The sequence below is a fragment of the Acinetobacter sp. D009 genome (assembly GCF_038562025.1).
Classification (GTDB): domain Bacteria; phylum Pseudomonadota; class Gammaproteobacteria; order Pseudomonadales; family Moraxellaceae; genus Acinetobacter; species Acinetobacter pittii.
Genome location: NZ_CP151886.1, coordinates 3,168,146 through 3,629,518, shown reverse-complemented (window position 1 = coordinate 3,629,518; position 461,373 = coordinate 3,168,146). Strand labels below are relative to the sequence as shown.

At 39.9% G+C, this 461,373-nt stretch carries 424 protein-coding genes, 10 tRNA genes, 2 rRNA genes, 2 pseudogenes and 2 riboswitches (1 of these 440 running past the window's edge); of the genes and pseudogenes, 257 read left to right on the top strand and 181 right to left on the bottom strand.

Annotated elements, in window-relative coordinates; genetic code table 11:
* Nucleotides 1-6 precede the first annotated feature (6 nt).
* The 4 genes from AAC388_RS17310 (at nucleotide 7) to cysK (ending at nucleotide 4,982) form a co-directional block, all read left to right on the top strand.
* A 23S ribosomal RNA gene (locus tag AAC388_RS17310) occupies nucleotides 7-2,898 on the top strand.
* A gap of 186 nt (nucleotides 2,899-3,084) precedes the next feature.
* A 5S ribosomal RNA gene (gene rrf / locus AAC388_RS17305) occupies nucleotides 3,085-3,199 on the top strand.
* Between the two features lie 183 nt (nucleotides 3,200-3,382).
* Nucleotides 3,383-3,826, top strand: coding sequence for a nuclear transport factor 2 family protein (locus tag AAC388_RS17300; protein ID WP_342370983.1), 444 nt, complete (start codon nucleotides 3,383-3,385; stop codon nucleotides 3,824-3,826).
* Nucleotides 3,827-3,983: 157 nt separating this feature from the next.
* Nucleotides 3,984-4,982: a cysteine synthase A gene (gene cysK / locus AAC388_RS17295; protein ID WP_342370982.1), complete on the top strand. Its 999-nt coding sequence runs from the start codon at nucleotides 3,984-3,986 to the stop codon at nucleotides 4,980-4,982.
* Nucleotides 4,983-5,037: 55 nt separating this feature from the next.
* On the opposite strand, the gene AAC388_RS17290 is transcribed toward cysK, so the two are convergent.
* The 4 genes from AAC388_RS17290 to AAC388_RS17275 all read right to left on the bottom strand — a co-directional run bounded on the left by AAC388_RS17290 (nucleotide 5,038) and on the right by AAC388_RS17275 (nucleotide 7,235).
* The gene (locus AAC388_RS17290) at nucleotides 5,038-5,646 is read right to left on the bottom strand and encodes a transglycosylase SLT domain-containing protein (RefSeq protein ID WP_014208138.1); all 609 of its coding nucleotides are present in this window, start codon (nucleotides 5,644-5,646) and stop codon (nucleotides 5,038-5,040) included.
* 280 nt (nucleotides 5,647-5,926) lie between these two features.
* Complete coding sequence (locus AAC388_RS17285) at nucleotides 5,927-6,160, bottom strand: DUF2798 domain-containing protein (protein ID WP_005065652.1); 234 nt, start codon at nucleotides 6,158-6,160, stop codon at nucleotides 5,927-5,929.
* 4 nt (nucleotides 6,161-6,164) lie between these two features.
* The gene (locus AAC388_RS17280; protein WP_199114195.1) at nucleotides 6,165-6,731 is read right to left on the bottom strand and encodes a flavodoxin family protein; all 567 of its coding nucleotides are present in this window, start codon (nucleotides 6,729-6,731) and stop codon (nucleotides 6,165-6,167) included.
* Between the two features lie 18 nt (nucleotides 6,732-6,749).
* Nucleotides 6,750-7,235 (bottom strand): DUF2938 domain-containing protein, encoded by a 486-nt coding sequence (locus AAC388_RS17275; protein WP_342370981.1) that lies wholly within the window; start codon nucleotides 7,233-7,235, stop codon nucleotides 6,750-6,752.
* Nucleotides 7,236-7,316: 81 nt separating this feature from the next.
* Between AAC388_RS17275 and AAC388_RS17270 the strand changes: the two genes are divergently transcribed.
* The 4 genes from AAC388_RS17270 (at nucleotide 7,317) to AAC388_RS17255 (ending at nucleotide 12,534) form a co-directional block, all read left to right on the top strand.
* Nucleotides 7,317-7,721 carry a helix-turn-helix domain-containing protein gene (locus tag AAC388_RS17270; protein WP_342370980.1) on the top strand — a complete coding sequence of 135 codons (405 nt, stop codon included), beginning with the start codon at nucleotides 7,317-7,319 and terminating at the stop codon, nucleotides 7,719-7,721.
* Nucleotides 7,722-7,868: 147 nt separating this feature from the next.
* Complete coding sequence (locus AAC388_RS17265) at nucleotides 7,869-9,128, top strand: esterase-like activity of phytase family protein (RefSeq protein WP_342370979.1); 1,260 nt, start codon at nucleotides 7,869-7,871, stop codon at nucleotides 9,126-9,128.
* A gap of 212 nt (nucleotides 9,129-9,340) precedes the next feature.
* On the top strand, nucleotides 9,341-11,719 hold the full coding sequence (locus AAC388_RS17260; RefSeq protein WP_033851277.1) for a YgiQ family radical SAM protein: 2,379 nt from the start codon (nucleotides 9,341-9,343) through the stop codon (nucleotides 11,717-11,719).
* A 314-nt stretch (nucleotides 11,720-12,033) separates the two neighbouring features.
* Nucleotides 12,034-12,534 (top strand): DUF2726 domain-containing protein, encoded by a 501-nt coding sequence (locus tag AAC388_RS17255; RefSeq protein WP_017385843.1) that lies wholly within the window; start codon nucleotides 12,034-12,036, stop codon nucleotides 12,532-12,534.
* A 147-nt stretch (nucleotides 12,535-12,681) separates the two neighbouring features.
* Here AAC388_RS17255 and AAC388_RS17250 read toward each other — a convergent pair whose 3' ends face one another.
* From AAC388_RS17250 to creB, 5 genes are all read right to left on the bottom strand, one after another.
* A complete protein-coding gene (locus tag AAC388_RS17250) occupies nucleotides 12,682-13,035 on the bottom strand; it encodes a RidA family protein (RefSeq protein ID WP_342370978.1) in 354 nt (117 codons plus the stop codon).
* A gap of 75 nt (nucleotides 13,036-13,110) precedes the next feature.
* Complete coding sequence (locus AAC388_RS17245; RefSeq protein ID WP_342370977.1) at nucleotides 13,111-13,314, bottom strand: hypothetical protein; 204 nt, start codon at nucleotides 13,312-13,314, stop codon at nucleotides 13,111-13,113.
* Nucleotides 13,315-13,370: 56 nt separating this feature from the next.
* Nucleotides 13,371-14,765, bottom strand: a complete 1,395-nt coding sequence (creD, locus tag AAC388_RS17240; protein ID WP_342370976.1) for a cell envelope integrity protein CreD — start codon at nucleotides 14,763-14,765, stop codon at nucleotides 13,371-13,373.
* A gap of 75 nt (nucleotides 14,766-14,840) precedes the next feature.
* Complete coding sequence (creC, locus tag AAC388_RS17235) at nucleotides 14,841-16,307, bottom strand: two-component system sensor histidine kinase CreC (RefSeq protein ID WP_342370975.1); 1,467 nt, start codon at nucleotides 16,305-16,307, stop codon at nucleotides 14,841-14,843.
* A gap of 3 nt (nucleotides 16,308-16,310) precedes the next feature.
* On the bottom strand, nucleotides 16,311-17,033 hold the full coding sequence (gene creB / locus AAC388_RS17230; protein WP_206243354.1) for a two-component system response regulator CreB: 723 nt from the start codon (nucleotides 17,031-17,033) through the stop codon (nucleotides 16,311-16,313).
* A 177-nt stretch (nucleotides 17,034-17,210) separates the two neighbouring features.
* Here creB and AAC388_RS17225 point away from each other — a divergent pair, with 177 nt between their 5' ends.
* Nucleotides 17,211-17,327 carry a hypothetical protein gene (locus AAC388_RS17225; RefSeq protein ID WP_080759734.1) on the top strand — a complete coding sequence of 39 codons (117 nt, stop codon included), beginning with the start codon at nucleotides 17,211-17,213 and terminating at the stop codon, nucleotides 17,325-17,327.
* A gap of 4 nt (nucleotides 17,328-17,331) precedes the next feature.
* Here AAC388_RS17225 and dinB read toward each other — a convergent pair whose 3' ends face one another.
* The 4 genes from dinB to AAC388_RS17205 form a co-directional block, all read right to left on the bottom strand.
* Nucleotides 17,332-18,387 (bottom strand): DNA polymerase IV, encoded by a 1,056-nt coding sequence (gene dinB, locus AAC388_RS17220; protein WP_002121640.1) that lies wholly within the window; start codon nucleotides 18,385-18,387, stop codon nucleotides 17,332-17,334.
* 1 nt (nucleotide 18,388) lies between these two features.
* Nucleotides 18,389-19,147 (bottom strand): GH25 family lysozyme, encoded by a 759-nt coding sequence (locus tag AAC388_RS17215; RefSeq protein ID WP_342370974.1) that lies wholly within the window; start codon nucleotides 19,145-19,147, stop codon nucleotides 18,389-18,391.
* A 76-nt stretch (nucleotides 19,148-19,223) separates the two neighbouring features.
* Nucleotides 19,224-20,615: a multidrug transporter subunit MdtD gene (mdtD, locus tag AAC388_RS17210; RefSeq protein WP_320124817.1), complete on the bottom strand. Its 1,392-nt coding sequence runs from the start codon at nucleotides 20,613-20,615 to the stop codon at nucleotides 19,224-19,226.
* Between the two features lie 172 nt (nucleotides 20,616-20,787).
* Nucleotides 20,788-21,411: a TIGR00730 family Rossman fold protein gene (locus AAC388_RS17205; protein ID WP_032012517.1), complete on the bottom strand. Its 624-nt coding sequence runs from the start codon at nucleotides 21,409-21,411 to the stop codon at nucleotides 20,788-20,790.
* A 326-nt stretch (nucleotides 21,412-21,737) separates the two neighbouring features.
* Here AAC388_RS17205 and AAC388_RS17200 point away from each other — a divergent pair, with 326 nt between their 5' ends.
* The 6 genes from AAC388_RS17200 (at nucleotide 21,738) to AAC388_RS17175 (ending at nucleotide 30,309) form a co-directional block, all read left to right on the top strand.
* A complete protein-coding gene (locus AAC388_RS17200; RefSeq protein ID WP_342370973.1) occupies nucleotides 21,738-23,327 on the top strand; it encodes a TerC family protein in 1,590 nt (529 codons plus the stop codon).
* A gap of 73 nt (nucleotides 23,328-23,400) precedes the next feature.
* A complete protein-coding gene (locus AAC388_RS17195) occupies nucleotides 23,401-23,868 on the top strand; it encodes a YchJ family protein (protein WP_017400146.1) in 468 nt (155 codons plus the stop codon).
* A gap of 45 nt (nucleotides 23,869-23,913) precedes the next feature.
* Entirely contained in the window at nucleotides 23,914-24,558 is a 645-nt protein-coding gene (locus tag AAC388_RS17190; protein WP_002121256.1) for a trimeric intracellular cation channel family protein, read from the top strand.
* Nucleotides 24,559-24,640: 82 nt separating this feature from the next.
* Nucleotides 24,641-25,960, top strand: a complete 1,320-nt coding sequence (locus tag AAC388_RS17185) for an MFS transporter (protein WP_032037750.1) — start codon at nucleotides 24,641-24,643, stop codon at nucleotides 25,958-25,960.
* A gap of 152 nt (nucleotides 25,961-26,112) precedes the next feature.
* Nucleotides 26,113-28,332 carry a DNA topoisomerase IV subunit A gene (gene parC / locus AAC388_RS17180; RefSeq protein WP_032037746.1) on the top strand — a complete coding sequence of 740 codons (2,220 nt, stop codon included), beginning with the start codon at nucleotides 26,113-26,115 and terminating at the stop codon, nucleotides 28,330-28,332.
* A gap of 297 nt (nucleotides 28,333-28,629) precedes the next feature.
* Entirely contained in the window at nucleotides 28,630-30,309 is a 1,680-nt protein-coding gene (locus AAC388_RS17175; RefSeq protein WP_320561882.1) for a long-chain-fatty-acid--CoA ligase, read from the top strand.
* Nucleotides 30,310-30,349: 40 nt separating this feature from the next.
* On the opposite strand, the gene AAC388_RS17170 is transcribed toward AAC388_RS17175, so the two are convergent.
* On the bottom strand, nucleotides 30,350-30,742 hold the full coding sequence (locus AAC388_RS17170; RefSeq protein ID WP_014208156.1) for a hypothetical protein: 393 nt from the start codon (nucleotides 30,740-30,742) through the stop codon (nucleotides 30,350-30,352).
* Between the two features lie 106 nt (nucleotides 30,743-30,848).
* On the opposite strand from AAC388_RS17170, the gene AAC388_RS17165 reads away from it, so the two are divergent.
* Nucleotides 30,849-31,247 (top strand): MAPEG family protein, encoded by a 399-nt coding sequence (locus tag AAC388_RS17165; RefSeq protein ID WP_002121258.1) that lies wholly within the window; start codon nucleotides 30,849-30,851, stop codon nucleotides 31,245-31,247.
* A gap of 127 nt (nucleotides 31,248-31,374) precedes the next feature.
* A complete protein-coding gene (gene ppa / locus AAC388_RS17160; protein WP_002121243.1) occupies nucleotides 31,375-31,899 on the top strand; it encodes an inorganic diphosphatase in 525 nt (174 codons plus the stop codon).
* Between the two features lie 106 nt (nucleotides 31,900-32,005).
* Here ppa and AAC388_RS17155 read toward each other — a convergent pair whose 3' ends face one another.
* The gene (locus AAC388_RS17155) at nucleotides 32,006-33,286 is read right to left on the bottom strand and encodes an OprD family outer membrane porin (RefSeq protein WP_206224520.1); all 1,281 of its coding nucleotides are present in this window, start codon (nucleotides 33,284-33,286) and stop codon (nucleotides 32,006-32,008) included.
* Between the two features lie 736 nt (nucleotides 33,287-34,022).
* Here AAC388_RS17155 and AAC388_RS17150 point away from each other — a divergent pair.
* Entirely contained in the window at nucleotides 34,023-34,211 is a 189-nt protein-coding gene (locus AAC388_RS17150; RefSeq protein WP_238517351.1) for a hypothetical protein, read from the top strand.
* Nucleotides 34,212-34,249: 38 nt separating this feature from the next.
* Nucleotides 34,250-35,062: a TorF family putative porin gene (locus AAC388_RS17145; RefSeq protein WP_017385855.1), complete on the top strand. Its 813-nt coding sequence runs from the start codon at nucleotides 34,250-34,252 to the stop codon at nucleotides 35,060-35,062.
* Nucleotides 35,063-35,103: 41 nt separating this feature from the next.
* On the opposite strand, the gene AAC388_RS17140 is transcribed toward AAC388_RS17145, so the two are convergent.
* Together AAC388_RS17140 and AAC388_RS17135 are read right to left on the bottom strand one after the other, a co-directional pair.
* On the bottom strand, nucleotides 35,104-35,982 hold the full coding sequence (locus tag AAC388_RS17140) for a dihydrodipicolinate synthase family protein (RefSeq protein ID WP_342370972.1): 879 nt from the start codon (nucleotides 35,980-35,982) through the stop codon (nucleotides 35,104-35,106).
* 15 nt (nucleotides 35,983-35,997) lie between these two features.
* Nucleotides 35,998-36,774: an aldolase gene (locus tag AAC388_RS17135; RefSeq protein WP_342370971.1), complete on the bottom strand. Its 777-nt coding sequence runs from the start codon at nucleotides 36,772-36,774 to the stop codon at nucleotides 35,998-36,000.
* Between the two features lie 111 nt (nucleotides 36,775-36,885).
* Here AAC388_RS17135 and AAC388_RS17130 point away from each other — a divergent pair, with 111 nt between their 5' ends.
* Complete coding sequence (locus AAC388_RS17130) at nucleotides 36,886-38,319, top strand: PLP-dependent aminotransferase family protein (RefSeq protein WP_342370970.1); 1,434 nt, start codon at nucleotides 36,886-36,888, stop codon at nucleotides 38,317-38,319.
* 24 nt (nucleotides 38,320-38,343) lie between these two features.
* Here the strand turns inward: AAC388_RS17130 and AAC388_RS17125 are convergent, their stop codons facing one another.
* From AAC388_RS17125 to AAC388_RS17115, 3 genes are all read right to left on the bottom strand, one after another.
* Entirely contained in the window at nucleotides 38,344-38,889 is a 546-nt protein-coding gene (locus tag AAC388_RS17125) for an NADPH-dependent FMN reductase (protein ID WP_141316626.1), read from the bottom strand.
* Nucleotides 38,890-38,992: 103 nt separating this feature from the next.
* Nucleotides 38,993-40,480 carry a YifB family Mg chelatase-like AAA ATPase gene (locus AAC388_RS17120; protein ID WP_069030899.1) on the bottom strand — a complete coding sequence of 496 codons (1,488 nt, stop codon included), beginning with the start codon at nucleotides 40,478-40,480 and terminating at the stop codon, nucleotides 38,993-38,995.
* Nucleotides 40,481-40,545: 65 nt separating this feature from the next.
* Nucleotides 40,546-40,773 (bottom strand): accessory factor UbiK family protein, encoded by a 228-nt coding sequence (locus AAC388_RS17115; RefSeq protein WP_002121136.1) that lies wholly within the window; start codon nucleotides 40,771-40,773, stop codon nucleotides 40,546-40,548.
* Nucleotides 40,774-41,051: 278 nt separating this feature from the next.
* Between AAC388_RS17115 and glnK the strand changes: the two genes are divergently transcribed.
* The 6 genes from glnK (at nucleotide 41,052) to AAC388_RS17085 (ending at nucleotide 46,516) form a co-directional block, all read left to right on the top strand.
* Nucleotides 41,052-41,390, top strand: a complete 339-nt coding sequence (gene glnK / locus AAC388_RS17110; RefSeq protein WP_000780326.1) for a P-II family nitrogen regulator — start codon at nucleotides 41,052-41,054, stop codon at nucleotides 41,388-41,390.
* 57 nt (nucleotides 41,391-41,447) lie between these two features.
* On the top strand, nucleotides 41,448-42,842 hold the full coding sequence (locus AAC388_RS17105; protein WP_032063101.1) for an ammonium transporter: 1,395 nt from the start codon (nucleotides 41,448-41,450) through the stop codon (nucleotides 42,840-42,842).
* 123 nt (nucleotides 42,843-42,965) lie between these two features.
* Entirely contained in the window at nucleotides 42,966-43,424 is a 459-nt protein-coding gene (gene nrdR / locus AAC388_RS17100; protein WP_000543541.1) for a transcriptional regulator NrdR, read from the top strand.
* Nucleotides 43,425-43,439: 15 nt separating this feature from the next.
* Entirely contained in the window at nucleotides 43,440-44,525 is a 1,086-nt protein-coding gene (gene ribD, locus AAC388_RS17095) for a bifunctional diaminohydroxyphosphoribosylaminopyrimidine deaminase/5-amino-6-(5-phosphoribosylamino)uracil reductase RibD (protein WP_342370969.1), read from the top strand.
* Nucleotides 44,522-45,814, top strand: coding sequence for a DNA adenine methylase (locus tag AAC388_RS17090; RefSeq protein WP_002121221.1), 1,293 nt, complete (start codon nucleotides 44,522-44,524; stop codon nucleotides 45,812-45,814). Before ribD ends, AAC388_RS17090 begins: the two co-directional genes overlap by 4 nt.
* A gap of 42 nt (nucleotides 45,815-45,856) precedes the next feature.
* Nucleotides 45,857-46,516 (top strand): riboflavin synthase, encoded by a 660-nt coding sequence (locus AAC388_RS17085; RefSeq protein ID WP_002121149.1) that lies wholly within the window; start codon nucleotides 45,857-45,859, stop codon nucleotides 46,514-46,516.
* A gap of 60 nt (nucleotides 46,517-46,576) precedes the next feature.
* On the opposite strand, the gene AAC388_RS17080 is transcribed toward AAC388_RS17085, so the two are convergent.
* The 4 genes from AAC388_RS17080 to AAC388_RS17065 form a co-directional block, all read right to left on the bottom strand.
* A complete protein-coding gene (locus AAC388_RS17080; RefSeq protein ID WP_002121224.1) occupies nucleotides 46,577-46,795 on the bottom strand; it encodes a hypothetical protein in 219 nt (72 codons plus the stop codon).
* 131 nt (nucleotides 46,796-46,926) lie between these two features.
* Nucleotides 46,927-47,565, bottom strand: coding sequence for a hypothetical protein (locus AAC388_RS17075; RefSeq protein WP_002121184.1), 639 nt, complete (start codon nucleotides 47,563-47,565; stop codon nucleotides 46,927-46,929).
* Between the two features lie 38 nt (nucleotides 47,566-47,603).
* Nucleotides 47,604-48,011: a DNA polymerase III subunit chi gene (locus tag AAC388_RS17070; protein ID WP_002121193.1), complete on the bottom strand. Its 408-nt coding sequence runs from the start codon at nucleotides 48,009-48,011 to the stop codon at nucleotides 47,604-47,606.
* Nucleotides 48,004-49,452, bottom strand: coding sequence for a leucyl aminopeptidase (locus AAC388_RS17065; protein WP_327742535.1), 1,449 nt, complete (start codon nucleotides 49,450-49,452; stop codon nucleotides 48,004-48,006). Before AAC388_RS17065 ends, AAC388_RS17070 begins: the two co-directional genes overlap by 8 nt.
* Before the next feature lie 143 nt (nucleotides 49,453-49,595).
* Here AAC388_RS17065 and lptF point away from each other — a divergent pair, with 143 nt between their 5' ends.
* From lptF to AAC388_RS17045, 4 genes are all read left to right on the top strand, one after another.
* Nucleotides 49,596-50,696 (top strand): LPS export ABC transporter permease LptF, encoded by a 1,101-nt coding sequence (lptF, locus tag AAC388_RS17060; RefSeq protein WP_002121169.1) that lies wholly within the window; start codon nucleotides 49,596-49,598, stop codon nucleotides 50,694-50,696.
* Nucleotides 50,696-51,766, top strand: a complete 1,071-nt coding sequence (gene lptG, locus AAC388_RS17055; protein WP_342370968.1) for an LPS export ABC transporter permease LptG — start codon at nucleotides 50,696-50,698, stop codon at nucleotides 51,764-51,766. The genes lptF and lptG overlap by 1 nt, the downstream gene beginning before the upstream one ends.
* A 126-nt stretch (nucleotides 51,767-51,892) precedes the next feature.
* Complete coding sequence (gene gpmI / locus AAC388_RS17050) at nucleotides 51,893-53,440, top strand: 2,3-bisphosphoglycerate-independent phosphoglycerate mutase (RefSeq protein ID WP_005065710.1); 1,548 nt, start codon at nucleotides 51,893-51,895, stop codon at nucleotides 53,438-53,440.
* A 15-nt stretch (nucleotides 53,441-53,455) separates the two neighbouring features.
* The gene (locus tag AAC388_RS17045; protein ID WP_101664215.1) at nucleotides 53,456-54,640 is read left to right on the top strand and encodes a S41 family peptidase; all 1,185 of its coding nucleotides are present in this window, start codon (nucleotides 53,456-53,458) and stop codon (nucleotides 54,638-54,640) included.
* A 3-nt stretch (nucleotides 54,641-54,643) separates the two neighbouring features.
* On the opposite strand, the gene AAC388_RS17040 is transcribed toward AAC388_RS17045, so the two are convergent.
* Genes AAC388_RS17040 through AAC388_RS17030 form a run of 3 tightly spaced genes read right to left on the bottom strand, consistent with a single transcriptional unit; the run spans nucleotide 54,644 to nucleotide 58,294 of the window.
* On the bottom strand, nucleotides 54,644-56,056 hold the full coding sequence (locus AAC388_RS17040) for a sigma-54 dependent transcriptional regulator (protein WP_078224279.1): 1,413 nt from the start codon (nucleotides 56,054-56,056) through the stop codon (nucleotides 54,644-54,646).
* Between the two features lie 23 nt (nucleotides 56,057-56,079).
* Nucleotides 56,080-57,648: a PAS domain-containing sensor histidine kinase gene (locus AAC388_RS17035; RefSeq protein ID WP_017400164.1), complete on the bottom strand. Its 1,569-nt coding sequence runs from the start codon at nucleotides 57,646-57,648 to the stop codon at nucleotides 56,080-56,082.
* Between the two features lie 10 nt (nucleotides 57,649-57,658).
* Nucleotides 57,659-58,294 (bottom strand): response regulator, encoded by a 636-nt coding sequence (locus tag AAC388_RS17030; protein WP_002121174.1) that lies wholly within the window; start codon nucleotides 58,292-58,294, stop codon nucleotides 57,659-57,661.
* A gap of 212 nt (nucleotides 58,295-58,506) precedes the next feature.
* Between AAC388_RS17030 and pbpG the strand changes: the two genes are divergently transcribed.
* Nucleotides 58,507-59,553 (top strand): D-alanyl-D-alanine endopeptidase PBP7/8, encoded by a 1,047-nt coding sequence (gene pbpG / locus AAC388_RS17025; protein WP_342370967.1) that lies wholly within the window; start codon nucleotides 58,507-58,509, stop codon nucleotides 59,551-59,553.
* Between the two features lie 105 nt (nucleotides 59,554-59,658).
* Here the strand turns inward: pbpG and thrC are convergent, their stop codons facing one another.
* The 4 genes from thrC to xerD all read right to left on the bottom strand — a co-directional run bounded on the left by thrC (nucleotide 59,659) and on the right by xerD (nucleotide 64,278).
* A complete protein-coding gene (gene thrC / locus AAC388_RS17020) occupies nucleotides 59,659-60,798 on the bottom strand; it encodes a threonine synthase (protein WP_304595539.1) in 1,140 nt (379 codons plus the stop codon).
* Nucleotides 60,799-60,852: 54 nt separating this feature from the next.
* Nucleotides 60,853-62,154, bottom strand: coding sequence for a homoserine dehydrogenase (locus AAC388_RS17015; RefSeq protein ID WP_002121263.1), 1,302 nt, complete (start codon nucleotides 62,152-62,154; stop codon nucleotides 60,853-60,855).
* Nucleotides 62,155-62,398: 244 nt separating this feature from the next.
* A complete protein-coding gene (locus AAC388_RS17010; RefSeq protein ID WP_342370966.1) occupies nucleotides 62,399-63,211 on the bottom strand; it encodes a DsbC family protein in 813 nt (270 codons plus the stop codon).
* Between the two features lie 146 nt (nucleotides 63,212-63,357).
* Nucleotides 63,358-64,278, bottom strand: coding sequence for a site-specific tyrosine recombinase XerD (gene xerD / locus AAC388_RS17005; RefSeq protein ID WP_101664213.1), 921 nt, complete (start codon nucleotides 64,276-64,278; stop codon nucleotides 63,358-63,360).
* 143 nt (nucleotides 64,279-64,421) lie between these two features.
* Between xerD and AAC388_RS17000 the strand changes: the two genes are divergently transcribed.
* The 5 genes from AAC388_RS17000 (at nucleotide 64,422) to ftsW (ending at nucleotide 69,535) form a co-directional block, all read left to right on the top strand.
* Entirely contained in the window at nucleotides 64,422-64,685 is a 264-nt protein-coding gene (locus tag AAC388_RS17000; protein WP_002121198.1) for a FeoA family protein, read from the top strand.
* Nucleotides 64,682-66,535 (top strand): ferrous iron transporter B, encoded by a 1,854-nt coding sequence (locus tag AAC388_RS16995; RefSeq protein WP_014208177.1) that lies wholly within the window; start codon nucleotides 64,682-64,684, stop codon nucleotides 66,533-66,535. Before AAC388_RS17000 ends, AAC388_RS16995 begins: the two co-directional genes overlap by 4 nt.
* A 20-nt stretch (nucleotides 66,536-66,555) precedes the next feature.
* Nucleotides 66,556-66,807: a DUF6587 family protein gene (locus AAC388_RS16990; RefSeq protein WP_342370965.1), complete on the top strand. Its 252-nt coding sequence runs from the start codon at nucleotides 66,556-66,558 to the stop codon at nucleotides 66,805-66,807.
* Nucleotides 66,808-66,967: 160 nt separating this feature from the next.
* Nucleotides 66,968-68,314 carry a UDP-N-acetylmuramoyl-L-alanine--D-glutamate ligase gene (murD, locus tag AAC388_RS16985; RefSeq protein ID WP_014208179.1) on the top strand — a complete coding sequence of 449 codons (1,347 nt, stop codon included), beginning with the start codon at nucleotides 66,968-66,970 and terminating at the stop codon, nucleotides 68,312-68,314.
* Nucleotides 68,315-68,338: 24 nt separating this feature from the next.
* A complete protein-coding gene (gene ftsW, locus AAC388_RS16980) occupies nucleotides 68,339-69,535 on the top strand; it encodes a putative lipid II flippase FtsW (protein ID WP_005079447.1) in 1,197 nt (398 codons plus the stop codon).
* A 53-nt stretch (nucleotides 69,536-69,588) separates the two neighbouring features.
* Here the strand turns inward: ftsW and gluQRS are convergent, their stop codons facing one another.
* The 6 genes from gluQRS to AAC388_RS16950 form a co-directional block, all read right to left on the bottom strand.
* A complete protein-coding gene (gene gluQRS, locus AAC388_RS16975) occupies nucleotides 69,589-70,572 on the bottom strand; it encodes a tRNA glutamyl-Q(34) synthetase GluQRS (RefSeq protein WP_342370964.1) in 984 nt (327 codons plus the stop codon).
* Between the two features lie 2 nt (nucleotides 70,573-70,574).
* A complete protein-coding gene (gene dksA / locus AAC388_RS16970; RefSeq protein WP_002121205.1) occupies nucleotides 70,575-71,111 on the bottom strand; it encodes an RNA polymerase-binding protein DksA in 537 nt (178 codons plus the stop codon).
* A 211-nt stretch (nucleotides 71,112-71,322) separates the two neighbouring features.
* Nucleotides 71,323-72,135, bottom strand: coding sequence for a 3',5'-cyclic-AMP phosphodiesterase (cpdA, locus tag AAC388_RS16965; RefSeq protein ID WP_005079443.1), 813 nt, complete (start codon nucleotides 72,133-72,135; stop codon nucleotides 71,323-71,325).
* A gap of 4 nt (nucleotides 72,136-72,139) precedes the next feature.
* Nucleotides 72,140-72,766 carry an NUDIX domain-containing protein gene (locus tag AAC388_RS16960; RefSeq protein WP_032037697.1) on the bottom strand — a complete coding sequence of 209 codons (627 nt, stop codon included), beginning with the start codon at nucleotides 72,764-72,766 and terminating at the stop codon, nucleotides 72,140-72,142.
* A 75-nt stretch (nucleotides 72,767-72,841) separates the two neighbouring features.
* Nucleotides 72,842-74,719, bottom strand: a complete 1,878-nt coding sequence (gene thiC / locus AAC388_RS16955) for a phosphomethylpyrimidine synthase ThiC (RefSeq protein ID WP_002121180.1) — start codon at nucleotides 74,717-74,719, stop codon at nucleotides 72,842-72,844.
* Between the two features lie 89 nt (nucleotides 74,720-74,808).
* Nucleotides 74,809-74,943, bottom strand: a riboswitch (TPP riboswitch).
* A 34-nt stretch (nucleotides 74,944-74,977) separates the two neighbouring features.
* The gene (locus tag AAC388_RS16950) at nucleotides 74,978-76,060 is read right to left on the bottom strand and encodes a hypothetical protein (RefSeq protein WP_213074305.1); all 1,083 of its coding nucleotides are present in this window, start codon (nucleotides 76,058-76,060) and stop codon (nucleotides 74,978-74,980) included.
* A gap of 107 nt (nucleotides 76,061-76,167) precedes the next feature.
* Between AAC388_RS16950 and AAC388_RS16945 the strand changes: the two genes are divergently transcribed.
* The 4 genes from AAC388_RS16945 to phoU all read left to right on the top strand — a co-directional run bounded on the left by AAC388_RS16945 (nucleotide 76,168) and on the right by phoU (nucleotide 79,902).
* Nucleotides 76,168-76,749 (top strand): TetR/AcrR family transcriptional regulator, encoded by a 582-nt coding sequence (locus tag AAC388_RS16945; protein WP_078220047.1) that lies wholly within the window; start codon nucleotides 76,168-76,170, stop codon nucleotides 76,747-76,749.
* Complete coding sequence (locus tag AAC388_RS16940; protein ID WP_130625930.1) at nucleotides 76,742-77,647, top strand: EamA family transporter; 906 nt, start codon at nucleotides 76,742-76,744, stop codon at nucleotides 77,645-77,647. Before AAC388_RS16945 ends, AAC388_RS16940 begins: the two co-directional genes overlap by 8 nt.
* A gap of 95 nt (nucleotides 77,648-77,742) precedes the next feature.
* A complete protein-coding gene (locus AAC388_RS16935; RefSeq protein WP_130625931.1) occupies nucleotides 77,743-79,074 on the top strand; it encodes a TolC family outer membrane protein in 1,332 nt (443 codons plus the stop codon).
* Between the two features lie 105 nt (nucleotides 79,075-79,179).
* Complete coding sequence (gene phoU, locus AAC388_RS16930) at nucleotides 79,180-79,902, top strand: phosphate signaling complex protein PhoU (RefSeq protein ID WP_000075183.1); 723 nt, start codon at nucleotides 79,180-79,182, stop codon at nucleotides 79,900-79,902.
* Between the two features lie 304 nt (nucleotides 79,903-80,206).
* Here the strand turns inward: phoU and AAC388_RS16925 are convergent, their stop codons facing one another.
* Both AAC388_RS16925 and argH read right to left on the bottom strand, forming a co-directional pair.
* On the bottom strand, nucleotides 80,207-80,476 hold the full coding sequence (locus tag AAC388_RS16925; RefSeq protein ID WP_000089995.1) for an oxidative damage protection protein: 270 nt from the start codon (nucleotides 80,474-80,476) through the stop codon (nucleotides 80,207-80,209).
* 9 nt (nucleotides 80,477-80,485) lie between these two features.
* Nucleotides 80,486-81,919, bottom strand: coding sequence for an argininosuccinate lyase (gene argH / locus AAC388_RS16920; RefSeq protein WP_002121138.1), 1,434 nt, complete (start codon nucleotides 81,917-81,919; stop codon nucleotides 80,486-80,488).
* On the opposite strand from argH, the gene AAC388_RS16915 reads away from it, so the two are divergent.
* The 30 genes from AAC388_RS16915 (at nucleotide 81,910) to AAC388_RS16770 (ending at nucleotide 111,186) form a co-directional block, all read left to right on the top strand.
* The gene (locus AAC388_RS16915; RefSeq protein ID WP_002121140.1) at nucleotides 81,910-83,049 is read left to right on the top strand and encodes a histidine kinase; all 1,140 of its coding nucleotides are present in this window, start codon (nucleotides 81,910-81,912) and stop codon (nucleotides 83,047-83,049) included. The genes argH and AAC388_RS16915 overlap by 10 nt on opposite strands.
* 60 nt (nucleotides 83,050-83,109) lie before the next feature.
* Nucleotides 83,110-83,850, top strand: coding sequence for a LytTR family DNA-binding domain-containing protein (locus tag AAC388_RS16910; RefSeq protein WP_032070634.1), 741 nt, complete (start codon nucleotides 83,110-83,112; stop codon nucleotides 83,848-83,850).
* Between the two features lie 100 nt (nucleotides 83,851-83,950).
* A complete protein-coding gene (gene hemC, locus AAC388_RS16905) occupies nucleotides 83,951-84,868 on the top strand; it encodes a hydroxymethylbilane synthase (RefSeq protein ID WP_206236877.1) in 918 nt (305 codons plus the stop codon).
* Between the two features lie 3 nt (nucleotides 84,869-84,871).
* On the top strand, nucleotides 84,872-85,639 hold the full coding sequence (locus AAC388_RS16900; RefSeq protein ID WP_057076928.1) for a uroporphyrinogen-III synthase: 768 nt from the start codon (nucleotides 84,872-84,874) through the stop codon (nucleotides 85,637-85,639).
* An 8-nt stretch (nucleotides 85,640-85,647) separates the two neighbouring features.
* Nucleotides 85,648-86,490, top strand: coding sequence for a hypothetical protein (locus AAC388_RS16895; protein ID WP_002121187.1), 843 nt, complete (start codon nucleotides 85,648-85,650; stop codon nucleotides 86,488-86,490).
* A gap of 9 nt (nucleotides 86,491-86,499) precedes the next feature.
* Nucleotides 86,500-87,693 carry a membrane protein gene (locus AAC388_RS16890; RefSeq protein WP_017385883.1) on the top strand — a complete coding sequence of 398 codons (1,194 nt, stop codon included), beginning with the start codon at nucleotides 86,500-86,502 and terminating at the stop codon, nucleotides 87,691-87,693.
* Between the two features lie 7 nt (nucleotides 87,694-87,700).
* The gene (locus tag AAC388_RS16885) at nucleotides 87,701-88,141 is read left to right on the top strand and encodes a thioesterase family protein (protein ID WP_342370963.1); all 441 of its coding nucleotides are present in this window, start codon (nucleotides 87,701-87,703) and stop codon (nucleotides 88,139-88,141) included.
* A gap of 194 nt (nucleotides 88,142-88,335) precedes the next feature.
* Complete coding sequence (locus AAC388_RS16880; protein ID WP_000801427.1) at nucleotides 88,336-88,662, top strand: H-NS histone family protein; 327 nt, start codon at nucleotides 88,336-88,338, stop codon at nucleotides 88,660-88,662.
* Between the two features lie 334 nt (nucleotides 88,663-88,996).
* A complete protein-coding gene (gene gspN, locus AAC388_RS16875; protein WP_002121195.1) occupies nucleotides 88,997-89,740 on the top strand; it encodes a type II secretion system protein N in 744 nt (247 codons plus the stop codon).
* Nucleotides 89,740-90,576, top strand: coding sequence for a type II secretion system protein N (locus AAC388_RS16870; protein WP_005079413.1), 837 nt, complete (start codon nucleotides 89,740-89,742; stop codon nucleotides 90,574-90,576). The genes gspN and AAC388_RS16870 overlap by 1 nt, the downstream gene beginning before the upstream one ends.
* A gap of 41 nt (nucleotides 90,577-90,617) precedes the next feature.
* On the top strand, nucleotides 90,618-92,888 hold the full coding sequence (gspD, locus tag AAC388_RS16865) for a type II secretion system secretin GspD (protein WP_057077393.1): 2,271 nt from the start codon (nucleotides 90,618-90,620) through the stop codon (nucleotides 92,886-92,888).
* 40 nt (nucleotides 92,889-92,928) lie between these two features.
* Nucleotides 92,929-93,555, top strand: a complete 627-nt coding sequence (locus AAC388_RS16860; protein ID WP_017400183.1) for an FHA domain-containing protein — start codon at nucleotides 92,929-92,931, stop codon at nucleotides 93,553-93,555.
* 66 nt (nucleotides 93,556-93,621) lie between these two features.
* Nucleotides 93,622-94,290, top strand: coding sequence for a phosphoglycolate phosphatase (locus AAC388_RS16855; protein WP_005079407.1), 669 nt, complete (start codon nucleotides 93,622-93,624; stop codon nucleotides 94,288-94,290).
* A gap of 108 nt (nucleotides 94,291-94,398) precedes the next feature.
* Nucleotides 94,399-95,892 (top strand): anthranilate synthase component I, encoded by a 1,494-nt coding sequence (gene trpE, locus AAC388_RS16850; RefSeq protein WP_342370962.1) that lies wholly within the window; start codon nucleotides 94,399-94,401, stop codon nucleotides 95,890-95,892.
* 98 nt (nucleotides 95,893-95,990) lie between these two features.
* A tRNA-Thr gene (locus tag AAC388_RS16845) sits at nucleotides 95,991-96,066 on the top strand.
* A 54-nt stretch (nucleotides 96,067-96,120) separates the two neighbouring features.
* Nucleotides 96,121-96,204 (top strand) — tRNA-Tyr (locus AAC388_RS16840).
* A 37-nt stretch (nucleotides 96,205-96,241) separates the two neighbouring features.
* Nucleotides 96,242-96,317: transfer RNA gene (locus AAC388_RS16835), tRNA-Gly, on the top strand.
* A 13-nt stretch (nucleotides 96,318-96,330) separates the two neighbouring features.
* A tRNA-Thr gene (locus AAC388_RS16830) sits at nucleotides 96,331-96,405 on the top strand.
* 147 nt (nucleotides 96,406-96,552) lie between these two features.
* Nucleotides 96,553-97,743 (top strand): elongation factor Tu, encoded by a 1,191-nt coding sequence (gene tuf, locus AAC388_RS16825; RefSeq protein WP_005065785.1) that lies wholly within the window; start codon nucleotides 96,553-96,555, stop codon nucleotides 97,741-97,743.
* Nucleotides 97,744-97,803: 60 nt separating this feature from the next.
* Nucleotides 97,804-97,879, top strand: a tRNA-Trp gene (locus tag AAC388_RS16820).
* Nucleotides 97,880-97,954: 75 nt separating this feature from the next.
* Nucleotides 97,955-98,395, top strand: a complete 441-nt coding sequence (secE, locus tag AAC388_RS16815) for a preprotein translocase subunit SecE (protein ID WP_002114837.1) — start codon at nucleotides 97,955-97,957, stop codon at nucleotides 98,393-98,395.
* Nucleotides 98,396-98,402: 7 nt separating this feature from the next.
* Nucleotides 98,403-98,936 carry a transcription termination/antitermination protein NusG gene (gene nusG / locus AAC388_RS16810; RefSeq protein WP_002115092.1) on the top strand — a complete coding sequence of 178 codons (534 nt, stop codon included), beginning with the start codon at nucleotides 98,403-98,405 and terminating at the stop codon, nucleotides 98,934-98,936.
* A 109-nt stretch (nucleotides 98,937-99,045) separates the two neighbouring features.
* Nucleotides 99,046-99,474, top strand: a complete 429-nt coding sequence (rplK, locus tag AAC388_RS16805) for a 50S ribosomal protein L11 (protein WP_001074682.1) — start codon at nucleotides 99,046-99,048, stop codon at nucleotides 99,472-99,474.
* A gap of 3 nt (nucleotides 99,475-99,477) precedes the next feature.
* On the top strand, nucleotides 99,478-100,173 hold the full coding sequence (gene rplA, locus AAC388_RS16800) for a 50S ribosomal protein L1 (protein WP_005065788.1): 696 nt from the start codon (nucleotides 99,478-99,480) through the stop codon (nucleotides 100,171-100,173).
* A gap of 310 nt (nucleotides 100,174-100,483) precedes the next feature.
* A complete protein-coding gene (gene rplJ, locus AAC388_RS16795; RefSeq protein ID WP_002115099.1) occupies nucleotides 100,484-100,990 on the top strand; it encodes a 50S ribosomal protein L10 in 507 nt (168 codons plus the stop codon).
* A 42-nt stretch (nucleotides 100,991-101,032) separates the two neighbouring features.
* Nucleotides 101,033-101,404, top strand: a complete 372-nt coding sequence (gene rplL / locus AAC388_RS16790) for a 50S ribosomal protein L7/L12 (protein WP_001229360.1) — start codon at nucleotides 101,033-101,035, stop codon at nucleotides 101,402-101,404.
* A gap of 304 nt (nucleotides 101,405-101,708) precedes the next feature.
* Nucleotides 101,709-105,797: a DNA-directed RNA polymerase subunit beta gene (gene rpoB, locus AAC388_RS16785; RefSeq protein WP_002114857.1), complete on the top strand. Its 4,089-nt coding sequence runs from the start codon at nucleotides 101,709-101,711 to the stop codon at nucleotides 105,795-105,797.
* Nucleotides 105,798-105,883: 86 nt separating this feature from the next.
* Nucleotides 105,884-110,077: a DNA-directed RNA polymerase subunit beta' gene (gene rpoC / locus AAC388_RS16780; RefSeq protein WP_002114988.1), complete on the top strand. Its 4,194-nt coding sequence runs from the start codon at nucleotides 105,884-105,886 to the stop codon at nucleotides 110,075-110,077.
* Nucleotides 110,078-110,257: 180 nt separating this feature from the next.
* Nucleotides 110,258-110,623, top strand: coding sequence for a hypothetical protein (locus tag AAC388_RS16775; protein WP_005065793.1), 366 nt, complete (start codon nucleotides 110,258-110,260; stop codon nucleotides 110,621-110,623).
* A gap of 206 nt (nucleotides 110,624-110,829) precedes the next feature.
* Nucleotides 110,830-111,186 carry a hypothetical protein gene (locus tag AAC388_RS16770; RefSeq protein WP_002115127.1) on the top strand — a complete coding sequence of 119 codons (357 nt, stop codon included), beginning with the start codon at nucleotides 110,830-110,832 and terminating at the stop codon, nucleotides 111,184-111,186.
* Nucleotides 111,187-111,227: 41 nt separating this feature from the next.
* Here the strand turns inward: AAC388_RS16770 and AAC388_RS16765 are convergent, their stop codons facing one another.
* Nucleotides 111,228-111,713, bottom strand: a complete 486-nt coding sequence (locus tag AAC388_RS16765; RefSeq protein ID WP_005079397.1) for a DUF4442 domain-containing protein — start codon at nucleotides 111,711-111,713, stop codon at nucleotides 111,228-111,230.
* Nucleotides 111,714-111,830: 117 nt separating this feature from the next.
* On the opposite strand from AAC388_RS16765, the gene AAC388_RS16760 reads away from it, so the two are divergent.
* The 5 genes from AAC388_RS16760 to htpG all read left to right on the top strand — a co-directional run bounded on the left by AAC388_RS16760 (nucleotide 111,831) and on the right by htpG (nucleotide 117,713).
* Nucleotides 111,831-112,709 carry an alpha/beta fold hydrolase gene (locus AAC388_RS16760; protein WP_080591616.1) on the top strand — a complete coding sequence of 293 codons (879 nt, stop codon included), beginning with the start codon at nucleotides 111,831-111,833 and terminating at the stop codon, nucleotides 112,707-112,709.
* A 101-nt stretch (nucleotides 112,710-112,810) separates the two neighbouring features.
* The gene (locus AAC388_RS16755) at nucleotides 112,811-114,235 is read left to right on the top strand and encodes a Na+/H+ antiporter NhaC family protein (protein ID WP_002114813.1); all 1,425 of its coding nucleotides are present in this window, start codon (nucleotides 112,811-112,813) and stop codon (nucleotides 114,233-114,235) included.
* A gap of 329 nt (nucleotides 114,236-114,564) precedes the next feature.
* Entirely contained in the window at nucleotides 114,565-115,155 is a 591-nt protein-coding gene (locus tag AAC388_RS16750) for an OmpW family outer membrane protein (RefSeq protein WP_005065804.1), read from the top strand.
* 186 nt (nucleotides 115,156-115,341) lie between these two features.
* Nucleotides 115,342-115,695 (top strand): lysozyme inhibitor LprI family protein, encoded by a 354-nt coding sequence (locus tag AAC388_RS16745; RefSeq protein WP_001060531.1) that lies wholly within the window; start codon nucleotides 115,342-115,344, stop codon nucleotides 115,693-115,695.
* Between the two features lie 101 nt (nucleotides 115,696-115,796).
* Nucleotides 115,797-117,713, top strand: a complete 1,917-nt coding sequence (gene htpG / locus AAC388_RS16740; RefSeq protein WP_342370961.1) for a molecular chaperone HtpG — start codon at nucleotides 115,797-115,799, stop codon at nucleotides 117,711-117,713.
* A gap of 86 nt (nucleotides 117,714-117,799) precedes the next feature.
* Here htpG and AAC388_RS16735 read toward each other — a convergent pair whose 3' ends face one another.
* The 3 genes from AAC388_RS16735 to AAC388_RS16725 form a co-directional block, all read right to left on the bottom strand.
* Nucleotides 117,800-118,693, bottom strand: a complete 894-nt coding sequence (locus AAC388_RS16735) for a selenocysteine synthase (RefSeq protein ID WP_342370960.1) — start codon at nucleotides 118,691-118,693, stop codon at nucleotides 117,800-117,802.
* A gap of 124 nt (nucleotides 118,694-118,817) precedes the next feature.
* A complete protein-coding gene (locus tag AAC388_RS16730) occupies nucleotides 118,818-119,960 on the bottom strand; it encodes a hypothetical protein (RefSeq protein ID WP_068612661.1) in 1,143 nt (380 codons plus the stop codon).
* Nucleotides 119,961-120,319: 359 nt separating this feature from the next.
* Complete coding sequence (locus AAC388_RS16725; RefSeq protein ID WP_342370959.1) at nucleotides 120,320-121,021, bottom strand: DsbA family oxidoreductase; 702 nt, start codon at nucleotides 121,019-121,021, stop codon at nucleotides 120,320-120,322.
* Nucleotides 121,022-121,198: 177 nt separating this feature from the next.
* Here AAC388_RS16725 and AAC388_RS16720 point away from each other — a divergent pair, with 177 nt between their 5' ends.
* The gene (locus AAC388_RS16720) at nucleotides 121,199-121,957 is read left to right on the top strand and encodes a hypothetical protein (RefSeq protein ID WP_342370958.1); all 759 of its coding nucleotides are present in this window, start codon (nucleotides 121,199-121,201) and stop codon (nucleotides 121,955-121,957) included.
* A gap of 21 nt (nucleotides 121,958-121,978) precedes the next feature.
* Here the strand turns inward: AAC388_RS16720 and AAC388_RS16715 are convergent, their stop codons facing one another.
* Nucleotides 121,979-122,344 carry a MerR family transcriptional regulator gene (locus AAC388_RS16715; RefSeq protein WP_002114700.1) on the bottom strand — a complete coding sequence of 122 codons (366 nt, stop codon included), beginning with the start codon at nucleotides 122,342-122,344 and terminating at the stop codon, nucleotides 121,979-121,981.
* A gap of 71 nt (nucleotides 122,345-122,415) precedes the next feature.
* On the opposite strand from AAC388_RS16715, the gene AAC388_RS16710 reads away from it, so the two are divergent.
* Nucleotides 122,416-123,060 (top strand): alpha/beta hydrolase, encoded by a 645-nt coding sequence (locus tag AAC388_RS16710; RefSeq protein WP_270906800.1) that lies wholly within the window; start codon nucleotides 122,416-122,418, stop codon nucleotides 123,058-123,060.
* Nucleotides 123,061-123,129: 69 nt separating this feature from the next.
* On the opposite strand, the gene AAC388_RS16705 is transcribed toward AAC388_RS16710, so the two are convergent.
* Nucleotides 123,130-123,846: a hypothetical protein gene (locus AAC388_RS16705; RefSeq protein WP_161282772.1), complete on the bottom strand. Its 717-nt coding sequence runs from the start codon at nucleotides 123,844-123,846 to the stop codon at nucleotides 123,130-123,132.
* 278 nt (nucleotides 123,847-124,124) lie between these two features.
* On the opposite strand from AAC388_RS16705, the gene AAC388_RS16700 reads away from it, so the two are divergent.
* Nucleotides 124,125-124,616: a hypothetical protein gene (locus tag AAC388_RS16700; RefSeq protein ID WP_342370957.1), complete on the top strand. Its 492-nt coding sequence runs from the start codon at nucleotides 124,125-124,127 to the stop codon at nucleotides 124,614-124,616.
* Between the two features lie 47 nt (nucleotides 124,617-124,663).
* Here AAC388_RS16700 and fadA read toward each other — a convergent pair whose 3' ends face one another.
* Nucleotides 124,664-125,836 (bottom strand): acetyl-CoA C-acyltransferase FadA, encoded by a 1,173-nt coding sequence (fadA, locus tag AAC388_RS16695; RefSeq protein WP_005065826.1) that lies wholly within the window; start codon nucleotides 125,834-125,836, stop codon nucleotides 124,664-124,666.
* Nucleotides 125,837-125,848: 12 nt separating this feature from the next.
* On the bottom strand, nucleotides 125,849-128,002 hold the full coding sequence (gene fadB / locus AAC388_RS16690) for a fatty acid oxidation complex subunit alpha FadB (protein ID WP_342370956.1): 2,154 nt from the start codon (nucleotides 128,000-128,002) through the stop codon (nucleotides 125,849-125,851).
* Nucleotides 128,003-128,391: 389 nt separating this feature from the next.
* On the opposite strand from fadB, the gene AAC388_RS16685 reads away from it, so the two are divergent.
* Nucleotides 128,392-129,399 carry a hypothetical protein gene (locus tag AAC388_RS16685; RefSeq protein ID WP_171071985.1) on the top strand — a complete coding sequence of 336 codons (1,008 nt, stop codon included), beginning with the start codon at nucleotides 128,392-128,394 and terminating at the stop codon, nucleotides 129,397-129,399.
* Nucleotides 129,400-129,573: 174 nt separating this feature from the next.
* The gene (gene lpxO, locus AAC388_RS16680; RefSeq protein ID WP_000598899.1) at nucleotides 129,574-130,488 is read left to right on the top strand and encodes a lipid A hydroxylase LpxO; all 915 of its coding nucleotides are present in this window, start codon (nucleotides 129,574-129,576) and stop codon (nucleotides 130,486-130,488) included.
* Nucleotides 130,489-130,533: 45 nt separating this feature from the next.
* Here lpxO and AAC388_RS16675 read toward each other — a convergent pair whose 3' ends face one another.
* Nucleotides 130,534-130,794, bottom strand: coding sequence for a hypothetical protein (locus tag AAC388_RS16675; RefSeq protein ID WP_049081964.1), 261 nt, complete (start codon nucleotides 130,792-130,794; stop codon nucleotides 130,534-130,536).
* Nucleotides 130,795-131,145: 351 nt separating this feature from the next.
* Here AAC388_RS16675 and AAC388_RS16670 point away from each other — a divergent pair, with 351 nt between their 5' ends.
* The 7 genes from AAC388_RS16670 (at nucleotide 131,146) to AAC388_RS16640 (ending at nucleotide 137,860) form a co-directional block, all read left to right on the top strand.
* The gene (locus AAC388_RS16670; RefSeq protein WP_342370955.1) at nucleotides 131,146-131,973 is read left to right on the top strand and encodes a hypothetical protein; all 828 of its coding nucleotides are present in this window, start codon (nucleotides 131,146-131,148) and stop codon (nucleotides 131,971-131,973) included.
* Between the two features lie 212 nt (nucleotides 131,974-132,185).
* Nucleotides 132,186-132,716 (top strand): peptidoglycan hydrolase, encoded by a 531-nt coding sequence (locus AAC388_RS16665; RefSeq protein ID WP_069036519.1) that lies wholly within the window; start codon nucleotides 132,186-132,188, stop codon nucleotides 132,714-132,716.
* Between the two features lie 133 nt (nucleotides 132,717-132,849).
* Nucleotides 132,850-134,649 (top strand): excinuclease ABC subunit UvrC, encoded by a 1,800-nt coding sequence (uvrC, locus tag AAC388_RS16660; RefSeq protein ID WP_130119374.1) that lies wholly within the window; start codon nucleotides 132,850-132,852, stop codon nucleotides 134,647-134,649.
* Nucleotides 134,650-134,770: 121 nt separating this feature from the next.
* Nucleotides 134,771-135,565, top strand: a complete 795-nt coding sequence (locus AAC388_RS16655) for a thioesterase family protein (RefSeq protein WP_086260960.1) — start codon at nucleotides 134,771-134,773, stop codon at nucleotides 135,563-135,565.
* 118 nt (nucleotides 135,566-135,683) lie between these two features.
* The gene (gene pgsA / locus AAC388_RS16650) at nucleotides 135,684-136,271 is read left to right on the top strand and encodes a CDP-diacylglycerol--glycerol-3-phosphate 3-phosphatidyltransferase (RefSeq protein ID WP_002114808.1); all 588 of its coding nucleotides are present in this window, start codon (nucleotides 135,684-135,686) and stop codon (nucleotides 136,269-136,271) included.
* 126 nt (nucleotides 136,272-136,397) lie between these two features.
* On the top strand, nucleotides 136,398-137,252 hold the full coding sequence (locus AAC388_RS16645) for a methylated-DNA--[protein]-cysteine S-methyltransferase (RefSeq protein ID WP_342370954.1): 855 nt from the start codon (nucleotides 136,398-136,400) through the stop codon (nucleotides 137,250-137,252).
* Nucleotides 137,249-137,860 carry an alpha-ketoglutarate-dependent dioxygenase AlkB gene (locus tag AAC388_RS16640; RefSeq protein ID WP_017402599.1) on the top strand — a complete coding sequence of 204 codons (612 nt, stop codon included), beginning with the start codon at nucleotides 137,249-137,251 and terminating at the stop codon, nucleotides 137,858-137,860. Before AAC388_RS16645 ends, AAC388_RS16640 begins: the two co-directional genes overlap by 4 nt.
* Before the next feature lie 194 nt (nucleotides 137,861-138,054).
* On the opposite strand, the gene AAC388_RS16635 is transcribed toward AAC388_RS16640, so the two are convergent.
* The gene (locus AAC388_RS16635) at nucleotides 138,055-138,828 is read right to left on the bottom strand and encodes an IclR family transcriptional regulator (protein ID WP_002114686.1); all 774 of its coding nucleotides are present in this window, start codon (nucleotides 138,826-138,828) and stop codon (nucleotides 138,055-138,057) included.
* A 367-nt stretch (nucleotides 138,829-139,195) separates the two neighbouring features.
* Between AAC388_RS16635 and AAC388_RS16630 the strand changes: the two genes are divergently transcribed.
* Genes AAC388_RS16630 through AAC388_RS16615 form a run of 4 tightly spaced genes read left to right on the top strand, consistent with a single transcriptional unit; the run spans nucleotide 139,196 to nucleotide 142,657 of the window.
* Nucleotides 139,196-139,327: a hypothetical protein gene (locus AAC388_RS16630; RefSeq protein ID WP_002115031.1), complete on the top strand. Its 132-nt coding sequence runs from the start codon at nucleotides 139,196-139,198 to the stop codon at nucleotides 139,325-139,327.
* A complete protein-coding gene (locus AAC388_RS16625) occupies nucleotides 139,318-141,417 on the top strand; it encodes an FUSC family protein (RefSeq protein WP_342370953.1) in 2,100 nt (699 codons plus the stop codon). Before AAC388_RS16630 ends, AAC388_RS16625 begins: the two co-directional genes overlap by 10 nt.
* Nucleotides 141,410-141,616: a DUF1656 domain-containing protein gene (locus AAC388_RS16620; protein WP_002115096.1), complete on the top strand. Its 207-nt coding sequence runs from the start codon at nucleotides 141,410-141,412 to the stop codon at nucleotides 141,614-141,616. The genes AAC388_RS16625 and AAC388_RS16620 overlap by 8 nt, the downstream gene beginning before the upstream one ends.
* 39 nt (nucleotides 141,617-141,655) lie before the next feature.
* The gene (locus AAC388_RS16615) at nucleotides 141,656-142,657 is read left to right on the top strand and encodes an HlyD family secretion protein (RefSeq protein ID WP_206261284.1); all 1,002 of its coding nucleotides are present in this window, start codon (nucleotides 141,656-141,658) and stop codon (nucleotides 142,655-142,657) included.
* Between the two features lie 45 nt (nucleotides 142,658-142,702).
* Here the strand turns inward: AAC388_RS16615 and ruvX are convergent, their stop codons facing one another.
* The 3 genes from ruvX to recN all read right to left on the bottom strand — a co-directional run bounded on the left by ruvX (nucleotide 142,703) and on the right by recN (nucleotide 145,490).
* Entirely contained in the window at nucleotides 142,703-143,143 is a 441-nt protein-coding gene (gene ruvX / locus AAC388_RS16610; RefSeq protein WP_002115066.1) for a Holliday junction resolvase RuvX, read from the bottom strand.
* Nucleotides 143,143-143,697: a YqgE/AlgH family protein gene (locus AAC388_RS16605; RefSeq protein WP_002114753.1), complete on the bottom strand. Its 555-nt coding sequence runs from the start codon at nucleotides 143,695-143,697 to the stop codon at nucleotides 143,143-143,145. The genes ruvX and AAC388_RS16605 overlap by 1 nt, the downstream gene beginning before the upstream one ends.
* A gap of 125 nt (nucleotides 143,698-143,822) precedes the next feature.
* Nucleotides 143,823-145,490, bottom strand: coding sequence for a DNA repair protein RecN (recN, locus tag AAC388_RS16600; RefSeq protein ID WP_016142382.1), 1,668 nt, complete (start codon nucleotides 145,488-145,490; stop codon nucleotides 143,823-143,825).
* 114 nt (nucleotides 145,491-145,604) lie between these two features.
* Between recN and AAC388_RS16595 the strand changes: the two genes are divergently transcribed.
* The 4 genes from AAC388_RS16595 to AAC388_RS16580 all read left to right on the top strand — a co-directional run bounded on the left by AAC388_RS16595 (nucleotide 145,605) and on the right by AAC388_RS16580 (nucleotide 149,120).
* On the top strand, nucleotides 145,605-146,915 hold the full coding sequence (locus AAC388_RS16595) for a tetratricopeptide repeat protein (RefSeq protein ID WP_069030534.1): 1,311 nt from the start codon (nucleotides 145,605-145,607) through the stop codon (nucleotides 146,913-146,915).
* A 76-nt stretch (nucleotides 146,916-146,991) separates the two neighbouring features.
* Nucleotides 146,992-147,318 (top strand): pyrimidine/purine nucleoside phosphorylase, encoded by a 327-nt coding sequence (locus AAC388_RS16590; protein ID WP_002115102.1) that lies wholly within the window; start codon nucleotides 146,992-146,994, stop codon nucleotides 147,316-147,318.
* A gap of 102 nt (nucleotides 147,319-147,420) precedes the next feature.
* Entirely contained in the window at nucleotides 147,421-148,170 is a 750-nt protein-coding gene (gene rlmB, locus AAC388_RS16585) for a 23S rRNA (guanosine(2251)-2'-O)-methyltransferase RlmB (protein ID WP_005079348.1), read from the top strand.
* A 35-nt stretch (nucleotides 148,171-148,205) separates the two neighbouring features.
* Entirely contained in the window at nucleotides 148,206-149,120 is a 915-nt protein-coding gene (locus AAC388_RS16580; protein WP_342370952.1) for a DMT family transporter, read from the top strand.
* On the opposite strand, the gene coaE is transcribed toward AAC388_RS16580, so the two are convergent.
* The 4 genes from coaE to pilB are packed head-to-tail and all read right to left on the bottom strand — an operon-like array spanning nucleotide 149,117 to nucleotide 153,540.
* Nucleotides 149,117-149,713, bottom strand: coding sequence for a dephospho-CoA kinase (gene coaE, locus AAC388_RS16575; RefSeq protein WP_032012473.1), 597 nt, complete (start codon nucleotides 149,711-149,713; stop codon nucleotides 149,117-149,119). The genes AAC388_RS16580 and coaE overlap by 4 nt on opposite strands.
* Nucleotide 149,714: 1 nt before the next feature.
* Nucleotides 149,715-150,575, bottom strand: coding sequence for an A24 family peptidase (locus AAC388_RS16570; protein WP_342370951.1), 861 nt, complete (start codon nucleotides 150,573-150,575; stop codon nucleotides 149,715-149,717).
* On the bottom strand, nucleotides 150,575-151,801 hold the full coding sequence (locus AAC388_RS16565) for a type II secretion system F family protein (RefSeq protein ID WP_342370950.1): 1,227 nt from the start codon (nucleotides 151,799-151,801) through the stop codon (nucleotides 150,575-150,577). The genes AAC388_RS16570 and AAC388_RS16565 overlap by 1 nt, the downstream gene beginning before the upstream one ends.
* 26 nt (nucleotides 151,802-151,827) lie before the next feature.
* Nucleotides 151,828-153,540 (bottom strand): type IV-A pilus assembly ATPase PilB, encoded by a 1,713-nt coding sequence (gene pilB / locus AAC388_RS16560; protein WP_342370949.1) that lies wholly within the window; start codon nucleotides 153,538-153,540, stop codon nucleotides 151,828-151,830.
* Nucleotides 153,541-153,831: 291 nt separating this feature from the next.
* On the opposite strand from pilB, the gene tpiA reads away from it, so the two are divergent.
* From tpiA to AAC388_RS16515, 9 genes are all read left to right on the top strand, one after another.
* Nucleotides 153,832-154,626: a triose-phosphate isomerase gene (tpiA, locus tag AAC388_RS16555; RefSeq protein ID WP_342370948.1), complete on the top strand. Its 795-nt coding sequence runs from the start codon at nucleotides 153,832-153,834 to the stop codon at nucleotides 154,624-154,626.
* A gap of 12 nt (nucleotides 154,627-154,638) precedes the next feature.
* Nucleotides 154,639-154,968: a preprotein translocase subunit SecG gene (secG, locus tag AAC388_RS16550; protein WP_017398731.1), complete on the top strand. Its 330-nt coding sequence runs from the start codon at nucleotides 154,639-154,641 to the stop codon at nucleotides 154,966-154,968.
* Nucleotides 154,969-155,024: 56 nt separating this feature from the next.
* Nucleotides 155,025-155,109: transfer RNA gene (locus AAC388_RS16545), tRNA-Leu, on the top strand.
* Nucleotides 155,110-155,147: 38 nt separating this feature from the next.
* Nucleotides 155,148-155,224: transfer RNA gene (locus tag AAC388_RS16540), tRNA-Met, on the top strand.
* 89 nt (nucleotides 155,225-155,313) lie between these two features.
* Nucleotides 155,314-155,390 (top strand) — tRNA-Met (locus tag AAC388_RS16535).
* A 215-nt stretch (nucleotides 155,391-155,605) separates the two neighbouring features.
* Nucleotides 155,606-156,130, top strand: a complete 525-nt coding sequence (gene rimP / locus AAC388_RS16530; protein WP_002114922.1) for a ribosome maturation factor RimP — start codon at nucleotides 155,606-155,608, stop codon at nucleotides 156,128-156,130.
* A gap of 37 nt (nucleotides 156,131-156,167) precedes the next feature.
* On the top strand, nucleotides 156,168-157,652 hold the full coding sequence (gene nusA, locus AAC388_RS16525; RefSeq protein ID WP_002115134.1) for a transcription termination factor NusA: 1,485 nt from the start codon (nucleotides 156,168-156,170) through the stop codon (nucleotides 157,650-157,652).
* 10 nt (nucleotides 157,653-157,662) lie between these two features.
* Nucleotides 157,663-160,362, top strand: coding sequence for a translation initiation factor IF-2 (gene infB, locus AAC388_RS16520; protein ID WP_002114697.1), 2,700 nt, complete (start codon nucleotides 157,663-157,665; stop codon nucleotides 160,360-160,362).
* Nucleotides 160,362-160,763, top strand: a complete 402-nt coding sequence (locus AAC388_RS16515; RefSeq protein ID WP_002114836.1) for a ribosome-binding factor A — start codon at nucleotides 160,362-160,364, stop codon at nucleotides 160,761-160,763. The genes infB and AAC388_RS16515 overlap by 1 nt, the downstream gene beginning before the upstream one ends.
* Before the next feature lie 57 nt (nucleotides 160,764-160,820).
* Here the strand turns inward: AAC388_RS16515 and AAC388_RS16510 are convergent, their stop codons facing one another.
* The 15 genes from AAC388_RS16510 to AAC388_RS16440 all read right to left on the bottom strand — a co-directional run bounded on the left by AAC388_RS16510 (nucleotide 160,821) and on the right by AAC388_RS16440 (nucleotide 177,194).
* Nucleotides 160,821-161,225 carry a Na+/H+ antiporter subunit G gene (locus tag AAC388_RS16510; RefSeq protein WP_005065884.1) on the bottom strand — a complete coding sequence of 135 codons (405 nt, stop codon included), beginning with the start codon at nucleotides 161,223-161,225 and terminating at the stop codon, nucleotides 160,821-160,823.
* Nucleotides 161,226-161,236: 11 nt separating this feature from the next.
* A complete protein-coding gene (locus tag AAC388_RS16505; RefSeq protein ID WP_005065886.1) occupies nucleotides 161,237-161,512 on the bottom strand; it encodes a monovalent cation/H+ antiporter subunit F in 276 nt (91 codons plus the stop codon).
* Nucleotides 161,509-162,036 (bottom strand): Na+/H+ antiporter subunit E, encoded by a 528-nt coding sequence (locus AAC388_RS16500; protein WP_342370947.1) that lies wholly within the window; start codon nucleotides 162,034-162,036, stop codon nucleotides 161,509-161,511. The genes AAC388_RS16505 and AAC388_RS16500 overlap by 4 nt, the downstream gene beginning before the upstream one ends.
* 2 nt (nucleotides 162,037-162,038) lie before the next feature.
* The gene (locus AAC388_RS16495) at nucleotides 162,039-163,850 is read right to left on the bottom strand and encodes a monovalent cation/H+ antiporter subunit D (protein ID WP_320139807.1); all 1,812 of its coding nucleotides are present in this window, start codon (nucleotides 163,848-163,850) and stop codon (nucleotides 162,039-162,041) included.
* Nucleotides 163,850-164,218: a Na+/H+ antiporter subunit C gene (locus tag AAC388_RS16490; protein ID WP_002115033.1), complete on the bottom strand. Its 369-nt coding sequence runs from the start codon at nucleotides 164,216-164,218 to the stop codon at nucleotides 163,850-163,852. Before AAC388_RS16490 ends, AAC388_RS16495 begins: the two co-directional genes overlap by 1 nt.
* Nucleotides 164,215-167,064 carry a monovalent cation/H+ antiporter subunit A gene (locus AAC388_RS16485; protein WP_342370946.1) on the bottom strand — a complete coding sequence of 950 codons (2,850 nt, stop codon included), beginning with the start codon at nucleotides 167,062-167,064 and terminating at the stop codon, nucleotides 164,215-164,217. The genes AAC388_RS16490 and AAC388_RS16485 overlap by 4 nt, the downstream gene beginning before the upstream one ends.
* A 295-nt stretch (nucleotides 167,065-167,359) precedes the next feature.
* A complete protein-coding gene (locus AAC388_RS16480; RefSeq protein WP_342370945.1) occupies nucleotides 167,360-168,745 on the bottom strand; it encodes an AAA family ATPase in 1,386 nt (461 codons plus the stop codon).
* Between the two features lie 23 nt (nucleotides 168,746-168,768).
* Nucleotides 168,769-170,271: a UvrD-helicase domain-containing protein gene (locus tag AAC388_RS16475; protein ID WP_337080993.1), complete on the bottom strand. Its 1,503-nt coding sequence runs from the start codon at nucleotides 170,269-170,271 to the stop codon at nucleotides 168,769-168,771.
* A 9-nt stretch (nucleotides 170,272-170,280) separates the two neighbouring features.
* Entirely contained in the window at nucleotides 170,281-171,054 is a 774-nt protein-coding gene (gene hisIE, locus AAC388_RS16470; protein ID WP_014208235.1) for a bifunctional phosphoribosyl-AMP cyclohydrolase/phosphoribosyl-ATP diphosphatase HisIE, read from the bottom strand.
* Between the two features lie 174 nt (nucleotides 171,055-171,228).
* Nucleotides 171,229-171,615, bottom strand: coding sequence for a VOC family protein (locus tag AAC388_RS16465; protein ID WP_044101780.1), 387 nt, complete (start codon nucleotides 171,613-171,615; stop codon nucleotides 171,229-171,231).
* A gap of 26 nt (nucleotides 171,616-171,641) precedes the next feature.
* Nucleotides 171,642-172,955 carry an NAD(P)/FAD-dependent oxidoreductase gene (locus AAC388_RS16460; RefSeq protein ID WP_342370944.1) on the bottom strand — a complete coding sequence of 438 codons (1,314 nt, stop codon included), beginning with the start codon at nucleotides 172,953-172,955 and terminating at the stop codon, nucleotides 171,642-171,644.
* A 124-nt stretch (nucleotides 172,956-173,079) separates the two neighbouring features.
* Nucleotides 173,080-174,699 (bottom strand): AarF/UbiB family protein, encoded by a 1,620-nt coding sequence (locus AAC388_RS16455; protein ID WP_005079317.1) that lies wholly within the window; start codon nucleotides 174,697-174,699, stop codon nucleotides 173,080-173,082.
* Nucleotides 174,700-174,711: 12 nt separating this feature from the next.
* Nucleotides 174,712-175,380, bottom strand: a complete 669-nt coding sequence (locus AAC388_RS16450) for a hypothetical protein (RefSeq protein ID WP_017481961.1) — start codon at nucleotides 175,378-175,380, stop codon at nucleotides 174,712-174,714.
* Nucleotides 175,381-175,391: 11 nt separating this feature from the next.
* Nucleotides 175,392-176,339 carry a bifunctional demethylmenaquinone methyltransferase/2-methoxy-6-polyprenyl-1,4-benzoquinol methylase UbiE gene (gene ubiE / locus AAC388_RS16445; RefSeq protein ID WP_002114829.1) on the bottom strand — a complete coding sequence of 316 codons (948 nt, stop codon included), beginning with the start codon at nucleotides 176,337-176,339 and terminating at the stop codon, nucleotides 175,392-175,394.
* 147 nt (nucleotides 176,340-176,486) lie between these two features.
* Entirely contained in the window at nucleotides 176,487-177,194 is a 708-nt protein-coding gene (locus AAC388_RS16440) for a hypothetical protein (RefSeq protein WP_005079311.1), read from the bottom strand.
* Between the two features lie 209 nt (nucleotides 177,195-177,403).
* Between AAC388_RS16440 and AAC388_RS16435 the strand changes: the two genes are divergently transcribed.
* Nucleotides 177,404-178,822: a hypothetical protein gene (locus AAC388_RS16435; RefSeq protein WP_005079309.1), complete on the top strand. Its 1,419-nt coding sequence runs from the start codon at nucleotides 177,404-177,406 to the stop codon at nucleotides 178,820-178,822.
* 22 nt (nucleotides 178,823-178,844) lie between these two features.
* Here AAC388_RS16435 and AAC388_RS16430 read toward each other — a convergent pair whose 3' ends face one another.
* Nucleotides 178,845-179,351, bottom strand: coding sequence for a hypothetical protein (locus AAC388_RS16430; RefSeq protein ID WP_005079307.1), 507 nt, complete (start codon nucleotides 179,349-179,351; stop codon nucleotides 178,845-178,847).
* A 169-nt stretch (nucleotides 179,352-179,520) separates the two neighbouring features.
* Here AAC388_RS16430 and AAC388_RS16425 point away from each other — a divergent pair, with 169 nt between their 5' ends.
* The 3 genes from AAC388_RS16425 to recD all read left to right on the top strand — a co-directional run bounded on the left by AAC388_RS16425 (nucleotide 179,521) and on the right by recD (nucleotide 188,718).
* Nucleotides 179,521-183,156: an exodeoxyribonuclease V subunit gamma gene (locus tag AAC388_RS16425; protein WP_342370943.1), complete on the top strand. Its 3,636-nt coding sequence runs from the start codon at nucleotides 179,521-179,523 to the stop codon at nucleotides 183,154-183,156.
* Between the two features lie 3 nt (nucleotides 183,157-183,159).
* Entirely contained in the window at nucleotides 183,160-186,858 is a 3,699-nt protein-coding gene (locus AAC388_RS16420; protein ID WP_206221813.1) for a UvrD-helicase domain-containing protein, read from the top strand.
* A 108-nt stretch (nucleotides 186,859-186,966) separates the two neighbouring features.
* Complete coding sequence (gene recD / locus AAC388_RS16415) at nucleotides 186,967-188,718, top strand: exodeoxyribonuclease V subunit alpha (protein ID WP_342370942.1); 1,752 nt, start codon at nucleotides 186,967-186,969, stop codon at nucleotides 188,716-188,718.
* Between the two features lie 701 nt (nucleotides 188,719-189,419).
* On the opposite strand, the gene AAC388_RS16410 is transcribed toward recD, so the two are convergent.
* Complete coding sequence (locus AAC388_RS16410; protein ID WP_045126415.1) at nucleotides 189,420-190,718, bottom strand: EstA family serine hydrolase; 1,299 nt, start codon at nucleotides 190,716-190,718, stop codon at nucleotides 189,420-189,422.
* 210 nt (nucleotides 190,719-190,928) lie between these two features.
* Between AAC388_RS16410 and rpsO the strand changes: the two genes are divergently transcribed.
* The 3 genes from rpsO to AAC388_RS16395 all read left to right on the top strand — a co-directional run bounded on the left by rpsO (nucleotide 190,929) and on the right by AAC388_RS16395 (nucleotide 194,840).
* Nucleotides 190,929-191,198, top strand: coding sequence for a 30S ribosomal protein S15 (rpsO, locus tag AAC388_RS16405; RefSeq protein ID WP_002114951.1), 270 nt, complete (start codon nucleotides 190,929-190,931; stop codon nucleotides 191,196-191,198).
* Nucleotides 191,199-191,455: 257 nt separating this feature from the next.
* On the top strand, nucleotides 191,456-193,543 hold the full coding sequence (pnp, locus tag AAC388_RS16400) for a polyribonucleotide nucleotidyltransferase (RefSeq protein WP_170814194.1): 2,088 nt from the start codon (nucleotides 191,456-191,458) through the stop codon (nucleotides 193,541-193,543).
* An 85-nt stretch (nucleotides 193,544-193,628) separates the two neighbouring features.
* Nucleotides 193,629-194,840, top strand: coding sequence for a magnesium transporter CorA family protein (locus AAC388_RS16395; protein ID WP_342370941.1), 1,212 nt, complete (start codon nucleotides 193,629-193,631; stop codon nucleotides 194,838-194,840).
* 228 nt (nucleotides 194,841-195,068) lie between these two features.
* On the opposite strand, the gene AAC388_RS16390 is transcribed toward AAC388_RS16395, so the two are convergent.
* The 6 genes from AAC388_RS16390 to AAC388_RS16365 form a co-directional block, all read right to left on the bottom strand.
* Nucleotides 195,069-195,398, bottom strand: coding sequence for a chaperone modulator CbpM (locus AAC388_RS16390; protein ID WP_002114963.1), 330 nt, complete (start codon nucleotides 195,396-195,398; stop codon nucleotides 195,069-195,071).
* Nucleotides 195,399-195,409: 11 nt separating this feature from the next.
* Complete coding sequence (locus AAC388_RS16385) at nucleotides 195,410-196,366, bottom strand: DnaJ C-terminal domain-containing protein (RefSeq protein WP_342370940.1); 957 nt, start codon at nucleotides 196,364-196,366, stop codon at nucleotides 195,410-195,412.
* 146 nt (nucleotides 196,367-196,512) lie between these two features.
* A complete protein-coding gene (locus tag AAC388_RS16380; RefSeq protein ID WP_060465203.1) occupies nucleotides 196,513-197,124 on the bottom strand; it encodes a LysE family translocator in 612 nt (203 codons plus the stop codon).
* A gap of 137 nt (nucleotides 197,125-197,261) precedes the next feature.
* Nucleotides 197,262-198,137 (bottom strand): Hsp33 family molecular chaperone HslO, encoded by an 876-nt coding sequence (locus AAC388_RS16375; RefSeq protein WP_309166006.1) that lies wholly within the window; start codon nucleotides 198,135-198,137, stop codon nucleotides 197,262-197,264.
* A gap of 163 nt (nucleotides 198,138-198,300) precedes the next feature.
* A complete protein-coding gene (locus AAC388_RS16370; RefSeq protein WP_068612584.1) occupies nucleotides 198,301-200,145 on the bottom strand; it encodes a monovalent cation:proton antiporter-2 (CPA2) family protein in 1,845 nt (614 codons plus the stop codon).
* A gap of 76 nt (nucleotides 200,146-200,221) precedes the next feature.
* Nucleotides 200,222-202,450 (bottom strand): primosomal protein N', encoded by a 2,229-nt coding sequence (locus tag AAC388_RS16365; protein WP_342370939.1) that lies wholly within the window; start codon nucleotides 202,448-202,450, stop codon nucleotides 200,222-200,224.
* A 148-nt stretch (nucleotides 202,451-202,598) separates the two neighbouring features.
* Between AAC388_RS16365 and gspF the strand changes: the two genes are divergently transcribed.
* The 4 genes from gspF (at nucleotide 202,599) to AAC388_RS16345 (ending at nucleotide 205,439) form a co-directional block, all read left to right on the top strand.
* A complete protein-coding gene (gene gspF / locus AAC388_RS16360) occupies nucleotides 202,599-203,804 on the top strand; it encodes a type II secretion system inner membrane protein GspF (protein ID WP_005065941.1) in 1,206 nt (401 codons plus the stop codon).
* A 23-nt stretch (nucleotides 203,805-203,827) separates the two neighbouring features.
* Nucleotides 203,828-204,343, top strand: a complete 516-nt coding sequence (gene gspG / locus AAC388_RS16355; RefSeq protein ID WP_342371591.1) for a type II secretion system major pseudopilin GspG — start codon at nucleotides 203,828-203,830, stop codon at nucleotides 204,341-204,343.
* A gap of 267 nt (nucleotides 204,344-204,610) precedes the next feature.
* Entirely contained in the window at nucleotides 204,611-204,955 is a 345-nt protein-coding gene (locus AAC388_RS16350; protein ID WP_005804170.1) for a hypothetical protein, read from the top strand.
* A 145-nt stretch (nucleotides 204,956-205,100) separates the two neighbouring features.
* On the top strand, nucleotides 205,101-205,439 hold the full coding sequence (locus AAC388_RS16345; protein WP_069122133.1) for a tRNA-binding protein: 339 nt from the start codon (nucleotides 205,101-205,103) through the stop codon (nucleotides 205,437-205,439).
* A 1-nt stretch (nucleotide 205,440) separates the two neighbouring features.
* Here AAC388_RS16345 and lnt read toward each other — a convergent pair whose 3' ends face one another.
* Complete coding sequence (gene lnt, locus AAC388_RS16340) at nucleotides 205,441-207,000, bottom strand: apolipoprotein N-acyltransferase (protein ID WP_342370938.1); 1,560 nt, start codon at nucleotides 206,998-207,000, stop codon at nucleotides 205,441-205,443.
* Complete coding sequence (locus AAC388_RS16335; protein ID WP_002114976.1) at nucleotides 206,997-207,836, bottom strand: CBS domain-containing protein; 840 nt, start codon at nucleotides 207,834-207,836, stop codon at nucleotides 206,997-206,999. The genes lnt and AAC388_RS16335 overlap by 4 nt, the downstream gene beginning before the upstream one ends.
* A 184-nt stretch (nucleotides 207,837-208,020) precedes the next feature.
* Here AAC388_RS16335 and tusA point away from each other — a divergent pair, with 184 nt between their 5' ends.
* Together tusA and AAC388_RS16325 are read left to right on the top strand one after the other, a co-directional pair.
* Entirely contained in the window at nucleotides 208,021-208,278 is a 258-nt protein-coding gene (tusA, locus tag AAC388_RS16330) for a sulfurtransferase TusA (RefSeq protein ID WP_002053527.1), read from the top strand.
* Between the two features lie 133 nt (nucleotides 208,279-208,411).
* Nucleotides 208,412-208,792, top strand: coding sequence for a hypothetical protein (locus AAC388_RS16325; RefSeq protein ID WP_005065951.1), 381 nt, complete (start codon nucleotides 208,412-208,414; stop codon nucleotides 208,790-208,792).
* Between the two features lie 86 nt (nucleotides 208,793-208,878).
* Here AAC388_RS16325 and AAC388_RS16320 read toward each other — a convergent pair whose 3' ends face one another.
* Entirely contained in the window at nucleotides 208,879-210,591 is a 1,713-nt protein-coding gene (locus AAC388_RS16320; RefSeq protein WP_005804177.1) for an electron transfer flavoprotein-ubiquinone oxidoreductase, read from the bottom strand.
* A 187-nt stretch (nucleotides 210,592-210,778) separates the two neighbouring features.
* On the opposite strand from AAC388_RS16320, the gene AAC388_RS16315 reads away from it, so the two are divergent.
* The 5 genes from AAC388_RS16315 (at nucleotide 210,779) to AAC388_RS16295 (ending at nucleotide 215,182) form a co-directional block, all read left to right on the top strand.
* A complete protein-coding gene (locus AAC388_RS16315; protein WP_014208256.1) occupies nucleotides 210,779-211,390 on the top strand; it encodes a DUF1285 domain-containing protein in 612 nt (203 codons plus the stop codon).
* Nucleotides 211,391-211,436: 46 nt separating this feature from the next.
* Nucleotides 211,437-212,303 (top strand): glutamate racemase, encoded by an 867-nt coding sequence (murI, locus tag AAC388_RS16310; RefSeq protein WP_005804179.1) that lies wholly within the window; start codon nucleotides 211,437-211,439, stop codon nucleotides 212,301-212,303.
* A gap of 116 nt (nucleotides 212,304-212,419) precedes the next feature.
* Complete coding sequence (locus tag AAC388_RS16305; protein WP_342371590.1) at nucleotides 212,420-213,424, top strand: DUF4062 domain-containing protein; 1,005 nt, start codon at nucleotides 212,420-212,422, stop codon at nucleotides 213,422-213,424.
* 73 nt (nucleotides 213,425-213,497) lie between these two features.
* Nucleotides 213,498-214,514: a ferrochelatase gene (gene hemH / locus AAC388_RS16300; protein ID WP_005065964.1), complete on the top strand. Its 1,017-nt coding sequence runs from the start codon at nucleotides 213,498-213,500 to the stop codon at nucleotides 214,512-214,514.
* Nucleotides 214,515-214,537: 23 nt separating this feature from the next.
* The gene (locus tag AAC388_RS16295; RefSeq protein ID WP_320124087.1) at nucleotides 214,538-215,182 is read left to right on the top strand and encodes an MBL fold metallo-hydrolase; all 645 of its coding nucleotides are present in this window, start codon (nucleotides 214,538-214,540) and stop codon (nucleotides 215,180-215,182) included.
* Here AAC388_RS16295 and AAC388_RS16290 read toward each other — a convergent pair.
* Nucleotides 215,179-215,373 (bottom strand): DNA gyrase inhibitor YacG, encoded by a 195-nt coding sequence (locus tag AAC388_RS16290; protein ID WP_016144208.1) that lies wholly within the window; start codon nucleotides 215,371-215,373, stop codon nucleotides 215,179-215,181. The two genes, AAC388_RS16295 and AAC388_RS16290, sit on opposite strands and share 4 nt — an antisense overlap.
* An 87-nt stretch (nucleotides 215,374-215,460) precedes the next feature.
* Here AAC388_RS16290 and AAC388_RS16285 point away from each other — a divergent pair, with 87 nt between their 5' ends.
* From AAC388_RS16285 to crcB, 4 genes are all read left to right on the top strand, one after another.
* Nucleotides 215,461-216,099: an SAM-dependent methyltransferase gene (locus tag AAC388_RS16285; protein ID WP_080749938.1), complete on the top strand. Its 639-nt coding sequence runs from the start codon at nucleotides 215,461-215,463 to the stop codon at nucleotides 216,097-216,099.
* Nucleotides 216,089-217,294, top strand: coding sequence for a TIGR03862 family flavoprotein (locus tag AAC388_RS16280; protein ID WP_342370937.1), 1,206 nt, complete (start codon nucleotides 216,089-216,091; stop codon nucleotides 217,292-217,294). Before AAC388_RS16285 ends, AAC388_RS16280 begins: the two co-directional genes overlap by 11 nt.
* A 78-nt stretch (nucleotides 217,295-217,372) precedes the next feature.
* Entirely contained in the window at nucleotides 217,373-217,783 is a 411-nt protein-coding gene (locus tag AAC388_RS16275; RefSeq protein ID WP_032056271.1) for a GFA family protein, read from the top strand.
* 45 nt (nucleotides 217,784-217,828) lie between these two features.
* Nucleotides 217,829-217,895: riboswitch (Fluoride riboswitch) on the top strand.
* Between the two features lie 124 nt (nucleotides 217,896-218,019).
* Nucleotides 218,020-218,400 (top strand): fluoride efflux transporter CrcB, encoded by a 381-nt coding sequence (gene crcB / locus AAC388_RS16270; protein WP_342370936.1) that lies wholly within the window; start codon nucleotides 218,020-218,022, stop codon nucleotides 218,398-218,400.
* Nucleotides 218,401-218,903: 503 nt separating this feature from the next.
* Here the strand turns inward: crcB and AAC388_RS16265 are convergent.
* From AAC388_RS16265 to AAC388_RS16255, 3 genes are all read right to left on the bottom strand, one after another.
* Nucleotides 218,904-219,236: a HopJ type III effector protein gene (locus AAC388_RS16265; protein WP_068612542.1), complete on the bottom strand. Its 333-nt coding sequence runs from the start codon at nucleotides 219,234-219,236 to the stop codon at nucleotides 218,904-218,906.
* A gap of 250 nt (nucleotides 219,237-219,486) precedes the next feature.
* A complete protein-coding gene (locus AAC388_RS16260) occupies nucleotides 219,487-219,741 on the bottom strand; it encodes a type B 50S ribosomal protein L31 (protein WP_002114896.1) in 255 nt (84 codons plus the stop codon).
* A 101-nt stretch (nucleotides 219,742-219,842) separates the two neighbouring features.
* Nucleotides 219,843-221,141, bottom strand: coding sequence for an AarF/ABC1/UbiB kinase family protein (locus AAC388_RS16255; RefSeq protein WP_262728631.1), 1,299 nt, complete (start codon nucleotides 221,139-221,141; stop codon nucleotides 219,843-219,845).
* A gap of 256 nt (nucleotides 221,142-221,397) precedes the next feature.
* Between AAC388_RS16255 and AAC388_RS16250 the strand changes: the two genes are divergently transcribed.
* Both AAC388_RS16250 and AAC388_RS16245 read left to right on the top strand, forming a co-directional pair.
* Nucleotides 221,398-222,645, top strand: a complete 1,248-nt coding sequence (locus AAC388_RS16250; RefSeq protein ID WP_342370935.1) for an SfnB family sulfur acquisition oxidoreductase — start codon at nucleotides 221,398-221,400, stop codon at nucleotides 222,643-222,645.
* Between the two features lie 32 nt (nucleotides 222,646-222,677).
* The gene (locus AAC388_RS16245; RefSeq protein ID WP_005301987.1) at nucleotides 222,678-223,928 is read left to right on the top strand and encodes an acyl-CoA dehydrogenase family protein; all 1,251 of its coding nucleotides are present in this window, start codon (nucleotides 222,678-222,680) and stop codon (nucleotides 223,926-223,928) included.
* A gap of 35 nt (nucleotides 223,929-223,963) precedes the next feature.
* On the opposite strand, the gene abeM is transcribed toward AAC388_RS16245, so the two are convergent.
* Together abeM and AAC388_RS16235 are read right to left on the bottom strand one after the other, a co-directional pair.
* Entirely contained in the window at nucleotides 223,964-225,310 is a 1,347-nt protein-coding gene (abeM, locus tag AAC388_RS16240; RefSeq protein WP_017385674.1) for a multidrug efflux MATE transporter AbeM, read from the bottom strand.
* A gap of 32 nt (nucleotides 225,311-225,342) precedes the next feature.
* Complete coding sequence (locus AAC388_RS16235; RefSeq protein WP_032005126.1) at nucleotides 225,343-225,804, bottom strand: DMT family transporter; 462 nt, start codon at nucleotides 225,802-225,804, stop codon at nucleotides 225,343-225,345.
* Nucleotides 225,805-225,920: 116 nt separating this feature from the next.
* Between AAC388_RS16235 and hemW the strand changes: the two genes are divergently transcribed.
* The gene (gene hemW, locus AAC388_RS16230) at nucleotides 225,921-227,075 is read left to right on the top strand and encodes a radical SAM family heme chaperone HemW (RefSeq protein ID WP_342370934.1); all 1,155 of its coding nucleotides are present in this window, start codon (nucleotides 225,921-225,923) and stop codon (nucleotides 227,073-227,075) included.
* A gap of 45 nt (nucleotides 227,076-227,120) precedes the next feature.
* On the opposite strand, the gene AAC388_RS16225 is transcribed toward hemW, so the two are convergent.
* Nucleotides 227,121-227,876, bottom strand: a complete 756-nt coding sequence (locus AAC388_RS16225; protein ID WP_342370933.1) for an SDR family oxidoreductase — start codon at nucleotides 227,874-227,876, stop codon at nucleotides 227,121-227,123.
* A gap of 112 nt (nucleotides 227,877-227,988) precedes the next feature.
* On the opposite strand from AAC388_RS16225, the gene AAC388_RS16220 reads away from it, so the two are divergent.
* A complete protein-coding gene (locus tag AAC388_RS16220) occupies nucleotides 227,989-228,885 on the top strand; it encodes a LysR family transcriptional regulator (RefSeq protein ID WP_342370932.1) in 897 nt (298 codons plus the stop codon).
* Between the two features lie 63 nt (nucleotides 228,886-228,948).
* Here AAC388_RS16220 and AAC388_RS16215 read toward each other — a convergent pair.
* The 4 genes from AAC388_RS16215 to AAC388_RS16200 all read right to left on the bottom strand — a co-directional run bounded on the left by AAC388_RS16215 (nucleotide 228,949) and on the right by AAC388_RS16200 (nucleotide 234,660).
* Nucleotides 228,949-229,024: transfer RNA gene (locus tag AAC388_RS16215), tRNA-Lys, on the bottom strand.
* A gap of 22 nt (nucleotides 229,025-229,046) precedes the next feature.
* Nucleotides 229,047-229,122: transfer RNA gene (locus tag AAC388_RS16210), tRNA-Lys, on the bottom strand.
* Between the two features lie 184 nt (nucleotides 229,123-229,306).
* Nucleotides 229,307-231,148 carry a long-chain-acyl-CoA synthetase gene (locus AAC388_RS16205; protein ID WP_342370931.1) on the bottom strand — a complete coding sequence of 614 codons (1,842 nt, stop codon included), beginning with the start codon at nucleotides 231,146-231,148 and terminating at the stop codon, nucleotides 229,307-229,309.
* 191 nt (nucleotides 231,149-231,339) lie between these two features.
* Complete coding sequence (locus AAC388_RS16200; RefSeq protein ID WP_342370930.1) at nucleotides 231,340-234,660, bottom strand: Rne/Rng family ribonuclease; 3,321 nt, start codon at nucleotides 234,658-234,660, stop codon at nucleotides 231,340-231,342.
* A gap of 721 nt (nucleotides 234,661-235,381) precedes the next feature.
* Between AAC388_RS16200 and AAC388_RS16195 the strand changes: the two genes are divergently transcribed.
* The 4 genes from AAC388_RS16195 (at nucleotide 235,382) to AAC388_RS16180 (ending at nucleotide 238,410) form a co-directional block, all read left to right on the top strand.
* Entirely contained in the window at nucleotides 235,382-236,314 is a 933-nt protein-coding gene (locus AAC388_RS16195; protein WP_005066005.1) for an RluA family pseudouridine synthase, read from the top strand.
* Entirely contained in the window at nucleotides 236,311-236,985 is a 675-nt protein-coding gene (locus AAC388_RS16190) for an HAD-IA family hydrolase (protein ID WP_069141725.1), read from the top strand. Before AAC388_RS16195 ends, AAC388_RS16190 begins: the two co-directional genes overlap by 4 nt.
* 74 nt (nucleotides 236,986-237,059) lie before the next feature.
* Entirely contained in the window at nucleotides 237,060-237,755 is a 696-nt protein-coding gene (locus AAC388_RS16185; RefSeq protein WP_002114898.1) for a YafY family protein, read from the top strand.
* A 49-nt stretch (nucleotides 237,756-237,804) separates the two neighbouring features.
* Complete coding sequence (locus AAC388_RS16180) at nucleotides 237,805-238,410, top strand: glutathione S-transferase family protein (protein WP_005079230.1); 606 nt, start codon at nucleotides 237,805-237,807, stop codon at nucleotides 238,408-238,410.
* A 56-nt stretch (nucleotides 238,411-238,466) separates the two neighbouring features.
* On the opposite strand, the gene AAC388_RS16175 is transcribed toward AAC388_RS16180, so the two are convergent.
* Nucleotides 238,467-239,144, bottom strand: a complete 678-nt coding sequence (locus AAC388_RS16175) for a DUF1345 domain-containing protein (protein WP_342370929.1) — start codon at nucleotides 239,142-239,144, stop codon at nucleotides 238,467-238,469.
* Nucleotides 239,145-239,410: 266 nt separating this feature from the next.
* Entirely contained in the window at nucleotides 239,411-240,316 is a 906-nt protein-coding gene (hcaR, locus tag AAC388_RS16170) for a DNA-binding transcriptional regulator HcaR (RefSeq protein WP_002115024.1), read from the bottom strand.
* A gap of 653 nt (nucleotides 240,317-240,969) precedes the next feature.
* Between hcaR and AAC388_RS16165 the strand changes: the two genes are divergently transcribed.
* Nucleotides 240,970-242,022, top strand: a complete 1,053-nt coding sequence (locus AAC388_RS16165; RefSeq protein ID WP_014208279.1) for an MBL fold metallo-hydrolase — start codon at nucleotides 240,970-240,972, stop codon at nucleotides 242,020-242,022.
* Between the two features lie 66 nt (nucleotides 242,023-242,088).
* On the opposite strand, the gene katG is transcribed toward AAC388_RS16165, so the two are convergent.
* The 3 genes from katG to AAC388_RS16150 form a co-directional block, all read right to left on the bottom strand.
* Nucleotides 242,089-244,245 (bottom strand): catalase/peroxidase HPI, encoded by a 2,157-nt coding sequence (gene katG, locus AAC388_RS16160; RefSeq protein ID WP_342370928.1) that lies wholly within the window; start codon nucleotides 244,243-244,245, stop codon nucleotides 242,089-242,091.
* 525 nt (nucleotides 244,246-244,770) lie between these two features.
* Entirely contained in the window at nucleotides 244,771-247,065 is a 2,295-nt protein-coding gene (ptsP, locus tag AAC388_RS16155) for a phosphoenolpyruvate--protein phosphotransferase (RefSeq protein ID WP_005066019.1), read from the bottom strand.
* An 85-nt stretch (nucleotides 247,066-247,150) separates the two neighbouring features.
* Complete coding sequence (locus tag AAC388_RS16150; protein ID WP_000567255.1) at nucleotides 247,151-247,636, bottom strand: RNA pyrophosphohydrolase; 486 nt, start codon at nucleotides 247,634-247,636, stop codon at nucleotides 247,151-247,153.
* A 182-nt stretch (nucleotides 247,637-247,818) separates the two neighbouring features.
* Between AAC388_RS16150 and AAC388_RS16145 the strand changes: the two genes are divergently transcribed.
* From AAC388_RS16145 to AAC388_RS16135, 3 genes are all read left to right on the top strand, one after another.
* Nucleotides 247,819-248,469, top strand: a complete 651-nt coding sequence (locus AAC388_RS16145) for an HAD family hydrolase (RefSeq protein WP_342370927.1) — start codon at nucleotides 247,819-247,821, stop codon at nucleotides 248,467-248,469.
* A 189-nt stretch (nucleotides 248,470-248,658) separates the two neighbouring features.
* The gene (locus AAC388_RS16140; protein WP_342370926.1) at nucleotides 248,659-250,098 is read left to right on the top strand and encodes a DUF2252 domain-containing protein; all 1,440 of its coding nucleotides are present in this window, start codon (nucleotides 248,659-248,661) and stop codon (nucleotides 250,096-250,098) included.
* 54 nt (nucleotides 250,099-250,152) lie between these two features.
* Entirely contained in the window at nucleotides 250,153-250,899 is a 747-nt protein-coding gene (locus AAC388_RS16135; protein WP_002115100.1) for a sporulation protein, read from the top strand.
* Nucleotides 250,900-250,928: 29 nt separating this feature from the next.
* Here AAC388_RS16135 and AAC388_RS16130 read toward each other — a convergent pair whose 3' ends face one another.
* On the bottom strand, nucleotides 250,929-251,792 hold the full coding sequence (locus AAC388_RS16130; protein ID WP_005066023.1) for a LysR family transcriptional regulator: 864 nt from the start codon (nucleotides 251,790-251,792) through the stop codon (nucleotides 250,929-250,931).
* A gap of 115 nt (nucleotides 251,793-251,907) precedes the next feature.
* Entirely contained in the window at nucleotides 251,908-252,162 is a 255-nt protein-coding gene (locus tag AAC388_RS16125) for a DUF2061 domain-containing protein (protein WP_342370925.1), read from the bottom strand.
* 237 nt (nucleotides 252,163-252,399) lie between these two features.
* On the opposite strand from AAC388_RS16125, the gene leuC reads away from it, so the two are divergent.
* The 4 genes from leuC to leuB all read left to right on the top strand — a co-directional run bounded on the left by leuC (nucleotide 252,400) and on the right by leuB (nucleotide 256,299).
* On the top strand, nucleotides 252,400-253,818 hold the full coding sequence (leuC, locus tag AAC388_RS16120) for a 3-isopropylmalate dehydratase large subunit (protein WP_068530555.1): 1,419 nt from the start codon (nucleotides 252,400-252,402) through the stop codon (nucleotides 253,816-253,818).
* 18 nt (nucleotides 253,819-253,836) lie between these two features.
* On the top strand, nucleotides 253,837-254,484 hold the full coding sequence (gene leuD / locus AAC388_RS16115; protein WP_342370924.1) for a 3-isopropylmalate dehydratase small subunit: 648 nt from the start codon (nucleotides 253,837-253,839) through the stop codon (nucleotides 254,482-254,484).
* A 112-nt stretch (nucleotides 254,485-254,596) separates the two neighbouring features.
* A complete protein-coding gene (locus AAC388_RS16110) occupies nucleotides 254,597-255,181 on the top strand; it encodes a hypothetical protein (protein ID WP_005066026.1) in 585 nt (194 codons plus the stop codon).
* A 38-nt stretch (nucleotides 255,182-255,219) separates the two neighbouring features.
* On the top strand, nucleotides 255,220-256,299 hold the full coding sequence (leuB, locus tag AAC388_RS16105; RefSeq protein ID WP_002114882.1) for a 3-isopropylmalate dehydrogenase: 1,080 nt from the start codon (nucleotides 255,220-255,222) through the stop codon (nucleotides 256,297-256,299).
* A gap of 53 nt (nucleotides 256,300-256,352) precedes the next feature.
* Here leuB and AAC388_RS16100 read toward each other — a convergent pair whose 3' ends face one another.
* The gene (locus AAC388_RS16100; protein WP_342370923.1) at nucleotides 256,353-256,760 is read right to left on the bottom strand and encodes a hypothetical protein; all 408 of its coding nucleotides are present in this window, start codon (nucleotides 256,758-256,760) and stop codon (nucleotides 256,353-256,355) included.
* Nucleotides 256,761-256,935: 175 nt separating this feature from the next.
* Here AAC388_RS16100 and AAC388_RS16095 point away from each other — a divergent pair, with 175 nt between their 5' ends.
* A complete protein-coding gene (locus AAC388_RS16095; protein ID WP_005079207.1) occupies nucleotides 256,936-257,307 on the top strand; it encodes a lysozyme inhibitor LprI family protein in 372 nt (123 codons plus the stop codon).
* A gap of 51 nt (nucleotides 257,308-257,358) precedes the next feature.
* Here the strand turns inward: AAC388_RS16095 and infA are convergent, their stop codons facing one another.
* A complete protein-coding gene (gene infA, locus AAC388_RS16090) occupies nucleotides 257,359-257,580 on the bottom strand; it encodes a translation initiation factor IF-1 (RefSeq protein WP_001284370.1) in 222 nt (73 codons plus the stop codon).
* 263 nt (nucleotides 257,581-257,843) lie between these two features.
* On the opposite strand from infA, the gene AAC388_RS16085 reads away from it, so the two are divergent.
* Nucleotides 257,844-258,854, top strand: a complete 1,011-nt coding sequence (locus tag AAC388_RS16085) for an AraC family transcriptional regulator (protein ID WP_005066032.1) — start codon at nucleotides 257,844-257,846, stop codon at nucleotides 258,852-258,854.
* A gap of 26 nt (nucleotides 258,855-258,880) precedes the next feature.
* On the opposite strand, the gene truA is transcribed toward AAC388_RS16085, so the two are convergent.
* From truA to asd, 5 genes are all read right to left on the bottom strand, one after another.
* Nucleotides 258,881-259,678, bottom strand: a complete 798-nt coding sequence (truA, locus tag AAC388_RS16080; protein WP_005079200.1) for a tRNA pseudouridine(38-40) synthase TruA — start codon at nucleotides 259,676-259,678, stop codon at nucleotides 258,881-258,883.
* A gap of 14 nt (nucleotides 259,679-259,692) precedes the next feature.
* Complete coding sequence (locus tag AAC388_RS16075; protein ID WP_342370922.1) at nucleotides 259,693-260,664, bottom strand: asparaginase; 972 nt, start codon at nucleotides 260,662-260,664, stop codon at nucleotides 259,693-259,695.
* Nucleotides 260,665-260,722: 58 nt separating this feature from the next.
* Complete coding sequence (locus AAC388_RS16070) at nucleotides 260,723-261,985, bottom strand: hypothetical protein (RefSeq protein ID WP_342370921.1); 1,263 nt, start codon at nucleotides 261,983-261,985, stop codon at nucleotides 260,723-260,725.
* Between the two features lie 59 nt (nucleotides 261,986-262,044).
* A complete protein-coding gene (locus AAC388_RS16065) occupies nucleotides 262,045-263,406 on the bottom strand; it encodes a hypothetical protein (RefSeq protein ID WP_342370920.1) in 1,362 nt (453 codons plus the stop codon).
* Nucleotides 263,407-263,554: 148 nt separating this feature from the next.
* Nucleotides 263,555-264,673 carry an aspartate-semialdehyde dehydrogenase gene (gene asd, locus AAC388_RS16060; RefSeq protein WP_016142294.1) on the bottom strand — a complete coding sequence of 373 codons (1,119 nt, stop codon included), beginning with the start codon at nucleotides 264,671-264,673 and terminating at the stop codon, nucleotides 263,555-263,557.
* A gap of 187 nt (nucleotides 264,674-264,860) precedes the next feature.
* On the opposite strand from asd, the gene AAC388_RS16055 reads away from it, so the two are divergent.
* The gene (locus AAC388_RS16055) at nucleotides 264,861-265,970 is read left to right on the top strand and encodes an endonuclease/exonuclease/phosphatase family protein (protein WP_342370919.1); all 1,110 of its coding nucleotides are present in this window, start codon (nucleotides 264,861-264,863) and stop codon (nucleotides 265,968-265,970) included.
* 698 nt (nucleotides 265,971-266,668) lie between these two features.
* Nucleotides 266,669-267,955, top strand: a complete 1,287-nt coding sequence (gene gltP / locus AAC388_RS16050) for a glutamate/aspartate:proton symporter GltP (RefSeq protein ID WP_075383364.1) — start codon at nucleotides 266,669-266,671, stop codon at nucleotides 267,953-267,955.
* Nucleotides 267,956-268,010: 55 nt separating this feature from the next.
* Here gltP and AAC388_RS16045 read toward each other — a convergent pair whose 3' ends face one another.
* From AAC388_RS16045 to AAC388_RS16030, 4 genes are all read right to left on the bottom strand, one after another.
* A complete protein-coding gene (locus AAC388_RS16045) occupies nucleotides 268,011-269,111 on the bottom strand; it encodes a glycosyltransferase family 4 protein (protein ID WP_075383363.1) in 1,101 nt (366 codons plus the stop codon).
* A 265-nt stretch (nucleotides 269,112-269,376) separates the two neighbouring features.
* Entirely contained in the window at nucleotides 269,377-270,312 is a 936-nt protein-coding gene (lpxL, locus tag AAC388_RS16040; protein WP_342370918.1) for an LpxL/LpxP family Kdo(2)-lipid IV(A) lauroyl/palmitoleoyl acyltransferase, read from the bottom strand.
* Between the two features lie 110 nt (nucleotides 270,313-270,422).
* Entirely contained in the window at nucleotides 270,423-271,055 is a 633-nt protein-coding gene (locus AAC388_RS16035) for a LysE family translocator (RefSeq protein WP_342370917.1), read from the bottom strand.
* Between the two features lie 225 nt (nucleotides 271,056-271,280).
* Nucleotides 271,281-273,191, bottom strand: a complete 1,911-nt coding sequence (locus AAC388_RS16030) for an ATP-binding cassette domain-containing protein (RefSeq protein WP_002114959.1) — start codon at nucleotides 273,189-273,191, stop codon at nucleotides 271,281-271,283.
* A 32-nt stretch (nucleotides 273,192-273,223) separates the two neighbouring features.
* Between AAC388_RS16030 and AAC388_RS16025 the strand changes: the two genes are divergently transcribed.
* A complete protein-coding gene (locus AAC388_RS16025; RefSeq protein WP_002115104.1) occupies nucleotides 273,224-273,469 on the top strand; it encodes a SlyX family protein in 246 nt (81 codons plus the stop codon).
* A gap of 55 nt (nucleotides 273,470-273,524) precedes the next feature.
* On the opposite strand, the gene AAC388_RS16020 is transcribed toward AAC388_RS16025, so the two are convergent.
* Nucleotides 273,525-274,535, bottom strand: coding sequence for a zinc-binding alcohol dehydrogenase family protein (locus AAC388_RS16020; protein ID WP_342370916.1), 1,011 nt, complete (start codon nucleotides 274,533-274,535; stop codon nucleotides 273,525-273,527).
* A 99-nt stretch (nucleotides 274,536-274,634) separates the two neighbouring features.
* On the opposite strand from AAC388_RS16020, the gene AAC388_RS16015 reads away from it, so the two are divergent.
* The 10 genes from AAC388_RS16015 to AAC388_RS15970 all read left to right on the top strand — a co-directional run bounded on the left by AAC388_RS16015 (nucleotide 274,635) and on the right by AAC388_RS15970 (nucleotide 283,591).
* Complete coding sequence (locus AAC388_RS16015) at nucleotides 274,635-275,012, top strand: helix-turn-helix domain-containing protein (protein WP_130173226.1); 378 nt, start codon at nucleotides 274,635-274,637, stop codon at nucleotides 275,010-275,012.
* Nucleotides 275,013-275,160: 148 nt separating this feature from the next.
* On the top strand, nucleotides 275,161-275,610 hold the full coding sequence (locus AAC388_RS16010) for a hypothetical protein (protein WP_002114763.1): 450 nt from the start codon (nucleotides 275,161-275,163) through the stop codon (nucleotides 275,608-275,610).
* Between the two features lie 35 nt (nucleotides 275,611-275,645).
* Nucleotides 275,646-278,282, top strand: a complete 2,637-nt coding sequence (topA, locus tag AAC388_RS16005; protein ID WP_002115027.1) for a type I DNA topoisomerase — start codon at nucleotides 275,646-275,648, stop codon at nucleotides 278,280-278,282.
* 88 nt (nucleotides 278,283-278,370) lie between these two features.
* On the top strand, nucleotides 278,371-279,129 hold the full coding sequence (locus AAC388_RS16000) for a hypothetical protein (RefSeq protein WP_284091216.1): 759 nt from the start codon (nucleotides 278,371-278,373) through the stop codon (nucleotides 279,127-279,129).
* 135 nt (nucleotides 279,130-279,264) lie between these two features.
* Nucleotides 279,265-279,837, top strand: coding sequence for an HdeD family acid-resistance protein (locus AAC388_RS15995; protein ID WP_016805985.1), 573 nt, complete (start codon nucleotides 279,265-279,267; stop codon nucleotides 279,835-279,837).
* Between the two features lie 114 nt (nucleotides 279,838-279,951).
* A complete protein-coding gene (locus AAC388_RS15990) occupies nucleotides 279,952-281,931 on the top strand; it encodes an ATP-dependent helicase (protein ID WP_342371589.1) in 1,980 nt (659 codons plus the stop codon).
* A 73-nt stretch (nucleotides 281,932-282,004) separates the two neighbouring features.
* Complete coding sequence (locus tag AAC388_RS15985) at nucleotides 282,005-282,244, top strand: RNA-binding protein (protein WP_002115113.1); 240 nt, start codon at nucleotides 282,005-282,007, stop codon at nucleotides 282,242-282,244.
* A 9-nt stretch (nucleotides 282,245-282,253) separates the two neighbouring features.
* The gene (locus AAC388_RS15980; RefSeq protein WP_086265053.1) at nucleotides 282,254-282,616 is read left to right on the top strand and encodes an ASCH domain-containing protein; all 363 of its coding nucleotides are present in this window, start codon (nucleotides 282,254-282,256) and stop codon (nucleotides 282,614-282,616) included.
* An 80-nt stretch (nucleotides 282,617-282,696) separates the two neighbouring features.
* The gene (locus AAC388_RS15975; protein ID WP_005066079.1) at nucleotides 282,697-283,200 is read left to right on the top strand and encodes a DUF6586 family protein; all 504 of its coding nucleotides are present in this window, start codon (nucleotides 282,697-282,699) and stop codon (nucleotides 283,198-283,200) included.
* 112 nt (nucleotides 283,201-283,312) lie between these two features.
* On the top strand, nucleotides 283,313-283,591 hold the full coding sequence (locus tag AAC388_RS15970) for a hypothetical protein (protein WP_002114792.1): 279 nt from the start codon (nucleotides 283,313-283,315) through the stop codon (nucleotides 283,589-283,591).
* 35 nt (nucleotides 283,592-283,626) lie between these two features.
* Here AAC388_RS15970 and AAC388_RS15965 read toward each other — a convergent pair whose 3' ends face one another.
* From AAC388_RS15965 to AAC388_RS15950, 4 genes are all read right to left on the bottom strand, one after another.
* Nucleotides 283,627-285,336 (bottom strand): cation:proton antiporter, encoded by a 1,710-nt coding sequence (locus tag AAC388_RS15965; RefSeq protein ID WP_032005156.1) that lies wholly within the window; start codon nucleotides 285,334-285,336, stop codon nucleotides 283,627-283,629.
* A 149-nt stretch (nucleotides 285,337-285,485) separates the two neighbouring features.
* Nucleotides 285,486-285,641: a 50S ribosomal protein L33 gene (gene rpmG, locus AAC388_RS15960; protein WP_001205031.1), complete on the bottom strand. Its 156-nt coding sequence runs from the start codon at nucleotides 285,639-285,641 to the stop codon at nucleotides 285,486-285,488.
* A gap of 12 nt (nucleotides 285,642-285,653) precedes the next feature.
* Nucleotides 285,654-285,890: a 50S ribosomal protein L28 gene (rpmB, locus tag AAC388_RS15955; RefSeq protein ID WP_000048256.1), complete on the bottom strand. Its 237-nt coding sequence runs from the start codon at nucleotides 285,888-285,890 to the stop codon at nucleotides 285,654-285,656.
* Between the two features lie 167 nt (nucleotides 285,891-286,057).
* A complete protein-coding gene (locus tag AAC388_RS15950) occupies nucleotides 286,058-287,506 on the bottom strand; it encodes a coniferyl aldehyde dehydrogenase (RefSeq protein ID WP_342370915.1) in 1,449 nt (482 codons plus the stop codon).
* Between the two features lie 112 nt (nucleotides 287,507-287,618).
* Between AAC388_RS15950 and AAC388_RS15945 the strand changes: the two genes are divergently transcribed.
* The 5 genes from AAC388_RS15945 (at nucleotide 287,619) to AAC388_RS15925 (ending at nucleotide 291,452) form a co-directional block, all read left to right on the top strand.
* A complete protein-coding gene (locus tag AAC388_RS15945) occupies nucleotides 287,619-288,311 on the top strand; it encodes a TetR/AcrR family transcriptional regulator (protein ID WP_002114968.1) in 693 nt (230 codons plus the stop codon).
* 74 nt (nucleotides 288,312-288,385) lie between these two features.
* Nucleotides 288,386-289,249 carry a formyltetrahydrofolate deformylase gene (gene purU / locus AAC388_RS15940; RefSeq protein ID WP_005066088.1) on the top strand — a complete coding sequence of 288 codons (864 nt, stop codon included), beginning with the start codon at nucleotides 288,386-288,388 and terminating at the stop codon, nucleotides 289,247-289,249.
* Nucleotides 289,250-289,629: 380 nt separating this feature from the next.
* Entirely contained in the window at nucleotides 289,630-290,385 is a 756-nt protein-coding gene (locus AAC388_RS15935; RefSeq protein WP_069141747.1) for an energy transducer TonB, read from the top strand.
* 42 nt (nucleotides 290,386-290,427) lie between these two features.
* Nucleotides 290,428-291,048, top strand: coding sequence for a MotA/TolQ/ExbB proton channel family protein (locus tag AAC388_RS15930; RefSeq protein WP_004641039.1), 621 nt, complete (start codon nucleotides 290,428-290,430; stop codon nucleotides 291,046-291,048).
* On the top strand, nucleotides 291,048-291,452 hold the full coding sequence (locus AAC388_RS15925) for a biopolymer transporter ExbD (RefSeq protein ID WP_003654800.1): 405 nt from the start codon (nucleotides 291,048-291,050) through the stop codon (nucleotides 291,450-291,452). Before AAC388_RS15930 ends, AAC388_RS15925 begins: the two co-directional genes overlap by 1 nt.
* 57 nt (nucleotides 291,453-291,509) lie before the next feature.
* On the opposite strand, the gene msrA is transcribed toward AAC388_RS15925, so the two are convergent.
* The 7 genes and pseudogenes from msrA to lgt form a co-directional block, all read right to left on the bottom strand.
* Nucleotides 291,510-292,034, bottom strand: coding sequence for a peptide-methionine (S)-S-oxide reductase MsrA (msrA, locus tag AAC388_RS15920; protein ID WP_004794799.1), 525 nt, complete (start codon nucleotides 292,032-292,034; stop codon nucleotides 291,510-291,512).
* 100 nt (nucleotides 292,035-292,134) lie between these two features.
* Nucleotides 292,135-293,190 (bottom strand): DUF4105 domain-containing protein, encoded by a 1,056-nt coding sequence (locus AAC388_RS15915; RefSeq protein ID WP_342370914.1) that lies wholly within the window; start codon nucleotides 293,188-293,190, stop codon nucleotides 292,135-292,137.
* Between the two features lie 14 nt (nucleotides 293,191-293,204).
* Complete coding sequence (locus tag AAC388_RS15910) at nucleotides 293,205-293,714, bottom strand: dihydrofolate reductase (RefSeq protein ID WP_003654807.1); 510 nt, start codon at nucleotides 293,712-293,714, stop codon at nucleotides 293,205-293,207.
* Nucleotides 293,715-293,758: 44 nt separating this feature from the next.
* Nucleotides 293,759-294,601, bottom strand: a complete 843-nt coding sequence (thyA, locus tag AAC388_RS15905) for a thymidylate synthase (protein WP_032005162.1) — start codon at nucleotides 294,599-294,601, stop codon at nucleotides 293,759-293,761.
* Nucleotides 294,602-294,619: 18 nt separating this feature from the next.
* Nucleotides 294,620-295,085 (bottom strand): annotated as a pseudogene (locus AAC388_RS15900) (hypothetical protein).
* Between the two features lie 9 nt (nucleotides 295,086-295,094).
* Nucleotides 295,095-295,454 carry a hypothetical protein gene (locus AAC388_RS15895; protein ID WP_005079162.1) on the bottom strand — a complete coding sequence of 120 codons (360 nt, stop codon included), beginning with the start codon at nucleotides 295,452-295,454 and terminating at the stop codon, nucleotides 295,095-295,097.
* Nucleotides 295,455-295,534: 80 nt separating this feature from the next.
* A complete protein-coding gene (gene lgt / locus AAC388_RS15890) occupies nucleotides 295,535-296,353 on the bottom strand; it encodes a prolipoprotein diacylglyceryl transferase (RefSeq protein ID WP_005066098.1) in 819 nt (272 codons plus the stop codon).
* 93 nt (nucleotides 296,354-296,446) lie between these two features.
* On the opposite strand from lgt, the gene AAC388_RS15885 reads away from it, so the two are divergent.
* The gene (locus AAC388_RS15885) at nucleotides 296,447-297,226 is read left to right on the top strand and encodes an NRDE family protein (RefSeq protein ID WP_199984169.1); all 780 of its coding nucleotides are present in this window, start codon (nucleotides 296,447-296,449) and stop codon (nucleotides 297,224-297,226) included.
* Nucleotides 297,227-297,273: 47 nt separating this feature from the next.
* Here the strand turns inward: AAC388_RS15885 and AAC388_RS15880 are convergent, their stop codons facing one another.
* The 5 genes from AAC388_RS15880 to AAC388_RS15860 form a co-directional block, all read right to left on the bottom strand.
* Entirely contained in the window at nucleotides 297,274-299,466 is a 2,193-nt protein-coding gene (locus tag AAC388_RS15880; protein ID WP_342370913.1) for a PhoX family phosphatase, read from the bottom strand.
* 205 nt (nucleotides 299,467-299,671) lie between these two features.
* A complete protein-coding gene (locus tag AAC388_RS15875; protein ID WP_017398797.1) occupies nucleotides 299,672-301,624 on the bottom strand; it encodes an alkaline phosphatase PhoX in 1,953 nt (650 codons plus the stop codon).
* 175 nt (nucleotides 301,625-301,799) lie between these two features.
* Nucleotides 301,800-302,570, bottom strand: coding sequence for a twin-arginine translocase subunit TatC (gene tatC, locus AAC388_RS15870; protein WP_044101265.1), 771 nt, complete (start codon nucleotides 302,568-302,570; stop codon nucleotides 301,800-301,802).
* Nucleotides 302,567-303,004: a Sec-independent protein translocase protein TatB gene (gene tatB / locus AAC388_RS15865; protein ID WP_002114889.1), complete on the bottom strand. Its 438-nt coding sequence runs from the start codon at nucleotides 303,002-303,004 to the stop codon at nucleotides 302,567-302,569. Before tatB ends, tatC begins: the two co-directional genes overlap by 4 nt.
* 12 nt (nucleotides 303,005-303,016) lie before the next feature.
* Nucleotides 303,017-303,235, bottom strand: a complete 219-nt coding sequence (locus AAC388_RS15860) for a Sec-independent protein translocase subunit TatA (RefSeq protein ID WP_002114991.1) — start codon at nucleotides 303,233-303,235, stop codon at nucleotides 303,017-303,019.
* A gap of 252 nt (nucleotides 303,236-303,487) precedes the next feature.
* Here AAC388_RS15860 and AAC388_RS15855 point away from each other — a divergent pair, with 252 nt between their 5' ends.
* Entirely contained in the window at nucleotides 303,488-304,363 is an 876-nt protein-coding gene (locus AAC388_RS15855; RefSeq protein WP_342370912.1) for a permease, read from the top strand.
* 194 nt (nucleotides 304,364-304,557) lie between these two features.
* On the opposite strand, the gene rdgB is transcribed toward AAC388_RS15855, so the two are convergent.
* The 7 genes from rdgB to AAC388_RS15820 all read right to left on the bottom strand — a co-directional run bounded on the left by rdgB (nucleotide 304,558) and on the right by AAC388_RS15820 (nucleotide 313,018).
* On the bottom strand, nucleotides 304,558-305,184 hold the full coding sequence (gene rdgB, locus AAC388_RS15850; RefSeq protein ID WP_342370911.1) for an RdgB/HAM1 family non-canonical purine NTP pyrophosphatase: 627 nt from the start codon (nucleotides 305,182-305,184) through the stop codon (nucleotides 304,558-304,560).
* Nucleotides 305,185-305,359: 175 nt separating this feature from the next.
* A complete protein-coding gene (locus AAC388_RS15845) occupies nucleotides 305,360-305,947 on the bottom strand; it encodes a tetratricopeptide repeat protein (RefSeq protein WP_017385717.1) in 588 nt (195 codons plus the stop codon).
* Nucleotides 305,944-306,537 (bottom strand): methionine biosynthesis protein MetW, encoded by a 594-nt coding sequence (metW, locus tag AAC388_RS15840; protein WP_001217230.1) that lies wholly within the window; start codon nucleotides 306,535-306,537, stop codon nucleotides 305,944-305,946. The genes AAC388_RS15845 and metW overlap by 4 nt, the downstream gene beginning before the upstream one ends.
* The gene (locus AAC388_RS15835; RefSeq protein ID WP_002114709.1) at nucleotides 306,537-307,697 is read right to left on the bottom strand and encodes a homoserine O-acetyltransferase; all 1,161 of its coding nucleotides are present in this window, start codon (nucleotides 307,695-307,697) and stop codon (nucleotides 306,537-306,539) included. Before AAC388_RS15835 ends, metW begins: the two co-directional genes overlap by 1 nt.
* Nucleotides 307,698-307,780: 83 nt before the next feature.
* The gene (gene leuA, locus AAC388_RS15830) at nucleotides 307,781-309,478 is read right to left on the bottom strand and encodes a 2-isopropylmalate synthase (RefSeq protein WP_005066113.1); all 1,698 of its coding nucleotides are present in this window, start codon (nucleotides 309,476-309,478) and stop codon (nucleotides 307,781-307,783) included.
* 461 nt (nucleotides 309,479-309,939) lie between these two features.
* On the bottom strand, nucleotides 309,940-310,623 hold the full coding sequence (locus AAC388_RS15825) for a Fe2+-dependent dioxygenase (protein WP_202724490.1): 684 nt from the start codon (nucleotides 310,621-310,623) through the stop codon (nucleotides 309,940-309,942).
* 106 nt (nucleotides 310,624-310,729) lie between these two features.
* Nucleotides 310,730-313,018 carry a TonB-dependent siderophore receptor gene (locus AAC388_RS15820; protein WP_342370910.1) on the bottom strand — a complete coding sequence of 763 codons (2,289 nt, stop codon included), beginning with the start codon at nucleotides 313,016-313,018 and terminating at the stop codon, nucleotides 310,730-310,732.
* Between the two features lie 414 nt (nucleotides 313,019-313,432).
* Between AAC388_RS15820 and tig the strand changes: the two genes are divergently transcribed.
* From tig to AAC388_RS15800, 4 genes are all read left to right on the top strand, one after another.
* Nucleotides 313,433-314,767, top strand: coding sequence for a trigger factor (gene tig, locus AAC388_RS15815; RefSeq protein ID WP_002114878.1), 1,335 nt, complete (start codon nucleotides 313,433-313,435; stop codon nucleotides 314,765-314,767).
* Nucleotides 314,768-314,960: 193 nt separating this feature from the next.
* Entirely contained in the window at nucleotides 314,961-315,566 is a 606-nt protein-coding gene (gene clpP / locus AAC388_RS15810; RefSeq protein ID WP_002114870.1) for an ATP-dependent Clp endopeptidase proteolytic subunit ClpP, read from the top strand.
* A gap of 105 nt (nucleotides 315,567-315,671) precedes the next feature.
* A complete protein-coding gene (clpX, locus tag AAC388_RS15805; RefSeq protein ID WP_002114726.1) occupies nucleotides 315,672-316,985 on the top strand; it encodes an ATP-dependent Clp protease ATP-binding subunit ClpX in 1,314 nt (437 codons plus the stop codon).
* Between the two features lie 152 nt (nucleotides 316,986-317,137).
* On the top strand, nucleotides 317,138-317,854 hold the full coding sequence (locus AAC388_RS15800; protein ID WP_064785531.1) for a DUF2846 domain-containing protein: 717 nt from the start codon (nucleotides 317,138-317,140) through the stop codon (nucleotides 317,852-317,854).
* A 24-nt stretch (nucleotides 317,855-317,878) separates the two neighbouring features.
* Here the strand turns inward: AAC388_RS15800 and AAC388_RS15795 are convergent, their stop codons facing one another.
* The 5 genes from AAC388_RS15795 to AAC388_RS15775 all read right to left on the bottom strand — a co-directional run bounded on the left by AAC388_RS15795 (nucleotide 317,879) and on the right by AAC388_RS15775 (nucleotide 323,826).
* Nucleotides 317,879-318,433: a DUF2059 domain-containing protein gene (locus AAC388_RS15795; protein ID WP_002114716.1), complete on the bottom strand. Its 555-nt coding sequence runs from the start codon at nucleotides 318,431-318,433 to the stop codon at nucleotides 317,879-317,881.
* Nucleotides 318,434-318,576: 143 nt separating this feature from the next.
* Entirely contained in the window at nucleotides 318,577-320,103 is a 1,527-nt protein-coding gene (locus tag AAC388_RS15790; RefSeq protein WP_342370909.1) for a fumarate hydratase, read from the bottom strand.
* Nucleotides 320,104-320,332: 229 nt separating this feature from the next.
* Complete coding sequence (gene pta, locus AAC388_RS15785; RefSeq protein ID WP_342370908.1) at nucleotides 320,333-322,477, bottom strand: phosphate acetyltransferase; 2,145 nt, start codon at nucleotides 322,475-322,477, stop codon at nucleotides 320,333-320,335.
* A 45-nt stretch (nucleotides 322,478-322,522) separates the two neighbouring features.
* Nucleotides 322,523-323,725 carry an acetate kinase gene (locus tag AAC388_RS15780; protein WP_068976573.1) on the bottom strand — a complete coding sequence of 401 codons (1,203 nt, stop codon included), beginning with the start codon at nucleotides 323,723-323,725 and terminating at the stop codon, nucleotides 322,523-322,525.
* Entirely contained in the window at nucleotides 323,707-323,826 is a 120-nt protein-coding gene (locus tag AAC388_RS15775) for a hypothetical protein (RefSeq protein WP_014208326.1), read from the bottom strand. The genes AAC388_RS15780 and AAC388_RS15775 overlap by 19 nt, the downstream gene beginning before the upstream one ends.
* A gap of 658 nt (nucleotides 323,827-324,484) precedes the next feature.
* Between AAC388_RS15775 and edd the strand changes: the two genes are divergently transcribed.
* From edd to AAC388_RS15750, 5 genes are all read left to right on the top strand, one after another.
* Nucleotides 324,485-326,338: a phosphogluconate dehydratase gene (gene edd / locus AAC388_RS15770; RefSeq protein WP_069031393.1), complete on the top strand. Its 1,854-nt coding sequence runs from the start codon at nucleotides 324,485-324,487 to the stop codon at nucleotides 326,336-326,338.
* A gap of 20 nt (nucleotides 326,339-326,358) precedes the next feature.
* Nucleotides 326,359-326,988 carry a bifunctional 4-hydroxy-2-oxoglutarate aldolase/2-dehydro-3-deoxy-phosphogluconate aldolase gene (gene eda / locus AAC388_RS15765; protein ID WP_081175317.1) on the top strand — a complete coding sequence of 210 codons (630 nt, stop codon included), beginning with the start codon at nucleotides 326,359-326,361 and terminating at the stop codon, nucleotides 326,986-326,988.
* A 185-nt stretch (nucleotides 326,989-327,173) separates the two neighbouring features.
* On the top strand, nucleotides 327,174-328,532 hold the full coding sequence (locus AAC388_RS15760; RefSeq protein ID WP_002115035.1) for a gluconate:H+ symporter: 1,359 nt from the start codon (nucleotides 327,174-327,176) through the stop codon (nucleotides 328,530-328,532).
* 17 nt (nucleotides 328,533-328,549) lie between these two features.
* Nucleotides 328,550-329,062, top strand: coding sequence for a gluconokinase (locus AAC388_RS15755; RefSeq protein ID WP_342370907.1), 513 nt, complete (start codon nucleotides 328,550-328,552; stop codon nucleotides 329,060-329,062).
* Between the two features lie 167 nt (nucleotides 329,063-329,229).
* On the top strand, nucleotides 329,230-330,858 hold the full coding sequence (locus AAC388_RS15750) for an NADP-dependent glyceraldehyde-3-phosphate dehydrogenase (protein ID WP_238517105.1): 1,629 nt from the start codon (nucleotides 329,230-329,232) through the stop codon (nucleotides 330,856-330,858).
* A gap of 117 nt (nucleotides 330,859-330,975) precedes the next feature.
* Here the strand turns inward: AAC388_RS15750 and AAC388_RS15745 are convergent, their stop codons facing one another.
* Complete coding sequence (locus AAC388_RS15745) at nucleotides 330,976-332,241, bottom strand: glutamate-5-semialdehyde dehydrogenase (protein WP_044101247.1); 1,266 nt, start codon at nucleotides 332,239-332,241, stop codon at nucleotides 330,976-330,978.
* 299 nt (nucleotides 332,242-332,540) lie between these two features.
* Between AAC388_RS15745 and AAC388_RS15740 the strand changes: the two genes are divergently transcribed.
* Nucleotides 332,541-333,854, top strand: a complete 1,314-nt coding sequence (locus AAC388_RS15740; protein ID WP_342370906.1) for an alpha/beta hydrolase — start codon at nucleotides 332,541-332,543, stop codon at nucleotides 333,852-333,854.
* Between the two features lie 55 nt (nucleotides 333,855-333,909).
* Here the strand turns inward: AAC388_RS15740 and AAC388_RS15735 are convergent, their stop codons facing one another.
* Nucleotides 333,910-334,752, bottom strand: a complete 843-nt coding sequence (locus tag AAC388_RS15735; RefSeq protein WP_031947321.1) for a class I SAM-dependent methyltransferase — start codon at nucleotides 334,750-334,752, stop codon at nucleotides 333,910-333,912.
* Between the two features lie 80 nt (nucleotides 334,753-334,832).
* Nucleotides 334,833-335,852 carry a beta-N-acetylhexosaminidase gene (nagZ, locus tag AAC388_RS15730; protein ID WP_342370905.1) on the bottom strand — a complete coding sequence of 340 codons (1,020 nt, stop codon included), beginning with the start codon at nucleotides 335,850-335,852 and terminating at the stop codon, nucleotides 334,833-334,835.
* A gap of 192 nt (nucleotides 335,853-336,044) precedes the next feature.
* On the opposite strand from nagZ, the gene AAC388_RS15725 reads away from it, so the two are divergent.
* From AAC388_RS15725 to AAC388_RS15565, 33 genes are all read left to right on the top strand, one after another.
* Nucleotides 336,045-338,228, top strand: coding sequence for a carboxy terminal-processing peptidase (locus AAC388_RS15725; protein WP_342370904.1), 2,184 nt, complete (start codon nucleotides 336,045-336,047; stop codon nucleotides 338,226-338,228).
* A gap of 138 nt (nucleotides 338,229-338,366) precedes the next feature.
* Nucleotides 338,367-339,656 (top strand): glycosyltransferase family 1 protein, encoded by a 1,290-nt coding sequence (locus tag AAC388_RS15720; protein WP_342371588.1) that lies wholly within the window; start codon nucleotides 338,367-338,369, stop codon nucleotides 339,654-339,656.
* Nucleotides 339,657-339,680: 24 nt separating this feature from the next.
* The gene (locus AAC388_RS15715) at nucleotides 339,681-340,232 is read left to right on the top strand and encodes a phosphatase PAP2 family protein (protein ID WP_017482038.1); all 552 of its coding nucleotides are present in this window, start codon (nucleotides 339,681-339,683) and stop codon (nucleotides 340,230-340,232) included.
* A gap of 99 nt (nucleotides 340,233-340,331) precedes the next feature.
* A complete protein-coding gene (gene iscX, locus AAC388_RS15710; protein WP_342370903.1) occupies nucleotides 340,332-340,532 on the top strand; it encodes a Fe-S cluster assembly protein IscX in 201 nt (66 codons plus the stop codon).
* 113 nt (nucleotides 340,533-340,645) lie between these two features.
* The gene (ndk, locus tag AAC388_RS15705; RefSeq protein WP_000963851.1) at nucleotides 340,646-341,077 is read left to right on the top strand and encodes a nucleoside-diphosphate kinase; all 432 of its coding nucleotides are present in this window, start codon (nucleotides 340,646-340,648) and stop codon (nucleotides 341,075-341,077) included.
* Between the two features lie 122 nt (nucleotides 341,078-341,199).
* Nucleotides 341,200-342,435: a 23S rRNA (adenine(2503)-C(2))-methyltransferase RlmN gene (gene rlmN / locus AAC388_RS15700; protein ID WP_342370902.1), complete on the top strand. Its 1,236-nt coding sequence runs from the start codon at nucleotides 341,200-341,202 to the stop codon at nucleotides 342,433-342,435.
* A gap of 14 nt (nucleotides 342,436-342,449) precedes the next feature.
* Nucleotides 342,450-343,250 (top strand): type IV pilus biogenesis/stability protein PilW, encoded by an 801-nt coding sequence (gene pilW, locus AAC388_RS15695; RefSeq protein WP_213030436.1) that lies wholly within the window; start codon nucleotides 342,450-342,452, stop codon nucleotides 343,248-343,250.
* Nucleotides 343,241-344,032 carry a RodZ domain-containing protein gene (locus AAC388_RS15690; protein WP_033849429.1) on the top strand — a complete coding sequence of 264 codons (792 nt, stop codon included), beginning with the start codon at nucleotides 343,241-343,243 and terminating at the stop codon, nucleotides 344,030-344,032. Before pilW ends, AAC388_RS15690 begins: the two co-directional genes overlap by 10 nt.
* 21 nt (nucleotides 344,033-344,053) lie before the next feature.
* Nucleotides 344,054-345,169 (top strand): flavodoxin-dependent (E)-4-hydroxy-3-methylbut-2-enyl-diphosphate synthase, encoded by a 1,116-nt coding sequence (gene ispG / locus AAC388_RS15685; protein ID WP_068930368.1) that lies wholly within the window; start codon nucleotides 344,054-344,056, stop codon nucleotides 345,167-345,169.
* Nucleotides 345,166-346,458 (top strand): histidine--tRNA ligase, encoded by a 1,293-nt coding sequence (hisS, locus tag AAC388_RS15680; protein ID WP_039764397.1) that lies wholly within the window; start codon nucleotides 345,166-345,168, stop codon nucleotides 346,456-346,458. The genes ispG and hisS overlap by 4 nt, the downstream gene beginning before the upstream one ends.
* A gap of 28 nt (nucleotides 346,459-346,486) precedes the next feature.
* Nucleotides 346,487-347,185 (top strand): tetratricopeptide repeat protein, encoded by a 699-nt coding sequence (locus AAC388_RS15675; protein WP_017398816.1) that lies wholly within the window; start codon nucleotides 346,487-346,489, stop codon nucleotides 347,183-347,185.
* Nucleotides 347,185-348,330 carry an outer membrane protein assembly factor BamB gene (bamB, locus tag AAC388_RS15670; RefSeq protein WP_101664121.1) on the top strand — a complete coding sequence of 382 codons (1,146 nt, stop codon included), beginning with the start codon at nucleotides 347,185-347,187 and terminating at the stop codon, nucleotides 348,328-348,330. The genes AAC388_RS15675 and bamB overlap by 1 nt, the downstream gene beginning before the upstream one ends.
* Nucleotides 348,331-348,518: 188 nt before the next feature.
* Nucleotides 348,519-349,928 carry a ribosome biogenesis GTPase Der gene (der, locus tag AAC388_RS15665; protein WP_005066184.1) on the top strand — a complete coding sequence of 470 codons (1,410 nt, stop codon included), beginning with the start codon at nucleotides 348,519-348,521 and terminating at the stop codon, nucleotides 349,926-349,928.
* A 196-nt stretch (nucleotides 349,929-350,124) separates the two neighbouring features.
* Nucleotides 350,125-350,739 carry a beta-ketoacyl synthase chain length factor gene (locus AAC388_RS15660; protein ID WP_150378208.1) on the top strand — a complete coding sequence of 205 codons (615 nt, stop codon included), beginning with the start codon at nucleotides 350,125-350,127 and terminating at the stop codon, nucleotides 350,737-350,739.
* On the top strand, nucleotides 350,724-351,527 hold the full coding sequence (locus AAC388_RS15655; RefSeq protein WP_150378207.1) for a lysophospholipid acyltransferase family protein: 804 nt from the start codon (nucleotides 350,724-350,726) through the stop codon (nucleotides 351,525-351,527). Before AAC388_RS15660 ends, AAC388_RS15655 begins: the two co-directional genes overlap by 16 nt.
* Nucleotide 351,528: 1 nt before the next feature.
* The gene (locus AAC388_RS15650; RefSeq protein ID WP_000067033.1) at nucleotides 351,529-351,789 is read left to right on the top strand and encodes a phosphopantetheine-binding protein; all 261 of its coding nucleotides are present in this window, start codon (nucleotides 351,529-351,531) and stop codon (nucleotides 351,787-351,789) included.
* Between the two features lie 5 nt (nucleotides 351,790-351,794).
* Nucleotides 351,795-352,049, top strand: a complete 255-nt coding sequence (locus AAC388_RS15645) for an acyl carrier protein (protein ID WP_001987856.1) — start codon at nucleotides 351,795-351,797, stop codon at nucleotides 352,047-352,049.
* Complete coding sequence (locus AAC388_RS15640; RefSeq protein ID WP_000668778.1) at nucleotides 352,046-352,600, top strand: septation protein IspZ; 555 nt, start codon at nucleotides 352,046-352,048, stop codon at nucleotides 352,598-352,600. The genes AAC388_RS15645 and AAC388_RS15640 overlap by 4 nt, the downstream gene beginning before the upstream one ends.
* A 9-nt stretch (nucleotides 352,601-352,609) precedes the next feature.
* Nucleotides 352,610-354,268 (top strand): AMP-binding protein, encoded by a 1,659-nt coding sequence (locus tag AAC388_RS15635; RefSeq protein ID WP_342370901.1) that lies wholly within the window; start codon nucleotides 352,610-352,612, stop codon nucleotides 354,266-354,268.
* A 2-nt stretch (nucleotides 354,269-354,270) separates the two neighbouring features.
* Nucleotides 354,271-355,011, top strand: a complete 741-nt coding sequence (locus AAC388_RS15630; RefSeq protein WP_150378205.1) for a glycosyltransferase family 2 protein — start codon at nucleotides 354,271-354,273, stop codon at nucleotides 355,009-355,011.
* A 2-nt stretch (nucleotides 355,012-355,013) separates the two neighbouring features.
* The gene (locus AAC388_RS15625; RefSeq protein WP_150378204.1) at nucleotides 355,014-355,940 is read left to right on the top strand and encodes an acyltransferase; all 927 of its coding nucleotides are present in this window, start codon (nucleotides 355,014-355,016) and stop codon (nucleotides 355,938-355,940) included.
* Between the two features lies 1 nt (nucleotide 355,941).
* Nucleotides 355,942-357,477 carry an aromatic amino acid ammonia-lyase gene (locus AAC388_RS15620; protein ID WP_342370900.1) on the top strand — a complete coding sequence of 512 codons (1,536 nt, stop codon included), beginning with the start codon at nucleotides 355,942-355,944 and terminating at the stop codon, nucleotides 357,475-357,477.
* A gap of 9 nt (nucleotides 357,478-357,486) precedes the next feature.
* Nucleotides 357,487-357,915 (top strand): acyl-CoA thioesterase, encoded by a 429-nt coding sequence (locus AAC388_RS15615; RefSeq protein ID WP_000542808.1) that lies wholly within the window; start codon nucleotides 357,487-357,489, stop codon nucleotides 357,913-357,915.
* Nucleotides 357,915-358,544: an outer membrane lipoprotein carrier protein LolA gene (locus tag AAC388_RS15610; RefSeq protein WP_322977167.1), complete on the top strand. Its 630-nt coding sequence runs from the start codon at nucleotides 357,915-357,917 to the stop codon at nucleotides 358,542-358,544. The genes AAC388_RS15615 and AAC388_RS15610 overlap by 1 nt, the downstream gene beginning before the upstream one ends.
* Nucleotides 358,519-360,834 carry a hypothetical protein gene (locus tag AAC388_RS15605; RefSeq protein ID WP_322977168.1) on the top strand — a complete coding sequence of 772 codons (2,316 nt, stop codon included), beginning with the start codon at nucleotides 358,519-358,521 and terminating at the stop codon, nucleotides 360,832-360,834. Before AAC388_RS15610 ends, AAC388_RS15605 begins: the two co-directional genes overlap by 26 nt.
* Nucleotides 360,835-360,863: 29 nt before the next feature.
* A complete protein-coding gene (locus tag AAC388_RS15600) occupies nucleotides 360,864-362,159 on the top strand; it encodes an NAD(P)/FAD-dependent oxidoreductase (RefSeq protein WP_322977169.1) in 1,296 nt (431 codons plus the stop codon).
* Between the two features lie 2 nt (nucleotides 362,160-362,161).
* Nucleotides 362,162-362,707, top strand: a complete 546-nt coding sequence (locus AAC388_RS15595) for a DUF3261 domain-containing protein (protein ID WP_342370899.1) — start codon at nucleotides 362,162-362,164, stop codon at nucleotides 362,705-362,707.
* Nucleotides 362,704-363,906, top strand: a complete 1,203-nt coding sequence (locus tag AAC388_RS15590) for a beta-ketoacyl-[acyl-carrier-protein] synthase family protein (protein ID WP_342370898.1) — start codon at nucleotides 362,704-362,706, stop codon at nucleotides 363,904-363,906. The genes AAC388_RS15595 and AAC388_RS15590 overlap by 4 nt, the downstream gene beginning before the upstream one ends.
* Nucleotides 363,906-364,331 carry a 3-hydroxylacyl-ACP dehydratase gene (locus tag AAC388_RS15585; RefSeq protein ID WP_104074992.1) on the top strand — a complete coding sequence of 142 codons (426 nt, stop codon included), beginning with the start codon at nucleotides 363,906-363,908 and terminating at the stop codon, nucleotides 364,329-364,331. Before AAC388_RS15590 ends, AAC388_RS15585 begins: the two co-directional genes overlap by 1 nt.
* A 23-nt stretch (nucleotides 364,332-364,354) precedes the next feature.
* The gene (locus tag AAC388_RS15580) at nucleotides 364,355-365,080 is read left to right on the top strand and encodes a 3-ketoacyl-ACP reductase FabG2 (RefSeq protein WP_262729423.1); all 726 of its coding nucleotides are present in this window, start codon (nucleotides 364,355-364,357) and stop codon (nucleotides 365,078-365,080) included.
* Nucleotides 365,080-366,306 carry a beta-ketoacyl-ACP synthase gene (locus AAC388_RS15575; protein ID WP_342370897.1) on the top strand — a complete coding sequence of 409 codons (1,227 nt, stop codon included), beginning with the start codon at nucleotides 365,080-365,082 and terminating at the stop codon, nucleotides 366,304-366,306. The genes AAC388_RS15580 and AAC388_RS15575 overlap by 1 nt, the downstream gene beginning before the upstream one ends.
* 11 nt (nucleotides 366,307-366,317) lie before the next feature.
* Nucleotides 366,318-366,752, top strand: coding sequence for a hypothetical protein (locus tag AAC388_RS15570; RefSeq protein WP_016144319.1), 435 nt, complete (start codon nucleotides 366,318-366,320; stop codon nucleotides 366,750-366,752).
* Nucleotides 366,753-366,775: 23 nt separating this feature from the next.
* Nucleotides 366,776-367,432 carry a 4'-phosphopantetheinyl transferase superfamily protein gene (locus AAC388_RS15565; RefSeq protein WP_342370896.1) on the top strand — a complete coding sequence of 219 codons (657 nt, stop codon included), beginning with the start codon at nucleotides 366,776-366,778 and terminating at the stop codon, nucleotides 367,430-367,432.
* A gap of 70 nt (nucleotides 367,433-367,502) precedes the next feature.
* On the opposite strand, the gene secB is transcribed toward AAC388_RS15565, so the two are convergent.
* From secB to rsgA, 4 genes are all read right to left on the bottom strand, one after another.
* Nucleotides 367,503-367,961: a protein-export chaperone SecB gene (secB, locus tag AAC388_RS15560; RefSeq protein ID WP_002115005.1), complete on the bottom strand. Its 459-nt coding sequence runs from the start codon at nucleotides 367,959-367,961 to the stop codon at nucleotides 367,503-367,505.
* A gap of 27 nt (nucleotides 367,962-367,988) precedes the next feature.
* A complete protein-coding gene (gene grxC / locus AAC388_RS15555; protein ID WP_002114715.1) occupies nucleotides 367,989-368,246 on the bottom strand; it encodes a glutaredoxin 3 in 258 nt (85 codons plus the stop codon).
* A gap of 11 nt (nucleotides 368,247-368,257) precedes the next feature.
* Nucleotides 368,258-368,674, bottom strand: coding sequence for a rhodanese-like domain-containing protein (locus AAC388_RS15550; RefSeq protein ID WP_000443006.1), 417 nt, complete (start codon nucleotides 368,672-368,674; stop codon nucleotides 368,258-368,260).
* A 98-nt stretch (nucleotides 368,675-368,772) separates the two neighbouring features.
* Nucleotides 368,773-369,834: a ribosome small subunit-dependent GTPase A gene (gene rsgA, locus AAC388_RS15545; protein ID WP_039764330.1), complete on the bottom strand. Its 1,062-nt coding sequence runs from the start codon at nucleotides 369,832-369,834 to the stop codon at nucleotides 368,773-368,775.
* A gap of 125 nt (nucleotides 369,835-369,959) precedes the next feature.
* Between rsgA and orn the strand changes: the two genes are divergently transcribed.
* From orn to AAC388_RS15530, 3 genes are all read left to right on the top strand, one after another.
* On the top strand, nucleotides 369,960-370,526 hold the full coding sequence (orn, locus tag AAC388_RS15540; protein ID WP_000099436.1) for an oligoribonuclease: 567 nt from the start codon (nucleotides 369,960-369,962) through the stop codon (nucleotides 370,524-370,526).
* Nucleotides 370,527-370,678: 152 nt separating this feature from the next.
* The gene (locus AAC388_RS15535) at nucleotides 370,679-371,410 is read left to right on the top strand and encodes a Bax inhibitor-1/YccA family protein (RefSeq protein WP_086400269.1); all 732 of its coding nucleotides are present in this window, start codon (nucleotides 370,679-370,681) and stop codon (nucleotides 371,408-371,410) included.
* Nucleotides 371,411-371,547: 137 nt separating this feature from the next.
* Entirely contained in the window at nucleotides 371,548-372,351 is an 804-nt protein-coding gene (locus AAC388_RS15530; RefSeq protein WP_031944198.1) for an enoyl-ACP reductase, read from the top strand.
* Nucleotides 372,352-372,419: 68 nt separating this feature from the next.
* Here the strand turns inward: AAC388_RS15530 and AAC388_RS15525 are convergent, their stop codons facing one another.
* The 6 genes from AAC388_RS15525 to leuS form a co-directional block, all read right to left on the bottom strand.
* On the bottom strand, nucleotides 372,420-373,814 hold the full coding sequence (locus AAC388_RS15525; RefSeq protein WP_342371587.1) for an efflux transporter outer membrane subunit: 1,395 nt from the start codon (nucleotides 373,812-373,814) through the stop codon (nucleotides 372,420-372,422).
* Nucleotides 373,815-373,836: 22 nt separating this feature from the next.
* Nucleotides 373,837-375,831 carry a MacB family efflux pump subunit gene (locus AAC388_RS15520; protein ID WP_075383332.1) on the bottom strand — a complete coding sequence of 665 codons (1,995 nt, stop codon included), beginning with the start codon at nucleotides 375,829-375,831 and terminating at the stop codon, nucleotides 373,837-373,839.
* Nucleotides 375,832-375,833: 2 nt separating this feature from the next.
* Nucleotides 375,834-377,174, bottom strand: a complete 1,341-nt coding sequence (locus AAC388_RS15515; RefSeq protein ID WP_262440113.1) for a MacA family efflux pump subunit — start codon at nucleotides 377,172-377,174, stop codon at nucleotides 375,834-375,836.
* A gap of 107 nt (nucleotides 377,175-377,281) precedes the next feature.
* A complete protein-coding gene (gene holA, locus AAC388_RS15510) occupies nucleotides 377,282-378,271 on the bottom strand; it encodes a DNA polymerase III subunit delta (protein WP_342370895.1) in 990 nt (329 codons plus the stop codon).
* 18 nt (nucleotides 378,272-378,289) lie between these two features.
* Entirely contained in the window at nucleotides 378,290-378,799 is a 510-nt protein-coding gene (gene lptE, locus AAC388_RS15505) for an LPS assembly lipoprotein LptE (RefSeq protein ID WP_002115142.1), read from the bottom strand.
* Nucleotides 378,800-378,826: 27 nt separating this feature from the next.
* Nucleotides 378,827-381,451: a leucine--tRNA ligase gene (gene leuS, locus AAC388_RS15500; protein WP_342370894.1), complete on the bottom strand. Its 2,625-nt coding sequence runs from the start codon at nucleotides 381,449-381,451 to the stop codon at nucleotides 378,827-378,829.
* Nucleotides 381,452-381,985: 534 nt separating this feature from the next.
* Here leuS and AAC388_RS15495 point away from each other — a divergent pair.
* The 4 genes from AAC388_RS15495 (at nucleotide 381,986) to AAC388_RS15480 (ending at nucleotide 387,631) form a co-directional block, all read left to right on the top strand.
* A complete protein-coding gene (locus AAC388_RS15495; RefSeq protein ID WP_002115026.1) occupies nucleotides 381,986-383,710 on the top strand; it encodes an acetolactate synthase 3 large subunit in 1,725 nt (574 codons plus the stop codon).
* The gene (gene ilvN, locus AAC388_RS15490; protein WP_002114824.1) at nucleotides 383,710-384,201 is read left to right on the top strand and encodes an acetolactate synthase small subunit; all 492 of its coding nucleotides are present in this window, start codon (nucleotides 383,710-383,712) and stop codon (nucleotides 384,199-384,201) included. Before AAC388_RS15495 ends, ilvN begins: the two co-directional genes overlap by 1 nt.
* Before the next feature lie 32 nt (nucleotides 384,202-384,233).
* Complete coding sequence (gene ilvC / locus AAC388_RS15485) at nucleotides 384,234-385,250, top strand: ketol-acid reductoisomerase (RefSeq protein WP_002115094.1); 1,017 nt, start codon at nucleotides 384,234-384,236, stop codon at nucleotides 385,248-385,250.
* Between the two features lie 326 nt (nucleotides 385,251-385,576).
* A complete protein-coding gene (locus AAC388_RS15480; protein WP_068930352.1) occupies nucleotides 385,577-387,631 on the top strand; it encodes an EAL domain-containing protein in 2,055 nt (684 codons plus the stop codon).
* Nucleotides 387,632-388,046: 415 nt separating this feature from the next.
* On the opposite strand, the gene AAC388_RS15475 is transcribed toward AAC388_RS15480, so the two are convergent.
* Nucleotides 388,047-388,619, bottom strand: coding sequence for a TetR/AcrR family transcriptional regulator (locus AAC388_RS15475; RefSeq protein ID WP_068929605.1), 573 nt, complete (start codon nucleotides 388,617-388,619; stop codon nucleotides 388,047-388,049).
* A 326-nt stretch (nucleotides 388,620-388,945) separates the two neighbouring features.
* Here AAC388_RS15475 and AAC388_RS15470 point away from each other — a divergent pair, with 326 nt between their 5' ends.
* From AAC388_RS15470 to AAC388_RS15440, 7 genes are all read left to right on the top strand, one after another.
* Nucleotides 388,946-389,809 (top strand): hypothetical protein, encoded by an 864-nt coding sequence (locus AAC388_RS15470; protein WP_342370893.1) that lies wholly within the window; start codon nucleotides 388,946-388,948, stop codon nucleotides 389,807-389,809.
* 230 nt (nucleotides 389,810-390,039) lie between these two features.
* Nucleotides 390,040-391,632 (top strand): peptide chain release factor 3, encoded by a 1,593-nt coding sequence (locus tag AAC388_RS15465; RefSeq protein ID WP_005066204.1) that lies wholly within the window; start codon nucleotides 390,040-390,042, stop codon nucleotides 391,630-391,632.
* A gap of 69 nt (nucleotides 391,633-391,701) precedes the next feature.
* The gene (locus tag AAC388_RS15460) at nucleotides 391,702-392,544 is read left to right on the top strand and encodes a hypothetical protein (RefSeq protein ID WP_342370892.1); all 843 of its coding nucleotides are present in this window, start codon (nucleotides 391,702-391,704) and stop codon (nucleotides 392,542-392,544) included.
* A gap of 90 nt (nucleotides 392,545-392,634) precedes the next feature.
* The gene (locus tag AAC388_RS15455; protein ID WP_199977527.1) at nucleotides 392,635-393,576 is read left to right on the top strand and encodes an RsiV family protein; all 942 of its coding nucleotides are present in this window, start codon (nucleotides 392,635-392,637) and stop codon (nucleotides 393,574-393,576) included.
* On the top strand, nucleotides 393,576-394,388 hold the full coding sequence (locus tag AAC388_RS15450) for a TatD family hydrolase (RefSeq protein WP_342370891.1): 813 nt from the start codon (nucleotides 393,576-393,578) through the stop codon (nucleotides 394,386-394,388). Before AAC388_RS15455 ends, AAC388_RS15450 begins: the two co-directional genes overlap by 1 nt.
* A gap of 124 nt (nucleotides 394,389-394,512) precedes the next feature.
* Nucleotides 394,513-397,269: an aconitate hydratase AcnA gene (acnA, locus tag AAC388_RS15445; RefSeq protein ID WP_342370890.1), complete on the top strand. Its 2,757-nt coding sequence runs from the start codon at nucleotides 394,513-394,515 to the stop codon at nucleotides 397,267-397,269.
* A gap of 334 nt (nucleotides 397,270-397,603) precedes the next feature.
* The gene (locus AAC388_RS15440; RefSeq protein ID WP_032005232.1) at nucleotides 397,604-398,365 is read left to right on the top strand and encodes a tRNA threonylcarbamoyladenosine dehydratase; all 762 of its coding nucleotides are present in this window, start codon (nucleotides 397,604-397,606) and stop codon (nucleotides 398,363-398,365) included.
* 64 nt (nucleotides 398,366-398,429) lie between these two features.
* Here AAC388_RS15440 and AAC388_RS15435 read toward each other — a convergent pair whose 3' ends face one another.
* On the bottom strand, nucleotides 398,430-398,552 hold the full coding sequence (locus AAC388_RS15435; protein ID WP_130119434.1) for a hypothetical protein: 123 nt from the start codon (nucleotides 398,550-398,552) through the stop codon (nucleotides 398,430-398,432).
* A gap of 96 nt (nucleotides 398,553-398,648) precedes the next feature.
* Between AAC388_RS15435 and AAC388_RS15430 the strand changes: the two genes are divergently transcribed.
* Nucleotides 398,649-399,548, top strand: a complete 900-nt coding sequence (locus tag AAC388_RS15430) for a LysR family transcriptional regulator (protein ID WP_081313452.1) — start codon at nucleotides 398,649-398,651, stop codon at nucleotides 399,546-399,548.
* An 8-nt stretch (nucleotides 399,549-399,556) separates the two neighbouring features.
* Here AAC388_RS15430 and AAC388_RS15425 read toward each other — a convergent pair whose 3' ends face one another.
* The 5 genes from AAC388_RS15425 to AAC388_RS15405 all read right to left on the bottom strand — a co-directional run bounded on the left by AAC388_RS15425 (nucleotide 399,557) and on the right by AAC388_RS15405 (nucleotide 404,163).
* The gene (locus tag AAC388_RS15425) at nucleotides 399,557-400,069 is read right to left on the bottom strand and encodes a hypothetical protein (protein ID WP_304398127.1); all 513 of its coding nucleotides are present in this window, start codon (nucleotides 400,067-400,069) and stop codon (nucleotides 399,557-399,559) included.
* Between the two features lie 335 nt (nucleotides 400,070-400,404).
* Nucleotides 400,405-401,409 carry a tRNA dihydrouridine(20/20a) synthase DusA gene (dusA, locus tag AAC388_RS15420; protein ID WP_204085847.1) on the bottom strand — a complete coding sequence of 335 codons (1,005 nt, stop codon included), beginning with the start codon at nucleotides 401,407-401,409 and terminating at the stop codon, nucleotides 400,405-400,407.
* A 142-nt stretch (nucleotides 401,410-401,551) separates the two neighbouring features.
* Complete coding sequence (locus AAC388_RS15415; RefSeq protein WP_342370889.1) at nucleotides 401,552-402,742, bottom strand: MFS transporter; 1,191 nt, start codon at nucleotides 402,740-402,742, stop codon at nucleotides 401,552-401,554.
* 15 nt (nucleotides 402,743-402,757) lie between these two features.
* Nucleotides 402,758-403,168, bottom strand: coding sequence for a RidA family protein (locus AAC388_RS15410; RefSeq protein ID WP_032007078.1), 411 nt, complete (start codon nucleotides 403,166-403,168; stop codon nucleotides 402,758-402,760).
* Between the two features lie 68 nt (nucleotides 403,169-403,236).
* A complete protein-coding gene (locus tag AAC388_RS15405) occupies nucleotides 403,237-404,163 on the bottom strand; it encodes a DMT family transporter (RefSeq protein WP_206259011.1) in 927 nt (308 codons plus the stop codon).
* A gap of 238 nt (nucleotides 404,164-404,401) precedes the next feature.
* On the opposite strand from AAC388_RS15405, the gene AAC388_RS15400 reads away from it, so the two are divergent.
* Genes AAC388_RS15400 through AAC388_RS15390 form a run of 3 tightly spaced genes read left to right on the top strand, consistent with a single transcriptional unit; the run spans nucleotide 404,402 to nucleotide 407,322 of the window.
* Complete coding sequence (locus tag AAC388_RS15400; RefSeq protein WP_342370888.1) at nucleotides 404,402-405,529, top strand: Re/Si-specific NAD(P)(+) transhydrogenase subunit alpha; 1,128 nt, start codon at nucleotides 404,402-404,404, stop codon at nucleotides 405,527-405,529.
* A gap of 11 nt (nucleotides 405,530-405,540) precedes the next feature.
* Nucleotides 405,541-405,855, top strand: coding sequence for a proton-translocating transhydrogenase family protein (locus AAC388_RS15395; protein ID WP_000230434.1), 315 nt, complete (start codon nucleotides 405,541-405,543; stop codon nucleotides 405,853-405,855).
* Nucleotides 405,856-405,867: 12 nt separating this feature from the next.
* Entirely contained in the window at nucleotides 405,868-407,322 is a 1,455-nt protein-coding gene (locus tag AAC388_RS15390) for an NAD(P)(+) transhydrogenase (Re/Si-specific) subunit beta (RefSeq protein WP_005079030.1), read from the top strand.
* Nucleotides 407,323-407,377: 55 nt separating this feature from the next.
* Here AAC388_RS15390 and AAC388_RS15385 read toward each other — a convergent pair whose 3' ends face one another.
* Entirely contained in the window at nucleotides 407,378-408,199 is an 822-nt protein-coding gene (locus AAC388_RS15385; RefSeq protein ID WP_284091163.1) for an SDR family NAD(P)-dependent oxidoreductase, read from the bottom strand.
* A 261-nt stretch (nucleotides 408,200-408,460) separates the two neighbouring features.
* Here AAC388_RS15385 and AAC388_RS15380 point away from each other — a divergent pair, with 261 nt between their 5' ends.
* Entirely contained in the window at nucleotides 408,461-409,708 is a 1,248-nt protein-coding gene (locus AAC388_RS15380) for a hypothetical protein (protein ID WP_342370887.1), read from the top strand.
* Nucleotides 409,709-409,755: 47 nt separating this feature from the next.
* Here the strand turns inward: AAC388_RS15380 and rsfS are convergent, their stop codons facing one another.
* The 5 genes from rsfS to AAC388_RS15355 form a co-directional block, all read right to left on the bottom strand.
* The gene (gene rsfS / locus AAC388_RS15375) at nucleotides 409,756-410,157 is read right to left on the bottom strand and encodes a ribosome silencing factor (RefSeq protein ID WP_001047580.1); all 402 of its coding nucleotides are present in this window, start codon (nucleotides 410,155-410,157) and stop codon (nucleotides 409,756-409,758) included.
* Nucleotides 410,158-410,238: 81 nt separating this feature from the next.
* A complete protein-coding gene (locus AAC388_RS15370) occupies nucleotides 410,239-411,033 on the bottom strand; it encodes a TIM barrel protein (protein WP_002117284.1) in 795 nt (264 codons plus the stop codon).
* Between the two features lie 13 nt (nucleotides 411,034-411,046).
* A complete protein-coding gene (locus tag AAC388_RS15365) occupies nucleotides 411,047-411,916 on the bottom strand; it encodes an NAD(P)-dependent oxidoreductase (protein WP_342370886.1) in 870 nt (289 codons plus the stop codon).
* A 12-nt stretch (nucleotides 411,917-411,928) separates the two neighbouring features.
* Complete coding sequence (locus AAC388_RS15360; protein ID WP_032005285.1) at nucleotides 411,929-412,717, bottom strand: crotonase/enoyl-CoA hydratase family protein; 789 nt, start codon at nucleotides 412,715-412,717, stop codon at nucleotides 411,929-411,931.
* A gap of 93 nt (nucleotides 412,718-412,810) precedes the next feature.
* Nucleotides 412,811-415,618, bottom strand: a complete 2,808-nt coding sequence (locus AAC388_RS15355) for an ATP-binding protein (protein ID WP_342370885.1) — start codon at nucleotides 415,616-415,618, stop codon at nucleotides 412,811-412,813.
* A gap of 172 nt (nucleotides 415,619-415,790) precedes the next feature.
* On the opposite strand from AAC388_RS15355, the gene cysM reads away from it, so the two are divergent.
* From cysM to AAC388_RS15335, 4 genes are read left to right on the top strand one after another with little or no spacing between them, the layout of a single operon-like run.
* The gene (gene cysM, locus AAC388_RS15350; RefSeq protein WP_002117176.1) at nucleotides 415,791-416,723 is read left to right on the top strand and encodes a cysteine synthase CysM; all 933 of its coding nucleotides are present in this window, start codon (nucleotides 415,791-415,793) and stop codon (nucleotides 416,721-416,723) included.
* Between the two features lie 12 nt (nucleotides 416,724-416,735).
* Nucleotides 416,736-417,554: a 3'-5' exonuclease gene (locus tag AAC388_RS15345; protein WP_005066255.1), complete on the top strand. Its 819-nt coding sequence runs from the start codon at nucleotides 416,736-416,738 to the stop codon at nucleotides 417,552-417,554.
* 9 nt (nucleotides 417,555-417,563) lie between these two features.
* Nucleotides 417,564-418,955, top strand: a complete 1,392-nt coding sequence (gene rlmD / locus AAC388_RS15340; protein WP_199997440.1) for a 23S rRNA (uracil(1939)-C(5))-methyltransferase RlmD — start codon at nucleotides 417,564-417,566, stop codon at nucleotides 418,953-418,955.
* Between the two features lie 30 nt (nucleotides 418,956-418,985).
* Complete coding sequence (locus tag AAC388_RS15335; protein ID WP_002117181.1) at nucleotides 418,986-421,292, top strand: bifunctional (p)ppGpp synthetase/guanosine-3',5'-bis(diphosphate) 3'-pyrophosphohydrolase; 2,307 nt, start codon at nucleotides 418,986-418,988, stop codon at nucleotides 421,290-421,292.
* 46 nt (nucleotides 421,293-421,338) lie between these two features.
* Here the strand turns inward: AAC388_RS15335 and AAC388_RS15330 are convergent, their stop codons facing one another.
* On the bottom strand, nucleotides 421,339-422,112 hold the full coding sequence (locus AAC388_RS15330) for an SDR family oxidoreductase (RefSeq protein WP_342370884.1): 774 nt from the start codon (nucleotides 422,110-422,112) through the stop codon (nucleotides 421,339-421,341).
* Between the two features lie 112 nt (nucleotides 422,113-422,224).
* Here AAC388_RS15330 and mazG point away from each other — a divergent pair, with 112 nt between their 5' ends.
* The 9 genes from mazG (at nucleotide 422,225) to yjgA (ending at nucleotide 428,859) form a co-directional block, all read left to right on the top strand.
* Nucleotides 422,225-423,031, top strand: coding sequence for a nucleoside triphosphate pyrophosphohydrolase (gene mazG, locus AAC388_RS15325; RefSeq protein ID WP_342370883.1), 807 nt, complete (start codon nucleotides 422,225-422,227; stop codon nucleotides 423,029-423,031).
* Nucleotides 423,000-423,404, top strand: a complete 405-nt coding sequence (locus tag AAC388_RS15320; protein ID WP_342370882.1) for a ComEA family DNA-binding protein — start codon at nucleotides 423,000-423,002, stop codon at nucleotides 423,402-423,404. The genes mazG and AAC388_RS15320 overlap by 32 nt, the downstream gene beginning before the upstream one ends.
* A 125-nt stretch (nucleotides 423,405-423,529) precedes the next feature.
* The gene (pcnB, locus tag AAC388_RS15315) at nucleotides 423,530-424,993 is read left to right on the top strand and encodes a polynucleotide adenylyltransferase PcnB (protein ID WP_002117192.1); all 1,464 of its coding nucleotides are present in this window, start codon (nucleotides 423,530-423,532) and stop codon (nucleotides 424,991-424,993) included.
* Nucleotides 424,990-425,472: a 2-amino-4-hydroxy-6-hydroxymethyldihydropteridine diphosphokinase gene (folK, locus tag AAC388_RS15310; protein ID WP_014208398.1), complete on the top strand. Its 483-nt coding sequence runs from the start codon at nucleotides 424,990-424,992 to the stop codon at nucleotides 425,470-425,472. The genes pcnB and folK overlap by 4 nt, the downstream gene beginning before the upstream one ends.
* A gap of 45 nt (nucleotides 425,473-425,517) precedes the next feature.
* Nucleotides 425,518-426,327 (top strand): 3-methyl-2-oxobutanoate hydroxymethyltransferase, encoded by an 810-nt coding sequence (panB, locus tag AAC388_RS15305; protein ID WP_002117298.1) that lies wholly within the window; start codon nucleotides 425,518-425,520, stop codon nucleotides 426,325-426,327.
* A 3-nt stretch (nucleotides 426,328-426,330) separates the two neighbouring features.
* Nucleotides 426,331-427,179 (top strand): pantoate--beta-alanine ligase, encoded by an 849-nt coding sequence (gene panC, locus AAC388_RS15300; RefSeq protein ID WP_342370881.1) that lies wholly within the window; start codon nucleotides 426,331-426,333, stop codon nucleotides 427,177-427,179.
* 23 nt (nucleotides 427,180-427,202) lie between these two features.
* Nucleotides 427,203-428,054: an RNase adapter RapZ gene (gene rapZ / locus AAC388_RS15295; protein ID WP_002117179.1), complete on the top strand. Its 852-nt coding sequence runs from the start codon at nucleotides 427,203-427,205 to the stop codon at nucleotides 428,052-428,054.
* On the top strand, nucleotides 428,051-428,320 hold the full coding sequence (locus AAC388_RS15290; protein ID WP_000567533.1) for an HPr family phosphocarrier protein: 270 nt from the start codon (nucleotides 428,051-428,053) through the stop codon (nucleotides 428,318-428,320). Before rapZ ends, AAC388_RS15290 begins: the two co-directional genes overlap by 4 nt.
* A 2-nt stretch (nucleotides 428,321-428,322) precedes the next feature.
* Entirely contained in the window at nucleotides 428,323-428,859 is a 537-nt protein-coding gene (gene yjgA, locus AAC388_RS15285) for a ribosome biogenesis factor YjgA (RefSeq protein ID WP_014208401.1), read from the top strand.
* Nucleotides 428,860-428,907: 48 nt separating this feature from the next.
* Here yjgA and AAC388_RS15280 read toward each other — a convergent pair whose 3' ends face one another.
* The gene (locus AAC388_RS15280; protein WP_069030166.1) at nucleotides 428,908-430,545 is read right to left on the bottom strand and encodes an acyl-CoA synthetase; all 1,638 of its coding nucleotides are present in this window, start codon (nucleotides 430,543-430,545) and stop codon (nucleotides 428,908-428,910) included.
* A 393-nt stretch (nucleotides 430,546-430,938) separates the two neighbouring features.
* Here AAC388_RS15280 and thrS point away from each other — a divergent pair, with 393 nt between their 5' ends.
* The 4 genes from thrS (at nucleotide 430,939) to AAC388_RS15260 (ending at nucleotide 434,750) form a co-directional block, all read left to right on the top strand.
* On the top strand, nucleotides 430,939-432,861 hold the full coding sequence (gene thrS, locus AAC388_RS15275) for a threonine--tRNA ligase (protein ID WP_002117224.1): 1,923 nt from the start codon (nucleotides 430,939-430,941) through the stop codon (nucleotides 432,859-432,861).
* 5 nt (nucleotides 432,862-432,866) lie between these two features.
* Nucleotides 432,867-433,418, top strand: coding sequence for a translation initiation factor IF-3 (gene infC / locus AAC388_RS15270; RefSeq protein ID WP_075383312.1), 552 nt, complete (start codon nucleotides 432,867-432,869; stop codon nucleotides 433,416-433,418).
* 229 nt (nucleotides 433,419-433,647) lie between these two features.
* Nucleotides 433,648-434,268: a glutathione S-transferase N-terminal domain-containing protein gene (locus tag AAC388_RS15265; protein ID WP_002117212.1), complete on the top strand. Its 621-nt coding sequence runs from the start codon at nucleotides 433,648-433,650 to the stop codon at nucleotides 434,266-434,268.
* A gap of 53 nt (nucleotides 434,269-434,321) precedes the next feature.
* The gene (locus AAC388_RS15260; protein WP_199113614.1) at nucleotides 434,322-434,750 is read left to right on the top strand and encodes a YqaA family protein; all 429 of its coding nucleotides are present in this window, start codon (nucleotides 434,322-434,324) and stop codon (nucleotides 434,748-434,750) included.
* Nucleotides 434,751-434,790: 40 nt separating this feature from the next.
* Here AAC388_RS15260 and nreB read toward each other — a convergent pair whose 3' ends face one another.
* Nucleotides 434,791-436,041 (bottom strand): nickel resistance MFS transporter NreB, encoded by a 1,251-nt coding sequence (gene nreB, locus AAC388_RS15255; RefSeq protein WP_078220182.1) that lies wholly within the window; start codon nucleotides 436,039-436,041, stop codon nucleotides 434,791-434,793.
* A 38-nt stretch (nucleotides 436,042-436,079) separates the two neighbouring features.
* Here nreB and AAC388_RS15250 point away from each other — a divergent pair.
* The 3 genes and pseudogenes from AAC388_RS15250 to rplT all read left to right on the top strand — a co-directional run bounded on the left by AAC388_RS15250 (nucleotide 436,080) and on the right by rplT (nucleotide 436,846).
* A pseudogene (locus AAC388_RS15250) lies at nucleotides 436,080-436,269 on the top strand (hypothetical protein).
* An 11-nt stretch (nucleotides 436,270-436,280) separates the two neighbouring features.
* A complete protein-coding gene (gene rpmI / locus AAC388_RS15245; protein ID WP_002054552.1) occupies nucleotides 436,281-436,475 on the top strand; it encodes a 50S ribosomal protein L35 in 195 nt (64 codons plus the stop codon).
* Between the two features lie 11 nt (nucleotides 436,476-436,486).
* On the top strand, nucleotides 436,487-436,846 hold the full coding sequence (gene rplT / locus AAC388_RS15240; RefSeq protein ID WP_000124858.1) for a 50S ribosomal protein L20: 360 nt from the start codon (nucleotides 436,487-436,489) through the stop codon (nucleotides 436,844-436,846).
* Nucleotides 436,847-436,898: 52 nt separating this feature from the next.
* On the opposite strand, the gene AAC388_RS15235 is transcribed toward rplT, so the two are convergent.
* Nucleotides 436,899-437,891 carry a hypothetical protein gene (locus AAC388_RS15235; RefSeq protein ID WP_199113797.1) on the bottom strand — a complete coding sequence of 331 codons (993 nt, stop codon included), beginning with the start codon at nucleotides 437,889-437,891 and terminating at the stop codon, nucleotides 436,899-436,901.
* Nucleotides 437,892-438,049: 158 nt separating this feature from the next.
* On the opposite strand from AAC388_RS15235, the gene pheS reads away from it, so the two are divergent.
* Genes pheS through AAC388_RS15220 form a run of 3 tightly spaced genes read left to right on the top strand, consistent with a single transcriptional unit; the run spans nucleotide 438,050 to nucleotide 441,737 of the window.
* Complete coding sequence (gene pheS / locus AAC388_RS15230; RefSeq protein WP_005066295.1) at nucleotides 438,050-439,030, top strand: phenylalanine--tRNA ligase subunit alpha; 981 nt, start codon at nucleotides 438,050-438,052, stop codon at nucleotides 439,028-439,030.
* A gap of 32 nt (nucleotides 439,031-439,062) precedes the next feature.
* On the top strand, nucleotides 439,063-441,444 hold the full coding sequence (pheT, locus tag AAC388_RS15225) for a phenylalanine--tRNA ligase subunit beta (protein ID WP_199113612.1): 2,382 nt from the start codon (nucleotides 439,063-439,065) through the stop codon (nucleotides 441,442-441,444).
* Nucleotides 441,441-441,737 carry an integration host factor subunit alpha gene (locus tag AAC388_RS15220; RefSeq protein ID WP_000126166.1) on the top strand — a complete coding sequence of 99 codons (297 nt, stop codon included), beginning with the start codon at nucleotides 441,441-441,443 and terminating at the stop codon, nucleotides 441,735-441,737. The genes pheT and AAC388_RS15220 overlap by 4 nt, the downstream gene beginning before the upstream one ends.
* 147 nt (nucleotides 441,738-441,884) lie before the next feature.
* Here AAC388_RS15220 and AAC388_RS15215 read toward each other — a convergent pair whose 3' ends face one another.
* Entirely contained in the window at nucleotides 441,885-442,133 is a 249-nt protein-coding gene (locus tag AAC388_RS15215; protein WP_068565051.1) for a hypothetical protein, read from the bottom strand.
* A 94-nt stretch (nucleotides 442,134-442,227) separates the two neighbouring features.
* Here AAC388_RS15215 and AAC388_RS15210 point away from each other — a divergent pair, with 94 nt between their 5' ends.
* Nucleotides 442,228-442,353, top strand: coding sequence for a hypothetical protein (locus AAC388_RS15210; RefSeq protein WP_002117184.1), 126 nt, complete (start codon nucleotides 442,228-442,230; stop codon nucleotides 442,351-442,353).
* Nucleotides 442,354-442,543: 190 nt separating this feature from the next.
* On the opposite strand, the gene rho is transcribed toward AAC388_RS15210, so the two are convergent.
* Together rho and trxA are read right to left on the bottom strand one after the other, a co-directional pair.
* Nucleotides 442,544-443,812, bottom strand: coding sequence for a transcription termination factor Rho (rho, locus tag AAC388_RS15205; protein ID WP_002117304.1), 1,269 nt, complete (start codon nucleotides 443,810-443,812; stop codon nucleotides 442,544-442,546).
* 322 nt (nucleotides 443,813-444,134) lie between these two features.
* On the bottom strand, nucleotides 444,135-444,461 hold the full coding sequence (gene trxA, locus AAC388_RS15200) for a thioredoxin (protein WP_002054512.1): 327 nt from the start codon (nucleotides 444,459-444,461) through the stop codon (nucleotides 444,135-444,137).
* A gap of 275 nt (nucleotides 444,462-444,736) precedes the next feature.
* On the opposite strand from trxA, the gene ppx reads away from it, so the two are divergent.
* Genes ppx through AAC388_RS15175 form a run of 5 tightly spaced genes read left to right on the top strand, consistent with a single transcriptional unit; the run spans nucleotide 444,737 to nucleotide 449,836 of the window.
* Nucleotides 444,737-446,257 carry an exopolyphosphatase gene (ppx, locus tag AAC388_RS15195; RefSeq protein ID WP_019767962.1) on the top strand — a complete coding sequence of 507 codons (1,521 nt, stop codon included), beginning with the start codon at nucleotides 444,737-444,739 and terminating at the stop codon, nucleotides 446,255-446,257.
* An 18-nt stretch (nucleotides 446,258-446,275) separates the two neighbouring features.
* Nucleotides 446,276-447,097 carry an acetyl-CoA carboxylase carboxyltransferase subunit alpha gene (locus AAC388_RS15190; RefSeq protein WP_005066304.1) on the top strand — a complete coding sequence of 274 codons (822 nt, stop codon included), beginning with the start codon at nucleotides 446,276-446,278 and terminating at the stop codon, nucleotides 447,095-447,097.
* A complete protein-coding gene (gene tilS / locus AAC388_RS15185; RefSeq protein ID WP_342370880.1) occupies nucleotides 447,034-448,434 on the top strand; it encodes a tRNA lysidine(34) synthetase TilS in 1,401 nt (466 codons plus the stop codon). Before AAC388_RS15190 ends, tilS begins: the two co-directional genes overlap by 64 nt.
* Nucleotides 448,409-449,245 (top strand): pyrroline-5-carboxylate reductase, encoded by an 837-nt coding sequence (gene proC, locus AAC388_RS15180; RefSeq protein WP_005804294.1) that lies wholly within the window; start codon nucleotides 448,409-448,411, stop codon nucleotides 449,243-449,245. The genes tilS and proC overlap by 26 nt, the downstream gene beginning before the upstream one ends.
* 21 nt (nucleotides 449,246-449,266) lie before the next feature.
* Nucleotides 449,267-449,836: a YggT family protein gene (locus tag AAC388_RS15175; RefSeq protein WP_000501183.1), complete on the top strand. Its 570-nt coding sequence runs from the start codon at nucleotides 449,267-449,269 to the stop codon at nucleotides 449,834-449,836.
* 52 nt (nucleotides 449,837-449,888) lie between these two features.
* Here the strand turns inward: AAC388_RS15175 and polA are convergent, their stop codons facing one another.
* Nucleotides 449,889-452,660, bottom strand: coding sequence for a DNA polymerase I (polA, locus tag AAC388_RS15170; protein WP_342370879.1), 2,772 nt, complete (start codon nucleotides 452,658-452,660; stop codon nucleotides 449,889-449,891).
* A gap of 154 nt (nucleotides 452,661-452,814) precedes the next feature.
* Here polA and AAC388_RS15165 point away from each other — a divergent pair, with 154 nt between their 5' ends.
* Nucleotides 452,815-455,619 (top strand): DUF2339 domain-containing protein, encoded by a 2,805-nt coding sequence (locus tag AAC388_RS15165; RefSeq protein WP_342370878.1) that lies wholly within the window; start codon nucleotides 452,815-452,817, stop codon nucleotides 455,617-455,619.
* On the opposite strand, the gene AAC388_RS15160 is transcribed toward AAC388_RS15165, so the two are convergent.
* Nucleotides 455,609-456,526 (bottom strand): mechanosensitive ion channel family protein, encoded by a 918-nt coding sequence (locus tag AAC388_RS15160; protein WP_005066312.1) that lies wholly within the window; start codon nucleotides 456,524-456,526, stop codon nucleotides 455,609-455,611. The genes AAC388_RS15165 and AAC388_RS15160 overlap by 11 nt on opposite strands.
* Before the next feature lie 9 nt (nucleotides 456,527-456,535).
* The gene (locus AAC388_RS15155) at nucleotides 456,536-457,357 is read right to left on the bottom strand and encodes a hypothetical protein (RefSeq protein WP_005804297.1); all 822 of its coding nucleotides are present in this window, start codon (nucleotides 457,355-457,357) and stop codon (nucleotides 456,536-456,538) included.
* A 96-nt stretch (nucleotides 457,358-457,453) separates the two neighbouring features.
* Between AAC388_RS15155 and gspE the strand changes: the two genes are divergently transcribed.
* Nucleotides 457,454-458,944 (top strand): type II secretion system ATPase GspE, encoded by a 1,491-nt coding sequence (gene gspE / locus AAC388_RS15150; protein ID WP_005066314.1) that lies wholly within the window; start codon nucleotides 457,454-457,456, stop codon nucleotides 458,942-458,944.
* A 55-nt stretch (nucleotides 458,945-458,999) separates the two neighbouring features.
* Here gspE and AAC388_RS15145 read toward each other — a convergent pair whose 3' ends face one another.
* The 5 genes from AAC388_RS15145 to gigB all read right to left on the bottom strand — a co-directional run.
* Nucleotides 459,000-459,431: an organic hydroperoxide resistance protein gene (locus AAC388_RS15145; protein ID WP_005066315.1), complete on the bottom strand. Its 432-nt coding sequence runs from the start codon at nucleotides 459,429-459,431 to the stop codon at nucleotides 459,000-459,002.
* Between the two features lie 87 nt (nucleotides 459,432-459,518).
* Complete coding sequence (locus tag AAC388_RS15140; protein WP_068527453.1) at nucleotides 459,519-459,956, bottom strand: MarR family transcriptional regulator; 438 nt, start codon at nucleotides 459,954-459,956, stop codon at nucleotides 459,519-459,521.
* Between the two features lie 167 nt (nucleotides 459,957-460,123).
* The gene (locus tag AAC388_RS15135; RefSeq protein ID WP_005804300.1) at nucleotides 460,124-460,498 is read right to left on the bottom strand and encodes a DUF4951 domain-containing protein; all 375 of its coding nucleotides are present in this window, start codon (nucleotides 460,496-460,498) and stop codon (nucleotides 460,124-460,126) included.
* Nucleotides 460,499-460,512: 14 nt separating this feature from the next.
* A complete protein-coding gene (locus AAC388_RS15130; protein WP_032005320.1) occupies nucleotides 460,513-461,337 on the bottom strand; it encodes a carbon-nitrogen hydrolase family protein in 825 nt (274 codons plus the stop codon).
* A gap of 25 nt (nucleotides 461,338-461,362) precedes the next feature.
* Nucleotides 461,363-461,373, bottom strand: partial view of an anti-anti-sigma factor GigB gene (gene gigB, locus AAC388_RS15125; protein ID WP_002117273.1) — the 3' end only. 511 nt of this gene lie beyond the right edge of the window; the window shows 11 of its 522 coding nt (coding positions 512-522); its start codon lies beyond the right edge, outside the window; its stop codon occupies nucleotides 461,363-461,365.

The window sequence follows — 461,373 nt, the reverse complement described above, 5'->3', positions numbered from 1 at the left end:
TTGTATAGTCAAGTAATTAAGTGCATGTGGTGGATGCCTTGGCAGTCAGAGGCGATGAAAGACGTGATAGCCTGCGAAAAGCTCCGGGGAGGCGGCAAATATCCTTTGATCCGGAGATTTCTGAATGGGGGAACCCACCTACTTTAAGGTAGGTATTGCAACATGAATACATAGTGTTGCAAGGCGAACGAGGGGAAGTGAAACATCTCAGTACCCTTAGGAAAAGAAATCAATTGAGATTCCCTCAGTAGCGGCGAGCGAACGGGGATCAGCCCATTAAGTTATGTGTGTTTTAGTGGAACGCTCTGGGAAGTGCGAACGTAGAGGGTGATATTCCCGTACACGAAAGGGCACACATAATGATGACGAGTAGGGCGAGGCACGTGAAACCTTGTCTGAATATGGGGGGACCATCCTCCAAGGCTAAATACTCCTGACTGACCGATAGTGAACCAGTACCGTGAGGGAAAGGCGAAAAGAACCCCTGTGAGGGGAGTGAAATAGATCCTGAAACCGCATGCATACAAGCAGTGGGAGCACCTTCGTGGTGTGACTGCGTACCTTTTGTATAATGGGTCAGCGACTTATATTCAGTAGCGAGGTTAACCGTATAGGGGAGCCGTAGAGAAATCGAGTCTTAATAGGGCGTTTAGTTCCGGGTATAGACCCGAAACCAGGCGATCTATCCATGAGCAGGTTGAAGGTTGGGTAACACTAACTGGAGGACCGAACCCACTGTCGTTGAAAAGCCAGGGGATGACTTGTGGATAGGGGTGAAAGGCTAATCAAGCCTGGTGATAGTCTGGTTCTCCCCGAAAGCTATTTAGGTAGCGCCTCGGACGAATACCATAGGGGGTAGAGCACTGTTTCGGCTAGGGGGTCATCCCGACTTACCAAACCGATGCAAACTCCGAATACCTATGAGTACTATCCGGGAGACAGACTGCGGGTGCTAACGTCCGTAGTCAAGAGGAAAACAATCCAGACCGCCGCCTAAGGCCCCAAAATCATAGTTAAGTGGGAAACGATGTGGGAAGGCATAGACAGCTAGGAGGTTGGCTTAGAAGCAGCCACCCTTTAAAGAAAGCGTAATAGCTCACTAGTCGAGTCGGCCTGCGCGGAAGATGTAACGGGGCTAAAACTATGTGCCGAAGCTGCGGATTTGACATTAGTCAAGTGGTAGGGGAGCGTTCTGTAAGCCGATGAAGGTGTATTGAGAAGTATCTTTGGAGGTATCAGAAGTGCGAATGCTGACGTGAGTAACGACAAAACGGGTGAAAAACCCGTTCGCCGAAAGACCAAGGGTTCCAGTCCAACGTTAATCGGGGTCGGGTGAGTCGACCCCTAAGGCGAGGCCGAAAGGCGTAGTCGATGGGAAATTGGTTAATATTCCAATACTTCTGTGTAATGCGATGAGAGGACGGAGAAGGTTAAGTCAGCCTGGCGTTGGTTGTCCAGGTGGAAGGATGTAGGTATGTATCTTAGGCAAATCCGGGGTACTCTATACTGAGATCCGATAGCAAGCTGTACTTGTACAGTGAAGTGGCTGATACCATGCTTCCAGGAAAAGTCTCTAAGCTTCAGTTACACAGGAATCGTACCCGAAACCGACACAGGTGGTCAGGTCGAGTAGACCAAGGCGCTTGAGAGAACTCTGCTGAAGGAACTAGGCAAAATGGTACCGTAACTTCGGGAGAAGGTACGCTGTTGTTGGTGATGGAACTTGCTTCCTGAGCTGACGACAGCCGCAGAAACCAGGCCGCTGCAACTGTTTATTAAAAACATAGCACTCTGCAAACACGAAAGTGGACGTATAGGGTGTGATGCCTGCCCGGTCTTTGGAAGGTTAATTGATGGGGTTAGCGTAAGCGAAGCTCTTGATCGAAGCCCCAGTAAACGGCGGCCGTAACTATAACGGTCCTAAGGTAGCGAAATTCCTTGTCGGGTAAGTTCCGACCTGCACGAATGGCATAATGATGGCGGCGCTGTCTCCAAGAGAGGCTCAGTGAAATCGAAATCGCTGTGAAGATGCAGTGTACCCGCGGCTAGACGGAAAGACCCCGTGAACCTTTACTGCAGCTTGACACTGAACTTTGACCTTACTTGTGTAGGATAGGTGGGAGGCTTTGAAGTTGGAACGCTAGTTCCAATGGAGCCGTCCTTGAAATACCACCCTGGTAATGTTGAGGTTCTAACTCTGTCCCGTTATCCGGGACGAGGACCGTGTCTGGTGGGTAGTTTGACTGGGGCGGTCTCCTCCTAAAGAGTAACGGAGGAGTACGAAGGTGCGCTCAGCGTGGTCGGAAATCACGCGTAGAGTATAAAGGCAAAAGCGCGCTTAACTGCGAGACCCACAAGTCGAGCAGGTACGAAAGTAGGTCTTAGTGATCCGGTGGTTCTGTATGGAAGGGCCATCGCTCAACGGATAAAAGGTACTCTGGGGATAACAGGCTGATACCGCCCAAGAGTTCATATCGACGGCGGTGTTTGGCACCTCGATGTCGGCTCATCTCATCCTGGGGCTGAAGCAGGTCCCAAGGGTATGGCTGTTCGCCATTTAAAGAGGTACGCGCGGGTTTTGTTTAGAACGTCGTGAGACAGTTCGGTCCCTATCTACCGTGGGCGGAAATTTGAGAGGATCTGCTCCTAGTACGAGAGGACCAGAGTGGACGAACCTCTGGTGTACCGGTTGTGACGCCAGTCGCATCGCCGGGTAGCTATGTTCGGAAGGGATAACCGCTGAAAGCATCTAAGCGGGAAGCCTACCTCAAGATAAGATTTCCCTAGGAATTTATTCCTCTAAAGAGCCGTTCGAGACTAGGACGTTGATAGGTTGGATGTGGAAGCATAGTGATATGTGAAGCTGACCAATACTAATTGCTCGTGAGGCTTGACTATACAACACCCAAGCAGTTGTATATGAAGCATCAATCGATTCATAAACATGCAAAGCAACTTGATTTAGTTAAACACTTAGCTAAAATGAACAACGAAAAATCAGACCAATCAGCCCATCTGTAAAGATTTGGAAAACGCAACGTATCACACAGTGAATAAAACGAAGCAAGTATCCATACCAGTTGTGCTGGCGACCATAGCAAGAGTGAACCACCTGATCCCTTCCCGAACTCAGAAGTGAAACCTCTTAGCGCTGATGGTAGTGTGGGGTTACCCATGTGAGAGTAAGTCATCGCCAGCTCATTATTCTAAACACCCCCATTCTAATGAATGGGGGTGTTTTTTTATTAGGGGAAAAATAAATTAAAAATCTAAATAAGCATGCTGATCCTATATAGTATTTTAATCTAAAAGATGAAAAAATAAGCAAAATATGAAGAAATAATATCTTAATTTCTTTTTGTAATTTGAATTTAGGTATTTTATGAGAATAATAGCCTTTTTATTTGCTTGTTTAGCTTTGAATAGTTATCCAGCTGAATATATCGATGAACAATTGGTTTTAAATCTTTTAGAAAAAGAAAAACAGTCAGTTCAAAACAAGGAAATAATGAATTTTATGGAGTTGTTGTCAGAAGATTTTTCGGGTGCAAAGAAGGATGGTACTTCTCTTACTAAGGAGGGTTATAAAGAGGGAGTAATTATAACTTTTATGAATGCTTCCAAAATTCTCCATAATGCTAAGATCAAGTCTCTTTATATATCTGAAAATAAGCAGTCAGCAGAAGTAGTGTTAGAAAGTGAAACTAAGTTTTTGTTAGAAAGAGGAAATTATAAAGAAGTAGTTACAAGTAATAGCGTAACGAAATCTACATTAATATTGGAAAATGGTACATTAAAATATAAAAATTCTAGTTATATCAAATAATTAATTACAGATACTTTTATGTAGATAAAAAATAATTATTTATACTTAATTAACTTAATAAGTATAAATTTTTCTATACTTTATGTTTACTACTTTTCTGTTTATTTGACAGGTCTATAATGATGCAGAAGCATTCCAAATTTAATAAGGATATAACATGTCTAGCGATCAACAATTCCCAACAACCAATAATTTAGGTATCGCAGTTTATTCAAATAATGCAGAAGCTATTGGTAATACTCCTTTAGTTCGTATCAACCGTTTAATTAAAACTGGTGCAACTGTATTAGCGAAAGTAGAAAGTCGTAATCCTGCCTTTTCTGTGAAATGCCGTATTGGGGCTGCACTTATTGCAGATGCAGAAAAAAGAGGTGTGTTGAAAGAAGGTATGCATATTGTTGAACCAACTAGTGGTAATACAGGGATTGCATTGGCTTTTGTTGCGGCAGCGAAGGGTTATGCAATTACTTTGACTATGCCAGCCAGCATGAGTCTTGAACGTAGAAAAGTATTAAAAGCTTTAGGTGCTAATTTAGTTCTAACCGAACCGGCGAAAGGGATGAAAGGTGCGGTTGATGAAGCGGTACGATTAGCAACTGAGCATCCAGATGTTTATTTTTTACCTCAACAATTCGAAAACCCAGCCAATCCACAAATTCATGTGGACACAACTGGCCCAGAAATTTGGCAAGCAACAGGTGGTCAGGTTGATATTTTAGTTGCTGGCGTAGGTACTGGAGGTACGATAACGGGTATTTCTCGTTATTTTGAACAGGTTCAAAATAAGCCATTGTACTCAGTAGCAGTTGAACCTGCTGAGTCTCCAATTATTACTCAAACTAAAAATGGTGAAAGTATTACGCCTGCACCTCATAAAATTCAGGGGATTGGTGCAAACTTTATTCCAAAAAATCTTGATTTAGATTTGGTTGATGAAGTCTTACCAGTGAGTAGTGAAGAAGCAATTCAATGGGCGAGAAACTGTGCAACTCAAGAAGGTATTTTGGTAGGTATCTCAAGTGGAGCTGCCTTGGCTGCTGCAGCTAAAATTGCAGAACGTCGTGAAAATGCTGGTAAAACAATAGTTGTTATTCTTCCTGATAGCGGAGAACGTTATTTATCTTCTGTTTTATTTGAAGGTTTATTTGACGAATAAAATTAACTATGTAAAAAAGCCCATTAATAGATGGGCTTTTTTATTTGATCTGAATTTATAATGCACTTTTTAAAGTTTTCTGATGACGTTTCACAGATCGAGCATATTTTTTTGCTTTGTGTCGTGTCCAGAAGCTTCGCTCATATCCAGTCGGTCCCACATTATAATAAGCTGTTGCTTTGAACCAACTATCAGCTGACTGATAATAGTGATTTAAGATATAAGCCCCACATTGGATATTAGTAGTTTCATCATACAAATTCCCAGCACAAGTTTGTTGCCAATAACTCGGAATAATTTGAGTTAAACCGACAGCACCAGTAGGAGAGCGAGCATTACTATTGTAACTAGACTCTTGCCTGATGACTGCTGCGAGTAAAAGAGGGGGGACATTATATTGGTCAGCACTTTGAATAATCATTGGAGATAGCCGATTGGCTGTACTCGCTGGAACAGAATAAGCTTTTTGTAAGCCAGACGAGAGTTTATTGGAGCGCCAAGAAAATGAGCCACTGTTAGGTCCTAAGCTTGTACACCCTGTCATTATTGTCATCAATGCAATAATAAAAAATTTGAGGCTAAGGCGGTGTAATTCTGATGGTTCAAAATGATCTTGAGCTAAAGATGAGGTAAGCAAAATACAAAACCAATAATCAAATTTCAAATGAAATGATGGTATTCAGCCGTACTTATCGGATCAATATAAGTTCTGTTGCTCAGCACATCTATAAAGTAAGAATTTTGTATAATTGAAATGAAAAAACCCCGACATCCTGTCGAGGTTTCTTCGTATTCAGCTTTATGTAGCTAACTCCTGTCAACTACCGCTTCCTGCGTTCTTATTCTTCTTCAATGAGACATCCTGTCTCTCTATGGTTTATATACTATGAAAAAATACTAAAGCTGAATATCCGCAAATCACCGCAAGTTCTGTACGTTTTAACTTACAGTCGTTTTTTTTCAACTTTCTTAGATATGATGTCGACTAATTTCTGGGCTATAGGAGCACAAATCAATACACTTGGGAAAGCTAATATCCATGCAATGATCCAAGCCGATAACCATAATGAAACGAAGTGATGATTTAGCCCTACAGCCTTGAAAGTTGAAATACCTGAAACTATAAAAGACATCATTCCTGATAAAATTAAGAGGAATAAAAGTTTCTGTGCTTTCATGGTCTTATATTCCTTGATAAGCACTTAAGGTTAATGCAAAATTTTCTCCAAATTGTTGAGCAGTTTTAATATCTCCTTCCTCAAACCCATCGGCATTACTGCCATGTTCAGCCTGAGCCATTAAACCTGACCATGAGCCGAGTCGGTTAGCTGCTTGTGTATAGGCAACACCTTGATGTTGTTCTGGTAGAATTGGGTTACCTACCCATAACATGCCATGTTGCATACAAAAGGTAAAAATTGAAATTAGTGTGGATTGTTTATCACCAGCAGGTAGAGATGAAACGGTAAATCCAGCCGCTAATTTTCCTTTAAAACTTTGTTTTTTCCATAATGGACCAGTTGCATCCATGAGTTGTTTTAACTTGGAAGATACACCACCTAAATAAGTGGGGGAGCCCCAAATTAAGCCGTCATATTGGATGAGAATTTCTGGGCTGTTGATAATATCTTCAGTATTGAGTAAATCTGCTTTCATATTTTTATGGCTCAAAATACCAGTTTGAATTTGCTGAGCAATAAATTGCGTATGACCTTGGCGGCTATGGTAAATGATGGCAACAGTCTTCATGAGCAGTCTCCTTTTTATTTAAATTTGAAATAGTTTTGCAGTGAGATATAAGCCACAACCAAAAACACTATGGTTCATTAAACTTTTTAGACAGTTCAAAAAAGGATGGGGTGTTTTTGATGAAGCAAAGCCACTACCCATCGCAGGTTGCATAATAAAAAATGGAATGAGGACGGTGACTACACCAAACATTAGTGCTGAATAAAAATGAGGTTGGCTAAGCCAAGTTGAACCAATAATGAAAAGAAAACTCAATGCAAAGATAATCCCAACACTATAGTGAGCAATCCAACCCAATAAATATTCACCCTTAATTTGTGGGCTTTTTGCAATAGATTGATGGATGAGTTTCCCTTGAAATATCCAACCAACCCAGCGGCCGAGGAAGGCAAAATTTAAGGTCGGAATTTTGAACATCTTTAATATTAATAGCCATATATCCATAACGACGGTTGCACCAATACCAAGACATAAAGCTTGAAAGAACAACGTAGAGGTATTCATTTTTACACCTTGCTTTTATACGTATGAAACGTGATAAATTTATTGTGCAAGTTCAAGTTCACTTGAAGTCAAGAGGCTATTATGGATATCGGTGAAGTTGCTAAAAAGGCAAAAGTCACAACTGCAACGCTACGCTTTTATGAAGAGAAGGGGCTAATTAAGTCGATTGGGCGGCAAGGCTTACGTCGACAATATGGCAAGCAGGTCATTGATCAATTGGCATTAATCTCTTTAGGTCGTGCTGCGGGTTTTTCTTTAAATGAGATTGCTGCAATGTTTGGACAAGATGGTAAGCCTGAACTTGATCGGCAAAAATTAAAAGATAAAGCTGAACAGTTGGAGCAAATGGCAAAACAATTGCATTTTATCAGCCAAGGATTAGAACATGCTGCTGTATGTCCTGCCGAAAATCATATGGAATGTCCAACTTTCCAAAAATTTTTAAAAGCAGCAATTGCTGGAGAATATCAGCCAACGAAACTTTAATTCGTTTTGATGAAGTTATTTAGTTTGTGTTTGTATTGCACAGTTGGGTTTGTCATATTTTCGCCATAAAGATTTCATCTTTTTGAAGTAAAAACTTCATATAAGCTTGATTAAATTTGCTTAATTTTTTACCAACTGTATAAAACCATGAGCAAAAAAACATTAGCGGCATTATTATGCTGTGCCAGTTTAGGATTGGCGGCATGTAATGATGATAACGACCAAGAACAAACTTCACCTACTGAAAATGTTACCGAACCAACCTTAATTTCTTTTGCTAAGTTACCTGTAGAAACTTATGCTGCTGGTCCAGACTCTGGCGCATATGTGAAAGGTGCAAATGGAATTTATCCTCCATTTAAAGGTCAACCTGTACAAGGCTTTTCTGCTGCATTAAAAAATGAAGATGGCAGTTATATGGCAATGGCCGATAACGGTTTTGGCACTCAAGATAATTCATCAGACTTTTTACTTCGTATTTATAAAATAAAGCCTGATTTCAAAACTAAAACTAAAGGCACCGGTCAAGTTACTGTACAAAGTTTTATCCAATTGCGTGATCCGAATAAATTAATTCCATTTAATATCATCAATGGTAATACACATGAGCGTTTATTAACGGGCGCTGATTTTGATCCAGAGTCAATGCAACGCACTAGTGATGGGACTTACTGGATTGGAGATGAATTTGGTCCATATTTACTCCATTTCTCAGCAGATGGTGTACTTTTAGACGCTCCTATTCCTTTACCAAATCCATTAAATCCAACTCAAGAATTACGTTCACCACAAAATCAATTTAATAAAGCACAAATTAATTTTGTGGAACCTCTTGTTCAACAAAGTGGCGGTTTTGAAGGAATGGCGATTTCGCCAGATGGGCAGTATCTTTACCCTCTTATAGAAAAGCCAATTAAATCAATTCGGGAAACAGAAAGACAGTTGCTGATTTCCCAATTCGATATTAAGAAAAAAGCGTATACAGGAAAATATTATTGGTTCCAGTTAGACAGTAAAGCTACCAATATTGGTGATTTCCAACTCTTTAATAATAATGAGGGTATTATTATTGAACGTGATGCCACGCAGAATAATTTAGGTGGTTATAAAAAATTAATTCGTATTAAATTAAATGAGTCAGGCCAGCTAGTCGGCCGTGAAGATTTGATTGATTTAATTAAAATTGCTAACCCGAATATGTTGTATGGCATAGCTAGAGAGGGTGATATTGGTACGGGACAGGTTTTTGCTTTCCCATTTGAAACCATTGAAGATGTAATTATTGAAAACGGTACAACGTTGACGGTTTTCAATGATAATAACTTCCCTGGTTCGACAGGACGTAACGCAAAACTGGCTGACGATAACGAGATTATTCAAATTCGTTTGCCAAAAGCTTTGTTCTAAGCTTTATAAATAAAAATTAAAACTGCGGCGGATTTTGGTCCGCCGTATTTATTACAAGAATAAAATATTGAATAAACTTTAATCAAATTAATTTCTATATTGTTGTTTTCGCATGTTTTATAAACAGGGAAAATGAATGAAATTCATGTTAAAATGATCGGCTTTCATCTTTAGATGTCTCTCCTTCATCTGCTAGCCGAGATTCGCAAGCCATGTCTACTGCCTACACCATGCAAACTGCGCCCAAAGCGCTGTTTGATTACGACAAATATTGGGCGTCGTGTTTTGAACCCGCACCATTTTTGCCGATGTCACGAGAAGAAATGGATCAACTCGGCTGGGATGCGTGTGACTTTATTTTAGTCTGTGGTGATGCTTATATTGACCATCCATCATTTGTATCAGGTGTGATTGGACGTGTGCTTGAGGCACAAGGTTTCCGTGTCGGAATTATTGCGCAGCCAGACTGGACCAATGTTGAAAGCTTCCGAGTTTTAGGTAAGCCAACAATTGCTTGGGGTGTAACCGCAGGTAATATGGATTCGATGATTAACCGTTATACGGCAGATCGTAAAATCCGTTCGGATGATGCATATTCTCCAAATAATGAACCAAATAAACGTCCAGACCGCGCAGCAACAGTTTATTGCCAACGTTGTCGAGAAGCATTCCCTGATGTACCTGTGTTATTAGGTGGTATTGAAGGCAGTTTACGCCGTATCGCACACTACGATTATTGGTCAGATAAAGTCCGTCGTTCGATTTTGATGGACTCAAAAGCTGATTTGCTGATGTATGGTAATGGTGAGCGTGCCATTATTGATGTAATGCATCGTTTGGCTAAAGGTGAGAAAATCCACGAGATTACAGATGTTCGTGGTACGGCATTTATTATTAATAAACATAACAAAGCATCAAAAGCAAAGTTTGTTGAAGTTGCGAGTAATGATGTAGATACGGTTGGGCGTGTTGATCCAATTATTAACCCATATGTCATGACAGAAGATATTGATGGCTGTGAGGTTGAAAAAGAAAAGGGTAACTCTTTAGCTCAGTATCAAAATTTCCAAAAAGAGATTGTTGCAAATCCGATTGTGCGTGAAGGCGACAAACTCGATGATGACACTCAAATCGTTCAATTAAAGCCGGCACCGTCAAAAGCAATTAAACATAAATTACCACCACGAGAGTTGGCGGTTATTCGTTTGCCTTCTTTTGAAGAAGTGGCAAATGATCAAGTGCTTTATGCGCATGCAAACCGTATTTTGCACCTTGAAACCAACCCCGGTAATGCTCGTGCACTCGTTCAACGCCATGGTGAACGAGATGTGTGGATTAATCCACCTCCAATTCCTCTAACTACAGAAGAAATGGACTATGTGTTTGATCTTCCATATGCACGTTTGCCACATCCTACTTATGGTGATGCGCGTTTCCCTGCATTTGATATGATCAAATTCTCGGTCAACATTATGCGTGGCTGTTTTGGTGGTTGTACATTCTGTTCAATTACAGAACATGAAGGGCGTATTATTCAAAACCGTTCGGAAGATTCGATCTTACGTGAGATTGAAAAAATTCGTGATACGGCACCAAACTTCACTGGTATTATTTCAGACTTAGGTGGTCCAACGGCAAACATGTACCGTTTGCACTGTAAAGACCCAGAAATTGAAAAGAACTGTCGTAAACCTTCTTGTGTATATCCAGGTGTTTGTCAAAACTTACATACCGATCACGCGCCATTAGTGCAGCTTTATCGTAAAGCCCGCGCTATTAAAGGTGTGAAGAAGATTCTGATTGGGTCAGGTCTGCGCTATGACCTTGCTGTACTCAACCCTGAATATGTCAAAGAGCTGGTACAGCACCATGTTGGCGGTTATTTAAAAATTGCACCAGAGCATACTGAACAAGGCCCGTTATCTAAAATGATGAAACCGGGTATTGGTACGTATGATCGTTTCAAACAAATGTTTGACCGTTTCAGTAAAGAAGCAGGAAAAGAGCAATATTTAATTCCTTACTTTATTGCTGCGCATCCGGGTACTTCAGATTATGACATGATGCACCTTGCAATTTGGTTGAAAAAGAATGGTTTCCGTGCCGATCAGGTACAGACTTTCTATCCATCGCCAATGGCAACTGCAACAACCATGTATTATTCAGGGAAAAACCCACTTGCTAAAGTAGCTCGCTATACTGAAAAGGTTGATATTGTAAAAGGTGAAAAACGCCGTCGTCTGCATAAAGCATTCTTGCGTTATCATGATCCAAACAACTGGCCATTACTTCGTGAAGCCTTAAAAGAGATGGGTCGCGCAGATTTAATTGGTAATTCGAAGCAGCATTTAATTCCGACTTATCAGCCAAAAGGCACAGAAGGGGAATATAAGTCTGCTCGTAAGAAAAATTCGTCTACAGCAGGTGATTCGGTTAAACGAAATAATCAGCAAACGAATAATCATTCGAATCAGAAGCGTCCACAAAAAGGACAGGTTCTAACGCAACATAATGGTTTGCCTCCTCGTGAAACTGGAGAAAAAAGACCGTTTGATGGGAAAAGCAAACCTAAATCTAAAGTTCGTGGATAATGATAAAACAGGCTCTTAAATAGAGCCTGTTTTGTTTTTTATGGCTCTATTTAAATCGTATAATGAGATTTTTGAGGATTTAAAGTACAAAAAACGTAACGAATAATGATAAATAGCCAAAATCTGACGAGCTGCACTTGATTGTTATTGATTCTATGATTATAAATAATGTGAGGGTGGCTAAATTTAAGCCAAGCTTGATAACTACAAGTGAAATTACTAAGTGAACCTTTTAAAAAACGGCTGTGTCGTTATCAATTAAAACAAAGTGTGATCTAGCAAAATCATTATAAAAAACTTAAAGGATTAGGCCCATGTATTATTTAATCACGATCTTATTATTATTTCTGGTTGTTGTTATGGCAGTGAAAAGTCTGTCACGAAGGCATCAACATGATAGTGCTTTAAAGCGCCGTGCAGTGTTAACTAGCCATGAGCAAATGACCTTAACCAGACTACAAACTGTTTTGCCCAAATTTACAGTATTAGCGCATGTATCTTTTGATGCACTTTTAACTACAAAATACGCGCATACACGTCGTAAATATCAAAATATGTCAGCTGATTTTGTTGTGCTTGATCAAAATTATCAGGTAGTTGTAGTTGTTGTTCTAGGGGAAAACGGGTTGCGCCGAGCTCATCAACAATATGAACGTCGTCTATTACAATTGGCTGGCTATCGTGTGCTTCATTATAGCAGTGTGCCTGATTATCATGACCTAAGAAGAGATTTATTGAGTCCTGAATCAGAGTTAGCAACTTTGCATGCGACACCCCAGCTAGAAAGAATGTCAAATGCTTTTGTTAAGCCTTAAAAATTCGACATTAGCGCAACTAATCTGAGAGCTCATTTAAGAATATCTTAATAAAATGCTGAAATTCAAAATTTTAAAATTACTAAAAAATTGAGCAATATCACCCAAAATATTGCTCAATTTTACATGGATTTATAATTATAAAAATTATGGAAGTACCGCAACAACCGTCATTTCTACAAGTACATCTGGTGCATAGAGTTTTGATTCTACACATGTACGTGCTGGTGGGTTCCCTTCGCTAATCCATGCATCCCAAACCGCATTCATTGCTGCATAATCTTTTTCAATATCTTTTAAAAAAATCATGACAGAAAGGATATGGGTTTTATCTGTTCCAGCTTCTGCCAATAGACGGTCAATATTAGCTAAAGTTTGTTGAGTCTGCCCTGTGACATCTGTGCTTGTATCATCTGCGAGTTGCCCAGCTAGGTGTACCAAATTACCTGAAATCGCAACTTCGCAGTAGCGTGAAGTAACGTGTAAACGCTGCACAGACATAAGTTTTACCTGATATAAAAACGATAGAAAAGATTGTACTTGATACAATTCTAATGCAGTGTAAATTTCTTTAAATTAGGCTGAAAAAGTTTCTATTTCCATTAATTTACGCTGTTTGAAAATAAGAATAGAGCGGTATTGTGGGCAAACAATAATATTACCTAAATTTAAAAATTGGATTTTGGCGCGCCGAAGCTGATTCAAGCAAGCTGCAATGGAGCTTTGATTTGGACACAATTGTTTGAGTTGACTTAAAGCTGATTTGGTCGTTTGATACATGGTAAGATCCTAATTTAAATATAAAAATTTAACTTCGTCTGATAGATTTAGATGCGCTATTGTTCGGACTGATACCAATTAACATGGCGTGTGATGTACATGACACATGCAATTAGTATGAACGAAAGAATAGAGCCAAAAAGGAAGGTCTTGCCGCTGGATTGTAGTAATAGATACATCATGCCGTATAACGCACTGAGCAAAACACCGAAGAGTATAGCGGCTTTAAAACCTTGAACGACGAAGTATAAATACCAAGTAATCAAGCCAATACATGCAACTGCCGCAACGAGGTAGGCTAGGCCAAAAGCATAATATTCACTTATAGATAGAAGCAAAACAAAGAATACACCTTGTGCCATAGCCACCAGAGCGTACTGAACAGGATGAATTTTAAGACTTTTCAAAACTTCAAATAAGAAGAAGCAACCAAAGGTAATGATAATTACCATAATGCCATATTTGATGGCACGATCAGTTTGAGTATAAATATTAACGGGTTCTAAAAACTGCGTTGAAATACCAGAAATGTTATTTGAAGATGTATTTGAAGCAGTATAAGCAGCATCAACATCACTGATCAGATTGCTTTGAGTATTTACAGCTTGGTAAAAACACTGACTATTTGCACAGGTTGAGAGACGATCTAAATTACGTTTACCTAAAGCCATATTTTTCCAGTCAGCTTCAAAGAATTGTTTTTTGCTCAGTTTCTTAAAAGGCAAACTTTGTCCATCGTATTTGACATCTCCCCAATTGCCTTTAGCTTGATAGGTCATCTCGTAACTGGTTGGAATAAAGGCAAATTCGCTTAAACCTTCTAAATCAAATTGCAGACTAAAGCTAAAACCTTTTTGCAATTTTGGAATCAGTTCAGGATATTGTTTGCTGGTAATATGAAGAAGATCAAAGCCATGTTGACCTTGGCTTTGTGCAGAAAAGTCAAATTTATAATTTTTTCCATCAATATTAAATATTGGTTTGGTATTTAGACCGCGAGCATCTTGGATAGGAAAAATGATTTCAGCTTGATCCCAAAGATAGTTGCGTTGTGATTCAAACATTGTGCCTTTAAATACACCTTTACCTAACATGTGATTTTGATAGCTAATTGCTTTATACATATTGCGTTTGTAAGTGTTATCAGAAACTTTAAACTGAGCTTTCCAGTCCGTTGATTCTGCCCCTAGGGTGACAAATAATGTTTGGATACAAGCGTAAGTTTTCTTTTGCTCATCGGTACATATGGTTTGAACTTGATAAGGGATTTTTAAATATGGTGCGATCACTTGTTGTGGGCGAATTTGTTCTTTTGCAATGTCTTGAATTACTTGTTGTTGATAGCTTTGGCGTTCATCTACCAAGCTTGAAATAAAAAAGAGACCAATATAAAAAATCAAAATTAGGAATAAAACCGCTCCTATTTTAAGATTAATAGAGTTTCTACGCATGGTGGATTCCATTGTCATTCTGATATGACCAGTGTCTCGAATTGATATGCGTTTTAAATGAGTTGCAGTTGAAGCTTATGTGAAGTTTTGATGAAGTAAAATTTTTACCAATACTCCCGATTTGTGTTGCTTTAAAAAATCCAAATAATTTTCAGGGATATTTTGAATAGTGATATGACCTTGATGCTGTTGGATAATCTGCTGCACGATACTTAGTCCGATACCTGTACTTCTTTGCTGGTTATGCGGACGTGGTAATGAAAAATAGGTTTCAAAGACACGATTTAAGGCATATTCAGGAATGGCTTCACCTTCATTGAATAACAGAATTTCAATGCCATCAGTGACAGTATTTTTCCTGAGTTGAATGGCGATAAGGCCATACTCAGAACAAAAGTCTCTTGCATTATCTACTAGATTATTGATGGCTTGTTTAAGCCAAAATGTATCAGCGTAGATTATGTAATGCTCAGGAAGATTCAGCTCTAATTGGAGATGTTTAATTTGGAGAGCACTGTGTTGTTGTATCAAACAATCTCGAATCACTTTTGATAAGTCAATATTTTGAAACTCTAAAACATGCTGATTCTTCTCTAAACGTGTGAGCAATAGCATACGTTCAATTAAAGATTGTAAGCGATGACTTTGCTCAACAATATGTGCAGCAAATTGTTGTTGATCTTCTAAGGGCAGATCATCTTGTAATAGTTCTGCGCTGGCTTGAATCGCCGTGAGTGGACTTTTCAATTCATGAGTTAGAGTATTTACATAATTTTCGACATAAGCACGATCTTCGAGTTTCTCTCGCATTTCACTGAGCGCTTGAGTGACTTGGTTCAGCTCTTTTGCAGAATAAAAAAATGGAGCTTGATTGACAGGTGCTAGTGCTTGAGCATAACGACGTACTTTATCAATACTGTGTCTTAACCAATATGCCACCATGCTTGCAAGTAATAAGCTGAGTGCAGCGATCCAGAGCGCTTGATAAATCAGTTGACGTTCGGCACGTGCGATATACGGTTGCACGGATAGATTTGGTTTACCAATACTGACTACACCTATTAATTGGTGTTTGTAGATAATCGGCGCAGCGATATACATTACACTGCTGTTTCGATCATAAGGTGTGGTTGCAGTAGAACGTGCACCGTACTTACCTTGTAGGGTTAAATAAACATCATTCCATTTTGAATAATCTTGCCCAATGGCTTGATCTTCTGAGTCGTAGATTACTATGCCGTGCTGATCTGTTATATAAAGTTGTTGATTAATTTCATCTTTTTTATGCTGCCAAATTGTAGCATTCAGTTGGCGAGATAATGCTGCTTGAATTTTTTGATCAAATTCGGGCGTACTAACTTGTTTTTGTGCTACATCTTCTGCAATCAGTTGGGCAATAATATTGGCATTTTCAGCAAGTGTGTCTTCGACCACTTGGCGGACATTTGGTTTGACCTGTTGGTTTAATGTATAAGCAATAAAGCTTAGGCTCAGTACCACCACTAAGCTAAAGAAAAACCAAATGCGGATAAAGATGGACATTGATTAACCGAACTTCACTAGACTGTATCCGAACCCTCGATGCGTCCGAATAGGGTCATTATCAGGGGTAATTTGTTTTAGTTTTTGCCTTAAACTTTTGATATGCGTATCGACTGTGCGCTCTAAGCTATGCTCAGGATGTTCCCAAATATGATCCATTAATTGCTGACGGCTAAAGACTTGTTCAGGATGTTGAATCAACAAAAATAATAATCGATATTCATAACGTGTCAGTTGTAATGATTTTCCATAATATTGAATTTGCAAAGATTGTGGTTTGCATGACCATATCGAGCATGGAGCAATTATTGCAGCCTGAGAGATTGGATTTTGACTTGAATTACTTTGTATTTGTACTTCCATTCTACGCCAAATGGCTTTAATTCTAGCCACAATTTCCCTTGCACTAAAAGGCTTTGTACAATAATCATCTGCGCCAATTTCCAAACCGACAACTCTATCAATTTCATCATCTCGTGCCGTAAGAAATAATAAAGGTGTTTGAGATTTTTGGCGTAGTTGTTTGCAGACTTCAAAGCCGTTAAGATCAGGTAAACCGATATCTAAAATAATAAAATCAAAAGCTTGTTCTGAAAGATATTGTAATGCTTGAGTCCCCGTATTTGCCCAACTGACATTCCAGCCTTCACGTTCAAGCGCATAACGTAGAGGAAGAATAATCGCAGCTTCATCTTCAATACATAAAATTTGTTTAGGACTCATCATGGTTAACTAATTAATATGTTGTAATTTTATTGAGTTAGTTTAACGGAAGATACGGTAGAGAAATGCTGTAATATTAATTTTTTATAATTCTTTATAAGATAAAGGGCACATTTGTGCCCTGCAATATTCGGATTTGGTCGTCACGCCAATCACAGGACGATATGCCGAAAGTAAAGGTTGCTTTGGCATGTTGCAAATACATGGGTAATGAATATGCGTGGATTAGGTTACTCTAAAGTTTTAGTAAAAGGGAGTCTATTTTGTTTAAAAGTTGCTCTTTTGAGTGAAAAGTAGTCAATTACCAGAGGTTAAGCTGGAAGTCATCAGCTTGGGTCTGTAATTGATAAACGCCTATACCAATCAGGCGAAACTGGAAATGTTCGGGTATCTGCATTTCATTTAACAATAAAAATAAAACTTGGATTAGGTCCTGTAGCGACTGGATCGGTCTTTTAAAGCTTTTACTATGTTGTAGAGTCTGAAAATTCTTGAGTTTAAGTTTGATATTCACACCACGTGCATTGAGCTGTTTTTTCTCTAATGTTTGCCAGACTTTTTCAGCTAATCCCTGCCAATAGGGCTGACATTGAGCCAAAGTAAAATCACTGTCAAAAGTGGTCTCTTTCGAAATTTGTTGGCGAGCTCTTTCAGCTTGAACAGGTCTATGGTCAATCCCCTGAGCATATAGATAGAGTTGTTGTCCATATTTACCGAAGTGGTGAACCAAAACAGCTTCTTCAATTTTCTGTAAATCACCTAACGTATGTAGCTGAAGCTGTTGTAATTTTTCCTGAGTGACTTTACCCACGCCTGGAATCTTTTTAAGCGGAAGGTCTTGAATAAAAGTAGCAACTTGCGAAGGTTTGATTACACATAAGCCATTAGGTTTGTTCCAATCCGAAGCAATTTTTGCCAAAAACTTATTTGGTGCCACACCAGCTGATGCGGTCAATCCGGTTAATCTAAAAATATCTTCCCGAATATGCATGGCAACTTCAGTTGCACTCGCAATCTGTTTTAGGTTTTCAGTGACATCTAAATAAGCTTCATCTAAAGATAAAGGTTCAATAAGTAGCGTATATTGCTGAAAGATTGAGTGAATTTGAGCAGAAACCGTACGGTATTTTTCAAAATTTGGTTCAATAATGACAACTTGAGGACATAGTTTTCTTGCCTGACTCATCGACATGGCAGAACGCAAACCAAATTCACGGGCAGGGTAGGAGGCAGCAGCAATCACAGCTCGCGGATGATGCGAAGAAATAACGACGGGAAGATGCTTTAGATCAGGACGCTCTCGCAATTCGACCGATGCATAGAAGGCATCCATATCGATATGAATGATTTTGCGCATATTATTGTGCTTTCACGATGCCTTGCTGCTGTAAAAAATGATGCCATTCTTTGACTGAACCCTCATAAACATTTAGGTCTACTGGTTTTGTCATGCCTTCAATTTTACCTTGATTACTATGTTGCCAAAAGAGCCATTTTCTTTTGTCTTTCAGCTCAGGTTTTCCTTCGTAATCTCTAACCCAAAGCGGTGTATTAGGAAAACTTCCTATTAATACAATGTGGTAAAAAGTTTTGGAAATATAAAAGATGGGCTGTTTGCCATAGTGCTGTTTTAAGCGGTCATGCATGATGCCTATTTCTTTAAGTAATTGTTCTTTGGTGTGTGCATTAATACAGTTACCGTCATATTCTAGATCGATAACAGGAGGAAGGGCATCGGCTTTGTTGGGTACAGTCGCAATAAAGTTATCCGCTTGCGTTTTACCATCACGGCATAGACGATAAAAGTGATAAGCGCCCACATTAAACCCATGTTCACGTGCCTTGAGCCAGTTTTCCTGAAATTTTGAATCTTTGTAATCGCCGCCTTCAGTCGCTTTTAAATAGACGAATTGAAATTTTTCCGGTGATATTTTTTTCCAGTTAATATCTCCTTGATGATGAGAAACATCGAACCCTTGCACCGGATAATCCTGCGCAACAGCTTTTTGTTGATAGAACAGACCAAAATAAGCTAAGACTCCCATAACACAAGCTAAGCCAATTCCGATTAGGGTATTGTGCCGTGATGTGAAAAAAGTTTTAGCCAGTTTGCTCATTCAAAACTCGTTAAAATTTGAAGTCGACATCATAGCGTGATTCGCGAGCGAGAAACCATGCTAAAAATGCAACTGCTTATACAGGCGTATCCTTTGGAATTTGCCAGAAAATAAAAGCAGTAATGACATTGATACAACCGAGACAAATGAGAGTGACATGAAACGCTGTTGTCACGTGGTCTGAACCATAATAATTAGTAAAAATATTAATGAGGGTACCTGCCAGTGCAACACCAATACTCATTGATAGCATCATGATCATCGACAAGAAACTATTACCGCTACTCGCATCTTGTTGAGGCAAGTCTTTCAAGGTTAATGTATTCATGCCAACAAATTGCAGTGAATTTAATGTTCCAAACAAGAAAAAGTGCAAGGCTCTAAACCAAGTTGGAGTATCGACGGTCATGATTGCAAAAGAGGCAATACATAGCCCAACTAATGTTGTGTTAATGAGTAAAAAACGTCGGTAGCCAATTTTTTGAATAATAGGCCTGACAATTGGCTTTGAAAATAATGAGCCCAAGACCAAGGGAATCATCATTAAACCTGCAATAAAGGGTTCAAAACCAAAAGCAACTTGTAGCATGAGTGGTAAAACAAAAGGCAAAGCATTACCACCAAAGCGAGCAAAGAAATTACCTAAAATACCAATCGCATAAATTTTGTTTCTAAAGAGTCGGCTGCGGAATAATGCATTTTGATGAGTATGTGAATGGTAGGCATACCATAGTGTTGCGATTATTCCGACGACTAATAATGAAATGCTAAACCATTTTGAATATTCAGGTGAGGCTAGGTGTTCGATCCCTAAAGACCATCCAATCATGGCCACGACTAATAAGATGAAGCCACCCAAATCGAATGTTTTGACTGAAGGTTCTTTTACATTTGGCATGACTTTTAGTGTCATTAATATGCCAAGTATACCCATAGGAATATTGATGAGAAAAATCCAATGCCAAGTTGCAACTTCAACCAACCATCCGCCCAAAGTTGGACCAGCCAAAGGCCCGAGTAAACCTGCAAGGCTCATTAAGCTCATCGCAGCTAAGAACTGAGTTCGAGGAATAATTTTTAAAAGTGATAATCGGCCAACAGGAAGTAGTAAGGCTCCGCCTACGCCTTGGATGACTCGGAAAAATAACAGCTGATTGAGACTCTGAGAAAGACCACAACCTAAAGAAGCCAGAGTAAAAATTACGATTGCCGACAAGAAAATATTTCTAACACCAAAGCGGTCTGCTAACCATCCACTTAGAGGAATACAGGCAGCAACCGATAATACATAGGCCACCACTACACTGTGCATGCGTAAAGGGTCTTCATTTAGATGATGAGCCATTGCAGGAATAGCAGTATTTACAATGGTTGTGTCCAAGGCCTGCATAAAAAAGCCAATAGAAACCAAAAGAACGAGTAAGCGATATTCGGGTTGCAAGGCTTGGTGAGTCGGCGTGGCATTCATAACATTTGAAAATTAACGTTTTGGTCTAGTGTAAAACAAATTGAATTTAAAAGAAGTAAGCCAATGTTGAATACCCCTTTACTAAATCTAAGTTCTTTTGAAGGTAGAGATGAAAATAGTTAAAACAAAAAAAAGCGGCAGAACCGCTTTTTTAAATAGAGTAGGTGGATAACTAGACAACAAATCTTTTTGGCATTTTTAAGTTTTTAATGACGTTATAAATTTGATCAACATCATCACATACAATTAATTTAGCTCGGTGCTGAAGGGGAAGGAAACCTTCTTGAACTGCATGGTCTAATTGGGCAATAAGTGCGTTATAAAAGCCATTTACGTTATATAAAATCATGGGCTTTTGGTGTTGGTTGAGTTGGCCCCAAGTAGCAATTTCCAATATTTCTTCAAATGTCCCTAAACCACCTGGTAATGCAATGAATGCACTCGCGCGTTCTGCCATCATGGCTTTACGTTCGTGCATAGTTTCGACCACATGTAATTCAGTTAGACCTGCATGTGCGACTTCATAATCAAGCATAAATTCAGGGATTACACCGACAGCCTCTCCGCCGTTTGCGAGAACGCTATCTGCGACTTGTCCCATTAAGCCGATACTGGCACCGCCGTAGACTAAACCAAAACCTTGGTCAGCAATTCCATGAGCAAGTTCAATTGCTTTTTCTCGGTAAATTGGATTATTTCCTGCACGTGAACCACAATATAATGCAATAAGAGGTTGTTTTGTTTTTACAGCTGTTATTGGTGAATCATTTACTGCCATTGTTAATACGCTATTCATTGCTTTATTTTCACCTTATCACGTTCATATTTCTTGTCTACACTAAGCAAAAGATATGACAACTTTATAAGCAGATTTATAAGAAAGAGTCATGTTTTGTATGGGTTTGGTGAATGCTAATCATGAACAAATAAAAATGATGAATTTATGTTAAATCTTGCCTATACTAAAAATTCGTTTAACAACATATGAACAAATATGGGTAGTGGTTGTAGTCGCTCCGTTTTAATTTCTTGTCTTAAAAAAACATTTTCCTCACTTTGTGAAGGCGCGCCTGTTGTGTTGCCAAATAAAGATAAAATTCAAACAACACAGGAGCAGGATCGATGATCTTTGAATGGATGTCTGATCCCTCTGCGTGGGTGGGTTTAGCAACTTTAATCGTTCTTGAAATTGTATTGGGGATCGATAACCTCGTTTTTATTGCGATTTTGGCTGAGAAATTACCGCCAGAGCAACGAGCTAAAGCCCGTATAATCGGTTTGGTGCTCGCGTTAGGAATGCGTCTTGTACTCTTAGCCTCAATTGCTTGGGTCGTGACACTGACTGAGCCACTCTTCCATATTTTTGATCATCCTTTTTCTGGTCGTGATTTGATCTTGTTGTTCGGTGGTGTGTTCTTATTATTTAAAGGCACCATGGAATTGCATGAACGAATGGAAGGAAAACAACTCCATAAAGAAGATAATCCTGTTCATGCAGCGTTCTGGATGGTTATTGTCCAGATTGTTGTACTGGATGCCGTATTCTCATTAGACAGTGTGATTACAGCTGTTGGTATGGTGAAAGAGCTGTCAGTGATGATGGTTGCGGTTGTTATTGCGGTCGGTATCATGTTGTGGGCATCCAAACCCCTCATGGACTTTGTCAATAAACATCCAACAGTTGTCATTCTATGTCTTGGCTTTTTAATGATGATCGGTTTCTCTTTGGTGGTGGAAGGCTTTGGTTTCCATATTCCGAAGGGTTACTTATATGCTGCAATTGGCTTCTCAGTTTTAGTGGAAGTTATCAATCAGAGCATGCGCCGCAATCAGGAAAAGCTAGTTACAACCACAGACTTGCGTTATCGCACTGCCTCTGCGGTTTTACGTATGTTAGGCAGCAAAAATAGTGGTTCTCCAGATACTCAATCTTCTGATAAAGAAGATGTATTGGCGACACAAGCTTTTGCAGATGAGGTTTTTGACGAAGAAAATGGCGCTTATCACAGTGTGCTTGTACAAGGTGTGCTTGGTTTATCAGAGCGCCCTGTAAAGTCTGTTATGACTCCACGCCCTGAACTTGAGTGGATTGACTTAGACGATGAACCTGAAGTTTTAAAAGAACGTTTAATGTCAATGACACATTCTCGTTTGATCGTTGCACGTGGTGAGCTTGATAATATTGAAGGTATCGCGCTTACGCATAAAGTTTTAAATAACTTTATTGAGACAGGTGTAATTGATTTCCAAAAGCATCTACGTGAACCTGTGATTGTGCATGAAAATGCTCAAGTGCTTATGGTGATGGAGCAATTGCGTCAAGCACCTTTACAAATGGCTATCGTATTAAATGAATATGGTTCCATCGAAGGTATCGCAACACCAATTGATATTTTAGAAGCGATTGCTGGTGAATTCCCAGATGAAGATGAGTTAGACGCTGCTGCTGAAAGCTTGGCAGATGGTTCATTAATGCTTGAAGGCTCAACTGATATTCGCCATGTATCACTTTTATTAGGTCGTGATCTCGTTGACGAAAGTGAACAGTATTCAACTTTATCGGGCTACTTGTTATTCCATTTAGGCCGTTTACCGGAAAATGGTGAAGCTGTTGAGGCAGACGGTTATCGCTTTGAAGTGATTACGATGGAAGGTCATAAAATTGAGAAAGTTCATATTGTTTCTATCGAGCAAGATGAATCAAAAGATTAAATGACGTTTTAAGTCTAGAAACATCATAAAATAGCTCAACTCTGAGCTATTTTTTTTATTTGAGAAGCACTAAATGACCCAACAAACTTGTCCATGTGGAAAAGGCAGCTATACCCAATGTTGTGAGCCTTTACATTTAGGCACAGCCAAAGCACTAACGGCAGAGCAGCTTATGCGTTCACGTTATAGCGCTTTTGCATTACAGCAAATTGATTATATTGTGCAAACGACTGCTTTAGGTCAGCAAACAGCACTTCATAAAGATAGCATTGCAGAGTGGAGCAAACAAAATCAATGGTTGGGTTTAGAGGTGGTTAATGCCAACGAAAAATTAGATAAAACTCATGCACAGGTTGAGTTCAAGGCTCATTATCATGATGGGCAAAAAGCCCAAATTCACCACGAGGTTTCACATTTTGTTTATCACCAGCAAAAATGGTTTTTCCTCGACCCAACGGTCGATATGCAGGTCACCATGAAACAACCTTGTATATGTGGTTCAGGAAAAAAATTTAAGCAATGCTGTGCACAATTTCTGTAAGTTTATCTTAAAATACGCTCACTGTTTGGCCTGAGGGAAAGGGCGATGTTACTCACCGTTATTTATATTATTGCGATTACTGCAGAAGCTATGACAGGCGCATTGTCTGCTGGTCGACGGAGTATGGACTGGTTCGGTGTCGTACTGATTGCCTGTGTAACTGCTTTAGGTGGTGGTTCGGTGCGAGATGTATTGCTTGGTCACTATCCTTTAACTTGGGTAAAACATCCTGAGTACTTGGTTCTGACATGCTGTGCTGCATTTGTCACGATTATTATTGCCAAATGGATGCGTCATTTACATAACATCTTTTTGGTGCTCGATGCTTTAGGCTTGATTGGTTTTACGATCATTGGTTGCCAGATTGCCTTACAAATGGGACATGGTTTTGTCGTCTCGGCAGTAGCTGGAGTGTTGACTGGAGTATCTGGTGGTATTTTACGTGATATTTTATGTAACGATGTCCCGTTCGTTTTCCGCCGTGAACTCTATGCGAGTATCTCTTTTGTAGCAGTCATCTGTTACTGGGTTTGTCAGGATTTAGGATTAAGCCTAGAGTTAACCGTTATTTCAACTTTAATTTTTGGCTTTACCTTACGTCTGATTGCGATCTATTTTGGCTTAGAAATGCCTAAATTTATTTATAAAGATGATGATGCAGAATCGGCTTCTTCAACTGACGAACATTAATCATGCAGAATTCGATGTGAGCATGATATAACAATTAAATATATTGTCTTGCTCACTTATTTTTTCCAGTAGAGTTTTTCCTATGGATCTGGTTTCACGTATACAAAATCTTCCAATTGGCAAATTTCACTACACATTACTGTGGGTGGTTGGTTTAGGTTGGATGTTTGATGCGATGGACACAGGGATCATTGCTTTTATTATGACAACGCTTGTTAAAGACTGGGCATTAACACCAGCCGAAAGCGGTTGGATTGTGAGTATCGGTTTTGTAGGAATGGCTATTGGAGCTGTTTGTTCGGGAGCTTTAGCAGACCGCTTTGGCCGAAAGACAATATTTGCAGTGACCATGGCGATCTATAGCATTGCCACTGCCTTATGTGCTTTTGCTCCAGACTTAAAGTGGTTATTAATTTTCCGTTTTATTGTTGGTCTTGGGCTTGGTGGACAGTTACCCGTTGCAGTGACATTGGTGAGCGAATACATACCTGCGCATGTACGTGGTCGTTTTATCGTTCTACTCGAAAGTTTTTGGGGTTTGGGCTGGTTAGTTGCTGCACTCATTTCTTATTTTATTATTCCTAAATTTGGTTGGCACATTGCATTCCTTATGGGTGGCCTCCCACTGATTTATATTTTAGTCATTTGGAAAAAACTCCCTGAATCTATACCTTACCTGATTAACCGTGGACGTGTTGAAGAAGCACATGCATTGGTTCAAAAATTAGAAGCTCAAGCAGGCGTTCAAATTGTTCACCACATTGAAGTCGTGCCTGTAGCCATGCGACAAAAAGTCTCTTTTAAACAACTTTGGAGTGGTCAATTTGCTCGCAGAAGCTTAATGCTTTGGCTCATCTGGTTTGGAATTGTATATTCCTACTACGGTATCTTTACGTGGCTGCCAAGTTTATTAGTGAAACAGGGCTATGACATCGTTAAATCTTTTGAATATGTTTTGCTTATGATTTTGGCGCAGCTACCAGGCTACTTGGCAGCGGCATGGTTTGTAGAGCGATTGGGTAGAAAAATTACACTCGCTGCATTTATCGGTTTTTGTGCCTTGTCTGCATATTTCTTTGGACAAGCCGATAGTGTAAATAGCATTATGTTTTGGGGTTGTCTCATGTCCTTCTTTAATTTGGGTGCATGGGGAGTGTTATATACCTATACACCAGAGCAATATCCAGCCAACATTCGGGCTTTTGGTTCGGGCTGGGCATCGGCAATGGGCCGTTTAGGTGGAATTTTGGCGCCGATAGTCGTCACTCATATGATGGTTTCCAAAAATGGGTTTAGCCATGTTTTTATAATGTTTACTATTGTTTTACTTTTGGTTGCAGCTGTAATTTTAATATTAGGTGAAGAAACACAAGGTAAAAGACTAGAGTCGATAGGCCTCTAGTTTTGCCTAACTTTATAGCAAGTAACTAAAAATATAGAGAGATGAGACATAATTTGACGCTCAGGTGACAGAGTCCCTCTTGTGTCTGTAACATAGCCCACTTAGCATAAGACTCATTTAAAATAACGACTGATTTGGAAGATAAGCTGACTATGACCAGCCTTGCGCATCAAGCGACAGAAAACCGCTCTGTAGCCGAATTTACTGAACAGGCTTACCTGAATTATGCCATGTACGTCATCATGGACCGTGCATTGCCACATATCAGTGATGGCTTAAAACCTGTACAGCGCCGTATTGTCTACGCCATGAGCGAGTTGGGCTTAAAAAGCAGTGGTAAGCCAAAAAAATCGGCCCGTACTGTAGGTGACGTACTAGGTAAATATCATCCGCATGGTGATTCAGCATGTTATGAAGCCATGGTGTTGATGGCTCAGCCATTTAGTTATCGTTATCCTTTAATTGAAGGTCAAGGGAACTGGGGTTCACCAGATGACCCTAAATCCTTTGCTGCGATGCGTTATACCGAGGCAAAACTTTCTGCCTACAGTGAGTTATTACTAAGTGAGTTAGGACAAGGCACGAGTGAATGGCAAGATAACTTTGATGGTTCATTAAAAGAACCGATTACTTTGCCAGCACGAGTTCCTAATATTCTGCTGAATGGTACAACCGGTATTGCCGTTGGTATGGCGACTGATATTCCACCACATAATTTGCGTGAAGTGATTAAAGGAACAATTGCCTTAATTCGTAATCCGCAAACATCAGACGAGAAATTGGCTGAATATATTCCAGCGCCAGATTTACCAACCAAAGCTGAAATTATTACTCCGCCAGAAGAATTACTCAAAATCCAGACGACTGGACGTGGTAGTTACCGCATGCGAGCGGTTTATACCATCGAAAAAAATGAAATCGTGATTACCGAATTGCCGTATCAAGTATCGGGTTCTAAGGTGATCACTCAAATTGCCGACCAAATGCAGGCCAAAAAGCTACCATTAGTGGTGGATGTGCGTGACGAGTCGGATCATGAAAACCCAACACGACTCGTGATTGTACTTCGTTCTAACCGTATTGATGCTGAAGCGGTGATGAGCCACTTATTTGCGACTACCGATTTAGAATCAAGCTACCGTGTTAATTTAAACATGATTGGTGAGGACGGTCGTCCTCAGGTTAAGTCGATTCGACGTATCTTGCTTGAGTGGATTGAGATCCGTAAAAAAACGGTTACTCGCCGTTTGGAATATCATTTAAACCGAATTGAAAAACGCCTACATATTTTGGCAGGCCTTTTAATTGCTTATCTCGATATTGATACAGTTATTCGTATTATTCGTGAAGAAGATCAGCCTAAACCTGTATTGATGGATCATTTCAAAATTGATGAGATACAAGCAGAAGCAATTTTAGAACTCAAGTTACGCCATTTAGCAAAACTTGAAGAGATGGAAATCCGTCAAGAACAGGATGAGCTCTCAGCAAAAGCAGCGATTATTCGTGAACAATTAGAAAACCCAGAATCTTTAAAAAACCTGATTATTGGCGAATTAAAAGAAGACGCGAAAAAGTTTGGTGACGAACGCCGTTCTCCAATTGTTGCACGTGCTGAAGCTGTTCAAATTAGAGAACAAGATTTAATGCCGGCTGAAGCAGTAACGGTGGTTTTATCTGAAGCGGGATGGATTCGTGCTGCAAAAGGTGCGGATGTTGATGCAGAGAATTTAAACTATCGTGCTGGTGACCAATATTTAAGTCATGCGGTGGGCAAAACCAATCAACGAATTTATTTCCTTGATGAGACAGGGCGTAGTTATGCCTTGCCTATTAGCAGTTTGCCATCAGCAAGAGGTTTAGGCGAGCCATTAAGTTCAAAACTTGCTCCTGCAAGTGGAGTTGCGTTTATTCAGGTCTATTTAGATGATGAAGAGTCAGAACTTATTGCTGCTAGCTCATCAGGTTATGGTTTTAAAACTCAAGTCAAACAGTTAGATACCAATGCTAAGGCAGGGAAAAGCTTCTTGTCGGTACCTGAAAAGTCAAAAGCACTACCGTTAATATCTGCCCAAAACATGACACATTTGGCTGTACTCAGCTCAGCAGGTCGACTCCTGATTATTGATTTATTAGAACTGCCAAATTTAAATAAGGGTAAAGGTAATAAGTTGATACAACTTGAAGCGAAAGAGCAGATTTTATCCATGACAACCCTGAACTTAGATGAAATAATTCAGGTGGTTGCAGGTCAACAACATCTAAAATTAAAAGGTGATGATCTACAGAAATACATGGGTAAACGAGCTTCAAAAGGTCACCTCTTACCACGTGGATATCAAAAAGCAAATAAACTGTTGATTCAGAGATAAAGCTAGCGTCGGGCAACATAAATACGCTATATATGGCAATAAGTTCAAGCAATGAACTGAACTTATTGGTATTGGATAACGATTAAAAGGACAGCAATTTGGAGTACGCAATTTGTACTCCATGCAAAAAATTTGACAGGGTCAAATTGTCAAAACTTCTGTCTCATAATCTTGTTCGAAAGTGTCATGAATGTGCCAATAAGTTTTAAATATGTTCTGGCACCAAGAAGCTAAAGAATAGCTGGGGCATTGAATAACAGTTATTACTAAGGATTACGAATCGGAGATAATGGCATTATGGAAAAGATTTGGTTTGCAGAATACCAAAAAACAGGGATTCCAGAAACAGTAGCATTGCCTGCGGAAAATACCTCTCTTGTTGATATTTTTGAGAGTAATTTCCAAAAATTTGGTTCTCGTGATGCCTTTATCTTTATGGATAAAGCGATGTCATTTAACGAGTTGGAACTTGCAAGCCGTAAGTTCGCGACCTATTTGCAAAATTTGGGGTTAGCAAAGGGAACTCGTGTGGCAGTGATGATGCCAAACGTATTGCAATATCCTGTAGTTGCATTAGCTGTGTTACGTGCAGGTTTAGTATTAGTGAATGTAAACCCACTTTATACTGCGCGTGAGCTTGAGCATCAATTAAATGACTCGGGTTCAGAAGTACTCGTGATTATCGAAAACTTTGCCAGTGTTTACCAAAGCATTTTAGGTAAAACTCCTGTGAAGCATGTTGTGGTTGCGACAGTAGGAGATATGCTTGGTACGCTTAAAGGTACATTAGTAAATTTCGTATTACGTAAAGTACGTAAGCAAATTCCTGCTTGGAATATTCCAGGGTACGTTAAATTTAATACAGCATTAAATAAAGTAAGTCCGAGTAATTATAAGCGTCCAAATTTAACTTTAAGTGATACTGCCGTGCTTCAATATACGGGTGGTACTACAGGTGTTTCAAAAGGTGCGGAATTAACACATCTTAATTTGGTTGCCAACCTTTTACAGTGTGATGGTATCTTCCAAAGTAAATTTGGTGCAAATGATGGTGCTAAAGGCGACCGTATTGTTTGCGCACTACCGCTTTATCATATTTTTGCGTTCATGGTTTGCGCGATGTACGGTATGTATAAAGGTCAGGCAAATATCTTGATTCCGAACCCACGTGATTTACCAGCGGTAATTAATGAATTACGTAAATATCAGCCATCATTCTTCCCAGCAGTAAATACATTATTTAATGCTTTAGTAAACAATGAAGAATTTAAACAACTTGACCATAGCAATTTAAAAATGGCGATGGGCGGTGGTATGGCAGTTCTACCTTCTACAGCAGAAGCGTGGAAGAAGATTACTGGTACAACCATTATTGAAGGTTATGGTTTGTCTGAGACTTCTCCGGTAGCGACTGCAAACCCTCCTGCATCTACTGAATTTAGCGGCACAATTGGTATTCCATTACCTTTAACAGAAGTTGCTATTTTAGATGATGACGGTAAAGAAGTTGCTTTAGGTGAGCAAGGCGAAATCTCGATTCGCGGTCCTCAAGTCATGAAAGGCTATTGGAACCGTCCTGATGAGACTGCGAAAGTCATGACTGCAGACGGTTTCTTCCGTACGGGTGATATCGGTGTTATGGATAGCCGTGGATATACTAAAATTGTAGACCGTAAAAAAGATATGATTTTGGTTTCTGGCTTTAACGTTTATCCAAGCGAAATCGAAGAAGTTATTGCTAAACATCCAAAAGTATTGGAAGTTGCAGCAATTGGTGTTCCTGATGAAAAATCAGGTGAAGTGCCAAAACTCTTTATCGTGAAAAAAGACCAAAGCTTAACGACCGAAGAAATTTTGAACTTTGCTAAAGAAAACTTAACAGGTTATAAACGCCCTCGTTATGTTGAGTTTATGGATGAATTACCTAAATCAAACGTAGGCAAAATCTTACGTAAAGACTTACGTAAGCCAGCCTAAAAAGTTAATAAAAAAGCGCCTTAGGGCGCTTTTTTTGTTTTTACATTTTGTTGTGGCTCTTCATAAACCAGCGGTCTATGTAAGGACGACCAATTCCCACCATCCCAACAAAAACTAGCATTGTGCCCAATTGTAAACGCAGATGAGTTAAATCGAGCTGACCATAACTTAAATAATTATCTGCTAGGCAATATAGGGTAATCACAATTAACCAATGCCATAAAGGAAGTCGTTTAATACCGACTGCAATAAAAGTAATTGTTAAAATAACAAAGGTGCCCAGTGTCGATTGCCAATTTAGATTTGCACAAATCACACTCAATAAAAAAGCCACAATAGGAAGTACGATTTTTAATATACGGTCTACCTGAAGTTGATTTTGTTTTTGCTTCTCTAAGACTTCAAACAATTCTTTTTGATCAGGTTGTTGCATACATGGCCCTATTAATCAGTGATGACAAGTGATTGCATAAAATTTCAGGTAAAAACGCAATGTTATGATAGCATGATCAACAGTATTTTCAGTGATGGATGGCACTATGCAGGGCATCAGCGGCATTATCTATATTATTTTAGTGGCATGTTTGCTGCCATACGCATTTACCGTAATTGCAAAATTTACAGGTGGTTTCCAGCCCGTCGATAATCAAAATCCGAGAGCTTTTTTGGCTAAAACAACAGGGCTTGCTGCTCGCGCTAATGCTGTACAACAAAATAGCTTTGAAAGCCTACCTTTATTCTTAACTGCTATTTTAATGGCTGAATATATGGTTGTTCCAGAATATTTTATTCTGAGATTAGGTTGGGCATATATTATTTTAAGAGTTATTTATGGCATCTGCTATTTAAGTAACTGGGCAACTTTACGCTCGATTGTTTGGTTCTTATCGATATTGTGTCCAATCTTTCTGTTAGTGGTCACGATAAAACTGACTTGAGTGTCATTCTGTCATCATTCATATCAACTTTCGCGTGTGCCCATTGTATAATCGGCATCATTTTGATGATATCCACGCTATAATCGAGTGGATTTTACATCTGACTTCATAACGAAAGAGTATTGATATGAGTTACAGCAATATCCCAGCAGGTAAAGATGCGCCAAATGACATCTATGTCATCATTGAAATTCCTGCAAATGCAGCACCAATTAAATATGAAATCGATAAAGATTCTGATGCATTGTTTGTAGACCGTTTCATGGGTACAGCAATGTTCTATCCAGCGAACTATGGCTATGTTCCAAATACTTTGTCTGAAGATGGCGATCCACTAGACGTACTTGTTGTAACTCCACATCCTGTTGCTGCTGGTTCTGTAATTCGTTGCCGTCCAGTGGGCAAATTAAACATGGAAGATGACGGTGGTATTGATGCGAAATTAATCGCTGTTCCACACGAAAAATTATCTCCACTTTACAAAGACGTGAAGGAATATACAGATCTTCCTCCGTTATTGATTAGCCAAGTTGAGCATTTCTTCAGTCACTATAAAGATTTGGAACCAGGTAAGTGGGTAAAAATCAGTGGTTGGGAAGGTGCTGATGTTGCTAAAGCAGAAGTATTAAAAGCAATTGAAGCTGCTAAATAAGCTTTAATTGATAAGCTTAGAATGTCTGAATTGATATTTTGAGCTTAATAAAAAACCTACATCTGTTGCCAGACGTAGGTTTTTTTATACTTGATAGATTTGTGAATTAGAATAATTTCACAGGAATATCAAGGAAGATACGCCATTCATTAGTGTCAGGCATATAGTCTGCAGTATAGGCATCGTCAGCACGGTAGATTGAATTACGTAAGCGTAAGCTTGAACCTTTGGCAAAACCACTTTGAACTGTGTATTTTACTTGGTTGAAGAATTCGCTTTCACTTGAGTCATCTGCACCGTTAGACGTTTTGATATCCCAACCATACACATAAGCAGTAGTCCAGTTTAGACCTGGTAATACACCTAACTTACCAAAGTCGAGGTTATATTGGATTTGTGCAGATTTTTCATCATTACCAATGAAGTCAGACAAATAAGAGTTTGGCAAATAAACACTTTGACCGCCGTCTTGGTTTGAACCATAGTTATAACCAATATTACCGCTGTTTTGTTGGTACGCTAACATCACACTATGTGGACCAGTCGCATAAGTTCCTGAAACTGCCCAAATATTATTGGTTTTGTCTTCACCAGCTGGGCCAGTTGCGTATGACAATGATGCATTTTTATCAAATTTAGTGTGATAACCACTGAAGTCATAAGTAAGTGAGCTGTCATTAGCAAGGGGTTGCTTGTAGTTCACATTGACATAATGACGATCAAGTTTGTCTTTTACATCAACGCCATAGTAAGAACCATTAAGTTGATCATCAAACTTATATTTTGCACCCCAAACCACGGCACGATCTAAACCATTTTGGTCAGTCGCAATTTGGTCAGAATATTGGTTTTTAGTGAATTTACCAGCAATTACTTCTAAATCTTTAATTTCATGGCTGGTTAACAATGTACCTGTGAAATATTCCGGAACCATACGAGCAGTGTTACTTGCAAGAACAGGTAAATCAAGTACTTGAGTACCATAACGTACAGTAGTATTTGAGAAACGAGCCTTTACGCTACCGCCACCACGTGTCCATTGATCATACGGATTTTCACGTACGCCATTGTAACGAGGAATCATTTGGTTGCCGTTATTGTTATTTGCACCAATTTTGAATGAAAAATCACCCACAGCGCCAACACCGAAACCAACAATACCTTTGGTAAAGCCAGAATCTAGTGTAACGATTGCTGATTGAACAAATGAACTGTCATCTTCAACGTTATTTTTCTTGTCACGTTGAATATAACCTGTACGGAAGAGAATAGAACCGTTCGCATCTTCAACAAATCCTTTTGCCTCACTTTGCTCGCTTGCCTGAGCTGAGGAAATTATTGCCGCAGAAATGAGAACTGCTAATGTAAGTTTTTGTGCTTTTAGCATATTTAAAGAACCTCATAAAAACGATAAATCCTGTGCCTTGTTATAGTTCAAAGCCTAGGATTTCCATCAATTGTATAAGTAATCTATAAAAAAGATATATTTTTGTTCATTTTATTTTATATATGCTATGCAGGATTTGATTAATGTGGTAGGGGTTGTTTAATAAATTTATAATTAGTCTTTTATACTTAATCTATTGTTTAAAATAAAAAAAGTAATTTAATTTTTAGTGGATTTTTACCATTTATTTTGTATTTAAAGTTCAAAAAATAGTTGATTCTTGTGTTCATTTTTTACTCTTTTTTGTTGGATATGTTCACTTTTTAATCTTATTTTAAGTTTCTTTTTTCATCACTTTTATTTTTATATCCTTTAAATTGTTACTATATAACGTTATTTTAAAAATGGAATGTACAAAAATAGATCACTATAGGCGGTCAACAAAATATGTTTAGGTTGATCAAATTTAGTGCAATACATTGCTTATATTTTGTGCATTACTCTTTTTATCCATATTATTGCTTAAAAAAGACCCAAAATAGTACATCTACTTTAAACAAGTAATAAATAAACAAATCTAATGAGTAGAAATGCGCAATCACAGATCATTACAAGCATTGTCCTCTAGAAATTTACATACTTTTTATATCTCGCCTCTAAGATTAAATAGAAAATTTATGTGCAACAAATGAATACTTCACGCCTCGCTCATTAATTTCCGATAAGGGGTTTTCGTATGTTTAGTATTTTTTCTTGTATAAGAATTTTATTTTATCGCTATGTTTTTTATGGATATATTTTTATAAAAATTACCCAGAAATTTTATAATAAAGTGAGTTTGATCTCAAAATTAATGAAGAGCACTGAGAGCAAATTCGTACTTGGCACAGCAATTGCTAAAGCTCAAGTAACACAATTTGTTTAATTCCTATAAATCGTGCGTTCATTGTGGGGGAGATCAAAATGATGAAATTTGCACTTAAGGCAGTAACTCTTGGTATCTTTGCAGCAGGGTCAACTATGGCTATGGCTGAAGATGCTCCATCTTTTTATGGAATCACGGCAACAGGTAGTGTGGCAGCGACCACAGACTACCGTTTCCGTGGTGTTACCCAATCGTCAAATAACCCAGCTATTCAAGGTGGATTCACTTTTTCTCATAAGTCAGGTGCTTATGTTGCGCTTTGGGGGTCAAGCGTAGACTTTAATACACCTGGCGTTTCAACTGAAACCGATATCTCTTTAGGTTATACAAATACATTAAAATTGTCTGATACGCTTGCACCAACTTATGATGTGGGTGTAATTCATTATGGATACATTGGTTCTGACTCAAAATTTACTAACCCATACAATGGTGATACTGGCTTCGACTTCACCGAATTTTACGGAAAATTAACGTTTGCAGACTCTTTGTTTAAAGGTGATGCACTTAGTGTGGGCGTAAGCTATTCAGATGATTACTGGGGCCACTCTGATGAGTTCTGGTATTTCAACGTCGGTTATTCAGCACCAATTGCAGACACAGGATTTACTGGACTTGCTTCAGTTGGTTATAACAAGCTTAAAAACAAAGACTCTTTACTTGTAGTTGCAGGTGGACCAGGTGAAGACGATAGCTATATCGATTATAAAGTCGGCGTAAACTATAACATTTTAGGTATTGTTGCTGAGCTAGATGTTGTTGGTACAGACATTAGTACTTCTGGTATGACTGATGCTGGTAAGAAACCTTATGACACGGGCTTGGTGTTTAGTTTAACTAAAACATTCTAAGTTTGAGTTTTAAAAAAGCGGGTGAGTAACCCGCTTTTTTATTAATTTTCTATTTCAGAAAGTAGCTGTTTTAACTGGTTAAGCTCAATATCCGTAGCTTTAGATAATGGCTTGCGTGGTAAACCCGCAGAGACACCTTTTAGTTGTAAACCAGCTTTAATTGTTTTAGGTAAACCACCATTTACAATAAAGCGTAGTAAAGGAAGTTGCTGATAAAATGAATTTTGGGCTTGTTCTAACTCACCATTTTTTACATGTTCAATAAGCTGTTGAGGTCGTTGACCTAATAGGTTTGGTGCTGCTGTACACCAGCCGCTTGCTCCAGCACATAAAGCTTCTAAAGCTAGAGGGTTACAACCGTTATAAAATGGGAGTTCTCCTTTTGATAGCTCATAAATCTTATGCATGCGCTGAATATCACCGCTACTTTCTTTCACCATCGTAATATTTGCAATGCTATTAAACATATGCACGATTAATTCTGGAGACATATCAACACCGCTAGTCGCAGGGTTGTTATAAATCATAATTGGTAGTGTGGTCTCTTGGGCAATTGCGTGATAATATTCAAAAATCTCTTGGTCTGTTAGCTTCCAATAAGATATAGGAATCACCATGAGTGCATCTGCACCGTAGCTTTGCGCGATTTGGGCTTTTTTAATGGCTTGATCAGTCGTGAGTTCTGAAATTCCAATAATGACAGGCATGCGTTTATTAATACTTTCAATTGAAGTTTTTGCGACTAAGCACCATTCATCCCATTCAAGATAAGCGCTTTCGCCTGTACTGCCTAAAGGCGCAATCGCGTCGCAACCGTTTTCAATAAGCAAATCCAGCATCTGTTTTAAAACAGGAAGATTAATGGTGTTGTCATCAGAAAATGGGGTAACAGGGTAGCCAATAATGCCGTTTATTTTCATGGTGGAAATCTCTTTTTAAATACAGTCAGAATGTTTTTTCAAAGCTTTACGTGCGTAGTAGGCAAAGTTCACTTTGTTGCGTTTATCGGTAGAAACCCAGTCATGAGCTTCTTTTGCTAAAGCATGGGGGATGGGCTGGATTTGTCCGGCAGACATGGCTAGCAGTTGCAGTTGAGCTGCTCGTTCAATTAAAAGAGCCAAGTTGCAGGCTTCTTCAATGGTTTTTCCTGTAACCAGTTGGCCATGATGAGACAACAAAACAGCACGGTTTTTACCAAGCGCAGAAGAAATCAAAATACCTTCTTCATTACCTACAGGGACACCTGGCCAATGACCTACAAATGAGCAGTCTTCGTAAAGTGCGCAAACGTCCATTTGGGAAACCATAAGTGGAACCTGTAGCATCGATAGAGCCGCTACATGAGTCGGATGCGTATGGATAATGCAATTCACCTCTGGGTGTTCTCTATAAATCCATGTGTGAAAACGATTGGCTGGGTTTGCCATTCCTTCTTGATTGATGGGTTCTAAATCTTGATTCACCTCAAGTAAATTTGAGGCAGTAATTTCATCAAAACCTAAACCGAAACGTTGGGTAATAAAGGATTCTTTATTTTCACTACGGCAGGTAATTTGGCCTGCTAAACCAGCATCATGGCCATGGTCAAATAAAATACGACAAGTGAGTGCAAGCTTTTGACGATCAGTTAAATCTGAGTCGCTAATCCACTTTTGCATGTCTTGCTGTGCGTGTTGCATCAGGTCTTGTTTGTTTACAGCAGCAGTCTTCATCTCTTCTCCAGTCCAGTTGACCAAATTAAGTAGGTGAAGGCAGAATAGAAAATATCTGGATGAATCAATACATCCAGTTTTTATAAGTTGTATGGTCCAGATGGGGCGAATATGCTAAGACCTTGGCAAGTAAATTTTCGTATCGATGAAAGAGAAGAAAAAACGGTTTTTCTAAAACTGACTAACTTGATTAGTCAGGAAATTTTATGTGGCCGTTTAGTGCAGGGGACGATGCTGCCGGGGTCTCGTAGCTTGTCAAAAGAACTAGGAATTAATCGAAAAACTGTACAAGCAGTATATGAAGAGTTAGAGGCACAAGGATGGCTTGTGACCCGTCCCCGAAAAGGTACATTTGTGGCGGATGTTTTGCCGGAAAAACAGCTTCAAATAGAGCCAGTATCTGAGCGAACAGTTATTGATAAACCAATCACTCAAGAAGTGATTCAACGCCCACATAACGATGGTGTGCCAGATCCGAGGCTTATTCCCTACGAACTATTTTCGCGGGCATACCGGCATGCACTGATTAAAATTACGCAAAACCAGTACATGGGATATGGTGACCCACGAGGGATGGTTGAGCTAAGACAGGCTTTACAACAAATGCTATCGATGGAACGTTTTATGAATGTTGCCGAAGATGAGATTTGTATTGTACGTGGTAGCCAGATGGGAATTTTTCTTGCCTCTCGAGCATTACCTAATCGGCAGGGCGTTATCGTTATTGAGGAATTGTATTATCCATCTGCTTTTAAAGCATTTCAGTCAAATGGCTTTCAAGTGGTTTCTGTTAAATTAGATGAACAAGGTATTGTCATTGAAGATTTAGAACGGATTTTACAAGAGCATTCTGTAGCCGCCATTTATACAACTCCGCATCATCAATATCCTACAACTGTCACCATGACCATGTCTCGCCGTCTTCAACTCTTAGAGCTTTCAAAAAAATGGGGCTTTTATATTATTGAAGATGATTATGACCACGAATTCCATTATGACAGCCGGCCTATGCCACCCTTAGCAAGTTTGCCTCATTCTGAGTTAGTCATTCATGTGGGTTCATTATCAAAGGTCTTTGCACCCGGTGTCCGATTGGGATATATGGTAGCGTCCCCAACAATCATTCAATCCATTACTGAAGATATTTTATTGATTGATCGGCAAGGCAATAACATTACGGAACTTGCTTTAGCAGATTTAATGCAGCGAGGGGAAATCAAGCGGCATATCCGTAAAATGAAAAAAATATATCAACTACGCCGTGACCATGCCTTAGTTGAGTTCAATCGAATTTTTGCAGAGAGTGTTCAGATACAGCCACCCGCAGGTGGAATGGCTTTGTGGGTGAAATTCCAGAAACCATTTACTCAAGATCAGCTTATAAAATTAAAAGAACTTAACATTGATACAGAGCATAAGTTTAAACAGGGGGAGCCTTCTAACCATTGTGTTCGTTTTGGCTTTGCTGCTTTATCAGAGAAGGAAATCACTGCTTTAATCGAGAAGCTAAATGAGATTCCTAATAAAAGAACAGTGAACTCATAATCCGCTGTTTTATTTTAAGAAAGTTCACTCTAATTCATTTCTACATTTTTGAATCTCTGAGACAAATTTAAGCAGAAAGGGGGTAATTTGTGACTTATATTTTTCGGTTTGTAGCATCTCGCTAATTTTTTCAGGAGATTTGCCGATGAGAGAAATCCTTAAAAATAAATCTTCAAAGAAATTGCTACTAACAGTCGACAATACTCTTCTTAAAGAAACTAGCATGTCGTCGCCGCGGCTAGATGCATGAACCAGGACAATAGGTATATCTATAATTTCGGTACGGGAAACCATCCAATCAATTGCATTCTTGAGACCACCTGGAATACAACGGATATATTCTGGACTTGAGATGATAATGCCATCTGCATCAGAAACAGATTTGATGAAATCTTCCACTACAGTAGGCGTTTTTTCTCCTTCATTATCTGGAGAAAAGACAGGCAGATTATTAATATGATCAAAAACTGTCAATTCAATGTCGGACGGTGCTATATCCTTCATTGCTCTTAATAGAGCAGTATTTGTAGATTCTTTTCTTGCACTACCTGAGATAGCCAAAATTTTCATAGCATCCTCTTTACTTCTATTAATACATAGGGAGTAATAAATTCTCTTATTAATAACTTCTATAAATATTAAAAAAGCGGACTCATAATCCGCTGTTTTTATTTTAAGAATGATTGCCTCGATAAGAGAGCGCTTCTGTAAGATGAGGACTTTGGATCATCTCACTTTGCGCCAAATCGGCAATGGTACGAGCAACCCGTAAAACACGATGATAAGCACGAGCCGACAGATTCAAACGTTGTTGAGCCATTTCAATCATTCGTTGAGAAGTACTATCAAGTACAGCATATTGCTCAAGTTGTTTCGGTGAAAGTGCTTGATTTAAACAATCTTGTCTTTGCATTTGTTGTTTATAAGCATAAATCACACGCTGTCTTACAGCCGTAGAGTCTTCAGCAGGCGTTGGATCTTGCAGTTCTTGAGCTTTTAAAGGCGGTACATCAATATGTAAATCGATACGGTCAAGTAATGGTCCCGATATACGGTTTTGATAGCGCTTGATACTCTCTGGCGAACATTGGCAACGGCTGTCTTGATTAAACGCATAACCACATGGACAAGGGTTCATTGCTGCAATGAGTTGAAAGTTTGCAGGATAAGTAATTTGCCGAGCTGCACGTGAAATAATGATTTCTTTTGACTCAAGCGGCTGACGTAAGACCTCTAGAACTTTTCTGTCAAACTCGGGGAGTTCATCTAAAAACAAAACCCCTAAATGAGATAAGGTAATTTCACCCGGTTTAGGATGTGAACCGCCCCCAACTAGTGCAATCGCTGATGCTGTATGGTGGGGCGCGCGAAATGGACGCTGACCAAAGGTATGCGGTGTATTTGAAATAGAATAAATACTCGCGACTTCAAGCGTTTCCTGATTAGAAAGCGGTGGCAAAATTGAAGGAAGACGTGAAGCGAGTAAAGTCTTACCTGTACCTGGTGGTCCTTTAAAGAGCAGCGAGTGCCCGCCTGCGGCGGCAATTTCTAGTGCGCGACGTGGACGTAGCTGACCTTTTACATCTGCCAGATCAAATTTATAAGGCATTTGGTTTGAGGTCGTTGCAGGTTCAATCGAAGATAGTGATTTTATGCCCAAGAAATGATCACAAACTTCTTTTAAATGGCTCACTGGATAACATTTAAGATTCGGTAAATGGCTAATATCCTGACTGTTATCGAGAGGTAAAAGCATTTTATGCTTGGCCTGTTGACACGCCATTGCCAAAGTTAAAGTGCCTGACACTGGCCTTACATGGCCATCTAAAGCTAATTCACCAATTAATTCAAAATCTTCGGCACAGTTTTCTGGGAGCTGGCCAGATGCAATTAAAATACCTATAGCAATAGGTAAATCTAGACGTGATCCATCTTTGGGCAAATCTGCTGGTGCAAGATTAATGGTCAGCCGTTTTGTTGGAAATTGAAATCCACTATTAATAATGGCTGAGCGAACGCGGTCTTTACTTTCTCTTACCGCCGCCTCTGCTAGGCCGACAATAGTAAGAGAAGGTAAGCCTTGACTCACATGTACCTCAACTTCAATCAGAGGTGCATGTAAACCTAAAAGTCCCCGTGTATAAATTTTAGAAAAAGACATCTTATTGTTCCATTATGGTGCTTCATTTTTAATCGTTGTAAAGTATAAATGCGCTACGTTGGTGCTTATTTTTTATTCTTTAAAGTTTCTTCTAACAAACTTACTTGTTTTTGTAGCTCTTCTAAACGTTGATTGGCTGATTGAAGTGCAGTCTTTTGACGGTCGATCTCTTGTTTGGAAACAAGATCCAACTTTTCGACCGCTTCATTTAATAATGCACGTAAATTTTTTTCCAAATCTTTTTTAGGCTCATCAATTTGTTCCAGAATGGCCTGTAGCAAAGTTTCTAGCATGAAATATCCAAAGTGTTGTATTACCTTATGCTTTACAGTTTAACACTGCTTAAGCGCTGGATATAGGTTTCAATTTTTTTAGTGCAAATAGATCATTAAATCAGCATATAACACTACTGAAAATTCATTTTATTTTTGATAGCTCATCTACATCTTGCTCACTAAATAGGTTATAAAGAAAGTTCATGCAAAAGATTCATTTCCCTCAACCTTTGAAATATTGGCATGAAAATTGAACATAAAACCTTACTGGTGAAAAGAAGCCGAAGGAAACAAACATGAAGCTTGTAACTGCAATTGTAAAACCGTTTAAATTGGATGACGTGCGTGAAGCACTCTCTGACATTGGTGTACAAGGGATTACCGTAACTGAAGTTAAAGGTTTTGGTCGTCAAAAAGGGCATACTGAACTCTACCGTGGCGCGGAGTATGTGGTTGATTTCTTACCTAAAGTAAAAATCGAGATTGCGATTAGTGATGAAATGGTCGACGCAGTAATTGAATCAATTACACGTGTAGCAAGCACTGGAAAAATCGGCGATGGTAAGATTTTTGTGACTAACCTGGAACAAGTAATCCGTATTCGTACGGGTGAAACTGGACCGGATGCTGTCTAAATTGGCACAAAGCTTGCTGAGTAGAAAATAACTCGCAAATGAGGTTGGGGGACACGAATGAAAAAAATGCTTATGGCGCTCAGTCTATCAGGCGCTCTTTTGGGTGGTACTGCCGTTTGGGCAGAAGAAGCTGTAACAACGCCAACATCGGAAGTTGCGGCTGCATCAACATCTCCAGCTACTGCAACTACTGCAGAAGCACCAGTTGCTGAAACTCCAGCAGCTCCAGCACCGACACCTACGCTTGATACGGGTGATACCTCTTGGATTTTAGTTTCAACCGCATTGGTTCTATTAATGACCATTCCGGGGTTGGCATTATTCTACGGCGGTATGGTACGTAAAAAAAATGTACTCAGTACGATGATGTTCAGCCTTTCAGCTGCAATCTTGGTAAGTTTGCTGTGGGTGATTGCTGGTTACTCAATCGCGTTCTCTGGCACAGGTGCATTTTTTGGTGATTTGTCTAAAGCAATGCTAAACGGGGTAGCGTTTGATGCATTAAGTGGGACAATTCCTGAAAGTCTCTTTGTTATTTTCCAAATGACTTTTGCCATTATTACAGTGGCGATCCTTAGCGGTTCTATTGCAGACCGTATGAAATATTCAGCTTTCATGGTGTTTATTGCAGTTTGGGTGCTCGTTGTTTACGCACCAATTACCCACTGGGTATGGGCTGCAGATGGCTGGTTATTTAAAGCAGGCGCATTAGATTTTGCTGGTGGTACAGTTGTACATATCAACTCAGGTGTTGCAGGTCTAGTTGCTGCTTACATGCTTGGAAAACGTATTGGCCTTGGCCGCGAATCTATGGCTCCGCATAACCTGACTTTAACTGTAGTGGGCGCAAGCTTACTTTGGGTGGGTTGGTTCGGCTTTAACGGTGGTAGTGCTCTAGGCGCTGGTGCTCGTGCAAGTATGGCAATTTTAGTGACTCAAGTTGCCGCTGCCGCTGCTGCATTCTCTTGGTTAGTTGTTGAACGTATGATCCGTGGTAAAGCATCTGTATTAGGCGGTGCTTCTGGTGCGGTAGCTGGCTTAGTTGTGATTACACCAGCAGCAGGTTTTGTTGGGGTAGGCGGTGCTTTAGTGATGGGCCTTATTGGTGGCGTAGTGTGCTTCTGGGGTATTACAGCACTTAAACGCTTACTTAAAGCCGATGATGCTTTGGATGCGTTTGGTTTGCATGCGGTAGGCGGTATTGTCGGTGCGATTTTAACTGGCGTATTCTACAGTGACGAAATTATTAAAGCAGCGAACGTTGCATTAGCTCCAACATTCGCTGGCCAATTATGGGTACAAGTTGAAGGCGTATTGGCAACCATGGTTTACAGTGGTATCGCGACTTTCATTATTCTTAAAGTGATTGATCTTGTGATTGGTATTCGTGTTAATGCTGATGATGAACGTATGGGGCTGGATTTAAGCCAACATGGCGAACGTATCGAATAATTCGTAATATATTCCAATCAAAAAACAGTCTTCGGACTGTTTTTTTGTCTTATAGAATGCTGGTTCTGTAAGTGTAGAAATTTTGCTACACTAGGTCAAAGTAATCGACCCTATAAATCCGCTATGCATTGTCCATTTTGCAACGCCGCAGATAGTAAAGTCATCGATTCACGTTTAGCCGCCGAAGGCTGTCAGATTCGTCGACGTCGTGAGTGTGTAAGTTGCGGTGAACGTTTTACCACTTTTGAAAGCTATGAAGTGGTAATGCCCCGTGTGATCAAATCGAATGGAAAAAATGAACCTTTCGATGAGGCCAAATTACGCCGTTCGTTAATGCATGCTTTGCAAAAACGTCCGGTCACACAAGAGCAGATCGAAACAGTTTTAAGTGATATTCAGTTGCAGATTCGCCGTTTAGGTGAGCGTGATGTGAAATCTAGAACAATTGGCGAAATCGTCATGCAATCTTTATTTGCCCTTGACCATGTTGCTTACGTCCGATTTGCTTCTGTCTATCAAGATTTTCAGGATGTTGAAGCGTTTCGCCGTCAAATAGAGCAAATGCAGCAACGTGAACACTAATCATTTGAGATTTTTATGTCTGAGTTGAAACAAGATCAGTATTGGATGCAGCAAGCCATTGAACTTGCCAAACGAGGACTATATTCGACCAAGCCTAATCCAAATGTTGGTTGTGTGATTGTCAAAGATGATCAGTTAATTGGCCAAGGTTTTCATCCTAAAGCGGGTCAGCCACACGCAGAGGTTTTTGCCTTACGCGAAGCGGGTGAACATGCACAAGGTGCAACGGCTTATGTCACGCTTGAACCATGTGCGCATTATGGCAGAACCCCTCCTTGTGCCGAAGCATTGGTGAAAGCTCAAGTTAAAAAAGTAGTGGTTGCTTGTCCTGATCCAAATCCATTGGTTGCGGGTAAGGGTGTTCAGATTTTAGAAAATGCCGGAATTGAAGTAGAAGTTGGCATTTGCGAAGATTTAGCATCAAAACTTAATCAAGGTTTTTTAAAGACAATGTCTACAGGCATGCCTTATGTACGTTTAAAGGTAGCCTCAAGTTTAGATGGGCGTACTGCAATGGCATCAGGTGAGTCGAAGTGGATTACCGGTTCGGCTGCGCGCCAAGATGTACAACATTGGCGTGCCATTTCTGGAGCAGTGATTACAGGTATTGAAACTGTGATTGCAGATGATTGTCAGCTTAATGTGCGTTCACTCAATAATTTTGATATCGAGATGATTGCTCAGCCAAAACGGGTTGTTTTAGACCGCCAAGGACGTTTGCCACTTAACGCTAAGATCTTAGCGAATCCTGAAACTGTGATGGTGATGGGGCCGTATCGTCGAGAACTTGCTGATTTAGGCGTGATACAATTAGAAATTAAGCCTTTAAAAATGCTGTTACAGACCCTATCTAAGCAACATCAAATTTATGATGTGTTGGTTGAAGCTGGCGCAACATTGTCTACTGCCTTTTTGCAAGAAGGTTTGGTGGATGAATTAATCAGCTATATTGCCCCGACCTTATTGGGGAAAAGTGCAAGGGCCATGTTCAATGCAGAGTTTGAATATATGGCAGAGCAACTTCGTTTTACACTTCTTGATGTGACACAAATTGATCAAGATATACGCTTAAGGTTAATCCCTACGCAAGAGAAAGTATGAATTCAGAGCCTTCGGTTTATCACAAACGTCGTCATGCAGCCCGTACGACAGACGAATATCTTTTCCATCAGCTTGTGCCGTACTTGGGTAATAAGCGCCGATTGCTCCATCTAATTTTAGAAGCCCTTGAAATTACAGGGACACTGAATAGCAAGAAAAAGAATCCACCGATTTTTGCCGATTTCTTTGCCGGCAGTGGCGTTGTATCTCGTTTAGCACGTCAAAATGGTTACCGTGTGATTGCGAATGACTGGGAACCTTATAGTCATGCTTTAAATCATGCGATTTTAGCCTGTGTAGATGCACCTGCTTTTAAAGAACTGGGGGGCTATCAAAAGGCAATCGATTATTTAAATCGCTTACCTGAAGTTAAAGGTTGGGTAACGCATAACCTTTGCCCACGTAACGATGATGTATACGATCCAACTCGTGACCGTTTATTCTTTAAACGTCGTAACGGTATGCGTATCGATGCAATTCGTCAGCAGATTGCAACATGGCAGGCACAAGGTGCAATTAATGATGTAGAGATGAGTGCTTTACTTGCGCCATTGCTCTATTCAGCTAGTTTTGTCAGTAACACGAGTGGCGTATTTAAAAGCTTTCACCAAGGGTGGGGCGGACGTACTCAAACTGCGCTAGAACGAATTGAGTCATTACTTTGGTTAACACCGAGCCGTTTTTGTGAGATTGGTGATCGCAAACGTCCGGCTGCTGAAATGTGGTGTGTAGATTCACAACATCTAGCAAATCAAATGAGTGGTTTTGAGGTTGATGTTGCCTATCTCGATCCACCATATAACCAGCACGCATATAGTAGTAATTACCACGTTTTAAATGCATTAACTTTATGGGATCAGGTGGATTTACCTTCACCGGATACCAAAGGTTATAAGAGTGGTATTGATAGAGCATGGCGTAAAGAACGCCCAAGTCCATATAACTCTTCTAAACATGCAAAAGATGCGTATGAGAAATTACTTTCAACGATCAATGCACGCTATATTCTGACCAGCTATTCAACTGATGGTAATATCGAGCCGAAAGATTTACTTATGGCCAATCTGGAACGAGGCAAAGTGACCTTGTTAACACAAGATGTTCCGCGTTATCGAGTGAGTAAACAACGACAGTCTGAACGTGCACGCGTGCTTGAGTTTATTGTGATTACTGATACTCATGCTAAGTCAGGACCACCATTACGTCAGTTATTAGGCCAGCTTTACCACTTCGCCGAGCTAGGTGGTGTAGATACCTCAGGCAATAGTACACAGCTCGCACTTTGGTAAGCGCTGCAATTTAAGCAGTGTAAAAGATTTGGAGATTGAGCCATGTTTACAGGCATTATTGAAAGTTTAGGTAAAGTTGAAAGCCTGCAAAGTGTAGGTGGTGATGTACGTCTACGTATTCAGACTGATCTGGATATGTCTGATGTACATTTGGGTGATTCGATTGCAACCAATGGTATTTGTCTTACAGTGATTGAATGGGGCGATAACTGGTACGCAGCAGATGTTTCCCGTGAAAGTTTAAATCGAACGACTTTAGGTAACTGGAAAGTTGGGCAACGTGTCAATGTTGAAAAGGCAATGTTACCGACAACGCGCTTTGGTGGGCACATTGTAAGTGGTCATGTTGATGGCGTAGGTGAAATTACCGTAGTGCGTGAAGATGCTCGATCAATCTATTATGAAGTTACAGCACCGACAGAACTTGCTAAATATTTGGCGGAAAAAGGCTCTGTAACCGTTGACGGAATTAGCTTAACGATTAACCACTTGCGTGGAAATATTTTAAGCTTGAATTTGATTCCGCATACCGCAGAACGTACCAATATTGGAACATGGCAAGTAGGCAGTAAGGTCAACCTTGAAGTCGACGTGTTGGCGCGTTATATCGAACGTTTATTGCTAGGTGATAAAGCAGCTGAACAAAAAACTGAGTCAAATATTAGTATGGCTTTTTTAGCTGAAAATGGTTTTTTAAAATAAAAGCCAGATCATCAAAATAAAAAAACCGGACATATGTTCCGGTTTTTTTATTTTTAAAAATTAATGCTTGGTGAGTGTAACCGAATGTGTGCCAACCCATGGTTTAGTATGCTGAGTGCGTGTAATTGAAAACTCACCTTTTTCCGACGCTCGTGTCAGCAAGATTGAAAGCGAATTAAAGTCGTTATGACTCATATAAAGTTCTTGTGCTGAAAATGTCCATTGCTCACCCTGATTAAGCTGCTCAAGTTGCTTTGAAATCTGATGCGGAATGTCCATTTCTTACCCTCATTAATTATCTTAAAATCACTACTTTCTATTCTCATAATCAATTGATCTACAAGAATAATATTTATGTCTATTTTGTGACACATAGGTGTCAGTTTTATGACAGAAGAAGTTTTAAAACTTTACTTCTCTATTTTTTCATCAGAAAACTTAGAGTTCTTTAAAATATATTCAATTTCTTCTTGAGCTGCCGAATGTAGTTTAGCTCGGAAAGCCGTTACGGACTCTTCAATTAAGTTTTCAGCTTCAAGTTCTAAACGAATGCGTAAACTTTCAAGCTCAGATAAGATTTGATCATCGGTGATACTAAGTTTTACGCCAGCAGAGTAATTGACGGCTGGGGTTTCAGGGTTTTTCTGATAACGTGCAGTTTGTTCTGCAACTTCTTGTTCTAAATGACTACGTAATGTCTGTAATGTTTCAGTCTGTTCATTAAACTTGCGAATTTCGTCTGCTTGCAACTCCGCAGCATAAGCAGCTTCTGATGCACGTTTGTCAGCAAGCGCTTTTTCTAAAGCGAGCTGACGACGGATACGTGCTTGCTCAATAAGCTCTGCCTTAAGGTCCGCGTAAGCTTGTTCAATTTTTTGCTGTGATTCTAACTGCGCTTTTTCATCATTTAAAACCCAAAGCTGAATAGGGGTTTGTGGTTCTAATAGGTCGCAAATACGTGCCAGATCTTGTTGATAGGCATGACGGACAGCTTCAGGCGCATTTAACCATCTTTTTTTAAAATCTTGCCCGACATTTAATGCCACCATGCTTCTCCTTTGTTCAACAGTATTTACATTTTAGCGCGTTATAATTTAAAGGTCCGCGGTTCTATACCCAAACGGCGATACATTTTAAATTTTTCTCGGCCAATTTGCTTGGCTGTTTCATTATTTTCAACAATTTCTATAATGTGGCTAAAATGATCAACTTGTTCAAGTGCATGATTGTTAAAATTAAATACTAACAAGCCTTGTTCAAGCGGTTGTTTAGCCGAAATACATACAGCAGCTTCAGCTTGGTCAATGCCATGCGCAATGAAACTTGCAGGGTCGAAATCCCATAATCTTTCATCAAGAGTTTGTTGTAGCTGCACATCTGGGCAATACCACCAGATTTTAGGATGCTTCTGTAAAATCTTTCGGCATAAACGGCAAGCACTATCGACTTGCCGTTCTTCACTGGTTTCAAACAGATAAAAACTAACTTTAGCCATTCGTATTTACACGATTCGCTAAAAATTGCATGAGTAATGGTACTGGGCGACCTGTTGCACCTTTAGCTGGACCAGATAACCATGCTGTTCCTGCTACATCTAAATGAGCCCAACGGTACTCACGTGTAAAGCGTTCAAGGAAACATGCTGCCGTAATCGCACCGCCGTATGGACCGCCGATGTTTGCAATATCAGCAAATGGTGAATCAAGTAATTCTTGATAATCCTCAATCACTGGCATACGCCATACACGGTCATATGATTGTTCACCCGCTTGTTGAAGTTCAGCTGCTAAAGCATCATCTGGTGAGAACAAACCACTCAGTACTTTACCTAAAGCGACTACACATGCACCAGTTAATGTTGCGATATCAACCACAACTGCTGGGTTGAAGCGTTTGATATAGGTTAATGTGTCGCACAGTACCAAACGACCTTCCGCATCGGTATTTAAAATTTCAACTGTTTGTCCGCTCATGGTTGTCACAATATCGCCCGGACGAGTTGCTTTACCTGAAGGCATGTTTTCTGCGGCTGCAATTGCTCCAACGACATGAATTGGAAGTTTTGCTTCGCATAGCGCACGAATAGTACCTAGTACAGAGGCGGCACCGCACATATCGAACTTCATTTCATCCATGCCTAGGCCTGGTTTTAAAGAAATACCGCCTGTATCAAAAGTAACGCCTTTACCAACAAGCACAACAGGCGCTTGATCGATTCCAGCTTGGTATTCGAGTGTTACGATACGACCCGGACGTTCAGATCCTTTGCTGACTGCAAGAAAAGCATACATACCTAAATCAGCCATTTGCTGTTCATTTAAGACAGTTACTTTGAGTAAGTCAGGGAATTCTGCAGCTAAAGCTAATGCTTGTTCTGCCAAATATTCAGGGAAGCAAATGTTACCTGGACGGTTTCCAAGGTCACGTGCATACGACTGACCAGACTGTACGGCATGCACTAAAGCCAGTTGTTTTTCATCGAGGCTCGTTGTTGAACTAATTAAATCAACCTGTTGTAACACAAATTCATTTTTTTTCGATTTAAACTCATCATAACCATAAGCTGCTTGAGTTAAGCTTAAAGCGAATAAATAATGGTATTCGACAGGTAACGCAGCAATATCAATTGCGATATGCTTAAATTTATTTTGTGTCGATTTGATAATGGTTTGGGCAAGTTTAGCGAGCTTAACCGCCTGAAGTTCGGCTGTTTTTCCTAAGCCAAGTAATTGGCTATGAGGTTGATTTGAAACCTGACCGAATAAAGGCAGAGTTTCATTGAAGTTGCCTTTGAATTGGGTGGCAGTAAGAACGCTTTCTAGGTTATTGATTTGATATGTGTTGATGTTGCTTTGTAGCTGTTCTGAATCAACTAAAACCCACAAAGATTCATTAGATGTCTGTTCGGGAAAAGTTGTATAAGTTGTAAATTTCATGGCTGCCGTGATTGCCTATAGAAAGTTATGTTGGATTAAAACATTGAAACACTTTCAAGCATAGCGTTGCAATGTGCGGTTTTATATTTTTAACATTCGGGTAAACTAGCACACGTCCCGATTAGCCTTTTGGAAGTATTACTTTGATTATTCGGCGTTATCTCGTCAAGCAAGTTGTCTCTACCTCATTGGTGGTCATTTCTTTACTGACCTTAATCATGATGGGTGGTCGTCTGATCAAATACTTTGGTGTGGCGGCGCAGGGGCGTTTAGATGCCAGTATCTTGTTTAGCATCATTGGATATCGTTTACCTGAATTTCTAACACTCATTTTACCATTGGGTTTTTTCATTGGTTTAATGTTGGTGTTTGGTCGTTTATATGTTGACCATGAAATGGCTGTATTAAATGGTAGTGGTGTAAGCCGTCATCAATTAGCACGATTACTCATTCCAATGACGCTGGTTTATATGGTATTTCAGTCTGTGCTTATGCTCTGGATGACGCCGTGGGGACTACGCGAGTTTGAAAAACTGACAACTACACAAGCTGTTCGGACAGGTTTCGATTTGGTTCGACCAAGAGAGTTTATTTCTTCTGGGCCATATACGATCTATGCAGGTTCATTGTCAGAAGACCGAAAGAATTTGAAGGATATTTTCTTTTATCAACGCGCTGCTAAAGAAGATAAGCCAGATGTTATGATTTTGGCAAAGGAAGCGACTCGTGTAGAAGTTGCAAATGACACCGCCAATGTCGTTGATCTGGTACAAGGTCGTCGCTATGAAATATTCCCGGGACAACCAAAATATACACAAGCAGAGTTTCAGTCTTATCGTCTACGTTTAGAAAATGACAAAGATGTTAAGTTTGAGAGTGGCGATGTAGAAGCACTATCAACAACAAAACTCTTTTCAAAAACGAATGATCCAGTCATCAGAAGTGAGTTGGGATGGCGTTTATTTGGGCCATTCACGATTGTTATTGCGTTAATGCTATCAGTGGCATTGTCTGAGGTGAGCCCACGACAAGGCCGTTATTACCGTCTTATTCCGGCGATTTTTATTTTTTCCAGTCTGATCGTATTAATGATTGCAATCAAGACTCGTATTAGTAAAGAAGAACTCGATATTTGGGCTTATCCTGCCGTGTTAGTTGTGTATGGCGTTGCTGCCGCCTTATTCTCACGTAAGCAGAAGTTAGGACCAAAAATCAAGAAACAGATCAAGCGAGTGAAATTATAATGTTAGCACGTCGAATAGTCGCCAAATATGTGACGAAAACCACTGCGCTTGCGATGTTTGGCACCACAGTTGTTTTGTCCATTCTTCAGGTCTTATTTACATATCTTGGCGAGTTGGGTGAGCTCAAACCAGACTATAACGCATGGCAAGCTCTCGTCTATGTCTTGTGGGGAGCTCCTCGCTATCTCTATGAAATTTTACCTATCTCTGTCTTGATTGGTGCCGTGATTGGACTGGGCTCATTGGCAACGAGTAGTGAGCTCATTGTTATGCGTTCAGTCGGTGTTAGCTTATGGCGTATTGTTGGTTGGGTTATGCGCTCAGCTTTACTGCTTATTATTTTGTCATTTGCTTTAAGTGAATGGGTTATTCCTTATACCAATGAAAAAGCACAAAGTGTTAAAAGCCATCGTTCTGTAGCTGCTTTAGGTGAAGTTAAAGGCTATTGGTCACGTGAAGGGCAGCGATTTATCTATATCGACTATGCTAACTCTCAGGGCAATTTAAGAGACATTCAAGTGGTCGACTTTGACCAGAACTATTACTTGCAATCATTAATTAATGCTCAGCAAGGACAGTTTATTAAAAATGGTCAATGGGCGTTGAAAAAAGCTGAACAAATGGACATTTTGGCGGCAGGCAATGCCATCAAAACTGATCATGAAGAGCAATCGCTTGCTTTAGCATTGCAGCCGAAATATGTGCACATGGTGACTTTAGATCCTGAAGATTTATCACCAAGCCAACTGATTAGCTTTATGCGTTATATGGATGAATATAGCCAGGTACCAAAAACGTATCAATTGGCTTTCTGGCAAAAAGTTGCTTCGCCATTTTCACTCATCGCATTAGTTCTCGTGGCGTGTTCTTTTATTTTTGGACCATTACGTCAACAATCGATGGGTTTCCGTTTGGTGATCGCATTGTTTATTGGTTTGAGTTTCTATTATTTGCAGGATTTCTTGGGCTATGCGAGCTTGGTTTATTCTCCATCTCCAGCATGGTTTGTGCTCGTGCCTATCTTGTTAATGTTTGGTGCCGGAAGTTATTTGCTTTACCGCGCTCGCTAGTAATAAGTGATATTTATGGTTTTCATCAATCGCGGATATTGGTGAAAGCCATAGGAATAAATAGAGTCTTGACCGAAAATTCGGTAAGATATTGTGACGAAATTGTAGACAAAAGAGAAATTGATTATGACGGATGCAACTGCTGGCAAGATCCCTCACGTTCTGGTCATTATGGATGGTGTTGGACACCGTGAAGCGATTGAAGATAATGCTTTTCTTGCAGCAAAAACACCAAATTTGGCGGCAATGAAAGCTAAGCATCCGAATAGTCTAATTTCTGGTTCAGGTGAAGATGTTGGATTGCCTGATGGACAAATGGGTAACTCTGAAGTCGGCCATATGAATCTTGGCGCTGGCCGTGTGTTATATCAAGACTTTACCCGTATTACTAAAGATATCCGTACTGGTGACTTTTTCAAACATGAAGTGTTGATCGACGCTGTTGAAAAAGCCAAAGCTGCTGGCGGTGCTGTCCATATCATGGGGCTACTTTCAGAAGGTGGCGTCCATTCACATGAAGATCATATTGTGGCGATGTGTGAACTTGCATTAAAACGCGGTGCAAAAGTTTATTTGCACGCTTTCCTTGATGGTCGTGATACACCTCCACGTAGTGCTCAGCCGTCTTTAGAAAAATTAGATGCATTATTTGCTCAATATCCGGGCCAAGGCCGTATCGCAACCATGATTGGTCGCTACTTTGCAATGGACCGTGACAACCGTTGGGATCGCGTTGAGCAAGCTTATCGCTTGTTGACCGAAGGTGAAGCGCTTCGTACTGCGCAAACAGCGGTTGAAGGGTTGGAATTAGCTTATGCAGCCAATGAAAATGATGAGTTTGTAAAAGCGACTCGTATTGGTGATATTGCTAAAGTTCAAGATGGTGATAGCGTTGTATTTATGAATTTCCGTGCTGACCGAGCTCGTGAAATTACTCGCGCATTTGTAGAGAAAGACTTTGCTGGTTTTGAACGCAAAGTTGTACCAAATCTTTCTAAATTTGTGATGTTAACGCGTTATCAGGCAAGCATTGATGCACCAGTTGCATATATGCCAGAAGCCCTTAAAAATTCATTGGGTGAGTATTTATCTTCTTTAGGTAAAACCCAGTTACGTATTGCTGAAACTGAAAAGTATGCACATGTAACATTCTTCTTTAGTGGTGGTCGTGAAGATGAATATCCAGGTGAAAAACGTATTCTAATTCCATCTCCAAACGTTGCGACATATGACCTTAAGCCAGAAATGAGTGCTTATGAAGTCACTGATGAGTTGGTTAAAGCGATTAATTCGGGTGAGTACGACTTATTAGTTGTGAACTACGCAAATGGTGATATGGTCGGTCATACGGGTGTATTTGATGCTGCGGTTAAAGCAGTTGAAGCGGTTGATACTTGTTTAGGTCGTGTCTATGAGGCAGTTATGGCGAAAAAAGGCCATATGCTCATTACTGCTGACCATGGTAACGTTGAACAAATGCAAGACTACGAAAGTGGGCAAGTGCATACTCAACATACAACCGAGCTTGTGCCGTTTATCTATGTTGGTCCAACACAAGCAACAATTGCAGAAGGTGGTGTGCTTGCAGACGTAGCACCGACAATTCTCAATTTAATGAAGATTCCTGTTCCTGCCGAAATGCAAGGACGTAATCTGATTACACTATCTGCATAAGTTAAAGGTGATTGGATGCTGCAACACATTAAATATAAAAAACTTATTGTAAGTATGTTGCTGTGTTGCAGCCAATTTACCTTTGCAGCGCCAGTTGTAAAAGAAAAAATGTCACCTTTGCATTCGGATTCGGAAGAACCGGAACATAGCTATGCAGAGGTGCCGATCGAGTCGATTCAACAGTTTGTGCAAATCTATGGAATTGTTCGAGATAACTACGTTGATGTGAAATCCGACGATGCCTTATTTCAACAAGCCATAAAAGGGTTAGTGAGTGGGTTAGATCGTTATTCGCGTTATTTATCGGCAGAAGAATATCGCCAACTGATTCAATACACAGAGGGTGATCTTGCATCAGTTGATTTTGCATTAAGCCCTGAATCACATGCTCATAAATGGATGATTCGTGATCTTAAAACCGGTTCTGATTCCTATAAATTAGGTTTGAGAAATGGTCAGACGATTCTCAAAATTGATAACCAAGATTTAAAAAATTTAAACCAAGATCAGGTGCTTGGACTACTTTACGGTTCTATAGGAAGTACACTTCAAGTACAAGCAGAAGAGCTAAACGGAAACATTAACTTAGTCCGTAATAAAAAAATAGAAACCGATATAGAACCTGTAATGTTACATAATCAGGTGCTCGTACTCAAAATTAGAGTATTCCAACAAGACACTGCTAATGAAATTAAAAGATTAATTGAAGAAAACAGTTCTCCACGTTTAAAGGCTGTTTTAATCGATTTGCGAAACAATCCGGGTGGGTTGTTATCGGCAGCAGTTGAATCAGCAGATTTATTTTTAAATAACGGAATTATTGTTTCAACCAAAAGCCGTTCGGAAGGTAACCAGCAGTTTCAGGCTTTGCCCGGTAATGAATTTCAGAATATAAAACTGGGTATATTAATTAATCACCGCTCTGCATCGGCAGCAGAAGTTTTTACTGCGGCCATGAAAGAACACCAGCGTGCTTGGGTGATGGGTGAAAAAAGTTATGGAAAAGGTGTAGTGCAAAAGCTATTTCCTTTGCCAAGTGGGGCGGCTCTACAGATGACAGTCTCTCACTACTACACACCCAATGGCAATATGATTGAAGGACAGGGTATTCAGCCTAACCAGACCTATCCATTACCTGCAGAAATGAAAGAAGACGTATATTTAGAGCGCGTTGCAGATTTATTGCTAAAGAGGAAGTAATTTTTATACTTCCTCTCCCATTTCAGTATCTAAGCCAAACTTTTTGAGTCGATAGCGCAAAGAACGAAATGTCATTCCTAGCTTTTTAGCTGCCAAAGTTCGATTCCAATGCGTCATGTTCAGAGCATTCAGTAAAATATCTTTTTCGATATTTTCTAAGTAGCGTTCTAAACCTTCCATTGGAAATTTTGGGTGAGTCTGAACAGCCGGTGTTTGATTTAGTTGTTTCGTTACGATTTGCGGGCTCACGCTACTGCCTCTAAGAGGAGGCGCTAAGTGTGTTAAATCAATGGACTCATCATCACTTAAAGTAATGGCTCGTTCAATCATATTTCTTAATTCACGAACATTACCCAGAAAGTCTTGCTGCAATAAGTAAGTTTCAGCGCTCGCCGTTAATTGCTTGCTTGAAATTCCCCATTCCGTACAAACCTTTTGAATAAAATGATTGGCCAATAGCAAAATATCTCCACCACGGTCACGTAGTGGCGGCAACATAATATCCATAACATGAATACGGAAAAATAAGTCCTGACGGAATTTACCTTGTTGAACTAATAAATCTAAGTCTTGGTGGCTCGCACTGATTACTCGAAAATCAACATCAATTTCCTGATCTGAACCTACAGGGCGAATCTTTTTCTCTTGTACTGCCCGAAGCAATTTAACTTGCATACTTAAAGGCAATTCGGCAATTTCATCTAAAAATAAACTGCCGCCGTGTGCCGATAAAATCAGACCTTGTTTGTCTTGGGTTGCTCCAGTAAAACTGCCTTTTTTATGCCCGAAAAGTTCACTTTCCATGAGCTCAGTTGGGATTGCTCCACAGTTAATTGCAATAAATGGTCCTTCACTGCGGTTGCTTAAGCGGTGAATTAGATTAGCAACAACTTCTTTACCCGTACCAGATTCGCCTGTAACAAATACAGGAGCTTGGGAGCGGGCTATTTTTTTAATAGCTGTCCGTAAGTTTTGTATAGGTGGTGAACGCCCAATTAATAAGTCATTTTCTAATGTTGTTTCACCGAACTCATGCTCTGGTTTTGGCTGGTTGAGCGCCTTTTTTAACAATTGATCTAAGTGAATTTGGTTAATAGGTTTGCTGACAAAATCAAAAGCTCCAGCTTTTAATGCTGCAATTGCAATATCCATATTGCCGTATGCAGTTAAGACTGCAATGGGAGTGTGTGGGTAAGTTTGAGAAACATGTTGGACCAATTCTAAGCCACTACCGTCAGGTAGATTTAAATCGGTCAAGCATGCATCGTAATGAAACTGAGTAAAGAGCTGTTTGGCCTGTTCAACCCGATAAGCAAGATGTGTCTTAATCCCCATTCGTGCAAGAGTCATTTGCATTAACAGGCACAAATCTTCTTCATCGTCTACAAGCAAAACGAGTGGTTGCTGTTCTGCCATTTCCCCAAAAACCTAATAAAAAATCAATATATTATTGGGCATTCTATTCTGAAGCATGCCCCTTGTTTTTGCTCTACATAAGTGAGCTTTGCATGGTTTGCCTCACAAAAACTATGAGACAAATATAATCCTAAACCAGTTCCATTAATTTCGGTACTAAAAAATGGTTTAAATAATTGAGATATATCACGTTTTGAAACACCTTCACCGTAATCGATCACATCAATATAAATTTTATTTGTTTGTGAATGGATATTGATCAGAACATAGGGAGAGTCGGGTGCATTGTGGCGTAGAGCATTCCTAACAAGGTTAATGAGCACTTGTCTGAGTTGCTTTTCATCAAACAATAGCTTTAAGGATAAATCAGAACTTTTAAGCTGGATCGCATGTTTAACATCAGATAAATCTTCATCTAATAACGTTTTTATGAAGTCGTTTAGTTCAATCTGGATGGGATACGTTCTTTCACTGCGGGCAAGTCCTAAGGTGTCTTGAACAATACTATCAATGCGTTTCGTTTGCTTGCCAATCATATTGCGTAAAGTATTTTGCTGTTCCGCGTCACTATCTTTGAGTAATTCATTTGCTTGAACAATGGCTGCAAGAGGATTACGGATCTCATGTGCAATACTTGCTGAGAGTTGTCCCAAAGCGGCAAGTTTGAGTTGTTGAGCTTGCTGATTAATCTGCTGCGCATCTTGTAAGATGAGTAGTGTTAATGCTTGTTGCGGCACCAAAAGATGTTGCACTTTAATATTAATAGAATAAGCCGACAGTCGAGACTCAAAAATAAATCGATCGCCTTCTTTTAAATTATCAAACTTTAATATTTCAAATAAGTCAGCATGCCATTTTGCTAAGGGATATTTTTCACTGGCAAATTGAGGTGGAATTCCTAAAAGAGAGCAGGCGGCTGGGTTACTTAAAACAATGTCGTAGTTTTCATCTAGAACTAAATAGCCTTCTTCAATTTGTTCCAAGATATAGCGGTTAATATTTTGTAGTTGATAGAGTTCTATTGATTGATGGAAAGTTAGTGCTTCAAGTAATTTAAAGCGCTGGACCGCAATTTGTCCGATTCCGTGTACTACAAAAAACAAGAAGGCCAATAAAGCGCTATTACCAATCGTATTTAAATTATTGTAGTCAAATAAACTGCCAACGAAGCGTTGGTAAATAACCGCAATGACTGCAAGTAATGTAATGAGCAACGACATTCTTGCGCTAAGTAAAATAGCCGAAGTAAATATGGCAATCACATAGAGCAAGCTGAGTTGAAGATTGGGTTCGCCTACTGAAAATGTAAGTAAACTCAGACAGATAATATCAACTACAAAAAATAAAATGAGCTGCCTTGTTGCCTGAGTGGCAATAAACTTAAAACATAAAAGTTGAAGAAGGCTTAAGAGCGAATAGCCGAGTAGTGTGTAAGAATATAAAGTGGGTTGTTGTAGACTATTGTCGATTTGAGCATCGGTTAAAACCAAAATAATATTCAGGCTAACCGCAATAATAAGGCGATATAAACCATACCACGTGCCCAAACGAAATATCGTATGGGACAAGGATGAGTTTACGGGAAATTGCATGTAAGTCTGATTAAGGCTTGATCAGACCGTAACGAATCGCGAGATGAGTTAGTTTAACATCACTATCAATGGCTAGCTTTTCAAAAATACGGTAGCGGTAAGTATTCACTGTTTTAACACTTACAAAAAGTTTGTCTGCAATTTCTTGAGCGCTAATACAATTTACAACCATCATTGCAACTTGCATTTCTCGTTCAGAGAGAGAATCAAAAGGTGATTGCTGTGTGTCGGATAGATAAGAACTTGCTAGTTGCTCCGCAATATCGGCACTAAAGTATTTGCCGCCTTGCATCACTTTATTAATAGCCCGAACCATTTCTGTAATTGGAGCACCTTTGGTAATGTAGCCTTTAGCTCCTGCTTTAAGCAAAAGAGAAGGGTAAGGTTCTTCTGCTAAGCCACTGACTGCAATCACTTTTGTATCTGGTGCTGTTTGCAGTAAACGGCGGGTTGTTTCTACGCCACCGATGCCAGGCATATTGACATCAAGTAGCACAACTTGAGGATGTTTCTGACGAACAATAGCAATTGCTTCTTCACCCGATTCGGCTTGTCCAATGACCTCTACATCGGCATGATCTTCTAACATACGGCAGATACCTGTACGTACAAGTTCATGGTCATCCACAACTAAAACTGTAATCAAGAAGACCTCCTTTCTTTCAAAAAACAAGTTTTTTGTTACATAAAGCAAAATTAGCTTGCAATGGAATGACAAAATTAGCAATCCTATTCTTATATAGTGAGCGAATAGTTGTGCACAATTGTGTCGGTAAAAGCGTTATACCTTATACCTCAAATGTAAGGCATAATTATAGTAAGCGCAAATGTGTATCACCCTGAGTCGAGTATTGTGCCGTGAAAAATTCTAAAAAGTCTTTAATGCATGTGCTAAGCATGTCTATTTTGCTTAGTTTGAGTTCAACAAGCTTTGCAGAACTCGTCAATAACCCGTCCTCAGGGAATAGTGGTACTGCAAGCTTAAATTGGTCTTCAGCTGATGCTAGCCAATTTTTAAATGATGAAGATGATGAACCTACTCCACAAGGTTCAACATCGGTAACCACAACATTGCGTGGTGGTAGTGCACCGAAAATTGTAGCATCTACACCGAAAATTGCTCCAATCCGTGATACGACTGGTTACAATGCCCAGCCAAGTGTAAGCGCTCGAGCTGCACTTGTGATGGATGCGCAAACTGGTGAAGTGCTCTACAGTAAAAATACCAACGCTTCTGTGCCAATTGCCTCTATTACTAAATTGATGACAGCAGTTGTAACGGCAGATGCCCGTTTAAACATGTCAGAAGAAATTACACTTGAGCAAATCGATTTTGCTGGTGCAAATGGTAAAAACTCAAGTTCAACCTTACGTGTTGGCGACAAGATGAACCGTGCAGAAGTTCTTCTATTTGCTCTAATGAAATCTGAAAACCCAGCAGCGGCAGCTTTAGCACGTACTTATCCGGGTGGTCGTCCAGCATTCGTAGCTGCAATGAACGCTAAAGCACGTGCTTTAGGCATGAACGCAACTCACTATTACGAGTCAACAGGTTTAGATCCGCGTAATGTATCTTCTGCGCGTGACTTAGGGATTTTGGCAAGTACAGCTTCTCAATATGGTTTGATCCGTCAATTCTCAACTACACCGACCTATGACTTTAACTTGGGTTATCGCGTGTTGAAATCTAATAATACTAATGCGCTAGTGCGTAATGGTGGTTGGAATATTAACTTGTCTAAAACTGGTTATATTAATGAAGCAGGTCGCTGTGTTGTGATGCACACAACTGTAAACTCACGTCCGGCAGTGATTGTATTACTGGGTGAGCCAAGTACACAGGCACGTAATAATGATGCAACTAACTTGCTTGGTTGGTTGAGCAATTTGCCAAAACGTATTTAATTTAAATATTCAAAAAACGCTTCTATTAAGAAGCGTTTTTTTATGCCTATAAAAAAGACATAAAAAAACGGCTGTTTAAAACAGCCGTTTTTGAAAAATCAGATCTTACATATTAGATAAAATCGAATCTTTTACTTGGTCCATTGTTGCATCAATTGACAACATCACTGCATCAGCACATTGTTTGATTGCAGTATCAGGGTCTTTCAAGCCATTACCCGTTACTGTACATACAATGACAGAACCTTCAGCAATTTTACCCGCTTTAATATCACGGATCGCACCGCCGATAGACGCAGCAGATGCAGGCTCAACAAATACGCCTTCATACATAGAAAGTAAGCGTTGAGCTTCTAAAATTTCGCTGTCTTGAAGTTCATCAAACCAACCTTTAGAGTCACGTACTACAGCTTTTGCATGGTTCCAGCTTTGTGGGTTACCAATACGGATTGCAGTTGCAATAGTTTCAGGGCTTTCAACTGGAGCACCACGTAAAAATGGAGCTGCACCAGAAGCTTGGTAACCCACCATTGTTGGTAAACCTTCAGGTTTTGGACCAGTGAATTGATCAGTAGCAGCATCATAAATCACTTGTTCAAACTGATCAGCAGGCTGGTTTGCTACAGCTTCGGTATAACCCATCCAGTGAGCGGTGATATTACCTGCGTTACCTACAGGTAAGCAGTGGTAATCAGGTGCACGGCCTAAAGCTTCAACGATTTCATAAGCAATCGTCTTTTGACCTTGCAAACGGTAAGGGTTGATTGAGTTTACAATCGTTACAGGCGCTTGATCAGCAACTTCTTTTACAAGACGCATACCATCATCGAAGTTACCACGAATTTGCATAGTGATCGCACCATACATCATCGCTTGTGCCATTTTACCCATCGCAATTTTGCCTTCTGGAATCAAAACAAATGCTTTGATACCTGCGCGTGCAGCATAGGCAGCAGCAGCAGCAGAAGTGTTACCAGTAGATGCACAGATAATCGCTTTAGAGCCTTCTTCAACCGCTTTGGTTACAGCCATGGTCATACCACGGTCTTTAAATGAACCAGTTGGGTTTAAACCCTCATATTTCACATAAATTTCAACATCTTTGCCAATAATACGTGGAATATTCTCAAGTTTAATGAGTGGGGTGTTGCCTTCACCCAAAGAGATAGCACGAGTAGTTGCCGAAACTGGCAAACGGTCACGATAACGATCTACAAGACCAGTATAACGATTGGCATTAGACATGATGGTGTTCCAATTAGAGGTGAAGCGGGAGAGGGAATCTTTCCCTCAACCTGATTAACTATCGAGCGATTCTAAACGAATTCTTACGATTTCGCCACGAATTGCAGGTAATGCTTGGATTTGTGCAAGAGCATCATCCATTTTTGATTCAACGATTGGATCGGTCAGAATCACGATTGGAATAAGGTCTTTTAAACGAGATTGTTGCATGATCGCATCAATACTAATTCCAGCGCGACTTAAGATGGTAGTAACATCTGCAAGTACGCCAGTTTGGTCTTCTGCATTTAAGCGGATGTAATAACCTGTGGTCATTTCTTCACGGCTTAAAATTGGCACATTGGTTAATGCTTCAAAAGCCAACTGAGGAATTGTTCCTGCGCCGTCTTCGGTATAAGAGATGTCACGAACAATATCAATAACGTCGGCAACAACTGCAGAAGCTGTAGGACCTGCGCCTGCACCCGCGCCGTAATAGAGTGTTGGACCTACGGCATTAGCTTGAACTAAAACAGCATTTTTAACGCCGTTTACATTCGCAATAAGTTGTTCATCTGGAATAAGTGTTGGGTGAACACGTAACTCAATACCTTTTTCAGCACGACGTGCAATACCAAGATGTTTAATGCGGAAACCAAGATCTTCGGCATATTTCACATCTTGCGCAGTGATTTTGCTGATACCTTCGGTATAAACCTTATCAAACTGAAGAGGAATACCAAACGCACAAGACGCTAAAATGGTAAGTTTATGCGCAGCATCAATACCTTCAACGTCAAAAGTTGGGTCTGCTTCTGCATAACCGAGTTCTTGAGCTTCTTTTAATACATCATCAAATGCACGACCTTTCTCACGCATTTCAGTCAGAATAAAGTTACCTGTACCATTAATAATGCCAGCCAACCATTCGATATGGTTTGCAGCAAGACCTTCACGGATCACTTTAATAATTGGAATACCGCCAGCAACTGCTGCTTCATAAGCAATTTGCACAGCATTGTCTTCTGCTGCTTTAAATAATTCATTGCCATGTTCAGCGAGTAACGCTTTGTTTGCAGTCACGACTTGTTTGCCGTGTTTGATTGCTTCCATGATAACTTCGTAAGCAGGGTGGATCCCACCCATAACTTCTACAACTACATCAACGTCTGGTTGACGAACGATGTCAAGTAAATCGGCGCTTTGTTTAATCCCTTCCAATTCAAGATCTGGACGAGGGCGGCGTGTTCCAACGTGGGTAATTTGAATTTCTCGACCGGTGCGACGTTTAATTTCAGCGGCATTTTCTTGTAGTAGTTTAAGGGCTCCTCCACCTACGGTTCCTAAACCGAGTATTGCCAGGCGAACTGGTTTCACGTCACACTCCATATCATCATTTAATCATTTAGTTGAAGCTAGATCATAGCTAAAAAAAACGCCAGACTCTAGCGCTTTTAGTGCTTGTTCAATGAATTAGAGTGCGATGTTTGGAAAAGAAGAGTAGATCAGTCTTTAAACAGAGTTTGATTAAACATTAATTATTTAAAAAACAAAGCGCTGCAATCAGAGCAGCGCTTTTTAAAAGAGAAAGATGATTAATCGTTCATCAACTTAAAGGATGTTATTTATCCAGACGTTTAATTAATTCATCCGGTGTTAGGTATCCACCTAAGTACTCCCCATCAACATTGTAAATAGCTGGTGTTCCATTTACACCCATGTTTAAGCCAAGTTGATATTGTTCACGAACAGGGTTTTTACATTGAGCAGGTGGAATATTGATACCTTGTACTGCTTGGTTAAAGGCAGCTTTACGGTCTGCGCTACACCATACAGCTTCCATGGTCGGCATAAATTGTTCACCGCGTGGCCAAGCGATATAGCGTACCTCAATACCTTTTTCATTAATTTCAGGTAAATGCTCATGTAATTTATGGCAATAAGGACAGCTTGCATCGGTAAACACATAAATCACATGTTTCGCCTTACCTTTTGCAGGGTAGACAATCAAATCTTCATTTTTTAAAGCCGCTAGGTGCTTTTTATTTTCCGATGCTTGGAGGCTATCGCCAATATTATGAAGTTCTTTATCACCTAAACGGATGACATCACCTTGAATAAGGTATTTACCGTCGTTGGTTGTATAAATTGACGTCATTCCTTCGAGGTTTACCCAATATAAGTTAGGAACTTCAGTAGGCTTGATATCTAAAATTTTGGCGTTGATGTTTGCATTCTTAAATTGTTTTTGCAAAGTTTCAATTAAACGCTGTTTAGCATTGCGTTCAATGATGGTTGAAGCTTCCCCAGTAGCAGGTGCGGTCGCAGTGAGCGCATCTTCTTTTTGTGGTTTGTTTTCTTTAGAACAAGCACTGAATAACAGGCTAGAAGCCAAAGCACAGGCAAGAAAAAGTTGAGATCGGGTAAAAGACATAGATAACCCTTATTTCATCAGTATTTATAGTCAGAAGCTGCTAAGCATAACAAAAAATCTAGCGTGTATTGTTAAAACTTTCTTAACCTTTGTGAACGAAATCAAGTGATTGTTAGGCGTATTTCAAATAATAAGTTTTAAATTTTTTAACCTCTAGGATGATGTTTTTCATGCAATTGTTGCATTCTTACTTGTGCTACATGTGTATAAATTTGAGTAGTTGATAGGTCACTATGGCCCAGTAACATTTGTACTACGCGTAAATCGGCACCGTGATTGAGCAGGTGTGTTGCAAAGGCGTGACGTAAGGTGTGAGGTGAGAGTTCAGCTTGAATATTGGCTTGAAGCGCGTAACGTTTAATGGCATACCAGAAGTTCTGACGGCTCATAATTCCGCCGTGTTGAGTTAAAAAGAGATAGTCAGTAGAGCTTTTATAGAGTTGAGGCCGAGCATCCTGCAAGTAGCGTTCTACCCATTCACAAGCAAATTGCCCTAGCGGGACCAAGCGCTCTTTATTACCTTTACCAGTAATTCTTAAATAGCCTTGTTTTAAGTTAATAAGTTCTAGGCGCAAGTTCAGCAGTTCTGAAACACGTAAACCGCATGCGTAAAGAACTTCAAACATTGCCCGATCACGTAAACCAAGTGCTGTATTAATGTCTGGAGCCTGAATCAGTGCTTCGACATCTTCTTCTGATAGATCTTTGGGTAAGGCTCTGCCAATTTTTGGAGAATGATGGGTTGCTACAGGATTATCGCTTCGTAATTTTTGTTCACGTAAAAATTTGTAAAACTGGCGTAGGGCAGATAAGCAGCGGGCAATCGAGCGTGGGCTTTTTCCCGCTTTAGTTAACTCAATCAAAACATCAGCGATATCATCACTTGTCCACTCTGGAAGAGCTAAATTTTTATGAAGTTCACTGCATTGAATAAGGTCGGATAAATAAGCATTACGTGTATGTGGACTTACCGTCTGAGCAACGAGATAGTCACGAAAACCTTGTAAAAAGCTTAAATGTTCAGGAATTTGAACAGGGCTTGGAATACGCGGTTTTTTATTCAACATACACTAGATCCTCTAAACCTCTGTACTGTAAAAGAAACTTTAAGGTTTGTCGATTAAACTAGATAAGAAGTGAAATTTAACCTTATTTGGTAATTATTCTCATTTATATGTATACTATTAAAAAAGGTTTAGGATCGGATGCGGTGCGTTTATCAGCTTTAAAAGTGAAGCAAGCGGCGACCATCACCAAAGTGAATCGGATAGAACTAGAGTCCGAGCAGCAAGATTTGGTCGCAATTCGTTTGGAAAGTCTGGGCTTTGTACCGGGCACACGAGTGGAAGTGATTACCAAAGGTATTTTTGGTGGTGATCCGATCTTAATCCAAATCGGCTTTACTCGTTTCGCTTTACGTAAAGCAGAAGCGGAAAAAATTGAAATTCAAGTAGAAGAAGGAGTACCCGCATGAGTGATGCGTTACGTATTGCCCTTGTGGGAAACCCTAACTGTGGTAAAACCTCTCTTTTTAACCATTTAACGGGAACTCGACAAAAAGTTGCAAACTATGCTGGTGTAACGGTCGAGCGTAAGGTTGGTCATTTTCAGTTGCCTTCAGGCCGAGCAGTGCGCGTACTTGATTTGCCGGGTACATATAGCCTTAATGCCACCAGTCCTGATGAAGTAATTACCCGTGACGTATGTTTGGGTAAGATTGCAGAAGAAGGGCAGCAAGATGCCTTTTTATGTGTGGTTGATGCCACTAACTTAAAATTGCATTTAGGGCTAGTGCTCGAAATGATCGAGTTAGGTCGTCCGATTTTACTTGTACTGAATATGATGGATGAAGCGCGTCGTCGTGGCATCCAAATTAATACTCAAAAGTTGTCTCAACGTTTGGGTGTACCAGTTGTTGAAACAGTTGCTGTCCGTAATGCGGGTATTGAAAATCTATTACATGCCCTTGATCAAGAAAAATACAGTGTGCCACAAACCGAATTGAGTGGTTTAACTGGAACTCATCATCAAAAAATCGATATGATTTTTAAAGATGTTGTTCATTATGTTGAGCAGGGCGATAAGCGTACTGATTTTCTAGATCGAATTTTCTTGCATCCGGTTTTGGGCCTACTTAGCCTTGCGCTCATGATGTTTATTGTGTTCCAAGCAGTTTTTGCATGGGCAGCACCATTCATGGATGGCATTGAAGGCTTCTTCGGGTGGTTGGGTGAAGTAATAGGAAGTGTGATTACCCAACCACTACTGCATAGTTTGGTTGTTGACGGAATTATTGCAGGTGCGGGTGGCGTAGTTGTGTTCTTGCCACAAATTTTGATCTTGTTCTTCTTTATTTTAGTACTCGAAGAATCAGGCTATTTACCGCGTGCAGCATTCTTACTTGATAAATTAATGTTCCAAGCGGGCTTAAGTGGTCGAGCTTTCATTCCTTTACTTTCAAGCTTTGCTTGTGCAGTACCGGGAATTATGGCAACGCGTAGTATTAGTGACCCTCGTGATCGTTTTACGACGATTATGGTTGCGCCTTTAATGACTTGTTCGGCACGTTTACCCGTCTATGCCTTGCTGATTGCTGCCTTCATTCCAGAGAAAATGGTCTGGGGTATTTTTAACCTGCAAGGTTTAGTGCTTTTTGGTCTGTATATGGCTGGTATTGTGAGTGCGCTTTGCGTTTCATTTTTAATGAAGTTTTTGCAAAAAGATAAATCGCAACATGCGTTACTGCTAGAGCTACCAAGTTATCGTTTTCCTGATTTAAAAAGTGTGGGAATCGGTTTATTGGATCGTGCAAAGATCTTCTTGAAACGCGTCGGTGGAATCATTTTTGCGCTCTCTATTTTGCTCTGGTTCTTGTGTACTTTCCCGCAGCCACCAGAAGGGGCGACATTACCTGCCATAGATTATAGTTTTGCAGGTATGCTCGGACATCTTATCCAACCTTTATTTGCTCCAGTTGGTTTTAATTGGCAAATCTGTATCGCTTTAATTCCAGCTATGGCTGCTCGTGAAGTGGTTGTCGCGGCATTAGGTACAGTTTATGCCTTGTCTGCAACAGATGATGATGCTGTGGCACAAGGTTTGTCACATCTGATTAGTGCAGATGGAACGGGGTGGTCTTTGGCAACAGGTTTATCACTTTTAGTGTGGTTCATTTATGCTCCACATTGTTTGGCAACACTGGCAACGGTACGTCGCGAAACAGGTTCATGGAAACATGTTGCAGCTATGACTGCATATCTGTTTGGTTTAGCTTATTTTGCATCGTTTGTTACCTATCAAATTGCTTCCCACTACTGGGGCTAAAGCAATAAAGGAGGTTGTATATGGTTCAATATCTGATTATTGCGGTTTTAGTGATTTGGAGTGCTGTCGTTGTTTTTAAGAAAGTATTTCCAAAAACATCAAATTCAGTCTTTTCTTCACTCTCTGCATTTTGCGAAAAGCAAGGTTGGGTAACCTTGGCAAAATGGCTTAAACCAAAAATGGCCTTTGGTTGTGCTGGCGGTTGTGGTTGTTCAAGCGAAGATAAACCTACCAATACAGTTCAAGAAATTAAGCCGATTAAATGGCAATAAATTTAGTATTTCTTGTTTCGTTTAAAAAGCCATCACATTGATGGCTTTTTTACGCACTGACACAAAAAAAGATGAATAAAGTTCAAACTGAAAAAGCATTCAAAACAGCAAAGTGCTAACATTTTTGCCATTCTGTCGATTGATAAATTGTGGGGCAAAAATGTTAATACAACGTGGTGGGTTAAAAGTTGTAGCAGGCTTGGGAATATCAGGCGTTTCTGCTGTAAATTTCCTGCATGAACAAGGCTACCAAGTTGCAGTAACAGATTCTCGTCCCACGCCACCAGGGCATGATCAGATCCCAGCTGGCGTTAAAACCAGTTTCGGTCAACTTGATCAAGAATTATTATTACAAGCAGAAGAAATTATTTTAAGCCCAGGCCTTGCACCGCAATTACCGGAAATTCAGGCAGCTATTGCTAAAGGTATTTCTGTGGTAGGTGATATTCAATTATTACGCCGTGCAACCGATGTGCCTATTGTGGCGATCACTGGTTCTAATGCTAAAAGTACAGTAACGACTTTAATTGGCTTAATGGCTAAAGATGCGGGTAAGAAAGTTGCTGTGGGTGGCAATCTTGGACGCCCAGCTCTAGATTTATTAAAAGATCAACCTGAATTAATTGTACTTGAGCTATCAAGTTTTCAGCTAGAAACCACGTCTCACTTAAATGCTGAAGTTGCTGTGGTTCTCAATATGAGTGAAGACCACTTAGATCGTCACGGCAATATGTTGGGTTACCATCAAGCAAAACACCGTATTTTCCAAGGCGTTAAAAAAGTAGTATTTAACCGTGATGATGCTTTAAGTCGTCCTCTTGTTCCAGATACCACACCAATGCAAAGCTTTGGTTTAAATGCACCAGATTTAAATCAATATGGTGTTTTAAGAGATGGTGATGGCACGCTTTGGCTTGCGCGTGGTTTACAGCGTTTAATTAAAAGCTCAGATTTATATATTCAAGGCATGCATAACGTAGCAAATGCTTTAGCTTGTCTCGCATTAGGAGAGGCAATAGGCCTGCCTATGGAATCTATGCTTGAAACCTTAAAACAATTTAAAGGGTTAGAGCATCGCTGTGAATATGTAAAGACTGTGCATGATGTACGTTATTACAATGATTCTAAAGGCACTAACGTTGGTGCTACGCTTGCAGCAATTGATGGTTTAGGCGCTGCCATTGAAGTGAAAAAAGGAAAGGTTGCCTTGATTTTAGGTGGGCAAGGTAAAGGTCAGGATTTTGGTCCATTACGTTCTTCTATCGAAAAATATGCCAAAGTTGTGGTATTGATTGGTGAGGATGCTCCGGTGATTGAACAAGCCATTCAAGGTGCAACCAAAATTTTACATGCAGCAACGCTTAAAGAAGCTGTAGAGCTGTCTCAACGTGAAACACAGGCCGAAGATGTGGTGTTGTTATCACCAGCATGTGCAAGTTTTGATATGTTTAAAAGTTATAATGACCGTGGTCAGCAGTTTGTTGCCTGCGTCAATTCGTTGGTTTAAAGAAAACATGATTAGGAATGTAGTATGGCAGGCTTAGCTCAGACCACAATCCAGAAAATCAATCATTGGTATGAACGGATATTGCCTAAATGGCCAGCGGAAGTGACGCCACGTAATGTCCTGATTTTCTGTGTCGTTGCATTATTATGTATCGGTTCAGTGATGGTTGCATCTGCTTCGATGCCCTATGCTGAATATATGCATGAAAACCCGTTTCACTATGTGATTCGTCATGGTATTTCGATTGTCGCTGCGGGTGTAGTGGCTTATTTGACCTATCGAATATCACTTAATACGTGGTTTAAAAATACCTTCCCGCTGTGGTTATTAACCATGGTTCTGTTGCTTGCTGCTTTGGTGGTGGGTTCGGAAGTCAACGGTTCTACACGTTGGATTAAGATTGGTGGCTTTACCTTGCAGCCAACCGAGGTTGCCAAAGTCATGATGGCAATCTTTACCGCAGACTACGTTGTGCGCCGTGCCAAAGAGGTTCGTACTCATTGGAAAGGCTTATTGCGTTTAAGTGGGGTTATGGCAATCACGGTCGGTTTAATTATTGCTGAGCCTGACTTGGGGGCAACCGTCGTTATTGTCATGATGATGGTTGGTGTGTTCTTTTTAGCGGGCGCGCCGCCAACTCAGTTCTTAATCATGCTTGGTGCGATTGTCACAGGTATTGTGTTTTTGATCTTATTTGAACCATACCGTTTCCAGCGTTTGATTTCGTTTACTGACCCATGGGCAGATCCATTAGGGGTAGGTTATCAGTTATCAAATGCATTAATGGCTTTTGGCCGTGGTGAATGGTTTGGTACAGGCTTAGGGCATAGTGTACAAAAACTATCTTATTTACCTGAAGCGCATACTGACTTTATGTTGGCAGTGCTAGGTGAAGAGTTTGGCTTTGTGGGTATTTCTATTGTTATTGGCTTGTCTTTCTTGATGCTGGCATGTTGTATCAAAATTGGTCACCGTGCCTTGAAACATCATTACCTTCGCGCAGGCTATTTAGCTTACGGCATTAGTATTATTTTCTTGCTCCAGATTTTAGTAAATGCGGGCATGAATATGGGTTTAATGCCGACGAAAGGTTTGACTTTGCCATTCATTAGTTATGGTGGTACGTCTTTAATGATGTGTGCTGCGATGATTAGCTTAATCTTAAAGATTGATGCATCAACACAAGAAGTCAACCCAGAACGAGAAGAATCGAACTTCTAATTGAGTATTTAGAAGTTTAAAAAGTCCGATTTGATATCGGGCTTTTTTATTATTTATAGATATGTTCCGCTGAGTTCTTGCACATGGGGAATCAAATCAACATTCCACTGTGCTACAGCCTGTTTGAGCATCAGTCTAGGTTGATCTAAATCAACGTTGGGTTGTCCCAAGGCTAGTATCGCTTTTTGAAGTAATTCAGGTGCTTTTGATAAATCGAGTGCTTGAGCTAGATTTTGTTTAGAGAGCTTTTGCCCTTGGTCATTCATTGCAAGGGGTAGGTGCATATAGCTTAGTTGAGGATAACCTAGAAGCTGACCTAGCCAAATCTGACGTTCGGTGTTATCTAATAAGTCTGCGCCTCGAACGACATGGGTAATGCCTTGTAGATAATCATCCACAACGACTGCAAGTTGATAGTTAATAATCCCATCACGGCGCTTAAGAACAAAATCTCCAAGATCGTGTTGTAGATTGGAGCAATGATGTCCTTGTAATCGGTCATCAAAACAGATCTGCTGATCTTGAACTTTTACCCGAATCGCTTGACCTTGAAAATCAAGATTGAGATCGCGGCAAGTACCTGCATAGATTGCATTTGAACCAAGCATTTTGCGGGTACATTGACATGCATAGATAAGACCTTCTTTTTTGAGCTGGTCTAATACGCTTTCATAAATGTCTAAACGATTTTTTTGAAAGATGATCTCTGCATCGGATTCGAACTGGAAGGCTTCAAGTGATGTGAGAATATGCTCTTCACTGCCGGGATAAATACGAGGGATATCTGTATCTTCGACACGAACGAGCCATTTGCCTTGATGGGCTTTTGCATCGCAATAGCTAGCAACAGCAGTAATGAGTGATCCAAAATGCAAAGGGCCGGTTGGCGATGGCGCAAACCGACCTGAGTATGAGCAGCGATTAAGCGGAACATTGTTCCGCCGCTGCGCAAGAGAAAAGCTATGCTTTTCTGGCAGGCGATTTAACTGCTGCACAACAGCCGAGTTGTGCTCGGCTGGAGAATTATCAACAGTCACAATTAACCGTTATTTTGCTTCTCTTTGATTTCTGCCAAAGTTTTGCAATCAATACATAAAGTTGCAGTTGGACGTGCTTCTAAACGACGTAAGCCGATTTCAATACCACAAGTTTCACAGAAACCGTAGTCTTCATTCTTAATGGCTTCCATAGATTGTTCGATTTTACGAATTAACTTACGTTCACGGTCACGTGTACGTAATTCAATTGCAAATTCTTCTTCTTGGGTAGCACGGTCGTTTACATCTGGCAGTGCAGTTGATTCGTCTTGCATCGTATTTAAAGTACGATCAACTTCAGACATTAATTCAGCTTTCCATGCTTGCAGAATTTGTCGGAAATGCTCGAGCTGTCCTTCAGACATGTACTCTTCATTTTTCTTAGGTTGATAAGGTGCAATACCAAATAAACTTGCAGTTGTGCCTATGTCAGAAGTTTTAGGTTTCACTTTACGTGCACGTTTTGCAGAAGCTTTGTCACCTTCCACTACAACTTCTGTATGTTCATCCAAAACTTGGTTGTGGTTGTCATTCGCCATAATAGGGCATTCCTCATCATACACGTATTATCTATACGCAAAAAATATGGTGATATGCAAGTGTTTTTATAGAAAACCATCGATGGGATTTTCCCATCGGGTCGTCATCATATAGATTTTTCCTGCAAGATGATAGTCATTCCGACCCGTAAATATTTTCAAAACGTGTTTACCCCAGTCATAATTATATATAAGCATATAAGAAATAGGGCTAATAGCCTGAAATATCAGTGTTTATATGGCCTTGAAAATTTTCAAGACGGAAGACTTCGGTTTCAAAACTACCATCGTTTTTTAGACGAATGTAACGATAGCCGGGAGCATTTTGATCTAAAGCAAAATCATTGCTAAAGGGTTTAAACTGCACACTTGTTGAGGGTGTAGAGAAAAATTCGATCCCTTGCCAAGTGTTTATTGAGTCCTGATGAACATGCCCGCAGACTAAAGCTTTTACATTTTTAAATGGAGCCAAGGTAGTAAGCAAAGCATTAGAATTTTGTAACTTGTGATGATCAATCCATTTTGACTTCATGGCAAAAGGATGGTGATGACAAGCCAGCAAAATCGGGTTATCTGCATACTCTTCAAGTAAATTCGTTAAGCTGTCTAGCTGTTCTGCTGATAGATGCCCATCAATATGACCTTTAACCGCACTATTTAATAAAATAACCCGCCAGTTTCCTAAGCAAATAACTACAGGTTCCTGATGATTCTCTTTATGCAATGGGAAATGGTCAACATTGTCATGATTACCTAAGGTCTGAAAAAAGGGCAGACCAAGCGTTTGCATATATTGAATATAACGTTTGTAGGTAATAGGCGTTGGTGCCTGAGCTAGGTCCCCAGTATGGATAATTGCATCAGTTTCAGGATGTTTATTAAGTATCTGTTGAATAATCGCATGAAAGCTTTCTTCAGGATTTATACCCACAAATTCTAAGTGCGGATACTCCAATAGGTGGGTATCGGTAATTTGTATAATGACATGGTCTTTTTGTGAAAGTGTTGAGACTTGAAAAGTCACCGTCCTACCTCTTCGGGTTTATTATCGTTTTGCTGTGTTGGGCCAGCCATTGTAATGCCATAATGACAGGAGCATTTCTTAAACGTCCGCTGTCGAGTAGAGTCTGGATTTCACTATAATTAAATAAGTGTAGTTGAATATTTTCACCCTCATCATCTACGCCAAAAACACCCCCTTCAGCGGGTAAATTGGTTTGGGCAACATAGAGATGAAATAACTCTGAGCAAGCACCAGCTGACGGGTAAAAGCTAAATAGATGCTCTAAATTTTGAACTTCGCAACCTGATTCTTCAAGGCTCTCTCGTCGAATACAACTTTCTGGTGATTCATCACCATCTAACACACCTGCAATTATTTCTAGCTGCCATGGGGAGTGAGAGTCATCTAAAGCCCCAACACGGAACTGTTCAATCAGAGCAAACTGTTGTTTTTGATCGTTGTAGAGTAATACACCAGCTGCTTCAGGCCGATGAACGAGTTCACGCTGCAATACATGAGTATATTCAGATTGATTAAATAGACGATGTCGAAGGCTGACTTTTTCAACTTGAATAAAACCACGGAATAGAGATTCACGTGATGTTACTTCGACATCTTTAGATGTATAACTTGGACGTTCAACAATACTCATGATTCGATCAGGACGAAATCTATTTATTTCATCCTAACCGAGAATCAGGGCTAGGCAAGTGTTTTTTTTGAATATTTACACTTTATGATACAGTTTTTGACCTTGTTCCTGATAAACCTCTTTCATCGCTTTGAGGCCTTCTTCAACCTCTGAATCGTTATTGGTGAGGTTGTTGGCATAGTCACGTACATTCTGAGTGATTTTCATTGAACAGAATTTTGGACCACACATTGAGCAAAAGTGAGCAGATTTATGTGCTTCTTTTGGTAAGGTTTCATCGTGCATACTACGCGCTGTGTCAGGGTCCAGACTTAGGTTGAACTGATCATCCCAACGGAATTCAAAACGAGCTTTTGATAAGGCATTATCACGTACCTGTGCACCTGGATGTCCTTTCGCAAGATCGGCAGCATGTGCTGCAAGCTTGTAGGTAATAATTCCGTCTTTAACATCTTTTTTGTTTGGTAGACCCAAATGCTCTTTCGGTGTGACATAACAAAGCATTGCTGTGCCATACCAGCCAATCATGGCTGCACCAATTGCAGAAGTAATGTGGTCATACCCCGGAGCGATATCTGTTGTTAATGGCCCAAGTGTATAGAATGGCGCTTCTTTACACACTTCTAGCTGAAGGTCCATGTTTTCTTTAATCATGTGCATTGGTACGTGACCAGGGCCTTCAATCATGACTTGAACATCATGTTCCCATGCACGGTGAGTCAGTTCACCTAAGGTTTTAAGTTCGCTGAACTGTGCTTCGTCATTTGCATCTTGAATACAGCCCGGACGTAAGCCATCACCTAAGCTAAATGAAACGTCATAAGCTTTCATGATTTCACAGATTTCATCGAAATGAGTGTATAAGAAATTTTCTTCATGATGCGCTAGACACCACTGCGCCATGATCGAACCACCACGAGATACAATACCTGTTAAACGGTTTGCTGTAAGTGGTACATAGCGAAGTAATACACCTGCGTGAATGGTGAAGTAGTCAACACCTTGTTCGGCTTGTTCAATTAGTGTGTCTTTGAAGATTTCCCAAGTTAGGTCCTCTGCAACGCCATCAACTTTTTCAAGTGCTTGATAAATCGGTACGGTGCCGATTGGAACAGGTGAGTTACGAATAATCCATTCACGTGTTTCATGAATGTTTTTACCTGTCGACAAGTCCATAATGGTGTCGGCACCCCAACGGGTTGCCCAAGTCATTTTCGCAACTTCTTCGTCAATTGAAGAGCCAAGCGCTGAGTTACCAATATTGGCATTAATTTTCACCAAGAAATTACGACCAATAATCATTGGCTCAAGTTCTGGGTGGTTAATGTTTGCAGGAATGATCGCACGACCTTCAGCAACTTCTTGGCGAACAAATTCAGGTGTAATTTCTTTTAAGTTTTTTGCACCAAAATTCTGACCAGCATGTTGACGCATATCAACACCTTCACGCTGGCGTTGATTTTCACGAATTGCAATATATTCCATTTCAGGTGTGATAATACCTTGCTTGGCATAGTGCATTTGAGTGACATTTTTGCCTGCTTTAGCACGGCGCGGATTTTGAATATGGGCAAAACGAATGTCAGCGGTGCGAATGTCTTTTAAACGTTCTTGCCCAAATTTTGAAGTCAAGCCAGAAAGTACGTCAGTATCGTTACGTTCTTCAATCCAGTTTTGGCGAACTGAAGGTAAACCTTTGTCTAAATCAATTTGAACATTTGGGTCGGTATAAACACCTGAAGTGTCATATACCATAACAGGAGGGTTATGTTCACCGCCAAGACCGGTAGGGGTGTCGGTTAAAGAAATTTCCCGCATTGGAACCTGAATGTCAGGGCGAGAGCCTTCAATATAAACTTTTTTAGAAGCGGGTAAGATGCGAGTTAAATCTTTTGCATCTTGTTCATGTTGTGCTGAAATTTCAGCAGAAGAAAGATTCGTTAACTGGTTCATCACATGATCCTTATGAATAACATCAACGAATCAAGCACGACCAAAAACGATGGCGGATTTATCTTTATGAGATAAATTTAAGGCTGTAAGTTTTCAGATGGCTTGATTCCTACGCAGGTCTTAACCTGATCAGGTTCAACGGTACTTGTGATCAAACTTGTGTTGCGATAACACGGAATTTACACAATCTCAGCGAGCTATTACTCGCGCTCCGTCAAGCGATTTAAAGACTAACATGTTTTAGGTTGGCTGGCATTGTCAATTTGTATCTATACAAACCGCATCCATATGGCAGTCACGATAGACTTCCGTGTTCCATGGAGAATCAAATTTTAAGAGCTGCTCAAGCTGTTCATGAGTCATCTGATAATTTGATTTTTTATCACCATTTTTATCAGTTAAATCTATTTTAAATTGCTTATTGCGCTCTTCTACAGGCGTAGCAATAAACTTAAGAAACAGTTGAGCAGGTTTGGCTAAACTCGACTCATTTTGTGTAGAGAGAAACCGAATTTGCTGAAGCGCATCTTTATCAAACCATGTGTTCGGTGCATATTCATCTGACACAGGCGTATTATCGAGACCAAAGAAAATAAAATAACGATATTCATTAAATAGTAGTTTTGCATCATCAATAAAGTGGCTCTTTGGATATTTTTGAATAAATTTTTCCCAAAATAATGCGCGTTCAGTGAGCTCTTTCCATGAAATAGCCAACGCACCATCATTATAGAAAATATTTTGATTGTCTTTCGCCATACGAGTTAAAAACTCTTTTTGGTCCGCGGGTAAGGACTTAGAAAAAACGTCAACTAAATAGCTTGGCTGGCGTCGATAGGTAAACATGCCTTCACCTTGATAGAGAAGTTCAATATAGGCTTGCCCTTCATGTTGAAGTAAATATTGATCACGCGGGCTAAGTTGGTCAAAGAGTTTTTTCTGAGTTTGGATGACCTTTTTAAGGTCTTGTTTCTGTTCTAAAACGGCATAGCCAAATGCTTCAAAAGCTCTACCTGTTTTTTCAGTGTAGTCTTGTTTTAGAAAACGTTGATACATGGCAGTTGATGCATCAATCTGCTTAAGCTGCTCATGATTTTTTAAAGAGGGAACACAGATTTTAAGCTTTTCATTAATTTGATTTAAGTCTTCTATTTTGCTGTTTTGATTAATCGTGTGCATAGCTACCATAATTTGTAAGCAGCTACTGTCTTGTTTTTGAGTGGCCTTTTGCTCAGTTGGTTTTTGCTCTTTAGATACAGCCTGATCTTGCTCTGATGTTTTATTACATCCAGCTAAAAGTAGTGCACCGCACATACTCATTATTAGAACTTTTTTCATCATTGTACTTTTATAGAAATTAATATTGCTCAAATTATAACGCTTAAAAAGATTGCATCATTGTTAGAAATCTTTATTATTAGGTAGGTCGGTCTACTTAAGTAAAAGCTATGAATGATAAAACAGCAAGACAGAAAATTCTCGATGCAGCGGCAACCTTGTTTTATAACGATGGCATTACTGCAACAGGAATCAACTCAGTTACGGCTAAAGCAGATGTCGCGAAGATGTCGCTTTATAATAATTTTTCTTCAAAAGGAGATCTTGTTGATGCCTATATTGCTGCACGCCATCAAGAGTGGCTCGACCTCTATCAAAAGCGTTTAGAAAAAACAAAAACAGCTAAAGAAGCCATTTTGGCCGTGTTTGATGCCTATCAAGACCATGCAGAATTTGCCTACGAAAAAGGCTTTCGAGGTTGTGGGTTATTGAATGCTGCGGCAGAGTTCCCTGCAAATAGTGCAGGGCGAAGTTCGGTAAGACAGCATAAAGAAGAAGTTGAGGCTATTGTTGCTGAACATTTAAAAAAATTAATACCACGCTCACAGCGCGTTAACTATGTGGCTACGCAGCTTTCTTTTCTTTTAGAGGGCTCTATGGCACGAGCAGGCTTAGAAGGAAACAGTCGTCAACTTCAATTAGCGAGACAAATGGCAGAAGATATTTTAGATCGAGAATGCCAACATGATTAGCCTTATTAAAAATAGTAGCTATGGTGGCACAATTGCAATTTTAGTTGCTTCTGTTTTGTGGGGAACAACAGGTACGGCGGCAGCATTTGCACCGACTCTTGGCCCACTTGCTATTGGCGCTGTAGCGATGGGCGGTGGAGGACTTTTACAAGCTTTGGTTGCATCACGAGCAATACGCGAAAACCGTCAGTTTATAAGGGAAAATCTTTCAATACTGCTTTTAGGGGTAGCGGCGGTTGGTATTTATCCTTTGGCTTTTTATTCCTCAATGCATTATGCGGGCATTACGATTGGCACCGTTGTTTCAATTGGTACCGCTCCATTAATAGCAGCAATTTTAGAGCGATTTTTTGACCGCAAAGCTTTATCGGCTATTTGGTTTCTAAGTTTTGTGTGCGGTGTGCTTGGTGTAAGTATGTTATCGATGGGGGAAAGTCATGCGATCCAAGAGAGTACAAATCAATGGAGTAAATTCTTCGGTATTTTTCTTGGGCTGGTCGCTGCTACAACTTATTCACTTTATTCATGGGCTGCAAAAAGATTAATAGATCGGGGTGTTGCCTCTAAAGCTGCAATGGGCATGATTATGGGAGGCGGGGCAGTTATTTTGCTTCCTACTTTATTGGTTACAGGTGGAGGGTTATTGCATAGCTCAGCCAATCTACTTGTGGCTGGTTATATGATGCTGATTCCTATGTTTTTGGGTTATTTACTTTTCGGTTTTGGATTAAAAACAGTAAATGCCAGCAAAGCGACCACCCTAACTTTATTCGAACCCTTAGTCGCTGCGATTTTTGCGATTGTTTTGGTTGGCGAGCATGTTTCATGGGTAGGTTGGATAGGCATGTTTTTGATTTTTATTTGTATTTTAATTTTGTCAAAAACTAAGAACGCTTAAAAAACTAAAACTTTTAATGGCTTGAGTTTGATTTGAATTTTTCTTAGTCTTAAGGACAAGTTTTATCGTTGATTTAAACAATGAAAATAAAATTAATGGTCGCTGTTGGCCTTTGGAGTTTTGCATCTTCGAGTTTTGCTTTAGATTTAGTTGAAGCTTATGAGCGCGCAAAACAAAATGACCCGACGTGGCAAGCCAATCAACAACAATATGAAGCAGATCAACTGAACTTAGGCTTAGCAACGGGGGCATTATTACCTACTGTCACATTGTCTGGAAACATTACCCGTAATCGACAAACTGTAAAACGTTCAAACTTTCCAGGCGTTGATCAAGAAGGCCTGTCAGATGCTTTGGTAAGTAGTACGTCAACGACTCGACAAGCGACTCTCACTGCACGTCAGCCATTATTTCGAATGGATGCTTGGGAAGGTTATAAGCAAGTTAAAACTTCGGTTGCCTTAAGTGAAATCACTTTAAGACTACAAAAACAAGATCATGTTTTAAATGTGGCAGAAGCCTATTTTAATGTGTTGCGTCAGCAGGCACTTAGTGTTGCATACTTACAAGAAGAAAAGGCTTTGCTTGAGCAGCTTAATATGATGAATGCCAAACTCAAAGAAGGGTTGGTGGCACGTAGTGATGTAAGTGAAGCAAATGCTCAATATCAAAATGCCAGAGCCAATCGTATTTCAACCAATGTTCAATTACTTTTAGCCCAAGAGCAGCTTTCTGAATATATTGGTTCTTATCAAGATAAACTTGCTGTACTGCGCAGTGATTTTAGTTTTCAAAAGCCTTATCCAGCAGAGCTTAATGACTGGCTTTCTTTGGCGCAGCAAAAAAACTTAAAAATTCAGCAAGCCCGCTTACAGCAAAAATATAGTGAGGACCAGCGCCGTGTCGAAAAGGCAGCGCTTTATCCTCAAATAGATGCTGTAGCAAGCTATGGCTATACTAAACAAACACCAGAGACACTCATTTCTACTGACGGGAAATTTGATCAGGTGGGGGTAGAAATGAACTGGAATCTATTTAATGGTGGACGGACCCGAACATCAATTAAAAAAGCCACTATTGAAGCCAGTAAAGCGCAGGCACAACTTGATGCAGCGATTCGCCGTGCCAATGTCGATGTGAAAAGTGCCTTTATGCAGGTCGATACAGATCAAGCCAAACTTGAAGCAAGAAAGGCCGCAATGGATTCATCTTCTTTGGTTTCTCAAGCTTCGAAAGCAAGTTATAACGAAGGCTTAAAAAGTATGGTTGATGTTTTATTGGCCCAGCGTAATGCTTTTTCTGCAAAACAGGATTATCTTAATGCTCAGTATGACTATTTATTGAATGTGCTTCGTTTAAAAGCTGCGGTAGGCCAGTTAGGTGAAAAAGATCTGGTTGAGCTTAATAGCTGGTTAACGTATCAGTAATAAAATGCTTCTATCTGAAATTTAATTTTGTCATAAAAACTTAATGATTGCTGTGTTTTAATGCTCAATCATTTTATTCCCGTGCCATCATGTTGGAGGCTTCCCTTGAGTCCGAGTAATCCGGTGTTAAGCCATCATATTTCTTCTCAATTTAATGAAGATTTGCAAGATGTAAACACAAAGTTTATGACCATGGGTGGCTTGGTCGAACAGCAGGTTGCAAATGCAATTCATTCTTTACTTGATACCGACGCAAATTTAGCGATTGATGTTCAATTTAAAGATAATGCAGTCAATCAATATGAACGTGATATTGATGAAGGCTTGACGCTAATTTTGGCGCGTCGTCATCCAGCAGCGATTGACTTGCGTATGGTTATTGCCATGAGTAAAGCCAATACTGACCTTGAGCGTATTGGTGACGAAGCTGCAAAAATTGCCCGTATTGCACAGAACCTTTGTGAAGAGGGTGGTTCACCACGTGGCTACATGGAAACACGTCATATTGGTAACCAAGTTCGTGTCATGATTCATGATGCTCTTGATGCTTTTGCGCGTTTAGATGCAGATCAAGCTTTACGTGTACTTTTAGCGGATGCTGACATTGACCGTGAATATCAATCAGCAACACGTACATTAATGACTTATATGATTGAAGACCCGCGTCATATTGCTCGTGTAATTAATGTCATGTGGGTCTTACGTTCATTAGAGCGTATTGGCGATCATGCTCGTAACATTGCTGAGCAAGTGATTTATATGGCCAAAGGCTTTGATGCTCGTCATACCAAAATTGAAGAAATTGAAGCTAAAGTCCACGAAAAGTAATTTTGAGCTGAAATAGTTAAAGGCCTTGTTTCAAACAAGGCTTTCTTATTTTTAAAATAATAGATAAAAAAATGTCCCGAACTTTGGGGGGGAGTTCAGGACAGAAAATCAAGTGCATAAACACGACAGGGATCGTGTTCTTCTTGCTATAGAGTGATATTAAGTTCTTCGCTTTTTGATGTCATGTAGAGTCCTGTGCGCTCTATGTAAGGCTTTTTATGTTTGTGTAAGTTTCACGTAAAAAAAGGCGGATCTATGTATATAGACCCGCCTTTTTAATGATGAGTAAGCTAAAACAAACCGATTATTCTGGTTTCCAGCCTTCAGCTTTTTCTACACTTTCATCATTATTGAAGAATTTCTCACGTTGTTCTTCCAGAAACTTTTTAGCTTCTGGTTCAAACACGTTTAAGCGCTTTTCATTAATTAGCGTAGTTTGATGCTGTAACCATTCTTGCCATGCTTGTTTAGAAACATTTTCAAAAAAATCTTGGCCTTTAGCACCAGGGAAAGGAGCGAAGTCTAAACCTTCCATTTCCTTTTGATATTTACGGCAAAATACTTGGCGACTCATGTTTTATCCTTAAGCGTATAACTGTTCTAAACGTGTATGGGCGCGCGCAATTGCAGCTTCAACCTGTTTTGGAGAAGTTCCACCAATATGATCACGAGCATTTACAGAAGCTTCTAGAGTTAAGGCTTTGTCAAACACATCTGCTGTAATTAAGTCAGAGAATTGCTGTAATTGCTCAAGTGTGAGTTCAGATAAGTCTTTTTCTTCCGCAACACCTAATGCAACAGCTTTACCTACAATTTCATGCGCATCACGGAACGCAACGCCTTTTTTCACTAAGTAGTCAGCAAGGTCAGTTGCAGTTGAGAATCCACGAAGAGCAGCTTCACGCATGATTTCAATATTTGGAACCAATGCAGGAATCATGTCTGCAAATGCCATGAGTGAACCACGAACCGTATCGATTGCATCAAATAAAGGTTCTTTGTCTTCTTGGTTATCTTTGTTGTATGCCAATGGTTGACCTTTCATGAGCGTAAGTAAGCTAATTAAGTCACCAAATACACGGCCAGATTTACCACGAATAAGTTCTGGAACATCCGGATTCTTCTTCTGTGGCATGATTGAAGAACCAGTACAGAAGCGGTCAGGAATATTCACAAATTTGAACTGTGCAGAAGTCCAAAGAATGAGCTCTTCTGACATACGTGATAAATGCATCATGATAAGCGCAGCAGCAGCATTAAATTCGATGGCAAAGTCACGGTCAGATACAGCATCAAGCGAGTTTTCAGATACAGCTTCAAACCCTAAAAGTTCTGCTGTATAAGCACGGTCAATCGGATAAGTTGTACCAGCAAGAGCAGCTGAACCAAGTGGCATGCGGTTAACGCGTTTACGGCAGTCTTGAAGACGTTCAGTGTCACGTACTAACATTTCAAACCATGCTAACAAGTGATGACCAAAAGTCACAGGCTGAGCAGTTTGTAGGTGTGTAAAGCCTGGCATAATTGTATTTACATTTTTGGCAGCCAAGCCTAACAAGCCTTTTTGTAAACGTTCTAATAATTTTAAAATATCATCAATTTCGTCGCGCAGGTAAAGACGAATATCAGTTGCAACCTGATCGTTACGGCTACGGCCTGTGTGTAATTTTTTACCTGTAATGCCAATACGTTGAGTCAAACGTGATTCAATGTTCATGTGAACATCTTCAAGATCGATGCGCCACTCAAAGTTTCCAGCCTCAATTTCTGAGCGAATGGTGCTTAAACCTTCAATAATGTCATCGCGTTCTGCTTCCGTGAGTACGCCAACTTTCGCAAGCATGGTAGCATGCGCAATCGAACCAGCGATGTCTTGTTTATAAAAACGTTGGTCAAACTGAACAGAGGCGGTAAATTCGGCTACAAAAGCGTCTGTCGCCTCAGAAAAACGACCACCCCACATACCTGAGGTTTGGTCTGGGGTTACTGAATTAGGGGGATTTGAAGATGTGGTCATGGTGGCTCAGTAAAATAAAAAAGAGTATATCACTTGCCGAAGCTCAACAAACAAAGTTGTTTCCTACAGCATACCGAAATCAAAATTCCTCCTATTTTTTTACGAAAAGCGGGCGTTGGCAACACTTATTCGAATTAATTATCGCAAGTAATGTTTTGGCACTGGTTTTGGCATTGGCTGAAGCACAGTCTTGGCAAGCCTTAAGCGGAGGAAGGCTTTTTCAATACATCGTTTTTATTAACTGGGTAATATTGTCCTTTTTTGCATTGGTTGAACGCTTTCAAGGTTTTTTTAGCAGCTTGCGTCAAGAATTTGCTTTGGCTATTGGTTTTGTCATGCTGCAAAGTATTGTTGTTTTGACCACTTTAATTAGTAATTTTTTTCAGTTTGGTCTTTTAAATAAACATGCTTCTTTAACGCAGGGCTGGAGTGTTTATTTTACCAATGTACCTTTATATCTAAGCTATGGAATATTACTCGGGGCTTTTTGCTTACGTTATTTATATGTCAGGGAACAATGGTTGCATCAGCAATATGCCGAATTAAATGCCCGTATTCAGGCCATGCAAGCACGAATTCACCCTCACTTCTTATTTAATAGTTTAAATAATGTGGTGAGTTTAATTGCGATAGATCCAGATAAAGCAGAAAGCATGCTCATCAGTTTGTCGCGGTTATTTCGCGCGAGTTTCCAAGAATTAAAATTGGTGAGTCTGCATGAAGAAATCGAGCTGAGTAAACAATATTTAATGATTGAGCAGGTGCGTTTGGGGGAGCGTTTAAAAGTGGATTGGAAGATCGAGCTTTCATCTGTGCAATTAAAACAGATCACTATTCCTTTATTGACATTACAACCCTTGTTAGAGAATAGTATTTTTCATGGGGTAGAACCAATGATGGGTAAAGCAACCATAGGGGTATTGGTTGAAATATTGCAAAATCAGGTCAGTATAGTCATTACCAACCCATATACAGACGATACAATAAATTCACGGAAAGGGCATGGAATCGCTCTTGAAAATGTTAAGCAGCGCCTGAAAGCGTATTATGGGAACACCGTTAGATTTCAGGTTTATAAAGGTGAAGCTTTATATACCACTATTATGAGCTATCAATATCAAACAAAATAATAAGTCAGTCAGAGTTAACCATAAAAAAATGGACCAAGTTAACGGTGACAAGGAGGATGAATGAAGGTGCTAATTTGTGATGATGAACCACTTGCAGTGGAGCGTTTATCACGTTTAGTTTCAAAGATGGGACATGAGGTTGTATCAACGGCTCATCATGGACAAGAGGCCTTGGAACAGGCACGGCTTCATCAACCGGATGTAATCTTACTTGATATTCAAATGCCAGGTATGAATGGGCTTGTCTGTGCAGAACAGTTAAGTCAGCTCAATCCTCGACCTGCGATTGTATTTTGTACCGCCTACGATCAGCATGCATTAGAAGCTTTTAAAGCTCAGGCTCAAGCTTATCTTCTTAAACCGATTGATCCGGTTGAACTTGAGCAAGCTTTAAGTCAGCTAACTCAACTTACTCAAGCGCAGCTCAATGCATTACCGAATTCTGAACTTTTACAAGATTTAAAAACACAGCGTCATCAAATTGCCGCAAAAACCTATCGTGGTGTTGAGCTGATTCCTGTTGAAAATATCTATTACTTTTTAGCAGATCAGAAATATGTCACTGTGAGACATAAAAATGGCAGTGTATTAATAGATGAAACATTAAAAGAGCTTGAAACCGAATTCGCAGATCAGTTCATTCGTATTCATCGAAATGCGTTGGTTGCAGTCGCATATTTAGATGGGTTGGAGCTGATCAGTTCAGGGCAATATCAGGTTAGATTACGCGGTCTTGATGAAAGACTTTCAGTGAGCCGTCGACATTTGTCTACGCTTAGAGAGCGAATTCATCAGCTCTAAATTTAAAAGAGTTATCTTGGACTTGCGAGATTTTACTTGCAATTTTAAGGGATCAAGTTAAGTTTAGGGTGTATTGTTTGACCAGCCCATGCTTGAATTTATGAAAACCTTGAAAATTGCTACACGACAAAGCCCACTTGCTCTTTGGCAGGCAGAACATATTCGTGCCCGTTTACAGGAGCTTCACCCTGATTTAACGGTGGAATTGGTTAAGTTTGTCACGCAGGGCGATAAAATTTTAGATACGCCTTTAGCAAAAATTGGGGGTAAAGGGCTGTTCGTTAAAGAGTTGGAAGCAGCACTTTTAGATGGGCGTGCGGACTTAGCTGTACATTCAATGAAAGATGTCCCAATGGCTTTGCCTGAAGGTTTAACTTTAGCAGTAATTTGTGAGCGTGAAGATCCGTTAGATGCTTTTGTTTCAAATCGTTTTGAAACATTCGCTGATTTACCACAAGGTGCAAAAGTTGGTACATCAAGCTTACGTCGAAAATCTCAAATATTAAAACAACGTCCTGATTTACAAATTATTGACTTGCGTGGAAATGTTGGTACACGGTTAGCGAAGCTAGATGAAGGTCAATACGATGCAATTATTCTAGCCAGTGCTGGTTTGAAGCGTTTAGGTTTGTCAGAACGTATCCGTCATTGTTTAACACCAGATGTTAGTTTGCCTGCTGTGGGACAAGGTGCATTGGGTTTAGAGTGTCGTACAGCTGACCAAGATGTATTGGCTTTAATTCAACCTTTATTACACGAAGAAACAGATGTTTGTGTACGTGCTGAACGTGCATTTAATGCCTATCTTGAAGGCGGTTGTCAGGTCCCAATTGCAGGTTATGCCACACTGCAAAATGGTCAAATCCATATCGAAGGTCGTGTTGGAAGCCCTGATGGCCAAACATTATTACGTGCTGAACTAACAGATGAAGCCAATAATGCTCAGCAATTGGGGGAAAACCTTGCTCGAAACTTACTTGATCAAGGTGCTGGCGAGCTATTAAAGGCCCTCTACTAAACCATGCTGTTTATTAATACTCGACCTGATTCGCGTGCAGCTGAATTAACAGAAGCTTTGCAAAATGAAGGTTATCAGGTTGAGTCTTTACCCCTTTTAGAGCTCGTTGCAAAACCCTTTTCTGAACACTTACTTCAGCTTTACCAACAATTAATCAAGGCGCAAGCTATTGTTGTCGTCAGCCCAACCGCTGTTGAATTGGGTATGGAGTATTTAGTAAAAAGCGGTTTAAAAATTAGCGACTTAAAACATATTCAGTGGATTGCGGTAGGGCAAGCAACAGCCAATTGTCTAAACGAATATGGAATAGAAGCACATATCCCAGATGTTGAAACTTCTGAAGGAATGTTGAACCTGCCTATTCTGCACAATATGCAACAGACGGGTAGTGTGGCTTTTTGGCGGGGAGAAGGTGGACGCCAATTTATGATGGAGACCTTGCAACAACAAGGAATTCAGATTTTAAATTTTGTTCTATATCATCGGCAATGCCCAGAAACTTCATATTCTACATTCAAACATCTGACACAGAATTCAAATTATAATTTAAATAAATGGCTCGTCTTAATTACCAGTGAAGCGAGCTGGAAATATTGGTTAGAGCTTTGTTCAAAAAATAATGTACAACCTGATGGTGTATATCTGGTTTTAGGACCTCGTCTTTTTCAAATTGTTAAAGAGTATCGCGATCAGCAACAGGCTCATTTTCACATTATTCAACTTGAAAATTTATCGCCTTCGGGGATGATTCATCACATTCAGGCATTATAAGGATTCGTATGAGAAAACTTGTTTCTATCATCATTTTACTGGGCGTAGCTTGGTTGGCTAAGCTCAGTTACGATATGTGGCAAATTTCTCGTACTGTTCCCGAGCTTAAACAAAGTCTGTTGCAATCAGAACAGCACTATGCCAATTTAAATGATCAATTGGTTGCTTTACAGCGACAGTTGCAGAATCAACCCGTAAGTACAGGGAATAAAACCAGTTCAGTAGTTCAACCGGATGCTCCACCGACAGGTATTGCACCTACAGTTTTAATTAAACAAAAATTAGATTTAATTCAATTTGCGATTGATCAGCAGCAGTTGATTTATGCAGTTGATCAATTAAATCAGTTACAGCAATCGCTTGTACACTATGAAATTGCTCCTGCATTGCAGCATAGCTTGAATCAATCGCTCGAGCAGGATAAACAGGCAGTTCAACAGTTCACTTTGGCTCAAAATCAACGTCATCAATTAATCGATGATTTATTACAGAACATTGATAAGAATATTCAACAAGCCTTAGCCCAGCCTAAACTTGAAATGGATCAATCCGAGACTGTGTCTTGGTGGAAAAAGTGGTTCCGTATAGAAAAAGTAGAAACGCCGTCTATTAATTTAATGAGTCGAAGCGTTGTGCTTAAAGAAGTGCAATTAAGATTGTTGATTGCCGAACAGGCACTCAATCAAGGAAAAATGACTGAGTATCAAAATGAGTTGCAATCTGTGATGCAAAAGTTAGATGAAATGCCTGATGCAACCAGTCAGCAGTTAAAAAAACGTATTGCTAAAGTGGCACATTTATCTATCGTGCCTGTTCCTAAACTCTCTACACTTGGGCTAATCGGCTCATAAGGAGGATATATGAAACACCTCCTGTGGGTTTATTTCGTAATCAGCTTAATACTCTTTGCAGCCCTAGCTTTATTTAGTTATGGCTATGGAATGGGGTATGTCTATATTTACTGGCGACAATTGCAGCTGCAAACAAATGTCTGGGGATTAACTCTTACTTTTGTAGTGATGAGTTTTATTGCTCAACTCTTGTGGCTGTGGATTAAACGTTATTCATCTCGTGAACAAAGAAAAAGTGAAAACATCTTCCAGTTTAAAAACCTTCATCCCTATGAACAATTAGGTATTGTTTGGTTATTAGAAGCGGCCGAAGATCAACGTGTATTTATTGAACGTGTTTTTACTCAATCAGGGCTTTTAAAAAATATTATCGATGCCAAGTTTCTGGTTTTAAGTGGGGACTATCCAAAAGCATTGGCTGCTCTCGATCAATCACCACCGATGGCATTTGAATTGGCAGAGTTACAGCGAATTGAAATCTTTTTAGCCGAAAATGAAGCCGATCGTGCATTAACTCATCTCGAATTTTTATATCAACACCAGTTATCACCGTGGTTACAAGAAATAGAAACTGCTTACCAGCAAAGATTAACGGCTTTATGGGGGCAATTAGCGCTGCAACATCCATGGGTATATTTACGTTCTATGAAATACGGTTTGCTAGATGCAGAACACCGTGATTTATGGTTACAGCAGCTTCTTCAGCAATTTGACCAAGCGTCTATCGATGACTTACATGCCTTACAGCAACGTTATTTGGATTTAGAGTCTGAAATTCAAACTCGACCTTATAGCAGTAAGTTGTTATGGCTAAAACTATTAGCACGTATGCCAGATATGAGCATGCAGCATGCGGCCTTAACGCTACATTTGTTAAAAGAGCAGTTTGACCCAGAAGTGTTTTATCTATGGTTTCAGCAGCAGTTGCTTAAACAAGTTCCAGACTATGCTGATGTTGAAGAAAAAATTATTCAATTTGAAAATCAATATATGAATTTGCCAGTTTTAACCTTTGCAAAATGGCATGTCTATATGGCAACTGGACGTCAAACAGAAGCTGAAACATTATTATCATTATATCCAGATAATATTTTAATGAGCTATTTACGTATTAAGTCTACGCTTAAAGAAGATGACGTGTTAATCAAACAGTTAAATCTAATCTTTGAAAATGATGCAAATTTTTTAAAGTTTAAAATATGAGGTAAAAATGAAAGAACTGTCTGTCTACCCAGTAATATATGAACAGAAAGTAGCGTGGGGAGATATGGACGCTTTCGGTCATGTCAATAATGTACAATATTATCGATATATTGAAAACTCACGTATTTTATATATGGAAGTAATCAATATATTAACCCCACATTTATATACCGTTGTTGCTTCAAGTCAGTGTAAATATTTAAAGCCTGTTTTTTATCCTGACGTATTGAAAGTTGGTGTTCGCGTGGAAGAGCTCCGTAATAGCGCATTCCGTATGGCTTATATATTGTGGAGTGAAACCCAACAACAAATAGTCGCTACTGGTGAAGCTGTTATGGTATGCGTAGATAAATTAACAGAACGAAAATGTGAAATACCACAGGAAATAAAACAAAAAATTATTGAGCTAGAAAAATCAGTTGGGCATGACTTAATACATTTATCTTAAATAAATATTAATAAAATATATTTCATTTATAATTGGTAATGTAATTAAAAGGTAATTTTTTTGGTTATTCTGATGAACACGGCTTTCAAACTATTGCTTATTGAATAGATTATAAATAATATTGGTCTTGATTTTATGTTTTTAAATTTTGTCTGTATTATTTTGAATTGTCTGTAAGACTGGAGTATTTATTAATGAAGCCGGATATCAGTGAATTATCTGTTGAAGAGTTAAAACGCTTACAAGAAGAAGCAGAAGCTTTAATTGCAAGTAAAAAAGATCAAGCAATCGAAGATGCTTATAATCAAATTATCGAGATTGCTGAAAATGTAGGTTTCAGTGTTGAACAACTTCTTGAGTTTGGTGCTCAAAAACGTAAGAAAACAACTCGTAAATCTGTTGAGCCTCGTTACCGCAACAAAAACAATGCTGAAGAGACTTGGACTGGTCGCGGTAAACAACCACGCTGGTTAGTTGCTGAAATTGAAAAAGGCGCAAAACTTGAAGATTTCTTAATCTAATCAAATTGCCATTTTTAAAAGCCAAGCAAATTTGCTTGGCTTTTTTATTGATAAAAATATCTCAAAATTTTGCTATAAATATTATTTAAAAAATTGAGTGTTTAAATTGCTCTTTAAATGAATTGTTGAGATCAAATGTGCATTTAGTTCATTGAGCGTCAAGTTTTCATGATTTTGTCATACGTTCAACTTATAGTCTTAATATCGAAGCCAAGCCTGATTGCTTGGTTTTTTTATATGAAGTGAATTGGCGATGTTGAAAAAGTATGCATAATGTCAGACTAGGGAGCTACTCTCAAAATAAGGACGATAATTTGCATGTTGGTAAGGCTGAATGAAGAAAAAGTCTAAGCAATGGAAGTGGTGGTTTTTTGCCCTCATTGCATTTTTAATTTTTATTATTTTACAGATCCCGGCGACGTGGCTTATTTCTAAATTTTCAAAGAATAATCAAACTCTACACAATGTAAGTGGAAATATCTGGCAAGGCCAAGCAGATTGGCGGCGTGGTACTTTGAGAGGCTCGATTCATTGGAAAACTAGACCTCTAGACCTGTTTTTATTAAGGTTCGCTGCTGATGTAGATATCCATAGTGGAAATACCCAATTAGCTGGGGTAATGGGCTATGGTGTGGGGAAAAAAGTAATTGTAAAGGCTATGAATGGTCAGGTTGCACCTGAAACATTAAAACAAATTGTGAATTGGCAATGGCCTGCGAACAGCATCCAGCTGAAAGATATTGAGTTTAATTATAAGAAAGAGCAGGGGTTCGCAGCAGTTGATGGTCAATTACATTGGGGTGGTGGTGCTTTAATTTATAATATTGGTGATCGTCAAGACCGTATGAATATGCCTTCTTTAAATGGGCAATTAACGGATCAAAATGGACAATTACAAGTTGATATACGTGATCAACGCAGTCAAAAAATGGCGAATCTTTTATTAGATGCCAACATGATGCTTGATGTACAGCTTACCCAAAGGTTATTACTTAATATCCCATCTTATGATGGAAAAGCTGGTTTAGATACGTTTGTCATTAGTTCTCGTCAACCCTTAATACAAGGGGGTAACTAATGAAAGTATGGATTGAAAAATTACAGCAATTACAGTGGCAAAAATTAGATCGGTTAAGTGTAGTTGTATTTGCCTTTTTGGTTTTATGGTTGTGTTGGAAATTAGCTTCATTATTTTGGTGGGTAATTGCCCCTCCTCAAATGATGCAGTTTGATCGAGTCGAGTTAGGATCACAGCAGCCGCAAATTCCTAACATTAGTACTTTTTCGCTTTTTAATGAACCTTCAGCCAATGCAGCTCAGGAAAATGTCAACCTAGAATTACAAGGCGTAATGCTGGGTTATCCGAACCGTTTTTCTTCGGCTGTTATTAAGCTAGATAATATTGCTGACCGATATCGGGTAGGAGAAACAATAGGTTCTACATCTTATCAGTTAGCAGAAGTTTATTGGGATCACGTGATATTGCGTCAAGGTAATGGAAGTACTCGTGAACTTCAGTTTAAAGGTTTGCCAAACGGTTTATATCAACCTATGACGCCAGATGCTTCACAGCCAACTGCTACTGCGCCTCAGTCATCGGCACCTGTTAATACGACTCAAGAGGCGTTAGGGCAGGCTATTCAGCAAATGCAAGGCAACCGTGAACAATATCTGCGTGACATGGGTGTTAGTGGGAACTCTGGTGAGGGTTTTGAAGTTACAGAACGTACACCCACTGCGCTTCGAAATAAGTTAGGTTTAAGGCCGGGTGATCGGATTGTTTCTTTAAACGGTCAAACGGTTGGGCAGGGACAAACGGATGTGCAGTTACTTGAACAGGCTCGCCGAGCTGGGCAAGTGAAAATAGAAATAAAACGTGGTGATCAAGTGATGACCATACAACAAAATTTTTAGTGATAACACGTCACCATAAGAGTTAGGAATTATCGCAAGTTATGGCTTTATTGAATCATCAACGTCCACTTTGGGCATTACTTGCAGCAGCCCCATTGATTGCGACAGTGAGCAGCAGCGTCTATGCCCAAACATGGAAGATCAATTTACGTGATGCTGACTTAACTGCTTTTATTAATGAAGTGGCAGACATTACGGGTAAAAACTTTGCAGTAGATCCACGAGTGCGTGGTAACGTCACAGTAATATCGAATAAACCCCTCAATAAAAATGAAGTTTACGACCTATTCCTTGGGGTCTTAAATGTGAATGGGGTGGTGGCAATTCCTTCGGGTAACACCATTAAGCTAGTTCCAGATAGCAATGTTAAAAATTCGGGAATTCCTTACGACTCGCGAAATAAATTGCGTGGTGATCAGATTGTTACCCGAGTCATTTGGCTTGAAAATACCAATCCTAATGATTTAATTCCAGCACTTCGTCCATTAATGCCGCAATTTGCACATATGGCCGCAATTGCAGGGACTAATGCACTGATTGTTTCGGACCGTGCGGCAAATATTTATCAACTTGAAAATATTATTCGTAATCTAGATGGTACTGGCCAGAATGATATTGAGGCAATAGGCCTCCAATCGAGCCAAGCGGAAGAAATCATTACTCAACTTGAGGCGATGAGTGCTACGGGAGCATCTAAAGATTTTAATGGTGCACGGATCCGTATTATTGCAGACAATCGAACCAATCGTATTTTAGTTAAGGGTGATCCTGAAACGCGTAAGCGTATTCGCCACATGATTGAAATGCTAGATGTGCCTTCGGCCGACCGTTTAGGTGGTTTAAAAGTTTTTCGATTGAAATATGCAAGTGCAAAAAATTTATCTGAGATTTTGCAAGGCCTCGTAACAGGACAAGCTGTTTCTTCGTCAAATAGTAATAACAGTTCTTCTAATTCATCGAATCCGATCAATAATTTGATGGGTAATAACCAGAATTCCAATTCAAATACCTCTGGTTCAAATGGTAGTTCAATTTCTACGCCATCTATTAATTTAAATGGTAATTCGAACAATAATAATCAGAACAATATCTCTAGCTTTAGCCAAAATGGGGTAAGCATTATTGCGGATAATGCTCAAAACTCGTTAGTGGTTAAGGCAGATCCTCAATTAATGCGCGAAATTGAATCTGCTATTCAGCAGCTTGATGTTCGTCGTCAGCAAGTTCTGATTGAAGCTGCGATTATTGAGGTTTCAGGTAAAGATGCCGATCAATTAGGGGTGCAATGGGCACTTGGTGACATTAATAGTGGTATTGGTCTAATTAACTTTACCAATGCAGGTTCAAGTCTGGCTTCATTGGCAGCAGGTTACTTAACTGGCGGTGCTTCTGGTTTGGGAAGTGCAATTGGAGCCGGTAGTTCAATTGCATTAGGGAAGTATAAAGAGGGTGCGGATGGTTCTCGCCAGCTTTATGGAGCTTTAATTCAAGCTTTAAAAGAGAATACAGCTTCTAATTTATTGTCTACCCCCTCTATTGTAACGATGGACAATGAAGAAGCTTATATTGTTGTCGGTCAAAACGTTCCATTTGTAACAGGATCGGTCACTACAAACAGTACGGGGATCAACCCATACACCACGGTTGAGCGTAAAGATGTGGGGGTGACATTAAAAGTTATACCTCACATAGGTGAAAATGGCACAGTTCGACTTGAAATTGAACAAGAAGTTTCAAATGTTCAGGCGAGTAAGGGGCAGGCTGCCGATTTGATTACAAACAAACGTGCTATAAAAACAGCTGTATTGGCTGAGCATGGACAGACAGTAGTCTTGGGTGGCTTAGTATCTGATGATGTTGAATTTAATCGTCAAGGTATTCCTGGGTTAAGCAGTATTCCATACTTAGGTAGATTATTCCGCTCGGATACTCGAAGTAATGTGAAGCGTAACCTTCTTGTTTTTATCCACCCAACAATTGTGGGTGATGCAAATGATGTGCGCCGTTTGTCTCAGCAGCGCTATAGCCAGCTTTATAGCTTGCAATTGGCTATGGATAAAAACGGCAATTTTGCAAAACTGCCTGAGCAGGTTGATGATGTCTACAATCAAAAGATGACACCACCTAGTATTGCCTCTCAGCCGAAAAACTATCAACAGGTTCCTTCAGGTGGAAAAACCTCGACGGTAACTACACCTGTAGCCGTAGAGCCAGCAGTGCAAAAGCAAACTTTACAGTTACCTGATCCTGAAGTTAATCGTACTAAAAATACAGTAACAACAACGACACTGCGCCCAAGCACAGCACAGTAGTAGCATGTTATGATTGATAAAAAATGAATAGGACATACGCATGACTTGGAAACTACAAGCAATTACTGGTGAAATTACTGGCCAAGAAATTAATGTTGATCGTGATATGTTGGTAGGGCGTCATCAAGATGCTGATGTTTTGTTACAAGCTGCTGAAATTTCACGTCGCCATGCTGCATTGCTTCTAAAAGATCAAGCGCTATGGGTGCAAGACCTTAATTCATCCAATGGCACATTTGTGAACGATATTCGTATTGAGCAAGAAAAGCAGCTACATGATGGTGATATTGTTCAGTTTGCTAGTTTTAAATTTTCTGTATTGGCTCCTGCACAGAAAATCACGGAATTACCTGAAATTGAAGCCGAACCTGTAAATACGACATCCTCTCCAGATTTAAGCGATCAAGGAATGCCGACCCTTGCAGAGCGTGCCGCAGAAGTAGAAGTTCGTCGCGATGGTATGCCGCAGAATATTTCTATTCCAAAGCCTGCACCTATTCCAGAGGGTGTAGATATTAATGCACAACAGCAAACACCTATCGCTTTTGATGAACCGGTTTCTCGTGTTGCTGAAGAAAAAGAGCAACAAAAGAATGCCTCAGTTGGTTTAATCACTATCATTATTTTAGTAATTTTAGCTGTATTGGCGTGGTTATTCTTTAAATAATCCGTTGCTGCTTTTACAATCAAGGCATGCTAAACGCATGCCTTTTTAATTTTGAGTAGAAAAAAGATGTCTGTTGCACAACTAAGTAAGCGCGATTTAATTTTATTTGATCTAGATGGGACGTTGGTTGATTCTGCTGCTGATTTGTATCGGTCTATGAATTTAAGTTTAGAGGCGCTAAGTTGGCCATTGGTAACAGAAGTTCAAATACGAGAATGGGTGGGTAAAGGAGCTTCAAAACTCTGTGAAAGTGTTCTGCTTCATATTTTTGGAAAATTAGATCCTGAACAGCACAAAGTCTTATTACAAAAATTTATTGATATATATAGTGTAGAACTCTGTGTAAATACTCAAATTTATCCTGGTGTAACCGAGTTTTTAAAACATTGTAAAACTTTGAATATACAAATGGCATGCGTTACCAATAAGCCTGTACAACTTGCCCAAGGTTTACTTGATGCTTTACAGCTCTCTCCATATTTTCAAGTCGTACTTGGTGGGGATAGCTTACCAGAGAGAAAGCCTCATCCATTGCCATTATTGCATTGCATGCAAAGCCTAAAAATATCTGCTTCACAATCATTAATGATTGGCGATTCAAGTAATGATATTGAGGCTGCGCGTCGTGCTGGAATTGATTGTATTGTGGTTAGCTATGGCTATAATCATGGAGAAAATATCTATGATTGCCAACCTCAGCAAGTTGTTGATAGTCTTGCTGAGTTAATTATCTAATGAATGAAATGGAGATCAGAATGAATAAGCGTATGGTTTTTCGATGGCGTGTCTAAACCGAATCTAGAAAAACACACTTTTAAATCGAAACCATATTAGAGAAAATTCATGACAACATTAGCGCAATTTGAGCAACTCAAGGCTGCTGGTTACAACACGATTCCAGTTTATCGCCAACGCTTAGCAGATACAGAAACTCCTTTATCAGTTTTCGCTCGTTTTAAAGACCACACGCAAGCTTATTTATTTGAGTCAGTCGAAGGTGGCGAAAATTGGGCGCGCTATTCTATGATTGGTTTGGGTGAGTCGACGGTTTTCTCATGTAATGCAGGTGTTCTGTCTATACAACATGCTGATGGCTCAATTACACAACAAGATTGCCAAGACCCATTTCAGTATATTCGTGAATTTCAGAAGCAATTTAAAGTGCCATCTGCTGAGCTCTTGCCAAACTTACCGAGTTTTACGGGCGGACTAGTAGGTTATTTAGGCTATGATGCAGTCCGTTATATCGAGCCACGTTTAAAGAATGTTCCTACAGCTGACCCAATTACATTGCCAGATTTATGGTTAATGCTATCAAAGACAGTCATAGTCTTTGATAACCTTAAAGACACTTTATTTTTAATTGTTCATGCGGATACAGAGCAGAGCAATGCTTATGAAGACGCTCAGCAAAAATTAGATCAATTAGAACAGTTGTTAGCTACTCCAGTTAGTTTGCAAGCTAAGCCGCATACACCTCCACATTTTGAATCAATTACTGGTAAAGCGAAATTCTTGGAGACAGTTGAAAAAGTTAAAGAATATATACGTGCTGGTGATGTGATGCAGGTTGTTCCAGGGCAGCGTATGGTTTCTGATTTCGATGGGGAGGCTTTACAGGTTTATCGTGCTTTACGTCATTTGAACCCATCGCCTTATTTATTCTTGGTACAAGGGCAAACGATTACTGATAAAAAGCCATTCCATATTGTAGGGTCGTCGCCAGAAATTCTTTCTCGTTTGGAAAATGGCATTGCGACAGTGCGTCCTCTTGCAGGTACCAGACCGCGTGGTAAAACTAAAGAAGAAGATATTGCGCTAGAAAAAGATTTGCTTTCTGACGAAAAAGAAATCGCTGAGCATTTAATGTTGATTGACCTTGGTCGAAATGATGTGGGACGCATATCAAAAATAGGTAAGGTCCAAGTAACGGATCAAATGGTGATTGAACGCTATTCACATGTCATGCACATTGTCTCAAATGTGCAAGGCGAAGTTCGTGACGATATCGATGCACTAGATGTATTCAAAGCAACTTTCCCCGCAGGTACTTTATCGGGTGCACCAAAAATTCGTGCAATGGAAATTATTGATGAAGTTGAGCCTGTAAAAAGAGGTGTCTTTGGTGGGGCAGTAGGATATTTAGGGTGGCACGGTGAAATGGATATGTCGATTGCAATCCGTACTTGTGTTATTCGAGATAAAAAGGTCTATGTACAGGCTGGAGCAGGTCTGGTAGCGGACTCAAATCCTGAATCTGAATGGAATGAAACGCAAATAAAAGCTCGCGCAGTGATCAAAGCGGTTGAATTATCATCAAACGGATTGATTTTATGAGTTTTTAGCGGTTTTTTTAAAAAAACCGCTTGCATCGTTTGGAAGTTTTGCTAAACTGCACACCGTTCCGATACGAAACGTACGAAACACTAAGAAGAGCCGGCATAGCTCAGTTGGTAGAGCAACTGACTTGTAATCAGTAGGTCCACAGTTCGAATCCGTGTGCCGGCACCATCTTAAAGGTGTGTAGTTGTGAAGTAAAGAACAACACTGAAATAAGTGTGATATGGTGAGATTCCCGAGCGGTCAAAGGGGGCGGACTGTAACTCCGCTACGAAAGTTTCGAAGGTTCGAATCCTTCTCTCACCACCATTAACTTCGATTGAAGTGGTATATATACCAACACAGTGCGGGAGTAGCTCAGTTGGTAGAGCGGCAGCCTTCCAAGCTGCATGTCGCGAGTTCGATCCTCGTCTCCCGCTCCATCGAAGGATAATCGCTCTTATAGCTCAGTGGTAGAGCACTCCCTTGGTAAGGGAGAGGTCTCGAGTTCAAATCTCGATAAGAGCTCCAGATACAGTTTAGTAGATTTTCTACAAAGATTTAAAAAGCAGGCTTATTAGTCTGCTTTTCAAGTATTGGGTGTTTGATTTTTTAGGCGATATGTCGATGCTGAGTTTTTGCTCAGAATTGTGTTCGACGTAAACGAGGACTATAAACATGGCTAAGGCTAAGTTTGAACGTAATAAGCCACACGTAAACGTGGGCACAATCGGTCACGTTGACCATGGTAAAACAACTTTAACTGCTGCGATTGCAACAATTTGTGCAAAAACTTACGGCGGTGAAGCGAAAGATTACTCACAAATCGACTCAGCACCTGAAGAAAAAGCACGTGGTATTACAATTAATACTTCACACGTAGAATACGATTCTCCAATTCGTCACTACGCGCATGTTGACTGCCCGGGCCACGCCGATTACGTTAAAAACATGATTACTGGTGCTGCTCAGATGGACGGCGCGATCCTTGTGTGTGCTGCGACTGACGGTCCAATGCCACAAACTCGTGAACACATCCTTCTTTCTCGTCAGGTTGGTGTACCTTACATCATCGTATTCTTAAACAAGTGTGACCTTGTTGATGATGAAGAATTACTTGAATTAGTAGAAATGGAAGTTCGTGAACTTCTTTCTACTTATGACTTCCCAGGTGATGACACTCCAGTTATCCGTGGTTCTGCGCTTAAAGCGTTGGAAGGCGATGCTGGTCAATATGGTGAGTCTTCAGTTCTTGCTCTTGTTGAAGCGCTTGACTCTTACATCCCAGAACCAGAACGTGCTATCGACAAAGCATTCTTAATGCCAATCGAAGACGTATTCTCAATTTCTGGTCGTGGTACTGTAGTAACAGGCCGTGTAGAAGCTGGTATCGTTAAAGTTGGTGAAGAAGTAGAGATCGTTGGTATTAAAGATACAGTTAAAACAACTGTAACTGGCGTAGAAATGTTCCGTAAACTTCTTGACGAAGGCCGTGCAGGTGAGAACTGTGGTATCTTACTTCGTGGTACTAAGCGTGAAGACGTGCAACGTGGTCAAGTACTTGCTAAACCAGGTACAATCAAGCCGCACACTAAATTCGACGCAGAAGTATACGTACTTTCTAAAGAAGAAGGTGGTCGTCACACTCCATTCTTAAATGGTTACCGTCCACAGTTCTACTTCCGTACAACTGACGTAACTGGTGCAATCCAATTACAAGACGGCGTTGAAATGGTTATGCCAGGCGACAACGTTGAAATGTCAGTAGAATTAATCCACCCAATCGCAATGGACCCAGGTCTACGTTTTGCGATCCGTGAAGGTGGTCGTACTGTAGGTGCAGGTGTTGTTGCGAAAGTAACTGCATAAGCATATTATAGTGACGGATTACGTCTCAGGTTGAGGGCTTTGGCTCTCAACTTGCATTATAGGTCAGTAGTTCAATTGGTAGAGCGTCGGTCTCCAAAACCGAATGTTGGGGGTTCGAGTCCCTCCTGACCTGCCATATTTTGAAATAAAAAGCTTGATGCTGGCTTAGTTGTTCATATAATAAGTCGCGAGTTCTACGACGAGTACAAAAATGTCGAATGATAAATCGCGTGACGCATTGAGCGACGCGCCAATTCCTCAAAGAAATAATTCTGCTGAAGTTGTTCGTTCTGGTTCGCCTTTAGATATTGTTCTATGGGTGATAGCAATAGCATTGTTGCTTTTAGCTACCATGGTGAATCAGCATTTGCCAGCGTATTGGGCACCTGCAAATAATGTTTGGGTGCGCGTTGGGGCAATTTTTGCTTGTATCGTTGTGGCTTTAGGTTTATTATACGCCACCCATCAAGGTAAAGGCTTCGTTCGCTTGCTAAAAGATGCACGAGTCGAATTGCGTCGAGTAACTTGGCCAACAAAACAAGAAACAGTCACTACATCGTGGCAGGTTCTATTGGTTGTAGTTGTTGCATCATTGGTTTTATGGTGCTTTGACTATGGTTTGGGTTGGTTAATTAAGTTGATTATCGGGTAAAAGAGCTATGAAACGTTGGTACATTATTCATGCCTACTCTGGCTATGAAAAACAAGTGATGCGTTCACTTACAGAACGAATCCAGCGTAGCGCTGTTGCCGATAGCTTTGGTGATGTCCTTGTTCCTACCGAAGAAGTGGTAGAAATGAAGGATGGTAAGAAACGTAAATCTGAGCGTAAATTCTTTCCTGGCTATGTGTTAGTCGAAATGGAAATGAATGATGATACTTGGCATATCGTTAAAGAATGTCCAAAGGTTCTAGGTTTTATCGGTGGTACACCTGAAAAACCAGCACCAATCACTCAACGTGAAGCAGATGCGATTCTTGCGCGTGTACGTAATACTGGTGAAGCGCCACGTCCTAAAACGATGTTTGAGCCAGGTGAAGAATTACTTGTTATTGACGGTCCATTCACAGACTTTAAAGGTGTGGTGGAAGAAGTTCAATACGATAAGTCACGTTTAACGTTGACGATTAATGTATTTAATCGACCAACTCAGGTTGAACTCGAGTTTCGCCAAGTCGAAAAAACGATTTAATCTCAATTGGTTGAAAAGCGCCCGATTTTATCGGGCATTGTTGTTGTAACAGTAGTGTTGCGTAAAGATTGGGGAGCCTAGCGGCGTTTGTACCCAGAGGTATTTTAAAATGGCTAAGAAGATTGACGGCTATATCAAGCTGCAAGTTCCAGCTGGTAAAGCAAATCCATCTCCACCAATTGGTCCTGCATTAGGTCAACGTGGTGTAAACATCATGGCATTCTGTAAAGAATTCAATGCTGCTACACAAAAAGTTGAACCAGGTCTTCCAATTCCTGTAGTGATTACTGTGTACAACGACAAGTCGTTCACATTCATCATGAAAACTCCTCCAGCTTCTATTCTTCTTAAGAAAGCTGCTGGTATTCAAAAGGGTTCATCTGTACCAAACAAAACTAAAGTTGGTAAGTTGACTCGTGCTCAGTTAGAAGAAATTGCGACTACTAAAGAACCGGATTTAACTGGTGCTGATTTAGACGCACGTGTTCGTACCATCGCTGGTTCTGCACGTTCTATGGGCTTGGAAGTGGAGCTATAAGATATGGCAAAGTTAACTAAACGTCAAAAAGCCATTGCTGCTGCTGTTGAAGCAAACAAAGTTTACACTTTGGAAGAAGCAGTACAAGTTCTTAACAGCCTACCTGCTGCAAAGTTCAAAGAATCTTTGGATGTAGCTGTAAATCTTGGTGTAGACCCACGTAAATCTGACCAGGTTGTTCGTGGCGCAACTACATTACCTGCAGGTACTGGTAAAACTGTACGTGTAGCTGTATTTGCTCAAGGCGCGCAAGCAGAAGCTGCTAAAGAAGCTGGTGCTGATGTTGTAGGTTTTGATGACCTTGCTGAAAGCATCCAAGGTGGAAACCTTGACTTTGATGTTGTAATCGCTGCTCCTGACGCTATGCGTGTTGTTGGTAAGCTCGGTACAATTCTTGGTCCACGTGGTTTAATGCCAAACCCTAAAGTTGGTACTGTAACTCCTGACGTAGCGAATGCTGTTAAAAACGCTAAATCTGGTCAGGCTCGTTACCGTGTAGACAAAGCGGGTATTATCCATGCTGCGATCGGTCAATTAGGCTTTGATGCTGCTGCTATCCGTCAAAACGTTGAAACCTTAGTTGCTGACTTGAAAAAGTTAAAACCTGCAACTTCTAAAGGTGTATACATCAAAAAGATCACTTTGAGCTCAACTATGGGTCCTGGTCTTACAGTTGATGTAAACAACGTTTCTAACTAAGTTTAGACTTAGTAAAGAATTTTAAAGTCCTGATTGGGGACAGAACTTAAATAGAAATGTTTTCTATTTGGTTGGGTGGAGCAAAGCTTTATCCCTTACCCGTCAGGCGGACTTTGAATTGATAAATGAGAATTTATCAGCGTCAAAGACCTCAGGCGAAAAGATGCCGTTTTCGAATAGCACTTTTCTTAATAAACCAGCCTGCGTAGACGCGGTGGTGTGATTTGTTCCTCCTCCGCGTGTAAGTCGAAAGGCTTACGAATTGGGAGTGTGCCCATTGGGTACATAAATCACCTTAGGAGGTTTTACAATGGCTCTTCTTATTGAAGACAAAAAACAGATCGTTGCGGAAGTAAGTGAAGTTGCTTCTAAGGCGTTTGCAGCCGTTGTTGCTGACTACCAAGGCTTAAGCGTAGAGCAATTAACAACACTTCGTGTTGAAGCTCGTAAGTTAGGTGTTTCTACACGTATTGTACGTAACACTTTGGCTAAACGCGCACTTCAAGATACTCAATTCAATATCTTGAACGACAACCTTGTTGGTCCAACAATTCTAGGTTTTTCAACTTCTGAAGATGACATGGGTGCAGCTGCACGTTTGTTCGAAGATTTTGCTAAAACTAACAAAGCATTTGAGTTAAAAGCTGCTGCATTTGACGGCAAAGTTTATCAAGGTGCTGACGTTAGCGTAATTGCAAACCTTCCGAACCAAGAGAAAGCTCTTACTATGCTTGCCTCTGTCCTTCAAGCTCCTATTTCGAAATTGGGTCGCCTTATTACAGCGCTCAAAGAGAAAAACGAGTCAGAAGCTGCTTAATCAATTTTACACACCATTCAATATCCATTTGGAGTTATTCTCATGGCTTTAACTAACGAAGAAATCTTAAACGCAGTTGCTGAAAAAACTGTTCTTGAACTTGTTGAATTAATTTCTGCTTTCGAAGAGAAATTCAACGTTTCAGCTGCAGCTGTTGCTGTTGCTGCTCCAGCTGGTGGCGCTGCTGCTGCTGCTGAAGAACAATCTGAATTCAACGTTGAGTTGACTTCTTTCGGTGCTAACAAAGTAGCTGTAATTAAAGCAGTTCGTGAAGCAACTGGCCTTGGTCTTAAAGAAGCTAAAGACCTAGTTGAAGGTGCTCCTCAAGTTCTTAAAGAAGGCGTTTCTAAAGAAGAAGGCGAAGAACTTAAGAAGAAACTTGAAGAAGCTGGTGCTACAGTTACACTTAAGTAATTGTAAAAGGAGTCGGTTTTTAAATCGGCTCCATAAAATGGCTGATGGCTCTTGGGTCATCAGCCTTTTTGCGTTACAATAATCGGCTCGATTTTTGTTAGTTTTGTTTGTTTTTTAGAAAAATTCAAATAAAACAAGTAATTTCAAATGTTTACCAATATTTTTCTTTTTTAAAAATATTGTTAAGCGTTTTTATACCACTAAAAATTGCAGCATTTGTAAACAGTGGTGGCCATATCGGCCTGCGTAATTCCTTCTGAGCCCGTTCTGCAGGCGGGCTTGGTTTACTTTCCGAGGACTCCAGATGGCATACTCATATACCGAAAAGAAACGGATCCGTAAGAATTTTGGTAAATTGCCCCAAGTAATGGATGCACCGTACTTACTTTCGATTCAGGTCGATTCGTACAGAACATTCTTGCAAGATGGCAAAACTCCAAAAAACCGCGAAGATATCGGTCTCCAAGCCGCATTTCGTTCAGTTTTTCCTATCGAAAGTTATTCTGGCAATGCTGCTTTAGAATTTGTTGAGTATAGCCTTGGTAAACCTGAGTTCGATGTACGCGAATGTATTCTTCGTGGTTCGACTTATGCGGCACCAATGCGCGTTAAAATTCGTTTGATTATTAAAGATCGCGAAACTAAATCAATTAAAGACGTACGAGAACAAGAAGTCTATATGGGTGAAATTCCACTCATGACTGAAAATGGTACATTCGTCATTAATGGTACTGAGCGTGTAATCGTATCTCAATTACATCGTTCACCAGGCGTTTTCTTTGATCACGATAAAGGTAAAACCCACTCAAGTGGTAAAGTGTTGTATTCAGCACGTATCATTCCTTACCGTGGTTCATGGTTAGACTTCGAATTTGATGCGAAAGACTTAGTTTACGTACGTATTGACCGTCGTCGTAAATTACTTGCTACTGTTGTGTTACGTGCACTAGGTTATAACAACGAACAAATCTTGAATTTGTTCTATGAAAAAGTACCTGTGTATCTTGATATGGGTAGCTATCAGATTGATCTAGTACCTGAACGTTTACGTGGGGAAATGGCTCAATTTGATATTGCTGATAATGACGGTAAAGTTATTGTTGAGCAAGGTAAGCGTATTAATGCTCGTCACGTACGTCAAATGGAAGCTGCTGGTTTAACAAAACTTTCAGTTCCTGATGAATACTTATATGAGCGTATCACTGCTGAAAATATTACTTTGCGTGATGGTGAAGTAATTGCTGCGAATACTTTGTTAAGCCATGAAGTTATGGTGAAGTTGGCAGAAGGTGGTGTTAAACAGTTCAATATCTTGTTTACGAACGATATTGACCGTGGTTCGTTTGTTGCTGACACTTTACGTGCAGATACAACGGCTGGTCGTGAAGAAGCATTAGTTGAAATTTATAAAGTAATGCGTCCAGGCGAGCCGCCAACAAAAGAAGCTGCTGAAAACTTATTCAATAACTTATTCTTCTCTTCTGAGCGTTATGACTTATCTCCAGTAGGTCGTATGAAGTTCAACCGTCGTTTGGGTCGTCCATACGAAGTTGGTACTGACCAGAAGTCACGTGAAGTAGAAGGTATTTTATCGCACGAAGATATCATTGATGTATTACGTACATTAGTTGAAATCCGTAACGGTAAAGGTGAAGTCGACGATATCGATCACTTGGGTAACCGTCGTGTACGTTCTGTTGGTGAAATGACTGAAAACCAATTCCGTGTTGGTTTGGTACGTGTTGAACGTGCTGTTAAAGAACGTTTAAGCCAAGCAGAAACAGATAACTTGTCTCCACAAGATCTAATTAACGCTAAACCAGTTGCAGCTGCAATCAAAGAATTCTTTGGTTCAAGCCAATTATCTCAGTTCATGGACCAAAACAACCCATTATCTGAGATTACGCATAAGCGTCGTGTATCAGCGCTTGGGCCTGGTGGTTTAACACGTGAACGTGCGGGCTTTGAAGTACGTGACGTACATCAAACTCACTATGGTCGTGTATGTCCAATTGAAACGCCGGAAGGTCCAAACATTGGTTTGATCAACTCGCTTTCTGTATATGCAAAAGCAAATGACTTCGGTTTCTTGGAAACACCTTACCGTAAAGTAGTAGATGGTCGAGTAACTGATGCAGTTGAATACCTTTCTGCGATTGAAGAAGTAGGTACTGTTATTGCACAGGCCGATTCTGCAGTAGATAAAGATGGCAACCTAACAGAAGAGTTTGTTTCTGTTCGTCATCAAGGTGAATTCGTACGTATGCCACCTGAAAAAGTGACGCATATGGACGTTTCTGCTCAGCAAGTTGTATCTGTTGCTGCATCACTTATTCCATTCCTTGAACACGATGACGCGAACCGTGCGCTTATGGGTTCAAACATGCAACGTCAGGCAGTTCCTACTCTACGTGCGGATAAACCGCTTGTAGGTACAGGTATGGAAGCGAACGTTGCACGTGACTCAGGTGTGTGTGTGATCGCAAACCGTGGTGGTGCAATTGAATACGTAGATGCTTCTCGTATCGTTATTCGTGTAAACGAAGATGAAATGATTGCTGGTGAGGCGGGTGTAGATATCTACAACCTCATTAAATATACGCGTTCTAACCAAAACACTTGTATCAACCAAAATATTATCGTGAATTTGGGCGACAAAGTTGCTCGCGGTGATATCTTGGCAGACGGTCCGTCTACAGATATGGGTGAGCTTGCGCTTGGTCAAAACATGCGCGTTGCGTTCATGACTTGGAATGGTTACAACTATGAAGACTCGATCTTATTATCTGAGCGCGTACTTCAAGAAGACCGTTTAACTTCTATTCATATTCAAGAATTATCTTGTGTAGCGCGTGATACTAAGTTAGGTGCAGAAGAAATTACTGCCGATATTCCTAACGTTGGTGAAGCTGCACTTTCTAAACTTGATGAATCAGGTATCGTTTATATCGGTGCTGAAGTTACAGCAGGTGACATTCTTGTTGGTAAAGTAACGCCTAAAGGTGAAACTCAGTTAACTCCTGAAGAAAAATTGCTTCGTGCAATCTTTGGTGAGAAAGCAGCTGACGTTAAAGATTCATCTTTACGTGTTCCATCTGGTACAAAAGGTACAGTTATCGATGTTCAAGTCTTCACTCGTGATGGCTTAGAGAAAGATGACCGTGCATTGGCGATCGAAAAAGCACAACTTGATGCTTACCGTAAAGACTTGAAAGAAGAATACAAGATCTTTGAAGAAGCAGCTCGTGAGCGTGTAATTCGTTTGCTTAAAGGCCAAGAGTCTAATGGCGGTGGTTCAACTAAACGTGGTGACAAACTCGTTGAAGAAGTGTTATCTGGTTTAGAGCTTGTTGATTTACTTGAAATTCAACCGGCAGATGAAGCAATCGCTGAGCGTTTAACTCAAATTCAAGTGTTCTTAAAAGAAAAGAGCGCAGAAATTGACGAGAAATTCGCTGAGAAGAAACGTAAGCTTGCAACAGGTGATGAATTAACAACTGGCGTATTGAAAGTTGTTAAAGTTTACTTAGCTGTTAAACGTCGTATTCAGCCTGGTGATAAGATGGCTGGTCGTCACGGTAACAAGGGTGTTGTATCTAACATCTTACCTGTTGAAGACATGCCACACGATGCTAACGGTGTACCAGTAGATATCGTATTGAACCCGTTGGGCGTACCATCTCGTATGAACGTGGGTCAGATTCTTGAGACTCACTTAGGTATGGCGGCTAAAGGGCTTGGTGATAAAATCGAGAAAATGTTGAAAGAACAGCGTACAGTTTTAGAACTGCGTGAATTCTTAGACAAGATTTATAACAAAGTCGGTGGTGAGCAAGAAGATCTTGATAGCTTAACTGATGCTGAAGTCTTGGCACTTTCAGGCAACTTACGTGCAGGTGTACCTTTAGCTACTCCTGTATTCGATGGTGCTGAAGAAAGCCAAATTAAAGACTTGCTTGAGTTAGCTGGTATCTCTCGTACAGGTCAAACAGTATTGTTTGATGGCCGTACTGGTGAACAGTTTGATCGTCCTGTAACTGTAGGTTACATGTACATGCTCAAATTGAACCACTTGGTTGATGACAAGATGCATGCGCGTTCAACTGGTTCTTACTCTCTTGTTACACAGCAACCGCTTGGTGGTAAAGCACAATTCGGTGGTCAGCGTTTCGGTGAGATGGAGGTCTGGGCACTCGAAGCTTACGGCGCAGCATATACTCTCCAAGAGATGTTAACTGTTAAGTCGGATGACGTTGAAGGTCGTACACGCATCTATAAGAATATTGTAGATGGTAACCATTATATGGATCCGGGTATGCCTGAATCGTTCAACGTATTGACCAAAGAGATCCGTTCTTTAGGTATCAACATTGAACTGAAAAATGGTGATTAAGTCGTAAGACTCACGATTTTTTAGGTAAAAACAATATTTGTGACCCAGTCGGGTAAGCGTTGCTTCCCGACACACGGAGAAAAAAATTGAAAGACTTGCTCGATATCATGCGTAAGAAAACGGACTCAGATGGTCATGCACCAATTGAGTTTGACCGTATCCGTATTGGTCTTGCGTCACCAGAAATGATTAAGTCATGGTCTCATGGTGAAGTTAAAAAACCTGAGACAATTAACTACCGTACTTTTAAACCTGAACGTGACGGTTTGTTCTGTGCCAAAATTTTTGGTCCAGTAAAAGATTACGAATGCTTGTGTGGTAAATACAAGCGTATGAAATACAAAGGCGTCATTTGTGAAAAATGTGGCGTTGAAGTAACTACAGCGAAAGTTCGTCGTGAACGTATGGGTCACATTGAACTTGCTTCTCCAGTTGCACATATCTGGTTCTTAAAATCGTTACCGAGCCGTATCGGTTTATTATTAGATATGACACTTCGTGATATCGAACGTGTATTGTATTTCGAATCATACGTTGTAACTGACCCAGGTATGACTCCGTTTGAAAAGTATCAACTTTTAACAGACGAAGAATACTTCAATGCACTTGAAGAACACGGTGATGAATTCACTGCGAAAATGGGTGCAGAAGCGGTTCAGGACTTGTTGAAAGATATCGATCTTGAAGCTGAAATCGCACGTTTACGTGAAGAAATTCCTCAAACAACTTCTGAAACGAAGTTGAAAAAAGCGTCTAAACGCTTGAAATTGATGGAAGCATTCAAAGATTCAAACAACAAGCCAGAATGGATGGTGATGAATGTACTTCCGGTACTTCCACCTGATTTACGTCCATTAGTTCCACTTGAAGGTGGTCGTTTCGCGACTTCTGACTTGAACGATTTATACCGTCGTGTCATTAACCGTAACAACCGTTTGAAGCGTCTTCTTGACCTTGCTGCTCCAGATATCATCGTACGTAACGAAAAACGTATGTTACAAGAGTCTGTAGATGCATTGCTTGATAACGGTCGTCGTGGTCGTGCAATTACTGGTTCTAACAAGCGTCCATTAAAATCTTTGGCAGATATGATCAAAGGTAAACAAGGTCGTTTCCGTCAGAACTTATTAGGTAAGCGTGTTGACTATTCTGGTCGTTCGGTAATTACTGTAGGTCCTACTTTACGTCTTCACCAATGTGGTCTTCCGAAGAAAATGGCACTTGAATTATTCAAGCCATTCATTTTCGCGAAACTACAAGCTTCAGGTCAGGCGACTACCATTAAAGCTGCGAAGAAAATGGTTGAGCGTGAGACTCCGGAAGTTTGGGACGTTCTTGCTTCTGTAATTCGTCAACACCCAGTAATGTTGAACCGTGCGCCAACACTTCACCGTTTAGGTCTTCAAGCATTTGAACCTATTCTTATTGAAGGTAAGGCAATCCGTCTTCACCCACTCGTTTGTGCTGCGTTTAACGCCGACTTCGATGGTGACCAAATGGCGGTACACGTTCCATTGACACTTGAAGCACAGTTAGAAGCTCGTGCATTGATGATGTCAACAAACAACATCTTGTCACCAGCAAACGGTGAGCCAATCATCGTTCCTTCTCAGGACGTTGTCTTGGGTCTTTACTACATCACACGTGATGCTGTAAATGCCAAAGGTGAAGGCATGGTGTTCGCGGATACTCATGAAGTAAACCGTGCACTTGCTACTGGTCAGGTTGCGATCCATGCGCGTGTTAAAGTACGTGTACACCAAACTGTTATCAATGAAAATGGTGAACGTGAACACCAAACTATTATTGTTGATACAACACCTGGTCGTTGTTTGCTTTGGGAAATTGTTCCACAAGGCTTAAGCTTTGACATGATCAACCTTGAGATGACTAAAAAGAACATCTCTAAATTGATCAACTCTTGCTACCGTAAACTTGGTTTGAAAGATACAGTTATCTTTGCTGACCAATTAATGTACTTGGGCTTCCGTCAAGCGACTCGTTCAGGTGTATCTGTAGGTATGGAAGACATGCTCATTCCACCTACTAAGCACACAATTATTGATAAAGCAGAAACAGAAGTTCGTGAAATCGAACAACAGTTCGAACAAGGTTTCGTAACTGCTGGTGAGCGTTATAACAAAGTTGTCGATATCTGGGCGCGTACAAACGACCAAGTTGCTAAAGCAATGATGGATAACTTGTCTTATACACTTGTTAAAAACAAACAAGGTGAAGACGAGAAACAAAAATCATTCAACAGCATCTATATGATGTCTGACTCGGGTGCCCGTGGTAGTGCGGCGCAGATTCGTCAGCTTGCTGGTATGCGTGGTTTGATGGCAAAACCGGATGGCTCGATTATTGAGACTCCGATTAAAGCGAACTTCCGTGAAGGTTTAACAGTACTTCAGTACTTTATTTCAACACACGGTGCGCGTAAAGGTTTGGCCGATACAGCATTGAAAACTGCGAACTCTGGTTACTTGACTCGTCGTCTTGTAGACGTAGCGCAAGACTTGGTAATTACTGAACCTGATTGTGGTACAGCGGGTGGTTTAGTAATGACTCCATTCATTCAGGGTGGTGATGTCATCGAGCCATTACGTGACCGCGTATTAGGTCGTGTAACTGCTGAAGATGTACGTCGTGCATCTGATGATGAAGTTGTATTACCTCGCGGTACGTTAATTGACGAGAAAATCGCAGCTCAGCTTGAAGAAGCTGGTGTCGATGAAGTTAAAGTACGTTCTGTAATCGCATGTGAATCAACATTCGGTGTATGTGCTCGTTGTTATGGTCGTGACCTTGCACGTGGTCACTTGGTGAACCCAGGTGAATCAGTCGGTGTAATGGCTGCACAGTCAATCGGTGAGCCAGGTACACAGTTAACGATGCGTACGTTCCACGTTGGTGGTGCTGCGAGCCGAACTTCTGCTGCGAACAGTGTTCAAGTACGTAATAAAGGTACTGTACGTTTCCATAACGTGAAAACTGTACAACATGCAAAAGGCCACTTAGTTTCAGTTTCACGTTCAGGTGAAATTGGTATTGCCGATGATTTAGGTCGTGAGCGCGAGCGTTATAAACTTCCTTACGGTGCAAGCATCTTGTTGAAAGATGGTGAAGCTGTAGAAGCTGGCGGTATCGTAGCGACTTGGGATCCGCATACCCATCCATTGGTAACAGAAGTTGCTGGTAAAGCGCGCTTCAGCCAAATCGCTGATGGCGTAACTGCAACATCGAAAACTGATGATGCAACTGGTATGACTACTGTTGAAATCTTGCCTGTAACAGCTCGTCCTGCTTCTGGTAAAGATTTACGTCCTGCAATCGTGTTGGATACAACAGATGGCGGCGAACAGTTCTACTTCTTGCCACAAAATACAATCGTAACTGTCCGTGATGGCGAAACGATTGGTGTGGGTGACGTTATTGGTCGTGTACCACAAGAAACATCACGTACTCGTGATATTACCGGTGGTCTTCCGCGTGTAGCTGACTTGTTCGAAGCGCGTAAGCCAAAAGAGCATGCAATTCTTGCTGAAGTATCAGGTGTTGTAAGCTTCGGTAAAGAGACTAAAGGTAAAAACCGTTTGGTAATTACTCCTGATGATGGTTCTGAGATTTACGAAGAATTGATTCCAAAATGGCGTCAAATCAACGTATTCGAAGGCGAGCATGTGAACCGTGGTGAGACTATTTCTGATGGTCCACAAAACCCACATGACATCTTGCGTTTGAAAGGTGAAGTTGCATTAACTAACTACATCGTGAACGAAGTTCAAGACGTTTACCGTCTCCAAGGTGTAAAAATCAACGATAAGCACATTGAAGTTATCGTGCGTCAAATGTTGCGTAAAGTTGATATCACTGATGGCGGTGATACAAGCTTCATTAAAGGCGAGCAAGTGGATTACATCCGCGTTGTTCAAGAGAACCAAGCTGTCTTGGCTCAGAACAAGTTCCCTGCGAAGTTTGAACGTCAATTGATGGGTATTACGAAAGCATCGCTTTCTACTGACTCGTTCATCTCTGCTGCATCGTTCCAGGAAACAACTCGTGTGTTAACTGAAGCGGCTGTAACAGGTAAAGAAGATGATTTACGTGGCTTGAAAGAAAACGTTGTAGTAGGTCGTTTGATTCCAGCAGGTACTGGTCTTGCGTACCACTTAGAGCGTCGTCGTCAAGAAGCAGAAGCTGCAGAGCATGAACTTCATAATGACTTCAGCGAAGTAGACCAAGCATTTAGCCAAGCATTAAACTCTGAACAATTCTAAGTTTAGACTGGCACTAAAAAAGGCACCTTAGGGTGCCTTTTTTATTTATATTTATTTATAACAATTTTCAATTGTAATTACATAAACATATTAAAGAGCCATTATTTTATTACTTAAGCGGGATAAATACTCCACAAAAACACACTAGGCTACCTGCTTATGAAGACTGGAGTAAATCTAATGAAAAAAATGATGATGATTGTTAGTGTTGGCCTGATGTCTACAACTTTGTTTGTTGGTTGTCAGAATGCAAGCCCAGAAAGTCAACGTATTGGTTCAGCTGCTATTGGTGGTGGCGCAGGTGGTGCGGTAGGAAAACACGTGGGCGGTAATATAGGTGCAGGTCTAGGAGCGGCACTGGGTGCAGGTGTTGCGGCTAATGCAAAAGGGTCTAGCAGTAAAACCGTACGTAATAGTGCAATTGGTGCTGGTGTCGGCGCTGTATTAGGTGGAGCAATTATTGGTGGTGACGCTGGTGCTGCTACAGGTGGAGCATTGGGTGGTAGTGCTGGTGCAGCCTATGAAGAGAAGAAAGGGAAGTACTAAAAGTATCCTTAATAATTGTTAAACTATAGAAGTCTTTATGTGATTAAAGACTTCTTTTTTATAATTAAAATTTTGCTTAATAAATATAAAAGGCAGAGCTTTACAAAATATCAATCGATTAGGACAGACGGATAACACAATCTGATCAAATTCCTCATAAAAGGGGATTATTCTTTTCTCTAGAACAGATCATTGTGAGAACGGTCATGAAAAAAACAATTGGATTAGTTTCTGCTTTAATGTTGTCTACACTTATGTTCACAGGCTGCCAAAATATGAGCCCATCTGACCAACGTATTGGTGCAGCAGCAGCAGGTGGAGCACTTGGTGGTGGTTTAGGTAACCATGTAGGTGGAGGTATTGGTGCAGGCTTAGGCGCAGCGGTAGGTGCAGGCGTAGGTTCTAATACCCAAGGCGGCAGTAAACAGACAACGACTAAGAGTGCGATTGGTGCTGGTATCGGTTCAGTCGTAGGTAAAGCACTGATTGGTGGTGACTCTGGTGCTGCAATTGGTGGTGCGATCGGTGGTGGTGCTGGCGCTGCGATTGAAGAGAAAAGATAAAAATTAACAAATAAAAAATAAGCGCTTTCAGCGCTTATTTTTTATTGAGGGAAAGGTTTCGCCTTTTTACGTCTGATATAAAGCGTTTTCTGAACCTCTGCAATTCTTACTCCAGATTCATCAAAAATGTTTAGATGATAAGTTCTTAAAACAGGTTCATAGTTCTCGGCAAGTTCACGAATTTGTTCTATTTCAGCTAAATCAACTCGAATATCTGCATGTACAGTACTGCGTCCTGGAGAAAGAAAATTGATTTCGGCAGCTTTGTCCCAAACAATATATTTTGATCCGAGATGATGCATAAGAATCATCATATAAAATGGGTCAACCATTGAATAAAGGCTTCCACCAAAATGTGTACCGACTAAATTTTGGTTTTTCCAAGTCAGCGGCATTTTTACACGCACATGGCAAAGTTCTAAATTCATGATTTCAATATAAATCCCTGCGCCACGATAAGGGGGATAGTGATTAAATAGAAATTTTGAAATCGTAGGATTGTTCTGAAGTCTTCTTAAAATAGCCATAATAGTCAATTTTTTTTATTGCAACAGTATTCATACTAGATAAGTATCATCTTTTTTATATTGATGGCAATGCTCTATCCGACTAACGACATGATCGATTGAAAAACAAGATAGGAAATGATTATGCAGCCAAAAGTTCATACAGTAACAACAAGTGATCAACAAACGCTTTGTGCTAAAACATGGGGTGACGAAAAAAATACTCCCTTAGTTTTAGTACATGGCTATCCAGACAATCAAGAAGTATGGGAATCAATCATTGAGCATTTGATCAATGACTTCTATATTGTTACTTACGATGTGCGTGGAGCTGGTTTGTCATCTATACCAAAACGTATACGTGATTATCGTTTAGAGCGTTTATCTCTAGATCTCCAAGAAGTTGTTGATGAGTTATTACCAAATCGTCAATTCCATATGGCTGCACATGATTGGGGTTCGATTCAGTCTTGGGAGTCTGTCACCGAGCCTAAGTTCAAAGGTCGTTTATTATCATATACCACCATTTCTGGACCATGTCTTGATCATGCTGCTTTATTTTTACGTGATAAATTTAAATCTTCACCAGCTCAAATCTTAAAAATTTTAACCAAATCTTGGTATATCGGGGCATTCCATCTTCCGTTATTAGCACCAACTGTATGGTCTCTTTTTAGTCCAGAAAAATGGGGTAAAGTTCTTACTCAGCTGGAAAGAAAAAGTAATTTACCTTTAAATAATAATATTAATGCTGATGGTAAATATGGCATTAATTTATATCGTGCCAATTTTATTCCTCGCTTAACTGGTCCACGTCAACGTTATGCACAGTGCCCAGTTAAGGCTGTTATTTTAAAATACGATACGTTTGTAAGCCCAGAATACATCACTGAGGCTATGCCAAAGTGGGTTGAAAAATTTGAATATGTAGAGCTTAACGCAAATCACTGGGCAATTCTGAGTGAGCCTGAGAAAATAGCAACTCATATTCGTGAGTTTATTAAAGCTCAAGCTTAAGAATAGAATGACTGCATAAAACTGTTAATTCGGCGATATTTTCGGCTTCATAGATATGAATCTGCTAGAATATCGCCTTTTGTTTTGCTCTGAACTTATTCATGAATGCTGTCGTTATTGCGATTGCAGTGATGTTCTTATTATCACTGGCGCGCGTTTCTGTCGTACTGACTTTAGTGGTTTCTGCCATTGTGGGCGGCCTCGTAGCAGGTTTAAGCCTTTCCCAAACCGTTGAAGCTTTTAACGCTGGCCTTGGCGATGGTGCTGAAGTTGCACTTGCCTATGCAGTGTTAGGGGCATTTGCTCTGGCTCTATCAAAATCTGGTTTACCTGATTTACTTGCTCATAAGCTGATTGGTCTATTGGGAATGGAAGCTGGGAAAAGCCGTCAGACTAAAGTGAAGTATCTCCTCTTAGGTATTTTATTAATTTCTGCTATTTTCTCTCAAAACCTTATTCCAGTTCATATTGCCTTTATTCCTGTACTGGTTCCGCCACTACTACGGGTAATGAACCATTTAAAATTAGACCGCCGCGCCGCAGCCTGTGTACTTACGCTAGGTTTGGTTGGTACTTATATTTTTCTTCCGGTTGGATTTGGTGCAATTTTCCTTGAACAGATTCTGATGGGAAATATCAACAAAATTGGGGCAGCGTATGGCTTGCATGTTGATCGGGCAATGATGCCAATTGGCATGGCCATTCCTGTTTTAGGTATGGTGTTAGGCACCTTGGTTGCTGTATTTATTAGCTACCGTAAACCAAGAATTTATGCTGATCGTGCGATTACACCTGTGACCACGATTGATTTAGATAAACCTATTCGTGCAACTACTCAAGTTGAAACAGCCGACTTAAAAGCAGATGCTGAAGAGTTAAAGCATGAAGCAGAGCAAGCACCAGTTATTGCAAAGAAAACGATCTTGATGGCACTGCTCGCAATTGGCTTGACACTTGCTGCACAGCTGTATTCAGGTTCGATGATTTTGGGTGGTTTAGTCGGTTTTGCTGTTCTATCTACTGCCGGAATTTTTAAATGGCAAGATGCAGATGATGTCTTTGTACAAGGCATGCGAATGATGGCTTTAGTAGGCTTCATCATGATTTCTGCTGCCGGTTTCGCCTCAGTAATGACTCATACTGGTGATATTAATCAGCTAGTAAATGGTGTAGTCGAGATTATTGGAGATAACCGCGCGCTTGCTGCTTTCCTAATGCTTTGTATTGGCTTATTTGTGACAATTGGTATTGGTTCATCTTTCTCAAGTGTTCCTGTATTAGCTGTTATTTATGTGCCTTTATGTGTGCAGTTTGGTTTCTCACCATTAGCAACGATTGCACTTATTGGTACAGCAGCAGCATTAGGTGATGCTGGATCGCCAGCCTCTGATTCAACCTTAGGGCCAACAGCTGGTTTAGGAGTAGATGGGCAACACGATCATATTTGGGATACAGTCGTACCTACCTTTATTCACTTTAATATTCCGCTATTAATTTTTGGCTGGATCGCTGCAATGGTTTTATAAAGTTTTTATAAAATATTAAAGTGTAAACCTTCTTAATAACGATCTTTAGATTTAAATTAAGAAGGTTTTTTATTGTTTAAATAAAACATGTATTTAAAATAAATTATATTAAAACACTCGGAATTTGAAAGTATATTAAAATAGTTGGTAATATAAAATAATCTTGATTAATGAGGTTGGGATAAAAACCTATTAAAATAGTTGGATAATATATAATTTTATTTAAAACAGTAGTTTAAAAATAAACTATAAAATAATTTTATAATGAGTATTGCATGGTTTTAAAATAAATGTTTATTATAAATATAAATAAGGTTGGAGATATTAAAGTGTTCAAAAAAGCTTTGGTTATTGCATTAATGGGGATGTCTTCTTTTACTTTTGCTGGTAACTGGCAAGTGAAATTTGGTGGTAGTGTTATTGCTCCATCTGAAGATACAACAACACCTTTAGGCGTGGTAAAAGCAGATCATGAATATGCATTTACACCATCGGTAGAATACTTTTTTGGTCAGTCTCCATTTTCGGCAGAATTATTATTAGCAACACCTATTAATCATGATGTATTGCTAGATGGTAAAAATGCAGCACGTATAAAACAATTACCACCAACAATTACTGCAAAATATCATTTTAAAAACTCTACACGTTTCACACCGTATATTGGTATTGGTGCTACAGCATTTATTCCTTGGGATGAAGAAGGTGCAGCGGTAAAGGTTAAAGAAGATTTTGGTTTGGCAGGTCAAGTTGGTTTTAATTTCCAACCTGCTGATGCTAAAAACTGGGGTGTATTTGTAGATGTACGTTATGCTGATATTAGTCCGGAAGTAACAATTGATCCATCAATTGCTAACTACAAGTTTGATCTAGATATTAATCCTTTTGTTTATACTTTGGGTTATAGCTATAAATTTTAAGCATAATAATAAATAGAAAAATATAATAATAAACCTAGACTCAGGCACCTCACATATATTTTATGTGAGGTTTTTTTATGGATTTTATTTGCACTAAAAAAAGCATAAAACAGACAGTTTTACACATATTTTCTGCAAGTTTTTTCTAAACTAATTTCTATTCATTACAAGCATGGGAATAAAAACATGAATAACAAATTAGCGATTTGTTTAGCACTTTTGAGCGGTATTGCTTTTACTCAAAATTTACAAGCTGCAAGTTTTTCTTGCGATGCTGCAAAAACGAAAACGGAAAAAAGTATTTGTAAGAACCGTTCTTTAAATGATGCAGATGTAAAAATGGCAACGACATATCAAATCGTTCTGCATGCTTTACCTATGGGTGGGCGAGATAACCAGAAAGATACCCAGCAGCAATGGCTGAAAAAAAGAAATGCTTGTGCTGCCAATGTCAGTTGTATTAGCAAAGCTTACCAACAACGTCAAAAGCAGTTAGATACGATATTGCAAGATAGGGTGTTAAGCCACGGCCCATTTTAATTAGAGTAAAAATTTTTAATATTCAGGATTGAAAAATTCTAGAAGTACTCCATTCATAAAGCATTCGAGAACAAACAGCTTCAAAATTTAAGGAGTGATTTATGAGTGAACAAGCATCACAAAATTATAGTTTCCAAGCAGAAGTTGCCCAGCTTTTACATTTAGTGACGCATTCTCTCTATTCTAACCCTGAGATTTTCTTACGTGAGCTTATCTCTAATGCATCAGATGCATGTGATAAGTTACGTTTTGAAGGAATTAATCATCCTGAATATTATGAAAATGATCCAGACTTACATGTACGAATCAGCTTAAATAAAGAAGATAAAACCTTAAAGATTTCTGATAACGGTATTGGTTTAAGCCAACAAGAAGCAATTGATAACTTAGGTACAATTGCTAAGTCAGGCACTAAAGATTTCATGTCAAAATTGACTGGTGATCAAAAAGCCGATGCTCAATTGATTGGTCAGTTTGGTGTGGGTTTTTACTCAGGTTTTATTGTTGCAGACAAGATTACGGTTGAATCACGCCGTGCAGGTCTAGAGGCATCTGAAGGGGTGCGCTGGATTAGTGGTGGTACAGGCGAGTTTGAAGTTCAGCAAATTGATAAGGCGTCACGTGGTACTGACATTATTCTTCACTTACGTGATGATGCGCTTGATTATTTAGAATCTTATAAAGTTAAGCAGATTGTTAATAAATACTCTGACCACATTAGCTTGCCAATTGAAATGCAAAAAGAAGTTTGGCAAGAAGAAGTTGCTGAAGGTGAAGAGCCTAAAGGCGGCCAAATGGTCAAAACTGACGAGTGGGAAGCGATTAACTCGGCAAGTGCTTTATGGACACGTAATAAAAGTGAAGTGACTGAAGAGCAATATATTGAGTTCTATAAAAACTTAACTCATGACTTTGAAGCGCCGCTCGCATGGGCACATAACCGTGTTGAAGGTAGTACGGAATATACCCAATTACTTTATATTCCAAGTAAAGCACCACATGACATTTTTACACGTGAAGCAAAAGCGGGAATTAAGCTATATGTAAAACGTGTGTTCATCATGGATGATGCGGATAATTTAATTCCAAACTATTTACGTTTTGTTCAAGGTGTCGTGGACAGTGCGGATTTACCACTTAATGTTAGCCGTGAGTTGTTGCAAGAAAGCCGTGACGTCAAAACGATTCGTGAAGGTAATGCACGCCGTGTATTAACTGTACTTGATGGTTTGGCTAAATCGGAAGATGAAAAAGACCAAGAAAAATTCAAAACCTTCTACAGTGAATTTGGCTCAGTACTTAAAGAAGGCTTGGGCGAAGACTTTGGTAACCGTGAACGTATTTTAAAATTATTACGTTATGCGACTTCAACAAATGATGAAGTAACGACTTCTTTTGCTGACTATAAGGCACGTATGAAAGAGGGGCAAAAAGCCATCTATTATGTGACTGCTGACAGTCTAGCAGCAGCGAAAAACTCGCCGCAGCTTGAGTTGTTTAAGAAAAAAGGTATTGAAGTGTTATTAATGGCAGAGCGTGTTGACGAATGGGCAATGAATTTTGTTCAAGAGTTTGACGGTACGCCATTAAAGAATGTGTCGAAAGGGGCTGTTGATTTAGGCGATTTGCAAGATGCTGAAGAGAAGAAAGCACTTGAGCAAGCAGCTGAACAGTTTAAGCCTGTTGTTGAGAAACTAAGTGACTCATTAAAGGCTAAAACTAAAGAAGTACGTGTAACTACACGTCTAGTTGATTCTCCAGCATGTTTAGTGACAAGTGAAGGTGAATTGTCTCCTCAACTTATTCGCATGCTAAAACAAGCTGGACAAGCAGTGCCAGAAATCAAACCTATTTTAGAAATTAACCCTGAGCATCCTTTGGTGAAAAAACTTGAAGGTTCAGAGCAGTTTGATGATTTGGCAAACGTGATTTTTGATCAGGCTGTGATTGCAGAAGGTGGTTTACCAGAAGACCCAGCAGCTTACGTGAAACGCATTAATAGCTTATTGTTGAAATAATTTTTTGATATAAAAAAGCCTCTGAACTGTCAGGGGCTTTTTTTTGTGGATAAAGAAAGAGTTATCCACAATTTGGGAATTTATGATTAAAAATTAGCTTCTAGATTTATTTGAACGCTGAGTTGGTGTTTCGGATCATCATCAATATGGTTAAAAAAATTAAGATCATTTTGCATAAAAATCCAATCTCTCCATATCGGTTGGCGCCATGAAATATAAGGACCCCAGCTATTTAGTCGAATATCATTTTTGGTATATACGCCACCGCTATAAATACCGTAAGTTAGACTATTGTCTTTTACAAACTCAAATTGTTGAAAAGTCCAATTGCCCCAGTTGTAATCTTCATTTTCGCTTTTGTTCACATTAAATTTATTAGAAAATAATGTGTTATCTTGCATTTTTTGCGTTAGGTTTAGCGTGGTTTCAGTGTAATTTCGGCTAGTAGATCCGTAGCGAAATATCTGCTCTGTATCAAAGCTAATGTTATGTCTCAAATTCCATTTCTTTTTAGCCAGAAACTGGACATACACATCACTCTCAGAGTTAGAGCCTAAATCAAGGTCATTTTCAAAAGGCATCCAAGTTGAAATGGTGGCCCAGCTTGCACTCAGTGGATTAGTAGCCGAAATCTGTGCCGATGAGGTCTTCTTCTTTTTCTTACCAAAGGCTTTATAAGTTTGTTCAGGCTGAGTCGCACGTTTCCATAACGTATCATTTCCAAATACAGCCATAAGCTCTTGAATTAAACCAGCATCAGATAAAGTATTGTTTGCTTCCACTTCACAAGGTGAGCGTGAAAGTGATTGTCTTTTTACTTTAGCGAAACTCGTAGAAGAATAGGGATAACGCCGTGACCTTTTATATTTTAGAGAGTGATAAAAAAAATGAGTATGTGGAAGTAAAGCTAATAGACCTAAACTATAAATACAAATGAAGACTGTCGATTTATTTTGAAATGGAGAAGAAAATTGATTCATTTTAAAAGATAAGGAATCAAAAATAAAATTAGAACAATACTTTAAAAGGCTAATCTTAAAATTTTATTTAAAAGTATTTTGTTATTCATCACCTTGGATGAGGTCCAAGGTGATGTTTGCTAGTTTAGAAAAGTGCTTCTAAACGCAAGAAGGTGCTGACAAAATGATTACGGTCTTCGCGGTGGTCATTAAAGTAATTTACATCGCCTTGTACAAAGAACCATTCACGTAAAACGGGTTGGCGCCATGAAACAAACGGTCCCCAACTGTTTAAACGTAAGTCATTGTCGTTGTAATAACCGCTAGTATAAATACCATAGTTAAAACGGTTGTTTGCAAAGAAACTGTGTTCGCGGAATGTTCGGTTTTCCCAAGCTAAATCATCGTCTTGATCATCTGCATAGGTCAGGCTGAACTGATTGGATAAAATCGGTTGATTTGGTCTAGCATGTGTAAGCTCAAGATTAGTACGTAAGTAGTTTTCGCTGTCTATGCCGTAACGATAAATTTGTTCAGCATAAAACTTAAAATCATTACGAAGTTGCCAATCTCTCGATGCTTTTAAACGAACATAAATATCGTCTCCAGAACGAATACCTAAGTCTGCATCGGTTTCAAAAGGCAATTTTTTCGAGAAATTTGACCAACGTAAAGCAATTGAGCTGTTGTCATCTCGAGTTTGCTTACCATCTAACTTCTTATTAGAGTCTTGATTTGGGTTTTGGTTAATATTAGCTGGGCTGTTATTAAATTCATTATCTAAAGAGTCATCACCAAATACCACGCTTAAACGTTTTTCTAGCGTAGGGAGCTTAATCTTACCGCGAATTCTGGGCTTAATTTCAAAGTTGTCGTATTCATTCCAATAGTTATCCACCATGACGCGAATGGTTGCTGTTGCAGGTTTTTGTGGATCAACTTCACCAAACCAATTATCAATTTTTTCAGAAGTACGATCGGCCCAATTACGAATTTTCTTTTGCTTACGATCAACCCAGGTTTGATCTTCGGTTTGTTCGGTAGGCGGAACAATAGGCTCACTAGACTGCTCTGGAAAAATGGTTGGGGTTGCATCTACCCAACGCGGAATTTGATCTAAGAGATTTTCGTCTGTGGTGACTTCAGTTTGTACTCCAGATGATGTACTTCCTACTTGTTGGTTTGCCGAAGAAGAGGCGGTCTCTGCATGAGCGATGCATACTGAACCAAATCCAATCGTTAAAAGTGCAAAAAGCTGCCTGTACGGCATTACATGAAATGTTTTCATATCTATCTTTATGTTTTGTTGTTGTTTCCACTTTTGTTGATTTTTCTAATAAAATCAAGAGGGAGACACAAAAGTTAAGTAAATTTAACTTTTTTTACATATTTGAAATAAATGAAAAAGTTTAAGCTATTAGCGATTATTTTTAGCCAAAAAAAATCCCCCAGTGAAGGGGGATGATAGATCAAGGAAACTTCAAATTCCGATCATTAAACACATAAAAAACAGAACATTACAGCGCGAATATTCTAAGCGGCAATAATAAACTGATTTTTAGCAATTAGATAGTTCTTTTTTTAGAACGCTCTATTGCTAAAATGATGATAAAACATACGATTTGATCACATTTTAATTGTGTTCATTTATTTCTTTGGAATATCACAAGTTTCATCGGTACAAACAGCCGCATTATCTTGCTCGACTTCTTCAGTATTTGCTTTGATTTGAGCTTTTTCCAAAACTTGTAAAAAGACTTCACGAGGTTGAGCACCAGCAAGCGCAATTCTTTGATCAAATACAAAAAATGGCACACCAGTTACATTAAGCTGCTCACGTGCAATTTTTTCATCATGGCGGACAAAGTCAGATAATTCGTTGGTATCTAATACATACTCAACTTCAGCATTGTCTAAACCAATACGAGATGCAATTTCTTCTACAACTTCACGTTCACCAATTGCGAGACCTTCGGTCATATAAGCATGGAAAAAAGCTTCTTTAGCTTCATTACCTAAACCTTTGCTTTGCGCAAGGTGAATAATACGGTGTGCATTGAAACTATTGCCTGAGTTGGCCTTTTGCCATTGGAAATCAATACCTTCAGAAGCAGCCATGGCCGCAATATTGCGCTCCATTTCTTCCATCTCTTCATAGGTACGGCCATATTTTTTAGCTAGACGTTCAGTATTTGAAGTGTCATGTTTAGCTGGCGCATCAGGATCTAATTCAAAACTATGCCAGTGAATTTCAAGATCAATACCTGCTTCAGCAGCTACATGCTCAAGGCGTTTTTTGCCGATATAACAAAAAGGGCAAACTACATCAGACCAGACATCTACACGCATGGGAGAATCTCATAAATTTTAATTACCCATCATAATAGGGATGATGGATAAGGATTTAAAGCTTTGAGTAGCGAATACAGTGTTGCGTATTGTGAAATAAATGGCATATAAAGAAGAATAAGCTCTATTTTATAACTATAAAGAGCAAAACTATAAGAAGGGAAATAGGAGGTGTGTATGCGCCGAGTTTTGATTGCGATTGCAAGTTTGATTGTTATCACAAGCATTATTTTTTTCACCTATCAGCATATCAAACAGCAGCAAGCCAAAGACAGTAGTCAAATGTTTGATGTCGTCATGACTGAAAAAATGAATCAGCTTTATGACCAAGCACAAGACTGGTCTAAACCCGTCCAGCTCGATATTCACGATAAGCGTTTGGCAGGACACTATAAGCAAATTTCAGAATTTCTTTTAAGTTATTGGATTCAAAATATTAATGCACGCAATGCATACTTAAGAGAACTTAAAGCAGCCAAATGGGATACTTTTTTAAATGTGGACCGTTTAGATCTTGATAAAAAACAAAAATTTTCAGAAACCGAAAAGATGCTAGCCGATGTCCGTAAAGCGTCAGATCAGTATCAGACTGAATATGAAAAGATTCATAAAACTTTCTTAGCAAAGGTTCAAGAGTTATCTGTTGATGCAGAGATGAGGCAACTTCTTGAAATGAAATTGGGAACTCAGCAAAAAACAGATCAAGATCATGCAATTTTTATGATTGAGCTACAAATTTTAGATAAAGCAGAAGAAATGTTTAAGCTTCTAAAAAATTATGAATGGCAAAAGAAAGATCAGATGATTCTTTTTCATGAAAATGCTCAGGTCAAAAAGTTTAATGGGCTTTATCAAGATGTTCTAAAGCTAAATGCAAAAATTGAAAAAATTAAGAAAAAGAATGTGGCTGCGCTCGAAGGAGATTTAAAAGAATAAGCAAAGTATGAGCATCAAATATTATGATTTGGTGCTCTCGACTTTCCCTTTGGTTAAAAAAGATTGTAATAAACTTTGAGAAGTTTGCAGTTTGTTTAACTGCTCAGACACATGCATGAGTTCAGTTTGCAGTTTTTCTTGAACCACTGAGCATAGTGTAAATACTCGTTCATCTAAATCAAAACAAGGCAGCAAAACCTGAATATCTTTTAGGTGCATGCCTGCATCATTTAATATTTTAATTTTCTTAATATTTTCAATATCTTTTTGCGTATAACTTCGATAGTTATTACTCGCTCGAAGAGGCTGTATAAGCCCTAAGCTCTCGTAATAACGCAGCATACGAGGACTTACTTTTGTAAGCTCGGCAACTTTAGCTAAGTTCATAAAATGGGGTTGACCTTAACAGTGGTGTCATAGTTTAGCATGTTTTTATCTTTCAAAATGGTACTTGTTCAATGATCAGAAAACTCATTTTATTGGTGTTATTCGGATTAATGTCATTTGTTGCAAATGCCAAAACACTTGAACTTCAGGAGAAGAACATGCGTCAAATATTTGTGCTCCATGGTTACTCTGCTTCTATAGATGATCATTGGTTTTTAGATTTAAAACATCAAATAGAAGATGAACATACAACTGTTACCTTAATTCCATTTCCAGATTCTGAGAATCCGGACGTAGATGCATGGCAAAAGGTTTTAGATCAACAGATCCCTAAGGTGGATGAGAATACCTATTTTGTTGCGCACAGTTTAGGAGTGATTACGTTACTGCACTTTTTACAAAGACATGACTATCAAAATATTGGAGGAATGATTTTAGTATCTGGATTCTCTGGTCTCATTTCAGATTCTTCTGTTCTTAATAGTTATATAACGAAGAGTAAAGTCGATACGGATTACTTTAAGGACACAAAGAAAAAGCTGGTGTATTTATCGGATAATGATGATTTGGTTCCGCCCAAACTGACTATTGAATTGGCGAAAGAAATTGATGCGCCGTACATTACTGTTCCTAATGGTGGGCATTTTTTAGGTAGAGAAGGTTATACGAAATTTCCGCAATTAGTTGATTCTTTAAAACAGATGTTAAATGATTAATAAAAATCCCCGTAGTAAGCGGGGATTTTTTATCTTTACTGAAAGTTTGTAATTTTTATTCGTAGTCTATTAGGGCTGGTAAATGATACCCATGACTTTCGCAGGTAAAGCGATAATATCGAAAGTTAAGGTAAACGGAAGCAGTGGTAAACTTGCTAGCTTCTCTTTAGTTGATAGGGGCACTTTTCCACTTTTATCGTGAAGATATTGGATTTTAACGTGATATGGCTTAGATAAAGGGGTTATAGTTTTAAGATTGTTTACAGGAGGATAAACAGTTCCTTTAATATTTAAATCAAATTTATGTGGTTCTGATGTCTTTGCACAGCCACATGGAACTACACCATATTGTTTAAATAAAGCTGATTCTTTCTCGTTCAATTTCCCATTAGGTGGGGTGTAAGAAAATCTAATATGTCCGTAAAAATGATTACTATCCGGAGCTGGAGCATTAAAATCTAGCTCATTACTTATTTGAATATATTGTGGATTTAATTGATTAATTAATTGAATGAAATCGTTACCGCCTTTACTAATGACATAACTATATTTTTTCCCGGCGATGACAACACTGTCCTCTGATTCATTAGGGAGAGATACTGATGGTTTACCAAATGCAATTACATCATCTTCAATTAAAGTGATCCATTCATGGCCTGAGTCATATTTTGTAAATAGCTCTCGCGTGTTCTCACCAATAATTCGGTTACTCGCACAACCAGTGAGAAAGAAAATGACGAGTAGGCAGCTCATAAGAATATTCTGATTTAATACTTTAAAGTTCATTATTTCTGTTGAATTCAATGGATTTATAAAAGTTTGACTATAAACAAAAGATCTTAATATTTAAATCTAGTAGTATGATCTGACTTAGTTATACTCAGACTAATTTCTAAAATATTTTAGAAAGTCCCTTACTATTACATTAAAAATTTTAATTATATTTACCGTTTATCTGAGCCTTACTGAATCAAATTCGACTTTGTTGTAGCCTATTTATAGATACTTTTAATTTAATCATCATCTTTTAATTGAAATAGGGTGACTGATTTTTGGAGCAAGTTATGAACTTTCTAAAACAATCAGCCTTCATTGCTGCATTTGCTTTTATGGGTTTACCGACTGTTCAAGCAGAAGAAGTGGCTACTTTACCAACAATTCGCGTTATGGCTGAATCTGAGCTACGTGAAGAGGTGGGATTTGTACCCTTTCAAGAAGATAAAAAAGTGCGTCAGGCGCTGCAACATCATGAGTATAAAGCTCATTACGATATACAGAATGCTTTAGTCCCTGAAGGCATGACGACAGTAGATTATCAGCCAGTTATGGCACAGCCCGATTTGTCCCAGCTTTCTCCATTTCTACAAGAATATATTTTAGCGGTAGCGGGTGGAATACAGTCTTCTGATCCAACCAACGGCATTTTTGAAATGTTAAGACCTTTGAATATTAACCGAAGTAATGTTGGTGCTTATCGTGATGGTACGATGAAAGTTAACCTTAATGACCTCATAAATTTACAACAGCAAATTCAAGATGGGTTAAAAGGCCGATAAAATAAAAATCCCCGCATTGAGCGGGGATTTTTTTATCTTGGTGTTAATTAAACACGTTCGATCACTGTTGCAATACCTTGACCAAGGCCGATACACATGGTCGCAAGACCGATTTGAGTATCTTGTTGTTCCATTACGTTCAATAACGTAGTGGTGATACGCGCACCAGAACAACCTAGTGGGTGACCCAAAGCAATCGCACCACCATTTAAGTTAATGATGTCTTGCTTGTCATAAATACCTAAGCCTTTCATTACTGATAAGCCTTGAGCAGCAAATGCTTCGTTTAACTCGATAGTTTGAATATCAGCCATCGTTAAACCAGCACGTTTAAGCGCTTTTTGAGTTGCTGGAACTGGACCGTAACCCATGATTGCTGCATCACAACCTGCAACTGCCATAGAGCGAATTACAGCGCGTGGTTTTAAACCTAACGCTTGTGCGCGTTCAGCAGACATAAGTAACATTGCAGAAGCACCATCAGATAAAGCTGAAGATGTAGCAGCCGTTACCGTACCACCTTTCGGGTCAAATACAGGACGTAATGCTTTGAACGCTTCAAGGTTTGCATCTGGACGAATTACTTCATCGATGTCGCAAAGGATTTTAAAGCCATTAGCATCGTGGCCTTCAACACCAACGATTTCGTTTTTGAAACGACCTTCTTGAGTTGCAGCCCAAGCACGGCGGTGAGATTCAACACCAAAAGCGTCTTGCTCTTCACGGCTAATGCCATTCATACGACCTAACATTTCAGCAGTTAAGCCCATCATGTTAGATGCTTTTGCATAGTGTTTAGATGCTTCTGGGTTTAGGTCGATGCCATGCATCATACCTACGTGGCCCATGTGCTCTACACCACCAATAATGAAAATATCACCTTGGTTTGTTGCAATCTGTGCAGCAGCAGTATGAAGCGCTTGCATAGAAGAACCACAAAGACGGTTTACTGTTTGACCAGCAACAGTTTTTGGTAAGTCAGCCAATAAGCCGATGTTACGGCCAATGTTCATACCTTGTTCTAGAGTCTGGTTTACACAGCCCCAGATCAGGTCTTCAACTTCGTTTACATCAAACTGGTTACGAGCAACGAGTGCACGAACCAATTCAGCAGATAAGCTGTCAGCACGTACATTACGGAACATACCGTTTTTGGTTTTACCCATTGCAGAACGTACGCCATCAACGATGACAACGTCACGTGGATTTAAAGTAGCCATTCACGTTGCTCCTTAACCGTAGAATTTTTTGTTGTTAGCAGCCATGTCGCGCAACATTTGTGGCGCTTCATAAGCCTTACCTAAGTGTGCATATTTGTCGCAAAGTGCAACGTATTCAGCAACACCAGTCTGGTCGATATAACGACATGGACCACCACGGAATGGAGGGAAACCTACACCCATAATCATTGCCATGTCTGCTTCAGCAGCAGTTGCAACGATGTTGTCTTCTAAGCAACGAACTGTTTCGTTACAGAAAGCAAGCATCATGCGGTCAATGATTTCTTGGTTATCAAACTCGCGTTTTTCACCAGTGACGAAAGGAGCAATGATTTCATACGCTGTTGGGTCAACAGTTTTTGCTTTCTTGCCTTTCTTATCGAGTTCGTATTTGTAGAAACCAACGTCATTCTTTTGACCAAGACGTTTAGCTTCGTACATTGCTTGGATTGAACCTTTGTAGTCTGGCTTCATACGGTCTGGGAAACCTTCAGCCATGACTTCTGCACCATGTACACCCGTGTCGATACCTACAACGTCGATAAGGTAAGCAGGACCCATTGGCCAACCAAACTTAGACATTACATTGTCAACTTGCTGGAAGTCTGCGCCGTCTTTTACAAGAAGGTCAAACGCACCAAAGTAAGGGAACAATACACGGTTAACCAAGAATCCTGGGCAGTCGTTTACAACGATCGGTGTTTTACCCATTTTTTGAGCAAGAACAACAGTAGTTGCAATCGCTTCTTCAGAAGTCTTTTCACCACGAATAACTTCTACAAGCGGCATCATGTGAACTGGGTTGAAGAAGTGCATACCAACGAAGTTTTCAGGACGTTGTAATGCTTTTGCTAAACGTGTGATTGAAATCGTAGAAGTATTAGAAGCAATAATCGTATTTTCACGAACATTCTTCTCAGTATCCGCAAGCACCATTTCTTTTACTTTTGGATTTTCTGTAACTGCTTCGATCACGATATCAACTTCTTTAAACTCATCGTAGCTTAAAGTAGGACGGATACGTGCAAGCGTTTCACCCATTTGCGCAGGTTTCATTTTCTTACGTTCAACTTGTTTAGTTAACAAGCTGTTCGCTTCTTTCATACCTAAAGCAAGTTGCGGATTACCAATATCTTTCATGATAATTGGTGTACCTTTGCTTGCCGCTTGGTAAGCAATACCACCACCCATGATACCAGCGCCAAGTACAGCTGCTTGGTTTACAGGATGTGCACCTTTTTCATATTTTTTAGCAGTTTTCTTAACAACTTGGTCATTGAGGAATAAACCAATCAATGCACCAGCTTGTGGTGTAATCGCAGCTTTTGCAAAACCTTTCGCTTCCGCTTTCAATGCTTCGTCACGCGCAAGGCTTGCACCTGCTTGTAATGAATCAAGTAATAATTTTGGAGCAGGGTATTGAGCAGGGTTTGCTTTAGCAAGCACTGCACCTTTCGCAGTATTGAACGCCATCATTTGTTCAAGCGGATTCAATTTTACAGCTTCAAGCTTTTCTTGACGTTTTGCTTTCCAGTTTAAACGACCAGAAATTGCTTGCTTAACCAAGTCAGTTGCAGCTTCAAGTAATTTATCAGCAGCTACAACCGCATCTACAGCACCATCTTTTAGAGCAGCAGCCGGTTTTTTAGGAGCAGCCATCGCCATCCATTCAACCGCGTTGTCGATACCGATCAGACGGCTTAAACGTACGCTACCGCCAAAACCTGGGTAAATACCAAGTTTAATTTCCGGTAAGCCCACTTGTGCAGCTTCTGACATCACACGATAGTCACAAACTAAACACATTTCAAAACCGCCACCTAACGCCATACCGTTAATAGCAACAACTTTTGGAATCTCTAAATCTTCAAAGCTATTGAAGATTTCGTGAACAGGCATAAGCCAGTCAACAATCGCTTTTTCGCCTTGTGCGAAGTTTTCACCAAATTCGGTAATGTCTGCCCCAACAATAAATGTCGATTTGCCTGAGGTAACAACTAAGCCTTTAATATCATTATTTGCTTTTACCGCAGCAATAGCAGCTTGGAAATCTTCAATTGTTGCACGGTTAAATTTATTGACCGACTCACCTTGTAAGTCAAAGCGGAATTCTGCAATTCCGTCCGAAAGCATTTGGACGGTAATGGCATTGCCAGCGTGGATCATGCCTGATCTCCTTAGTTTTGGAGGACTTCTAAGTTGATGTTATGAAGCGTGTGCACATCTTAGGTACACATTTATGCTTCGCTAATCTTACGATAACTATATCTAAAAAAAACCTGACAAGTTGTATCAAGCCGTGACGCAAGGGTCATCAATTATTTTTAAATAATTTTTTTAATCTATATTTATGAAAAATATATTTTTAATTGTAAAAGCTTCTTGTTAAGAAGGGACAAGATAAAGTTAGAAAATGTAGTAGACAATTAATAAATTATTTTTGGTCTAGTAATAAAAATTAATATTTTGTGTGAATTATTAGACAGACAGTATTGTCTATTTTTTTATCTTTGGATAAACTTTGTGTTATAAAAATGTTCAATAAAGTATCTATTATGTTAAAAAATAAATTTATGATTTTGGCCATCCTTCCTTTTATGTTGAGTGCATGTGGAGGCGGTGGTTCCAGTGATAATAATTCTGCAAATAACAACCAAAGTGGTACATCACAAGATTCTATTGCGGATGGTACGCGTTATTATTTTATGGATTACAATGCTAATGAAAAAACAGATGAGCTAAATAATGCTTATTTTGAAATTTTTAATAAAAAATCAATAGATGGCTCCTCTAATCAAGCTTTAAATGAGTATTTATTAACAGAGAAAAAACTCTATTTCCCTACTGATAAAGCACTCAATGTCATGAATTTTAATTCAATGACAGATTGGAGATTAGACATCATTGGAGATGTTAAAGAGGATTGGAAATTTCAAAGAGTTGATTTATCTGATAAGAATATGTTTGATACTGTCTTGCCAGGATATCGAGCATTAGGCTTTTCAGTGAGTGATGAAAGTACGACTAATGGGCGTCTATTTCTTACTACCTATGGACAGAATAAATTCCCTCAAGGGAGTAGCTGTTATCGTTTAGTTTCAAAAAAATCTAATCAAGAAACATTTGCATTTAATATTGATCAAAACTATGAAATTAATCAAAGTTTTGATCAGTTTGATGCTGAAAATGGTCCTTATCTTAATTATTTGAATCAAACAAATCCATTTGGTTTTACTTATAAAGCAGTTAAGGGATCATGGCAAAATGTTCTATGGACAACGATTTATGATACTACTTTAGGTTTTGCTATTGGTGATGGTGTTGCGGTGCAATATCAAGGTAAGCTCTATAAAGCAAATTATACGAGTAACATTGCTTGGACTGCTGATCAAGAGATTAAGCATTGGGAAATATATTTAAAAAATACAGATGATCCTGAAGAGCTCCGTTTTGCCCAATTAACAATTGCTCAATTGAAATCTGGTTGTTATGCCTATAATGAAACCGCTGCAAAAGCACTTGTTTCTCTGACTGGATTAGATTGGAAACCATATCAAGACTAACTTTGGAAGTTGAGTTTGAGAAATCTCAAAAATGGTTATTTTTGAGATTTCTATTTAGCCAAAAAATAATACTTGCTGATCTAGGTCTGAATTTTCTTCGAGACTTTGTTATTATTCCCTCAATTTCAAATTCCTTCGAAGTATCTTTAAAGATGCTTAAATGCGAGTAACTATATGATTAAGTGGATCATATTAGCGATTTTTGTGATATCAGCATTGTATATTCAACATCGCGGCAAAGTGCGTCACTCGTTTTATCGTCAATTTTTTGACCATTCAACCTTGCTCGCACCGATTAACTTTTTAATGTACATCTTTTCAAAGGTGCCGAATCAACCTTATATCGATACACAGCATTTTAAAGATTTAAAAGTGCTGGATGAAAATTGGGAAATGATTCGAGATGAAGCGAAAGCTTTATATGACCAAGGTGGGATTAAAGCTTCAAGTACCTATAACGATTTAGGTTTTAACTCATTCTTTAAAACAGGTTGGAAGCGTTTTTACCTCAAATGGTATGAATCGAGTCATCCATCTGCTGCTGAGCTTTGCCCAAAAACTACAGCACTTCTTAAAACATTGCCGACAATTAAAGCAGCAATGTTTACCGAGCTTGCACCTGACAGCCGTTTGGTAAGACACCGTGATCCGTATGCAGGTTCTTTGCGTTATCACTTAGGTCTAATTACACCAAATGATGACCGTTGTTTTATTGATGTCGATGGCGAAAGATATTCTTGGCGTGATGGTCAAAGTGTTGTATTTGATGAAACTTATATTCACTATGCTGAAAATAAGACTGATCAAAACCGTATTATTTTCTTTGCAGACGTTGAACGTCCAATGAAAGTAAAATGGATGGAGCGTTTCAACCATTGGTTTGGTCGTAATGTGATGACTGCGGCAAGTTCACCGAATGAAACAGGCGACCAAACAGGTGGCCTAAATAAAGCTTTTGGTTATGTCTATCAAATTCGTATTAAAGCTAAGGCTTTAAAAGCTAAGAACCGTAAGTTGTATTACTTCTTAAAATGGTTCTTGATGCTTGGGATTTTTTTCCTGATTTTTGTTCGACCATATGTATTTTAATTAAAGCGCCCGAAAGGGCGTTTTTATTTTAAATAATGATATTCATCATGCATCATTTATTGCGTATTGAATGATCTTAAATACAAGGTCTTGATTATTTAAAGAGTCATCTAAGTCTTCTATTAACTCTCTGATAATAAATACTTCAAGAAAATAGCTGTAGCACGTATCCTTGATAAAAACCTCCATCTTTTCATCGTTTGATAGAGCAATTGCTTTGGATGTAATATCCCAAGGTTGTTCAGCATAGATGGTGTGTTCATCAGAAACATGTTCAATATTTGATATCATTTCTTGTAAGGGCATGGGATATTTCAATGGAATTTAACCTGCTAGTCTAATTAACACAAAACTTTTATAAAGATTCGTGATGTTAATGATTAGGTTTTTAGATTAATTTAGCATGAAAATTTTAGTTCTCTTTTCTAAAAGAAAAAATAAAAAAAGACTATAAAATAATTTAGAAAAAAGATAATAGCAGTGGGTCATCTTATTTAATTATATGGTTTTTCTTAGTCTAAGATTAAAATTTTATAAAATAGTTCTTAATAAAAACATAGTGCTTTTTATCTGAGTATTTAATTTTAGATTGATAAAAAGAGAAAATTATTGATAATTCAGATTACATTATATTAATAATTTGACTCGAGGAATAAAATGAAAAAAATACTACTTCCATGTTTATGTATATTAAGCCTTTCAGCATGTAATGATGAGACAGAGGAACAAGGTGAGAGACTTGTTGGTTTTTCTGTGGGTCAGATCGCTGGGAATCCAATAATTGAGAAGAAAAATTATAAGATTCAGGATAATAAGATTTATATAAGCTATCCTGATGGGCGTCCATTAGGTTATGAGCTTAGTCGACATTATTTCACTGATCGGGGCGTGACCTTGGAACCCATTAAAACAACAGATGGGACATGGTATTTGCTGGGTACACAAGTTCAATTTTCAGATAAAGTCTTAAACTATCAACCTGCCAATTTAGTGAAAGACGATAATTTATTTTTAAATCAAGATTTAATTAAAATTGATATTTCAGGTCAACCAGTGACTAAGTATTTAGGTCAGTGGATTTATGAGTCATTACCACTTAGTCAACAGGGCTTTTTTGAAGATTATTACAATGCATTATTACAACAAAATGTAGCTAATTTTCCGAAAGGTTCCACCTGCTGGATGATTAATAAAACTTACAGCAATAAAGATTATATTGGGTTCTCTAGTGACGGTACTGCACCTTTATATACAGAATCAAATGCTACTGCGCCTGTAATGGGAACATGGCAAGGTATTAACTGGTCGCGCGATGAGTTATTATTAGCAATGAAATTTACAATAAACGATACCGAATATTCTGGGCAGTACTACCATAAGTCGGGTGTGGACGAATATGTTCCACCTTATGCAGGTAAATATTGTCACTTTGTTAGTGAAATTGCTGCGGATACTATGATTAAAACTTGGAAAGGGGAGCCTTAAGCTCAGTAATTGAATTTCATTTGTAACGTATATTTATACAAATATTAAAGCGCCCGAAAGGGCGTTTTTTTATGACATAAAGTATCTAATAGCTTTTGTGACCTATTTCACAGTGCTGGTAATTTGTTACAACTATTAAGAGCCAATAGGCAATTTTGATTCTACAATGGCGCGGTTTTTTCGAAGACTGGTCAGCGGAAGTAGGTTTTAAAATGGCTCATGCTCATCACGCAGCTCATGCACATGTTCATCATATCGAAGAGAGAAAAGAAGACAGTTCTCAAGGCGATTTAAAAACAAAAGTGATGTTAAGACAAGCAGCTTCGACGACTGAAAAATCTAAACGATCTAAAACTCAAAATCATAAAACTGAAGATCAAAATATTAATCTACATAAGTTCTCAAGTAAGCTCGAAAGTATCTCTGCCAACCATAGTAAAGAGAAATGCGCCAAAAATATCCGTATTGCTCTACAAGCGGCTGGAGCAGATGTATCAAAGCATCCTGTAGCTGCTTCTGATTGGGGGCAAACGTTAGAAAAGAATGGTTATAAGAAAATTAAACCTGCTTTCAACCGTCCACAAGAAGGTGACATTTACATTATTGAGCGAACAAGTGGTCACACCTATGGTCATATTGCAGGCTATACGGGCAATGGTTGGTTCTCGGATTTTCGTCAAAAAACCTATGCGGTCTACAAAGAAAAAGACGTTAAATATAGTTACTATCGTCTAGATTCTTAAGCAAGTACGACACAGTCTGTCGGGTCATATCTAAATCCCTTTCCAAATTTATGTTCTGGCACGGTAAAGCACTTGAAAAGTAAGGATGAAAACATCACATTAGGTATTCAGTATTAAGCCATGCATGCCAATAGTGAATCAAAACGCTCGTCCTCATATTGAAAAAATTTTAGCCAACATGACCCAGCTTCCAGGTGTTTATAAAATGCTAGGGAAGGAGGGTGAATTGTTATATGTCGGCAAAGCAAAAAATCTAAAAAATCGGGTGTCGAGTTATTTTGTTAAAACGATTGAGCATCCTAAAACGCAAGCTTTAGTTGCACGAATTTATGATATTGAAACTTTGGTTACTCGTTCGGAAACTGAAGCTTTACTCTTAGAACAAAACTTAATTAAACAACATCGTCCGCCTTATAACATTATGCTGCGGGACGATAAGTCTTATGTCTATATTTTTGTTTCGGCTGATAAGCCTTATCCTCGGCTTGCGAGCGGGCGTGGCAAAGGAAAACACCAAATTGGTAAGTTTTTTGGACCTTATCCAAGTGCTTATAGTGCACGTGATACGTTACTAGTTTTGCAAAAACTTTTTAATGTACGTCAGTGTGAAAATAGCTATTTCTCACAGCGCAAGCGTCCATGTTTGCAATATCAAATCAAGCGGTGTTCAGCTCCGTGCGTAGGTCTGATTTCGCCCGAAGATTATAAAGAAGACGTTAATAATAGTATTCGCTTTTTGCAAGGTGATACCAAAGAGCTTAATCAAGAACTCATTGCCAAAATGGAACAAGCAGCGGCTGAGCTTGAATTTGAAAAAGCTGTTTTTTACCGTGATCGATTATCTTTACTGCGTGAAGTTCAAGCACAACAAGCCGTGTTTAAAGTCAAAGGCGAAGCGGATATTCTGGCAATTGCATATCAGGCAGGTGTGACATGCGTGCAAATAATGTATGTACGCAATGGGCGAATGCTGGGTGGAAAAAGTTATTTCCCAGACATGCTTGGTGATGATCTTGGGCAAATGCTCAGTGACTTTATGGCGAATTTTTACTTTCAGGTTGCAGATGAAGTTCCCAATGAGCTTATCGTAAATATTGCTTTGCCTGACTGCAAAGAATTAGAAGAAGCATTGGCACAGCAGTTTGGCAAAAAAGTTCAGATTAAGAATAATGTTCGAGAAACTCGTGCCGAGTGGCTGGAGCTAGCCGAAATGAACGTTCAACATGCCATTAAGGGGCAGTTGAGTAATCATTTAGAACTTAATGAACGTTTCCATCAGTTAGAGCAAGTGGTGGGAAGACCTGTCGATCGTATTGAGTGTTTTGATATTAGTCATACCATGGGTGAAGCTCCAATTGCTTCATGTGTCGTGTTTGATCAAGGGGGTGCTCGTAAGCGTGACTACCGCCAATTTGCCATTCAAGACATCACAGCAGGCGATGACTATGCAGCTATGCGTCAAGCCTTAACACGACGTTATAAAAAGGCCATATTGCCTGATTTACTGTTGATTGATGGTGGTAAAGGCCAACTTCATATGGCGATGGAGGTCATGCAAGAGCTGGGCCTAGACGCTTTTATGGTGGGTGTATCTAAAGGTGAAGGGCGTAAACCCGGACTTGAAACCCTGCATTTTACTGACGGCACAAAAATCCAGTTACCGGAAGACCATAAGGCATTGCATTTAATTCAGCAGGTGCGTGATGAAGCCCATCGTTTTGCGATTACCAAGCATCGTGCTAAACGCGACAAACGCCGCAGTACCTCAGTTTTAGAGGCAATTCCTGGGTTGGGGCCAAAGCGCCGTCGAGATTTATTAACTCATTTTGGTGGAATCCAAGGCGTTTTAAAAGCATCTGAAAAAGAGCTTACTCTTGTGCCCGGTTTTGGTGAAATGATGGCAAGAACGATTTATAAAATTCTGCATGAATAAAGATAGGTTTCTATGCCGAGTGACCAAATAGTTGGGATATAAGTACAAGAATGATCATTCACTTTCCCTTTAAAATGATGAAAAATGTTTCATCAAAAGTCAGAGTGCTTTAGGGAAGTGAATGTCATTACTGCAATTATTTGAAGAAATAAAACAAAAGGAATGGATTGAAATACCTGAAGGGTGGTTGCAGGGGCGAACTGTTTTTGGTGGTCTTGTTGCTGGCCTACTCATGCAAAAAGCCTGCTGCAATATTCAAGATCCAAATAAAAGATTATTAAGTTGTAGTGTTACTTTCGTGGGCCCTGTACAGCAGGGAGCTGCCCAATTGACTATTGAAATTTTAAGGGAAGGAAAGTCGGTCACTACGCTTGAAACCCGTTTATGGCAAGATGGTGCGGTACAAACGATTTTGGTTGCGAGCTTTGGTGTGCCGCGTGCGTCGAATATTGAAGTGCGACATGAGCCTATCGTTCCAGTTTATAGGCAACCTGAAGAGTTACAACCTATTCCTTTTGCTAGACAAATGCCAGAATGCTATCAACATTTTGATGTATGCTGGGCGGAAGGTCATTATCCTGTTACAGGAAGTCAGTATGCTGACTTTGGAGGATGGTCAAGGTTTAATCCCGATAAGCATGAAAATCGTCAAATGACTTTGCCAGATTTAATTGTCTTGATGGATATTTGGCCACCTGGTGTATTGCCGATGTTTAAGCAAGTTGCTCCTGCAAGTTCTTTAACTTGGCACATTACCTATGTCCATCCGTTCCAACATCAATTGTGTGACTGGTTTAAATATAAAGTGGTAACCGAATATGCAGGTGAAGGTTATTCCACAGAATATGCCCATCTTTGGGACCAAAATGATCATTTAATTGCAATTTTACGGCAAACTGTTACGGTATTTACCTAAGCAGTCCACTTCCTCGATTCATATATTTCGTATAAAGTGGCTGTTACAGATAGATACAATATTGAAGAAAGTATTTTTGTCTGTTACAAGATGCATGAAGACTTAATTGGCGGTGTTTATGACCACAGGGCGAATCCTGAATATCCCAAATATCCTAACATTAGCGCGTATCGCGCTTATTCCTGTATTTTTGGTGATCGCGTATTGGCCGCCTGCAATGGGTATTGGTGAGCATGAAGGTAGTATGAGTCGTCATATTATCTTGACGGCTATTTTTGTGTTTGCTGCTATTACCGATTGGTTTGATGGCTATTTAGCACGAACTTTAAACCAGACTTCAGCATTTGGCCGTTTCTTAGATCCAGTTGCAGATAAGCTCATGGTGGCGGCTGCACTGATTGTTTTAGTGCAGTGGAATCCAACCATTTCAATGGCTTTTGCCGCAATTGTTATTATTTCACGGGAAATTACAGTTTCTGCTTTACGTGAATGGATGGCTGAACTTGGCGCACGAACCAGTGTAGCAGTATCGACTGTGGGTAAATATAAAACAGCCTTTCAAATGATTGCCATTAGTGTGTTCTTACTTAATTGGCAGCCTTTAGAAATGCTTGCCTATGCTTTGTTATATACAGCGGTCATTTTAACTTTATGGTCTATGTTTATTTACCTCAAAGCAGCTTGGCCTTATTTAAAGCAACCTTAAGTGCATATTGAATGATGAAGCCTTTCTACGATGAAAGGCTTTTTTATTTTTGAAGAGTGCAAGAATCGGGTCGTCATGGGGCTTTAGCTACTTTAATGTAAGATATAAGTGCTAAGGAGGTGACACATGCAAATGCTTTCTTCTCGGCAATTTGCTGTAATTGCCAATGTAATTGAATATTTATATGAACATCTAGGCCAGCAACCGAGTCTGGACGATGTTGCGAGCCATATGAATTTAAGTTCAGGTTATATTCAACGCCAGTTTCAAGAATGGGTAGGGATTAGCCCGAAAAAATTTGTGCAATATATGAGTTTGCAACAGGCTAAATATTATCTGATGCAACAGCGGAGTTTATTGGAAACTGCTTTAAATACGGGGTTGTCTGGCACAGGACGTTTACACGATCTGTTTATTCAGCTTGAAGGGATGACGCCTGGTGAATATAAACAACAAGGCGAAGGCGTTATCCTTAATTATTCGGTTGAGACAAGTCCCTTCGGTGAGTTGTTGGTTGTCAGTAGTGAAAAAGGGATATGTTCTATAAGGTTTATCGAAACTCACAACAATATTGAACATCTCATTCAACAGTCTTTTCCGAAAGCTCAATTAAAAAATCAATCACCGATTTGGCATCAACAAATTGCAAAGTGGTTTGAACAGGATTTTTCAGAACACTTACAGCAGAAACTTCCTCTTAATTTGGCTGGAACCCCATTTCAGCTACAAGTATGGGAAGCCTTGCTCACCATTCCAGAAGGCCAATTGCGTACTTATCAAGACATTGCAGAGCAAATTGGGAAGCCTAAAGCAGTCAGAGCCGTTGCTACTGCAATTGGACAAAATCCGATTGCGTATCTGATTCCTTGCCATCGAGTGATCCGTGCCACAGGGATGGTCGGAGAATATCATTGGCAAAAGGGGCGTAAATTGGCATTGTTAGCTTGGGAGATGTCAAAGCAACATGGAGAAACTGTATGACCTTGGATTTATTTTCTCCAGAGCCTTGTGAGAATTTATTACCCTATGATGGTGAAGTTCAGGACTATGGTTGTATTTTAAGCCCTGAAGAAGCTGAACAATATTTTCACTACCTTTATCAACACCTCGCATGGAAACATGACGAGGCTAAGTTGTATGGCAAGCACTTTATTACAGCTCGAAAAGTTGCATGGTATGGAGATGACTACTATCAATATAAATATTCGGGTGTCGCACGTGATTCTTTACCTTGGGACAAAGCACTTGCCAAACTAAAACAGCAGGTAGAACAAATACTTTCAGAAAAATTTAATTCTTGTTTGGCAAATCTTTATGAAGATGGAACCCAAGGAATGGCTTGGCACAGTGACTCGGATGTATCTTTGGCAAGAACGACAACAATCGCCTCTTTAAGCTTTGGTGCTACCCGTAAATTTTCTTTTAGACATATTCAAAGTAAAGAGAAAGTTGAATTGTGGCTACAGCCAGGCCAACTCATTGTGATGCGTGGTGAGACTCAACAATATTGGCAACACCGTTTAAATCGCTCAACAAAGATTTTACAACCACGTATTAATCTTACTTTTCGGCAATTTAAGTTTTTATAACCTTCATTAAAAAGCGGGCAAGAAAAAAGCCCATGATGGCAGCATGAGCTTATTCCTCTGAGGGGGATGCTTCTACTGATGAGCTGCTGATGAAAAGAATCATCAATAGGAGCTAAAATCATAATATGAGAATATTATGATATATTCAATGTTTTAAAGTGTAAGAAAAGTTTAAATTATCACAAGGTGGGGTTTTAGATTTCACCTTTTTCAGATAATTCCATAAAACGTTGTTCAATAAGTGCTGCATTTTCTTGCAAAATTTCGATGAGCTTTTCAACATTTAAAAAATCAAAACGATTTTTAGAGGCAACTAAAGTCAAAGCTAAAGGTACTTCTTTGTTTGAAAAACGAACAGGAACCGCTAGACCTGAAACATTTGGGTCAATCTCACCTTGTGAGAAATAGAACCCTTGTTTTTTAATTTTACGCATACGCTGAATAAAGCTCGGTTCATCTTCAGCAAAACCTGATTGTTTTAATTCTTGCTGGTAACGGTGGTAGTAGTCTTGCATGCGTTGTTTACTTAAATGCGAAACCATTGTTTTTGGAGATGATCCAACGTAAATCGGTCTTGGGCAGCCTCGGCCATATGAAAGTAGCTCAGTGTCTTTAAATATTTCATGATGTATGTCAATGCAATAGTCATCATTTAAATAGGTAAGCAAACAGCACAGTTCAGTACGCTCTACAATATTTCGCATAAACGGTGTGCTGATCTGAACGAGTGGGTCGGTTGTTCTAGATATATAGTCAAGAACTGCAATTTTTGAGCCTAAGGTATAATCGCCAGAGGTTCCATTAATGCGTTTTAATAGATCAGCTGATACTAGCTCTTTGAGGTAACGGTAACTCGTTGGTTTGGACAAGCCAAGTTCTTCGCAAATAATATCGACATTAATGATTGGACGCGAAACTGAAAATAGGTCCAGTACGGTTAAAATTTTGCCAAAACTTGAAATTGCCATAATGTCTTGTTCGTATCCTTTAACAACGAGTCATCTTTGAGTTTTTATAACAGAAAAAAAGAAGATTTGTCTCAATTCTAAAATAAATGTCTGATTTGAGTATTTTACTCTGACAAAGAGAAAAGTTCTCTCGGCTTATACATCATATACGATAATTAAAAAATATATCAAATTATCAAATAGAGATATTTTAGTTGACTAAATCGCTTTATTTTGAAAAAATTGCCAAACAAAATATCTAATCGAGAAATTGGTCGGTTCTAGATTGATTTCTTGATACCTCTTCTTTCCAAAGCTTGGCCGTTTAAATGGCGCCCAAACTGAAATCATCTCTGCCAATCAGGCGAGATGTGGAAAAATCATTGTATTGAAGGATGCTCCTCATATCATTTGCTTTGAGGCAAATGGCAAAGTTGTGTTGTCTTTAGAAAGACAATCAAATATTGAAGGGCATGCTCATCAGTTCAAATCTGTATTTGAGATGAGTTCATGTTATTAAAGCAAATACTGGCGTTTCGCCCGAGTAGGCTTGATCTGATCTTTGCCTTAAAAACATTTATTGCCGGAATGTTGGCACTATTTGTTTCGTTTGAATTAGATCTGATTAACCCGATGTGGTCGATTGGTACGGTCCTGATTATTGCCAATCCATATTCAGGAATGGTGTCTTCTAAATGTGTCTATCGAGTGGTAGGGACAATTGGCGGAGCTGTGATAGCCCTAACCCTAACACCGCATTTAATTAATACACCTTGGATATTTACCGTGGTGTTATCGTTGTGGGTGGGTTTTGCGCTTTATGTGTCGTTACTAGATCGTACTCCACGTAGTTATGCTTTTATGCTGGCGGGCTACTCGACAGCCATGATCGTCTTCAATGCGATTACCTATATTGATCAATACAATATATTCGATATTGCTTTAGCTCGGGTTATAGAAATTTCGATTGGCGTGATTTCAAGTGCAGTGGTTTCTGCCACGATTCTTCCAATGCATATTGGCTCGGCAATTAAACAGCGGGTGATAAAAACCCTAAAAGATACAGAGAATCTGTTTGCTAATTTATTAAATACAGATTTGCAGCAGAACAATACCCAGCTTTTGGCTGCCATTACTCGCGACACCACAGACATCCATGCCTTGGCAGTACATTTGAGCTATGAAAAGGGCGAACTGCATGGTATGACCAAACCCTTGCAGGAAATGCTTCATCAAATCTCAATGGTGGTCGCTAATCTAGTCGCTTTATCTGAGCGTATTAAGCAGCTTCAAGAACTTAGATTTATCGAGACTCATGCAGAAAAACTGCAACAGCTTTCAGCTCATGTTGTACAGTTTTTAGAGCAAAAAGACCTGATTGTTGATGAAAATATTTTGCAGTTACCTGATGAATTTGAAAGTGATTTTGCAAGTTTGATGGAGTCGGCTTCTACACACCAACAAGTTTTAGTTGCAGCCATGAAAATGGATGTACGCCATTTCATTAGCAATGTGTTGGCTGTTAAAGTCTTGTGGCAGCGAATTCAGCAAGGTAATAAAGAAATTCCTGACAACATTACCCCAATGACGACCAAATATCCAAGTTTGCACCGTGACCATGGTGTGGCAATACGAGGTGGTATCAGTGCAGTCCTTATTACATTTATTGTGACTGGAGTCTGGATTGTTTCGGGGTGGAAAGCTGGATTTATGATGGCACAGATGGGCGCAGTAACCGCCTGTATTTTAACAGCCTTAGACAACCCTGTTCCGGTTCTGCGTATTTTTATCTGGGGCAGTATAGCTTCAGCAGTTTTAGTCTTCGTTTATGCATTTGGTATTTTCCCGCATGTCACCACTTTCTGGGAACTTGGACTGGTTTTATTACCGATGTTCTTATTCGCAGTGTCTATGATGGCTAACCAGATGCTGATGCCAGTAGGTATGGTGTTGGGTATTAATACCATGATGGGATTAAACTTGCACAATGCTTATAGCATGGATGCAGTGTCTTATCTTGATAGTTCATTTGCCATGATCTTAGGTGTTTTAGTGTCTTTGATTGTCATTGATGTTGTTCGCGCCATGTCACCAGACACGAGTGCAAGCCGTATTTTAGCCTTGCATTACCGTGCCATGCGACAAGCGATCTATCTGCCATATGGTCTTGATTTTAAAGTTCATCTACGCAGTATGCTAGATCGGATTGGGATTCTAAATAGCAAAATGGTGCAATCAGACGAGATTAAAGCTTCAATTCATCAGGCCCTGATTGAGTCGAGTAGTATTGTTGATTTAAGCCGATTGCAAGAGTTAGCCAATCAGTTTCCCCAAACATCCGAACTCACTCAGCATATTGGCGATTTGCAACAAAATCTGGATGAGTTGTTTAGAGCTAAAGAAAACGATGAAAATGATACGACCGCTTTAGTAGAGCGAATCTACCGAGCGTTATTTGAATTAAAACAGCTTGCTTCAAATGTTGAAGATATGACTATGCGACAAAGACTACTCATTTCACTGAACAATATTGCTTATAGCATGTGCCATGTTTCATCAGAGCAGATGAATGAAAACAGCACCCTGAGAGGAGCCACAGCAAATGGGTGAGTTTAATGTTTATGGTATTTATGTGCCTTCTTTGCTCGTTCAAGCACTCTTGGCATATATCTGTTTCCGTGGGTTAAGTCCTTTAACAAATAAGTTGATTGCACAAGGCTGGATTGCATTACCTAGTATTTTTAATTTGTGTTTTTACCTCTTATTACTTTTGGTAATACATCAAATTTTTGTTGGGGTCGGTGCGTAGAGATGTTTGCGAAATTAAAGATTGAGTTAGGTGAGTGAAATGAATCAGGTGGATTTGAAAAAAGTCATCCGTCCAGTAATTTTGATTGTCGCATTAATGGTGGCAGTCTATACCATTGTGCATTTATGGAATTACTATAATGCGGCGCCGTGGACACGCGACGGTCGAGTTCGTGGTGACGTTATTCAAGTATCTTCGGATGTTGCGGGGCTTGTGACAGAAGTATTGGTTCAAGATAATCAGACTGTAAAAAAAGGTCAGGTGCTCTTTAAAATTGATGTTTCTCGCCGAGCTTTAGATGTAGAGCAGGCAAAATCTGATTTAGCAAAAGCAAATGCAGCTTTTGTCCAAGCGCAAGCTGGTTTAGCACAAGCAAAAGCGAACCTGATTAAATCAGATACGAATATTAAGTTAGCCGAGAAAAATGCAAGCCGCTATTCAAACCTTATGGATGGCGCTATCTCTAAACAAGAACAAGATCAAGTTTTCGCAACTCGTGATCAATCTCATGCTGAACATGAGCAACTCCAAGCTGCTATTCAACAAGCGGAAGCAACTGTTAAGCAACAACAGGCTCTGATTGAGGCGGCAACGAGTAATTTGCATTTGGCTGAGCTTAATATGCATCGTGCTGCGGTGATTGCTCCAGCTGATGGTACTTTATCTAACTTTGATATGCGCCCAGGTAACTATGTTCAAGTTGGTCAGGCTGTTGCGGCACTACTTGACCGTAAACAACTCTATGTTGTGGGCTATTTTGAAGAGACGAAGTTAAACCGTATTCATGTCGGCGATCAGGCCAGTGTACAGTTAATGGGGGATAGCCAGAAAATTAAAGGCCATGTACAAGGTATTGCATCAGGTATCGAAGATCGTGAACGCTCAAGCAGCTCTAAACTTCTTGCTAATGTAAATCCAACGTTTAGTTGGGTTCGTTTAGCGCAGCGTGTGCCTGTAAAAATCGTATTGGATGAAACACCAAAGAACCAGCTTGCTTTTGTCTCTGGACGTACGGCAACTGTGCATATTATCGAGAAATAAAACGAGAACTAAAAAAGGAAGGCTTTAGCCTTCCTTTTTTAGTTCTTACGGTGTTAAACCGACTGGATTTCGATACCAACTCTGAATGAGTAAGGCGGCTGCAAAACTATCTGCCGAAAGCTTTTTTGCTCGACCTTGCTCTTGGTAGAAACCGAGTTCTTCTCGTGCTTCACGTGTAGTTAAACGCTCATCTACCATTAATGTTTCAATATTGGTTTGATGGCGTAAACGTCTCGCAAATTTGCGGGCACGTGTAGAAAGTTCTGACTCGCTATCATCCATATTCAAAGGCAAACCAACCAAAAATAGATCAGGTTGCCATTCTTTCACGATTTTTAAGAGCTGATCCCAGTTTGGAATACCATCTTTCATCACAAATAGAGGGAGGGGATTGGCACTTTCAATTGAAGACTGGCCAATCGCCATTCCCATTTTTTGAGTACCAAAGTCAAAAGCCATAATCGATTTTGATTGTGTTTCGGTCATTAAGCATGTCCGATTTCAGATGCTAACCATGCACGATCTACACCGATCTTTTTATAAGCTGCATCCCAACGATCGTCATAAGGCAGGTTAAAAATTAGGTCCATATCGGCATCACAAATGAGCCAGTCACCGCGCGTAATTTCATCTTCTAACTGGTTTTTACCCCAGCTCGCATAACCTAAAGCAATTTGATATCGACCAACACCTTCATTGTGGGCAATCGCATCAAGAATATCTTTACTGGTGGTAATACAAACATTTTCACCTACAGCGATAGATGAATGCCATGTCGGTTGTCCAGTATGAAGAACGAATCCAGCTTCGGGACGTAATGGGCCACCTTGTAAAACCACATGTGGATTTACATTGTCTGCTTCAATGTCGAGATCATTGAGTAATTCTTTAATTTGAATGCCGGAAGGGCGGTTAATAATAATGCCTTGAGCACCTTCTTCATCATGACGGGCAAGATAAATTACAGTGTTTGCGAAAAAGTCATCTGCCATTTCTGGCGGGGCAATCAGACAACGGTGAGTCAGATATTGTTTGGTCACCTAAGCGGTTCTCCCTCAAAAAATGTCACTAGAGGGTCTCTCGACCCTTTTATCTATATAGGTTCTTTTTATCAACATACAAGAGTTAATCGGATTTCGCCAATCTTTTTCTCTCATTTTCTTTATTAATTTGAAGAAGCCTGAAATTTAAGTTGGCGTAATTGTTTTGCGTGTTGCAAGGTTGTTTCATTAATTTCAACACCGCCTGACATGCGAGCTAACTCAAAAATGATTTGATTTTCGTCTAGTTCCACAATTGTACTGCTTGCCGGATCAGTTTGTTGCTTTTTAACTAATAAATGCTGATCTGATTGTGCAGCAACTTGTGCCTGATGGGTAATACATAAAAGTTGAACATGTTGGGCTAAGTCAGCAAGTAAACGACCTACAACTTCTGCGGTTCCACCACTAATCCCGACATCAATTTCATCAAACACTAACACTTCTGCTTCGGTTTTTTCAGCGTTCATGACTTGCATAACTAACGCAATACGTGAAAGTTCACCACCTGAAGCTACTCGTGCTAATGGTTGAGGAGGAATACCCTTATTGGCAGTAAATAATAGTTGAATAAAACTCAAACCTTCAGCGGTAGGTTGCTCTAATGGTTCAAACTTAAACTCGAAGTGTGCCTCTGGTAACGCTAAAGGCTTCACTTGTTCAGTTAATTGCTTCGCAAGAGGAGCGGCAGCTTCACGACGAATATGGTCTAAATGCTGAGCTTTTTCTAAGAACTCCTCATGCGACTTTTCAACTTGTTCTGCCAGAGTCTCTGGGTCTTCAAGTTGATGCAATTGCTCAAGCTCACTTTGCCAAGCTTCATATTCTTCTTTAAGCGTTTCTGGTTGAGTTCGGTATTTACGTGCTAAACGATGGAAAACTTCAAGTTTAGAGTTGAGCTCTTCCATTCGTTCTGGATCAAAACTTTGACGATCAATAAACTGTCGCAAGTTTGCCGTTGCATCATCTATTTCACTTTGAGCATTAAGTAAAGAATTATAAATCTCGGAAAGTTGTTCGCTACGGCCCGCGTGGGATTCTAATCTACGAATAATCGAAGACATTTCTTGAGTAATGTTTTGCTCAGCTTCATCAAGCACATTTAGGCTGTAGCTACAGTCTTGCATGATATGTTCATGATGACTGAGGCGATCGAACTCTTGCTCAATTTCTTTATAGTCAGTTTGAATGACCTCTTCGAGTTCTTCAATTTGATGCTCTAAAGTACCAATGCGTTGTAGACGCGTTGCTTGTGCATCTAGGGCCGCTTGGTGCAAACGAATGGTACGTTGCCATGTGCTATAAGCTTCACGTACATCATTCGCTTCAGCATAAAAATTGTTATAACGGTCTAACCAATGCTTTGGATAAGGTGGTTCAAGCAGCTGCTGCTGGCTGTGCTGGCTATAGAGCTGAACCAGCAAACGGCCTAATTCTTTGAGTTCAGATAGACTACTTGGGCGTCCATTGACCCATGCTTTACTACGGCCAGTTGCAAAAATAACACGACGTAAATGAATTTCCCCAGAATCATCATCTAGCTCGTGGTCTTGGAGCCATTTTGCTTCAGGACTATTATTTTGATAGGTAAAAACAGCGGTAATATCCGCTTTGTCCGAACCATAACGGACATAATTTGTATCTGTACGTTCCCCTAGGCAGGCAGAGAGTGCATCCAGTAATAATGATTTTCCGGCACCTGTTTCGCCTGTTAGAACATTAAATCCTTGTTCTATATCAATAGCCAAATGATCAGCTAATGCAAAATTAATTAAAGTTAAATGTGTGAGCATAAACGCATCCAACGCGCCAAATTATGGGTTAAAGATAGAGAAGTTTTGAATTTGCTACAAGTGATCTATTATTCTAACTGAAATTATAGAACAGCAAGATTGCGGATATTTACAATGAAAAAAACATTAAGCTTACCGAAACCACCAATAGGGATGATCAACCGCCATAAAAAAAACAATCCTGCGGAAATGAATAAAATTCTAAATCAGCATTTTAATGCATTTAAACAGGCAGCAGCACAAGGGGATTATGCCAAAGCTTATCAACATGTTAAACAAGCTGTTAATTTGGTTCCCAAGCATGCTGGCGCCTTATCAGATTTAGCTTATACCGAATTACGCTTAGGCCGTTATAACGATGCCTATCAACATTATTTACAAGCGATTCAAGCAAGTGGAGCTAATGTAAATACAAACTTATATGATGGACTCACAGAAGTTTGTCATCATTTAAAGAAAAAAGAAGAAACAATCAAATTTGGGCGTTTGGCAATTGCAACCAAAAAAGAATTAGCGAAGAAAGAACCTGTTTTGTCTATTGCCAATCATGCACCACCAGCATTTAGTGCAAACCCTCAAGAAAATATTATTGCTTTTTCATTGTTTGGGGCAAATCCTCGCTATTGTGAAACCTCTATTTTAAATATTCAGCTAGCCAAACAAATTTATCCAGAATGGACGTGTCGCTTTTATGTCGATGATACTGTGCCAGTACTGGTGCAACAGCGTTTAAAAGAGAAGGGCGCGCAAGTTATTCAAGTTACAGATTCTCAAAAACAGCTATCTGGTTTGTTTTGGCGCTTTTTTGTAATGGATGATCCGACAATTAAGCGTTTTCTGATACGTGATGCCGACTCCATTGTCTCGCACCGCGAAAAAGCAGCTGTAGATGCTTGGCTCAAGAGTGATAAATGGTTTCACTTAATGCGAGACAATTATTCTCATACCGAGTTAATTTTGGCGGGAATGTGGGGTGGATGTACGGGGATTTTTCATAATATTGAAGCACATATCAGGGATTATGTTGCCACCGGACGTTATCTGGATAATCGGGTGATGGATCAGCATTATTTGCGCTACTGTATTTGGCCGACTTTAAAACAAAGTGTGCTTATACACGATAGCCAGCAATTCGATTCAGATGCTATCGATTTTCCAGCTTATGATCTGGCGTTAATGCAAAACGACAGCGAAAATTTTCATGTAGGAATGAATGACGGTTCACCGGTAGTTGCTACAGCAGTTGCCCATCCAACTGCACAGAGAGTGTGTTGGGTACTTCTAGATGAAAATCAGGTCGAAGTTTGCAGATACGATGCAATTGTGTCGAATAGTCGAAATATTGAGATTAACTTACCTTATGCTTTTGCCAAAAAAATTCAGGCACAGCAGTGGAAATTACAAGTCTATCCGTATGAAAACTGATTGATTAGTTATTTAGGCACAATTAAACTACATTCATCATAATTTATATAAATACGGCATTATCTGGAGAGTGTGCATGAGTTCAACCCAATTTGATCATGTAACGGTCATCAAAAAATCAAACGTTTATTTTGGTGGAGCATGTATCAGCCATACCGTGCAATTTGAAGATGGAACAAAAAAAACACTAGGTGTTATTTTGCCGACTGAGCAAGCTTTAACTTTTGAAACCCATGTTCCTGAGCGTATGGAAATTATTTCAGGTGAATGCCGCGTAACAATTGCGGACAGTAATGAAAGTGAGTTGTTCCGTGCAGGCCAATCATTTTATGTGCCTGGTAATAGTCTTTTTAAAATCGAAACTGATGAAGTACTCGATTATGTGTGCCATTTAGAAGGCTAAGAAATTCCTATTCAAATCGGGTACACTATGCCCAAAGAAATCCTGTGAAGTTGGCTTTGCAGGATTTTTATTTTTTTGCTCAAACGTTGTTAGAGGTCATGCATGGCAAAACCGGAATATTATTATGGCGTTCATTCAGTGGAGTCATTGTTAGAACTTGAACCGGAACGTGTGCTAACCCTGTTTACTTTAAAAGGACGGGATGACCAGCGTTTGCAAAAGATTTTGCAATTGGCAGAGCCTTTTGGAATTAGTGTACAAAAAGCAAGCCGTGATAGTCTCGAAAAGCTTGCAGGTCTACCGTTTCATCAAGGTGTGGTTGCAGCAGTACGTCCGCATCCGACTTTAAATGAAAAAGATCTAGATCAGATCTTGGCTGAAACCCCAGATGCTTTATTGCTGGCATTAGATCAGGTGACAGACCCGCATAACTTAGGGGCTTGCATCCGTACCGCTGCTGCAATGGGCGTGCAAGCAGTGATTGTACCTCGTGATCGTTCGGCAAGTTTAACCCCAACAGCTCGTAAAGTTGCAGCGGGTGGAGCTGAAAAAGTTAAATTCATTCAAGTAACAAATTTGGCTCGTACATTAGCCCATCTCAAAGAGACGACTCATACACGTGTGATTGGCACTATGCTTGATGAAAGTGCAATGCCAATTCAAAAATGTGATTTCTCTGGCCCAGTCGTGATCGTAATGGGAGCCGAAGATACAGGTTTACGTCCAATTACACAGGCACAGTGTGATCATAAAGTTTATATTCCGATGTCTGGAAATTTACAGAGTCTAAATGTGAGCGTGGCAACAGGTATGGCACTTTATGAGGCTTGCCGTCAGCGTTCTGAGGTATAATCTAGCTGCCTTTCTAGTTTGTAAGCAGTCTTGATATGTCTCCCCGTAAGCAAGGTTATTTTTTTGTATTGGTGACCATGTGCATTTGGGGCGGGTTTACACTTTTTGCCCGTTTAAATGCACAATGGCACATCAGTGCTTGGGACATTGCTGCACTACGCTTTGCTATCGCCTTCCTGATTTTGATGCCGATTCTGATCTATAAGAAAGATCTCGCTTTTTTATGGAGTAAGCACGCTGTTATTTTGGCGCTCATTGGCGGAGTTATTTATTGTCTTACCGTCTATACCGCGTTTCTCTATGCTCCCGCTGCACATGCTGCCATTTTTTTAAATGGTTGTATTCCTATTTGTACTGCAATTGCAGCATACATTTTATTTAGACAACCATTTGATAAGCATACATGGGTGAGTCTTGCAATTATGATCATTGCCTTGGCTCTCATGAGTGTGTTGATGTTGCAAGGTAATGCTTCTGCTTTTGGCATGGGGGATTTACTTCTTTTTATTAGTGCGATTTGGTGGGGCATTTTCACTGTATTACTTAAACAGTGGAAACTTTCCGCATGGCACTCTATGGCAAGTGTTGCGATTTGGTCTGCAATTATTTACTTACCCATCTATGCTTTATTCTTACCTAAACATTTCATGGAAGTCAGTCCTGTTCATCTAGCGATACAAGGTATTTTCCATGGTGTGTTTGTCGTGATTATTGCGACATTAACCTATGTTGCGGCTATCCAAAGACTTGGTGCTTTTAAAACGGGAAGTATTGTTACTTTGGCGCCGTTTATTGCTGCCATTTTAGCTGTACCTTTACTTGGTGAGTCATTAAGTCCATCAATTGTTGTGGGCTTGGTGGGAATGGGAATCGGTGCCTTACAACCTTGGCGCTGGTTTCGACAAGATAGCTTGGCACAAAAGATTCAGCAGCAAAATAAGCAAGATTAGTTGGCGCGCTTCAAATAGCTTTGATGTAAAGGCTCTAATTGCTGATATAAATGTTCGAGTAATCCGTCATTAAACACAATGTCATTGGCAAGTTCACGTTTACGCTCGCGTGGCATTTGTGCTGCAATAATTTTCTGGATTTGTTCTTGATTTTGCCCATCACGTTGGCTTGCACGCTGAATTTGAGTTTTTTCACTCGCATCAACTAATAAAGTGTGATTAACCAATTCATGCTGGTTGGTTTCAAAAAGTAGGGGTGAAACTAAAATCACATAAGGACTTTTTGGATTTTGTAGCTGTTGAATAATAGATTGGCGAATGGCTGGATGCGTGATTTTCTCAAGCGTTTGTCTTGCTTCAGGGTTTTGAAAAATATATTCACGTAGTGCACGGCGGTCTAGATTGCCGTCGGGTTGAAGTACCCAATCTCCAAAAGTTTGTTGGATTTTTTGAAGGGTAGGTTGGCCTTTTTCAACCACTTCGCGAGCAACAATATCGGCATCGACGACTTGGATTCCTTGGGATTCAAACCATTGTGTTGCAGCAGATTTTCCACTGCCAATACCACCTGTGACTCCCAGAATAAAAGCCATCTTAACCTCCCAAATAAATTTTCATAATTTGGTCACCCCATAAAAAGGCAACCCAACCCGCAATGGCAATATAGGGCCCAAACGCAAAGGGCTGATTATCATTACGTAATTTTAGTAAAATGATGCCAATAATTGCACCGAGTAAAGATGACAATAGCACAATTAATGGCAGCATCAATGGCCCCATCCACGCGCCTAATGCGGCAAGCAGTTTAAAGTCGCCATAACCCATACCTTCTTTGCCTGTAATCACTTTAAATAAGTAATACACAATCCAAAGACATAAAAAGCCGATTAAATATCCCCAAATGGCTGAGTTAGGCGAGGTGTAAATACTAAAGGTATTAATACCTAAGCCGAGAGCAGCCAAAGGTAGGGTGAAACGGTCAGGTAGTAGCTGAGTATCAAAGTCTATAAATGTTAAAGCAATCAAAACCCAAGTGAGCACTAGCCCCCAAAGCATTTGTAGGGTTGGACCAAAAACCATGACGACTACTAATGAACATAGCATCGTGAGTAATTCAATCGCTGGATAACGAATGCTAATAGGATGTTGGCAATGGCCACATTTTCCTCTTAACATTAACCAGCTTATAACTGGAATATTTTGATACCAACGGATCGGTTGCTGACATGCAGGACATGATGAAGCAGGTTTACTTAATGTTAGCTTTTCATGCTCAATGATAGGTTGTTCGGGATTGAGCAACATTTGACATTCCTGCTGCCAATCTTGTTCCATCATTTTTGGGGTGCGATAAATCACCACATTCAAAAAGCTACCAATACATAGGCTCAATAGTGCAACTGCAATATAAAGAGCAGTTAAGTTTTGAATAAAATAAGCAATAATTTCATGCATTATACAACTGAGCCCATTTGGAAAATTGGAAGATACATAGCAATTACTAGACCGCCTACGAGTACTCCTAAAATTGCCATAATTAAAGGTTCCATCATTGAAGTTAAACCATCAACGGCATTATCAACTTCATTTTCATAGTACGTTGCAACTTTATCGAGCATGCTGTCTAGTGCACCAGATTCTTCACCAATTGCGACCATTTGTATAGCCATAGATGGAAAACGATTTGAAACACGCATTGCAAATTGGAGTTGTTGGCCTGTAGCAACATCTTCACGAATTTTCATGACGGCTTCTTCATAAATGATATTGTTGGTTGCAGCAGCAGTTGATTCAAGCGCATCGATGAGCGGAACACCAGCGGCAAACGTGGTGGCTAAAGTACGGCTATAACGGGCAATAATCGCCTTATAAACCAGATCACCAAAGATAGGTAGTTTTAGGGCAAATTTGTCTAAACCATCACGGAATTTTTTACTACGCTTTTTAGCTTCCAGAAATGTGGCAATGATTGTCCCAATCACAAAAATCAGAATAAACCAATATTCCTGCATCCATTTCGACATATTCACGACCATTTGGGTGAATGCCGGTAAATCTGCACCAAAAGAAGAAAACAGGTCTTGGAAAACAGGCACTACTTTAACCATCAAAATAATAGTAACAACCACAGCAACCACGATGACCGTTGCTGGATATTTCATAGCTTTCTTAATTTTCTGCTTAAGCAATTCACTTTTTTCTTTGTAAATTGCCACACGGTCCAACATGGTTTCAAGCGCACCAGATTGTTCGCCAGACTCTACAAGAGAACAAAACAAGTTATCGAAGTGTTGAGGATACTTCCTTAAAGCTGAAGCAAAGGTACTACCACCTTCAACTTCACCTTTAATCCCGAGTACCACCTCGCGCATGGCTGGGTTTTCCAGACCCTCCGCTACAATTTCAAAGCCTTGTACCAGTGGGACACCGGCTTTCATCATGGTTGCAAGTTGCCTAGTAAAAATCGTGATATCGAGCGTTGATACTTTTTTCTTAAATAAACCTTCAAGAATATTCTTACGCTTTTCCCGAATATTACGGACAGTTACACCTTGTTTGCGTAGGGTGACTTTGGCTAAGGCCATATTCTTAGCTGGAAGTTCGCCCTTAATTTTTACGCCCTTACGGTCAACCCCTTCATAAGCAAAAGTCGGCATCATTTGTGCCTTTTTGACAGTCATGAATTATCCTTATTTTAAATTGTCTTTTATTCACTGGTCACACGGTTGACTTCTTGTAAAGAAGTAACCCCTTGCATGACTTTCTTTAATCCTGAACGACGCAGATTATTAAACCCCAGTTTTTCAGAAGCAGCAGCGATTTCTAAAGCATTGCCATCTTCCATAATAATCTTGGAAATTTCAGGTGTAACTTTCATCACCTCGTAAATACCTACTCGACCTTTGTAGCCTTCACGACACTCAGTACAACCCACAGGTTGAAAAACTTGAAAATCGGGATGGGTTAAATCTTGGTCGGTAAAGCCCATTTCTAATAGGCTCTGTTTAGGAATGTCGGCAGGTGTTTTACACTGTGGGCATAACCGACGCGCCAAACGTTGAGCAATCACCAGATTGACAGACGTTGCGATATTAAAGGATGGAACACCCATATTACGTAGGCGAGTAAGTGTTTCAGGCGCACTATTGGTATGCAGTGTGGACATGACCATGTGACCGGTTTGTGCAGCTTTAATCGCAATTTCAGCCGTTTCTAAGTCACGAATCTCACCGACCATAATAATGTCAGGGTCTTGACGTAAAAATGATTTCAGTGCGGCCGAAAAAGTAAGACCTACTTTCGGGTTAACGTTAACTTGATTAATACCTTCAAGGTTGATTTCGACTGGATCTTCGGCAGTGGAAATATTAGAGCTTTCAGTATTTAAAATATTTAAGCCAGTATATAAAGATACCGTTTTACCAGAACCGGTAGGACCTGTAATTAAAAGCATACCTTGTGGCTTATCCAGTGCTTCTAAAAAAAGAGCTTTCTGATCTTCTTCATATCCTAAAGCATCAATGCCGAGCATTGCGCTAGATGGATCGAGAATACGCAGAACCAGTTTTTCACCAAACAAGGTTGGAAGTGAGTTCACACGAAAATCGATTGCTTTAGTCTTTGATAACTTAAGCTTGATACGACCATCTTGAGGCACTCGTTTTTCGGAAATATCCATTTGAGACATGACTTTTAAACGTGAAGCCAAACGGTTAGCCAATTGCAAAGGTGGATTTGCTATCTGACGTAACACGCCGTCGACTCGATAACGGACCCGATATGATTTCTCGTATGGTTCAAAATGTAAGTCTGAAGCCCCCATACGAATCGCATCGATGAGTAATTTATTAATATATTTAACAATAGGTGCTTCATCGCCTTGAGGTGTTTCTTCCTCATCCTCTTGTGAGGGTGGAGCTTCTAGATCTACATCAAGATCAAACTCTTCATCACTAAATTCGAAGTTACTTTCTTCGGTAAATTGCTGCGCCAGAATTTTCTCAAGCTTATGGTGCTCGACAATAACTGGTTCAACCATGAGCTTGCTATTAAAGCGAATGGCATCAATCGCTTCAATATTACTTGGATTGCTGGTCGCGACATATAAAATCTGCCCTCTTTGTATAAGAGGTAAGATCCGATGTTTTAAAATCAGTTTCTGATCGACCAAATCTTTAGGAATTTGGTTGGTATCGTAAACATCCAGATCAAAATATGGTTCAGCAAATTCAATAGAAATAGTTTCAGCTAATAAAGAAGGGGGGATATGAACCTCTTCAATAAGGTACGCAACCGTATCCCGTTTAGCTCTTTTTGCTGCATCTAATGCTGTTTGCATGGTCGCTGCCGACACATGTTTTTCTTCGACTAATCGTCGAAAAAACCCCGAAAATTTTGGAGATGTATGTATGACTGACATCTGCCTACCTGTGCTCATATGTTTATAATTGGTATATAAAAAATTATACTTTTGTTATCTAAAATTACTACCTGAGAAAATGATGCTCTGGTCTTGATCCATTCGCCAAAGCTTGAACTAGTCGAAGTTTTTATCCATTAATTTTTGAAAGATGATTCTTTAGATTCAATAAACTTTTATAACTGTTTTCAATGAGTAGAAAAGATATGGGCAAAGCTGTTAAAGAAAAGTATCTGAAATTTGTATAAATGCGTGTAGAATGTGCTGCATTTTTGATGAAAGGTGAGCCGTATGTCGGGTTCGACGATTACGCCTTGGGTAGTTGGCAACTGGAAAATGAACCCAATGCGTGCCAATGCCAAACAACTTATAGAAGAATTTAAACAACTATTGCAACAAGACCAAATTGCAGATGAAAGCTGTCATGTAGGGGTTGCTCCGGTTTCTATTGCACTTGCAATGGTACAAACACAATTGCAGGATGTTGCAAGAACAGTATATACAGTTGCACAAGACGTATCACGTGTAGCAGGTACTGGCGCGTATACTGGCGAAGTCAGTGCAGAATTATTAAAAGATAGCCAAATTAACTTTGTATTGGTGGGTCATTCTGAACGCCGTGATATTTTTGGTGACAACGTTGAAATTTTGAAAGCTAAACTCCAAAATGCTTTAAATGCAGGCTTGACTGCCATTTATTGTGTTGGTGAAAGCCTCGAGCAACGTGAACAAGGTTTGGCAGAACAAGTTGTATTGCAACAAATTTGTGATATTGCTCCTGTAGTAACTGTTGAGCAGTGGCAAAAGCAAATTGTAATTGCCTATGAGCCAATCTGGGCAATTGGAACAGGTAAAACTGCTTCTCCACAAGATGCACAGGCAATGCATGCTAAGATTCGTGAAGGTTTAAGTCAGATTACCTCAGCGGGTTCAGACATTGCGATTTTATATGGCGGTAGTGTAAAAGCTGAAAATGCGGTCGAATTGGCGGCATGTCCAGATATTAATGGTGCGTTGGTAGGCGGTGCTTCATTAAATGCAGCATCTTTTTATCAAATCGTACAAGCCTTTGCACAAAGTAAATAACGAGGATAGGGTATGCACTCTTTTGTACTGATCGTACATATTATTTTAGCGGTACTGATGATTGCCTTAATTCTAGTGCAACACGGTAAAGGTGCTGATGCCGGTGCTTCTTTCGGCGGTGGCGGAGCAGCAACTGTATTCGGTGCATCAGGTTCAGGTAACTTCCTTACTCGACTTACTGCTATCTTAACAGCGTTGTTTTTTGTGACGAGTTTAACTCTAGCTGTTTTTGCGAAAAAACAGACTACTGATGCATATAGTTTGAAAACTGTACAAACTACAGCGCCAGTTCAAACGACATCGCCTGAAACTTCACCAAATGCACCAAAAACGAGTCAATAATTCGAAATAGGGCTTTCCTTTTGCAGTGGGAAGGACTAGAATGCGTCCCACAAGCTGCGGTGGTGGTGGAATTGGTAGACACGCTACCTTGAGGTGGTAGTGCCTTCGGGCGTGGGGGTTCAAGTCCCCCCTTCCGCACCAACTTTGAACCAGAAAGTTGAGTGCAAGCAGTTTTTTGATGCGGGATGGAGCAGTCTGGTAGCTCGTCGGGCTCATAACCCGAAGGTCGTTGGTTCAAATCCAGCTCCCGCTACCAATTTGATTAAGGTGCAACTTAATCAAGCGAATATTAGATAAGTTTACATTGACTTTTTTAGATATTTGTATATAATTTTTGCACGTTGATGCGGGATGGAGCAGTCTGGTAGCTCGTCGGGCTCATAACCCGAAGGTCGTTGGTTCAAATCCAGCTCCCGCTACCAAGTTTCTTAAAAGAGGCTCACAGACAGGTGGGCCTTTTTGCACAGTGGACTATTGTTTTCTGTGCTAAATAGGGGCGATTAACGCCCTTTTTTATTGGTTATCGTATCGCTATCGTGTAGTGTCGACATCAATTGGTCAAATAGTCATGCTTCACTATAGTAGGTCTGTGTCGGTTAAAACAACCGATTGAATCGCACGAGAATGACGAGAGTAAATGAAATTATCAAATAAATCCCAAGCATTGCATGACTTAATTGTTCCTGCAGTGGAAGCATGTGGTGTCGACCTTTGGGGAATCGAGTTTCTCCCACAAGGTAAACGTTCATTATTGCGTATTTATATCGATAAAGCGGTAAGTGAAGATGCTGAGCCTGTAATTAATGAAGATGGCGAAGTAGAACTAGGCCGTGGTATTGGTGTGCAAGATTGTGTGCGTGTAACACAACAAGTTGGCGCAATGTTGGATGTTCATGATCCAATTTCAGGTGAGTATTCATTAGAAGTTTCTTCACCAGGTTGGGACCGTCCATTTTTTCAACTAGAACAGTTACAAGGCTACATCGGACAACAAATTGCTTTGCGTTTAATTGCAGCAGTAGAAAACCGTCGTAAATTTCAAGCAAAACTTATCGCAGTAGACCTTGAAAATGAAGAAATTCAGGTTGAAGTTGATGGGAAGCATGTGCTTGTGATCGACAGCAACAATATCGATAAAGCAAACTTGATCTATCAAGATTAAATTTATTTAAATTTTATAAGAAATCGGTAGGTGACTTATGGGCCGCGAAATTCTTACCGTTGTTGAAACGGTTAGTAATGAAAAAGGTGTTAGTCGTGAAGCGATCTTCGAAGCTTTGGAACAAGCTCTAGTTGCTGCAACGAAGAAAAGATTTTACGAAGGTACGCATGCTGAAGAAGCTCAGCTTCGTGTAGAAATTGATCGTAAAACTGGTGATTACCGTACGTTCCGTCAATGGACTGTTGTGGCAGATGAAGATCATGAAATGCCGGCTTGCCAAGATGCAATTTCTGACGTTGATCCGGCTAAATGGTCAATTGGTGACGTGCGTGAACTCGAAGTAGAATCTATTGAGTTTGGTCGTATTGCTGCACAAATTGCAAAACAAGTTATTGTACAAAAAATTCGTGAAGCTGAGCGTGCTTTAGTTGCTGATGCATACGAGTCTAAAGTTGGTGAGTTAATTTACGGTGAAGTGAAAAAACAAACCAAAGATGGCTTCATTATCGACTTAGGTGACAACGCAGAAGCTTATCTTGCACGCGAAGAGATGATTCCAAAAGAAATTCTTCGTCCAAAACAGCGTGTAAACGCTATTTTATATAATGTTAACCGTGAAGGTCGTGGCGCTCAGTTGTTGTTATCACGCGCTAAGCCTGAAATGTTAATTGCTTTAATGAAAAAAGAAATTCCTGAAATTTCTGAAGAAATTATTGAAATTAAAGCAGCGGCACGTCAACCGGGCGTTCGTGCTAAAATTGCAGTGAAAACAAATGATCACCGTATTGACCCTGTAGGTGCATGTATTGGTATGCGTGGTACGCGTATTCAAGCTGTACAACAAGAGTTAAATGGTGAACGTATTGATGTAGTGGTCTGGTCTGATGATCCGGCTCAATACATTGCTAGTGCATTAGAACCAGCTGATGTTTCAGGCATCGTGCTTGATGAAGATGCAAGAAGTGCCGACATTATTTTTGCAACCAGCGATCAATTAGCTCGTGCGATTGGCTCTCAAGGTCAAAACGTTCGTTTAGCTTCTGATTTAACTGGCTACAAACTCGACATGATGCTTGAAGAAGAGTATCGTGCTCGTCAGCAAAATGAAGCTCAGCAATATCTCGACATGTTTGTATCACGTCTCGATATTGAAGAAGATTTAGCAATGGCATTGGTGGAAATGGGCTTCACTTCTTTAGAAGAGATTGCTTATGTTCCTGCTGAGACTTTTGACGAAATTGAGCTTGATGCTGAATTGGTTGAGTTATTGCAAAGTCGTGCAAAAGAAGCAGCCCTTACTGATGCTTTGAAACAGCAAGAAAATATTCAAGAACCGAGCGCAGACCTTCTCACTATGGAAGGCATGACTTCTGAGATCGCTTACTCGCTTGCCGCTCGCGGTATTATTACTGTCGACGATTTGGCAGATCAGGCTACTGACGATATCTCTGATATTGAAGGACTTGGTCATGAAAAAGCAGGTCAATTGATCATGAAAGCTCGCGAATCATGGTTTAACTAGGAGATGAAATATGACGGACAAGTCGATTAAAGAGTTAGCTCTCAGTGTAGGACGTCCTGTTGAGAAGCTCCTAGAACAGGCTCGTGAAGCAGGTTTGCCTCAACGTACAGCAGACGACATTATTACCACTGAACAACAGGATACTTTGGTCAATCACTTGAAAAAAGTTCATGGTCAGGAAAGTGGTAACACAGGAAAAATTGCGTTGAAACGTAAAACAACCAGTACCGCTAAAGTTGCAAGTACTTCAGGTAAAGCAAAAACGATTAACGTAGAAGTACGTAAAAAACAGGTTTTTGCTAAACCAAACCCTGAACAAATTGCAGCCGAAGCTAAAGCACGTGCAGAAGCAGAAGCGAAAGCACGTGTAGAACAGCAAACGCGTGAAACTGCCGAGCAAAAAGCGCGTCTTCAAACAGAGCAAAAAGCTAAAGCAACTTTAGATGCGATGCGTGCTGCTCATCAACAAGATAGTGCTGCACAGACAGCTCCAAAAGCTGCTGTTGTAGTGAAAAAGCGTGGTGGCGGTACAGTAAAACCTGCGCCAAAACCAGCTGAAACTCCAGAACAGAAAAGAGCTCGTGAAGAGCAGTCAGCTCAGTTAAAAGCAACTGAAGAAGCTGCACGTCGTAAAGCGGCTGAAGAAGCTCAGCAACGTACACTTGAACAAATGCGCAAAATGGCGTCTAAGTATTCAAATGACGATGCTACTACGACAATTCGTGTGATTGATGATTCTCCACTTGCTTCAGGTCTAGTTGGCCAAGCTTATGAAGATTCATTTAAGCAAGAAGACCGTGAAATTAAACGCGGTGGCGCAACCACTAACCCACGTGCTGGGAAGAAAGGTGGCCGTCGTGGTCAAGAAGAGCAAAGCTTTGTTAACCATAACAAACGTGGTTTAAAATCAAGCCAAGCGAATAAGCATGGATTTGAAAAGCCAGTTAAAAAGCAAGTTTATGATGTAGAAATCGGTTCAAGCATTGTTGTTGCCGATCTTGCTCAAAAAATGGCGATTAAAGTACGTGAAGTTATCAAAACACTTATGAAAATGGGTGAATTGGTTAATCAAGATCAAGCTATTGATCAAGACACAGCGGCACTTGTTGTAGAAGAAATGGGCCACAACCCTGTTTTAGTTTCTGATACACAAGCGGAAGATAACTTGCTTGAAGCAGCTGAAGAAGCTCGTGGTGAGCAAACAACTCGTCCGCCAGTTGTTACCATTATGGGTCACGTTGACCATGGTAAAACATCATTGCTTGACCGTATCCGTCGTTCGAAAGTAGCGGCTGGGGAAGCAGGTGGTATTACCCAGCATATTGGTGCATATCACGTTGAAACAGACAAAGGAATTATTACATTCCTTGATACGCCAGGACATGCGGCATTTACTTCAATGCGTGCACGTGGTGCTAAAGCAACAGATATCGTTGTATTAGTTGTTGCTGCAGATGACGGTGTAATGCCACAAACTGCAGAAGCAATTGACCATGCTCGTGCAGCAGGTACTCCAATTATTGTTGCAATCAACAAAATGGATAAAGAATCTGCTGATCCAGACCGTGTGTTAAATGAATTAACAACGAAACAAATCGTTCCAGAAGAATGGGGTGGTGATGTTCCGATTGCTAAAGTTTCTGCACACAGCGGACAAGGTATTGATGAACTCCTTGATTTAATTCTTATTCAATCAGAATTGATGGAATTAAAAGCATCTGCTGAAGGTGCTGCGCAAGGTGTTGTTATTGAAGCACGTGTAGATAAAGGCCGTGGTGCAGTAACTTCGATTCTTGTTCAAAACGGTACATTAAACATTGGTGACCTTGTTCTTGCAGGTTCATCTTATGGTCGTGTCCGTGCAATGTCTGATGAAAACGGTAAGCCGATTAAATCAGCAGGACCATCTATTCCAGTAGAAATTCTGGGTCTTCCAGATGCTCCAATGGCGGGTGATGAAGTTCTTGTTGTAAATGACGAGAAGAAAGCGCGTGAAGTTGCCGATGCTCGTGCTGACCGTGAGCGTCAAAAACGTATTGATCGTCAAAGTGCTATGCGCCTTGAAAATATCATGTCGTCAATGGGCAAAAAAGATGTTCCTACAGTGAACGTTGTTTTGAAAACAGACGTACGTGGTACTTTAGAAGCATTGAATGCTGCTCTACATGAATTATCTACTGACGAAGTAAAAGTTCGTGTAATTAGCTCAGGTGTTGGTGCGATTACTGAGTCTGATGTAATTCTTGCTGAATCTTCAGAAGCTGTATTGTTAGGCTTTAACGTCCGTGCCGATACGACTGCTCGTCAGAGAAGTGACCAAGACGGTATTGATATTCGTTACTACAGCATCATCTATGAATTAATTGATGATGTGAAAGATGCCATGAGCGGTAAACTTGCTCCTGAACATCGTGAAACAATCTTGGGTGTTGCGGAAGTACGTGAAGTATTCCACTCAAGTAAGTTTGGTGCAGCAGCAGGCTGTATGGTACTTGAAGGCACATTACATCGTAATAAACCGATTCGCGTATTACGTGATGATGTTGTAATTTTCCAAGGTGAGCTTGAATCTCTTCGTCGTTATAAAGATGTTGTTGATGAAGTTCGTGCTGGTATGGAATGTGGCCTTGCGGTGAAAGGTTATAAAGACATCAAGCCACAAGATAAGATCGAAGTGTATGATGTTCAATTGATTAAACGGAGTCTTTAATGGCGGGTAGCCAACGCTTAAAGCGCATGGCGGATTCAGTACAACGTGAGTTGTCTGAGCTGATCCGTCAAGAGCTTAAAGATCCTCGCTTAGGTGGTCTAGTGACCATCTCTGCGGTGAAAGTCAGTGCGGATATGGGTTATGCTGAAGTTTATGTCACTGTTATGGGACGTGAACTCGGCGATGAGCAAAGTGAAGCAGCAAATAAAGAAACTTTAGATGTATTAAATAAAGCTTCTGGTTTCTTGCGTCATGAATTGAGCCGTCGCATTAAGACTCGTATTACGCCTCGCTTACGTTTCCATTACGATAAGACGAATGCATATGGTAACTATATGTTTGGTCTAATCGAAAAAGCGGTACAAGATTTACCAGAACGTAAGTCAGATGACCAAGAGTAATTAAAACTCAAAAATAAAAAAGCCACCTTCGGGTGGCTTTTTTATTGGTTCAATTTTTTATTCTTTAGGAGGTTCCATTGGTGGTTTGTTTTGTGAAAAGCGTTGACCAATTTTGTAACGGTCCCAAGGTAGAGGGCGTTCAATGGCTTCAGGTACTTCACCACTCAATGAGCGTAAACGTAAATGTAGCGCAGCTTGAGCAATCAAATTAGCCGAAACTGGTGCGGTAATGAAAGCTAAAAGGGTAATGAGTAGCTCAGCAAAACCGAACCGACCTTGGAAAGCAAAAAAGATCATGGAAGCAATCAGGAAGCTTCCTAAGCCGAGCGTACTCGATTTGGTAGGCGCATGTAAGCGCATGAATAAGTCGGGTAAACGGACCATACCGATTGAGCCAACTAACATGAAGAAGGCGCCAAAAACCAGAAAGACCGAAACAATAATTTCCATTGTAAATTGCATTTGACCTCTCCTTAATCGATAACATGACCGGTTGTGAAGTAGCGTGCTAAGGCGGCTGTAGATACGAAACCTAACATCGCAACCAATAGTGCTCCTTCAAATAGAGAAGTCGTCATCCAATAAATGCCTAATACAACAATAAGGCAAGTTGCATTGAGGAAAAGCGTATCGAGCGCTAAAAGGCGGTCTACAATTGATGGACCCATGACCAGTCTAAAAAGGCAAAGTAGCATCGAGATTGTAACGGCAATCAAACTAATACCTAGAGCATAGGGTAGGATTGTCATGCATTTGCCTCCGTTTTACTTTTCACATCAAAAATTTCCATAAGAGGAATTTCATAACGTTCTTTGATGTCTTGAATATCAGATTCGGTATTATCTGTGCTCAAAGCATGAACCAGAATATCCCCGCGTTCCTGATCAATGCCCGCAGAAACCGTACCTGGCGTTGTGGTAATGATCATTGCCAGTAAGGTGTTGACCTGCTCATGTTCTGTCTCTAAAGGTACGCGATACCATTTAGGATGTAATTTCTTAGTAGGTCCCAAAACAAGTTTTGCGACCTTAAAGTTAGAAATAATAATATCCCAAAGAACCACAAAACATAGCTTAACCGCAGGTTTCCAGTGAATATGCGGTGTGCGGGTAATAAACGGCTTGACTAAACGAGGGATGATTAAGCCCAAAAGCATCGCAGTCAAAAGATCACTCGCATCAAGACTATGCGCCAGCATCAACCAAAATAAAACGATGAGAACCGAAACAAGTGGATGTGGAAACCAGCGTTCAAGCAAATGAGTTAACTGCATTGTTATGGCTCCCTAGGTTTCAATTGACTTTCATCAACAATGGTAGGCGTTTGGAGTTTGTCCTGTTGCTGAATTTGTCGTTGTTTATATTCAGAAATATGTTCGCCATTGAACGTATCTTTCGAAATAATATCTGGAACAAGATAAGCATTATGATCTTCAACTTCACCACCGTACTTAGTTTCCGGTAAGTAAGCTGGGTCATATGGCTGCACACTGATGACTTCGCCGTTTTTATCCACTTTAAGAATAGAGTGTTGATAAAGTGCGTGGTCTTGGATCTGCTCTGCGGTGCTTAAGGTGTAATGCTGAATTGGTGCAGCAAAGACAACATAAGCGATTAAACCAGCCAGTAATAAATAAATGACTTGATCATTACGTGGTGGTGCGCGTTCCGGCAAAGCACGATAAAGAATATAAGCTGGATGGATTGGATCTTCTTCTGGAGGAGATGCGCGCCAAAATAAGATAAAACCAACACGTGTGAGTGCAATAATACTTAATAGGCTCACAACAAGCACAACACCAATAATCCAGCCTTGATAGCTAGCTTCAACTGTCGCTTGTAAAATGAATACTTTTCCAAGAAAACCACTAAAAGGTGGTAATCCAGCCATCATCATCGCAATCAAGAAATAAGTCAGCATAGCCGCTTTTTCTTGTTTGATTCTTGGGGCAACTTTTAAATGATCTTTAAAATCTCCACGTTGTGAAGTGATCCATCCACAAAATAGATAAAAAGCTGCACCGATCAATGTACTGTGCACTAAGTAATATAAAGCACCAGACCATGCCTGCGTATTAGACATGGCAATTGCTGTAAGCAAGGTACCAATTGAAGAAAGGACCATAAAGCCGACAAATCGACGTAAACGATCTGCTCCAATTGCTGCAATCACCCCATAAAGAGAAGTAATTAAGCCAATAGGCAATAACCAGCTTTTTAAGATTTCTTGACTAAGCGCATCGTCAAATACTGTTCCATTTACACGTAAAATAGAATAGATCCCGACTTTAGTCATAATAGTGAAAATTGCAGCTACAGGCGTACTTGCAACAGCATAGGTTTTTGGTAGCCAAAAACCGACAGGAAGCATTGCTGCTTTAATACCGAAAACGACAAAGAGAAGTAACGAACCAGCGACTGCTAATTTGTGTTGATCTGCTTCAAGTGTCGGTATAAGACGTGAGACATCCGCCATGTTGAGGCTACCAACACTGCCATAAATCATACCAAGCCCAATTAAGAAAAGGGCAGAGGCTAAAAGATTGATAATGACATAGTGAACGCCAAGCTGAAAACGAGGTTTGCCTTGTCCATGTAAGAGCAACACATACGAAGCCATCAACAGGATTTCAAAAAAGACGAAAAGGTTAAATAAGTCGCCTGTTAGAAATGCTCCACAAATCCCCATTAATAGAAAATGTACCATGGCATGGAAATAGCGACCACGGGTATCCCAGTTATCACTTGCATACCATAAAACTGGTACCGCTAATGCGTAAGTCAGTGCCAGCATAAAAGCAGAAAGACGATCGAGTACAAGCACAATACCAAATGGCGCTGACCATTCACTTAATTGGTAAACAGTAATTTGCCCCGTGCTGGCGTAACTAAGATAAACAATAGCGGTAATTAATCCGGCAATTGCTGAGACAAGACTAATGCCACGACGCCAAGGTTGGCGCCAGTCATCTTTTAAAGCACCTGCCCCAGGGTTACCTAACAGTAATAAGATAAAAGCAGTAAATGCTGGGATGAGAATGCTAAAAATAGGCGTGTGTTGTTGCCAAAAAGATAAAAAATCAAACATCACGGCTCATCCTCACGTGGGTCGTATGTTGGGGAAGCATCTTCTTTAGCATCAACATGATCACTACCTGATTCATAACGGCTACGTAGCGCAAGTTGTACAATAAACGCTGTAGTTGCAAAACCGATCACGATGGCGGTTAACACCAACGCTTGAGGAAGTGGATCGGTTATTTTTGTGGTTTCAGTTAAAATTGCTGGTGAGCTGATTTGTAATCGACCCATAGCAAATAAAAATAAGTTTACTGCATAACCGATTACAGCCAATCCGAGCACAACAGGGAAAGTACGAGCACGTAAAATCAGATAAATACCTGTGGCAACAAGTAAACCAATAGCAGAAGCCAGTAAGAATTCTAAACTGATCATGATGATTCCTCCCGATGTGGTACAGGACCGGACATACTCGAATGACGAGAGTCGCCTAATACAGAGATGAGCAACATTGTCGCGCCTACAACGGTGATATAAACACCCAAATCAAAACTTGCAGCTGAAGCTAGATGTAGTTTTCCTAGAATTGGTAATTCAACATAGACATGAGCACTCGTGAGGAACGGACGTAACCAGAACCATGCTGCTATACCAGTCAGACCTGCAATCGTTAATCCTGTGCCAATCCAGACTTCGTAAAGGCGGCCAGACTTCGCTTTTAACAGCTGTTCTGCTTGATCTTGACCTAGTGCAATATATTGAATGATTAGCGCCATTGAGGTGATTAGACCTGCAATGAAGCCACCGCCTGGATAGTTATGTCCTCGCAAAAAGATATAAACACTGACGACAAGCGCTAGAGGTAGTACCCAAGAGGCCGTAATACGGAACATAAGCGGAGATGGATTGAAACGATAGGTGAGACCTTGCGTCATGGTGGTGCCGTGTACACGCATACCATCCATTAAACATAGTGCACCAATCGCAGCGATTCCTAATACCGTAATTTCACCGAAGGTATCGAAGCCACGGAAGTCAACTAAAATGACATTTACAATATTTGAGCCACCCCCAAGTGGTAAAGACTGTTGGGCAAAGAACCAAGAAATTGAATTATGATCACGGGTTAAAATGAGCCAAGTAATCCAGCCAATTCCTAAACCTCCAATAATTGCTAAGGCAGCATCTCTCAAACGTCTAGAACGACGAGATTCATACGGTGTGAGCTGTGGAAGTAACGATAAGCTCATTAATAAAAGAACAGTCGTTACCACGTCTACTGTAATTTGAGTCAGCGCTAAATCTGGTGCTGACATGGTGACGAAGACCATCGTTACCACTAGACCAATTGCACCACTAATAAGCACTGCTTTAATACGCTCATGATGGAACCAGAGCATCATCCAACAGCCTGAGAATAACGTCAGCCAAAGAACTACAGCAATCCATGGAGCATGGGTGAGTTCGCGTGTACCTGTGCTCAGCCCTTGATTGAGTAAAGGCATAGTGACCATGATGACGCTAAAAGCAATGATCCAGAACAAATAACTTTGCAATGAACCATTTTCAGTTTTTTGTTTGATTTTTCGGCTTGTAAGCAGCAGATGTTTTAAAAATAAATCAAATAAGATGCGGCCTTGTAATTTGCCTAGACGTGGGTCAAGGTCAATTTTACGAATCATGCCGTCTTTTGCTAAGGCAAAGTAGAACAGCGTACCGCCAATCAAAGCAATAATACTCATCACAAGAGGAGCGTTGAAACCATGCCAAATTGCAAGGTGTGTACCCGCAAATTCCGGTTGCATCAAGCTTGCTCTAGTTACGCTATTGACCAGTGGTTCTACCAATAACGAAGGCAGAACGCCGACCAAGATACAAAGCACAGCAAGAAGAATGGCTGGAGCACGCATCCCCATTGGTGGTTCATGTGCATCTTTATTTGGAACTTGTTTACCAATTGGACCATCAAAGAACATACCATGCACTAAGCGAATTGAATAACTTACTGCGAAGATACCAGCCAGAGTTGCAATGATGCTGGCAAAGATAACTGTTGAGCCTGAAAGATTCGCCAATAGCTCGGTAAAGAACATCTCTTTTGAAATAAAGCCGTTGGTAAGTGGTACACCTGCCATAGAGGCAGCGGTAATCATGGTGAGTGTGGCAGTGAAAGGAAGTAATTGCCAAATACCACTGAGTTTTCGAAGATCACGTGTGCCGGTTTCATGATCAATAATCCCTGCAAGCATAAACAGCGCTGCTTTAAATGTTGCATGGTTAATAATATGGAAAATAGCAGCGGCAACCGCTAAAGGAGAACCGATACCGAGTAAACAAACAATAAGCCCTAAATGACTAATGGTTGAATAGGCTAACAGTCCTTTTAAATCTTCTTTGAAAATGGCAAAACACGCTGCCATACAGAGCGTAAATAGGCCGACAAACGTAACGATATTATGATAAATCGCAGCGCCTATAAAAATTGGAAGTAAGCGGGCAAGTAGAAAAATCCCCGCTTTTACCATGGTCGCAGAGTGTAGGTAAGCAGACACTGGTGTGGGTGCTGCCATTGCGTTAGGTAACCAAAAATGAAAGGGAAACTGAGCACTCTTCGTAAATGCGCCAAGCAAAATAAGCAATAATATTGGAATAAAAAGAGCGTGGGCTTGGATAACATCTTTCATGCCCATGATTTCGCTAATTTCATAGGTCCCAGTGATTTGTCCTAAGAGAACAAATCCACCTAGCATTGCTAAACCACCCATTCCTGTAATGGTGAGTGCCATCCGAGAGCCACGTTGAGCAGCTTCATAATGACTCCAATAACCCACTAACAAGAAAGATGAAATACTGGTGAGCTCCCAAAAGACTAATAAAATAATAAGATTATTAGAGAGCGAAATTCCCAGCATTGCTGCCATAAACAGCATGAGTAAAGTATAGAGTTTACTTAATGAATTTTTAGGGCCTAAATAATAATAGGCGTATATATAAATGAGTGTACCGATACCGGTAATAAGAAGAGAAAATAATAAACCAAGAGCATCGAGCCTGAAGCTCAGATTGATCCCTAATTGAGGTAGCCAATCCCAGCTTTGTTGAATGCTTGCACCACCAAGCACAGTTTTAGCTTGAGTCAGTAATAAACCAAAACTGGTTAAACTGACTCCAATTGCCCCTAAAGCCGTTACTCCACGCGAGAACCGTTGAAGCAATGAAACAAGGGTGGTGCCTAATATTAACGGTAATAAGATAATTATCGGTAGCACACTCGTATCCATATGTGATTTAGGTCGAAACCTAAAGGTGAAATTTTAATTTCAGAATAGATAGGAATTCAAAGAGAGTTCCAAAGCTTATTATTCCGAAAACCCAACCAAATTAGAAAATAAAGCGAGAAACAAGTTGTATTGCGCAACTTGAAGAATAAAAACGCAAAATGAAATTTATTGTACACTAAAAAAGCATTGAAAATCTGATGTTATTACATGTAGTAACAACATCTAGTTATTTTAGTGCCTAAAAAACCGTACTCCACCATATATTTTGTGAGTGTGGTTTTTTTGATTATAAAACTCAAACCGAAGGGCTTTCTTCCGGTGCGTCTCCCGCATGAATCATCCTTAATAATTCATTTTTTTGTTGTTCAGTTAAACCCTGAATCTGCTGAAATAAAACCTCAATCTGTGCTGGTGTTGGGTCTATTAAACTCAGAGGCTGTGCTTCTATAGATGGTGTTAAAGGTTCGCTTCTTTGAAGTAAGTTATAGATATGTTCAAGCTGTTGCTTGGTCGTATTTAGGTCAAGATGGCTAATTTTACCAGACTCTAATTTTAGACATTGATAGGTCGAGGCATGTTCAAGTAGCTCTTCACGACTTCCTGTTGCAATAATTTGTAGGCGTGGAAATGCTTGATGAAGCCGATTTAAGATTTCGGAGCAATGCGTTGAGTCGAGCTGTGTATCAATCTGGTCAATGAGTAAAACTCCATCCCCCTCAAGACAAGGGTTTAGGCTTAAAGGGTTGAGCAAACATAGTCGGCGGGCTATATCACCTACTAAAGCAATCCAAGTTTTTGTTGTATTTGAAAGTTGCTGAAAAGGTAAGATTTGATCTTCATAGTCGACCATAAGTTGTAGTCGAGGCTGATAGTGTAGATAGAGGTCTTTAAGCTCAGGCAGAACTATACTTAATGCATTCTTGAGGGCATAGAGATTGGGTGAAGTAAGCTGTTTAGGTTGCCCTGATAACTCTTTTTGAAGCTCATTTAATAATTCTTTTTGATCTTGCTGATCTAATTGTTTCGATCTAATCCGTTGTACTAGATATGCAGCTTGAGCATTTTCAATATCACTGATTTCTCGTAGCCATTCAAAAAAGCGTGTAAAAGTTGTAAACGGTAGTGGGCTAATGTCATAGGCTGAAATGGCTTGAGTAATGCCGGGTAAATTTTTATTGAGCAGATTAATATCATTCACAAATCGCTCGGCTGGGTAGTAAGCGATTAAGGGAAGTCCCTGTAATGGATCTTTTTTTATGACTTGTTGATAAAGAGCCATGGTTTGGTCAAGTTGCTGAGTTTCAACTTGGCTCACTCCAATCCCACTTGCATTTAAGGTTTTAAAAAGTTTCCAGCTACATAGTGAAGAGTCTACCTGCTGAGCAGAGGTACTTTCTGGCAGGTGACCAATTTCTGAAGGAACTTGAATGGTTACTTCAATTTTTGATTGTAGACGCGACTGAGTAATGTCTTGATCAGGCATCACAATACCGGGACTACGCAAATCTTTAAGGCGAGCAGGGAGCCAAGTTAAAGCATGGTAAATATGTTTGAGCAACATACTTTTACCAGTTGCCTGTTCTCCTAAAATTAAGGTGATTGGCTGTTTCTCATAGTGAAAGTTTATTTTAAGGTCGTGAAACAGAGCAATATGTTTAAATTGGACAGATTCAAGTTTCATAGGCTCACCTAAATATGAGCGCTTCAACCAACCGACTGACGAAGACTTAAAGGCGCCCTTAGTTTTAATTGTTGTATCAGATCATAAAGATGATGGATATTTAGACTTACTTTAGCACGAGTACAGGCAACGTACAGTAGTCTTAATTCTTCATCGGTAATCTTGTGTTCTAACCCATTAATTTTAAATTGATAGTCATCTTCAATATGAACACGGTTCCATTCTAAGCCTTTTGCTTTATGTGCTGTAGAGATGACATAGTCAGCTTGCTTAAGTGGAGTAATCTTTGCAAGTGCTTTTTTTAGCGGGTCAGTGCCGTGATCATCCACCAATTTAACCAATGGTTTAATATCACTACCTTCATTGGTTTCACAGTATTCATGGACATCATGCCATGAATTGAACCATGCTAATTCAGGCACATCAGTAACCCGTTTTCCTTGTTTTAAGAGACTTGCGGCATCTACAAAACGGTTTAGTTTTTGATGATCAGCTTGCAAACTCACTTTATCGCCGTGAACTAAACCTGCTAATAGAAGTTCCATAGCCCGAGCATTGGTACGGCATAAAATCGCATCACGCATTTTGGTATGCGGTTTATTTACGACACTTGATTTTTGATTTGGATTACCAAGCAAAGGAACAGTTTCATTTAATCCGCCTAGCAATGCATTGGCAACATCCGCAATCGTTTCACCAAAACGAAAAGAAGTGGTGAGGCGAGACTCTGGTAAGGGCAATTGCTGCATGGCATTGATTGCACCACGCCACGCGTAGATTTGCTGATGTGCATCACCTACATAGATAACCTGAGTACTTTTTTGGCGAAGTAAAATACCCAGCATTAAAGGATCAGCGTCTTGTGCTTCATCAAATAAGACATAATCGGCTGGGATGTTAGGTTCAGACAAAGCCCAAAGTTTGAGGTAAATATCGTGACCAATTCCTGCCTGATGATTTGGGTCGATGGACTCTAACCAACGGCGCTCTACAGCAGGGTAAAGGTGAGTTTGTAGCTCGGTAATATCATCCGGATGTAACCAGTTGGGTGCCTGAATATGTCGAGGAGCTGGATATTGAGAACTGGTTGAACAGAAATAGCTGACAGCATTAGCGACAAGGCTTGCGAGGCGACTTGGCATTAAGACGTATTTTTCATAACGTCCACCCATCATGCGTCGTAAAGTAATAGGTTCTAGTCGATATTCTTTGGCAATAAAGCTTGGACTTAAGCGAGGTAAGCGTAATTTATCAGTCACACCTCGTGGCACACTGCGAAACGCGAGTGAGTGAAAAGTCCGGCAGTCTACATTACGATGAAATTTGTTTTGTGCTTCACCAGCAATGGCTTTGTTAAAAGCCAAATACATACCGCGCCGTTCAGGCATGGCATCGCTAATCATTTGTAACGTAGTAGTTTTACCTGTACCCGCATAGGCAATCACTTTAAATGATTGCCCAAGACGTCCGTTATCTATGGCAATAGCTTGCTCATAGGTGGCTTTAGGTTTTTCGATATTCGACACTGAGTGATTTTAAACCTTGTTGCGGTTAGCTTTTTCAACTAAACCAGATAAACCCTGACGACGAGCTAATTCGTCAATAATAAGTTGTGGATTAAGATCGAAATAACCCAACATGACAATGCTATGGAACCACAAATCGGCAGTTTCATAAATCAAGTCATTTAAATTGCTTTCTGTATTTTGAGCAGCGTAGTCTTTCGCAGCAATAATAGTTTCTACGCTTTCTTCGCCGACTTTTTCCAAGATTTTATTGATGCCTTTTTTGTAGAGGCTTGCAACATATGACGTATCCGCTTCAGCTTGTTTACGCTCTTGCATCAATTGCCCTAAGTGAGCAAGTACATCAACTTGTTCAGTAGTATGAGCATGATCGTGGCTTTCAGTTTTGGCTTTGTCACCATAAATTGCAGTAGGGTCTTTTAATTGTGCATCGACAATTTCCCAGCCCTGTGGGGTGAGTTTACGGTAGAAACAAGACTCACGACCTGTATGGCATGCAATACCGCCGTGTTGCTCAACTTGTAATATGATTACATCGCCGTCGCAGTCTAAACGAATTTCATAAACTGTTTGGAAATGACCTGATTCTTCACCCTTGTGCCAAAGTTTTTGGCGAGAGCGAGAGAAATACACCGCCTGATTTTTTTCTGCTGTGAGCGCAAGTGATTCACGGTTCATCCACGCCACCATCAAAATACGTCCGGTTTGATGATGTTGAGCAATGGCAGGGATAAGACCTTGTTCGTTAAATTTTACTTCATCGAGCCATTGCGTGTTATTCATGAGGAATCACCAAAGAAATATGAACTATAAATTGATTTCAATCTGATGCTAAAAAATAGCTTGTATAGTGTACGGCATCAACGTCGCTTTGCGGAAAAATTCTTTGTCCTTTTTGTCTCTGCTAGCGTAATGAATAGGTTGTAACACTTACCAATCTGTATCTTATTCAAATGACTAAGGCGTGAGGATATTTGAAATCTCAATCAAATTTTGATCTGGATCGCGAATATAAACTGAAAGAATAGGATGCATTGCACCAGTACGCTCAATCGGACCTTCTTCAATTTGAATATTTAATTGATTAAGGTGTGCAACCACTTCTGAAATGGGAGTGTCTGAAATAAAACACAAGTCGGCAGATCCGGGAGTCGGCTGTAATGCCTTCGGTTCAAACTCGTTGCCTTGCTGGTGTAAATTTATCTTTTGATTTCCAAACTTTAGAGACTTTCTATCACCTTTAAACGTGATGACTTCAAACCCCAATACGGTTTGATAGAAATGACAGGTAGATTCAATATTTGAGACAGTTAAAACAAGATGATCAAGATGGCTGATTTTCATGTGTTAATCACTATTATTTGGTGGGGTTAATAGTCAGACAGAGATTCGCTTTCTAAATGGAACGCACTGTTTTCTTTAGGTAATTGAGTAACCTGATCATAGTTAAGTTGTTGGAATGGACCAGTCTTTAAGCCTGAAATTGTAATTGCCATTTCTTTTCGAAAATAAGGGATTTGATACATCCACGGGAAAACTAAATCTCTTAAACCTCCAGCCCACCAATGATCAGACTGATAAAGTGGTGTTAATAAGCGACTAAGAAATTGATAAAACTGGGTGGATGAACGGCGAAGCTGGTGGTAGTGCTGCCAGAGCAGGGACCAATCAATATTTTGGTTCTTTTGAGCATTTTGTAATGATTGATAGAAAGCCCAAGCATCCAATAATGCCATATTTGCACCTTGACCTAACTGGGGACTCATTGCATGAGCTGCATCGCCAAGCACACCAATTCGGCCTTGACCAAATTGAGTCATGACTACATCACGATAGTTTGCAGATAGCCATTTGGGCTGAGTTTGACTGTTATACAAAATTTCTTTGAGCCACTCTGCAACTTTGGGCCAACGTTCTGAGACTTGCTTTAACCAAGCTTGTTTAGCCTGCTCATCTTGCAAAAAACTTTGTAATTGTGGCGTAGGTAAGCTCCAAAAAACACTTGAAAGGCGCTGTTGAGGTTCGGTTGGAATCGCTCCCGTAGGAAGAATTCCCATCATAATTTTCGAGCGATCATAAAATTGATGCAGAATTTCAGAATCGAGGACTTGGCACTCGGGCACGATACTCCATGCAGCCCCCCAAGGATAAGCTTTGTCAACTTTTACCCATGCTTTATGGCGTAATTGACTACGAGCACCATTGGCAATGAGTAGGCCATCAAAGCAAGCATCAAACTTTTGGTTTTGATGACTGCCGAATATCCGAACTTCATCGTTATGTTCTACAAAACTTTCAACGGAATGATTCATGCACCAAGTAATCTGGCTTGAATACTCGTTAAGTTTTTGAGTGAGAACGTGACACAAAGTGGCTCGGTGTATACCTAGACCATAAAGATTTGTTGATGCTTCGCGATAGTGACTGTTAACTAAAAGACGCTTGTCTGGAAGTTGTCCTTCTAAGCCTGTGACTTTCGCACCTAAGGTTAGGGCTTTGTCGAGCACACCTAAGTGCTCAAATACGGCTAAGCCCGCAGGTTGTAGCAGTAAACCTGCACCTACCGGAGATAACTCATCAACTTGTTCAAAAATCGTAACGTTATTGCCTTGGCGGGCGAGTAAAATCGCTGTGGCTAAACCTGCTGTACCTGCACCGATAATGGCAAAATGAGGTGTTTTCATTGTTTGTTCTTTTGAAGCATTTATAGCTTCAATTTAGCAATGAACGAATAGCTGATCTATAAATTTTTTAAAATATTAAATTTTTCTCATAAAAAATCCCTTGCACTGGCAAGGGATTTTGAACTTATTTCAATATACGCCAAAGCGCTAGTAAACTACTCAGCACAATTAGAATAATCGAAACAAACCAAGGGCTAATAATTGCAATAGTCAGCAAAATCAGCATGGTACTGCCGAACATCCAGCTACGGCGTTGCTGATGTTCCATTTGCAAACGAAGTTGCTGAATTTCGCGTAACTGGCGGTCTTGCCAAGCCGACTGATTTTTTAAACCATTTAAGCTATCAATAATTAAGCTTGGGAAATCTTGAGCGCCTAAAAGCAGGTCAGGTAATTGCTGGCCGAGTTCTTTTACATTTTTGACTGGGTTCATGTTGGATTTGACCCATTCCGTCAAAATTGGTTTTGCCAATTTCCAGATGTCGAGCTGTGGGTAAAGGTCAGTCCCTAGGCCTTCTACATGCACTAAAGTTTTGAGTAGCAGCATGAGCTGTGGCGGAATCTCAAGATGGAAGCGACGAGCAATGTCCATCACTTGAATTAAGATACCCGCAAAATCAAGCTGGTCCATTGGTTTAGATACCATTGGACCAACAGTGCGGCGCATTTCACGTGCTAACGCGTCTTGATCTGTACCCGGTGGAATCCAGCCAGCTTGGTGCACAATTTGAATGAGCTGCATAAAGTTGCTGTTCATGACAGCAAGCAACATACGGGCAACTGTCATCTGGTCGTGTTTAGATAGCTCTCCCATAATCGCACAGTCCAGTGCGATAAAGCGTGGATTGCTTGGATTAATGGTTTCTACAAAGACATTACCGGGATGCATGTCGGCATGGAAAAAGTTATCGCGGAATACTTGCGTAAAGAAAATAGTTAACCCTTTTTCTGCAAGTTGTGCACGGTCCATGCCTAGACGGTCAAAGGTTGCTGTATCTGAAATAGGCACGCCAGTAATGCGCTCAGCCACCATGACATCTTTGGTGTCCATGTAGACTTCTGGCACATACATCATGGTTGAGCCAGTAAAGTAATGGCGCATACGACGGGTGTTATCAGCCTCAATACTCAAGTCCAGTTCATTTAAAATGATCTGGCGGTAGTCTTGAATAATTTCGGTGAGATGCAATGCACGAGCAGCTTCAAGGCGGCTTTCTAACGTATTTCCTAGCCATGCCAGAATTTCAAAGTCTTGTAAAATCTGGCTACGAATGTCCGGACGAGTAACTTTAACAACAACTTCACGGCCATCATGCAGTGCCGCTGTATGTACTTGTGCAATTGAAGCAGCAGCTAATGGTTGGTCATCAAAGCGGGCAAATAGAGTATTTACGTCTGCTTTTAAAGAATCTTGAATACGTTGTTTGGCAACATTGCTATCAAAAGGTTTTACTTGATCTTGAAGTAAAACTAGTTGAGCGAGTACCTCAGGTGGAATTAGGTCACGGCGAGTAGACAGTAATTGACCAAGCTTGATTGCAAGTGGTCCCATATCTTCTAAAGCTTCTTTAAGCTTTAAAGGATTTTTACGTTCACGACTCGACCATGCAGCTGGATGCATTTTAATAATATTTAATGCATGCTGAGCTTTAACTGGTAATTCATCCGCAGGGAACAACGTATCGAGTCTATAGTGCGCTGCAATACGCCAAAGTTCGAGTAAACGTGAAACGTGCGGAATCATATAAAGTCTTACCTAGTCTTGAGAGGGTTGTAGTTGTGCATTGAGTTGCTGCAATCTTGCTTCAAGACGGTCAATGTCTTGATTAAGCTTGCGAGTTGCTTGAGTTAAGTCGTCCATTTCCCAGCGAGGGGCGAATAGGCCGCTATCTTCTTTTAAGGCATCTTCAGCAAAAAACAGATGGCTTTGCACCGAGCGTTTTAAATGTTTTGGTGCAAGTTGAATCTTGCCAATTTCATGAGCGAGCTGAGGACCCACCCATCTTGATAAATGCGCAGCTAAATCAGGTTCAGCTTGCTGCATAATTTTTTGAATATCCTGTAATAGGTGATAATCACCTTGGAGCGGGATATTCCCAATCTGGTCTGGATCGCTGACCAATAATTTAATCAGTTCAACGACATCTTTAACATGCAAAGTTGCGGTTGCTTCAGAAATTTTGAATTGGGCATCAAAAGGACGCTGTTCAAAAATAGAAGGCTTTTCACTATGACCTGTTACGGTAGGTTCAAGACGTACTTTTTCTTGGTCAAAGAACACATCGACAGAAAGCTGCGGACTATCAATCACAACACGCAACATTTTGCCCTGTAACTGATTAAGCTGAATGCGAGTAACCGCATCCAGATCGATCAGATGATGAATGATACGTTCGACTGCACCGAGTGCCAGAATCGACCACATATCGTTATCCCTTACAGTTTGAAGCCACGGTGAACGGCAACGATACCGGCAGTAAGGTTGTGATAGTCACAGTTCTGGAAGCCAGCATTTTCCATCATACCTTTTAAGGTGCGTTGGTCTGGGTGCATACGGATTGATTCAGCCAAATATTTATAGCTTTCTGAGTCATTCGCAACCAATTTACCCATAATCGGTAAAGCGGTGAATGAATAGAGGTCATAAAGTTTTGAGAATGGCTCAAATACAGGTTTAGAAAACTCAAGAATCAGTAAACGGCCACCTGGTTTTAACACACGGAACATAGAAGCAAGTGCTGCGTCTTTATCTGTCACGTTACGTAAACCAAAGCTAATGGTTACAAGGTCAAAGCTGTTGTCTGCAAAAGGTTCTAATGTTTCTGCATTGGCAAGAACGAAGTCAACATTGGTACAGCCTGCATCAATTAGACGGTCACGGCCAACATTGAGCATAGATTCGTTAATGTCTGAAAGTACAACATGACCTTGCGGACCAACTTCACGGCTAAATACTTTTGCTAAGTCGCCTGTACCGCCAGCAATGTCTAACACGTGTTGACCACGGCGGACACCAGACATGTTAATTGCAAAACGCTTCCACAAACGGTGAATACCAAATGACATCAAGTCATTCATCAAGTCATATTTGCTTGCAACTGAGTGGAAAACTTCTGCAACTTTTTGTGCTTTATCTTCAGTTCTAACTGTTGAGTAACCGAAATGTGTTGTTTCACCAACGTTGCCAGTATTACCAGCACCACGAGGTAAATTGTATTTAGGTACAGAACCATTCACAGGTGTGTCTGTTAAGGTTTGCTGTAAAGTTTGTTGTTGCCCTTGAGGAGTACCTTGAGGTAAAGGTGAGCTTAGGAATGGGCTAACTTTGTCTGAACTTTGTGCCTGCTCAGTTGGAGATGTTGGCTTTTGGTTTTCGTTAGACATATTGTCTCTCCTAGACTCAAACTCAAGTGAAACGGAATAAGTTCTGCATGATGACAGATTTTGTCTATTTTTACAGGCATCATCATGCAAATATAATGAATAAAATCTCAACTTCGCGAGGTTGAGTTTTTCTATGTGCCGACCTTATCACACTCTAAACGGATTCGGATGCCCTGAATGTACATTTTCAATAATCTGGCGTTCTTTTTCAGTAAAAGTCTTAATAAAGGTCTCGGCTGATTTTAACGGTTTCATCGCACTAAAACCATCTTGAATGAAATCATACATCAATTCGAAGTGATATTTTTGGGCAATACCTTTACACATTTTAAAAGCAGTAAACATCATAAATGAACGCATGTATTTATCGAGTGCTGCACCTAAATCGTCAAGAAGAGCAAGTTGTTGATAACGAGCTTCGGCCTGATCAAGCTTGATTAAGGTTAAACGCATAATCTCATCAGTTAATACTGTATCTGCCGGATAGTCCTCAAGAAGTTGCATTGCTACTTGCTCATCAAGTTGGGTTGCAAGTACAGCCAAACTTACTGATTTAGTACCTGTTTTAATTGCATTCTCAGGTAAGACTTTTTCTGCTTTATGGGCATATTTTAGTAAACGCTCGATTTGAGCTGCAAGAGCATCAAATTCTGGGCCACCATATAAACGATTTAAAAAGTACTCTGACATGAGCTTGTGCGCTGGCAGATTAAAAAAGTCATGATGCGTATCTTTCATCCGCTCTTTTAACCATGTTTGTACATCTTGCAAACGCTGAGCAAGTACTGGATTATCGTGATAATTAAATGTTTTATATTGTTGTAAAAGATCATCAAAAGCAGCGAGTTTAGACATTTAAGGCTCTAATATTGGGCTATTTGCAAAAAATCATAAAAGGCATTGTAACCTTGTACTATGGCGAGTAGATGTAAAAAAAATGATTCATGCGTCAATTTTTAAACAGAATTTTGGCGCAATGACATAATTTGTATAGCAATTCATCATTTAAGCGCATAAGTTAAAGATCATCGAAATTAAACAATAAAAGATTAGAGCCGTGGACTATGAGTGAACAACAACCAAAATTTGAGATTCGTGATGAAGAACAGCTTTCAGTCGATTTGATTGAAGCACAATATGCGTTAAAAGAAAGTCGGGGCAAACCCAACGCTAAGAGCACACTAATATTAATGAGTGGTATAGAGTTGGCTGGAAAAGGCGAGGCTGTTAAGCAACTTCGTGAATGGCTAGATCCACGATATTTACGAGTCAAAGCAGACGCGCCACGTGTGCTGACAGATACAGAAGCATTTTGGCAATCTTACTCGGAGTTCATTCCGACTGAAGGGCAAATTGTGGTGATGTTTGGCAACTGGTATAGCGATTTGCTCGTCACGGCAACGCACGTGTCTGAACCTTTGGATGAAGCACGCTTTGATGCTTACGTTGAAAATATGCGGGCATTTGAGCAAGATTTAAAAAACAACTATGTCGATGTGGTCAAAGTCTGGTTCGATCTGTCATGGAAATCACTGCAAAAACGTTTAGACAAGATAGATCCATCTGAACAGCACTGGCATAAGCTGCATGGCCTAGACTGGCGTAATAAAAAACAATATGACACTTTGCAAAAGTTACGTCGTCGTTTTACCGACGATTGGTACATTATTGATGGCGAAGATGAAAAGCAGCGTGATCAGTTTTTTGCGCAATACCTTTTACAACACATGCGTCAACTTCCAGAGCATGAAACCGAAGTTAAAGGAAAATGGCAGCAAGCTAAAATTCCAGAGAGTTTATTAAACCCTTCTAACGAACCACTTGAAAAAGCAGAATATAAAAAAGAACTCGATAAACTGAGTAAAAAAATTGCCGATGCCATGCGTTTTGATCAACGCAATGTCGTCATTGCTTTTGAAGGCATGGACGCAGCTGGTAAAGGTGGGGCCATTAAGCGAATCGTTAAAAACCTAGACCCGCGTGAATATGATATTCACTGTATTGGAGCACCTGAACGTTTTGAAGCACGTCATCCTTACTTATGGCGCTTTTGGAACCGCATTAATGAGGCCGAAAAAATCACGATTTTTGATCGGACATGGTATGGACGTGTACTCGTTGAACGTGTCGAAGGTTTTGCTTCACCTTTAGAATGGCAGCGTGCCTATGATGAAATAAACCGCTTTGAAAAAGATTTATTTGATAGTCAAACGATTGTAGTAAAAATTTGGCTGGCGATTAGTAAAGATGAGCAAGAGCAGCGTTTTAAGGCCAGAGAAGAAACACCACATAAACGCTTTAAAATTACCGCAGAGGATTGGCGTAATCGTGATAAGTGGGACGATTATTTAAAAGCGGCCGCAGATATGTTTGAGCGAACTAGTACTGAATATGCACCTTGGTATATTGTCGCAACCGATGATAAATATACGGCACGTTTAGAAGTGTTGAAGGCCATTTTAAAACAGCTGAGAGCAGACTAAGCTCTCAGCTACAAGGCAAACATTAATTTACAATAGTGCTACGGCTTTTTTGCTGAATACGTTTTGCAAGGTTATAACTATCATTCAGATGAGTTTCTGCTATTTTTTTCATCATGAAATAGCCCAAACTTGCTGCTACAATTTGCCCACCTAGTGGTATAAATTTAGTCACCTGTTTCGTTACGATTTTGCCAAGAAAGCCATTAAATGTTTTTTTAACTGTAGTACGCGCTACTACAAAGCCTGAAAATTCAAAACCGCGTTTACGTAGTTCATCCCAATGAATTGTTTTAGTTTTCGGGTCGTAGACACTCACGTGTTCAGGTGCTAAGCCAAAACGGGAATTGATATCTGGAATAAGGTACGACAAAATTCCCAAATCGACTGCCACGTCAAAAAAAGGAATCGGTACAATTGCCGCTCCTGCTGAGACGTAAGCTCTTTTTTTGATGAGATCATGACACTCATCGCGAATTTGTTCCAGATTTAGGCTAGGATCAATATAGTCAGGAATCTTGTCAATTTTCATAATGTCTACCTGTATAAGTTTCTTGATGGCGTCATTTAAACCAAGTGTAAGTGACACCTAAAGTTAAATTATGCTGTGTTTAAACCAACGTGACATAGTCAGATTCAGTTGTATAGTAATGAATGTTTATGATTTTGTGCATAAATTATGCAAGCAGGATATGAAATAAATGGGGATTCATGTTATTCAAAGTCAACGTATTGATGTGTTGTTGCAAGGTGTATTGACGTCTACATCTCAAGCTTCAACGCATCCATTACAGGTTTTGAAAACCCAGCATTTTATTGTTCCAAGTCCTGCGGTCGAGCAGTGGCTGATACAAAAACTTGCAGAACAGCAAGGCATGAGTGCTAATTACCAGTTTCACCAACGGGTACGCGGCTTCCAGTGGTACGCCTACCAGCAAGTTTTAACTGCGCATAAAGAACAGGTTCGTAAAGCGAACATCCCACGTTTAATTTTTAAATGGCGGGTGCATCAAGCTTTGCACGAATTCATTCAACCTGACACGATAAGTATAGATTCGTCGCATCCTTTACATTCTATTGTCCAGCGTATTTATGACAGCGCAGATCGACTCGAACAAGGCATAGACAAACAATTAAAAAAACAAAAAATGCTGTACTGGGTCGCTGAGCAGGTTGCCGATCTATTTAGTAACTATATGATTTATCGTGGGCAGTGTCAGCGTGGTTGTGAAAATAGTTGTACCTGTCCGGAAAACTGGTTGTCTGCTTGGGGGCAGGGCCGAGCACTCGATATTGAAAAATATATTGTGCAAAAAGATGAAGAAGTGACTGCTTTTGCATTACATCAAACTGAGGAGCTAGAACGTTGGCAGCGTTGGTTATGGCAACAACATTTTCATGATGACTTTTTGCAGATGCAGCAAATTGATGCATTGTTTTGGCAAGAGTTAGATCATCCAGACCGCAGTAAGCGTGCTATTACAAGATTACCTAATCAGGTGGTGATCTTTACGTTATTAGATTTGCCGCCAAGCCAGTTACAGTTCTTGCGCCGTTTAGGACAATACGTTGATGTACTGATTTTGCACTATAACCCTTCACAAGAATATTGGGCCGATAGTGTCGATCCACTCTGGAAGCAGCGTTATGACTTAGGAGTAAAAGAACGTTTTATTGCGAAAAATCCGAAGGCTACAGATGCTGAAATTAGCGATTTCTTTAATAAATTTACACTCAATTTTAATGCTGAAGCGCGTGAGTCTAGACATCCGCTTTTAACCAGATTAGGAAAACAAGCCCGCGACCACTTTTCACTATTGTCGAATTTATCTACGGGTGAAGAAGGTAAGTGGGTTGATGCTTTTGTGGATGATTTTCCTGAAAGTCTGCTCGGTAAAGTTCAGTCAGATATTTTGCATTTGGTAGAACCGCAAGCTAAGCAATATGAACTCGCTCCAGACGATGACTCGATTCAGATTCATGTTTGTCATTCAACTTTACGTCAGCTTGAAGTTTTAAAAGAGCAGTTGATTGGTTGGTTGTCTAAACCACATGAACAGCCGCGCCGACCAAACGATATTTTAGTTTTAGTTCCTAATTTGGCCGACATAGAGCCTTTAATTCGAAGTGTATTTCCTGCTACTGCCGCTGAGCAGGGTGTGCATTTGCCAGTAAAGATTGCAGGTGTTGCATCACTTGATGCACTTAATGCTTGGCGTGCCGTGATTGGGCGTATTCAACTGATGCAGGGGCGTTTTAGCTTTGATGATTTTGCTGATTGGTTAAGTTTACATGCGACCCAGCAACGTTATGAACTTGAATATGTTCAGGTTGAGCGAATTCTAAATTTGCTTGCCGATGCAGGCTTTAAACGAGGGCTTGATGCAGAGCATCTCAAGCGCAGTTTGTGTGACGGTGATGATGATTATCGATATAGTTTTAAATTTGCCTTAGAGCGATTGGCCCTTGGCATTGCTGTGCCTGTGCATGCAACATTTAATCAGGTGTTGAGTTATGCCAAAGTTCAACCGAGCGATTTCGAGTTGGTGGGTACACTCATTCAGATTTATCAGGATTTGAATGAGCGCCGTGATTGGCTGACTCTGCATGAACAAGGAAAAGTCTATACGGTTGAATATTGGCTTCAGGTACTAGGCAAAGATATTGTTGAATTTGAGCAGGTTGGTGTTGCTGCTCTAAAAGCTGTGCGTGAAATTGTTAAAAAACAAGAGCGAATGTTGACGCTCGCAAGCTATTACGCCGAGACAGAAACAGGAACTTTGCGCAAAATTACCTTGCCACTACCTTATATTATTGAAGAAATTCAACGGACTTTAGAAAGTCAAAGTGCGCAAGCTGAGCCGACTGGGCAAATTACTTTTGCCCAAATTGGACACATTCGACCGTTACCTTATCGTTTAATGGTCCTGCTAAATCTGGATGCAGGGCAATTTCCAAACCGCGATACCCATGTTCCATTTGATTTGATGGATGCACTGCGTCAACAGTTAGGCGATCGCTCTCGACTTGAAGATGATCAAGGGGCGTTTTTAGATGCTTTATTATTAGCCCAAGACAATTTATGGCTGTTTTATAACGGCTTTGATGTGAACGATGGCGAGGTGCGAGAACCTTCCAGTATTCTTCAAGAGTTCCGTGAACATCTTGCCTTGATTGTGAAAGCTGAAAACGATGTACCTGAAAGTGTCGTTATTGAAGGGATTGAAATTCCATCACAGTTAAAACAACTCTATCACTTACATGATTTACAGCCCTTCGACCCGAAAGGTTTTACTGTAGAAAAAAGTGTTATTCGCTACCAAGATCACTGGTTTAAGGTCGCTTCACAAATTCAGCAAGTTTCAGGAAGTCGCCAACCTTGGGCGAACACAACCTATCCGTTACAAGCGCCTGACATGCTGGTTTTAGAGAGCCAACAGTGGATACAGGATGTGACATTCCCTGCACGATTATATTTGAAAACTTTAGGGGTAGAAAACTTAGGAAGTGTCGGAGTGCTCGACCAAAATGAACCTTTATTATTAGATGGTTTAGGGCGCTATGCGATCCGACATTTTTTACAACAATCTGAACAGCAAGCACAACCTGAAGTATTAATTGATCAGCTGCCTGTCGGTAAAGTCAAATATAGTGCATGGCAACAAGGTGTGTTTGAGCAAGAATGTTTACTTGAACGCCTTCACCATTATGCACCAGCAGTGACACAAACAACTCAGCGTATTTGGCGAATTGCTAAACAGCTTCATATGAATATTACCGTTCCGAAGTCTGAAACTCGGGACTGGGTGAGTATGGAACCTTCAAGCGCTCGCGCAAAAAGACGTGCTAAAGTTTGGTTAGAATATCTGCTCTGGTTAGCTTACTTAAACGAGGGAAGTGCAGGAGCTGAAAAGCGCCGTATTGTGGTTTTTAGCGATCAAACTGTGATTTGTAGTGGGATTAGTTCTGAGCAAGCTCGGCAATATTTGCAGCCATGGTTTAAAATCTGGCGCCATGCACAGCAACAACCATTGGTTTTACCAGCAGCCTTATTATTAAAGCCGTTAGAAAAAGCTAAAGCATATCAGTGGGAAACAACAAATCAGACAGAAAAAGCAAAACTGGATGAGAAGAGCTATGCTGAGCTGCTAAAATACTGGAATGAAACAGGGTCATTTACTACGATGGATATGACTCAAAATGAAGCTTGTAAGTTGCATCAAGACTGGAGCTTTATTTTGCAAGAACAAGATGCGCAAGCTTTGCTTCAACATGCTTGTGATGAGTTTGCGTATGATTTGTATCATCCGGTTTTTCAATTTCAACATTCGGAGTAAGGCATGAACTCAAGAGTACAGGTGTCTTATCAACCTATTATTGATATTGAATTTAGTGGCTTGCACTTAATTGAAGCTTCGGCAGGTACAGGAAAAACCTATACCTTATCAAGTTTGATGGTCCGTATCTTTCTTGAAAAATACTTGCCTAGACAAGTCATTGCGACCACGTTTACCCGTGCTGCTGCTGCTGAGTTAAAAAGCCGTATTCGTGCACGTTTGGTTGAAACGTACCGTTATTTAGATGCCAAGCGTAGTTTTACAGAACAAGAATTACTTACGCAGGCAGAGCAAGAACCTGACTTATTACTCCAGCATATTCTAAAGCATTTTGCGACGCGTATTGCCTATGCGTGTGAACGTTTAAAATTGGTTATAGATCAGTTAGACGAGTTATTTGTCGGAACACTCGATAGCTTTAGCCAAAAACTATTACGTGAGTTTGCTTTTGAGAGTGGCAAAATTGAACGCGCTCAAATCACCGATGATGCCAAAACTTATAGTCGTCAACTGATTCATGATGTACTGCGTGAATGGATACAGTCTCAACCTCAGACCGTGATTGATGCGTTGTATCTGGCGGGTGAATTAAAAAGTGTCGATAGTTTTGTCAAACTGGTCGAAGACTCACTGAATTTTAGTTCGGCTCACTTTAAACTCCCCGAAAAGCCTACCATTCAGTTTGAACAGCTTGCTCAGCTCAAAAAGCTGGCAGCAGAAATTGATATCAGTCTTCTAGAACCATATTACTCGCTTGATGGCGAGCACTATAAACATGTGAGCGGGACAGTATTTAGAAATGGGGCATTTAATAAACTATTTAGTGAATGTTTACCGCAGCTACTACAAGTTCTAAAGCAAAGCGACAGCATTTTGGTTTTTGATGGGTCATTAGCCGCACAACGAGAACTTGTTTTTAAGTTTTTAGGTCAACTTGCCGATCAGAAAGTTTTTAAGAAATGTCCTGCTGAAATTTCAGATGGTTTCTATCAGCATCCTTGTATTCAACAGATTCAACAGCTATTTGGCGTACTGAAAAACTACGCCGAGCAGTTCGACCAGCTTCATATTTTTTTAAAAGCCTATTTATGTGTAGAGGTGAAAAAACGTTTACCTCAGGTTTTGCAAAATAAAGGTGAAACTACTTTTTCTCAGCAAATTCGTACACTTTCTGAAGCTTTAAAAGGTGAGCAGGGGCAGCGTTTTGCTGTATTTGTTCAGGCACGTTATCCCTTAATTTTGGTTGATGAATTTCAGGACACTAACCAAGATCAAGACGACATGCTAGCGAGCATTTGGCGCCATCCAGAGCGCTACCAAAAAGGTTGTATGATTATGGTGGGTGACCGTAAACAGGCAATTTACGGTTTCCGTGGTGGGGATATGCTTACCTTTTTAAATGCCTATAAAGATATTCAAGCCAAACATGGCCGCGAATATAAGTTAATTCATAACCATCGTTCTGTTGCTGATCTGGTTGAAGTGGTCGACGCCTTATTTCAAAGGCAAATCGACTTTGGTGAAGAGGTTCAATATGACCCAATTCGAGCGGGTACTCGACCTCATCCTGTACTGATTGAGCAGAACAATCATAATCCTCACCCTTTGCGCTGGTTAATGCTCAAAGATAAAGAAACAGAGGCTCAGCAAGTTGCATGGAAGATTCGAGATCTACTTAACCAGTCACATGCTGGACAGCTATATTTTCAAAAAGATGCTCAGACTCAAGTCTTAAACGAAGATGATATTGCGGTATTGTCTCGTAATCATGATGGGTTGGATAAAGTTCAATTTGAGCTAGAGCGTTTAGGAATTCGGGTTAATAGGCCATCAAAACGAAGTGTTTTCGACTGCACGATTGCTCAAGATGTGGGTGCTTTGTTGACCGCCATACTTCATCCTTACGATGAGGCAAAAGTGAAGCGAGCTTTAATTAGCCGTCTATTTGCCATGGATTTAAAACAACTCTTGCAACTTGAGCAGACAGCCGAAGGGTTAAGCCAGTTTATGACTGGTTTTGACACGATTAGAGAGTTGTGGTCCGCTCAAGGCTTTTTAGTGGCATGGCAACAATGCCTCATCCAGTTTGATATATGGCAAAATTTGGTCGCTGCCCAAAGTAAAGATAATGAACGGGTTGTGGTGAACTTGCGTCATTTAACTGAAATTCTGAGTCAGCACAGTGAGAAATACTCAGGTGCTCAGAACCTTTATCACTGGTATCTCAAACAGTTGCGTTCTCCTCTTGACCGTGATTGGGAGTTAGAGCGTAAATTATCGAGCGAAGCTGGTGTTCAGCTCATGACAATTCACCAGTCAAAAGGGCTGGAATTTAAGATTGTATTTTTATTAGGTGCAGATAAGCCCTTTCGAGAAAATAATAAAACACTCAATTTTTCGACCCAAGATATTGTCAAACCGGACTCAAACCAGACTTTGACTCAACGTGTCGTTGCGATTGCTGACAAGACTTATTTGAATGAAATAGAACTTAAGCAGCACGAAGAACGAGCGCTCGCTGAACAGAATCGACTTTGGTATGTCGCTTTAACGCGAGCAAGCCACCGCGTCTATGCGCTTTTACAAGATGGGGATGGTAAATCAGTATCAGGCCTTGCGTTTTGGAAAAATAGGACTGAGCCTTTTCAACACCGTTGCTGTACGGATGAAATGGTTTTGGAGCAGATTCCACAGGCAATTCATTTAGCCAAACAAACAAGTATTATTGAAATACAAGCACAACGATTCCCTGAACAACGTTTTTATTCGAGAGGGAAAACCAGTTTCAGTTACTTGGCACAGCATTTAAAACATAAGGCTGGCATAGATTTATTGGCCAGCCAGAGCAATGATGCTGTATTGGCAGAAGATGAGTTGGACTTAATCAATACTGCTGAAGCAATCAGTGCTCAGCCGATTGACTGGATAAAGAATAACTTTCCTAGAGGAACGCTTGCCGGTAATTTCTTGCATGAAATCTTTGAGCATATTGATTTTCAATGTTCAGATGACTGGGTCATAGAAATACGTCGTCGTTTTAAAAATGACTATAGTAGCCTTTGGCAAGATTTACTTAATAAATATAACGAGAGTTTCCCAGAAGAGGAAGATGCAGAAAATCTGCTTTACCAGTCAGTTGCAGAGTGGTTGAAAGATATTTTGCGAACACCGCTTGATCAAGGTTTCCGGCTCAATCAGCTTCAACAAGAGCAGTATTTGTCAGAGTTTCCTTTTTATTTGGCATTGTCAGATCGGGTTCTAGCGATGACTCGTATTCAGCAACTCTTCGCTGAGTATGGGTTGAATATGCCGGAGTTACTTGAGGCTCGTTCAGCACGTTACCTAAATGGTTCTATCGATTTGGTTTATTTTGATGGGCAGCGTTACCACATTGCCGATTATAAAAGTAATTACTTAGGTGATGATCTTGCAGACTATCGTAGCGATAGCATTGCTCAAAGCATGTCTTTGGCAAGTTACTGGTTACAAGCAGGATTATATCTCGTTGCGTTACATCGCTATTTGCAAGTCAAAATGCAGGATTACCAAATTGAGCAACATTTGGGTGGGGCAACTTATCTTTATTTACGTGGTATGAATGGTGAAGCAGAGCAGGGGTACTATTATTGGGAACCTAGCGTCGAGTTTATTCTGCGTCTTGATGCCATTTTGGGGTATTTTGCTGAGGATAAAATAGCATGAAAAATGCTGATAAAATGCGTAATCTGAAGATTAACAAATACTTGGTATGTGGATAAGCCTGTCTATAACCATGTGGACAAGCGTGTGGAAAACTAGGTGGATAAGTGTGTGGACAATCTAAACAGCTCTGAACAAGCCGATTTAAGCTGGTTAACAACGTGGAGTAACTTCTTAAATCAGGCTCCATTTACTGAACAATCGCAAGTGTCAGAAGCCACTTCTTACTTGCAGCAGCTTATTGAAGCGAGCTTACAAGGCGATAGTTGTATCGATATCAGTTCAGAGCAAATTGTAGCACTTGGTCAGCTTGCTATATCTGCCGATCAAGCAACCTTAAATGTTGCCCCATGCGTCTATGATGAGCAGGGGTTGGCATTATACCGATATTGGCACCTAGAGCAACGACTTGCAGAACAAATTTGTCGATTAAAGCAACAATTAATTCAACCAGTCTCTTGTGATGACTACTTAGACCTACTCACAGACCCGCATCAACAGGCAGCTTTACAAATGGTTGCTCGGCAGAGTTTGAGTATTATTACCGGTGGGCCAGGTACAGGTAAGACTTATACACTTGCACGTATCATTGCTGTACTTAGCCAAGCAATTCCACATATTCGTGTGGCAATGGCTGCTCCAACAGGTAAAGCAGCACAGCGCATGCAAGAGGCTTTACAGAACTCATTTAACGATCCTAAATTGCTTGAATCCGGATTAGTGAGTGAAGAGCTCAGAAATCAGGGAACACAAACGATTCACCGTTTGTTGGGGATGGGACATAGCCAGACACCACGGTTTAATCAAAAACAGCCTTTGCCTTATGACGTGATTGTCGTCGATGAAGCTTCCATGCTGGATTTAAATCTGGCTACTCTTTTATTTGAAGCCGTGCCTGAGTCTTGTCGAATTATTTTATTAGGAGATGCAAATCAGCTCGCTTCTGTCGATGTCGGCGCGGTTCTTGCAGATTTGCAGCAAATACAGGCATTGGCTGATAACCGGGTACAATTACAAACCAGTCGTCGTTTTGCTGAAGGGGCATTGATTGGACAAGTGGCCAAATTTATTCAGGCACAAACCTATCAACAGGATCATGCAGCTGTTTTGCAGCAGTTTGAAATTGATATTGTTCAAGCTTCAGAATTAAAACCTATACTTCTACAAACAGATATGCCTGATGTTGTTCAGCTTGAATATTTACCAGAAGGGAATCAATTAGACCTAGATCTCTATTATCAAAAGCTAATGCTCGGTTTCCAGAGGTATGTACAGAGTCTAAAAAATTATTTAAAAGAAGAGCGCTCGATTGAACAGGTCCAAAATGTAGTAAAAGCATTTGATGATTACCGGATTTTAACCGCGGTTCGTCATGGTCCGTTTGGATTGCAGCAGTTAAACCAATATGCGCAGCGTTGGTTGCAGCAGCAACTTTCAATAGTGACAGCAGGGGGATGGTATGTCGGTCGTCCTGTAATGATGACCTATAACGATTATCAGCTCGGTATTTCAAACGGGGATATTGGTTTGTGCTTTGAGCACAGGACTCAGCCACAGCAGTTTGAAGTATATTTTCCAAGTTTGAACAAATGGGTCGCTGCAAATCGATTGCCTAAAAGTATTCAGAGTGCATTCGCTTTAACGATTCATAAATCGCAAGGGTCTGAATTTACCCATACTGCTGTAGTTTTAGATCAGGCTGCCAAGAACTTATTAAGCCAAGAACTTATTTACACTGCGATTACACGAGCTAAGAAAGTAGTCAGTCTTTTAGTACATCAAGAGGCTTTATTACAAGCATTTACAGTTCGTACTACACGAAAAAGCGGTTTAGTTCAAAAAGTTAATCGGTTAGTTCGTTAAGACAAACTTAATATTTTTACCCTTGTAAGAAAAAGCTTACATAGATTCGAGATATTTGCTGCTAGAGTACACCCCGTGTTTTTGAGATTATAAACGCACAACGAGCTTGGCACGGAATGTCGGGCAAAATCGCACAATAATAATAACTTAAGTCGAGAGACTGCGAACTTACAATGAAGTAGGTGTATAAAGAGGAAACTTACAGCCGCTAAGCCTTGTAGTTTTGGGAGAGACTACAGGGCTTTTTTATATTCTACTTTTCACTATGTTTAAAAAAGCATTCGAACGTTTCGTTTTTAACACTATCTTCACTCTGTTTTTGTCTAAAGATTTAAATCAATAATATCAATATATTTATCTATAATATGATTTCAAAACAGGCATTTTTCCTGTGAATTGTTAAGTTATATGTTATACAGAACTGTACGTTAAAGGTTAAAAATGGCTATTTACCAAATATTATACAGACCTGTACGTTTTCACTTACATGATGATAAGAAAAATACTACTTTTCTTCATAATTGGATATGTCACAATACATCACATAAGGAAATAGAAACGAAAACATCGGAAGTGAGTTAAAACAACAAGAAGGATGTGACTAGCATCTCACCAACGACAATAAAAACAGTAATAACACGATAAACAAAAACTACAGCGCAAAAAACCCAAGCAGAAATGCTTGGGTTTTTTATTTGTTTCTACACTAAGTCAGTTTCATGAGAATCACTACCAAATAACGAACGGCGTTGATCTCTTGGTATACGTGGACATTGGGTTGAGATTTGATAGAGCACTTTAGCTAAAGCAGGCAGGTGAGTACCCACTACAGATTTACCAGTTGTTAATAAGGAAACACTGATATCTCTTTCAGGGTCGGCCCAACATAAAATGTTAGAGAATCCTAAATGACCAAATGCTTGTCCTGTCATTGGGCCAAAAAGACCTACAGGATTGCTACCTAACATTGGTCCTAAAGCATAGCGCATTGGAATTAGCAAAGTACGGTCAATGTTAACGCCTGTGGTTGGAAGTGTTGCTCTGAAAATCGTTTTCTCACTAAAGATTTGCTGACCGCCGTAGCTTCCACCACTTAAAAGCATTTCAAAGAAGCGGCCGGCTTGTTCTGCACTGGTATAGATGTTTCCAGCTGGGCAAATGGTGTCCATAAAACGACTATCGTTAGTTACATCAACTGCAAGTTGTAAACCACCACCTAACACATGATTCAGGTAGTGATCGGTACCAAGGCGAGGGTGCAGACCTGTTGCACAGTTTAAGGCGACTTCTGAACGGTATTCTGGTTTTAAGCCATAATTGAAATAAGGCATCCCCATTGGTTTTTCGATAGTTTGATGTACAAATTCACGTAAATCCTGCCCAGTCACCCGTTCAATGACTTCTCCTAAAATATAACCTGCCGTAACAGCATGATAGGCAAGGTGATTGCCAGCAGGAGACACAGGTCGGGCAGCATATAAACGTTTTAAAATTTCGTCTTTATCAAATAATAAATCTGGTGTGACATCGCCATCAATATAAGGAATGCCGCCACGATGTGCTAATAAATGAAAGATCGTTGCACGACGCTTACCATTTACCCCATATTCAGGAACATAATAGCTCACGGGATCAAGCAAATTGATTTCGCCTTTTTCATCTAATAGATGAATCAACATGGCTGTGATCATCTTTGATGCTGAAAATAGGCAAACAGGTGTATCAGGTGTTGCAATCAGGGCATTTTCTTGAAGGCCTGCTGGAGAGTTCCCTTGAGCATATCCAATGCTTCGATTGAGTAAAATTTTACCTTGTCTGCGTAAGCAAAAGGTAATGAGTGGATAGTTTCCGGTTTTATATAGTGCTTCTATACTTTTCCAGATTTTTTGAATCTGGTGATCACTCATTCCACCCTGTTCAGCAGCAACTTCATCTTTTTGCCGAATGACTTGCTCAATATTGTCCGGTACTGGACAAGTGTTGGTTGAAAAAATTTTCACACGTCCCTCGCGCTTCTTTCTTTTTATTCGAGGCTAGTGTGCAGGGTTAAGGTCTTCATGTCAGTGTCTAAAATGACAAGTTACTGAAAACTATTTTGCAATCCACCTATAGATACCTTAAAATAGGCGACTTGCTGTAGTGATGCACGGCAGTCAGTTGCCTCAACTGATTCATATCGTTTACTTTTTTAAGCATCTCGGAGAAATCGAATGGCTTTAACTAATGCAGACCGCGCAGAGATCATTGCTAAATTTGCTCGCGCTGAAAATGACACTGGTTCACCAGAAGTACAAGTAGCTTTATTGACTGCTCAAATCAATGATTTACAAGGTCACTTCAAAGCTCACAAACACGACCACCACAGCCGTCGTGGTTTGATCCGTATGGTTAACCAACGTCGTAAATTGCTCGACTACTTAAATGGTAAAGACCATGGTCGTTACACTGCTTTGATCGGTGCTTTAGGTTTACGTCGTTAATTCGATTTTCACTTTGTTTTCGCTATTTCGCATGTCGCAATGCTTTATCGCTGAAAAGAGAGTTTCACTTAATGTTAGGTTAAGTGATTTTTAGAAGGGGCGCTTGTGCGCTCCTTCTTTGCGTTTAACTTATTTTAAATAATTGATCTAGTGTGATGGCTTCTAAGCTTTGTCATTTATCTACCAATCGGTGTAGTCTGAATGCCAAACCTTAGGGGTCTCACTAGAATAAAATTAGGAAAATACAATACATGTCAATGTTTAATATCGTTCGTAAAGAATTCCAATTCGGTCAACATCAAGTCGTTTTAGAAACGGGTCGCGTTGCACGTCAAGCAAACACAGTTTTAATCACTATGGGTGGCGTAACTGTTTTAGTTGCAGTTGTTGCTCAACCTAAAGCAAAAGCGGGTCAAGACTTCTTCCCGTTAACAGTTAACTATCAAGAAAAACAATATGCAGCTGGTCGTATTCCTGGTGGTTACGGTAAGCGTGAAGGTCGTGCTTCTGAAGCTGAAACTTTAATTTCACGTCTTATTGACCGTCCAATTCGTCCGTTGTTCCCAGAAGGTTACTTCAACGAAATCCAAGTAACAGCAACTGTTGTTTCTTCTGACAAAACTATGGATGCTGACATTGCAGCAATGCTTGGTACATCAGCAGCATTGTCTATTGCTGGTACTCCTTTCCGTGGTCCAATTGGTGGCGCACGTGTTGGTTTAATCAACGGTGAATATGTTCTTAACCCGAACTTCGAACAGTTGAAAGAAAGTGACCTTGACCTTGTGGTTGCAGGTACAGAATCTGCTGTATTGATGGTTGAATCTGAAGCGAAAGAACTTTCAGAAGACCAAATGCTTGGTGCTGTTCTTTTCGGTCATGACGAAATGCAAATCGCAATTCAAGCGATTAAAGAATTTGCTGCCGCTGCTGGTGCTGTTGAGTCAACTTGGGTTGCTCCAACTAAAAACGAAGCTCTTCTTGAGCAATTAAAAGCAGCTTTCGAAGCTAAAATTTCTGAAGCATATACAATTGCGGTTAAACAAGATCGTTACGCGGCACTTGATGCACTTTATGCAGAAGCTGTAGCTCAGTTCGTTCCAGAAAATGACGAAACTGGTATTGCTGATGAAGTAAACGAATTATTCGAAGACCTTAAATACCGTACAGTACGTGACAACATCTTGTCAGGTAAGCCACGTATCGATGGCCGTGATACTAAAACTGTTCGTGCTATCGACGTTCAAGTTGGCGTATTAGATCGTGCACACGGTTCTGCATTATTTACACGTGGTGAAACTCAGGCGTTAGTAACAACAACTTTGGGTAATACTCGTGATGCGTTAATGGTTGATACCCTTGCTGGTACTAAAACTGACAACTTCATGTTGCACTACAACTTCCCTGCATACTCTGTAGGTGAAACAGGCCGCGAATCTGGTCCTAAGCGTCGTGAAATTGGTCACGGTCGTTTAGCACGTCGTGGTGTTCAAGCAGTTCTTCCTGCTGCTGACCGCTTCCCGTATGTAATTCGTATTGTATCTGACATTACTGAATCTAACGGCTCATCTTCAATGGCTTCTGTATGTGGTGCTTCATTATCACTTATGGATGCAGGTGTTCCGCTTAAAGCACCAGTTGCGGGTATCGCAATGGGCTTAGTGAAAGAAGGCGAGCGTTTCGCAGTACTTTCTGACATCTTGGGTGATGAAGATCACTTAGGTGATATGGACTTTAAAGTAGCAGGTTCTGCAAACGGTATTACTGCGCTTCAAATGGACATCAAGATTGAAGGTATTACCGAAGAAATTATGGAAGTTGCATTAAACCAAGCATTTGCTGGTCGTATGCACATCCTAAACGAAATGAATAAAGTCATTTCACGTGCGCGTGCTGAAATTAGTGCTCATGCACCGACGTTTGAAGTGATTAACATTAATCCAGACAAGATCCGTGATGTTATTGGTAAAGGCGGCGCAACTATCCGTCAAATTACTGAAGAAACTAAAGCTGCAATTGATATCGAAGACAACGGTACTGTTCGCGTATTTGGTGAAACTAAAGCTGCTGCTAAAGCTGCAATTGCTAAGATTCAAGCAATTACTGCTGAAGTTGAACCAGGTAAGATCTATGACGGTAAAGTAATCCGTATCGTAGAATTCGGTGCGTTTGTAAATATCATGCCGGGTACTGATGGTCTTCTTCACATTTCGCAAATTTCAAATGAACGTATTGCGAACGTAACTGATGTTCTTAAAGAAGGTCAAGAAGTGAAAGTACAAGTTGCTGATGTTGATAATCGTGGTCGTATTAAATTGACTATGAAAGACATTGAACAAGCATAATTGTTCTGGTGACATGAAAAAGTCCGCTTGATGCGGACTTTTTTTATGGCATGATGCAAGTAATACAAAAACAGATCATTGTGGTATGCAGGTTTATTACTTTTATCGCCATCAAGCTGACGGCTATGTCTTTTTAAGCCGTGAACAGCATAATGAACACATTCTGGAGTTTTTCTGGGTTGATAGTGTCAGAGCTGATGTGGTGAACCATAACGAAGAATGGCAACAAAAGATTCAGCAGCTTTCAGGCGTGGTTATTAATGAATTTCATATGCGAGATATTGCGAATATTGAGCATCCTTGTGCATTTGATACGCTTGAAGAATATGACCTGCTTATTTTTAGAAAGCTCGTTACACCTGATGATGAAATTAAAAATGGGGAATCCCATGAGAGTGTATTTGGTCTAGCAACCACGCCGATTAGCTTTATTTTTACTCCTAAAGTTCTGATTAGTGTTCGTGAGCAGGGCAATAAATCGATTGAAAACTATATTCAACGTCTCGAAAATATTTTATGTAAAACTTTGGAAGAACAAAACAAAACCCGTAAGCTGCCTAATTCACCTGTAGATTTATGTTTACGACTGCTCAATAGTATGGTGGATGGCTACCTTGATATCCGTTCACCTTTGACTAGAAGGGTCGAGCATTGGCAACAGCAATTGCTGCAAGGTAATCGCCGTTTTAAACAATGGCATCAGCTGTTTCATGAAAATATGGCCTTTCAGCAGGTTGAAAATTTATGCGAAGAGCAAATCGAAACCTTACAAGAGTTTCGAGATGAAATTGTAGAAAATTATCATCATGTTATTGGTGAGAAGACGCATAGTTCTCAAGACCTTCTGTTGGTTCGTTTGAATGATTTAATGAGTCATGTCGAACGTATTCAAAAACATACTTTACGTTTACGTAGCGCCATTCAGTCGGCGATTGATTTGCATTTCTCGGCAATTGCAAACCAGACCAATGAAAATATGCGTATTCTTGCCATTATTACTGCCGTATTTGCACCGCTTACTCTTTTAACGGGTATTTATGGAATGAACTTTGAGTTTATTCCAGGACTTAAATCACCAGTAGGTTTCTGGATTATGCTGGGTGTCATGCTGCTAAGTACTGTTTTATTACTGTACTATTTTTATCGACAGCACTTGGTTGGACGTGGTGAAAAAAGTGTGATTGACTTATTGGCCCAGCAGCATCGCCAAGATCGGATGAATTTGTTCTGGTTTTTGGAGTATGAACCGATTAAACAGACTTTGAAGGAAGTGGAAAAGATTACTCGATTAAAGTAATAAAGACTTCCAAAAATGGCAAAGTTGTTTGGTTAGCATTGCCTTGACTATAGGGTTTAATTAGATATTTTTTATATAGGTTTGTCCTTACTTTTGACTGGGCAAAAGTAACAAAACCCTTTATTAGACTGACGGTACATCCATGTTACCGCAGTCCAAAAGGCGGCATCCCTGCCGCCCATCACCTTAGTTCATGCCTGCTTGAATGGTTATTTAGAAGAAAAAATCTCAATGAAAATGCTTCAACTGTTTTCTAAGTTGTTGCACTTCATCAATCAAATCTAACATCACAGCAACTGCCGCCAAACTTGCGTCAAAGTCACGTTGTAAACGATAAGCTTTACGTGCACGTGCGACATCTTCGCCCATAAACTGGTGTGCTTCAGGTGTGTTCTCGACTGATAAAATATCATATTCAATGAGCTGAAGAATCCAGTCTGGACTTTGGCCGCAAGCTTGGGCAAATTGTTGTAAATCAAATGTCGATTGTTCATCAACGACCTCTGCACTAAAGGTATGGCCGTCATATACAATTTCTCGATAGTGAATGGTTGTCATGATCTTGCTCCCTAATGAGATGAACGAGGTTCGAATGAAGCAAAGGCTTCTGCCAGTTGCTGATACGCTTCTTTTTCTTTTTCAGAATTTGCTGGGGGGAATACAATATTTAAAATTAAATAGAGATGGCCTGGCGTTTTATTTGGTATCCCTTTGTCTTTTAAGCGTAGCTGTTGTCCTTGTTTTGCATTTTTAGGTAAATTGACATGTAAGGATCCTGCTGGAGTTTTTACTTCAATACCTTGACCTAGTGCCGCTTCCCATGGGGTTACATCTACAGTCAAATACACATCACTGCCTTCAACATGAATACGGTCTGTATCTTTATACTGGATTTCAATATAAAGATCGCCGTTGGCACCGCCATTAATCCCGCTTTGGCCTTGTCCACTTAAGCGAATTTGTTGACCTTCTTTCATGCCTTTTGGTATTTTCACCTGCAAGGTTTTGCGTTGAACTTCAGGTTCGCCATAAGCGTTTATGGTTGGAATTTGCAAAGTAATTTGCTGTGTTGAACCATGATAGGCAATATCAAGATCGACCTCTATGCTGGCATGTTGATCTTCACCGCGATAACTACGTTGTTGTCTTTGATATTGTTGTTGCCCACCGCCAAAGCCTGCACCAAAGCGACCAAATAAATCTTCAAAACCGCTAAAGTCTGCTTGTTCACCGCCTGTAAAACCTTGACGATAAAACTGTGCTCCATCAAAACCACCTTGTGCAGCACCTTGACCAAAGTTATTAAAACCTTGAGGATGATCTAACATTTGGTCATATTCGGCTTTTTTATCTGCATTGCTTAATGTGTCGTAGGCAACATTAATGGCCTGCATTTTTTCTTCTGCATCTTTTTCTTTGCTGATGTCGGGATGATATTTACGGGCTAATTTTCGATAAGCTTTTTTAATTTCATCAGCAGAGGCTTTGCGTGTAACCCCTAATTCTTCATAATAATTTTTTGCCATAATGTTTTATCACGATGGTGTTGTTTATTTCATTATGAAACGATTTTTAGAGTTTTCAATAAGCTAGATTGTATAAGAGTTGTTCTATTACGAAATGCAGAGGAACCTAAAGAGGTATAGAAAAATTAGACTATACCTCTCAGGATTTAGATGAAACTTTGATATAAGCCATACAGGGCAATAAGTAGAAGTAATAAACCGCATAGGCCTAATATTTTGGGATATAAATGGCTGTTAGCAAGGCGGCGGAAAAAGATATAAACCAAAGATAGTGTGAGGAAATCTAAAACAATCCATGTCAGCGTAAGTAGGGTTAGACTTAAATTTAACTGAGGTGTAATAGAGACAAATTGCGGAAAGAAAGCCGAGAAAAAGATAATATCTTTTGGGTTTGAAATACCGACGAGAAAACCTTTTTTAAAGCCACCATTTTGTGCTGAAACTGTTTGTATTGCTTCTGGGTGAGGAGCTTGAATAACTTCTTTGAGAATACTCAAACCCAAATAACCAATATATAGGCAGCCTAAAATACGAATGATATTGAGGTAACTATCATTAACACTCAGTACTCCTTTTAAAACCAGTACTGAAATAAAAATTAAAACAAGGGATGCTAGGTTTGTACCAAAAATGGTTTCAAGTGCTTTTTTATAGCCTCCTTTAAGTCCAGCGCTTGCAACTAAAATCATGACAGGGCCAGGGGTCGCAATCATAATAACTACACTAAAAATAAAGAGAAAATAATCAAAATAATCCATGGTATTTAGGCATCTTATTTATTAGGCTATAAAGTAGCCTTATATTATCCTATTTAAATTAACATGTTGAAAATTATCATCAAAAAATACAGGTAAATAAAAAGGCGGTATAACCGCCTTTTTATAAAATTAAAATATTAACTTAAATGTTCACCAAATAATGCTAAAGCTTCTTCAGCGGTAAAGGTATATTGCGTATTACAGAACTGACAGTCCATACGAATCGGGTTCTGATGTTCTAGGGTTTCGTGAACAGCGTCTACACCAATTTGAATCAGGGCATTTGCACAGCGTTCTTTTGAACATGTACAGCCAAATTTTAATGTTTCAATTTCTGGTAAACGAACTTCTTCTTCGTTATATAAACGATATAAGATTTCATTTGCATCTAAATTGGTAAGCTCTTCAGCTTTTAATGTTTCAGTCAACATCGTCAAACGTGGCCATAAATCTTCATCAACCAAGTTTTGCTCTTCTTCATCATGACGTGGTAAGAGTTGAATCAGTAAACCACCAGAACGTTTATCTGTACTTGCCAACACAATACGAGTTGGAATTTGTGCAGACAAATCATAATATTGCATCAAGCAACCCGCTAAAGTTACTTGATCAAGCGGCACGATCCCTTGATAACGTTCACCAAATTCCGGTTCAATATTAATAAATAAAACCGGATTAACTAAAGCGCCAAGAACTGTGCTGCTGTCTGTTGCTTCAACAAAGCGAGGGTCGGTTTCATAGTCCGCTAAAGCACGAACCTCTCCTAAATGGTTACATTCAGCCATCGCCCATTTGAAGGTGCCGCTAGCCTGGATTTGCAAGCTGATACGGCCTTTGATTTTTAGTGTACTTGCAAGTAATGCAGTCGCACTCAACATTTCACCTAGCAGAATTTTAACCGCAGGCATATAGTCACGTTGAGCTAAGATAGTTTGTAGGGCTTCTTCTAGATGAACTACTTCTCCACGTACTGGAAAGTTCTCTATATAAAAGCGTTGGCGTAAATCAGACATAATATTCTCCAGGGCCCTAAGCAGAGTATAACTATTTCGTTTTAATCAAGCTCAGGAAATGCAGCTAAGCCGCAAGCCGGACAGGGGCAGCTTTGTGCCCATTGTCCAATTATTTAGGCAATGTGAATAAGTCCTTAATATAGCCATTTTCTGAAATCTCAAGTTATTCTAGATGATCTCTTGTAATGTCGATGCGATTTGGTTGTAAATGACGCTTTAAATTAACATCATGTTTTGATGTAGCCTGTTGCTGCGCATCACTTTCAAACAAATGTTCAAGCTCGGCTAAGGCATTACGATGTGTTTCAAAAATCTTCTGTTCATCAGTATAAATACTTTGCTGCTGTATGAGCAATTTCTCATCATAATCCCGAAAGATTTCGATATTGTTATAGGCTTGTTCATCAGAGATCCCAAGTTCTCGCAAAGCGCGATAAGCCATTCCTAATGAAGATAAATACGTCTCACGCCAAATATATTCAACACCTAAATCTCTTAAAAGATGGACATGGTGGCGGTCACGAGCACGAGCCAACAGCTTTAAGTTTGGATAATTTAATCTAAGATGACGTGCGACATTCATAGAGTCTTCAACATCATCGATTGCTAAAATAAATACTTTAGCTTTTTCAATACCGGCAGAACGCAGTAAATCGGGCTGGGTTACATCGCCATAATAGAGCTTGCCGCCGTAGCGACGAACAAAGTCCACTTGATGAAGATTGTTGTCGATTGCAGTAAAGCCTAAATGTTGTAGGCGAGCAATACGCGCGATGATTTGTCCAAATCGACCAAAACCTGCAATGATAATCGGGTTATCCTGCTGAGGAATTTCGTCATATTCAGGTGGACGTTCTTTATTAAACAAAGGAATGATCTGAGTTGCCATAATCCAGTAAATTACTGGAGTAAGTACCATCGACAATGTTACGATCAGGGTCACTGGTTCTAATATAGCTTGAGTTAAAACCTTCTCACTTTTTGCAAGACTCAAAATCACAAAAGCAAATTCTCCGCCTTGTGCCAAGCAAGTACCTAAAAGCAAACTGTTATTCCAACTATATTTTTTATAGCGGGCAATAGCGGTCAATATCAGCGTTTTGATGAGCAATAAGCCGACTGCACCACCAATAATAAGCAAAGGCATTTCAATGAGCAGTGACAGCTGTGTAGTCATGCCGACGGTCATAAAGAATAAGCCAAGCAATAAACCTTTAAACGGTGCAATACTCGCTTCAACTTCGTGGCGAAATTCTGAATCTGCTAATAATACACCTGTAAGGAATGCACCTAATGTGGTGCTAATTCCTAAAGTGTCCATAAGCAACACAACAGCAAGAATAATAAATAATCCTACTGCTGTAATAAGTTCAGTCGCTCCACTTTTAGCAACAAAGCGGAAGAAGGGACGCATCACATAGCGACTAAACAGAAATAGACCAGTAAACGTTGCAATGATAGCCGCAAAATAAGCCACCCCATGATGGGTTGATTCTGTTCCTGCCAATAATGGAATGATGGCAAGTAAGGGAATAGCCGCTATATCTTGAAAGAGTAAAATGGAAAAAGACTGCTGACCATAAGTCGTATTGAGTTGCTGCTTTTCGGTCAGAAGCTGTAATACAAAAGCTGTAGAAGACAGCGCAAGGGCAAAACCAACCACAAAGCTGACAGAAAGCTGCTCTTGAAAGAGTAATAGTACGATCAGCATAAGAATAGCCCCACTAATGAGGACTTGCAGACTTCCCATTACAAAAATAGAGTCACGCATTTCCCACAAACGTTGGGGGCGCAACTCTAAGCCAATCAGGAACATCAGTAAGATGACGCCAAATTCGGCAAGTTCCATAATTGCTTCAGGGTCATGTGCAATATTTAAAACACTAGGGCCCAGAAGTATTCCTGTAAATAAATAACCTAAAACTGTTGCTATCCCTAGGCGTTTGCCAAGAGGGACTAAAATCAGAGAAGCTCCAAGAAAAATTGTTGCTTGCAGTAAGAATGACATTCATTGCCTCGAATGTATTAGTCTCTTTTAAGTGTAAAGCCAAAAAGGCTTCTTCACACTATGATATTCAAGCCATCTAATTAAATTCTTGCGGATCAACATCAATTGAGAGTCGAAGTTGATGCTGCCTTGGTGCATGAACCAATTGTGACCACCATTGTCTTAAGTAAAAATGGAGGCGAGCACGGTCAGCAGATAAAATCACCATATGTGCGCGATAACGTCCCGCTTTACGCTCCATAGGGGCTGGAATTGGCCCCCAAATATCAACAATTTCACCCGCAATTTGGCGTAAATGTTCTGCCGCTTCATTTAAAAATTGCAAGGTATAGTCACGATCTTTGGATTCCGCACGTATCAGTACTGCATAACGGTAAGGCGGCAGCAAAGCAACTTTACGTTCCGCAAGAGTCTGTTTGGCAACCGCCCGATAATCTTTTTCGATGAGCGTGGTGAGTAAAGGGTGATCTGGTCTTAGAGTTTGTAAATAAACATGGCCTTTATGTTCACCACGGCCTGCACGGCCAGCGACTTGTACAATTAACTGCGCAGTACGTTCTGGCGCACGAATGTCGACACTCAGTAAGCCCGCATCAATATCTAAAATAGCAACCAAAGTTACGTGTGGAAAATGATGGCCTTTTGCCAACATTTGAGTGCCCAGCAAAATTGTTGGTTTGTTTTGATGAATACGGTCATAGATTTTTTGCCAGCTACCGACACGACTGGTGCTGTCACGGTCAACCCGAATCACATCATAGTCTGGAAATAGTTCTTGTAAGTGCTCTTCAACCTTGGCTGTCCCTGCTCCTAGGGTTTTTAAGCTTTTTTGCTGGCATTCAGGGCAATGGTCTGGCAAGCGATGAACAGTGCCGCAGTGGTGGCAGTGTAAATAAGAATAAGGCTGAGTGTGCAACGTAAAATGGGCATCACAATGTGGACAATTTGCTTGCCACCCACAACTTTCACAGACCAGTACAGGTGCATAGCCACGACGGTTTAAAAAGATTAAAACCTGTTCTTTTCTCGCTAGCGTATTTTTAATCTGTTCGATTAAAGGCTGGCTAATTCCATGCTGTTTTTTGACAATTTTAAGGTCAATCAAATGCATTTTAGGTAAAAGTGCATGGCCTGCACGTTGGTTAAGTTGCAGTGAAGTTAATTTGCCAGTTTCGACCAAATAATAACTATCGATGCTCGGTGTTGCTGAACCTAAAATAACTGGGCAGTTTTGTAAGTGGCCTCGGTACAATGCGACATCACGTGCATGGTAGCGGAAGCCTTCTTGCTGTTTATAAGAGAGGTCATGTTCTTCATCTAAAATGATGAGACCTAAATGTGGCAGTGGCGTATAGATGGCTGAGCGCGTTCCTAAAATAATAGATGCTTTGCCAGTCTGAGCCTGTTGCCATGCCTGCAAGCGTTTGGAGTCATTTAAGCCAGAGTGTAATAGAGCAATATCACAGTTAAAACGCGATTTAAAACGAGAAATCGTTTGAGGAGTTAGACCAATTTCTGGGACTAAAACCAGTACTTGCTTACCTTGCTTTAGCACTTCGTGCATGATGTGCAGATAAACTTCAGTTTTACCACTTCCAGTTAAGCCATCTAGTAAAAAGGCTTGGTATTGATGCTGTGCGTTTACGACGTGCTGAGTTGCTTTCTTTTGATCTTCATTTAGCATGAGCGGCATTTGTGCCAATTGAACGGGCGATGGGCTAAAATTGTGTGGTTCAAGCGTGCAGTCAACCAGTCCTTTCTTTTGAAGTGCTTTAAGCGTAGCCGTTTCTACACCACTTAAATTAAGAATATTCTCTGTAGTTCCGGCAGGGTGTAATTTTAAAATTTGATACGCGTCTTGTTGCTTAACAGAGCGTTTAAGAAGTGCTTCAACATTATCACATGGTGTGATTTTCCAAAGATGAAACAAAACATCCATCGGTTTGCCCTGACGCAATAACGCGGGTAGGGCAGTTTGCATGACCTCACCAATTGGAAATTGGTAATATTGCGCGGACCATGTCAATAAACTTAAAACTTGTTCATCTAAAATTGGTTCTTCATCTAAAAGGTCAGAAATGGCTTTAAGCTGAAAGGTGCCTGTAAATGATTCACTTGGATCAACTTTTTCAGTAATGATGCCAATCAGGTTTTGGCGCCCAAATGAAATAGCGACGCGTGAGCCTACATGAGCCCGTTCATATTGTGCTTGGGTGAGTGTATAGTCAAAAGTGTCGTACAGATGCACAGGTACGGCTACACGCACACGATAAACAACTGAATCAGGCTTTGGCGTTATGGTCATAGAGGCTCATTTCGTCAATTTTAAAAAACGGCATAGCGTCGTGAAGAGGACTTGGGTATTCTACACAGGCTATAGAACGAATATGAATGATTGCGTAGCATAGATGCAACAGCAGCGACTATTATTTTTGGAAAATTAGAACATTACCATGCCTGCATATCAATTTACTGCCATTGATGCTTCAGGGAAGCAGCAAAAAGGAGTGCTTGAGGGAGACTCAGCGCGCCAGATTCGCCAACAATTACGCGATAAAGCATGGACTCCCATTAGCGTTGACCCTGTTGAACAAAAAGATAAACATCAAAGTCAGGGGTTATTCCAAAAAAAGTTCAGTGCTTACGATTTGGCGCTCATGACCAGACAACTTTCGGTCTTGGTTGCCGCTGCTATTCCACTTGAAGAAGCTTTGCGCGCCGTGAGTAGGCAAAGTGAAAAAACACATGTGCAAAATCTTTTACTATCCGTACGTTCTCGAGTCTTAGAAGGGCATTCACTTGCACAAGGTATGCAGCAGTCTGGACGGTTTCCAGACCTTTATATTGCAACGGTGGCTGCTGGCGAGCGCTCGGGACATTTAGATCTCATTTTAGATCAGCTTTCGGATTACACTGAAAACCGCTTTGCCATGCAAAAGAAAGTTCAGGGCGCCATGATTTATCCCATCATTTTAATGCTGATGTCTTTTGGTATTGTGATGGGTTTAATGACTTATGTTGTGCCAGAGATTGTAAAAACTTTTGATCAAAATAAAGACGCTTTACCGTGGATTACAGTCGCTTTAATGAAAGCCAGTGATTTTATTCGCCACGCGTGGGTGTTCATTATTCTTTTTGCAGTGGTGGGTGTTATTGCATTCGTAAGGTTTTTAAAAACCACTGCTGGACATTATGCTTTTGATCGATTAACACTCAAATTGCCATTATTCGGTAAACTATCACGTGGTATTAATGCTGCACGATTTGCCAGTACCTTATCTATTTTGACTCGTTCAGGTGTGCCTTTGGTGGATGCCTTAAAAATTGGTGCAGCAGTGACCAACAACTGGGTTATCCGAGATTCAATTGCTCATGCGGCTGAGCGAGTGACAGAGGGTGGTAACCTAGGTACGCAACTGGAGCGCAGTGGTTATTTCCCACCAATGATGGTACAAATGATTCGAAGTGGAGAGGCATCAGGCGAGCTTGACAGGATGTTAGAACGAGCATCGACCATGCAAGACCGTGAGGTGACGACATTTATTTCAACCTTACTGGCATTACTTGAACCGCTTATGCTGGTTTTAATGGCAAGCATTGTACTGGTTATTGTAATCGCGGTTATGCTGCCAATCGTAAATATGAACAATATGATTTAATAACTTTGATATTAGAGATAATGATGAAGATGGTCATGAAACAAAAAGAGCACGTTAAGGATGCTCAAAAAACCTCAAGCGTAGCTTTCGCACTTGCGGCACGTTCGAGCGGTGCTCGAATGAAACGTGCCTCAGGCTTTACCCTCATTGAAGTCATGGTCGTGATTGTAATTTTAGGTGTGTTAGCAGCTTTAATCGTACCAAATGTCATGGGGCGTAGTGAAAAAGCTAAAATTGATACGACTCAAATTGCATTGAAGGGTGTGGCGGGTGCTTTAGATCAGTACAAGCTAGATAATGGCCATTTCCCAACCATGCAAGAAGGTGGGCTAGATGCTTTGGTTAACCAGCCAGCTACAGCGAAAAACTGGATGCCAGGTGGCTATGTAAAAGGTGGTTATCCTAAAGATAGTTGGAAAAATGATATTCAATATGTCATTCCTGGGGCAGATGGTCGAGCTTTTGACTTGTACTCATTTGGAGCGGATGGCAAAGAAGGCGGTGAAGGTAATGATGCAGATATTTATTATCAACCTTAATTAAAATGTAATGGAGATTATCAATTCAGTTAAAGAGATAAAATGATAAATACGAATTGATAATCTCTCTCAATCAGAGAAATATAATAACTAACTGAAAAATATAAATTAAAGTTAATATAAATATTTGAGATTTATAATAAGAATTATTCCCATATTTAATAGTTACAAGAAAGTTAAAATGTAGAGAAAAATAAGCTATATATTTAAATGAAAGCTTTGCATAATAACTAAAAAGCACTTTATTCAATTAAAAGGAGAGATTAAATGAAAGCATTTCTCATATTAGATGAACTGACTCAGTTTCATTGGGTAATGCTCAAGTCTGTCCTATTGATTTTGGGTTTATTGCCGATTGCTGAAGTTTCATTAAAGTTATGGCTGAGTACAGAGGGAAGTAGCCAAATCATGATTGGTTTCTTCGCATTAAGTATTGTGAGCGCATGGTTAATGGTGAGCTTCTTTACTGCATTAAAAGCGAGCGTCTGGCAAGCTAAACAAATCTCTACTCAATATGAGCAATTCCTTTTTAAAGCTTATCGTTATGTACCCATGGTTTTTTTATCGAGTTTAGTTGCTTATTTATCTCTGCAATTATCAATCGCTTTTTAATAATATTTTAAAACCAAATTTTTAGATAAAACGTAGACTCAACATCTACGTTTTATTTTTTAACTGGACTTAAAAACAGGGTGTTTCTTCATTTGTACATATTATATGCTTCAAATCAGCAATTTAAGAAAATGAGAAATATGAAATGGAACAAATCGAGTGGAATGATTTTTTTAAAGTAGAGCTGCGTGTTGGTAAAATTATTCAAGCCGAGGTTTTTGAAAAAGCGCGTAAACCTGCCTATATTTTACATATAGATTTTGGTGAAGAATTGGGTGTGCGTAAATCAAGTGCGCAGATTACCAAGCTTTATCAGCCACAAGATTTGGTGGGTAAATTAGTTGTTGCCGTAGTAAATTTCCCTAAAAAACAAATCGGACCTATCCAGTCGGAATGTTTAGTGACAGGGTTTCATAATGCAGATGGTGATGTCGCACTTTGTATCCCAGAGTTTGAAGTGCCTCTGGGTACAAAGTTATTGTAATTTAGCGACGAGATTTAAAAGAAACGTCAACTTTACGTGGACGATAAACCCAACCTAAAATCAGCAGTAAGACCGCAAATCCTAAAATTGGATAATCACCTAAACGGTTATAAAGAGTTTGGCCTTGCATGGCTGGTAAATCACCTCTCAAGACAAACTCTTTATCGATTGGTGCTTGTTCAGTGATATGACCATTTTGATCAATAAACGCTGTTACACCTGTGTTGGTTGCACGAATAAACCAGCGGCCATTTTCTTTCGCGCGCATCTGCACCATTTGTAAATGTTGCCAAGGCCCAGCAGTACCCGTAAACCAAGCATCATTCGATACAGTAACCAAGAAGTCGCTGTCTTCTGCATTACGTCTTGTCAGGTTCGGGTAAGCCACTTCATAACAAATTGCAGCAGCAAGTGCATGCCCTTTAATTAAGAGGGGTTTCTGGTCACTCTCACCACGTGTAAAACCGCTCATGCTGATATCATTTTGCATGGCTGGTAATACCCAAGAGAGTAAACCTGAAAGAGGGATGTATTCACCAAATGGAACAAGACGCTGCTTTTTATAGAGTCCACTTGAATCACTGCCAGAAGCCATAATACTGTTGTAATACAGCGGGCTACCAACTTGATGTGATTTTGCAACATCCCAGTAGGGAATTCCAGTTACCCATGCAGTATGGTTCTTTTTAGCTTGTGCATCCATTGCATCCAAAAACGGTTCAATATCGGTTTGGAAAAGCGGAATTGAAGACTCAGGCCATACAATCAGATCACGGCCCCATTCAGATTGTGTCAAGCCAGCATAAATTTCTAATGTTCTAACTTGATATTCAGTCAGCCATTTTAAATCTTGTGGAATATTACCTTGAATGAGTGAAACGCTAAGCGGCTTGGCATCTTTAGGTTTTACAAACTGAATATATGATGCTCCCCATGCACCCAAAACCAATAGGACAGAAGGGATAACCCAAAAAATACGTTTACGCAGAACTTCAACTAAAGCACATGCTAATACAATGACGACGAAGGAAATTGCATAAATACCAAATAGCGGTGCATAACCATCGAGTAAACGTTCCGTAAAAGCGTAACCTACAAATAACCATGGGAAACCTGTAAATACCCAAGTTTTTGCCCATTCGAAAACAATCCAGAGCGGGGCAAAAGTAAGTGGTGTTTCAGGGAAGAATCGTCGGTAAACCCATGTCTGAAATGCTGTAAATAAACCCATCACAAGGGCCATAACAGCAATCATACACACGCTTAGAAATGCATTGGTATCGCCATATACATGGATGGAAGTATAGAGCCAGAAAGCGCCTACAAACCATAAACCAAAGCCATAGCTCCAACCAATAGCAAAGGCTTGTTTAGCTGAGCGCTTATGTAATGTTGCATAGAGTAGGGCTGGAGATAAAATTGCCAACCACCACCAATAATAAGGTGCCAGTGAAAAACTGAACACGGCACCTGAAAATAAAGCAATGAGTAAAGGAAAAATTAAAGGAAGCTGTTTTTGTTGTTGCGAAGAATCTAACAGCTTTTCAAAGTATGCTCTCATTGACGTACAGCTCGAATCAGATGAATAGTGCGGGCATCTGCTTCAACGATTGTAAATAACCAATTTCCAAGCTCAACAGTTTGACCTTGTAAATCACTTACCAGACCAATCTCTTGAAGCAATAAACCGCCGACAGTTTCTACTTCATCGTCAGAAAAATCAGCATCTAAAACAGTATTGAAATGTTCGATTGGTGTAAGTGCTTGCACCATCCACGCATTTGCTACCGTATGGTCATTGTCAGGAACAATGTACTGAGCATCTTCATCGACAGTGTCGTGCTCATCTTCAATTTCGCCAACGATCTCTTCAAGAATATCTTCAAGCGTAACAAGACCGGCTGTTGAACCATATTCGTCAATCACAATCGCAATGTGAGTCTGAGTATGTTTTAACATGCGCAGTACCTGATCGGAACGTGCACTTTCAGGAACAAATAACGGTTGGCGCATAAGAACTCGAATATCAACTTTGGTATTCGGTTCAGTTAGAAACGGCAACAAATCTTTTGCGAGCAAAATCCCGACAACATTGTCCGGCTGATCGGCAGAGAAGACTGGAAAGCGTGAGTGAGCAGACTCAACCAGTACATCAAGAATATCAAGTAATTGATCATCTTCTTGTAAACTGATCATTGCTGTTCGTGGCGTCATGACTTCACGAATTTTTGTAGCTGGAAGGTCAAGAACGCCTTCAAGCATAGCAACAGTATCTGGTTCTAAAAAGCGGCGTGAATTTTGGACTAATTTTAATAATTCATCACGGGTTTCTGGCGCTGTACCTAACCATTTTCGTAAGCCTCGCATTCCCCACGACGGACTTGGTTCCTCTTGCATGATCTTTCCTAAAGACTCAATGTATCAAATGAATACACAGATCATACCGAAGAAAAGATGCTTATGCATCTATAAAACAAGCTAAAAGACAAAACGTATATTGTTATGTAAAAGCCAGTTACAGTTAACAGCTCAGTAATTTGTTTATGCTAAAATGTGAAAATTCTATTTGTTCGAGTTTGTTATGTCAGAGCAACCCATTTCACCTACTGTACAACTCAATACGCGTGGTTTACGTTGTCCGGAACCTGTCATGATGTTGCATCAAGCCATCCGCAAATCTAAGTCTGGGGATGTGGTTGAAGTCTTCGCAACAGATAATTCGACCTCGTGGGATATTCCTAAGTTTTGTATGCATTTAGGCCATGAGTTATTGTTGCAAGAAGAACGCTTAGATGAAAATGGTCATAAAGAATTTCATTACTTAGTGAAGAAAGGTTAATAGAATAATAAGGCTTCTAATAAAGATGATTAGAAGCCATGAATAATTTAACTTTAATTTGAAATGATAATTTTTTACAAATAAGAATCGTTATATAATTTATTGAAATTAAGTATATAAATGACGTATAAAAATGAATGATTATTTTGTGAAACGAAGCTTATTAATCTGTCTTTGGTTTTTCACTATTGCTGGTTTATTACATTTAGAGATCACTTGGCTATCTGAAACTGTTGCTATCATTATTATATCTATTCTTATTATTTTAGGTTCAATTCTACTCGGTTATAGAAATACATATTTTGCTCCTGAACCAAAGATAAAGATGAGTTTGATCTTGCATACAAGGTTTCTCGGGCTGATGTTAATTCTTGATTTATTATTTGGTAAATCGGTTTGGTACTACGATTTAGCGCGGAACTTTGGTTTTCTTGGCTTATTTTTATTAGGCACATTTATTTTCTATAAAAAGAATTTTAATTTAAACGTAGCAAAAATACCGCCTTTTCAATAAGTGGATACTAATAAAAAAGCCCCGAATAATCGGGGCTTTTTTATTACATATTAGGATATGAGCCGCGGCTAAAGCGGCGCAAGGAATTACATGTTAGGGTAATTCGGACCACCGCCGCCTTCAGGCGTTACCCATGTGATATTTTGAGATGGGTCTTTAATATCACAGGTCTTACAGTGAACACAGTTCGCTGCGTTAATCTGGAAGCGTTTAGAACCATCATCATTTTCCATGATTTCGTAAACACCAGCAGGGCAATAGCGCTGTGCAGGCTCATCCCATTTTGGTAAGTTCACATTCACTGGAATTGAAGGATCAGTAAGCTTCAAGTGAGCTGGCTGGTTTTCTTCATGTACAGTGTTTGAGATAAATACTGAAGATAAACGGTCAAATGTAAGTTTGCCATCCGGTTTTGGATAGTTTGGCTTAAAGCTTGTTGCATCAACAGTTTTCAATGCAGCAAAGTCTTGCTTCAAGTCATGTAAAGTGAATGGCACTTTAAAGACATTCTGGTCGATAAAGTTAAATGCACCACCCATCCATTGACCAAATTTATGCATCGCTGGGCCAAAGTTACGAGAGTTATAAAGCTCTTCTTTTAACCAGCTGTTGTTAAATTTGTCAGTGTATGAAGTCAATTCTTTAACGAATAAATCTTCGCCTTCAGTAACACGTGCAATCGCAAGATCACCGCCTTTTTCTACACCCGCAGCAATCGCTTCAAATACAGCTTCACCACATAACATGCCTGATTTCATGGCAGTGTGTGAGCCTTTGATTTTTGCAAAGTTTAAGAAACCTGCATCATCACCAATCAAGCAACCGCCCGGGAAAGTTAATTTAGGTAATGAGTTGAAACCGCCTTTCACTACCGCACGTGCGCCGTAAGAAATACGTTTACCACCTTCTAAATACTGTTTAATCAGTGGGTGAGTTTTCCAGCGCTGCATTTCCATAAATGGATACATGTGTGGATTTTCATAAGACAAGTCCACAATCATGCCCAAAGTAACTTGGTTGTTTTCAGCGTGGTATAACCACCAGCCACCTGAAGAAGCTGTTTCTGCTAAAGGCCAACCTGCACCGTGCATGACTAAGCCCGGTTTATGTTTTGCTGGGTCAATTTCCCAAAGCTCTTTAATCCCGATACCGTAGTGCTGAGGATCAGCATCTTTATCAAGGTTGTATTTCGCAATTAGGCGTTTACCTAAGTGACCACGGCAACCTTCAGCGAAGAGGGTGTATTTAGCGTGAAGCTCATAGCCTGGAGTAAAGTTATGCGTTGGTTCGCCATCTTTACCAATACCCATGTCACCTGTTTGAATACCTTTTACAGTACCATCTTCATGATAAAGCACTTCAGATGCAGCAAAGCCAGGGAAGATAGAAACTTCTAGCTCTTCAGCTTTTTGACCTAACCAGCGAACTACGTTACCTAAAGAGATCACATAGTTACCATCGTTATGCATGGTTTTAGGAACCATCCAGTGAGGAACTTCTTTAGAAGTGGTGTCTGAAAGTAAGAAGAATGTTTTGTCTTCAGTTACAGGGACATTAAGAGGGGCGCCTTCATCTTTCCAGTTCGGGAAAAGTTCATTGATGGCACGTGGCTCAAGCACAGCACCAGACAAGATATGCGCACCTACTTCAGAGCCTTTTTCAACTACACAAACAGAAAGATCGGGTAAGTTTTTTTCAATCGCTAATTGACGGATCTTAATCGCAGCAGATAGACCTGCAGGTCCTGCACCTACGATGACAACGTCAAACTCCATCGATTCACGTTCGATGTGTTCCATGTAGGACTCCTCAATACTTAAAGGTGGCAACCGTCATATTCAGATAATTCGGTGCTGCCGTGAGTGTTTTAATCCATAGGCGCAAATATGCTATTGTGCCTTTTATCGTTTGGGCTAGTATAGTTTTAAACCATGATCTAGCCAATTGGCTGAGTCGTAACATTTTTTCGTCAGCAAGGCATAAACTATGGTAAATCAAAATAATTCACCATCTGATATGGGAAAAATACCGTTATCTGATGATAAAAACTTAATGAACATTGCACAATACTTAAAAGGTGTACAGCAAAGTCACAAAAGGTCAATTCCACCTTTAGAGCAGTGGCATCCAAAGCATTGCGGCAAAATGGATTTGACAGTGAAATCCAATGGAGAATGGTGGCACGAAGGTCAATTAATCAAGCGCCAAGCTCTATTAGATCTGTTTACCAAAGTCCTATGGAAAGAAGAAGGCAAATTCTACCTGAAAACCCCTGTAGAACAAATTGAAATCGAAGTTGAAGATGAACCTTTATTAGTCAATCAGGCAGATCAGGTCGAAATTTCAGGTGAGCAATTTTTACAACTGACCACCACTAACCAAGATGTAATTTTGGTTGATGCAGAACATCCTATTTTTATGCGTGAATATGCAGGAGAGTTGCGTCCTTATGTGCATGTCCGTTTTGGGATTAATGCGCTGATTCAACGTCAGGCTTTCTATCATTTGGTGAGCTATGGAACACTGATTGAAAACGATAAAGGTGAAACCATTTTAGAGCTAAAAAGTGGTAATTTGCTCTTGCAATTAGGCACTTGAGGTTTAAGCTTTAGGGAGTGAAATTTTCTGACACTTCAGTACAGCTATGACCGCCATACAACCTTTATTTTCCGAGCTAGAACCTATGCCTAAAGCATCAGCAGATGCCCCAATTGGTATTTTTGATTCGGGAATTGGAGGGATGTCAGTTGCAGCAGAAATTGCCAAATATTTACCAAATGAACGTATTGTGTATTATGCCGATACTGCCTACGTTCCTTATGGTCCTCGTTCTGATGAAGAAATTAGAGAACTCACGGCTCGAGCAGTCGATTGGCTATATCGTCAAGGCTGTAAAATTGCAGTCGTAGCCTGCAATACGGCTTCTGCATTTAGCCTTGATCATTTGCGTGAGCATTATGGTGAACACTTTCCAATTGTTGGATTGGTTCCAGCATTAAAACCTGCTGTATTACAGACTCGTTCTAAAGTGGTTGCTGTATTGGCGACGCCTGCTACTTTTCGTGGCCAACTCATTAAAGATGTTGTCGAGAAGTTTGCTGTTCCGGCGGGTGTTAAAGTGATGACCTTAACCAGCCTTGAACTTGTTCCTTGTGTAGAGGCAGGTCAGCAAATGGGTGAGGCATGTTTAAAGGCATTAAAAGAAGTTTTACAGCCCGCCGCTGAGCAAGGTGCCGACTATTTAGTGCTCGGTTGCACGCATTATCCTTTCTTAAATCAAGCAATTCATCATCTTTTTGATAACCAATTCACACTGGTTGATTCTGGATTGGCAGTTGCCCGACAAACAGCCCGTATTTTAATAAAAAATGAGTTATTATGTGACCAAATAGGTCAGAATGTTGCACGTATTGAATGTTATGTCAGTGGTAATAATGCTGAGGCACTGCAACCTGTTTTACAACATATGATTCCACAAGAGTTAACTTGGACACTTCATAATCTGAACTGAGCTTTTAGCATCATTTAGAAAGCAGTGTTTTTTAGATTTATTATTTTATTTGGGGCGGTTCATGATCTTGGCTGATATTAAGTCACGGACAGATCATGGGGCGAAAGGGTATTGTTATGCTCGATACACGCTATCAGATTTTTATTTCAACATCCGGCCGCGATATGCAGCCAGAGCGAATGGTTTTGTCTCAAACCTTGGTAGGGATGGGTTTCTTTGCTTGGGGATTAGAACAACGAACACCCCTAACCACTACGCTTGCTCGTCGACAAATTGATGAGTGTGATTATGTAATCCTACTTTTAGGCAGCCAGTATGGAGAGCAGTCGATTGCTGGTGTGAGTTATTTATCTTTAGAATATGAATATGCGTTAAGTCAGGCTAAACCCATTATTGTGTTCATGCATGAGCAGCCTGAAAGTCGTGAAATACATTTACAAGAAACACATCCACAGCTTAAAGATAAATTTCTCGTATTTAGAAAAAAACTATTACATGAAGCTCAGCACGTATTTTACTTTAAAACGCCACGTGAACTAGAGTTGGCTGTTCGTTTAAATATGCCTTTAATGGTTGAACAACATATGGGGCAAGGTTGGGTGCCTGCTCATCAGGCTCATCACTTAGAAGATGAAATTAAGCTATTAAAAAGTAAAATTTTACAGTTAGAACAGCAATTAACAGAGTCATCAGCTCAAGTAAATGAAGTTGCTCCTCAAGATATTTTTGCATTTGAATATCAAATTCAAGCATTTCAGGATGGGAATTTTAAAGAGCTTAAACGACAACGACAAATGACTTGGTCGCAGTTGTTAAGTATATTGGCAAAGCAGTTTGAAACAGCTACACCAGAAGAGAATTTTGGGACATGTTTAAATGAATATTTAAATCAGGCTGGCCTAGAAGATGCTCGTCAGGAGTTACCTCGTGCTCATGCTGTCGCCTGCGCTCAGATTAACCATAAAGCATTGTTTCGGATAAAAAAGCAAATGCAGTCACAGGGCTGGATTGTTCCAACTCAGACTGAACAATCCTATAGCTTATGGAAAGTCACAGCTAAAGCTCAAAAGTTATTACTTAGCTATAAATGGAGCCATCGGGGCATTCGATTAAAAGCTTAGAGCGATTCAATTTATATATGACAATAAAAGCTGTTACATTAGTGACATAAGATGAATTGAAAGGCATTTACACATGTCGTTTGAACAAAAACCGAAAGTTACTGTCATTTTAGCGAATTTAGGTACACCGGATGAGGCCACTGTTCCTGCGGTTCGCCGTTTTCTAAAGCAGTTTTTATCTGATTCACGTGTAATTGAAATACCGAAATTCATTTGGTGGATTATTTTAAATCTGTTTGTTTTACCTTTTCGCCCAAAAAGGGTAGCACATGCCTATGCTTCGGTATGGTCAAAAGATTCGCCCATGCGTGAAATTGTGTTTGAGCAAACTCAACGTATTCAGGCTTATTTGCAGCGAGAAAATAATCAGTTTGATTTAACCGTGATACCGGCGATGACCTATGGTAATCCGGGTATTGATGCAGTTTTAGAAAAACTGGCCGCTAACCCGCAAGAGCATGTCATTCTATTGCCTTTATTTCCTCAATATTCAGCCACTTCTACAGCACCGCTATACGATGCATTTGCCAAGTGGATTCCAGCCCAGCGAAACTTGCCGGGTCTAACAATTATTAAAGACTACTATCAGCATCCAATGTTTATTCAGGCATTGGCAGAAAGTGTTTTAGCTTACCAAGAGCAACATGGGAAACCTGAAAAACTGTTGATGTCATTTCATGGTATTCCACAGCCTTATGCAGACAAAGGCGATCCTTATGCAGACCGTTGTCGCATCACAGCAAAGTTAGTCGCTGAAGCCTTACATTTGAAAGATGATGAATGGGCGATTAGCTTCCAGTCACGGTTTGGGAAACAAGAGTGGGTTAAACCATATACAGACCAACTTTTACAAGATTGGGCGAAGCAAGGCGTTAAGTCAGTACAGGTATTAAGCCCAGCTTTTTCTGCTGACTGCTTGGAAACACTTGAAGAGTTAGCTATACAAAATGCTGAGTTGTTTCAAGAGGCGGGTGGTGGTAGCTATGCTTATATTCCTGCTTTAAATAGCGATCAAGCTCATATTGATTTGCTTGCAGGGTTAGTTCAGGCTAATCTTGATGCCCTTACCTATACCTTAGCCCACCGTTAATTGCGTTTTAGCCAGAGGTTCTTATGTTGCAAGTCAAAATTGTTCCAGTTACTGCATTTGCCCAAAATTGTTCTCTTGTTTGGGACAGTGAAACAAAAGAAGCAGTTTTGATTGATGCTGGCGGTGACGCTTCAGTTTTGAAGAAAGAAGTTGAAGCCTTAGGGTTAAAGGTGAAAGCTCTTTGGCTCACTCACGGACATTTAGACCATGCTGGAGCGGTGGGTGAACTTGCCAAAGAATGGAGCGTTCCAGTTATTGGTCCCCATAAAGAAGATCGGTTCTGGCTAGATATGATTCAGGAAGTTTCAGCACGTTATGGTTTTCCAATTCCACAGCCTGTTAAAGTCGATCAATGGCTTGAAGGTGGCGAAGTGCTAAAACTTGGCGAAGATGAGTTTGAGGTACGTTTTGCTCCCGGCCATACGCCAGGACATGTCATTTTTTATAATAAAAATCATGGATTGCTGTGGACAGGTGATGTCTTGTTTAAAGGCTCAATTGGCAGAACAGATTTCCCGCGTGGTAATCACGATCAGTTGATTGAATCGATTAAACGAGAATGTTTTAGTCTGCCAGATGATACTCAGTTTATTTCTGGACATGGTCCGATGAGTACCATTGGCTATGAAAAACAATTTAACCCTTTTGTTGCAGGTAAAGCGGGTTAATCCTCGTAATCATCTTCATTTTGACTACCCTTGTCATGCTGAGGCGCATCTTGGGTAGGCAGTTTATATTCATCATTCGCCCAAGCGCCTAAATCGATTAATTTACAGCGCTCTGAACAAAACGGACGAAATTCATTACCTTCCCAAACACTTGGTTCACCACAACGTGGGCAGGGGAATGTACGTGGCATAAAGCGATATCCTCAAAGTGAAGAGAAATAGATTAGGCAAAAGTCAGGTGACTTGTTAGACTTATGCCGATTTTTATTTAGTTTGATGTGATTATGCAGATTCGTCAATTTCAAGCACAACGTATGCAAGCGCCTCGCGATTTTACCCCAATTGAAAATACCCCAATTTGTGTAGAAATTGGAGCGGGCAAGGGTAAACATGCTTTGCTTTTTAGCGGGCAACAGCCGCAGCACACATTGTATGCAATTGAACGAACCCGAGAAAAATTCTTGGCAATGCAAAAACAGCACGGTCTGGAACCAAGAGATAATTTAATCCCTGTACATGCAGATGCTTTGCCTTGGGTGGTACATGCATTATATCCTGCTCAAGTTGAACATTTCTTTATTCTCTATCCAAACCCAGAACCCCATAATCCAGCACAGCGCTGGTTGAATATGCCATTTTTTGAGTTCTTAATTTCTCGCCTGCAAACAGGTGGAACCATTACGTTGGCAAGTAATATTCCTGAATATATTGAAGAAGCTGAACAACAATTAATTAATGTCTGGAAGCTGCCTTATCAAAAAGAAAAAATTGCTCAAACATCTGCACGTACTCATTTTGAAATTAAGTATTTGGAACGTGGAGAACTTTGCCAACAGCTTGTGATCACTAAACCTGAAGGTTACAGCACACGTTTTGATGAGTTTGCCCCATTACAAGGTCAAGTGCATGGCGAATAAGCGGGTTGCCATTATTGGTGCAGGTCCGGCTGGTTTAATGGCAGCTGAGGTACTGAGCCAATATGCTTATGATATTGATGTATACGAGCAAAAGCCTTCAGCTGCGCGTAAGTTTCTAATGGCAGGTAAAACAGGGTTAAACATCTCGCATGCTGAACCATTAGTGCAGTTTATTGAGCGCTATGACCATGCAGAATGGCTCAAACCGTGGGTTGAAAAGTGGGATGCGGGCTGGATTCAAAATTGGATGAAAAGTCTGGGAATTGAGTCTTACGTTGGTACTTCAGGGCGTATTTTCCCTGTCGAAATGAAAGCGGCCCCTCTGTTACGTGCTTGGCTAAAACGTTTAGCAGAACAGCAGGTTAAATTCTTTTATCGTCATCGTTGTATTAATTTGCAAGGCACAACGGTAACTTTAGAAAACCAAAATAATCAAAGCACTGAAACCTTTACCCAGCAATACGATGCGGTCGTATTGGCTTGTGGTGCTGTGTCTTGGTCACAATTAGGCAGTGATGGTGCTTGGCAGCAATGGGTTGATCAATCCAATATTGAACCTTTTCAAGCGAGTAATGCAGGAGTATTGCACGCTTGGTCAGCTTTTATGGAAAGCTGTTTTGGTGAACCTTTAAAACGTATCAATGCGTGGGTTGAACCCAGCCAAGTTACTCATGGTGATATTGTGATTACTCACTATGGGTTAGAAAGTGGTGTTATTTATAAACTTGGACGTGCTTTACGAGAACAACAAAAACAAGGGCAAAGCTTAAATTTGTTTTTAGATTTATTGCCTGATGTAGAGTTGTCACAGTTAGTTAAAAAATTACAGGCTAGCAAAAAACAATCGCTCACCAATATCTGGCGTAAAGCAGGCTTAGACACGACCAAGATTAACTTAATTCGAGAAGTGGTTAATAAAGCATTATGGAACCAACCAGAGGCTATGGCCCAGCGAATCAAAGCGCTCCAAATTAAGCTAGAAGGGTTTAGACCCATTGAAGAAGCGATTAGCTGTGCTGGTGGTGTTAAGCAGAATGCACTAACTGAAAGCTTAGAGCTTAAACAAACTTCAGGTGTATTCTGTTGTGGTGAAATGCTGGATTGGGATGCTCCTACAGGTGGATATTTACTTACAGCATGCTTTGCTACAGGGCGAGCAGCTGGTGAAGGTGTGCATTCTTTTTTAGAAAAATAACAGGATAATTTGGTGCTATGTTTGATATGTGAAAAGTGTTATTTTTGAGCGATCAATAATAATAGGATTTACGAGAATATGTCTCAAGCATCACCAGTTTATCAAGGAAGTTGTTTATGTCAGGGTATTCGCTATGAAATTAAGGGCGATATCGGAGATATTATTCAATGTCACTGTCAACGCTGCCGAAAAGCCAATGGAACAGCATTTGCCACCAATGCTCCTATCAACAGTGCAGATTTTAAAATTACACAAGGTGAAAACCTTGTCAAAAAATTTGCTGTGAACGGTGTGTACCGCTGGTTTTGTAGCGAATGTGGTTCACCTTTGATTAGTTCTCGTGATGCGCAGCCTGAATTATATCGCTTAAGAATTGGCACACTTGATACACCATTAGACCAAAAACCGACTATGCATATTTTTGCTGCTTCTAAGGCAGAATGGGAAAGTATTTGTGACGATTTACCACAATTTGCTGAACGCCCATGATTTTAAAAAGTATGTTTAAATCAAATTCAAGATGATCTAATATACTTAAAACAGGGAGATGGCATTCCTCCCTTGAAAAACCGCCATATTGGCTAATGATGCCTACGTTACCCTCATGTATTTATATCGCTGGGTACGTAGGTTATTACGTACTCTACTTATTTTTGGAGTACGCTGTGTCATATTTCCCTTCATTATTTTTTGCTCTTTTAGCGTCTATCTAAAGGGGTGGTCCTATGTATTACTCTCTACTTTCAATTGCTTTAGGCTCAGTTCTAGGGGCATGGTTGCGTTGGTTTTTAGGTTTAAAACTCAACCCGATTTACCCGCAGATTCCACTTGGTACTGTCACTGTTAATTTGGTCGGTGGTTTTATTATTGGTTTTGCGATTGCCTACTTTGCTCAAAGTGATTTAAGCCCGAACTATAAGCTTTTTGTGATTACTGGTTTTTGTGGTGCTTTAACTACCTTTTCAACGTTCTCGATTGAGATCGTCACTTTATTACAAAGTGGTAAGTTGGGAATGGCGATGTTGGGGATTTCTATCCATTTAATTGGGTCTTTAATTTTTACGTGTTTGGGTTTGGTGGCTTATCATTGGGTAGCGGGGCATTGAGTTTTTATATTTAAGAATTGACCATGATTTCAAGTTATGAGAGCTCATCGAAGTTGAGTGTTGGGTAGGATTTTCACGACGGAGTCTTATCGTTGAGTTATCTAATGGAAGCAGCTAATTAAGTTATTTTGGTTTTGCCCAAAGTAACCAAAGGCATCTGTCATTCGCAGAACCTGTTCACTGAATCCATTTTCTTATGCTTTGCAAAAACGATCTTTTATTGGCACCACGCAGGCTGCGAATGACCTTATCGCGTATCGAATGTAAGAGATTAACTAAATAATTTAATTAATAATTAGTCATTCACTATCGTGATAGACGGCATGGATGCCGTCGTTTCGCTGTGCTACATGGATGTAGCATCAGCGCAACAAAGGATTTTTGTTACTTTTCATCCTTGAAAAGTAAGCTTAGCCTATACAATCCATCATTTGGATATCACTTCCATTTAAGGTAGTGCTCATAATAAAAATTAAGTCGTTTCTATTATTTATTTAAATCTATTACTTTTCAGTTAAAGCCTGACCTTCAAACTTCACACCATCCCAACCATTTTGCATAAACTGACGAATATTTTGATGATCAGTTCCTTCTGGGGTAGCTAATACAGATGCGTAGTGTTCTGCAAATAAACTTAAAGTTTGTGCTTGGTCTAACCCTTGTAACTTGGCAAAAGAGAAAACTTTCGCACTGCCTTGATTTTCAGTAGCAGCATTATACTGTGCACCATTTTGAAAAGCTGTTGGAGTATGTTGGTAACGTGCTTCAATATGAGCTAAAACGTCTGAAAATTTTGCTGTGCCTGCTTGTAATTGGGCAAGTAACTCTTGTGCCATAATCTTAAACTTCCTATCAAATGGGGCTTAAGCATAGCATTGAATACATGCTTTGAAAGCTTGGCAATTATAAAAATTGAGGAGTTATTGAAAAAAATCAGAAGAGTTTTTAGACAATTTGTGGATAAGTTTTCTTTTATACACAGTTTAGAAATGATGAAAAAATACACATAAAAAAAGAAGCCTAAGTGGAGGAGATAGTCTTAGGCTTCCAATGATTTAAGTTTATTGGTCAAATCTTAACGCAAGATTAACTCTTACGATTAAAGCGAGCGAAACGTTTATTGAAGCTTGCTACACGGCCTTCGTTACTTGCTTGACGTACTTCACCTGTGTAGAAAGGGTGTGATGCACTTGAAATATCAAGAGTGACATAAGGGTAGACTTTCCCTTGATATTCTTTAGTTTGTTTAGACTGAAGAGTACTACCAATTAAGAAGTACACGTCTGCATTGGTGTCATGAAATAACACTTGTTGATAAGCAGGATGAATATCTTTACGCATGAGAGATTGTCCTAAATTATTTTTGATTAAAGAAATGTTATAACATAACAATTAAAAAGTCAATGTAACCTATAAAAGGCTACACTGATCAGTAAATTAAGTTAGTTAGAAGGTGGAACAAGCTCTTCAAATAGATCGTTTAGATTGTCATGAACTTTTAAGTGAATCAGGTTCCAGTAATGCCCTGAAATGGTTCTGTTGACCATTAAAGTATCTGGTGAGGGTTTAAAGACATCCCAATACTTCAAAGATTTTTTCACAAGTAACATGCCATCATGATGTGATGAGTTCTCTGCAAAATTATAAGTGGTGGTAAGCGGACGTAATAATACTTCAATCCAGAGTTTATATAGATCACTCGGGAATTTGCCTTTTTCAGCAAGTGAATGTAGTTCAAATAATTCTGTTTCGATTAGCTCAATATTTTCATGGCGAGCTGCATTTACTAAGCGTTTAAAGTGCTGCACGATTTCATTTGAGAGCGTTTTAACACTGCCATAGTCATAAATAATGACACTGCCATCTTGGCGGAAAGCAAAGTTACCCGGATGAGGGTCACAGTGGAAACGTTTTAAAAAGAACATTTCCTGACCTAAAGCACGAATCAAGCGGCGTCCAATGGTATTTCGAATTTCGATAGGCCAAGCGCTAGCAGTTTCAATGTTGTCACCTTGTTCGAGACTCAAGGTTAAAATACGTCTTGAAGAGTAATCTTTATAAACGGTCGGGATGATAATTTTGTCATCTAATTGGCTATGAAATGTTTTGAAAACTTCAAGGTTTTGAGCCTCGATTTCATAGTTAAGCTCTGCTGACAGACTATCTTGAATCTCTGCAAAAAGCTGATCTTGTAGCTTTTTATCAATTTTAAGCACACCCATTAAACGAAGTGCCAAACGTACTTGTTTTAAGTCACTTTCACAGGCTTCATCAACACCCGGATATTGCACTTTAACAACAACTTGCTCGCCACTTGGCAAGACAGCTTTGTGAACTTGTCCAATTGAAGCAGCTGCAAAAGGTTCTTGATCAAAAGATTTAAAGGCAACATTCAGCGGCTTTCCAAGCTCACGTTCAACTTGTTGTTGAATAGAAGCAAAGGGCATAGGTGGAGCTTGGCGCTGTAACTTAGAAATTGCTTTAGCGACCTCGGGTGGGAAAATATCTTTATATTGTGATGCAATTTGGCCGACCTTCATGACGGCACCTTTCATTTCGCCTAAGGTGTCGGCAATTTGCAAACCAATATCCTGAAATAACTTGGTTTTTGAAGCCAGCTTTTGCTCTTCATCTGCGGTCAAGTTTCGAATCGAGTTAGAAACGGTTTTCGTTGCAATGCTCGCGGTCATTCCTGCAAGTTTCATAAATCGTTTGCCGGGTGAACTTGCATTCTTTGCCATATCTTCGATACCTCATTGACTACAACATAATATTGCCTAGTTTTGATCATAGGTGACAAAGCTTAAAAAGCCTATATGAAATTGTTTATCTCATGTAAGAAAATTTTCGAAAAACAAAATGTTATTTTTATAGTAAAAAATATGAAAAGCTTGTGAAAATCCATTTCATAAACAAAGCTTTAATATCTATAAAGTGTCTGTTTTTTTGGTGCTAATGTGAATGACAAGTTAAATAAAAATAGAGATAACAAAAGTTATGACAAGTTTAAGTTCGGCCCATGGGCGGTCTCAGGCGGTTCCTTTATCTGTGTTTGAGCAGTCAAAAGATGCGCATATTATTCGTTCTGATGAAGAGGCAATTGAGCTTGCCAAGCAACTTGCTCAAGAGTTTGCACAAGAAGCATCTGAGCGAGACAAAGAGCGCCGTTTACCTCTAAACGAAATTCAACAGTTCTCACAAAGTGGCTTATGGGCTATTACGGTTCCCAAGCAATTTGGTGGTGCCCAAGTTAAATATCGAACCTTAGCTGAGGTCATCAAAACAATTGCGAGTGTTGACCCATCTCTTGCACAGCTTCCTCAAAATCACTTGGCTTTTATTGAACATTTACGCCTTGATGCAGGCCCAGAACAACAACAGTTTTTCTTTAACTTAGTGTTGAGGGGAATTCGTTTTGGCAATGCCTTTTCAGAAAAGCATAGCAAAACGGTGGCTGACCTCACTACCACCTTACGAAAGACCGAGCACGGTTATGAAATTAATGGCAAGAAATTCTTTGCAACAGGCGCTTTGCTGGCACATTGGGTTCCCATTGTCGCTGTAAATGAACAAGGGCAGCCTTATGCTGCACTCGTTCCTCGGGAAACTTCAGGGGTTAATATTATTAATGATTGGTCTGGTTTCGGGCAAAGAACCACGGCCAGTGGAACCGTTGAACTTAATCAAGTTCCAGTACGTGAAGAATATCTAATTCCGATTTATCAGGCTTTCGAACGTCCTACACCAGCAGGTGCAATTTCACAATTTATTCAAGCTGCTGTCGACGCAGGCATTGCGCGTGGTGCAATTGAAGAAACAATTCACTATGTCAAAAATCATAGCCGTGCATGGGTCGACTCAGGTTTGGAAAAAGCCAGCGATGACCCTTACACAATTGCAAATATTGGTGATTTAAAAATTAAGCTGCGTGCAGCAGAAGCGGTATTAGATTTAGCAGGAGATGCGATCGATCAGGCGATTGCCGACACGACAGAAGAGCATGTAAACCAAGCGACATTACTGGTTGCTGAAGCAAAAGTACTCACTACAGAAGTTGCGATTTTAGCAGCGAATAAGCTTTTTGAGTTGTCTGGAACACGGTCAACCTTGTCTGAGCTTAATCTGGACCGCCATTGGCGTAATGCACGTACTCATACCTTGCATGATCCAGTGCGTTGGAAATATCACATTGTCGGTAATTACTACCTCAATGGCATCCATCCACCTCGTCATGCATGGAGCTAAAGTGAAGAAAAAATAAGATTAGGAGAATAAAGATGACGATTACCCAAATTGAATTAGAAGAACTGTCTGTAGGCGCCGATTATGAAAAGGTCGCAAGTAGATTTCGCCCAGTTTTTGAAAAAATTGCCCAAGGTGCAATTCAGCGAGAAAAAGAACGAATCTTGCCTTTTGAACCGATTCAGTGGTTAAAAGAACTTAAATTAGGTGCGGTACGTGTACCTGTTAAATATGGTGGAGATGGGGTGTCATTACCGCAACTTTTCCAGCTTCTAGCAGAATTGGCGCAAGCAGATTCGAATATTGTGCAAGCGTTGCGTGGACACTTTGCTTTTGTCGAAGACCGTTTAGTTGCGCATAAAGAGCATTCGCAGGAGGTTTGGTTTCAGCGTTTTGTACAAGGTGATTTAGTTGGGAATGCATGGACCGAAGTTGGAAATGTGCAAATCGGTGATGTCGTTACACGAGTAACCAAAGATGCTTCGGGCAACTTGGTAGTGAATGGTGAAAAGTACTATTCAACCGGAAGTATCTTTGCAGACTGGATCGATTTATTTGCTTATGATGAAGTAAATGACCGCCACGTGATTGCTGCTATTTATCGCCATGAAACGGGCGTGAGTGTGATTGATGATTGGGATGGCTTTGGTCAAAAGACAACGGGCAGTGGTACTTTAAAAGTACATCAGGTGCATTTGCCAGCCTCGCACCTTATTCCATTTGACCAGCGTTTTAAATATCAAACTGCTTTTTATCAAGTCGTCCATCTTGCAACTTTAACGGGTATTGCACATGCGGCAGTAGAAACTTTTAGTCAAGAAATACGAGAGCGAAAGCGTATTTTTAGTCATGGTAATGGTGACCTTGTTCGTCACGACCCACAAGTTTTACAGGTGGTGGGTAAAGCCTCTGCTCAAGCTTATGGAAGTCTAGCAATTACGATTAAAACAGCTGAAGCATTGCAGAAGGCTTATGAAAGTCACTTTAGTGAGTTAGAGGTGAAAGAACATCAGTTTAATGTAGATGCAGAGCTTGAATCGGCGCAAGGACAGGTGGTGATTTCTAATTTGGTACTCGATTTAACCAGCCAATTATTTAATGCTTTGGGCGCGTCAGCAAGTAGTCAAGTGAAACAACTCGACCGTTTCTGGCGTAATGCACGAACGGTCTCTTCACATAATCCGCTTATCTATAAAGAAAAGGTGATTGGAGATTGGGAAGTAAACCGTACCGATTTGCCCTTTGTCTGGCAAATCGGAGCAAGCCCGCGGGCAAAGTCTGCATAAAATAAAAAAAGCCGATGAATAATCGGCTTTTTTTATTAAGTTTGACTTAAACGTTTGGTATTTAAATAAAGCCTTGAAAGTAATAAAACACAAGCAATGCTTAAACCAATAATTAAGCCTAACCACACGCCAGCTACACCCCAATGGGTATAACGTGCTAAATAAAGTCCGATAGGAAAAGCAATCACCCAATATGCCATGAGTGTAATCCACATCGGTGCTTGCGTATCTTGCATACCTCTTAAACAGCCTGCGGCACTCACTTGCAATGCATCCATCAGCTGATAACCCATTGCAAACCAGAGTAAATACATTGCAACAGGAACTACATCTATATCTTGAGTATAAACCGAGACAATTTGTTCACGACCTAAGGCAATAAAGGACATCGTCAATAATGCAAAAAATATTGCTGTGCTCAGACCAATTTTTTGGACTTGGTACATCGAAGCCCAGTTCTTTTCACCATAATAGGTTCCCACACGAATGGTCAGGGCAATCGCGAGTGAAAGCGGGATCATAAACAGCACAGAGGTAACTGAAATTGCAACTTGATGCGCTGCAATAAATACTTCACCCAGTGGGCTAAGTACCAATGCACCTGTACTAAAAATACTGACTTCAAAGAACACGGCTAAACCGATTGGTAGGCCAAGCTGTAAAATTCTTTTAACCCAAGTCAGGTTAATTTTATCGAATCTGCTAAAAATAGACGTGTTTCGATAAGCCGAAGCTTTATAAATATAGCCAGCTAAAGTAATTAGCATGAGCCACTGTAAAATGGATGTTGCAAAACCACAGCCTGCACTACCTAAAGCAGGTATTGGTCCTAACCCATGCATAAAAATCATGTTTAGAGGAATCAAAACCACTAAGGCCAGTAAGCTAATGACCGTTACTGGGCGGGGATGGCCTAAAGCCTCTGAATAACCGCGTAGGGCTGCGTACATGGTCACAGCAGGCATACCTAAACCAATCGCATGTAAGAATAAACTTGCTTTAGGCTGTAAGCTCTCCGGTACGCCAAACACATGCAAGAAAAACGGCATGAGCTGCAAAATGAGCATAGCCATTACGCCTAAAATGATGGCGACCCATAACGATTGACGGACAATGACAGGAATTTGTTCTGTATTTCTTGCGCCCTTTGCTTCAGCGACCAAAGGTGTCGTTGCAATCATAATGCCACTGAACAGGAGCATGACTGGAATCCATAAGCCCACACCTACCGCAATTGCTGCTAAATCGGTTGCAGATAAATGCCCAGCCATAATAGTGTCAATTAACCCAAATCCCGCTTGAGCAAACTGGGTAATTAAAATCGGTAGCATTAAGTGGAAGAGTTGTTTTAATTCAGACCGAAAAGATGTGACATTCGACACAAAAGGTACTCTTTTTAAATATAAAAATGAAGCTAACGTTGCAAAGTGAGTAACACACCGACAAAGATGATCACGCCACCAAGAAACCGTTGCCATGTAACAGGTGTCTTTTCTGTACCTAACCAGCCAAAATGGTCAAGCAACATTGAAATGACCAATTGCCCAAAAACGACTAGCCCTGTAAAGGTTAAAAAACCAAGTTTAGGTGCAGTATAAATGCTCATGCTAATTGCATAAACCCCAAGGAATCCTCCTGTCCAAAGAAGCCATGGAATATTTGATATTTCACTTAAAGTGGGCTTCTCGGCACTTTGAAAGAAAACCATAATGGCTAAAACAATTGTACCTATGAAAAATGATAATAAAGCTGCCTGCAACGGTGAGTGTAGTTGCTCGCGCAGTTGAGCATTGATTGCAGTTTGAAAAGCCATGGCAACACCGATTCCCATAGCTAGAGGTAAGATCAGGAAAAGTTGACTAGAGAATTTCATCATTTTTATCAATATTTAAGTATGTTTAAAAACAGTCTAAAGCAATTAAGGTATGTTTTCATAAGCCCATTGATGCAGTCATGTTAAAATAGAAATATTGTGTAAATTGGACCTGCTCCTTGGCCGTATTAAACCCTGCTTCTGTTCCTTTATCTTTATATATCCACATGCCTTGGTGTGTGCGTAAATGTCCATATTGTGACTTTAACTCGCATGCCGTACCCGATGGAGCGCTTTCGGCAGAACTCGAGCAAACCTATTTAAAAGCATTGGTGGCCGACTTTGAAACTCAAGTTGAGATGGCTCAGGGACGTTCAATTCATAGTGTATTTATTGGTGGTGGAACACCTTCACTTATTTCTGCTAAAGGCTATGCGTGGCTGTTTGAACAGCTTAAGTCATTGCTCAAATTTGAAGATGGCTGTGAAATCACCCTAGAGGCAAATCCCGGAACACTAGAGCATGACCCATTTGCAGGCTATTTAGAAGCAGGTATTAACCGTTTATCGATTGGTGTGCAGACTTTTAATACAGAGCACTTGCAAAAACTGGGGCGTATTCATTCAGCCAACAATGCTATGGATGCAATAGAGCAGGCACGACAAGCAGGCTTTAAGCGAGTTAATGTCGATTTAATGCATGGCCTACCTGAGCAAACGCTAGAGCAAGCACTTTATGATTTAAAGATGGCTGTAGAGCATGGCGCGACACATATCAGTTGGTATCAACTTACTATTGAGCCAAATACCGTATTTTTCCGAACTCAGCCTATTTTACCTCAAGATGAAGTGTTAGAAGATATTCAAGAGCAAGGCGAAGCATATTTAAAAGCAAATGGCTTTGTAAACTATGAAGTGTCGGCTTGGCGTAAAGAACAACCTTCAGCCCATAATTTAAATTACTGGGAATTTGGTGATTACCTTGCAATTGGTGCAGGAGCACATGGCAAAGTAACCCGACCAGATGGCGTGTATCGTTTCCAAAAGACTCGTTTACCGAAAGACTATTTGGCTAAGGTTCCAGCCGAACATTTGCAAATGAAAAAGATTGAAGTAGAAGAGCTACCTTTTGAATTTATGATGAATGCTTTGCGTCTAAATGACGGGGTAAAAGCTGAGTTATATGAGCAGCGTACAGGCTTAAGCTTAGATCATTTAAATGAGGTACTCACTTCACTTCGAGCTAGAAAGCTACTGGTAGAGGATAGTTCTCGTTTGGCTTGTACAGAGCAGGGGCATATTTTCTTGAACTCAGTACTAGAAGAGTTCTTGTGATAAAGCAAAGTCAAAGCCGCATTATCAAATGCGGCTTTTTTGATTTTAGCGAGTGGTGTAGCCACCATTTGCAAAAATTGTTTGACCGGTAATCCACCAACCATCGGTCACTAAAAATTGAACTAGAGGTTCAATATCTTCAATTTTGGTAAGCCCACCTAAAGCTGAGGCTGATTTGTGGTAAGCCACTGCCTCGGCAGATTCCTGCCCATAAAAGAATGGTGTATCCATTGGTCCAGGTGCAACAGCAGTCACAGAAATCTGACGATCACCAAATTCTTTTGATGCAGCGCGAGTGTAATGCTCAACAGGTGCTTTTAAGCCTTCATAAGTTGAATAGAGTCCAGTGTAGGCTGCAAGAAGAGAAGTCACGATTGAACAAATCTTGCCGCCGTCATTTAAATGACGACCTGCCGATTGAATAAAGAAATAGGCAATTTTTGAGTTGATATCGCTCATGCTATCAAACTCTTGTTCTGTGGTATCTAAAAACGATTTCTTTAAAACCTTTCCAACTGTATTGATCGCAATATCAATTCCGCCAAAATGCTGCTTAGTGTCTAAGAATAGCTTTTCGATATTATCAATATCCGTTAGGTCTGCCTGAATTAAAACGGCATCTACACCGAATGCTCTTACATCTGCGAGCGTCTGTTCAGCATCTGCTTGAGTTTCAGCGCTATTGTAGTGAATTGCGATTTTTGCGCCTTGTTCTGCAAATTTACGGCTAATCAGTCCACCTAAGTTTTTTGCGCCGCCTGTAATCAATACAACTTTATCTTTAAGAGTATGAGTTGCCATGATGCTTGTTCCTATGCTGACTTGTTTTAATGTGTTTTTAGTCTAGATTGGCGGTAATTTTTGATCAATTATGCTAGTTTGGTTTAACTATTCAAAAAATACGAACAATTAAATGGATCGGTTGCAGCAATTTTTTATTTTTACAGAAGTCGCTAAACGACAAAGCTTTAGTGAAGTGGCAAATCAGCTTGATTTACCTCGCTCGACAGTGACGAGTGCTATTCAACAGTTAGAAACTCACTATGGAGTACGCTTATTTCATCGTACTACGCGTAAAGTAAGCCTCACTCAAGATGGACAAAGAATATTACCCGAATGCCAAAACCTGTTATTTGATTATGAACAGCTCGAACAGCTAATACAGACACAAAAGCAGCATTATCGTGGCACGCTAAAAATTTCAATGCCCAGCCGAATCGTGCATCAAGTGATTATTCCTGAACTGCCCGATTTTTATAGCCGCTATCCAGATATCCATTTACAACTTCATAGCTCTGATGACATCACTGATTTAATCGAGAAAGGAATCGATTGTGTTGTTCGGGTGGGGCAGCTAGATAATAGTAGTTTAATTGCGAAGTTCGTTGGTAACTTGATTATGGTGAACTGTGCAAGTGCTGATTATCTAGAACAGTATGGTATTCCTGAACAATTAGAAGATCTATCTCAACACAAACTCATTAACTATGCGGGAGCAGTAGGAGAAAAACAGGGCGTATTCTTATATCAAGATGGAGCTGTGATGATGGATAGTACTTTAAGCGTAAATAATACGGAAGCCTATATTGCAGCGGCTATTGCAGGTTTAGGAATTATTCAACTTCCATACTACGATGTTCAGGATAAAATCGAGCGGGGAACTTTAGTTGAAGTACTAAGTGCCTATACCGCTCAATCACTTCCACTTAATATTTTATATCCGAATAGAAGTTATATTCCTAAACGTTTGGAAATCTTTATGGAATGGGCTAGGGATGTTCTCTATAAGAAGTGCATCGTCATCTTTTAGTCATAAAACTAAAATACATTAACAATAAAAAAAGCCTCTCGAACTGAGAGGCTTTTTAGAATTTGGTGGGTCGTCCGCGACTCGAACGCGGGACCAACGGATTAAAAGTCCGCTGCTCTACCAACTGAGCTAACGACCCAAATAGGTTCAAAACAGATAAGTGGTGGGTCGTCCGCGACTCGAACGCGGGACCAACGGATTAAAAGTCCGCTGCTCTACCAACTGAGCTAACGACCCTGAACAAACATTCAAATATCATTTGAATGTGAAGTGCAAGATAACTAAAAGTTTTCTAACACCACCTTTGTTTTGATGTCGCGTATTTTAGCAAGTTATTCAACTAACACAAGAGGAAATTTAAAAACATTTGCATGATTGCCTATAAAAAGCACGATTTCCTCTTGTTTAGCTAAAAAATGAACTAAAAACGGTATTTATATGCCTGAATGTTGTCAAAAATTTCACTTGTGATGTCACAGTAACTGCTTTCACCAGGCAATAAAGCGAGTAAACGTTCAGAAGTTTTGCTTGGATTAAACGCATCTTCCTTCAATTTATTCTTTTGGTACTTAAAAGTACCTGTAGTTTCAACTTTAGCTTGTATACGTAAAAACACTGGTACCGCATAAGCAGGTAAGCATTTTTTAAATACAGTCACCATTTCTGTTAAATCAGCGTCATTTAACTCGGCACCATCAGCAAGCGTGATTGCTGCCATACCTGCACGACCATTAGTATTTGGAATTTCTACACCGTAAACCACAGCTTCAGCGATCTTGTCATATTCACACACCATGTTTTCAACTTCGGTGGTAGATACATTTTCGCCTTTCCAGCGGAAGGTATCACCTAAGCGGTCAACAAACTGAGCGTGACGGAAACCAATATTACGAACAAGATCACCTGTGTTGAAATATGAGTCACCTTTTTTAAAGACATCTTGCATAATCACAGATTTGTTCTTTTCTGGGTCAGTATAGCCATCAAATGGAGAGCGACTGGTAATTTTACCTACCAATAAACCGACTTCACCTGCTTTAACTTTTTTACACCAGCCATTTTTATCGCGTACAGGCTCATTCTTTTCTTTATCAAATTGAATGACTGCATACGGCATAGGGGAGAAGCCTACGGTGTTGTCAAAATTGAAAATATTACTAAAACCGACATTGCCTTCACTTGATGCATAAAGTTCAAGAACCTCTTCAACACCAAAACGCTGTTTGAATTTATCCCAAATGTTTGGACGCATGCCGTTACCAATCATTTTGGTTACACGGTGAGCACGGTCAAGTTCTGTAGTTGGAGCATCCATTAAGTAACGGCAAAGTTCACCTACATAACCGATTGCAGACGCATTAAACTTCTGAACATCTTTCCAGAATGCACTGGTTGAATATTTACGTCGAATGGCAAGTGTAGAGCTTCCTGCAATCACACCACACCAGCAAACCACCACACCTGTTGCATGGTACAGCGGCAAAGTGACATACATCACATCATCTGGGCCAAGGTTTAAAATGTGGCCGTAAGTGCCGTAGGCAAGTGTCCAGCGGCTATGTTTAAAAATAACTGCTTTTGGTAAGCCGGTTGTACCCGAAGTATAAATATAAAATAGACCATCATTACCATGAACGGAATGTGTGGTCGATGGATTGAATTTCGGGAATTGATCAATTTCTATTGCAAGATTGGCATAACCTTGAGGTGCTGTTCCTGCATCTTGACGAGTAGCCTGATCTGCAAACCAGTGAAAACGGTCTTTAGGAACGTTTAAGTCTTGACGAATTTCATCAATTGCAGCACGAACTTCTTCGCCCGCAATGACTGCAATTGGTTTTACAAGATTGATACTATGAGCGAGAACTTTACCGACTTGCGATGTATTTACAAGCGCAATCGTTACCCCAATTTTAGCTAAGCCCACAATAGTGGCAATAAGCTCAGAACGGTTCTCAACCATTACGGCAATCACATCACCTTTACGTGCGCCGAGAGATAAATAATAGTGAGAAATCTGGTTAGCCCATTCATTTAAAGCTTCATATGAGTAACTTTGATCTTCAAATAATAAAGCAATACCTTTCGGATTTCGCTTAACAGCTTTCTCAAAAGCTACACCTAATCCAGTTGGTGTATTTGCTGTTCTTAAATAAGCCTGTTTAAGACCATTCAGGATATGGGGTACTTTGGGAATGAAGCTAGGAAGTCTAGTGGCAACATCCCCAAGCGTAATGATATCGGTCTGTGTTGTCTGGCTCATATCAATCCTATTTATTTTTCGATCAATCCAAAAAAGGTTGCGTTGGCAAAAGTACAGTATTTTTCATGGTTCACCATGCTTTTAAAACTTTTCTTCTAGTGCAATCAACCTAATTGGTTAAAAATAACAAAAAAAACCTAGTCATCGAAATGACTAGGTTTGTTTAAATTAGCTGCAATTGAGCAAATGATTTACTCAGCTACAGGATTTGCTTTCTTTGGTGGACGGCCGCGAGGGCGACGAGGACGACTTGGTTTGTCCTTATCAGCTTTAGAATCTTCTGATTCACTCTCGGCAGAAGCTTCAGTTGGCTCTACAGCTTGTTCTGTAGCTGCTTTGGCTTTTGCAGCTGCTTTTGGCTGTTTTGCAACTGGAGCTTCTACTACAGTTGTCTCAGGTGTCTCTTCTACATTAGCTGTTACTTCAGTTTCCTGATCAAGCTCAAGCGGTTGTTGTTTTGATTCAACAGGTGCTTGTGTTTCAGCAGTAGGAGCAACAACGGCTTCTTCCACAGTCTCAGCTACAGGGGCAGCTTCTTCTGGTGCAGAATGTTGTTGTTTAACTTGCTCAAAAGCTTGTTCAGCTGCAAGTTTCGCTAAACGACGGCGTTCACGCGGATCATTAGCAACACGTGGTGTCGCTTCTTTTGGTGGCGTCAACGGAAGTACTGGCGCAGGTTCTGCTTCTTGTGAAGGTTTATTGCTTGGAAGCTCGGCATCACGAGTAACAGGCTTTTTGTCTTCAGCTTCAGCTGCGACTTCAGTCACTAGAGTACTTGCGTATTGCTCTGCAAATTTCTGCAATGCACGATTGAATGTTGGAACTAAACCAAACTGCTCAATCAATACTGTGCAGTCTTCACCGTAAACATGACGGATCAAGCTACCAATTGTATATTGCGCCAACGTTGGAATTTGCGATGGGGCAATTGATGGTGCAGCAGCTTTAGCACGTTTTGCATTGCGTTGTTCACGGCGACGCATACGAGGATCATTACTTGCACGTTGAACTTGCGGTTGAGTTTTCTCAGCCTTTGGTTGAGGAGCTTCTGCTTCAGCAGTTACCGCCTCTTCCACTGCCACAACTGGTGCTGGAGCTGATTCTTGAGTAGCTTCAACAACAGGTGCTTTTTCAGTGCGTTCAACAGGTTGCTCAGGCGTTAAAGCAATAATTTCGCTTTGTGCTTGATCAACATTGATGACTAAGGCTGTATTCATGACTTCATGCTGTGGAGCATCAATCAAATCAACCTTAATTTGTTTTTCATCAACAACTGCTGCTGGTGTATTTTGATTTTCATTTAATACGCTTGGATCGCGGTGGCGATTCGGGCGGTTTGGACGTTGTTGATTATTACGGTCACGACGTGGTACAGCATGTTCAGCTTGTTGGCCATCATTTTGATGTTGCGCATGCGGCTGGTCTTGCTGTTGACGCTTTTGTTGACGTTTTAATTCACGCTGCTCTTGGCGTGATAACTGTACAACCTCTTCATGAACCTGTTGTTGCTGTGGTTCTTGATTGTGGTGGTGCTGATGTTGTTCACGTTGCTCTTTGTGCTTACGTTTTTTGTTGTTTGGACGCTGCTGTTGTACTTTATCGTCTTTTTCAACATTCTCACGTGCTTCCTGCTTAACAGGAGATTGAGAAATATAAGCATTGTTAGATGGAGTAGAAGTAACTTCAGCAACAGCTGGTGCTACGACTTGTCCAAACTGCCCACGGCTAACAGCGCCAGTATTCACCATTTGTTCAATTGCAGCAGCAGCATTTTGTGCTGAGCGAGATTGATCAACTGTTTGAGCTTGTTTTTGAACAAAAAGGTTTTCTAACCATGCACAAGGGCTTGCTGCTTTTTGAGCGCTTGCCTGAGCAGCAGGTTGAGCCGCTTGATTTGTTTTCTTTTGGTTGGCTGCGTTATTGGCAGCAGGAGCAACATTAGTATGGCCATGATCGGTTTCTTCTAAATGCCATTCAGAAGATTCATAACCTAACTCTTTTTCACTTGAACGAGTTGCTTCAGTACGTTCATAGCTAGATGGTGCAAACCCATCTGGATTGTACTGAATTTCGTAGTGAGGGGTTTCTAAGTGCGGGTGAGGTAAAACAGTCACACGAACACTAGAAGTTTGTTCTAAATAGACAAGACTATGACGTTTTTCATTGAGCAAGAATGCTGCAATTTCAACAGGCACTTCTACTTGTACTTCACCATGACGTTCACGAAGCGCGATCTCTTCTACTTTACGCATAATTGAAAGCGAAAGTGAGCGTAAGTCACGAACCATGCCTGTACCATGACAGCGTGGGCACACATAACCTGTTGCTTCTTCAAGAGATGGACGTAAGCGTTGACGGCTCATTTCCATTAAGCCAAAACGAGAAAGTTGTCCAAACTGAATACGTGCGCGATCGCTTTGTGTTGCTTCACGAAGTTTTGCTTCAACCATACGTTGGTTGCGCTCTTTAGTCATATCGATGAAGTCGATTACAACTAAACCACCAATGTCACGAAGACGAAGTTGGCGAGCAATTTCTTCTGCTGCTTCTAAGTTAGTATTCAGCGCAGTTTCTTCAACGTCATGTCCACGAGTCGATTTCGCAGAGTTAATATCGATTGAAACTAAAGCTTCAGTCTGGTCAATCACAATTGAACCGCCAGAAGGAAGTTTTACTTCACGTTCATAAGCAGTTTGAATTTGACTTTCAATACCAAAATGAGCAAATAATGGCTCGTTTAAAGTATAAGTTTTAAGTTTGTCTAATTGACGAGGCATCACTGCTTTAACAAAGTTATAAGCTTCGTTATAAGCCTGTTCGCTATCAATTAAAATTTCTGCAACATCATCACGTAAATAATCGCGGATAGCGCGAGTAACAACACCTGCTTCTTGATGAACCAGCATTGGAGAAGGACCAGAGCTTGCTGTGCCTTGGATTTGAGCCCAAAGGTCAAGCAAATGCTGTAAGTCTAACTGTAATTCTTCTTGGGTACGGCCAATACCAGCGGTACGTACAATAACGCTCATACCACGTGGTAAATTTAAAGAAGCTAGAATTTCTTTTAATTCTTCACGTACAGAACCTGAAATTTGACGACTAATACCGCCGCCTTTCGGGTTGTTTGGCATAAGAACCAAATAACGTCCTGCAAGTGAAATAAAGGTAGAAAGGGCTGCACCTTTATTGCCACGTTCTTCTTTTTCGACTTGAACAAGTAATTCAGTACCTTCAGTGATAAGTTCACGAATGTTTGAAGTTTGTCGTGGGTCTGCTTGGAAATAACTGTTAGCAATTTCGCGCATAGACAAGAAGCCTTGACGGCCTGCGCCGTATTCAACAAAAACAGCTTCTAAAGATGGTTCTACGCGGGTTACATGGCCTTTATAGATATTGGATTTTTTCTGTTCTCGGGTACGATTCTCTAAATCAAAATCGTAAAGACGATTACCAGTGATAAGTGCAACGCGGACTTCTTCTGCGTGAGTTGCATTAATCAACATACGTTTCATGGGTGTGACACCTAATAGTGACCCACACAAACATATCGCACAAACTTAAAGGTTCTGAACGAACATCGAACATGACGGATCATTTCCCAGATCTCAAAATATTTGTGGTCTGAGTCATCTGTTACCGGCTACATTTAGCCTTAGCTTCGATTCTCGTCTGTGATGTAGGCAATACTGCTTCAACCTTTAAATCGGACTTCCTTAGTGCTTCACTGGCGGGTGAGCGGTGCATTGGTTAATGACTTTCACTGTCATTGGGCGCGAAGTGACTTCTTTTTGGAAGTTTGATACGGAATGCTCATCGTATCGGTGCTTTCGGCAGTTCCAATGCATCAACGCTTTAGCCTGAAGGCAACATTAAGGAGCGATTTGTCTGATGTGTATCAGTTTACGTTCCATAACCAACTAGAGTTGGTAACATATTTTTTTGAACAAACTGAATTAAACGCAACAGTTTGTCATTTTGCCGATATAATAAGCCTTCGGCGTCGGCATAATTCTTTAGGACCAATCCGAGCTGGTGATGAAAGCATCATTTTGATTGAGGTTTCAATCAGGGAAATTCCCTATTAGATGTTCACTTACGGCGGTATCCGTGCGCTGACTATATCAAACCTTGCAGCATCTGCCTATGGGCTAAGCTTAGATTTCTTGTGAAAAAACTAAGCTAATCGGTCATTTATTAATCAAATTTAGCAAAATTTCAGGTTTAAATATTAGTATGAATTCTACACAGCAATGGCAAAGTGTCACTTGGTTTGAGGTGGATGAACATCAAGCAGGACAGCGAATTGATAATTTCCTGTTTTCGCGTTTAAAGGGTGTACCTAAGAGTCGTATTTATCGTTTGATTCGTGAAGGTCAGGTTCGAGTAAACAAAAAACGTATTAAAGCTGAGACCAAATTAGAGATTGGAGATCAGATTCGTGTTGCACCTATTCGCTATGAACAAAAGGATGAAACCGCTGCTCCTGTGAGTGATAGTGTAGCACAGAGTCTACTCAGCCGTGTGGTTTATGAAGATGAAGGCCTGTTAGTCATCAATAAACCATCAGGTATTGCTGTACATGGTGGTAGTGGTGTGGCGTATGGTTTGATTGAGGCTTTACGCGCCGCGACAGGTAAAAAATATTTAGAACTAATTCACCGCATTGACCGTGACACCTCTGGTCTGGTCATGATTAGCAAGAAACGTAGTACTTTAAAGCTGCTACAAGATATGTTGCGTGAGCACAAAATTCGTAAGACTTATGCGGCAATTGTAAAAGGTCAGGTGAGTCTCGACAAACAACTCATTGATGCTCCTTTATTTCGTTATGAGTTAGCCAATGGCGAGCGTCGTGTGCGTGTGTCTAAAGAAGGTAAACCGAGTAAAACGGAATGGGTGGTTGCAGAGCGTTTTAAAAATGCGACTTTAGTTCATGCATCGCCGTTATCAGGCCGTACTCATCAAATTCGTGTCCATGGCTTAAGTATTGGACATCCGTTGTTGGGTGATGATAAATATGGACACACCACTGAGTACGCAGGTCCGCAGGCACGACGTTTATGTTTACACGCGATGCGTTTAGATATTCCGGGTTATCCACCGATTGAAGCGCCGTTACCAGAAGACATGACCCAGTTATTAAAGGCTTTGAGAGTAGCAAAATGAGTCTAAAAACCGAATTAGTTATTTTTGACTGGGATGGAACTTTATATAACTCTGTTGGCCAGATTGTTGCCAGCTTACAACATGCAGCAGAGCAACATGAACTGCCTCTAAGCGATGAAGCCGCAAAAAGTATTATCGGTTTAGGCTTGCCTGAGGTGATGCAGACCTTATTTCCAGAAGCGCCAGAATTGCATGACTCGATCTTAAAGGCATATGGTGATCACTATATCGCGAACTCGACTAGTGATGCATGGTTTGAGGGTATTTCTGAACTACTCCATGATTTAAAAGCCCAAGGTTTAAAACTTGCAGTTGCGACGGGTAAAAATCGCCGTGGGTTAGACCGTGTAATCGCAAAAACACAAAGTACCCATCTTTTTGATGTGACTCGGGCAGCCAACGAAACACGTTCAAAACCAGATCCGCTCATGCTGCAAGAAATATTGACTGTAACTGGTGTGAATGTTGAGCAAGCGGTTATGATTGGTGACAGCAGCTATGATCTTGAGATGGCACAGCGTTTAGGGATGCCGCGTATCGGAGTAGGCTATGGCGTACATTCGGTTGAAGTTCTGCAAAAGTTTCAACCTTTAACGATTGCTAAAGATGTACAAGAGCTTCACAGCTTTTTGAGAGGGTATGCTCAGTTATCTACTGTAGATGTCGCTTAAATTGAAATAGTATTAAAGAGGGAATACGTTCCCTCTTGCTTTAAGCTGAATAACAAAACAATAAGAAGAGAAAAATGAGCCGTTCAATTCGTCTATTAAATCTTTTACAACAGCTCCGTGAAGCCCGTTACCCAATCACAGCACAAGTCTTGGCTGAGAGCCTAAACATTAGTGTTCGAAGTGTCTATCGAGATATTGATAGCTTACGTGAGCAAGGTGTAAGAATTGATGCCTCAGCAGGCTTAGGTTTTCAGCTTAAAGAAGACATCTTATTACCACCGGTTACTTTTAATGAGAATGAAGCCGAAGCTCTATTTTTAGCTTTAGAGTGGTTGAAAGACGTTCCAGATCAGGCAATGAAATCGGCAGCCGTTTCAATCTATTCTAAACTTTATGCAGTTCTACCTGAGCACCGGAAATATTTGATCGATGACATGACGCTAGGCGTTACACATTACTGGCATCCGGTTGATGAAGCTTTAGTAGAACAAGTGCGTTTAGCGATTCGTAAACAAGTAAAAATAAAAGTCGATTATTGCGATGAACAAAAACGGTTAAGTGAACGTTCACTTTGGCCTTTTGCTTTAGGGTATTTACATGACAAAGTTGTACTTGCTGCTTGGTGTGAATTACGGCAGGCATTTCGCCATTTTCGGATAGATCGTATCCATGACTTGCAAATGAGTGAGGAAATATATCCTGAATTTAAAAAACATCTGTTTCAAAGATGGTGGAAACAAGAAATGCAAAGGACTACTGACAAAAACTGACAAAAGTTATTTGTAAACTAGGAACTACGATAAACAAGGAGCAATAAGAATGAGCCTTAAACTTTATACTAACAAAGAGTCACGTGGTGTCGTTATTGACTGGCTTTTGGTCGAGTTGGGTGTTGAATGTGAACGAATTGAAGTCGCATATAAGACCGAGATGAAATCGCCTGAATATCTAAAACTTAATCCTTTTGGAAAAGTACCGGTATTGGTAGATGGCGATGTCGTGATTTATGAGTTGGGTGCAATCTGTGCTTATTTGGCTGATAAGTTTAGTGATAAAGGTTTGGCACCAGCCTTGAATGATCCGAAACGTGGTTTGTACTATCGTTGGTTATTTGTGATGGCGGGTCCTTGGGAAGCTGCGGGTGTTGATAAAGCTTTAGGAATAGAAGTATCACCTGAGCAAAAAATGTTTGTTGGCTATGGCGATTACAACGATGCTTATCAAGCTTTAGTTCAGGGATTGAGTGAAGCGAATCCGTATGTATGTGGTGAGCAATTTACCGCAGCAGATGTAAGTGTTGGAGCAATGCTTTTATGGCAGTTAAAAATGAATGCGATTGAATCACATCCTGCTATTACCCGTTATGTTGAAACGATCAAACAGCGTGAAGGCTTAAAACAAAGTACTATGGGGCAATTGCTGTAAACTTAATATTCTTAAAAGTCACCCAAAAGGGTGGCTTTTTTTTTCAAATAGAGGTTTTAATTGGTAAGAAAGCCAGCAGCAACGTTAATACAAATCGCTAAAATGGTGGTATTAAATCCAAAAGACAACACAGCGTGAAATAAGTTTAAAAGACGCATGTGCTTGGTGGTAATTGACACATCCGCAGTTTGAGCAGAAGTACCAATAATATAACTAAAATATAGAAAATCAGGATAAGTTGGCTGTTTTGTACCAGGGAAATCTAGCCCTCCATTTTCCTCATTTCTAGATAAAGCCATATAAAAATCATGGGCATAATGTAGAGCAAAAACGGTATGCATAAAAAGCCATGCAGACACAATGGTGAGTAAAGCTAAAGCCACATGACCTAACTTTGCAGAACTGCCGGAAGGGAGTTGTGACAGTTGAATTAGAATAGCAACCAAACACATGATTAATGCTAATAAAACAATCAGCATAATGACCCATTTGCTTTCATCTTGTTTTTTAGCTTGCTGTTGCATTTGTGAATGGTCGGCACTTTTCATGAGTTGCCAAACATGTAGTAAATATATGCTAACGGAAGCATTCCAGCTGAATAATAAAATAGTTGACCATTTCCATGACGTTAACCATGTCAAAATACCGGCTGTGACAATACCTATGAATAAAGCAATAAAGAAATGTGGGCGGTTTTGTACACTACGTCCTAGATGTTGAAATACGCCAACCATTTTCCTAGTCTCCTTTATTACACGTTAAATATATTATTTTTTATTAAATGGTGAAAATAATATATGGTTTTATATAGATTTTATTTCAATTCTTTTCATTTATATTCATGATATATTTAATTTTACCTGTTAGGTAAAATAGGACATTACTGTGGATTAAACTGTTTATAAAAAGTATAAAATAAATAAAAAGAATATTTATTTATACTTTTTTATAAAGATGATCTTATTAATCATGCGCTTAATAATAAAATTATTCGTAATAATTAAGCGTGGTTTAAGTTTTTATCTAAATGAAATACTTTAGTGAGTTGGTCAATGAATTTTTGAACGCCTAAAGACTGCGAGTTTTTACGGTAATTTACGAATAAATCAAGTGTTGGTAAGTCGACATCAAGTGGACGAACTATCGTGTTTTTGATGCCTAAAGGCGCAACGTAGGCAGGTAAAATTGTACAGCCTAATCCAGAACCAAGAGAGTTAATATTGAATAGTATACTGTCTGCTCTTTGAACAATATTCAGTTCAATGTTATGAGTTTTAGCGAAATCTAAAATGGTGTTATGTAAGGTTTGTGATTGTTCGGCTGCTGGGATAATAAAGTCAATACCTTGTAAAGCATGGACTGGGATTCGATCATATTGAGCAAGTGGGTGATTTTTAGGAAGTAAGAAAATCAGGGGTTCTGTTAAAACAAATTGGCTTTGTATTTCATCACTATCTGTATTTTCACGAGTAAACGTAATGTCCAGCTCTCCTTTTTTTAAGGCTTTAAGCTGTTCAGTATTGTTTAAATTAGATAATTCAATGGTGAGGTCTGGGTGTTGTAGTCGCAGATTAGGAAGTACATAAGGGAAAATTTTCATTTCTGCGATGGGAACGAAACCGATACGTAACAATTGCTGTTTAGCCTTAGAAACTTGTCGTGCCATAGCGACCGCTTTTTCAGCCTGAGCGAGAGTGAGTCGAGCATGTTCTAAAAATACTTCGCCTTCTTCTGTTAACTCAACTTTGCGTTTTGTGCGGTTTAAAAGTCGTACACCAACGTCTTCTTCTAAATCTTTAATTTGTTGGCTAAGAGAGGGCTGTGCGGTAAAAAGTTTAAGAGCGGCTTTACTAAAATTTAATTCTTCAGCAACGGTAATGAAATATCGGAGATGGCGTAGTTCCATAAGACTAATCCAAAAAATGTCTTACTATGATTTAAGTGAAGTATAAAGCATAAATAGATATAGCGTGAAGGTGATTTAGGTATTTATAAAATAAATGGAATTTTAATTTTCATTAAAGATTTAATATGGGAATATAAGCTCAAATAATTCATAAAATATATTAATAATTAAATAATAAATACATTATTTATAATTAATCAAAGAATTTTCTAAAGGATTTAAATATTCATTTAAGAAATTCTCATATTATGCAAAAACTAGAATAATAAAATAAATTTATAACCTATAGGTCGCTAACATCTACTCAAATCTAATCGTTACTAAATATATTGTTTTCATTGCACAAAAGAATCCTAACGTAAAAATTATAGGCGACAAAGATGAAATAGACAGGTTCTATGGCGGCTTTCGGCATCTTCTAATTGTTATGTTATACAAGAAATCTTAGTAAGAATGGTAATTACTGACGCATAAACTCAACACATCTAAGTGTTTTTTATGGCACTCTAATTTAACTTAGGTTAGCTATGACCACGATATAATGGATATTTATATGATAAATAAGTGTAAGTGCCATAGCTTAATTTGTTTTAATCGTTAAGATAGAAACCTGATCACATCCATTCTGCTGATGCTAAAACATAGAAAAGCCCATGAAAGACAAGCCGACATTAACATATCAATTGCCGACTCAGTCCTGTTGGACGCATACATGGATAAAACCTCCTTTTTGTCATCCCGAGTCTGGGCATGAAACGGATACACGTTTTTATAATCAACAACCTAAATCACCTGCTCGTGGCTCAAAAGAGTTATTGCGTTGGTTGGTTACGCGTGAGTCTTTTACATGGAAAGTGGATATTCAAAATGAATATGAAACCCGTGTAAATACGGCTGTAGCTTTGCCGCAAAATCGACCTCAGGCAGATCTGGATGATTGGCAAGTCTGGTTTGTTGGGCATGCAACAGTATTGGTTCAGATTGGTCCTTATAACTTTATTACCGACCCAGTGTGGTGTGATTATGCAAGTCCTTCACAAGGGCGTGGCCCACGCCGTGTATGCCCGGCAGGTTTTGCACTAGAACAATTACCGACGATTCATGGAGTTTTGCTCAGCCATAATCATTATGACCATATGGACTTGGCGACGCTTGAATGGCTACATAAAAAATTCGCAATGCCAATTTACACTGGACTCGGGAATGGTTTTTATCTACCTAAAGAGTTTCATGTCATTGAGATGAATTGGTGGCAAGAAATTCCCTATCACGAATTAAGAATAATCTATACACCTGCACAGCATGGTTCAGGTCGTGGTTTGCGCGACCAGAATAAGGCACTTTGGGGCGGCTTTTCGGTTGTGGCTAAAACAGGTCATTGTTTCTTTGCGGGTGATACCGGTTATGCGGGTCATTTTAAGCAAATACATGCCCGTTATGGCGCACCGCGAGTTGCCTTGCTTCCAATAGGTGCGTATGAGCCACGTGAACTGATGAGCTATGTTCATATGAACCCGCAAGATGCGCTACATGCGCACTTCGATTTACAGGCTCATCGTTCTATTGCGATTCATTATCGGACTTTCCAGTTGACTGATGAAGACCGAGAAGATCCAGAGCATGCTCTAGCACAGGCAATTAAAGCTTCGTCAAAGCTTGCAAATCCTTTTTATTGTATTCGGGAAGGGCACAAACTGACTGTTTAAAAAACGATGCTTGATATTAAAAAAGCCAGTTCAAATTGAACTAGCTTTTTATTATTTTGACTTAAATTAAGCTAAGTCAAAACGGTCAAGATTCATGACTTTAGTCCATGCAGCAACAAAGTCTTGAACAAATTTTTCTTTACCATCTGCCTGAGCATAAACTTCGGCTAATGCACGTAAGATTGAGTTTGAACCGAAGACTAAATCATTACGTGTTGCGGTAAATTTTACTGCGCCTGTTTTACGGTCTTTACCTTCAAAGACTTCGCTTGTTGAGTCAACAGGTGCCCATGCAGTAGACATGTCGAGTAAGTTCGTAAAGAAGTCTGTGCTGAGTACACCAACTTGCTGAGTAAATACACCGTATTGTGAGCCATCCCAGTTGGTGCCCAGTACACGTAAGCCACCAATCAATGCAGTTAACTCTGGTGCAGTCAAAGTCAGTTGTTGTGCTTTATCAATCAATAATGCCTCAGTTGTTGCGCTGACACCCTCTTTTTTCCAGTTTCTAAAACCATCAGCAAGGCCGAGAAGTAATTGGAAAGATTCGACATCAGTTTGACTTTGTATTGCATCAACACGACCAGGAGCAAATGGAACGCTAATATTGAAACCTGCCGCTTGAGCAGCTTGCTCTACACCAACGTTACCTGCAAGCACGATTAAATCAGCTAATGATAATTGAGTAGATGCTTTGAGTTCTTCAATTTTGCTTAAAGTCTCAACTGCTTTTTTATTTACGTCCCATTCACGTTGTGGCGATAAAGCAATACGTGCACCATTTGCACCGCCACGCTTGTCTCCACCACGGAAAGTTGATGCCGAAGCCCAACCAAGGGAAACTAGCTCGCCAGCAGATAGTCCCAATGCAACAATTTTTGCTTTTGCATCATCTATGCTAGCAGCAGATGGTATAGCGCTGGCAGCAGGTAATGGGTCTTGCCAGATTAAATCTTCAGCCGGAACTTCAGGACCTAAATAACGTGCTTTTGGCCCCATATCACGGTGAGTTAATTTGAACCAAGCGCGAGCAAAAGCATTGGCAAATGCTTGTGGATCGTTAAGGAAACGACGAGAGATCTTTTCAAACTCAGGATCAAAACGTAAGGTCAAATCTGTAGTAAGCATTGTTGGCTTACGTTTAACTGATGGGTCGAATGGATCTGGAATGATTGCCTCAGCATCTGCTGCTACCCATTGAATTGCACCAGCAGGTGAACGCTCTTGTACCCACTCGTATTTGAATAGGTTTTCAAAGAAGTAGTTGCTCCATTGTGTTGGTGTTTGTGACCAAATCACTTCTAAACCTGAAGTGATCGCATCTTTACCAACACCAGTGCCAAAACTGTTTGACCAGCCAAAGCCCATTTGTTCAATTGAAGCTCCCTCAGGATCAGCCTGAACATGGTCAGCAGAGGCAGCGCCGTGAGTTTTACCTAAAGTATGACCGCCTGCGATTAAGGCAACAATTTCTTCATCATCCATTGCCATATTGCCGAAAGTCGCGCGAATAAATGGTGCAGCTGATTTAGGGTCACCGCTGGCTTGTGGGCCTTCAGGGTTTACATAAATTAGACCCATTTCGGTTGCAGCTAGATTGCTGCCTTCCAATGCTTCAGAGTTGCGATGAGCTAACCATTCTTTTTCATCACCCCAGTTTACATCATTGTCTGGTTCCCAAACATCTTCACGACCTGCACCAAAACCGAAGGTGCGGAAACCCGAAGATTCAAGTGCGATGTTTCCAGCAAGAATAAATAAATCTGCCCACGATATTTTTTGACCGTATTTTTGTTTAACTGGCCATAATAAGCGGCGCGCTTTATCTAAGCTTGCATTGTCAGGCCAACTATTTAATGGTGCAAAACGTTGCTGACCGCGACCAGCACCACCACGACCATCGCCCATGCGATATGTACCGGCAGCATGCCATGCTAATCGAATAAATAAGCCTGTATAATTTCCCCAATCGGCTGGCCACCAATCTTGAGAATCGGTTAATACATTTTTGATATCAGCTTTGAGGGTGTAGTAGTCGAGTTTTTTAAATTCTTGACGGTAATTAAATTCTTTACCGAGTGGATTAGAGCGTTCTGAATGTTGGTTGAGTAGGTCGACGCGTAGTTGTTTTGGCCACCAGTGTAAACTAGGCGTGCCACCACCGACCGTTACCTCTGGTTTTGATTTATGGCCTGAAAAAGGGCATTTTGATTCGTCTGACATGGTTATATTCTCTCTGGGTAATAATTATTGAGCTCTTCGTAAAATGTTAGGGCTCATTTTCCTGGACTTCTGGTTTAAAAACTCATGTTTACTAAATAAAGAAATGAGAGAACAAATGGTGAGAGAAACCGTTTAAAAGTCTTTTCACTGAGATGTCGGCCCATTATTTTTTATTTAATAATGCATCAGATTCGTTTAGTTGTTATTCCTCCAATTTACTGCATGAAGGTTAAAAAACAAGAGGAAAAATAAGATGAAACTTGTAAATAACGATGCATAGAATTACCTCTTCAATTGTTGGAACAACGTAAGATCTTTTAATAACGCTCTGTAAATATACTAGGAGTAGGAGTCTTATTTTTCAAATGGATTAAACTGTCAATATTGATTTAAAAAACCGATTGTATGTTTATTTAAAAGATTATGATGGCGGCAATAGTGAGATGAAATTTTTTATATTTAGTTGTAGTAGACGTGATCTCAAATGAATAAAGGAGAGCATTGCTCTCCTTTATTGTTTATATATTAAACATTTACGATTCGATTCGATTTCACCATATCAGCTAAACCGTGAGTTTTAAAATAGTACTCAAGCCAACTTTTCACTATGAGTGGATTATTCATTTTCATGACATCATCCAGCAATTTTTGTGCATCTGTCATAGGGACATGACAAATTGCTTTTCTTACTCGCAAAATGTTACTCGAACTCATCGAAAGGGTATTGAAGCCCATCGCCATGAGCAGAATTGCTGATAATGGATCACCTGCCATCTCACCACAAATACTGATAGGTTTTTTGTATTCATGACATTCTTTAACTAAGCGGGTTAGCGCACGTAGAATGGATGGGTGAAAGTGTGAGTAAACGTTTGCCACATGTGGATTATTACGGTCAACTGCAAGTAAATACTGGGTTAAGTCATTTGAACCGACCGAGAAGAAATCGACGAGTTCGGCAAACTCATCAATTTGTAGCAGTACGCTCGGCACCTCAACCATAATCCCAATTTTTGGTTTGGTAATTTTAACTTGCTCTTCTTCTTGCACTGCAATCCAGTCACGCTCAAGTAAATAAAGTACTTCTTCTACTTCACTGACTGTAGTGACCATTGGCAATAAAATATGCAAATTATTTAAACCAATACTGGCTTTGAGCATGGCGCGAATTTGCGAAGAAAAAATCTCGGGATGATCAAGCGTGAAACGAATGCCACGCCAGCCTAATGCCGAGTTTTCTTCTTCAATACTGAAATACGGCAAGTCTTTATCGGCACCAATATCCAGAGTTCGCATCACCACAGGTTTGTTGGCGAAATGGCTCAACTGTTGACGGTAGATTGCGCGTTGTTCTTCTTCACCCGGGAAACGTTCCCGTAACATGAATGGAATTTCACTTCGGTATAGACCTACGCCTTGAGCGCCACGTTGTACTCCGCGTACTACGTCAATCATGAGGCCCGTATTTACATAAAGTTGAACAGACACACCATCTGGAGTAATCGCTTCTTTGGTCTCGTATTGTTTGAGATCTTTTGCGATTTGTTCATCTTCTTTCTGAATTTCTTTATAGCGTTGACGTAAACGACGTGGAGGGTTTACAAAAACACGGCCTTGATAGGCATCCACAATCATTTCTGCATCATCAAGTGTGTTCACTGGCAGTTCAGTTACACCAACTACGGTTGGAATACCTAATGCACGAGCAACAATCACCATATGTGAGTTGGCTGCACCTTCGGATGTCACAATCGCTGCAATATTGTCTACTGGCAACTCAACGAGAGCAGCAGTACTAATTTCTTCACCAATTAAAATACTGTCTGGACTCAGGTCACGATGGCTAGAGTCTTCTTCTTGCAAAGAAGCTAAAATACGTCGCCCTAAATCTTTAAGATCAGAAACTCGCTCACGAAGATAGTCGTCTTCCATTTGTGCAAAAAGGGCAGTGTGTTTTTCAATGACACGGCGTACTGCACCTTGTGCCCAATGTCCATCACGGATAAGTTCTTTAATTTCTGCTGGTAATGCATTTTCATCTAGCATTCTTAAGAAAACACTAAATAAAGCGCGCTCTTCGGCCATGAGTGAATCATGCATTTTTTCATCCAGAGAACGAATCTCTGAACGAACTGATGAAATGGCTTGATCTAAAATTCGAAGTTCATCGCTAATATCTTCTGCTTCACGATCAGGCACAGAACCCAAATCGGCAGGCGGATATAAAATAATAGCGCGACCTAAAGCAACACCGCCTGCACCTGAAGCGCCTTGAAAGGTTTTATAAGCAGGGCCATTACTTGGTTTACGGAATACGTCAATATTACCTACTGCATGAGCATGAGCAATAACGCCAGAAAGCTGAGCACACAGCGTAACTAAAAAGGACTCGGCAGCTTCACTAAAATCTTGAGGAAGTTTATTTTGGACAACCAAAACGCCCATAACCTTACGACGATACATGACTGGTACGCCGAGGAAAGAGTTATAAATTTCTTCGCCTGTTTCAGGTAAATACAAGAAACGCTCATGTTTTGGCGCATTGTCAAGGTTAACGATTTCTTCACGTTGCCCGACCAGACCAACCAAGCCTTCACCGAGTTGCAAAGAAACATGACCTACAGATTCTGGATTTAAGCCTTTAGAGGCCATTAATACATAACGCTGATTGCGTTCATCGAGTAAATAAATAGAACAAACATCCACTTTCATGGCCTCAGCAACCTGATTAACCATGATGTCTAATGATTCATGCAAACTGACGGACGCATTAACCTCTTGGACAATGCGCCGTAGAGTGTCGAGTTGCATGTTTGACATGGATGTATACTCCAGTATTTTTTTAGACTATGAATGTATTTATAACAGCACTTTTAATAAAAATCATTTGCTAGATAAATGATTTTTAGGGTAATTGTTGCATCGGCAACTGTGTACACAACTCCACCATGGCTTTACGATAAACATCACGCTTGAAGTTCACCACTTGTCCAAGAGGATACCAATAGCTAACCCACTGCCATTCATCGAATTCGGGCGGGTCGGAGAGGTTTAACTGAATATTTTTTGCAGGCGCAGTTAACTTCAGTAAAAACCATTTTTGTTTCTGTCCGATACATACGGGGTCAGAGTCTGACCGAATGTACCGATGTGGCAAACGATAACGCAGCCATCCTTTGGTTTGCGCAATAATCTGGACATGTTCGGGCAATAAGCCGATTTCTTCTCTCAGTTCTCGAAAAAGTGCCTGTTCAGGGGTTTCTCCAAACTGGATGCCTCCTTGTGGAAATTGCCAAGCATTGTGACCAATGCGCTTTGCCCATAAAACCTGTCCATCATCGTTTGCCAAAATGATCCCGACATTCGGTCGGAAACCTTCTGAATCGATCATTTGGCTACCTAAATATTGTCTATATCGTTGACTTTAATCGCGGGGACAAACACTTTTTTATGTCCAGCTCGAAAAGATCAAAGTAAAATGTTTAAATTGCTACGATCTTAACGAATTTCTATCGACTAGCGGAGATAGATTTACATTTTTTTTCTTAAATTTCAGTTTAAACGAGAATTTTCATGAAACTGGCGTTGTTTGATTTAGACCATACCTTGTTAAATACCGATTCAGACCATTCTTGGGGTGAATTTTTAGTCAATGAAGGTTTGGTTGATCCGGTTCATCATCGTCAGATGAATGATAAATTTTATGAAGATTACAAAGCAGGCCAACTTGATCCATATGCTTATAATGAATTTGTTTTCGGATTTTTAACGCAGCATGACAATGACTACTTAACTGAGCTTCACCAATTGTTCATGCAAAAAGTCATTCGTCCGCAAATGCGTCCAAAAGGTTTTGATGCAATCAAAAAACATCAAGATTTAGGCCATACTATTGTGGGTATTACGGCAACAAGTGATTTTATTACTGCACCGATTTTTCGTGAATTTGGGATTACCGAAATTTTAGCAACCAATGCTGAAGTGGCTGATGGAAAATATACAGGTAAAGTTGCTGGTTTAGCGTGTTATCAAAAAGGCAAACTTGCACGTCTAGATGGTTGGTTGGAAGGTCGTAGCGTGTCTGAGTCTTGGGCCTATTCCGATTCAATTAATGACCGTTTTTTACTTGAATATGCAACGCATGCAATTGCAGTAAACCCTGATGATCGCCTTGAAAAACTGGCTCAAGAACATAACTGGGATATTCAGGACTGGTCGATTTAAGAATGTAGAGTTGGAAGAACATTTTGAAAAGTTTTGAGGTCTTCCAACTCTTAACTATATTTAAAATCATTTTTTAATATCTCTTATAAATCTTAGCTAAAAAAAGATATTGTTATGATTAATAAAATAAATTTTATCTTGGTAAAGATTTCAGAATATAAAAAATTTTAATTTAAAAATGAGGAAATAATGTCAAAAACAGCACAAATTAAATTACCAAAACAACTTTGGAATGATGAAAGTATTGATGTAACACGTCATAGTTATCAGGGGAAATTACTTAATAAAAGCGAAGGTTTCAAATTAGGTAAGGCTCAACGTAAAAAAGTGCCACGTGAACAGCTATCAAAGCTTTCTGAACGACCAAAAGGTACAACTGCCTTAACGATCTATGATTGGAGTAACCAAGGTCGTTTAGAAAAACTCAAACCGATTCGTGCAAAACGGATGAGTGTTTCTCCATTTACATTTTATCGTGGCATGCCTTCTTTGATGCTATTTGATCAAGCGTGGGAGCCGGTAAATTCAGGCTTATTTCAACAGATTTGTGGGGATTGTCATTTAAGTAATTTTGGCGGTTTTGCAAGTCCAGAACGTAATCTGTTATTTGGAATTAATGATTTTGACGAAACTTTAGTTGCCCCGTTTGAATGGGATGTAAAGCGTTTAGCAACCAGTTTTGTGATTGCGGCGCGTGATATTAATCTTGCAGAGAAAGTCGGGTTAAAAGCAATTAAAATAATGCTGAATAGTTATCGTCAGCACTTATTAGAAATTACAGAACTTTCACCACTCCAAGTTTGGTATGAAAAAGTTGATGCCAGTACGTTATTAGAAAATACTGAGTGTCGAAAACTAAGAAAGAAACGCGAGAAGCATCTTGATTCAGCACAGAAAAGAACGGCGTACTCTGTTTTGCCGAAGCTTACGCAGCAAGATCAAGATATAGGATTTCGTCATTTTGTGGATGATGCGCCGTTATTATGGCATCCAAGTGCAAATGAGCCATTTGGTAAAGATGTTGATGTATTCTTTCAACAATACCGTAATTCTTTGAAATACGATCGCCAAGTGCTTTTTGATCGTTATCAACGTACAGATATAGCTTTGAAAGTGGTGGGTGTCGGAAGTGTTGGTACACGATCAGCGATTGCATTATTTCAAGATGCAGATCGGGAACCGTTAATTTTACAAATGAAAGAAGCGAATCCATCAATTCTCAGCCCGCTATTTTTAGACAAGGTAAATCACGAAGGTGAGCGTGTAGTGCATGGTCAGCAGCTCATGCAGGCTGCAAGTGATATATTTCTTGGGTTCTCTTCCATATCAAATCAACATTTTCATGTACGTCAGTTACGTGATATGAAAATTTCGGTTGATCTTAGTGACATGGATGATGAGTATTTCTATGAGTATGCCGAAAGTTGTGGTTTAGCATTGGCTCATGCCCATGCTAAATCTGGAAATGCAGATGTACTTATGGGATATCTTGGCGAAGGTAATACGATAGTAGAAGTATTACAAACGTATGCAGAAGAATATGCAGAACGTAATCTAAATGACTATGACCAATTTATGAATGAAGTTGCAGATGGTAAGATTCAGCTGGCTGGAGATGATGCACTTTAATAATAAGTATGCTGCTACAGATGACATGAAATAATTCGAAAGGTTAGAGAAAAAATGTTTAGTAAAATTATGTCTGGTTTGGGTCTTCAAGGTGTGACAGTAGAAACTGTTTTACAGAACCCAAGCTTGCAAGCAGGCAGCACATTGCATGGAGAAATTAGCTTTAAAGGCGGATCATCTGATAAAGAGATTAATGGTCTTTATTTGCAATTGGTGACGATGGCAGAAGTCGAATCTGGTGATCATGAGTTTAACCAACCTTTAGTTTTACAAGAGTGGTTAGTGAACTCTCGATTCCTCTTGCCGGCACATCAAGCACATTCTTTCCCTTTTAGTATTCAACTACCATTTGAGACACCAATTACTGAGGTTGCTTGTCGAAGAAATGGTGCACGTGTTTGGATTCAAACCCATATGGATGTTGATTGGGGACTAGATGCAACTGATCGTGATTATCTAAAGGTTCTGCCAACTCCAGCCATGCAAATGTTTCTACAGGCTATGCAGCGATGTGGCTTCGTTCTATCGACAGTAGATGTAGAAAAAGGGCAGCTGACTGCGCGAAATTTTAGATCAACGATTGGTTGTTACCAAGAGCTTGAATTTGTCTCTTCACATATGTTTAGCGGATTTAATGAAGTTGAGGTATCTTTTGTTGCTGAACCTAATCAAACTCACGTTATGCTTGAAGTAGACCGCCATTTTCGATCAGATCAGCTATTAACGATGACGATTCCACACCATATGCTTGATGAAAACCAAATGGTGCAACAAATTAGAAGCCTCTTGAAGCTTGGATAAATTAAATTAGATGCTTAAATGAGAGCCTTTTATGCATCTTGCATCATTTTAATCAACTCCTGCATGGCTCTAGATTGAGTACGTGCAGGATGCCAGACCATGCCTAATTGACGATTCATCTCAACATTTAAATCAAGTTGCTGCATATCCTGATTCAACAGAGTTTTTGGTAAAACTGACCAACCTAAACCAATCGACACCAACATACGAATAGACTCAAGAGGGTTATTGCTCATGGTAATTTTTGGTTTAAGTCCTTGTTTTTCAAACTCAGCTAAAGTGATTTGAGCAGTATAAGTTTGTGCAGCGGGTAATAAGCTTGGATATTCAATTAAATCTTGTAAGGTAAGATTCTTCTTTTGTGCCAGCGGATGAAAAGGGGCAGCAACAAAAACTAAAGGATCATTCCAAATTGTAATGTAGTTAAGACGCTCATCTCCTGAAGGAGGAAGCGTTAAAAATGCTAGTTCTAAATCACCAGCCAATACTTGTTCATGGGCTTGCTCTGAATCAACAAAATGCACATCTAAGGTAACTTGAGGGAATTGCTGAACAAAATGCTTAAGTGGTGCGGGTAAATGGTGCAAACCAATATGGTGACTCGTACCGACTTTTAAGCGGCCTTGTACCTGAGTTTGTTCATGGCTCAGCGTATGGTGAATATCACCCAGCTCATTTAACCAGTTTTTAACTTTAGGAAGTAATGAATGTGCGGCATGAGTTGCCTGAACACCTCGGCCTGCAGATTCAAATAGTTTTACGCCAAAATATTCTTCTAAGCTGTGAATTCTTTTGGTAACAGCAGGTTGAGTAATAAATAACTGATCTGCTGCCACAGAGATAGACCCTGTTTCCATAACTTTTACAAAAGCTTCAAAGGCTGCAAGATTCATAATACAACTCAACTTGGAATAGAAAAATCGAGGGGCTAAAGTTGCCGAGCCAAAATCGTATCATGCTTGCAGCAAAACGAGTGAGAAAGTTGTGAATTACCGCACTAATCTTAGCCTAAGCCGTTGTTTCTTTTTCAGCTAAGGCTGATACGCGGCGATCTTTAGCAGCCCAAATTTTTTCATGGAAGAAAAAAGCAAAAGCTTGTACGGTTGGCTCAAGCATACTTAATGTTAAAGCCATCCAGATATTACCTGTTACAAAGTATGCGACTAGCATTGCGACAGTAATATGCATAATGTAATAGCTTAAGGTTTTCTTTAAGGTACGTTGATTATTTATAACGAATTTTTGGATATTAGCCATGATCATTCTCTTTAGCCACTTTAGATATTTTTAGTATAGGCATTAGAGTATAAGATTAAAAATTGATTATGCAAATGATAATCATTAACAAAAACGATTTATTAAATTTGATGTACCTTATGGAAATTATAATTTATTCCAAAAAGTTTTCTAATTTATAAAAATGATAAATTAGATTTATGTGAAACTCTGGCTATAATCGAAGAAAGATCAGAATTACCCAGTCCAATGGAGCAAGACGACATGGCAGGCAAAACTTTATATGACAAATTGTGGGATGACCACGTTGTTTCACAGCGTGATGATGGCTCATGTTTACTATACATTGACCGTCATTTATTGCATGAAGTGACAAGTCCACAAGCATTTGAAGGATTGCAACTTGCGGATCGTCAACCATGGCGTTTAAGTGCAAACGTTGCTACACCGGACCACAATGTTCCAACGTCTAAAAAGGAACGTGACCAAGGCATCGCTGGTATTGAAGATGATACATCTCGTATTCAAGTCCAAACCTTAGATGACAACTGTAAAGCCTTTAATATTGTTGAATTTAGTATTAATGATATTCGTCAGGGGATTGTGCATGTAGTTGGACCTGAACAGGGCTTAACTTTGCCGGGCATGACGGTGGTATGTGGTGACTCACATACAGCGACTCATGGTGCTTTCGGTTGCTTGGCGCATGGTATTGGAACATCTGAAGTTGAACATGTGTTAGCAACACAATGCTTGATTCAGAAAAAATCTAAAAACATGTTAGTTCGTGTAGATGGCGTATTAGGTAAAGGCGTAACACCAAAAGATGTTGTGTTGGCAATCATTGCTAAAATTGGTACTGCTGGCGGTACGGGCTATGCAATCGAATTCGGTGGCCAAGTTTTCCGTGATATGTCGATTGAAGGTCGTATGACGGTATGTAACATGGCGATTGAAGCAGGTGCTCGTGTCGGTATGGTTGCAGTTGATGACAAAACCATTGAATACGTAAAAGGTCGTAGCTACGCACCAAAAGGCGAGCAATGGGAACAAGCAGTTGCTTACTGGAACACATTGCATTCAGACGAAGATGCTGTGTTTGATGCTGTAGTTGAGTTAAATGGCGCAGAGATCGAACCACAAGTATCTTGGGGAACTTCACCTGAGATGGTTATTCCAGTCACTGAAGCTGTACCAACTTTAGAGCAAGCGAAAGATGACGTACAACGCAATGACTGGACACGTGCTTATCAATATATGGGTTTAAATGCAGGTCAGGCATTAGCTGATATTCAGCTTGATCGTGTCTTTATTGGTTCTTGTACGAACTCTCGTATTGAAGACATCCGTGCTGCGGCTGAGGTGGTTAAGGGCCGTAAAGTGGCATCCACCATTAAGCAAGCTATGATTGTTCCGGGTTCTGGTTTAGTTAAGCAACAGGCTGAAAAAGAAGGCTTAGATAAAATCTTCTTGGAAGCTGGCTTTGAATGGCGTGAGCCGGGTTGTTCAATGTGTTTAGCAATGAATGCAGATAAGTTACAACCAGGTGAACACTGTGCATCGACATCTAATCGTAACTTTGAAGGCCGTCAAGGCAATGGTGGTCGTACTCACTTGGTGAGCCCGGCAATGGCGGCAGCGGCTGCAATCGCTGGTCACTTTGTTGATGTTCGTTCATTTTAATTCGGTCTGGAGCAAACCATGAAAGCTTATACAGTTGAACAAGGTATCGTTGCACCATTAGATCGTGCCAATGTTGATACAGATTTAATTATTCCAAAACAGTTTTTAAAGTCGATTAAGCGCACTGGTTTTGGCGACAATTTATTTGATGAGCTTCGTTATTTAGATGAAGGTTATCCAGGACAAGACAATTTAGTACGTCCAAAAAATCCGGATTTCGTTTTAAACCAGCCTCGTTATCAAGGAGCAACTGTTTTAATTGCTCGTACTAACTTTGGTTGTGGTTCAAGTCGTGAGCATGCACCTTGGGCATTAAATGAATATGGATTCCGTACTGTTATTGCACCAAGCTTTGCTGATATTTTCTTTAATAACTGTTTCAAAAATGGCATGTTACCTGTCATTTTGCCAGAAGAAACAGTTGAGCAGTTATTTAAAGAATGTGCTGCTAATGAGGGATATCAATTAACAATTGATTTAGCAGCTCAAGAAGTACGTACGCCAACAGGTGAAGCGTTTAAATTTGAAGTTGATCCATTTCGTAAGCACTGCTTGTTAAATGGATTGGATGATATTGGTTTAACTCTTCAAAATGCGGACGCAATTCGCGCTTATGAAGAAAAAACTAAACAAGTTCGTCCTTGGGTATTCCAAGAGTTGAATTAACCTTTCGGTACATTTTAAACATAGCCATGGCGTAGCGTTCAAACTCTTGCTAACATGCTAAAGCATAAAAACACCTTAGAATTATGCACTAGATGAGGATTGGGCTTGAACAATGAAGAGGAACGTTACTCATAGCTTTTTGTTGAGCCTGTGCGCAATAACACTCAGTGCTTGTCAAAGCACTTACAATGTAGTGGATACTGTCCGCATTAAGCAGGCTGAACAAGAAAATTTGGGGCAGAATGCAGCAATATATTGTTCGGGCGCGAAGAGTTGTGAATTTGAACGACTAAATGATATTACTGTAGTGGATGCGCAAACACGAAGAATTAGTAATCAGGCAATTCATCAAGGGATTGTGAGATTACAAGGTTCAGTGCTTAGCCAAACTAACAGCTTATATTTATCAGTGCCTGCTAAACAATATGAAGTGGTGATTCGTTTCTATCCGATCTCTCCGGATCGTGCAGAAACATTTCATGTGATTCACCAGTTTAATGCTAACCATCGCTATACATTTAAAATGTACCGAGACAAATCTAACCGTTCGGGTAGTTTGCTGAATGTTTCTGTACCAGATCCATTATGTGTCGATTTAGAACAAGATGGGCATGTCATTCGCCGTTTTTGTCGACCATTTGATGTTACAACAGGACTAGGTGAATTCCTTGAGCAGAAAAAACTAACACCGCGGTAGTTGTAGCACTGCTTGTCTTTGGAAAATGGAAAAAGTTCATGTCTAAACAGATTTTAATTTTAGCTGGTGATGGTATTGGTCCTGAAATTGTTGGGGCAGCAGAAAAAGTATTAAATACAGTAAATGAAAAATTTAATTTATCGTTAACTTGGGAACATGGCTTATTAGGCGGCGCGGCAATTGATGCGCATGGTGAACCGTACCCAGCAGTAACAAGTGAACAAGCAAAAAAAGCTGATGCAATTTTATTAGGTGCGGTAGGCGGACCAAAATGGGACACTATTGAGCGCTCTATTCGCCCTGAACGTGGTCTTTTAAAAATTCGTAGTGAACTTAACTTGTTTGCTAACTTGCGCCCAGCGATTTTATATCCGCAATTAGCAGATGCTTCTAGTTTGAAGCCTGAAATTGTTGCTGGCTTAGATATTTTAATTGTTCGTGAATTAACTGGCGGTATCTATTTCGGTCAGCCACGTGGTATCCGTGAACTCGAAAACGGTGAAAAGCAAGGGTACAACACTGACGTTTACTCTGAAAGCGAAATTAAGCGTATTGCAAAAGTAGCTTTTGAACTTGCAGGCTTACGTGGTGGAAAGGTTTGTTCTGTAGATAAAGCTAACGTTTTGGAAGTTACAGAGCTTTGGAAGCAAACAGTTACTGATTTACAGCAAGCAAATTATTCAAATATTCAGCTTTCACATATGTATGTTGATAACGCTGCAATGCAACTTGTACGTGCACCGAAACAGTTTGACGTGATCGTAACGGGTAACTTGTTTGGCGACATCTTATCTGATGAAGCAGCAATGCTTACAGGTTCAATCGGCATGTTGCCATCGGCTTCGTTAGATGAAAATGGCAAAGGTATGTATGAGCCTTGCCATGGTTCTGCACCTGATATCGCGGGTCAAAATGTGGCAAACCCATTAGCAACTATTCTTTCAGTTGCAATGATGCTTCGCTACACATTCCGTGAAGAAGCTGCTGCAAAAGCAATTGAAGATGCAGTAGGTCAAGTGCTTGATCAAGGTTTGCGTACAGCAGATATTATGTCTGAAGGTATGACAAAAGTAGGTACGGCTGAAATGGGTGAGGCTGTTGTAGCTGCTCTTGCTTAAAAGCTTATTATAAAAAAACGCAGCATTGAGCTGCGTTTTTTTGTGCTGATGTCTTAGCAGGCTTTACCCTCATATTGAATTGACTCGGCAATGTCATTTTTAAGCTGGAAAATCACTTTGCAATTGAAATTAATATCATAAGAATTGCCGCTCAGATTTCCTGATTGGATAGGAATAGAGCTTCCTCTCATATCAACATTACTCACCATCGGAATAGGAATGCTTAAAGGACGCAAAATCGTATAGATGAGTTGATTGGCGGTTTTTTGCGGAGAGTTGGCGACTTGAAAACCAAGACTACGTAGATTGATATCTTGTTGAATGGTCGCCGATGATTTTCCTAAAAAGCCTTTTAAATATTCCTGTAAATCTACGGATTGACGTGGGTGGCTAGCACAACCGTTAAGACAAATAATGATGAAAGATAATAAGCCAATTTGGTAGTGGGTATATATGTTCATTTTTCTCACTATATAAAATTATATTTATTATTAAAGAACAATAGGTTGTATTTACAAGCTTGTAAAGTAAAAAAGGAGGATTATGATAAATGGAGGGTAAATTTGTCTTTCGATTTATCAATTACATCCGAATCACTTTAATAATAATTTCATAGAAAACTTAAGGAAGAATAGTATGAGAAAAATAGTTTTTGCTTTTTTATGTAGCTTTGGCATGACTTCAGTCTATGCAGATAACTGTGATAGTGCCCGTAATACTTATGATGATATTTACTGTACAAATAAAATTTATGCGAGTGCTGATGCTGATCTGAATAAGAATTATCAAGCACTGCGAGTAAAGTTAAACACCGCGCAGAAAAATATTCTTAAAAAGTCTCAGCTTGCATGGATACGTCAACGTGATGCCGAGTGTACAGATTCAAATAGGAATAGTGTAGACGTGCAATGTCGTTTACAGACAACGCAAGAAAGAAACCATTGGCTGCAAGAAAGATTGCGTGAATGCCAAACGGTGGGATGTAAAACCAGTCGCTTAAGTGAGTAAATAACGCAATAAAAAAGCCACATCATAAAGTGGCTTTTTTGCATTCACTAATTAGCGAGCACGGTACGTAATACGACCTTTAGTTAAGTCATATGGAGTCATTTCGACTTTTACACTGTCGCCAGTAAGAATACGAATATAGTGTTTACGCATTTTACCAGAAATGTGTGCAATAACTTCGTGACCGTTTTCAAGACGTACACGGAACATCGTATTAGGAAGCGTTTCGGTGACAACGCCTTCGAACTCAATGAGTTCCTCTTTATTGGCCATAGCCTACCTGATGATCAAATTGGAAAGGCGCAAATTATAGTCAATTTTTTTAAAAAAAACAAGATAGACACACTTCTGCTAAAGCATCTGGTTAAAGTATGACTAATAAAAAAAGATGTAATTTTTTTCACAAAAGAAGTGTAATTCTGTTGTCAGTTTGGTCAATCAACGCTAATCTAAAATCATAGTTATTAGGGACTGTTAATTGCATAAAGGTCAACAGCCCTAAATATCAATGAAGTATCTACATGGAAGGGCACTGCGTGGGTCAGCTAACAGATGCATCAGTTGTATTACGCTTTGGCTACCAAGCGATTCGTCGTGCGGGTTTGCCAACAGAAGAAATATTAACCAAAGCGGGAGTTGCTTTAAATCAGGTCGATACCAATGCACGTACACCGTTAAGTGCACAGTACGCCTTTTGGACTGCCGCTCAGGAAGTCAGTAAAGATCCAGACATCGGTCTGCATTTAGGTGAGCATTTGCCTTTATATCGAGGGCAGGTGATTGAACATCTATTTATTAGTAGTGAAACCTTTGGTGAAGGCTTAAAACGAGCCTTAGCTTATCAGCGACTGATTAGTGATGCATTTGATGCAAAACTAGTCGTTGAAGAAGGACGTTGTTATTTAACCAATGGTGAACAGATTGGTGCTGACAATCTCGTCAATCGTCATTTCTCTGAATGTGCAATTTCGGGCGTGCTTAGATTTTTTAAGTTCATTACTGAAGGACAATTTCATCCTATCTTCATCGATTTTAATTTTAGCGAAGGAGCTTCTGAGGATGAATATTTCCGTGTATTTGGCTGCCCAGTTAGCTTAGGTCAGAAAGAGACACGTTTATATTTTGATCCAGCTATTTTAGATTTTCAGCTTTGGCAGGCAGAGCCTGAGTTACTTCAATTGCATGAACAATTAGCGATTGAAAAGTTACAAGAACTCGCCCGTTATGATTTAGTGGGTGAGGTTCGTCGTGCGATTGGTTCGACACTTGAAAGTGGAGAAACAACTTTAGAGACGGTTGCTGCTCAGTTGAATATTACGCCGCGTCGTTTACGTACTCAGCTCAGTGAGGCAAATACCAGTTTTCAACAAATACTTTCTGACTATCGTTGTCGTTTGGCTAAAAAGCTTTTGGCAAATACCAATGAGAGTGTTGAACGTATTGTGTATTTAACTGGCTTCTCTGAACCAAGTACGTTCTATCGTGCATTTAAGCGTTGGACGAATGAAACACCTGTGGAATATCGTAAGCGTAAGCAGCATCGCTAGATAAGTATATGTAAAGTTGGCTAAGCTTACTCTGGTAAGTTTAGCCAATGTGGCCCAAGTGGTGGCTGCGGCAAATCAAACTGCTCAGGATAATTACACTGAATAAAATAAAGGCCATCGGGTGGGGCGGTTACCCCAGCTGCCTTACGATCCTGCGCCGCAAACATTGCATCGATATGATCAATCTCATACATACCTTGACCAATTTCGAGTAAGCAACCGACAATATTACGCACCATATGGTGTAAAAAACCATCTGCTTGAATATCTAAAACTAAATAGCGTCCATGTTCAAATAAACGGCAATGTTTTACATGTCGAACAGGCTGGTTTGATTGGCATGCTGCTGCGCGGAAAGTTTCAAAGTTATGCGTTCCTTCGAACTTACTAGCAGCTTTAATCATCTTTTGCACGTCTAGCTTTTGGTAAATGTGCGTAACTTGCTTGTGTAATAGTGCTGGGCGATGCGGTGCGTTATAGATGATATAGCGGTAACGTCGAGCAGTCGCTTTAAAGCGGGCATGAAAATTTTCATCCATCAGTTTAATCCACTGAATGGAAATATCTTTAGGTAGTTGACTATTTGCCCCTCTTAACCACCCCGTTTCTGGACGAATAGCGTTCGTGTCAAAGTGCGCCACCATATTTGTTGCATGTACTCCCGCATCAGTACGACCCGCACCGTGAAGTGCAATGGGCTCATCTGCAATTTTACTCAGTACACGCTCGATCGTTTCCTGAACGCTGGCAACGCCTGGCTGTTGTGTTTGCCAACCTCGGTATTGAACTCCGCTAAATTCAATACCGACTGCATAACGTTGCATGGCTTTACCTCTGTTTAATGCAAATTTTCGTTCCAATGGCTTAGCCATTGTTCTGGGGTTGGGTATTTTAAATAGATTTGAAGTGCTTTTGCATAGAGATCTGCATGGCTATGTGCATCACTGATGACAATTTTTGCAGTTTTGGCCCATGCACTAATCGCATAACGTTGATCAATACCACCGAATGTCACCTGAGTGGTAAGAATCGGAACACAGCCACGTGTGTAAAGCTCATCTAATGTTGCAAGTAATTCTTGGTTTACTGCAATATTGCCAGTACCAAAACCTTGTAACACTAAAAAGTGTGGTGGGGCTGAAAGTAAGTGGCGTAATTGTTGTACTAAGTGCTGTGTTGCAATGGGTTGCATCATCCAGTTTAAAATCTGGAAGGAAGCAGCTCGTTCAATTTGGGCATCTTGTACGATCAATTCATTTTGCTGAGGCGTAAACTCAGCTTCACTACTTAACCCTGAAAATGCATCGAGTTCAGTCGTATGCGTTTTTAATGCAGTTCGCGCGTGGAATACTTGATGGTGGAATGCGAGATAAGCACCCACAGGTAAAGCAATCACTTGTTCTAATGCAAGATATAAGTTCTCAATTGCATCAGTAAATTCACGGGTGTTATCGCCTTGAATATTGAGTAGCGGATATTGACTACCGGTAATCACAATATGACAGCTTTGGCCTAAAAAGCGGGCTAGGGTCGCAGCCGCATAACTGAGCGTGTCTGTACCATGAATAACAACGAAATGCTGATAACCTTCAAGTTGTAGTTGTTGTATACGTTGAATCAGGCGCAACCAGTCAGGTGCCGTACATGCACTGCTATCAACAATATTGGGTGCAGCAAAGCAGTCAACTGTTAAGTGTGGGGGAATCACTTTTTCAAGTTGAGGCAAGAATTGCTCATAAGGCATAGGAGCTAAAGGTTCACCAATGCAACCAAAAGTACCACCCATATAAAATAAGGCTATTTTTTTCATATTTTTGCAGGCATAAAAAAGCAGTCATCTCTGACTGCTTATGGTAAATCGAACAGTTCTAAGAAGCTATGCGATTAAGTAAGTTTTTCGCGCGTTGTTGTTGTTCTGTGTTGAATTTTTGCTCATTGCTTGCCAATAAGGCTTGAGCTGCTGGGTAGGCTCCTAACTTGATGTATTGCTCAGCTAGTTTTAGATCAAGTTCATTTTCATCTAACTGTTTTAATTCTGGAAAAGCTTCTACAAGGGGATCTTTAGTTTGATCTGGGGTAGTTTCTTCGCCTACTAGGTCTACAAGGTTTTGAGTTTCAATCTCTGGTGCTATAACTAATGCAGGTTCGTCTAGCGAAAACTCAAGAGGTGCTATTGAATTCGACTCTAATGGAACTTGTTCTAAGAGTTGAAGCTCATCTAATGATGAGATCTGTTCATTAGGTTTTACTTCTGGATTTTCATGGGTTAATTCAAGATTAAAATCCAAAGCATTGGTGTTCTCTTGAGCTGCTGGTGCCGCTACTGTCTGGTTTTTTTCCTCAGATTCATGCAGAGGTGCCAAGTCAAAAGAAAACTCTAGGTCAGCTAGCTCATTTGTTTCTTGAGATGGCGATAACTCTGATTTCTGTGTTGGTTGGCTGGTACTTTCGGTAGTCGTGGTTTGCTCAAATGAAAAGTTAAACTCTAAAGGTTCAACTTCAACAGCAGGTTCTTGCTTTACAGGCGTATAGTCTTGCTGCAATTCATCAAAAGAAGTTTCAGAAGAACTTGTTGTTAATTGGTCAAACTGAGCTGTTGCATCAGATGTATTTTTTGGCTCTTGGTATGTTTGAGCTTGAGGAAAATCGATCGCATCTGGTTGTCTTGATGACTCATATTCTTTTTGTCTGGCTTCTGCTTGAATGGCTATTTCATTGAGCGCTAAGCTACGAATATGGCTAATCAGTTGAGTTATTGCAAACTCATCTTTTTGTGCAATATGAATCTCAAGTAGCAATAAATAAAGTTCATGTTGCGTATTATCTTTCTTTAGCGCCTGATTGACTTGAGCTTCAGCGGCTGAGAATTGTCTTTCTTGAATAAGTAGCTGAATCTTCTGACGAACAGCGTCTGGAACAGGACTGCTTTGTGGGGTAGAGGGAATAGATTCTTCAACTACATTTACTTTAGTTTTTTCACGCGAGTTTTTACTTGATTTAGAGTTCGCTTTTTTATTGGTTTTTCTATTTATTGTTTTAGGGGAATTCGACTCTTGCTTTTGGCTATTTTCGCGTTTTTTTAAAATGACAGCGACCACGAGCAATATGATGAATGGAATCACATATAACATTACTTTCCCCTTAAAAAATAAATATTTGCAATATAAAGCGAGCTGACTCTGGTTTTAACTTAATGCTTTTGCTTATGAGTCTGTTGCTGTGCTTTTAACTGCTGTTGTAACTCTGCCAAACGTGCATTCAGAAGTTGAATACGTTGGTCTTTTAAACGTAAAGTTTGATTTAGTTTGGTTACATTCCTTTGTAATGTAACGGTTTTTTCTCTTGTTGTCATAACTTTTACTGCTAACTCAGTATTGTTTTGACTTTGTTGTGTGCTCTTTTTAGCACTTCCATGCGTAGAATTTTGACTGTTTTCAGCCACAATACTCATTTCGGCTTGCTGTAAACGGTATTTTGCTTTGCCAGAAGTTGATTTTGCAGTATGTGCGATATCTGTTTTTGACTTGTTTTGCTGAGGTTTAGCTGCAGGAGAGTGAGCTAGGTTAAGTGCGATTCCCTGACGCAAACGATTTACATCACCTTGAATAAAAGCATGTCGGTTTTGTGTTTGAATATCATGCATGACTTTCGCAACAGGTTGTTTTGTTTTCGCGGCAATACGATTAGCAATGCTCCATAAAGACTCATTTCGCTGTACCACATATTTACCTGATGATGCTGGTCCTTTGTAGGAACTTAACGATTGTTTCTTCGCAGGATTTTGGTTAAGCGCTTTTTGAGGTACAGATTTCTTTTGCGCTGTTAGTTTGTTGACCGTGTTTTTGGGTGAACTGTTTGTGGTTGTTTTGACACTGCTTGGTTTACTTTGATTTTTTGCTGCTACCTGATCAGAAGTAGCACTAGCTGCAACTTGTTGAGCAACCTGACTAGAAGAGCTTTCGCTAGATGTATTGGGTGAGTTTGTGTTTATTGCTGGAGCATTACCAGAGCTAATATTAAGGCTATGTTCACCATTCGAATCAGTTGGAGTTGAGGCCGAAGTTGGTGATGCATATCGAGTACTTTCTGGCAGATTTAGAGCAATGTCTTTTTCATTGACAATAAACTGAGGTGACAAAGTACTTTCGTTATTTTCAGTCTTTTTTATAGAAGAAGGCTTAATTACGGTTTTGATATGCTGCAAACGTGTAGCAGAACCTTCACTAATTTTTACTACAATATTTAGTTCAGGATCAATCACAGGGCGAGATGAGGTAATCACAATAACCCCTGAGCCTTGACCGTTTTGGCGCGTATAAAAATTAAGATTTCCGGGCGGCTGATGAGTTACGCCTAACGCGCTTAAATCTTCAGGAGTCGCTAGACTGACTTGTATATTGGTGTTGGGGTCAGCTTGTTGAAAATTCATTTCGGCATATAACAAATCGCCAGGTGCGGACTGAATTTGTATAGGGTCTAATGTAATCGCATAAATAGAAGGCGAAGACATAATGGTGAAAATGGCAATTTTTAATTTGTTATAAACAGTCATCTCAATCCATGACCTAATAAGTCGTAAAGTCATTCAAAATTATACAATAATGAAATGTAAATAAATTGTAAAATTTTCACAAACCAGTTACGAAAAAGCCGATCTAATGTGATCGGCTTTTTATTTTGACTGAATAATTCAAATCAAATTATGAGCTTTTGTATTCAACTAAGATGCGTAACATACGACGTAAAGGCTCAGCAGCACCCCAGAGTAACTGGTCACCCACTGTAAATGCACCTAGATATTCTTTACCCATGTTGAGTTTACGTAGACGACCTACAGGCACAGTTAAAGTACCAGTTACAGCAACAGGTGTAAGATCAGTCATAGACGCTTCACGAGTGTTTGGTACAACTTTCGCCCATTGGTTTGAAGTACGAATCATATCTTCGATTTCATCAAGCGGCACATCTTTCTTCAACTTGATAGTAAGCGCCTGAGAGTGGCAACGCATCGCACCAATACGGACACAGTGGCCGTCGATAGGAACAATTTGTGAGTTACCCAAGATCTTGTTGGTTTCAACCTGACCTTTCCACTCTTCTTTTGATTGACCGTTTTCAAGTTGCTTATCAATGTAAGGAATTAATGAACCCGCTAATGGCACACCAAAGTTAGCAGATGGGAAACCTTCACCACGTTGTAACTCAGCAACTTGACGATCAATATCCAAAATTGCAGATTTAGGATCATCTAACAATGTTTTGGTATTGTTATATAAGTAGCCCATACCAGTAATTAGCTCACGCATGTTTTGTGCGCCAGCGCCTGATGCTGCTTGATAAGTCATAGCAGTCATCCACTCCACCAAATTGTTTTGGAAAAGTGAACCTACACCCATCAACATAAGTGATACTGTACAGTTACCACCTACGAAAGTTTTGGTGCCGTTAACCAATCCGTCTTTGATGACGTTAAGGTTTACTGGGTCAAGAACGATGATCGCATCATCTGACATACGTAAAGTTGAAGCTGCGTCAATCCAGTAGCCATCCCAACCAGTCGCTTTTAACTGTGGGAAAACTTCAGACGTATAGTCACCACCTTGACAGGTAATAATGACATCCATTTGCTTCAGACTATTAATGTCTGTAGCTTCCATAAGTGCTGGGGCAGTCTTACCACCAAATGAAGGAGCTTCACCACCTGCATTACTGGTAGAGAAATAAAATGGCTCAATATGAGCAAAATCATTCTCTTCAACCATACGTTGCATAAGGACGGAACCGACCATCCCGCGCCAACCGACCAGACCTACTTTCATGTCATTTTGCCTCGGTGCGTTAAAATTGTTAGGGGGAGTTGAGTGTATCAAAAGTGTCCACAACTGCAAGCGTTACAGAAACAAAACACCATCTTTATTGAGTAGAATATCTTGTTTATGTTACATACAAAATTGATAAAGATGACAAAAACTTTAAAAAACAAATCATCTTAAAAGAGAAAATTCAATGATTTATATCGAAGTTCTAGCTGGTCTGGTGATTTGGTTAAGTTTCTGGTCACTTATTCCTCGTGATGAGTGGTGGTTTCGTGGTGCCGACTTCCCTCGGTTGCAGATTCTATTTGTTGGTCTTTTAGCCTTTATAGGAATGCTGTTTTGGTCCACCGAATGGAATCTCTGGCGTGAAGTCGTGCTGGCTGCGCTCATTGCTGCCATTGCCTATCAGCTTAAAATGATTTTGCCTTATACCTTGTTTTGGAAAAAACAGGTTAAACAGGTGAAGCCGTCTCAATTAGATCCACAAAAGCAGATTTCCTTAATTGTATCGAATGTGCTCACTCCTAATGATAAATATCATTTATTGCTTGAACAGATCAGGACATTAAAACCAGATTTACTGCTTACATTGGAAAGCGATAAGACATGGGAAAATGCTTTAAAGGAGATCGAAGGTGACTATCCTTATCGCGTTCCTGTACCCTTAGATAACCTCTACGGCATGCATTTATATAGTCGTCTACCTTTATCAAATACTGAAGTTAAATTTATTCTCAGTGATGAAATTCCCTCTATTCATACCACTGTGACTTTACGGTCTGGTATGCCGGTTCAACTCTATTGTTTGCATCCTAAGCCCCCTAGTCCAACTGAGGCGAAGGATTCGACTTTACGCGATGCTGAACTTTTAATTGTGGGTGACCAAATTAAAGATCTAGATGAAAGCTGTATTGTGATGGGTGATTTAAACGATGTAGCGTGGTCACGTACTACACGGTTATTTCAACGAATTAGTGGATTACTTGACCCGCGTGTTGGGCGACATTTCATTAATACTTTTCATGCAGATTATCCATTGTTGCGCTGGTCTTTAGACCATATTTTCCATAGTACCGATTTCGGTTTAGTGAAGATGCAGCGTTTACCTCATATTGGATCTGATCATTTTCCTGTCTATGTGGTTTTGCAGACTGGTCGAATATTTGAGCATATTCAAGAGGAATTGGAACAAACTCAAGATGATGAAGAAGAGGCACAAAGAGCTATCCAAGAAGGAATTGCAAAGGCTGAAGCCGAAGAAAAAGTGGTGAATGATAAAATTGCACAGCCTTATAAATAAAAAGAATATAAAAAGTGATGTAAGCAATATCGTACAAAGATTTGAGTCTAGGGCGAATAGGCAGAGGGTTATAAAAACCTTATTCTACATTCATCGGCAAACGGAACCGGGAATGGATAATCCCAAGTAAGGATACACAAAGCTGATATGGAATAGCATCACGGATCAGATGTTGGAACGGAAACGATAAAAATAATTATTAACCTGAAAGCACAACCTCATTTACCCGAGTTTTGCAGGACGCAGAACTCGGGTTGATATTTTTATATACCTTATTAAATTTATTGTAAATCATATAAAAATTTCCAAGATTATCTTATTTTTAAAATCTATTTAATTCGCGTTAAGCCTTCATAAATTTTCATGTACATGTGCGCAATTTTTAATGAAAAAAGATACAAAATTTTTTTTATCTAAGTTTTTGTTTTTATAGATTATTGATGAATAAATATAGGCTTTAATTTATTTAAAGATAAATTGGGGTTGTTTAATTAATAAATCTCAATAGAATGTGCCGATCGTTGACATGTTGGATCGTCAACAGGCATTGTTTTTTACTTCGCCGGATCGGCGGGTTGTGATTTGTTTGTACATTTAAATTTCTGTTTGGAAATTACTGTACATGTTGAGGTTTCACTCTTAGTTAGTGTTCTTCTCCCTCTCATATTTGATACTTTGCGGTGCATAAGGATTGTCTTATGAAGAATTTTAAATTTAGCCTTGCTTGGCAAATTTTAATTGCTTTAATCCTAGGGATAGTTGTCGGGGCTGTTTTACATAACCAGCCTGAAATCAAAGACAGTATTGTGAATAATGTTCTTACCCCACTTGGTAAGATCTTTATTAGCCTGATTAAAATGATTGTTATTCCAATCGTTTTCTCTACCTTGATTTTAGGTATTGCAGGTGTTGGCAGTACGAAAAGTTTAGGGCGACTTGGTTTTAAAACCATTCTCTATTTTGAAATTATTACGACTATTGCTATTTTGGTTGGCTTGGTTGCAGCAAATATTTTCCACCCAGGCTCAGGCATTGATATGTCTCAGTTGGTGCAGTCGGATATTTCTCAATATAAGCATACAACTGAAGAAGTTCAGTCACAGTCACATGGTTTAATTCAAACAATATTATCGCTTATCCCAACGAACATTATTAGTTCAATGGCGCATGGCGAAATGTTACCTGTGATTTTCTTTGCTGTGCTATTTGGTATTGGTTTATCTTCTTTGCCAGCAACCACTAAAGACCCATTACTAAACGTATTTCATGCAGTTTCAGAAACGATGTTCCGCGTAACGCACATCATTATGAAATATGCACCAGTGGGTGTATTTGGTTTAATCGCTGTAACTGTTGCTAACTTCGGTTTTGCTTCACTTATTCCATTAGGTAAATTAGTTGTATTAGTTTACGGTGCAATCTTCTTCTTTGCATTTGTTGTGCTTGGTTTGACTGCAAAAATGTTTGGAATCAACATCTTTATCTTGTTTAAGATTTTAAAAGATGAATTGATTTTGGCATATTCAACTGCAAGCTCGGAAACAGTATTACCGCGTATTATGCAAAAAATGGAAGCTTACGGTGCGCCAAAAGCAATTTCCAGCTTTGTGATTCCAACTGGTTATTCATTTAACCTTGATGGTTCTACGCTTTACCAAAGTATCGCGGCAATCTTTATTGCACAGCTTTACGGTATTGAAATGTCAATCAGCCAACAAGTTATTTTGGTTGTAACATTAATGATTACTTCTAAGGGTATTGCTGGTGTTCCTGGCGTATCATTTGTTGTGTTATTAGCGACATTAGGTAGTGTTGGTATTCCTGTAGAAGGCTTAGCATTTATTGCTGGTGTTGACCGTATTATGGATATGGCTCGTACTGCGTTGAACGTTGTTGGTAACGCGCTTGCTGTACTTGTAATCAGTAAATGGGAAAAACAATACGACTCTGAAAAAGCTGCCGCTTATGAAGCAACATTTAAATAAGATGGCTTTCTTTTAGTTGTAAAAAACCCGCGAATATCGCGGGTTTTTTATTGGGTTATTTCAAAACGCGTTGGTAAAGTTCTATTGTTTGATCACACATATCTTTTAAGCTAAACATAGTGATAGGAGCAACGATTTGAGGTTGTTCAATATGATTTTTCACCGTCTCGATTAATACTTTTTCATTTTCTGCTTCAACAAGACCTTGTGGGTATACATTCGATAAAATCTCGGCAACACCGCCACGGTTCCAGCCAATGACTGGCGTACCCACTGAAAGCGCTTCTAAAGCTGTTCTACCGAATGTTTCGGCTTGATTGGATAGAGAGAGCACAATATCGCTAAAAGCGAGCCATTCCCGAATATCTGAGCGATGACCTACGAAGGTAATTTTATTTGCGAGCCCTTTGCTTTGAATAGTACTTTGCAATTCACTTAAGTAAGCTTGCTTTTTGGCGTCAGCACCGCCGACAACAACCGCATGTAGCTGAGGATATTGCGTCTGAAGTTGATGCATCAGTTCAATTAAACTTTCATGCCCCTTTAAGCGTGTAATACGACCAGGTAAGCAAAGTAAAAACTTATTTTCAAGCTCAGGAAAGTCATTAAAAACTTGATTAAACCATTGTGCTGAAGGCTGGTAATTATGCGGAAAAGCGGCAGGGTCAATACCTCGATAAATCCGCACAATATCTTGCGGTGGACAGTTTTTATAATGGTCAGTGATGTACTTAACCACACTGTCAGAAACAGCAATCACTTTTTCAGCTTGAGTCATAATCGCACTATAACGATTAACTGAATAGAAACCATGTACAGTGCTAATGAGGTGAGGGCGTTTGTTTGCAGGTATTTTTCTCAAAGCGAAGTGAGTAAGCCAAGCTGGTACACGAGAGCGCACATGAACAATATCAGGTTGATGCTGTTCAATCAGCTTGCGTAAAGGACGGATTTGCCACAAGCTCGACAATGATTTTTTATGAATAGGCAGCGTTAAGTGCGTAGAACCTTCAGCTTCAAGTTGTGCAACCAAACGCCCGCCATTAGACACAACCAGAGATTGATGGCCCTGCGCAACCAGTGCACGTGCAATTTCCAGTGTGCCGCGTTCTACGCCACCGCTATTAAGTTCTGGGAGAAGTTGCATCACTTTCATTGTTTTTTGCCTTATACATTCATAAAAGATGGACCATCCATAGATACATCATTTCAAACTAAATCATTATCCGGAATTTACTATCGTGCTAGCGACATGGATGTCGCTGTTTCGCTGTGTTACAAGGAAGTAACATCAGCGGAACAAAGGATTTTTGCTTACTTTTTATCCTTAAAAAGTAAGGTCTGCCTATTCGATAGTATTTGAATTTCACTTTAAATTAAGGCTGTGTCTGTCATCAATTTAAAATTATCACAGCTTTATCTTAATAAATCTCTTCATATCCCTCTGGACGTGTCTTAAATCGGCGGTGGAACCACATATATTGAGTTGGTGCGATACGAAGCTGATTTTCAATAATCTTATTAACACGTGTTGCATCATCAATTTCATCTTCACTTGGCATATTGTCGACCGCCGGCTCAATCAAAATATGATATTTTGGGTCTTGTACATCGCCTTGACGATAAAAATATAAAGGAACTGCGACTGCCTTCGAGATTTTTAATAAACGGCGATGTGCAGTTACTGTGGCCGCTGGCACACCAAAGAATGGTGCCATCACCCCTTGCTTGAGTCCAAAGTCTTGATCGGGGCTATACCAAATTGCATCGCCATCTTTAAGGTGACGAATTAAACCACGCATATCATCATGGTCGATTTGTGCTTTATAAATGGTGCCACGGCAACGATAAATCAGCATATCGAGCAATGGATTATTTTGAGGGCGGTACACAACATCTGGCTCGAAATATTGAGCACAAACATACCCACCCGCATCAAGAAGCGTACTATGAGTACCCAATAATAAAACGCCTTTGCCCTGAGCTTGAGCATTGGTAATGTGTTCTAAGCCCTCAATGGTGACACGGTTTTTAAACCAGTAAGGCTTATACCATGCGTTTAATGTCTCAAAAATACCAAGCATCATATCTACAAAAACTTGCTTAGCTTGTTGCTGTACTTTTTCGGCTGACCATTCAGGAAAGCAAACTTCTAAATTACGAATAGTCGTTTTTCGGCGAGATTTTAAATATTTCCAAGCCAGATTTGCTAAGCCATGAGCCAGACGCCATTGAATTGCCCACGGCAAAATAGCCAAAAGCATTAAAAAAACGATGGCAATCCAAATACCCCAATATTTAGGCAATAAAAAGGACCATTGAAATTCACCGGGCGTATAAGGCTGCTTTTGGCTCATAACGATATAAAGAATTCAAAATTAAAACTGGCAAAAGTGTATCACGAACTGAATTTATCGTCGTAATACACTGTTGAATTGAGCGGTTAAGATGAGGAAGTAAAACGCGGTTATCGGCGATTTTCTAAAAGAATACGAACAGCAAGCCCAGCTAGCACTGTTCCCATAAGCCAATGTTGTATATTTGCCCAAAGAGGTTTTTGTTGAAGAAAAAGGGCAATGCTACCCGCAGAAAGCACAATCAGCGCATTTACCGAGACGCTAACAAAAATTTGAATAGTACCGAGCTGAATGGATTGCCATAAAATACTGCCTTGTTGTGGGTGAATAAACTGTGGCAATAACGATAAATACATAATCGCAATTTTAGGATTAAGTAGATTTGTAGCAAAACCCATTAAAAATAGTTTAGCTGGGGAGTCTACCGATAATTGTTTTACATCAAAAATTGGGGATGCATTGGGACGTAGTGCTTTCCATGCTAGCCAGAGTAAATAAATTGCCCCTGCAATGCGTATAGTGTCATAAGCATAAGGGACTGCGATAATAAGCGCTGTAATCCCGAAAGAAGCACAAAGCATATAAAATACGAAGCCAACGCCAACACCAGCGAGTGAAATAAATCCCGCCGTTTTTCCTTGGCAAATTGAACGAGAAATAAGGTAAATCATGTTTGGGCCAGGGGTAAGCACCATTGCCAAGCAGATTAATCCGAATGCTAAAATTTGAGAAAGATCTAGCATAAAAAATACTCGAATATTATTATATGGGTAGATATAACATAATTATTTTTATAAGTCTTATATTCAATTAGAGCTATATTTTAAACTATTAAGGCTGACTACATTTAATCACTCATCATGTATTTTTCATAGATTTTTAGCTTTCAAATTTATAGATATTCTATAAAAAGCCCCCTTAATTTAAGGAGGCTTTTTTGTTATTTAAATTGTAGGAAAGAACACAAATTAATTTCCTTTACTCATTTGCTCAAGTTCATCCCAACGCTCTAATTTTTCAAGTAATACCTCTTCAATTTCTGCGAGACGCTGACTTGCTTTAGTTGCTTCATCGGCATTACTGACAAACCACGAACCATCTGCCAGCTTGTCAGAAAGCTCTGCTTGTTCAACTTCTAGTTTCTCGATTTCGGCAGGAAGTTGCTCAAGTTCACGTTGGTCTTTATAGCTCAGTTTGACCTTTTTAACGTTACTTTGTGCAGCGGCTTTTTCAGCTTCGGCTTTTGCCTGAGCTTTTTTAACATCAGACTTTTGGTCTACGACTTTATCATCTGGACGTTGCTGCAAATAGTCTTGGTAGCCACCAATATATTCTGCAATATTACCTTTACCATCAAAGACCCAAGTCGATGTTACGACGTTGTCCATAAATGCACGGTCATGGGAAATGAGTAACAGAGTACCTTTATATTCAGAAAGCATCTCTTCAAGAAGCTCAAGAGTCACCATATCCAAGTCATTGGTTGGTTCGTCCATCACAATCAGGTTTGATGGTTTAAGTAATAATTTAGCAAGCAAAATACGGTTACGTTCACCGCCAGAAAGAGCTTTTACTGGGGTGCGTGCACGTTCAGGTGAGAACAAGAAATCTTGTAAATAGCTATAGATATGACGGCGGTTGCCATTTACATCAACGAAGTCAGAACCTTCTGAAACGTTAGCCATGACTGTTTTTTCAAGGTCTAAGGCATTACGTAATTGATCAAAATAGGCTACTTCTAACTGTGTACCTGTCTTAACAGAACCACCGTGTTCGATTTCACCTAAAATGGCTTTAATTAACGTTGTTTTACCAACACCGTTATCGCCGACTAGACCAATACGGTCACCACGCATGACAAGTGTAGAGAAATCTTTAATCAGTGGTTTGTCGTCATAAGATACGCTTAAGTGCTCAATATCAAATACTAATTTCCCAGAGCGATTTGCTTCTTGAGTCGCCATGCTCACTTTGCCTTGTTGTGAACGGCGAGCTTTCGATTCTTCACGTAAAGCTTTTAAGGCACGAACACGACCTTCATTACGGGTACGACGAGCTTTAATCCCTTGGCGAATCCAAGCCTCTTCTTCAGCTAACTTTTTATCAAATAAAGCATTTTGTTTCTCTTCTGCTTCCATTTGCTGAGCTTTAAGCTCTAAATAGCGTGAATAGTTGCCTTCGTAGCCACGTAAAATGCCGCGGTCAAGTTCAACAATTCGAGTCGCAATGCTGTCTACAAAAGAACGGTCATGCGAAATAAATAGAAGCGTTAAATTATTTTGATCGAGTAGGAATTTTTCTAGCCACTCAATACTTTCAACATCTAAATGGTTCGTCGGTTCGTCTAGAAGTAATACGTCTGGCTGTGTTAAAAGAGCACGAGCGAGTAAAACACGGCGTTTACGTCCACCTGAAAGATCTGCCAAATCTGCATTTGGATCGAGTCCCATTTTACTTAACAGGGCATTGACCTTGTTTTCGAGTGCCCAGCCGTCGAGTTGGTCGAGCTTATGCTGTAGGTTGCCCATACGGTCACAAGCTTCCATATCTCCCAGCATACAAGCATCAGTTGCTTCATGATAAGCTCTGAGTACTTCGGCAGCTTCGCCTGCGCCATCAGCTACAATGTCAGCAACCTTACCTGAATCCATTGGAACGTCTTGGGCTAACATTGAAACAGTTAAACCATTTTGAATAGAAACTTCACCAGAATCCGGTAATAGGCTTCCCTCGATCAGTTTAAGTAAAGTAGACTTACCTTCACCATTACGACCAATTAAACAGACTCGTTCGCCACGTTCTAGATTAAAGTTCGCGCCATCGAGCAGGGCAGGTCCGCCAAAAGCAAGTTGGACATCCCTTAGGGTAATATAGGCCATAATGTTTTCCAGAATCTCAAATGAGGATTTAAATGACTAAACCACCATATCATGATGATCAAGCGTCATTTTCCGCACCCATTGAAGATTTGCAAGTGCGAATTACATTTTTGGATGATTTAGTTGAACAATTAAATCAACAACTCGCTATTCAAACTCAAGAAATAGCTGATTTGAAAAAACAAATGCAATTTCTTTATCAACGTGTTGAATCGTCGGATTTGTCAGAAGGCATTGCACCTTTTGATCCATTAACGAATAAACCTCCCCACTATTAATAAAAAGGCAAGTTCGATACTTGCCTTTTTATTGGGGAATATTTTCCAATTTTGTTTAAAAACCTTGTAAGACGATCTTACCTTTTGTTGTACCACTTTCAATTTGCTGATGAACTCGTTTTAAATTTTTAGCATTAATTGGACTTATAACTTCTGTCACAGTCGTCTTAATTTTTCCTTCATCAACTAGCTTGCTGACTTCATTTAATAGTTCACTTTGTTTTGCCATATCTTCGGTCTGGAACATTGAACGTGTAAACATAAATTCCCAATGCACTGATACGGACTTCGATTTAAACGGTTTGATATCTAACTGTTCAGGATCATCAATAAGTCCGAAACGGCCTTGCGGTGCAATCAACTCTACAATATCTGCTAAATGCTGATCTGTTTGAGTAGTCGAGAATACATATAAAGGTGCAGTTAAACCTAATTGCTTGATTTGGGCTGCTAAAGGTTGACGATGATCCAACACATAATCTGCTCCAAGTTGCTTAACCCAGTCTTGAGTTTCTGCTCGTGAAGCTGTTGCAATAATTGTTAGGTTAGTCAGCTGTTTAAGAAGTTGAATGGTGATTGAACCTACACCGCCAGCTCCACCAATCACTAATATTGTTGTGTTTTCTGGTGCGTTCTTTGGCACTTGTAGACGATCAAATAACATCTCCCAAGCCGTGATTGCAGTTAAAGGGAGAGCTGCAGCCTCGGTTGCTTCTAAAGTTTTTGGTTTATGGCCAACAATACGTTCATCAACGAGCTGTAATTCGCTATTACTACCTTGACGATTAAGAGCACCTGCATACCAAACAATATCGCCAATCTTAAATTGAGTAACTTTATCTCCAATCGCTTCAACTACACCTACTGCGTCCCAGCCAAGAGTTTTCCACTGATTATTCTCAGGGCTTACATTCTTTCGAATTTTAGTATCTACCGGATTTACTGAAACAGCTTGTACACGAACAAGTAAATCGTGTCCTTCAGCAATAGGGGCATCGAGTTCAATATCGACGAGTGCTTCTGGCGATGTAATAGGCCCCGCTTTTTGATATGCCACAGCTTTCATAATGATCATTCCTCTTGTTGAGAGTTTGATCATAACGTAAGCTTAAAATAAGTGACTACAGACAAATAACGCTCATAGTGTTAAAAAGGATACTGTAAAATGGCAAAAGCAAGACATTCAAGTTTTGATTGCTCTCCGGGATGTTCAGTGGAGGCGGCGATTAGCTTGATTGATGGAAAATGGAAATGCGTCATTCTTTGGCATTTATTTAATGAAGGCACCTTGAGGTTTAACGAAATTCGAAAGCGTGTTCCGAGCATTACCCAAAGAATGCTGACAAATCAGCTACGTGAATTGGAACAAGATGGAATTATTCATAGAGAAGTCTATCCTCAGGTACCGCCTAAAGTGGAATATTGCCTGACTGATTTGGGACAAAGTCTTGAGAAAATTCTATTTGCTTTAAAACAGTGGGGGGATGCTCATATTGACCAATTTGGGAAGCTGACACTTGTGGATCGTAATTCGAATCCTTAATTATATTTGAGTTAGCTCATCGTAATTTGCACTGTGAAATCTGACTATTTTTAAGCTTGCCCCTGGATTGGGCATTATTTTTATGATGAAACTTGCGTTTTCTGGTCAGCTTATGCAACTCTAATAAAAGAGATTAATAGGTTTTGCTATGGACAATATGGGAATTTGGGTTACCGTTATCATTGTTCTTTTCGTACTAGGCTCCATTTTTGGTTTAAGAGTGAGCCCACGTGAAAAGGCACTTGGTATTATGCGTGATAAAGCTCGTAAAATGGGTTTACACCCGCGTGTAATCGTTGCACCTGAATGGACACATGTCCCAATGGCGACTGAAAAGCGTGCCAGCATGGTTGCTTATTATAGTGTATTGATTCCCGATGCCCGTTTATCTTTAATGCGTGCTCGTGTTGTAGACGGCAAATTAAAAGTAGTTCAGGGTGATGAGAAATTTAATGATTCTCCCATTGCATTAAAAGGGATTTATGCTATTGATATGCAGGCAAACTGTGTAGGGCTTTATTGGGATGAGGAATCAGACCTGAGAGCAACACAATTAGATGAGATGAAGGCTTATCTGTTGAACTTGGCTAAAGCCTGATTTTTAAATTTATTGGTATAGGAATAACATTTTATATGGCGAATACCTCGCGCTCTGCATCTCAAAGCACAGCATCTACTGCACCTGCTGCACATAAACGTGCCTTAGTGATTGTGGAGTCGCCTGCCAAAGCGAAAACCATCAATAAATATCTGGGTTCGCAATACATTGTAAAGTCTTCTGTAGGTCACGTGCGTGATTTGCCAACAGGTGGCAGTAAATCAACTGAGAAAAAGCCCGCTGCACGGACTAAACTCACTGAAGCAGAAAAAGAACAAAAAGCCAGTCAGGCTTTAGTTAATCGTATGGGGGTTGATCCTGAACATGGTTGGGAAGCTCATTACGAAGTTCTGCCAGGTAAGGAAAATGTTGTTGCTGAACTAAAGAAACTCGCCAAAGATGCTGATGCAATCTATCTCGCAACGGACTTGGATAGAGAAGGGGAAGCCATTGCTTGGCACCTAAGAGAAGTTATTGGTGGTGATGACAGTCGTTATCATCGCGTGGTATTTAACGAAATTACTAAAAATGCTATTCAAGAAGCATTTAAACAACCTACCCGCCTAGATTTAAACCGAGTTAATGCTCAGCAAGCACGCCGTTTCTTAGACCGTGTTGTTGGCTTTATGGTTTCACCATTGCTGTGGGAAAAGATTGCCCGTGGTTTATCGGCAGGTCGTGTACAGTCTGTAGCAGTGAAACTGGTTGTAGAGCGTGAAAGAGAAATTCGTGCTTTTATACCAGAAGAATACTGGCAAGTTTTTGCAGATACTCAAGCCAAGAAAGATGACATTCGTCTTGAAGCAGTTAAGCAAGCTGGTAAAACCCTTAAACTGAAAAATAAAGCTGAAACCGATGCTCTATTAGACGTTTTAAAAGGTGCTGAATATAAAGTTGCACAGCGTGAAGATAAACCGACTAAGGTCAATCCAAGTGCACCGTATATCACTTCAACGCTGCAACAGGCTGCAAGTACACGTCTAGGTTTTTCTGTAAAGAAAACCATGATGTTGGCGCAGCGTCTATATGAAGCAGGTTTTATTACCTATATGCGTACTGACTCAACATTCTTGAGTGATGATGCAGTAAGCATGGTACGTGCTCATATTGAAAGCCAATTTGGTGAGAAATATTTACCTGCAAAGCCAAACCGCTATGGAAACAAAGCCGGTGCTCAAGAAGCCCATGAAGCAATTCGTCCTTCTAATGTTGCGCTTACAGGTGACCAACTTGCAGGTGTAGAGCGTGATGCTCAGCGTTTATATGATTTGATCTGGCGTCAGTTTGTTGCTTGTCAAATGACTCCAGCAGAATATTTATCTTCAACTTTAACGGTTGAAGCTGCAAATGTTGAATTGAAGGCAAAAGGCCGTACGCTTGTATTTGATGGTTTTACACGAGTGCGTGGTGCTAACAAGTCTGATGACGATATTATTTTGCCTGCAATTAAAGTAGGTGAAATTTTAAAATTAGAGAAGTTAGACCCAAGTCAGCACTTTACTAAACCACCTGCACGTTTTACTGAAGCTTCTTTGGTTAAAGAACTCGAAAAACGTAGTATTGGTCGTCCTTCGACTTATGCAGCGATTATTTCTACAATTCAAGAACGTGGCTACGTTAAGTTGGAAAACCGCCGTCTTTTCGCCGAAAAAATGGGTGAAATCGTGACAGATCGACTTGATGAAAGTTTCAATAACTTGATGAACTATGCCTTTACAGCAGACCTTGAAGGGCAGCTCGATAAAGTTGCAACAGGCGAGCGTAACTGGAAAGAGTTACTTGATACTTTCTATGGTGACTTCAAAAAACGTCTTACCAATGCTCAAGGCGAGCACGGCATGCGCCGTAACCAACCGGTTGAAGTGCCAGCGGTACATTGTCCTGAATGTTCACGTCCAATGCAGATTCGTACAGGTACAACAGGCGTGTTCTTAGGTTGTTCTGGGTATAACTTACCACCTAAAGAGCGTTGTAAAGGTACTTTGAACTTAACGCCAGTTGAGTCCTTAGCTGCTCTTTCTGATGATGATGGTGCTGAAACCGCAGACTTGATGTCAAAACATCGTTGTGCGAAATGTGGCACAGCCATGGACAGCTATGTGATTGATGGTGGTCGTAAACTGCACGTATGTGGTAACAACCCTGACTGTGACGGTTTTGAGCTCGAAGAAGGTGAGTTCAAGATTAAAGGCTACGATGGCCCAACCATTCCGTGTGATAAATGTGATGGTGAAATGCAGCTTAAGACTGGTCGTTTTGGTCCGTATTTCGCTTGTACAAGTTGTGACAATACTCGTAAGGTCTTGAAAAGCGGTCAGCCTGCACCTCCACGTGTAGAACCGATCAAAATGGAACATTTGCGCTCAACAAAGCATGATGACTATTTCGTGTTGCGTGATGGTGCTGCTGGTTTATTCTTGGCTGCAAGTAAATTCCCGAAAATTCGTGAAACACGTGCGCCAAAAGTTGCGGAATTGCGTAGTGTTGCTGCTCAGCTTGATCCTAAATATCAATTTATTTTACAAGCACCAGATGTGGACCCTGAAGGTAATCCGACAGTTGTGAAATTCAGTCGTAAGAATCAATCACAATATGTAGGCTCGGAAACTCCAGAAGGTAAACAAACCAAATGGAGCCTAATTTATCAAAATGGTAAATGGGTTGAGGGCTAATTAAGTCCACAATAAAAAATGCTAGCTCAGCTAGCATTTTTTATATCTAAAACAATAAAAGAAAATTTTAAATGTATGGGGAAAAAGAATGTGGAAAAACATTCGAGTTTTATGTTTGTTAATTATTTTATTGATTGTTGCTGTTCAGGCATGGCGAGATCAAAACCAAGACTGGAATCAACCTATTGTTGTCGTTTTACATCCTATTAATGCAGATGGTTTGCAGACAACGCAGAGCTATATCCATCAGTTAAAATACACTGATTTTGAGAGAATAAGAAATTATTTGGGAGAATGGTCGCAACACTATCGTGGTCAATCAGGAAACTTTGTAATTCGTTTAGGTCAGCCGTTACAGCAACGACCTCCTGAGGTTCCTCAAAATGCCAATATCTTTCATGTAATGTGGTGGAGTTTAAAGTTCCGTTTTTATGCATGGCGACATCAACAACCTGAAGACAATGGGGCATCACTTAAACTTTATTTAAATTATTACGATCCCAATTATCAAAAAGTTTTGATCCATTCGACTGCTTTGGAAAAAGGTCGTATTGGTAGTGTGAATTTATTTGCGACTAAAACACAAGCTTCCCAAAATCAGGTTGTGATTGTTCATGAGCTATTACATGGCTTTGGGGCACAAGACAAATATGATTTAAAAACTGGTCAACCGCTTTATCCTCTAGGTTACGCGCACCCTGAAAAAGTGCCTTTATATCCGCAAATTGACGCTGAAATCATGGGTGGTCGAACACCATTATCTGAGCAGAGCAGTAAAATGCCGAATGGTTTACATGAAACGATAATAGGTTTACTTACAGCTCAAGAAATTGGTTGGGTGAAATAAAATTGTGGATAAATACTGCTTTATCCACATTAATTGATAAGAAACGATGCAGATCTTATACAGACAAAAAATGTGAAGTGGATCACTATTATTAGGTAGATGAAATTCTAATACCTGATAATAAGAGTAGCCATGATGAAAACTGTCGGTAATGATTTGGTGCGTAATCAGTTACATGCTGATCGTAAGTGGTATTTGATATTAGGCTTTGTGCTTATTGGCTTCGGTCTGATTTTGTTTAGTTCATTACCATTTGCGACCTTTTCAGTCGTTTTTTTATTTGGAATACTCATGATGGTCGGAGGTGTTTTACATCTTGTTGCGGCTATTAGTGTTTTTAAAGGCGCAAGCCGATGGTTATGGGCACTGTTTGGTGTACTTTATTTAATAGCGGGTTATTACGCTTTTTCTACTCCTGTAAAAACCGCGGTAGTTTTAACAAGCTTACTATCGATTGCACTTATCATCGCTGGGACTATACGTACAATAAACGCGATTTTACTTAAGCCAATTACGGGCTGGGGCTGGACTTTATTCTCCGGATTATTAACACTCGCTACAGGTATTTTAATTTTGGTTTCTAAAGATTCACCTTTTTGGGTGCTAGGAATGTTCCTTGCTATTGATATCCTATTTCAAGGAATTAATTTTCTAGGTTTGGCTTCTGCGATTAAGCATCTACCATCTAGTTCAAAAACAATATCTTAAATAAGAAAATTGAAACAAAGAGCACTTTAGGTGCTCTTTTTGTTTTTAGGGCGAGCAGACGCATCTATGGTTGGGTCTGTTAAACTATGTCTTGGTGTTTTAGCGATATGTGTTATGAGTCTTGCAAAATTAATTAATGAACTAAATGCTCAGCAAAAAAAAGCAGCCACGACATCTGCGCAGAACTGTTTAGTTTTGGCGGGTGCTGGTTGTGGCAAGACAAAGACAATTGTTGCACGTGCCGCCTATTTAATTGATCAAGGCTTACCAGCGAATCAAATCCAGATTTTAACTTTTACTCGACGTGCTGCGAGTGAGATTGTTGCAAGAGTAGAGCAGCATGTAGGAGCACAGGCAAAGGGTCTAAGAGCTTCGACTTTTCATACTTTTTGTATGTATTTACTGCGCCGTAATCCACAAGCTTTTGGCTTAAATCAATTTAGTATTATTGATCGCGATGATCAGTTACTGATGTTCCGTTTATTAAGAGGTAAAGACAAAGATAATGTTTTACCTAAAGCGGCAGAGCTGTGTGATCTATATTCCTATGCAAGAAATACTCAAACCAAGCTTTCTGAAGCACTGCTTAAGCAACTTCCAGAAGCCTATGAGCACAAGGCACAAATTGCTGAGTTGATGAAAACTTATGAGCAACGTAAAAGAGAGCGTAATTTTTTAGATTACGACGATATCTTGTCGATTGTGGCTGTTCATTTACAAAACTCAGAAGCGTTGACCAATTGGGTGGCAGGCTTTTGTCAGGCATTGCTAGTTGATGAAATGCAAGATACAAACCCTTTGCAATGGGCTTTGTTGCAGCCTTTAATTGGTAAAGTGAAGTTATTTTGCGTGGGTGATGACGCTCAGTCCATTTATGGCTTTCGTGGCGCAGACTTTGAAAATATTCATTCTTTTAAAGAACGAATATCCGATGCAGAAGTACTTACACTCGCTTTAAATTATCGCTCGACTCAAGAAATTCTAGATTTATCAAATTGGTTATTGGCACATAGCCCAATTGATTATCAAAAACAGCTACAAGCGCATCGTGGTCAAGGGCAAAAGCCACAGCTACATTTGTTTGGTAATGAGTTTGAAGAAGCAAACTGGATTGCACAAGATTTAATAACGCGGCATCAGCAAGGTGCAAACTGGCATGACCACATGGTGTTAGTCCGTTCTAGCTATAGTGCTCGATATCTAGAAGGGGCTTTTATTGCTGCTGAAATACCTTATCGTTTTATTGGTGGGGTAAAGCTTCTTGAGTCGGCCCATGTAAAAGATGTACTGAGCCTGCTACGTATTGTGAGTAACCCTCACGATGATTTGGCTTGGATGCGTTTTTTAACCTTGTGGGATGGGATCGGTGATGTTGGTGCCAGTAAGTTAGCCCAAGAGCTGATGGGAATTGTTGATGTCGAGGAGCGCTGTCAGCGACTTGAACGTCATGGCAAGGTACCTCTACAAGCGATTTTAATTTTAAAACAACTAGATGTATTACAGCAGCATGTCGAGGCAAGTATTGGCTTGGCTCTTGATGCTTTAGGTGAACAGCTAGAGCAAAATTATAAAACTAAAGATTGGTCGCGTCGTTTAAAAGACTTTGATTTGGTTAAGCAACTTGCACGAAAGCATGCGTCGTTAGGTGAATTCCTTGAGGAGTATGTACTTGAGCCGATTTCAGTTTCTGAAATTGAAAAAGCTGCTGATCAAGATTTGGTAACTTTAATTACGATTCATTCAGCTAAGGGTGCCGAACAGAAAGTTTGTTATGTACCTCACGTATCGCCAAATCAATATCCTTATGCAAGGGCTCAGGGTGATTTTGATGATGTTGAGGAAGAACGCCGTGTGCTATATGTTGCCTTAACGCGTGCTGAAAATGAATTAATTTTGACGAAGCAAAATCTTAATACGTGGTCGCAAGACACTTATGATGAGCAAGGTCGTAAAGTTGAGAGTTATTTCTTAAATGATCTGCCTGCACACTTGGTTCAAGCAAAAATTCATAGGCAAGTACCTCAGCAATTTACTAAAAAACAATGGAACAGATCTCCTGCAGTAAATTTAGGTTTTGGTATCGATCTGGACTAAACTACTGTATAAGACGCTGTGATTACTTAAATGTATATTGGCCCTCCCTTTTATTGCCAATTAAGGTTAGAAAATGAAAATATTAGTTCGTAATTTAGATCGTGCTGTAAGTGAAGCTGAAGTTTTAGAGTTGTTTAAGGCATATGGTAAAGTTGATACATGTGTTCTTGTGACTGATAAAGACACAGGTAAATCGAAAGGCTTTGGTTTTGTTGAAATGCCGAATCCACGTGAAGCGATTAAGGCAATTAAAGGCTTAAATACGCTTAAAGTTAAAGGCTATGGAATTCGAGTTAAAGCAGCCGAAGAATAAGTTTTTCTGATGAAAAGACAATTTTTAGCTCTCTCGATTGTAACGCCCAATGGTATTCGTATTGCTGAAGGTATCAAAACACTTGAAGTGCGTTCATGGGTGCCTACGCAGTTACCAGTGAAAGATCTATTAATTGTCGAAAACCAGAACTTTCTGATTAAAGATACTGATGAAGAGGAAGGAGTTGCTGTCGCTTTAGTTGATGTCGACTCTATTCATGCTTGGCGAAATGACGAGGTCAATTTAGCCTGTGCATCTGCTTGGAGTGAAGGCTATTTTGCTTGGGTCTTAAGTAATGTCCGTCCTATAAAACAGCCAGTGAAAATTTTAGCTAAACGTAAAATTTATCAAGTTGAGCTGGATTTACCATAAATAACGTTGATTTTATCAATGGAGTCGTTAAGCTAAGAATAGCTATTGCAATGGCGATTTTAGAACAGGAAAGTTTAATTATGTCACGTGTTGCTCGTTATCATGCCGATCGTACCAATCAGAAGCTCTATTTTGCACGTTTAGCGTGTCAACAGGCAGAGCAGACCGATCATGTGCAGCAGGTACAAGCTTACCGTGAAGCAGCTGTATTTCATTTACATGGCGCAATGTTAGCGTTCTTACAAGAATTGGTACGTTATTACCGTTTAAATGATTTGCAACCCACCTTAAAATCTATTGAGGAACATATGGCGGCAAAAGGACAGGTTTCCCCTGAAGTGTCCGTTTTGCAGCAATTGGCAAAAGATGGTTTTGTTGCAGAGTTAAAACGAGCTTATCGTATGTGCCAATACGCCCCAGAACCAAAAGAACCGACTCCTGAAGAAGAAACTTCTTCTAACCTTATTATTAAAGTGACACAAGGGCCTCAGTCTTGGTTGCCAGATGTTAAAATCTTGCGTGAATGGCACCGAGAATTAAGTCATTTAATTGATGGTTTTCGTAACGAAATGGTCGAGTTCTAAAATTAAACTGCCTAGATGCTTGAAATTTAGACTAGGTGTGCCTATATAAATAAGACAAGAGATGCAAAGTGCAAGGGTGCTTTGCCACCATGTTGAAACATGGAGGAAGTATATGTCTATACAGCAATTGAAAGAGTTATTTGGAAATCAAGAAGCAGTGTTGGAATTAGTTCAACTCGAAGGTGGTGAACTCGCCTTGCGTAATGCAGGTTCTGAGAATGAACCCTTGGTTAAAATTCAATTTAGCGATGAAGTCAAAGCAATCTTGGGTGAGCAGACTCCAGTTGTTGCTCAGCATATGATTCAGGCTGCATTGTTTGGACTGCTGGAAAAGCAGGTAAACGAGTGGCAGGCTGAGGTATTAGACGAACAGCCTAAATTCTTGAGTTAAAAAAAGCGTACTCTTGAGTACGCTTTTTATATGGGTTAATGAATTGTTGACTGATGAGCAAGCTCGATCTGATTTAAGATGTGGTGACTCATATTCTTTGCCATTTCTTCTTTTGCATAGAACACTTCGCCAATATTTTCATCACGGATAACCGCTGCTTCTTCTTTGCTTTCTGCACAAATTAATACCTGAATCTGAGGATTTAATTGCTTGGCAATCGCCACGATACGGTGAATATCTAAAATATCCATAGGTGAGATTACCAAGAGTCGTGCATGCATGATATGTGCTTGAATTAAAACACTTGGTTCAGTAGCAACACCACTCACAGCAGCAATATTTGCGTTACGTAGTTTTTCTACGATTTCACGATTCTCTTCTGCAATAACGACTTTAATATTCTCATTAATTAAATTTTCAGTAATGCGTCGTCCTACACCGCCATACCCCACAATTACGACCTGATCACGTAAGTAAGCTTGATCAACTTCATCGGGTAACATTGCTAATGGGTCACCGCTACGTTCAAGCAGTCGAGCTAAGTGAGAGCGTTCACGAATCCAGCGTTGTACAGGTTCAATCGCTGAGAAGATGAAAGAGTTAAGCGTAATTGAAAATAAAGCGCCTGCTAGAATTAGATTCTGAGCTTCTAAGCTTAATAAGCCTAAAGAAACACCAAGTGTCGCCAAAATAAATGAAAACTCACCAATCTGTGCAAGGCTTGCCCCGACTGTTAAAGCTGTATTGATTGGATAGCGGAAGAATAAAACCAATGCCATTGCTGCAAGAGTCTTACCTACCATAATAATCGCGATAACAGCTAAAATATGGAGTGGACTCTCAACAAGAATATGTGGATCAAACAGCATGCCCACAGAAACGAAAAATAAAATCGAGAAAATTTCACGTAGTGGGAGAGTCTCTTCCTCAGCACGATGGCTAAAGTCTGATTCTTTAACGACCATACCTGCAAAGAATGCCCCTAAAGCCATTGAAACCCCAAAGATGGCATAAGAACCGTAAGCGATCGAAACAGCAGCAGCGACGACGGTCAGCGTAAATAGCTCTCTTGATCCTAAACGAGCAACAAATTGCATAATAATAGGCACAACGCGTTTGCCTACAATGAGCATAAAGGCAATAAAGCCAATCACCTTTAATAAGGTGATTCCAAGGGTTAACCAGATATTACCGTCTGCACCTGCTGGTGCTTTTCCACCGAGTAAAACAGCTGTAGCCGGAAGAAGTACTAAAACTAGCACCATCACTAAATCTTCGACTAACAACCAACCCACAGCAATTTTGCCGTTAACTGAGTCTAAAAGACCTCGGTCTCCTAATGCTTTTAATAATACAACTGTACTCGCACACGATAGACTTAAGCCAAAAACGAGTGCAGACCCGAAACTCCATCCCCATAGCATTGAAACGCCAATACCAAGTAAGGTTGCAACAGCGATTTGTAGAATTGCGCCAGGCAAGGCAATACGACGAACCAGTAATAAGTCTTTTAATGAAAAGTGCATCCCTACACCAAACATCAGGAACATGACCCCGAGTTCTGCAAGCTGGTTGGCAAGGTGGATATCTGCTTCTATACCGGGTGTATTTGGGCTAATAATAATTCCGGCAATTAAATAGCCGATAAGAGGGGGGAGTCGTAATCGGGCTGCAATGTAGCCAAAAATGAGGGCAACGCCGAAACCAACAGCAAGTAAAATAATTAAATCTACGTCATGCGGCACTAAAAACTCCTTTTACGTGAGTTAGGCTAAAAACAAGCATAAAAAATGCCAAGGCGGAATGTAGAGAAAGTTTAACAAAAAGGTAGGTATAAAAAAAATGCAAAAAAAAAAACGACTTCATAAAGAAGTCGTTTTTTTCGAGGCTAAAATTATTTGATTTTAGCTTCTTTGAAAATCACGTGTTGACGGATTTTTGGATCAAATTTTTTGATTTCCATTTTTTCCGGCATAGTACGTTTGTTTTTAGTCGTGGTATAGAAGTAACCTGTACCAGCTGAAGAAACGAGGCGAATCTTATCACGCATTGCTCAGACTCCTTAGATCTTTTGACCTTGAGCACGAAGGTCTGCAACAACCTTTTCGATACCCAATTTGTCAATAATACGCATACCTTTAGTGGTTAAACGAAGACGTACAAAACGTTTTTCGCTTTCTAACCAGAAACGGTGGTGGTGCAGGTTCGGCTCGAACCGGCGCTTGGTTTTGTTGTTGGCGTGTGAGACGTTGTTACCAACGACTGGACGCTTGCCGGTAACTTGGCAAACCTTAGACATGGTGTAACTCCATTGATTCAGCCAACAGCAAATCTGTGGCCAGTCATACTAAATGTAAACGGATGAATTCATTCAAGGGGCGTTTTATACCAAAAATACGATTAAAAGACAAGCGAAATTGGTAAAAACGAGGCATGATTTAGTATAACAGATCATGCCTTGATCAGTTAGCGCAACAAGGTTTTCGAAATGAATCGATGAATCGGCTTATTGAACGGTGGAAGAATGTATTTAAGGCTATAAAGTTTTGGATTTGACATCACCGAACGCTCATGAGAAAGGCTAAAAAAGCCCTCTGGTCCGTGATATTTACCCATACCTGATGCGCCAATCCCGCCAAACGGTAAATCATCTTGTGCAACATGGGTAATCACCATGTTAATTCCAAAATGCCCTGAATGGGTGTGCTGTGCAATATAGTCAGCACGCGCTTGATCATAGTCAAAATAATACATCGCTAAAGGACGCGGGCGACTATTAATGAATTCGACGACTTCTTCTATTTGGTCATATTCTAAAATTGGTAGAATAGGCCCGAAGATTTCATTTTGCATAATATCCATTGCAGTCGTTACACCTGTAACTAAAGTCGGTGCAATTTTACGGACATCATCTAAAATTTCATTTTGCGGGTTAATTTCAACAATACGTGCACCTTGATCACGGGCATTTTCGAGATAGCCCTGAATGCGGTTGTACTGTTTATCATTAATAATAGAAGTGTAATCTTGGTTGTTGCGGAAATGAGGATACATTCCAGCTACAATCAATTTAAAGTTCTCGATGAACTCGGCAGTTTTGCCTCGTGGTAAGAAAATATGATCTGGCGCAACACAAGTTTGTCCTGCATTCCACAATTTACCTACAGCAATACGCTGGGCAACATCTTTCATGTCCATTGATGCATGTACTAGGGCAGGAGATTTTCCGCCTAACTCGAGAATTACTGGAACTAGGTTTTGAGCTGCGGCTGCCATCACTGTTTTACCAACAGAAGTTGAGCCTGTGAAAATCATTTTGTCAAAAGGCAAATGACTAAACGCATCTGAAATAACGCCACCACCATTTACCACAGCAACTAATTCTTGTGGGAATGCTTCTGCCAATGCACTTTCAAGGGCACGTCCAAAGTTTGGTGAGGCACTAGAAATTTTGATCATTGCATGATTGCCCGCAGCTAATGCACAGATCAGAGGTCCAACCGAAAGTAATAATGGATAATTCCATGGTGTAATAATACCAATCACACCCATAGGTTGATATTGTACCCAACCTTTTGCTGGCTGATGTAATACACTGATGTGGCGTTTTGATGGTTTCATCCACGCAGTCAGATGTTTACTGTAATACTTGATTTGTTCCAAACTCGTGAGTAGTTCACCAATTTTTGTTTCCATAACTGCACGATTGCCATAATCAAGGTTAATTGCTTCGGCAATCTGATCTTGATATTTTACCAAGACTCTTTTAAGACGAGCTAAACGATCAATACGCTCTTTAGCAGTGGGTACCGGATGACGTAAATAAGCGAGCTTTTGTTGTTCAAGCAAATCATGTAAATGCTTAACATCATAAGGAAGCTGAGTCTCTGGATTTGTTTTTGTTTGACTGTTCATCGGTACTTACCAAATATACTGATATACTTATTTTTTAGAGTAAATACTCTAAATAGTCAAGTCGGTTTATGTGTTTAAGTCTTAACCATGTGAATTATTAAAGGTTATTAAAATGTCTCTACCTAAAGCTCTGAAGACAAAAGACCGGATTTTACAAATTAGTTTGCAGCTTTTTAACGAGCGAGGTGAACGGTCGGTTACAACCAATCATATTGCGGCGGAGTTAGGTATTAGTCCTGGAAACTTGTATTACCATTTCCGGAATAAGCATGAAATTATTAAAGAATTAATGTACCAATATCAGGTTGAGACTTTGGAAATGCTTTCTTTACCTGAAGACAGACCACTAACGACCAATGATAAAATTAACTATTTTCAAGTATTAAGTGGTCAACTCTGGAGTTACCGTTTTATCCATCGTGATGTCTATCATTTAGTTGAAAGTAACGAAGACTTTAAAAAGATTTATCCACGGTTTGCTGGACAGGTCATGCAACAGGGGCAAAAGATTTATCAAGCCTTTGTCGATGCCGGCCTTATGAAAATGACGCCATCTGAAATTGAAGCGCTCATTATTAACTTATGGATTGTATTAACAAACTGGACAAACTTTTTATATATGTCTGGTCACATTAGTGACAATAACCACTTAGAAGAGAAATGGGTTTGGCAGGCATTACGTCAAATGGTTTTCCTTGAAGGTCCTTATCTTATGGGAGAAAGCCGAGCAACTTACGAGCAGTTGCTTGATTCACTGGGGCCTTCTGATCTATTCGCCAGCTTGTCGTCGTTAAAAGATGAATAGTTGTGCTTGCCTATTTAGAGCGCTAGAATACTCGGCTTATTAAAAATTTGACTCAATTAAGTGATATTAACCAAATGAATATGACCACTGCCAATACAGCCCGTTTACTGATTACTTGTGAAGACAAGCCTGGGATCGTACAGGCTGTATCGAGCTTTTTGTACCACCAAGGTGCAAATATTACCGCGCTTGATCAGTATGCGACGGAAGCTCAGGGTGGACGTTATTTCATGCGTGTTGAGTTTGAACTTGACCATTTACAGTCACGTAAAGATGCATTAATTCAAACATTTGCTGCCAACGTTGCTGAGCGTTATGGCATGCAATGGCGTCTTGCTTTCGTAAATGAAATTAAAAAGGTTGGTATTTTAGTTTCTAAAGTCGACCATGCTTTACTTGAGTTATTGTGGCGTCATGCACGTGGGTCGTTACCTTGTGAAATTACACACGTGATTTCTAACCACGAAGATTTACGTGAATCCGTTGAGAACTTCGGTATTCCATTTACTGTAATTAAAGTAACTAAAGACAATAAAGCTGAAGCTTATGCACAAATTGATGAAATGATGCAGGGCAATGACTTATTAGTTCTTGCACGTTACATGCAGATTTTAAGCGAAGATTTTGTTGCGAAATGGGAAATGAAAATCATCAATATCCACCATTCTTTCTTGCCAGCTTTCGTGGGTGCTAATCCATACAAGCAAGCTTATGAAAAAGGTGTGAAGTTGATTGGTGCGACAGCTCATTATGTGACGGCTGATCTAGACCAAGGCCCAATTATTGAGCAAGACGTTGAGCGTGTAAGCCATGACTATAATGTTGAGCAACTTCGTGAGCTAGGTGAAGATGTCGAGCGTAATGTATTGGCTCGTGCAGTAAAATGGCATTTAGAAGACCGTATTATTGTTGATGGTAACAAGACGGTTGTTTTTTAAATAACGCTTATTTTAAAAAAGCACGCTTTATGCGTGTTTTTTTATATCAAAAAAAATATTGAAATGATATAACGTAACAATATTGAATGAATTTATGGTAGGATTCGATCTCTTCATAGTGAAATTAGCCTAACTATATAAGTTAGATTAAATACTTTGTGAACAAGAGATACGCGTTCATGTAACTATGAGAAAACAAAAGCAAAGACACTCAACTGATACAAATTAGTGATATTGAGCAAATGTTTTTCTCAAAAAATAGTTGCAAATGAAAACACTTCTCATTTATTATTGTGGCACTTTATTGTTCTATCCGATGTTTGAAATCGTTTCTACAAATAGAAATCTGAAATCATCATCCATTAGGTAATTAGATTCTTATGAGTCAATCTTCCGCAGCCTTAAACTCTCCCAATCCGATGAAAAAGAAAGTCATCACGGCACTAATTGCGGTTGCAATTGGTCATATCGGGGTCTTATGGGCGGTCAGCCATATTAAGCCTGCTGAATTAAAGCCAATCGAGAAGAAGCCTTTACAGGTACGTTTCGTAAAAATTCAAGAGCAACCAAAACCACTACCTCCTAAGCCAAAGGAACCGCCTAAAAAGCCGGAACCTAAAAAAGAGGTAAAAGAAGTTAAAGTTGTTGAAAAGCCTGTGACACCACCGAAAAAAGTGGAAAAAATTCAACAGGTGAAAAAAGCTGAAACACCAAAAGAAACAGTAAAGACAGAACCTAAAGTTGAAACCAAAGTGGTGACAACGACGACAACTGTTGTTAAAAAAGTGGAGGAAACTCCAAAACCAGTGATACCAGAAGCACCTAAAGCTCAAACTGCTCCAGATCCCTCACCAAAACGCGTTTCAATTGGTGGTTCGGGTATTCAATGGAGTCGATCGCCACGTGTAACCGTTACTTCAAAAGATTTAGAAAATCAAACACGTTCAGTTGGTATATATATTGAAGCAGATGAAAAAGGTAAGGTTACAGTTGCACGAGTTACTAAAAGTAGTGGTTTGCAGAATTTAGATGACAAAGTTTTGCGCGCAGTACGTGGTGCGAAATTTAAACCTTATATGGAAAATGGTGTTGCTTATCCAATTAAAACTGAGCAACCATTTGAGTTTAATCCTTAATAAATTTGAGTCCCAACGGCTAACCTTAATCAGGAGTTCAATATGAACTTTTCAATCTATTGGCAACATGCAGATGCAGTGAGTAAAACCCTGTATTTCATCTTATTGGCAATGTCGATTGCTACCTGGACAGTTTTCATCTTACGTTTGATGGGGACTCGCCAATTAAAGCAACAAGCTTATGCTCAACTTTCTCAGGCTATCACTTCGCTAAAAGCAAAGTTACAACCTTTAAGTTTTGAGCAGCGTAAAGCGGTTGCGGAGCAGGCTCTACTTCGTCAAATTTCTGCTGAAAAAGTCAATGCTGAAAAAGGTATTTCTGTTTTAGGAACAATTGCTTCAATTGCACCATTCGTTGGTTTGTTTGGTACGGTATGGGGTATTTTCCATGCACTTGTTGCAGTCGGTAAAAGTGGACAAGCAGGTTTGGCTCAAGTGGCTACACCAGTAGGTGAGGCGCTTATTATGACGGGCCTTGGTCTTGCAGTTGCGATTCCTGCGGTATTGGCTTATAACATTTGTGTACGCGCTAACCGTGGTCTTGCTCATGATTTACAAGATCAAGCGCACAGCTTATTAATTGATACGATGTTGCAGCAAGACTCAACTGTAAAGTCTGATGTTAAAACTGCACAGCAAAGTTATGTTGGAGGTCAAGCTTAATGGCTTTTCAATTGGGTGAAGACCACGATAGTGGCATAAATGAGATGAACCTCATTCCGCTAATCGACATTATGTTGGTGTTAATGATCATCTTTTTGGTCACAGCAACAGTTGCCAACCCATCGATTCCATTAACGCTTCCTAAAACAACTGCTGAAATTATTGATCCACCACCAAAAGCAATTACGATTAGTATTAATGCAAATGGTGAAGTGGCTTGGGATACTCAAGTAATTAGCCTTGATGAGCTTCAAAAACGTTTTCAAGAAGCAGGTCAAGGTGATGTTAAACCAACAGTTCAACTTCGTGCTGATAAAGAGTCGAAGTACGATACTGTTGCTCAGGTAATGTCTCGCGCCAGTGAAGCCGGACTGAGCGATATTGCCTTTGTAAGTGAAAACTAAAATTTAGTTTACTCAATAAAAAAGCAACCAAACTGGTTGCTTTTTTATTGTTCTGATTTATTGATCTTTCATCAGATGCTGGAATTTACTATATAGCTTGAGCAGCTTTGGTGGAATCGCAAAGTTGCAATAACCTTGTGAAGGATTCTTTGCATAGTAATTCTGATGATATTCTTCTGCTGGATAGAATGTCGGAACAGGGGACAGCTCAGTCACAATATCAAGATCGTCATTTTTTAGAGTCTGAATCGTGTGTTCCGCTGCCTGCTTTTGCTCTTCATTATAATAGTAAATAACAGAGCGGTATTGTGTGCCGATATCATTACCTTGGCGATTTAAAGTCGTTGGATCATGAGTCGCAAAGAACACGTCGAGTAACTGGGAGTAAGTTACTTGCTCTTCATCAAAGTCGACTAAGATCACCTCAGCGTGCTGGGTGTCTCCTTGACATACTTGCTCGTAGGTAGGGTTAGTGGTGTGTCCACCTGCATAACCACTCGTTACTTTTTCTACACCGCGTATTTGTAAAAATACAGCTTCGACGCACCAAAAACAGCCGCCGCCAAATAATGCCTGTTGCATTGTTTTTCCCTCTATTTCCTGCCTATTACAATAGGGTTTATGTATTTAAAATACAAAGTAAAGCATGTATAAAAAAGTAAAGAAAAGTGCATTACTTATTTCATTTAGCTTTAGGTAAACCTTGTCGAACGATTTGAGAGAAGTGTTCACTACTCTGATCTGAGAGCTGTTCAAAATTTTCAGTTCTTGGGTTGATATGTGCAATTTGATACCACTGTTTTAAACTGATATTTTGATTAAGTGCTTTAAGGTCATATAAATAATTAGGTAAGTAACCCGAAGCGATTAGACGATAATCTTTGGGAAGCTGATATGGGTTAATTGCTTGAACCATATCGAAAATTAAGGTTGTACAGTTACTCGTAAGGGTGTTGTACCACTCAGGCTTCTTGCGTAGCTCATCCGATTTCTTAAGATATTCTAAAAATAGCGCTTTTTGCTCGCTACGCGGCATATTGACTGGAAAATTATACACTTGCTCTTTACGGATGTTGCTACGCGTATAGACAATATCCTTTTCATCAGAAGCAATTAAGCTAAGTTCATATTTTCTAAAAAAACCGCCAATTGCCGAAAACTCTTCAGTCTTTTCTTTACGAATCTCGATTGAGAAGACTAAAGGTTGCTGATTCTTAAATTCGAAGCTTACCAGTGTGTGAGCAATTTGTGGTCCCATCCAGTAAGAAGTAATGATATTTACTCCATTTAACTGGTTGAGGTCAAAACTGCGGGTTTCCCATCGCACATCATAGGTTCCATCAGGATGCCAGTTGAAGTTACGAACATTGTGTAAAGTGATTACATCGCCGTGCTTTTCATAGCTCAGCATATTCGCGACTTCAGGGTTCCAGTCTCGATCTTGACGTGCAGTAATCGAAAAATACCAGACTAGCGAACAAGCAAATGCAAGAAGATAAATCAGGATATCGGTACGGCGACTAATAATATGACCTTCAACATATAAGCCAGCCATGCTGAGTGCAAAAGCAATCCAGATGCCAATGAGTATGCGGCTGCCCAACCAGCCAAAAGGTTGTTGAACCCAAAGCGCTACGCATACCCAAATGCTAGAGAACACAATAAACAGCGTGAATAGACTATGTAATAGCCCAAAAAGTAGAGCAATAATAAATTCACGTGTTCCGATATTGTGCATAGGCATCCATAAAATTATTTTTTATAAGTAGCAAACTCGAATGAAGTTCCTGATTTTTCATCAACTTGCTGTTCACTTGCAGTTTTATGAAACTCACTCGGTATTGTTGGATAATGTGCATCACCTTGCACATCTAAGTCAACATGAGTAAGTTCAAGACGGTCTGCAATCGATAAGGTTTGCTTGAATATCTCGCCGCCACCAATGATGAATAAAGCTTGTTTTTCGGTATTCTTTACATCTTCTAAAGCTGCATTTAAGGCATCTTCAATTGAATACGCAACTTTAACGCCATCAAATTGCCAGTTAATGTCACGGGTAATCACCCAGTTCACACGGTTTGGTAGAGCACGGCCCATAGACTCAAGGGTTTTACGACCCATCACGACCACGCCACCTTGTGTGATTTCTTTAAAATGTTTTAAGTCGGCAGAAATATGCCATGGCAACGCATTGCCTTTACCAATACAGTGGTTTTTGTCCATTGCCACAACGTGGACAACTTCTACATTTTGCCATGCCATAATCTTATTCTCTAAACCGTAATCTAATGAAATTTAAGCCTTCGTTATACTGCAACTGGTGCTTTAATTGCCGGATGTGACTCGTAACCTACAATCTCGATATCTTCAAATTTGAAATCAAATAAGTCAGTTATTTCTGGATTTAGTTTCAATTGGCATAGCGGTAAAGGCTCACGTGTCAATTGAAGTTTAGCTTGTTCAAAATGGTTGGCATAAAGATGCGTATCACCACCAGTCCAGACAAAATCCCCTACACCTAAACCGCACACTTGAGCAATCATATGGGTGAGTAGAGCATAACTCGCGATGTTAAAAGGCACGCCTAAAAACACATCGGCACTACGTTGATAAAGCTGGCATGACAACTTGTTGTCTTGTACGAAAAATTGGAAGAGCGTATGGCAAGGCGGTAAGGCAACTTGTCCAGCTTCATTTGGGTTCCAGCCAGAAATAATTAAACGGCGCGAGTTTGGATTGGTCTTAATTTCGTTAATTAACCATTTAATCTGGTCAAAACCATCTTGATTATAAGTACCGTCAGCATTTTTAGTTGCGCCGAAATTACGCCATTGATGACCATAGACTGGTCCAAGTTCATGCTCTGGACGGCCAAAGCGAGCAGTTTGTTCTGCTGTTGCCCATTCGTCCCAAATTGAAACTTTATTGTCTTTTAGGTATTGGACGTTAGTGTCGCCTTTTAAAAACCAAAGCAACTCAATCACAATCGAGCGGAAGTGAACTTTTTTGGTGGTGAGTAAAGGAAAACCTTTAGAGAGATCAAAACGCATTTGATGACCAAATACAGAACGGGTTCCTGTGCCTGTACGGTCGCCTTTGTCACCGCCATTATCAAGGATATGTTGTAGTAGGTCTAAATATGCACGCATAACACTCTCGAGTTCGGATTAATTCCATAAAATAGAAGGGGAGATGGTTTCTGGATCAATAAACCGTGGAAGATAATAACATGGTTTAATGACAGGTAGGAAAGCGAGCAATAGTTTGTAATTAAAATCGTTTAGCGCGATTTTGATAAATCGAAACAAGAAAAAAGCCAACCAGTACAAAGCCTAAAGCTTGTATGAGATGAATCCATTTATGCTGAACAGGGAGCAAATACATCAAAATAATAATGATTAAAATAGGATAGATTTTGATTAAAACGCCCAAGCTCGATTTGCCTGATGTGTTGTTTGAAAGTTTGGTATTCAAGTAATGCCCAACATGTAAACCAAACCCGAAAATAAGGCTGAGTATTGTATAAATAGGAGGTAAGGGCTGAACTTGATTAGCAGCATAAACTGCAACACAAACAACAATAATGAAGATAAGTTTGATGTGACGTGGTGCGTTGTACCAATAAGCCAACATATATTGAGCCTATTTATTAAAAAGTGATTGAGGTGAAAAAATAAAAGCAGCAAGCGCCATAAAAGCGATTCCTTGCACACCCCAGATCAGCAAATTCGGCATTGTTTTAACAAAAATAAGTGCAAATAACAGTGCGATAGGGATCCAAGTCAGCAGGCGGTAAAGTAGGCCAGTTGGATTTTTCTGAGCAAAATGTAATTTAAAATAGCGACAGATTAAAAAAATAATCCCAGTTCCTGTAAACATTAGAATGGTATCTAAAGGCAGTGGTTGGTATTGATATAATCCAATACAAATCAACAGTGTAATAATTAAAATTACTAATTTTTTAAATGTCGGGACTTGAGTGTTAAACCAGAATTCCAGCATGTCATATCTTCATTTTTAGGAGAGTAAAAACTGTAGCATAAAAAAGAAAAGAGGAGCCGAAACTCCTCTGATTTATCATATTAACTGTTCTTTTGTGGGCCCCAGTCATAAATTTTCTTTTGGTAGGCATACCACATCATCCAAAGGCCAATTAATAGCATTGGAACGGTGAGGATCTGACCTTTAGTCATCCAGCCAAACAAAATAAAACCTTGGTCGGCATCTGGTTGACGGAAGAATTCCATTACGAAGCGTGCAACACCATAGCCCATTAAAAATAGGGCAGAAACTGCCATGCGTGGACGTGGTTTTGAACTAAACCACCACAAGACAATAAATAGGATTAAGCCTTCACAAATTGCTTGATAAATTTGTGATGGATGGCGTACCAGTTGTAATGGATCGGTCGGGAAGATCATACCGAATGGATAATTTGGGTCAGTTACTGCACGACCATATAACTCTCCACCAATGAAGTTACCAAAGCGCCCAAACATTAAGCCAGTCGGTACACATGGGGCGATAAAGTCGAGAGTTTGGAACCATGTTTTTTGATATTTTTTACACCAAAATAACATCGCAATCATGACGCCTAAAAAGCCGCCGTGGAAACTCATACCACCTGTCCAGACTTGGAATAGCCAAATCGGATTTTCAAGGAATTTATCAAACTCATAGAAAAGGACGTAGCCGACACGACCGCCCAGAACGACACCTAAAGCACCGTAAAACACCAGATCGGAAACCATTTCTGATGTCCAGCCATCACGCTGTTTGGCACGGTAGGAAGCTAGCCCCCAAGCACATAAAAATGCCAATAAATACATGAGTCCATACCAATGGACTTGAAGAGGTCCTAGATGTATTGCGACCGGATCGATATTAGGATAGGTCAGCATTGCTGCTCCTTGATCTTACGTTTTGACAGATTGTAGCGGAATGATGTGAAAAATGTTGTACATTCAATGTGTAAAGATATGGAATAAGAAAAGATGTGTATTGTGGCTTTAGCATGGCATGTTCTGGATGATATGCCCTTATGTCTTATGTCAAATCGGGATGAGTTCTATCATCGACCAACAGCATTGTTACATCAGTGGCAACATACACCGATTATTGCTGGGCAAGATTTACAGTCGGGTGGTACTTGGATGGGCGTTACACCTCAAGGCCGATGGGCTGTCTTGACCAATTTTCGTGATGGACGAGATCAGAAATCATATGAAACCTCTCGGGGGCATTTAGTTCAGGCTTTTTTAGAGTCAGATTTATTGCCGATTCGATTTGCTCAACAATTAGAACAGCAGCAACAGAACTTTGCTGGCTTTAACCTATTTATGGGAAATGCTGATCAAGCGGTTTATATGAGTAACCGTGGTGAAGCCCCGCAAGTATTAGCCAATGGTGTTTATGTGGTTTCAAATGGTTTGATGTCTGAACATTGGGAAAAAACCAGACATTTAAGAACACGTTTTACGCAAGAGTTTTTGCCTTTGCTTCAGCACCAGACGGAAGAGTTAACTTTGCAACATGCTGCATGGGATATTCTTGAAGATGAGCGTAAGGTCACAACGGCATTATTACCCAATACGGGCATTCAGCCAGAAATGGAAGAGTTATTATCATCGACTTTTATTCAAAGCCCTGTGTATGGCACACGTTGTTCAAATTTTTTACGAATGACCAATAACGAATGGCTTTGGTTGGAAAAGACCCAACAAGGCGAGCATAGTGGGCAAATTGTTCAGCAGCAGGTTCTCTTAAATCGATGATAATAAAAATGCCGATCAATTGACCGGCATTTTTAATCATCTAAGAATTAACCCACGATCACACCACCATCTTTACGGGTAATCACAACAGTTGCTGAGCGTGGACGCGCAGTTTTGTTACTTGGATCTTTCTGGGTTGCTGGCCAGTTACTTTCTGGTGTTGAGTAACTTGCAGAATCTTCACCAGGATGTTGAACATTAATGAAAATTGCTTTGTAGTCAGGTGTCATCGCAATACCTGTAATCTCACATTGCTTAGGTCCCACCAAGAAACGGCGCAAAGTTGAGTCTGTAACTTTAGCACCGACTAAAGTTTGCTGACCATTTGACGTAGTTGCAGGAGCACCATCTCCAATCTGACCTGGCAGCGCAGCAAGCATCATACAGTTAGTGACATCAGTGTATGCGCCATCATCTGTTTGAATCCAAAGTACGCCACGTGGGTCAAACCACATACCATCTGGAGATGACAAATCATTGTTGTCTGTGAGACCCGATAAGTTGATGTTTGAGGCCATAGATGCTTCTGCACCGAATAGATAAATATCCCACTTGAAGGTTTCAGCAGTCGTTTTGTCATCCATTTCTTTAAAACGGATGATATGACCGTTCACGTTACCCTTTTGCTCTTTAGTGCCGTTGTAGAGGTCTGTGTAGTTACGTGGGTTTGCAGCATCGGTCGCGTAATCTTTACCACGATTTGAGTTGTTGGTGAGTGTGACATAAACTTCGCCGTTCACTGGGTTGACCGTACACCATTCTGGGCGGTCCATTTTTGTAGCACCGACTGCATCGGCAGCTAAACGTGCAAATGTGACAACGTCTGCTTGAGATTTAAATGGGTAGGTCGTGTTGCTTTCATTTAATCCATTTTTGCCATAAGCAAGTTCAATCCATTGACCTGAACCATCGTTATTAAACTTGGCAACATACAATTTACCTGCGTTCATGTATTTGTCGCCAGCCGCATAACCACGATTTACATCTTTGACATCCCACACTGCGGTAGAGACGAATTTATAGATGTACTCACCGCGAGAATCATCGCCCATATAAAATGCTAATGGTTGACCTACAACGGCACGACAAGCACTATCTTCATGTGCAAAACGACCAAGTGAAGTACGTTTAACCGGATTTAGGCGAACATCAAACGGATCAATCTCGACCATCCAGCCGAATGTATTTGGACCGTTACGATAATCTTGGGTAGCTTGTGCAGCTTTTACGTCGGCATTCCAGCGGTCATATAAGTCTTGTGACTCTACTTGACCAATTGCTGTTTCCCAGCCATAACGTGAGCCAGATCCTGCTTTTAAGCCATAGCGTTTCAGTGCAATAATTTCTTCTGGAGTACGTAACGCGTCATCAGTCGTACTACGAGCAAAGTAACCAATAAAGTTTTCTTCAGTGGTTAAGTATGTACCCCAAGGCGTATAACCGTTACCGCAGTTATTATGGGTACCACGTGTTTTACGAGCAGTCGGGGAGAAGCGAGTTGCAAGCAAGCCAGAACCAGCTGCAGCACCTGCAAAATCCATTTCTGTTGATGCTGTAATACGGCGGTTAAAAATAGAATTTTTATCAATTGTTACTTTTTGAGTTGCAGCATCTTTTTTGATGTAAACAATAGAAACGCCATGCGCATTGGTTTCACGAATAACTTCATCTTCAGGGCGGTGTCCATCAACTTTTGTTGGGCCTTTGGGGTGAAGGAAAGTCTGATTAATATATTCATGATTCATGACCAACAAACCTTGCGCTGAAGCACTCTCGTCAAAGCGGTTTGTTGAAGTATTTAAACCAAAATAATGCATACCATCATGACAGTCGCCTGAACGGAACTGAAAGCTTGGGCCTGATGGAATATTATTATCGTCCCATTCGCCAAAATTAGGGTTGATTGAATCACCCAATGCATAAATGACATTCGCTTCGTAACCTTCAGGTACAGTCACAATATCATTATGGTTTTTCGCAACTGCGGTAAAAGTTAATTTTTCTGGTTTTTTATTTGGATCTACAGGTGTGGTTCCACCGTTGTTAGAACCTGAATCATCATCGCTATCATTACAGCCTGTTAATGTAGAGGCTAAAGTTAACGCTACAGCACCACTTGCTGCTTTAGTAATTAAACTACGGCGACTGATGTGTTGTTCTAAAATGTCACGAAAGTGGATGTTGTCAGAAGTATTGTTATCCAATTCTTGGTCTTCATGATATGGCGTCAGCTCTGTCATGGGAAATTCCTAAGTAAATAAAGAGATTGTTCTAAAATTCTTCATGAGCTTAGTTTGTGAATGTGACGAGGCGTTGACGTTTTGATGATAAGTTAATGAAAAGTTCTGTAACTTTTCATTTAATTTTCATAAAAAGTAAAAGTTGAATGTAAAAATATTAAAGCTGACCTTGGCCAGCTTTAATATTTAGAGAGGTTATGAAAAATTATTTAGTTGTGACTGAAGGGGCAATTGGGTCTGCTGTAATATAGCCGACGTTAGCACTATAACCATTGTTGTAATTTTGGTTAATTAAGGCCTTAACATCCTCAGGTACACTACTACTATCGCCTGGATGTTGGAAGTTGCTCATGATGTAAGTCCAACCGTTGATTGAATCTACCGCATGTAAACCTGTTGACTCTGCACCTGCCGGTGTAGAAAGTAAACGTGTTAATTCTTTGGTATCTACATTGTATGCCCACAAGAAGTTGTTCACGTGGTTACCTGAGTCTTCACCAATGAATAATGTGCGTAAAGTTTCAGAGAACTTCAGATTGTCTGGGCTAGCAATTTTGTCTGGGTTCGCTGTATTACCTAAACTATCTTTCGCAGCAAGATCTTCACCCATGAGCAGCATATATGAGTAAAGAGGAACCCACTCACTATTGATTGCGCTGCCTTCATTATCTGTAAAGCTATTACCTAACTTGTGTGCCAGAACCCCACCAGCAGTAATTTTTTTAGAGAACGCGACATTATGTCCAGCGACATAACCTTTACCACCAATGACCATTGAATCTTGAATATTAGCTAAAGCAGAGTAAGCAACTTTATCTTTAATATTTACGTTAGTACCTTCCATCTTGGTAAACGCCATACTTGCACCTTTTAGTGCTGCATAACGATGTGTTTCCAAGAAAGCTGCTGCTTTTTCCATACCTGGTTTAAGTTTGACCCAAAGCTGTTTCTTTGCCAAAGTGATTTCAGTATAGCTCGCATCATTTGGATTGGTTGTTAAACTTTCCATGATGTCAGTTGACTTAATCCCACCAGCAACTAAATCCTCAATTTCTTTACTAGTCGCATGGCCAAGTTTGATCCATTGAATGCTAGCAGTTGAGGTTTCAGTTAGGGTATTGATGTATTTAGCAACGTATAGTGTCCCTGCCGATAAATCTTTTTCTTTATCTGCAACGAACATGAAGAAGCCACCGTTGGTGTAGTCATCTCCCATAAGTGCTGTACGGTTGTCTGGCATAACATGGATAAGTTCGTGAGAAATACGACCTAAACAATAGTGCTTTTTAATGCTACCAGTACCATCAAGGTTAACTGTTACTTCTGGCAAATGACCATAGTTATATGGGTTTGCTTTAGTTTCATCACCAAAGAAGTATTTACCAAGATATTTTGGATCTGTACCGCCAATACCTTGATTGAATGCATCTGGCTCATATTCTTCACTTGATAAGTGAGTGTTCCAAGGTGATAAGCTAGCACCGCAAGTAATCCATAAACCGTGTACTGGTGCAGTATCAACGTTGAAGTATTTTTTAAGTTCTAAGTGACCTGTTTTTTGGTCTTGATCTAAAGTCAAAATTGCGATTGGTGAAGGTAATTGACCGTAAGTATCACCGCCTGCTTGGTCTTTAGAGTTGTATTCAAATTGAACAACATGGAACACTGGGTTTGCTACGCCTTCAACTTTCGCACCTTCTAATTGAATTAGAGATGAACCATCTGGACAGTCTGAAAAGAATTGACGTTCTTTACCAGCAACTGACTTATCCATAATTGGATTGCCGTTAACATCAAAATAACCACCCGCGATAATCGTCCCACCACCAAGTTTTGGTACGCTATCACCAGTTTTAAAGAAAGGTTTATAAGCGAGTTGGTATTCAGTACTGGTTGAATTTTCCCAATCAATTTTTAATTTAGAATTCACTACAGTTGTTGCACGATCAGCTGCAGTTGTTGGCGCTGGCATTGCTGTGAATTTTGCATTTTTAAATTTGCTTGGTTGTGGTGTGGGAGTGACTACTGAGCTGTCATCACTATCATTACAACCTGCTAATGTTGCTGCCGTAGCCATCGCTCCTAATGGTAGAAAAGGAATCCCCGAAAACCATTTTAAAATTTCGCGACGCGTTGGTTGAGTAGAAGCAGTTGTCATAATAAATCCGTAAATTTTGTGGGTATATTTGTTGAGTTGATTCTATGGACTGAAAATGACACTTTTCTTACATTTTTAAGTCACTTTGAAGACAGTTTATTGCTTTGTAGATTAAAAAGTGCTCTACATAAAAAAGCCTGAACTTGTAGGCTCAGGCTTTTTTCTAGAAATCATTTTATTCAGCAGAATGGATTTTTCTTTTCTCAAGAATTTTACCAAAGAGCAGGCCGAGCTCAAAAAGCAACCACATTGGAATTGCTAACATCACCATTGAAATTGCATCTGGTGGTGTAATAAACATCGCTACAAAAAAGCATCCAACAATAATAAAACGTCGCTTTTCAGCAAGGCTTTTTGTATTTACCACACCGATTAAAATAAGGAGGAGTGTCGCGATTGGAATTTCAAAAGTCAGTCCAAAAACTAAAAATAACTTTAAGCAGAAGCTTAGGTAGCTATTAATATCCGTCATCGGTGCAACAGTTTCAGGCGATACACTAATAAAGAAATGTAAAATTGCCGGAAGAGTAATGTAATATGCAAAAGCAACACCCGCATAAAACAAGACAATACTACCGATGAGTAATGGTAGTGCTAAATGACGTTCTTTTTGATACAGCGCTGGACGAACAAATGACCAGATTTCATACAGAATAAATGGCATTGCCAGCACAAGTGCGACAAATAAATTGAGTTTAAAAGGCGCCATGAATGTTGCAGTGACATCTGTTGCAATCATTGAGGAGGAGGTTGGAAGTTGCAGCCTCAAAGGTTCAGATAGTAATTGGTAAGTATTATTTCTAAATGGTAATAAGCAAAAAAATAAAAATAAGGTTACTCCGACAATCCTAAATAAATGACGTCGTAAAACGACCAAATGGCTCATGATTGGCATTTGGTCTAAATTTTCCTGATTATTTACAGTGGTTGAAGGCAGTTGGTTCATACGGCAATCTTCAATTTAACAGGTGATGTCTCTGAAATATCAGTTGATGATGCTAAAGGCATAAATTTTCTAATGTATGGGACTTTATAATGGCCTGATATAGGAAGACATATCCGAATAGGTTGGGGCACAGATTTGGTTGCCTCAGCCTTATCTATATTTTCAGAAATATTCTGCTTTTGAATTTCTTCAAGCTGTTGTTGTACTTTACGTTCTAGTGCTTCAATGCGGTTGAGTTCTTCTTGCATTTCTTTTCGAAACTCAGAAAGACGCAACTCTTGATCAATCTCATTTTGCAAATTGGTAATATAACGTTTTAGACGAACATACCAACGACCAGCAAAGCGTGCAGCTTCTGGAAGTTTATCCGGACCTAAAACTAAAATTGCAATAATTGCAAAACAGAGTAGCTCTGTCATTCCTACATCAAGCATGGTCGAAAACCTTTAGCTTTTTACTGATGTGCTGTCAGGTGTTTTGACTTGGGCATCAATTGTACGTGGAGTATTAAGAGCAGTAGTCTCATCTTCTTCACGAACTGATTTTTTAAAGTCTTTTACTGCACCGCCTACGTCTTTACCGATATTTTTTAATTTCGACGTACCGAATAATAAAATAACGACAATTGCAAAAATAACGACATGCCAAATAGATAAACCGGCCATGATCTTATACCTCTTTTCAGTTTGCTTTATATCAACAGGTTGCCATGACAGGAATGTGACATTTATATGTCATTTTTAAGACAATGAATGGCTGCCAAAATCTAAAAAGTTAATTTTATAAACAGCATATCTCCTTTTTTTATTTATACATAGTTTGAAAAGAGTCACTTAAATTACTTGAAATGGAGAGTACATTTCATTTTGAAAAGGTGTAGCATAGCAAGCTGGTTTTGATGAGCAAGAGGAGAGAGTGTGGCGCTACTACTGCCTGTATTGGCATTTATCACAGGGCTTCTACTTGCTCAGATTTCCATTGCAGAAACTATAAAACCTATTCTCTCAGCTTGGCTTGCACGACTCCTGATTCCGATTGTGATTATTTACAACATGGTATTTTATCAGCCAGGTAGTTTGAGTTTGATGCTGTTTAGCTTCGGTTCAGCATTTCTTATTTTCTTTGCCTATTTAGCTCTATTTAAAGACAGATTGTTAGCGCTATGCGTGAGTTATACCAACATGGGGTGGCTTGGTTTTCCCTTTGCCATGGCTTTATTTGGCCCTGATGCTACGGCTCCTATTGTGGCCTTATATATTGGTATGTCTCTTTTTGGAAATGCATGGGCTGTTACGGCAGTCACCACTACACCACAAAGTAAACTCAACATATTAAAAAAGGTTTTAACTTCTCCACCGTGTATTTCAATATTTTGTGCACTTTTACTTAGGTCGTTAGGTGCTCAACATATCGAGCATCCTGCTATACATTGGGTATATGAAGTTGCCAAGTTTGTCATGACTTTTGCTGGTATGTGTGTGCTGGGAATGTGGCTACGCCGTACTCGAGTACATTTAAAAGACTTAATTTATAGTATGAAAGCTCAAGCATTTAAAGTAGTGTGCGGATTTATTCTCTGTGGCTTAACTTATAGATTTTTACCCATTCCTAATATCAGCCAGCAAATTGGAGTGATGTTTTTAATGTTCTGCCTGCCACCAGCAGCCAATATTGTAGCGCTAGAAACACATTATCAAGGGACGGGTAGATCTGCGGCTTACATTGCTTCGGGGACGATTGTGAGTTGTGTGTGTATTGCGATTTATGCTGTGTTTTTACACTTGTTCGATTAATCTTTATTTAATTCTAAGTTTCCTAAACTTGCTTGTGCGAAGGCGGCATGGATATCGCCAGTTAGACTGTGGCACAAGGATGTGCCATCAGTCTAACAAAAGATTTTTGCTTACTTTTCATCTTTGAAAAGTAAGATTTGCCTATACAAAGTTTAATATGTTTTAACGCTGCATATTGTGGCCATGTGATCAGCTTACTTCTGCAAGCTCTCTCTAAATAACTGCATCGCTTGTCCACGATGGCTAATCTTGTTTTTGTCTTCTTTAGACAATTCAGCGCTAGAAACTTGTAGCTCAGGCAACCAGAACAGTGGGTCATAACCAAAGCCATTTTCGCCACGTGGCGCTTCTAAAATTTCGCCGTGCCAGATACCTTGGAAAATTTGTGGTAATGGATCTTCCGCATGAGTGACTAAAGCAAGTACGCACACAAACATACCTTCAATCGCTTCACCATTTTTACGAAATTGCAAAAGGTCATTTAATAATTTTGCATTGTTAGCTGCATCGTCACCATGTTCTCCAGCATAGCGTGCTGAGTAAATACCAGGTGCGCCGCCTAAGACTGGTACACAAATACCAGAGTCGTCAGCCATAGCAGGTTTACCTGAAATTTTAGAAGCATGACGCGCTTTAATAATAGCATTTTCAATAAAGCTTAAACCATCTTCAATGGCATCAGGAATATTAAGGCGACCTTGAGGAATAATTTCTACTGGTAACTTAAGCTGTTCAAAAAGTTTTTCAAACTCTGCGACTTTACCTTTGTTATTGCTGGCAAGAACTAAACTGCCCTGATCAAACCAATGTGGGGTAGACATAATAAAACCAAACTTTATAGCTAATATCGAACAGCAGTTATGTTACGTGTTTTTTGGAAGGGGATATAGAGGAAAACAAATAGAATATAAAATGGGATAACCTAAACTAAAGCCACCTTGTAGAGCATACAAGGTGGCTTTAGTCGAGTAAGGTTTTTTTACGGATGAACCGTTATTATTGTGCTTGAATCCATTTGTCCGCACGGTCACGAGCTGTACGGATTTGTTCTTGAGTTAAGTTCGCTGCTAGAGCAGTTTTCTTACCTTCAGATAGGCTAATCACTTTATTGTCGAGCATGCCATCACGAGTTGAAAGCTCATACCATTGGTAAGCACCAACGTAGTTTTTCTTTTGCTCTTCCATCATCGCAAGGTTATAGCTTGCACGATTATCACCATTGCTTGCTGCTTTTTCAAAGTATTTACGAGCCATAGACTCATCTTTTTTAACACCAATACCGTCCGCATACATGCGGCCTACGTTTAATTGTGCTGGTGATAAACCTTGATCGGCTGCTGCTTTAAACCATGCGAAAGCTTGTTTCTCGTCTTTTGCTACATCTTTACCATATTGGTAGTGTGTACCAAGGTAAAACTGTGCGCCTGCTTGACCAGCTTTTGCTGCTTTCTGAAGATCGTTAATCCCCATTGTTGAAAAGCGTGCGGCTTGACTCGCAACCGATTGTGGCTGGGCGATATAATCTGCATGAGCCTGCATACTTAGCAGTCCTGCAAATAGTGTGCTAAATAATGTCTTTTTCATAGTGCACTCACTCGATAAATAGCGACTTCACCAAACAAATTTGGAACATGTTTGCTTAACAGGCTTCCCTGCTGATTTCCATTGACGGCGAGTCGATTAATAATTTGTATCTGATTTTCAGCACATAGTGCTTCGAAATCTTTAAATGTACATAAATGAATGTTGGGGGTGTTATACCACATATATGGTAGAGCATCCGATACAGGCATCATTCCTTTTAATGCAAGAAAAGAGCGAGTCTTCCAATGTGCAAAGTTTGGAAAAGTAATAATTGCCTGTTTACCCACACGCACCATGTCTCTTAATAAAACATCGGGTGCATCTACGGCTTGCAAAGCTTGTGCCATAACCACATAGTCAAAGGACTGGTCTGCAAAGCGGCTTAAGCCGAGATTCAAATCTTGTTGAATAATATTTAACCCGCGACTGACGGCAATTGCAATCTTTTCTTGATCAATTTCTAAACCATAAGCACGAATTTGATGCTTTTGGCTCATATGAGCGAGTAATTCACCGTCACCACACCCTAAATCGAGTACGCTTGAGCCGGGTTTAATCCACTTTTCTGCCAGTTGTTGATCAATACGCATTAGCTTGCCTCCAGTGACGTCGATTTCAAGTGTTCTTCACCGCCTAAGAAAGCGCGCATGGTTTTGACATACAGTGGAATCGGGAATAAGAAGGAGTCATGACCTTGTTCAGCATCAATGTCGAGATAACTTACAGGCTTATGATTGGTAATAAGCGCATCTACAATTTCTTGTGAGCGACTTGGTGCAAAACGCCAGTCAGTTGTAAATGAGACAATCAAGAACTGACATTTAGTTTTGCCCATTGCTTCAGTTAAAGAATGGCCGTATTCACGAGATGGGTCAAAGTAATCTAAAGCTTTAGTCATGATCAGATAGGTATTGGCATCAAAGTTACGGCTGAACTGTTCACCTTGATAACGTAGATAGCTTTCGACCTGAAACTCGACATCAAAACCGTACATAAATTTGCCAGATTTTAAATCACGGCCAAATTTTTGTTTCATGGCTTCTTCTGAAAGATAGGTGATATGACCTACCATGCGAGCCAGAATTAGTCCGCGTTTCGGATAACTATCATTTTCTAAATAACGGCCATGATGGAAGTCTGGATCAGACAAGATTGACTGACGAGCAACCTCATTAAATGCAATATTTTGTGCTGAAAGCTTTGGTGCACTGGCAATAATCACACATTTTTGTAGGCGGTCAGGGTAGTCTACGGACCATTGTAGTGCTTGCATGCCTCCTAATGATCCACCGACCACTGCATACCAGACATCTACACCCAAACGGTCAGAAAGCATGGCCTGAGTTTTAACCCAGTCACGTACCGTTACTAATGGAAAATCAGGTCCATAAGGACGGTTATCGTTTTCAGGATTTGGTGAGGTCGGGCCAGTTGAGCCATTACAACCACCAATATTATTGAGCGAAACTACAAAAAACTTATTTGTATCGATTGCCTTACCCGGGCCAATACAACTATCCCACCATCCAGCTTTTTTATCATCTTCGTGGTGATAACCCGCTGCATGATGATGTCCGGAAAGAGCATGACAGATTAAAATTGCATTTGATTTATCAGCATTTAAAGTGCCGTAAGTTTCGACCATTAGTTCAAAACGTGGCAAAACACGATCACATTCAAGGTGTAATGGTTCTTCAAATTGGAACTTTTGCGGAGTGACTAACCCCACTGAATCAGCTGGAAAAGACACGGGAACATTTCGCCTTTTAAATCTTTCAGGAATAAAAAGAAAGGATACCAAGCTAGGTATCCTTTCCAAAGTCTTTTTTTTAATTAAACAGCGGCGGCAACAACCTGATCTGTACTTAAAACACCTTGATCAATCAAACGGTTGGTACACGCAATAATTGCTTCAATGGACGAGGTGACTGTATTGTCATGAACACCAGCACCAAATGAGCCTTTACCAGTACCTTTTACTTGAAGTTCAATTAAGGTTAAGGCTTTCGCATTTGCACCTGAACTAATACTACGTTCTTCATAGTTCAATACGTCAATTGGTAATTGAAGTGCATTTAAGAATGCAGAAATTGGTCCATTACCTTCACCACGAAGCTGTTGTGTTTCACCTTCGACATCAATATCAAGTTCGATAATTTGAGTGCCGTTAATATCAGATAACTTGTAGTGTTTGACTGTGTAATGATGATTCTTCACATCAACATACGCATCTTTAAATAAGGTCCAGATTTCTTTAGCGTTAATTTCTGTACCGTTCTCATCAGCATATTGTTGAACAACTTGGCTGAATTCGATTTGTAAGCGACGCGGCAATACAACGTTATAGTTTGATTCTAATAAATAAGCGATACCACCTTTACCAGACTGACTATTTACACGAATTACAGCATCGTAGTCACGGCCCAAATCTTTCGGGTCGATTGGTAAGTAAGGCATATCCCAGATTTCTTCGTTTTTCTGGTACTCGAAGCCTTTTTTAATCGCATCTTGATGTGAACCAGAGAATGCAGTAAATACCAAGTCACCTGCATATGGATGACGTGGGTGTACCGGTAAGCCAGTACATTCTTCAACCGTTGCAATCACTTCATTAATATTAGAAAAATCTAACTCTGGTGCTACACCTTGGGTATACATGTTCAATGCAATTGCTGCAACGTCAACGTTACCTGTACGTTCACCATTACCGAACACACAGCCTTCAACACGGTCAGCACCCGCCATAATGGCAAGTTCTGATGCAGCAATACCACAGCCGCGGTCATTGTGGCAGTGAACAGAAATGATTACGCCATCACGACGCGCCAAATTACGATGCATCCATTCAATTTGGTCTGCATAAACATTTGGTGTGGAAACTTCTACAGTCGCAGGCAAGTTTAAAATAACTTTATGATCTGGACGTGCATCCCAGATTTCTGTGACGGCATCACAGACATCTTTAGCGACTTCTAATTCAGTTGCAGAGAAACATTCTGGACTGTATTGGAAAATCCAGTCAGTTTGAGGATATTGAGCCGCATACTCTTTAACTTTTTGAGCAGCATTGATTGCTAATTGTTTTGCGCCATCAACATCTACATTCAACACCTTTTGACGGAAGGTTGGAGAGTTCGAGTTATAAATATGTACAATCGCTCGTTTAGCGCCTGCCAAAGATTCAAAAGTACGTTCAATTAAATGGTCACGTGCTTGAACCAAAACTTCAATGTATACGTCATCAGGAATATGATTTTCTTCGATCAACATGCGAGTAAAATCGAAGTCAATTTGAGATGCAGAAGGGAAACCGATTTCAATATGCTTAAAACCAATTTTCACAAGCATTTTGAACATTTTGAATTTTTGTTCCATGTTCATTGGTTCAAAAATTGCTTGGTTACCGTCACGTAAATCCGTACTCATCCAGATTGGCGCTTTTGTAATTTCGTTATTTGGCCATTGGCGATCTGGTAAATCCACACGCTGGTACATACGGCGGTATTTTTTGCTAGGGTCAGCCAACATCATGAGAAAACTCCTTGTCTCGTAGCGCGGTTGCTCTGGATATATTTAAAAGGCAACGTCTCTACTTAATATATGGTATCTAATTCAGAAAAATTAAAGGGAATTTCAAAGTGCTGCTTTAAAAAGCAGACAAAATTTTTATACGCGCGCTTGGCGCAGTATCAGGAGTTGCAGATGATGTCTTGCTTGAGTAGGCTGGGCAAACAAGTAATTCGTTTTCATCTCTAGACCGTAGAATAATAAGTTTGATGGTTTGCTGGGGGTAATCTTGATATTTAGATATATCACATCTAAACAATGATTACACCTTGTGCAAAATTCTTATCATAATTTTAGTTAAATAGTTTAGAAAATAATTTTCTAATTTTGCGCTATTTTATTTTTTATGGAAAATTATTTTCATATTCTTGCCTTTTTAAGGAAAAAAAGTTTGTTAAGAATTAAAAAGGCAAAAATAAATATAGTTACAGTTCTGACCACATACGAATTAAATTATGATAAATATTGGTGAGCTTCATGACTTCTGAATAGTTATCGCCGTGTGCTTTACGTAGTTCTCGAATGCTCTCATCAAGATTAAATAAAAGGTGGCGTTTACTATCGTCACGGACCAAACTTTGTACCCAGAAAAAAGAAGCGAAACGAGTACCTGAGGTAATGCTACTGACTTCGTGCAGACTAGTAGACGGGTAGAGCACGACATCACCTGCTGGTAATTTAACTTCGTGATAACCATAAGTGTCTTCAATCACTAGGTCACCACCTTCATATTCATCGGGTTCACTTAAAAATAATGTACAAGATAAATCAGTGCGGAGCTGCTCAGAAGTTCCACGGATAAGGCGAATTGAGTTGTCTACATGGAAACCGAAGCTTTCATGTTCATCATAACGATTAAAAAGCGGTGGAATAATTTTGTGGGGTAGGGCAGCAGCCTGAAACACTGGATTTTGCCAAATTGCTTTGATGACAAGATCACTTAAATGATGAGTAAGCGGGTCTTGTTCTGAGAGTTGCTGATTTCTTTTCACCGAAGCAGACAAGGTGCCGGCAGTCACTTTCCCACCTACCCAATTGGCGTCTTGCATGAGCTTACGAAACTCGGCAACTTGCTCTTTGCTTAAAACATTGGGGATATGATGAATCACGGCAAACACCCTTTAAATAGATACTTCATTTGTAAAAATAGCCTCATGACGAGGCTATTTTATATGAACTTCAATTAATTCCATAAATAAATTATGGCATTTAACATTAGTACTTAAAGTTAATCGCTAAGACAGCATTACGACCATTGCCTTCAAATGCGTAGTGAGCTGCATGTGCACTTGTGAAATAACGCTTATCAGAAATATTATTAATATTAAGCTGTAAGTTTACGTTCTTGTTCACGTCGTATTTAGCCATAGCATTGTAAATGGTATAAGTTGGCAAATATTTAGGTGCGGTTGTGTTTACAAAGACTTGATCACGATATTCAACACCAGCGCCTAAAGTCAATTGAGGCATTACTCTGTAAGTAGACCAAAGTGTAGCACTGTTTTTCGCTACAAATGGTAATGGTTTACCTTCTTGAGCAACCGCATTATATGCAGCTTCTGTGATTTCGCTATCTAAATAGCTATAGCCTGTAGAAACATCCCATTTGTCGGTAATTTTCCCGTTCAAACTAATTTCAAATCCATCAACTTTACTTTTACCAGCATTGGCTGTCGTGTTCGGATCAATTTGGATACGTGTATTTTGCTTTTCAGTACGGAAAACTGCTGCTGTTAAATTAGCACGGTTATTAAACAGATCCCATTTAGTTCCTAACTCGAAAGTACGAGCTTCTTCTGGTTTTAGATCATTTGCACTCGCACTTGCAGCGCCTGAGTCGCTAATAGAATCTGAACCTGTGTCACCTTCAGCAAGCACACCTACTGGGTTTGCTGACGTAGCATAGCTTAAATAAATACTACCATCTTCTGTTGGTTTAAAAACTAAACCAGCTTGGTAAGAGAAGTAATCTGTATCGCTTTCTAATTTATCACCAGCTTTGTGAGGAGTACGTCCACTTACGTCCTTATTATATTTTTTCTCAGTTTCAAACTTATCCCAACGAACACCTACATTAAGTAACCATTGTGGATTAAATTCAATACTATCTAAAGCATATACGCCTACATTATGACTACGAGTGGTCGATTGTGCTGTGATAGATCCACGCTTATCTGTGAAGGCACCATTTCCAGGATTATTTAAACTCGTACACCAGCCATTTGCCACAGCAGCAGCTGAAGTACAGTTTTGAATATTGCTGTCTAAAATGGTCGATGTGGTTTCACCAGCAGCATTAGTAAAAGTATGTACACCCTGATCAGTTTCTTGGAAGCTCCACTCGGTACCAACATTAAAAGAATGCTTTAGGCTACCTGTGTTGAATTTACCTCTTAAAGAAAGCTGATCGCTATAAGCATCGCTATCTAAGATACGGCTTAACGCACGGCGAGCGATTGTGCCTCTGTAAATATTACCCTTAGAGTCATCAGCATTCGTATAAACATAATCAGATTTAGATTTGTTGTAGGTTGCTATATTAGACAAGGTAAGATTTTCATTAAAATCATGTTCCAACTTAAACGTACCAATGTGGTTTTCGCGTTTGTCGAAATCACGCGCTTTCCAGCCATAGTAGGTTCCAGCTTTTACATCAACGGGCTTGCCGTCACCAGGAGTTACAATAACTCCAACAGGAGGTTTCGTTGGGTTTGCGTTGTTAAATGGAATACCTGCATCAGGTTCATCGTTACTACGTAAATAGTAGTAGCTTAGTGTTCCACGAGTTGCCGTATCTAAACCAAATGCAAGACTTGAGGCAATACCGGCACGGGCATATTCTGCACCGTTACTTTGACCAGCTTTTTCATTTTCGTGACCCATAATAACAACACGACCAGCAACTCCGTTGCCAAAGTCTTTGTTGGCATCAAGTTGTATATGACGATAGTTGTCAGTACCACCTTGAACGCTACCTTGGTAAACGTCACCTTCATGAGCTACTTTAGGGATTAAGTTAATGCTTCCACCTACGCTACCGCCACCACCAAGGGCAGAAGAAGAGCCTTTAATAACTTCAACTTGTTCAATGGCAAACATGTCGCGGTTTTGGGAAGTCGTATTACGAACGCCATCGACATAGATAGAAGATTGACCGCTATAACCACGAATGTAAGGCATATCTGTAAACGGTGTGCCGCCTTCACCAGCACCTAATGTAATACCAGGTTCATAGCGTAATGCTTCGAGTAGGGTATTAGAGTTTGTATCTTTAATTAATTTTTGAGAAAGAATAGAGACTGATTTTGGTGTGTCTTTGAGAGGAGCTACGAATTTAGAGTTTGCAGACTGATCTACTTTTAAAGATTCTTCTTGAGTCGCTTTAGTATGAATTGTTGGTAATTGGGAAACTGCTTCTTGCGCCATGGCTGTTGTTGCAATCATTGATAGCGATGAAGCTATTGCAGAAGAAACAATTTTTTTACGTGTTCTAATCAAAGACATAACTTCAGGACTCTAAAACTAAAAGGTTATGCGAATAATAATAATTCTTATTTATATGTACAGTTTGTGTTAATTGGATTTGCCAATTGAATTATGAAGAGAAAATGAATAATCGAATGGTAAATTGTACTTTTATATGGCTAATCTACTGATTATTAGTAATTGTTTATTAAAGCGATTAAATTCAAAGTTTAATTGTAATTTTAGATTTATAAAGAATAACTAAAAAATTAGTTTTACTTAAGTACTTATGAAAAATATTTAAAGAATCATAAAATTACTGTGAAATTTACTAGAATAATGTCCTTCACTTACATGAAGTGATCGGTTAATTTTGTATATCTTGAAAGTTGTCATATAATACAGCACTTTTTTAAAAACTGTTCCTACTAACTAATTTTTATCGAGGAAGCCATGCAAGTAACGACTGAAGCGGTTTCGGGCGTTGCCCGTCGTTTAAATGTGTCTGTACCGACGAGCCGTATTAACGAGCAATTTGAAGCTCGTTTGAAGCGCACTGCCAAAACTGTGAAGATCAACGGCTTCCGTCCAGGTAAAGTACCTGAAAACGTTGTTCGTCGCGAATACGGTGCAAGCATTTATCAAGAAGTTGTAAATGACATCATTCGTGATAGCGTTTTTGAAGCAATTCAACAAGAAAAAATCAATGCGGTAGGTATGCCGAACATTGAGAAAGTTGAACATAAAGAAGACGCTTTAGTTTTTGAAGCAACTGTAGAAGTTTATCCAGAAGTTGAAGTAAAAGCATTTGACGGCTTAGAAGTTGAACGTAAATCAGCTGAAATTAAAGACGCTGACGTTGACGCTATGATCGAAAACTTGCAAAAACAACGTCAAACTTGGGCTGTAACCAAGGGTATGGCGAAAAAAGACATGCAAGTGACTTTTGACTTTGAAGGCACTATCGATGGTGAGAAGTTTGAAGGCGGTTCTGCTGAAGACTTTAAACTTGTGTTAGGTTCAGGTCGTATGATTCCTGGCTTTGAAGACGGCATCATTGGTATGAAAGCTGGTGAAGAGAAAGTAATTGATGTTACTTTCCCAGAAGACTACCAAGCTGAAAACTTGGCTGGTAAAGCAGCTCAGTTCAAAATCACTGTGAAGCAAGTTGAAAAATCAAAACTTCCAGAAATTGATGCTGAATTCTTGAAAATCTTCGGTGTAACTGAAGAAGAAGGCGTTGAGAAATTAAAAGCTGACGTTCGTAAGAATATGGAACGTGAAGTTCGCAATGGTTTACGTAACCAAGTTAAACAAGCTGCTTTTGATGCACTTGTTGCTGCGAACGAAGTTGAAGTTCCAACTGCAATGGTTGCGCAAGAAATTGACCGCCAACGTCAACAAATGGTTCAACAGTTCACTCAACAATTTGGTGGTGCAGGCGCGCAATCTTTTGACAAGAGCATGCTTCCTGACGAATTGTTCAAAGAACAAGCAGAGCGTTCTGTTAAGCTTGGCGTATTGGTAAGCAAAGTTTTAGCTGATGCTAAACTTGAAGTTGACCAAGCTCGCGTTGATGCTTACATTGACGACATGGCTTCTTCTTACGAAGATCCAACTGAAGTGATTGAATACTTCAAAAATGATGCTCAACAACGTGCTCAAATCGAAGCAGTTGTATTAGAAGATCAAGTTGTTGATCACATCTTAGCTGGTGCTAAAGTGACTGACAAAGCTGTATCTTATGATGACTTATTGAAAGAACAACAAGCTCGCCGTATGGGCTAATCTTTTAAGAAGTCAGAAAAAGGCGCCTGAGGCGCCTTTTTTGTTTTTCTTTATGTGATCAATTAGAGTGCGGCATTAAGTACTTAGGTATAAATAATATAATATTTCAGTGCGAACCTTTTGCAATTTGAGAAATTATCCCGCATATTGTTGCCATAGGTTAAGTCACAAAAAATTTAGGAATAAATAACGTATGTATGTTCCAACAATTGAAAATGCTTTAGTTCCTGTTGTGGTTGAACAATCTTCTCGCGGCGAACGTTCTTTTGATATTTATTCACGACTTTTACGTGAGCGCGTCATTTTTTTGACAGGTGAAGTTGAAGATAACATGGCAAATCTGATTGTTGCCCAAATGTTGTTTTTAGAAGCTGAAAATCCTGATAAAGATATCCACCTTTATATCAACTCTCCAGGTGGATCTGTGACAGCGGGCATGGCTATTTATGACACGATGCAGTTTATTAAGCCTGATGTCGTGACATATTGTATGGGTCAAGCTGCTTCAATGGGTGCATTCTTATTAAATGCGGGTGCTAAAGGCAAACGCTATTGTTTAGAAAATGCCCGTGTCATGATTCATCAACCATTGGGTGGTTTCCGTGGTCAAGCATCGGATATTGAAATCCATGCGCGTGAAATTCTCTTTATTAAAGAACGTTTGAACCGCTTAATGGCAGAGCACAGTGGTCAAGACTATGAAACCGTTGCTCGTGATACTGACCGTGATAACTTTATGACAGCCCAAGCTGCTAAAGAATATGGTCTGGTTGATCAGGTGTTAAGTAAGCGTCCATAAGGACCTTCTTATATAAATAACTTGAGATGTTGAAAAAGATCTCCATTTAGTTATTTATGCAGTGCATCTTGCCCTAATATTTAAGATTCTATTTGTGGAGTGAATATGTCCGAACATCCTCAAGGACAAAAACATTGTTCATTTTGCGGTAAAACGCAGTCTGAAGTCGGGAAACTGATTGCGGGTGAGGACGCATATATTTGTAATGAATGTGTGGATGTCTGCTTAGACCTTGTACAAACCAGCCAACAGGTTGAAGCAGGTGACTGGGCGAGCAAGGCATTGCCAAAACCACATGAAATACGTGCTGCGCTTGATCAATATGTTATTGGTCAAGATCTTGCCAAAAAGACACTCTCTGTTGCGGTTTATAACCATTATAAACGCTTGAAAGTTGGTCATAATGGCCATGTGTCTAAAGAAGTAGAAATTGCTAAAAGTAATATCTTACTGATTGGACCTACTGGCTCAGGTAAAACTTTACTTGCGCAAACATTAGCTCGCCTTTTAGATGTTCCATTTGCGATGGCAGATGCAACAACATTAACCGAAGCTGGTTATGTGGGAGAGGATGTTGAAAATATTGTGCAAAAGCTTTTGCAAAAAGCAGACTACGATGTAGAGAAGGCTCAGAAGGGCATTATCTACATCGACGAGATTGATAAGATTACTCGTAAATCTGAAAATCCATCAATTACGCGTGATGTGTCTGGTGAAGGTGTACAACAAGCATTATTAAAAATGATTGAAGGTACAGTTGCTTCGATTCCGCCTCAAGGTGGTCGTAAGCATCCACAGCAAGAGTTTATCCAAATTGACACCTCAAATATCTTATTTATTTGTGGTGGTGCATTTTCTGGTTTGGAAAAAATTGTACAACAGCGTCAAGAGAAAGGCGGTATTGGTTTTACAGCTGACGTTAAAAACAAAGATGAAACCAAAAAGCTGGCTGAATTGTTCCGTCAGGTTGAGCCAACTGACTTAGTGAAATTTGGTTTAATTCCAGAATTCATTGGTCGTTTACCAGTGATTGCTACACTTGAAGAGCTAGACGAAGAAGCTTTAATGCAAATTTTGACTGAGCCAAAAAATGCATTAACACGCCAGTATCAATATCTTTTCACTATGGAAAATGTTGATCTGATCTTTGAAGACTCTGCATTACGTGCTGTTGCTAAAAAAGCTCTTGAACGTAATACGGGTGCGCGTGGTCTACGTTCTATTATGGAAAACGTACTGCTTGAAACTATGTATGATTTACCAAGTCGTACAGATGTTGGAACAGTCATTATTAATGAAGCAGTCATTAATGGTGAAGCAGAACCTGTTTATCAGGCTGAACGTCAACCTAAAGAAGCTGCAACGCATGAAAGTGTTGCTAAGGCAGATTTAAAGGTTATTGATTCGAAGTCTGCATAGATTTCATTCATCTAAAAAGCATGAATCGCGTTAGTGATTCATGCTTTTTTTGTTTTCAATTTATATGGGTAGTGTTAATCTTAAAAATACAAAATACGCATAGTTTTGCGGTGTAAAAAATAAATCAAAAACAAAACGCTTTGAGGGATGCCATGCGTTATTTAATCGTATCTTTGTGCTGTGCCGGACTATTTGTGGGCTGTCAAAGTTCATCTCATTTAGAAAAAAATCCGAGTGAATTGACTGCGACTCTACCTAAAGTTGATGTTGAAAAAGAACCAGGTTTATTAGATCAATATCATTTAGGCGGTTTTACTGTGGGAGGGTGGGTCAACCAAAAATTGGGTCAGACTTTTGCTCCAATCAAACCACAAAATGAACAGGCTGCTGTAGTTTATCTATATCGACCGGACACAAAATGGAATCGTCAGGAAATTGCAGCGATTAATCTCTTTGTGAATGGTAAGCGTATTCCGAGTCTATTACATAATCATTATTACTGGATTGAGTTGCCAGCAGGAACGTATCGCCTTTCTGCGAGTCGCCCTTTACTTGGAATCCATTTTCAAGAACCAAAATATATTGATATCACTGTTGAGACTGGAACGTCTTATTATTTGAAATATGATGAAGAAAATAAAATGGACCGAAGTGAACATACTGGTCCATTTATGTTAATGCAAGACAATATTGGACGTAGAGAGATAGCATTTACCGAGCTTAAATCTTCTAGCTACAACTTTGTGGCTGAAGATGCTTCAGGAAAGATCCGTCATAAACCACAAGAATTAAAGCCAGCGAAATATGATGAAAAATCAGATGTACATCTGATTAAACCATTTAAATTATGGAATCCTTTAACTTGGTAATGAGCTGCAAAAGATAAAGAAAAGTTAAGACTTTTCTTTATCTTTCATCAACGGTGCAAGAATTTTAAGCATCTCTTCTTGCATATGATCTCGTGCTTTAGGGTCATTAAATGTTTGCTGTCCCAACTCCATCATATATTCTGAAATTTGTCCCATAATCTGTACGTTCTTGCGCGTAATTGATTGGCCTTCTGGGGTTTTTAAAAATTTCAGATTAGCCTGAATTTCCTCTTCAGTATAAGTCTTAAGATAAATATCTTGTAAGGCTTGAGCTGTTTTGGGGTTGCTAATCAGCTGATTGCTCGAATCTTTTAGGAGAGAACCTAACTTCTTCGCGGCCTCTTTTTCTTTTGGACCTAAAGTTTTGATACCCGTGATATTACTAACGATCTGTTCTGCCTGTTGATCATAGTAAGGCGTTAATTCATTAATTGATTCTTTAAGCAAATAATCAATTTGACTCATTTGCATGAGTTCTTTAACTGAACTTAATTTGGCAGGAGAGGCAAATAAGCTTGTGGTAATACAGCTTAGGCAGAGGCTGATTGAGAGATTTTTAAGAATAGGGCGAATAGTCATGAAATGACCTATATTCAATATTTGGCGAGAGGGTGCTTTCATTAATAGCACAGATTGACGAAGTAATTGTTACAATTCTTTTCAGATTTTAAAATAAAAAAAGAATGTATAAAAAAAAGCACCGAATTCGGTGCTTTTCTTGATTAGCCAGCTGCTGCATCGACTACTGGAATTTTTCCAATTTTCGCTTGCCAGATTTTTGGAGCTACTGCGTGAATTGAAGTACCGTTTACATCAACTGCAACAGAAACTGGCATATCTTCAACTACGAATTTGTAGATTGCTTCCATACCTAAGTCTGCAAACGCAACAACTTCAGCTTCACGAACAGCTTTAGATACGAGGTAAGCCGCACCACCAACTGCCATTAAGTAAGTTGCTTTGTTGTCTTTGATTGCTTCAATTGCTGTAGGACCACGATCAGCTTTACCGATCATACCGAATAAGCCAGTATGTTCTAATACTTTACGTGTGAATTTATCCATACGTGTTGCAGTTGTTGGGCCAGCAGGACCAACGACTTCATCACCCACTGGATCAACAGGGCCAACGTAGTAAATAAATTTACCTTTAAGATCAACTGGTAATTCTTCACCATTGTCGATCATTTCAACCATACGTTTGTGCGCAGCATCACGACCTGTGTACATTGTTCCGCTAAGAAGTAATGTGTCACCTGGTTTCCAAGAGTCCATTTCTTCTTGAGTAATGATATCAAGGTTTACGCGTTTAGACTGTGAAGAGTCCCAAGTTACAGATGGGTAGTCTTCAAGTTTTGGTGCTTGAATATGAGCGACACCTGTACCATCAAGCTGGAAGTGAGCATGACGAGTCGCAGCACAGTTAGGAATCATACCTACTGGTTTACCAGCAGCATGACATGGGTAATCTTTAATTTTAATATCAAGAACAGTCGTTAAACCGCCTAGGCCTTGAGCACCAATACCAAGTGCGTTTACTTTTTCAAAGATTTCGATACGAAGTTCTTCGATTTTGTTTTCTGGTCCACGGCGAAGTAATTCGTCCATGTTGATTTCTTCCATGAGCGCTTCTTTAGCAAGCATCATGGCTTTTTCAGCAGTACCACCAATACCAATACCGAGCATACCCGGAGGACACCAGCCTGCACCCATTGTTGGAACGGTTTTAAGTACCCAGTCAACAATCGAGTCAGATGGGTTAAGCATCGCAAGTTTAGATTTGTTTTCTGAACCGCCACCTTTAGCAGCAACAGTAATATCTACTTTATTACCCGGAACGAGTTTGTAGTGAATTACAGCAGGGGTATTATCTTTTGTATTTTTACGACCAAATGCAGGGTCAGCAAGTACAGATGCACGAAGAACGTTACTGTTTTCAAGGTAACCTTGGCGAACACCTTCATTTACTGCATCGTCTAAGCTCATCGTTAAATCAAATTTAACATCTAAGCCCACTTCAAGGAAAACGTTAACAATACCAGTATCTTGGCAAATTGGACGATGACCTTCCGCACACATGCGAGAGTTAATTAGAATCTGTGCAATTGCATCCTTTGCGGCTTTGTTTTCTTCGCGATCATAAGCACGGCTCATCGCTTGGATAAAGTCTTGCGGGTGATAGTACGAAATAAACTGTAGGGCGTCCTTGATCGATGTAATCAAGTCATCTTGTTTGATAATCGTTGTCATACCAGAAAATCTCTTGAGCGGGCTGTTAGCTAGCGGGCTAAATTATATGACAAAAAGACAGTGTTGTGGGAGATTGGTTGATCTTTTGACCGAAAGTCGCATAAGAACATATTGATGTGATTTAAAAGAGACAGATCGGAAAATTATTTATTTTTGAATGATTAAAATAAAAAAAAGCCATTTGAGCGGACATCAAATGGCGAGAGGTAGTAAAGGTTAATTATATTAATTATTTGGCGGTGGCTTGCTGTTCTGCCTGAATTGCCGTTAACGCAATTGTAAAGACGATGTCATCTACCAATGCGCCACGAGACAAGTCATTGACTGGTTTGTTGAGGCCTTGCAGCATTGGACCTACACTGACTACATTTGCAGCACGTTGTACCGCCTTATAAGTTGTGTTGCCTGTATTTAAGTCTGGGAAAATAAATACATTTGCGCGGCCAGCAACGCGTGAGTCTGGTGCCTTTTGACGTCCTACGCTTTCAACTGAAGCTGCATCGTATTGAAGTGGACCATCAATCAGTAAGTCCGGACGACGTTGTTGAGCAATTTGAGTTGCTTGCTGTACTTTTTCAACATCAGCGCCTGTTCCCGAAGTACCAGTTGAGTAGCTGATCATGGCAATACGCGGGTCAATTCCAAAAGCTTTCGCTGAGTCAGCAGACTGAATTGCAATTTCAGCAAGTTGCTCTGCTGTCGGGTCTGGGTTAATTGCACAGTCGCCATATACATAAACTTCATCTGGTAAAAGCATAAAGAATATAGATGAAACTAGTGAATATTCAGGTGCTGTTTTGATGAGTTGGAATGCTGGGCGAACCGTATTTGCAGTGGTGTGTACCGCACCAGAAACTAAGCCATCGACTTGATCTAAGGCTAACATCATGGTGCCAAGCACTACGGTATCTTGAAGCTGTTCTTTCGCTTGAAGCTCGTTGAGTTTACCTTTACGTAGCTCAACCATTGGTGCAACGTATTGGTTACGAATACTATCAGGGTCGACAATTGCCAATTCAGCAGGTAATTCAATACCGCGTGCTTTTGCAACATCGTGCACAGCATCTGGTTTAGCTAACAAAATACAGTCAGCAATACCACGTGCCTGACAAATTGCCGCAGCTTGAATGGTGCGCGGTTCATCACCTTCAGGTAGCACAATCCGTTTTTTAGCTGCAATTGATTTTTGCACTAATTCATGACGGAAAGCCGATGGCGACAGGCGAGGGGTTGCGGCATTGTTGCTGTGCTGCTTAAGCCATTCAACATCAATATGACTTGAAACAAATCGAGTCACTTGCTCAGCACGTTCAGTGTCATCGGTTGGAATTTCATTACCAAAATTAGATAAACGCTGAGCAGTTTCAAGTGTGTTTAAACGGGTATGTAAAATCGGCAAACCTTGTTTAATTGCACTTTGGCAAAACTCTAAAAGTTCTGGTGCTGGTGCTTCTCTTTCCGTAAGTACCAAACCTGCTAGAGGTATACCGTTGCTGGTTGCTAAGCTACTTGCAAGTAAAACGTCGGTACGCTCAGATGCGCTAATAATTAATTCGCCTGCAATGAATTTATTCAGTTCATATTCAATGCTTGAAGCAATTAAACTCGAATGCAAAATACGACGTGTTTTAGCTTCACCTTGATGTAGCCATTGCCCCTCAATAACGCTGGCAATATCAAGTGTTCTTGGTACGCTCAGTGTATTACTAAACGGAACTAAACCAATAATCGGTAAATCACTAGAGCCGAAATAACGATTATATTTTTGCAGTTCGGTCGTAAATTTCGCGATTTCTTCAGTTGGTCGTAACGATGGATCAAATGCAACAGGAATTTGTGCTGTTTCTTCGGTTAATCCACGGGTACGCATAAACAGAACACCAGCAGTACGATTTGATGTTGCACCGCCAAACTGACGTAAATGAGCATCTACTTTTTCTGCTGCTTTTTTCGGGTTTTGAATATCTGCTGTGCTGACCAGCACGACTTCTGCATCAAGTGCTTGTGCAAGACTTGCGTTGAGCTCACTGGCAAAATGGTCTTGTCCGTTTGGTAATAAGCCTTCCACAATAATGACATCATGGTCTGCTGCAACACTACGATGAAGGCTAACAGCTTCTTCAAGTAATTCATCTACTTCTCCAGCGGCAATAAGCTGAGTTAATTTTTCATGCGAAATAGATTGAACGGTTTTACTTTGAAATAAATGACCAAATAATGAAGTGGTTCGGTCAAGATGCTCTTGGTCTTCTTGAGAAAATGGTTTTAAAAAGCCAGCTTTAATCCCGTTGCAATCAAGTGCGTAAATCATACCTAAGCAGGCAGAGGTTAGGCCAACCCCTTCGCCTGTAGGAATCAATAAAATTGTATTCATATAAACCTATAAATAAACGAATATCGAGTTTTCGCTAGGATCTGATTAAGCAAGGCTTGCTACAGATGCTGTATTTTCTGCTGCTTCAACAACTTGACGAGTTTCTTTGGCAATACGGCCTTCTTCGTCTGTAGGAATGACCCAAATTTGTGGACCATTTCCGTTGTCGATTCTTCCTTCAGTGCCACGTTTTAGATTGTTGTTTTGATCTTTATCAAGCTGCAAACCAAAATGAGGTAAATACGCTAAGGTTTTTTCACGAATATAAGCTGAGTTCTCGCCAATACCGCCCGTGAAGATTAAGCCGTCTAAAGTTGGCAAACCACAGCTTAATGCAGCAAGTGATTTTGCTAGGCGATAGCTAAACACTTCAATTGCAAGACTAGCATCTTCGTTGCCATTTTCAGCAGCTTCAATGACTGTACGCATGTCGTTAGACAGTTGAGATAAGCCTAGTAAGCCACTTTCGTTATTTAAAACTTTATCAATTTTAGCCAAGTCCCAACCGAGATTTTTCGCAAGGAAGCTATGTAAGCTTGGATCAACGTCACCACTACGTGTTCCCATTACCACACCTTCAAGTGGAGTAAGACCCATAGAAGTATCAACACTTTGTCCATTCCATACTGCGCAAGTTGAACTGCCGTTTCCTAAGTGGGCTGTTAACCATCCACCTTTTTTCAGGTTACCTGCCAGCTCACTCGCTTTATCAGACACATACGCATGGCTTGTACCATGGAAGCCATAACGGCGGACGTTGTGGTCAGTATATAAAAATTTAGGAATTGCATAACGGTATGCATGCGGTGGCATGGTTTGATGGAATGCAGTGTCGAATACGGCAACTTGCGGTAATTCAGGAAATAGACGTACGGTTGCGTCAATACCAATTAAATGTGCTGGGTTGTGAAGTGGGGCTAAAGGTGTCGCAGCACGAATACGTTCAATAATTTCAGGAGTGAGTAATTCTGCTTTGGTTAAACTACCACCGTGTACAACACGATGTCCGATTGCTTGCGGTTTGTAGTTGGCAAGACGTGCAAGTAAAGTTTCTAAAGCTTTGGCATGGTCAGCATAAGGGATTGAAAGTTCAAGTGGTTCACCACCTACTGTAATTCCCTTAATACGAGCATCAGCTGCCCCCAAGTTTTCTGCTAAACCGTAAATACGATCTTCACGACGCTCTGAAACCAGTGCGTATTTAATAGATGAAGAGCCGCAATTGATAACTAATACTGATGTAGCCACGTTGAAATACCCAAGTCCTGATTTAAAATAGTTTTCCTAACTTCCTGTTCAAGATGTATTATTTTTCGATACAGATTGAACGGGTTGTCATGTTTTAACATGTGTTGTTTTTCTGTCCAAGATAGACTTTAGCCCATTAGACTTAAGCACTATCGACCATCAAATTATTTGTAACTAACATTTGTCCAGTATAAAGCTTAACCACTGTATTCCTTGTTTTTTTATACGTGTAGAAACGAGTTTTTTGTATATATTTATGAAAGGTAAATTTCTATTTAATGTATTTTTCAAATATTTGGTATAAATTTTTTAAGAAAAAAGAAGTGCTGTTATTTTAATCAAACTATAGGGGAGTATTACAAATAATATACGTAAATGAAATTAAATTTTAATCGTTTATATATAGGTTAAAATATATAAATCATAAACATTTTTAATATAAAACTTAGTATAAAAAAGTGGTATAAATACATTTATAAGAATATTTTATTGCTTTGATATTATGAGAATTTTCTCGTAGTTATTAGAAGCTAATATACCAGTAAATATAGTCAAAAATAAAACCAGCTTCTTGTTTAAAACTTAAACATAATTTGTATTTAATACCCATGCTCTGGTATTACCGTAAAATTTACTAGGGCTTGCATGTCGCTTTTTGCCTTAATAATATTGTTCCTTCCCCTTATCAAATGATGATGAAATATATCATTTGGTCTATTTTTATGTTCCGGCTTATCCGGTTGTACAGGAGCGTCCAGCATGGACTTGCCGAATCCAGTATTGGCAAAAGTGACCGAGCGTGTAATCGCACGTAGTCAAAAAACTCGTTCTGCATATTTACAACGTATTGAACATGCACAAGGCAAATTTCCTGCTCGTGGAGCACTTTCATGTGCCAATCTGGCTCATGGTTTTGCCAGTATGGACGATAATGAAAAATTAATTATTAAAGTAGGCCGTGAACCAAATATTGGCATCGTATCTTCATATAACGAAATGCTGTCGGCTCACGCACCGTATAAAACATTTCCAGATTTAATTAAAACAGCCGCTCGTGAGAATGGCGGCGTGGCACAGTTTGCAGGTGGTGTGCCTGCGATGTGTGACGGTATTACCCAAGGTAATGCTGGTATGGAACTATCTTTGTTCTCTCGTGAAACCATTGCGATGAGTACAGCGATTGCATTGTCTCATAACATGTTTGACGCAGCTTTATGTCTTGGTGTTTGCGACAAGATTGTGCCGGGCTTGCTCATTGGTGCTTTGCAGTTTGGCTATTTACCTACTATTTTTGTGCCAGCTGGCCCAATGACCAGTGGTCTATCTAACGATGAGAAAGCCAAAATTCGTCAGCAATTTGCAACGGGTCAGGTTGGCCGAGATGCTTTGCTAGAAGCTGAGTCAGCTGCTTATCACGGACAAGGGACCTGTACTTTTTATGGTACAGCCAACAGTAATCAGATGCTGATGGAAGTCATGGGCTTGCATTTGCCAAGTGCCGCATTTGTTCATCCTCATACACCATTACGTGATGCACTCACCGCAGAAGCGGCGATTCGTGTACTTGATTTAACAGTTGAGCGTGGAAACTACACGCCGATTGGTCATGTGGTCGATGAAAAAGCAATTATAAACGGTATTGTGGCGTTACTCGCTACAGGTGGTTCAACCAACCACACTCTACATCTTATTGCGATTGCTCGTGCCGCTGGCATCTTGATTGACTGGGATGACTTCGATGAGTTATCGGCTGTTGTTCCATTGCTCGCAAAAATCTATCCAAATGGTAAGGCTGATGTAAACCATTTCCAAGCTGCGGGTGGGGTCGCTTTCCTCATTCGTAACTTACTTGAAGCTGGCCTGTTGCATAACGATGTAACGACTGTAGCTGGTAAAGGTTTACAGCACTACACCAAAGAACCAAAACTGATTGATGGCAAGCTCACTTGGGTTGACGGTGTGGTTCAAAGCCTTGATGACAAAGTTCTACGTAGCATTGATGCGCCGTTTCAACCAGATGGTGGCTTGCGTTTAATGCAAGGTCGCCTTGGCCGTGGCGTGATCAAGATTTCTGCTGTTGCGCCAGAACACCGTAAAGTTAAAGCTCCAGCAATTGTGTTTGATTCGCAAGAAGCAGTGCAAGCTGCATTTGATCGTGGTGAATTACACCGAGACTTTATTGCAGTTGTTCGTTTCCAAGGTGCGCGTGCGAATGGTATGCCTGAATTGCATCGTTTAACGCCTGTGTTGGGTGTTTTACAAGATCAAGGTTTCCACGTTGCTTTAGTCACTGATGGTCGTATGTCTGGCGCTTCAGGCAAAGTTCCTGCGGTGATTCATTTATCTCCAGAAGCCTTACTAAATGGGCCGATTGCTAAAGTTCAAACAGGCGATATGTTAATTATTGATGCCGAAGCTGGCGTACTTGATGTCGAAATAGATGACGATGTATGGCAGTCGCGTCCTGTTGCACAGCCAGAACATCAGGCAGAAAACGAAGTTGGCTTTGGCCGTGAATTATTTGGTGTTTTCCGTGCTGCTGCTGCGCCAGCTGAACATGGGGCATCTGTATTTGGTGCATTGGTTGGTGAAAATTCACCAGAGCAGATTTGAATCAAAGGAACTGAAAAATAATGATTAAAATTGAAGATATCGTCAAATTAGGCCCAGTCATTCCTGTATTAGCATTTGATTCTGCCGAGCAAGGTGAAGATGTATCACGTGCTTTACATGCAGGTGGCGTGAAAGTTCTTGAGATTACCTTACGTACCGCTGCTGGTCTTGCTGCTATCGAGCGTGCTAGCCAGTTGGCTGATGACATTGTGGTTGGTGTAGGTACGATTACCAAGCCAGAACACTGTGCTCAAGCCAAAAAAGCAGGTGCTCAATTTGGTGTATCTCCTGGTTTAACTAAAGATTTGCATTTGGCTGCGCAAGATGCTGGCTTACCTCTATTGCCGGGTGTGATGACACCAAGTGACCTGATTCAAGCGATTGAATTGGGTTATGACATTGTGAAGTTCTTCCCAGCTCAACAGGCAGGTGGCGTTGAGATGCTAAAAGCATTTTATGGTCCATTTCCAAACTTGCGCTTTTGTCCGACTGGTGGAATTACGGCAGAGTCAGCGCCAGATTTCTTAAAACAACCTAACGTGGTTTGTGTAGGTGGTTCATGGTTAACACCTAAAGCTACTGTAGTTGCACAAGACTGGGCTGAAATTACTCGCTTGGCACAAATTGCGAGTCAGTTGAGAGCTTTGTAAATGTAGACAATATTTATAAAAAATGAAGTGCATTCTATGTGCTTTAAAGGCTGTATTGATGTGACCAGTTTGTGCTGGTCACACCTAAATATAAAAATTTAATGTCTTAACAGTAGGAATTACTGTGGTTGAAGACCCTTGTTTAGGCAGTGTGCCTAAATAATTATTCCAAGGAGAAGTGTCCCATGGAGACGGTTCAGGGTGGCATGTTACTGATCTACACTGTAATCGCGATTATTGCTTTAGTGGTCATGATCGCGAAGTTTAGAATTTATCCATTTTTAGTTCTTATTATTGTTTCACTCGGTTTAGCCTTGGCTGTTGGTATGCCAATGGGTGATATTGTTAAGTCTTATGAAGCCGGTACAGGTAAAACCTTAGGCCACCTTGCGATTGTAATCGCACTAGGAACGATGCTCGGTAAAATGATGGCCGAGTCTGGTGGCGCAGAGCGAATAGCAATCACCTTAATTAAATGGTTTGGTGAGAAAAATATTCACTGGGCCATGATGTTTATTGCCCTTATTGTTGGCCTTCCCGTATTTTTCGAAGTAGGTTTCGTTCTACTCATTCCAATTGCGTTCAACATTGCTAAACGGACAGGTAAATCCTTACTGGTTGTGGGCTTGCCAATGGTTGCAGGTTTGTCGGTTGTGCATGGCTTAATTCCACCACATCCAGCGGCATTGTTGGCAGTACAGGCTTATCATGCTGATATCGGTAAAACGATTGCTTATAGTCTGATCGTTGGTGTGCCAACGGCTATTGTCGCTGGGCCATTGTATGCACTTTGGATCAATAAATACGTTAAATTGCCCGAAAATAATCCGTTAGCGAAGCAGTTTATTGAAGCAGATACCAATAGAACTCGTGAGCTACCAAGCTTTGGGATTACCTTATTCACAATTATGCTGCCTGTAGTATTAATGTTGGTTGGTAGCTGGGCTGATCTATTCTTTGCACCACAAACTTTCGCAAATGATTTACTACGTTTCATTGGTACTTCTGATATTGCATTACTCATTGCCGTGCTGGTCAGCTTTATTACCTTTGGTACGATGCAGGGCTTTAACCGTGAACAAATTGAAAAATTCTGCGGTGGGTGTTTAGCTTCTATTGCTGGGATTATGTTGATTGTAGGTGCTGGTGGTGGTTTTGGCGGCATTTTGCGTGACACTGGTATTTCTAATGAGATTGTTTCTACAGCGTTGAAGGCAAACCTGTCGCCGTTATTGTTAGGCTGGTTTGTTGCAGCACTGATTCGTTTGGCAACAGGATCGGCAACGGTGGCTATGGCTACAGCGTGTAGTATTGTCGCTCCAATTGCAGCTACGGCGGGTGTTGCAGTTAGGCCCGAGCTTTTGGTACTTGCCACAGGTTCAGGTTCATTAGTTTTCTCACATGTAAATGACGCAGGATTCTGGTTAATCAAAGAATATTTCGGTATGACAGTAGGGCAGACACTCAAAACTTGGTCGGTATTGGAAACGATCATTTCAGTGTTGGGTTTATCTTTCACGCTACTGCTTAGCACTATTTTATAATTAAAGGTGAGTAATCCATGATTGTGATTGCAATGGGTGTCTGTGGAACAGGTAAAACCCTAATTGGTGAATTGTTATCAGAGCGTTTGGCTTGTGAGTTCCTTGATGGCGATACGCTTCATTCAGCTGCAAATAAAAGTAAGATGAGTCAAGGTATTCCCTTAACTGATGAAGACCGCTTGCCATGGTTACAAGCAATTCGTCAGGCCATTGAAACCAAACAAAGAGACGGTGAAACGGCTGTATTTACATGCTCATCTTTAAAACGCATGTATCGCGATATTTTAAGAGGGCAGGACCAGAATGTTAAGTTTGTCTACTTAAAAGGTTCTTATGAGTTATTACAGCAACGACTTGCAGAAAGATCAGGTCATTTTTTTGACCCAGCGTTGCTACAAACCCAGCTAGACACATTAGAGGAACCTGATGTGAATGAAGCAATTGCTATTGATATTGCTCTCACACCAGAACAGATCATTGAACAAGTCATCCAGAAGCTAGGGGTGGCTGATAGTGTGTGTCGGGGGTAAATTCATCTAGAAAGATTATCAACGCTTTAAGATATTCACCTTGTAGTTTACGGTTCAAGCAAGGTGAGTACGGATAATAATAGTGATATTGACCCGAATAAAACCTGATTACAGGGGTGAGTTCGGGAATATATAAAAGACATACGAATAATAAGGTATTAAGAAGAATGAATCAGTTAAATAATCTACAGCATAAATTCCCAGTAGTGGACGGTATTCCTGAAAGTGTACGTTTGCCCTCCCAAATTCATCAGCGTGTCTCACTCGTGGATGGTGAGTTGAAGTTATGGGCTGGTGCAACCAAGAAAACATTATCTCCGATCTGGATTCAGCAGCCTGACGGTAGCCTACAGCAAGTTGAACTTGGTAGTTATCCAGTCATGGGTGAAAAAGAAAGCGATGAAGCACTAGAAGCAGCAGTAAGGGCTTACAATAATGGTCGTGGCGAATGGCCCATGATGAAGGTTGGTGAGCGCATTGCCTGTATGCAAAATTTTATTCAGCGCATGGTGGAGCAACGAGATCTGATTATTAAGCTGATCATGTGGGAAATTGGCAAAAGCTTGGCAGACTCAGAGAAAGAGTTTGACCGTACGATTACCTACATGCGTCAAACGATTGATGCCCTAAAAGATTTGGATAATGCCAACTCCCGCTTTGTAATCGCTGAAGGTACGATTGGTCAAATTCGTCGTACTCCACTAGGTGTCGTGTTGTGTATGGGACCATACAACTACCCACTGAATGAAACCTTTGCAACTCTGATCCCAGCCATGCTGATGGGGAATACGATCATCTTCAAACCACCTCAATTTGGGACATTGTTGTTTGAACCGTTACTAGAAGCGTTCCGTGATTCATTTCCAAAAGGTGTGATCAATACCATTTATGCACCAGGTTCTCTAGTGGTACCCCATCTACTGGCATCTGGGAAAATTAACGTACTGGCACTGATTGGTTCTAGTAAAGTAGCTGATCATTTGAAGAAGCAACATCCTAAATCTCACCGTCTGCGTGCGATTTTGGGGCTAGATGCGAAGAATGCCGCTATTATTCTGCCAGATGCTGATTTGGATCTGACAGTGAAAGAGTGTCTGTTGGGTGCATTGTCATTTAATGGTCAGCGTTGTACTGCCCTCAAAATGTTGATGGTACATCGCTCGATAGCCGATGAATTTGTTAACCGCTTAACGGCTGAACTGGCCAAACTTAAAGTGGGTATGCCGTGGGAAAAGGGTGTATTTATCACCCCATTACCAGGTATGCACCGTACGGCCTACATGACTGACGTCATTGAAGATGCCGTGGCTAAAGGGGCAAAAGTAGTTAATCCGGAAGGTGGTGAGTTCTGCAAAACCATGTTCTATCCAGCCGTAGTTTATCCAGTGACTGAGGGGATGAGACTGTATCGTGAAGAACAGTTCGGTCCAGTGATTCCAGTCTCTGTTTATGATGACATTGAAACTGTCTTGGAATATGTCACTACTTCTGATCATGGGCAGCAGGTGAGTATTTTTGGTAGTGACCCTGAGCAAATTGGTCATTTAGTTGATCCGTTGGTCCATCAGGTCTGTCGTGTAAACATCAATTGTCAATGTCAGCGTGGCCCTGATGTATTCCCGTTCGGTGGTCGTAAAGATTCCGCGGAAGGTACACTGTCTGTACATGATGCTCTACGAGCGTTCTCTATCCGTTCTATGATTGCTGCTAAACAGACAGATGATAGCAAAGGCATGTTGGCCTCTATGGTGTCTGAGCACTATTCTAAATTCGTGAATACCGACTTTATTTTCTAATAAATATATGAATAAAAAAACCAGCCTACGGGCTGGTTTTTTATAGTGACTCATAATTTGAATAATAAAAAACGCCTGAAATTGATCAGGCGTTTCTGGTTTGAACAAATAGATTAATTATTGACGAATTTGACCGTCACCTAACACAATCCATTTTTGAGAAGTTAAGCCTTCTAAGCCAACAGGACCGCGGGCATGGATTTTATCTGTAGAGATACCAATTTCTGCACCTAAGCCATATTCAAAACCATCAGCAAAACGAGTTGAAGCATTGATTACAACTGAACTTGAATCTACACGAGCCAAGAACTGACGAGCCAAAGTATAGTTTTCAGTCACAATTGCATCGGTATGATGTGAACCATATTTGTTGATATGGTCAATTGCTTCATCAATCCCGCTCACCACTTTAACTGCAAGAATTGGCCCTAAATATTCGGTGTACCAATCTTCTTCTGTTGCAGGTTTTACAGAGGCACCCAAAATACGGCGTGTTTCTGGACAACCGCGTAACTCAACTTGTTTTTCAGCATATAGTTCGGCAATGCGTGGTAAGAAAACGTCTGCAATTTTTTCATCAACAAGCAGCGTTTCCATCGCATTACAAACGCCATAACGATGTGTTTTGGCATTTAAAGTAATTGGTAATGCTTTTTGCAAGTCTGCCTGTGCTTCAACAAATACATGGCAGTTACCATCAAGATGTTTAATGACAGGAATACGAGCTTCATTGGTTACGCGCTCAATTAAGCTTTTACCGCCACGTGGAACGATTACATCTACATATTCAGCCATCGTGATGAGGTGACCAACAGCTGCACGGTCAGAAGTTTCAATAACTTGTACTGAATGTTCAGGTAAACCAGCAACTTTTAAGCCATGCTTAATAGCTTCAGCGATTGCTTTATTTGACTCGAGTGCTTCTGAACCACCACGTAAAATAATGGCATTACCAGATTTAATCGCTAAAGATGCAGCTTCAAGGGTAACGTTTGGACGTGATTCGTAAATCATACCAACAACACCTAAAGGTACACGCATTTTTCCAATTTGAATGCCTGTGGGGCGATATGCAAGATCAGTAATTTCCCCAATTGGATCGACAAGCGCGATCACATCTTTTAAACCTTGCAACATCCCTTTAAAGCGTGCGGGCGTAAGCTCAAGACGATCAAGTAAGGCACTGTCGAGCTGATTGCTACGACCTTTATCCATGTCGATTTGATTCGCCGCCAAGATTGCTGCTTGATTATTCTCCAAAGCAGTATAAATAGCAGAGAGTGCATGATTTTTTAGTGAGGTAGAAGCACTTGTTAAGACGCGTGAGGCCTCGCGTGCTTGTTGCCCAACTTTTTGCATATATTGTTCAATTGAATCTTGCATAGCATTTTTTAATCATTTACCAATGAGTAAGATAGTAGCAGTCAAATGCGGAACAATGAATGGCTTTTTTTGAAAAATGTGACCGCCATAAAAAAACATTTAAATATTTTGCAAACTATTAGCGACTTAAACAAGATGAGCGGTCATTTCAGCGATTGCGTATATTTCAGACAATTGTTTAGAATGTTATTGTGCAATACAAACTAATACAAATTTTAAAGTTTTGTGCATAAAAGATTACGTGTTCAAGAAGGAACTCTTGCAGCATAAAAAAATTACAGCAAGGAGGAAGCAAGGATATGAATTCCATTATTCAAATGGATTCGGAGATCAACCAAGCTTATGCCGGTTTTGGCTTTTTCGATATCTACCATAGAGATAGTTTTAAACAACCTGCTCGTACAACATGGATTGACGGTTGGAAAATTGAATATATGGCAATTGCCGATCCTAAAACTATTCACAAAACGCCGATTGTGATTGTTGGTGGTGCTTTCCAGAATTTTAATTCTTATAAATATTGTGTTGAACAATTGTTTGAAAGTGGTCCGGTTATTTTAATTGATTTACCTTCGATGGGTGCAAATCAGCAAATTACCAATCGCGACACAGGAGTATCTGCCGGTACTTTAGAACTTCCTGATTTATCTGAAATGTTAGGACGTTGGTTAGATATTGTTGGAATACAAAAAGTTTCTGTAATGGGAATGTCTTTGGGGTCAGTGATTGCTTCTTGTTTTGCTTATCATCGTCCTGAATTAATGGATCGCATGATTTTAATGGGGGTTATGCAAAAGACCCGAAAAAGTTGGCGAATGATTTTGGAAGAGTCGCTCAAGCTCATGCAAGAAAACCGCATGGAGGAGTTTGGGCAAGCTGTAATTTTATATTTAGTTAATCATGCAAAATTAGATAAAACTCGTATGTCACCAACCGCTAAAAAGTTATTTTTTAGACAAATGGCCGAGTTTACGGGGACTGAGCGGGAACGTTATGAAATTAACTGTAACCGCCTTTTGCGGTTAACAGATGTACCTATTCCAGAGTGCAAAACGCTAGTTGCAGCAGGGCAATACGACAGTTTTACTCTGCCTCATGAAAATGCCAATTTTGCTTTGCAATGTCCTGATATGGAATTTGCACTTATTGCAAACGCTGATCATGTGCCACAGCTCCAGCGTCGTAAAGAAACCATGAGTTTGTTCACTTCATTCTTGAAGGGTGAATCTATCCACAATCTGGATGGTATTATTCCAATGACGCGTGAACAAATGCAAAAGATGGAGCGCCGTGGTGAAGAGCGAGTTCCAGTTTTGCAACCGAGCACTCAACTGAGCCACCGTGAATGTAAAACAGAAGTGCCAGTGGCGATTGTTGATGTGACTTTCTTTGGGATGTATTTAAAAATGGATGATATTTCGCAGCTTGATTTTGTGAATGACCATCCACGTGATTTGGCACTGCATTTAGAAGATGAAGAAGGTCCTTTCTCGATTGAATGTTTAATCTTTGAAGCTACTGAACAAGGAATACGTGCTTTATTTAAACATGGTAGTTTTGAGCTTGCTGATCGGTTGAGCCGTTTTATTGCTCGTCAAAAACAAGCAGCTTAATAATATAGTTATAGATGGAAGCTCGTTTATGTCGAGCTTCCATTTTTTATATTTATTATTTTATTTGAGCGTGAATAATCCAAACTAAGTCGCCTAAATGCTCTTCATGGTTATCTTGAGAAACTTGCCCAAAGAATATTTGTGGCTGTTCAATAGTAACCTGCTCAAACGCTGTATCTTTAAAAAAGTCTTTCACTTCTTGTGGACTTTTGAAATGAAAACTAAATGAACTGCGAGACATGAGTTTAAGTAACTTACTACTATTCCAAATAATACTAGCGAGTTTGTTTTTAATGGGTTCAGGATATAAGTCGGTTAAATAGTGAAACTTTTTAAAAGTAGCCCCATAGTGGCCAATCGATTGGATCAATTGTTTTAATAAATCTTTATCAAAATAGTTAATCAAGCCTTCACTGATTACAACCAATGGGCGGTTAGGGTCAAATACTTTAAATGCTTGTGCAAAAGCTTCTGTAAATAAATCAACTGATAAGATTTCAGGTGCATTTTTTTCAATTTGCTGTAACGCATTTTGTTTGGTTTGTGCCATATCGGGCAAATCAAGCTCCCGATAGGTAATAGAAGGGTAACGTTGTCTAAACCACCAGCCACGTGGAGACAAGCCACATGCTATTTCTAGAACCTGTAAATCAGGATTTTCTTGAATGAGTTGTTCTAAATAATGATCAAGCATGGTGTGGCGTTGTTTAAGCGTGGTACGCATGCTACCGCCGACATATTTCTCTGCCCATGATTCTATCGGATGAACCAAATAAGCCAGTGATTTGCCTTTGGTTGTGGCAAGTGCTTCATGAGAGATCCCCATTTGATACCAGATATAGCCTGTATAGTGGGCTGTAAAAGAGATGTGGCGGTGTTTTGAAAGTTGTTGTGTCATTCGTCCTGAACTCGATTTATTGTTTTTGTTTGGTTTGACTGATGATCGAGACCATCAGTCAAATATAGGTTAAACTCAATTTAGACCGAATTTTTAAACTCTTCAATGGCTGTTTTGACAGCTTGCCACTCATTTCCAAGCGATAAGGTTTCACCGATCTGAATTTGTGGAATTTGGCCGCGCATGCGTTCTAAACGCTCTTGGTTTGGTAGTTCTAAGTTTGTAATACCTTCGAGCGCTGTACAGGCTGCACTTCGGTCATTACACACCAACCCCATGTCACACCCAGCCGCAAGAGCAGCTTGAATGCGAGCATCTGCGCCACCTGCTACACATGCAGCCTGCATGCTTAAGTCATCAGAGAAAAGTACACCATTAAAATTTAAACGTTTGCGTAGAACTTCTTGAATCCAGAAAGGTGAAAAACCAGCTGGATTTGGATCAACTTGATCATAAATCACATGTGCAGGCATGAGCGCATCTAGCTGAGGCATAAGCTTAATGAAGCTCTGCATATCGTGGTTGTAAATTTCGTCATAGCTACGGCTGTCGATTGCGGCCGCAACATGAGAATCTGCTTTCACGGAGCCGTGACCAGGGAAGTGCTTGCCCGTATTTGCCATTCCAGCTTTTTTCATACCTTGCATAAATGCGCCTGCAAGTGGGGCAATATCTTCAATATTTTTAGAGAAGCCACGGTCGCCAATCACGTCACTAATTGCATTAAGATCTAAAACTGGTGCAAAACTAAAATCGATGCCGACTGCAAGGACTTCTGTTGCCATTAACCAACCGCACTGTTCAGCCAGCTCAAGTGCTTTTTGAGGTTGAGTTAAATACAACTCTCCGAAACGGGCCATGGCTGGTAATAGAGTGAAACCTGATCTTAGGCGCTGAACTCGACCACCTTCTTGGTCAACAGCAATCAAAATATCTGGACGAATTTGACGCATATGGTCCGTTAATGCGCGGACTTGTTGTGGAGATTCAATATTTCGTGCAAATAAAATCATGCCACCGACTTGCGGAGCGCGTAATAGTTCAATATCTTCTTGAGTAAGTTCTGTGCCGGCGATGTCCAGCATCAATGCGCCAATCATATTGGTTCCATTTGAATTTTGATTGAAAAACAATAAGCGAATTTTGCAATGTTTTGCTACATTTTGTCAGTACAGAATATGATAAAACTACACGGTATAAACAATTTAGTTGGTTAAGATTTTGAATCTGCTTAGTTCATATCGAAAACAGAGCGTGTAAGATAGGAACACCCAAGGAAGTATTAAAAATTTATGAAACTTCAAACTATAGCTTGTGCAGTAGCGATCGCGACTGGCGGTTTATTCTTCTCTCATACGATGAATGAAGCGAGAGCGGCAACCAATACTGCTGCGGTTTCTCAATCAATCCAGCCAACGCAAGAACAGGCTTTGGTGGCTCGCCAACTGGCAACTTTAGTTGATCGTCAACATTATTTAAATATGCGTTTGGATGAGACCACATCAAATCGTATTCTAGATATGTATTTAGATAGTCTTGATCCAGATCACTCATTATTTCTAGATTCTGAAGTTCAAAATTATAAAAAACTATATGGTTCAAATTTTGGTGCTTCATTAAAAGCGGGGAATTTAACTGGACCGTTTGCAATTCATCAGCAATATCGTGAACGCTTAAAACAATTTTATGAGTTCATGTTAGCTGAGTTAAAACAACAGCAAAATTTAAAGCAGCCGAATAGTTATATTGAAGTTGATCGTGAAAAAGCACCGTATTTTAAAACGACTGCTGAGCAACAAAATCATTGGCGGAAAATGTTGGTTTCACAGTTAATCAACTTAACCATTAGCCGTGAAGAAGAGCAGGCGAAACAAAAAGCGCTTAAAGAAAATCCTTCGCTTGCTGATGGTCAAGACTTAACTGGCCCAGAAGATTTAACGCCAGCTCAAACGTTAACTAAACGTTATACGCGTCAGCTTGAAAGAATTAGTCGTGTGAAAAGCGATGACGTCTTGGACAAAACATTAAATGCAATGTTGGCGACCTATGATCCACATAGTAACTATTACCCGCCAATTGATGCGATCGAACTTAATCGCCAAACTACCTTGCAACTAGAAGGTATTGGGGTGTCGATTCGTCCAGAACGTGGCAACGAAGATTACACCAAGATTGAAACCATTGTAGAAGGTGGTCCTGCAAGTAAGTCTGGTCAAGTGAAATCAGGAGATCGAATCATTGGTGTCGCCCAAGAAGGCGAGAAAATGGTTGATGTGATTGGCTGGACAAGTTCTGAAATTGTTGGGCTTATTCGTGGTAAGCGCGGAACAAAAGTCACATTAAAACTTCTTGGTGCTGGCGCATCAATGAGTCAGGCTCGTAATGTGACTTTAGTACGTGATGTGATTCAAGAAGAAGATGCTGGTGTTCGTTCACGCACAGTTGAAGTGACACGTGATGGTAAAAAGCATGTGTTGGGTGTAATTGAAATTCCATCATTCTATTTTGACTATCGTTCACGTCGTGCGGGTCAACAATACCGTTCAGTTTCTGAAGATACTGCAAATGCTTTCGAAGCACTAAAAGCGAAGAAAGTAGAAGGTATTATTATTGACTTACGTAATGACCCAGGTGGCTCATTAGAAGAAGTTGCACGTATGTTGGGGCAGGTGATTAAGTCTGGCCCGGTAGTACAAATTCGTGATGGCAATGGCAACGTAAGCGTGTTTGAAGATAACGATGGCGGCCAGCAAATCTATACAGGCCCACTCGCGGTATTGGTAAACTTGGCATCTGCATCGGCAAGTGAGATTTACTCTGCTGCAATTCAAGATTATGAGCGCGGTATTATTATTGGTAGTACAACAACTGGTAAGGGTACAGCTCAGGTACAACTTGATACTCTGGCATATGGTCAAGCGACTTTAACTCAGCGTAAGTTCTATCGTATTACAGGTGGTAGTACACAAAATAAAGGTGTAGTGCCAGACATTAAACTTGTTGATATCTATAACGAAGAGTTTGGTGAGCGTAAATCGAAGAATGCATTGAAGTGGGACACAATTCCTACTGCACCATTTAAACGTGAAGGTTCTGTTCAGCCTTATGTGACAAAGTTGTCTCAATTCTCTGAACAACGTGTTGGCAATGATGCTCAGTTTAAATATCTAAATAAACGTACTGCGATTGCTAAGGTGACGAGTGATCAAAAACAAGTGGTACTTGATATTGATAAGCGCCGTGCTGAATTACTTGGTTTAGAGAAACAAACTTTAGATGCAGAGAATGAACGCCGTGCTGCAACGGGTCAAAAGCCTTTTGCAAACTGGGAAAGCTATCAAGCTTCATTAGATGCTCTAGCTGAATCTCGCGCTAAAATGAAAGCATCGCAACGTCCAGCGTTACCAGAAGAAGAAACTTTTGTGACTGAAGCTGCTAATGTACTCATGGATTATGCAAAATTGCAAAATCGCTAAGAGTTACTAGGATTTAAGAAAAAAGCATGCTGTCATCAGTGTGCTTTTTTTATTTTTCATGTCAGTAAACTGTCATGCATTTATCATCAAAATGTCAAAAAAACTGCTTAATCTTTAAGCATGAAAATAAATACATTGATGGATGGCGCTATGCAAAGTTCATACGCGACAGCACTATTAAAACAACAGCAACTTCCTGAAAGCTTCCAATTCTTTTTTAAACAAAAGCAGCAGCTATCTAATGCACATTCATTGCATGATTTGGTGCGCCCACGTTTAAAAATTGCGATTGTGACGGAAACTTGGCCACCCGAAATCAATGGTGTGGCACTATCATTATTACAGTTATGCCAAGGTTTACAAAAACAGGGGCATAAGATTTTACTGATTCGCCCAGAGCAAAAAGCAAAATGCCATGACTTTACACCAGAGCAAGAATGTTTGGTTATGTCGCAGGCGATTCCCAAGTATCCAACTTTACAATTTGGTTGGCCACAATATTTAAAAGTATCGAAAGCTTTTGAAAAGTTTGTCCCAGATGTCGTGCACATTGTGACTGAAGGGCCATTAGGTTTAACTGCCATGCAAGCTGCTAAGGCAAAAGCTATTCCAGTTTCTAGTGGCTTTCATTCACCATTTCAAGACTTTAGTCGATTCTTCGATTTGGCTTTTTTAGTCAAACCGATTCAAAAATATCTGTGCTGGTTTCACAATAACACTCAAGTAACTTGTGTGCCGAGTAAAGATACTCAAGAAGCATTACGAGGTTTCGGTATTACTTGTCCACTGGTTGTCGTTGGGCGTGGCGTAGATACAACAAGATTTTCACCGAAGCATCGCTCTGAAAATTTGCGAAAACAATGGGATGCTGATGAGAATACTCGCGTTATGCTTTATGTGGGGCGTTTGTCTCCTGAAAAAGAAGTGCAAGTACTTATTGAAAGTTACGCGAACCTGCAAAGCATTCAGCCACATAAAACTAAATTAGTTATTGTGGGAGATGGCCCAGATTTTGCTCGTTTAAAGTCACTACCTGAAGCGAAGGGTGTTATCTTTACTGGAAGTCTGAGAGGTCAAGATTTGGCGGTGGCCTATGCGAGTGCAGATGTATTCGTATTTGCGAGTCAAGTTGAAACGTTTGGTAACGTAGTTTTAGAGGCAATGGCAAGCGGTTTACCAGTTATAGCGTATGATTATGCATGTGCACATCAATACTTAACACATGATGTGAATGGCTGGTTAAGCCCACTTGGACAAAAAAACCACTTTATACAACAAATTTATCAGCTTCCTTCGGTACAACAACTTAGAGAAATGGGCGTACAAGCCTGTCATAAAGTACAGCAAAGCGGTTGGCAACTTCCGGTTCAGCAATTGGAGCAGGCATTTTATCAGGTAGTGAAGGAGCCCTCGTTGGACTTCACCTAAGTATCCTAAGATAGGAGAATGACCATGAAATTTAAGAATGCAAAAATAAAAATACTCGATTTAGATTTGAGAGGCTGTTTATATCTGAACAATTTCTCTCACTCACAGCGTGTTGCCCTTTTTTTCAAAATTATCAGTCGTGTTGGTGATGGTCCGTTTTGGTATCTAATGTTGGCAATCGTGTGGGGTATGCAAGGCATTACCTATAGTTTGCAAATCATCTACTTGTTATTAGGTGGTTCTGTCGGCACAGCAATTTATAAATTCTTAAAACATAAAACCACGCGGCCACGTCCTTATCAGGTGCATCAGGTGATTGTGCTCGGTGAAAGACCGCTTGATCATTTTAGTTTTCCATCAGGCCACACACTTCATGCGGTCATGGTGACAATTGTATTGGGTTACATTCAGCCAGTTCTGCTTGCAGCCATGTTCCCATTTATGGTGCTTGTCGCTTTGTCTCGTATGGTACTGGGTCTTCATTATCCAAGTGATGTGATTGTTGGTGCACTGATTGGTGCAGCGGTTGCGGCTACGATTATTTTTGTGGCGCCATTATTGAACATCGCTTTATAAGCATCGGTAATTTTTATCAGCTTAAGCTATCGATTAGGTTTGTGGATTTGCTAAAGTACACAGTTCGTGATTTAGCAGATTAAACAGATAGGAGCCGCTATGGGCTTACGTTGGACAGATACGATTGATATTGCCATTGAATTGTCAGAAGCACATCCAGAAGTTGATCCGCAATGGATCCGTTTTACCGATTTACATGCATGGGTGTGCGCATTGCCAGACTTCAGCGATGACCCAAATAAATCGACAGAAGGATTGCTAGAGGCCATTCAAATGGCCTGGATAGACGAAGTTCGCTAAAAACAGTAGAAAAAATCGCAACTTTTACACATTCAAAGCTGATTATTGCCTATGACATCGGTATAATGCGGCAAATTTTTTAAAGTTTAAATCTTAAAATAAAGGAGCCACTCATGGCTATTGAACGTACTTTGTCTATCGTAAAACCTGATGCAGTGTCTAAAAACCACATCGGTGAAATTTTTGCTCGTTTTGAAAAAGCGGGTTTAAAAATTGTTGCGACTAAAATGAAACACCTTTCTCAAGCTGATGCTGAAGGTTTCTATGCTGAGCATAAAGAGCGTGGTTTCTTTGGTGACTTAGTTGCATTCATGACTTCTGGTCCAGTTGTAGTATCTGTTCTTGAAGGTGAAAACGCAGTTCTTGCACACCGTGAAATCTTAGGTGCTACAAACCCTAAAGAAGCTGCTCCTGGTACTATCCGTGCTGACTTCGCTGTAAGCATCGACGAAAACGCTGCTCACGGTTCTGACTCAGTTGCTTCTGCAGAGCGTGAAATTGCTTACTTCTTTGCTGACAACGAGATCTGCCCACGCACTCGTTAATCGAAAGCATTCAAACCAGATAAGTGGTATACTACTTATCTGGTTTTTTTATTCTCTTAAGAGAATATTGTTTGATTCTTGAACAATATCTTCAGTTTTTGACATGGTTTAGGTAAATACACATGAGTTCTGCAGTGGTCGTTTCATCTGAAAATCTTGATGGACAGCAGCAATCTTCGTCCACGCCGGTAATCCCTGCTGCCGAAAATAAAGTGAATTTACTCGGCATGTCTCGTCCTGAGTTGGAAAAATTCTTTGAAGATATTGGTGAGAAGAAGTTTCGTGCCGGACAGGTCATGAAATGGATACATCAATACTTTGTTACTGACTTTGCTGAAATGACCAATATTTCTGGCAAACTACGTGCGAAGCTTGAACAGATTTGTGAAATTAAAGCACCTGAAGTGGTTCACCGTCATTATTCAAAAGATGGTACACGTAAGTGGGTATTTCGCGTAGGTGAGGGTGCAGGTTCTTTAGTTGAAACTGTATTAATTCCTGCCGAAGATAAAACTGGCTTACGTAAAACGCTTTGTATTTCCTCCCAAGTGGGCTGCGCATTAGATTGCTCATTTTGTTCAACAGGTAAACAAGGTTTCCAACGTGATTTAACGCCAGATGAAATTATTGGGCAACTCTGGATGGCAAACTATTCTTATATGGAAGAAGTGCCTGTTGCCGAGCGTGAGCGTTCAGTGACCAATGTGGTGATGATGGGTATGGGTGAGCCATTACTCAACTATGATGCTGTATTAAGCTCAATGCAGATTATGCTTGATGACTTTGCTTATGGCATGTCAAAACGTCGTGTGACTTTATCGACATCGGGTGTTGTACCGAAAATTGACCAGCTTGCAAAAGACATTGATGTCGCTTTAGCCATTTCTTTACATGCGCCAAACGATGAATTACGTAATGAGCTTGTGCCAATTAATAAAAAATATCCATTGACTCAGTTAATTGCAGCATGTCAGCGTTATATTGCCAAAGATGGTAATGAAAGTACGCGTAAACATGTAACGATTGAATATGTGATGTTAGAAGGCGTAAATGATCAGCCTGAACATGCGCAGCAAATGATTAAATTATTAAAAAATTTACCAAGTAAAATTAACTTGATTCCATTTAACCCGTTCCCGCATGCACCATATGGTCGCTCAAGCAGAAATCGTATTATCTCGTTCCAAAAAACTTTGTCTGATGCGGGATTTGTGTGTACGATTCGTCAAACACGTGGTGATGATATTGATGCTGCATGTGGACAGTTAGTGGGTCAGGTGGCTGACAGAACCCGCCGTGCAGAACAGTGGCAGAAAAAGGTCACACAGCGTCAAGAGATTTTGCGTACACAAGGATAAATTGAGGGCAGGCTTTGAGTATTCCAAAGTTAAAAACGGTCTTATGTATGGGGATTGCAGTTGCATTTCTGGCAAGTGGTTGCCAGACAACGCATACGCAAAAAAAAGACCCAGAAAAAGCGGTAAAGGTGCGTACACAACTTGCTGCTGAACATATCCGTTCGGGTGACTTGGACTCAGCAAAGCGAGCTCTTGATCAAGCTTTAAGTGTAGATAGCCGCGATGCTACTGCAAATATGATGATGGGTATTTTGCTACAGCAAGAAGGTAGCAAACCCAATTTAGAAAAAGCAGAGCATTATTTCAAACGAGCAATTTCATCTGAACCGGATAATGCTCAAGCACATAATAATTATGGTACTTATTTATATCAAATGGAGCGTTATAATGAGGCGGTTGAGCAATTTCGTATTGCTGGCGCAACATTAGGTTATGACCAACGCTATCAGGCATTAGAAAATCTGGGGCGTATTTATTTAAAATTGGGTGATGTTGCGAATGCTGAAAAAACATTCAAACAAGCACTCCTTGCTAACCGCGACTCTTATATTTCAATGTTAGAGTTAGCGGAAATTTTTTATTTGCAGCAGCAGATTCCGGCTGCTACACAAATGTATGAGCAATATGTTCGTACAGTGGGGCAGAAAAATCAGGGTGCAAGAGCACTTTGGATTGGTGTAAGAGTGGCTCGAGCCAATGCGGATAAAATGGGAATGCAAGTGTTAGTAAACCAGTTACGTGCCTTGTTCCCGGAAAGTCCAGAATATCAACGTTATTTGCAATTACAGTATAGTACTGAGGCCGTATGGAAATAAATCCTAATTCACAGCAGCCAACTGGCTCAAGCTTACCGACTTCTGCTTTAGGAAATATTCAACGTCCTGGTGAGTATTTACGTCAAATTCGAGTTGCTCAGAATAAAGAGTTAGGGCAAGTTTCTTCAGATTTAAATATGCCGGTTAAGACCTTGACCGCTTTAGAGCAAGATGACTATAAATCATTGCCGGAAGCGACTTTCATTAAGGGTTATTACCGTTCATATGCAAAATATTTAAATACGGACGCGACCGCAATTATTCAGCGTTTCGATGAGATTTATGCAAATGATACTGGGCTGTTACCAAATCATGCCTTAAATAATTCACCAATTAAAATCATGGGTAAACTCCCAGGTTCTAATAGTGATCGTAATAAGAAATGGTTAAAGCGCGCACTTCTTGCTGTTGTAATTCTTGCTGTTGTTTCATTGCTTGTTATGGGTGTCCAAAAATGGACTTCAAAGAAAGAAGATGCTGATTTACCTAAAGTAAATCAATCGAATGTTGAAGTTTTACCTATGCAAGGAGCTACCACCTCAACAGTGGGTGATCAATTGGTGTTAAACTTTAACCGACCAACTTCTGTTCATATTGTTGATGCAACAGGTAAAGTTTTGGCGACAGGTCGTCAGTCATCAACTTTAAGTTTAAATGGTGAGTCTCCATTTCAGATTCGTCTTGATGATGCAACGGCTGTGTCATTAAGTCTAAACCAAGAACAGATTTCATTGTCTCCATATACGGTAAACGGTAAAGCAGAATTCCGTTTATCCCGCTAATACCATGAGTTGAGCGATACAATGATAGAGAACCCAATTAAACGTCGACCAACACGTAAAATCCGTGTTGGTTCGGTGTATGTCGGTGGCGATGCACCTATTAGTGTGCAAAGTATGACAAATACCGAAACTTGCGATGTCGATGCAACCGTTGCTCAAATTGAGCGTTGCGTTGATGCAGGTGCTGATATTATGCGTGTTTCGGTCCCATCTATGGAGGCTGCTGAAGCATTTGGCGCGATCCGTAAACGTGTTTCAGTTCCATTAGTGGCTGATATTCACTTTGACCATAGAATTGCTCTAGCTGTTGCAGATTATGGTGCAGACTGTTTACGTATTAACCCAGGTAATATTGGCTCAGATCAGAAAGTGCGTGAAGTGGTTGCTGCGGCGCGTCATCATGGCATTTCTATGCGTATTGGGGTCAATGCGGGTTCTTTAGAAAAAGATTTACAAAAGAAATATGGCGAGCCTACAGGTGAGGCGTTGCTTGAATCAGCACTACGTCATATTGATATTTTAGATCGTCTCAACTTCCATGAATTTAAAGTCAGCGTAAAAGCCTCAAATGTGTTTTTAACCATGGATGCTTACCGCTTGCTTTCTCAGCAAATTGATAATCCATTACATTTAGGCGTAACTGAAGCTGGTATTTACCGTACAGGTACTGTGAAATCAGCGATTGCCCTTGGTGGATTGTTGATGGAAGGTATTGGCGATACGATGCGTATTTCGCTTGCCGCCGAACCGGAAGATGAAATCAAGATTGGTTTTGATATCTTAAAATCACTTGGGCTTCGCTCTAACGGGATTAACTTTATTGCTTGCCCAAGTTGCTCTCGCCAAGAATTTAATGTTATTCAGGTAATGCAAGCATTGGAAGAGCGTTTAGAAGATATTCGTACTCCAATGGATGTGTCGGTAATTGGTTGTAAAGTAAACGGCCCTGGTGAAGCAAAAGAAGCTGACATCGGGGTTGTTGGGGCTGCGCCTCGCTCATTGGTTTATCGTAATGGTGAAAAAAGTCATTTAATCGATACCGATCAATTGGTTGATGAAATCGAAACTATGGTTCGTCAACGTGTCCAAGAGCTTGAAGAAGCTAAATCTAAAGAAATTATTCGTAGTTCATCATGAGTTCAATCGTCGCAATCAAAGGTTTTAATGACATCTTGCCATCGCAAACAGTAGCGTGGAGACGTCTCGAGCAACATTTAGCATCTTTAATGGATGCTTATGGATATCAACAAATTCGTTTGCCGATCGTTGAACAAACGGGCTTGTTTAAACGTGCTATTGGTGATGCTACCGATATTGTTGAAAAAGAAATGTATACCTTTTTTGACAAAGGCAATCCACCAGAGTCATTAACCTTACGTCCGGAAGGTACAGCGGGTTGTGTTCGCGCGTTGGTTGAACATAACTTATTACGCGGTGCTACACCACGCGTGTGGTATATGGGACCTATGTTCCGTTATGAGAAGCCACAAAAAGGACGTTACCGCCAGTTCCACCAGTTTGGCGTGGAAACTTTCGGTGTTGCGACTCCTGATATTGATGCTGAATTGATTATGTTGACCGCTCGTTTATGGAAACGTATGGGCGTTGCTGATAAGGTTCAGCTTGAGTTAAATACTTTGGGCGAAACTGATGAGCGTACAGAGTATCGTAATGCTTTAGTTGCGTTTTTAAACGAGCATAAAGATGCGTTGGATGAAGACTCACAGCGTCGTTTAACAACGAATCCATTACGTATTTTGGATTCTAAAATTGAATCTACTCAGAAAATTTTAGAAAATGCACCGAAATTACATGACTTCTTGAAAGAAGAAAGCTTGGATCATTTTAAGCAGTTACAAGATTATTTGACTGCTGCTGGCATCCAATTTGTCATTAATCAAAAATTGGTGCGTGGTCTGGATTACTACAATAAAACCGTTTTTGAATGGACAACAACTGCACTTGGTTCGCAAGGTACTGTATGTGCTGGCGGTCGCTACGACGGTTTAGTTGGTCAGCTAAAAGGTAAGGCCGATCAATCTGTACCTGCTGTTGGTTTTGCGATGGGTATGGAGCGTTTATTGCTTCTACTTGAGCAGGTTGAACAGGCTCAAGTTATACGTGATTGTGAAGTCTTCTTGGTTGCAGAACCTGCTTATCAAACCAAAGCTTTGATTTTAGCAGAACAATTACGTGACCAGTTAGAAGCTGCAAATAGCAGTATTCGAATCAAAACAGGTTCACAAGGCAGTATGAAGAGTCAGATGAAAAAAGCTGATCAGGCTGGGGCTGTTTACGCCATGATTTTAGGTGAGCGTGAATGGGAAGCACAGCAGCTTGCTATCAAAGAGTTAGCAACAGCTGAGCAGTCACAAGTTGCGCTGGCTGAGCTTGTACCATTCTTAATCGAAAAATTTACAAAATAAACTGAAACATCTGGAAAAGGACAATCACATGAGTGTAAGTGATGAAGAACAATTCGACAGCTTAAAGTCGTTCGCCAAAAAATATGGTTCTGCCATGATTAGCGGGATTCTCATTGCATTGATTGCCTTTTTTGGGTGGGAATATTGGCAAAAAAGAAATCTTGCGAGCAGCCAGACAGAAACTGCAAAAGTACAGCAGTTAATGGATGAGGCAAATGCAAGTGCTGATAATCCTAATGCTTTAACTTCGGTCACTGCATCGGCAGATAAAATCGTAAAAGATGATATCGATTCTGTTCAGGCGATACAGACTCAGTTTGTATTAGCAAAATTAGCCTATGAAAAACAAGACTATGCTGCTGCTGAAAAAGCATTGAAGAAAGTCGAAAATTCAAAAGTAAAAGATGAAGGTTTGATTCAGGTTGTAAAATTGCGTTTAGCAGATGCACAATTGGCGCAAAACAAATATGATGAAGCACTAAAAACCTTGTCTGGTAACGTCGATCCTGCATTTAAAGCAACAGTAGAAGAGTTACGTGGTGATATCTTTGTTGCCAAGAAAGATATTGATTCTGCTAAAAAAGCGTATCAGGCAGCATGGGATTCGTTACTGGAACGTAAACAAGAACGACAAATTTTACAAATTAAACTCGAAAGTGTTGGCGTTTTAGTTGAAGATCCACAGATTGAGCGCCCAATTTTGGAAACACAGGTGGAAGAGTCTTAATGAATCAGAAATTCAAACTGCCTTTGGCAATTGCAATCGCATCAGCTGTACTGGTGGGATGTTCTAGCAACAAAGTAAAAGAAGCAAAACCAAATCCACTACCGAAATTGACTGAGTCGAAAAAGACTCTAGTACCCGTGTTTTCGCGCAGTGTTTCTTCTACTGATAAGGCAGATCCGTTACGTTTGCAGCTTGATGCAAGTGAGGGCGTGGTCTTTACACTTGATCCAAAAGGTGAAGTCGCTGCATATCGTGGCAAGCAACGTCTTTGGGAGAAAAAAGTCAGCAAATTAGGCTTGAGCTCTGGTGTTGAAGCTGCTGAAGGAATTGTCGTTGTTGGTAACAGTAAAGGTCAACTTTTTGCTTTAGATCAGGCAACAGGTGAACAAAAGTGGACTGCGCAGTTATCTGGTGCACTATTAAGTCCTTCTTTAGTTCAGTCTGGACGCGTTATTACTATTGCTAATGATGGTACTGTATTTGCGCATGATGCTGCTTCAGGCCAGCAAGTTTGGGCTTATAAATTACCAAATGTCCAATTTAGTTTACGTGGTCAAGCATCACCAGTGAGTCTTGACCCACGTACCGTATTAATCGCATCTGCGAATGCGTATGTTTATGCAATTGATACGATTAGTGGTATTCCACGTTTCCAACGCCGTGTTGCAGTAAGTGAAGGTCGTTCTGATATTCAACGTTTGATTGATATCGATGGTGATCCTACTGTTGCTGGACAGTTTATGGTAACTACAAGTTTCCAAGGGCAAGTGACTGTAACTGATCTAGCTTCGCAACGTGTAGTTTGGAGTGAAGACTCAAGCAGCACGAAGCGTCCAGAAGTTTATGACAATAAAGTATTTGTTTCATCAACTGATGGTAAGTTAACTGCTTATGATTTAACGACAGGCGAACAAGTTTGGCAAAATGATAGTTTATTAAACCGTCATTTAAGTAATCCTGTTGTGTTGGGATCGGACCTTATTGTTGGTGATTTAGATGGCGTATTACATCTTGTTGATCCTGCAACAGGTAAGTTGATTGGTCGTTCAAAAACAAGTGGTGAGGTCAATACATTACGTGTTATTGAGAACCAACTTTTCGTTTCGACCAGAAAAGGCGATTTAAGTATTTGGCAGAATCGTTAATTTCGTTTGCTTGTGCTAAAATAGCCGCTTAACAAATTACGCTGTTAAAAAATATCGGGGTGTTTGAATTAAATCAGTTCAAAGCCCCGTCTTTTATTATGGTCATATCTGACCTTAAAATATATCTCCTGTATTGTTTCTAATGCTCATGCCATGAGATATGGCTGGTCTTGAATTAAGGTTATTGTATGAAACCCGTTATTGCGCTCATTGGTCGTCCGAATGTCGGAAAATCAACGTTATTTAACCAGATTACCAAGAGTCGTGATGCACTTGTAGCCGACTTCGCGGGTCTGACTCGTGACCGTAAATATGGTGATGCGACTTATCAAAATAAGTCTTTCATTGTTGTTGATACTGGCGGTATCGGTGAGAGTGAAGGCGGTATCGATAACTACATGGCCGAGCAGTCAAAAACAGCGATCAACGAAGCAGATATTATTATTTTCGTGGTTGACGCTCGTGCGGGATTGTTAGCTTCTGATGAGCAAATTGCTCGTGAACTACGTACTTTAGGCAAGAAAATTTATCTTGTTGCGAACAAGGTAGATGGTGTTCATGCTGAAGCAGCTTTGGTTGAGTTCTATAAACTTGGTATGGGTGAACCATTACAAGTTGCCGCTAGCCATGGTCGTGGCGTACAGCAAATGCTGGAAGATGTACTTGCAGAAGTTCCAGAAGATGAAAATCCTGAAGAACATGACAAAGATACTGGCTTACGTTTAGCAATTATTGGTCGTCCTAACGTTGGTAAGTCAACACTGGTAAACCGTTTGCTGGGTGAAGACCGTGTGGTGGCATTTGACCAACCAGGTACAACTCGTGACTCTATTTACATTCCTTTTGAGCGAGAAGGCCGTAAATACACCTTAATTGATACAGCAGGTGTGCGTCGTAAAGGTAAAGTTGATGAAATGATTGAGAAGTTCTCAATTGTTAAAACTTTGCAAGCAATGAAAGATGCACATGTTGTAGTGGTTGTAGTCGATGCGCGTGAAGGTATTGTTGAGCAAGACTTGCATTTAATTGGCTATGCGCTTGAAGCTGGTCGTGCCATGGTTATTGCTATCAACAAATGGGATAACATGTCTGAATATGACCGCAAGCAATGTAAGCTTGATGTTGAACGTCGTTTTGACTTTATTCCATGGGCAAAAATCCATTTAATTTCTGCTTTACATGGAACTGGGGTAGGTGATTTATATCCTTCTATCCACCGTGCTTATGAGTCTGCGAACTTAAAAGTATCACCAGCTAAATTGACTCAAATTTTGAGTGATGCGACAGAAGCTCATCAGCCACCAATGATTAGCGGTCGTCGTATTAAAATGCGTTATGCACATATGGGTGGTCAGAATCCACCGACTATTGTGATTCATGGTAATAAGGTTGATAAGACACCTGCCGATTATCGCCGTTATTTAGAAAACGTGTTCCGTAAAGTGTATAAACTCGAAGGTACACCAGTTCGTATTGACTTTAAAACTTCTGAAAACCCGTTTGAAGGTCGTAAGAGTCAGGTTGATGAACGTACTGCTGCACGTCGCCGTCGTTATATTCAGAAATTTAAGAAAGCAGAGAAAAAATTTAACCGTTAAGTTTTTTACTGTTCAAAAACCCAAAGTTTTCTTTGGGTTTTTTTTGCAAATAAATGAACTACTCCGAAGAGTTATGAAAAAGTGTGAGTGATAAACGTAATTTTTTGTAAATTTTATAACGAATGCTATAATCAGCATCTTTATAAAATAATTTATATTTCGACAGAATAACGCGGCTTAGGGTTCATTTTTTAGCATGGTAACATTACATCTTGCTCAGCTTATATTTACACATGCTCAGCCTTCCTATGCGGCTCTCGACTGCATCCCAGCTATGCAGCGTAGACGTTTATCACCATTGGCTAAACTTGCTTTAAATAGTGCGATCGGTGCATTAGAAAGTAATAAGGCTGATTATATTGTTTGGGTATCAAAATATGGTGATGAGGCAAAAACGTTAAATATCTTGCAAGACGTTTTAAATGATCAAACTCCATCGCCAACACAATTTTCAACATCTGTTCATAATGCAATTTCTGGTCTCTACTCGATTTTATGTCAGGATGATACTCCCTCTACCAGCTTAAGCTGTTCATGGACTGAAGGTTTGATTGAGGCTTATGCACTTTTAAAGTCAATGCCTGAGATTAAGCGGGTCTTAGTCGTCGTTTATGATGAGCCATTACCTAATATTTATGCTGAGGCAATCAATTTTCCTGCCTATGCTATGGCTGCTGTCGTTACTCTAGAGCAACCTAATTTACAAATTACTGCGTGGACGCATACAGATGAAGCAGATGCTCCTGCTTTTGCTCATTTTTGGCAGGATGCTGACCAGTTAACATCTGCATTTGGGTGGAACAAATGCTAAATCTTAAAAATCTCAAGCAAAAAAGTAATTATTGCTGGCGTGTAGCTGCCACTGGCTTTAGTTTTGCCAGTTTTGGGGTGGGTGGTATGGCAATCGCCTCAGTGATTGCACCCGTACTCAATGCAACCACTTTTGATCCGCAAAAGCGGCAGCAACGTGCGCAAAATGTGATTAAACATAGTTTTAAAGGCTTTACCGACATGATGGTCAAACTCGGCATCATGACTTATTCGGTAGAGGGGCTGGAAAAACTACAAAATAGTCGCCAAGAGCTGGTAATTGCCAATCATCCGACTTTGATTGATGTTGTTGTACTAATTGGTATGATGCAGCAGGCTAATTGTGTCGTGAAGCAGTCTCTTTGGTCGAACCCATTTACCAAAGGACCCGTACAAAGCGCAGGCTATATTTTAAATGCAGGTTCTCAGCAGTTTGTTGAAGACTGTGTAAAGCGTCTAAAAGAAAATAATGCGGCTTCTCTTTTAATTTTTCCGGAAGGAACGCGCACTGAAAAAGGGATGACCCTAAACGAGTTTCAGCGAGGCGCAGCCAATATTGCCATTCGTGCAAATGTACCAATTCGCCCAGTAATTATTACTTGTACACCATCAACTTTAACCAAGAATGAAAAATGGTACCACGTACCATCTCAACCATTTCATATCGAGGTCAAGGTATTAGATGCTGTGCAAGTATCAGATCTGTTAGATGATTTAACAGTAGGACCTAAACAAGTTCGTCAGTTAAGTCGTAGTTTTTATAAAATTTTTGATGAAGAGTTATCTTGAAATGAGCAATCTTGCTGATGAACTAAAGCAAATGATTATTGATGTTCTAGCACTAGAAGATATTACTATTGCCGATATTGATACAGAAGCTCCATTATTTGGAGAAGGTTTAGGATTAGACTCGATTGATGCACTTGAGTTGGGACTGGCTTTGAAAAAGCGTTACAACATTCATTTAAATGCAGAATCGGATGAAACTAAACAGCATTTTAAGTCAATTCAGAGCTTGGTTGCTTTAGTTGAAGCACAACAGAAGTCATAAGGAGCGTGATGATGTTATCTCAAGAGCAAGTATTAACTAAACTCCGCGAATGGATGGAAGATTTGTTTGAAATTGAACCAGAGACTGTTCAACTCGATTCGAACCTTTATTCAGACCTTGATGTAGACAGTATTGATGCGGTTGATTTAGTTGTAAAAATTAAAGAGTTAACAGGTAAGCAAGTAAAACCTGAAGACTTTAAAAATGTGAGAACCGTACTTGATGTGGTGACGGTTATTCAGAACATGACTGCTGAATGAAGTTTATTCTTAAAGGGATAATGACGGCACTTTTTGTGCTGTATCCCTTTATTGTGGGCTGGAGTTTGACTCACGGCCAATTTGTCTGGGTGAGTGCTTTACTCATCGGGTTAGGTGTGATCAGACTTTTTAGCAAAGGCAACTCGTTATTATGGCCATTAACGGGTTTTGCCATCGTTTGCGGTAGCCTGAGTTTATTGTCACATGACCATGCTTGGCTAAAGCTATATCCAGTGGGTATGAGTTTAGGTGCATTAATTATTTTTGCGCTGACGCTCATTAAGCCGCCGTCTATGATTGAGCGCTTTGCCCGACTCGTTGAACCTGATTTACCTGCTTCTGGCGTACAGTGGACCAGACAGGTCACCAAAGTTTGGTGTGTTTTCTTTTTTTGTAATGCATTGATTGCTTTAAGCACTGTGCTTTTTACCTCAACTCAGGTTTGGGTCATTTATAATGGCTTTATTTCTTATGTGCTGATGGGCATTTTGTTCCTTGGTGAATTTATTTTACGTAAGCGACATCAGCGTTTACATTCTTCAAATCATTAATTAAAAACTATGTATTGCCACTTTCAGAAATTCATCGATTCAGCTCAGCCACTTTGTATAGACGGTACTCTAAACTCGACCAGTTTTAATCAATTTTGGCAAGATGTGGCATTACAAGCTGCTGCAATTGCTCAAATAGAAAATCTAACTTGGGCTTTATGGGAAGCAGATAGTTATGAATTTCTGGTTTTATTCTTTGCTGCCTTGTTAGCGAAAAAGCAAATACTTTTGCCACCCAGTCGAGTGCGTGAATTAGAACAGGATTTTGCCGCACAACAGATTTATTTTTTAAAGCGTCAAGAAATTGGAGAAGTTGTACCTTTATCTTTAACCTTAGATGATACTTTTTTAGAGCAGGCTCAACTCTATTTTTATACTTCGGGTTCAACTGGGGAACCTAAAAAAATTCCAAGAACACTGAGACAATTACTCAACGAAGTCCAGGGATTAAGTCAGAGTTTTAGCTTTGATGAACATGCAAATGCGATTGCAACAGTTAGTCATCAACATATTTATGGATTACTGTTTAAATTATTACTACCACTTGCTACAGGTCGAAGTTTTTATAATCCTCAAATGGCATTCCCTGAAGATGTGGTACAAGCCCAAAAACAATTAGAAACAATAGGGTTAAGCAATTATTTGATCTCAAGTCCTGCTTTATTAAAACGTTGGACAACCGATGTTGTTTTACAACACTGCCAGATGGTGTTTAGTTCCGGGGGCAAACTAGAAAGTGGTGTTCGCCCTTTACTAAATCGTCCGATTATTGAAGTTTTGGGAAGTTCGGAAACTGGTGGTATTGCCCATCGTGCTAAAGATGAAGATGCTTGGACTGCATTTAGTAATGTGGCTATTCGTATTGAAGATCAACAGCTTATGGTCAAGAGTAATCATGCCTATGAGAATGACTGGATTACCACAGGTGACGGTGCGGCATGGACAGATGCCACATGTCAGACCTTTAAGCTGATGGGGCGTACAGATCGAATTGTAAAACTTGAAGAAAAGCGTTTAAGTCTAGATGCGATCGAGCAAAGCATTCAAGCTTTAGATGTCGTAAAGCAATGCCATGTATTGGTATTTGAACATGAGCAACGCCAAATGTTGGGTTGTATTGTTGTTCTAACAGAACAAGCTCATGAACAATTACAGCAACAGGGTAAATCAGCTTTTGTTAACCATTTAAAACAACAGTTGAAAGACGGCTTGGAAACGATCGCGATTCCTCGTCAATGGCGTTTCCTTAGCCAGTTACCACAAAATACTCAGTCCAAACTCAATAAAAATTATTTGAAAACTCTATTTAAGTCTATGTTACAACCCGTAGTGCTGTCACAGTCTCAAAATTCAGATGACTACATTTGGGAGTTGGAATTTTCACCCGAGTTAGCTTGTTTTAAAGGGCATTTCCCAACACAACCGATTTATCCTGGGGTTGGGCAAATAGGCTTTTTACAACAATTTGCTAAATCAATTTGGTCTGATTTGAGCTGGTGTCAGGGATATGAGCAGTTAAAATTCCAAAACCTGATTCGCCCTTATGCTGTAGTACAACTCAAGTTTTCTCGAAAAGAGCATAAAGTGAATTTTGAACTACGTGATTCAGAACAAATTCTGGCTTCAGGGCGATTATTATTTGCTTTGCAAACGGAAGTAGAGGGTTAAAAATGCAGACCAATTACGGCTTTGTTGTTCCGGTTTATAACCATCCACATTATTTAGCAGATTTAATTTCTTATCTGAACAGTTTTGATCTACCGATTGTTCTGGTCAATGATGGCAGTGATGCTTCATGTAGCGAAATTTTAAAAGCGTTGGCAGAGCAATATTCCCAAATTCATCTTATTGAGCATGAGGTGAATAAGGGTAAGGGACAAGCTGTAATGACTGGTTTACGTGCAGCCTATGAGCTTGGTTTAAGCCATGTATTACAACTCGATTCGGATGGTCAACACTGTTGGGATGACATTCCAAAATTTATTGAGCAGTCTCACCAGCATCCCGATGCAATGGTGATTGGTCAGCCATACTTTGATGCCTCTATTCCTAAAAAGCGCTTATATGGCCGTTACATTACTCATTTTTGGGTGTGGTTAAATAGTTTATCTTTTGAAATTAAAGATAGCATGTGTGGGTTTCGCGTATATCCGCTCGAGAGCACAATCAAGGTATTGAATAGTGCTAAATTTCAGCCACGTATGGGCTTTGATAGTGAAATTTTAGTACGTTTAAAATGGGAAAATACCCCTTTTATTAATGTACCAACGCCTGTGGTTTATCCAGAGCAGGGTATTTCTCATTTTCATGCTTGGCGAGATAACTTAGGGTTAAGTAAAGCGCATGCAACTTTGTTTATGGGCATGCTGATTCGCTTACCGAAGCTATTAAAACAAAAGCTGCAAGGTTAATTATGACAGATTCAGCTTCACCAAAATGGAACGATATTAAAGAGCGAGGCGGTATGTTGCCCCTTATGCTGATGTTGTGGTTTTACCGTTTTGGTGGACGTTGGTTATGCAAGTTTGTGATGTACTTCGTCATCATGTGGTACTGGTTATTTGCTGCCGCAGCAAGACAGGCCTCCTTACTTTATTTACAAAAACTGCATCATTTTGCTGGATCACAATCTCCCTTTAGCCACCAACCAAATTGGACAAATAGCTATGCGCATTTCATGCAATTTGGTGAATGTATTTTAGATAAGATTGAGGGCTGGCTAGGTAATATTCCCGAGCAGGAACTGCAAGTTTTTGGACATGAAAACTTCTCTCAGCATTATCAAAAAGGTGCTCTGATTATTGTCTCTCACTTTGGCAATATTGAATTACTTCGAGCCATTAAGTCAGAGCATCCGCAGAAAATTAATGTGTTGGTTTACCAAAAGCACGCGACAAAATTTAATGAGTTTTTGAAAAAGATAAATGATAAGGCTGATGTGTGTCTTTTATCAGTTGATGAGCTGGGCATTGAAACTGCCATGCTATTGCAAGACAAGATGCAACAAGGTGAATGGGTCATTGTGGCGGCAGATCGAGTTCCTGTGCAGTCAGATCGTGTACAGCATGTTGATTTTTTAGGAGAGTCAGCAGCTTTCCCGCAGGGTGCATGGATTTTAGCAAATTTACTCAAAGTGCCTGTTATTGCGGTGTTTTGCTATCGGGTGCAGCAGCAGTTTCAAGTGCATATTCATTCAATTGCCGAGCAGATAAATTTACCTCGCGCTAACCGTATTGAAAGTATGCAAACTATCACTAAAACATACGTTGCCGTCCTAGAACAGCATTGTCTGCGTACCCCTTATCAATGGTTTAATTTTTATAATTTTTGGACGAAATAACATGCGTGTGTTAACCGTAGGTGAACAGCCACTGAGTATTGAAGATGTCGTTTCTGTAGCAAGAAGCGAATGTCAGGTTGCTTTACCTGAAACGTCTGAGTGGCGTGAACTGATTCAGAAAGGCGCTGATTTTCTAGATCAACTCCTTGAAGAAGAAGGGGTGATCTACGGTGTCACTACTGGTTATGGTGACTCATGTTTAGTTGAAGTGCCATTACATCAGGTCAATGAACTACCGCTGCATCTTTCACGTTTTCATGGTTGTGGTTTAGGTGAAAATTTAGATGTCATCACTGCACGTGCAGTGGTGGTGTCGCGTTTATGTTCGTTAGCTCGCGGTTATTCGGGTGTATCAATAGCACTACTTGAGCGCTTGGTATGGTTGCTGAACGAAAATGTAATTCCAGTCATTCCCTCTGAAGGCTCAGTCGGGGCAAGCGGGGATTTAACGCCTTTGTCTTACATTGCGGGAACTTTAGTCGGTGAGCGTGATGTGTATGTTGATGGGAATATTGTTCCAGTTGCTCAGGTGTATGCTGAAAAAGGCTTGCAGCCTTTAACGCTCAGACCAAAAGAAGGTTTGGCGCTCATGAACGGCACAGCAGTGATGACAGCAATTGCTTGTCTAAACTATAAAAAAGCAGAGCAAATTGCACTTGCTAGTACTTTAATTACTGCTCTAAATGTTTTGGCCTTGGAAGGTAATCCTAGTCATTTTGATGAAGTACTGTTTGCACAGAAACCTCATCCAGGACAGCAACAGATTGCCAAGCAATTACGTGACTGGCTGAATAGTGAAGTACAAACAGCACATCAAAGTCCACGCTTGCAAGACCGTTATTCGTTGCGCTGTGCACCACACATTATTGGTGTGTTTGAAGACTCAAAAGTATGGTTACGTCAGTTTATTGAAAATGAACTGAACTCAAGTAATGACAATCCATTGATTGATCCTGTAGGGATGCGTGTATTGCATGGCGGTCATTTTTACGGTGGACATATTGCACAGGCAATGGATAGCTTAAAAATTATGATTGCCAATATTGCTGATTTGATGGACAGACAAATTGCACAGTTGGTTGACCACAAAATGAATCATGGTTTACCACGTAATTTAACGGGTGCGACAGCTAAACGTTTACCACTGAATCATGGTTTTAAAGCGGTACAAATTGGGGTGTCGGCGTGGACGGCTGAAGCCTTGAAAAATACTTTGGCAGCTTCAATTTTTTCACGTTCAACCGAATGTCATAACCAAGACAAAGTCAGTATGGGAACCATTGCTGCGCGTGATGCGAGCCGAGTAATTACCTTAACACAGCAAGTCATTGCAGCTCTTTGCTGTGCGAGTGTGCAGGCGATTCATCTGAAAGGTTTAACTACACAGTTAAGTCCAACATTGCAGGCATTTATGCAATGGACCTTACAAAGCTTTGCATTTGTCGAAGAAGACCGACCATTACAAACCGAATTACAACAGATTGTTGATCGTTTAGACCAACTTGAATTGTTTAATCAACCAGAATTTATGGGATAAGGTGAGCCAATGCATGCAGATGTAATCATTGAAATTCCATTTCATGATGTCGATACCATGAATGTGGTTTGGCATGGACACTATTTAAAATATTTTGAGATTGCGCGCTGCAAATTGCTCGATCAATTTCATTACAACTATATGCAGATGAAAGAATCAGGCTATGCATGGCCTGTGATTGAAAGCCATGTTCGCTATGCATACGGTATTGAGTTTGAACAAAAGATTCGGGTTCGAGCCATTTTAAAGGAATGGGAAAACCGTTTGAAAATCGATTATTTGATTTTTGATGCTGAGTCTGGGAAACGTTTAACTAAAGGTTATACCACACAGGTGGCGGTGAATATTGAAGCTCGTGAAATGTGTTTTCAATCGCCACAGGTTTTGTTTGATCGCTTGAATGCATGGTCTGAGTTTCAACCGAAGAGGAATGCGTGATGTCTGAATTCATCAAAACTTTAGGTTTAGGTGCTGCTGTTTGGATGAGCAGTTTAAGTGCGGTCTATGCAGCGCCAACACAGATCACTCAAATTTTTCAGCAATTGTCACAATCTCCTACGGTTCGTGCTGATTTCGAACAGCAAAAAAAATTGCCATCGTTGAATAAAACTTTTGTATCGAACGGCTCTTTGTTGTTCTCAAAATCTTATGGTGTAGCGTGGCAAATCAAACGACCTGTGCAAGCAGATTTGATCGTTACCCCAACCAAATTGGTACAGAAAACTCAGCGTACATTTAGCCAAATACAAGTTGATCAATCGCCATATAGTTCGGTCGCAACTTTATTCTTACAGCTCATGTCTGGTAATGAACAGGCTTTGGCAAAGAATTTTAATGTGGTAAGTGCGAATTATAGTCCAGCGGGTTGGAGTATGAGCTTAACTCCGAAAAGTAGCTTGTTTAAAAAGTTATTTGTGCGTGTTGATGCTCAAGGTCAACAGTACGTTAACCAAATCGTGATTACCGAGAAAGCGAATAATTTAACGACCATTCGCTTTAGTCACCAGACTTCTCAACCGACGACTCTAACGGCTGCTGAGCATGCGCTTTTCCAACTGGCAAAATAAGTTTACCGCGCTTTGGTTAATTGCTCTGCTACTGATCGCGGTGGGGCTTGGCATGACGTGGCTGAATAAAGATATTCATATTCAGACCAATATTTTTGCGTTATTGCCTAAAGTTCAGCAAGACCTAGAACTTGCACGTACTCAGCAGTACATGAATGAGCAACTCAACAATAAAGTATTTGTAGTGGTAGATGCCAAAGATGAAGCTGCGATACAACAAGCGACTCATTTCTTAACAGCGCAAGCCAAGCAAAGTTCGCTATGGCAACCACTCAAACCACAGCTTGATTTTGATCATTTTGCAAAACAGTTGTATCAACATCGAGCAGGTTTGTTGAGTGCTCAAGATCAAGCCTTATTGCAAAAAAAGGATTATGCTGCGCTGACTGAACAAAGTCTGATGCAGATGATGAGTCCAGGTATGCCTGTCACGGCTGAGTCACTTAAGCGAGACCCGTTACTGTTGTTCCCTCGTTATGCTATGCAGTTGGCAACCCCGTCGCAACAAGATATTGAAATGGAGCAGGGTTTTGCCACGATTCATCAAGAGCAAGGTATCTCTCGGCTTTTCGTATTACAGTTGACGCAAAGTCCATACAATATTGATTATCAAGAACAGACCTCTACTTGGATTGAGCAAACTAAGCAAAAGTTAGCGGCAATGGGATTAAAATCTCATTGGACTGGAACTATTTTGTTTTCAAATTTTGGAACGCAATCGGCTAAACAGGAAATCTCAACCATTGGTGTTGGCTCGACACTGGGCTTAATTTTTCTGGTTTGGTTCGGCTTTCGCTCACTGCGACCTTTGGCGACCGAGTTTATTGCCGTTTCGACTGGAAGCTTTGTGGCATTTGCCGTGACCCACTGGATGTTTGGTGAAATTCACTTGATGACATTAGTGTTTGGTGCGAGTCTGATTGGTGTCTGTGTTGATTTTTCATTTTATTTTATGGCGATGCAATCGCAGCACAGAAAGCTTGGCGGTTTTCAAATTTTAAAACCGCTATTACCAAGTTTGTTTATGGGTTTAATGACCACATTAGTTGCATACATATTTTTGAGTTTTACCCCATTTCCAGGATTTAAGCAGATTGCGGTCTTTTCAATTGTAGGATTAACTGCGGCGTGGATCAGTAGTGTACTGCTATTACCAAGATTACCTGCACTCAATGCTCAGCCAGCAATAAAAGCTTTATCGTGGATTGGGCAAGCACGCTTATGGTTTCAACAGCGTGCCAAAGTTCGTTATGGCTTGATTGCAGTCATTTTAGCAGTAGGTACAGTGAGTCTTTTCTATCTTAAAAGTAATGATGATATTCGTAACTTACAAGGTATGGACGCGAGGTTAAAGCAGCAAGACCAAGTGGTTCGTGAGCAATTTGGCCAGCAGCAAAGTAGTGATTATTTTGTGGTGCGTGCAGCATCTGCAAATGAAATGCAGCAACAAGAGCAGCAACTGATTGGACATTTGCAACAGTTACAGTCACAAGGGAAAATCAGTGCATTTCAAGCTTTAGGACAATGGATTCCACCATTAGCAGAGCAGCAAAGTAATCTACAATTATTAAGAAATATTCCAAAAGCGAGTTTGCAGCAATATGCACAAAGTATGGGCCTAAATGTCACTGATGTTTTACAGTGGCAACAGCAACTAGCGGCACAACCGTTATTAGATTTTTCAGTATTTAAAGATCACCCTTTAGCTTTTTTACAACCTCAAGCCAATGAGCGATTAGTGATGGTGACAGGGGTGAAACAACCTGACGCGTTAAAGCAACTACAGAATGATCACATACATTTTCAGCAACCGATTACTGCAATGTCGCAAATGTTTGCTGAACATCGGGTGCAGGCTCAACATCTTCTGACTTATGCCTTAATTGGTCTGGCAGTTGGTTTGGCGGTTATTTATGGATTAAGTTCGATTGTACCTTTGGTCTTGCCAGTCAGCTTGGCATTATTGAGCACTTTTGCTGTTCAGGCATGGTTAGGTGTCGAGATTAACCTGTTTAGTATTATGGCAACTTTTCTGATTATTGGGATTGGCGTCGACTATGCAATTTTCTACCGACATGGACATGATCACCCTCAAGTAGTTGGAATGGCATTATTTTTATGTATGATGTCGACCTTACTCGGCTTTGGATTACTTTCATTTAGCCATACTTACGCAATTCATTGTTTTGGTTTAACGGTTTTATTCGGGGTTATTTTCTCGTTTATCTATGCGACTTTATTAACCCCTGCAGATGAAAAACATATCGTGAATTTACAAGACCATTCATAATTTGAATAAATTAAAAAGGAAGTTGTGCTATGAGCACTATAGAAAAAATTGACGTCGTGATTATTGGGGCTGGGCCATCAGGTAGTTCTGCTGCTGCACTTCTTCGAAAAAAGGGCTATACCGTTACGGTCATTGAAAAACAGTATTTCCCTCGTTTTTCGATTGGTGAGTCATTGCTACCGCAGTCTATGGCATTTTTAGAAGAGGCTGGCTTATTAGAAACAGTCCGTGAGCATGTTGAGCAATATGCTTTTCAATTTAAAAATGGGGCAGCTTTTCTACGCGGCAAACAGCGTAGTTTTTATGACTTTACAGAAAAATTTACGGATGGTCCGGGAACAACTTGGCAAGTACGCCGTGCAGATTTTGACAACTTACTAGCAAAACAGGCTCAAGCCTATGGTGCTGATATACGCTTTGGGCATGAGGTTTTAGATGTTGATGTTGCATCTGAACAGCCTGTACTTACAGTAATTGATGAAGAACAACAGCGTTATCAGATTCAAACTAAATTCTTGTTAGATGCGAGTGGCTTTGGACGAATTTTGCCAAAATTACTTGATTTGGAAAGTCCATCAAATTTTCCGGTAAGACGTGCGCTGTTTACCCATATTGAAGACGGAATTACGGATGATCCAGAATTTGACCGTAATAAAATTTTAATCACTGTCCATGAAAAAGATCACCGTGCATGGTATTGGTTAATTCCATTTGCTGATGGGCGTGCTTCTTTCGGTGTCGTTGCAGAACAAGATTTTTTTGACAAATACACGGTCAAAAATGCTGAAGATAATGAACCGGAAGCAATGTTCAAACGCATTTTGGCTGATGAGCCAAGCTTGTCACATGTCTTGCGCCGTGCAAACTTTGATACACCAGTGCGCACCTTGGTTGGTTATTCAGCGAATGTAAAACACTTGGCAGACCGCAACTATGCGCTATTAGGTAATGCGGGTGAGTTTTTGGATCCTGTCTTTTCATCAGGTGTGACGATTGCTCTTAAATCTTCAAGTTTGGCGGTTCCTTTGGTTGAACGAATTTTACAAGGTGAACAAGTCGACTGGTTAGAAGAATATGAAAAGCCATTACGCCGCGGCATTCAAGTATTTCGTGCCTATGTTGAGTCATGGTACGAAGGCGAGTTTCAGGATGTGGTGTTCTCGCAAAATCAGAATGAAGGCATTCGCCGTATGATTTCTTCATTATTGGCTGGTTACGCGTGGGATGAACAAAACCCGATCCATAAAAATGCCAAGCGTAGACTTACCACCTTGGCAGAATATTGTCGTGAAGGCTTGGCGCAAGAACAGGTACTTGAGGGATAACCATGCAACGCAAATGGGCAACGATATTACTCAGTAGCTTTATATTTTTAAATGGTTGTCAGATCATGCCACATGCCAAAGGGCTGCAAAGTCCACTGTGGCAGGCTCAGACTTATCAAAGGCAAGATCAGGTTGAGGTTCAGTGGAAGCAGCAAAGTTTTAGCTTCTTGCTATATCAACAGCAAAAGGGCGCTGTACTAGATATGGTTGCTTTGAGCCTAACAGGTCAACAATTATTTAAGTTACAGTTTGATGGGCATCGGGTTCATGTTGAACAACGCATTGATCAAATGCGTTTATTGCCTTTTGAGTTTGTGGTACGTGATCTTTTGTTTGCGACTTACCCTCAATTTTCACAGTTAGGGCAGCAAGCTGTAGAGATGAAACAACAAGCAGACAAGCAGGTTGTTTATATTGAAAAGCAACCTGTATTGCAGCTTAAACAGGGACAAGGAAGCATTGAATTGATTAATGAAAAAGTCCCTTATACCATGACGCTGAGTTCGATTGAGAACACCTTGCAGACAGAAGAAAGCCCTACGCCATGAAACATTTACCTTCAGCAAATGCAGCTCCAATGGCAGTAGGCATACAATTTAGTGTTGGTTTATCTGCATTAGGCAGCGAACTTAATCAAATTAAACAGGCATTACAACAGCCGCAGCAAACCTTGAGTTTGCGAGATGATTTAATCGCTGATCGTGATGTTTGGGTGGGACAATATACGCATCCATTATGTTCGAGCGTACCTGATACTTTACAGTCTGTAGATTCACGTAATCTACGCTTTGCATTAACCGCATTATCTGAAATTGAAACAGAGTTAAAAGCCTATACGGCATCCTTTGAAAATAAACGTTTGGCGATTGTGGTGGGCACATCGACTTCTGGTATTGCAGATAATGAACTCTTACTTAAGCAATATTTTCAAGAGCAAACAGATCTATCGATATCACACTATCCCCAAGAAATGAGCTGTTTAGCGAAAGCATTACAGCAGTACTTAGGATGGGAAGGGCCAGCATATACGATTTCAACAGCTTGTTCTTCAAGCGCTAAAGCATTAGCCGCAGGGCAGAGATTACTTCATGCAGATTTAGCCGATGTTGTGTTAGTCGGTGGCGTCGATACCTTGTGTAAGTTGACTCTAAATGGGTTTAATAGCCTAGAAAGTTTATCTGAACATATTTGCCAACCCTGCGGTCTAAACCGTGATGGTATTAATATTGGTGAAGCCGCTGCGTTTTTTGTACTAAGTAAAGAACAAGCACCTGTCATGTTAATGGGGGCGGGTGAGTCCATGGATGCATGGCACATTTCAGCCCCGCACCCTGAAGGTAAAGGTGCCGCTTTAGCTATGCAACGTGCATTAGATATGGCACATATTTCCGCTCAAGAGGTGGGTTATATCAATTTGCATGGAACAGCAACTCCACAAAATGATGCAATGGAAATTAAGGCTGTAAGACAAGTTTTTGGGGATTACCAAGTTGCTTTAAGTAGTACAAAACATAAAACGGGACATTGTCTCGGTGCAGCGGGTGCCATAGAAGCTTTTGTTTGTGAGCAAGTTTTAAAAGATCAAAGTTGGTTGCCTTTACATCAAAGTGTTGAGATTGATCCAGATTTGGCTGACCAAAACTATGTGCAAAATGCCGAACTAACACAGCCCATCCGCTATATCATGAGTAATTCTTTCGCTTTTGGGGGAAGTAATATTAGTCTTGTTTTTGGAGTGAAGCCCTAGTGAAACTAGATGCAATTCAATATATTCCTCATGAGCAACCGATGGTATTTATTGACCATTTAACCGAGGTTGCGGAAGGGCGGGCACAAGCAGAACTCACGATTACGCCAGAGCTGATGTTTTGTGAAGCAGAAGGTTTGCCGACATGGGCAAGCATTGAAATTATGGCCCAAACGATTAGTGCTTATTCAGGCTGGCAAGGTCAGCAGTCAAAACAAGCACCAAAAGTCGGTTTTTTATTGGGAACGCGTAAATTAAATTTACCGATCCCTTATTTCGCCTTGGATTCTCGATTGATCATTCAAATAGAACAACAATATTTTCATGAAGGACTTGGGCAATTTTCCTGTGAAATTCAATATGCTGAGCACTGCATTCAGGCAACGTTAAGTGTATTTGAGCCAACAGAATCACCATTTGAATAACCACAAAGAATTAGGAATACATTGTGACAAGACGAATTTTAGTAACAGGTTCAAGTCGAGGAATTGGGAAAGCGATTGCATTACAACTAGCAAAGGCTGGTTTTGATGTGACCGTACATGCACGTTCGCGTCAGGCAGAGGCTGAGCAAGTCGTACAAGAGATTCAAGCATTAGGACAAAATAGCCATTATCTAATGTTTGATGTAAATGAACGCCAGACGGTTCAACAAATTCTAGAACAAGATGTAGAGCAGCATGGCGGATTCTATGGCGTTGTATTGAACGCAGGTCTTACTCATGATGGTGCTTTTCCTGCGTTAACAGATCAAGATTGGGATGAAGTTATTTCAACCTCATTAGATGGTTTTTATAATATTTTAAAACCACTCATCATGCCAATGATTCACTTACGCAAAGGTGGCCGTATTGTCACTTTATCTTCTGTGTCTGGAATTATGGGTAATCGTGGACAGGTCAATTACAGCGCTGCAAAAGCAGGTCTGATTGGTGCGACCAAAGCCTTAGCACTCGAATTGGCGAAGCGAAAAATTACTGTGAACTGTGTAGCTCCTGGACTGATCGAAACCGAAATGGTGACAGATGAAGTCAAAGAACATGCGCTTAAAATGATTCCGTTGCAACGCATGGGACAGGTTGATGAAGTGGCGAGCGTAGTGAAATTCTTGTGTTCAGATGAAGCTTCGTATGTAACTCGACAGGTGATCTCTGTGAATGGGGGATTGATCTGATGAAACGTGTTGTTGTGACAGGAATGGCAGGAATTACCTCTTTAGGTGAAACTGCCGATGACATCTTTGCGCGATTTGAAGCTGCTAAAAGCGGTATTCGCTACATGCCGGAGTGGGAGCAATATGTTGACCTTCGGACCAAGCTTGCTGGGCCTGTTGAAACATTTCATGTTCCAAAATATTTTAACCGTAAGGTTACCCGTGGGATGGGACGTGTAGCGCTCATGTCTGTGGTTTGTGCCGAAACTGCTTTACAAAATGCTGGTTTGCTCGGGCATGAAATTTTGTCTAGTGGTGAAGCGGGTGTTGCCTTTGGTTCTTCTGCGGGTAGCGTAGATGCCGTCGGTGAGTTTGCAAGCATGTTGCTTCACCAGAGCATGAGTAAGATTAATGCCACCACTTATATTCGCATGATGGCCCACACCAGTGCAGTGAACATGACCGTATATTTTGGCCTAAAAGGATTAACTTTACCTACCTCAAGTGCATGTACCTCTGGTTCCATGGCAATTGGGCAAGCGTATGAAGCAATCAAATATGGTAAGCAACAGGTCATGATTGCGGGTGGTGCAGAGGAACTCAGTGCGGCAGGTGCAGCGGTTTTTGATGTATTGTTCGCGACCAGTGGAATGAATGATCAACCTGAAAAAACACCACGACCATTTGATGCTAAACGAGATGGATTGGTAATTGGTGAAGGGGCAGGCTGTTTAATTTTAGAAGAATACGAACATGCCAAAGCTCGAGGTGCTCATATCTATGCAGAAGTGATTGGCTATGGTAGCAATACCGATGGTCAACATGTAACTCGTCCTGAGTCAGAAATGATGGGACGCTGTATGGAGTTAGCGCTTAAAGATGCATCTGTAGAGGCTAAAGACATTGCCTATGTAAACGCGCATGGTACTTCAACTGATCAGGGCGATGTGGCAGAGAGCCGAGCCACTGCAAAAGTTTTAGGCTATAAACCAATCAGCTCTTTAAAGAGTTATTTTGGACATACGCTGGGGGCGTGTGGGGCTATTGAAGCTTGGTTAAGCATCGAAATGATGAATCGTGGCCGTTTTATTCCAACTTTAAATCTAGATGAAATCGACCCACTATGTGGTGAACTAGATTATATCGTTCAGCAGCCGAGAAATTTGGATGCTGACATTATTATGAGCAATAACTTTGCTTTTGGCGGAATTAATACTTCGCTTATTTTTAAACGTGTTAAACAATAAGGAACACAACAATGTTAAATAAAAAACTTTTATTTGTAGCAATGCTAAGTGCGGGTTTTACTGCCACTGTTCAGGCTGGAGATGAAGTACATCAGTTAAATTTTAAAGAAGCTGTAGACCGTGCAGTTGCCGATGGGACTTTGGATGGTTCGGTAAAGTTTTATTTAAAGGGGACAAAGTCTGGTGGTAAAGTTATTCAAAAAGACGCGGTGACGAATAAAAAGACCAATGGTTTTGGTAAGTCGGCAGCAACGTCTTGTGACTGGGTTTTACGTTCAGCACTGATCCAAATGCAAAACAATGCTAAAGCACAAGGGGCAAACGCCGTGACCAATATTGTGAGCTATTTTAAAGCCAATGAAACAACGAGTACGACAACTTACGATTGCTATAAAGGCACCATGATGGCAGGTGTTGCTTTAAAAGGCGACGTGGTTAAATTCTAATAATTTCTAGTAAGGTTGAGATAATGTCTGAGCGGAAAATTGAAGTCTATACACAGGCATCATCTCAACTTCTTTTAAAGTCTAAACAAGATTTTCCAGACTTCCGTTCATTTAATCATTATAAAAAACAACAAATACAGAGTGTCAGAAATCGACTGATTGCAGAGAAACTACAACTCAATTCAATGGAATTGGAGTTTGCCAAGCATGAACATGGCAAACCTTATTTAGCGAAGCATACTTTGCATTTTAATCACTCACATAGCCAACAATACTACGCTTTAGCTATGAGCGAACATGTTAAAGATATTGGGGTAGATGTTGAGGAACTGGATCGAAATGTACGCTTAGACGCTTTAGCAAAACATGCATTTCATCCCGATGAATATGAAACATGGCTAAGCTTAGAACAAGATCGAGAATATTGGTTCAAAGTTTGGACCATTAAAGAAGCTGTTTTAAAAGCCTCAGGACTAGGTATACGTTTAGATTTAAATACGTTAAATACTCAGGCACATCCTACTGATCATGGTGGAGTTTGTTCTCATCCACTTAATGGGACATTTGCGTATCAGAATTTTATTATTGGCAATATGATATTAACCGTGGCATGGCGTTCAGAGTTATCTTGCCGTGGTTTTCAGTTTCCGTCTATTCAGCTTCACTCACTTGATCGTTAATAAGTTAAATAGCACGCATAAAAAAACCGCGTAATACGCGGTTTTTTTATTAAAAGGATAAGCTAAAAAATTAAGCTTGACCTTCAACAGCAGCAGCTTGAGCACGTTGCATGTTGGCTTCAAACTCTGCATCAAAGTTGATTGGAGTAAGAAGTAACTGTGGGAAGCTACCTTTAGTTACTAAATCATTTACAGCTTCACGTAAGAACGGGAACAAAATATTTGGGCAGTATGCGCCTAAAATATAAGGTAAACGCTCTTCTTCAATGTTGTCGATCAAGAAAATACCTGATTGAGTTACATCTACAATGAACGCTGTTTCGTTGTCGTTATCGGCTTGTACCACAACTTTTAAAGAAACTTCAAAGTGAGTTGGGTCAATCTTTTCTGCAGCAGAAGAAAGATTGATATTAAGTTCAGGTTGCCATTGTTTAGTAAAAACCTGCGCCCCAGGAACCTCAAAAGAAATATCTTTTGTATAAATACGCTCTAAAGCTAATTGTGGTTGAACTTGTTGTTCTTCGCTCATTGTTTTTTCCTTAATATGGATGCGATGTTAAGCCAATAATTCGTCGAGTTTACCTTCACGCTCTAAAGCATAAAGTTGGTCAAAACCACCAATAAACTGATCGTTTATGAAAATTTGTGGGACAGTACGATGATTTGTGCGTTGCATTAATTCAACACGTACTTCGGGTGCTTCAACAGAAAGATTTACTTCTTTATAAGCAACACCTTTACGCTCAAGTAACTGTTTAGCACGAACACAATACGGGCATACAGAAGTTGAGTAAACAATGACATTTGCAGCCATGATAATTCTCCTTAAGCTTTTGGTTTGCTTTTAACAAGAGGTAAGCCTTGTGCTTTCCAGTTACTAATACCACCATCAAGACGATAGCTATCGTGGTGAGCAACTTTTTGCAAAGCACTTCCAGCAACTTGCCCCAAGTTGCAAATAAATACCAGTGGACGGTCACTTGCTTTTAATTCGTCAGCATGACTTGCGATTTGGCTATACGGAATATTGCGACTGCCACTAATGTGACCTTCGCGGAAATCTTTGCTATCGCGTAAGTCAATCAAAAGAGCATTTTTCGCTTTCACTAAAATACCAAGCGACTGTGGAGAAATTTTACGACCGTTACGTTGACCTTCAAAAATGAAGAACAACACAATCAAGACTCCGAGCGTACCAAACAAAATGGGGTGATTCCCCATAAACTCTAACCAGCGTTCCACAAGTCACCTAAAAAAATTAAAAAACAAAATTGACCTAGAGTATAGCGTATATAGATGGTGATCAAAATCACCACTTCAAGGGCAAATAGGGCAGAAAATCAGTTTTTTTGCTGCGCTTCTTGAATCTCATCGATTAAACGCAAAAAGCTATCTAAACGTCGTGGCAAAATTTCACCCGCTTCAACGGCCTGTTTAAGCCCACAATTCTTTTCATGAGTATGTGTGCAATTACGGAATTGGCAAGATCCTAGATGTGCGGCAATGTCAGGAAAGCCCATACGAATTTTTTCTAAATCGAGATGCCAAAGACCAAACTCACGAATTCCCGGGGAATCAATTAAGGCGCCGTTTTTGCCGAAGTTGATTAAGCGTGTAGAGGTTGTCGTGTGTTGTCCAAGTGCAGAGTTTTCAGAAATAACATTGGTTTTTTGCTCTGCATCTGGAATGAGCACATTAATTAAAGAGCTTTTTCCTACGCCTGATTGCCCTACAAATGCTACGGTTTCACCATCTAAACGCTCAGATAAAGCCGAGATATCTCCCTTCTTCGACTGACAAATCATCACCTCATAACCCAAGGTTTTATATTCTCCTAATAGGGTAAGAATTGGGTCATTTTCAGTGAGTAAATCAGACTTATTGAGGACCAAAAGAGCAGGAATATTTGCATCTGCACAAGCAACTAAATACCGATCGATTAGCGTTGGAGCTGGTTCAGGAAGCGGTGAAAATACAATCACAATCAAACTGATATTTGCGGCTACTGGTTTAACTTTGTGATAGCGGTCAGGGCGGGTAAGTAAAGATGTACGTGGGTGAATGGCTGTAATAATGCCTAAACCCGTATTTGGGTCTGCCTGCCATTTAACACGATCACCAGTTACAAGTAACTCAAGATTAGTTCGAGTATGGCAACGCCAAACACTATTGAGCTCGATTGGCTTCCAGAATGGTTCTGGTTCTCCTTCGGCAACTTGTGGTTTTTCTGGGTGATGCTCAGGTACAGAGAGGGCTTGTACTTCAAGTTGACGGCCATAATGTTGTACAACGAGTCCGTCTAGATCCTGTGAAGTATCGATCTCTTCTTGGCGAGTTTTATGCTGTTTTTCAATACGACGTTGCTGTTGTTCAGTTAAACGACGCTTACGAATTAAAGCCATTCATATCCCAAAAAAACCATTGTTTGAAGACCGCAAAAATAGCATGAAGCAGCTATAGAATTACAGCGCGGAAGCAAGAAATTTGCTACTATTGATGTTTTTACGGCATTTTAGAACGTACATTCATGAGCAGTACTTTAAATACACGATTAATTTGGATTGATCTGGAAATGACCGGATTAGATACCGATAATGACCAAATTATTGAAATCGCAACAATTATTACAGATGATCATTTAAATGTACTTGCCGAAGGTCCAGTTTTGGCTATTCATCAACCTGATCGTATTTTAAATGCAATGGATGAATGGAACACTCGTCAACATGGGCAGTCTGGTCTGATTGAACGAGTTCGTCGCAGTAAATTAACAGCCCGTGATGCTGAGTTACAAACTTTAGAATTCCTAAAAAAATGGGTGAATCCAAAAGTTTCACCAATGTGCGGTAACTCAATCTGTCAGGATCGTCGTTTCTTACACCGTCTTATGCCTGAACTTGAGCAGTATTTCCATTATCGTAATCTTGATGTATCTACGGTAAAAGAACTTTCAAAACGCTGGCGCCCTGAAATTATGAGTGGCTTGAAAAAGAATGCATCACATTTGGCAATGGATGATATTCGTGACTCAATTTCAGAGTTGAAATATTACCGCGAATATTTCTTTATTATGAATACAGATGGTAAAGATTAATAATGTTTTAGATTTAATATGAAAGGGGCTATAGCCCCTTTTTTTATTACTTAAAGGACCTTGTTACAATAATGCCGATCGCCTGATTTGGCTTTCATATTCATTTTGCTTAAAATGATGTTTTAAATTTTTATTATAAAAAGAGAGCATTTATGCAAAGTAATAACCCGATACTGACGCGCGTTGAAACGGTCAGTGACTATAGTCAACCGATGACTGTGCAAGGTGCGATTCAAAAATCTGTTATGTTGACGGCCATTGCAGCTGCAGTGGGTGTCGCTTTATTTTTCTATGCAGCCTTTACTGCAAATGTTGGTATTGCTTACGCAGCTTCAATTGTGGGTGCAATTGGTGGCTTGGTTTTAGCTTTAATTACAACCTTTAAACCAACGACCGCCCCAACATTAGCAATTCCGTATGCCTTATTTGAAGGGGCTTTTTTAGGTGGTATTTCTTTTACTTTCCAGTTGAAATACCCAGGTGTTCCACTTCAGGCTTTATTAGCGACCTTTGTCACCACTTTGGTGATGTTTGGTCTATATAAATTCCAAATTATCCGCGCAACTGAAAAGTTTAAGTCAGTTGTAATCTCTGCATCTTTGGCGATCTTTATTGTATTTATCGTGCAGATGATCATGCGTTTAGCTTTTGGTTCAAGCGTTCCTTATATTTTTGAAAGTAACTGGTTAGGTATTGGTTTTGCTGCATTTGTCGCTGTCATTGCTTCGCTTAACCTGATTTTAGATTTTGATTTAATCGAAACTAATGCAGCATATCGTGCACCAAAATTCATGGAATGGTTGTGTGGTATCGCATTACTTGCAACTTTAGTATGGATGTATATTTCTTTCTTACGCTTACTGGGCTTATTGTCTGACGACTAAGATTGAATTCATCTAGAAGTCGCTCCTCATCAGGAGCGATTTTTTTTCGTGCGATTTTTGAAAAAAGATGCATTATGCAATTTCGAAAACCGCCGAATATTGGCATTATGCTTGAAATTGTTTTGAGTGAGATCGGCATGACACAAGGACTTTTAGCAGGTAAGCGCTTTTTGATTGCAGGCGTTGCTAGTAAATTATCAATTGCTTTTGGTATTGCACAAGCATTACACCGTGAAGGTGCAGAGCTTGCGTTTACTTATCCAAACGAAAAATTAAAAAAACGTGTGGATGAATTTGCTGAGCAATTCGGTTCTAAGCTTGTGTTTCCATGTGATGTTGCTGTTGATGCTGAAATTGATAATGCATTTGCAGAACTTGCAAAACATTGGGACGGCGTAGATGGTGTTGTGCACTCAATTGGCTTTGCACCTGCACACACGCTTGATGGTGACTTCACTGACGTGACTGACCGTGAAGGTTTTAAAGTTGCTCATGACATCAGTGCATACAGCTTTGTTGCAATGGCACGTGCTGCAAAACCTCTATTACAAGCTCGTCAAGGTTGTTTATTGACTTTGACTTACCAAGGTTCTGAGCGCGTTATGCCTAACTACAACGTAATGGGTATGGCAAAAGCTTCTTTAGAAGCTGGTGTTCGCTATTTAGCATCAAGCCTTGGTGTTGATGGTATCCGTGTAAACGCGATTTCTGCGGGTCCAATCCGTACTTTAGCTGCTTCTGGTATTAAATCTTTCCGTAAAATGTTAGATGCCAATGAAAAAGTTGCGCCGTTAAAGCGTAATGTAACTATTGAAGAAGTAGGTAACGCAGCATTATTCCTATGCTCACCTTGGGCTTCAGGTATTACTGGTGAAATTCTATATGTAGATGCTGGTTTCAATACTGTAGGTATGAGCCAATCTATGATGGATGATGAATAAGTTTTAAAATTTATTTAGCCATAAAAAAGCCGTAGTTGAAGGACTACGGCTTTTTTAATTGGTACAAGTTATTGCGGTAGTTCTTTTACAGGGGAACCACCTAGAGCTTGCATGAGGGTGACATAAGCATTGTATTGGCTTTGCTTGGTTTCAACGAGGCTTAAGCGAGCAGTACGTGTGGTTTGCTGTGCATCGAGAAGTGTTTTTAATGCAACAGCACCATAACGGTAACGAACTTCGGTTAGACGTTCAGTTTTTTCTGCAAGTTCAACATTACGCTCTTGTAATGCTACTTGTTTGTCGAGTTCGGTACGACTCGATAAAGCATTTTCTACATCAGCAAAAGCCTGATAAAGCGTTTGACGATATTGAATAATCGCTTTTTCATAATCCAGATTACTAATCGCGATATCTTTTTTCATATCGTTATATTGCAAAAACGGTAAGCTCAAACTCGCCCCAAGCGTGAGGGCAGGGTTACGTAACAACTCCGTTAACGATGTGCTGCTTGAGCCCAAACTACTGGTTAAGCTAATCGATGGATAGTAGCTCGCTTTAGTAGCATCTTTAGTGGCTAATGCTTTTCTTAAGCGTAGCTCACTTGCTTGCAAATCAGGGCGTCGCGATAAAATATCTGCAGGTAAACCAGCACTAATTGCAGGTAGAGCAGTGCGTGGTAAACGCTTTGGCTCTTGAATATTTAATTGCTGCAATGGTTCATGCAATAACACCGCAATGGCTGTGCGAGTTTCAACCAGTTGTTGTTCAATCTGGCTTAAACTCGCTTTCTGGCTTTGTACTGATTGTTCTGCTTGAGTCAGATCTACACCTGAAACGGCACCAGCTTTATATTGAATCTGTACCAAGTCATAAAGCTTTTGAGAAGTTGCTAGACTTTGCTGTGCGGTTGTATAACGCTCATTTAAATAACCGAGTTGCCAATAAAGTTTGGCAGTAGTTGCAATTAAACTTTGTCCCGTGGCTTGTAAGTCTTGTTCTGTCGCTAAAGCTTCCCATTTACTTGCTTCGGTTTGGCGGGCAAGCTTGCCAAACAAATCAAGCTCATAGCTTACCCCAGCACTCATGGAAAGACCTTTAGCACTGTCATCTCCCGAATTTAAATCGAAAGAATGTCCAGTAGATACACTTGAACTGGTTCGCAAGCCTTGTTTGTTAGCGGTTAAGTCAGCTTGTAGACGGGCTTGCTTTAGAGCAATACCTGCAACTGCTAAATCACTATTACGTTCTAATACATTACTTACAAGTTGATTGAGCTGTGCATCGTTAAAGAGTGTCCACCAACGGTCAGAGTATTGATCGGCAGACATGGTTTTTGTTTTTGCTGTGTCATACTGAAAACTACCCGGAACTTGTACTGCAGGTGTTTCATAAGGTGTTTTTACTACAGCTGCACATCCTACAAGAGAACCTGTGAGAAGAAGTGCTGTGCTGAGTTTAGTCATAGAGAAAGACATGCAATTTTCCTTATTCTCGAGATAGTGCGGCGACAGGGTCAAGTTTCGCGGCATTCTTGGCTGGTAAGAAACCAAAAACGACCCCAATCAGTGTTGAACAGACAAAGGCTGCAATAATTGAGGTGCTTGAATAAGCCACGCTAAAGTTACCGCCAGCAAATTTATTAATAAGTTGCCCAAGGCCAAGCGACAGTAAGACGCCAAGCACACCACCAATTAAACACACCAAAATTGCTTCAATCAGGAATTGCTGCAAAATATCACTTTGACGCGCACCTACGGCCATACGTACACCAATTTCTTGAGTACGTTCAGTCACCGAAACCAACATAATATTCATTACCCCGATACCACCAACGACCAATGAAATTACGGCAATTGCTGAAACCAGAAGGGTCATTGTGCTAGTTGTTTTCTCAATGGTTTGACGGATACTGTCACTGTTCATAGTGAAAATATCTTGTGCACCATGGCGCTGGGTTAATAGATTTACAATCGCATTTTCAGCTGCAGCAGTTGAATATTTGTCATTAATACGAACCACGATATTGCGAACATGGGTTTGTCCTAACATACGGCTCATCACGGTTGTATAAGGCATATAGACATTTAAAGTGTCATCTGAGCCCATGCCGCTCGTTTGCGGTTCTACAACACCAATAATACGAGCAGGTACACTACCGAGCAGTACCACTTGACCGATTGGGTTGGTACCGTCACTAAAAAATTGTTTTTGAGTATTGGTATCAATGACCACATCCTGTGAGCGATCACGAACACTACGTTGATCAAAAGTTTGTCCATCTTTAAAGACCAAACCTTTCACATCGAAATAATCGTTACTCACACCATTAATGGTCGCGTTAGCTTCATTTTGTTGATAACGCATGGTTTTGGATGTACTAACGATGGGGCTAACTGCACTGACATACGGTTGAGTCATTAACGCATCGGCATCGGCAGGTACCAAGGTTTTAAAGCTTGCAGTTTTAGAGTTATCACCAAAACCGCGGCCCTGAAATACCGTAATCGTATTTGTTCCCAGACTGCTAATATTGCTTAAAATTTGCTGTTGAGAGCCTTTACCTAGCGCGACAACGGTAACAACCGATGCAATACCAATAATAATCCCAAGCATGGTTAAAAAAGTACGCATGCGGTGGGCATTCATAGACAGTAAAGCCATTTGGAAGGCTTCTGATAAACGGTCTAAAGTAGAACGCCATGCAGAAATACTTTTGCCTTTCTTCTGTTTACCTTGTAAAGCAGGAGCGGCATCAGGATCAGTCTTGATTGGTTCGGCTGCTTGATCTGGAACATTAGGGCGGTCACTAATAATCTCTCCATCACTAATCTCGATAATACGAGTCGCATTTTTTGCAACTTGCATATCATGGGTGACTAAAATAATAGTGTGACCTGCAGCATTGAGTTCACGCAAAATACGCATCACCTCAACACCACTATGAGAGTCAAGTGCCCCCGTCGGTTCATCTGCTAGAATAACGTCACCGCCATTCATCAGCGCACGGGCAATAGAAACACGTTGCTGCTGACCACCAGAAAGTTGGCTTGGTCTATTGAGTGTTTTTGTGCCCAACCCTAATTCAGTCAGTAGAGCGGTTGCACGTTGTTTACGCTCAGAAGGCGTAACACCAGCATAAACAGCTGGAACTTCTACGTTACCTTCGGCAGATAAGTCGCCCAGTAAGTGATAGCGCTGGAAAATAAAACCAAAATATTCACGGCGTAGTCGAGCCAGCTGATCTGGCTCAAGTTTACCTGTTTCTTGTCCATTAACCTTATAACTACCACTCGTAGGTCGGTCCAAACACCCCAAAATATTCATGAGGGTCGATTTGCCGGAACCCGACTGGCCGACAATGGCAACCAGTTCACCTTCGTAAATGGTCAGGTCAATACCTTTTAAAATTTGTATCGTGCTTTCGCCAGCAGGGAATTCCCGGACTAGATTGCTGACTTCAAGCAAAGCTTGTTTTGTCATGCTTACATTCCCATTGGGCCACTACGGCGACGGTTATTACTACTATTTGCTGATGCAGCAGAAGTATCGGCACTATCTGCAATCACAACTTGATCACCTTGTTTTAAGCCCGCAAGAACTTGCGCATTTACACGGTTGTTAATACCCACCAAAATTTGAGTCGGTTTAGTTGTGCCGTCAGCTTGTAATACACGTACAACACTTAATGTTAATTTACCTTGTTCAACCAGTTGTTTTTGTTCAGCAGTCAGGTTAAGACGCTCTAGACGAGCTCCATTTCCTTGAGATTTTTTAGCTGCTTCAGGTGAAGAACTTGATTTATCAGAGGATTGACCAGATTTTCTTTGGCCTGAAAATTGTTTAGAACTCAGTGCTGATGAAGGAACGAGCAGGGCATTTTTTGCTGAATTTAATACGATATAAACTTGTGCAGTCATATCAATACGCAATTTACCATCGGTATTTGGCACATCGAATAAGGCATTGTAGTAAACAGCCGAACTGGTTGTTGAGCTTGTTGTACTTGTTGAATCGCTAGAAATTGAGTCAGGAGCAGGCTCAATTTGACGTAAAGTTGCGTAGCGCTTAGTTTCATCACCTAAGGTTGTAAAGTAAACCTGTTGTCCTTTTTCAACTTTCATAATGTCAGCTTCACTGACTTGCGCCTTAATCGTCATGTTTTGTAATTTTGCAATTTTGACAATTGTTGGCGCGCTTTGGTTTGCGTTTACGGTTTGACCTTCTTCAGTCACAATCGCGACAACCGTACCATCAGTTGGAGCAACAATACGTGTGTAACCAATATTGGTTTGTGCCGTAGATTTTGTGACTTTTGCAGATTCGATTTGTGCATCTAATGCTTTAATTTGTGCCTGAGCTGTTTTGTAGCTTGCCTCAGCCGATTCTAAATCTGCACGTGGCGTTGCGTCTTGCGCATACATTTGTTGCTGACGACGGTATTCAAGTTGTTTCTCATTTAAGGAAGCAACTTGTTGAAGACGCTGTGCTTCTAAATTTTTAATGTTTGCATCTGAAGTTTTTAGACTATTTTCTTGGGTGGTTGAGTCAATTTGCGCAATGAGTTGACCTTGTTTAACCTGATCACCCAACTGTACATACATCTTTTTAACCTGACCAGATACCTGCGCACCCACACTAATAAGTTTGGTCGCATCCAGTGTACCTGTCGCAAGTACATTATTTTCAATATCCCCACGTGTTACCTCAGCAGTAATATATTGAGGTTGCTGCTCTTTAGGCTTTAAAAACTTCCAAGCTAATACAGCAATAATTGCTATACAGAGGATAATAATAACAAGTTTGATTGGCTTTATTTTTGGCATGGTGAGAGGTCGAAAAGTTTAAAATTTAATTTAGTATAAAAGCGAAATGAGGATAAAACGTGAATTTTTATTATATTTCAAGAATGAAGAAAAATGATTCCGCCGAATTATTGTATAAATAGCGTTTTACCACATAATTCAGCAATGGCCTGCTGCATCAAATGTTGGGAATTTTCATTCGACATTCCTTTAATTGCTGCATCAACTTGCAATAGAAGGGTGGACCAGCCTAAAAACTGTTGAGGATTTAATCTTCTTAACGCTTGTTGATATAAACTGACTTTAGTTTTCCAGATACCAAGTTGTAATGCATTATGAGGCTGTTCAAATAATTGCATCAGTAAACGCATTTCTTTGCTTAGTGTCCATAAAATCAGACTTTCTGGTTCGCCAGCAGCAATTAAATATTGAAAAATTTTAATAGATTGAGCGAGATTACCTTCTAACAGTGCGTCACTTAAATCGTAAGTGGTGTAACGAGACTGATCTTGTAAACAAGCATACAACTGTTCAATTTGAATCAGTTGTTGGTCTGGAAAAGTATCTCTTACACGCATCAAGCTATTCTTAGCTGCGAGCAGATTATGCTCATGATGCTGCATGAGCCACTGCCATGCGTCATTATCGAGTTGAATTTCAAGTTTCTCTGCTTCAGCAGATAAAATTCTTTGACGGTCTTGCGGATAGTTTGCCGTTAGGGCAACGACAACACCATTTGCTTCCACAACTTGGAAAAAAGCAGACTTTAAGCTACTACTATCTTGCTTAGGTAAAACAATTAAAAGAAGGTTAGTTTCATTATGTTGAATATAACTTTTAAGTTGTTTTAGCCCATTTGCGTCAGGCTTTATATTGCCATGTACTTCAATGGCAAGCTGCTGAGAAAATAAAGATAAGCTGTTAAGAGCGTTAAAAACATTTTTCCAGTCGCTTGCACTACTAATATCGTAGCGCTGTCTTTCAACTTCTTGTTGTTGCCAACTTTTACGAAAAGCATCTAATAAATTTTGTTCCAGCAAAGGTTCTTGGCCATGTAAAATCCACGCACCCCGTGCTTCCGGAATGCGTTTTAAGGCTTGTAAATAGTCAATTTTCATTGCTGGTAAAAATAAAGATTAAGGCTGAGCTTTTGGTAAACGGTTTGCTGAAATCTGACGAGTAATTTGCTGTGCAATGTCATCGATCACAATACGTTGCAAATAAGATTCTTGCTGATTTTCGGTGTTAACCGTTGCAAGATCATATTGGTAACTACGAGACGCAGTTAATGAACGTGGTTCAGTAATTTTATTACCCTGACGGTCTTCAATCTGGAAGGTTACGGTTAAGCGTAATAATACTTCCGTTAGTTTTCCGTTTAAAAGCTGACGACGTGGTGTGTACTCTAAAACACGGAGTACGTAGGCATCATTATCATTGCTGAATTGAACACCATTTGCAGCTAAATAAACTTTTAACTGGGTTTCTAAATCATCAGTTTTAGCTGGTAACTCAAGGCTTAATTTTTTATAAACAAGCGGAGTTGCAGTCGGGTTGGTTCCTTTTAAATGAAATCCACACCCGACTAAGCCTGCACTAAGGCCTAAGGTCAAAACAACAGCGGCTAAACGTTTGGCAAAGTGCATGCTTGATCCTCTCATTAATAACTTTAATTAAACCACGAGGTTAACTAATTTATTTGGAACCACAATTTCTTTCTTTGTTGGTCCTGTTAAGAATTGTTGAACTTCTGGAAGGGCTTTAGCTTGAGCTAATAGATCTTCTTTAGAAATATCAACAGAAACTTCAAGTTTACCGCGAAGTTTACCGTTAACCTGTACAACAATCGTTTGCGTATTACGAGTTAATGCAGAGGCATCGACTTCAGGGAATGTTGCTTCTGTTACATCTGTACCAAACTGAGCCAATAATGTTTGACTTAAGTGCGGTGCAAATGGAGCAAGTAAAGTTAACAGTGTGGTGATCGCTTCACGTTCTACAGCAACGTCGTTGTCATCTTTTGCTTCAAACTTGTTGCTCGCATTTAACAATTCCATCAAAGCAGCAATCGCAGTATTGAATGCATGACGACGTTCGATATCATCACTTACTTTTTGAATAGTTTCGTGAGTTTTACGACGTAAATCTTGAGCATCTTTAGACAAGTTAGCAGTATCAATCGTAGAAGCTTGGTTGCCTTTTTCAAGGAAGCTTGCCACAAGGCGCCACACACGTTTTAAGAAACGGTTTGCACCTTCAACACCTGCATCAGACCATTCTAAAGATTGATCTGGTGGAGCAGCGAACATCATAAATACACGTGCTGTGTCTGCGCCGTATTGATCAATAATCGCTTGTGGGTCGATACCGTTGTTTTTCGACTTAGACATTTTTTCTTGTCCGCCGATCACAACTTCTTGACCATCACCTGAATATTTTGCAGAAAGAATGCGACCTTTTTCATCGCGTTCTAATTCGATATCAGCAGGGTTAAACCAAGTTTTCTTACCATTTTCTGCTTCACGATAGAATGTATCAGCAAGCACCATGCCTTGAGTTAACAAGTTGGTAAATGGCTCATTACCTTGTACTACACCTTCATCACGCATTAATTTGTGGAAGAAACGTGCATAAAGTAAGTGAAGAATCGCGTGTTCAACACCACCAATGTATTGGTTTACAGGAAGCCAGTTTTGAGCTGCTTCAGGTTTAACCATGCCGCCAGTAAAGTCTGGAGATGCGTAGCGTGCGTAGTACCAAGATGACTCAACGAAAGTATCCAAGGTATCTGTTTCACGACGTGCATCGCCACCACAACAAGGACATTTAGTTTCATAGAATTCAGGCATTTTATTAAGCGGGTTACCTGAACCATCTGGAACAACGTCAGTTGGTAATACAACTGGAAGCTGGTCTTCTGGAACTGTGACTTGACCACAAGTATCACAGTTAATCATTGGAATTGGACAACCCCAGTAACGTTGACGAGAAACACCCCAGTCACGTAAACGGAATTGAACTTTAGAATTTGCTAAACCTTGTGGTTCTAATTTTGCAAGGAATGCATCAAATGCAGCTTGGAATTCTAAACCATCAAACTCACCAGAGTTAACAAGTTTACCTTCTTTAGAACCGTACCATTCTTGCCACTCAGTTGCAGAGTAGTCTGCATCGTCAGCGCCTTTGGCATCAATTACTTGCTTAATAGGCAAGTTGAACTTGTTAGCAAATTCGAAGTCACGTTCGTCATGCGCTGGTACAGCCATCACTGCGCCAGAACCGTAAGACATTAATACGTAGTTTGCGATCCAGACAGGAAGCTCTTCACCAGTTACAGGATGCTTTACAAACAAACCTGTCGCCATGCCTTTTTTCTCGGCTGTTGCCAAGTCTGCTTCTGCAACTGAACCCATGCGGCACTCTTCAATGAATGCAGCCAATTCAGGGTTGTTTTCAGCAGCTTTAAGCGCAAGAGGGTGTTCTGCTGCAACGGCAACATATGTCACGCCCATAAGCGTGTCAGCACGTGTTGTATAAACAGTTAAGCCATCAGCATAAATTTCGGTATTGGCAGATGGGAAAGTAATTTCCATGCCTGTAGAACGACCGATCCAGTTACGCTGCATAGTCAACACTTGTTGAGGCCAGCCGTCTTTTAGAGTGTCTAGGTCGTCTAATAATTCTTGTGCATAGTCAGTAATACGGAAGTAGTACATTGGAATATCGCGTTTTTCAACCAATGCACCAGAACGCCATCCGCGACCATTTTCAACTTGTTCGTTTGCTAAAACAGTTTGGTCAACTGGATCCCAGTTTACTGTTGAAAGTTTACGGTAGATCAGGCCTTTTTTATAAAGCTGAACAAATAACCATTGTTCCCAGTGATAATACTCTGGTGTACAAGTTGCAAATTCACGATCCCAATCTACAGATAGACCTAATTTTTTTAATTGGTCACGCATGTACGCAATGTTTTCAAATGTCCATTTTGCCGGAGCAACTTTATGGGCAATTGCTGCGTTTTCTGCAGGTAAACCGAATGCATCCCAACCCATAGGTTGTAATACAGTTTCACCTTTTAAACGATAGAAACGGCTAATCACATCGCCAATTGTATAGTTACGCACATGCCCCATATGCAGCTTGCCGCTTGGGTAAGGAAACATTGACAGGATGTAACGATGTTTACCTTCGACAGTGTCGGCAACTTTAAAGACTTTACGATTTTCCCAATCTTGTTGAACTGATGGTTCAATCGTGTTTGCTTGATATTCGGGGTCAATGTGAGAAATAGTCATAGACGTAAGCTATACAACAAAAATTGATATTAAAGATTGTTGCACAGCATAGCGCAAAATCGACAAAAATGCAGTTTTGGGATGGATTTATTTTCCGTTAAAAATTAAACAAGAATAAACCTGAAAAAAGCGGGGTAATCATAAAAAAAGAAAAGTGGAAAAATCAAATAAGATGAAAAAATAGTCAGTTAAAAAATAATCATAGAAAAGTGTTTCTTTAATCTTGACTTTAGTGAATTAAACAACAAAAATGCTTCCTTTAGTTTTATATGCGATTATTTGATCACCCTTCGAATAACCGTCATGTTTTGTAATAGACATTCTCTCTAGCCGAGAGATTGATTTTACTTAAAGTATGTATATCCAGACATGCTTTATTAATGTTAAAAAAGCTTATACGGCTGAAAAACAGAAATTTTTCTATTGCAACGAAAACTAGACAATATGTGTGCTATAACAGTGCAGACAATTCAATGAATGAAACACTATTTGTGCCTTCCATAAATAGTGATAAAGATTTTAGGGTGAATCACGTTGGAACTTTTATCTGGTGGTGAAATGCTCGTTCGTGCTCTTGCGGACGAAGGCGTTGAACATGTTTTTGGTTATCCAGGCGGCGCTGTATTACATATTTATGATGCGCTATTTCAACAAGACAAAATTAATCATTACCTCGTACGTCATGAACAAGCTGCTGGTCATATGGCAGATGCTTACTCGCGTGCCACAGGTAAGACTGGCGTAGTACTGGTCACTTCTGGACCTGGCGCAACTAATACTGTGACTCCAATTGCAACAGCTTATATGGACTCAATCCCAATGGTGATTTTGTCTGGCCAGGTTGCATCACATCTTATTGGTGAAGACGCTTTCCAAGAAACTGATATGGTAGGTATTTCACGTCCAATCGTGAAACACAGCTTCCAAGTTCGTCATGCAAGCGAAATTCCTGCAATTATCAAAAAAGCATTTTATATCGCAGCAAGTGGTCGCCCTGGTCCAGTTGTAGTCGATATTCCTAAAGATGCGACAAATCCTGCAGAAAAATTTGCGTACGAATATCCTGAAAAAGTGAAGATGCGTTCTTATCAGCCACCTTCACGTGGTCATTCTGGCCAAATTCGTAAAGCGATTGATGAGCTTTTAAGTGCAAAACGCCCTGTAATTTATACGGGTGGTGGTGTTGTTCAAGGTAATGCATCGGCATTATTGACTGAACTCGCACATTTACTAGGTTATCCAGTAACTAACACACTTATGGGCCTTGGTGGTTTCCCTGGCGATGATCCACAGTTTGTGGGCATGTTGGGTATGCACGGTACTTATGAAGCAAATATGGCGATGCATAATGCTGATGTCATTCTTGCAATTGGTGCGCGTTTTGATGACCGAGTGACCAATAACCCAGCAAAATTCTGTGTGAATGCTAAAGTTATTCATATTGATATTGATCCGGCGAGCATTTCAAAAACAATTATGGCGCACATTCCAATTGTAGGGGCAGTTGAGCCTGTACTTCAGGAAATGTTGACGCAATTGAAACAATTGAATGTGTCTAAGCCAAACCCTGAAGCAATTGCTGCGTGGTGGGATCAAATTAATGAATGGCGTAAAGTTCATGGCTTGAAGTTTGAAACCCCGACTGATGGCACAATGAAGCCACAGCAAGTTGTTGAAGCTTTATATAAAGCGACCAATGGTGATGCCATCATCACTTCAGATGTGGGCCAACACCAAATGTTTGGTGCGTTGTATTACAAATACAAACGTCCACGTCAATGGATTAACTCAGGCGGATTGGGCACCATGGGCGTAGGTTTACCTTATGCAATGGCTGCGAAGCTCGCTTTCCCAGATCAACAAGTTGTTTGTATTACTGGTGAAGCTTCAATTCAAATGTGTATTCAAGAGCTTTCAACATGTAAGCAATACGGCATGAATGTGAAGATCTTGTGCTTGAATAACCGTGCTTTAGGTATGGTGAAACAGTGGCAAGATATGAACTATGAAGGTCGTCACTCAAGCTCATACGTCGAATCATTGCCTGATTTTGGCAAGTTAATGGAAGCTTATGGTCACGTTGGTATCCAGATTGATCATGCTGATGAACTAGAGTCGAAGCTTGCTGAAGCAATGGCGATTAATGATAAATGTGTATTCATTAATGTCATGGTTGATCGCACGGAACATGTTTATCCAATGCTGATCGCAGGTCAGTCTATGAAGGATATGTGGTTAGGTAAAGGGGAGCGTACATAATGAGACATATTATTTCTGTACTCGTTGAAAACGAAGCTGGTGCGCTTTCTCGCCTTGTTGGTTTATTTAGCCAACGTGGATATAACATTGAAACACTGAATGTTGCGCCAACCGAAGACCCAACTTTGTCACGCTTAACATTAACAACTTATGGTGATGACCATAAGATTGAACAGATTACAAAGCAGCTCAATAAACTTGTTGAAGTTGTAAAAGTAGTTGATTTATCAGAAGGTTCACATATTGAGCGTGAACTGATGCTGATTAAAGTAAAAGCCTTAGGTGCTTCACGTGCTGAGATTAAGCGAACAGCGGATATTTTCCGTGCGCAGATTGTAGATGTGACACCAACGACCTATACCATTCAAATAGCAGGGACAACTGAAAAATTAGATGGTTTTATCGATGCGCTTGCAGAAAACACTATTCTAGAAGTCGTTCGTTCAGGTGTATCTGGTATCGCCCGTGGCGAAAAAGTATTAGCCATTTAATTTTTTAAAAAGTATTTTAGCGGAGAACACAAATGCAAATTTTTTACGATAAAGACTGTGACTTATCAATCATCCAAGGCAAGAAAGTAGCGATTATTGGTTACGGTTCTCAAGGTCATGCTCATGCACTTAACCTTAAAGACTCAGGCGTAGACGTAACTGTAGGTTTACGTGCAGATTCAGCTTCTTGGAAGAAAGCTGAAAATGCAGGTCTTAAAGTTGCAGAAGTTCCTGCTGCTGTTAAGCAAGCTGACCTCGTAATGATTTTGACTCCAGATGAATTCCAATCACAACTTTACCGTGACGTGATTGAGCCAAACATCAAAGAAGGCGCGACTCTTGCATTTGCTCATGGTTTCTCTGTTCTTTACAACCAAGTTGTTCCACGTAAAGATTTAGACGTAATCATGGTTGCTCCAAAAGCACCTGGTCACACTGTACGTTCAGAGTTCCAACGTGGTTCAGGTGTTCCTGACCTAATCGCAATTCACCAAGATGCTTCTGGTAATGCACGTAATGTTGCTCTTTCTTACGCTTCTGGCGTAGGTGGCGGCCGTACAGGTATTATCGAAACTTCATTCCGTGAAGAAACTGAAACTGACTTATTCGGTGAGCAAGCAGTTCTTTGTGGTGGTGCGGTTGAATTAGTGAAAATGGGCTTCGAAACTTTAGTTGAAGCTGGTTATGCACCAGAAATGGCTTACTTCGAATGTTTACACGAACTTAAATTGATCGTTGACTTAATGTTCGAGGGCGGTATCGCTGACATGAACTACTCAGTATCTAACAATGCTGAGTACGGCGAATATGTAACTGGTGTTGAAGTAATCAACGAACAATCTCGTGAAGCAATGCGTAATGCATTGAAACGTATTCAATCTGGTGAATACGCTAAGATGTTCATTCAAGAAGGTGCGTTAAACTACCCATCTATGACTGCTCGTCGTCGTCAAAATGCTGCACATGGTATTGAAGTAACTGGTAATAAGTTGCGTGCAATGATGCCTTGGATTCAAGCAAACAAAATCGTAGACAAAGAAAAGAACTAATTTTCTTTATCTAACGTTTTAAAAGAACCCTGCTTTAAGCAGGGTTCTTTATTTATACTATTTTATTTGAATGTGAAAATTGCGATTAGGTCAACTTGACTAGATTAAATAAATTCTATATTTTTCATATAATTGGCTGCTTAATTTTTATTTACTTTATTGATTTATAAAGTAAAAAATACTTGACCAAAAGATAGATAATGTTATTGTTTATAACTGACTGAATAAGTCAAATTTACTAAAATTTCTTTAACATGTTTAATTGTATTTTGGGCAATGAGTTGAACAAAATAAAAAAAAGTATTGAATAATCATGGAAGTCCAATATGGGTCATGTTGATTACGATAGCACATTGATCGTCGGCTCTTTTATTGCAGCTGGCTTCATTTGTTATATTGTAATTTCCATGGAGCAACTAATATTCAAGCAAGTCTATAAGAAATTTGAATCCTTAATTTTATTTATTAATGGATTGCTACTCGCCTTAGCAATTAGCATCGTCCATATTGTTGGTATACAAGCTTATCATCTGTTTGATACAGCTCACTCTAATATTCCTTTAATTGCAATTTCTTATGCCATTAGTGCATTGTTATCTTGCATTGCGATGTGGTTGACTTCGCGTTTTACGCTCCCTTTATTTAGACTCATTTTGAGCTCGATTATTATGGGAATCGGAATTTCAGCTTCATATTACATTAGCATGTTGGGCTGGAATATGAATGTTTATAAAAAAGATTACACTTCGTTTTTACTTTTATTTTCTGTATTAATTGCAATGAGTGGTTCAGGGCTAGCGTTTTTACTCGCCTATAAATTAAAAGACACGGAACGATATCGCTTAACTTTAAAAATCGCATTTTCGGTTATGATGACCTTAAGTATTATGGGGATGCACTACACAGCGCTTATTGCGACGAATATTACTGATAAATTTATTAGCCAATATCAGGCTGAGCATGACTTATTATTATTTACAATTATTCTAGTCACCTGTTTGGTACTCGTAGCAAGTTTTATTGTTGCAATGTTAGAGCAACGCCTTACTCAACAAAATTTAGAATTACGCAAGGCTAATAAAGAATTAGCTAACTTATCTATACAAGACAATTTAACTAAACTACCAAATCGCCTTTATTTGGTGGATTATGCTGAAGTCTTACTTTCAGATCATCGATACAAAGATCAGAAAATTGCTTTCTTATACATTGATTTAGACCGATTTAAATCGGTGAATGATGCATTTGGGCATCATGTGGGGGATCAATTACTTATTCAGATGGCGAACCGCTTACATTGGCAACTCAATGAGAAGTGTAAACTGCTTAGAATTGGCGGTGATGAGTTTTTACTTATTGCCGAAAATACAAATGCCGATGAAGCAGTTATTTTGGCTGAGAAAGTTTTACAGCTGATTCAAGAGAGTTATCAGATTTCTGGTAAAGAAATTAATATCTCTGCAAGTTTAGGGGTGGCACTATTTCCTGAGCATGGACAAAATGTTCAGGACTTACTCATGAATGCTGATGCCGCGATGCTCATGTCTAAAGAGCAAGGCCGAAATACTTACACCATCTTTAGTTATTCAACCCATCAACAAGAAACGAGAAGTCAGTCAAAACTGATCAATGATCTTTATAAGGCCGTAGAAGAAAAGCAGTTCATCCTATATTACCAACCAAAATTTAATACGAATCTTGAAGTCTGTGGCGTTGAAGCATTAATCCGTTGGAATCATCCAGCTTTAGGAATACTCACACCGCATATGTTTATAGAAGGTGCAGAAAAAACGGGTTTGATCATTCCAATGGGATATTGGGCACTTGAGCAAGCTTGCCTGCAAATTCAAGAGTGGGAACGCAGTAACACCCCATTTTATCCAGTCGCAGTAAACCTATCTGCACTACAGTTCGAAAATAAAAAATTATTTAGTACACTCGAAGCATTATTGAAAAAATATCAAATTCAACCTCATCACTTAATTGTTGAGATTACTGAATCAACTGCAATGCGACATATTGATTTAAGTATTCGAGCTTGTGAGCGACTACGTGATATGGGCATTCGAGTCGCAATTGATGATTTTGGAACAGGCCATTCAAGCTTTTTATATTTAAAAGATTTACCTGTAGATGAATTGAAAATTGATCGTGGTTTTATCGTTGACTTAAAACCAGGTTCAAAAGAAGAAGTTATATTAGAAAGTATAATACATTTAGCTAAAAAGTTAGGTTTAACCGTAACAGCGGAAGGGGTGGAAACTCAACAGCAAGTTGAGATTTTAACCCGTTTAGGTTGTCAGCAATTTCAGGGTTATTTATTAGGAATGCCTGTTCACGTCGATCAACTGATTGAATCTCAAGGCGCTCACTTCGCTTAATCTTTTCTATATCGATTTTTAAACCTAACATTTCCTTTTAATTTTATCTTTAAAGAACAATTAATTAAAATAAATTTATCTTCTAAAATACACCTATATATCAGTAGTAGTGAATAGTATCAGCTTCTCAGTTAGTTGAGTATTTTACATATAATAATTTATGAATATATACTGCAAGTATAAAGTAATACTAATAAATTGATGTTTGTATTTTATAAAATATAAGAGATGAAAAGGATTGTTATAAAGTATTATGAAGTTTATATAATAATTGAAATTGATGAAGATAGAACTAAATAAAAATATTAATTTTTAGGGAGTGAATGGATTTTTGGTGGAGTTGGAGGGTAGACTCCACCGAATTAAAAATACTTTTTATCTTTATTAAAATATAAAAATTTAATTAATTTATAAATTAAATAGTTGCATACTCTTGAACTGTTTCTAATTCAATAATTTTGTTTATATAAGACCACGTTTGTTCTGGATTAATCTTTCCTTTATTTATAGTGCCATCAATAATGATTCCATCTACAATGTTAAGAAAGAGCCCTGTTAGGATTTTTGTGTTTTCTACTTCTAACTCTGAAAGAGCTGAGAAAACTAATGAGTAAATCCACTCCCGATATTCATTAATTTGATGCTTAATAGAAGGGTACAATTGCATGACTTCGATGGTTGCTTTTTTAAATAAGCAGCCGTTAAAGTCATCTGTATTAATCCAATCGATATACCAATTAAATATCTTTTTTAATTTAATCAAGGGGTTATTGGTGTTTTTAATTTTTTCCAATATTGAATATTGGATCTCTAAATTTCTCTTATAAAGACATTCTTCAATTAAGGCTTCTTTAGAAGAAAAGTATTTATAAAAAGTCATTTTTGCAACATTTGATTCAGCAATAATACGATCAACACCAATAGAAGTATAGCTTTTTTGGTTAAAGAGGGATGTTGCTGTTGTTATAATAGTTTCTCTTTTTGTCATCGGGTTCCCCGTTGCGGATATTTTTTGATTAACTTTGCTATTGTAAAGTGTAGAAGCTTAAATAAAACTTATTTTATAGTATTTAAAAAATTATATTTATTCAATAGTTTGGTTAATTTAAAAAACAACATATTATATATTTAATTGGCAATAGTTTACTTTTTTAAATATTATTAATTAATCCGTTGATTTGTTGAGATAATACACATAGTATCAACTTGTTAAGTATGGGTGTGCGGAATTTATTTTAGCAATTGAATGCAAAATTGTAATAAAGAGAGAGCCTATAACTTAACTATAAGAAAAACTTTTTACAGAGAATCATTATGTTAAAAAAATTTGAAGACTTTAATAATCCAAGAGAAAAAGCATTGCAGGGGATGAAAAATAGTATTCCTGCAAAACAATGGGATGAAAATTTACAATTTCTTAAACAGTTAAGAAAAACAATTGCAGAGTTACCAGTTTGCAACCATCCTGCTATTGAACTGTTAAACAGTGGATATCTTGATAAACAACGTTTGACTCTTATCCATTTAGAATATCGTCATGCGATTGTACAAATTTTTACTGACGCTCTATTAAAGGCTCAATTTTTAACAAAACAATTGGAACCTAAACTCCACTCTGGAGCGAAGATGTATCCACGGGTATTATTAAGTTTAAATATACTTGATGAGTTTGGTTTTCGCCCTGGTTTAGACAAAGATAATTACTATCTGGGTAATCCTGAATATGCTCATTATCCTTTATATGAAGATTTACTTAATGATTATGGTTTAACGGAACTTGACCGTCGTAATTATAAACCATCAAAATTTGCAGATCAGGTTAGATCATTTTTAGAATCTTCTTATGATAGTTATATTAATGTCGTGGCATTATTAGCTGTTGCAGAGGAGGAAGTCATTCTTTTTAGTCCTCCATTACGTCAAGCAACCAAATTCGTAAATATCGATGTTGAAGGTGGTGGTTACTACCATGTACATGGTGTATCTACGGATGAAACATCTGAGGCTGCTGATGATGATCATGAAGATGATTTATGGTTTGCATTAGCACAAGCAATTACAAAAGATGATTATGAAAGCTTAACCAAGCTATGTATTGATTACTGTGCTTTATGGAATGAGTTCTGGAATGCACAAATTGCAGATGTTCAATTCATTGAAGAAAAGAAATTGGCGTAAAGATTCTATTAAGTCTTAATCAAGCCCCATCTTAAACAGGTGGGCTTTTTTAATTGTAAAATTTCTAAGGAGCTAAACTACATTCTCAAAAAGATCTAAAAAGTTTGTGAATAACTCATGGCTTATCAACAATCATTAAACAGTTCTATAAATCTGCTACAATTACGCCAATTTTTATTTTGATCGACTTTAGGTCTTTGGCACTGCAATCTCCGCAGTAGGTGTATTTCATGAGTTTTAAAGATGAGTTAGCGGCACAGGTTGCTCAACGCCGCACATTTGCCATCATTTCCCACCCCGATGCCGGTAAAACGACCATGACAGAGAAATTACTGTTATGGGGTAAAGCAATTCAGGTTGCAGGGATGGTAAAAAGCCGTAAATCTGACCGCGCAGCTACATCTGACTGGATGGAAATGGAAAAAGAGCGTGGAATTTCCATTACCACTTCTGTTATGCAGTTCCCTTATAAAGGTCACACCATTAACTTACTTGATACACCGGGACATGAAGACTTCTCTGAAGATACTTATCGTACCCTAACTGCAGTTGACTCTGCGTTAATGGTGATTGATGGTGCAAAAGGTGTTGAAGAACGTACCATCAAATTGATGGAAGTTTGTCGTATGCGTGACACTCCGATCATTTCATTTGTAAACAAGATGGACCGTGAAATTCGTGAACCACTTGAGTTACTGGATGAAATTGAGAATGTCCTCAATATTCGCTGTGTACCAATTACATGGCCATTAGGGATGGGGCGTGATTTTGCTGGTGTATACAATATTCTTGAAAACAAATTGTATGTCTACAAAGCAGGCTTTGGTTCAACTATTACAGATATTGAAGTACGCGATGGCTATGACCATGCAGATATTCGTGAAAAAGTAGGTGAGTTGGCTTGGGCATCTTTTGAAGAGTCACTTGAGCTCGTACAAATGGCGAACGAACCTTTAGACCGCGAATTATTTTTACAAGGTAAACAAACTCCAGTTCTATTTGGTACAGCATTAGGTAACTTTGGTGTTGACCATGTATTAGATGCATTTATGAATTGGGCACCAGAACCTAAAGCTCATCCAACACAAGAGCGTGTTGTTGATGCAAAAGAAGAAGGCTTTTCTGGTTTCGTATTTAAAATTCAAGCAAATATGGATCCGAAACACCGTGACCGTATTGCCTTTATGCGTATTTGCTCAGGTAAATACGAGAAAGGTTTGAAAATGAATCATGTACGTATTGGTAAAGATGTTCGTATTAGTGATGCATTGACATTCCTTGCGGGTGAGCGTGAGCACTTAGAAGAAGCGTGGCCAGGTGATATTATTGGTTTACATAACCATGGCACAATTCAAATTGGTGATACTTTCACTAGCGGTGAAAACTTGCACTTCACAGGTATTCCTCACTTTGCTCCAGAAATGTTCCGCCGTGTACGTTTGAAAGATCCATTAAAGTCAAAGCAGTTGCAAAAAGGTTTGAAAGAGTTGTCTGAAGAAGGCGCAACTCAGGTATTTATGCCACAAATTAGCAATGATTTGATCGTGGGTGCTGTGGGTGTACTTCAGTTTGATGTGGTTGCTTACCGTCTGAAAGAAGAATATAAAGTTGACTGTGTTTACGAGCCTGTAAGTGTAAATACTGTGCGTTGGATTCATTGTGATGATGACAAGATTCTCAATGAATTTAAGAAAAAAGCACATGATCAACTTTCTATCGATGGTGGTGGTCACTTAACTTATCTTGCACCAAGTCGTGTGAACTTGCAGATTATGCAAGAGCGTTGGCCTGATATTCAGTTCCGTAACACACGTGAACACTAATCTTTAAGATTTGACAGACAGCTTCGAACAGAAGCTGTTTTGTTTTGAAAAATAAGAAAGGATGATGAAATGAATTTGAATAGAAAGACAGTTATTGCACTTTTAGTTGCGGTAATCATATTACTTTTGGCTATTTGCCTTTTTGTCTGGAAAAGCTCTCAACCTTCATCATCTTTTCAAATAAAATCAGCTTCTACCCAAAATCAAAATATAGAGAAAGCTGAAGTACTACCATTTCTAAACTTGCAGCAAGTAAAAGCTGATTATGCTTTACCATTTTGTGAGAAGAAAAATTGTATTGATGTCGATATTCAAACGATAAAGACCCAAGATGCATGGCTAAATGAATGGATCGCGAAAAGTCAGGCTAAGGTAATTCAAGATCAAATTGATTTGAAAAAAGACTTAAGTTTGCAGCAAGCCATTAATGCTTATGTTAAAAAGTCTGATGAATGGCAAGATAAATATTCAAAGAATCGGGCTTACGAATTGCATCTGCATACACGTATTGCATCGCAGCGTAACCAATATGTTTTATTGCAATTAGGACTTGATACCAAGCAAGAGGAGCTTACGATCAAAGATCGTTATTACTTTTTTGTGGCCGACCGAAAACTGCATAAGAGCTTAACTTTGTTAGAGGTTTTAGAAAAGGATCAGCAAACAGCTGTGCATCAAATGGTGCAGGTCGCATATCAAGATTGGTTAAAAAAGCAGACTGCTGACATAAAAAAAGAAGCACCAAAAACTTTATATTGGGGGCAGGCAGATTGGTTCTTTGATGGTGAAGGCGTTGGCTTACATTATCAGGCAAACCAGATTACTAAAGAAGCTCCACAGCTCGATATTTATTTATCTAAAGAACAGACCAAAAAAATATTACAACCCGAGGTTTATGAACAAATGTTTTAAGATGGTAGCAGAATTTGCAACCTCTATTTATATGCGCTAATTTCTTAGAAAGGCATAGCGTAATCTCCTTAGAATAAAAGGCAAAATATGATGTTATCTTCTAAAGCTTCACTGCGATTAACTTTGCTTGCTTCTGCTATATTTTTGGCAGCATGCCAACCTAAAGCTGATCCTAAGGATTCTCAAGAGCAGCAGAAACCAGCAGTCGAGGAACAAAAGCCAGTAGAGTTGACTTTGAAGGGTGAAACAATTCCTAGTAAGGTGGTTTTACCTGATTGTGATGGTAAAATTTGTCCAGAATTTACGGTAGAGCGCTTACAGAGTAATTTTCCTTTTATTGACAAAATTATAGATCAACAGATCTTAAATACATTAAATCAAATTTTAGAAATAGCTGAACCTGATGCTAAAAATACGCAAGCGGAACAAAAAGTAGAAGCTTCAGCGGCAGCGGGTGCAGAGCAAAAAAATAGCTTTGATACACAGGTGCAACGCTATGCAAATTCATTTATTGATCTAGATAATGAGTTAAAAGCTTTAAGTAGTAATCATCAGATTAATCTTTTAGTTAAACCTAAGATTTTGCAGGCTCAAGGTAAAGTCGTAACTGTAGTGCTTAATAGTAGTAGCTATTTAGGAGGGGCTCATGGCTCTGCTGCACAGCATTATTATAATTTTGATTTAAAAGAGCAAAAGCAAATTAAGCTTGAAGATTTATTACGCCCTCAGCAAAAAGCAAGTTTAGAGAAGTTAGCTCATGAAGCCTTTAAGACATGGGTAACGGACTCTAAATTGGCTGATAATGTTGCTGACTATGAACAAGCATGGCCATTTAAATTATCTAATAACTTCTTGCTGGGTGAGCAAGGTTTAATCCTTCAATACGGTGAGTATGAAATTGGACCATATGTGGTTGGACTCCCTCGATTAGTCATTCCTTATGATCAATTGCAAGATGTGTTGAAAGAGGAATATTTGCCACAGCCTAAAGTTAAACCAGCTTCGGCACCAGTTGCAAAAAGTGCTGGCTAATGCATTTGTTTGATACTCATACCCATTTTGATGTTGCCGATTTTGATGAAGATCGGCAACAGTTAGCAGTCGACGCTAAAAAGGTGGGTGTTGACGCTTTAGTGTTAATTGGGTTTATGCAGTCACGCTTTAATGAGTTGGTGCAAACTCATCATCAGTTAAAAAGTTGGGAAAATGTGCCTACTTCATATTTAGCACCAGGTTTACACCCATTTTATATTGAGCAGCATCAACCAGAACATTTGACTCATCTTGAACACATCTTGCAGCAAGAAAATTGTGTGGCAGTGGGTGAAATTGGCTTAGATACTTTTTTAAAAGAACATAAGCAGCCAGTTGTATATGCAAAGCAAAAACAATATTTTGCAGATCAGTTAGAGCTGGCAACCCAATACAAAAAACCAGTGTTGCTCCACATTCGAAAAGCGCATGGTGATGTGCTTGCTATATTAAAAGCTCAAAAATTTAAATTGGGAGGCATTGCTCATGCATTTAGTGGTGGGGTAGAAGAGGCAAAGGGTCTTATTAAGCTTGGTTTTAAAATTGGTGTAACGGGGCAAATTACCAACCCAAATGCGAAAAAGCTTCATACTGTGGTAAATGCTATAGGTGCCGAGCACTTGGTGATTGAAACAGATTGCCCAGATATGACTCCGCTTTGTTGTCAAACCTCAACTGAACAGCGTACTCGTAATACCCCTGTTAATTTGCCTTATGTTTTACAAAGTTTGGCCGAAAATTTAAACATGCCTGAGTCAGATTTAGCTGAGTTGCTGTGGAAAAACTCTCAATCTGCTTTGAAATTATCGTAATAAAAATCAAAGATTAGAAATAGTAACTAAAACAAAACACAGCGATTAGAAAAGAAGCTTAAAGTAAGAAAACAACATGTAAAAACGTGAAAAATAACATTGCCAGACATGGGAGGATAACCCAATGGCTAAGTATAGCAATATCAATAGTTTTAATGCTTTACAGACGCTAACAGTAGGTTCCAGCAATTATCAGATTTTTAGCTTAACCCAAGCCGAGAAAAAGCTAGGTGACATTGCCAGACTGCCGAAATCATTAAAAGTACTGTTGGAAAACTTATTACGGTTTGAAGATCAGCATAGTGTTAAAACGGAACACATTCATGCTTTAGCTGAGTGGCTAAAAAACCGTAGTTCCGATCAAGAAATTCAATATCGACCTGCACGGGTTTTAATGCAAGATTTTACCGGTGTTCCCGCTGTAGTTGACTTGGCTGCAATGCGTGCTGCAATGGCACAAGCGGGTGGCGATCCTGAAAAAATTAATCCGTTATCACCTGTAGATTTAGTGATTGATCACTCGGTGATGGTGGATCATTTTGCTGATGATCGGGCTTTTGAAGAAAACGTTCAGATTGAAATGCAGCGTAATGGCGAGCGATATCAATTTTTGCGTTGGGGGCAATCTGCTTTTAATAACTTTAGTGTTGTGCCGCCGGGTACGGGGATTTGTCATCAGGTCAATTTAGAATATTTGGCTCAAGCGGTGTGGCTAGGTGAAGATAATGGACAAACCTTTGCTTTCCCTGACACCTTAGTTGGTACAGACTCCCATACCACTATGATCAATGGTTTAGGTGTATTAGGTTGGGGTGTTGGCGGGATTGAGGCCGAAGCTGCTATGTTGGGTCAACCCATCTCTATGCTGATTCCTGAAGTCATTGGTTTTAAATTGACAGGAAAATTACCAGAAGGGATTACTGCAACAGACTTGGTGCTGACTATTACTCAAATGCTTCGTCAAAAAGGTGTCGTGGGTAAATTTGTAGAGTTCTATGGAGATGGCTTAGCTGATCTACCTCTTGCTGACCGTGCAACCATTGCCAACATGGCGCCAGAGTATGGTGCGACTTGTGGCTTCTTTCCGATTGATGAAGTGACATTGGGATATTTGAAATTAACTGGTCGTCAAAGTGATCGTATTGAACTGGTTGAAGCGTATAGCAAAGCACAAGGCTTATGGCGTAACCCTGGTGATGAACCTGTTTTTACAGATACTTTAAGTTTAGATATGAGCACGGTTCAGGCAAGTCTAGCTGGTCCAAAACGTCCACAGGACAAAGTTCTTTTATCTGATGTGCCGAAAACCTTTAATGCTTTAATGGAGTTAACGCTAAAACCGGCTAAAGAAGCTAAAGAGCGTTTAGAAAATGAAGGCGGTGGTGGCACAGCCGTAGAGGCAAAAAAAGCAAATATCCAGCATGAAAGTCCGTCATGTGTGATTGAAGGAAAAGAGTATCCATTAACTCATGGTGATGTTGTTATTTCAGCGATTACCTCTTGTACCAATACTTCTAACCCAAGTGTAATGCTAGCCGCAGGTTTGCTTGCAAAAAAAGCGATTGAAAAAGGCTTGCAGCGTAAACCATGGGTGAAAAGTTCACTTGCACCAGGCTCGAAGGTGGTGACGGATTATTTGCTGGCTGCTGGGCTTACACCGTATTTAGATGAGTTGGGCTATAACTTGGTGGGATATGGTTGTACAACCTGTATTGGTAACTCAGGTCCACTACCCGAACCAGTTGAAGAGGCAATCCAATGCCATGATTTAAATGTTGCATCTGTACTTTCTGGTAATCGTAATTTTGAAGGACGCGTACACCCATTAGTTAAGACAAACTGGCTTGCTTCGCCACCTCTGGTAGTCGCTTATGGTCTGGTTGGTAATATTCGTACTGATTTAACTACGCAACCTATTGGACAGGGTAAAGATGGACAACCTGTTTACTTAAAAGATATCTGGCCAAGTCAGGCAGAAATTGATGCTGTCTTACAGAAAGTAAATACAGACATGTTCCATAAAGAATATGCTGCGGTCTTTGATGGTGATGAAAGCTGGCAAGCGATTCAGATTCCAAAAAGTAAAACCTATGAATGGGCTGATGATTCGACTTATATCCGCCACCCGCCATTCTTTGAGGGCATTGGCGAACCTCCAAAACCAATTAAGAATATTGAACAGGCACGTATCTTGGCAGTACTTGGTGACTCGGTAACAACTGACCATATTTCACCGGCAGGTAATATTAAAAAAGACAGTCCGGCTGGCCGATATTTGCAAGAGCAAGGTGTTGAACCAAAAGACTTTAACTCTTATGGTTCTCGACGCGGTAATCACGAAGTCATGATGCGAGGTACTTTTGCCAATATTCGTATTAAAAACGAGATGCTAGGTGGTGAAGAGGGTGGTAATACCATTCATGTGCCAAGTGGTGAAAAGCTTGCTATTTATGATGCAGCAATGCGTTATCAACAAGAACATACACCGCTTGTGATTATTGCTGGTAAAGAATATGGAACAGGATCTTCACGTGATTGGGCTGCTAAAGGAACAAACTTATTAGGCGTGAAGGCTGTCATTGCCGAAAGTTTTGAGCGTATTCACCGTTCAAACTTGGTAGGTATGGGGGTGTTGCCCTTACAGTTTATTGATGGGCAAACTCGACAATCTCTCAACTTAACTGGTCATGAGGTGATATCAATTCGAGGTTTGTCTGATGGCGTTCAGCCTCATCAAATTCTTGAGGTTGATGTGAAAGGGCCAAATGGGGTAGCCAGTCATTTTAATGTGTTATGTCGAATTGATACGTTAAATGAGGTTGAGTACTTTAAGGCAGGTGGTATTTTGCATTATGTACTACGGAATTTGATTGCTTCATAAATTGGCTAAGCTTGTACAGCCTTGTAATGAATATGAATGAGCTAATGTTGGGTATATAGCCATATCCTTACTTTTTAAGGATAAAAAGTAACAAAAATCCTTTGTCGGGCTGACGGTATGTCCTTATACCGCAGCCCAACTGGGCGGCATCCATGCCGCCTGTCACACTAGTAATCAATAGTTTAAATCTTAAGCCGTATAATTTGATTAATAATCATAAGACTTGTCGTGAGTTTAAATATTACAGTCTCAAGTTTTCTTTGATCTAAAATACACTTTCTTCTGAAAAGCAGTAAAATACTCTCCGTGTTTTATATCCCCTCAAAGAGTAGCAATGACCGATCTCCAACAAGATGAATATGACCGCCGTTTTGCAGGTGTAGCCAAAGTTTATGGTGATTCATCGTTCCAGCACTATGAAAAAAGTCATGTGATGGTGATTGGTATTGGTGGTGTCGGTAGTTGGGCGGTAGAAGCTTTAGCGCGTACAGGTATTGGTGAGATTACACTAGTAGATATGGATGTGGTTGCAGCATCAAATGTGAATCGTCAGTTACCTGCAATGACATCAACTCTGGGTTGTGAAAAAGTTGAGATTATGGCGGAGCGTTGTCGCCAAATTAACCCACGTATTAAGGTTAATATTATTGATGACTTTTTAACGTCTGAAAATGTCACAGAGCTTTTAAACCCTGTACCAGACATTGTTTTGGACTGCATCGATGACGTTAAAGCAAAACTGGCTTTAATGCTTCATTGTCGTTTTAATAAAATTCCTTTAATTGTGTCGGGCGGAGCAGGTGGTAAGCTCGATCCACTTAAAATCCGCGTAGCTGATTTATCAAAAACAGAACAAGATCCGATGTTAGCGAAGCTACGTAGTCAACTTCGTGCTCGAGGCATCTGTAAAAAGCCAAAAGAGAAATTTGGTATTACCTGTATTTACTCAATCGATAACCCATTTTCAAGTGCAGATGTTTGCCCATCAGCGGGCTTACGTTGTGGTGGCTATGGGTCAGCGGTAGTGGTGACTTCAAGCTTTGCTATGATTGCTGTGGCTGAAGTTTTGAAAAAGCTTGATTTAAAGAAAGCCTAATTTAAATATTGAAAAGGCATGTGCTTATGTAAGTGCATGCCTTTTTATTTTTGAGAGAAACTATTTAATCATACAGCTCTATGTTGTCTTGTTTGGGCTGTGTGGGTAACTGCTGATCATAAAATTTAAAGCACCATAAAATTAGAACAACAACGGTGAAAATGATAAACCCTTTTAAATACTTCATGAATAATTCAATCAATTGAATGGTCTTGATAAAATTCTAGCGAAGGCTATCTATCTAATCTAATATGGAAAATAGACCTAATAATCTAATTTTGAGATGGTTATGCTCACATTAAAACAATTTCAATATTTTATAAAAATTGTTGAAGAAGGGAGTTTTACTGCTGCTTCAGAGAAACTATTCATTGCTCAGTCTGCTTTAAGTCGGCAAATGAAGTTATTAGAGGAAGAAATTGATTTTCAGCTATTTGATCGTACTGATAAGAAAGTAAAACTCACGGCGGCAGGAGAGGTCTTCTATAAAAAAATTAAAGATAATATGCATTATTTAAATGAGATCATTGGAGTTTCTAAGAATATTGCAGAAGGAAAAAATCGTCAGATTAAAATTGCTCATTCGAGCAGTATTATTATGGATGATAAAAAGGTTCAGATATTAAAAGAAATTAGCTTAACGCAACAAATCAATTTTGAGATAAATACCTTGTCATCTGAGCATCAGATTTTGGCTTTACTGAATGGGGAAATTGATATTGGTTTGATTAGACCACCAGTTCGGCACACATTAGATGACGTCAATGTTATTAAATTATATGAAGAACCTTTAATGGTGGCCGTGCACATTGATCATGCTAAGTTTACAAATAAAGAGAAGGTGAGTGCCAAAGATTTAAAAGATGAATACTTTGTTTCTACCCCTCATTCTAAAAGAGGTGGATTAAGCTATTTGGTCTCAAATCTATGTTTAGCCGCAGGATTTACCCCACAAAAAGCTCCAATTCAGTCGCGTAAGATTTCACAGTTACAACTCGTGGCTGCAAATGTTGGTGTAAGTATTGTACCTGAAGAGTTTCAGCAGATCTTGCCTGCTCACGTGAAACTATTGCCTTTAACCGATTTGTTATCACTTTCTGAAGTGGTTTTGATTTATAAAAAAGATCATGATGAAATGATTCAGCATTGTACTGAACTCATTTATCAAACGTTTCAATCTTAGAAAAATGATTAAGCGGCTAATCTATAGTAAGTATAAGTTACGCTGTCATCTTTATAGACGTCATAGCTATTTTGTTTGAAGTCAGAGACCCATTCACTTCCAGTATATCCTGCGATGTGTCCATAAACGTGGTTACGGGTTCTGTGAATGATGTAAATGTCACCTTCTTGAGGTTCGTCGAAGGCTGGATCAATTTGTTTATAGCCAATCTTTTTGAGAGTATCGCCCCAATCTGAAGCTGCGATTGGGTGGTTTTCAACATTAGCACCAGCAGATTCGAGTGCAAGACGGATACTACGTGCGCATCTAGCTTTACTGCGTCTAGAAGTAACGCTTTCTAATTTTTCTACAAACTTTTCTACATCGATGGGTGGGTTGGTTGAAGTTTGAGTTTGATGATTATTGGGTTTCATAGTGAAAGGATAAGGGAGGCTTGGTGTGCTGTGCGATACAACAATGGCTGCCTGATTTGAATCCTGATACATGTAATTATCAGCTACTTGTCCGTCATAAATAATCATCGTGAAATCTCTACCGTGCTACCCATGTCCATATTAAAAAAATCACCACCTACCTGTGGCGTTCAGAGATACTAATAGGCGTATCTTAAAAGTTTTGTGTATGTTATGTAATAACGTATCTTTTTTCCAGAGGTGTCTGCTTTGGAGCGAAAATATACTTATCAAAAGAGGTGGTCAAAAATTGTGAAATTTAAATTATTGATATCATTGTAAATAAATAACTAATCAGAGCTTAAATATGAATATTTTGTTCCAACATTTGCGAATATACTCAAAATCTAAGTCTCTGATTTAAAATGCCACATTTTCTTACAATTTAAGAAGTCGTCGCCAACTTAAACCTGCTGCTCTTTTACATATTCTTCAGTGCGAATCATGGCTACTCGCATGTTCTGAATTGCATTTTCAACATCAGCTAAAGTCTTTGCATTTCCGCCACTTAGTGCTTGGCGCCATTTACGAGCACCCGGTAAGTTTTGGAATAAACCTAAAATATGACGTGTAATGATTGAAAGGGGAGCACCTTCAGCCATGCGTTGCTCAATATAAGGCAGCATTTGTTCCATAATATCGAAACGATCTGGCGCTTCTAAATTCCAAAGCTGTCCCAGTTCTGCGAGTAGGTAAGGGTTATGATAGGCTTCACGGCCAATCATGACACCATCAACATGTTGTAAATGAACTTGAGTTTCGGCAAAAGTTTTAATTCCGCCGTTAATTTCAATGGTTAGATGGGGGCGTTCTTGCTTTAAGCGGTATACATCTTCGTAGCGTAAAGGAGGGACTTCTCGGTTTTCTTTTGGAGACAAACCTTTCAAAATAGCAATACGGGCATGCACAACGAAATATGTACAACCTGTTGCAGCGACAGTATCTACGAAATTTAGCATTTCTTCGTAAGACTGCATGTCATCGATACCAATACGGTGTTTGACTGTTACAGGAATCTTTACTGCTTTTTGCATATTGTGAATGCATTCAGCAACCAAGTCTGGCTCTGCCATTAAACATGCACCGATTTTATTGTTCTGTACGCGGTCACTTGGGCAGCCTACATTGAGGTTGACTTCGTCATAACCCCAGTCTTCGGCCATTTTTGTGCAAGTTGCAAGCTCTTGTGGGTTTGAACCGCCAAGCTGTAATACGATCGGGTGTTCTTGAGCATTGTAGTCTAAATGGCGTTTTGCATCGCCAAATAGAATCGCACCTGTAGTCACCATTTCTGTATAGAGCACAACGTTTGGGTTAAACAAGCGTGCAAAGAATCGGTAGTCCTTTGTAGTCCAGTCCATCATAGGTGCGACAGAAATACGAGGTTGTAACGATTGAAGTGATTGCATAGCCAATAGACCCAAAAGTCGCTAAATTAATGAAAGGGCAGCATTATACGGGGTTTAGCCTTGAATCGACAGTGGCATTTAACCGAGTAATTTATAACCACCCTTATGTTGAATATAGGGAGATGATTTATAACAATTTACTTTATGAGTGAGCGAGCTGCTTTTTTTGTAAGAAAGCATCAAGGAGACTAAATAAAATACAAAGCAGAACAAGAGCTACACCTGCAACACATGTCATAGTCCACCCGCCATGATTCCAAGCAAAAATCCCTAAGGCAGAGCCACCAGCTCCTCCAATAAAATAAGTTGTCATATAGATGGCATTAATACGAGATTTAGCATCTGGACGTAAACGGAAAATAATGCTCTGGTTGCTAGTATGAACGAGCGCGAGTGCTAATTGAATTAAAGCAAAGCCAATAACATAACTAGAAAGGAGGGTTTGTCCGAAATAGAAACAAAGCCAGCTCACCAAAAACAGTCCACAACCCATCCACGTAAGTAACCTTGTGTAGCCTTGGTCGGCATATTTACCAATATAGCGTGTTGATAATGCCCCAAAGATACCGACTAGTGGGACTAGTCCGATAAATAGATCGGGCAAATGATGTGCTGAAGTCAAAAGTAAGGCGATGGTGGAATACAAAATACTTACTGCGGCAAAGGCGAAAGCACCTGTAAGCGCTCTTAATAATAGTCGCTTTTCCTCTTTTAAGAGTTGAGCCATGGAAACAAATATTTGTCCATAGTTCATTTTCATACGCAAGACATAAGGCAGACGGCTTTTTAAGGTAAATGCCAACAGAAGCATTAATACGCCGCTAACGACATAGACTACTTTCCAGTGGAAAAGGTTGGAAAATAAGCCAGCTAGACTGGTAGAGAGTAAAATCCCGACCAATAAGCCACTCATTAAAAAACCAATGATCTCGCCAGTTTTTTCGGGTTTTACGGTCATTGTGGCAAGTGGGATGAGGACTTGGGCAGCAACAGAAAACAATCCCGCTAAAATTGTACCAATCCACAACATGGGTAAGTTCACAGCAAAAGCAGATGTAAATAGACCAACTGCGCAAAGCACCATCAAAAACGGAATAGCTTTGGCTTTATTGACAATATCACCCAATGGGACAATAAAGAGTAAACCGAGGGCATAAGACACCTGAGCAAATGTCACTGTTAAAGCAGCTTGTGCTTGAGTTACAGCAAACTCTTGCTGAATAGAGTGAATTAAAGGCTGACAATAATAATTCACACCTGCACATAAACCGCATGCTGCTGCCATCAACCAAAGCAAAGGTTTATTTTGACTGATATCTTCAGGGGTAGACATGACGTTCTCTCAGTTTTATTGGGTGTATGCCGTTGCTTCAACTTCAATAAGCATGTGTTCTAGCGCAAGGCGCGGCACAGGAATAAGTGTACAGGCAGGAAAAGGATGATTTTTCCATAAATTTTGCATAATTTTAATCAAAATTTGATGTTTTTCGACCGAGTGGTCAACAACTAAAACTCTCAATACAGCAATATTGCTAAGCTCTGCATTGGCTGCTTTTAAAGCATGTTGAATATTATCAAAAACTTGGTTCGCTTGTTCTTCAAAACTTGGGCCTAATTCACCTTGGGAATTTTCACCTCCTTGACCTGCTACATGAATAATATTCTTAAAGCTTTCCACTACAGCAACATGACTATAAGCGTTTGGCGTTGGATTATATAAAGTTGATGGATTTATGATTTTAAAAGTTTCTTGACTCATTGGAACTCAACCGTTTATTAAAATTTAGATGAGTATCCAACCTCAACTTAAGTTGAGGTCAAGAGAATTTAATGTTTTAGTCTTTTCTTTCTAAGTGTAATCATCATGACGCCGACAATATTAAGAAGGCAGCCAACCCATTGCCACATATTGAGATGTTCATTTAAAAAAGCAACGGCAAGCAAAATCGTTAAAACTGGTCCAATTGAAGCAATCATTGCAGATTGAGAGGCACCTAATCGTTCAATGCTTTGCATGAGCATAACGGTGGGTAACACGGTAACTAAAAAGCCTAAGCCAATGCCATACCAAATTACACTAGAGGGGAGTTGTAATAGAAGTTGAATAGGTTGAGGTGTGCTTAATACGTAATGAGTTAATGTGCCGATACAAGCTACAGTTAAGGCTAACCCTGTGAAATTCCAAGAGCCAAATTTCTTAATGAGAGGTGGCGTAAGCAACAAATAGCCGGCGAAAGCTACGGCACTTGCAAATACGAAACTTGTCCCTATCCAGAAGTTGCCCTGAATTGGTGCGTTGTTGTGCTCCTGAAGCATAACCAGTACCGTTCCACCATAACTAAGAAAAATGGCAAATAAACTTTTTACATCTAATTTTTGTTTGTAGAGTAAGCTTGATACGATGACAGTAAGCGTGGGATATAAAAATAGAATAATTCGTTCTAAAGAGGCACTAATAAACATAAGGCCCATGAAATCGAGCCAACTTGCAAAATAGTAGCCTAATAGACCGGCAAAAATTAAAATTAGCCAATCCTTCTTTTTTATGCCCTGATTATGATGCCTGTTAAACCAGCAAATTAATAGAAAGAACGGTAAAGCGCTTAACATACGTAAAGCCATCAGGACCGTACCGTCTACTAATGGAGAAAGGGCATAAGTCTGTTTAATAAAGATTGCTTTTGTACTGAATAGAAACGCAGAGCAAAGAGCAAAAAAAGACCCGATTTGAAACGAAGATAAAGAAATTTTCATATACAGGACTGTATAAGAGAGACTATTGTCTGCAAAAAAAGAAAAACCTTCCCATATTACACCTCTAAACAAATATCGTGAATCATCAGTTCAAAATATAGGTATTTATTAAATAAATAGTGGGTGGTATTTTAAAAAAGTTCAATTAGAATCCAAATTCTGTACAAAGAATACACATGGGGGAAACATTGCAGCTTGCAATGTTTTTGACAATGAGAAATTAGCTTGAGGAACGCTCATGCAGATCGGAATCCCAACCGAAACTGTCGTCGGTGAAAATCGTGTAGCTGCTACGCCAGAGACAGTAAAGAAGTTGATTAGCGCTGGTCATAGCGTTGTGATTGAACGTGGTGCTGGTGTAAAGGCTGCGTACATTGACAGTGCTTATGAACAGGTCGGTGCAACCATTACGGATGATGCCTATACGGGTAGTCAAATTATTTTGAAAGTTCGCGCACCACAGGGCGGGGAAATTCAGAAACTTGCAGCAAATACTGCTATTGTAGCAATGTTTGATCCTTATCGTAATACCGAGCTAGATCAGTTTGCGAATCAACAAGTGTCTGCTTTTGCTTTAGAACTGCTTCCTCGTACGCTTTCTCGTGCACAAAACATGGATGTGTTGTCTTCTCAAGCAAACTTAGCTGGTTATAAGTCAGTTTTACTTGCTGCTGCTGAATATCAACGTATGTTCCCAATGCTTATGACTGCTGCGGGTACTGTAAAGCCTGCGCGTGTTGTGATCATGGGTGTTGGGGTTGCTGGTCTACAGGCGATTGCAACTGCAAAACGTTTAGGTGCAATTGTTGAAGCGACAGACTTACGTCCTACAGCTAAAGATCAAGTTGAGTCTTTAGGTGGTAAGTGGTTAGACGTCCCAATGTCTGAAGAAGAGCAACAACGTGCAGCAGATGCCGCTAAAAATGGTTATGGATGGATGCCGGGTGAGCAATACATCAAAGACCAAGCTGCGATTGTAGATAAAGCTGTTTCTAATGCTGACATCGTGATTACTACTGCATTGCTGCCGGGGCGTGATGCGCCACGTCTGATTAAAGCTGAAACTGTTGCCAAGATGAAACCGGGCTCTGTCATTTTAGATATGGCTGTTGAAACTGGTGGTAACGTTGAAGGCTCTAAAGTTGGTGAGACTGTGTTTACAGAAAATGGCGTGAAAATTTTGGGTGTTCCAAATATTCCCGCAACTGTAGCAACAGAAGCTTCTGCATTGTATGCGCGTAACGTTTTTAATTTCGTAGAGACCCTATTCGACAAAGAGAAAAACTTTGCGATTAATCAGGAAGACGAAATCCAAAAAGCCCTATTGGTCACTCATGGCGGTCAAGTACTGCTTAAGCGTGGTTAAGGAGATTTCTCATGGTTGAAACTATTACAATTTTCGTCCTTGCCATCTTCGTAGGTTATTACGTGGTTTGGGGGGTTACGCCAGCTTTGCATACACCACTTATGGCAGTAACTAATGCGTTGTCATCTATTATTGTGGTAGGTGCGATGTTGCAAACAGTTGGTCTACCTGTTTTAGGTGTAGATGCTAACGTTGCATTTCAAAGTGTGAATGTGGTGAGCGTACTCGGTGCGATTGCAGTATTTTTGGCAAGCATTAATATTTTCGGTGGCTTTGCAGTAACTGCACGCATGCTGGAAATGTTCAAGCCTAAGCAAAAGAAATAAGAGGGCTTTGACATGGAATTTATTCAAGCAAATGCAAACTGGTTGTACCTTGTTGGCGCAATCCTCTTTATCTTGACGCTTCGTGGCTTATCTGGCCCTAAAACAGCAATTCAAGGTAACCGTTACGGTATGATCGCGATGGCGATTGCAGTTGTAACGACCTTCTTTGTTGCGAATAATCCAGTTATTTGGATGATCGTTGGGGCAATGGTGTTAGGTGCAATCGTGGGTATTGCGCGTGCACGTACAGTGCCAATGACTCAAATGCCGGAAACTGTTGCGCTTATGCACTCATTGGTGGGTTTGGCTGCGGTATTAATTGCGATTGCTGCAATTTTACATAACAACCAACTTACTGAACTATTCGCTCAAAATGAGGCGGCTTTAACAGCAGCTGGCGTGCAGCATGCACACATGAGTAAGGTTCATTTATTTGAATTGTTTGTTGGTTGTTTCGTTGGTGCGATTACCTTTACTGCATCTGTGTTTGCATACGGTAAATTGGCTGCGAAAAAATGGGCTAAAACAATTTCTGGTGCATGGGTTAAACCTGTTCAAGCACTTATCTTTGTTGCGATGTTGGCTTGTGGTTTCTACTTCTTTACAACTGGCAACATGACTGCTTTCTGGGCAATGACAGCACTTGCACTTGCATTTGGTTGGGTTTGGATTGCACCGGTCGGTGGTGGTGATATGCCTGTAGTGGTATCGCTTCTTAACTCATTCTCTGGTTGGGCAGCGGCAGGTATTGGTTTTACTCTTGAAAACAACATGTTGATCGTTGCAGGTTCGCTTGTAGGTTCATCTGGTGCGATTCTGTCGTACATCATGTGTAAAGCAATGAACCGTTCGATCATCAATGTATTGTTTGGTGGAGCAATGGGTGGTGCAGCAGTTGCATCTGCAGATAAAGGTGAACAGGTTCAACGTAACTACCGTTCAGGTTCTGCTGATGATGCTGGCTTCTTGATGTCAAATGCGGACAGCGTTGTGATTGTACCGGGTTATGGTATGGCGCAAGGTCGTGCTCAAAATGCGGTAAAAGAGTTGTGTGAACTTTTGAAAGAACAGGGTGTAACGGTTCGCTTTGCAATCCATCCGGTTGCAGGTCGTATGCCTGGTCATATGAACGTACTACTTGCTGAAGCGGACGTAGCATATGAAGACATTTTGGAAATGGATGAGATCAACTCAGACTTCCCTGCAACTGACGTAGTACTTGTAATTGGTGCAAACGACGTTGTAAACCCAGCTGCAAAAGATGATCCAAGCTCACCAATTTATGGTATGCCGATTCTTGAAGCTCATAAAGCGCGTACAATCATGGTGATTAAGCGTTCTATGGCAACTGGTTATGCTGGTCTAGACAACGATTTGTTCTATAACGAAAAAACAATGATGATCTTTGGTGATGCCAAGAAAGTTGTTGAAGATATGACAAAAGCAATTAACGGTACAGGCCACTAATTTGCTTTGAAATAAAAAAACCACCTTCGGGTGGTTTTTTATTTGAGCTGGTTTTTTAAAGAAATTTTTCTACAAGATCCATAGATTGTTGATACAGGTCACGTGCCAGTTGCTGATTTTTAGCGTGTGATGATTTCCAGTCTGGCATATGTGCACTCACATATTCACCATTACGGTTCTGCCATGCATCTCCAGTTGCCATTTCTGTAATGAGTTTTGCTGGAACTGAGGTTGGGACTAAGCCTAATTTCATCGCCGCATAGACAGGTTTGGGTAAGTCGCGATAAATATCAGAAGCAACACCACCCGGGTGTAATGCATTATTGGTAATTGAACTTCCAGCTAGCTGTTCTGCTAATGCATTACTAAATAATAAATTTGCAAGCTTCGATTGCCCATAATAGAACAGGGGATTGTAAAAACCTTCTGCACGAAACTTGTTGGGTTTAATTGAGCCCACCCAGTGGGCAATAGATGCAAGATGGATAATGCGCGCTTTAGGAGATTGTTGTAAAACTGGGAGTAGTTTTTGAGTTAATAAAAAATGACCTAAATAATTAACCCCAAATTGTTGCTCAAAGCCTTCACTGGTCAACTGTTTGGTTTTGGCAAATAAACCTGCATTATTAATAAGTACATCAAGGTTGCCATAGCGATCAGCAATTTCATCGGCGGCTTTTCTAGTTAATTCAAGACTATTTAAGTCGATAGAAACGACATCGACTTGTCCTTGGTTAAGTGGGCTTAGTTTGTTTTGTGCCTCTTGCGCTTTTTGAGGATTTCGACATGCCAAAATCACATGTTGTCCTTGTTTAACGAGTTGTTCTGCTGTGGCGAAACCTATGCCCGTATTAGCACCTGTAATTAATATCTTCACTTTCTGTACTCCGATTATGTTATTTATTGGTGGGGACTTCAAGAATTTGTATAGTGCTGCAAATTTGACAATTTGTCATGTCAAATTTAATGAAGGCTGATGACTAACTTGTAAGGTAGGCTTCTAAGAAAATGATGATTCTATTATTTTATAATTTTCTGGAAATATTAAAATCTAACTTTTTAATTTTATTGAATTAAGTTTAATATATTGATTTTAAGAATTTATAAATCAAATAAAATGAACATAGATGAGATTAGAGTGAAAATTAATCAACTTTATCTTTGGGATGGTTACCAGCGCGAAGCTGCACTCCGACAATTATCAGGATGTTTCGAGCCATCCTTATTTCCACATTTGCTACGTAAATTAAGTGATTATGTGCAAGTTAATAGACATCTCGCAGCTCGTCATTTATTAGAGTGGGCGGAGCGGTCAGATTGTGCGGATTTATGCATCACTTACTTTTTAGACATTGAGGCAATTAAGGGACGAATTCGAATTGTAGGAGAGATTGAAGATATATTGATGGATAAAATCCATCAAAATTTAGATAAAGTAAAATTAGTTTTATTATCTAAACAAGGAAAGTTGAGTAGAGCTTTATTTAATTATGCTCAGTCTAAGCAGTTAATTATTGAGTCGGAATTACTTGATATTGCTAAAAATGCAAATGATCAGTGGCTTAGACGTTATTGGATTAATTTTGCATTACAACAGAATGAAGATTTTTTAAAGTCAGAATTTCGACTATCAAAATATGTAGATGTAAAAAAAGTCCTTTTAAATCGCTTGTTGGAATTAGATGCTTTAGATAATGAAATTTTGATGATTGCTTTAAATAGTGCGAATTTATCTATTATCGATTTTGCTATTTTTGTATTGAAAAGTCGTGATTTTGATTTTAATGAATATTTTATACAATTTCAAAATAATCAGCTTGAGAATGGAAGCGTAAAAAAATGCTTATTACAAATGTTAATTTTAGAATGGAATAAACAGGATTTTTATTTATATATAGATAATTTAAATGATAAGTCTATTTTATTTATGATTTTATATAGAGCGCTTAAAATGAAGTATATTTCATTGGGTGAAGTAATTAATTTGTTCTATCGGAAACAATTAAAGCTTCCATTTTATTTGCTTCAGAAAATTGCTAAGTTGAGTACTGAGCTCAAAGAGATAGATGAACTTTATTTGCTAACTACAACACCAATTAGCTTTGTACAAAGATTAGAATTTTCTGAGAACTTATCTTTTTGGGATAAGGTGGAGTGGTTGATCCATATCGAAAAATATTGTCAAACAGATGACGAAAAGGATGTGTTGAGAGATTCTATTAAAATATTATTGAATTTAGCTAAATACCAATACTATTCCCCTTTATGGAAAAAAGACGATAAAAAAATATATTGGATCTTATTTCAGAATATGGGAAATGTTTTAAATCTCGTACATATATACCCGCAAGAATATGAAAATTTAAAAAAGCTAATAACCAAATAATATTAAAAAAGCGGCTCAAAAGAGCCGCTTTTTTTAAAAGCAAAATTTTAAGCAACCGACTCTGGAGCGGTACGCCATAAGCTTTCTAAATCATAGAATTTACGAGCTGTTGGTAGCATTACGTGTACTACAACAAAGCCGAGATCAATTAAGATCCATTCTGCATCTCGTTCACCTTCAACGCCAATCGGGCGGAAACCGGCTTTTCGAGCTTCTTCTGCAACATTGTCAGCAAGTGCTTTGACATGGCGAGTAGAAGTACCACTTGCAATTACAATAGCATCAGCGACATTGCTAATTGAGCTAACATCTAACTGGAGAATATCTTTTGCTTTTACATCAACTAAAGCGTCGTGGACGACTTTGAGACAAGCTTGTACGTCTTTATTTGAAGTGTTCATTGCGAAATCGTGAGAATTAGACACGCTGGGCGATGGTTCTAAATTCATATAGGGTATATTTTCCTGACAATTACTCACTATCTAATATAGTGGTTTTCGCACTAAATTTCAAACAGAAGTCGTAACAGTTTATATATTTACATCATCAGAAAAGTATTTTTTCTTCCATGTAAACGACTGATTTGAACCATTTTCAGGTTTATATTCCGCTGCAATATAGTTCTGATATGAACTTTGCTTTAACCAAGAAAAAATTTGTTCATAAGGAATTTGAGCTGTATCAGGCTCATGGCGGCCCGGGCAGTCTGCAAATTGAATATGACCAATTAAGTTAATGTTTTCTTGTAAACCCTCAAGTACATCTTCACCCATCATGGCCATGTGATAGCAGTCATATTGCATTTTGAGGGCAGGGTGATTGACTGCTTCAAGCATTTCTTGGCCCTGCGCAATGTTCTGCACCAAAAAGCGAGGCATATCCGTGCCATTAATCATTTCAAAAACGGGTTCTATATCATGTTCACTGAGTAAGTTGCAGGCAAGTTTTAAATTGGCTGCTAGTGTTTTTAAACAAGGAAGTAAGTCAGCATCTAGTGGTTGCTTACCCGCCAAAATATTAACACGAGGAACGTTTAAAGCCGTGGCATAGCTAATAGCCAATTCTAATGCCTCATGGAAAGCTGTTTCTTGGCCGGGAATGCCTGCTAAACCGTTTCCGCCTTGCATAAGATCACCTGCAGGCACATTAATTAAACAAAGGCTGAGGTTGTAGCGTTCGAGTTGAGTTTGAATATCTGCAATAGACAATTCATAAGGAAATTGAATTTCGACATATTCAAAGCCCTGAGCATGGGCCAGAGCAAAGCGTTCAATTAAAGGAACTTCGGTAAAAATCATGGATAAATTGACTGCAAGACGACCCATACTCAAACTCCGTTTATTTTTGCTCTATTAATTGAATCATAGTAGCTAAATCTTTCTCGGCAAAGCCATTTTTTTGGTGAGTTTGTAGCTGTAATAGAGCTTTTTGTGCAACTGGGATATCTAAATTAACATTGTTAGCCAATGTTACTGCGTTGTTAAGATCCTTTGATAATGTTTGAACTTTCCACTGAACAGGCTCGAATGTATGAGTTGCCATGCGTGGTGCAAGTATTTGAAATGGCTTTGAGTCGGCAAATCCACCAGCTAGAGCTGGAGCAAGTAATGTGGTGTCTACACCAGCTCGGTCTGCTAGTGCAACAGCTTCTGCAATAAGAGCACTGTTGGCTGCAACAATGAGTTGATTGCAGATTTTGGTGGCTTGGCCAGTTCCTGTATCTCCCATTCGTGTTACACGTTGAGATAAAACATTATAAACAGGCGTTAATTCTGTAATGGTTTGAGCATCACCACCTGCAAAAATAACAAGTGTGCCTTGTTCTGCACCAGCGGTTCCACCTGATACGGGTGAATCAATCCATGTAACATCATGCGCGGCAGCAGTTTGAGCAAGCGTTTTTGTTGCAGCAACAGATAAGCTCGAGAAATCAACAATTACCTGTTTAGCTTTTAAGTTCGGCTGAATTTGTTCAAATACTGCCTCTACGGCTTTGTCATCTGCCAGACAGATTAAAATAATAGGATATTCGCCAATATTTATAAGATCTAAAGGCTGTGCGCCGATATCAATCAGTTCTTCACATGCAGAAAAGGTTCGATTCCAAACCGCAACTTGAAAGCCAGCTTGAATAAGGCGGGTTGCCATGCGGCTCCCCATAAGCCCTATACCTAAAAAAGCAATAGGGGTATTACGATCAAAATTCATAATCTAAGCTCTTTATTTATATTGGCGTGGTAAAAAATTAACTTCCGGATGTTTGTCTTTTTTACGAGCAAGTTTGCTATTTTTACCAAGTAATAATTTAAGTTGCCAGATTTTTTCTAGACGCAATGACTTTTCAGGTTGGTGTTCCATTGCATCAAGTACACGTTTTGCAGCAGTGAGAGCATCGGGTGAGCGTTGTAACATTTCAGTGGCAATTTCATTTGCTTTTTCTAGCGGAGAGTCACTTAAATGAGTTACAAGACCAATTTCTTTTGCATAATTTCCATCGAAAACACGAGCGGTTAAGGTGAGTTCTTTTGCAAGGTCAACTCCAATTAGTCCCTTCAAGGAGCGAGTAAGTCCCATATCTGGAACTAAACCCCAACGGCTTTCCATAATCGACATTTTTGTGTCTGGATGAGAAATTCGAATATCAGCTGCTAAGGCAAGTTGCATTCCGGCACCAAAACAATATCCTTCAAGAGCTGCAATCACAGGTACAGGTAAATTTTGCCAAATCAGGAATGCTTTCTGGAATAGGCTTTGGCCAGGTTTCACAAGCTCCCAAATGGCAAAAGCGGAGTTTTTCGGATTATTCAGATCAGATAAATCAATTCCAGCACTAAAAACTTGTGCTTCACCTGTCAAAATCACACAGCGGATATCTCTATCTTTTTTAATGGCTTTTGCTGTTGAAACGAGTTCTTTTAATAAGGCAAAACTCATGGCGTTACGTTTATCAGGACGGTTTAGATAAACTGTTGCAATGCCATTATTCTTTTCAATACGTAAAAGTGCCATGAAATTCCCGCTTATTTTTTTATCGATAAGCGGAGCATAACATGGCTGTAATTTGGAAACATGACAGCTCAGTCATACCATTTGGTAGATATGCTAGTCAGGAATCACCAAGATTTGGTGGGCTGCACTTTCTACTTCTTTAACAACAAGTCCCAACTCATCAAAGCGTCTCATAACTTCTTCAATAAAGCTTTCATCGGCTATACGGCGTTCTTTGCGTAGTGTTGAAATAAATTGCTCAAAGTCACCGGTTACTTGTTGTAGTTTTGGAGTCCCTACATAGCGAGTAGCGCCATAAAGACGATGTAAAACATGCTCAAGTTGAGGGAAGTCTTCAAGCTCAATAAGCTGCTGCATTTCGTCTAGCTCAGTTGGGAAGCTATCAACTAACATTTTAAGTAAATCTTGAGCAAGATCTTCTTTGTTTGCTGCAAGCTGCAAGCTTTGTTGCCAGTTTAGAATTTCTGGGTCTAATGCTTCTGCAACGACATGATGGTCTTTATCTGGAGCTTTTGCTGTAAAGTTGTTTTTAGTCCATTGCGTTAAAATCTGAATAATTTGTTCCATTTGAATTGGCTTAGTGACGTAGTCATTCATGCCGACTTTGAGAAGTTTTTGTTTTTCATCGGCAAGGGCATGGGCTGTTAATGCAATAATTGGAAGCTGCATTTCACCATCTAAAGTCGACTCTAATGAACGAATAGCACGCGTGGTATCAATACCTGACATGACAGGCATTTGAATATCCATGAATACTAGATCAAATGGTTTGAGTTTCTGATCGATTCGCTCTTGAATCAGATTAAGCGCTTCTTGACCACTGATTGCTTTAGTTGTTCTAACGTTAAGTTCACCCAGTAGGGCTTCTAAAACAATTAAGTTAGGTAAATGGTCATCCACTGCCAGAATGTGTAAACCCTGACCATTAAAGTCTTGTTGTTCTTCTTCAAATACAGGTTGATCGCTCAACAGTTGAATAAGACCACTTCGGCTGAGTGGTTGATAGAGAGGACGAGCACGATATTCAGTGAGCATATTTGGCTCAAGCGTCATTTGATAGCCATAAACTGCCAAATTACCTTGATAACGACTACGAATTTCTTTTAATAACGCTTCAGTATCACCACTATGATCAACAATGAGCCATGTATTATCTTTCTGATCAAGATGTTTTAAACGACTAAATAAGTCCAGAATCGATTGTGTCTCGATGTGAGGAACATGATAGTTTTCAAGGTAGTAACGTAAAACACTCGCTGTAGCAGGGTGCGCAAGATAAGACACCACTTGTAAATGTTCAAAGTGTGGGTGTTCGATCTCGTAATCTTCATCTACTACAAATTGTGCGGTAAACCAGAAGGTTGAGCCTTTTTCTGTTGGAGCACGTTCCTGATTATCTTCAAAGCCAATTTGGCCATGCATGAGATGGACAAGTTGTTTAGAGATCGCAAGACCTAAACCTGTACCGCCAAATTGACGTGTAACGGATGCATCACCTTGCGAGAATGATTCAAATAATTTTTTACGATCTGTACCGCTTAAACCAATACCACTGTCTTGAACACTAAAATGAAGTAAGCATTGTCCGATATCATCATGTTCCATACGAACACGAACAATAATTTCGCCATCTGGAGTGAACTTAATCGCATTCGAAATCAAGTTAGTCAGAATTTGTTTGAAGCGTAAAGCATCACCAATCACTTGTTGTGGAATATTGTCGGCATAGTAAAAAGCCATAGCGATATGCTTTTGGGCAGCTAGAGGGGACAACATGTCCATGACATCAAAGACAGCTTCTTCTAAATCAAACGGAGCTGTTTCGAGCTCTAATTTACCCGCATCAATTTTTGAGAAATCTAATACATCATTAATTAATGCTAATAAATGGGCAGATGATTTGCGAATAGTTTGCAGGTAAAGGTTTTGTTCGTTATTTAGATTTTGTTGACGAAGTAATAAATGAATAAAGCCATCAATACTGTTTAAAGGCGTTCGAAGCTCATGACTAATATTAGCAAGGAAAACCGATTTCGCTTGGTTTGACGAAATCGCTTGGTCACGTGCTTGACGATAGGTAATGTTTTGAACTTCTAAGGTATCTAACGTTCTTCGTAAGTCTTCTTCGGTTTGTTCGGTGTGTTCTTTTAACTCTAAAAAGCTAAAGTGCAATCGTTTAACAACGTTTGCAATATCACGCTGTAATAAGCGCAATTCACCTGTACTGTTAATGACCATATGCTGGTCCAACGTGTCTGCATTTAAACGTTGCAACTGCATGCGAATTTCGTACATCGGCGCAATCCAGCGACGCGAATAAAAATTCAAGCAAAGTAAAAGTAACAGTAAGGTCATTAAGCCAGTAATGACGAGGGCAATCAAAATACGGTAACGTGCCAATTCTAGTGGCTGATTGTCCATTTCAATGACGAGCCAGACAGGTGTTTTTCCTGATGTATCGCTAATACGAAGTCCATAAATATTGTTGTGGTTATAAGAGATTGGACCAAAAAAATTATTTTTTTCAGAAAAGTTTGGCCAATAACGATTGTCTCGATAACCGATACTTAAATAAGTCTGACCATTGCTATCAATTAACGCAGCACGTTTTAGATTTTTTTCATTAAACATGCTTTGCATGATGTGCTGAGCATGGTCATATTCATCAGGCTGTAGTTCAACTAGGTGGTATAAATCTAGTGCGATTTGATTATAGCGAGCTAAAATTGCTGAGGCATGATGTAGCTGTTGTTGTTTTACTGAATGTGAGGTTTCAGTTAAAACCAGAAAAGCACCAACACACGTTAAAATCATAATGGGCACAAAAATAAGAGCAATCAATTGCCCATATGCATGATTCAGACGTAAGCGTTTCGATAAGGTTTTATTGAAATTAGACATGGCTACATCAGATTTATCTCTCTGTACGGCATCTTATCACGCTTTATTTTAAAACAGACGGCATTTTATAAATGACCGAGCTTTAATCGCTTTCATGAAAAAGCATATTGAAATGGGTGCAGTACCGAGCATTTTTTCATACAATAGGCCCACCTCGATATAGGTGTTGATCATGAGTAATACACAACCTGATTTTTTAGCTGACGAATTTTTGTTAGATCACTATGTAGGTAAGACACCTCTAGTTCGTTTGCAGCGATTAGCTTCTCATACGCAAGCGATAGTTTTAGCAAAATTGGAAGGTAATAATCCGGCAGGTTCTGTAAAAGACCGTCCTGCATATAACATGATTATGCAGGCAGAAAAACGTGGTCAAATTAAACCGGGTGATACTTTAATTGAAGCAACCAGCGGTAATACAGGTATTGCTTTGGCTATGGTTGCGGCAATGCGCGGCTATAAAATGAAACTTATTATGCCGAACAATATGAGCCAAGAGCGTAAGGACGCAATGTTGGCTTATGGCGCAGAGCTGATTGAAGTAACACCACAGCAAGGTATGGAAGGTGCACGTGATTTAGCCTTACAAATGGAAAAAGAGGGTAAGGGGCACGTTTTAAATCAGTTTGGTAATCCTGATAATGTTGAAGCTCATTATCTAACGACTGGTCCTGAAATCTGGAAACAAACAGGCGGTAAAATTACCCATTTTGTAAGTTCAATGGGCACAACCGGTACTATTATGGGTGTTTCTAAATATTTAAAAGAACAAAACCCAGATATTCAAATTGTTGGTTTACAGCCAGCAGACGGATCAAGTATCGCTGGTATTCGCCGTTGGCCAAAAGAATATTTACCTACTATTTTCGATAGTAGCCGTGTGGATCGTATTATTGATATTCCACAAATTGAAGCTGAAAAAACTATGCGTAAATTAGCACGTATGGAAGGTGTTAGTGCTGGTACATCTTCAGGTGGTGCAGTTTGGGCATCAATCAAAATTGCAGAAGAAAATCCGGATGCTGTTATTGTTTGCATTATCTGTGACCGTGGCGATCGCTACTTGTCTACAGGTCTGTTTTCAGTACAGGACGATAACTCATAATTGAGAGAAATAATGCGTTTCCCTACCTTAGTTTTTGATATTGAAACTTTAACTGATTTAAAAGCGGGTGCGCATTTATATCATCTTGATTTACCTGAGGCCGATGTAGAGCAAGCATTGACGAAAATCCGTCGCCAAGAATCTGGTATGGATTTTCAGCGTTTGCCTTTACATGAAATTGTTTGTATTTCTGGCTTATGGATCGATGAGTCTGGTTTTCGATTATTTTCTTTCAGTCGAGAACAATATTCTGAAGCAGAAATTTTGCAGAAATTTCTATCTATTTTTGATAAGCGCCATCCGACTCTAGTAAGTTGGAATGGTTCGCAATTTGATTTACCAGTTATCCTATTTCGCGCTATGTATCATGGGCTCTCTGCACCTGGTCTGTTTGATCAAGGTGAGATTGATAGCCAGAAGCGTTTTAATAATTACCAAAACCGTTATCACCATCGCCATATAGATTTAATGGACGTGATGGCAATGTTTAATGGTCGTAATTTTCAAAAGCTTGATGATATTGCCTGTATTTTAGGTTTACCAGGTAAGCGTGGTGAGTCGGGTTATCATGTGCCTGAATATGTTCGTAATCAACAGTGGTTAAAATTGACGAGTTATTGTGAAGGGGATGTGCTCAATACATGGTTTATTTATTTGCGTTGGTTAGTACTAAAAGGCCAATTAAATGCAGATGAGCATAACCACTGGATCAGTTCGAGTATTGAATATTTACAGACCATGCCACAGCAGGCTGATTTTCTTGAAGTATGGGAACGTACTTCGAAACATACTGAATTTACTTCTCACTATTTTAATTCTTCAGATTTTTAGGTTCATTCTTTGAAACAACAAGCCAAATCTCGCAACCTCCAACAACCTGAATATATTTTTCAGGTTGAAACACTTTCTCATGAGGGGCGTGGAATTGCGCATTATGGTTCTCATCCTGAGCACCCTGCAGATAAGCATGGCAAAAAAGTTTTTATTCGTTATGCATTGCCAGGAGAAACTGTAAAAGCTCGGATTACCCATCAAGCGAAGCGTCTTGAAGAAGCTGAAATGTTGCAGTTGTTAGGAGAACCTTCAGCACATCGTATAGAGGCAATTTGTCCTCATTATGGTATCTGTGGTGGATGTAGCATGCAGCATATTCATCCTGATGAACAAATCCGTTTAAAACAAAATGTACTCCATTCACATTTACAGCATTTTGCAGGTATTCAACCTGAACAGTGGCTAGAACCGATTCGATCTTTACAAAGTGATTATCGTCGTCGTGCTCGAATAGGCGTGCGCTATTTGCCAAAACCAGATCGCTTAATCATGGGTTTTCGCGAACATCATAGTAATCGTTTAACTTCGATCCATAGCTGTAGTGTTTTGGATAAAAACTTATCAAATAGTCTGCCTGAGTTACGCACTTTACTCCAAAGTCTAAAAGGCAAAGCGCACATTGGTCATGTAGAATTAGCAAAAGGTGATAATGAAATTTCTTTATTGGTTCGTCATGTAGAAAAATTAAACAATTCTGATGTCAACCAATTAAAGCAATTTGCGTTACACAAAGGGTGGCAGTTGTATTTGCAACCTAAAGGTCCTGAAAGCATTCGTCGTATTGATGATGAACAAGGTGCTTTACGTTTACACTATGCCTTAGAAAGGTTTAATGTAAATTTTGCTTTTTCGCCATTGGATTTTACTCAGGTCAATGCCACAGTAAATGAACAGATGGTTCAATTGGCATGTGAATTGCTTCAATTGCAACCAGGTGAAAAGGTACTTGATCTATTTTGCGGTTTGGGCAATTTCTCACTCCCGTTAGCACGATGTGTTGGTGAGAGTGGTCAGGTTGTCGGTGTTGAAGGGAGTGAAGAAATGGTGCAGCGAGCAACAGCTAATGCGAGATGCAATAGTTTGGTGCAAGCAACCTTCTTTTCACAAGATTTAACAAAAGATTTTTCGCATCATTCTTGGGCAAATCAAGGATTTGATGCATTATTGATTGATCCTCCTCGTGCTGGTGCATATGAAATTATGCAGTATGTATCAAATTTTGGAGCAAAAAGAATCGTTTATGTATCATGTAATCCAGCTACACTGGCAAGGGATGCGGGTGTTTTGGTCCAATATGGTTACCAGTTAAAAAAAGCAGCAGTGATGGACATGTTTACGCATACCGAACATGTTGAATCCATTGCACTATTTGAAAAAATTCAAGAGATAAACGATTAAAAACATGAGTTACATATTGAGGAGAATGGTATGGTCACAGTACGTGAACAGTTACCTGAACAACTAACCGAGTTGTCAGAGGAAACGACTGTAGAGCATGCCGCCGAAACGCAAATCGGTTTAGCCTCATGGTTGGATCGGGTGCGTGAAATATTAGATGGGGCGGAGCTTGAACAACTTGAAAAAGTCGCTCATTTAACCCTGCAAAAAGAGTTAGATTCAACGGTTAATCATCGTTCCAATACTTTTGCTACAGGCGTTGGAATGGCCGACATTCTGGCACATCTCCATGTAGATGAAGATACTTTATCAGCAGCAATGCTTTATCGTAGTGTGCGTGAAGGCATTACCGATATAGAAGAAGTAAAACAGAAATTCGGGGAGCAAGTTTACAACCTTGTCAAAGGTACTTTGGCAATGGGTAAACTCTCAGAACTTATTGAAAAAAATAAACGGTTAGAAGATCACTTTAATAATAATCAACGAGAACATCTAAGCGGCATTTATAAAATGCTGATTTCGGTGACCGAAGATGTTCGTGTTGTTTTAATTAAACTTGCTGAACGTACTTATTCTTTGCGAGAGCTTGCAAATTCCTCTCGTGAACGCCAAGAACGTGTAGCGCGTGAAATTCTTACTATTTATTCGCCGTTGGCACATCGACTTGGTATTGCTCAGCTTAAATGGGAACTTGAAGATCTAGCATTTCGCTATTTGGCTCCAGATCGCTATAAAGAGATTGCTTCATTACTCAATGAAAAGCGTTTAGAGCGTGAGCATTATATTCAGTTCGTCATTGATCGTTTGAAAAATGAGTTAGCGTCTTACGGCATTGAAGCTGAAATTACAGGGCGTGCAAAACACATTTATTCGATTTATCGAAAAATGAAGAGCAAAAACCTGAGCTTTGACCAACTTTATGACATTCGTGCTTTGCGTGTGTTGGTCAATAGTGTGCCAGAGTGCTACCACTCTTTAGGTATCGTACATCAAATCTGGCGTCATATTCCGCATCAGTTTGATGACTATATTACAAACCCGAAAGCCAATGGTTATCGTTCTTTGCATACGGCTGTAATTGCTGAAAACAAATCTCTTGAAGTGCAAATTCGTACTCACGAGATGCATGATGAAGCAGAGTTAGGCGTATGTTCACACTTTAACTATAAAGAAGGTTCAAAGAATACCGACCATTCTTTTAACCATCGTTTGCATTCATTACGTGCCGTTTTAGAACATTATCAAGAGCGTAATGAAACGACGGTACATCAAAACGAAGATGAAACAGAAGGCTTTGAACAGTTACAAGACTTTGAAGGCTTTGAGAAGATTTATGTTTTCAGTCGTGATGGTGATATTAAAGAATTGCCGCGTGGCTCAACAGTTTTAGATTTTGCCTATCATGTGCATACAGAAGTAGGGAATAAGTGTTATGCGGCGCGGGTCAACCAGCGTTATGTGCCACTTACCTATACTTTAAAAACGGGTGAACAGGTTGAAATTTTAACTAAAAAAGATCGTGAACCAAACCGTGATTGGTTGGTGAACTCTCTTGGTTATATTAAAACCTCTCGTGCACGTGACAAGTTGCGTCATTGGTTTAGGCAGCAAGACCGTAGTAAGAATCTTGAAGTAGGCCGAGAACTGCTTAATAAAGAGTTAGCTCGTCTTGCGATTCACCCAAAAAGTATCGACTTAAACGATTATTCATCACATTTTAATGTGAAGACCGGCGACGACATTTTGGTGAATTTGGTCAGTGGCGATATTAGCTTACATGCCCTGATTAATCAGGTGAACCGCCAAATGCATCTAGATCAGGATGAGCCTGAACTAGTACTTAAACCAACGTTAAATCCGCGTGCTAGCCATACGCTATCAGCACATGGCATTTTAATTGATGGCTTGGATAATGTAGAGCTGCATATCGCTCAGTGCTGTCAGCCGGTGCATGGTGAATCAATCGCTGGATATATTACTTTGAACCGTGGTGTCAGCATCCATAAAGTCATTTGTTCTGACTATCAGCGTATGATTAAGCAAGAGCCAGAGCGTGCTGTTGAAGCTGATTGGGAAATGCAGCCAACACGTGGTCAAAGCGTTCAGATTGTGGTGGAAGCTTATGATCGTCGTGGTCTGCTTAAAGACTTAACTCAAGTGATTTTCTCTGACCAAATCAATATTCGTCAGGTTAATACAATTTCTGAGGCAGATGGTATTGCCAATATGAAGTTGCTCATTGAGGTTAAAGGTTTAGCACAGCTTTCTCGCTTATTGGCTCGCCTAGAGCAACAACCGGGAATTATTAGTGCTCGACGCATGATTCAAGGCGTTTAATAAATTGAGTAAAAAGGCTGTCAAATGACAGCCTTTTTACTGCAAATTATTTTCTAGATAAATAAATATTGGTGAGTCGATTTAGAAACTGAGGGCTCAACGTTGAGAGTTGATAAAGCAGTTTGGTTTTTATACCCACTGGAGTGTGGGTAGGTGTCCAAAAATGAGCCTTTTTCTCTACAAGCGTAAGCACCTGCTGAGCAATATCATTTGGGGTTAAATCTATCCCCATATTCTGAATGCTGCCTGCATCCATATTGTTAACCATTGCAGTTTGTACAAATAGCGGCATCACATCTAAAACGCGAATACCATATTTTTTCCATTCCACATCTAAACCTTCAGTAATCCCGCGAACAGCAAATTTACTGGCTGAATAAGAGATTAAATCAGCTTGACCATAAATTGCAGAAGCCGAAGAGAGGTTGATAACGCGTGCAAAAGACGCTTGCTTTAAGTAGGGTAGAGCAGCGTGACAGCCATTGATTACGCCGTTTACATTAATATTTATTGTTCTTTGGTGAGCTTTAATATCAGTTGCTTCAAATGCACCAGAATATAAAATACCGGCATTATTTACCAAGATATTAAGTTCACCAGCCCATTCGGTAAATTCTTTTAATATGTGTTGCCACTGGCTGTAGTCACTTACATCTAGATAGCCGGCACGGGCATTTGGCCCTAAGTCATTTGCTAGTTCCTGAGCAAGCGATTCATTAATATCATAAATACCTACTTTATATCCTTGTTTGTAGAATACGCGTGCAATTTCAGCCCCAATACCTTGAGCGGCACCACTAATCAGAATACTGTATCTCATCTTTTTTCTCTTTGTCAGTACAATAGTGCGACTGATTTAATCGCTTTGATTTTGATCATAACAAATTAAAATCTTAGTTTGACTGACCGACTTTTTAAACTTGAGGGTTACCATGGATAAATTGCTTAAAATCATGCAAGAGTTACGTGAAAAATGTCCGTGGGATCAACAACAAACCCCAATGTCACTAACTAAATATGCGATTGAAGAAGCATATGAGGTCGAGGCGGCCATCCGCCATGGCGATATTAATGAAATTAGAAATGAACTAGGCGATTTGTTATTACAGGTTGTGTTTCAATCACAAATGTTTAGTGAGCAAGGCGCTTTTAACTTTCAAGATGTTGTTGAGGCAATAAGTGAAAAGTTAATACGCCGTCATCCCCATGTTTTTCAGGCAGATCAATTTAATAATTTAACACCAGAACAAGTAAGTGAGCTTTGGAAACAAATTAAACAACAAGAAAAACAAGGTAAGCCGCAATCAAGATTAGATGAAATAAAGCATGGGCCAGCATTGTTACAGGCACAAGAAATTCAAACAAATGTAGCTAAGGTTGGGTTTGATTTCGAAACGGTAGAAGATGCCTATGAAAAACTAGAAGAAGAATTGGATGAGTTTAAGCAGGCCCTGAAAAATCAAAATATTGATGAAATTCAAGATGAATTTGGAGATTGCCTGTTTTCATTAGTCAATGTTGGACGTAAACTTGCGATTTCAAGTGAAACATCACTTTTATCGACAATACATAAATTTAGAAGCCGTTTTGCTTTTATTGAAGATCAAGCGCAAAAACAGCAAAGAACATTAGAGGACATGACCCTGTCTGAAATGGATGAATTGTGGAATCAGGCAAAGCGGCAGTTAAAGTTAGGGGAAAAAACACATGCAGCTCAGCATGAATCTTTGGAAGAATAAGCACAATATTTTCATTGTTTTATTTTGGAGCCTGATTTCTTCAACCTTTGTTCAGGCTCAATCTTTTGATCAAAATTTTAAGGAGTGGAAGACTAAACAGCAGAGGTATGATCAGAAGTTGAGCATGCAGCGCTCCGCTCATTCTAACAGTCCAAAAAGTTCAGTTATGACTGATTCGTCAGGGCAAATTCACTTGAATCAAGCCAATATTGATGAGCTCCAAAAGCTAAAAGGTATTGGTGAGAAAAAGGCTCAGGCAATTGTGGAATACCGTCAAAAGAATGGTGGCTTTAAAAATATTGATGAATTTAAAAACGTAAAGGGCATTGGTCCCGCCATTTTTGAAAAGAATAAAACGCGTTTGACTTTATAAATCATCTGTCTGTCAATTATCATTTCATGCGCAAACTACAGAGAATCAAATTGCCCTTTGTGTGCGTTAGAGCTATGATTAGCGACAACTTGTTATTTACGTCCTGACGTAGGAGACAGCGTCTTTTGCAAACCTTGCGAGCGTCAAAATGTGGTTTGTCCACAGCCCAACTTCCTTCTTCGATTTTAGATGTGATCGATAGCCTGACAAAAGCTGGCTATGAAGCTTATATTGTTGGGGGTGGTGTCCGTGATTTAATGCTAGGGCTTAATCCTAAAGATTTCGATGCAGTCACTAATGCAACACCTTCCCAGATTAAAGAAGTTTTTGGTCGACGTTGTCGAATCATTGGCCGTCGATTTGAATTAGCACATGTCTATTCAGGGCGTGAGCTTATTGAAGTTGCAACTTTCCGTGCTCCTCCAAAAAAAGCAGTCACTAGTGCTTCAGGCATGATTTTACGTGACAATAACTGGGGAACCATCGAACAAGACTTTGCTCGCCGTGATTTTTCAATCAATACGCTATATTACCAACCGCGTAAGAGTATTGTGCTTGATTTCTGCAAAGCAATTGACGATGTAAAAAATAAAACTCTACGTTTATTGGGCGATCCAGCACAGCGCTTCGAAGAAGACCCTGTGCGTATGCTGCGGACTTTACGTTTTGCAGCGAAGTTAAATTTTAAAATTGATTCAGATATTCTCGATATATTTGATGCAGAGATGACGCAACTATTGCGTGATGTTTCTCCGCATCGTTTATATGATGAATCTCAGAAGCTCTTTACAATGGGACATTTGGCGCGTGTTTTGCCAATGTTGATTGAGTTTGGTGTTTGGAAACAACTCTTTGCCGATATTCAGCCTAACCTCACTCCATTTATTTTAAGAGCAGCAAAGAATACAGATCAGCGTATTCAAGTGGGTAAAACAATCAACCCTGCATTTTTCTATGCAGTCTTATTGTGGCAACCATTTTTAGAGCGTTGTGAATTTTATTTATCTAAAGGTGTGGTACCAGCTGAAGCGCGTGCACAAGCTGGTTTAGATGTCTTAAAACGTCAGGCAACACGCACTGTGATTCCTCGTTTTGCAGAAACTTTTATTCGTGAAGTTTGGGAAATGCAGACCCGTTTGCTTAATCCGAAACCACAGCAAATTGAAGCATTGGCTGGACATGCGCGTTTCCGTGCTGGTTTTGACTTCTTGTTACTTCGTGAAAAGTCAGGTGATGACACGACACAGGGAATGGGAAGCTGGTGGGAAGCCTACCAAGAAATGTCGAATGACGAAAAAGAAGCTGCAATTAGCCAGTACAATCGTCAGAAAGCTAGAAACCGTCGTAAAGCCGTTGCTGAACCTGTTGAAAACAATAAAGTTGAGACGGAAATCGAACCTTTGGTTGATATTCCTGAACCACGCAGCCGTCGTGGGAAAAAAGAACGTGCTCGACAAGAACAATCGATGGGTCGTTTCGTTGAAAAAGCCTCTGCTTCAGAAGCTGGGGTGATGAGCGACCATCCGATTTTGAAGCGTAAGCGAGTACAACGCGATTTAAGCCAAGTTATTTTTGGGCCAACGCAATGACAACGAAGACCTATATTGGTTTAGGAAGTAATTTGGGTGATTCGCGCCAAATCTTATCTGAAGCCATTGCTAAGCTTAAAACTTTAGGTGGAGTGAAAGTTTCTAAACTTTATCAAAGTCCACCTATGGGGCCTCAAGATCAACCAAATTATTTAAATGCAGTTGCAGAGCTAAATACAGATCTCATGCCTTTAGATTTGTTAGACCAGTTACAGCGATTTGAGCAAGAAGCTGGTCGTGTACGCCTTCGTCGTTGGGGAGAGCGTACCTTAGATCTAGATTTGCTTATATATGGTGATGAAAAAATTCAAAATGAGCGCTTAACTGTGCCACACATTGGAATTCTAGAGCGAGATTTCGTTGTAATTCCATTATTAGATTTAGACGCTGATTTACATATTAACGATCAGCCACTTAAAAATTTAGAACTCATACAGCAGCCAACGCTGACTGTACTTGCTGATGAGTCTTGGGCTTAACGCCTGACTTATTACGTTCTGCAAACTCCTGTAGAGGATACCATCATGATTAGTCTAAGTGACTTAAGAAAATTTAAAGCCGAAGGACGTAAGTTCTCTTGTCTAACTTGTTACGATGCGAGTATGGCAAAAGCAATGGAACTTGCTGAAATTGATACAATCTTAATTGGTGATTCTCTTGGAATGGCAATTCAAGGTCGTGACTCAACTTTACCTGTAACTGTTGAGGACATGGCTTACCATACGGCGGCTGTGCGTCGTGGTAACCAGCATGCTTTGATTATGACTGACTTACCATTTATGAGTTATGCCACCTTAAATGATGCTTTGCAAAACGCAAGAACAGTTATGCAAGCTGGTGCCCAGATGATCAAAATCGAAGGCGGCGCTTGGCTAAGTGAAACTGTACAAGTGTTAACTCGTAATGGTGTACCTGTGTGCGTACATTTAGGTTTAACTCCTCAATCTGTACACGTATTTGGCGGTTACAAATTACAAGCTAAAACACGTGAAGCAGCTGATCAACTTATTGCTGACTGTACGGCAGTGGTTGAAGCAGGTGCGGCAGTTCTATTGCTTGAATGTGTTCCTGCTCAGTTGGGACAAGAAATTGCTGAACTATTTCCAAATACACCTGTGATTGGTATTGGTGCGGGTAATGCGACTGATGGTCAGGTACTTGTAGTACAGGATATGTTGGGTTTAACTTTTGGTCGAGTTGCGCGTTTTGTCCGTAACTTTATGAAAGAACAATCTGGCGAAACAGCAATTCTAGACGCTTTTAAAGCTTTTCATGCTGCTGTGCAGGACCAGTCATTTCCAGCCAAAGAACATACTTTCCACGTTGAGCTGTAATTCATGAAAACAGAAACCACCATACAAGGTCTTGCAGCTTCTTTAAATCCTGCTAGAGCTGCGCGTAAAATTATTGGTTTTGTCCCAACAATGGGAAATCTACATGAAGGACATCTCACACTTGTTCGTGAAGCGAAAAAGTTATGTGATGTTGTAGTTGTTAGTATCTTCGTAAATCCAACTCAATTTGGACCGGGTGAAGATTTTGATAACTATCCTCGTACTTTAGAACAAGATAGTCGTCTATTAGCCGATGTTGGTTGTGACATTATTTTTGCTCCATCAGTTGAGCAAATGTACGGTACTCAGCCACGTTTAACCAATATAAGTGTTAACCAAATTACTGATGCTTTATGTGGTAGTTCACGTCCTGGGCATTTTGATGGCGTAGCTTTGGTGGTCACCAAACTCTTTAATATTGTGCAACCTAACTATGCTTTCTTTGGTCAAAAAGATTACCAACAGTTAGCAGTGATTCGCCAGTTTGTACAAGATTTAAATATCCCGCTAGAAGTAATTGGTGTGCCAATTGTTCGTGCAGCAGATGGCTTGGCTCTTAGTTCAAGAAATGGTTATTTAAGTCCTGAGCAACGTCAAGTCGCTCCGGTTATTTATCAGAGTTTAAAGCAAGCTGAGCAGCATTTACATCAAGGTAAAGATCTACAACAAGTTTTAGAAGATATCAAAACTCAGTTGACAGATAATGGGTTTGTTGTGGATTATGTCGAAGCTCGTCAGTCAAATCTGTTACCTGCTACTCAGTTTGATCGTGATATTGTGTTGTTCATCGCGGCAAAATTGGGTGCAACTCGTTTGATTGATAATTTAGAAGTTGCCTTTACACCCCAATAAACAGATCAAAGGACAGCCATGCCATGAAGCGTATACTTATCGTGACAGGACAGTCTGGTTCAGGAAAATCTTCAGCTCTCCAAGTGTTAGAAGATTTGGGCTATTACTGTATTGATAATTTGCCTTTGGCATTGCTGCCCGAAATTGTTGCAAAGCTAGATCATGAAAATAACCTAGAGCAATTGGCATTAGGTGTGGATGTTCGAAGCACTCGTGCAGATATGCAAGAGTTCGACCATGTTTTTGAGCAACTACAAAAACATGGCACAGTTGATGTGATTTATCTGACTACGCAAGATCAGGATTTGATCGCACGTTTTAGTGCATCACGTCGTCCGCATCCATTGGCCAATCGTTTTAAAAGTCTGTTGCAATGTATTCATGAAGAAAAGCAGTTACTGCTCCCAATTCAGTTCCGCGCTACGGTTCATATTGATACAACAGATAAAAGTGTTCATGATCTAAAGCATATTTTACTGTCTAAATTGGGGCAGTCAGATAAGCTCATCGTGATATTGCAGTCATTTGGATATAAACATGGCATTCCTTTAGATGCTGATTATGTTTTTGATGTACGGCATTTACCAAATCCGCATTGGGATTTAGAATTGAGACGTTTTTCTGGTTTGGATGAGCCAGTAAGACTATTTTTAGAAGCAAGTCCGCAAGCAAACGAAATGTTTGATGATATTCTTCACTTCTTAAAAAAATGGCTTCCAGCATTTGCTGAAGGACATCGTCACTATATGACGATTTCTATTGGTTGTACTGGTGGTCAACATCGTTCCGTTTATATCGTAGATAGACTAAAACAAGCACTTGAGGCAGAATGGTCTGTTCAGGTCTTACACAGAGAAATGAAGCACTGGTCATGATAGACACAACTGTTGATGTAATTAATAAACTCGGTTTACATGCTCGTGCATCAGGAAAACTGATAGAGGTCACTACAAAATTTCGTTCGTCGATCCAAATTGGAAAAGGCGATCATTTAGTAGATGCAAAAAATATTATGTCTTTGCTGATGTTAGGTGCAGGTAAAGGGACCACTTTACGATTGGTCATTGATGGTACCGACGAAGAGCAGGCATTAAATGAAGTACAGGCGTTATTCGCCGCAAAATTTTATGAGGCAGATTAATCGTGGCACGTCGTCCCCAACGTTATACTGAAGAAGATTTTGGCTCTTTAGAAGGACGTGCAAGTAAGACAGAGCAGAAAAAAGCAGTTCAACGTATGGCTGCTTTAGGTGAGCAATTAGCACAACTTTCTGTTAAACAGATTCAAAAACTCCCAGTTGATGAACGTTTAATTGATGCGTTAATGGAAGTACAGAACATTAGTTCTTTTGAAGCCCGTCGTCGTCAGTTTCAACGTATTGGTAAATTATTGCGCAATGAAGATGAGACCGTTATTTTGTCTTATCTAACTCCGCAGCAAGGCGCAAAAAAGCAGGCTCAATTGATGCGTTGGGTTGATCGTATGATCGAACAAGGCGACCCTGCAATTAATGAATTTAGCAAAATTTATAATGCATCGGAACGTCACACATTGCGTCAGCATGTGTTGAGAATCAAGCGTGATAAGACTCAAGAAGTGAGTGAAGCAGAGCTTGAGGCATCAAAAGGTAAATTTGTTAACTATGTGCAGCAAATTGCCTTATTGTCTGATCAAGGCTAATTGCTCTTCAATAGTAAAAAGCGACGCTGAAGGCGTCGCTTTTTTTATTTATATATTTTCAGCTCGTTCTTTTGCCCATTCGCGCAAAATGAATTTCTGTAATTTACCTGTCGATGTTTTCGGAATTTCTGTAATAACCACATCTTTAGGCACTTTAAAGCGCGCTAATTCTTTTTGGCAGTGTGCAATAATTTCTTCAGGTGTTGCAGTAGTACCCATCTTTAATTCAATAAACGCGCATGGTACTTCTTGCCAACGTGCATCGGGTTTAGCGACTACCGCAGCGGTTAATACAGCAGGATGTTTATACAAAACATCTTCTACTTCTAAAGATGAAATGTTTTCTCCACCTGAAATAATGATGTCTTTTGAACGATCAGTAATTTTTGCATAACCATCTGGGTGACAAACGGCTAGGTCGCCCGTGTGAAACCATCCGCCAGCAAAGGCTTCTTGAGTTGCTTTAGGGTTCTTTAAATAGCCTTTCATGACAATATTGCCACGGAACATGATTTCTCCCATGGTTTGACCATCATTAGGCACAGGTTCCATAGTCTCGGGATCTAACACACGCATGCTGTCTTGCAACGGGTAGGGTACGCCTTGACGGGAATGAAGTTGGGCTTGTTCAGCAATTGATAGCTCATTCCATCCAGATTGAGAAGCACATAGGGCAGAAGGTCCATAAGTTTCTGTTAAGCCATATACATGGTTTACGTTAATCCCCATGTTTCGCATCCCTTCAATAATGGCAACAGGTGGAGCTGCCCCGGCAACCATGACTTCAACATGGTGATCAAAGTTCGTTTGTTTTTCTTTAGGTAAGTTAAGAATCATTGAAAGAACAATAGGCGCACCACAGAAATAATCAACTTTATGGGCTGCAATCAATTGCATGACTAATTCTGGATCGACTTTGCGTAAACAAATATTGGTTCCACCACTTGCTGCTATGCTCCATGCAAAACACCAGCCATTGCAATGAAAGAGGGGTAGTGTCCATAAATACACAGCACGCGGTTTCATTCCACAAGCCAAGATATTGCTTGCAGCATTAAGATAAGCCCCGCGATGATGATAGACCACACCTTTAGGATTACCTGTAGTTCCAGATGTGTAATTTAAGCTAATCGCATCCCATTCATCTTCTGGTAAATGCCAAGAGAAGTTAATGTCGCCTTGAGCGATCCATTCTTCATATTCAAAAGAACCTAAAAACTGATTTTCACCTTCATATTCTGTATCGGCTACATCAATTACAATAATGTGCTGGTTAGGAATAAGTGAGAGGGCTTCTCTTGCCAAATTCACAAATTCAGGATCAACCAACAGCACTTTACTTTCAGCATGTTCCAACATGAAAGCGATTGTTTTTGCATCTAAACGTGTATTGAGGGTATTAAGTACCGCACCCGCCATAGGAACTGCAAAATGTGCTTCAATCATGGCTGGAATATTTGGCAATAAGACAGATACCGTATCATTTTTCTCAATTCCCAGTTGCTTGAGCTGAGATGCAAATTGACAGCAGCGCTGATAAGTTTCTTTCCATGAAATTTGACGCTTACCATGAATAATTGAAGCTTGATCTGGGTAAATATAAGCCGCACGCTCTAGGTAGCGTAGAGGTGATAACGCAACAAAGTTTGCGGGTGTGCGTGGTAACTCATCATAAGCACTAACCATGTGAAACAACTCCGTGTTCTATTTTTAATTCATTCTTTGAACATATGATTTAATATTAATCAAAGCATCTATGCTTTAGTCTTAAAGAACGATACCCTCCAGTCAAAAAATGAGCAGAAATGCTATTTTCTTCATCTTAAACCACTTGTGTTAAACATGTTTAAAAATCATCTCAATATATTTTTTAAGTCATTTATTACTGTTTACGTGATAAGCAAAATGTATTTATGATTTTATGGACTCAAAGGTTTTCACATTGCTTGAACAAGTGTAAAATCTTTCAGGTTTTTTAACTTTGATTTACACCGTTTTTATATTTTGAGGTTCGCCTCGATCATAATCTCGCGGTGAAATGCTCCTTCGTATAGGGCATCACTCCTTAAGGATTTTTTTATGCCAATTATCACATTGCCAAATGGCGATCAAAAGAGTTTTGATCACGCTGTATCTGTTATGGAAGTTGCCCAAAGTATTGGGCCTGGTCTAGCAAAAAATACTGTTGCTGGCCGTGTAAATGATCGCTTAGTTGATGCATGTGACTTAATTACCGAAGATTCGACCTTACAAATTATCACTCCAAAAGATGAGGAAGGTCTTGAAATTATTCGCCATTCTTGTGCTCACCTTGTAGGGCATGCTGTTAAACAGCTTTTCCCGGAAGCCAAGATGGTGATTGGTCCAGTCATTGAAGAAGGTTTTTACTACGACATCTGGATGCCACGTCCTTTTACTTTAGATGATATGGCAGCTATCGAAGAGCGTATGAAAAAGCTCATCGATCAAGATTACGATGTCGTTAAAAAAATGACACCACGTGATGAAGTTATTGCTGAATTTACTGCGCGTGGCGAAGAATATAAATTACGCTTGATTGCAGACATGCCTGAAGAAACACAAATGGGCTTGTACTACCATCAAGATTATTTGGATATGTGTCGTGGTCCACACGTACCGAATACCAAATTCTTAAAATCGTTCAAGCTCACTAAAATCTCTGGTGCATACTGGCGTGGTGATGCGAAGAACGAACAGCTTCAACGTATTTATGGTACAGCTTGGGCAGACAAAAAACAGCTCGCTGCATACATCAAACGTATCGAAGAAGCTGAAAAGCGTGACCATCGTAAAATTGGTAAAGCTTTAGACTTGTTCCATATGCAAGAAGAAGCACCGGGTATGGTGTTCTGGCATCCAAATGGCTGGACTATTTACCAAGTACTTGAACAATATATGCGTAAAGTTCAGCAAGACAACGGTTACCTTGAGATTAAAACACCACAAATTGTAGATTTTACACTGTGGGAAAAATCAGGTCATGCGGCGAACTATGCTGACAACATGTTTACAACTCATTCTGAGAATCGTAACTATGCCGTTAAGCCAATGAACTGCCCATGTCACGTGCAAGTGTTCAACCAAGGTTTGAAGTCTTACCGTGATTTACCGATTCGTTTAGCAGAGTTTGGTTCTTGTCATCGTAACGAACCATCAGGTTCTTTACACGGCATTATGCGTGTACGTGGCTTTACACAAGATGACGCGCACATCTTCTGTACTAAAGAACAGATCGGTCAAGAAGTTGCAGACTTTATTAAGCTGACTTTAGAAGTTTATAAAGATTTTGGCTTTGAAGAAGTGCAAATGAAACTTTCTACACGTCCAGAAAAACGTGTCGGTGATGATGCACTTTGGGATATGGCTGAAAAATCTTTAGCAGATGCTTTAGATGCAGCAGGTCTCGAATGGGAATTACAACCTGGTGAAGGCGCATTCTACGGTCCGAAAATTGAATTCTCATTGAAAGACTGTCTCGGACGTGTATGGCAGTGTGGTACTATTCAGTGTGACTTCAACTTGCCAGAACGCTTAGATGCGTCTTATGTGACTGAAGACAATGATCGTGATCAGCCTGTGATGTTGCATCGTGCAATTCTTGGCAGTTTTGAGCGTTTTATTGGTATACTAATTGAACACTACGCTGGTTTCATGCCACCTTGGTTGTCGCCGTTACAAGCATGTGTCATGAATATTACGGACTCTCAAGCTGAAGCTTGTGAGAAAGTCGTAGCAAAACTCAAAGAAAATGGCCTTCGTGCTATTTCTGACTTGAGAAATGAAAAAATCGGATTTAAGATTCGTGAGCGTACTCTAGAGCGTATTCCTTACCTATTAGTTCTTGGTGATCGAGAAGTTGAAGAAGGTACAGTGAATGTGCGTACCCGCTCAGGAAAAAATTTAGGTACTATGTCAGTAGATGCATTCATTGACTTAGTGAAGTCTGCCGTCGCCGAACGTGGCCGGTATATTGTGGAGTAAGAAAGATTAAACAGCCTGACCGTAACCAACAACAAGGTGCAAAAAGCAACCGTCCAGCAATTAACGACGAGATCCGTGCAAAAGAAGTACGCCTCGTTGGTGCTGACGGTGAGCAAAAAGGAATTGTTTCATTAAATGAAGCACTGCGCGCTGCTGAAGAGGCAGATCTTGACCTAGTTGAGATCGTTGCAAACGCCGAGCCGCCTGTTTGTAAAATTATGGATTACAACAAGCACTTGTTTGACCTTAAGCAGAAGCAAAAAGATGCGAAGAAAAAACAGCATCAAGTGCAAGTGAAGGAAATCAAACTGCGCCCTGCAACTGACGTTGGTGATTATCAAGTTAAGCTTCGTGCTATTTTGAAATTCCTTGAAGAAGGAAACAAAGTGAAAATCACTTTACGTTTCCGTGGTCGTGAAATGGCTCACCAACAACTTGGCTTAGCTCAATTACAAAAGATTGAAGCTGATGTTGCTGAGTTTGGGGTTGTGGAACAAGCACCTAAAATGGAAGGCCGTCAAATGGGTATGTTACTTGGACCTAAAAAGAAAAAGTAATACTCAAAAAAAGCACTGCAAAAGCAGTGCTTTTTTATATCCTTATCATAATAAAAAAAGATGATTTAATTTTCTCTGTTCAGTTTTATTTAAGACAATTGCTATATCTTTTAAAAGAAATTCAATTCTTGAATTTTATGTATTTTTTAGTGTTGGAAATCTCATCGTCCCTCTTAAAACATGCTATAACGCAAGACGCAGTCATGATAACGATGAATAGGAAAATAGAATGATTGATCTATATTATTGGGGAACTCCCAATGGACATAAAATCACAATTGCCTTAGAAGAAATGGGACTGGACTACACTCTTTACCCAATCAATATTTTAGAAAATGATCAATTTCAACCAGACTTTCTGAGAATTTCTCCAAATAATAAAATTCCGGCGATTGTTGACCAAGATGGACCTCGTGGTGAGCCAATTTCAATATTTGAATCAGGCGCTATTTTGCAATATTTAGGGCGTAAAACTGGATTATTTTATCCAACTGATGAGCAAGAGCGAGTTGAAGTTGAACAATGGCTCATGTGGCAAATGGGTGGGCTAGGGCCTATGCTAGGGCAGAACCATCATTTTAACCGTTTTGCACCAGAAAAAATTCCATATGCTATAGACCGCTATGTAAATGAGACTAAGCGCTTATATGGTGTGCTGAATAAGCAGCTCATTGGCCAGAAGTTTGTTGCAGGTGAATACTCGATTGCTGATATGGCAATTTTACCTTGGATTTTGCGCTATGAATGGCAAGGTATTCAGTTAGAGGATTATCCTTATGTACAAGAATATATTGTTCGCTTGACGGCACGTCCTGCGGTACAAAAAGCACTATCAATTAAAGTCATCTAACTTTTATTGGTAGCGTAATGAATAAAGTGAAAGGTGATTTGGTCTAATTTAATATGCTAAGTTACTTTTTACTTTTTTTGAGCGCGTTTGGGGCTGCTACATTATTACCGTTACAATCAGAAGCTGTACTCGCCACCTTATTATTAAAAAAAGAATATTCTGCTTTCCTTCTAATTTCTATCGCCACTTTTGGAAATGTACTGGGCTCGTGTGTGAATTGGTGGCTTGGTTTAAAAATAGAGCAGTTTAAACACAAAAAGTGGTTCCCAGTTTCTGAAAAACGTTTAGAACAAGCTCAGCGTTTTTATCATAAATATGGGTTTTATTCGCTGCTTCTAAGTTGGACCCCTGTGATTGGTGACCCAATTACTTTAGTTGCAGGTTTATTCAAAGAAAATTTTTGGCGCTTTTTAATTGTAGTTTTGATTGCTAAAGCAGGACGCTATATTTTTATTTATTGGGTGATTACAGATTTTATTTAAAATAAAAGCATCCGAAGATGCTTTTATTAAAATGGTTTAATTAGTCTTCTGAGCTTTTTGTAATATCGACTTTAAATAGGTCATTGGTTTTTAGCCAACAAAAGGTGACCACTGCAAGTGTCATACAACCACCAAAAATAGTCGCTGCAATCGTTCCTAAATATTTGGCTGCTAAACCTGACTCAAATGCACCAAGCTCATTACTTGATGAAACGAACATGCCATTTACGGCAGCAACACGACCACGCATATTTTCTGGCGGAAAAATTTGCAAAATGGTTTGTCTAACCACAACTGAAATACTGTCACAAGCGCCCGTCATAGCCAGCGCAAATAGTGATAACCACATGTTATTTGAGAAAGCGAAAAGAATTGTGAAAACACCAAATCCTGCAACAGCAAGTAGCATGTTACGCCATGCATGCTGAGTTGTTGGAAAGCGAGTCAAAGCAATCATAGTGACGAGTGCTCCAATAGATGGCGCCGCACGCAAATATCCCAGTCCTTCTGGACCGACTTTTAAGATATCTTCTGCAAAAATTGGTAATAATGCGATGACTCCACCAAATAAAACAGAAGCTAAATCAAGAGAAATTGCCCAAAGAACAATTTTAGTTTTCCAGATAAAACGGAAACCATCTCCTAAACTTTCTAAAACATTAGCAGTTTCAATTTTAGGAAAAGTACGCTTATGCAATAGGTTAATTAAGATGAAACAAATACCAAGTAAAACCGCAACACTAAAGAGACTTGCTTCTCGGCCTAAATAGGCAAGCATGAAACCACCAAGCATTGGCCCGATAATTACACCACTTTGCCAACCGATTGTCGTCCATGTTGCACCATTTGCATACAGTTCGCGAGGAATCAAAAATGGTTTTAAAGACGTTGCAGAGGGATTGTAAAAACCACGAATTGTACCTAAGCCAAAAATAACAGCATAAATACCCCATGAAAGGAAATTTACGCTGATATGACCTAAACCATGCAGATGGAACAGTGACCACAGCACTAAAGGAAGAGGAACCGAGAAAAATAAACAGATCTTCATAATAATCTGTTTATTAAATCTATCTGCAAAATAGCCACCCCAAAGAGAAAGAGCAATAAAAGGGATGGCTTCTGCGAGTCCAATTAAACCTAGAGTCAGAGGGTCTTTGGTGATTTGATAGAGTGAGTAGGCAACAATAATTTCTTGAATCAGAATCGCTAAAGTTAAGCAAAATTGATTAATCGTAACAATTGAGAAATCTCTGTAGCGTAAGGCAGCAAATGCATCATGTTTCTGCATTAGGAATATCGTATGTTGATAATTTGATCGTATTATAAATGGAAAAAAGCACAGGTGCTTTATTTATTGTTGATATTGCTGACACTGTGAAAGGTGAAAAAGTCTTTCTTTGCACTCATAAAAACAGTAACTAATAGTTTTAATTTTGCTCAGGTTGCTATAAAATACGCGCTTCCTTACCTGCAGGTCGATTTTGCAATGGTGCAATCGCGCCGAACAGGTGCCTAAAAGAGGTTACTATGGCTAAGTTAAAAACTCGCCGTGGTGCAGCTAAACGCTTCAAAGCGACTGCAAACGGTTTTAAGCGTAAACAAGCGTTCAAGCGCCACATCTTGACCAAAAAATCTGCTAAACGTATCCGTCAATTACGCGGCTGTGTAATGGTTCATGTTTCTGACATGAATTCAGTTCGTCGTATGTGCCCATACATCTAAGGAGATTATAAATGGCTCGTGTAAAACGTGGTGTAGTGGCTCATCGTCGTCACAAAAAAATTCTTGCTCGCGCTAAAGGTTACTACGGTGCTCGTTCACGCGTTTACCGCGTAGCGTTCCAAGCGGTAATCAAAGCTGGTCAATACGCTTACCGTGACCGCCGTCAAAAGAAACGTCAATTCCGTGCTCTATGGATTGCGCGTATCAATGCTGGTGCTCGTCAAAACGGTTTGTCTTACAGCCGTATGATCGATGGCTTGAAAAAAGCTCAAGTGATCATCGACCGTCGCGTATTAGCTGACATCGCTATGCATGATGCAGTAGCATTTGCTGCTTTAGCTGAAAAAGCTAAAGGCGCATTAGCTGCATAAGCTTAGAGATTCAAAGAAAGACCGCTTTTTAGCGGTCTTTTTTATTATTTATCTAAAGGCCAAAATAATAAGCCAGAGCACAAATAATAATGGTTAGAATAATCAGCTTAATAACGCCTGAACCAGTGCCTTTATGATGTTGAGATTTCAAATGTTGAGGATTTTCATTTGATTGCTCGAATGGCGAGGCTTTAACTACAGGTACCATCTGAGCTGTCTGATAATGGTTGGCAACTTTCACAATAAGCTTGGCAAACAAATCATCAGTTTTTTGTGTAAAGTTTCTTAAATTAATGAGTTGCTCTTGGTCTAGTTCTTCTCCTAAAGGATCATTTGCAAGGCGTTTCTTTTGTTCTAAATAATTGGCTAATGCTTGTGTACGAGATAAAAGTTGATGAGCGTAATCTGCGGGATAATTCTCTGGAATTAATGCAAGTTTTGGCTCTAAGCTTTTAATATTTGTACCATCAAAAAGAGCATTTTGAAGTTCTGGCTCCTCAAAGCCTGTCGCATACTTGCTACGGAATAATTCACTATCCATAAAGTCAGCTATTTCTTGCCATGGCGGATTTTTTAAATCAGCTTCAATTTTTTTTGATAATTTTTCATTTAATTCAAAACGCCAGAAAGTTTCTAAACGAAGCTCACAGGTTTGTGAGGCAGGGGCTTCAAACTCATTATCATTGTTATACCATTCGGCAAGCTCATGGCCAAAAATCCAAGCAAATTTCTTATCATTTTGATGACTCACAATAAAATGAGTATAAGGTAAGAGCTCGACATTGCTATTTGGATTTTGTTCTTCATTGAGAAGGCTTGATAAATGTAAGCTGAGCTTTGAGGTACCTTGTTTTTTTAATGCTTCTAGCCAAACTTGGAAGTGTTGGGCCAACAAATGTTGAGAAGTTAAGTCACGAAACTGAAAACTATGATGGTCGAAAATATGATGTTGTCGCCATTGGTTAAAGCTTAAATTCTGACGGAGGTATTCATTACCATATGTCACAAGCGTAAGTTGTTGTTTCCAAATCTGATTAAGCGCCATAATAGTTGATCTCATTGACGATGCTACTATCTTATACGTTTTATCTTTTTGTTGCCTAATACATTTTTCATGATGGATAAACTTCATCAATTCGATGAAAAACTGTTAGAATGCAGTGTTTTATTATATTTTTTAAATTTGTTGCTTTGAGAGTTAATATGTCACTGGAAGCCCTGACCACAGAAGCGCTTGCTGCCATTGCAGCAGCTCAAGACCTTGTTGCACTTGATCAGGTGCGTGTGCAATTTACAGGGAAAAAAAGCCAGCTTGCAGAACAATCGAAAGCATTAGGGAAAATGGACCCTGAAGAACGTAAAGTACAAGGTGCTGCGATTCATGCTGTTCGAGAAACAATTAATACTGCATTAACAGAGCGTCAAACGGCACTACAACAGGCAGCACTTGCGCAAAAGCTAGCAAGTGAAACGATTGATATTACACTGCCGGGCCGTGGTCAACGTATTGGTACAGTTCATCCTGTTACTCAAGTACAAGAGCGAATTTGTCAGTTCTTCACTAAAGCTGGTTTTACAGTTGCAACCGGTCCAGAAGTTGAAGATGACTATCACAATTTCGAAGCATTAAATATTCCTGGTCACCATCCAGCACGTGCTATGCACGATACTTTCTACTTTGATGCTACTCACCTACTACGTACGCATACCTCTGGGGTACAGATTCGTACAATGGAGACGAGTGAGCCGCCAATTCGTATCGTATGTCCTGGCCGTGTTTACCGTTGTGATTCGGATCAAACGCATTCGCCAATGTTCCATCAGATCGAAGGCTTATATGTTGCTGAGAACACCAGCTTTGCTGAATTAAAAGGTTTATTGATTAACCTACTGAATGAATTTTTTGAGAAAGATTTAAAAGTACGTTTCCGCCCATCATATTTCCCATTTACAGAGCCTAGTGCAGAAGTAGATATCATGGATGAGCGTGGACGTTGGTTAGAAGTATTAGGCTGTGGCATGGTACATCCAAATGTATTGCGTGCTGCGGGTATTGATCCTGATAAATACAAAGGCTTTGCTTTTGGTTTAGGGGTAGAGCGTTTTGCAATGTTGCGTTATGGCATTAATGATTTGCGTATGTTCTATCAAAATGATGTGCGTTTCTTACGCCAATTTGCCTAACAGTTTTTCAGGATTAAAAAAGGTTTATAAAGATGAAGATTAGTGAAAATTGGTTACGCACATGGGTTAACCCGGCAATTGATAGTGAGACATTGTCTGATCAGTTAACTATGCTTGGTCTTGAAGTTGATGAACTTGCACCTGTTGCTAAGCCATTTACTGGCGTCGTGGTCGGCGAAGTTTTAACAGTTGAGCAGCATCCAGATGCAGATCGTTTGCGTGTAACGACAGTTAATATTGGTTCGGGCGAGCCTTTACAAATTGTTTGTGGGGCACCGAATGTTCGTGCTGGCATGAAAGCTCCAGTTGCGACGATTGGTGCTGTATTACCGGGTGATTTCAAAATCAAAAAAGGTAAACTTCGTGGAGTTGAGTCACAAGGCATGCTTTGTGGTGCTTCTGAAATTGATCTTGAAGATAAAATCGATGGTTTGCTTGAGTTACCTACCGATGCTCCAGTAGGGGTAAACATCCGTGAATACTTAAAACTCGATGATAATGTCATCGATATCAGTATTACACCAAACCGTGGTGACTGTTTCAGTATCCGTGGTATCGCTCGTGAGATTGCAGTAATTAACCAACTGCAAATGAATGAACTTGATATTAAATCAGTTGATGCGACAATTGCTGATGAGAAGAAAGTAGTGATCAGCACTGAAGGTGCTCCACGCTACTTAGGACGTGTAATTAAAAACGTTAATGTAAAAGCTGCTACACCTGAGTGGATGGAACAGGCTTTAGCTCGTTCAGGAATTCGCACGCACAGTATTTTGGTTGATGTGACGAACTATGTCCTTATGGAACTGGGTCAGCCAATGCATGCTTTCGATTTAGCTAAAATCGAAGGAACTGTACATGTGCGTCAAGCTCAGCCACAAGAAAAACTACAACTTCTTAATGATCAAGAAGTTGAGTTGCAAGAAGATATAATGGTGATTGCTGATGACCAGAAAGCTTTGGCAATTGCCGGAATTATGGGTGGTTTAGCATCAAGCGTAACTGATGACACAACTGACATTTTCCTAGAAAGTGCATTCTTCGCGCCACTTGCTATTGCTGGACGTGCTCGCCGTTTTGGCTTGCATACCGATTCTTCGCAACGTTATGAACGTGGTGTAGATTTTGAGTTGCCGTTAATTGCCATGAACCGTGCTTCGCAGCTTATTCAAGAGTTGGCAGGTGGTGAATTTGGTCCAATTACTGTGGCTGAAAAAACTGAAATTTTACCAAAGCGTGAAGCAATTGAACTGAAACAAGCTCAGGTAGACCAATTGTTGGGATATCAATTGACGGCTGATTTCATTGCAGATGCTTTAACTCGACTAGGGTGTGAAGTAACTGTTAAAGCTGAAGGTGAGTGGAATGTAGTACCTCCATCACATCGCTATGACATGGCTATTTATCAAGACTTAATTGAAGAAGTGGCACGTATTGATGGTTATGATAATATCCAAATTAGCTTACCAAGCATGGATGTTCAATTAGCTAAATATCAAGACCGATTTGAAATTGCAGAGTTACGCCAAACTATCGTCACTTTAGGTTATCAAGAAGCAATTAGTTTTAGCTTTGCTGATGCAAAACTTGAAAAGCAATTGAACCCGCAAGTAAACCCGTTAATGCTAGCAAATCCAATTTCAAGTGATTTGGCTGCGATGCGTAGTACTTTGCTTTCAAGTTTAATCCCTTGCGTACAATATAATCTCAACCGTCAACAAAGTCGTGTTCGTTTCTTTGAATTAGGACTTCGTTTTGATTATCAAAATGCTAAAAGTATTGAAGATCTAAAACAGATTCCAACTTTAGCTTTGGTTGCAGTAGGTTCACAACAACCTGAATCTTGGCATGTTAAGCCTCAGCCAATGGATTTCTTCGACTTCAAAGGAGAAATTGAAGAGATTTTAGCTGCTGGTCGTGTCAAAGTTGAATATGTACGTTCAGAGCGTGCATGGTTGCATCCAGGGCAGTCTGCTGAAATTTTAGTTGATGGGCAATCAATTGGTTACTTAGGCCGTCTGCATCCATCTTTAGAAAATGAGCTAGATTTAAGCACAACTTGGGTTGCTGAACTTAATCAAACAGCCGTTTTGCAATCTTATGTATCTAATTTTACAGAATTATCACGTTTTCCTTCGATTAGACGTGATATTGCGCTTTTAATCTCTGATAATATAAATGTTAGAGATATTCAGCAGTTAATCGAAAAAACTGGTGGAGAGCTTTTAGACTCTACATGGTTATTCGATGTGTATACGGGGCAGGGTGTCGAAGAAGGTAAGCGCTCATTGGCGTTTGCATTGTTATGGCAACATCCTTCACGTACGCTTGAAGATGCTGAAATTAAATCTGGTATGGACAATATAATCCAAGTGTTGGAAAACACTTATCAAGCGACATTGAGGGCCTCATGACAGCATTAACTAAAGCAGACATGGCTGATCATTTAAGTGAGTTAACCAGCTTAAATCGCCGTGAAGCAAAACAAATGGTCGAGTTGTTCTTCGACGAGATTAGCCAAGCGCTTATTGCAGGGGAGCAGGTTAAGCTTTCTGGTTTTGGTAATTTCGAGTTAAGAGATAAACGCGAACGTCCAGGACGTAACCCTAAGACAGGTGAAGAAATTCCAATTTCAGCACGTAGGGTAGTGACCTTCAGAGCGGGTCAGAAGTTTAGACAACGCGTTGGAAATGAGCAGATCGATTGATCTGCTTTTTTTTACTTATAATTTTAAATAAACCTAGAATAAATTTTGCTTATTATTAGAAAAGTATGCTTAGTCATTCATATATAAAATTTAGGTATAAAAAAAGAGGACAAAATGTCCTCTTTTTTATCTAATCTAAAATATAGATTAGTGTGCAGCAGAAGCAGCAGCTTCAGAAGCAGCAGGTGCAGAAGCAGCAGCAGCAGAAGCTTCAGATGCAGCAGCATCAACAGCTTGAGAAGCAGCAGTAGAAGCTTCAGAAGCAGCAGCAGTAGCTTCAGAAGCAGCAGCTACAGCTTCAGAAGCAGCAGCAGGAGCTTCTTCTTTCTTAGAACAACCAACGAAAGCTAAAGTAGCAGCAACAGCAGCAGCAACAGCGAATTTTTTGAATAACATGGCATCACTCTCACAAAAAAGATTTGAGATTAAAAAAACCTAAGTTGGACTGTTTTGCTTTTATTATTCCTAAAACGTAGCTAGGTAACAACGCATGGAGCAGTCTAACTGGTCTGCCGCTATGCTATCACTGCAAATGCTGAAATACTACTGTCGTCTATCAAAAAAACGTATGAAAAAGAGAAAAACAGACTGTTTTTTAACAGAAAAAAACAATTAATCAGCTCGTATATATTGGAAAAGGTAGAGGTAAGCTACTAAAAAGACTAAGCTTTTTTAAGCAAAAATATTTATTATCAAAAGCTTATAAATAATTTTACATAAAAATAAGCAAAATGTATTTTTGTGTAAAGCTTGTCAACCAAATAAAAAGCCACTCAAAAGAGTGGCTTTTTTGAAGGCTTAATTAGTTAAGTTGAAGCTTTACGTTTCATTTGATCAAAGAAATCATCATTTGTTTTGGTTTCTTTCATGCGGTCAAGTAAGAATTCCATTGCTGCCAACTCATCCATAGGGTGAAGTAGCTTACGGAGGATCCATACTTTACGTAATTTATCTTCATCCATTAAACGCTCTTCACGACGTGTGCCAGATTTTTTGATATTCATAGCAGGGAAGACACGTTTTTCAGCAATACGGCGATCAAGCGTAATCTCTTGGTTACCTGTACCTTTGAATTCTTCATAAATTACGTCATCCATTTTACTGCCTGTTTCAATCAAAGCAGTAGAGATGATCGTAAGTGAACCACCTTCTTCGATATTACGCGCAGCACCGAAGAAACGTTTAGGGCGCTCTAATGCATGAGCGTCTACACCACCAGTTAACACTTTGCCTGATGACGGGATTACTGTGTTGTAAGCACGTGCAAGGCGAGTAATAGAGTCAAGAAGAATCACAACATCTTTTTTATGTTCAACAAGACGTTTAGCTTTTTCAATTACCATTTCTGCAACTTGTACATGGCGAGCTGGTGCTTCATCAAATGTTGACGCAATAACTTCACCGCGAACAGTACGCTCCATTTCGGTTACTTCTTCTGGACGTTCGTCAATTAATAGAACGATCAAGAATACTTCTGGATTGTTTCTAACAATCGATTGAGCAATATTTTGAAGTAACATTGTTTTACCCGCTTTCGGCGGTGCAACAATAATAGAACGTTGGCCTTTACCAATTGGCGCAACTAAATCAACGACACGAGCAGTTAAGTCTTCTGTCGTACCATTACCTAATTCCATAACCAATTGTTCGGTCGGGAAAAGGGGAGTTAAGTTTTCAAATAAAATTTTATTTCGAGAATTTTCTGGCGTGTCATAGTTAATCTGGTTAACTTTGAGCAACGCAAAATAACGCTCACCTTCTTTTGGAGGGCGAATAGTACCTGTGATGGTATCACCTGTACGCAAGTTAAAGCGTCGGATCTGTGAAGGACTCACATAAATATCATCCGGACCTGCTAAATACGAACCTGCGGCAGAACGCAAAAAACCAAAACCATCAGAGAGAATTTCGAGAACGCCGTCACCAAAAATTTCTTCGCCATTCATCGCATGGCGTTTCAAAATGGCAAAAATAATATCTTGCTTTCTGTTACGAGCCATACCTTCCAGGCCCATAAATTCAGCAATTTTAATTAGTTCGCCGATTGGTTTTTTCTTGAGTTCAGTTAAATTCATAAGGGTCAGAATTAGGAAAGAGTAGAGTGTGGTTTAAAAAGGAGAAAAATCGCTCGCATACAAAAAAGATTATCGCAATTGTATTTACACAATAACAATTCAGAAGTCTGATTAATTGTTTCGAAGAGAAATGTGAAAAAACAATTTCTGTTGCCGAGTGGCGATCTTTATGTTTGTGTCTTGTAAGAAGCCGGACGAAGATGATTCCCTTCAGTGCCTCTTGAGCATGCAATATAAGCCAGCCTAGCAAATTTGTCAATTTATAGGCGAAAAAAATACGCTATAAAAAAGTATAGCGTATTTTCTTTTTTAGCATTTTGACTTAAACGTTTTCATCAATAAAGCTAACAAGTTTAGAGCGAGGTACAGCACCAATTTGTTGAGCTACAACTTCACCATTTTTGAAAAGTAGTAAAGCAGGAATGTTACGGATGTTGTATTTCACTGCTGTATCTTCGCAAGAAGTCACATCAACTTTAACAATTTTTACTTTACCAGCATATTCACTTGATAGGTCTTCAAGAACAGGTGCGATCGCTTTACAAGGTGCACACCATCCTGCCCAGAAGTCAACAAGTACAGGGGTTTCAGCATCTAAAACATCTGCTTGGAAGTTATCATCAGTTGTATTTACAATAGTCGCAGACATGGTACGGCTCCAATTTTTAGAAAAAAGTGCTATTACAGGAGAAATTATCTCTATCAGTATTACATAGCTACTTAGTTCAATGTAAGGGTTTGATGCTATTATTCAAGGCTTAACTAAATTTGTCTAATGGATGCTCACGATATTCATCATCGACTTGTACAATCAACTAATAAATAGAAAAATTTAAATCACAGCTAATTGTTGATGAAAATGGCTTTTCAATTGCATTCTTGTGAATTACTCTAGGCGTGAATTGTTATGGGTTTAGTTCAATAATGTCTGATTTTCTGATTGATGAAGAATTACTTGCCGCCATAGATATGGGGTCGAACAGTTTTCACCTTGCAATTGCACGGGTAGATCATGGCGAAGTTAAAAAAGTTGCTTCGATGTCAGAAAAAGTACAGCTTGCAGCTGGTTTAGATGAGAATAAAAACCTAACAGAAGCTGCTCAGCAACGAGGCTTAGCCTGCTTGGCTCGTTTTGTTGGAAGATTAAGTTCTGTTCAACCAAATCGTTTAAGAATTGTGGCGACCAATGCCTTGCGTCAGGCAAAAAATGGTCATGAATTTATCCAAAAAGCAGCAGAAATTTTGCCTAAACCTATTGAAATCATTGCTGGGCGAGAAGAAGCGCGTCTGATTTATCTTGGCGTATCGCATACTATGGCAAATGGTGGTCGACGTTTAGTTGTAGATATTGGTGGTGGTTCTACTGAGTTCATTATTGGTGAAGAGTTTGAACCTATTTACACTGAGTCATTGCAAATGGGATGCGTGGCTTATACAAAAGCCTACTTTGCCGATGGCGAAATCACACAAAAAGCCTTTGATAAAGCAGTTGTTGCTGCCCGTAAAGAACTTTCAGCTATTGCAACAACGTATAAAATGGAAGGTTGGGATACTGTCGTTGGTTCTAGTGGAACTATTAAAGCTTGCCGCCAAATTATGGTAAATATGGGCTTGAGTGATGAACAAGAAAACGTTACTCGAGAAGGCTTATATAAACTCAAAGATAAATTACTTAAGTTTAAAAATATTTCTGAAATTGATTTTGAAGGGTTAAGAGAAGACCGACGAGCAGTTTTGCCAGCCGGATTGGCAATTTTGTACGCAGTTTTTGAGGTTTTAGAAATTGATCGTTTGGCATATTCTGATGGTGCATTACGTGAAGGAGTCATGTATGACCTATTAGGTCGTTTTAAACATGAAGATATCCGTGATCGTAGTGTACAGGCCTTAATGGGGCGTTATAACGCAGATCCAAAACAAGCAGAACGGGTTGTAAATACAGCACAGCAATTATTTGATGGTGTTGCGGAATCTCTTAATTTAACGAGTGAAGACAGTGACTTACTGCGTCGAGCTGCCTATTTGCATGAAATTGGTTTAGCAATTAGTCATGGTGGTTATCACCGTCATGGTGCTTATTTATTGCAGCATTCTGATATTCCAGGCTTCTCACAAATTGATCAAAATCACCTTTCACATTTAGTCGCTCACCACCGTCGTAAATTGCGAAATGATATAAAAAATGAAATTTTGAAGGCTGGTGGTAATAAGTTACTTTATCTATGTTTATTACTTCGCCTAGCAGTTTTACTCAACCATAGTCGAAGTGATCAGATGCTTCCTGCCATTGAACTGACCATCATAAATGATCAACAATGGCAACTTAGTGTTTCTGGTGATGCCAAACAATGGCCATTGTTAGTTGCCGACTTGCATGATGAGCAAGAGCAGTTTAAGCATTGGGACATTGAATTGAATATTCAGTCGGAAAAATTTATCGATTAAAGGGATAATATTCGACCTATGAAAAAAGCTACTCAGTCCAAAGCGTGGACAACGGTTCAAATTGCACGTCATCCTGATCGTCCGCAGTTTCTAGATTATGTCGGTGAAATCTTTACAGAGTTTGATGCCTTGCATGGTGATCGTTTGTTTGGTGACGATGGTGCGATGGTAGGTGGTCTTGCTCGTTTTGATGGTCAACCTGTGATGGTTATTGGCCAACACCGTGGTCGTAGTACCCGTGAAAAATTAAAGCACAACTTCGGTATGGCTAACCCAGAAGGTTACCGTAAATCTCAACGCCTATTAGATATGGCTGAGCGCTTTAACCTTCCGGTCTTCACATTTATTGATACTATGGGTGCTTATCCAGGTGTTGGTGCTGAAGAGCGTGGACAAGCTGAAGCAATTGCAACTAGCCTGGCTCAACTTTCAAGTTTGAAAGTTCCTGTTGTTGCAACAGTACTCGGTGAGGGCGGTTCTGGTGGTGCTCTAGGTATTGGTGTTGCTGACCGAGTAATTATGTTGTCGCATAGTATTTATTCAGTGATTTCACCAGAAGGCTGTGCATCTATTTTGTGGAAAACTGCTGAAAAAGCGGCTCAAGCAAGTGAAGCTTTAGGTTTGACAGCAGATAAATTACAATCTCTAGGTATTGTTGAATATGTAGTAGATGAAGGCGAAGGTGCTCATTTAGACCCTGAGCAAGTCATGCAAAACCTAAAAGTAGTTTTGAAGCAAGCTTTGGATGAGTTGCTACCAATGGATGCAAATGAACGATGCGAAGCACGTTATCAACGTTTAATGAAGTTTGGCAGCGAAAATTTAGGCATCGCGTCTTAAAACAGGCTCAAGAGTTTTCAGAAAATAGTACTTTTCTTATTGGATGTAGTGGCGGCATGGATTCAATGCTGCTACTACATTTGATGTCTCAAATTTTCCCTCATAAGATCCGAATAATTTATATAGATCATCAACTGCAATCAAAAAGTGCGGAGTGGGGCGAACTCGTTGCTAAACAAGCGACTCGTTTAAATATTCCTTATACTATTCAAAAAGTTCAAGTTACTGACGGTAATTTGGAAGCTCAAGCACGTCAGGCACGTTATCACGCTTATCTACAACATTTACAAACCAACGAAATTTTAGCGCTTGCTCATCACCAGCAAGATCAAGCTGAAACAGTAATATTACGTTTATTGTCGGGGGCGGGTGTTGATGGGCTTGCTGCTATGCAGTGTATTGATCATCGTGTAGATATGACAATTTGGCGCCCTTTTTTAGATTTAACCCGTGAGCAGATTGCCGAGTGGACTACTCAACTTGAAATTGAGTATATAGATGATCCTACAAATTACGATATCCATTATGATCGGGCGTGGTCGCGTGAAGAACTTTGGCCCTTCTTACAAAACCGTTTTCCAAAAATGCAGCAAGCACTTAGTCGTACCAGCTATCTGATGCAAGATGCTTCTGAAATTTTAGAAGAAGTTTTAAAAGTTGATTTGCAAAATTGTGGTACGGACGAATGTTTGGACTTAAATCAGCTATTAAAACTATCTTCTGCCCGTCAGCGTCAATTGCTTTCGGTTTGGATGAAAGGTGATGGGCAATATCGACCTGCATTTGAAATGGTTGAGCGTTTAAAAAATGAAGTAATTGATTCAAAATCTGATGCACAAGCGGCATTACACTGGAACCAGTTTTATTATGTTCGTTATCAACATCATCTTTATAGATTGAGTAAGCAAGTTTTTCTTGTTGAAAAATTAAATCCAGTTGAAACCGAGATAGAGCATTATTTTCAACTAGGGGAAATAGTGCACTGTGCTTCAGGACAATTTCAAATTACTCAAAAAAATATGGGTTTGTCTGCATCTTTATTAAATAAAAAATTAAAAATTATTCGACGCCAAGGTGGTGAAAAGGTCCATTTATATGGTCGTGTTGGGCAATGGCCATTAAAAAAAGCAATTCAAGAAGCACATATTTTGCCTTGGCTTCGTCATACAATTCAAATATTAGTCATAGATAATGTTATGCTTGGGGTTTTTACACCGAAAGGATTTTGGTTGGCTCAGTCTCCGTATTGTGAGCAAGGAGGATGGCAACCAGATTTAATTTCTTATTCTTGTAATCTGGTAAATGGCGAAGATGGTTATGACAAGTGCAGTAAATAGTAATATCTGTTTTATTGGTGGTGGTAATATGGCCCAAGCTTTGATTGGTGGGCTCATTTCAAGAGGTTTACCGCCAACACGTATTACCGTTTCAGATCCTGTTGAGCAAATACGTCAATTATTGCAAGAAAAAGAAGTCCATGTGACACAAGATAATGTAGCTGCAATTAAAAATGCTGATGTCGTTGTACTGGCAGTAAAACCACAAGTTTTGGCGACTGTTTTACGTCCTTTAAAAGGACTGTTATCAGATAAATTGGTTATTTCAATTATTGCTGGTGCTGAAATCCAAACGATATCAAACTTAATTGATAGCAATCGAATTGTTCGAGTTATGCCAAATACGCCAGCTCTAGTTCAGACGGGTGCACATGGTATCTATGCAAATGATGTAGTAGGTACTTCGGATCGTGAATTAACAAGTCAGATTTTAGCAGCCACAGGCTTAACAATTTGGGTAAACTCCGAAGCTCAAATTGATGCGGTAACAGCGGTTTCTGGCTCAGGTCCTGCATATTTCTTCTATCTCATGGAAAGTATGATCCGTGCGGGTAAAAATTTAGGACTTGATGAAAAAGTTGCAACTGCGTTGACTCTTCAAACGGCATTAGGTGCAGCTCAAATGGCAATTACGAGTTCAAACACTCCTTCTGAACTTCGTAAGAATGTGACATCGCCAAATGGCACAACTCAAGCTGCACTTGAAGTTTTTGACCGTGCACAAATCTCCCAAAATATTCAATCTGCATTGGCTGCTGCACAGAAGCGTAGTCAAGAATTGGCTCAAGAATTGAGTGACAGTGCGAAATAGCTTAAATAGGATAAGACAACTATGGGTGCAAATTCTGCGCTAATTTTTGGAATTTTAATTAATGTCGCGATTTTATTGGTCTTTTTCCGTTTTTTAATGCAATTGGCGGCAGTAAGTCCTTATAATCCTGTGGTTTTATCGACCGTTAAGGCGACTAAAATTGTTGATATTTTTGGCCGAATTTTTCCGACGGTCGCAAAAGGCCGATTTAATTTGGCTGCGTTGGTTCTTTTAATTATTTTATATTTGCTGAAAATTTTTGGCGTGATGTATCTTTCTGGTTCTATGCCAAATAGTCCGGTTCACTTAGTGATTCTGACATTTGTGACTATGATTCAGGACTTAATTCGTTTCTGCCGTTATTTAATTTTCGCGACAATTATTTTGAGTTGGGTGGTTATGTTCACTCAATCGCGTTCACCTTATATTGAAGTGATTCAAGATTTAGCTGAACCATTACTCGCACCATTCCGTCGTTTATTGCCTAATATGGGAATGATTGACTTATCTCCAATTTTGGCGTTTTTGGCGCTTTATATTGCCGAGATCTTAATGAATGAAGTTGCAAAAGTTCTTTTAACAGGACTTTAAGTTAACGCAATAAAAAGGGCTGTTAATACAGCCCTTTTTTTATTTCTACTAATTAATGGGCATCATCCCAGTTTTGCCCTTGCCCAACTTCAACAACTAAAGGCACAGAAATTTTTACTACAGATTCCATGACAGTCGCGATTTGCTTAGAGAGCTCCTCGGCAATGTTTTGATCTGCTTCAAATACTAATTCATCGTGTACTTGAAGTAGTAGTTTGGCTTGATCTTTTGGCAAGATTTTATCGACTTCAATCATTGCGAGTTTAATGATATCAGCAGCACTACCTTGCAAAGGCGCATTAATTGCGGCACGTTCAGCAGCCTTACGTACCATTACATTTCGTGCATCAATATCTGGTGTATAAAGACGACGACCTAAAATAGTTTCAACAAAACCTTGTTCCGATGCTACTTGGCGGGTACGTTGCATGTATTCGTAAATGCCAGGATAGCGCTGGAAGTATTGTTTGATATAGTTCTGTGATTCTTGACGTGTGAAACCTAACTGACGAATTAAACCAAACTCAGACATACCATACAGTAGACCAAAGTTAACTGCTTTCGCTTGACGACGTTGATCATTGGTCACATCTTCGATATCAATGCCTAATACTTCTGCAGCAGTACGACGGTGAACGTCTTGTCCATGCTGGAACGCATGTACTAAAGCATCATCTTGAGAAAAATGAGCCATTAAACGTAATTCAATTTGCGAGTAATCGGCAGCCAATAATACTCGACCTTCTGGCGCAATGAATGCTTTACGAATTTGGCGCCCAATTTGTCTACGAATTGGAATATTTTGTAAGTTAGGATCTGAAGAGGAGAGGCGACCTGTTGCTGTAAGTGCTTGGTGATAACTTGTATGTACACGATGCGTGTCGTTATGAGATTGCTCAACTAGACGATCAGTATAGGTACTTTTTAGCTTTGCTAAACCGCGATGCTCTAGAATAATTTCCGCTAAAGGATGTTCAATTTTTTCTAAAACACTTTCACTGGTGCTGTATTGTCCAGTTGCAGTTTTTTTACCGCCTTTGATTCCTAATTTATCAAATAGGATTTCACCTACTTGTTTAGGAGATGCAATATTAAAAGTTTTATCTGCAATTTCCATCGCTTGATTTTCAAGCCCTTCCATCGTTTTTGCAAATTCAACGCTTAATTTATCTAAGAAGGCATGATCTAAACGAATTCCATCTTCTTCCATACCCGATAAAATACGGGCAACTGGCATTTCGATGTTATATAAAATATTTTCTAGCTCAGGAAATGGCTTAAGTTTGTTTGAAAGCACTTCATACAAACGATAGGTCACATGAGCATCTTCTGCAGCATAGTGAGCAGCAACTTCAATCTCAATTTGATTGAAAGTCTTTTGTTTAGCACCCTTACCAGCAATTTGTTCAAAAGTGGTGGTTAAGTGGCTTAAGTAGACACGAGCTACGTCATCCATGCCGTGACGAGTGGCCGCTGCATTCAATACATAAGATGCAAGCATGCTATCGAAATACCAGCCTTTAAGTTCTATGCCATGATTGGCAAAGATGTGGGCATCATATTTAAGGTGATGCCCAATTTTTTTAACTGCTTCATTTTCTAGCACAGGCTTAATTTGAACCAGAATTTGATCACGATCTAGTTGCTGCGGCGCATTTTCATAATTATGCGCTAATGGAACATAGTAGGCATCTTTCGCATCAAATGCGATTGAAAAACCAACCATCTCTGCAATACGGTAATCAAGGCTTGTAGTTTCTGTATCAATAGCAAAATGATCGGCATTTTGCATGCGTTGCCAGAGCTGATCCCATGCTTCTTGGGTTAAAACAGTGTGATAATTTGCAGTTCCAAGCTGGTCATCTTGACTGGTTAAGCTTGCTTGATCTTCAGTTTCTATAGATTCAGCAGGTTTAACTTCATTTTGAACAATAGTCTGTGAAGCTTGTTGTTTATAGCTTGAGCTATTTGGATTGTTTGGATGATCAAGCGACTGTAATTGGTTTCTAAACTCAAGCTCAGTATAAAGATTACGTAGAGCCTCTACATTTGGATCAGTAAGCTTTAACTCATGCCAATCGAGTTCTAAAGGAAGATCACAGACGATACTAGCTAACTGGTGGTCAAGCTTAATATTGTCTAAGTTATCTTTAATATTTTGGCTAAGTTTGCCTTTAAGTTGGTCTGCATTGGCAATAATATTGTCTAAAGTGCCATATTCAGTTAGTAACTTAGCTGCTGTTTTTGCACCTACGCCCGGCACACCCATGATGCCATCAGACGCATCGCCCATAAGGGTTAAGTAATCGATAATTTGATTTGGCCAAACACCAAATTTTTCAAATACCCCGTCGGTATCCATTACGCGGTCTTTAAAGCTATCTTCAAGTTTTACATGATCATTGACGAGCTGAGCCATGTCTTTATCTCCAGTTGAGATAAGTACATGATGGCCTTCGAGTACGGCGCGTTTAGCGAGTGTACCGATAATATCATCTGCCTCTGCACCCGGAAGACTATATAAAGGAATCCCTTGAGCTTTAATCAATGCATGCAAATATGGAATCTGTTGAGATAACTCTTCCGGCATGGTTGGGCGATCACCTTTATAAATAGGTGAAAGCTTGTGACGAAAAGTTGGTTCAGGCGTATCAAAAATGACGGCCATATGTGTCGGTTGCATACGGCGCATTAATTTTTGAATGGCAGAAATTGCCCCACGTATTGCATTGGTATGTAACCCTGTAGAGGTCGTCAATGGTGGTAATGCATGATATGCACGAAATAAAAAATAGGACCCATCAACCAAGACAAATGGTGGCATTGAACAATTCCTTAATCTGAATTACAGGTATTTTACGTGAAAACGGCTATGAATGCAGGTTTATGATTTTTGCAGTATTTTGTATGTATAAATATACGCTTGTATTGGCTTGAAGTAAGATGACCTGTAATGAAGGTGTCATATTGCTAAGCCCATGTATAAAAAAGACAAACAGGGAATGATCATTGTTTTGATCGCTTTGACTTTGTTTTTAGCCATTTCAATTGGTTTTAAATTTCAGAGTGCTGTTATTGCTTTATCTATTGCACTTACTGTCATTCTAGTTCAATTACTGTCAAATCTACATGAGCGTTTAACTCATTTAGAACAGCAGTTTTCTCAGCAGAAAACGCCACTTTATTCTATTCACATGCAAAGAACAGTGATTTATGCAGCCGCCTTGGTTGCATTAGTTGCTTATATAAATCATTGGATGTGGATTGCTGGTGGGGCTTTACTTGTTTTATTGCTATGTTTGATTCAAACCATCAGTGCATTTCATACTCGACTATTATACCTCGAGTCAGCAAAACAAACTGTTCATGTAAATGAGACCATACAAACAGAAGTTATAAATCCTGTAATAGAGCAAGTTAGTTCCAACAATACGGATATGCTAGTCCCAACGGAAACGGCACCTTTAAATCAAACAGAACAATCAGCACATGTTCAGACCGCATGGTGGCAACCAGCCGTAGATTGGATGATTCATGGTAATCCAATCTTAAGAGTTGCTGTTGCTGTGCTTATGGTTGGGGTCGTGTTGCTATTACGTTTTGCAAGCGAGCATTGGCAACTTAGTTTAGGTGTGAAACTTGGATTTATTGCGATTGCTGGAGGTGTGTTAACGGCATTTGGGTATACATTGCAAAAGAAAAATCAGCTTTTTGCTGTGGCATTGCAAGGTGTCGGGCTGGCTGTTGTATTCCTGACACTTGTGTTCTCACATCATTTTGGTGTAATTGCCAACCTAACTACAGCGAGTATTCTGTTTACGATTTTATTAGCTATTACGGTATTCCTGAGCTTAAAACAACAAGCTATTTATTTGGCAATATTAGCACTTGGTATGGCTTATGCGGCTCCTTTAGTTATTCAGCAATATCGCCCTGATGTAACTTTCTTATTTAGCTACTACTTAGTAATTAACTTAGCAGTTGCTGCGGTTAATTTTATTCAGCCTTGGAAAATCTTAAATCAAATAGCTTTTTTTGCCACAATGTTTATTGGTGGTAGTGCAATCGCATTTTATGCAGAACCCGCAAAATTTAATACATTAGACTGGATTTTGTGGTGCCATATCGCACTGTTTATTTGGCTTAGTGTTCGTTATAGCCAAAATATATCTCGGACGTCAGCAAGTGAAAAACAAGAAGGGATTCGTTTACCTCCGCTCTTAGATGTTGGTCTTATTTTTAGTGTGCCAGTACTGGGCTTTACCCTTCATGCCTACTTAGTACATGAGTCTACACAAGCATTGACGATTGGTGCAGCCGTCTTGGCAGGTACCTATGCAGTATTAACTTTCTGGATTAAAAAAACTCATCCACAGCTTTCGGTCCTTGCAAAAAGCTTTTTCATTCTCGCGGTTGCGTTTTTTGCCTTAATTTTCCCGCTTGCAAAAGGAGCACATTGGACAGCAATTGGTTGGGTTGCTCAAGGTACGGCTTTAATTGTGTGGGGAGTAACTGAGCGCTACCGTTTAAGCCGATATATTGGTGTAGTTTTAGTTTTACTTAGCTCTATTGCACTGTTTTATCAGGTGTGGGCAAATGAAGAGTTCCCAACGCTAAGCACAAGCATCTATGCAATTGCCCAATTTATTTCTGCCTTTTATTTATTGCAATACAACAGTAAAGAGCAACGCTATTTTAGCGCAAGCATGTTTAGTGGCATTTTCTTGTGTTTAGGAATGTATGCGGGTGCTGTAGCTGGTGTAGAAATCATGGCATGGCATCATCATGCTTTGAGTCCATATTTGATGTTCGCCGTAGTTCTAATCGCAATATTTAGCGCAGTTGTTTACTATAAACTTTGTGTGCAATGGCAAAGTTTGCAGTTAATTTTAATTAGCCTGTTACTGTTGTTGGTTTTGGGTGAAGCGTTTGCGAGTCAAGTGTTTACGTTGTTTAAATGGGTAGACTCATTACAACAAACTACTTTCTTAGTCGCTACCATTATTCTAAGTGCCTTATTTCTTATGGCTCAACCGCAGTCGGATGAGTCTGGGTACTTAAATGTCTGGGCTGGTTTAAGCTGGTTGGCGTTAGCAGCAGTTGGTTTGGCGATCTTTCCAAAAATGCCAGTTGTTGCTCTGGCTTTTATCCCTGTGGTTTATTCGCTTTGGGCGTATAAGGCTCATAAAACGACACTATTGCATCAAATTCCGGTTTGGTGTTTAAGCTTAATTTGGTTGCTAGTTGTGAGCGTTGATCGCCACTCTGCTGAGTACCTTTATTTTGTTCCTTTATTTAACTTAACTGATTTTCTTTCTATTGTAGTATTTGCAGGTCTGCTCTTTATTATTTATCAACATGCTTTTGATCAAGATAAATCACTAGAGTGGACTTTTAAAATTACAACAATTTTAGCTGGGTTATTGGTATTCAGTAGTGTGGTCGTTAGGGGCTTACATCATTACTGGGGGACACCACTATGGAGCTTAGCAATTTGGATGAATGGTGAAGTGCAGTTAAGTTTGACATTGCTTTGGGTCATTTTGGCATTTGTACTCACTACATTCTCAAGCCGTAAAATGATTCGTCAACTCTGGTTTGTAGGTGCTGCACTTTTAGGTATTGTGGTATTAAAGTTGATTTTGCTTGACCTATCACAAAGTGCGACATTAACTCGAGTCATTTCGTTTATTGGGGCAGGTGGAGTAATGTTAATTATTGCTTATCTTGCGCCATTACCCCCGTCATCTACCGCACACAAGAATCAAGAGCCTAAGCTTTAGGCTCTCTTTTTAATTCTTTTTGATTGCTATATTGATCGATATCATCTTCAGCAAAACCGGTAGACGGTCGATCAATCAAGCCCATTTTAGGAACAGGAATTTCAATTCGGTTATCTAAGAATCCATTTCGGATTCGTTCTTGCATTTCATCTCGAACTTTTAAAGAGTTCTCTTGTCGACACCACATTGTGAATAAAAGCTCAATTGATGATTCTCTGAACGCGGTAACTGTAACTGCAGGTTTGGGATCATCCAGTACAAGAGGGTAATGAGCTGCTACATTCAGTAAAACCTCACGTACTTTAATAATATCTTCGTGAAAGTTGATTGCGAGCGTAATTGGGATGCGCCGTATCGGATATTTAGACAAGTTGTGTACAGGCGCACGAATAAGCTGTTCATTCGGTAAACGAATATAGACATTGTCGAGTGTAAGTAATTTTACCGAAAGCAAATCAATTGAAATGACTTCGCCTTCAATTGTATTACCACGAATGAGAGTAATCTGGATCGTATCACCGACTTCAAATGAACCTTCACCAATCAAAAATAAACCACTAATCAAGTTACTGGCAGATGTTTGCGATGCAAAACCGAGTGCTACAGTTAAAATCCCTGCTGCACCAAGGAATACACTAAGTTTGAACCCAGCTTCTTTCAAACTTGTCATGATGAAGAGTAAGAAAATGAAATAAAAAATACCACGGCGCCATACCAGACGTTGGTGAGCGTTAAAGCGTGAACCAATAGTTCTAATAAACGTATTCGAAATAATACGAGCAAGAACAAAGCCAATGAAACACAATACAACAGCGACTAAAATTTCACTAATACGTTCGGTATTGATATTGGTAAATATACTTTTGAGGCTATCAGCGATATCTTTTGGAATATTTGAATCGGCCATATAAACCTCTTAAAAGAATGAATCAAACATATTGAATAATGCTCCACCAGGTGAGCGTGGTGGGTGAACATAGGTCACTTCACCAGCAAGAGGTGGCGTACGATTTTCAATACGAATACGTGCAGGACGATCAGAACCCTCATAATAAACTTTAATTTGAGAAGTCCATAAGCGTCCCGTACTTTCACTATAAAATAGCGGTAGGGCCGTCACTGGCACATTCATGCGATCAAAGCGTAATTGATGATTACTTGTGTTGTGAAAGTCAATTGGAGTAACAGCACGGAAAGCGCGTGGTGTTAATAGATTCAAATCAGTACGGCCATCCACGGAAGTGGCATAACAGATTTCTCCTTGCTGCGCATTAGGACCAAACCACGTATCTTTAGGCTGAATTACAGGAATCTCAAACAAAGGTTCATGCTGACTTTCAACTAAGCCTGCAATCCATAATGGTGTGCTTATATATAGAGTCCCACGTTGACCTGCTGGAATATAAATAGGATCAACAGGTTTAATGACCACAGAACGATCTGCCAGACGTGGCATCAGTAAAAATTCTGGGTTGGTCTTTCGAAACATGTATCGTTCTACTTGAACTGTATGCGGAAAGGCAAAATGTGGATCGGCAATTGGGTGCCAATCTTGCTCATTATCATCTTGGAGAGACGGACGATAATATTCGATGCGCCATTCTTTTATGCCACGTGTTAAACGAAAGAGCATTGAACCGAATTGCCATGCTTTGGACTGGTTAATTTCAAAGTGCTGTTCACCCCACCATTTTAAAGAATTCTGGGGGTGAGGCTGATATTCATTATTTTCAAACAAGACGCAAAATTCCTCTACCGAGTTGTTAAACAGACTTCACGCTGTAATCTGCTTAGAGTACACTCAAAATCATCTTACTCATCATTATAAATTGTGATGCAAATATTGAAACAAATACAAGTTCCATATAGTTTTGCCAAGCGTCATGGTGTTTTATTTCGTTATGACGGTGATCAGGTATTTATTATTAGACGTCAAAACACTGAAAAAATTGCATTGCAGGAAGCAAGACGCATCTTGGGTAAGCCAGCTCATTATCAATTATGTACTGAACAAGAATTTAATACGCTCTTAAGTACGAGTTATGCAGGTGATACAGGGGAATCACAACAAGTTGCAGCTGGTTTAGAAGATCATCCGGATTTATTAAGTTTGGCCGATCAGGTTCCTGAAACAGAAGACTTGATGGACCAAGAAGATGACGCGCCTATTGTGCGTCTGATCAATGCACTTCTCTCTGAGGCAATTCGAGTAGGCGCTTCTGATATTCATATTGAAGCTTTTGAAAAAAAATTATCTGTACGATTACGTGTAGATGGACAATTACGTGAGATTGTACAACCACGCCGTGAGTTGGCGCCTTTACTAGTTTCGCGTATTAAAGTTATGGCGAAGCTTGATATTGCTGAAAAACGTGTACCACAAGATGGACGTATTTCTTTACGTCTTGCTGGCCGGGAAGTGGATGTGCGTGTTTCAACTTTGCCATCGTCACATGGTGAAAGGGTCGTTATGCGTTTGCTTGATAAACAAGCGGGCCGTCTCAACATGACTCACTTGGGTTTAATGGCTAATGACTATGAGCGTTTAACTCAGTTAGTGCATCGTCCCCACGGTATTATTTTGGTCACAGGGCCTACAGGTTCGGGGAAAACGACCACCTTATACGCAGCCTTGTCTGATCTAAATGACAATACTCGTAATATCTTAACTGCTGAAGATCCAATCGAATATCAACTCGAAGGCATTGGGCAAACCCAAGTGAATACCAAAGTGGATATGACATTTGCTCGTGCTTTAAAAGCAATGTTACGTCAAGATCCTGATGTTGTGATGGTGGGGGAGATTCGTGATCTGGAAACTGCTGAAATTGCAGTTCAAGCATCTTTAACAGGTCATTTGGTTTTATCAACACTGCATACCAATACTGCTATTGGTGCGGTTACTCGACTTAAAGATATGGGGATTGAACCCTTCTTGTTATCAAGCTCTTTAATTGGGGTGATTGCTCAACGTTTGGTTCGTACTTTATGTCCACATTGTATGACATGGCGTGAAGCAGATACTTTTGAGAAGCAGGTTTTTCAGCATATTAATAATGAACCGTTGTTGCAGTTACCTGAAGCCAAAGGGTGCGATCATTGCTCACATTTAGGTTTTAATGGACGTACAGCGATTTATGAAATCGTACCAGTTGATGAACCTATGCGCCGTCTAATTCATGGTAATGCAGCTGAATATGAATTAGAAAATCATGCTCGTGAGTATTCAGGTTCTATTCGTGACGATGGTTTGCGCAAAGTACTTACAGGTAAAACTACACTCGAAGAAGTGCTTCGTGTAACCAATGAGGCAAGTGAAGCATAATATGTAAGATAAAAAAATGCCCGATTTGATGCGGGCATTTTTTTAATATTAAAACTTATTCAGTCACAATATTAAAGGTTACATCAATATTGTTGCGAGTTGCATTTGAATATGGGCAAACAATATGAGCTGCTGCAACTAACTTTTCAGCTTCTTCACGATCCATACCCACTAAGTAAACATTTAAAGTCGCTTCGATGCTAAAACCTGTAGGAATTGGTCCAATACCTACTTCACCCTCTACATAAGCATCTTTACTAATGTTAAATTTATCGCGGTTTGCAACGAATTTTAAAGCACCTAAAAAGCATGCTGAATAACCAGCTGCAAATAACTGCTCTGGATTTGTTACAGCACCACCAGCGCCACCCATTTCTTTAGGTACACCAAGTTGTACATCTAATACGCCGTCTGATGAAGTCGCACGGCCATCACGACCACCGGTTGCTTTAGCTTTTGCACGATAAACAACTTTTTCTAATGACATCGTTTTATTCCTAAATTAAATTGAATACAAATATATCGTACACGACTTAATTATTTTGACAAGTATATTTTTTGAAAAAATTGCTGTTTATTTGACTAAGTTTGTACGGAGTTTAGTAAGTTGGTCTTTAAGGCCTAATAGCGTTGTCATATCACATGAACTTGCTTCTAATACACCTGCCGGAATATCCATTGCTTGATCTTTTAATTTTTTCCCTTCATCACTCAGTGTAATAATCACTTGTCTCTCATCTTGAGTTGAACGGGTACGATGAAGTAAATGCGAGGCTTCTAACTTTTTCAAGATAGGTGTGAGAGTAGATGATTCTAAAAAAAGTTTAGCTCCAATTTCTGAAACAGTTACTTCATCTTGCTCCCACAACACTAACATAACTAAATATTGGGGATAGGTGATACCCAAAGGCGCTAGTAGTTTTCTGTAGAGCTGATTAAGCGCTAAATTTGTTGAATAAATGAGGAAACATAATTGATTCTCAAGCTTTAAGTTTTGACAGTCTTGGTCCATATATTCCTCAAAAGAAAATGATATTACTTTTGTAGTATATCGCTTTCTATTCCGTTTCTTAAATGTTCATAAGAATAGGTTATGAATAAAGTAAATTAAGGGACATAAAAAATGGAATAATTACTTCAACTATTCCATAAGATAAAAATATTCTAGGTGAAAGTGTTTCACCACAAATCTGCAATCTTTTTCATTAAACGCGCACGATACTTCGCGGTAGGATTATTTGCATTGCGTTGCTGCTCTTGTTCATAAAAATCTTGCCATGCAGTAATCATTTCAAGCGTTGTTCCTTGTTTTTTAATCACAGAAACATCTGCTGGCTGAATATTTTCTAAACGTTGTCTAGCACCTTCTGCGCCTGTACCCCAGCCAATAATTCTTTGGCCAAAAGCGGGCAAGGGGATATTTTTAGGAGTTGCTGGAAGAATATCTGAGTTGAGCTGTGCAGCAGGCGAAACAAAATGGTTTGTTGTACCAAACTCTGCATAACAATGAATATTTGCCCCCAAGCAAAAAATGCTAAATAAGTATTTCCACATGAATAATTAAACTTTTAATAATGAATCAATTTACGGTGAGTCATCAGAGGCATTGAAGACCGGACGAGTTCTTGTGCTGTTAAATCAAAGGGTACAGTGATTAAACCACTCCCTTCATATCCAATCATACTTAAAATTTGGCCACGACTATCTGTTGCCCCAGAGTGTCCCCAGGTTTGTCGTTTTTCACCATGCCAGCCCTGTTGTGCTGCGCCTAAAACATAACATTGGCTATCCATTGCCCGAGCTTGTAGCAAAAGCTGCCAGTGCATTTGTCCAGTTGTATAAGTAAATGCAGCAGGAGCAGTAAGAAGATGAGCGCCTTGTTGTCTCAGAGTTAGAGCAAGCTCTGGAAAACGTAAGTCATAACATACCATTAAGCCAATATTGCCAAAAGGGGTAGATGTGACTACTACGTCTGTTCCAGGTTCAAAGAAACGAGACTCTTGATAACCACCGACAGCATCACCCACTTGTACATCAAATAAATGGATCTTGTCATAACGTGCTTCTGTACGCTCAGGGCTAATACAAAGACTAACCGTCCGGACTCTACCATCTTGAATGGTAGATCCATCTGGACGAAATGGGCATGGCAAGGTACCGGCCACAATCCAGATTTGATATTGATGTGCTAGTTTCTCAAGCCGTTGTTGAATAGACTCAAATTGCTCAGCTGTTTCGCGTTGTTTTCCAGCTGCAAAACATACAAAGTTTTCAGGGAAAACAATCAGGCTAGCATTTTGCGCCTTACTTTGTTGAATTAACGACTCAATGACTTGAAAATTATTTTCAATATCATCTTGCGAGTTCATTTGAGCAACAGAAATAAGGGTCATATTCTAATCCGGCTTAATATTAAAGTCAGGCATTTT

Bases quoted from the DNA above. Each gene is read 5' to 3' on its own strand.
- AAC388_RS17300 (WP_342370983.1), top strand. From the start codon at position 3,383: ATGAGAATAATAGCCTTTTTATTTGCTTGTTTAGCTTTGAATAGTTAT.
- cysK (WP_342370982.1), top strand. From the start codon at position 3,984: ATGTCTAGCGATCAACAATTCCCAACAACCAATAATTTAGGTATCGCA.
- AAC388_RS17285 (WP_005065652.1), bottom strand. From the start codon at position 6,160: ATGAAAGCACAGAAACTTTTATTCCTCTTAATTTTATCAGGAATGATG.
- AAC388_RS17280 (WP_199114195.1), bottom strand. From the start codon at position 6,731: ATGAAGACTGTTGCCATCATTTACCATAGCCGCCAAGGTCATACGCAA.
- AAC388_RS17275 (WP_342370981.1), bottom strand. From the start codon at position 7,235: ATGAATACCTCTACGTTGTTCTTTCAAGCTTTATGTCTTGGTATTGGT.
- AAC388_RS17270 (WP_342370980.1), top strand. From the start codon at position 7,317: ATGGATATCGGTGAAGTTGCTAAAAAGGCAAAAGTCACAACTGCAACG.
- AAC388_RS17265 (WP_342370979.1), top strand. From the start codon at position 7,869: ATGAGCAAAAAAACATTAGCGGCATTATTATGCTGTGCCAGTTTAGGA.
- AAC388_RS17260 (WP_033851277.1), top strand. From the start codon at position 9,341: ATGTCTACTGCCTACACCATGCAAACTGCGCCCAAAGCGCTGTTTGAT.
- AAC388_RS17255 (WP_017385843.1), top strand. From the start codon at position 12,034: ATGTATTATTTAATCACGATCTTATTATTATTTCTGGTTGTTGTTATG.
- AAC388_RS17250 (WP_342370978.1), bottom strand. From the start codon at position 13,035: ATGTCTGTGCAGCGTTTACACGTTACTTCACGCTACTGCGAAGTTGCG.
- AAC388_RS17245 (WP_342370977.1), bottom strand. From the start codon at position 13,314: ATGTATCAAACGACCAAATCAGCTTTAAGTCAACTCAAACAATTGTGT.
- creD (WP_342370976.1), bottom strand. From the start codon at position 14,765: ATGCGTAGAAACTCTATTAATCTTAAAATAGGAGCGGTTTTATTCCTA.
- creC (WP_342370975.1), bottom strand. From the start codon at position 16,307: ATGTCCATCTTTATCCGCATTTGGTTTTTCTTTAGCTTAGTGGTGGTA.
- creB (WP_206243354.1), bottom strand. From the start codon at position 17,033: ATGATGAGTCCTAAACAAATTTTATGTATTGAAGATGAAGCTGCGATT.
- dinB (WP_002121640.1), bottom strand. From the start codon at position 18,387: ATGCGCAAAATCATTCATATCGATATGGATGCCTTCTATGCATCGGTC.
- AAC388_RS17215 (WP_342370974.1), bottom strand. From the start codon at position 19,147: ATGAGCAAACTGGCTAAAACTTTTTTCACATCACGGCACAATACCCTA.
- mdtD (WP_320124817.1), bottom strand. From the start codon at position 20,615: ATGAATGCCACGCCGACTCACCAAGCCTTGCAACCCGAATATCGCTTA.
- AAC388_RS17205 (WP_032012517.1), bottom strand. From the start codon at position 21,411: ATGAATAGCGTATTAACAATGGCAGTAAATGATTCACCAATAACAGCT.
- AAC388_RS17200 (WP_342370973.1), top strand. From the start codon at position 21,738: ATGATCTTTGAATGGATGTCTGATCCCTCTGCGTGGGTGGGTTTAGCA.
- AAC388_RS17195 (WP_017400146.1), top strand. From the start codon at position 23,401: ATGACCCAACAAACTTGTCCATGTGGAAAAGGCAGCTATACCCAATGT.
- AAC388_RS17190 (WP_002121256.1), top strand. From the start codon at position 23,914: ATGTTACTCACCGTTATTTATATTATTGCGATTACTGCAGAAGCTATG.
- AAC388_RS17185 (WP_032037750.1), top strand. From the start codon at position 24,641: ATGGATCTGGTTTCACGTATACAAAATCTTCCAATTGGCAAATTTCAC.
- parC (WP_032037746.1), top strand. From the start codon at position 26,113: ATGACCAGCCTTGCGCATCAAGCGACAGAAAACCGCTCTGTAGCCGAA.
- AAC388_RS17175 (WP_320561882.1), top strand. From the start codon at position 28,630: ATGGAAAAGATTTGGTTTGCAGAATACCAAAAAACAGGGATTCCAGAA.
- AAC388_RS17170 (WP_014208156.1), bottom strand. From the start codon at position 30,742: ATGCAACAACCTGATCAAAAAGAATTGTTTGAAGTCTTAGAGAAGCAA.
- AAC388_RS17165 (WP_002121258.1), top strand. From the start codon at position 30,849: ATGCAGGGCATCAGCGGCATTATCTATATTATTTTAGTGGCATGTTTG.
- ppa (WP_002121243.1), top strand. From the start codon at position 31,375: ATGAGTTACAGCAATATCCCAGCAGGTAAAGATGCGCCAAATGACATC.
- AAC388_RS17155 (WP_206224520.1), bottom strand. From the start codon at position 33,286: ATGCTAAAAGCACAAAAACTTACATTAGCAGTTCTCATTTCTGCGGCA.
- AAC388_RS17150 (WP_238517351.1), top strand. From the start codon at position 34,023: ATGTTTAGTATTTTTTCTTGTATAAGAATTTTATTTTATCGCTATGTT.
- AAC388_RS17145 (WP_017385855.1), top strand. From the start codon at position 34,250: ATGATGAAATTTGCACTTAAGGCAGTAACTCTTGGTATCTTTGCAGCA.
- AAC388_RS17140 (WP_342370972.1), bottom strand. From the start codon at position 35,982: ATGAAAATAAACGGCATTATTGGCTACCCTGTTACCCCATTTTCTGAT.
- AAC388_RS17135 (WP_342370971.1), bottom strand. From the start codon at position 36,774: ATGAAGACTGCTGCTGTAAACAAACAAGACCTGATGCAACACGCACAG.
- AAC388_RS17130 (WP_342370970.1), top strand. From the start codon at position 36,886: ATGCTAAGACCTTGGCAAGTAAATTTTCGTATCGATGAAAGAGAAGAA.
- AAC388_RS17125 (WP_141316626.1), bottom strand. From the start codon at position 38,889: ATGAAAATTTTGGCTATCTCAGGTAGTGCAAGAAAAGAATCTACAAAT.
- AAC388_RS17120 (WP_069030899.1), bottom strand. From the start codon at position 40,480: ATGTCTTTTTCTAAAATTTATACACGGGGACTTTTAGGTTTACATGCA.
- AAC388_RS17115 (WP_002121136.1), bottom strand. From the start codon at position 40,773: ATGCTAGAAACTTTGCTACAGGCCATTCTGGAACAAATTGATGAGCCT.
- glnK (WP_000780326.1), top strand. From the start codon at position 41,052: ATGAAGCTTGTAACTGCAATTGTAAAACCGTTTAAATTGGATGACGTG.
- AAC388_RS17105 (WP_032063101.1), top strand. From the start codon at position 41,448: ATGAAAAAAATGCTTATGGCGCTCAGTCTATCAGGCGCTCTTTTGGGT.
- nrdR (WP_000543541.1), top strand. From the start codon at position 42,966: ATGCATTGTCCATTTTGCAACGCCGCAGATAGTAAAGTCATCGATTCA.
- ribD (WP_342370969.1), top strand. From the start codon at position 43,440: ATGTCTGAGTTGAAACAAGATCAGTATTGGATGCAGCAAGCCATTGAA.
- AAC388_RS17090 (WP_002121221.1), top strand. From the start codon at position 44,522: ATGAATTCAGAGCCTTCGGTTTATCACAAACGTCGTCATGCAGCCCGT.
- AAC388_RS17085 (WP_002121149.1), top strand. From the start codon at position 45,857: ATGTTTACAGGCATTATTGAAAGTTTAGGTAAAGTTGAAAGCCTGCAA.
- AAC388_RS17080 (WP_002121224.1), bottom strand. From the start codon at position 46,795: ATGGACATTCCGCATCAGATTTCAAAGCAACTTGAGCAGCTTAATCAG.
- AAC388_RS17075 (WP_002121184.1), bottom strand. From the start codon at position 47,565: ATGGTGGCATTAAATGTCGGGCAAGATTTTAAAAAAAGATGGTTAAAT.
- AAC388_RS17070 (WP_002121193.1), bottom strand. From the start codon at position 48,011: ATGGCTAAAGTTAGTTTTTATCTGTTTGAAACCAGTGAAGAACGGCAA.
- AAC388_RS17065 (WP_327742535.1), bottom strand. From the start codon at position 49,452: ATGAAATTTACAACTTATACAACTTTTCCCGAACAGACATCTAATGAA.
- lptG (WP_342370968.1), top strand. From the start codon at position 50,696: ATGTTAGCACGTCGAATAGTCGCCAAATATGTGACGAAAACCACTGCG.
- gpmI (WP_005065710.1), top strand. From the start codon at position 51,893: ATGACGGATGCAACTGCTGGCAAGATCCCTCACGTTCTGGTCATTATG.
- AAC388_RS17045 (WP_101664215.1), top strand. From the start codon at position 53,456: ATGCTGCAACACATTAAATATAAAAAACTTATTGTAAGTATGTTGCTG.
- AAC388_RS17040 (WP_078224279.1), bottom strand. From the start codon at position 56,056: ATGGCAGAACAGCAACCACTCGTTTTGCTTGTAGACGATGAAGAAGAT.
- AAC388_RS17035 (WP_017400164.1), bottom strand. From the start codon at position 57,648: ATGCAATTTCCCGTAAACTCATCCTTGTCCCATACGATATTTCGTTTG.
- thrC (WP_304595539.1), bottom strand. From the start codon at position 60,798: ATGTCTAATGCCAATCGTTATACTGGTCTTGTAGATCGTTATCGTGAC.
- AAC388_RS17010 (WP_342370966.1), bottom strand. From the start codon at position 63,211: ATGTCTTTTACCCGATCTCAACTTTTTCTTGCCTGTGCTTTGGCTTCT.
- xerD (WP_101664213.1), bottom strand. From the start codon at position 64,278: ATGTTGAATAAAAAACCGCGTATTCCAAGCCCTGTTCAAATTCCTGAA.
- AAC388_RS16995 (WP_014208177.1), top strand. From the start codon at position 64,682: ATGAGTGATGCGTTACGTATTGCCCTTGTGGGAAACCCTAACTGTGGT.
- AAC388_RS16990 (WP_342370965.1), top strand. From the start codon at position 66,556: ATGGTTCAATATCTGATTATTGCGGTTTTAGTGATTTGGAGTGCTGTC.
- murD (WP_014208179.1), top strand. From the start codon at position 66,968: ATGTTAATACAACGTGGTGGGTTAAAAGTTGTAGCAGGCTTGGGAATA.
- ftsW (WP_005079447.1), top strand. From the start codon at position 68,339: ATGGCAGGCTTAGCTCAGACCACAATCCAGAAAATCAATCATTGGTAT.
- dksA (WP_002121205.1), bottom strand. From the start codon at position 71,111: ATGGCGAATGACAACCACAACCAAGTTTTGGATGAACATACAGAAGTT.
- AAC388_RS16960 (WP_032037697.1), bottom strand. From the start codon at position 72,766: ATGAGTATTGTTGAACGTCCAAGTTATACATCTAAAGATGTCGAAGTA.
- thiC (WP_002121180.1), bottom strand. From the start codon at position 74,719: ATGAACCAGTTAACGAATCTTTCTTCTGCTGAAATTTCAGCACAACAT.
- AAC388_RS16950 (WP_213074305.1), bottom strand. From the start codon at position 76,060: ATGATGAAAAAAGTTCTAATAATGAGTATGTGCGGTGCACTACTTTTA.
- AAC388_RS16945 (WP_078220047.1), top strand. From the start codon at position 76,168: ATGAATGATAAAACAGCAAGACAGAAAATTCTCGATGCAGCGGCAACC.
- AAC388_RS16940 (WP_130625930.1), top strand. From the start codon at position 76,742: ATGATTAGCCTTATTAAAAATAGTAGCTATGGTGGCACAATTGCAATT.
- AAC388_RS16935 (WP_130625931.1), top strand. From the start codon at position 77,743: ATGGTCGCTGTTGGCCTTTGGAGTTTTGCATCTTCGAGTTTTGCTTTA.
- AAC388_RS16925 (WP_000089995.1), bottom strand. From the start codon at position 80,476: ATGAGTCGCCAAGTATTTTGCCGTAAATATCAAAAGGAAATGGAAGGT.
- AAC388_RS16915 (WP_002121140.1), top strand. From the start codon at position 81,910: ATGTGGTCATGGTGGCTCAGTAAAATAAAAAAGAGTATATCACTTGCC.
- argH (WP_002121138.1), bottom strand. From the start codon at position 81,919: ATGACCACATCTTCAAATCCCCCTAATTCAGTAACCCCAGACCAAACC.
- AAC388_RS16910 (WP_032070634.1), top strand. From the start codon at position 83,110: ATGAAGGTGCTAATTTGTGATGATGAACCACTTGCAGTGGAGCGTTTA.
- hemC (WP_206236877.1), top strand. From the start codon at position 83,951: ATGAAAACCTTGAAAATTGCTACACGACAAAGCCCACTTGCTCTTTGG.
- AAC388_RS16900 (WP_057076928.1), top strand. From the start codon at position 84,872: ATGCTGTTTATTAATACTCGACCTGATTCGCGTGCAGCTGAATTAACA.
- AAC388_RS16895 (WP_002121187.1), top strand. From the start codon at position 85,648: ATGAGAAAACTTGTTTCTATCATCATTTTACTGGGCGTAGCTTGGTTG.
- AAC388_RS16890 (WP_017385883.1), top strand. From the start codon at position 86,500: ATGAAACACCTCCTGTGGGTTTATTTCGTAATCAGCTTAATACTCTTT.
- AAC388_RS16885 (WP_342370963.1), top strand. From the start codon at position 87,701: ATGAAAGAACTGTCTGTCTACCCAGTAATATATGAACAGAAAGTAGCG.
- AAC388_RS16880 (WP_000801427.1), top strand. From the start codon at position 88,336: ATGAAGCCGGATATCAGTGAATTATCTGTTGAAGAGTTAAAACGCTTA.
- gspN (WP_002121195.1), top strand. From the start codon at position 88,997: ATGAAGAAAAAGTCTAAGCAATGGAAGTGGTGGTTTTTTGCCCTCATT.
- AAC388_RS16870 (WP_005079413.1), top strand. From the start codon at position 89,740: ATGAAAGTATGGATTGAAAAATTACAGCAATTACAGTGGCAAAAATTA.
- gspD (WP_057077393.1), top strand. From the start codon at position 90,618: ATGGCTTTATTGAATCATCAACGTCCACTTTGGGCATTACTTGCAGCA.
- AAC388_RS16860 (WP_017400183.1), top strand. From the start codon at position 92,929: ATGACTTGGAAACTACAAGCAATTACTGGTGAAATTACTGGCCAAGAA.
- AAC388_RS16855 (WP_005079407.1), top strand. From the start codon at position 93,622: ATGTCTGTTGCACAACTAAGTAAGCGCGATTTAATTTTATTTGATCTA.
- trpE (WP_342370962.1), top strand. From the start codon at position 94,399: ATGACAACATTAGCGCAATTTGAGCAACTCAAGGCTGCTGGTTACAAC.
- tuf (WP_005065785.1), top strand. From the start codon at position 96,553: ATGGCTAAGGCTAAGTTTGAACGTAATAAGCCACACGTAAACGTGGGC.
- secE (WP_002114837.1), top strand. From the start codon at position 97,955: ATGTCGAATGATAAATCGCGTGACGCATTGAGCGACGCGCCAATTCCT.
- nusG (WP_002115092.1), top strand. From the start codon at position 98,403: ATGAAACGTTGGTACATTATTCATGCCTACTCTGGCTATGAAAAACAA.
- rplK (WP_001074682.1), top strand. From the start codon at position 99,046: ATGGCTAAGAAGATTGACGGCTATATCAAGCTGCAAGTTCCAGCTGGT.
- rplA (WP_005065788.1), top strand. From the start codon at position 99,478: ATGGCAAAGTTAACTAAACGTCAAAAAGCCATTGCTGCTGCTGTTGAA.
- rplJ (WP_002115099.1), top strand. From the start codon at position 100,484: ATGGCTCTTCTTATTGAAGACAAAAAACAGATCGTTGCGGAAGTAAGT.
- rplL (WP_001229360.1), top strand. From the start codon at position 101,033: ATGGCTTTAACTAACGAAGAAATCTTAAACGCAGTTGCTGAAAAAACT.
- rpoB (WP_002114857.1), top strand. From the start codon at position 101,709: ATGGCATACTCATATACCGAAAAGAAACGGATCCGTAAGAATTTTGGT.
- AAC388_RS16775 (WP_005065793.1), top strand. From the start codon at position 110,258: ATGAAAAAAATGATGATGATTGTTAGTGTTGGCCTGATGTCTACAACT.
- AAC388_RS16770 (WP_002115127.1), top strand. From the start codon at position 110,830: ATGAAAAAAACAATTGGATTAGTTTCTGCTTTAATGTTGTCTACACTT.
- AAC388_RS16765 (WP_005079397.1), bottom strand. From the start codon at position 111,713: ATGGCTATTTTAAGAAGACTTCAGAACAATCCTACGATTTCAAAATTT.
- AAC388_RS16760 (WP_080591616.1), top strand. From the start codon at position 111,831: ATGATTATGCAGCCAAAAGTTCATACAGTAACAACAAGTGATCAACAA.
- AAC388_RS16755 (WP_002114813.1), top strand. From the start codon at position 112,811: ATGAATGCTGTCGTTATTGCGATTGCAGTGATGTTCTTATTATCACTG.
- AAC388_RS16745 (WP_001060531.1), top strand. From the start codon at position 115,342: ATGAATAACAAATTAGCGATTTGTTTAGCACTTTTGAGCGGTATTGCT.
- htpG (WP_342370961.1), top strand. From the start codon at position 115,797: ATGAGTGAACAAGCATCACAAAATTATAGTTTCCAAGCAGAAGTTGCC.
- AAC388_RS16735 (WP_342370960.1), bottom strand. From the start codon at position 118,693: ATGAATCAATTTTCTTCTCCATTTCAAAATAAATCGACAGTCTTCATT.
- AAC388_RS16730 (WP_068612661.1), bottom strand. From the start codon at position 119,960: ATGAAAACATTTCATGTAATGCCGTACAGGCAGCTTTTTGCACTTTTA.
- AAC388_RS16725 (WP_342370959.1), bottom strand. From the start codon at position 121,021: ATGCGTGTAGATGTCTGGTCTGATGTAGTTTGCCCTTTTTGTTATATC.
- AAC388_RS16720 (WP_342370958.1), top strand. From the start codon at position 121,199: ATGCGCCGAGTTTTGATTGCGATTGCAAGTTTGATTGTTATCACAAGC.
- AAC388_RS16715 (WP_002114700.1), bottom strand. From the start codon at position 122,344: ATGAACTTAGCTAAAGTTGCCGAGCTTACAAAAGTAAGTCCTCGTATG.
- AAC388_RS16710 (WP_270906800.1), top strand. From the start codon at position 122,416: ATGATCAGAAAACTCATTTTATTGGTGTTATTCGGATTAATGTCATTT.
- AAC388_RS16705 (WP_161282772.1), bottom strand. From the start codon at position 123,846: ATGAACTTTAAAGTATTAAATCAGAATATTCTTATGAGCTGCCTACTC.
- AAC388_RS16700 (WP_342370957.1), top strand. From the start codon at position 124,125: ATGAACTTTCTAAAACAATCAGCCTTCATTGCTGCATTTGCTTTTATG.
- fadA (WP_005065826.1), bottom strand. From the start codon at position 125,836: ATGGCTACTTTAAATCCACGTGACGTTGTCATCGTTGATGGCGTACGT.
- fadB (WP_342370956.1), bottom strand. From the start codon at position 128,002: ATGATCCACGCTGGCAATGCCATTACCGTCCAAATGCTTTCGGACGGA.
- AAC388_RS16685 (WP_171071985.1), top strand. From the start codon at position 128,392: ATGTTAAAAAATAAATTTATGATTTTGGCCATCCTTCCTTTTATGTTG.
- lpxO (WP_000598899.1), top strand. From the start codon at position 129,574: ATGATTAAGTGGATCATATTAGCGATTTTTGTGATATCAGCATTGTAT.
- AAC388_RS16675 (WP_049081964.1), bottom strand. From the start codon at position 130,794: ATGCCCTTACAAGAAATGATATCAAATATTGAACATGTTTCTGATGAA.
- AAC388_RS16670 (WP_342370955.1), top strand. From the start codon at position 131,146: ATGAAAAAAATACTACTTCCATGTTTATGTATATTAAGCCTTTCAGCA.
- AAC388_RS16665 (WP_069036519.1), top strand. From the start codon at position 132,186: ATGGCTCATGCTCATCACGCAGCTCATGCACATGTTCATCATATCGAA.
- AAC388_RS16655 (WP_086260960.1), top strand. From the start codon at position 134,771: ATGTCATTACTGCAATTATTTGAAGAAATAAAACAAAAGGAATGGATT.
- pgsA (WP_002114808.1), top strand. From the start codon at position 135,684: ATGACCACAGGGCGAATCCTGAATATCCCAAATATCCTAACATTAGCG.
- AAC388_RS16645 (WP_342370954.1), top strand. From the start codon at position 136,398: ATGCAAATGCTTTCTTCTCGGCAATTTGCTGTAATTGCCAATGTAATT.
- AAC388_RS16640 (WP_017402599.1), top strand. From the start codon at position 137,249: ATGACCTTGGATTTATTTTCTCCAGAGCCTTGTGAGAATTTATTACCC.
- AAC388_RS16635 (WP_002114686.1), bottom strand. From the start codon at position 138,828: ATGGCAATTTCAAGTTTTGGCAAAATTTTAACCGTACTGGACCTATTT.
- AAC388_RS16625 (WP_342370953.1), top strand. From the start codon at position 139,318: ATGTTATTAAAGCAAATACTGGCGTTTCGCCCGAGTAGGCTTGATCTG.
- AAC388_RS16620 (WP_002115096.1), top strand. From the start codon at position 141,410: ATGGGTGAGTTTAATGTTTATGGTATTTATGTGCCTTCTTTGCTCGTT.
- AAC388_RS16615 (WP_206261284.1), top strand. From the start codon at position 141,656: ATGAATCAGGTGGATTTGAAAAAAGTCATCCGTCCAGTAATTTTGATT.
- ruvX (WP_002115066.1), bottom strand. From the start codon at position 143,143: ATGACCGAAACACAATCAAAATCGATTATGGCTTTTGACTTTGGTACT.
- recN (WP_016142382.1), bottom strand. From the start codon at position 145,490: ATGCTCACACATTTAACTTTAATTAATTTTGCATTAGCTGATCATTTG.
- AAC388_RS16595 (WP_069030534.1), top strand. From the start codon at position 145,605: ATGAAAAAAACATTAAGCTTACCGAAACCACCAATAGGGATGATCAAC.
- AAC388_RS16590 (WP_002115102.1), top strand. From the start codon at position 146,992: ATGAGTTCAACCCAATTTGATCATGTAACGGTCATCAAAAAATCAAAC.
- rlmB (WP_005079348.1), top strand. From the start codon at position 147,421: ATGGCAAAACCGGAATATTATTATGGCGTTCATTCAGTGGAGTCATTG.
- AAC388_RS16580 (WP_342370952.1), top strand. From the start codon at position 148,206: ATGTCTCCCCGTAAGCAAGGTTATTTTTTTGTATTGGTGACCATGTGC.
- coaE (WP_032012473.1), bottom strand. From the start codon at position 149,713: ATGGCTTTTATTCTGGGAGTCACAGGTGGTATTGGCAGTGGAAAATCT.
- AAC388_RS16570 (WP_342370951.1), bottom strand. From the start codon at position 150,575: ATGCATGAAATTATTGCTTATTTTATTCAAAACTTAACTGCTCTTTAT.
- AAC388_RS16565 (WP_342370950.1), bottom strand. From the start codon at position 151,801: ATGACTGTCAAAAAGGCACAAATGATGCCGACTTTTGCTTATGAAGGG.
- pilB (WP_342370949.1), bottom strand. From the start codon at position 153,540: ATGTCAGTCATACATACATCTCCAAAATTTTCGGGGTTTTTTCGACGA.
- tpiA (WP_342370948.1), top strand. From the start codon at position 153,832: ATGTCGGGTTCGACGATTACGCCTTGGGTAGTTGGCAACTGGAAAATG.
- secG (WP_017398731.1), top strand. From the start codon at position 154,639: ATGCACTCTTTTGTACTGATCGTACATATTATTTTAGCGGTACTGATG.
- rimP (WP_002114922.1), top strand. From the start codon at position 155,606: ATGAAATTATCAAATAAATCCCAAGCATTGCATGACTTAATTGTTCCT.
- nusA (WP_002115134.1), top strand. From the start codon at position 156,168: ATGGGCCGCGAAATTCTTACCGTTGTTGAAACGGTTAGTAATGAAAAA.
- infB (WP_002114697.1), top strand. From the start codon at position 157,663: ATGACGGACAAGTCGATTAAAGAGTTAGCTCTCAGTGTAGGACGTCCT.
- AAC388_RS16515 (WP_002114836.1), top strand. From the start codon at position 160,362: ATGGCGGGTAGCCAACGCTTAAAGCGCATGGCGGATTCAGTACAACGT.
- AAC388_RS16510 (WP_005065884.1), bottom strand. From the start codon at position 161,225: ATGCAATTTACAATGGAAATTATTGTTTCGGTCTTTCTGGTTTTTGGC.
- AAC388_RS16505 (WP_005065886.1), bottom strand. From the start codon at position 161,512: ATGACAATCCTACCCTATGCTCTAGGTATTAGTTTGATTGCCGTTACA.
- AAC388_RS16500 (WP_342370947.1), bottom strand. From the start codon at position 162,036: ATGCAGTTAACTCATTTGCTTGAACGCTGGTTTCCACATCCACTTGTT.
- AAC388_RS16495 (WP_320139807.1), bottom strand. From the start codon at position 163,850: ATGTTTGATTTTTTATCTTTTTGGCAACAACACACGCCTATTTTTAGC.
- AAC388_RS16490 (WP_002115033.1), bottom strand. From the start codon at position 164,218: ATGATCAGTTTAGAATTCTTACTGGCTTCTGCTATTGGTTTACTTGTT.
- AAC388_RS16485 (WP_342370946.1), bottom strand. From the start codon at position 167,064: ATGGATACGAGTGTGCTACCGATAATTATCTTATTACCGTTAATATTA.
- AAC388_RS16480 (WP_342370945.1), bottom strand. From the start codon at position 168,745: ATGAAACTTGAATCTGTCCAATTTAAACATATTGCTCTGTTTCACGAC.
- hisIE (WP_014208235.1), bottom strand. From the start codon at position 171,054: ATGAATAACACGCAATGGCTCGATGAAGTAAAATTTAACGAACAAGGT.
- AAC388_RS16465 (WP_044101780.1), bottom strand. From the start codon at position 171,615: ATGAAAATCAGCCATCTTGATCATCTTGTTTTAACTGTCTCAAATATT.
- AAC388_RS16460 (WP_342370944.1), bottom strand. From the start codon at position 172,955: ATGAAAACACCTCATTTTGCCATTATCGGTGCAGGTACAGCAGGTTTA.
- AAC388_RS16455 (WP_005079317.1), bottom strand. From the start codon at position 174,699: ATGATTCCGCACGTTTCACGTTTACTCGAACTTTGGCGTATTGCAGCG.
- AAC388_RS16450 (WP_017481961.1), bottom strand. From the start codon at position 175,380: ATGTGGTCGATTCTGGCACTCGGTGCAGTCGAACGTATCATTCATCAT.
- ubiE (WP_002114829.1), bottom strand. From the start codon at position 176,339: ATGTCTAACGAAAACCAAAAGCCAACATCTCCAACTGAGCAGGCACAA.
- AAC388_RS16440 (WP_005079311.1), bottom strand. From the start codon at position 177,194: ATGTCTAAACTCGCTGCTTTTGATGATCTTTTACAACAATATAAAACA.
- AAC388_RS16435 (WP_005079309.1), top strand. From the start codon at position 177,404: ATGAGTGAACAACAACCAAAATTTGAGATTCGTGATGAAGAACAGCTT.
- AAC388_RS16430 (WP_005079307.1), bottom strand. From the start codon at position 179,351: ATGAAAATTGACAAGATTCCTGACTATATTGATCCTAGCCTAAATCTG.
- AAC388_RS16425 (WP_342370943.1), top strand. From the start codon at position 179,521: ATGGGGATTCATGTTATTCAAAGTCAACGTATTGATGTGTTGTTGCAA.
- AAC388_RS16420 (WP_206221813.1), top strand. From the start codon at position 183,160: ATGAACTCAAGAGTACAGGTGTCTTATCAACCTATTATTGATATTGAA.
- rpsO (WP_002114951.1), top strand. From the start codon at position 190,929: ATGGCTTTAACTAATGCAGACCGCGCAGAGATCATTGCTAAATTTGCT.
- pnp (WP_170814194.1), top strand. From the start codon at position 191,456: ATGTTTAATATCGTTCGTAAAGAATTCCAATTCGGTCAACATCAAGTC.
- AAC388_RS16395 (WP_342370941.1), top strand. From the start codon at position 193,629: ATGCAGGTTTATTACTTTTATCGCCATCAAGCTGACGGCTATGTCTTT.
- AAC388_RS16390 (WP_002114963.1), bottom strand. From the start codon at position 195,398: ATGACAACCATTCACTATCGAGAAATTGTATATGACGGCCATACCTTT.
- AAC388_RS16385 (WP_342370940.1), bottom strand. From the start codon at position 196,366: ATGGCAAAAAATTATTATGAAGAATTAGGGGTTACACGCAAAGCCTCT.
- AAC388_RS16380 (WP_060465203.1), bottom strand. From the start codon at position 197,124: ATGGATTATTTTGATTATTTTCTCTTTATTTTTAGTGTAGTTATTATG.
- AAC388_RS16375 (WP_309166006.1), bottom strand. From the start codon at position 198,137: ATGTCTGATTTACGCCAACGCTTTTATATAGAGAACTTTCCAGTACGT.
- AAC388_RS16370 (WP_068612584.1), bottom strand. From the start codon at position 200,145: ATGTCATTCTTACTGCAAGCAACAATTTTTCTTGGAGCTTCTCTGATT.
- AAC388_RS16365 (WP_342370939.1), bottom strand. From the start codon at position 202,450: ATGACCATAACGCCAAAGCCTGATTCAGTTGTTTATCGTGTGCGTGTA.
- gspF (WP_005065941.1), top strand. From the start codon at position 202,599: ATGCCTGCATATCAATTTACTGCCATTGATGCTTCAGGGAAGCAGCAA.
- gspG (WP_342371591.1), top strand. From the start codon at position 203,828: ATGAAGATGGTCATGAAACAAAAAGAGCACGTTAAGGATGCTCAAAAA.
- AAC388_RS16350 (WP_005804170.1), top strand. From the start codon at position 204,611: ATGAAAGCATTTCTCATATTAGATGAACTGACTCAGTTTCATTGGGTA.
- AAC388_RS16345 (WP_069122133.1), top strand. From the start codon at position 205,101: ATGGAACAAATCGAGTGGAATGATTTTTTTAAAGTAGAGCTGCGTGTT.
- lnt (WP_342370938.1), bottom strand. From the start codon at position 207,000: ATGAGAGCATACTTTGAAAAGCTGTTAGATTCTTCGCAACAACAAAAA.
- AAC388_RS16335 (WP_002114976.1), bottom strand. From the start codon at position 207,836: ATGCAAGAGGAACCAAGTCCGTCGTGGGGAATGCGAGGCTTACGAAAA.
- tusA (WP_002053527.1), top strand. From the start codon at position 208,021: ATGTCAGAGCAACCCATTTCACCTACTGTACAACTCAATACGCGTGGT.
- AAC388_RS16325 (WP_005065951.1), top strand. From the start codon at position 208,412: ATGAATGATTATTTTGTGAAACGAAGCTTATTAATCTGTCTTTGGTTT.
- AAC388_RS16320 (WP_005804177.1), bottom strand. From the start codon at position 210,591: ATGGAACACATCGAACGTGAATCGATGGAGTTTGACGTTGTCATCGTA.
- AAC388_RS16315 (WP_014208256.1), top strand. From the start codon at position 210,779: ATGGTAAATCAAAATAATTCACCATCTGATATGGGAAAAATACCGTTA.
- murI (WP_005804179.1), top strand. From the start codon at position 211,437: ATGACCGCCATACAACCTTTATTTTCCGAGCTAGAACCTATGCCTAAA.
- AAC388_RS16305 (WP_342371590.1), top strand. From the start codon at position 212,420: ATGCTCGATACACGCTATCAGATTTTTATTTCAACATCCGGCCGCGAT.
- hemH (WP_005065964.1), top strand. From the start codon at position 213,498: ATGTCGTTTGAACAAAAACCGAAAGTTACTGTCATTTTAGCGAATTTA.
- AAC388_RS16295 (WP_320124087.1), top strand. From the start codon at position 214,538: ATGTTGCAAGTCAAAATTGTTCCAGTTACTGCATTTGCCCAAAATTGT.
- AAC388_RS16290 (WP_016144208.1), bottom strand. From the start codon at position 215,373: ATGCCACGTACATTCCCCTGCCCACGTTGTGGTGAACCAAGTGTTTGG.
- AAC388_RS16280 (WP_342370937.1), top strand. From the start codon at position 216,089: ATGGCGAATAAGCGGGTTGCCATTATTGGTGCAGGTCCGGCTGGTTTA.
- AAC388_RS16275 (WP_032056271.1), top strand. From the start codon at position 217,373: ATGTCTCAAGCATCACCAGTTTATCAAGGAAGTTGTTTATGTCAGGGT.
- crcB (WP_342370936.1), top strand. From the start codon at position 218,020: ATGTATTACTCTCTACTTTCAATTGCTTTAGGCTCAGTTCTAGGGGCA.
- AAC388_RS16265 (WP_068612542.1), bottom strand. From the start codon at position 219,236: ATGGCACAAGAGTTACTTGCCCAATTACAAGCAGGCACAGCAAAATTT.
- AAC388_RS16260 (WP_002114896.1), bottom strand. From the start codon at position 219,741: ATGCGTAAAGATATTCATCCTGCTTATCAACAAGTGTTATTTCATGAC.
- AAC388_RS16255 (WP_262728631.1), bottom strand. From the start codon at position 221,141: ATGGCAAAGAATGCAAGTTCACCCGGCAAACGATTTATGAAACTTGCA.
- AAC388_RS16250 (WP_342370935.1), top strand. From the start codon at position 221,398: ATGACAAGTTTAAGTTCGGCCCATGGGCGGTCTCAGGCGGTTCCTTTA.
- AAC388_RS16245 (WP_005301987.1), top strand. From the start codon at position 222,678: ATGACGATTACCCAAATTGAATTAGAAGAACTGTCTGTAGGCGCCGAT.
- AAC388_RS16235 (WP_032005126.1), bottom strand. From the start codon at position 225,804: ATGATGAAATTCTCTAGTCAACTTTTCCTGATCTTACCTCTAGCTATG.
- AAC388_RS16225 (WP_342370933.1), bottom strand. From the start codon at position 227,876: ATGGCAACTCATACTCTTAAAGATAAAGTTGTATTGATTACAGGCGGC.
- AAC388_RS16220 (WP_342370932.1), top strand. From the start codon at position 227,989: ATGGATCGGTTGCAGCAATTTTTTATTTTTACAGAAGTCGCTAAACGA.
- AAC388_RS16205 (WP_342370931.1), bottom strand. From the start codon at position 231,148: ATGAGCCAGACAACACAGACCGATATCATTACGCTTGGGGATGTTGCC.
- AAC388_RS16200 (WP_342370930.1), bottom strand. From the start codon at position 234,660: ATGAAACGTATGTTGATTAATGCAACTCACGCAGAAGAAGTCCGCGTT.
- AAC388_RS16195 (WP_005066005.1), top strand. From the start codon at position 235,382: ATGAATTCTACACAGCAATGGCAAAGTGTCACTTGGTTTGAGGTGGAT.
- AAC388_RS16190 (WP_069141725.1), top strand. From the start codon at position 236,311: ATGAGTCTAAAAACCGAATTAGTTATTTTTGACTGGGATGGAACTTTA.
- AAC388_RS16185 (WP_002114898.1), top strand. From the start codon at position 237,060: ATGAGCCGTTCAATTCGTCTATTAAATCTTTTACAACAGCTCCGTGAA.
- AAC388_RS16180 (WP_005079230.1), top strand. From the start codon at position 237,805: ATGAGCCTTAAACTTTATACTAACAAAGAGTCACGTGGTGTCGTTATT.
- AAC388_RS16175 (WP_342370929.1), bottom strand. From the start codon at position 239,144: ATGGTTGGCGTATTTCAACATCTAGGACGTAGTGTACAAAACCGCCCA.
- hcaR (WP_002115024.1), bottom strand. From the start codon at position 240,316: ATGGAACTACGCCATCTCCGATATTTCATTACCGTTGCTGAAGAATTA.
- AAC388_RS16165 (WP_014208279.1), top strand. From the start codon at position 240,970: ATGAAAGACAAGCCGACATTAACATATCAATTGCCGACTCAGTCCTGT.
- katG (WP_342370928.1), bottom strand. From the start codon at position 244,245: ATGTCAGACGAATCAAAATGCCCTTTTTCAGGCCATAAATCAAAACCA.
- ptsP (WP_005066019.1), bottom strand. From the start codon at position 247,065: ATGTCAAACATGCAACTCGACACTCTACGGCGCATTGTCCAAGAGGTT.
- AAC388_RS16150 (WP_000567255.1), bottom strand. From the start codon at position 247,636: ATGATCGATTCAGAAGGTTTCCGACCGAATGTCGGGATCATTTTGGCA.
- AAC388_RS16145 (WP_342370927.1), top strand. From the start codon at position 247,819: ATGAAACTGGCGTTGTTTGATTTAGACCATACCTTGTTAAATACCGAT.
- AAC388_RS16140 (WP_342370926.1), top strand. From the start codon at position 248,659: ATGTCAAAAACAGCACAAATTAAATTACCAAAACAACTTTGGAATGAT.
- AAC388_RS16135 (WP_002115100.1), top strand. From the start codon at position 250,153: ATGTTTAGTAAAATTATGTCTGGTTTGGGTCTTCAAGGTGTGACAGTA.
- AAC388_RS16130 (WP_005066023.1), bottom strand. From the start codon at position 251,792: ATGAATCTTGCAGCCTTTGAAGCTTTTGTAAAAGTTATGGAAACAGGG.
- AAC388_RS16125 (WP_342370925.1), bottom strand. From the start codon at position 252,162: ATGATCATGGCTAATATCCAAAAATTCGTTATAAATAATCAACGTACC.
- leuC (WP_068530555.1), top strand. From the start codon at position 252,400: ATGGCAGGCAAAACTTTATATGACAAATTGTGGGATGACCACGTTGTT.
- leuD (WP_342370924.1), top strand. From the start codon at position 253,837: ATGAAAGCTTATACAGTTGAACAAGGTATCGTTGCACCATTAGATCGT.
- AAC388_RS16110 (WP_005066026.1), top strand. From the start codon at position 254,597: ATGAAGAGGAACGTTACTCATAGCTTTTTGTTGAGCCTGTGCGCAATA.
- leuB (WP_002114882.1), top strand. From the start codon at position 255,220: ATGTCTAAACAGATTTTAATTTTAGCTGGTGATGGTATTGGTCCTGAA.
- AAC388_RS16100 (WP_342370923.1), bottom strand. From the start codon at position 256,760: ATGAACATATATACCCACTACCAAATTGGCTTATTATCTTTCATCATT.
- AAC388_RS16095 (WP_005079207.1), top strand. From the start codon at position 256,936: ATGAGAAAAATAGTTTTTGCTTTTTTATGTAGCTTTGGCATGACTTCA.
- infA (WP_001284370.1), bottom strand. From the start codon at position 257,580: ATGGCCAATAAAGAGGAACTCATTGAGTTCGAAGGCGTTGTCACCGAA.
- truA (WP_005079200.1), bottom strand. From the start codon at position 259,678: ATGCAACGTTATGCAGTCGGTATTGAATTTAGCGGAGTTCAATACCGA.
- AAC388_RS16075 (WP_342370922.1), bottom strand. From the start codon at position 260,664: ATGAAAAAAATAGCCTTATTTTATATGGGTGGTACTTTTGGTTGCATT.
- AAC388_RS16070 (WP_342370921.1), bottom strand. From the start codon at position 261,985: ATGTTATATGTGATTCCATTCATCATATTGCTCGTGGTCGCTGTCATT.
- AAC388_RS16065 (WP_342370920.1), bottom strand. From the start codon at position 263,406: ATGACTGTTTATAACAAATTAAAAATTGCCATTTTCACCATTATGTCT.
- asd (WP_016142294.1), bottom strand. From the start codon at position 264,673: ATGAAAGTAGGTCTGGTCGGTTGGCGCGGGATGGTCGGTTCCGTCCTT.
- AAC388_RS16055 (WP_342370919.1), top strand. From the start codon at position 264,861: ATGATTTATATCGAAGTTCTAGCTGGTCTGGTGATTTGGTTAAGTTTC.
- gltP (WP_075383364.1), top strand. From the start codon at position 266,669: ATGAAGAATTTTAAATTTAGCCTTGCTTGGCAAATTTTAATTGCTTTA.
- AAC388_RS16045 (WP_075383363.1), bottom strand. From the start codon at position 269,111: ATGAAAGTGATGCAACTTCTCCCAGAACTTAATAGCGGTGGCGTAGAA.
- lpxL (WP_342370918.1), bottom strand. From the start codon at position 270,312: ATGAGCCAAAAGCAGCCTTATACGCCCGGTGAATTTCAATGGTCCTTT.
- AAC388_RS16035 (WP_342370917.1), bottom strand. From the start codon at position 271,055: ATGCTAGATCTTTCTCAAATTTTAGCATTCGGATTAATCTGCTTGGCA.
- AAC388_RS16030 (WP_002114959.1), bottom strand. From the start codon at position 273,191: ATGGCCTATATTACCCTAAGGGATGTCCAACTTGCTTTTGGCGGACCT.
- AAC388_RS16025 (WP_002115104.1), top strand. From the start codon at position 273,224: ATGACTAAACCACCATATCATGATGATCAAGCGTCATTTTCCGCACCC.
- AAC388_RS16020 (WP_342370916.1), bottom strand. From the start codon at position 274,535: ATGAAAGCTGTGGCATATCAAAAAGCGGGGCCTATTACATCGCCAGAA.
- AAC388_RS16015 (WP_130173226.1), top strand. From the start codon at position 274,635: ATGGCAAAAGCAAGACATTCAAGTTTTGATTGCTCTCCGGGATGTTCA.
- AAC388_RS16010 (WP_002114763.1), top strand. From the start codon at position 275,161: ATGGACAATATGGGAATTTGGGTTACCGTTATCATTGTTCTTTTCGTA.
- topA (WP_002115027.1), top strand. From the start codon at position 275,646: ATGGCGAATACCTCGCGCTCTGCATCTCAAAGCACAGCATCTACTGCA.
- AAC388_RS16000 (WP_284091216.1), top strand. From the start codon at position 278,371: ATGTGGAAAAACATTCGAGTTTTATGTTTGTTAATTATTTTATTGATT.
- AAC388_RS15995 (WP_016805985.1), top strand. From the start codon at position 279,265: ATGAAAACTGTCGGTAATGATTTGGTGCGTAATCAGTTACATGCTGAT.
- AAC388_RS15990 (WP_342371589.1), top strand. From the start codon at position 279,952: ATGAGTCTTGCAAAATTAATTAATGAACTAAATGCTCAGCAAAAAAAA.
- AAC388_RS15985 (WP_002115113.1), top strand. From the start codon at position 282,005: ATGAAAATATTAGTTCGTAATTTAGATCGTGCTGTAAGTGAAGCTGAA.
- AAC388_RS15980 (WP_086265053.1), top strand. From the start codon at position 282,254: ATGAAAAGACAATTTTTAGCTCTCTCGATTGTAACGCCCAATGGTATT.
- AAC388_RS15975 (WP_005066079.1), top strand. From the start codon at position 282,697: ATGTCACGTGTTGCTCGTTATCATGCCGATCGTACCAATCAGAAGCTC.
- AAC388_RS15970 (WP_002114792.1), top strand. From the start codon at position 283,313: ATGTCTATACAGCAATTGAAAGAGTTATTTGGAAATCAAGAAGCAGTG.
- rpmG (WP_001205031.1), bottom strand. From the start codon at position 285,641: ATGCGTGATAAGATTCGCCTCGTTTCTTCAGCTGGTACAGGTTACTTC.
- rpmB (WP_000048256.1), bottom strand. From the start codon at position 285,890: ATGTCTAAGGTTTGCCAAGTTACCGGCAAGCGTCCAGTCGTTGGTAAC.
- AAC388_RS15950 (WP_342370915.1), bottom strand. From the start codon at position 287,506: ATGAACAGTCAAACAAAAACAAATCCAGAGACTCAGCTTCCTTATGAT.
- AAC388_RS15945 (WP_002114968.1), top strand. From the start codon at position 287,619: ATGTCTCTACCTAAAGCTCTGAAGACAAAAGACCGGATTTTACAAATT.
- purU (WP_005066088.1), top strand. From the start codon at position 288,386: ATGAATATGACCACTGCCAATACAGCCCGTTTACTGATTACTTGTGAA.
- AAC388_RS15935 (WP_069141747.1), top strand. From the start codon at position 289,630: ATGAGTCAATCTTCCGCAGCCTTAAACTCTCCCAATCCGATGAAAAAG.
- AAC388_RS15930 (WP_004641039.1), top strand. From the start codon at position 290,428: ATGAACTTTTCAATCTATTGGCAACATGCAGATGCAGTGAGTAAAACC.
- AAC388_RS15925 (WP_003654800.1), top strand. From the start codon at position 291,048: ATGGCTTTTCAATTGGGTGAAGACCACGATAGTGGCATAAATGAGATG.
- msrA (WP_004794799.1), bottom strand. From the start codon at position 292,034: ATGCAACAGGCATTATTTGGCGGCGGCTGTTTTTGGTGCGTCGAAGCT.
- AAC388_RS15915 (WP_342370914.1), bottom strand. From the start codon at position 293,190: ATGCACAATATCGGAACACGTGAATTTATTATTGCTCTACTTTTTGGG.
- AAC388_RS15910 (WP_003654807.1), bottom strand. From the start codon at position 293,714: ATGGCATGGCAAAATGTAGAAGTTGTCCACGTTGTGGCAATGGACAAA.
- thyA (WP_032005162.1), bottom strand. From the start codon at position 294,601: ATGCGTGCATATTTAGACCTACTACAACATATCCTTGATAATGGCGGT.
- AAC388_RS15895 (WP_005079162.1), bottom strand. From the start codon at position 295,454: ATGCTGGAATTCTGGTTTAACACTCAAGTCCCGACATTTAAAAAATTA.
- lgt (WP_005066098.1), bottom strand. From the start codon at position 296,353: ATGCTGACCTATCCTAATATCGATCCGGTCGCAATACATCTAGGACCT.
- AAC388_RS15885 (WP_199984169.1), top strand. From the start codon at position 296,447: ATGTGTATTGTGGCTTTAGCATGGCATGTTCTGGATGATATGCCCTTA.
- AAC388_RS15880 (WP_342370913.1), bottom strand. From the start codon at position 299,466: ATGACAGAGCTGACGCCATATCATGAAGACCAAGAATTGGATAACAAT.
- AAC388_RS15875 (WP_017398797.1), bottom strand. From the start codon at position 301,624: ATGACAACTGCTTCTACTCAACCAACGCGTCGCGAAATTTTAAAATGG.
- tatC (WP_044101265.1), bottom strand. From the start codon at position 302,570: ATGAACCAACTGCCTTCAACCACTGTAAATAATCAGGAAAATTTAGAC.
- tatB (WP_002114889.1), bottom strand. From the start codon at position 303,004: ATGCTTGATGTAGGAATGACAGAGCTACTCTGTTTTGCAATTATTGCA.
- AAC388_RS15860 (WP_002114991.1), bottom strand. From the start codon at position 303,235: ATGGCCGGTTTATCTATTTGGCATGTCGTTATTTTTGCAATTGTCGTT.
- rdgB (WP_342370911.1), bottom strand. From the start codon at position 305,184: ATGTCTACCCCACATTGGTTTGATCAGGGCAGTTTAGTTCTTGCCAGC.
- AAC388_RS15845 (WP_017385717.1), bottom strand. From the start codon at position 305,947: ATGAAAAAGACATTATTTAGCACACTATTTGCAGGACTGCTAAGTATG.
- metW (WP_001217230.1), bottom strand. From the start codon at position 306,537: ATGCGTATTGATCAACAACTGGCAGAAAAGTGGATTAAACCCGGCTCA.
- leuA (WP_005066113.1), bottom strand. From the start codon at position 309,478: ATGATGTTGGCTGACCCTAGCAAAAAATACCGCCGTATGTACCAGCGT.
- AAC388_RS15820 (WP_342370910.1), bottom strand. From the start codon at position 313,018: ATGTCTTTGATTAGAACACGTAAAAAAATTGTTTCTTCTGCAATAGCT.
- tig (WP_002114878.1), top strand. From the start codon at position 313,433: ATGCAAGTAACGACTGAAGCGGTTTCGGGCGTTGCCCGTCGTTTAAAT.
- clpP (WP_002114870.1), top strand. From the start codon at position 314,961: ATGTATGTTCCAACAATTGAAAATGCTTTAGTTCCTGTTGTGGTTGAA.
- clpX (WP_002114726.1), top strand. From the start codon at position 315,672: ATGTCCGAACATCCTCAAGGACAAAAACATTGTTCATTTTGCGGTAAA.
- AAC388_RS15800 (WP_064785531.1), top strand. From the start codon at position 317,138: ATGCGTTATTTAATCGTATCTTTGTGCTGTGCCGGACTATTTGTGGGC.
- AAC388_RS15795 (WP_002114716.1), bottom strand. From the start codon at position 318,433: ATGACTATTCGCCCTATTCTTAAAAATCTCTCAATCAGCCTCTGCCTA.
- AAC388_RS15790 (WP_342370909.1), bottom strand. From the start codon at position 320,103: ATGACAACGATTATCAAACAAGATGACTTGATTACATCGATCAAGGAC.
- pta (WP_342370908.1), bottom strand. From the start codon at position 322,477: ATGAATACAATTTTATTGATTCCTACAGGCGAAGGGGTTGGCCTAACC.
- AAC388_RS15775 (WP_014208326.1), bottom strand. From the start codon at position 323,826: ATGTTAAAACATGACAACCCGTTCAATCTGTATCGAAAAATAATACAT.
- edd (WP_069031393.1), top strand. From the start codon at position 324,485: ATGGACTTGCCGAATCCAGTATTGGCAAAAGTGACCGAGCGTGTAATC.
- eda (WP_081175317.1), top strand. From the start codon at position 326,359: ATGATTAAAATTGAAGATATCGTCAAATTAGGCCCAGTCATTCCTGTA.
- AAC388_RS15760 (WP_002115035.1), top strand. From the start codon at position 327,174: ATGGAGACGGTTCAGGGTGGCATGTTACTGATCTACACTGTAATCGCG.
- AAC388_RS15755 (WP_342370907.1), top strand. From the start codon at position 328,550: ATGATTGTGATTGCAATGGGTGTCTGTGGAACAGGTAAAACCCTAATT.
- AAC388_RS15750 (WP_238517105.1), top strand. From the start codon at position 329,230: ATGAATCAGTTAAATAATCTACAGCATAAATTCCCAGTAGTGGACGGT.
- AAC388_RS15745 (WP_044101247.1), bottom strand. From the start codon at position 332,241: ATGCAAGATTCAATTGAACAATATATGCAAAAAGTTGGGCAACAAGCA.
- AAC388_RS15740 (WP_342370906.1), top strand. From the start codon at position 332,541: ATGAATTCCATTATTCAAATGGATTCGGAGATCAACCAAGCTTATGCC.
- AAC388_RS15735 (WP_031947321.1), bottom strand. From the start codon at position 334,752: ATGACACAACAACTTTCAAAACACCGCCACATCTCTTTTACAGCCCAC.
- nagZ (WP_342370905.1), bottom strand. From the start codon at position 335,852: ATGATTGGCGCATTGATGCTGGACATCGCCGGCACAGAACTTACTCAA.
- AAC388_RS15725 (WP_342370904.1), top strand. From the start codon at position 336,045: ATGAAACTTCAAACTATAGCTTGTGCAGTAGCGATCGCGACTGGCGGT.
- AAC388_RS15720 (WP_342371588.1), top strand. From the start codon at position 338,367: ATGGATGGCGCTATGCAAAGTTCATACGCGACAGCACTATTAAAACAA.
- AAC388_RS15715 (WP_017482038.1), top strand. From the start codon at position 339,681: ATGAAATTTAAGAATGCAAAAATAAAAATACTCGATTTAGATTTGAGA.
- iscX (WP_342370903.1), top strand. From the start codon at position 340,332: ATGGGCTTACGTTGGACAGATACGATTGATATTGCCATTGAATTGTCA.
- ndk (WP_000963851.1), top strand. From the start codon at position 340,646: ATGGCTATTGAACGTACTTTGTCTATCGTAAAACCTGATGCAGTGTCT.
- rlmN (WP_342370902.1), top strand. From the start codon at position 341,200: ATGAGTTCTGCAGTGGTCGTTTCATCTGAAAATCTTGATGGACAGCAG.
- AAC388_RS15690 (WP_033849429.1), top strand. From the start codon at position 343,241: ATGGAAATAAATCCTAATTCACAGCAGCCAACTGGCTCAAGCTTACCG.
- ispG (WP_068930368.1), top strand. From the start codon at position 344,054: ATGATAGAGAACCCAATTAAACGTCGACCAACACGTAAAATCCGTGTT.
- hisS (WP_039764397.1), top strand. From the start codon at position 345,166: ATGAGTTCAATCGTCGCAATCAAAGGTTTTAATGACATCTTGCCATCG.
- AAC388_RS15675 (WP_017398816.1), top strand. From the start codon at position 346,487: ATGAGTGTAAGTGATGAAGAACAATTCGACAGCTTAAAGTCGTTCGCC.
- bamB (WP_101664121.1), top strand. From the start codon at position 347,185: ATGAATCAGAAATTCAAACTGCCTTTGGCAATTGCAATCGCATCAGCT.
- der (WP_005066184.1), top strand. From the start codon at position 348,519: ATGAAACCCGTTATTGCGCTCATTGGTCGTCCGAATGTCGGAAAATCA.
- AAC388_RS15660 (WP_150378208.1), top strand. From the start codon at position 350,125: ATGGTAACATTACATCTTGCTCAGCTTATATTTACACATGCTCAGCCT.
- AAC388_RS15650 (WP_000067033.1), top strand. From the start codon at position 351,529: ATGAGCAATCTTGCTGATGAACTAAAGCAAATGATTATTGATGTTCTA.
- AAC388_RS15640 (WP_000668778.1), top strand. From the start codon at position 352,046: ATGAAGTTTATTCTTAAAGGGATAATGACGGCACTTTTTGTGCTGTAT.
- AAC388_RS15635 (WP_342370901.1), top strand. From the start codon at position 352,610: ATGTATTGCCACTTTCAGAAATTCATCGATTCAGCTCAGCCACTTTGT.
- AAC388_RS15630 (WP_150378205.1), top strand. From the start codon at position 354,271: ATGCAGACCAATTACGGCTTTGTTGTTCCGGTTTATAACCATCCACAT.
- AAC388_RS15625 (WP_150378204.1), top strand. From the start codon at position 355,014: ATGACAGATTCAGCTTCACCAAAATGGAACGATATTAAAGAGCGAGGC.
- AAC388_RS15620 (WP_342370900.1), top strand. From the start codon at position 355,942: ATGCGTGTGTTAACCGTAGGTGAACAGCCACTGAGTATTGAAGATGTC.
- AAC388_RS15615 (WP_000542808.1), top strand. From the start codon at position 357,487: ATGCATGCAGATGTAATCATTGAAATTCCATTTCATGATGTCGATACC.
- AAC388_RS15610 (WP_322977167.1), top strand. From the start codon at position 357,915: ATGTCTGAATTCATCAAAACTTTAGGTTTAGGTGCTGCTGTTTGGATG.
- AAC388_RS15605 (WP_322977168.1), top strand. From the start codon at position 358,519: ATGCGCTTTTCCAACTGGCAAAATAAGTTTACCGCGCTTTGGTTAATT.
- AAC388_RS15600 (WP_322977169.1), top strand. From the start codon at position 360,864: ATGAGCACTATAGAAAAAATTGACGTCGTGATTATTGGGGCTGGGCCA.
- AAC388_RS15595 (WP_342370899.1), top strand. From the start codon at position 362,162: ATGCAACGCAAATGGGCAACGATATTACTCAGTAGCTTTATATTTTTA.
- AAC388_RS15590 (WP_342370898.1), top strand. From the start codon at position 362,704: ATGAAACATTTACCTTCAGCAAATGCAGCTCCAATGGCAGTAGGCATA.
- AAC388_RS15575 (WP_342370897.1), top strand. From the start codon at position 365,080: ATGAAACGTGTTGTTGTGACAGGAATGGCAGGAATTACCTCTTTAGGT.
- AAC388_RS15570 (WP_016144319.1), top strand. From the start codon at position 366,318: ATGTTAAATAAAAAACTTTTATTTGTAGCAATGCTAAGTGCGGGTTTT.
- AAC388_RS15565 (WP_342370896.1), top strand. From the start codon at position 366,776: ATGTCTGAGCGGAAAATTGAAGTCTATACACAGGCATCATCTCAACTT.
- secB (WP_002115005.1), bottom strand. From the start codon at position 367,961: ATGAGCGAAGAACAACAAGTTCAACCACAATTAGCTTTAGAGCGTATT.
- grxC (WP_002114715.1), bottom strand. From the start codon at position 368,246: ATGGCTGCAAATGTCATTGTTTACTCAACTTCTGTATGCCCGTATTGT.
- rsgA (WP_039764330.1), bottom strand. From the start codon at position 369,834: ATGGCTTTAATTCGTAAGCGTCGTTTAACTGAACAACAGCAACGTCGT.
- orn (WP_000099436.1), top strand. From the start codon at position 369,960: ATGAGCAGTACTTTAAATACACGATTAATTTGGATTGATCTGGAAATG.
- AAC388_RS15535 (WP_086400269.1), top strand. From the start codon at position 370,679: ATGCAAAGTAATAACCCGATACTGACGCGCGTTGAAACGGTCAGTGAC.
- AAC388_RS15530 (WP_031944198.1), top strand. From the start codon at position 371,548: ATGACACAAGGACTTTTAGCAGGTAAGCGCTTTTTGATTGCAGGCGTT.
- AAC388_RS15525 (WP_342371587.1), bottom strand. From the start codon at position 373,814: ATGACTAAACTCAGCACAGCACTTCTTCTCACAGGTTCTCTTGTAGGA.
- AAC388_RS15520 (WP_075383332.1), bottom strand. From the start codon at position 375,831: ATGACAAAACAAGCTTTGCTTGAAGTCAGCAATCTAGTCCGGGAATTC.
- AAC388_RS15515 (WP_262440113.1), bottom strand. From the start codon at position 377,174: ATGCCAAAAATAAAGCCAATCAAACTTGTTATTATTATCCTCTGTATA.
- holA (WP_342370895.1), bottom strand. From the start codon at position 378,271: ATGAAAATTGACTATTTACAAGCCTTAAAACGCATTCCGGAAGCACGG.
- lptE (WP_002115142.1), bottom strand. From the start codon at position 378,799: ATGCACTTTGCCAAACGTTTAGCCGCTGTTGTTTTGACCTTAGGCCTT.
- leuS (WP_342370894.1), bottom strand. From the start codon at position 381,451: ATGACTATTTCTCACATTGACCCCGAATATCAAGCAAACACGATTGAA.
- ilvN (WP_002114824.1), top strand. From the start codon at position 383,710: ATGAGACATATTATTTCTGTACTCGTTGAAAACGAAGCTGGTGCGCTT.
- ilvC (WP_002115094.1), top strand. From the start codon at position 384,234: ATGCAAATTTTTTACGATAAAGACTGTGACTTATCAATCATCCAAGGC.
- AAC388_RS15480 (WP_068930352.1), top strand. From the start codon at position 385,577: ATGGGTCATGTTGATTACGATAGCACATTGATCGTCGGCTCTTTTATT.
- AAC388_RS15475 (WP_068929605.1), bottom strand. From the start codon at position 388,619: ATGACAAAAAGAGAAACTATTATAACAACAGCAACATCCCTCTTTAAC.
- AAC388_RS15470 (WP_342370893.1), top strand. From the start codon at position 388,946: ATGTTAAAAAAATTTGAAGACTTTAATAATCCAAGAGAAAAAGCATTG.
- AAC388_RS15465 (WP_005066204.1), top strand. From the start codon at position 390,040: ATGAGTTTTAAAGATGAGTTAGCGGCACAGGTTGCTCAACGCCGCACA.
- AAC388_RS15460 (WP_342370892.1), top strand. From the start codon at position 391,702: ATGAATTTGAATAGAAAGACAGTTATTGCACTTTTAGTTGCGGTAATC.
- AAC388_RS15455 (WP_199977527.1), top strand. From the start codon at position 392,635: ATGTTATCTTCTAAAGCTTCACTGCGATTAACTTTGCTTGCTTCTGCT.
- AAC388_RS15450 (WP_342370891.1), top strand. From the start codon at position 393,576: ATGCATTTGTTTGATACTCATACCCATTTTGATGTTGCCGATTTTGAT.
- acnA (WP_342370890.1), top strand. From the start codon at position 394,513: ATGGCTAAGTATAGCAATATCAATAGTTTTAATGCTTTACAGACGCTA.
- AAC388_RS15440 (WP_032005232.1), top strand. From the start codon at position 397,604: ATGACCGATCTCCAACAAGATGAATATGACCGCCGTTTTGCAGGTGTA.
- AAC388_RS15435 (WP_130119434.1), bottom strand. From the start codon at position 398,552: ATGAAGTATTTAAAAGGGTTTATCATTTTCACCGTTGTTGTTCTAATT.
- AAC388_RS15430 (WP_081313452.1), top strand. From the start codon at position 398,649: ATGGTTATGCTCACATTAAAACAATTTCAATATTTTATAAAAATTGTT.
- AAC388_RS15425 (WP_304398127.1), bottom strand. From the start codon at position 400,069: ATGATTATTTATGACGGACAAGTAGCTGATAATTACATGTATCAGGAT.
- dusA (WP_204085847.1), bottom strand. From the start codon at position 401,409: ATGCAATCACTTCAATCGTTACAACCTCGTATTTCTGTCGCACCTATG.
- AAC388_RS15415 (WP_342370889.1), bottom strand. From the start codon at position 402,742: ATGTCTACCCCTGAAGATATCAGTCAAAATAAACCTTTGCTTTGGTTG.
- AAC388_RS15410 (WP_032007078.1), bottom strand. From the start codon at position 403,168: ATGAGTCAAGAAACTTTTAAAATCATAAATCCATCAACTTTATATAAT.
- AAC388_RS15405 (WP_206259011.1), bottom strand. From the start codon at position 404,163: ATGAAAATTTCTTTATCTTCGTTTCAAATCGGGTCTTTTTTTGCTCTT.
- AAC388_RS15400 (WP_342370888.1), top strand. From the start codon at position 404,402: ATGCAGATCGGAATCCCAACCGAAACTGTCGTCGGTGAAAATCGTGTA.
- AAC388_RS15395 (WP_000230434.1), top strand. From the start codon at position 405,541: ATGGTTGAAACTATTACAATTTTCGTCCTTGCCATCTTCGTAGGTTAT.
- AAC388_RS15390 (WP_005079030.1), top strand. From the start codon at position 405,868: ATGGAATTTATTCAAGCAAATGCAAACTGGTTGTACCTTGTTGGCGCA.
- rsfS (WP_001047580.1), bottom strand. From the start codon at position 410,157: ATGAATTTAGAACCATCGCCCAGCGTGTCTAATTCTCACGATTTCGCA.
- AAC388_RS15370 (WP_002117284.1), bottom strand. From the start codon at position 411,033: ATGGGTCGTCTTGCAGTCAATTTATCCATGATTTTTACCGAAGTTCCT.
- AAC388_RS15365 (WP_342370886.1), bottom strand. From the start codon at position 411,916: ATGAATTTTGATCGTAATACCCCTATTGCTTTTTTAGGTATAGGGCTT.
- AAC388_RS15360 (WP_032005285.1), bottom strand. From the start codon at position 412,717: ATGGCACTTTTACGTATTGAAAAGAATAATGGCATTGCAACAGTTTAT.
- AAC388_RS15355 (WP_342370885.1), bottom strand. From the start codon at position 415,618: ATGTCTAATTTCAATAAAACCTTATCGAAACGCTTACGTCTGAATCAT.
- cysM (WP_002117176.1), top strand. From the start codon at position 415,791: ATGAGTAATACACAACCTGATTTTTTAGCTGACGAATTTTTGTTAGAT.
- AAC388_RS15345 (WP_005066255.1), top strand. From the start codon at position 416,736: ATGCGTTTCCCTACCTTAGTTTTTGATATTGAAACTTTAACTGATTTA.
- AAC388_RS15335 (WP_002117181.1), top strand. From the start codon at position 418,986: ATGGTCACAGTACGTGAACAGTTACCTGAACAACTAACCGAGTTGTCA.
- AAC388_RS15330 (WP_342370884.1), bottom strand. From the start codon at position 422,112: ATGAGATACAGTATTCTGATTAGTGGTGCCGCTCAAGGTATTGGGGCT.
- mazG (WP_342370883.1), top strand. From the start codon at position 422,225: ATGGATAAATTGCTTAAAATCATGCAAGAGTTACGTGAAAAATGTCCG.
- AAC388_RS15320 (WP_342370882.1), top strand. From the start codon at position 423,000: ATGCAGCTCAGCATGAATCTTTGGAAGAATAAGCACAATATTTTCATT.
- folK (WP_014208398.1), top strand. From the start codon at position 424,990: ATGACAACGAAGACCTATATTGGTTTAGGAAGTAATTTGGGTGATTCG.
- panB (WP_002117298.1), top strand. From the start codon at position 425,518: ATGATTAGTCTAAGTGACTTAAGAAAATTTAAAGCCGAAGGACGTAAG.
- panC (WP_342370881.1), top strand. From the start codon at position 426,331: ATGAAAACAGAAACCACCATACAAGGTCTTGCAGCTTCTTTAAATCCT.
- rapZ (WP_002117179.1), top strand. From the start codon at position 427,203: ATGAAGCGTATACTTATCGTGACAGGACAGTCTGGTTCAGGAAAATCT.
- AAC388_RS15290 (WP_000567533.1), top strand. From the start codon at position 428,051: ATGATAGACACAACTGTTGATGTAATTAATAAACTCGGTTTACATGCT.
- AAC388_RS15280 (WP_069030166.1), bottom strand. From the start codon at position 430,545: ATGGTTAGTGCTTATGATGAGTTACCACGCACACCCGCAAACTTTGTT.
- thrS (WP_002117224.1), top strand. From the start codon at position 430,939: ATGCCAATTATCACATTGCCAAATGGCGATCAAAAGAGTTTTGATCAC.
- AAC388_RS15265 (WP_002117212.1), top strand. From the start codon at position 433,648: ATGATTGATCTATATTATTGGGGAACTCCCAATGGACATAAAATCACA.
- AAC388_RS15260 (WP_199113614.1), top strand. From the start codon at position 434,322: ATGCTAAGTTACTTTTTACTTTTTTTGAGCGCGTTTGGGGCTGCTACA.
- nreB (WP_078220182.1), bottom strand. From the start codon at position 436,041: ATGCAGAAACATGATGCATTTGCTGCCTTACGCTACAGAGATTTCTCA.
- rpmI (WP_002054552.1), top strand. From the start codon at position 436,281: ATGGCTAAGTTAAAAACTCGCCGTGGTGCAGCTAAACGCTTCAAAGCG.
- rplT (WP_000124858.1), top strand. From the start codon at position 436,487: ATGGCTCGTGTAAAACGTGGTGTAGTGGCTCATCGTCGTCACAAAAAA.
- AAC388_RS15235 (WP_199113797.1), bottom strand. From the start codon at position 437,891: ATGGCGCTTAATCAGATTTGGAAACAACAACTTACGCTTGTGACATAT.
- pheS (WP_005066295.1), top strand. From the start codon at position 438,050: ATGTCACTGGAAGCCCTGACCACAGAAGCGCTTGCTGCCATTGCAGCA.
- pheT (WP_199113612.1), top strand. From the start codon at position 439,063: ATGAAGATTAGTGAAAATTGGTTACGCACATGGGTTAACCCGGCAATT.
- AAC388_RS15220 (WP_000126166.1), top strand. From the start codon at position 441,441: ATGACAGCATTAACTAAAGCAGACATGGCTGATCATTTAAGTGAGTTA.
- AAC388_RS15215 (WP_068565051.1), bottom strand. From the start codon at position 442,133: ATGTTATTCAAAAAATTCGCTGTTGCTGCTGCTGTTGCTGCTACTTTA.
- AAC388_RS15210 (WP_002117184.1), top strand. From the start codon at position 442,228: ATGGAGCAGTCTAACTGGTCTGCCGCTATGCTATCACTGCAAATGCTG.
- rho (WP_002117304.1), bottom strand. From the start codon at position 443,812: ATGAATTTAACTGAACTCAAGAAAAAACCAATCGGCGAACTAATTAAA.
- trxA (WP_002054512.1), bottom strand. From the start codon at position 444,461: ATGTCTGCGACTATTGTAAATACAACTGATGATAACTTCCAAGCAGAT.
- ppx (WP_019767962.1), top strand. From the start codon at position 444,737: ATGTCTGATTTTCTGATTGATGAAGAATTACTTGCCGCCATAGATATG.
- AAC388_RS15190 (WP_005066304.1), top strand. From the start codon at position 446,276: ATGAAAAAAGCTACTCAGTCCAAAGCGTGGACAACGGTTCAAATTGCA.
- tilS (WP_342370880.1), top strand. From the start codon at position 447,034: ATGCGAAGCACGTTATCAACGTTTAATGAAGTTTGGCAGCGAAAATTT.
- proC (WP_005804294.1), top strand. From the start codon at position 448,409: ATGGTTATGACAAGTGCAGTAAATAGTAATATCTGTTTTATTGGTGGT.
- AAC388_RS15175 (WP_000501183.1), top strand. From the start codon at position 449,267: ATGGGTGCAAATTCTGCGCTAATTTTTGGAATTTTAATTAATGTCGCG.
- polA (WP_342370879.1), bottom strand. From the start codon at position 452,660: ATGCCACCATTTGTCTTGGTTGATGGGTCCTATTTTTTATTTCGTGCA.
- AAC388_RS15165 (WP_342370878.1), top strand. From the start codon at position 452,815: ATGTATAAAAAAGACAAACAGGGAATGATCATTGTTTTGATCGCTTTG.
- AAC388_RS15160 (WP_005066312.1), bottom strand. From the start codon at position 456,526: ATGGCCGATTCAAATATTCCAAAAGATATCGCTGATAGCCTCAAAAGT.
- gspE (WP_005066314.1), top strand. From the start codon at position 457,454: ATGCAAATATTGAAACAAATACAAGTTCCATATAGTTTTGCCAAGCGT.
- AAC388_RS15145 (WP_005066315.1), bottom strand. From the start codon at position 459,431: ATGTCATTAGAAAAAGTTGTTTATCGTGCAAAAGCTAAAGCAACCGGT.
- AAC388_RS15140 (WP_068527453.1), bottom strand. From the start codon at position 459,956: ATGGACCAAGACTGTCAAAACTTAAAGCTTGAGAATCAATTATGTTTC.
- AAC388_RS15135 (WP_005804300.1), bottom strand. From the start codon at position 460,498: ATGTGGAAATACTTATTTAGCATTTTTTGCTTGGGGGCAAATATTCAT.
- AAC388_RS15130 (WP_032005320.1), bottom strand. From the start codon at position 461,337: ATGACCCTTATTTCTGTTGCTCAAATGAACTCGCAAGATGATATTGAA.